Consider the following 461373-nt stretch of genomic DNA (forward strand, 5'->3'; position numbering starts at 1 on the left):
GTCCGGCTGCTGTTCAGCCACTCCCGCAGCCTGACGCCGACGACGACGGAATTCGTCTTCCGCCCCCAGCGCCCGCTCCGCCACGCGCCCGGCCAGTACCTGGAGCTGGATCTTCCGCACGCCAAGCCGGACGGTCGGGGCAGGCGCCGCGTCTTCAGCCTGACCAGCCCGCCCGAGGCAAAACATGTGAAGATCGGCGTCGGTACGGCTGACCCCGTTTCCGCCGCCAAACGCAAGCTGCTGTCCCTCAAGCCCGGCGAGGAGCTCACAGCCACCACCGTGGCGGGCGACTTCGTCCTGCCGAGAGGTTCGGATCCTGTGCTGCTTATTGCCGCGGGCATCGGCATCACGCCATATCTGGCGCACCTGTCCGGCGGCGTGGCCCGCGAGCGCGACACCGTGCTCCTCTACCTCGCCCGGAGTGCTGCGGAACTCGCTTATGCGGCGGAACTGCAGGATTCCGGTGCCCGCATCGTCGCCCGGCTCGCCGACGGCTCGGTGCCGCCGGACTTCATCGAGGACGCCGGCGCGCTGCTTGCCCCGGGGGCACGGCTGGACGGCCACGCGCTGAAACGGCTGGTGCCGGATATCGGCCAGCGCAGGGTTTTCATCTCGGGTTCACCGGCCAGCGTCGGTTCGCTGCGGCGCGCCGCGCGGCATGCCGGCGCACGCCGTATGCACGTGGATTCGTTCGCGGGATACTGATATGGGGCAGGAAAACGGGTTTCGTTTTCCGTTCCGGCCCACCTTCCTGCTAAGCTCTAGGACGTCCGGCCGGGAACGGCAGGATCCCTGGATGCCCTCGTAGCTCAGGGGATAGAGCGTCTGCCTCCGGAGCAGAAGGCCGTAGGTTCGAATCCTATCGAGGGCACAGAAGAAACCCCCGCCGCTTACTCAAAGCGGACGGGGGTTTCCTGTATCTCCCGTGTGCCTGAGCCGGAATGTCAGAGGCCGTTCGTAGTGTGAGTGGCATGGTCTGTTCAATCGTTCCGCCGTACATCCTCCGCCGCCTGGCCACCCAGGGATCGCCCCGGTTCTCGGCAGTTGCACGCGCCGCCAGGGAAGCCCTGCTCCACGTTGGCGCCATGCACGCCGCACGGATGTCGGCGCCGTCGGCTCCTGCCGGCATCAGGCTGCTGGAGCCCGCTCCGGTCAACAGGTCCGTCTTCGACGCGAAATTCGGCGAGTCGCTGCCCGGGCAGGTTGTCCGGAAAGAGGGAGACGCCGCCACCGGCGATCCCGCCGTCGACGAGGCGTATGACGGTCTGGGCCATACACACAGCCTTTACGCGGATGCCTTCGGACGGAACTCGATCGACGGGCTGGGAATGCCGCTGAAGGCCACCGTCCACTTCGGCAGGATGTATGACAATGCGTTTTGGGATGGACAGCAGATGGTGTTTGGCGACGGGGACGGAGAGGTCTTCGAGCGGTTCACGAGGTCGCTCAGCGTGATCGGCCACGAGCTGGCCCACGGGGTGACACAGTTTTCGGCCGGACTCGCCTACCGCAACCAGGCGGGTGCCATCAACGAGTCCGTCTCCGACGTTTTCGGCGCACTCGTGGAGCAGTATTTCCGGAAGCAGACCACGGCCGAAGCGTCCTGGCTGATCGGCGAGGGCCTGTTCACGCCGCAGGTTGAAGGGTCCGCCCTGCGCTCCATGAAAGCGCCGGGAACGGCCTACGACGACGACGTCCTCGGCAAGGACCCGCAGCCGGACTCCATGGACTCCTACGTCCGCACACGATCGGACAACGGCGGAGTCCATATCAATTCCGGCATTCCGAACCGGGCGTTCTGCCTCGTCGCCCAGACGCTGGGCGGCAACGCCTGGGATGCGCCGGGGCAGATCTGGTACGAGACACTCACGGGCGGCTCGCTGAGCCCCGCCACCACCTTCGCCGCCTTCGCCAAAGCCACCGCCGCAACGGCGAAGGAACTATTCGGCGAGGAGTCCGCAGAGCATGACGCCGTGCGCGGGGCGTGGGAGACTGTGAAGGTAAAGCTCTAACCGACGCCGGGACTGTGGCCTTCCGCTTCCCGGCAGTCGCGGAACCCCGGGAACGGCGCCATGAAAATCACAGTCGAGCGCAGCGGCGGGATAGCCGCACTCACCCGCGTCTGGACGGTACAGGCCGTCACGACCAGTGAAAAGAGCCGCTGGCAGCCCCTCGTCGAAGCGTGCCCATGGGACGCCGTCGACGACCCCCGGCAGGCGCCGGACGGGCAGCCGGACCGCTTCATGTACTCCATCCGCGCCGGCCAACGCCGCGCCACTCTCCCGGAAACGGCAGTCACCGGTCCTTGGCGCGTGCTCGTGGAGTCGACCCGGACTGCCGCTGAGGAATCGCGGCCCGGCAGCGGCAAATCCGGTTTTCGACGCTAGCTAGCCTGCCGGGACCATCTGGCCGCGGAAGGTCCGGCGGTAGGACTGCGGACTCGTGTCCAGCACCTTGGCGAAGTGGTGCCGGAGCAGCACGGGGTGGCCGAATCCTGACTGCCGCGCCACCTCGTCGATATTCAGCTCCGTGGATTCCAGAAGCTCCTGGGCGCGCAGGACGCGCTGGGAATTGAGCCACGCAGCCGGGGTGGCTCCTGTTTCAGCACGGAACCGCCGGGCAAAGGTGCGCGGGGACATGTGCACGCGCGCGGCCAGTTCGTGGACGGGATGTTCCTCGTCCAGGTTCTCCACCATCCACCGGAGGAGTTCCTCCATGGGCTGGGAGCCGCACTCGGGCATCGGCCGGTCGATGAACTGGGCCTGGCCGCCGTCGCGGTGCGGCGGGACCACCATATCCCTGGCGATGGCGGCCGCCACGGCCGCCCCGAATTCGATCCGCACCAGATGCAGGCAGGCGTCAATGCCCGCCGCCGTCCCGGCGCTGGTGATGATCCTGCTGTCCTCGACATAAAGGACGTTCTCGTCCACCAGGACCTTGGGGTACTGGGCGGCGAGCTCTCCCGAGTAGTGCCAGTGCGTTGTGCACCGGCGTCCATCCAGGAGCCCTGCCCGCGCCAGTGCAAACGCGCCGGAGCAGATCGACATCACCCAGGCGCCGCGGTTGTGCGCCGCCCGGAGGGCATCGAGGACGGATTCCGGGACGTCTTCGTCCCTGCCATAGGGCGTCATGATCACCAGGTCGGCATCGGCGGCGGCTTCCAGGCCGAGGCCGACATTCATGGTGAGGCCGGACTTCAGCGGAACGTCTCCCGGCACCGGAGTGCACACCCGGAAGTCGAACTGCGGCACGCCTGTTCCCCGGTCCGAACGGTCGATGCCAAACACCTCAAAAGCGGTACCGAACTCAAAGATCGAGAAGTTGGGAACCACAATGACTGCCACTGTTTTGAGCATGTTTCCAGTATGGCAGAAATTTGTACTTTTTAGGCATTTCTGCCACTTCTTTCGGGGCTTCCCCAGGAGAACCATGGAGACATGGAAATCTTCGGAATCGCCCTCCTTGTTCTGGTCCTCGTTGCAGCTGCCGCTACGGTCGGCGCCATTCTGCGGGATGGCCGCGGCCACACCCCTCCCGAGCACTCGGCGCGTGACTGGTCCGCGCTGGACCTGCCCAGCAGCAACTACACCATGCGCATCTTCTAGCAAACCGTCCATCCAACCAAGGACCCGGCGCACGCCGGGTCCTTTTACGCGGCAGTAGACTTGTGGGAGCCATGACTTTTCACATCTCCTACCCCGCCGAGCTGCCGGTCTCCGAGCGCCGCGAGGACCTGATGGCCGCGATTGCCGCCAACCAGGTGACGATCATTGCCGGCGAGACCGGCTCCGGAAAGACCACCCAGATCCCGAAGATGTGCCTGGAGCTGGGCCTGGGTGAGAACGGACTGATCGGCCACACCCAGCCGCGGCGCCTCGCAGCCCGCACGGTGGCCGAGCGCATTGCCTCCGAGCTCGGCGTCGACATCGGGCAGGAAGTGGGCTTCCAGGTCCGCTTCACCGGCGAGGTGAGCAAGTCCACCAAGGTCAAACTGATGACCGACGGCATCCTGCTGGCCGAAATCCAGCGCGACAAGCTGCTCCGCAAATACAACGCGATCATCATCGATGAGGCCCACGAACGCAGCCTGAACATCGACTTCATCCTCGGCTACCTCAAGCGGATCCTGCCGCAGCGGCCGGACCTGAAGGTGATCATCACCTCCGCCACCATCGACCCCGAACGCTTTGCAAAGCACTTCGGCTCGGACGAGGAACCGTCACCCATCGTTGAGGTGTCCGGACGGACCTTCCCGGTGGAGATCCGCTACCGGCCCCTCTCCCAGCCGGCCGGCGGCCCGTCCACCGGTGATGACGAGGACAACTCCTCCGACGATGAACTCGAGGAGGACCGCGACCCGCTGGACGCGGTCTGCGATGCCGTCGACGAGCTCGCCCTTGAAGCGCCGGGCGACATCCTCATCTTCTTCTCCGGCGAGCGGGAAATCCGCGACGCCGGGGACGCCCTGCAGGCCAGGATCCAGTCCAACCGGCGGCTGGCCGGCACCGAGGTCCTGCCGCTGTTCGCGCGGCTGAGCCTTCAGGAACAGCACCGGGTGTTCAATCCGGGCGGCAAGCGGCGGATCGTGCTGGCCACCAACGTGGCCGAGACCTCCCTTACCGTGCCGGGCATCAAGTACGTCATCGACACCGGCACCGCCCGTATCTCGCGCTATTCGCACCGCACCAAGGTGCAGCGGCTGCCCATCGAGCGGGTATCCCAGGCGTCTGCCAACCAGCGTTCCGGACGCTGTGGCCGCGTGTCGGACGGCATCGCCATCCGGCTGTATTCCGAGGAGGACTTCGAGTCCCGGCCGCTCTACACGGACCCGGAAATCCTGCGCACCAACCTGGCTGCGGTCATCCTGCAGATGACCGCCATGGGCGTCGCACGGGGGCCCAAGGACATCGAAAACTTCCCGTTCGTGGAGCCGCCGGACTCCCGGGCCATCAACGACGGCGTGACCCTCCTTCGGGAGCTCGGCGCCCTGCCGGCGCCGCAGGCCGCCACTGGCTCGTCCCAGGCGGCCAATGCCGAAAGCGGCAGGAATGCGGGCCGCAACGGCGGCGGCGGCCTGACCGCCGTCGGACAGAAACTTGCCCAGCTTCCCGTGGACCCGCGGCTCGGCCGCATGATTGTGGAGGCCGGCAAGCGCGGCTGCGTCCGTGAAGTCATGATCCTGGCGGCTGCCCTCACCATTCAGGACCCCCGCGAGCGTCCAACGGACAAGCAGCAGCTGGCGGCGGAGAAGCACGCCCGCTTCCGCGACGAGAATTCCGACTTCACCGGCTACCTGAACCTCTGGAACTACATCCACGAGAAGCAGCAGGAGCTGTCCTCCACCCAGTTCCGCCGCCTGTGCCGCAACGAGTTCATCAACTACCTGCGCGTCCGCGAGTGGCAGGACCTCTTCACGCAGCTACGGCAGCTGGCCCGGCCGCTGGGCATCAGCCTGGACAACAAGCGCCAGGCAGACGCCGTCGGCAACCACGAGGGCATCCACATCAGCCTGCTCTCCGGCCTGCTGAGCCACATCGGCATCCTCGATGAACGCAAGCGGGAATACGCGGGCGCCAGGGGAACACGATTTGCCATCTTCCCGGGCTCGGCACTGTTCAAGAAGTCGCCCACGTTTGTCATGGCAGCAGAACTCGTGGAGACCAGCCGGCTGTGGGCACGGGTGGCCTCCAAGTTCGAGCCGTCGTGGGCCGAGCAGGTGGCGCCGCACCTGATCAAGCGCAGCTACAGCGAACCCCACTGGTCCACCAAGATGGGCGCGGTGATGGCTTATGAAAAGGTCACACTGTACGGCGTACCCATCATCGCGCAGCGCCGGATCAACTTCGGCAGGGTCGATCCCGTCCTGGCCCGCGAGCTGTTCATCCGGCATGCGCTGGTCCAGGGCGAATGGAAGACGCACCACAACTTCTTCCACCGCAACCGGGCCCTGCTGCAGGAAGTGGAAGAACTCGAGGCACGGATGCGCCGCCGGGACCTGCTGGTGGACGACGAGACGCTCTTCGAGTTTTATGACGCGCGCGTCGGCAAGGACGTCGTCTCCGAACGGCACTTCGACAAGTGGTGGAAGGACGCCCGGCAGCAGGATCCGGCGCTGCTGGACTTCGATGAGGCCCTGCTTCTGAGCGAGGACGCCGACGCGCTGGACGAGTCCGCCTACCCGAAGACGTGGCTGCACAAGGGCTTCGAACTGCCCCTGAGCTATGAATTCCATCCGGTGGCACCCGGCTCGACACCCAACCCGTCCGACGGCGTCACCGCGGAAGTTCCGGTGCTCTTCCTGAACCAGCTCGAAGACGCACCCTTCCGCTGGCTGATCCCAGGCCAGCGCGTGGAACTCGTCACGGCGCTGATCAAGTCGCTGCCGAAGCAGGTCCGCAAGAGCTTCGTGCCGGCCCCGGACGTCGCCCGGCAGGCCGTGGCGGCGCTGGAAGCGGACTTCGACCCGGCCGAGGACGAGCTGGAGAGCTCGCTGGAGCTTGTCCTGCGCCGGCTCAAGGGCCAGATCGTCCCGCCCGGATCCTGGAACTGGGAAGCGGTTCCGCCGCACCTGCGGGTGAGCTTCAAGGTGGTGGACAGCCGGGGCAAGGTCCTGGACGAGGGCAAGGACCTGGAAGCCCTGCAGGAGCGGCTCGCGCCGGCCACCCGCCGGGCCATCGCGGAGTCGCTGGGCGCCACCCCCGCCACTGCCGGTCCGCGGTCGTCGAAGAAGAGCCAGCAGCAGGCTGCCCCTCAGGACGGCCGGCCACAGGCACAGGCCGGGTTCACGGAACAGTCCGGCCTGACCGAGTGGCGGTTCGGCACCATTCAGCGCCAAGCCAGCGTCACCGTCAAGGGTCACACCGTCACCGGTTTTCCCGCGCTGGTGGACGAAGGAAAATCTGTTGGCTTGCGCATCTTCCAGACGGCGTCGGAGCAGCAGGAATCCATGCGGGGCGGTGTCATCCGGCTCCTCGCCCTTCGCGTGCCCGCACCGGACCGCTATGTCCTCGAACACCTGAACAACACCGAGAAGCTGACGTTCAGCCAGAACCCTCACGGGTCCGTGTCTGCCCTGATCGCCGACTGCGTCCTGGCGGCGGTGGACAAGCTCACTCCGGCTGAGCTCCCGTGGGACCAGGCAGCGTTCGATGCCCTGTACGAACATGTCCGGGCGGAGCTGATCGACACCGTCTTCAGCGTCACGGCCATCGTGGAGCGCATCCTCGCCAGCACCCGCCGGATCGAAAAGCAGCTCAGGGGCACCACGAGCCTGGCGCTCATCAGCGCGCTCAACGATGTCCGCAGCCAGCTTGAACAGCTGGTCTTCCCCGGCTTTGTGGCCCGGACGGGCTATGCCCAGCTGAGCCAGCTCCCCCGCTACCTCGCTGCCATTGAAAAACGCCTGGAGAAGCTGCCCGGCAACGTGCAGCGCGATGCGCTCAACATGGCGGCGGTCCAGGAGCTGGAGGATGATTACGACGACGCCGTGTCGGCTTTGCTGCCCGGCCGCCGGGCAGGTGCCGAGCTGACGCAGGTCCGCTGGATGATCGAAGAGCTCAGGGTGAGCCTGTTCGCCGTCGAACTCGGAACGGCCTATTCGGTGTCCGAGAAGCGGATCCGGACGGCGCTGAACAAGGTGCTCGCGGCGTAGCCTCCCCCAACTAAGTAGCATTTCAGGGCGTTCTCAGGGCTGGGAAGGCCCTGACCTGCTACCCAGTTTTCGTTCTGTGGCGGAGCTCAAAAACTTTCTGGATCCCGCCCTCATCCGGTGCCCGATCCGCCCTAAATTGTCAGTCCCCCTTGGCAGACTGTACCCATGGAAGGCATCAGGAATTCGGCACTGCCAGCAGCGGCGCCGCACGGCGGCGTTCTGCAGGCTGCCGCAGTTCCTGACCGGTTTCCCTACGACGACGACCCCAACTTCGTGGACCCCGACGACGTTCTTCCGGAGGACCCCTTCCCCGAGACCCTGATTGCTGACGCTGAGTTCCCGGAGGACCCATTTCCCGAGGCCCTCTATGCGGACGTTCTGTTCGCCGACGGCGCAGCCACCAACGCAGCCACCGGCACTGACGGGCGCGGGCCCCGTACGCCGCGGCCGGCTTTGCCGGACCGGGTCGCGGCGGCAACCGCCCTTCTGCGGGCCGATCTCAGCGCCGACAGTGCCGGGCTGATCGACCAGACGCACGCCTACGAGAACATCAAAAACATGCTTGCCGGGCAACAGGCGAGGCTTGCCGTGACCTTCGAGGCCCGGCACAGCCAGGAGCACGCCCACCGGGTGACACTGACCGCCGAGGATCTGGGCAAAGACCGCAGCAATGACCGGGGCCCGGGCGCGGCCGAGCAGATCGCCCTCGCCCGCGGCGAGTCCCCAAACCGCGGCGCCCGGCTGTTCAGCACAGCCAAGGCCCTGGTGCAGATGCCCCGCACCCTGGCCGCCCTGGACACCGGACAGCTCAACGAAGAACGCGCCATGCACATCGTGAAAGAGACCGCCTGCCTGAGTCCCGCCGACCGGTCCGCCGTCGACGAGGAACTCGCCGCCGACACCGGAACCTTCACCGGCGCCGGGACCCGCACCGTCATCGCCGCGGCCCGGGCCGCCGCCACCCGCAGGGGCCCCAGCTCCGTCGCCCAGCGCGCCAGCCACGCCGCGTCCGAGCGGACCGTGAGCCTGCGCCCGGCCCCGGACACCATGACGTACCTGACCGCGCTGCTGCCCGTCCAGCAGGGCGTCGCGGTCTGGGCAGCACTGTCCCGGCAGGCCGATGCCCTCCACGGCGCCGGGGACCCGCGCTCCCGCGACCAGATCAAAGCCGACACCCTCGTCGAATGCACCACCGGCACCCACGCCGGCATCACCGGCATCGAGATCAACCTCGTCATGACCGACCGCACCCTCCTCCAGGGCGACACCGAACCCGCCCGGATCCCCGGCTACGGCACCGTCCCCGGCGCTTGGGCACGCAACCTCCTCACCCACGGACCGGGAGAAGGAGGCGAGGAGCTCAAGACCTGGATCCGGCGGCTCTACACCGCCCCAGGAACCGGCGACCTCGTAGAAATGGAATCACGGCGGCGGCTTTTCCCGGCACCGCTGCGCCGCTTCATCCAGATCCGCGACGACACCTGCCGCACCCCCTACTGCGACGCCCGCATCCGCCACCACGACCACATCATCCCCTGGCACGACGGCGGAACCACCACCTTGGCCAACGGCGCCGGCCTGTGCGAACCATGCAACCACACCAAAGAACTCCCCGGCTGGAAAGCCCAACCCAGACCGGGACCGAGGCACACCATCGAAATCACCACACCCACCGGCCACAGCTACCGATCCACGGCACCACCGCTACCAGGGAGCGGTTAGCGGGCACCGATAGTCGTGGAATCAGTCAGTCTGGAACGGGCGCGAATTGCCGATGTGGATTCCTCCTAAGCCTCCGGCACGAACTCCCCGTAGCCGGCGTCGCGCAGGCCTGCCCGCAGCTTTTCGGCGTTGGCGTCCAGCCGCGCTGGGTCCGGGTTGTGTTCGGCGGTGGCGAAATTGAATTCCGCCATGCTGTTGGAAGGCCACACATGCACGTGCATGTGGTTGATCTCGTAACCAGCCACGATGAGTCCTGCCCGGGCAGCCCCGAACGTGTCCACCTGCACCGCGCCGATGCGACGCGCCACTTCCATGACCCTGGCCAGGGTCTCAGGTGAGGCATCCGTCCAGCGGTCCACTTCCTCAGTCGGAACCACCAGCGTGTGCCCGTCAGCCAGCGGGCCCATGGTCAGGAACGCGGAGACGTCCGGCTCGCGCCAGACAAACCGGCCAGGGATCTCCCCGTTGAGAATCTTGGTGAACAGCGTGCTCATGCGTCAGCCCTTTCCGACGGTTCCTGCAGCGTGGATGTATCCAGGACAAAACGGTACTTCACATCACCGGCGACCATCCGGTCATAGGCGTCGTTAAGTTGCTCGGCACCAACCAGTTCGATGTCCGAGACGACCCCGTGCTCGGCGCAGAAGTCGAGCATCTCCTGCGTCTCGGCGATACCTCCGATCAGGGAACCCGCATAGGAAATCCGCCTTCTGATCAGTGCCCCGGGGTTGACCGGCGGCATGGCTTCGGAGGGCAGCCCCAGCTGGAACAGGGCCCCGTCACGGCGCAGGGTCCGGAAAAACGGGTTGAGGTCGTGCGGTGCTGCCACCGTATCGATGATGACGTCGATGCTCCGGTTCTCAGCGGCCATGGCTTCCTCGTCCCGGGAAAGGACTACTTCGTCAGCGCCCAGTTCCAGCGCCGCCGATACTTTGGATTCAGAAGTAGTGAAGACCTTCACCTGGGCGCCCATCGCTTTGGCCAGTTTGACGGCCATGTGGCCCAGGCCGCCCAGGCCCACGACGCCGACCACGTGGCCTTCCCGGACACCGAAGTGTCGCAGCGGCGAGAAGGTGGTGATGCCCGCGCAGAGCAGCGGGGCAGCCGCCGCGGGATCCAGGTTTTCGGGCACCCGCAGGACGTACCGCCGGTCCACCACCACGGATGCTGCGTAACCGCCCTGGGTGACGGCATCCCCGTTCCGGGCGTCCTTGGCACCGTACGTCCCGGTCAGGCCACGTTCACAGTACTGCTCCAGCCCTTCGAGGCAACTCTCGCATTCACGGCAGGAGTCCACCATGCAGCCCACGCCCACGCGGTCTCCCGGCTGAAAGTCCTTCACATCCGAACCGACGCGGTTAACCCTGCCCACAATCTCGTGGCCCGGTACGAGCGGGTAGTTCTGGGTGCCCCACTCACCCCGGGTGGCGTGAACGTCCGAGTGGCAAAGACCGCAGAAGTCGATCGCAATTTCGACGTCGTCGGCTTTGGGCGCGCGGCGGGCAACGGTCAGGCCAACCAGGCCGCTCGTGGCGGACGACGCGCCGCGGGCGGCGGCAAGGCGCCCTTCGAGGGGTCCGACGGCGGTTTCTTCCAGCGGGATCCGCAGGTTCAGCGGCGGGGGTACGGGGCGTCCAGGAGTCATATGGCGACGCTACCGCGGCTCCCCGGCGACTTCCAATTGCCGGTGCACTGCGTATGGCGTCCCACCGCTGATTGGGCTTGTCGAAATCAAGCCGGGTTTCGACAAGCTCAACCACCCCGGGGATCATTCTCCTGGATGGGCACCCGTGGCCACCGGGCGGGAGGCGTCGTTGGACCATTGGGAGAAGGAGCCGGGGAATAGAGCGGCGCTGAATCCGGCGATCTCCAGGGCCGCTATCTCGTGGGAGGCTGTCACGCCGCTGCCGCAGTAGACGGCGGTGGGCGTCGCTGCGTCGACCCCAAGGCTTGCAAAGCGTTCCCGCAGCTTCTCTGCCGGCAGGAAGCGGCCGTCGTCGTCAAGGTTTCCGGCGGTGGGGGCGCTAACGGCGCCGGGAATGTGGCCGGGCCGGGGGTCCACCGGTTCGACTTCCCCGCGGTACCGTTCTGCGGCGCGTGCATCCAGCAGCACGCCTCCGTCGGCCCAGTCTGCGGCGCCGTCGGCGTCGGTCACCGGCATGCCGCCGCCCGCAAGCGTCACGTCTCCGGCGTCCGGCTGCACTTCGCCGCCCTCCACGGGCAGCCCTGCCCTGCGCCAGGCGGCAAGGCCGCCGTCGAGCAGGTAAACAGTGCGCACGCCGGCATTCCGGAGCATCCACCACAGCCGGGCGGCGGAGGTGTTGCCGGCATCGTCATAGGCGACCACGACGTCGCCGTCGCAGATTCCCCAGGACCGGGCCGCTTCCTGGAATCGGGCCGGCGAAGGCAACGGGTGGCGCCCGCGGCCCGGATCTGCGGGCTCCGCCAGCTGGGTGGGCAGGTCGACGTACACTGCGCCCGGTATGTGCTCTTCCCGGTAGTGGCTGTGGCCCTTCGGATCCCCTAGCGCCCAGCGGACGTCCAGCACCACGGTCCGCTGACCGGCCGCCATCCGGGCGTTCAGCCCCGCCACGTCAATGAGAGTGTCCATCTGTCCAACTCTAGCCCCGGCTGCCCCCGCCGGTAGGCTGATCCAGTGAGCAGGCGATTCAGTGAACGGGAAGCTTAAGTGAACAGGGCAGGGACGCGGGGCCGGGCATGGGCGGATGAGGCTGTCCGCAAGATCAATGCGGAAAACAACCGCTCGGCAGACACCCACCTGTATTCGGTGCCGCTGCCTGAACACTGGGGCGTCCAGCTGTACCTCAAGGATGAATCCACGCACCGCTCCGGAAGCCTGAAACACCGGCTGGCCCGTTCCCTCTTCCTGTTCGGGCTGGTGAACGGATGGATCCAGGAGGGCACCACCATCGTGGAGGCCTCCAGCGGCAGCACCGCCGTTTCCGAGGCCTACTTCGCGCAACTCCTGGGCCTGCCGTTCATCGCCGTGATGACCCGCACCACCAGCCAGGAAAAGATCGCCCTGATCGAACAGTTCGGCGGCGCCTGCCTCCTGGTGGATCATGCCTCAGAGGTGTACGCGGCAGCCGCCGAGGTTGCCGCCACGAGCGGCGGCCACTACATGGACCAGTTCACCTACGCCGAACGCGCCACGGACTGGCGCGGCAACAACAACATTGCCGAGTCCATCTTTGAGCAACTGGCGCTGGAGGAGCACCCGGTCCCCCATTGGATTGTGGTGGGAGCCGGCACAGGCGGAACCAGCGCCACGATCGGCCGCTACCTCCGCTACCACCGCCACGCCACCTCCCTGGCGGTGGTCGATCCGGAGAATTCCGCCTTCTATCCCGGGTGGCGGAGCGGTGCTGCGGACTTTAGCACCGGCATGCCGTCCCGGATTGAAGGGATCGGCCGGCCCCGCATGGAGCCAAGCTTCGTCCCCTCGGTCATCGACCACATGATCCAGGTTCCCGACGCCGCCTCGGTCGCAGCCATGCGGCACCTGCACACGCTGGCGGGGCTGCACGCCGGGCCCTCAACGGGCACCAACCTCTGGGGCGTCTGGCAGCTCGTGGCACGGATGGTGGCACACGGGGAACGCGGCAGCGTGGTGTCCCTGATGTGCGACGGCGGTGACCGGTACGCCGGCAGCCACTACAGTCCTGCGTGGCTGGCGGCCCAGGGACTGGATCCGCAGCCACACGAGGACACACTGAAGGCATTCTTCGACACGGGTGTCTGGCGGCCCTAGACCTCCACGGATTCGCGGGCGGACAGATGGGTGTATTCGGTGCCGTACCTGGCCCCGATCCGCTTGACATGGCCCTCCACCAGGCCGAGGCCGGTGTCGTTCAACAGCCCGTCGTGAATGGCGAATGCCCGCTCTGCGCGGACGCCGATCACGAAGTCCACCACCTCGCTGACCTTGTTCCACGGGGCATGGATAGGGACCAGAAGCGTTCGCACGCTGACGCCGTCCGGGATGATGAATGAGTCGCCCGGGTGGTACACGTTCTCATCCACGAGGTAGCCGATGTTGGCGACCACCGGAATCTGGGGGTGAATCAGCGCGTGCTGGCCGCCGAAGCTGCGGATCGCGAAGCCTGCGGCGTCAAAGGCCGTCCCCGACTCCACGGCCTGCACCCGGTCAGCGGCGTCCGGCGCTTCCTTGCGCACGTTCTGCGCCACGCCCTCCGGCGCGAAGAGCTCTAGCCCTCCGTTATCACCAAGGGCAGCGGCCACGGCCGGGACATCGATGTGGTCGGCGTGCTCATGCGTGATGAGGACGGCGTGTACACCCTCCAGGCGCCTCGGCGGTTTCGGAGAAGGTCCCCGGATCCAGGACCAGCACCCGGCCGTCCTTTTCGAGCCGGACACAGGCATGCGTGTATTTTGTCAGCTTCATGAAGCCAGCCTAGGGACGGGCCCGGGCAGTGTCCACGCGGCTCGACTGGTAACGTTAAAGCTTGCCATCACCCGAAAGAAAAGCGAGTTTATCCATGCCACAACGCGCCAGCGCTGACGGCAGACCACAGGCACCTTCGACGGCGGCCGGCGGGAAAGAGCAGCGCGTCACCAAGCAGCGGATCGCTGTCAGCGCCGCCCTGGACGAACTCAATGACTTCGTGAGCACCCAGGAGCTGTACCGGATACTCCAGAACAAGGGTGTATCGGTTTCCCTGGCCACCGCCTACCGGATCCTGCAGTCACTGGCCGATGAGGAACTCGTGGACGTGCTGCGCAACGGTGACGGCGAGGCCGTCTACCGGCGCTGCGCGGTGACGGTGCACCACCACCATCTCCTGTGCCGCAACTGCGGCAAGGCCGTTGAAGTGGAGGCCCCCGCCGTCGAGACCTGGGCCGCGCGGACCGCGCAGGAGCACGGCTTCACGGAAGTGGCCCACACGGTGGAGATCTACGGCCTCTGCCCCGACTGCTCCGCACGCAAGGCCGCAGCGCAGTAGGCGCCACTCCCAGCCTGTTTAGGCGGTCCGCATAACCCGCCCGTTGAGGCCGCGCTTGGCGCGGATGCTGCCGATGACCCTGCAAACGACATAGATCAGGAACGACAACGTGGTGACGTAGGGGCTGATGGGGATGCGGCCCCCGAGAGCAAGCAGTATTCCCCCCACCGTCGCCGAAACAGCGAACACCACGCTCAGCAGCACCACGAGGCGCGGCGAGGAGGTCACCCGCAGGGCCGCAGCCGCGGGCGTGATCAGCAGGGCAAGAACCAGCAGAGCGCCCACGATCTGGATTGACAGCGCAACGCTGACGCCGAGGAGCACCATGAAAACCAGGGCGAGCGACCGCACGGGAACACCGCGCGCCTCGGCCAGTTCGGGATCGACGCTGGCGAAGCTCAGCGGGCGCCAAATGACGCACAGCGCCGCCATGACGGCCACCGCGGTCCCCGCCAGGACCTGAAGCTGGACGGTGTCCACCGACACAATCTGCCCCGTGAGAAGTCCGAACTTGTTGGCGGCCCTGCCCTCGTAGAGCGACAGGAAGAGAATCCCGAGCCCCAGGCCAAAGGGCATGATCACGCCGATGATGGAGTTCTTGTCCCGCGCCCGCACACCCATGAGCCCGAGCAGCAGCGCAGCCGCCACGGACCCCACCAGGGAGCCGAACACCACATCGGTGCCGATCAGGAGCGCGAAGGCGGCGCCGGCGAACGACAGCTCGGAAATTCCGTGGACGGCAAACGCCAGGTCACGCTTCATCACGAAGGTCCCCACGAGGCCGCCGAGGAGTCCAAGCACCGCCCCGGCCCACAGCGAGTTCTGCACCAGCAGCAGCAATTCGCCATAGTTCTCAAAGTTGAACACCGATTGCAGGATCGATTCCAGATCCATCAGGAACCCTCCCCGGCAGTGGCGTGCGCGTCGTCATGGTGGTGCGTGGTTGCGTCGGGAAGGCCGACGACGACGATCCGGCCGTTGGCATGGATCACTTCCACGTTGCTGTCGTAAAGGTCGGAAAGGACCTCTGTGGTCATGACCTCGTGCGGCGTTCCCACGCTGAACCTGCCGCCGGCCAGGTACAGGATCCGGTCCACGTAGTCGATGATCGGATTGATTTCGTGGGTCACGAACACCACGGCGCTCTTCCGGTCATGGCACTGCTTGTTGATGAGGGCGCTGACAGCCTGCTGGTGGTGCAGGTCCAGCGACAGGAGCGGCTCGTCGCACAGCAGCACTTTCGGGTCGGTGGCAAGTGCCTGAGCCACCCGCAGGCGCTGCTGCTCACCGCCGGACAGCTGTCCGACGGGCACCTTTGCGTAGTCGCTGGCCCCGACGAGCTCCAGCAGTTCGTCAATCCTGCGGTTGGCCTTGGCGCTGCCGAGCCGGATGCCCCAGCGATGCCCGTCGACGCCGAGCCCCACCAGGTCGCGGGCGCGCATGGGCGTGTCGGGGAGGAAGGGCTTCTGCTGCGGAATGTAGCCGATCATATGGCTGCCCCGCTCCACGGGGTAACCGCCGAGATTAGCATGGCCGGAATGCAGCTCCTGCAGCCCCAGCAGGACTTTGAGGAAGCTGGTCTTGCCGCTGCCGTTGGGCCCCAGCACCGCGAAGAACTCCCCCGGGTTGATGTCCAGGTTCAGGTCTTCCCACAGGGCACGCCGGCCGAACTTCAGCGACGCCTGCTTCAGGCTGATGACTGGGTTCAACGCTGGCTCTTCAGCGCGCTGCTGACGTTGTCCACGTTGTCCGCCATCCATTCCAGGTAGGTTTTGCCGTCGGGAAGCGTTTCGGTGAAGTTCACCACCGGCGTGCCCGCGGCACTGGCCGCGTTTTTCACGGCCAGTGTCTGCGGGCCTTCCGTCTGCTCGTTGTAGGCGAGGAAACTCGTGTCCTTTGAGGCGACCGTCGCGGTGGCCGCCTTCAGGACTGCAGGCGGAACGTCGGCGCCTTCCTCGACGGCGGCCGTGTACTCGGCGGGGGTGCGGTTCTCCAGTCCGGCTGCTTCGAGCAGGTAGAGCGGAACCGGTTCGGTCACGGCGACGCCGGCGCCGCCATGTGAGGTCTTCATTGCGGAAATCTTACTCTCCAGCTTCGTGAGCCCGGCCTTGAACGCATCGGCGTTGGCGGTGAACTGGCTGGCGGACGCGGAGTCGAGGGCGCTGAGCCTGGCTGCCACGGCATCGGCAAGGTGCGACATGGCATCAAAGTTGTACCAGACGTGTTCGTTGAAGTCGCCGTGGTCATGGGAATGCCCGTCCTCCGCGTGGGCGGAGGCGGTGCCCGCCGCCTCCGGGGCCAGTCCGGACACTTCCACGGCGCTGATGATGTTCTCGTGGGGCACGTTGCCGTCGTCCGCCAGGGTGTGGATGAAGTCGTCGTAGCCGCCCCCGTTTTCCAGCACCAACTTGGCCTTGGACACCGTCAGCCGGTCCTGGGCGTTGGCTTCGTAGGAGTGCGGATCCTGGCTTGGACGGGAGATGATGGCCGCGACGTTGACCTTGTCCCCGCCGATCGCCTCAACAATGTCCCCGTAGACGTTTGTCGACGTGACCACGGCGATGCGGTCCTTGGCGTCTCTGCCTGGAGTCTCAGCCGCCGGCGAACCACAGCCGGTGAGGAGCAGGCCGAAGCCGGCCAGGGCGGCGGTAAAGGAAATGCGGGCGTTGACAGGCACGGAGAAACCTCGGTTCTGGACGGGTCAGGTTGCGGGGAGGAGCAACCCCAAGTCGAGTGTAGCGCTAAATGGGAATGATTCCTATTTAGAACTAATGACGGCAGGCAGTGCCGACGGCACCTGCCCGGCTATCCGCCGTCGGGCCTGCCCAGCCGCCGGATGCCCTTAGCTTGGGTAGCATCCCTGATTTCCCCCACGAGCTGCTCGATCACGTCCTCCAGGAACAGCACGCCCTCTGTCTGGCCGCCCGGCCCGATGACGCGCGCCAGATGCGAGCCGGAGCGCTGCATCACGGACATCGCCTTTTCAATCTCGTCGTCCCGCGAGAGATTGGCCAGGGACCGGATGCGGCTTTCCGCGATCGGTTTCTCATAACCGGATTCCGGAATTGCGAGCACGTCCTTGATGTGGAGGTAGCCGGCCAGCATATTGTCGTCGTCCAGCATCGGGAACCGGGAAAATCCGGTGCGGCTGACAGCCTTTTCAAACTCCAGCGGGGACGTTGAAGACCGCAGCATGACAAGCCGTTCCAGCGGAACCATGACGTCGCCGGCGGTGTACTCCGAAAATTCCAGGGCACCGGTGATCAGGCCGGCGTCGTCATCCACCAGGCCATGCCGCGTCGACTCCTGCACGATGGACTGCACCTCCTCCAGCGTGAACGTGGAACTGACCTCGTCCTTGGGCTCGATGCGCATCAGCCTCAGGATGTGGTTCGCGGACCAGTTCAGCGCGGCGATGACCGGATTCACAATCCTTGCAATGAACATCAGCGGCGGAGCCAGGAGCAGCGCTGCCTTGTCGGCGACGGACACGGAGATGTTCTTTGGCACCATCTCGCCGAACGTCACATGCAGGAACGTCACCAGCATCAGGGCCACAGCGAACGCCGAGACGTCGGCAATTTCCGTCGGCACGCCCAACCCGGCAAGGGGCACCGCCAGCAAATGGTGGATGGCCGGCTCCGCCACCAGCAGGATCAGCAGCGAGCACACGGTGATTCCGAGTTGCGCGCACGCCAGCATCAGCGAGACGTTCTCCATGGCCCGAAGGGTGGTCTGCGCGCGCAGGACGCCCTCGTCCGCCAGCGGCTCAATCTGGCTCCGGCGCGCGGACATGACGGCGAACTCCGCGGCCACAAAGAAAGCGTTGCCCAGGAGCAGCAGCACCAACCACAGCAGTCCTGCCCAGTCGCTCATGACCGGCCGCCGTTCCGGGAGTTGCCGTTCCAGGAGTTGCCGTTTCCGGACTTTCCGTTATTAGCCGGGCCGCGCCTCGGCTGGCCGTGTGCGGACGGGCTTTTTCTGGCTGCTCCGTTGGCGGACGCATGCTCAGCAGCGGTATTTCCGGACGGTTGGTCGACGGCGGGACCGGCGTCCGGTTCACGATGGGGCCGGAAACAGATCCGGTCGATGCGCCGGCCGTCCATCCTGGTAACGCTGAGCGTTCCGCCGCCCGCTTCCACCACATCCCCCACCTCGGGTATCCGGCCAAGCTCGCTCATGACGTACCCGCCCACCGTCTCGTACGCGGCCTCGTCGGGAACGGTCAGGCCCGGAATCTGTTCTGAAAGCTCGTCGGGCCGCATCAGGCCCGGAAAGTACCAGTCACCGGAAGCGCTTTGCAGCAGCCCCGGCCGGACCTTGTCGTGCTCGTCGGCCACTTCGCCCACGATTTCCTCGACCAGGTCCTCCAGCGTGGCGATCCCGGCAGTTCCGCCGTACTCGTCCAGCACCACGGCAAGCTGCAGGTTGCCCTCCCGCAGTTCGGCAAGCAGGGCGTCGAGGTGAATGGTCTCCGGCACCCTGAGGACGTCCGTCATGATGGCGCCCGCCTCAAGCTTTCGCCGCCGGTTCGGAGGAACCGCGATGGCCTTCTTCACGTGCACCAGACCGCGGATGTCGTCCGCCGACTCACCGATGACGGGGAAGCGCGAATATCCGCTGCGGCGGGCGGCATCGATGATGTCCGAAACCGGCTGGTCGGCGTCGATGGTTTCGACGCGGATGCGCGGAGTCATCACGTCTGCCGCGCTGCGGCCGGAGAAGTTCAGCGTGCGGGCAATGAAGTTCGCTGTCCCAGGGTCGAGCGTGCCCATGGCCGCGGACCGGCGCACCAGGGAGGCGAGCTCCGCCGGGGTGCGGGCACCGGAAATCTCCTCCTTGGCCTCCAGCCCGAAGACGTTCAGGACCTTGTTGGAAAAGCCGTTCAGGACCACGATGGCAGGTTTGAAAATGGTGGTGAAGATCAGCTGCGGCCGCGCAAGGGTGCGGCCGATGCGGAACGCTAGGGCAATGGCCATGTTTTTGGGAACGAGCTCACCCAGGAGCATGGACAGCCCGGTCGCGATCACCATCGCGACCACCAGGGAGACCGAACCGGCGACCGGCTCCGGAACACCGACGGCGGCAAGGGGCACCTCGAGCAGCGCCCCCACGGACGGCTCCATGACGTACCCCGTCAACAGCGTGGTCATGGTGATGCCGAGCTGGCAGCTGGACAGCTGCGTGGACAGGGATTTCAGGCACTTGAGCAGCGGTACTGCCGCGGTGTCGCCGTCGTCAACGGCACGCTGCACCGTGGGCTGGTCCAGTGCAATAAGGGAAAATTCGACGGCGACGAAGAAGCCGGTTCCGAGGATGAGCAACAGGCCGGCGGCGACAAGGAGCCACTCCATCATGGGCGAAAGCCCCCAGGCCGGCACCTGGATTTACCGTCCATGGCACCTATATTTACTGTCCATAAGGATTGCAGTCTACAGGAGCGATGTGCCACCACAGAGGACGGAAGCCGCTCATCCCGCCCGTCCGGAACCGGCGCCGCGCAGGGTGGAAAGGACACTGTTCGGGCCTCGTTTGGACGGCTGTTTCGCCATAAATCGGACGGTACATGATTTGGGTCACCCTTATTGGCAGTTAACCCGGAACGGTCACTAGACTGGCAAAGGTCTGGGTTCATAGGACACAGAAACTGGTTCGATTGTTGTGCCGTGGCACCTAAGGCGACCAGAGGGAAATCAAACTCATGGAAGAGGCGTATTTCAAGTGCCAGAGCAGCCTAGCCACCGTCTGCCAGAGGAATTTGGTGGAAACGAGTGGCTCGTTGACGAACTGTACGAGCGTTACCAACAGGACAAGAATACGGTCGATGCCAAATGGTGGCCCCTGTTCGAATCATTCGACAGCGGCAACGGTCCATCTTCCAACGGCGTGCCGGCCGCGACGGCCCCGGCGGCCAACCCGGCTACCCGCGAACTGCCCGTAGTCACTCCCCCGGCGCCCGCAAAGGCACCGGCATCCGCTACTCCCGCGGCCCAGGCGCCAGCGGCAGCTCCGGCACCGGCGCCGGCAGCACCCCCCGCCCAGCCCGCACCCGCCAAGAAGGCCCCGGCAACGGTGGCCCGCGACGGCGCGAAGAAGACCGAGGCGGGCACCGGCGCCCAGCCCATCCCGGCCCAGCTGCCGAAGAACGTCAAGGCTCCCACCGCGCCCGAGGAAGACGTCGTGTCCGTCCTCCGCGGCCCGGCCAAGGCCATTGCGTCGAACATGGTCACGAGCCTTGAGGTGCCCACCGCCACCAGCGTCAGGGCAGTTCCGGCCAAGCTCCTGATCGACAACCGGGTTGTCATCAACTCCAACCTGGCCCGCGCACGCGGCGGCAAGGTCTCCTTCACCCACCTCATCGGCTACGCCGTCGTCCGGGCGCTGTCCCAGTTCCCGTCCATGAACGTGTACTACGACGAGGTCGACGGCAAGCCCGTGGCGGTCCAGCCGGCCCACGTGAACTTCGGCATCGCCATTGACATGCCCAAGCCCGACGGCACCCGCCTTCTGATGGTTCCCAACATCAAGAAGGCCGAAACCATGAACTTCGCTGAGTTCTGGCACACCTATGAAGACCTCATCAAGCGAGCCCGAAACGGCAAGCTGACGGCTGACGACCACGCCGGCACCACCGTGTCGCTGACCAACCCGGGCGGCATCGGCACCGTGCACTCCGTGCCCCGGCTGTCCAAGGGCCAGGCCGCCATCATCGGCGTCGGCGCCCTCGACTACCCGGCCGAATGGCAGGGCGCGAGCGAGAAGATCATCGCCCAGAACGCCATCAGCAAGATCCTCACCCTGACCTCCACCTATGACCACCGCGTCATCCAGGGTGCCGGCAGCGGCGAATTCCTCAAGCTCGTCCACTCGCTGCTCCTCGGCGCGCAGGACTTCTACGACGAGATCTTCGAAGCCCTGCGCATTCCGTACGAGCCTGTGCGCTGGAGCCCGGACCTGCAGGTGGACCCGTCCGACCAGATCAACAAGGTCGCCCGGATCCAGCAGCTGATCCACTCCTACCGCGTTCGTGGCCACCTCATGGCGGACACCGATCCCCTCGAGTACGTCCAGCGCAAGCACCCCGACCTCGACGTGCTCACCTACGGCCTGACGCTGTGGGACCTCGACCGCGAGTGGCCCACGGGCGGCTTCGGCGGCAAGCCGATGCTCAAGTTCCGCGACATCCTTGGCGTGCTCCGGGACGCCTACTGCCGCACCACGGGCATCGAATACATGCACATCCAGGACCCGGCCGAGCGCAAGTGGTTCCAGGACCAGCTGGAGCACCCGTACTCCAAGCCGAGCCGTGACGAGCAGCTGCGCATCGTCTCCAAGCTGAACGCCGCAGAGGCCTTCGAGACCTTCCTGCAGACCAAGTTCGTGGGCCAGAAGCGCTTCTCGCTTGAGGGCGGCGAATCGCTGATTCCGCTGCTTGACGCCATCATCTCCGACGCTGCCGATGACGCACTGGACGAGGTTGCCATCGGCATGGCCCACCGCGGCCGCCTGAACGTGCTGACCAACATCGCCGGCAAGACCTACGCCCAGGTGTTCCGCGAGTTCGAAGGCACCCAGGACCCGCGCTCCGTGCAGGGCTCCGGCGACGTCAAGTACCACCTCGGCACCGAAGGCACGTTCACGTCGGACAACGGCAAGGAGACCAAGGTCTACCTCGCCGCCAACCCGTCCCACCTCGAGGCCGTCGATTCGGTCCTGGAGGGCATCGTCCGCGCCAAGCAGGACCGCCTGGACCAGGGACAGTCGTTCCCCGTGCTGCCCATCATGGTTCACGGTGACGCAGCCTTCGCCGGCCAGGGTGTTGTGGCGGAAACGCTCAACCTGTCCCAGCTGCGCGGCTACCGCACCGGCGGAACCATCCACATCGTGGTCAACAACCAGGTCGGCTTCACCACTGCGCCGTCCTCCTCGCGTTCGTCCACGTACTCCACGGACGTCGCCAAGATGATCCAGGCTCCGGTGTTCCACGTGAACGGCGACGACCCCGAGGCAGTTGTCCGCATCGGCCAGCTCGCCTACGAGTTCCGCCAGCGGTTCCACAAGGACGTCGTCATCGACATGGTCTGCTACCGCCGCCGCGGCCACAACGAGGGCGACGACCCCTCGATGACGCAGCCGCTGATGTACAACCTCATCGAGGCCAAGCGGTCCGTGCGCAAGCTCTACACCGAGTCTCTGATCGGCCGTGGTGACATCACCGAGGAAGAAGCCGAGCAGCTGCTCCGCGACTACCAGGAACGCCTCGAGCGCGTCTTCGCCGAAACCCACGCGGCCCAGACGTCTCCCATTCCGATCATCACCGCCGACTCGGCAGCGGTATCGGACATCGAGCGTCCCCAGGCACAGCAGTCGGACATCGGAACGAACGCCCCGGCTTCGACGGCGATCTCGGCCGACACCCTGGCCCGCATCGGCAAGGCACACGTGGAGATCCCCGAAGGATTCACCGTCCACGCCAAGCTCAAGCAGCTGCTGGAGAAGCGTGAACAGATGTCCCGTGAAGGCGGCATCGACTGGGGCTTCGGCGAAATCGCTGCCTTCGGCTCCCTGATCATGGAGGGCGTACCCGTACGCCTTGCCGGCCAGGATTCCCGCCGCGGCACGTTCGTCCAGCGCCACGCTGTCTTCCACGACCGCGCCAACGGCAACGAATGGCTGCCGCTCGGCAATCTGTCGGACAACCAGGCCAAGCTCTGGATCTACGACTCCCTGCTGTCCGAATACGCCGCCATGGGCTTCGAATACGGCTACTCTGTGGAGCGCCCCGACGCCCTGGTCCTGTGGGAAGCGCAGTTCGGCGACTTCGTCAACGGCGCGCAGACCATCATCGATGAGTTCATCTCGTCCGCCGAGCAGAAGTGGGGCCAGCGCTCGTCGCTCGTGCTGATGCTTCCGCACGGCTACGAGGGACAGGGCCCGGACCACTCCTCGGCCCGCATCGAACGCTTCCTGCAGCTGTGTGCCGAGGAAAACATGATAGTCGCCAACCCGACGACGGCGGCCTCGCACTTCCACCTGCTGCGCCGCCAGGCCTACAGCCGGCCGCGCAAGCCGCTCATCATCTTCACGCCGAAGCAGCTGCTGCGCCTCAAGGCCGCTGCCTCGTCCGTGGAGGACTTCACCACCGGCGGTTTCCGCCCGGTGATCGGTGAACACGAGCAGCTGCCGGCGGACGCCGTCGACCGCGTACTCCTGGTCTCCGGACGCCTGTACTACGACCTGCTGTCCACGCGGCAGAAGACGGGCGACAAGTCGACGGCCATCATCCGCGTCGAGCAGCTGTACCCGCTGCCGCAGGCGGAGATCGAAGCCGAACTGGCCAAGTACCCGAACGCGGAAGTTGTGTGGGCGCAGGACGAGCCCGCCAACCAGGGCCCGTGGCCGTTCATGGGTCTGCACCTGCCGACCGCCCTGGACCGGAAGGTGCGCCTGGTTTCACGCCCGGCCTCAGCTTCCACCGCGGCCGGCTCCATGAAGCGCCACGCTGTGGAGCAGGATGCGCTTCTGAAGCAGGCTTTCGCCCGTAAGTAGCAGAACAGCTGCCCGGCCGGACGGTGACATACCGTTCCAGCCGGGCAGTTCTGTTTAATCGGCGTGAGTTAATGGACCTTGAGTGTTGGCATGCAAACGGTCCGTATCCGGGACACGCCCTCCCAACAAGTGAAGAGGTAGTAGTGGAAGACAGGAAGCTGCGGATTGCAGCTGTTGGAGATGAACTGCTCGCCGGGCTCGGCGATCCCCGGGCGCTCGGGTGGCTGGGCCGGGTGCTCGCCCGTACTCCGCAGGACGGCGTCACCGTGGAGAGCTTTTCCCTTCCGTGCCCGCAGGAAGGCACCGAGGGCCTGTCGGCACGCTGGCTCGAGGAGGCTGGCCGCAGGTTCAGCGACGCTCACGAGAACCGCCTGGTCATCGGGCTTTCCGGCCGGGACATTGAGTTCGGGCTGTCCACCGCCCGGAGCCGGCTCAATCTAGCAAACATCCTCGATTCCGCCACCCAGAAGCGGCTGGAGGTCTTCGTCGTGGGTCCGCCGCCCACACTGGACCCGGTACAGAACCACCGGCTCGCCGAGCTGAACACAGCCTTTGCCGATGTGACCACCCGGCGCAAGCACCTCTATGTCGACACGTTTTCGCCGCTGCTGAACCATGAGCAGTGGCGCCAGGACCTCGCTGCCAACGGCGGCTCGCCCGGGCAGGCGGGGTACGGGCTGATGGCATGGCTGGTCTTGCACCGGGGCTGGTTCCAGTGGCTCGGGATGGACACCCCGGACTAGAAAAAACCACTCACGATATATCTTGATCTTCCGGCACCAACGGACTAGCGTGGCTTCCACGGACACGATATATCGCAAGTGGAGGGCATCATGGAAGAGAATTCCTGGACCGTCACCGGCCCGCAGACCATGGACGTGGACGGCGTCTCGCACCTTAAGGTGGGCATTGTCCGCGGCAGGCTGGACATCGTCACGCACGACGAGACCGCGGTCCGCATCGAGGTGTCGGAGGTGCTCGGTGATCCGCTGGCGATCTCCGTGACCGGCGGCCGCCTCGAAATCCGCCATCAGCTGCACGGACCGCAGGGCTGGTTCAAAAACCTGATGGATTCGGTCAGCAACAGCAGCAACAACTCCGTGGTCATCAGCATCGCCGTCCCTGCCGGCGTCGAGGTCGAGGCGGGCACTGTCAGCGGGGACGGACTGGTTTCTGGTGTCCGCGGACGGACCCGGCTGAGCACCGTGACGGGATCCCTGCTGGCCGACGGAACCTCCGGTGAGTTGCACGTCAACACCGTCAGCGGCGAAGTGATCGCCCGCAACCACAACGGCGTCCTGACAGCCAAGAGCGTCTCGGGCGAAGTCACGGCGTCCGGCGACTTCACCAACATCCGGGCCAACACTGTCAGCGGCGACATGAGCTTCGACCTGCGGGGCTTCACCCACGACTTCGGCGCGAACTCGGTGTCCGGTGACCTGACCGTCCGCGTACCGCACGACGTCGGCGTGGACATCGTGGCCCAGTCCGCCAGTGGGCCGGTGGTCATCGACGACCGGAAGTACGGCCACCCCGGCGGCAAGGTGCAGACCATCTCGGGCCCGGACACCAAACTCATGCTGGTCCGGACCAACTCGGTATCCGGCAAGACGTCTATCTTCCACGGCCAGGCGCCGGCCACCGCGGAACAGGCGCTCTGATGCCTCCCGTCTTTGCCCATGGCGCCCTCCGGCTCTATCTGCTGGCACTCCTTGAGGCTGGGCCGAAGCACGGGTATGAACTCATCAAGGCGCTCAGCGACCGGTTCGGCGGCACCTACTCCCCCAGTGCCGGCACCATCTATCCGCGCCTGGGCAAGCTGGAAGAGGAGGGCCTGGTGGCCACGGAATCCCAGGGGCGCCGCACCAACTACCGCATCACCGCCGCGGGCCTGGCTGAACTGGACAGCCGGCGCGAGGAACTGGAGCACGTGGAGAACGACATCGCGGCATCCGTCCGCCGACTGGCCGATGACCTCCGCGCCGATATCCGCAGCAACATGCGCGGACTGCGCGCAGACCTGGCGGCCACAGCGGAGGCGGCACGCACCGCTGCCAGATCGGCGGCCCCGGCCGGCCAGGGCCGCTACACCGCCGAGGGGCAGCGCATGCTCATGGAGGCCGAGATGCTGCTGCAGGCGTTCCGCGATGACATGCGGACCGAGCTGCGCCTGCAGACCAGCGCCCGGCCCATGACGCCGGTGGCTCTGGAAACGGTGCGGACTGTCCTCGACCAAGCCCGGGTCTCGATCCGCAACTCGCTGTAGGCCGGACACCACTGTGAGGCGGCCGGACCGGGCACCGCCGCGTCTCCCGGCACCCCCAACACCGGCCCCGGTTCGCGGCCTGTCCCCTGATATGGGAGACTGGAGGGCAACTCTTTTGGGTAACGAAATTAAGGAGGCCAGCTATGAGCAAGCGTGCACGTAAGCGTCGTGACCGTAAGCGTGGCGGCGCGAACCACGGGAAGCGCCCCAACACCTAAGCCACGGCTTGAACCGAAGCTTAAACGCGATGCCCCCGCTACCAGCAAGGTAGCGGGGGCATCGCGTTTACGTCAGGAATCCCGTCAGGCTTCCACCGGCCGGATGGCGTGGATCCGGTCCAGAATCGCGTTCTTAAGGTTTTCCGGCGCCGCCTCGGTACAGGAGCGCTTCACCACTTTCCGGATGACGCACTCAAGATCGTACTGCTGAGCGCATTCAGGGCACTCGTCGAGGTGGTGCTTGATCTCCGCAAGGTCGCTGCGGGTCAAAGCTCCGTCCAGATACTCGTAGATGCGCTGCATCCTTGTGTCGTCGCAATCGCCCAATCCCTGGCAGTCGCTCATTTCCCGTTCTCCTGTTTGTTGCTTTCCGTTGCCGCCGTGGCGTCTGCAGCAGCCTTGAATCCCCGCTCGGCGGCGTAGTCCGCCAGCATGTCCCGCAGCATCTTCCGGCCCCGGTGGAGCCGGGACATCACAGTGCCGATGGGGGTGTTCATGATGTCCGAAATTTCCTTGTACGCGAAGCCCTCGACGTCGGCGAAGTACACGGCCAGCCTGAACTCTTCCGGGATGGCCTGCAGCGCCCGCTTGACGTCCGAATCCGGCAGGTGGTCCAAAGCTTCGGCCTCCGCGGACCGCAGGCCGCTGGAGGTGTGGGACTCGGCACGGGCAAGCTGCCAGTCCTCGATGGTGTCCGAATTGGACTGCAGGGGTTCCCGCTGCCGCTTCCGGTACAGGTTGATGTAGGTGTTCGTCAGGATCCGGTACAGCCAGGCCTTCAGGTTGGTACCTGGCTTGTACTGATGGAACGCCGAGAACGCCTTGGTATAGGCCTCCTGCACGAGGTCCTCGGCATCGGCCGGGTTCCGCGCCATGCGCATGGCCGCTGAATACAGCTGGTCCACGTATTGCATGGCGTCACGCTCGAACCGGGCCCGGCGCGCTTCCGCGTCCTCCGAGCCGACGTCGATATCCTCTGCCGCTTCAGCGGCGGGTGACGTGCCATTATCCTGGATGCCGTCGGCGGCATCCTCCTGTGTGGCCTGTAAGGCCGGGTCCACGGTGCTCATTGCCTTCAAGTCTACTTTGACCGGCGCCGGCCGCCCCGGACGGCGTGCCGTACCGTAGTCCGGGGCGGGGAAGCCGTTGCCTGGGAATGCCTCTAGCGCATCGGTTTCCGGGACCACGAACGGCCGCATCTTGGCGGGACTTCGTACCCCCACAGCTTCCTTCACCAAAGTCAATGCTCCATCTCCACTCCGCCCAGTAAGGCCCGCCTGTTAAGACCCGCGTTCGAGCTACGGTCCGCGCTCTTGCCGGTTCCGGCCATGCCCCAGCCGCCGCTGAACACCGGAAACCCCACAGGACACCATCCACAGGCTGCTTCCGGTCTGAAGAGCACAACGGCGTGCGGTGGGCAAATATTCCGCAAAAGTGCAAGACTAGAACCGACTCCGCCGCGGCCACCGCGGCTCGGCCATCCAGGAGGAAATTCATGTCCTTTGCCCGCTTTTTTGCCCGGCCGATGCTGGCCTCAAGTTTCATCCTCGCCGGAACGGACAAGCTCAGGAATGCGGACGACACCGCGCAGCAACTGTCGCCCCTCCTGCGCCGTGCCTCTGAGGCCCTGCCGTTCCAGACGAACGAGAAGGTTCTGGCACGCATCATCGGCGGAACGCAGGTGGGCGCCGGCGTCCTCTTCGCGCTCGGCAAGTCTGCGCGGCTGGCGGCCTCGGTGCTGGCAGTCATCTCGGCACTGAACGCCTTCGTTGAATGGCGCAGCGCCGACATCAGCAGCAAGGAGGGCCGGGAAGCCCGCCGCAACCAGCTGCTCAAGAACATCACCCTCACCGGCGGTGTGCTGCTCGCCTCCGTCGACACAGCCGGCAAGCCCAGCCTGGTCTGGCGCGCAGAGCACCTCGCTGCCGACGCGCGCAAGACCGCGAGCCACCTCGCCGCGGACGCACGCAAGACCACCGGCAAGAAGCTGCACACCGCCGACAAGGCTGTCCGCAGGGCCGTTGACCACGCGGTGGGGGCATAAGCAGGAATGACAGCATCACCCATGGGCGCGTCCGTTGAAGCCTCCGGCGCTGCTCCGCACTGGCCTGCACCGTTTGCGGAGCAGCCGGTTGACGCCACGGTCCGCGTGCCGGGCTCAAAGTCGCTGACCAACAGGTACCTCGTGCTCGCCGCGCTGGCCGACGGGCCGTCCCGGCTCCGGGCGCCGCTGCATTCCCGAGACTCAGCCCTGATGATCGCAGCCCTGCGCCAGCTGGGAGCGGACATCCGGGAAGTGCCGGGCGACGGCGCGTTCGGCCCGGACCTGGAGGTGACGCCTGTTCCGGCCAACTCCGGCGGTGACGACGTCGACATTGACTGCGGTCTTGCCGGAACCGTCATGAGGTTTGTTCCGCCGATGGCGGCACTGCGCAGCGGCGCCACCATTTTCGACGGCGATCCGCACGCCCGGGAGCGTCCAATGGGGACCATCATCGAGGCGCTTACTGGCCTCGGCGTAACCGTCAGCGGAGAGGACGGCGGAACGCCCGCTTCGCTGCCGTTCCGCGTTGAAGGAACGGGGGAGGTCCGCGGCGGGCACCTTGTCATTGACGCCAGCGCGTCCTCGCAGTTCGTCTCCGCCCTGTTGCTGGTGGGGGCACGGTTCATGGACGGCCTGCATCTGGAACACTCCGGCAGCACCGTACCGAGCCTGGACCATATCAACATGACCGTCGCCGTGCTGCGCGGGGCAGGCGTGGCGGTGGATGACTCCACGCCCAACCACTGGATTGTCAGCCCCGGCCCGATCCGTGCGTTCGACCAGCGCATCGAACAGGACCTGTCCAACGCGGGCCCGTTCCTGGCCGCTGCCCTCGCAACAGGCGGCACGGTGCGGATTCCGGACTGGCCCGAACACACCACGCAGGTCGGTGACATGTGGCGCAGCATCCTCAGCGACATGGGTGCTGCCGTGACCCTGCAGGATGGCACCCTGACGGTGACCGGCGGCAGTGAAATCAAAGGCGCGGATTTCGCCGAAACCAGTGAGCTGGCACCCACCGTCGCGGCACTGTGCGCGCTGGCCTCCGGCCCTTCGCGGCTGAGCGGCATCGCCCATCTCCGGGGACACGAGACGGACCGGCTCGCCGCGCTTGTCAAGGAGATCAACCGCCTCGGCGGCGATGCCGAGGAAACCGCCGACGGCCTCATCATCCGGCCATCGGAACTGCACGCCGGCGTCGTGCACAGCTACGCCGACCACCGGATGGCCACCGCCGGAGCCATTCTCGGCCTGGCGGTCAGGGGCGTGGAAGTGCAGGACATCGCCACGACGTCCAAGACCATGCCGGACTTCCCCCAGCTGTGGGCGGACATGCTCGGGCAGCGGACCGGCGCCGTGACCAACACCGCGGGGACCACCGGTGGCACGCAGCACTGATTCCTGGGATGAATCCGACGTCCGGATCCGGCCGAACAAAAAAGGTTCCCGCCCCCGGACGAAGGACCGCCCCAGCCATGAGGATGCCGTCACCGGGCGGATTATCACCGTCGACCGGGGCCGTTACACAGCAGTCGTAGGCGAGGATTCCGGGCACGAGCGGACGGTCATCGCCGCCCGCGCCCGGGAACTGCGCCGCTCCCCCGTGGTGGCCGGCGACTTCGTGTCCCTCGTGGGCGATGTCTCCGGCGCGCCGGACACCCTGGCCCGGCTCGTGAAAATCCAGGACCGCAAGACCCTGCTGCGCCGCAGCGCCGATGACACCGATCCGGTGGAACGCGCTGTTGTTGCCAACGCGGACCAGCTGGTGGTGGTGGTTGCTGCCGCGAACCCGGAACCCCGCACCGGCTTCATCGACCGGGCGCTGGTGGCAGCCTACGACGCCGGGATCGAACCACTGCTGCTGGTCACCAAGGCGGACGTCAAAGACCCCACCGAGCTGCTGGACAACTACCGCCACCTCGACTTTCCGGTCATCATCAGCCGCACGGCTGACTCGGAAGCATCCGGCATCGACGCCCGGTCCGACGACGGCCTCTCCGCCCGGCTCGATGTTGCCGCAGTGTCCGAACTCCGCGCCCATCTGGACGGCAAGGTGACTGTGATGCTGGGCCATTCCGGGGTCGGAAAATCCACCATGGTCAATGCGCTGACGGGGGCCGAACGTGCCACCGGCGGCGTCAACGCCGTGACAGGCCGCGGCCGGCACACGTCGTCGTCGGCCCTCGCGCTCAAGCTCGCTGACGCCCCGGCCGGGAGCTGGATCATCGACACGCCGGGCATCCGCTCGTTCGGGCTGGCCCACGTCGACCCGGACCGCATCCTGCGCTCCTTCCCCGACCTTGAGCCGGGCACCGAAGCCTGCGAACGCGGCTGCAAGCACGACGCCACCGCCGTCAACTGCGGCGTGGATGCCTGGGTCGCGGCAGGTCATGCCGGCCCCACCGGAGCAGCCAGGCTGGCGTCCCTGCGCCGCCTGCTGGGCACCGACCCGCGCATGGAGGCCCAGGAAACCAAGGAACTCGGCAGCGTCGGCTAGCCTTCCCCGGCGCAGCCCGGCCGCCGCCTCCCCGCCCCGCCGGGCCTTTGAGGGTAGTTTGGAACCATGACCCAACCCGCTTCAACGTACAACGATGACCTGCGTCTGGCCCATGTGCTGGCCGATTCCGTGGACGACCAGACCATGAGCCGGTTCAAGGCGCTGGACCTCCAGATCGAGACGAAGCCGGATCTGACGCCGGTCACCGATGCGGACAAGGCCGCCGAGGAGTCCATCCGCGGCCAGCTGTCCCGCTCCCGTCCCCGCGACGCCGTGCTCGGTGAGGAGTTCGGAAGTTCCGGCCACGGTTCCCGCCGCTGGATCATCGACCCCATCGACGGCACCAAGAACTTTGTCCGCGGGGTGCCGGTTTGGGCCACCCTGATCGCCCTCGTCGACGAGGGCGAACCCGTGGTGGGCGTGGTCAGCGCCCCTGCGCTGGGCAAGCGCTGGTGGGCCGCCAAGGGCGCCGGCGCCTACTCGGGCCGTTCCCTCGCCGCCGCCACGAGGCTCAAGGTATCCAACGTGTCCAGCCTCGCCGACGCCTCGCTGTCCTACTCCAGCCTCGGGGGCTGGAAGGACCGCGGCAATCTCGATGAGTTCCTCCAGCTCACCGAGGATGTGTGGCGCACCCGCGCTTTCGGTGATTTCTGGTCCTACTGCATGGTGGCAGAAGGCGCGGTGGACATCGCCTGCGAACCGGAGCTGAACCTCTATGACATGGCGGCACTGGTGCCGATCGTGACGGAGGCAGGCGGCCGTTTCACCTCCCTCGAAGGCACCGACGGCCCGTTCGGCGGCAACGCGCTGGCGACAAATTCGATTCTGCACTCCGAAGTCCTCAAGCGCCTGAACCCGCAGCTGGACGATTTGTTCTAGTTCCTTTCTCCTCCCCCGGCGCCTCGGCGCTGAATATTACGACGGCGGGCGCCCCCTTTTGGTGGCGCCCGGCGTCGTTTATTCGGCCGTAACCCCGATATCCGGGATGCGTAATAATCCGCTTAACATTCCTGTCCGGCTTTTTCATCGCCCGTCCCGATGTCCTAGTCTCGTAACAGGTCACGAGTGCCAGCGCTAAACCCCGGTTAGCTGGCCGGCAACCCTCCATTCGCGGTGGGGTGCCCCGGGTGACGACCAGGCCGATCCGGAACGGACCCGGCAAGCGCGGATCCCCGTCACACGGGGTCCTTTCTCAGTGAGGTCCCATGACGACTGCAATCATCTCTTCCACCACCGACGCTGGCGTGCTGGACGGCCGATTTGCCGCCGCCGGCCGTCCCCTGGCTGCCGTTACCGGCGCAGAAATCCAGGCCCCGCTGATCCAGGGCGGCCACGTCCGCTACGCCAACCTCGATTACGGCGCCTCCGCGCCCGCACTGTCGGTGGTTTCTGCGTACCTCAACGAAATCCTGCCGTACTACGCCAGCGTGCACCGCGGCGCCGGCTATGCCTCGCAGATCAGCACGTCCGTGTACGAGAACTCGCGGAGCATCGTGCGGGAATTCGTGGGCGGCCGCGCCGATGACGCCGTCATCTTCACCCGGAACACCACCGACTCCCTCAACCTCCTGGCCGGTTGCCTGCCCGTGGAGGACCACCACCACACCGGTGAAGTCCTGTACCTGGACATCGAACACCACGCCAACCTGCTGCCGTGGCAGGGCGTGCCGCACCGCAGCGTCGTGGCCTCGGACACCCTGGAAGCCACCATCAGCAGCCTGCGCACCGAACTTGAGCACGGCGATGTCAGCCTCCTTGCCGTGACCGGTGCCTCCAACGTCACCGGCGAAATCCTTCCCATCCGGCGCCTCGCTGCGCTGGCCCATGAATACGGCGCCCGGATCGTGGTGGACGCCGCCCAGCTGGCGCCGCACCGCCGAATCAACATCGCCGCGGACGACGTCGATTACCTCGCCTTCTCCGGCCACAAGCTCTACGCCCCCTTCGGGGCCGGCGTCCTGATCGGCCGCCCCGACTGGCTCGACGCCGGCACCCCCCACCTCGCCGGCGGCGGCGCCGTGAGCGAGGCCAGGCTCGACGGCGTCAGCTGGGCCACCGGCCCCGCGCGCCACGAGGGCGGCTCACCCAACGTGCTCGGCGCTGCCACCCTGGCCCGGGCAACCCAGGTCATCGCAGCCCTTGATCCGCAGCACTGGCACGCCCACGAGGCCGCCATCCGGTCCTTCCTCGTCGAGGGGCTGCGCAAGATCGACGGGGTCACTGTCCACCAGATCTTCGAGGACAGCGACCCGGACGATGCCATTGGGGTGGTCAACTTCTCCGTGGAGGGTTACGACGCCGGCCTGGTGGCCGCCTACCTGTCGGCCGAACACGGCGTGGGCCTGCGCGACGGCCGCTTCTGCGCGCACCCGCTGCTGAAGCGCCTCGGCCTGCCGTCCGGTTCCCTGCGCGCCAGCTTCGGCGTGGGATCACGGCTCGAGGACGTCCAGCGGCTGCTCGCCGGCATCGAGGAGCTCCGCCGCTCCGGCCTCGGCTGGGACTACGTGGTGGACGCCGGGCGCTGGGTTCCGGCGAACGACACCCGCACCTACCCCGAGTGGGCGCCCAACACTCCCGGCACCGCCGGCGCCGCACCCTGCACACAGGACTGATCTCCACCCCGCCTGCTGCGGCCGGGGTCCCCGTACGGTAAATTCGAAAGGTAATTTTCGACGTCGGGCTAAGGAGACTGTGCGTGGCACGGGGCGGTCCCAAACTTCATCACGGACGGCGGCTGGAGCTTGGGCAGAGCTTCCAGGACGGTGGCGAGCACTACCACCGCGTCCGTCCCGGCTACCCTGGCGATTCCGCGGACTGGCTCATTCCAGCCGGGGCCCGCACTGCTGCCGACATCGGCGCCGGAACCGGTAAATTCACGGCATTGCTGGTGGAACGCGGGCTGAACGTCAGTGCCGTGGACCCTTCCGTGGACATGCTGGAGCAGCTCAGCCGTACCTTTCCCGGGGTTCAAGCCCTGGAAGGAACCGCGGAGGAGACCGGACTGCCTGAGGCGTCGTTCGACGTCGTCAGTGTTGCCCAGGCGTGGCACTGGTGCGACCCGCTGCGGGCCAGCACCGAGATCTCCCGGATCCTCAGGCCCCACGGGGTGCTGGGCCTGATCTGGAACCAGCTGGACACGTCAGTGCCATGGGTGCACCGGCTGTCCCGCATCATGCACGCCGGTGACGTCCACAAACCCGATTTCCGCCCCAAAATCGGCCCGGAATTCACGTCCCTGGAGAGCCATTTAACGCGCTGGGAAGATACCGTTACCCCGGCCGACATCCTCGAACTGGCCAAGTCCCGCAGCTACTACCTCGCGGCCAACGACGCCACCCGCGCCAAGGTGGCCGGCAACCTGGCCTGGTACCTGCACGAGCACCTGGGGCATGCCGAGGGCGAACTGCTGCAACTCCCCTACCTCACCCAGACCTGGCGGGCTGTCAGGGCGGAGAGCCGTGGTGGCAGCAGGTAGGCTTGAAGCTGTGAAGACCAGTACGCCCTCCTCCTCGATCGAGGATTACGTTAAGGTCATCTATTCCTTCACGGAATGGCAGGACAAGCCCATCACCTCCACCCAGCTTGCACAGCGCCTCGGGGTGGCCAATTCCTCGGTCTCCGAGATGGTGCGCAAGCTCAAGGACCAGGGCCTGGTCCTCCACAAGCCCTACAGCGCCATCACGCTCACGCCCCAGGGCGTCCGGCTTGCCCTCTCCATGGTCCGGCGGCATCGGCTCATTGAGACCTACCTGGTCAAGGACCTGGGATACAGCTGGGACGAAGTCCACGACGAGGCCGAACAGCTGGAACACGCGGTCTCGGGCACGTTCATTGAGAGGCTGGCAGCCCGGCTGGGCAACCCGTCACGGGACCCGCACGGCGATCCCATCCCCGCGGCTGACGGAACCGTCCGGATGCCGTCGGCCCACCGGATGATCGAGCTCGACGACGGCCACACCGGCAGGATCACCCGGATCAGCGATGAGAACCCGGAGCTGCTGCGCTACCTCGCCGCCGAAAAGATCAGCCTCGACGCCGACGTCGAGGTGCGCGGCCGCAAGCCCTTCGGCGGTGCGCTCGTGGTCCGCATCGGCTCCCCCGGGACCAGCCGCGACGTTGACCTCGCCGACGAAGTGGCCTCCGCGCTGTGGATCCACAGCGACTCCGCGCATCCCGGCTGCCGCATGGCCGGCCTGTAGGCGCAGGTGCGCGCTCCCCAGGCCGGTCGCACCGGCGCCGCCCACAAGACGGGCTCCGGCTACGGTTGGCGGGTCTGGACTGCGGTGGCCGCCGGCGGGCTGCTGGGCACGGAGCTCCGGTACGTGCTCGGACTGCTGTTCCCGGACCAGCCGGGAGAATTGCCGTGGGCCACGCTCGGCATCAACATCGTTGGCAGCTTCGTGCTGGCTGCCCTCACCACCATCTGGATCGCGCGGCCGCAGACCGCGTTCTGGCTCCGTGCGGCGATCGGGCCGGGCGTGCTGGGCTCTTTCACCACCTTTTCCGCCGTCGTATTTTCCGCGGACCAGCTGACCCGATTCGGGCTCCCCGCCGTGGGATTTCTCTATCTGGGGCTGTCCGTCCTGCTGGGGCTGGCGGCGGCCGCCGCCGGGTGGCGGACCGGCAGGGTGCTGGGTGCTCCCGGTAGCTTCGACGGCACTGGTGCGGTGAGCCCGTGACGGCGCTCCTCGTGGGCCTCTTCGGCATCGCCGGGGCCCTCACCAGGTTCGCCGTGGATGGCTGGCTGGCCGGGCTCCCGTCGCCGCGGCGGCACTGGCCCTGGGCTACCCTGCTGGTCAACGTGGCCGGCTCGTTCGTGATCGGGCTATCCGTGGGCGTCACTGCGGTTTTCGGCCCTGAATGGCACTCTGCCCTGGCCACCGGGTTCGCCGGCGGCCTGACCACTTTCAGCTCCTGGACCACTGCCACGGTGCGGCTGGCCAGTGAACGGCGCTACCTCGCCGCCGCCGCCAACATCCTCGCCAACCTGCTGCTGGGGCTGGCTGCGGCCGCGGCGGGGCTTGCCATTAGCGGCGGCTAGCCGGATTAGCGGGGGCTAGCCGGATTAGCGGGGGCTAGCCGGATTAGCGGGGCTAACCGGCACCGGGTTGCGGATTCCGACGGCGGAGCAGACCCCACCCAGCAACAGCAGCGCCGCCGTAGCCAGCAGCGCACGGTGCAGGCCCGGCGTCGTCAGCTCGGGACCGACAATGAAGCCCGCAAACGCGATGCAGACCAGGCCGGCGATTCGTGAGACCGCATTGTTCACCGCGGAGCCCACGCCCGCCTGCTTCTCAGGCACGGATCCCAGGATGGCCGCCGTCAGGGGTGCCACCGTCATGGACAGGCCGAGGCCGAAAACCACCTGCCCGGGCAGGATCTGGGTCCAGTAGTTCAGGGAGCCGCCAACGGACAGAGTGAGCAGGAAACCGGCCGCACACAGCACCGGCCCGGCAGTCATGAACCACCGCGGCCCGTACTTGCCGGCGAGGCCCCCGAAGAACGATGCCAGCAGCATCAGGATCACCGTGGAGGGCAGCAGAGCCAGGCCGGCGGTGGTCGCCTTCATGCCGCCCACCTGCTGGATGTAGATGCCCAGTGCAAAAAACCCGAGGGAAAACCCGCCGTAGATCGCGGCGGTGGCGATGTTGCCCCAGCCGAAGTTGCGCACCGTGAACATGCGCAGGGGCAGGAGCGGCGCGGCCGACCGCGATTCATGGACGAGGAAAAGCACCGTGGCGACGAGACCTGCGGCCAGCGGCAGCCAGACCTGCGGGCTGCCCCACCCCGCGCTCCCCTGCTCGATCAGACCATAGACCGGTCCGCCAAGCGCAACGACCGCCAGGAGTGCCCCGGCAATGTCGATGCCGGCAGAGCTGGTGGCAGCATCCGCCTTCCGCAGCTTGGCCAGGACAGGCCAGATGGCGGCCGCCGGCAGGACGTTGACGAAGAAGATGACCCGCCACGAGAGCAGGTCCACCGATACGCCCCCAATCAAAGGGGCCACGACGGCGGCGGCGCTTGTCCACGCCGACCATTTACCGATGGCCGACCCCTGCGCGGCACTGTCGAAGTGGCTGACGATCAGCGCCAGCGAGCTGGGCACCAGGAGTGCTCCCGCCACTCTCTGCAGCCCCCGGCTGACGACCAGAATTTCCCCGGTCCACGCTGCCCCGCAGAGGATCGAGGTGAGGGCAAAGCCGCCCAGCCCCCACTGCAGCACACGCACCCGCCCGAAGTGGTCCGACAGCGAGCCTGCCGCCAGGATGAGAGCGCCCAGCGTCAGGAGGTAGGCATCCACCACCCACTGCTGGATGCGCAGCCCGCCACCGAGTTCCCTGCCGATGGCGGGCAGCGCCAGACTGACGACGAAGCTGTCGAGGATCGCCATGAAGGACGCCACTATCGCGACCGTCAGTACCTGTCGCTGGAGGCGTGTGGGCGCGGTGGTCTGGCTGGCATCGCTCATGACTTACCGTATCGTGGACTGGATGATCAGCAGACGTGATGCGGCAATTGCCCTGGATGTACCACTGGAAATGGCGCAGCGCCACGGCATTCCCAAGCTTCTGACGGAAGCCGAGCTGGGCGAGCTGCTGGACAATCCCCCCGCCTGGCTCGTCCAGTCCCGCGCCAACCGGACAGGGAAAAGGCCGGTGTGGGTGCATCTCGTCTGCGCGGTCTGTGGTTACGAGGAGGCGGCCCGGCCAAAGAAGTGGTGGCCCGAGTTCACGTATGTCGTTTGCGACCATCACCGGCCCTCCGAAGTTCCCCGGCCGGCGCCCGGGTTCATACGGAGCGAGTTCGACGGCGTGGGCACCAGGTTCGTGGGAATCGCCGACGTCGCTGGCTGACGCGGGAGTCGCTGGCTGACGGGTGGCCTGTGCAGGGGGCGAAGCCGGGCAGTTACATTTGGGCTGGAACAGGCGTAATTTACGTAGGGAGGGGCACCCTCCTGCCCCTCAGACGAGGGAGCACGCCATGCCGGACAAGTCGCCGCACCAGCAGCAGCAGCACAAAAAAGCAGCCAAGACCATCAAGCAGAAACGCGCGGACAAGAAGGCCAAGGCCCCCATCGAAGGAGCCCCGGACCCTGTGGCGCATCTGAAGAAACGCTGATTGCCGGAAAACACAGACAACGGGGTGGCCAGGGAACTCCTGGCCACCCCGTTGTTTGTGTCCGGTTCCTGTACCTATCCCCAGTCCGCCATTTCCCCCGGAACCGCTGACACGTCGGTCAGGTGCCCGTCGCGAAGGACGGATATGTTCATCGGGACGCCGATGGCCTCGGCAAAAAGCAGTTTCTGCAGGCTCTCGGCATTGCTGACAGCACGGGAGCCTACCCGCAGCAGCACATCGCCGGTCCGCAGACCTGCCTGCTCCGCAGGGGAAGCGGGCAGGACCTCCACCACGCGCAGCCCCTCCCTCTGGCCGGTGCGGACCACCTCGCTCGCACCCAGACGGATCGGCGTGCTGACCACGCCGAGATAGGCGCGCCGGACCCGGCCGTCCGACAGGAGCGCGGAGATGATCCGGCGCGACGTGCTGTTGATGGGAACGGCCAGCCCCAGCCCGGCACCGGCCACCGCGGTGTTGATTCCCACGATCCGGCTTCGTGAGTCAGCCAGTGCCCCGCCGGAACTGCCGGCATTCAAGGCGGCGTCGGTCTGGATGACATCCTCAATGACCCTGCGGTTGCGTCCGGCCCAGACCGGGATGGCGCGCCCCAGACCGCTGACCACACCTGCCGTCACCGAGCCCGACAGTCCCAGCGGGTTCCCGACCGCTATCACCAGCTGCCCCACCTGCAGAGACTCCGCATCACCGAACTCCGCCGGCGCGACATGCGGGGCGCGGCCCCGGACCACAGCGAGATCGGACAACGGATCCGCGCCCACCACCTCAAGATCAGTACCGGAGCCGTCACCGAAGACGGCACGTCCTTTCTGAGTCCCGGCCACCACGTGGGCGTTGGTCAGCAGGTAGCCATCCTCGGTGAAAAGGACCGCGGATCCCGCGCCGACCCGGAACCGTCCGTTGCGCCGGTTCCCCGTCATCTCAATGGCGGCCACATGGGGTGTGACCGTCCTGGCCACCCTGATAACGGTCTCCGAATAGGAGTCGAGAGCCGCGCCGTCGTCGACGGGACCCGGTTCGTTTGCAGCCGCCGTGGACATGGCTTGCCTCCCTACCGCTGGGTTTGGAATCGCTGGATTCGTGATACCTGTCACAACCCCGCCGGCAGGGCGGGTAGTCCCGTGCGGGCTACGCCGTGGGTGAACAGCGACGGTTGCAGCCGGCCGGGTCAGCAGCTTAAACAAAGAACGCCCGGACCGAGGTCCGGGCGTTCCCCGTCAGGTAACGGGATTTGGTGGAGATGGGGGGAATTGAACCCCCGTCCGATGTCGTGTTGTCAGGGCTTCTCCGGGCGCAGTTTGCGTCGGATTTTCTCGGCCCCAGCCGTCCTGCAAACAGGCGGCTGATCCGGGCCCAGTCATCTAAGAGTCCCGTTTACTCCGATGACGGGAGCAAACAGCAGTGGCTATCTAAATGACGCCAGGATCCGGGGCGATAGCATCCCCGGGCTGACGGACTGAACTACTGCTTAGGCAGCGAGTTCGAAGTCAGTGCGCTTAGATTCGGCACTTATTGGTTTGCAGACAGCGTTTACGAGATAATTCTGCATCCTCGGCCCGCTTCACCTGTCGCGACTAACATCGTCGAAACCGATCATCCCCGTATTTTGTTACCAAACCGGCCAGGCGCAGGTTCAGAACCTCATCCTTGCCGGACTACCAATCATAACGCATCGGGACGCCAATTCATTCCAGCCGGTGCACCGCGCGTCGGCCGTGCAGCCCTAGCGCCGGTTGCGTTCCCGCATGACGCGGAGGGCCTCGCGCTTGTCCTGCTGTTCGCGAAGGGTCTGGCGCTTGTCGTAGTCCTTCTTACCGCGCGCGATGCCGATTTCCACCTTGGCCCGGCCGTCCACGAAATACAGCTGCAGCGGCACAATGGTGAAGCCCGACTCGCGGATCTTGTGCGAAATCTTGATGAGCTCCTCGCGGTGCAGCAGGAGTTTCCGCCGCCGGCGAGCTGCATGGTTGGTCCAGCTGCCCTGGTTGTACTCAGGGATGTGGATGCCTTCCATCCAGAGCTCGTCGTTGTAGAACGTGCAGAACCCGTCGACCATGGACGCGTGGCCTTCGCGGAGGGACTTCACCTCCGTCCCCATGAGCGCGATGCCCGCCTCGTAGGTGTCCATGACGTGGTAGTCGTGCCGGGCCTTCCGGTTGGTGGCCACGACTTTACGGCCACTTTCTTTGGGCACGGTTCAACTCCTCAGTTCTCGGTACTGGCTGTTCCGGCGGCACCGGAACAAAGTCTTACTATTCTACGGCAGGTGCGCCGGCTGGCCCGCGTCGCCAGGCAGCCGGCGCCCCACGTCAGAGCAGGCGCATCGGGTCAACCGCTTCGCCGTTCAGCCAGGTCTCAAAGTGCGAGTGGCAGCCCGTGGAGTTTCCGGTGGTACCTGAGTAGGCGATGAGCTGCCCCTGGCTGACCTGCTGGCCGACGGAGACCACCACGCTGGTGTTGTGGTAGTAGATCGTGGTCAGCGAGTTGCCCTGGACCACGCCGTGCGAGATTTTGACGTTGTTTCCGCCGCCGTCGTCCGCCCAGCCGGCTGAGAAAACGGTCCCGGCTGCGGCCGCGTACACCGGCGTGCCGCAGGCGGCGCCGAAGTCTATGCCCGTGTGCATGTAGCCGCCCGTGCCGTAGAAGTCGATGGTGCCGGGCGGCGTCGCACGCCATCCAAACCCGGAGGTGATGGGCACGCTGTCCGGGAACGGGTGGCGGAGGCCAAAGGCCGACGGCGGCCCTGCCACGGGCGGCACGTAAGGCTTTGGTTCTTCACCTTTGGCCTTCGCTGCCGCGGCGGCAGCGGCGGCGATCCGGCGCTGCTCGGCGAGCCACGCCTCGCGCAGCTTGCGGTCACGCTCAACGATTTCGGCAGCGACGGCGTCCTGGCGTGCCTTGACGGCTGCCAGCTTCTTCTTGATTCCGGGCTTGGCGGCCTCGAGTTGGTTGTTCAGGCGGGTGGTGTCGGCGATGAGCTTGTCCACCTTGGCTTTCTTGGCGGCGGCCTCGTCGCGGGCGGCTTTCTCCTTGGCAAGCGCCGCGTCAGCCTTCGCCTTGAGGTCCTTGATCTCGGCTTCGACTGCCTGCAGCCGGGCCTGCGAGTTCACGTTGGTGGCGTTCTGCTGGGTGAGCTTGTCCATCGCGGAGTTCTGGCTGCGCAGCGCCTGGTCGGCCAGGTCCATCGTCTCTGTGAGGCTGCCGGTGTTGTTGGAACCGAAGAAGAGGGTGAGGTCCGAGGGCACGCCGCCGGACTTGTAGGCCTGGGTGGCGATCTGGCCGATCAGTTTCTTCGTGCTGGCGATCTTCTGCTTGTCCGCATCCAACTGCTGGGTGATCTTGGCCTTGTTCTGCTGCGCGAGATCCACCCTGGCCGCGAGGGCTTCCACTTCCTTGACGGCACTCGCCACGCGGCCCTGGGCCTCGAGCAGCGCCTGCTGCGCGGCCGGAAGCTGTCCGCGGTAGATCACGAGGTCCCCGGCCGCCTTGGAAATTTTTGCATCGACGAATTCGAGCGACTGCTGGACCCGGACGGCTTCGGCCTTCAGGGCGGCCTGCTGGTCCTCAAGGTCGTCCGCGAAGGCGGCTGGCGCTGACGCACCCAGGCTCGCGGCTAGCATGAGTGCCACTGCGGCACTGAGAATCCTGCGCTGGCGCCCCGCCGGGCTCTTTCGAATGGGCCTGCCGGAACTCGTCATGGGCATTCCTTCGGTGAGCATGGCCTACACCCTCAAGTATCGGCGGAGCGTGAGCAGAGATGAAGTGCCCGCCAGAACAACACCCAGCCCCACCAGGGCCGGGGCGAGGAGCAGGGTCTGTGCCGGCGAGATGAACGCTGTGTCCGGATATTGCTTGGACAGGTACTCGCCCAGGAAGAAGTGGGCCACGGCCCACAGCGTTCCGGACGCGAGGGCCGCGCCGATGACCGCGGCGATTACGCCTTCGAGGATGAAGGGCAGCTGGATCACTGTCTTTGACGCTCCCACGAGCCGCATGATCCCGGTTTCCCGGCGCCGGCTGAACGCCGAGAGCCGGATCGTGGTGGCGATGAGCAGGATAGCGCACACCGTCATCACTCCGGCGATGATCACCGCGACGAGGGACGCCGCGTTCATCACGGAGAAGAGCCGCTCCAGGACCTGCCTCTGGTCGATGACGGTTTCCACGCCCGGCTGCGAGGCGAAAGTCTCGCTGATGATCTGGTACTTCTCGGGGTCCTTCATGTTGATCCGGAATGAGGCGGGAAGCTGGTCCGGCGTGACCGAATCGACGATGGGAGAGTTCGAGAACTGCTCCTTGAAGTGCTTGTAGGCGTCGTCCTTGGACTCGAACTGGAAGTCGTTGATGTACTGGGCGACTGCGGGCGATTCCAGCAGGGTCCGCACGTTGTCCTGCTGTTCGGCCGTCACCGGACCCGAGGCGCAGCCGGCCGCCGTCGACCCTTCCCCGCAAAGGAAGATGGCCACCTGGACCTTGTCGTACCAGTAGCCCTTCATCTGGTTGATCTGGAGTTGGAGCATCCCCGCCGCACCCACGAAGGTCAGGGACACGAAGGTGACCAGGATGACGGAGACGACCATCGACAGGTTGCGTCGCAGGCCGCCGCCGATCTCGCCGAGGATGAACTGGAGCCTCACCGCCGGCCCTCCCCTGCCTGGTCGCGGACTGCCTGGTCGTCGCGTCCGCTGGCGTCCTTAAGCCTGCGGGACTGGCCGACGACGGGGATCATCGACGTGTAGAGGGCCTTGGCTTCGTCGCGGATGACCTTGCCGTTCTTGAGCTCCACCACTCGCTTGCGCATCTCGTTCACGATGTCGTCGTCGTGAGTGGCCATGACCACGGTGGTGCCGTTCTGGTTGATCTTGTCCAGCACTCCCATGATGCCCATGGACGTGGTGGGGTCCAGGTTGCCGGTGGGCTCGTCGGCCAGCAGGATGCCGGGGCGGTTGACCACGGCGCGGGCAATGGCAACGCGCTGCTGCTCACCGCCGGAGAGCTCGTGGGGCATGCGCTTCTCCTTGCCCTCCAGGCCTACGGTCTTGAGCACCTCAGGGACAGTGTCGCGGATGACGCTGCGGCTCTTGCCGATGACCTGCATGGCAAAGGCGACGTTGGCAAAGACGTTTTTCTGGGGCAGCAGGCGGAAGTCCTGGAACACCACGCCGATTCCGCGGCGCAGGCGGGGCACGCGCCAGCTGGAGATGTTGGCTACGTTCTGGCCGGCGACGTAGACCGTGCCGGAGGTGGCGCGGTCTTCCTTGAGGACCAGGCGCAGGAACGTGGACTTGCCGGATCCTGACGCGCCGACGAGGAAGGCGAATTCACCACGGTCAATTTCAAGGCTGACAGAATCCAGGGCGGGCCTGGCCTTCTGGTCATAGACCTTGGTGACATTTTCGAAACGGATCATGACCCTAAAACCCTGCAGGACACGGCTTTAAGGGCATGGTCTGCAACCGGTGCGGGGGCTTTCGCTAGGGGGAAGTAGAGCTCCGGCCTCTCGACTATACGCACGGGCTGCCATGCTCAGGCGGGAGTCAGGGGGCGTGTCGCGGGATTGGTCCCTTGCCCCTGGCGCGTCTAGCGTTCGGCGTTGCGGTTGTCGGTGCGCCAGCGGATCCCGGCTTCGATGAAGTCGTCAATGGCGCCGTCCAACACGGCGGAGGTGTTTCCCACCTCGTGCTCGGTGCGGAGGTCCTTGACCATCTGGTAAGGGTTCAGGACGTAGGAGCGCATCTGGTCGCCCCAGGACGCCTTGACGTCGCCGGCGAAGGCCTTCTTCTCGGCGTCTTCCTGCTCCTTCTTGAGCAGCAGGAGCCTCGACTGGAGGACCCTCATCGCGGCGGCGCGGTTCTGCAGCTGCGATTTCTCGTTCTGCATGGACACCACTGTGCCGGTGGGTATGTGCGTCAGGCGGACGGCGGAGTCGGTGGTGTTGACTGACTGGCCGCCGGGGCCGGACGAGCGGAAGACGTCCACGCGGATTTCGTTGTCCGGGATGTCAATGGAGTCTGTCTGTTCGATCAGTGGAATGACTTCCACTGCAGCGAAGGACGTCTGCCGGCGCCCCTGGTTGTCGAACGGGCTGATCCTGACCAGCCGGTGTGTTCCCGCCTCGACGCTGAGCGTGCCGAACGCGTACGGTGCATTGACCTCGAAGGTGGCGGACTTGAGGCCCGCTTCTTCCGCGTAGGAGGTGTCCATAACGGTGGTCGGGTAGCCATGGCGTTCCGCCCACCGGAGGTACATGCGCAGCAGCATCTCGGCAAAGTCCGCGGCATCGACGCCGCCGGCACCGGAGCGGATGGTGACCACGGCCTCACGCTCGTCGTACTCGCCGGAGAGCAGGGTGACGACTTCAAGGTCCTTCAGAGACTTGCGGATGGACTCCAGCTCCGCCTCCGCCTCTCCCATGGAGTCGGCGTCGCCCTCGTCCTGGCCGAGCTCCACCAGCACCTCAAGGTCATCGATGCGGGATGCCAGGGTGTTGAGCCGCTCCAGTTCGGACTGCCGGTGCGACAGCCGTGAGGTGATGACCTGCGCAGCCGCAGGGTCATCCCAGAGGTCCGGCTCGCCGGCACGCTCGCTCAGTTCTGCGATCTCTTCCTTGAGCGCCTCGACATCGGTGACATTTTCGATGGAGGTATAGGTGCCGCGCAGCGCGCGGATTTCTGCAGCAAAATCAATTTGAGCCATGGTTGTTTAAGCGTACGCTATCCGCCCTCACCAGCTGCGCCGATGGCAGGTGCGGCGACCGGCCGGACGGGGGCAGCGGCGACTCGGGGCGCCGGCGGACTCGGCTAGCGGGTCAGCCGCGAGCGTGCGGTGGATGAAGCTGCAATGGTGATGCCGTCCGGGATGAGGAAATTGACCACCGGAGGGTGCACGGTGGCGCTGAGAACCACGACGGCGGTGGACCCGTCGGGCGTACCCGTTCCGGCTGCGACGGCCAGCCCGGCGACCCGCCCGAAGGCGCCGTTGCGGCTGAGATAGTCGGACGCGACGTTCCGGACCCTGTCACCGTTCAGCAGGGCCGAGTGAGTGCCGCCGGCCGTTTCGACCTGGCCGAGCGTGTAGGAGTCGGCTGCGGCCACCGAGGCGCCGTCCGCGAGCGACAGGAGTTTCTTGTGCTCGATGTAGAGGCTGGAGGCCGCCATCACCACGGTGCTGACCAGCAGGGCCAGCATGACGAATCCGATGATGAGGACTGTCATTTGCCCGGCCTCATCACGAGCCGCTCGCGCTGATCGGATGGGGGTGCGGCCAGCTGCAGGAAGCATCAACGGAACCTGCCCACGACCTGGGTGGCCGAAGCGCTCAGCTGGCCGGCGTTGAGCCGAAGTGCTTCCCCAAATGGCACGAAAGGCAGCGGCACGGTGAGCCGTACGGTGACGGTGACCGCGGAGCCCGCCGCCATGCAGTCACCGCCGGATTCACAGCGGATCTCAACGCTGGCGTTCCCGGCGGGATGGCCGTAATCGGCAAGGGTCACCATGGTGGCCTGCTCTGCGGCCGCCCGGCCAGACGATGCATCGGGCTGGGTTACGAAGACCTTGGCCGCCTGGTCAGCTGCACCCACCACGGCGAAGGAGCCGCCCTGGATCTGGCCAACCGTGATGATGAAGTAGACCACGGGCACCATGAGAAGCAGTCCAAGGAACGTGAATTCGACGACCGCACTCCCCCGCTGCCCGCCGTCGCCCCCAGTGTTTTCGGGGTCGCGGGCGCGGTCCGGGTCGCACCCTGCGCTTTCCGGGTCGCGGGCGCGGTGGGCGCCGAGAGTGCCGGGGCGCCCACGGCCGTCAAGGCACAGAGCCTCCCGGAGCCTGCCCGCAACGCTGCTGGTGAGGTGCCGCCGCTCGCGGTCAGCCGGTGATCGCGGCATGTCCGGTGACCTCCAGCCCTTCGCGGGGACCAATCAGACCGATGACCGGCAACGGGGCCCTGACAGTCACTTCCAGCGTCCGCAGCCCTTGAAATGTGACTTCGCGCGTTTCGATGTCGCGGGCAAAGTCCGCGTTGAGCGCCGTACCGATGAGCTCGCCGGTGCGGCGCCTGGCGTCGTCCGCGCTGCGGTCGGCGAGGGTCCCGTACCGGGCGCCGGACGCCGCAGCGTCGATGAGTGTGTTCCGGACGTGCAGGATGAGCGCGAGTTGGATGATGGACACGAAAAACATGGTCAGCAGGGCACCCACGAGCACAAAGTCGACCGCAGCAGCGCCGCTCTCGCGCCCGGAGGTGTCCGCGCCGGTCCCGTCCACGGGCTACTTTCCGACCGTGTCCATTGCCTGGTTGAACATGGCTTCCAGGGCAGGACCGGCCAGGGCCAGCAGCGCGGCGACAAGGACCGCCGACATCAGGGTGATCATGACCCAGCCGGGCACATCCCCGCGCTCAGGATGGTCCGCCAACGTCCCGATCTTCCGAGGGCGCGGGACTGCAGCCAAGGAGTGGCCGATCAGGGCCGTCACCGCGGCGACAAGTGCAAGTCCGTGCCTGGCCATGAATGTCATGTGCTTTCCTTTTCTGCGAGTTTGTTTGTTGTAGGGCATGGCCACTGCCGGCGGTTGCCGGAGCAGCGGGGTCAAAAATTCAGGCTGAGTGCCGCTATTCCAGGGAACACGGCAAACACCACTGTCAGGGGCAGCACGCCAAAAACAAGCGGCACCATCATTGCGATTTCCTTCTTGCCGGCGGACTCCATCAGCTCACGCTTGGCCGTATCCCGGACGTCCTGGGCCTGGGCTCTCAGGACTTCGGCCAATGGCGTTCCGCGCTCCACCGCCACGATGATGCCGTCAACAAAGCGGATCAGCGGCCCGAGATCCGTGCGTGCGGAAAACTCCTGAAGCGCCTCCACCAGGGGCTTCCCCGCCCGAGTTTCGGCCAGGACCCGGCTGAATTCCTTGGAGAGCTCGCCCCTGGCTGTCCTGCAGACGCGGTCGAGGGCACCGGTGGCGCTTTCCCCGGCGCCCACCGCGAGCGCAATCATCTCCGCCAAGCTGGGGAACTCTGCCAGCATCCGTTCCTCCCGCCGCCGAATCTGCACGCCCAGCCAGTAATCACGGAAGAGGAAACCGCCGATCCCGCTGCCGACTGAGACCGCCAGGGCCAGGACAGGACTGAACCTCCCGGCCAGGGCTGCCACCACGACGACGCTGACCGCAGCAATGAACGCGGAGAGTGCCCAAAAGAGCTGCTGGGCCCTGAAGTCCAGGGGCGACTTGTCGGTGCGCGCCTGGGCGAGCCTGCGGCTGAGGGCTGCGGAGCCAAGATTGAACCGGGCCAGTTTGGCGGTGGCTTCCCTGATCAGCGGATGGAGTATGCGTTCGAGGGGACCAAACGGAGTGAGGACGTGCTCCTCCGCCCGCAGGAGCCTTGATTCGAGGTTTTGGGACCTGAACTGCGGTTCGATGCGTTCCACGAAACTGACGGACCGCATGAACGGGAGCCGGACAAGGAGCAGCCACAGACCGGCACCGAGGAGTGCGCCGCAGAGTATCGCTGCCGCTGGGACGGTGGTCATGGCAGCAACGGTGGTCATCGCAATACCCGCTCTTCCTCCGGGAGGGCTCCGATTTTCAGCATGACCGCGTAGCACACCAGCGACACCACCAGGCCTCCCAACAGCACGGCCGCTCCAATGGGGGTGTTGTACGCAGCCACGGCCTCCGGGCGGCTGACCAGTAGCAGCATGACAATCCATGGGGCCGCGACTGCCAACCGGGCAGCGTTGACTGTCCACGACTGCCGCGCTTCAAGCTCGCTGCGGGTCCGGGCGCTTTCGCGCAGGAACTCTGCGAGCGTCCCGAGCAGCTTGCCGAGATCGGAGCCGCCCACCTCCCTGGTAAGCCGGAGGGCCTCGATGATGCGGTCGGCTACCGGGTCCGCCAGCCGGTCTTTGAGCCTGTTCAGGGACGCGTCGAATTGACCGCCTGAGCGGTAATCCGAGCCGAAGTCACGGAACACGTGCCGCAGCTCCTCGGGTCCCTTGTCGCCCAGCTGTATCAGTGCCTCCGGCAAAGACAGCCCGGCCCGGATGGCCGACCGCAGGTGATCGACGACGTCGGGCCAGACCCGCCGCAGGACGGCGGTGCGTCGCTTGGCCCGCCATTTGACCACCGCCACCGGAAGCCAGCCACCGAACAGGCCAAAGCAAACGGAAATGGGCCAGGACCTGCTCACGGCGAAAAAGGCCAGGGTCGCAAAGGCGCCAAGGCCCAGGCAGCTGCCGATGAGACCGGCACCGGTGACCTTCTCAATGCCGGCAGACAGCAAGAGGTCATGGAGACGGCTTGTCCGCGGTCCACGTTTGGGGCGCGCGGGCTGGTCCCAGGCCGACCACCAGATGAGGAACAGCCCGGCACCCGTCAGAAGTCCCAGCAGCGCAGCCATCAGCGCGGGTCCAAAAGCGCCGCGACTTCATAACCGGCCCTCGCAAATTTTTCCTCCGCCGGCATGGTGTTGGCCGTCGGCTCCAGCAGGCCGCCGATCATGGAAAAAATCATCGAGGACTCGATAATTCCGTTCTCGACCCGTCTGCCCAGGGAGAGGATTTCGGTCACCTGCCTACGGCCGTTCGCCAAGCGGCTGCAGTGAACCACCAGATCGATGCACGAGGCCACGGTCGGAACCACAAACGCGCTGGAAATGTTGTCGCCGGCGAGCAGCGGGAGCGTGCACATCTTGGTCACGGCGTCGTGCGCTGAATTTGCGTGGACGGTGCACATCCCCGGAAGCCCGCTGTTAAGGGCGATCAGCATGTCGAGGCTCTCTGCTTCCCGGACCTCGCCCACCACCAGGCGGTCAGGCCGCATCCGGAGGGCTTCCTTGACCAGCCGGCGGAGCGGGATTTCTCCTTCGCCTTCCAGATTGGGCTGCCGGCACTGCAGCCCGACAACATCGCGCAGCGGAAACTGCAGTTCGAAGATCTCCTCGACTGTAACGACGCGCTCCCGGCTGCCTATGCTGGCCGCGAGGCAGTTCAGCAGCGTGGTCTTTCCCGCCTGTGTGGCACCTGAGACCAGGATGTTGAGTCCGCTCGCGACGGCGGCGCCCAAGAAGCGCCCGGACTGCGGGGTCAGGGTGCCCAGCTCCACGAGGTGATCCAGCCGCGTTGCCTTCACAACAAATTTGCGGATGTTGACGGCCCAGTGGCGTCTGGTGACATCCGGAATCACCACGTGCAGGCGGGATCCGTCAGGCAGGGCCGCATCCACGAAGGGCGATGAGATGTCCAACCGCCGGCCCGAGCTCTTCAGCATGCGCTCAACCAGGTCCCGGACCTGCTGATCGGTAAGACTCAGTGATGTGAGTTCGGATTCGCCGTTCCGTGCGACATAGATTTCCGTCGGTGCGTTGATCCAGATTTCCTCAATCCCCGGATCATCGAGCAACGGTTGGAGGGCCCCGAACCCGGCCACGGCGTCGAAGACAAACCGCCGTGCTGACTCCAGTGGTCCGAGCGGCGGAAGCGGACCCATAAGGGCGCGCTCGTCATAGTCGGTCACGGCCGCTTCCACGAGCCGCCTGACCTCGGCAGCCTGGTGCAACGGATCGAGACCGCGCCTCCGGATCAGCTCCCGGACTTCATCCTCGACAATGCGTACTGCATCCATGAATTCCCCCGAATGACTGCCGGCCCCAGCGGAGGCAGAACATCTGGGTTAAAGCTAAGGGATTGCTTCCGGCGAATACAGAGAAAAAGGGCAATTGTGGATAACTGAATGTCCGCCGGTCATCTGCCGCGATCTCCCTTATTCGCAGCGGCAGGCGGTTTCGCGATAAAATTGGTCGTTGTGCCTGCCATCCGAACCCTCGAGACGTCCAGGAAGCACCCATCAGCGGTCCGCGAGGCCCCGGCAACAAGCCAGTTCCAGCCAGAGATCCAAGGCCTCCGAGCTGTTGCCGTCCTCCTGGTGGTGCTTTATCACCTCTGGCCAGAGCGCCTCACAGGTGGCTATGTCGGTGTCGACGTTTTCTTCGTCATCTCAGGCTTCCTTATCACTTCCCACATGTACCGCGAAGTCCAGGACGGGTCAGCCCTGGGGCTGACCCGGTTCTGGGCGAGGCGAATCCGAAGGCTGCTTCCGGCATCGCTCCTGGTCCTGCTGGTGTCCCTGGTCGCGGCCTTCCTCTGGATCCCCTCCACGCTATGGGAAGTTGCGGCCCGCCAGGTCGGCGCCAGCGCCCTGTACGTTCAGAACTGGGTCCTGGCCACTGACTCCGTCGACTATTCAGCCCAGCACAATGATGCCTCCGCGGTTCAGCACTACTGGTCACTCTCGGTTGAGGAGCAGTTCTATTTCGTGTGGCCCCTGCTGGTGGCCCTGCTCCTGTACATCGCCCGAAGGCCGGCCGTGGCATCCAAACTGGGTCCGCTGTCTTCCCCTCGGGGCATGATGATCGCCGGTATAGCGCTCGTCGGCGCAACCTCGCTGATCTACTCGGTCGTTCTGACGGCGCAGAGCCCGTCTGTCGCCTACTTTGTTACCCCGACCCGTGTCTGGGAGTTCGCCGCGGGCGGTCTCGCCGCGCTCATTTTCAATGGACGGCAATACTCCGGACGGCTGGCGACAGCTCTCGCCTGGGCCGGAGCCGCCCTGATCGCATATGCTGCCCTGACGTTCGACAGCGCCACCCCGTTCCCTGGCTGGACGGCCATGATTCCGGTGCTTGGCACCGCCTTGGTCTTCATTTGCAGCGGAAATCCCGCCCGGATGACACCCCGCTGGTGGCTCTCGCGCCGCCCGGCGATCTTTTTGGGCGACGTCTCCTACGGCGTATATCTGTGGCACTGGCCGCTGATCGTCGTCCTTCCGTTCGTCCTTCGCCATGACCTGGGGACCCTGGAGAAGCTGCTCATATTGCTGGCCTCCACGTTGCTGGCGTGGATCACAAAACTGACGGTTGAGGATCCGCTGCGGCGCGGCAGGCTGCTGAAAAAATCCCTGCGGGCATACCTGTTCGGCGCCGTAGGCATGGCGCTCACGGTGGCCATGTGCTTCGGGCTGACTTCGGCCGCATATTCAGAGTCAAGCCCGGACCGTTCCGCAGAGCTCGGAGCCTGCTACGGGCCCGGCGCGCTGGAACCGGCCAACGGCTGCGGTCCTGTCATCGGCAGGGAAACGCCCAGTCCTGCGCCCGCCCTGGTCGCCAAGCAGAATACGCAGCCACTGCATCCCGGGTGCCAGGCCGACGCCGTCGGTACCGACATCGTGAGCTGCGACCTTGGTGTCGACGCTTCCCAGGCGAAGGAAACCGTGGCCATCGTCGGCGACTCCCATGCCACTGCCTGGTACCCGGCCCTGGAGACTCTGGCAAAAGATCGCAGCTGGCATATCAAGACCTACACGAAGAGTTCCTGCCCTGTTACGGCGGCCGTCCGGATCCAGGCCTCCGAGAAGACTGACTCAAATCAGCGGGATTGCCTGGCATGGGGTCAAAAGGTCGCCCGGGAGCTGGCCGGCAACAAGTCCGTGAGTACGATCTTCGCGGCATCCTATTCGACCGCGTTTTCCTTCGAATCCCCGGACAATGAGTCGTTCAGGGATCCGGCCGTTGACGGATTCGCAAAGGTGTGGCGCCAGTGGCTCGCCGCGGGAAAAAAGGTCGTGGTGTTCGACGACGTTCCGCGGACAACCGGTGAATACGTTCCGACGTGCCTCGCACGCCAGCAGGACGCTCTCGCCTGCGCAGTTCCAGTGAACAAGGCAATTCCCCCGAACACCGCCATCACGAACGCGGCGAAAGCCATGTCCGCAGAAGGCGTGAAGCGGGTCGTCCTGCGGAACCAGTTCTGTGACAACAAGCTGTGCTACCCCGTGGTGGGATCCATGATCGTGTACCGGGACTTTTCACACATCAGCGCAGAATATGCTCGCGCGCTGGCACCCTACATCGCCAAACAGCTTCCATAAGAGCTGCGTTCCATAAGGGCCGCGCTATAGGCGCGGGCGGATCCCCAGAACTGCGAAGACCCCGCGCCGCCTCCCAACGAGGCGGCGCGGGGTCAATGCTTTACGCCCGGCGCCGGGCAGCTTTGCAGGAAGGTGCTTAGTCGTTGCCCCCGTAGCCGTAGGGGTTGGCGCTCTGCCAGCGCCAGTGGTCAGCGCACATCTGCGCCAGGTCACGGTGCGCGGACCAGCCCAGGTCCGCCAAGGCTGCCGAGGCGTCGGCGTAGCTCACGGCCGCATCCCCCGGCCGGCGGGGTGCGAACTCATAGGGAACCGGATGCCCTGCGGCAGCGCCGAAGGCCTCGATGACCTCCAGGACGGACGAACCACGGCCGGTCCCAAGGTTCCAACGGAACGAGCCGGTCTTCGACTGCAGGTAGTTCAGCGCCGCCAGGTGGCCGGCTGCGAGGTCCATAACATGGATGTAGTCTCGGACCCCCGTGCCGTCGGGAGTGGGGTAATCGTTGCCGAACACCATGACCTTCTCGCGCCGTCCCACCGCGACCTGCGCAACGAAGGGCAAAAGGTTGTTGGGGATCCCGTGCGGGTCCTCGCCGATGCGACCTGATTCATGCGCACCCACGGGATTGAAGTAGCGGAGCAGCGCGATGCTCCACCGGGGGTCGGCGTCGCTCAGGTCGGACAGGATGTCCTCGATCTGCTCTTTGGTCCTGCCGTAGGGGTTCGTTGCGTCCAGCGGCGACTTCTCGATCAGGGGAACGTGCTCGGAGGCGCCGTAGACGGTGGCCGATGAGCTGAAGACCAGCCGCCGAACACCGGCCTTCTCCATGCTCTCGAGGAGGTTGAGCGTGCCCACCACGTTGTTTTTGTAGTACCAGAGCGGCTTCGCCACGGACTCGCCGACGGCCTTCAGGCCCGCGAAGTGAATGACGGCGTCGAACCCGCCCTCCGCGAAGACCCGGTCGACAGCCTCAGCGTCGAGCAGGTCGGCCTCGCGGAACTCCACCTTCTTGCCGGCGAGCTCTTCAACACGGCGGACTGCCTCGATGTTCGAGTTCATGAGGTTGTCCAGCACGACGACGTCGTGCCCGTCCTCGAGCAGGCAAAGAGCCGTGTGTGAACCGATATAGCCGGCGCCGCCGGTAACCAAAACCTTCATGGCCCCCATTTTATGCGGGGCTTCGGCGCCGCAGTTAACTAAGACGCGCGTCACAGCACGGGTTAGACGTAAGTCGGGACTGCGGACGCCTTTGGTTACAGGGATCACATAAGCACCATTAGTAACATCAGTACCTTCAGTGTTAGGATGGGCCGCCTACATCGCCGCCGGCGTGATGGGACTCAAGACGGCGAAGACGTCAGCCACGAGCCGGCTCTCTGCCCGGAATTCGAAGGCTACGGAGTATTACATGAATTGTTCCCCGAATAGCAAAATCTCCGCGGCTCTCGCCTTGAAGGCAAGGCGCGTTGCCCTCCTGAGCGGCACGGCCCTCCTATCCACGATGCTTTGCCTGGGCGGTGGTCTTCCGGCCCAAGCAGATCCCGCTTCCCCGGCAGCTCCGCCCGCTCCCGAAGCGCCGGCATCAACCGCTCCGGCGTCACCCACAGCTTCCGCAACGGAGCCCGAGCCGGGCCAGATCGACATGACTGCCCTGCGCGCCGAAATCGGAAAAGACGGTGCCTACCTCGGGCAGGGCGTCAAACGCCGGGCCGCGACGTTCGCAAAGCAGTCCACTGCATCGTCCCTGAATGCGATCTCCACCGAAGCGGCCAACACCTGGATGGCACCCGGCGTGCAGGGCCTGGACGTCAGCAGCCACCAGGCAACTGTCAACTGGCCGGCCCAATACAGCATGGGGGCACGGTTTGCCTATGTGAAAGCCACCGAGGGGACCACGTACAAGAACCCCTACTTCGGGACCCAGTACGGCGGAGCGCTGGCCTCGGGCATGATCCGCGGAGCCTACCACTTTGCCCTCCCCGGGGTTTCAACCGCCGCGGCCCAGGCCGACTATTTCGTCAACAACGGCGGCGGCTGGACCGGCGACGGGAAAACCATGCCGCCGCTTCTGGATATCGAGTACAACCCCTACGCCTCGCTGGGAAACACCTGCTACAACATGAGCCAAACGGCGATGGTCAACTGGATCGCGGCTTTCTCCAACAGGGTGCTGGCCAGGACCGGGCGCCTGCCGATGATCTACACGACCACCGACTGGTGGACCCAGTGCACCGGCAACTCCGGCGCCTTCAGCCGCCAGCCACTGCACTTGGCCTCCTACTCACGCTACGTGGGCTCCATGCCCAACGGCTGGGGTACGTACAGCGTCTGGCAGTACAGCGCCACCGGTCCGTTCGCCGGCGACTCCAATGCGTGGAACGGAACGCTCGCCGGCCTGCAGAAGTTTGCCGCGACGGCCGACGGCGCAGTGCCCACGCCCTCCATCACGTCATTGGGCGATGTGGTGGCCGCAGACTCCTCCGGAATCCTCTGGGATTATCCGGCGACCGGCACCGGGACGTTCCGCACGCGGAAGCAGATCGGCGCCGGCTGGAGCGGACTGCGGTCCATCAACGCCATCGACTGGAACGCCGACGGCGTTCTTGACCTCATTGCCCAGTGGAACACGGGGCGGGTCAATGTCTATCTGGGGATCGCCGCCGGCGGGTTTGCCACCGGCCCTGTGCTCGCGGCGTCGGGCTGGGAAGGCTACCAGCTGACGGTGGGCTACTGGTACAACAGCAGCTACTACCCGCAAATCATCAGCCGTGACGACTCAGGCGTGCTGCGCCTGTGGCGGAACACCTCGGGTGCCGGTGTCAGCGGCGGAACAGCCATCGCCCAGGGATGGGGCGGCCTCAACCTCACCATGATCGACTTCGACGGTGACGGCAACCAGGACATCCTGGCCCAGAACCCGGCCGGCCAAATGTTGCTGTACCGCACTAACGGCAGCGGGACCTTCATGGCCGAGGCCCGCAGGACCATCGGCAGCGGCTGGCACAACATGACAAGCGTCACCGTCACCACGAACTTCAAGGGTGCCGCGACGAACGGCCTCATGGCCCGCAACACCAGCGGTCAGCTCTACTACTATCCGGTTCCCGGCAACTCCGCCTGGGGACCTGTCACCGCCATCGGAACGGGCTGGAACAACTACCTCATCGCCGGTGGCGAAACCATCAACCTCGCCACGACCCCGCCCCCACCGCCGGCCGTGACACCTTCGATCACCTCGGCCTCCGACGTCGTCACCGTTGATCCGTCCGGCAATGTCTACCGCCGCAGCTCGGGAACCGGAACATTGGGGACCGCCGCCAAGATCGGCACCGGCTTCACCGGCCTGGCGTCCGTCCACGTCACCGACTGGAACGCCGACGGCATCCAGGACCTTGCCACGCTGAGCACCACCGGGGTACTGGGAATCCAAACCGGGCTGCCCGCCGGAGGTTTTGCCGCACGGACTGTTCTCGCCTCGGGTCTCTCCGGAGCCGATGTCACCTTCGGCCCGTGGCTCAAGGCCGCCAAATATCCAGGCGTTGTGGTCCGCCGGGCGGACGGCTCGGTCCAGTTCCATGCGAACCCCTCCGGCGGCGCGCCCGCCCCTGCGACCACACTCGCCTCAGGGTTTGCCCGGACGGACGTCTCCATGGCAGATGCCGACGGCGACGGGAACCAGGACCTTGTGGCGGTCGATTACCTGGGCCGGATGACGCTCTACCGCTCCGGCGGAACAGGAACGCTGGTTTCCGAAGCCCGCAAGCTCCTGGCCAGCGGCTGGAACACCATGAACAGCATCAGCCCGGCCAGGGGCTTCGCAGCCGCCGGATCGAACGGGCTTCTGGCCCGCGACCGCTCGGGACAGTTGAGCTACTATCCGCTGACGGCGGGCACCCTCGGTGCCAAGTCAGTGCTGCCGTCCGGCTGGAACGGTCTCCTCATCGGGGGCAGCGGCCTCCTCGTGCCGGGACGGGCCATCACCAGCACCGCGGACATCCTGACCGTTGACGCCGCCGGCGGGCTCTGGAACCGCCCGGCGGGGAACTCCTCCGTCGGCAGCCCCTACCAGATCGGGGTGGGCTGGTCCGGAATGAAGTCACTGAATGTTGTGGACTGGAACAGCGATGGCGTCGCCGACGTACTGGCCCAAAGGTCCAACGGCATGTTGTCCCTGTACCCGGGTTCGGCGTCCGGCGGATTTTCGGCACCCTTCACGGTTGCTTCATCGGGTTTCGCCCAGACCACCCTGGTCACCGGCAAATGGGTCTCCGGATCCCGGTATCCGGGCCTGGTGGGTTATGGCTCCGACGGCGCCCTCTACTACTGGGCGAATGCCACCGGACGGACCGTCAGCGTCCCGGTACGCATCGGAGCCGGCTGGTCAGGCCTCAAGCTCGCCATGATCGACTACGACTCCGACGGCAGGCAGGATCTGCTGGCCGTCAACAGCACTGGAGCCATGCGGCTCTACCGCTCCACCGGTGCCAACAGGTTCATCTCGGAAACCAGGAAAACCGTCGGCAGCGGCTGGCAGTCATTCCGCCAGTTCTCCGCCAACAAGGGCTTTGCCGGAACCACCAGCAAGGGCGTGATGGCCGTCCAGAGCGACGGACAGCTGCGCTACTACCCGGTGGTGGCCGGAAGCCGGTGGGGCACCTCCTTCATCGCCGGCTCGGTGGGAACGGCTTCCACCGTGTCGTCCACCTCCGGCGCCAGCTAAATCCTCCGAACACAAGGCGGCTTCCCCGAACACCCCGGGGAAGCCGCCTTTTCTGTTTGGTTGTCCGTGCCGGCGCTAGGCCTCAGGCCCGCGCTGTCTGGGAAGTCACAATCTCTTCCACAGCCTTCTGCCAGGCGAGCACCTGCGACTCGGCCGAAAGCGGACGGGCTGCTGCGTCTGCCGCCCGCTTCCACTCCGAAATCTTCTCTGCCGTCAGTCCGTGCAGGGTGGTTCGCAGCGAGTCCGCCGAGAAATCAGCCGTCACTGCACCCAATCCGTACTGCTCCACGAGCGCGACCATCGCCGGCGACGGGCCCACAATGAGTCCGATGCGTGCCTGGACGGCTTCGAAGAACTTGTTCGGCAGGGCGTTCTTGAGGTTGAAGTTCGTAGGGGGAAGGAACACCAGGGAGACGTCGTACTCACTGAGCGTAGCTACCAGCTGGCTGTAGGACACCGGGTCACGGAACCGGATGGCAGGCACCGAAGCGGCCTTCTCCTTCAGCTCGGCCACGTAATCCGGCTCGTTGGGCATCACGATCATGTCCAGCGTCAGCCACTCGGGCGCATCCCGCATGGCTTCAATGAAGTTTTCGAGCTTGCGGTAACGCTGGCCGGCAGCGCTGTGGATGAGGCGGACCGGCGTGCCCACGGGCCGGACGTCACGTTCGGAGTAGGGCGCGGCATTGGTCACCACACCGGCGGCCACACCATAGTCCTTCGTGTATTCGTCCGCTATTCCCTGGGATACCGTGGTGACGGATTCGGCCAAGGGCAGGTACCGCCGGCAGAGCCAGCGCATGAAGGGCGCCACGAACAGCCGCCACTTGAGGTCATCCTCTTTTTCACGGGGGGCGAATTCGTGCAGGTCGGCGTGGACGCCCAGCCGGGGCTGAAGTTCAAGTGCCAGGGGAAGCGTGTTCAGGTCGTTGGCCAGAATAACGTCGAACTCCCCGCGCGGAATGATGCGGCGCGCAGCCGAAACGGCGGTCAGCCCGTTATAGACGCGGGGATAGCGGCGCGTGACGAGGCCCAGCTTGTCCGAAGGCCAGCCACGGGAATCGGCGGGCAGCGCGAAATGGTTGTCCACGCCCTCCGGGGCGTCACCGTAGCCGCACGTTGAAACGCGGTACTTGCCTTTGAACAGCTCAACCTGCTTGAGGACCCTGGGATCCGAGCGAATGGGTGAAAAGGTCAGGATCAACAGCGAGGGCAGCTCAGTCATATGATTCATTATCCCAGACAGCAGTGGACGAAAGTGGCCGTACGGCCATCCGTGCGGCACGGGAGGCGCCGGAAAGGCGGGACGGTTGGGGCCCTAGAAGATGCTCCGCAACACGGGAACGCGGCGGGCAACGGCTGAGACCGCGAAGCTTCCCACCAGTGTGGCGGCGTAGGCGAGCACCATGGCCTTAATCGACATCCCGGCCGCCACCGCCGGAAACTGCAGCCGGATGGCTTCGAAGATGACCAGGTGCACAAGGAAGACCCCGAAGGTTGCGTTCGACAGTATCGTCAGGGGCTTCCCCGCCCGCCTGACCCTCAGGTTCGAAGCCAGCGACAGGGTCACGACAAATACGCCCAGCGCCGCCAGGGCCACTCCGACTCCAAGGTAGGAGACAGAAACAACGGCATCCAGAAGTCGAATTTCTCCCTTGTTGCCGTAGTGCCAAACCGTTGCGGCGATGATGGCGGCCGTTGCCAGGGCGGTCACGGTCAGTTTTGTCCCGGTGAGGCGGACATTCCGCAACGCGTACCCCGCCAGGAAGTAGCCCACGTACGGCATCCAGTGCGTCAGGAAGTTGAGGCGGACTGGACTCGTGACACCGACAAGGCCAAGAATCCCGGGAAGCATGTAAAAGAGCAGCGACGCGGCAAGGAAAGCGGCAGCGGCCTTCGTGGCCCGAGGCCCGCCGCCTCCGCGCAGGAATCCTGCCAGCACCGGGGCAACCGCGTACAGCCCCGCGATGAGCCAGAGAAAGTACAGTTGCGTGAACACCGAGCCATCGACCAGCAATTGGAGCGTCCGCTGCGGGGTCAGGTCCTCGCCTCGCATCCAGATGCGCACTCCGACGAGGTAAATGAGGTTCCAGGCGACGAGCGCGGGAATGAGCCGCAATGCCCTGCGGCGGTAGAAGAGGCCCGGCTGTTCCGCCACCAGCCTGGAACCGAGGATGAGCGCCCCGGAAATCATCACAAAGACGGGAACGACCCAGATCCAGCTCACGTCCAGCACCACAGCGGTCCACCACGGCCGGCTCTCGCGCGGTGCCCGGCCCAGTACGTGGCCGAAGACGTGGATCGCGACCACTCCGCAGATGCTCACGACCCGGAGAATGTCCAGGCCGTATTCGCGCGTGGGCGCCGTTTCCGGAACAGGGCCCGCGGTATGGGCTGTGCCGGACAGAACCGGCACTACTGCCCTCCGTGCGCCGGAGGGGTCAGGCGCCGGTCCGGCTCCGCTTCCTTGCGCTCCGGGGGCCCGTCAACGCCGGGTGGCGGCGTCTCGTCCAAGGCAATCCGTCGGGAGAGCTTGGTAAGCGTGGATTCCATGTGCCGGAACCGCTGGTAGGTCGTTGCCATGAAGACCAGGAAACTCACGATGAGGCCATACAGCACCAGGTCCGTTCCGCGGCCGATGCCGAGCAACCGGGCCACGCGGGTCAGCAGTTCAGGGAAGAAGATCGAGAGCGCTGCCAGGAAGGCAAAGAGAACCAGCATGATGCGGCGGATGGCAAGGTGCCTGGCATTGGAGCCGCCGCGCATCAATGCCAGCGAGACGATGATGACAGCAAGGACGAGTGCTACTTGGACAATGATCTGCACAATTTCACCTAAAGAAGAGGTCAGCGACGATATTGACCGAGTTCAGCAACGACTGGCCTTTGGATTTCGAGTAGTCCGTGTAGATGATCTCGACCGGGTGCTCCACCCAGCGCGGATTCATTTCGGCAAGCTGATGGACCAGTTCGGAGGCGTGGGCCATCCGGTTCTGCCGCAGGTTAATGCCGCGGGCAACGGTCGGACTGAAGGCGCGCAGGCCGTTGTGGGCATCCGTCAGGGCCATGCCGGTGGACATCCGGGACTGCACCGCGGCCGTCCGCAGAACCAGCCGCTTCAGGGGCGAGAGCTTGGTGCGGTCATCAAGGAACCGGGATCCGAGGACGACGTCGGCCTCGCCCGAACGGATCCGGTCGGCCATGGCCAGTGCGTCGACGACGCGGTGCTGGCCGTCGGCGTCGAAGGTAACGATGCAGTCTAACTGCGGGTCCTGCAGCGAATACTCGATTCCTGTCTGCAGCGCCGCACCCTGGCCCAGGTTTACCGGGTGTTGGACAACGACGGCGCCGGCCTGACGGGCGATGTCCTGCGAGCCGTCGGTGCTGCCATCATCAACACAAACAACGTGCGGAAATTCCTTCCGCAGCCCCTCGATGACGGTGCCGACGACGGACGCTTCGTTGTACATGGGTATGACTATCCAGGTTCGACTCACCCGTCAAGTATTCCACAGGCGACATGCCATGGACTCATCGGCGGAGCCTGACGGACGATCACTTCCGCAGTGGCTCCCGGAGTGCATGCAGCATGGCGATGGGGCCGTGCACCAGCCCAGCACCGGTGCTGTTGCGCAAATGCCAGACGGAGCGGTCCGCGGTGAGGTCAGCGGCCACAACGACATCCGAACTCCGGAACTTTTCCTGAAGGTCCGCACGGCCGGCCAGGGTCCGCGCCAGGCCCCTGGACTCAAGGTTGTCCCTGAGGAGCCGTCCGGCAACACCCACCGGCCCCGGCTTCCCTGCGGCGGCTGACACCAGCGAGGCGAACCGCCCGCCGCGGGGCTTGGCCAACGGCACCACCGTCAGGCGCTGGTCCCCGGTCGTGACGGTCGGGTCGCGGTCATACGCGTAGACGGCCGTCCCGGTCATCTGGCCAGCCTGCTGGCCCACCGCGCCCAGGGCACGGTTCCACAAATCATCAATGACGGCCTGCGGGTGGCTGCTGCGGCCGACGACGATACTTACGTGCAGCGGTTTGGCGGAAGTCACGCCTGGCTCCTTTCTTCGGTGGCCGGCTGCGGATTCGCCGCGCCGTACCCTGCAATACCCCGCAGCTCGGCAATGACCGGCTCGAGGATGGTGCTGCGCAGGAACTGCTGGCCGTAGGTCCAGGCAGCGGCCCAGCGCTTTTCGTCCGGTTCCTGCAACGCCTCGGCGCAGTCACGCAGCGCATTCGCAATGCCCTCAGGGGTGAGCTCCTTTGCAGGGAACCACAGCGGATAATCCCGAAGGAGGTCCGTGGCTGCGTTTTCCATGTCGTGCACGGAGACGATCGGCAGACCGGTGGCCAGGTACTCCGTGGTCTTGCCGCCGGTCACGTATTTGCCGCTGGACAGCAGGAGAATCAAGGCATCCATGCTGCCGTAGAACCCGGCGACGTCGCGTTTGGAGATCGGCCCGTCGTAGCGGAGGCCATTCTGGCGCCCGCTTCCAAAAATCTCGAGGATCTCGGCGCCTGCCGCCCCGGAAGCGCTCAGCTTCCCGCGGAACACCGCCTCCGCCTGCGGGCTGTCCCGACCGAAGGCGGCGCTCCACCCGTCCAGGAATTCCTGCAGCGGCATGTTCACGTACTGCAGCGTGCCGAGGTAACCGAAGCTTGGGCGTTCCGCAGGCTGCACAGCCGGCCTGGCGTGGCCTGGCTGGGGGTCGAAGCCGTTGGCCACCACCCGCATCAGGTGGGCCGACTCGGGATAGCGGCGGGCGTATTCGTCCCTGATCTGGCTGTTGACGAACCAGACCTGCGCGGCCTCGTGCAGATATTGGGCTTCGCGCTTCCCCACGGCACTGTCCGGAGTAAAGTCTTCGGCCCCGGAAATGGTGTTGAAGGCCCACGCGTCGCGGTAGTCCATGACGTACGGAACACCCTCAATCGCCCGGGCGACGCCGAATGCCACGTAGGGACTAGCGGAGGCCATGACCAGGTCGACGGGCTTCTCCGCATGGATGCTTCGGGCAGCCTCGCTGGCGGGCTTCAGCCACGCCCCATGGAAGTCCTCGGGGAAGTTCCGCCGGCTGCGGCGGCGCAGGGCATCCTTCCACAGGTAGGGAGCCTCAATCCTGAACCGTGAGTACCGGCGCAGGTCTCCCTTGGCCGGTTCTTCCGCGCCGCCGTCGTCCACTGCGACAACCCGGATGTCCGGGTGAACCGATTCCGCCAGCTTCTCATCCACTCCCGAAATCTGAGACCAGACCTGCGGGTCGACAGTGAGGACCGTGACGTCCCATCCGTCCTCGGCGAACGCATTGGCCACCGCGGTGCAGCGGTATACGGATGATGCGGTGCTGGGGGGAAAGGCGAAAGCGATATAGAGCAGGTGGGGCTTGGTCACTCAGTGGCTCCTAAAACCTTGGCGTAGCCTGCTTCCAGTTTGGCAGCAGGACCGATGCAGTGTGGTTGTTCCGGACGCAGGCTGGCCCATTCAACTGCGGTGACAGCGTCAAAGGCTCAAGCAGGGACCCGGCCACTGCCGGTCGCACCCATCCGGGCGAGTCCTCCGCGCCAGTTACCCAGTTTATGCCAACGCCCTCGCCCTACTGGCGGCGCGTAGTATGGGGATGGATTCCGTCCCTTCCGTTCTGGAGTAATTCTTGAGACACCTGCGCCGTACCATGCGCGAACTGCTGCCCCTTCTGCCGTCGAATGCGCGGAGATTTCTCCTGCTCTTCGGCGTGCTGTCAGCTCTTCTGGCGCTGCTCGATGCAGGTGCCCTCGGCGTGTTCGCTCTGGTTCTTAACCAAATCCTTAAGGGCGGAACCATGGTGCTGCCCGTCTTCGGCTCCGTAAGCCAGGAGTTCGGATTGGCGTTGCTCGTCGGGGCAGCGATGGTCATGATCCTCAAGTCCGTACTCAGCATCTGGCTCCAGTGGGTTTCGACCCGACGGTTTGCCGAGTACGAGATGGAGATCGGAACCGTCCTGTTCGAAAGCTACATCCGCGCGCCGTGGACGGAACGCATGAAGCGGTCCACCACCGAACTGGTGCGCATGATCGATGTCGGAATCGCCAATACCGTGTCTGGGGTCCTCTTCCCTGCGGTGGTCTTGCCTGCCCAGGCGCTGACATTCGCTTCCGTCCTGGTGGTCCTCGTCGGCGCATCCTGGCAGACGGCATTGGCCACCCTTGTATACCTTGGCGCCATCGCCGCGTTCCTCTACCTCTGGCTTTCCAAGAAGTCCTACGAAGCCGGCAAGGTGAACCGCGACGCCGCCATGCGCATGTCCACGCTGGTTTCGGAAATGCTGGCTGCCTTGAAGGAAATCACGCTGCGGGACAAGGCCGACGAGGTTGGCGGCATTGTGATGCAAAGCCGCGAGCGGGCCGCACGTTCCCGCTCCAATATTCGCTTCATGGGCTCGGTCCCGAAGTTCGTGATCGACATGGCGCTGATTGGCGGCTTCCTTCTCATCGGCACCGTCGGCTACCTCATCGGCGGTATCGAGGCTGCGATGTCTTCTGTGGCCATCTTCGGCCTTGCCGGCTTCAAGATGGTCCCGGCCCTGACCCAGATGCAGTCCCAGCTGACGCTGGTCCAGTCAACGCTTCCCTACACTGAGACGGTAATGGGCGACATCAAGGACGCCGCAGAATTCCGGAAGCATGCGGAAACACTGGGCAGGACGCCCATCCGGGACGAGCCGAAGATGCTGGAGCTCAAGAACGTCGAGTTCACCTATCCTGGCGCCGGACAGCCCGCCGTCCGCAACATCAACCTGCAGTTGCCCATGGGCTCTTCCATCGGTGTGGTGGGACAGTCGGGTGCCGGCAAGTCCACCCTGATCGATATCTTCCTGGGCCTGCTGACGCCTTCCGCCGGAACTATGACCCTCGACGGCGTTCCGCTCGAGGATGTTCTGGCCGACTGGCGCAAGCGCGTGGGCTACGTGCCCCAGGAAGTCGCCATCTTCGACGGCACCGTCGCCCAGAATGTCGCCCTCACCTGGGGCAGTGACATCGACGAGGACCGCGTCCGTACAGCATTGCAGCGCGCCCAGCTCCTGGAAACCATTGAGTCCCGCAAGGACGGCATCAACGGCCGGGTTGGCGAGCGGGGGCTGGCTCTGTCCGGCGGCCAGCGCCAGCGACTCGGAATAGCCCGCGCCCTGTACATGAATCCGCTCGTCCTGGTGCTCGACGAGGCGACGAGCGCCCTGGACACGGCCACGGAGGCGGCGGTAGCCCAGGCCATCAGTGAACTGCACGGCGAGATTACGGTCATCTCTGTGGCGCACCGCCTGTCGACCATCCGCAACAACGACCAGGTGTGCTTCATGAAGGAAGGCACCATCCTCGCCCAGGGCACCTTCGACGAGGTTGTCCGCGCCAACCCGGACTTTGCCCAGCAGGCAGCCTTGGCCGGACTGCACTCCCCCGCCGGAGCTACCGCAGCAGGCAGCTAGGCCCGGTCGGTCGCGATATCCGAATACAGCGCCCTCAGGCGCGGTATGAAGGCTGCCGCGTCGTAGCGGGGCAGCGCCCACTCGCGTCCGCCCAGCCGGTTGGTGGCCGCAACGGGGTCATCCAGAGCCGCCACGACCTGCTCCACCACGTCCTCATCGGTTCCCTCGATCACCGGCGGCGTGGTCCCGTCGTCGGGCCGCGGGAGCCGGGATCCCAGGGCAGCCAGCGGGGCACCCATGCAGAGGGCCTCGAACTCGCTGGTGGCGAAGTTGTTGGTGGCCTGGCCAATGGTCATGTGTGCCTGCGCCATGATCCGGTGGAAGTCGTCCTGCGGCATCCGTTCCAGCAGGGTCACCCCGTTCTGGCGCGCAGCTTCCGCGCCGGGCCCCCAGTTCAGGCCGAGGATTTCTGCCCGGTTCCCGACGGCGGCGCTGAGCTTTCGAGCCAGCTCCAGCTGCCGCTCCACGCCCTTGTCGTCATCCCAGCGTGAGACGAAGAGAATGGAGGGCCGGCCGCCAGGGTGCCACTCGGGCAGTGCCGCGGCATCCACCAGTGCGGGGAGGAACTCGGCGTCGGGCCGGGCCCGGCGGGCGTTCTCTGCGGTGTCGTTATTTGCGAAGAAAACATGGGCCGCCCCGTCGATCGCCTGCTGGATCTCGCCGTGGAACTGCGCATCCGCCCACTGCTTCCGGATATCGCTCCCGTGCAGGGTGAGGGCGTACGGCCGGCGCGGCATGCCGCGCTCCCGGAGCAGCCGTGCGCTCGTTCCGTAGTGGACATGCACGACGTCGGCCGCACGGAGCCGAAGCGCCCGGCGCGCGACGAAGGGAACGAACCGCGCCCGGGCAAGGAGCGGGTTCCCCGGAGCAGCGGTCATGGGCCGGACCTGCTCCGGCGGCATGTACGACCACTCGATGCCGGCCCTCGCCGCGGCCCGCACCATGTTGCGGGCCACGAAGGCACAGTCGTTGAACTGAAGAACCCTGGGTTCGGACCTCAAGAATTTCCCTTCGCCTGGCTCGTTGTGGCTGGTCGGCTGTCAGGCACGTGCCAACGCCGCCGTATAGGCACGGTCGAACAGCTCGCCCACGGCCTCCGGTGAGAACCTCTCCCGGATGGGGCGGGCAATGTCCTCGGCGGGCACGCCCTTGAACGCCTCCCTGGCGTCCAGCACTGCACGTCCCAGTGATTCCGGCGTCACGTCCTCCACCAGCCTGCTGTTGGCAGCGTCGGCGTAGTCGCTGAAGCCTCCCACCCGGGTGGCAACCACGGCGCGGCCGGCAGCAAGGGCCTCCGCCGCGGACGTAAAGAAATTTTCCTGGGCCGTGGGAAGGAAGAAGAGATCGGCGGCCGACAGGTGCCGGGCCACCTCGGCGGGCCGGACCGAGCCAGCCAGCGTCACATGGTCTCCCAGTCCGAGCTCCGCAACACGGGACTCCACCGCGGCCCGCAGCGGCCCATCCCCCACCCAGGTCAGATGGACTTCCGTACCGTGCTCCCTGAGCCAGGCTATCGTTTCCACCGCCTCCAGCGGCCGCTTCCTGGCAACCAGCCCTCCGACGGCGGCCAGCCGGAGCGGATTCCCGAATGATGCAGGTACGACGGCGCCCCGCCCCTTGACCACGCACGGCACCACCACCGCGGCGCCCGGCCGCGCAAACCGCTGCATCTCCCTGGCCAGCTGTCCGGTAACGCCGGTGACCACATGGGGCAGCCGCAGAACCGCCCGGACTCCGGCCAGCTTTTCCCACAGCGGTGAAACGCTCGCCGGGTTGACCACGCCGTTCCAGTGTTCCGTATGCACCCACGCCCGCCCACGGCCGGCAAGGGTCCGGGCAGCCCATGGCAGCATCGTGACGAGGATGGAGGAGAACGCCATGGTGTGGACGGCGTCCGCCCAGGCCATTTCCCGGGCAAGCATCCGTGCCGCCTGCACGAGGGTGAAGGGGCGTTTTGGATCGGCAGCAATGCGCCGCACCGGCGTTCCCTCCCACAGGCCGGACGCCTTCCCTGGCATGCCGAGCGCGCTTCCGAGCCTCACATGGACCACCCGCACGTCGTGTCCCCGGCCACGGATGGCTTCCACATGTTCGGCGTTGAAGGGCGCCTCGGTGGGGTTTTCGTCATGGGGGTACCACGTGGCAACTACCAGGATCTTCATGTGTTCCTTCGACGTGTCTGGGAATTATGCGGGTGGGGCCTACACGAGGGCCGAGGCGCTCATGAACCGGAAGGGCGCTTCCGGGTGCAGCACCCTGGTGACGTCGCGGGGCACCCACGTCTGCGGGCTGACAAAGCGGCGACGGGCCAGTGCCAGCGACTTCATCACTTCCACGTCCGACTCCTCGCGCGCGACGGCGTCGAGCAGTTTTCTGTCCGCCAGCGAGAGCGGACGGGCAGCGTTCGGCGCCCCGAACAGCAGCTTCCGCAGCTCCTGGGCCATCTCCCGGGCGTCTTCCTGGTCCCAGGTTCCGGCTTCGGCGCGCAGCAGGACATGCCCGAAGACATGCACGCGGAGGATCTTCGTGACGATCGCTTCCCTGGCGCGCGGCGGAAGCCCCGCAAACCACTCGGACAGCACGAGGTCGGTGGCGAAGGCCAGGTCTTCCGTGACCGGCCGCGGCGTATGGGTCACGCGGACGGCGGCGTCGGCATGCACCAGGTAGCGGGGCAGGCCCCGGCCGTAGCTGATCTTCGCTCCGGAAAACCACAGCTTCGCGGAAAAGGACTGGTCCTCCCCCGTGGCGTACCGCGGCGGAAACGTGAGGCCGAGTTGCCGGACAAGTGAGAGTTTCAGGAGTCCCAGCGGCGCGGTGCGGTAGGTGAGGCGGTCCGCCACCGGGTCCAGGTGGCCGCGCCGGGTACGGCGGAGCACGGGGGTGCGGATCGTGCCGCCCCCGGCATGCGCCATGGGGGCGATCAGAACGTCGGAACCGTCCCGTTCCGCAGCCTCCACCCACTGTGCCAGGGCCCCGGGTTCGACGGAGTCATCGCTGCCCATGATGGCCACCCAGGTGCCCGTGGCTTCGGCGATACCGTGGTTGAAAGGACCTGCCGGGCTTTTGATGCCGTCCACGTAGTGCAGGAAGCGGACCAGCCCGCGGTGCTCGGGGGCCACACGCTCCCGGATCGGCTCCACGTCCGTGTTGTGGCAGACCACGTTGATCCGCAGGCGCCGCGGCGTGCCGTCCGCGAAGGCCAGGCCGCCCTCCAGCAGGGATGCCACGGCCCGCCCTACCGGCCGGTCCGGGGTGTGCACGGCAATCACCACGTCGAGCAGCACGGAGTCCTGTGTTTCGTTGTCCACCCAGTAAGGTTATCGCGGGTCCAATGAAACCTTGCCGAGGAGCACGCACACCCCCATGAGCCAGAGCATCGAAGTGGTCATTCCCGTCCATGATGTACAACGACCCTTCAAACGCGCTGTCGGCTCCGCCCTGGAACAGCGCGCCGAGCTGTCCCGGCTGGGTGTTGAACTCCGGGTGACAGTGGTACTGCACAACCTGGGTGCCGCCGCCGGGGAGGTCAGCAAGGGTGCCGAAGCCGGTTCTGAGTCTGCGGCCAGCGCTGCGTTCGACGGCGTCACCTGGCTGACGTGCGACGACGGTGTCCCGTCCCCCGCCGGACCCCGGAACCGGGCGCTGGACGAAAGCACGGCAACGTTTCTGAGCTTCCTTGACTCGGATGACCATCTGGAACCCGGGTCGCTGGCTGCGTGGTGGAAGGCCGCCCAGCCGGACAGTGCTTCGGCAGTCATCGCCCCGCTGCGCACTCCGGAGGGAACCATCCTGCCGGCCCCCCGCATCCGGCCCTCGAAGCCGGCCGTCCTGGATCCCCTCAAGGACGGGCTGGCCTACCGGAGCGTGCCGTATGGCCTGCTCCGCCGATCAGTGCTCACAGACATCGGTTTCCGGTACGCGGAGGGGCTGCGGACCGGTGAGGACATCGAGGCCACCCTAAAGCTCTGGTTCCGCTCCGGCCCCGTCTGCTATCCCTACGGTGCCCCCGCCTATCACCAGACCGACGATTCCGGTGCCGGCCGCGTCACCAGTTCCCTCAGCAACCTGGCGGACGAATTCAGGTGGCTGGAACGGCTGCTCGGGTCTGAGTGGCTGCAGCAGGCCCAGGTCGCCGAGCGGCGCGCCGTGGCACTGAAGGTCCTGCGCGTCCACGGGATCGGCGCGCTGCTCCGGCGTGCCGGCGCGTCCGGCGTCCCGGACAATGCCCTCTGGAACGAGGCGGAACGCGCCTACTGGTCCGATATCTCCTCGCGGCTGTATGCCTTTGCCGGCGGCTCCTTGCCGGAACTGAGCCGCCGGGACGCGGAACTGACGCAGGCGGCCGCCGCGGCGGCCGATGTTCAGTCGCTGCGCACCGCCGTCGAACGCCACCGGGCGGCGGGCCGCCTGGGCGACCTTGTCCCGGCGAGCCCCGCGGCGATCCTGTCCCGGGACTCGGTGCTGCGGCATTACCTGACGGAACGGCTGCGCACCCGGGCCGGCGTCTTTTCCCGGTCCTGATGGTGCGCAGGCGGCCCCGGGCGGAAATCTGCGCGGCCTGCAACTAAACTGGAACCCATGCGAATTCTCAGCGTCGTTGGCGCACGTCCCCAGTTTGTGAAACTTGCGCCGATTGCGGCGGCCATGGAAGGCCAGGCAGAACACCTGATCGCCCACACGGGCCAGCACTATGACGAGCTCATGAGCGATGTGTTCTTCCGCGATCTCGGCATTCCCGCCCCCGATTTTAACCTTGGCGTGGGTTCAGGCAAGCACGGAGCCCAGACCGGTGCCATGCTGCACGGGCTGGAAGAAATCCTGGAACAGTCTGCCCCTGATTGCGTCCTCGTGTACGGTGACACCAACTCCACCCTCGCCGCGGCCATCGCCGCCATCAAGATGCACATCCCCGTTGCGCACCTCGAGGCCGGACTGCGGTCCTTCAACCGCCGCATGCCCGAAGAGCACAACCGCGTCCTCACCGACCACAGCGCCGACCTCCTGCTGGCTCCCACCGAGGTGGCCGTCAAGCACCTCGCCACCGAGGGCCTCGCCGAGAGGACCGTCCTGGTGGGCGATGTCATGACGGACGTCCTCTTCAAGGTCCGCGACATGCTCGACGGCGGCGACCAGCCTCTGCCGGTCGATGCGGCTCCGGGCGAATATTACGTCTGCACCATCCACCGTCCGGACAACACCGACTCCCCGGAACGCCTCGCCGCCATCGTCGGGTCCCTGGCCAGCCTGGAGAAGCCGGTATTCCTGCTGGCCCACCCCCGGCTCGTCAACCTTGCTGCCAAGCACGGCATCGAGCTGGAGCAGGGAGCGGTGCGCGTTGCGTCGCCGCTCGCCTATCCGCAGCTGGTCCACGCCGTCCGCAACAGCGCCGGCGTCATCACCGACTCCGGCGGACTGCAGAAGGAAGCTTTCCTGCTCAGGACCCCCTGCACGACGATCCGTCCCGAAACCGAATGGGTGGAAACCGTGGAGCTCGGCTGGAACGTGCTGGTGAGCAAGGACCTGAGCATCCTGGCCGACACCGTACAGCGGCCGGCACCTGCGGCGACGGATGCCACTCCCTATGGCGACGGCCATGCCGCCGAACGCACCGTGGAAGCGCTGATTCAGGCCTTCGGAAGCTGACGCACAGACCGTTTAACAACAGAGACCTCCGGAACAGGCGCCCACAGGACGCCCGTTCCGGAGGTTTTTGCTTGTGGCGTTGCCGCTAGCCGCAGGCCACCACTTTGAAGAGTTTGGCGTTGCCTTGCTGGTCCACGAGCTGCACGGCTCCCGACGACGCGAGATTCTGCAGGCCCGGATAGGTCCTGCTCTCCGGGTGGTTCAGGAGATACTGCGTGCCGAAGTCGAGCGCATAGGACACTTTGGTTTCCCGTACGGCGTCACAAACTGCGGGTGAGGTGTCTGCCTTGGCGAGCGATTCCGCCACGACGCGCATACTCTTGGTCTCCCGCTGGCCCATGTGGAATTCCAGTACTTTTCGGTCCGCGAATGCATAGGCAAGCGCCCCGCCGTTCCACGGGTTCACCGCGATGACCGCATCCTCCGGAACTTCCGAACCGAGGCGGGCCAAAAGGGCGTACTCGTCGGAGGAGACAATCGAGTCCTTCGTGTCCCGTTCGAAGAAGTACTGGCTGGACGCAACGTATCCGCGGACCGGGCCTGTCTGGGTGGCCCAGCCAAGAGCGAGGCAGACCACCAGAATGCCGGCGAAGCCCGCAACGCCGCTCAGCCGCATCCCGGCCCGCGGCACCTTGAGCGCCAGGACGCCGGCGGCTGACTTGACGGTGTCGGCCGTTGCAAGCACACCCAGGGCTGCAAGCACCACAGCGAAGATGGGAAGGTAGGCCGCGAGGCGGTACGTGTCCTGGTACCAGGTGCCCGTGAAGAACGCCCTGGCCCAACCGGCCGCAAATCCGGCGTCCACAACGTAAAGGAACCCTGCGACCAGGTAGCATCCCAGCAGCCAGAGCTGAGTGCGCCGGCGGATAATCCGGGCCACGCCGATGAGGGCCAGCACCGAGATGAGGAGTGTGGCGTCCGTTTTCATGGGGCCGTTCGCGATCACTTCGCCGATAGCGCCGGGCACGGTCTGGTGCGGGGTCCAGCCGTTGTATGGCGCCGGACGAAGTTTCTGCCACGCGACCACAACGGCAACCGCACCTGCAACCGAGGCCAGGGCCACCAGCGCAAATCTCCGCGCTGGCGCCTTGGTGCGGATCATCTCCCTGACATAGAGGAAGAGCCGGGCCAGGACCAACGGAATGCTGAAGGCGAGAAGCGCGTTGACAGCGCTCATGTGGGACAAGGCCAGCCCGGGAACTGCCACCAGCAGGACAAGCCACGCCCGCAGCGGAGGTTCACGCAGCGTCGGGGACAGCCGGCAGACGAAAATCACCGCCGCGACGCCGGCGGGCAATGCACTGACAGAGAGCAGGTTGGGGTACAGCGGGCCCCACACCAGCAGCAGGTAGGGGAAGGCAAGGAAGCCCGCCGACATGACCCCTGCCGCCATCAGGCCGACCGGACGCGGGCCGATGACAACGCGGGTCAGGAACACCACGGAAATCGGCCAGACTACCGCCGAGGCAACGAGGTTGATGACGTTGACTGACACGGGAACCGAAGCGCCGGTCAGCTGTGAGACGAGGGCGGCCAGGGAATGCCACACGGCAGGGTACACGGAGGACAGGCCTCCGGTACCGCCGGCCATGCTGCCGAGGTTCAGGGTGGAGGCGTTGCCGGTGTCCAGGACGAAGCGGACGGCGTTCAGGTGAAAGACGTTGTCGTAGCGCTGGGAGATGTTGTCCGGCTCGCCCACCAGCTGGATGACCCGTCGGGCGATGAGCAGCGCACCGACGGCAACGCCGATGGCACCGGCGGCAAGGGTCGGCCAGCCGTCGCCCTGCTGCACTGCGCGCTGCACTTCCGTGGCCTCCTGGCGCTGCCACGGGCGCCGCGTCAGGGCCCATGCTGCCGCGGACGCCAGGACGGCCGTCACGAGCACGACGCCGATCCCCCACTCCAGGCGGACGAACGGTGCCAGCACGGCGCCTACACCTGCGATGGAGAGGGACAGCATGGGCGCGAGTCCCAGCAGGCTGGTCCGCCGGAACCCGAGAGACCAGGCAAGCGCAGCACCGGGAAGGAGCACCACGGCCACTGCCGCTAGCAGGGCCGGCAGCGAAGTCAGCCAGGACAAATTTCCTCCAAGAGTGATTACGGTGGGGCCGGGTTCGGCTGGACCGTGGCAGCGGTGAAGCCTACGGCAGCAGTTGAAGCTTACGGCAGTGCAGGTAAAGCTTTCGGGTCAGGACGCTAGTTGCCGCGGAGCCGGCTGATCACGTCGCCCACCGGGCCATCCATGATGACCCGGCCGTGTTCGAGAAGTACTCCGCGTTCGCAGACATGGGCAACCAGGTCCAGGTCATGACTGACCACCACCAGCGTCTTGCCAGCCGCCGCGAGTTCCTTGATCTTGGCGAGGCACTTCTTCTGGAACGGCTCGTCGCCCACGGCGAGAATTTCATCGACCAGGAAAACGTCGGGGTCCGTGTGGACTGCCACCGAGAACGCCAGCCGGAGGTACATTCCCGACGAATAGAACTTGACCTCGGTGTCGATGAACTCGCCGATCTCGGCAAATTCGACGATGGAGTCGAACTTTTCCTTGATCTGGGCCTCGGTCATCCCGAGGATTGCGCCATTGAGGAAGACGTTGTCACGCCCCGAAAGGTCAGGGTGGAACCCGGCGCCGACTTCGATCAGGCCGGCAACGCGTCCGCCGGTGCGGACAGTGCCGGAATCGGGGAGCATGACGCCGGAGATGTGCTTCAGCAGCGTTGACTTTCCGGAGCCGTTCAGTCCCAGGAGTGCCACCGTCTCGCCGTGTTCGACGTCGATGGACAGGTCCCGGAGGGCATGGAACTTCTTCGACAGATCACCTTTGCGGCCCCGCAGGAGCCACACGAGGGCTTCCTTGAGTGACCGGGTGTGCCGCAGGACAAACTGCTTGTTGATGTTGCGGATTTCAATTGCGGTGGTCAAGACTCACAGCTCCTGTGCGAAGCGGCCCTCGAGCCGGCGGAAAGTCCACTGGCCGAGGAAAAGGATGGCTAGCGAGACGAGCAGCCCCACGGGTACCCATACCGTGACCAGATTGGGCGGGCTTCCCTCAGCCCCTGCCGTTGTGGGCAGCCAGAAGGCATGGTGGAAACACTCCACCGCAATCGTGATCGGGTTGAGCTGATAAACGGCGAACCAGGCTTCGCCTGCCTTGTCCAGCACCATCCGCCAGGAGTACAGCACCGGAGCAACCCAGGTGGCGATCAGGAGGATCAGGTCAACCAGGTTCTCCGAATCGCGGAAGTACACGTTAACTGACCCAAAAAAGAGGCCCAGACCCGTGGCAAGCAGCGCAATCATGACGAAACCGGCGACGGCGGTGACCGCCTCCAGCGGGCCGGGGCGCCAGCCGCTGAACAGGCTGGCCACCACGAGGACAAACAGCTGCGGGAAGAAATGGACCGCCGAGACCCACACCGAGGAAACCGGAAACAATTCCCTCGGCAGGTAGATCTTGTTGATCAGCCCGCTATTGTTGACGATCGACCGGGTCGCCGTGCTCAGGGACTCCGTGAAGAAGTTCACCAGGATGATCCCGGAAAACAGGTAGACCGCGTAGTTGGGCAGTCCTCCCCTGTTGGTCGGGCTCTGCTCCAGTCCCAGGAAAACGCCGAGGGCAATGTAGAAGGCGATGAACTGGACCCCGGGCTTGACGTAGGTCCACAGCAGTCCAAGAACCGAACCCCGGTACCTGATCCTGAGCTCCTTGCGGACAAGCAGCTTCAGGAGGAACCGGGAACGGAACACGTCAACGAGCCCGTTCCCGGTTCCCGGCGCCACCAGCGCCCGGCCGGAGTCCTGCTGGGTCGGAGAGGTTCGTCCGTTTGTCACTGACCGGGCTTCTGCTGTTCAGCGCCGGAGCCGGAGTTGGCCGCGAAGGTCTTGCGCCCAGGCATCCGGGGACGTGAAGTTGGGCAGTTCCTTCTTGTAGGACGCGGAGAGCTCGTCCCAACGGGCCAGCACGCGTGTGTGCAGGGCAAGGCTGCGCAGCAACTCCTTGCGGAAGCGGACGTTGTCCCGGCGGTACCAGGAGGCGCCGGTACCGTCGGAAGCCGACACCAGTGCTGAGTCCAGGTGCGACAGGCGCCACCAGCGCGCATCCGCCGCCGGTACCACTGCCTCGGGGTGCTGTGTTGCGGCCGGGTCCACGGGGCGGAGCTGGCGGATCGCCCCGGACAGCGCGCTGGACAGGGTCTGCGCAAAGTTCTTGGGCCGGGTGGGAACCATGCCGAACTTCGGCAGGTGCAGCCGCTTGACGGCGGGGAACTCGGTGAGGTCCTTGCTGACCTGGGCATCCGGGAATTCCGAGCGGACCTTGCGGATCTCGGGGAGCTTGCCGCCGATGGTCCGGTGCAGGTGCGAGGGCCCGTCGAGCAGGTCCTTGAGCGCACGGTTCCTCAGCTCCACCGCCGAGTACTGGAGTGAAAGCAGGTGCCGGACATCCTGGAGGAAGCTCTCGATGGGAAGACGGCCGCCCTTTTCGTACTGCGAGTACAGCATTGCCGCCACCCACCGGTTGCGCTGGTGGAAGTAGGCCTGCCAGTCGATGGTGTCGTCTTTCTCGGTCCAGGGCATGTGCCAGACCGCCGCACCGGGCAGGCTCACGGTCGTGTAGCCGTTTGCCTTGGCACGGATGCCGTATTCGACGTCATCCCACTTGATGAAGACGGGCAGTGCCAGGCCGATTTCCCTGATGATCGACGTCGGGATCAGGCACATCCACCAGCCGTTGTAGTCGACGTCGATCCGCCGGTGCATCCACGGGGTGGTGCGCAGGTTGCTGGCGGCAAAGTCATGGGCACTCTGCCCCTCGCCGATCGGCTGGTACTGGAACCGGTACTCGTTGATGCCCTCGCCGAAGTTGTGGATGACGGAGCGTTCAAAGAGGTTGAACATGTGGCCGCCCACGATGGTGGCGCTGCGGGTGAAGTCGGCGAAATTGACGGCCCGGAGGACGCCTTCGGTCTCCACGACGACGTCGTCGTCAAGGAGCATGACGTACTTGCTCTCGCCGCCTTCGACGGCCTCGTGCATGCCGCGGGCAAAGCCGCCGGATCCGCCGAGGTTGCCCTGCTCAACCAGCTTGAACTTGTCGCCGAGCACCGCTGCGGCTTCGTCGAAGCCCGGCTCGTCCCGGACCTTCTGGTTGCCCTGGTCGGTGACGATGAGCCGGTCCATGACCGCCAGCAGATCCTCGGACTCGGCAAACGTCCGCAGATGCTTGACGCAGTAGTCCGGCCTGTTGAACGTTGTCACTGCAATGGACAGTGACCCGGGGGTGAACCCCTCGGGCTGGGGAACAGACCAGTCGGCCTGCTTCAGCTTCACATCCTGGCCGTGGGCGACGAGGTCGAACCAGTACCAGCCGCCGTCGGCGAAAGTGGCCAGCGACAGGTCGCAGGTGGCGGTGGTGCCGCCCGTGACGTGCAGGCTCTGGACCCGGTTTGAGCTGCCGCGGGGGCTGGACTTGTAGACGATGACCGTCGCCTCGGCGTCCACCTCGATGCTCAGGCGGACCTGCTGCACGTCGGTGTGGGCCCGCCAGTAGCTGGCCGGGAACGCGTTGAAGTACGTGCCGAAGGAAACTCGGCGGTGTGCAGGCAGCGACAGTTCGCGGCGGCCAAGGATAAAGTCCGAACGCATCTCACTGCGCTGGGATACCATCGGCGAGGCTGCGCCGCTCTTGCTGCCGGCCTCCTGTGACTCCACCACACGGCGTGCGGCGTCGAAGTCGACGTACAGCGGGAGGGTGTCGGTATCGCCGTCGACCGGGAAAACAACGCGGTGGACTGTCTTCCACACGGTCCCGTCAGTGCCCGGTTCGGTTCCCTGCCGGAACTCCGTCGCTACGCTCATGCGTCTACTCCTCCGCTTTCCAGCTTCGCACCGCCGCTGAAGTGCGGCTTGATCTTGTTGTCGAACATGCTCAGTGCCGATCCGATGGCCATGTGCATGTCGAGGTATTTGTAGGTTCCCAGCCGGCCGCCGAACAGCACGGACTCCTCGCCGCGGGCCAGGTCGCGGTAGGCCAGGAGCTTTTCGCGGTCTACCGCGGTGTTCACCGGGTAGTAGGGCTCGTCGCCCTTCTCGGCAAAGCGGGAGAACTCCCGCATGATGACCGTGGCGTCCTTCGTGTAGTCCCGCTCGGGGTGGAAGTGACGGAACTCGTGGATCCGGGTGTACGGGACGTCCTCGTCCGGGTAGTTCATCACCGAGCAGCCCTGGAAGTCCTCGATCGGGAGCACTTCTTCCTCGAGGTCGATGGTGCGCCAGGACAGGTCGCCTTCGGCGTAGTCGAAGTAACGGTCCACGGGGCCCGTGTAGATGACCGGCACCTGGCCGCGCACGGCCTCCCGGCCGAATTCGCCGCCGTCGAAGAAGTCCGTGTTGAGGTGGACCTCGATGTTCGGGTGGTCTGCCATCCGCTCGATCCACGCCGTGTAGCCGTCAACCGGCAGTCCCTCATACGTGTCGTTGAAGTAGCGGTTGTCGTAGTTGTAGCGGACCGGGAGCCGGGAAATGATCTCCGCGGGCAGGTCCTTGGGGTCGGTCTGCCACTGCTTGCCCGTGTAGTACTTGATGAACGCCTCGTAGAGGGGCCGGCCGATCAGCTGGATGCCCTTGTCGTTCAGGTTCTGCGGATCGGTGCCTGCGAGTTCGCCGGCCTGCTCCTGGATGAGGGCACGTGCCTCGCCAGGCCCCATGGAGGACCGGAAAAACTGGTTGATGGTGCCCAGGTTGATGGGCATGGAGTACACCTCGCCCTTGTGGCTGGTGTAGACCTTGTGCTGGTAACTGGTGAACGCGGTGAAGCGGTTCACGTACTCCCAGACGCGCTCGTTGGAGGTGTGGAAGAGGTGGGCGCCATACCGGTGGACCTCGATGCCGGTCTTGGCCTCATTTTCGCTGTACGCGTTGCCGCCGATGTGGTGGCGGCGGTCCAGGACGGCAACCTTTAGCCCCAGCTCCGTGGCGGCGCGTTCCGCGATTGTCAGGCCAAAAAAACCCGAACCGACTACGACGAGATCAGCGTTCACAACTCTCCTGTGTGTTTTGGTGGCAGGGTTCAGCAGCCCTATCTGCCGGGTCTAGACTACCCGAAGTTAAAAAGCGTCCCGTATTCCGGGGCGGCCGCCGCATGCCGGCCCGACGGCGCCGAATGCGGTTCACCGGCGGCGAGGGCGGCCATCCCGGCGCTGGTCTGACGCCGCAGACTATGCCCCGGACGGAACGGTGGCCAGCACTTCAGCGGCGGCATGCTGTCCTGACGTTGCCAGCGACGCATGTTGCAGCACCCAGCCGGCCCTGGCATTCCGGCCGTCCGCGTTGCCGCCGGATTTTGCACCGGCCGCGGCACGGCACATGGCGGCGGCGACGCTGTCCACGTCGTAGCCGGCCGCTTCGCCAAGTCCGTTGCCGGAGACGAGCGCCGCGCCCTCCCCCGTTCCCGCGAAGACAACGGGCGTCCCGCAGCCAGCGGCGGCATAGATCTTGGTGGGCTTGGCAAAGTCGTAGCCCTGGCCCGGTTTGATGCTGACCAGGGCTGCGGCTGCCCCCCGGATCCAGCGGGCCGCATCGGCGGGGGGAATGACCCCGCCGAACGTCACACGGCCGGGCGCTGTTTTCTCTGCAAGCTCCCTGAGGTGGGGTTCGTCGGCACCCTGGCCGAAGAAACGGATGCTGGCGCCGGGGTGCTGGGCGAGCACGGCGGGCAGCGCACGGATGAAGATGTCGGCACCCTGCCACTCGGACATGGTTCCGGTGTACACGAAATAGGGTCCGTCGGACCCGGCGGTCTCCCCCTTGGGCCCGAACACCGAGGTATCGATCCCGTTGCCGACGACGGTGACGCGGTTCCGCGGGACGCCGAACTGCTCGACCTTCTGAGCCACGGCATCCGAGATGGCGATCACCCTGGCCGCCCTGCGCAGCGCAAAGCCTTCGGCGGCGCGCATCACGCGGATGACGACGCCGGGCACGTCTGTGGCGGACAAAGCTTCAGTCCAGATGTCGGCCGCGTAGTAGACAAAGGGCCTGCGCCGCAGGGCCGATGCCAGTGCCACTACGACGCCGGTGGTGGGCGGCGGTTCCGAGACCACCACGTCGGCCCGCGAAAACAGCAGCCGGAAAAAGGCGGGCACGTCAAAGCTCATGTACTGCACATAGCCGCGCACATTGCCCCCGGCGTCCCGCAGCACGGGCCACCGGGAGACCTGGTAACGGGGCTTGAACTCCGGCGATCCCTTGGGCGGCCTGGTGGTGACGACGCTGACGTCGGCGCCCTTGGCCGCCAGGCCGTCCACGAGGGCTTTCAGCCTGAACGAGGCCGCACCCACTTCCGGGGTGAAGAGCCGGGTTGCCACGGTGACCCTGACAGGTCGGTTTTCACTCACGAAGCAGCAATCTTCACGATCTGCCGGTTGGTGGCGGATTCCAGCACGGCTTCGGCCACGCGGAGCGTGTCCAGGCCTTCGCGCATGGTGACGACATCGCTGCGCAGTCCGAGGACGGCGTCGCGGAATGCTTCGTGTTCGGTCCGCAGCGGTTCCGGCTTGGCGATGGCGAGCCGGGTGACGTTGCCTTCGGAAACGCCACGGAACGCGGCCATGGACTCCCACTCGGTGGCGACGGTGCCGTTCTCGAAGAACGTCAGGTCTGCCGTGATGGTGTCAGCGACGAATGCGCCCTTCTCACCGGTGACGATGGTGAGGCGTTCCTTCATCGGGGACAGCCAGTTGACCAGGTGGTTGGTGATGACGCCGTTGCCCAGCTGACCTGTCGCGGCCACCATATCCTCGTGCGGGCGGCCGCTGCGGGTGGTGGTGCGGGCGAAGATCGACTCAAAGCGGCTCTGCGCCAGCCATGCGGTCAGGTCGATGTCGTGAGTGCCGAGGTCTTTGACCACGCCGACGTCGGCGATCCGGGCCGGGAAAGGGCCCTGGCGCCGGGTGGCGATCTGGTAGACCTCGCCCAGCTCGCCGGCTTCGATCCGCTTGCGCAGCGACTGCAGTGCCGGGTTGAACCGTTCGATGTGGCCCACGGCGCCGACCAGCCCCTTGGCTTCGAAGGCGTCGACGAGGCGCTGTCCGGCCTCCGCGCTGGAGGCGATCGGCTTCTCCACGAGGGTGTGGACGCCGGCGTCGGCCAGTGCGAGTCCGACTTCTTCGTGCAGGCCGGTGGGGACGGCCACCACTGCCATGTCGATGCCGGCGGCGATGAGCTCTTCCACGGACGACAGGACATCCAGCTGGCCGGCAACGCCGTGCGGGTCGCCGAAGGAGTCGGCGACAGCGACCAGGTCGACGCCGTCGAGCTCCCGCACCACGCGCGCGTGGTGGCGGCCCATCATGCCCAGGCCAATAAGGCCGACGCGCAGGTTAGCCATCAGGCACCTGCCTGGACGAGCTTGTTGACGGCGGTGACGATGCGGTCCAGGTCGTTCTGGCTCAGGGACGGGTGCACCGGCAGGGAAAGGACTTCCTTGGCAGCAATTTCCGTGTTCGGCAGATCCTCGGTGCGGTTGAACGAGGGCAGCCGGTGGTTCGGAACCGGGTAGTACACGCCGGTGCCGATGTTGTATTCCTCGCGGAGCGCCTTGGCCAGTCCGTCGCGGTCCTCCGGCACACGGATCGTGTACTGGTGGTAGACGTGGGAAGCGCCCTCGGCGACCTTGGGTGTGCCGACGCCCTGAAGGTTGGCGGTCAGGAAGGCCGCGTTCTGCTGGCGCTGTTCGGTCCAGCCGAGGACCTTCTTGAGCTGGACCCGGCCGATGGAGGCGTGCAGGTCGGTCATCCGGGCGTTGAAGCCCACGAGCTCGTTTTCGTACTGCTTTTCCATGCCCTGGTTACGCAGCAGGCGCAGGTTCCGCTCCACAGTGCTGTCCGGCGTGGAGACCATGCCGCCCTCGCCGGACGTCATGTTCTTCGTGGGGTAGAGGCTGAACATGGCGAACTTGCCGAACGTTCCGACCTTCTGGCCGTTGAAGCTGGCGCCGTGGGCCTGGGCGGCGTCCTCGTAGAGGTCGATCCCGCGCTCTGCGGCGAGCTTGCCGAGTCCCTCGACGTTGAACGGGTGGCCGTACAGGTGCACGGGCATGATGCCCTTGGTCTTGTCCGTGATCAGCGAGGCGACGTGGTCCACATCCAGTGTGTAGTGGTCCAGTTCGATGTCGGCGAACACGGGGGTGGCGCCGGTCAGCGCCACGGAGTTGCCGGTGGCGGCGAAGGTGAACGAGGGAACGATGACTTCATCGCCCGCCCCGACGCCGGCGGCCAGGAGCCCGAGGTGCAGTCCCGAGGTGCCGGAGTTCACGGCCACGGATGGGCGGCCGTCGAGGAGTACCTCGGAGAATTCTTTCTCGAATTCGGCGACCTGCTGGCCCTGGGCCAGCATTCCGGTGGCCAGAACGGCGTCGACGGCGGCCCGCTCGTCGTCGCCGATGATCGGCTTCGCCGCGGGGATAAAGTCGTAGCTCATGCGTTCTCCTCAGACTCTTTCAGGGAATTTCCGTCTTCAATGTATTTGGCGCCGGTGGCGGGGCAGACCCAGAAGTCGCCCTCCTGGCGCAGCGGCTCGCCGGCCTTGCCCACCCAGCCAAGGCGGCGGGCCGGGACACCGGCCATCAGGGCAAAGGCCGGGACATCCTTGGTGACGACGGCCCCGGCCGCAACCGTGGCCCAACGCCCGATCGTCAGCGGGGCAACGCACACGGCCCGGGCTCCGATGGAGGCGCCGTCCTCGATGGTCACACCCACCGGCGTCCAGTCGTGGGCGCTCTTGAGGGAGCCGTCGGGGCTGACCGACCGCGGGTAGGTGTCGTTGGTCAGGACTACGGCCGGACCGATGAAGACACCCTTGCCGAGCTTGGCCGGCTCGTACACCAGGGCGTAGTTCTGGATCTTGGTGTTCTCGCCGATCTGCACGCCGGTGCCGACGTAGGCGCCGCGTCCCACGATGCAGTTCGCACCAAGGTTCGCCTGTTCGCGCACCTGGGCCAGGTGCCAGATCTTCGTTCCGTCGCCGAGGATCGCCTGGTCCGAAACGTCGGCGCTCGGAGCAATGGTCGTCGTCATACTTTGGTTCCTCTCAGAAGTGCCGCTGCGGCCGGGCCGCAGCGGCAAAGGCTGCCGCGAAGCGCTCTCAGGCCTTGCCGATAACGCGGTAAACGACGCCGTCCCACTGGTCGGCGGAGCTCACCCGGCGGCCGTCAATAAATGCCTTGATGCCAGGGAGGTCAGCTGGGGACAGCGTGCGGTATTCGGCGTGGTCGGCCTGCACGATGGCCGCGTCGACGGGTTCGCCAACGTGGTACGCGGTGAAGCCGAGCTTCTCGAGTTCGGCGTCCGTGTAAAGCGGATCGTGGACCGTCACGACGGCGCCGCGCTTCTCGAGGCTGGCAACGGCGTCGAAAACGCCGGAGAAGGCAGTCTCCTTCACACCGCCGCGGTAGGCGGCGCCCAGCACCACCACACGGGCATCGGTGAGGTCGCCGTATGCCCCTTCAAGGAGGCCAACAGTGTAGTCCGGCATGTCTGCGTTGGCGGCACGGGCGGCCCGGACCACCGTCGCCTCGGGGTCGTTCCAGAGGTACAGGCGCGGATAGACCGGGATGCAATGGCCGCCGACGGCGATGCCCGGCTGGTGGATGTGGCTGTACGGCTGCGAGTTGGAGGCCTCGATGACCTGGTAGATGTCAATGCCCGCGGTTCCGGCGAACCGGGCGAACTGGTTGGCCAGCCCGATATTCACGTCGCGGTACGTGGTCTCGGCAAGCTTGGCCAGCTCGGACGCTTCCGCGGATCCCAGATCCCACACACCATTCGGCCGGCGAAGATCAGCACGCTCATCGAAGTCCAGCACGGCTTCGTAGAACTCAACGGCCTTGGCTGCGCCCGCCTCGGACAGACCGCCTACCAGCTTGGGGTACTTGCGCAGGTCCTCGAACACCCGTCCGGTCAGCACGCGTTCCGGGGAGAAGACGAGGTGGAAATCCTGGCCTTCAACCAGCCCGGAGCCAGCCTCCAGTGCGGGCTTCCAGCGCGTACGCGTGGTTCCCACGGGCAGGGTTGTCTCATAGGACACCAGGGTGCCCGGGGTCAGGTGCTTGGCCAGCTCAGCGGTTGCGCCGTCCATCCAGCCGAAATCAGGCTTGGCGTCGGCGTCCACGAACAGCGGGACAACCAGCACGACGGCGTCGGCGCCGGGGACAGCCTCGGCATAGTCCGTGGTGGCGCGCAGTTTGCCCGCCGGCACCAGTTCGGAAAGTTTCTCCTGCAGGTGGGCCTCGCCCGGAAACGGCTCGGTCCCCGCGTTGATCAGCTCCACGACCTGCTGGTTGACGTCGACGCCGACGACGTCATGGCCCTTGGAAGCAAACTGGACGGCCAGCGGCAGCCCGATCTTTCCCAACGCAATTACAGCAATCTTCACGAGTCAGAAGCCTTTTCTCTCAGGACTGGCAGGCGGCAGCCACGCTGCCACACCCGGTTTTGCTTAACACTATCCGCTGACCGGACCTTACGCCGATTCCGCGACCTCGTCGGCGTAGCCGGACTCTGCAGCCCGCAGAAGCGCGCGGGGTTTTCCACATGGACAAATTCACGCGTCCATTCCGGCCGCGCCGACACTAGCGTGGTGCCCAGGTTTTCCCGAGGAACGGAGGTCGCCGGTGCATCTGCAATGCACTCTCGTCCGCGCCCCCGGGGCCGTTTCCACCGGGTCCGGCTCCCCGGCCGGGCCGGTCGAGCTGACGGTTGCGGCCCCGGACGGCTGCCCGGGCACGGACATGGAGGCGGAGCTGTCGCGCCGCTTCCAGACGCGCGGACTGACTGTGGCCAGCCTGCCGCTCAAAGGGCTGACCCTCGGCACGGCGCCCCTGGTCAACGGGGCTGTCCTGGTGGACGGCCGCGCCGACGGCCCTGGTTCCGAGCCGGGAACTGCCGGCGAACTGCCCGCTGCCGTGCTCCTCGCGGTGGACAGTGGCCCCGCAGCAGGTTCTGTTCTTCCCCTGCGCCGGGGAAGCTACAGGATCGGCCGGACCAACGCTGAGCTGACCGTTCCGGATGCCGATCTTTCCCGCGAGCACGCCAGAATTGAGGTTTCGGATACAGCCCTGACCCTCGTGGACCTTGGCAGCATCAACGGAACCGAAGTCGACGGCAAACGGGTATCAAAAACGGCCGTCGCGATCGGTTCCCGCATCCGCTGCGGCAATTCCTCCATGTCTGTTGTGCTGGCTGCGCCGTCGGACGCACGGGACGCTGACCTAGGGTTTGCCGGCAGCCCCGTGGCGGAGCCGCTGACCGTGTCGCGCCCGGTCGCGCCGGCGGGCCGGTCAGTGCTGGTTCTCGGGGCCGTTCTCCCCGTGATCATGGGCGTGGGGCTGGCGCTGGTGACGGGGTCGTGGATGTTTCTGGCCTTCACGGCGGTATCGGCAGTGACTCTCCTTGTCCCCCTGGTCTCGGGCGCACGGCAGCGCCGTGAACTCAGATCGGCAGTCGCAGCGGCAGCTGCGCAGGATCTGCAACGACGACGGCGGTCCGCACCGTCGGCTGCCGCCCTTGCGCTGGGCGCTGGGGTTCCCGGACCGAGCCCCGCCGCTCCCGTCCGGGAGACCGGATGGGAGCCATCGAAGTACACCCAAGATCCGGCGCCGATGCCTCCGCCCGGCGTCTGGCTCAGACTCGGCCTGGCCGATCAACCGGCCAACATACGCCTGGAGCCGGACCAGCCCGGCTTCAAACCCCCTCGGCTCGGGGCGGTGCCGCTCCTCCTCGACCCGGGCCTTGCGGTCGTTTCGGTCCGGGGGCCGGAATCAGAGGTTCACGGCCTGGCCCACTCGATCCTGATGCAGCTCACCGGGTATCCGCTGGCCAGGGGTACCCGGATCGCGATTCACGGACCGGCTTCCGTCCTTCCGCTCGCAGCACGGTTTCTGCCAGGGGTCTCCCTCCATTCAAGGATGGCGGACACCATGGCGGCCCTGACGGACACGTCCGGCGGGAACGGCGTGCCCCGCATCCTGCTGCTGTTTGGCGGCACGGCAGACGGCACCCCCGAAGCCGGCATCATCCCGACCGCCCGGGGGCTGGGCTGGCGGGTGGTGCACCTCCCGGGCCGGGGACAGCAGCCAGCGGAAACCGATATTGAGCTCGGCGGGCGCGGGGCAGTATTTCGGGCGCGCGGTTCATGTCACCGCTTCGTCGCAGACCTCGTGCCGTCCGGCGTTTTCGACCGCTACTGCCGGATGCACGGGCAGTCGCTCCCTGACGTATCGGCCGGCGGGCAATCCGTGCCGACACGCTCCCGACTGGGCGATCTCCTTGACCTGTCGGCAGCTGCGACGGCTAAGCGCTGGGCGGCGGGCAGGCTGAAGCCAGGCCTCACCATCCCCCCTGGGCCGCACAGCCCGGGGGGTGCGCGTCCTGGACCTTGAAGCAGATGGCCCGCACGTCCTCGTTGCGGGCACCACAGGTTCCGGGAAGTCGGAGCTGCTTCGCACCATTACCGCCGGGCTCGCTCTGTGCTATCCGCCGGACCGCGTTAATGTCCTCTTCTTCGATTTCAAGGGCGGGACGGGGCTCAGCCCGCTGACTGGCATCCCGCACTGCGTCGGCATGCTGACGGACCTTGCCAGCAGTCAGCTGGAGCGCACGATCGTGTCACTGCGGGCAGAAGTCCGCAGGCGTGAGCAGCTGCTGGCCGCCGCCGATGCCCCGGACCTGGCCGCCTATCGCCTGTCCCCGGCCGGCGGACCGCCGCTCCCCCAGCTGATCCTCATCATTGATGAGTTCCGGATGCTCGTCGAGGACGCTCCTGAGACCCTGGCCGAGCTGATGAGGGTTGCCGCCATTGGCCGGTCGCTGGGCATCCACCTGATCATGGCGACACAGCGCCCGCAGGGAGCTCTCACGGCGGACATCCGCGCGAACGTCACAACGAGCATCGCCCTGCGTGTGCAGTCCGCGCACGAATCAGCCGATGTGATCGGCACGAATGCGGCCTCGGCGATACCCGTCAACCGGCCCGGCCGCGCCTACCTGGCCAGGGGTGCCGAGGCTGCCGAGGAGTTCCAGTCGGCGTCGGTTGCCGGCACCGAGGACGATTCTGCGTCCTGCCGCGTCCGGGTGCTGGAGACCGCCGTTGCGCTCGCAATGCCGCCTTCCGTCAACGGCGTCAGCCCTCCGCCGGCAACCCCGTTGGACGGAGCCCGGCCGGTCGTGGAGCTGGCCGCCTCTCTGTGGGCCGGGATGGATGGTTCCGCGGCGCGCCGTCCGGTGGCTCCGCCGTTGCCGGACGTGCTGGCGAGTCCGGATGACGTGGCCGCGCTCACCGCGGAAGGCCCCGGAACGGCTGGCGACTGGGCTGTAGGGCTGGGCTTGCTGGACCTGCCCGAGGAGCAGCGGCTTGCCGCTCTCACCTGGCGGCCCGGAGCCGATGGTCATCTGGCCCTGATCGGCGCGGGATCCCGGGATGCCGCCCACGCCATGTCAACAGCAATGGGACAGCTCCTATCCCATCCCACGGAATGCCACTTCTACGTCCTCGATGCGGACGGGTCCTTGACTGGCCTGGCGGGCGCGCAACGCACCGGATCCTTTGTGAACCTCCACGACCTCCGCCGCGGCGTGCGTGTCCTGGAACGCCTGGCGGCCGAAATGTCCCAGCGGCTCAGCCGGCTCCCGGCGGCCTCCGGCGCGCCACTGGTGCTGGCCATTTCAGGCTGGGGTTCCTGGCTGTCGGCCCTCCGCTCCGGCCCCCTGACCCGCGCCGAAGACCATGTCCAGGACATCGTCCGGGACGGCCGCCCCGCCGGAATCACGGTCGTGATCTCCGGCGACCGCGAACTCGTGACGTCGCGGTTCTTTCCATCCATACCCAACCGCATCTACTGCCCGCGGGGCGCCAGCGCCGAGAGCAGGCTGGCATGGCCCAAAATGCCAGACCTTCCGCCGATTCCGGGGCGCGCCGTCGCGTCCGGTGCCTTGTCCGCCGGGCGGCAGGCGGTCTGCCAGCTCTATGGCCCTGGAGCCGGGCGCGGTCCGGGACGGGCAATGGCCTCCGTCGAAGCGCTGGAGGGGCCGGTGCAGGTCAGGCCCTTCCGCGTGGATCCCCTTCCGGTGCAGCTCTCTGTTGCAGACGTACTGTCCCGCGTGCCCGGAACCGAACCGGAATCAGGCAGCCGGGCCTCAGACGCCCCTACCTCAGGCACCCCTGGTTTACACGCACCTGTGAACGGAGCAGATCCCGAAGCGCCCCACCCGATGCGTACAGCCGCCCGGAAGCTGATCGTCGGCCTGGGCGGGGACGAACCGGCCCCTGCCGCCGTGCGCCTGCCACGAGGAACCGTCCTTGCCGTGCTGGGCAGCGCGGGTTCGGGCAAGTCATCGTTCCTGGCTTCCCTGCCTGCGCTCAACCCGTCGGTCTCCGGGTGGCTGCACCCCGGCCCGGAGCCCAGTCCGGCCGACTTTTGGACAGAGGTCCACCGCGATGCCGCGGCGGGACGCCTGCCGGGGGACGCCTTGCTCCTTGTCGACGATGCCGACATGCTGCCCGCCACCTGCCACCAGCAGCTCGTGGAGCTGAATTCCCGCGGCTGGGCGGTAATTTTTTCAGCCGCGTTCAGCCAGTCGTTATTGCAGCGTGTCCCGCTCGCGCTGGCCGCCCGCAGTGGCGGCAGGGGCATCCTTATTGCGCCCCGCAGTCCGCTTGACGGCGACATCTTTGGACTGCGGATTGAGCTGGATTCCCATCCCCCGCCAGGACGCGCCCTGCTCGTGGCAGACGGCACGGCAATCCCCGTCCAGCTGGCGGTGTCCGAAGATGTCAGGAGGCTCTAGAGTGCCGGCGGATCGGAAGCGGCGCGGGAGGCGAAGCGAATCACGCGCTTGTCGAACAGCAGGATGATCGCTGTGGCGGCCGGGATCAGCATCGCGGCGCCGGCCACGGGGAGTCCGCCAGTGAGCGTGGGGAAGCCAATAGTCAGCACGAACAGCTGGGCCACCAGCGCACCGGCCCGCGGCCAGCGGAAGCCCCGGAACAGGAACACGGCAACGGCAAACAGCCACGATGCAAAGGCCAGCAGCAGGCCTAGCGTGAAAACGGCACCCCAAAAGGACATCACCGGCGCCCCACTGGCCAGCTGGAATCCGTACCAGGCTGCCGCGGCCAGCAGGGCCGTGGCCTCGGCGGCCACAATCCCGGAGATCACGGCGACGGCGCGGGGACGGACGCGGCTCGAAGGCCTTGGTTTGGCTGGGCCCCGGTCCTCCGGCATTCCACTGTCTCCGGCGTCAGCGGCCGGGCCGGACGGGTCCTTTGGGGGTCTTGACACACTGGCACACTACCCGAGATAGTCGACACACGGCGGGGCAGCCCGCCGATGTGATGCATCGCTCACGTTTCCTGGGGATTTCGTGGTCCACTACCCCTTGTTTACACAGCGTTAACATGAAACGCTTGATCCAGATGACCAAGGGGGCCCTGCAGGGCCCCTTTCCTATGTAAGCCCTAGTGAATATTTTCACAAAGGGTATTGACTTCCCAGGAATGGAGTGACTGATCAGCATGGATTGGCGTAACCGCGCGGCCTGCCTCGACAAGGACCCGGAGCTGTTTTTCCCCGTGGGCAACACCGGCCCCGCGCTTTTGCAGATTGAAGAAGCCAAGAGTGTCTGCCGCCGGTGCCCGGTCGTTGACACCTGCCTGCAGTGGGCGCTGGAGTCCGGACAGGATGCCGGCGTGTGGGGCGGCATGAGCGAGGACGAGCGCCGTGCACTGAAGCGCCGGGCCGCCAGGGCCCGCCGCGCTTCCTGACGCGGCCCCCCAGCAGTAAACGCATCAAAACAAAAGGCGACGGCCCCGGACCCAAGGTCCGCGGCCGTCGCCTTTGTTATTAGTCGCCTTGTTATTAACGGTTTGCCAGGCTCAGCACAATCTGCACCGCAGTGCCGCCGCCCTCGCGGGGCTGCCACTGTATGGTGCCGCCGAGTTCGCTCGTGACCAGCGTCCGGACAATCTGAAGCCCGAGGCCCTCCACATGCGGTGTCTCCGGCAGGCCGACGCCGTCGTCCGCGACGGTGACGGTGAGCAGTTCCTCGTCGTCCTCGCCGGCCGACCGGTCGGCGAGCAGCCACACTGTGCCCGTGCGTCCCTCCAGCCCGTGCTCAACAGCGTTGGTGACGAGCTCGTTGATCACCAGTGCCAGCGGCGTCGCGAAGTCGCTGGGAAGCTCACCGAACAACCCCGACCGCTGCGTCCGCACCTGCTGGGACGGTGACGCCACTTCTGCGGAAAGACGGAACTGGCGTCCGATGAGTTCATCAAAGTCAACGCTCTGGGTCAGCCCCTGCGAGAGCGTCTCGTGCACGAGGGCAATCGTTGCCACCCGGCGCATGGCCTGCTCCAGCCCCTGCTTTGCCTCGTCGCTGACCATTCGGCGGGACTGCATGCGCAGCAGCGCGGCAACAGTCTGCAGATTGTTCTTGACCCGGTGGTGGATTTCACGGATGGTGGCATCCTTCGTGACCAGCTCCATCTCGCGGCGTCGCAGTTCGGACACGTCGCGGCAGAGGACCAGCGCACCGAAGCGCTGCTGCTCGTCGCGGAGCGGGATGGCGCGCAGCGACAGGCTTACGCCGCGGGATTCAATCTCGCTGCGCCACGGCATCCGCCCGGTGACAACCAGCGGCAGCGTCTCGTCCACCATGCGGCGGTCCTTCAGCAGGCCCGCCGTGACCTCGGCCAGCGAGCGCCCCTCCAGTGATTCGCCGTCGCCGAGGCGCCGGAATGCCGAGACCCCGTTCGGGCTGGCGTACTGCACGATCCCCTCGGCGTCGAGGCGGATCAGGCCGTCGCCAACGCGGGGGGCGCCGCGGCGGGATCCCGTCGGCGAGGCGAAGTCCGGCCAGAGCCCCAGTGTGCCCATGCGCAACAGGTCATAGGCACACTGGCGGTAGGTCAGCTCCAGCCTGGACGGCATCCGCGAGCTGGACAGGTCCATGTGGGATGTGACCACCGCCAGGGTCCGGCCGTTCCTGACCATCGGTACGGCTTCAACCCGCAGTGCCATGTCGCTGCTCCAGTTCGTCTCACTGGAACGCTCGATGGTGCGGCTCTCCCACGCCTTGTCCACCAGCGGCCGCAGGTCCGACCGGATGCCCTCCCCGACGAAGTCGGCGTGGAACACCGTATGTGTCGTGGAGGGCCTGACGTGTGCCAAGGCGACGTAGCCGTACTCCGGATGGGGAAACCACAGGGCCAGGTCGGCAAACGCGAGGTCGGCCACCATCTGCCAGTCGCCCACCAGAAGGTGCAGCCACTCGGCATCCCCCGGCCCGAAATCAGCGTGCTCCCTGATGGGGTCCGTAAAGATTGCCACTGCACCTCCAGTTTTTCGACGGCGGAACCGGTGTCCTACCGTCGGACGATTGACCTCAAGAGCCTCAATGCTACCGAGAGCGAGGCCATGTCGTCCGCTTCGAGGGCGTTGACCTCATCGAACATGCTCTTCGCGCGGCCCAAATGTTCCGCATTCAGCTGTTCCCAGGCCTTGAGCCTGTCCTCCGCCGGCGACCCCTCCTCGGTCGAGTCCAGGACCGCCGTCGTCATGTCTGAGACGGTGGAGTAGAGGTCATCGCGCAGCGCGGCACGGGCCAGGGCCTGCCAGCGGTCCCTCCGCGGCAGGGAACTGATCCGCTCCAGGAGGGAGTCCACGTGGAACCGGTTGAACACCGTGTAGTAGACGTGGGCGATGTCCTCCACCGGTTCCTTGCGGCTGTGCGCGATTTTCGCGATGTCCAGCAGCACAAAGCTCTCGAACAGCTCGGCCCACCGGTGGCCCAGGTCCTCGGGCAGGCCCCACGACCGCGCCTTCTCAAGCCAGGAGGCAACCCGCTCGCGGTCGTCACCGCGCAGGTAGTCCAGCAGCCGGGCCCGCATGGGTTCCATCGGGGGCTGGAACTCGGCGACGATGTCGGCGATGGGCCGCGACGCGCTGCCCTGGGCCAGGACCCAGCGCACCGAGCGGTCCAGCAGCCGCCGGATATCCAGGTGGACTGTGCTCCAGTGCTCAGTGGGGAATGACGCAGGCAGGTCGTTGAGCTCGGACACCATGACGTCGAGTTCGTAGATCTCCCGCAGCGCCACGAACGCCTTGGCCACGGCCACCTCGCTCGCAGAGGTCTCCTCCATGGTCCGGAAGGCAAAGGTGATGCCGCCCAGGTTGATCATGTCGTTAGCGACGACCGTCGCGATGATTTCCCGGCGCAGCGGATGGGTGTCCAGTTCGGCGTCGAATTTCTCCCGGAGCTGCACCGGGAAATACTGCCTGAGCGTCCTGCGGAACCAGGGGTCGTCGGCCAGGTCGCTGTCGCGCAGGGCCGTCGCCAGTTCAATCTTGGCGTAGGCCGCCAGCACGGACAGTTCGGGTGACGTGAGGCCCTGCCCCTGTTCCAGCCGTTCGCGCAGGACAGCGGTGGAGGGCAGTGCCTCCAGGTCCCGGTTCAGGTCCGCCGTCTTCTCCAGCCAGTCCATCAGCCGCTCGTAGCTCGGGCTCCATTCGGCGACCTTCTGGCGGTCGTTCAGGAGCAGGATGTTCTGGTCGATGTTGTCTTCCAGGACCAGCCGCCCCACTTCGTCGGTCATTGCCGCAAGGAAGTCCGAGCGCTCGGCGGCGTCGAACTTGCCGGCGGCCACCATCCGGTCCACGAAGATTTTGATGTTGACCTCGTGGTCGGAGCAGTCGACGCCGGCGGAGTTGTCGATGGCATCCGTGTTCAGGATGACCCCCTGCAGCGCCGCCTCGATACGGCCCCGTTGTGTCATGCCGAGGTTTCCGCCCTCCCCCACTACCTTAACGCGAAGGTCGCGGCCGTCCACGCGGATGGCATCGTTGGACTTGTCGCCTACCATGGCGTGCGTCTCGGAACTGGCCTTCACGTAGGTTCCGATGCCGCCGTTGTAAAGCAGGTCGGCGGGTGCGAGCAGGATGGCGCGCAGCAGTTCGGGCGGGCTGAGCTGCGTCGTGTCCTCGGGCAGGCCCAACGCGGACCGGACCTGGACCGAGACGGGGATGGACTTGGCCTGCCTCGGGTAGATCCCGCCGCCTTCACTGATCAGGCTCTTGTCGTAGTCATCCCAGGACGACCGTGGCAGCTCAAACAGCCGCTGCCGCTCCGTGTAGGAGGTTGCCTCGTCCGGATTCGGATCGAGGAAAATGTGCCGGTGGTCGAACGCCGCGAGCAGCCGGATGTGCTTGGACAGGAGCATTCCGTTGCCGAAGACGTCCCCGGACATGTCGCCGACGCCGACCACGGTGAAGGGCTCGGACTGGGTGTCCAGGTCCAGCTCGCTGAAGTGCCGCTTGACCGACTCCCAGGCACCCCGGGCGGTGATGCCCATGGCCTTGTGGTCGTATCCCACGGAACCGCCGGAGGCGAAGGCGTCGCCCAGCCAAAATCCGTAGTCCGCGGCCAATCCGTTCGCTATGTCAGAGAAGGATGCCGTGCCCTTGTCCGCCGCGACCACCAGGTAGGAGTCGTCGCCGTCGTGCCGTACAACGTCCGACGGCGGGACGAGCCGTTCGCCGTCGGCTCCCGTAACGAGGTTGTCCGTGATGTCCAGCAGTCCGCGGATAAACGTCTTGTAGCTTTCGACGCCCTCCGCCATCCAGGCCGACCTGTCCTTGGCGGGATCGGGCAGCCGCTTGGCGAAGAACCCGCCCTTGGCGCCCGTTGGAACGATCACGGCGTTCTTAACCGTCTGCGCCTTGACCAGACCCAGGATCTCCGTGCGGAAGTCTTCCCGCCGGTCCGACCAGCGGAGCCCGCCGCGGGCCACCTTGCCGAAGCGCAGGTGAACGCCCTCGACCCGGGGAGAGTAGACCCAGATCTCGAACATGGGCCGCGGGAAGGGCAGTCCTTCGATGGCTGAGGGGTCGAGCTTGAAGCTCAGGTGCGGCTTGTCCTGGTAGTAGTTGGTGCGCAGCGTTGACTCGATCAGGTTCGTGAACGTCCGCACCACGCGGTCGGCGTCCAGGGTGGCGACGTTTTCGATCGATGCCGCCAGCCGGGCGCGGACGGCCGCCTGCGTCTGCGCCCGATCGGCCTCGGTCAGGCTGGGGTCGAAGCGTGCCTCGAACAGCTCAATGAGTCCATGGGTGACCTCCGGATTGGCCAGCAGCGTATCGGCCATGAACTCAAACGAGTTGGTGTTTCCCATTTGCCGCATGTACTTCGCGTAGGCCCGCAGCACAATGACCTGTCGCCACGTCATGCCCTCGCGAAGCACCAGCCGGTCAAAACTGTCGGATTCGACGGCACCGGAAACGGCCGCACCGAAGGAATCCGCCAGCAGCCGGCCCGTGGACACCGGGTCCACCCCGGCGGGGTACTTCAGTCCGAGGTCGTAAAGGAAGAAGTCCCGGCGGTCGGCGGTCTCGATCTCGAACGGCCGCTCGTCCAGCACCTCCAGCCCCAGATTATGGAAGTAGGGAAGGATCTGACTTAGGCTCTTCGGCTCCAGCATGTACAGCTTGACCCTGGCGTCCTCCTCAAGGGTGGCGCCGGCGCCTTCGGGAAGATAGACATGGACTCCCGGCCGTTCCTGCCGGGCGCCAAGCACGCGTTCGGCTTCGGCCCCGTACTGTTCAAACCGGGCGATGTCCTCGAGGGCATCCTCGATTTCATAGTCGACGCGGTAGCTCGCCGGGAAGGCCTCGGCCCAAATGGCCGCCAGTTCATTGGCCCCGTCGTCGGCGCTCCGCTCTCGGAGTACCTCGGCGATCCCTTCACTCCAGGACCGGGCGGCACGGACGAGCCGCTTTTCCAACGCATCGGTGTTGACGTGGCTGACATCCGCGCCCTTGGGCAGGCGGATCCGGAAGAACAGGCGGGCGAGCGCCGATTCCGTCATCCTCGCCTCATAGTCAATGGACTCGGCGTGGAACGTCTCGCGGAGTTCCTGCTCGATCCTCAGCCTGACGTTGGTGGTGTACCGGTCGCGAGGGAGGTAGACGACGGCGGACATGAACCGTCCGTAAATATCCGGCCGGAGGAAGAGCCGGGTCCGGCGCCGTTCCTGCAGCCGCTGGATTCCCGTTGCCGTTGCGGCGAGGTCGGGAATTTCGATCTGGAACAGCTCGTCACGGGGGTACGTTTCCAGGATGCCCAGCAGGTCCTTCCCGGAGTGGGAATCCGGCGGAAAACCGGCGCCGCGCAGCACGGCCTCTACCTTTTCCCGGACAATCGGAATATTGCGCACGGAATCGGTGTAGGCGCTGGTGGCAAACAGTCCAATGAAACGCTGTTCACCGTTGACGTTGCCGGCAGCATCAAAGCTTTTCACGCCGATGTAGTCCAGGTATGCCGGCCGGTGCACCGTTGAGCGGGAATTTGCCTTGGTGATGACCAGAGCACGCTTTTCACGGGCTTTCCGCCTGCCCGCGTCAGTGAGATGCTGCACCTGATGGGTATCGTGGTGCGCCCGCAGCAGACCCAGGCCACTGTCCTCGCGCAACTCCAGGACATCCTCACCCTCTTCGTTGACCAGGTCATATTCCCGGTAGCCGAGGAACGTGAAGTTGCCTTCGTCCAGCCAGCGAAGCAAATCCTGGGCCTGGCGCAGCTCTGCGATCTGGGTCGGATGCGCTACGTTATCCAGGTCCTGGGCGATCTGCAGTGCCTTGTTGCGCATTTTCGGCCAGTCTTCGACTGCGGCCCTGACATCTCCAAGGACCCGCTCCAGCCCTTGCTGCAGCTGCTCAGCGGCTTCATCAGTGGCCCGGCCAATCTCGACGGCAATCCAGGACTCCATGTGGGACGCGTTGTCGCCCTGGGCAATGAGGTGGGACAGGACGGGCAGCGCCGCGGTGTCGCCGCTGGAAATGCCGATGCTGGACGGGACCCTGTCCACCTTGACGAGTTCGTTGGTTTCGCGGTTGCGTGTGACCACGAACATGGGGTGCTGCACGAGGTGGATGGCCGAATTCTGCCGGACCAGTTCGGCATTGACTGAATCCACCAAGAAAGGCATATCGTCGGTGACGATATAGACAACGCTGCGGTCGCCCTCAGGAACGATGGAGATGTTGGCGCTGCCCGGCCGGCGCTCGAAACCCACTGCGCGGTGGGTCTCGGCCCGGGCCTTCAGCAGCTCGTGCGGGTAAGCGCGTGCGTCCTCCTCCGCCAGATGCTCGTAGTAGTCCGCAAAGAAGCCTTCCTCGGCTCCGATTGAACGGGACTGATCCTCCACGCTGGACCCAGACGACATCGACACACGCCTCCATCACACAGTTTGCGGCTGCTTCCTTGCAGCCCTCACCGTGAGCCTAGTCCGTCAGCCTGCGCCTTGCTGTGGATGAGAACACAGAGGATCTACGTTTTTGCTGGGCAGGTGCACAAACCAACTCGGCGATCGCCGACCGGAGCCGGGATTCCGGGGCCGATTCCAGCAATAACGACCCGGTCAGCAGCGCCGCGTCTGTTGCGCCCGGGTCCCACGGGAGGAAGGCCTTGATGCCCGCCGGCGGGCCGAACCGGTCCCACGCCTCGCGGAGTTGGCGTTCCGGCGAACGGCCCACAGCCGAGGCCCGCACCTTGTTGAGCACCACCTCGGGGCTGACCCCCGGCAGTGAGCCTTCGAGTTCCGCCAGCCCCCTGACAAGGCGGGGAACACCAATGGGATCCGCCGAGCCAACGGCGATCACGGTATCGGCCAGCTCAAGGCTCCTGAGAGTTGCGGCGTTGCGCCGCGGCGCCATGGTGTCGAAGCTCAGCTCCTCGTCGGCCTCAAGGCAAAAGCCGGCGTCGACCACGATGACGTCCGCCATTTCCCGCGCCCGGTCCAAAACAAGCGCCAGCGCGGCCGCGCGCAGCTCGGTCCAGCGGTCGGCCCGGGTGATGCCGGTCAGAACCCGGAAGGTTCCTGCCGTGGCAGTAACCGGTACGGCGACCCGGAGCAGTGCCTCCCGGTCCAGGAGTCCCTGGTCGGCCAGCCGGCAAGCCTGTGCCAGACCCGCCGCTTCGTCGAGGAGCCCCAGGACTCCGGCAACGCTGGCCCCATAGCTGTCGGCGTCGACCAGCAGGACAGACTTGCCCTGCGCAGCCAGCTCCCCTGCGATGTTGACGGCAACCAGGGTTCTGCCGGGCGCGCCGGACGGCCCCCACACCGCAAGGAGCGTGCCGGTTCCGACAACTGCCGGTTCCGGTGCGGCGTCGACAGCCTCCGGGCGCAGGGCCGCGCCGGCATCCGCGAAACCCGTGCTGTAACCGGGTCCGGCGCCGGGGTTCAGTCCTGCCGGACCCGAGCCCGCATGCCTGCTGACGGCATCGGCAATACTCTCCGCCAGTGCTGTGGACTCAACGGTCGAGGGCGCCGCACTGACTCCGATGCCGCGAAGCCTCAACCGCTCCTCGGGGCTGTCGGTCAGTGCAATGATGACTACGCCCACGGCGGCGAGCCTGTCCACCAGCGAGGCAGTCAGGTCCGCAGTTCCCTCCGCAACAACGGCCGCCCGGGCCAGCCCGCTCTGGCAGGCGGCCAGCAGTTCTGCGAGCTCCGCGCAGCGCCGGACTACGGTGACGGGACCGTGCAACCGCTCCAGTCCGCCAACCAGGTCTTCCTGCGACTCGCCGACAGTGACAACCGGGATGCTCACTTGGCGGCCCCGCCGGGATTCCACACCACGGAGATTTTGGCCTCGTTAGCCTGCGCACCAAGGAGCGAGGCCATCTGCCCGTCCCCCACCAGGACCATCAGAACCGTGGATTTCGAAGCGCCCAGGGCGGTGGATCCTTGTGAGACCTCCGCGATTTCCGCGCCCGGGAGCAGCAGCTTGGGCTCGGCAAATCCGTTGCGGGCGTCGGGCATGGAAACCCAGACGTCGACCCGTGTGCCTGCCACCGCCTGCTCAGGCAAGGCCTCCTGAACCGTGACGGCCACGGGCTTTCGGTCCAGGGCGTCGACACTGCCCAGGCTTTCACGGGGAACCAACTGGTCCTTGGCGATCCGCTGGACGGCCACCTGGCCTTCGGGGATACCTGACTCCGCCGTCACATAGTGCGCTTCGACGTCGCCCAGGCGCACCTTGACCCGGCTGATGTTTTCAGGACTCAGTTTCTGGCCGACGGCAATTGGCTCACGGGCGGCAAATACCTCTGTGGTGCGGTCCGCGCTGCCGACAAGGGCAACGACTCCCACCACGGAGGCGAAGACCAGGAGCACACCCACCAGAAGCCTCGGGTCCTTCCAGGAAGGCTTCTTCAGCCGGGCTCCGGTGGCCGCCGTGCTTGCACTCATGCGTACTGCTCCCCCTTGGCGCCTGGGCGCTTCCATCGCGCGCCGGTCATGATCATTGTTACGGCATGCCTGCTCAATCGGAAGGGTGTTCAGGCAAACAACATCAAACTGTGGATAACGGCATCACTCGCGCCCAACGGTGGCACAATTGGGCTATGCCCCGATTCCTTACGCTTGCAGATGTAGCCGAGCAGCTTCAGATCAATGCGCCGGCGGCGTACGCCCTGGTCCGCAGCGGCGAACTGAAGGCAATCCAGGTGGGTGGCCGCGGCCAGTGGCGTGTCGAGGAGAAGATGCTTGAGCAGTACATCGAAGAGCGTTACGCCGAGGCAAGCCGCATGATTCAAGAGGCCAAGTCCAAGTCCGTTTGAGCACGGGCGGCTTCCGGGCCGGACCGTGGATTCCTGACGCCTCCCGTCAGAGTTCCCCGCTGCGCCTTGAGCGGAGCGCAGCCAGCGCCTGAAACGGGACCGTCGCCACCTCGGCAACCCGGCCGGCCCTGCGCGCTTCGCCGGGCAGTGTCATGGCGAGGTCGAAGAAGTCCCGCCCCACCCTGTCCATCACGCCCGAGAGCTGAACGTCCGCTGACCGGCCTGCCAGCAGGACGGTGAGTTCGGCCCTGTCCCGCGCCAGGCCCCGCAGCGCGCTGGCAAGGCCGAGTTTCTGGCGCACCGGGGATGCCTCGCCCACCGCGAACCGGCCGAGTCCGGTGTAGTGGCCGACGGCGGCATACGGAATCAGCACCTGGTGTGCCGCGTCGTCAAGGACCAGACTTTCGGACCCCGCATGACTGAGCGTGCCGGCAAAGACAGGCCCCGAACTCAGATGGATGCCAACGTGGCAGCCCAAGGATCCGCGCAGCCTGTCGTCGAGCGCGATGGCGGCCGTGTCTGCCCGGGAGCGCTCGGCAATCTCGGACTCCAGGCCCAGGACCGCGGCCTCGGCAAGCTGCAGCTCAAGATCCTGAAAGAGAGCATTCCATCGCATGGCGACAGCGTAGGCGCGCACACGAGGGCGGTCAATTAATCCACAAACTTTCCTATCTCCGTAGACAGCATCAACACACTTGCTGCAAACTGTCTCCATCGGCACTAAACACATCAAAGTGGATCAAACTGCATCAAATGGACTGGTTGGGGGAAAGTCATGGCGGATGAGGTTCAGCGCCCGGTGAGGGCAGAAGCCGCCCTGGCGGTTGTCATTCTCGGGCTCGGAGTTTTTCTGGCATTCACCGGGGCCGGGGTCGTCGATCATTGGAGGCGGTCCGCTGCGCGCCAGCAGGCTTTGCTCTTCGACGACCTGCTTGGCCTGCTGGCCCTCGCTGCCGGACTGACCGTCATCGCCTGGTGGCTGCTGTCCCTGGCTCTGGCCTTTGCGTCAGCACTCCTGGAACGGACCGGGCACAATTCCGCCGCCCGCGCCACGGGGCGGTTCACCCCTGTTTTCATGCGCAGGCTGGCGATGGCCGCGGTGGGCGTGCAGCTTCTCGGCGCACCGCTCGCCCATGCGGATGCCTTGCCCGCTGCTGCCCTTTCCTCAAGCGACGGATCGTCCCTGTCCGCGGCTTGGGCGCCCCTGGCTGACAAGCGGCCGGACCTGCCCGCCGGCCATTCCGAGGACTCCGGCGTCAGCGAAGGATCCGCCGCGATGGGCAGCGAACTGCAACCTCAGTGGAAGCCGCGCGTCCCGGTTGTGGAACCCGGCCTCGTCACCTCGTTGCCAGCCAGGGCAACGGCTGAGCCGGCCGGCGCCCGCCGCGAGCTGCCCGTCCGGGCCGGTGACTCGCTGTGGACCATCGCCGCACGCGAACTGGGGCCCAGTGCTTCCGAGGTGGAAATAGCAGCCCGCTGGCCGCTTTGGTATCAGGCCAACCGGGCTGTTATCGGAGCCGATCCCAACGTCCTTCGCCCGGGCCAGCTCCTCAGCCCACCGCCGCCATAAGCGGCGGCGACGTGCTTTCCTCCCGCGCCACCGAACCCCGCGGCCGCCCGTCTCGCGGCCTTCCCAAGCCAGCCAATACCGAAGGACCGATCATGACTGCAGTAACTCCACTACGGCGTGCAGGAAGCGCTGTTCCTGAGCCACTCCCGGCGGCGCCGGCCCGCACTGCGACGGCACCCGGAGACGAGGCGCGCGAAATATGCGCCATCACCAGGGCCACAGTCCAGGCAGCCGTTGAAGTCCTGGCTGGAACGAGGCCCATCCACCAGCTGGCGCGGCGGCTGGACCAGCGCTGCCTCACCGTGCTCCAGCACAGGGCAGCCCTCACCCGGCGGGTGGCTGCCCGGGCTCCACGGAAGATGGGGCTGCTCCACCGCAACGCGTCAGTCCGCTCGGTCCGCGCCTGCGCGGTGACACCTGACGTTTACGAGGCCAGCGCGGTGGTGATTGATGAACTGCGGGTCCGGGCAGTAGCCGTCCGGCTGGAACGCAGCAAGAATGTCTGGCGCGTGACCGCCCTGGAGATTGGCTGACGCGAATGCAGGAAAGGACCGGAGCACGGGCTCCGGTCCTTTCCTGTCATATCCGCTGGCTAGCGCTTTTTCTTCTTCCCGTCACGCCGCTCCTGCGAAGCGGCCTTGGCGGGGTTGCCCGAACGGCCTGCAGCGCGGCCTTCGATCCGGGTCTCGGCTCCGCCGTCTTCCCGTGGTGCGGTGTACTGGAGCTGGGCGGGCTTCTCCGGGGCTTCAAGACCGGCGGCACGGATCTGCGGCTCGTGGTGTTCGGTATGGCCTCCGGCGGCATCGGCAACCACGACGTCCTCGGCCGGGGTGACTTCCACTTCGAGGTTGAAGAGGAAGCCGACGCTCTCCTCCCGGATGGCTTCCATCATGGACTGGAACATCGTGAAACCTTCACGTTGGTACTCCACCAGCGGATCACGCTGGGCCATCGCACGCAGGCCGATGCCCTCCTTGAGATAGTCCATCTCGTACAGGTGCTCCTGCCACTTCCGCCCGATGACGGAGAGCACAACACGCCGCTCGAGTTCACGCATGCTCTCGGAGCCGATCGCCTCCTCGCGTGCCTGATACACCAGCTTGGCATCCGACAGGATTTCTTCCCTCAGGAACTCCACGGTGATGCGCGACTTGCCGCCGGCCTCGTCAATGACATCGTGCGGCGTCACGGTGACGGGGTAGAGCGTCTTGAGGTTGGTCCAGAGCTGCTCGAAGTCCCAGTCGTCGCCGTTGCCTTCGGCGGTCGCTTCGTCGATCAGTGCGTTGATGGTGTCTTCCAGGAAGAACTGCACCTTTTCGTGAAGGTCGTCGCCTTCGAGGATCCGGCGGCGGTCGCCGTAGATGGCTTCGCGCTGGCGGTTGAGGACGTCGTCGTATTTCAGAACGTTCTTGCGCTGCTCGGCGTTCCGGCCCTCGACCTGCCCCTGGGCCGAGGCAATGGCGCGCGAGACCAGCTTGGATTCCAGCGCCACGTCGTCGGGTACGGAGCTGTTCATCAGCCGCTCCGCAGCACCCGAATTGAACAGGCGCATGAGGTCGTCGGTCAGCGAAAGGTAGAAGCGGGATTCGCCGGGGTCGCCCTGGCGGCCTGAGCGGCCGCGGAGCTGGTTGTCGATGCGGCGGGATTCGTGGCGCTCAGTTCCCAGCACATACAGTCCGCCCAAGCCCAGCACTTCCTCGTGCTCGTCCTTGACGGCTTTCTTCGCAGCCTCCAGCGCCCCGGCCCAGGCTGCCTCGTACTCCTCCGAGTTTTCCTCCGGGTCAAGTCCCCGCTGTGCGAGTTCGGCGATGGCGGTGAACTCGGCGTTACCGCCCAGCATGATGTCCGTGCCGCGGCCAGCCATGTTCGTGGCGACAGTCACCGCCCCCTTGCGTCCGGCCTGGGCCACGATGGCAGCTTCACGGGCGTGGTTTTTGGCGTTGAGAACCTCGTGCCGGATGCCCTCCTTCGCCAGCAGGCGCGAGAGGTACTCGCTCTTTTCGACGCTCGTGGTGCCCACCAGGACCGGCTGGCCGTCCGCGTGGCGTTCGGCGATGTCCCGGACCACGGCCTCGAACTTCACAACCTCGTTCTTGTACACCAGGTCGGACTGGTCGATCCGCTGCATGTCGCGGTTCGTGGGGATGGCCACTACCCCGAGCTTGTACGTGCTCATGAATTCGGCGGCTTCGGTCTCGGCCGTGCCTGTCATGCCGGAGAGCTTGTCGTACATGCGGAAGTAGTTCTGCAGCGTCACCGTGGCAAGGGTCTGGTTTTCAGCCTTGATCTCGACGCCCTCTTTGGCTTCGATCGCCTGGTGCATGCCTTCGTTGTAGCGGCGGCCAGCCAGAATACGGCCGGTGTGCTCGTCAACGATGAGGACTTCGCCGTCGAGGATGACGTAGTCCTTGTCCCGCTTGAACAGCTCCTTGGCCTTGATGGCGTTGTTGAGGAAGCCGATCAGGGGCGTGTTGGCGGATTCGTAGAGGTTCTGGATGCCGAGGTAGTCCTCGACCTTCTCGATTCCGCTTTCGAGGACGCCGACGGTGCGCTTCTTCTCGTCGACTTCGTAGTCCTTCTCCGGCTGCAGGCGCAGGACAACCTTGGCGAACTCGCTATACCAGCGGTTCGTGTCACCCTGGGCCGGACCGGAAATGATCAGCGGCGTTCGGGCCTCGTCGATGAGGATCGAGTCGACTTCATCGACGATCGCAAAGTTGTGGCCGCGCTGGACCAGTTCTGACTTGTCCCACGCCATGTTGTCGCGGAGGTAGTCGAAGCCGAATTCGTTGTTGGTGCCGTAGGTGATGTCGGCAGAATACTGCTCGCGGCGGACAGCCGGGTCCTGGTTGGCGAGGATGCAGCCGCTGGTGAGCCCCAGGAAGCGGTAGACGCGGCCCATAAGCTCAGACTGGTACTCGGCCAGGTAGTCGTTCACGGTGACAACGTGCACGCCTTTTCCGGTGAGGGCATTGAGGTAGGCCGGAGCAGTGGCCACCAGAGTCTTGCCTTCACCAGTCTTCATTTCGGCGATGTTGCCCATGTGCAGGGCGGCACCACCCATGAGCTGAACATCGAAGTGCCGCATGCCGAGCGTGCGCGAGGACGCCTCGCGCACGGCGGCAAAGGCTTCCGGCAGAAGGTCGTCGAGCTTCTCGCCATCCTGGTGGCGCGCACGGAGCCGGTCTGTTTCTTCGCGCAGTTCCGCATCCGTAAAGGTTTGGAACGAGTCTTCAAGAGCGTTAATGGAATCAGCATAGTTCCGCAGTTGCCTCAGGAGTTTTTTGTCACCTGTGCGGAGAATTTTTTCGATTAGTGATGCCACGTGAAGTTGCTCCCAGTCTCATGCTGCCGAATTCTGGCGTGATTTAGTCTACGGGAGAGACGCTTGGCACGTTGCCCTGTTCCCTCACAGCGGATAGCCGTGGACGGCGGCCGCGACCGCGGGAGCAAGATCTCCCACCGGCGAGACGGCTACGCCGTCCAGTCCCAGCCAACGTGCCATCAGCTGCAGCTCAGCGGCGAGTTCGACGGCGGTGTCCGCCGGAGCGTCCGGCTCGCCGAAACACGCCTTGGCAAGCAACAGGCCCGCGGCGCGGTCTGACTTAAGGTCTACCCGGGCCACAATGCGGTCGCGGAGCAGGAACGGAAGCACGTAATAGCCAAAGCGCCGCTTGGCCACCGGGGTGTAAATCTCGATGCGGTAATGAAATCCGAAGAGCTCTTCAAGCCTGCGCCGTTCAAACACCAGCGAATCGAATGGACTGAGCAGCGCCCTGCCAGCAGCCTGACGCGGCAGCCGCGCCTGGGCGTGGCGGTACACCAACCGGTCCCAACCTGCCACTGTCACCGGTTCCAGGCGTCCGGCATCAACCAGGCGCTGAACCGAGTCCGCGGCTGCCTTTACCGGAGTCCTGAAGTAGTCGGCGAAACACCGCACGGTCCCGATCCCGTGGGCCTGCGCCGCAGCATCGATGAGCCGGTCCATGGCGGCCGAGGGATCCGGTACCGCGTCGAGGTCATGCCCGGGCAAAACCTGGCGGGTCAGGGCATACTGCCGTTCGAACTGGTCCGTCCTTGACGCCGACGAAACGACTCCCTCTTCAAACAGGTGCTCCAGAACCCGTTTGACGGCATTCCAGTTCCAGCCCCAGTTCACGTGCTGGCGGTCTTCAACGTGCCCGAGCCTGGCGGTGAGTTCGGCGGCAGTCATGGGCCTGCCGTCGGCGAGCGCATCAAGGACCCTGCCGGTTACGCCGGAGCGCAGCCCGGGGTCCATGCCTGCCGCCCCGACCCACTTGCGGTTCTGCCACACCACCAGGTCCAGGAAGTGTTCCGGGCGGATGTAGCTGGCTTCGTGGGCCCAGTACTCCAGCATTCGCCGCGGGTGCCTGCCTGCCATCTGCTGGAGGATGGAGCGGTCGTAGTCGCCGAGCCTGGAAAAGAACGGGAGGAAGTGACTCCGGGCCAAAACGTTGACGGAGTCGATCTGGACGAGTTGGATCCGGGCAAAGGTCCGGCCCACCGCCCGTGAGGTCACGGGGCCGGCGGGCCGTCCTTTGTCCAGTCCCTGGGCTGCCAGTGCGATCCGCCGGGCCTGCGAGAGGCTCAGCGATGCACCCATGTCAGCCCTTTCGTTGCCTGGGCTCCATCTTATGCAGTTGCGGCCGCATCGTCCGAGCGGTACGCCAGGATTTTCTCCTCATGCGTGTTCTCGCCTGGTTCGCAGTAGTGGTCCAGGGTGATAACCCCGTAGGTCCAGCCGCGGCGACGGTACACGACCGATGGTGCGTTCGTGGCCTTGTCCACGAAAAGGTAAAAGTCGTGACCGATAAGTTCCATGTTGTCCACGGCGTCGTCAAGGGTGAGGGACGCGGCCGGGAACACTTTACGCCGAATCAGCACCGGCGAGTCGCCGGCAGGGATGTCGTTCTCGACGTCGTACGGCGATTTCTCAGCCGGTTCCGGAGCGGCCTGACTGTTGTTGCTCGCTTCGACGTAGATCGGCTGGTTGGAGCTCGCGGGCTCCAGTGTTGCAGTTGCCTCGCGTACGGCCTTCGGCGTATGGCGCCCGTGATGGACCTTCTTGCGGTCCTTGGCCCTGCGCAGCCGCTCAAGCAGCTTGTTGTAGGCGAGGTCGAACGCGGCGAACTTATCTGCGGCGCTTGCTTCGGCACGGATCACGGGGCCGCGGCCCAGGACTGTCACTTCAACCGTGAGCTGGTCACCGGTCTGTCGCGCATTTGTTTCCTTTGAAACCTTCGCGTCGACCCTCTGGACCTTGTCCCCAAGCGATTCGATCTTCGAGATCTTCTCGCCGGCATATTCGCGGAATCGGTCCGAGACCGTCAGATTTCGTCCGCTGATCATGAACTCCATGGTGCCCTCCAAATGACTTCGGTGACACGACGGCGGCACTTCCCGGGGACGATCTGATTGACAGTCGAGCCCCTTTCCGAGCCGCTATCGAAAGGTACAACTGATCTTGGTACCCATATCCGACGTTAGTTCATAGCAACAAGTTATTCATCCTTTCGCAGTTTATTTTTTTCTATGTCTCAGGTACGCCCCAGGCAGTCCCCAGGATGCCTCGACTGTGCCCGGGGCGGCCGCCGCATCGGGGGCTCGGGTGGCGGCAAGGACCACGGCGCCGCGCACAATTCCGCCGGCTTCGTGGACGACCCGGGCGGCTTCCGCCAGGGTGGCGCCGGTGGTCAGGACGTCGTCGACGATGATGCACTGCCTTCCCCGCAGCGAGTGACCCCGGGCGCCATGTCCGGTGCGCATGGAGCCGCGGACCCTTCGGGACCTGTCTCCCCTGCCAAGTCCCTTCTGCCCTCCGGGCAAGCCACCCCCGGCTCCGGGGTTCCAGACTTTGCGCAGCGCATCGGTGCATTCCACGTGGCTGTCGTTGAAGCTCCGCCGGACGCCGGCCAGCAGCAGGTGAACGGGACTGAAACCGCGTTTCCGGTACGCGCTGCCGCTGGTTGGGACCGGAACGAGGACCACGCCATCCGTTCCCGCATATGCTGCCGCAAGCGTCCCGGCGAGTATCTTCGACAGCACGCGTCGCAGCTGCGCCTGGCCGTGGCGCTTGAAGGCCAGAATGGATTGTGAGAGCTCCTCGCGGTAGATGCCCGCTGCGACCACAGGCCAGGATCACGGAGCCGTCGGTATCCATGAGCGCAGGTGCCCCGGTTTCCGCCCGGAAGGGATGGCGGGTGAGCATCCGCAGCCTGCGCTCGCAACCGGCACACAGCGCCAGATCCTCCCTGCCGCAGCAGACGCATTCCACGGGCAGCGCCAGGGCCACGATGTCGGCACCGGCCCCCGCCAGCAGGTCCCAGGCCTGCAGGAGTCGCTGCCGGTGCTCCCCTCGGTGGCGGGCGTGCCACAGCGGCTGGGCCAGGACATCGGGATCCGCCGAAGTCCTCTGTCCGTCGCCTGTCCTGTGACTCCCCATGGTTCAAGGGTGCGTCGTGGAGCCGGCCGGCAAAAGGCCCGGCGGCCTCCATGTGGATAATGCCGCACGCAGAAGGAGCCGCACGCAGGGAGGACGCCGAATGGTCAGCCCGGGAAGGACGGGTCCGTGGGTCCCCGCAACTGCGCCGACCATCCGTTGCCCAGCCGCTGGAAGATGCCGTCCCTGGACTGGGCATAGATCTCCTCCGGACCGTTGCCGGCGCTGAGAGCAACCAGCCCCGGCCACGGTGCAAGCTTCTGCGGCTGGGACGAGGTCAGGGACAGCAGTTCGGGGGTAACGTTCGCCGTGTCGTCACCCTTCATCACCACAGCTGTGGTGTCATTCACCCACACTCCCTGGTCCGGGTTGCCGCTCGCCTGCAGCGTGATGGGCGCGGTCAGTTCCTTGGGTGTGCCGTCAGCACCCCGGATGATCCCCGTTACCTGCACCCGCGTCGTGCCGTTCTGTTCGGAGATGACCAGCGCCCGGACACCTTCCCGGGAAACCCGGAAGTCCTTAACGATGCGGCCGGCCAGCCAGGACGGCGTCAGCGTTACGGTGGGCACCGCCGCTCCCTGGGCTATTCCGGTAGGCCGGAAGGCGGTCAGCTCCGTGACGCCCTGGGCCCCCGGCCCCGCGGTCCACACCCAGTCATGCAGGCTGAACGAGGGGTGCGTCAATGTACTGCGGGTGGTCAGGGCACGCGCGGGCTGGCCGGGCACCATCGAATAGAGGGTGCTGCGGCTGCCGTTGAGGAACGCTACTGTCTGCGAGACGGGCGACTCGGCCGGCGAGCGCGGTTTCAGCGCCGCCACCGGCTGCATGTCGGGCAACGGTGAGACCCTGTTGTTCTCGTAGCGCACCAGCTCGTTGTTGCTGACGGCGATCTGGCGCGCGGGCACATTTCTGTTCTGGACCGGCGGCAGCACGGAGCCGTTGTCCTCTACCCGGACGAGGTCCTGGTTAGCCCGCAGCTCCACGTTGATGACGTCCGGCTGGCTGCGGAACGTGAGGGCCAGCTGCGTCTGCATCCTGAGCCGGTCCTCGGTGGACGCGTCGGTCAGCTCCTTGGCCGACAGGTCCACCTGGGCTGCGCCCGAAACGACGGGCACCGACTCCCGGGCGAGTTTCATGCCGGACGGGAACGCACTGACGACGGCGCCCTTCAGATACGGGGCGGGTCCGCCGAGCAGGGCGCTCGTCATGGATTTCACTGTCTTCTTTTTAATGAACCAGCGGATATCCGGAACGGCATACGTGAAGCTGGGGTCGTAGAAATAGATCGGGTACGCACCGTAGATGACCTTGAAGGTCTCCTCGGGAATGGCGGTGCCGTCGGGGATCTTGGAGATGCGCCATTCGCCGTCAACCTGCACCACCGTCACGGGGATGTTTTCCTTGGTTCCCGCCGGCATCTGGGTGGCCACGCCGTCGGAATCCACCGAGTACGCGACGTCCAGTTCGTAGTTGTAGACGCCCTCGACGCCCGTCTTCACCACCCGCTCGGAGCGGAACACCAGCGTCCGCTGGTCCGGTTTCCAGGCAACCGAGGACGCCTGCGTCAGGTACTGCCGCGCCACGGCATAGTCGTCCTCGTACCCGCTGCCTGCCAGGTAGAAGTCCTCAATGACCGCTTCCGGACTGGACCCGGTGCGCGGGGCGACGGGAAAGAACACCGGAGCGTTGGGATTTCCGGCGCTTTCGTCCGTGCTCCTTCCAACGGGGCCGGACCGCGGGATCTGGGCGCAGGATGCCAGGAACAGCAGAAGGACGGCCAGCAGGCCCGCGGCCAGTCCGCGGGCCGCCGGGCGCACCCGGCTCACGATCGCTTCCCCGTGCGCGCTGCCTCCGGTGTGCCCGCCCGGGCACCCGCAGCAGGCCCGGCCTCGCTTTCCGGCGCAGCGCCGGACTCGGGGCCACCTGCCGGTGCTGAGTCAACCGGTACTGAGTCAACGGCAGCTGAGTCCACGGCAACTGGCTCCCCTGCCGTGGAGTTCGGCACAGCGGCGGCGCCAGGTCCCAAGACAAGGACACTGTGGTCGCCGGGGCTGCCCAGTGCCACGTCTGCAGGCCCAAGGGGCAGCGGCGACTTCGTGATGGTCCCGCCCTGTTTCAGCGGAAGCGTGAGCCGGAAGCTGGAGCCGACGCCGGTGTTTCCCCAGGCCTGCAGCCAGCCGTTGTGCAGTTTGGTGTCCTCGGTCGCAATGGACAGGCCCAGCCCGCTGCCGCCCGTGGTGCGGGCCCGTGCAGGGTCGGCGCGCCAGAACCGGTCGAACACCCGTGCCGCCTCGGCAGGACTCATACCGATTCCGTGGTCCCTGACAGTGACGGCGACGGCGTCCGCGTTGGCGGCGACGGAGATGTTGACGGGCCGGCCCTCGCCGTGTTCAAGGGCGTTCAAAATCAGGTTCCGCAGAATCCGGTCGATGCGGCGTGAGTCCATTTCCACCACGACGCTGCCTTCGGGCGCATTCAGCAGCATCGTCGAACCGTACTCTTCGGCGACGGGTGCCGCGCCCTCCATCACATGGGAGATGAGCTGGACGATGTCCGTCGCCTCGGCATCGAGCATGGCGACGCCGGCGTCGAACCTGGAAATCTCCAGCAGGTCCGCCAGCAGCGACTGGAACCTCTCCACCTGGTTGTAGAGCAGCTCAGCCGATCTCTTGTTAATGGGGTCGAAGTCGTCGCGGGCGTCGTACAGCACCTCTGCGGCCATCCGGACAGTGGTCAGCGGGGTGCGGAGCTCGTGGGACACGTCGGAGACGAACCGCTGCTGCATCTGTGACAGCGTGGCCAGCTGCGTGATCTGCTCCTGCAGGCTCGCTGCCATGTGGTTGAACGACGCCCCGAGGCGTGCCACCTCGTCCTCGCCTTTGACCACCATGCGTTCCTGCAGCTGGCCTGCTGCCAGCTTTTCCGACACCACGGCGGCATGGCTGACGGGGCTCACCACGTTGCGCGTGACGTACCAGGCGATGGCGCCGATCATGAGGATCAGCGCAGCGCCGCCGGCCCAGAGGACATTCTGGATTTCGTTCAGGGTCTGCTGCGCGGTGTTGAGGTCGTAGATCAGGTAGAGCTCGTAAACGGTGCCGTTGAAGGTCACCTTGTTCCCGACGGCGATGCCTGGCCGGTCTTCGGTCCCCACCGGGAACTCTGTCGAAGCCCAGAACTGTTCCTTGCCGGAATCCTGGACTGCCTTCCGGAGGTCCGGCGGGATGACGCTAATGGTCAATTGGTCGGATGCGCGCGACTCCACCCACCGGTTGCGGGGTTTGGTCTGCTCCGGCATCGCCTCAAACACGTAGCGGCGCTGGATCACGGAGCCCCTGCCCTCGACGGCGTTCAGGGTGTCGTAGACGAGGGTGATCACGCTGGACTGGTCGGTGACCTGGGCGCCGTCGAACGTGTCCTGCACCTGCTTGACGTTGTAACGGGTCTCGGACTCCGCCTGCGTCAGCCGCTCCTGGAACAGGTTGTTGGCAATCTGGTTGGACAGGTAGGCGCCAACGATCGCAAACGAACTGATGCACAGCAGCAGGGTGGTCAGGACGGTGCGGAACTGCAACGAGCGGCGCCACCGCCGCTGCAGGGAATGCAGCAGATACCGGATGCCGGGAAAGATGCGGTCGACGCCGGTGCGCACCAGGCGGGCGACCCGCAGCACGACTATGAGGGCGCGGCGCCGCCAGATCCGTGCTTGCGAAGGCAGCCGCGCGAGCCCGGCGCCAAAGGCGTCGGTGTGCTCCGGGACCGGACGGGAACCGGGTTTGCGTGAACCGTCCCGGGCATGCTCCGCCGCGGGAGCGCCTCCGGGGGTTTCGGAACCGGATCCCACGGGCGCCTCAGGGGGATTCTGGCCCTGGGATTCAGGATCCTGCTTTGTAGCCGACACCACGAACCGTCATTACAACTTCCGGGGCTTCCGGATCACGTTCAATCTTGGACCTCAGCCGCTGGACATGGACATTGACCAGCCGGGTGTCAGCCGCGTGGCGGTAACCCCAGACCTGCTCCAGGAGCAGCTCGCGGGTGAAAACCTGCCAGGGCTTGCGCGCCAGGGCAACCAGGAGATCGAACTCAAGGGGGGTCAGCGAAATCCGCTCATCCCCGCGGCTCACGAGGTGGCCGGCGACGTCGATCGTGATGTCCGCGATGCGCAGCGTCTCGGGCGCCTTCTGGTCGCCGGGGCGCAGGCGCGCCCGCACCCGGGCAACGAGCTCTGCGGGTTTGAAGGGCTTGGGCACGTAATCGTCGGCACCTGATTCCAGTCCCCTGACCACATCGGAGGTGTCCGACTTGGCCGTCAGCATGACGATCGGAACGTCCGACTCGGAGCGGATCTGCCGGCATACCTCGATGCCGTCCGTTCCCGGCAGCATCAGGTCAAGGAGCACGAGATCCGGCTTTGACGAGCGAAAGACGTCCAGAGCCTGTCCGCCGTCCGCGCAGAAGACGGGCTCAAAGCCGTCGTTGCGCAGGACAATGCCGATCATTTCTGCGAGCGCCTCGTCATCATCAACCACCAGAATGCGTGCCTTCATAGTTATATATTCCCTTATTGCTGTTGCTTTGTCTTATTGATGGAGTTTTCGGCGGGGCGCGTGCCGGGGCACCGGACACGGCTATCGGCGGTCCGGCCCGGTCCCATCCGGCCCGGAAGCTAGGTTGCCCGACGGCGGAACTATAGTCTGGAGGTGCCCGGCCGTTGGCCGATGCGCACCTTGGGGAGGAACAGGTTGTCAGAGCAGGATCCGCAGCATTCGCCGTCCGGCCATGAACCACCCGGACACAGGCCGCCTGAACACCGCCCGCCGGAACCCTCCCCATACGGCCAGCTGCCTCCGGACCGCCTGCCACCGCAGCCCGCCGAAAACACCGCCCAGAACGCTGGCCAGAACACCAACCAGCCCCCTACGCCGTGGGCTCCGCCGCAGCAGCAGCCTTGGGGCGCACCCCCGCAGTGGGGCAGCCAGCAGCCCGGCTCCTTCCCACCCAGCGCCCACCAGCACTACGGGCCGCCGCACCAGTGGGGCGCAGGCACGAATCCCGCCGGTCCTCCAAGGCCGAACCCCGCCGTTCCTTATCCCATGTACGCGGCCCCGCCGAAGCCCGGTGTGGTGCCGCTGCGGCCGCTGATGTTCGGCGAAATCATGGACGGCGCCTTCCAGACGATCCGGCGGAATCCCAAAGCCATGCTCGGGGCAGGCCTGCTGGCGCAGGCACTGGGCGCCGTGATCGCCGGCGTTCTCCCGCTGGTCACGCCGACCTCCGACGCGTCCGCGGAGGCCTGGCTGGCGAACCTCAGCACTTCCGAGATGGCCGGCCTCGTCACGGGCGTGGTGGGCGGCTTGGTACTTTTCAGCCTGGTCTCCGTGTTTATCTCCGTGGTGATGCAGGGGGCCATGGTGGTCCCTGTGGCCAGGTCCATCCTCAACCGGCACACCGGATTCCGGGAGATGTGGCTGCTGGCACGCGGCCGGGCCTGGGCGCTGGTGCGCCTGGCCGGGATCGGGGTGGCAGCCGTGCTGCTGGCGGCGGCCCTCATCGCGCTGGCCACCGTGCTGCTGGCCAATTCGATGGGCACAGGGTCGCTGGTCATCGTACTTCCGCTGTTTCTGGCCTTTATTGCAGCCATGATCTGGGTGTCCGTCAAGCTGACGGTCTCACCTGCGGTCATCGTCGTCGAGGACGTGGGAGCGCTGGACGGCATCCGGCGTTCCTGGGCCGTCACCCGCGGAAGCTGGTGGAGGGTCCTCGGCATCGTCCTCGTGGTGTCGCTGCTCGTGGGCATCATTGCCCAGATCGTCCTCATCCCGGTCACGCTGCTCTCCGGGCTGCTCACCACCGTCGCCGGTTCCCAGGATCCGGCCAGCCAGACGGCCACCCTGCAGGTGGTGGCCGGTGTGGCCACGGCGGTTGTGTCTGCCGCCGTCGGCGCGGTGGCGTTCGCCTTCCAGACATCGGTCATGGCCTTGCTTTACATGGATTTGCGGATGCGCAACGACGGACTGGATATCGCTCTGCTCCGGCTGCTGGAAACCGGGAACGACGACGGCGGCATCCCGGGCCGCGGCGTGCCCGTCTACAGCTCGGACCGAAACCGCGGGCCTTCCCAGCCCGGGGCCTACCAACAGGGCCCTTACCACCGCGGCCCCTACCAACCTGGGCCCCACCAACAGGGTCCCCACCAGCCGGGGCACCACCAGACCGGCCCATACGGAAATTCAGCAGGCTGGCCGCCGCCCCCGGGGCCGCCGCCGACGATGCCGGGATGATCGCCGTCGGCCTCCTCCCGGGCCTGCAAGGCGCCACGGGGCTGCTGCAGCGAATCCTGGAACCGCCGGTACAGCCTGACCGGGACGAAGCGCGCCGCTGGGCGGCGGAGGAGCTCTCCAAACGCGAGTACCGGGAGGCGGCACCCAACTGGCTGGAAACCCTCTGGCAGCAGTTCCTCGACTGGCTGCAGTCCGTGACCGATGGCCAGTCCCCCGCCGATGGACCTCCGGTCGCGCCCTTCATCGGCCTGGGCATCGCCATCCTGATAGGCGTGGCCATCATCCTGGCACGGCCCCGGCTGAATGCCCGCCGCCGCGCACCCAAGGAGATCTTCGACGCCGGGACAGCCGCGACGGCCGCCGACTACCGGGGGCGCGCCGAGGCCGCAGCCGCCCGCGGCGACTGGGCGGCCGCCGTCGTCGAACAGTTCCGCGCGCTGGTGAGTTCCGCCGAGGACCGGGCCGTCCTGGACCCCCGGCCTGGCCGGACAGCCGACGAGGCTGCCGGACAGCTGACGCGCGCGTTTCCCGCGGCGAGCGACAAACTCGACGCCGCTTCCCGCATCTTCGACGCTGTCCGCTACGGCAGCGGGAGCGCCCTCCCAGCCGACTACGCCGCGATGGTTGAACTGGACTCGGCGCTGGAACGGCTCACGCCTTCCTACGCCGAGGCCGCACCCGGCGGACTGGCGGTGCCCAGATGACGCAACTCCCCCGCACCGACCCCGGTGTCCCTGTCGCGCCCCTGCGCAGGCGAACCGGCTGGATCCGCAGGCACCGGGCGGGGGTGCTGTTCGGCGTTGCCATGGCCGCTGCCCTGGCGGTGATCCTCGTGCTCCAGTCGGCGCAACGGGCTGACAACCAGGAACTGTCCGTCAGCAACCCCGGCCCGCAGGGGGCCAGGGCAGCACGCCCAGATCCTTGGTGCGCAAGGCGTCACTGTTGCACAGACGGCGTCGTTCGAAGAAACCATGGCAGCGGCGCGTGCGGCCGGCAGCAGCGGGTCCGGCTCGACGGTCCTGGTCTACGACCAACGCGGGTTCCTTGCGCCCGAACGGCTCCGCCGGCTGCTCGCAGAGACTGACCGGCTGGTGGTGGTCTCGCCGCGCCTGGCCACACTGACCGGCCTGGGCAGCACCATCCGGCAGGCCGGGGTGGTTCCCGGCTCGGAGCAGACCCTCCAGCCCGGATGCGCCGTTGCCGATGCCCAGGCCGCCGGTGACATCAGCCCGGACGGAGGCTTCCTCTACACCGGCGGCACCGTGTGCTACGGCCCCGCCGGGAGCAGCGGGCGGGGCCTTTACGCCACGGCAGAGAAGGGCAAGCTCGTGGTCATCGGGAGCACGGCCGTGATCAGCAACCAGTTCCTGGCCGCCAATGGCAACGCCGCGCTCACCCTGCGGACCCTGGGCAGCCAGGGACACCTCGTCTGGTACCTGCCGGGTCCCGGGGACCTCGGGGGCAATCCCGCACCGAAGACCCTGGCCGAACTTGCACCGGCGTGGTCGGCGTTCGTTGCTCCGTGGCTCATTGTGGTGGCCCTGTTTGCCGTGCTGTGGCGCGGACGCCGCCTCGGCCCGCTGGTCTTCGAACCCCTGCCGGTGGTCGTGAAGTCCGCGGAAACGGCCGAGGGCAGGGCCCGTCTTTACCACGAGGCCCACGACGTTGCCCGTGCGGCGGACACACTCCGTGCCGGCACCATCGTCCGGCTTGCCTCGGCCCTGCGGGTGGGCACCGCCGCCGGGTTTTCTGACGTGGCCGGCCCCGAAGTGGCAGCCGCCGCAGCCCGGCACCTTGACCGCAACGCCGCAGAAATACAGCAGATCCTGCAACATCGTCCCGCAACCGAGGCCCAGCTTGTCCGCTGGGCCCAGGACCTTGTCCGACTAGAGAAAGAGGTAAAGGCCAGATGAGCCAGCAGCCAAACGGCCACCAGCACGGCACCTACGGCGAGGCGCCGGTGGGCACCATGGCCGCTCCACACGCGCCGGACCCTGTCCGGCAGGCGCTGCTGGACGTCCGGCATGAGGTGGCCAAGGCAGTTGTGGGCCAGGATTCCACGGTCACCGGCATGCTGATCGCCTTGCTCTCGCGCGGACATGTGCTGCTGGAAGGCGTGCCGGGCGTGGCCAAGACGCTGCTGGTCCGTGCCCTCTCCGCGGCCCTGAGCCTGGACACCAAACGCGTGCAGTTCACCCCTGACCTCATGCCCGGCGACGTCACCGGGTCCCTCGTGTACGACGCCGCCAATTCCGAATTCAGCTTCCGCGAAGGCCCCGTCTTCACCAACATGCTCCTGGCGGACGAAATCAACAGGACGCCGCCCAAGACCCAGGCCTCACTGCTGGAAGCCATGGAGGAACGCCAGGTGTCCGTGGACGGCGTGTCGCGCCCGCTGCCGGTGCCGTTCATCGTGGCGGCCACGCAAAACCCCGTGGAGTACGAGGGCACCTACCCGCTGCCCGAGGCCCAGCTGGACCGCTTCCTCCTCAAGCTGACCATGCCACTTCCTGACCGGGCCGCTGAAATCGAGGTGGTCCGCAGGCACGCCGCCGGCTTCGATCCCCGCGACCTCGCCGCGGCCGGCATCCGCCCGGTGGCCGGCGCCGACGAACTTGAACGGGCGCGGCGGGCAGTGGCCGCCGTCGAAGTGTCGCCAGAGGTGCTGGGCTACATCGTGGACGTGGTCCGGGCCACGCGCGCCGCCCCGTCCTTCCAGCTCGGCGTCTCGCCACGCGGTGCAACCGCGCTGCTGAACACCTCGCGGGCCTGGGCCTGGCTGTCCGGCCGGAACTTCGTCACCCCGGATGATGTCAAGGCGCTGGCCCAGCCGTGCCTGCGGCACCGTGTGGCGCTCCGGCCCGAAGCCCTGATGGACGGCGTAGAGGTGGACGACGTGCTGGGCAGCATCCTGGCCTCCGTACCGGTCCCGCGCTGATCCCGTGGCGATTTCCGGACGGCTGGTACTCCTGGCGGCGGCCGGGCTGGCGCCGGTGCTGCTCTTTCCCGGCTGGCTGACCGTGCTCGCCGTGCTTCTGGTCCTTGGCGCCCTGATCCTGCTGGACGTGCTGCTGGCCGCGGCACTGCAGCAGGTCTCGGTGGAAAGGTCAGCGCCCACCAACGTTACGCTTGGAGGCACGGCGGATTCCGTGCTGACGGTGCATAACAGCGGCACGCGCCGGCTCAGAGCCGTGGTACGTGACGCCTGGCAGCCTTCCGCCGGGGCGGAAAACCCGGTCCAGGAGGCGGAGGTTCCGGCCGGTGAAAGGCGCCGTTTGAGTGTCAGGCTCAGGCCCGTCCGGCGGGGTGACCTGAGGGCGCCCCACATCACCGTCCGCTCTTTCGGGCCGCTCCGGCTGGCCGCCCGCCAGAAAACGGTGCACGCTCCCGGATCGCTGCGGGTGCTGCCGCCTTTCAATTCCCGGCGGCACCTGCCGTCAAAACTGCGCCAGTTGCGGGAGCTCGACGGCAAGGCCGCAGTGCAGATCCGCGGCGCCGGAACGGAGTTCGACTCCCTCCGCGACTATGTCCGCGGCGATGATGTCCGTTCCATTGACTGGCGCGCGACGGCGAGACGGTCCGCCGTCGTCGTGCGCACCTGGCGGCCGGAGCGCGACCGCCGCGTGGTGATCATGCTGGACACATCCCGGACCGCCGCTGCGCGCGTGAACGACGAACCCCGGCTGGACACCGGCATCGAGGCCGCACTGTTGCTGGGCGTCTTGGCCGAACGCGGCGGTGACCGCGTCGATTTCTTTGCCTTCGACCGCAGGATGCGCGCCCGGGCAGGCACGACGGCGGGCGGCAACCTGCTGGGTCAGCTGGTGCAGGCTGTGGCGCCGCTGCAGGCAGAACTCATCGAACTGGACTGGGCACAGGTGCCTGCCCAGGTCCGTGCGGTTTCGGCGCACCGTTCCCTCGTGGTCCTGCTGACCTCGCTGGATAGCGGCGCCCCGGAGGAAGGGCTCATTCCAATGGCGGCGCGCCTGGCCCAGCAGCACGTGGTGGTGGTGGCATCGGTCCGCGACCCCCTGCTTGGCGAAATGCTCCAGGACAGGACGACGGCGGCCCAGGTGTTCCGTGCTGCGGCCGCGGAACGCGCCCTCCTCGAGCGGGAAGCCGTGAGTGTCGAGCTCCGCCAGCTCGGCGTCGAAGTGGTGGACGCGGAACCGCACGAGCTGCCGCCCGCGTTGGCCGACGCCTATATACGGCTCAAGGCGGCGGGACGGCTGTGAGTTTCCGCCGGAAGACCGAATCACCAGACCAGATGTCAGGAGCCGCCATGAATGCCCCGATCTACCGCCAGGCCCTGGGTGCCGGCTTCTTCCGGCTGCAGCCGGAACTGCAGGAGTACTTTTCGCTTGCCCCGGGATCCGGCACTTTCGGCGTGGGCGAGGGCGTCTTCGATGTGGTGGGCTGCAGGCAGCGGTGGCTGCGGCCGATGCTGCGGCTGACCGCACGCGAGCAGGCGTTCTTTCCGGAATACGGCGAGGGCATCCCGTTCCGGATTGAAAACCACGCGCATCTCGATCCGTTCGGCCGCTCCAGCCTGACTGCCCGGCGGGAGATATACTTCCCCGGCAGGACCAGGATCTTTCAGGACACCACCAGTGCGGAAGAGGGCGGCGCCGGCTCCCAGGCCCGCCTCGTGGACTACGTGGGCCGGTACCGGCGGCTGGTCACGGACCTCAACCTCGGTGTGACGGCCGAGGGCCGGCTGCGGGGAGTGTCCGAAGTATCCCGGCTGTTCCTGGGCCCGCTCCGGTTGCCGCTGCCGGCGGCCCTTGATGCCAAAGCCTACGCCGAGCAGTGGTGGGACCCGGCCGCGGGGGAAACCGGACGTCACAGGATCCAGGTGAAGGTGATCCAGCCGCAGCTCGGCCTCGTCCTGGTTTATGCGGGCCACTTCGACTACCGGCTGGAACCCTATCCGTCCGGAAGTTCTCCGGCGGGCTTCCTTCCGGCGCATGCCAGGCCCGACCGCTGGGAGCGACGAAGCTGAGGAAGTAGCGGCGCGCCTAGCCGAATGCGAGCTGGTTCAGGCCGTCGGCGACCTGGGTGAGGCGGGTGAGGACCTCCGTTGCGGCGGCAGGCGACTGCCCTTCAAGGCCGCCCGACGGCGTGACCCGCACCGTGCCGAGCGCCGCCAGCGGCAGGCCGAGCTGCTGCCACGGGCGCCGGACAGAGTCCACAACCTCGGATGCCTTCGGCACGCCGTCCGGTCCGTCAGCCTGCAGGGCTCCGGCCCAGAGCCGCTTGCCGGCTTCGACCGCCTCCGCGAGCTGTTCCCACTGCCGGGTGGTCAGGGCCCGCAGCGGAACGGCGATGGCGTCCGCGCCGGCGGACAGGATCCGTTCGAACGGGGCCTCGATTTCCGGCACCGCAACGGCGACCTCGACGGCGCCGGCCTCGCGGAGGGCGTCAATCACCACGCGCCAGAGCTCCGTGACTTCCTGCCCGGCGACGGAGCGCAGGGTCCGGTAGCCGCTGGAGGTGGGAATGCTGCCGGCGAGGACGGACGCTATGTCCGGTTCGTCGAGCTGCACCACGAGCCTGGCCCCGGGAACGGCGGCGGACACCTTGGCCAGGTGCGCGCCAACCCCGGCCGCAAGGGAAGCAGCGATGTCGCGGCGGGCGCCATAGTCGATCAGCGCCCGCTCGCCGTTGTGCAGGTGCAGTCCGGCAGCCAGGCTCAGGGGGCCCCGCAGCTGGACCTTGAATTCGTCAGCGGCGCTGTCCTCTGCGCCCGCGATATCGGCCAGCACATTGATGTCCGTGGACAGTGCGGATCTTGCCCGCACCAGGTCGCGCCCGGGCCGGTCAACGATCCGCCAGCCGTGCGGCTGGACATCCACGGCCAGGTCCACCAGGAGTGAGGCGGTGCGGCCTATGGCGTCGGCACCGACGCCACGGTCGGGCAGCTCGGCCAGAAAGGGCAGGTGCGGGCTGCCGAGCTCACCGCGGATGATGCGGGTAGCCTCCACGGGATCCTGGCCCGGCCACGGTCCCAGTGCGGTGGCCGTGACCTGGGCCGGCAGCTGGATGTCTGAGTCCGGCACGGCTTAGGCGGTCAGCGGAGCTGTTGGGCTGGCCGTCCCGTTGGAAGTTCCACCGGCGGCATTGTGGTCCTCGGCTATCGCCTCATGGTGCCGGATCACCTCGCCGATGATGAAGTTCAGGAACTTCTCCGCAAACGCCGGGTCCAGCTGCGCGTCCTCGGCAAGGCGGCGGAGCCGGGCAATCTGGGCGGTTTCGCGTCCGGGATCCCCGGCCGGAAGACGGTGGGCAGCCTTCAGGAAGCCCACCTTCTGCGTCGCTTTGAACCGCTCGGCCAGAAGGTACACGAGGGTTGCGTCGATGTTGTCGATGCTCGACCGGATTGACAGCAGTTCCGCCATCACCGCGGGATCCACATGCCCGGCCAGTGAACTGGCGGCGGGATTGTAGGAGTCGGTGTCAGGCAGATCATGGTTTAGCTCGGTCATGGTTCCAGTCTATGGGCACCGCAGGACTCTCTGCCCGTGTTAAGGATGCTGGCAGAGAATGTAGGAGTTCGCACATACCGATGAGGAAGGATTCACATGAGGATCGCAGTTCTTGGTACCGGAGTGGTGGGCAGGAGCCTCGCGGGAAAACTCCTGGAGTCCGGGCACGACGTCGTTCTCGGGTCGCGGAGCGCCACCAATGAGGCTGCCGTCGGGTGGGCAGCGGAAGCGGGGCCGAGGGCCAAGGCCGCGACCTTCTTCGACGCCGCGGCGGAAGCCGAGGTGGTCATCAATGCGACGCCCGGCGCTGTCTCGCTCGAAGTGCTGGCCGCGGCCAGCACGAAGAACCTCGCCGGCAAGGTGCTGATCGATGTGGCCAATCCGCTGGACCATTCCGCCGGCTTCCCGCCGTCGCTCTCCATCTCGAACACCGACAGCCTGGCCGAAACCATCCAGCGGGCGTTTCCCACGGCCCGCGTGGTGAAGGCCCTGAACACCATGCGCGCCGATGTCATGGTGGCGCCGGACCGTCTGGCGGGCGGGGATCACGACGTGTTCATGGCCGGGGACGACGCGGAGGCCAAGGAAGTGGTGGCCGGACTCCTGCGGGAATTCGGCTGGCGGACCGAACACATCAGGGACTTGGGCGCGCTCGAGGCGGCACGGGGCCTGGAGATGTGGCTGCCGCTGTGGCTGCGGATTTTCCTGAAGCAGGGGAACAGCGTGTTCAACATCAAGGTGGTCTCTGAATAGAGCAGCAGGCCCGTATCCCGGACCTTGGCGAAAGGTGGGACACGGGCCTGCCGTGCGATTTTCCGGACCCTAGATGCTCAGCATTCTAGATACCCAGCAGTGCGCGGTGGTCCTCCCGGCGCTTGGCCTGCTCGGCGGGATCCGGGACAGGCAGCGACGCGATCAGGCGCCTCGTGTAGTCATGCTGCGGAGCACCCATGACATGGTGGCCAATCCCCTGCTCAACGAGTTTGCCTTTGTACAGCACCCCGACCCAGTGCGACAGCATGTCCACCACCGCGAGGTCGTGGCTGATGAACAGCGCCGCAAACCCGAACTCCTGCTGGATTTCCCGGAAGAGTTCCAATACTTTCGCCTGCACCGAAACGTCCAGCGCCGACGTCGGCTCATCGGCGATGAGCAGTTTCGGGTTCAGGATCAGCGCCCGCGCCAGGGATGCGCGCTGGCGCTGCCCGCCGCTGAGCTCATGCGGGAAACGGTCAGCGTACGACGCCGGCAGCTGGACTGACTCCAGCAGCTCACCGACGCGTTTGCGCGCCTGTGCCGGTGACGGGTTGGTGTGGATGACCAGCGGTTCGGCGACGCAGTCGCCGATGGTCAGCTGCGGGTTGAAGGACGCCGCCGGGTCCTGGAAGACGAACCCGATCTCCTTACGGAGCGGCTTGAAGCTCCGTTCCTTGAAGTTCAGCATCTCGTAGCCCAGCACGTTCAGGCTTCCGCCGGTGGTCCGGTTGAGGCCGGCGATGGCCCGGCCGATGGTCGTCTTGCCCGACCCCGATTCGCCGACGAGTCCGAACACCTCGCCCTCGGATACCGTGAAGCTGACGCCGTCTACGGCCTTGAAGGCGGGACTGCCCAGCCGTCCGGGATATTCGATGGTGAGGCCCTTCGCCTCCACCAGGACCTTGCCGTCCTGATGCGCCCGTTCCGTCATCCCTTCCGACGCCGAATGCCGGCCAAGGTGCGGCACGGCGGCCAGCAGCTTCCGGGTGTAGTCCTGCCGCGGCTCGGCGAAGAGGGACTTCGCCGATGCCTCCTCGACGACGTCGCCCCGGTACATCACCACGACGCGGTCAGCGAGGTCGGCCACCACCCCCATGTTGTGCGTGATCAGCACAATGGACGTTCCGTACTTGTCCCTCAAGTCCCGCAGGAGCTCAAGGATCTCCGCCTGCACGGTGACGTCCAGGGCGGTAGTGGGTTCGTCAGCCACGATCAGCCCCGGGTTCAGGGCGAGCGCAGCGGCGATGACCACGCGCTGTTTCTGGCCGCCGGAGAACTGATGGGGGTAGTAGTTGACGCGCGTTTCGGGGTCCGGGATGCCCACTTTGCGCAGGGCTTCGACGGCCCTGGCCTTTGCCTCCTTCGCCGTGACCCGTTTGCCGCCGTCCCGGCCTGAGTGGGCGAGGATCCCTTCGGCGATCTGCCAGCCGACGGTGAACACGGGGTTCAGTGCCGTGGACGGCTCCTGGAAGACCATGGCCACGTCCCGTCCCCGGATCTGGCGGAGCTTCCCGGAGCTGACGCTGATGACGTTGTTGCCGTTGATCAGCACCGCTCCCGAGCTGATGGCAGTTTCCGGCAGCAGGCCCAGGATGGTCTTGGCGGTCACGGTCTTGCCGGAGCCGGACTCGCCGACAATGGCGAGCACCTCCCCCGCCTTCACTTCAAGGCTCACGTCCTTGACGGCGTGCACGTCCCCGGAGTCGGTGGCGAACGTGACCTTGAGGTGGTCGATGTCCAGTACGGGTCCGGTGCCGGCCGGGTGCCGGTCTGAAACCGATCCGATGTTGATGGTCATGAGCTTCTCACATCTGCTGAAATGGCCGCCTGGGCCGCCACGGTGTTATCCGGTCCGCCCTTGTTCCCGGCGCGCTTGCGGCCGCGGAGGCGGGGATCGTTAAGGTCGTTGATGCTCTCCCCCACCAGCGTGAGGCCAAGGACTGTCCAGACGATGGCAAGGCCCGGGAACACGCCGGTCCACCAGATGCCGGACGTCGTGTCCGCGAGTGCCTTGTTAAGGTCGAAGCCCCACTCGGCGGCGGACGAGGGTTCGATGCCGAATCCCAGGAAGCCCAGGCCCGCCAGGGTCAGGATTGCCTCGGAGGCATTCAGGGTGAAAATCAGCGGAAGGGTGCGGGTGGCATTGCGGTAGATATGCCTGCCCATGATGCGGATGCTTGACGCGCCCACCACCATCGCCGATTCGACGAAGGGTTCCGCCTTGAGCCTGATGGTCTCCGCCCTGATGACCCGGAAGTACTGCGGAATGAAAACCACGGTGATGGAGATCGCCGCGGCGAGCACGCCACCGAAGAGGCTGGACTCGCCGCCGCTGATGACGATGGCCATGACGATGGCCACCAGCAGGGACGGGAACGCGTAGATGGCGTCTGCCACCACCACGAGGATGCGGTCGAGCCAGCCGCCGAGGTATCCGCTCACCAGGCCGAGGATGACACCGGCGAAGATGGACAGGACGACGGCCACCACGATCACGAGGATGGCGGTCTGGGAGCCCCAGATGACCCGGGACAGGACATCGTAGCCGCCCACGGTGGTGCCCAGCGGATGCTTTCCGCCGGGAGCCTGCTGTGTGGGGAAGCTGCCGTCGGCGTCGGAGAGCTGCGCGAATCCGTAGGGGGCAAGGAGCGGTGCGAAAATGGCTGTCAGGAGGAAGACCACGGTCAGGACAAGGCCGACGACGAGCATCCCCCGCTGGAGTCCGACGCTCTTGTTCAAGTGGGAGATAACGGGCAGCCGCCTGAGCAGGGGCGCCCTGCGGTCTGCCGTGGCTTCCAGTGGAGTGGTGGTGCTCATGTCAGTACCTCACGCGGGGATCGATCAGCGCGGCCACGATGTCCACGATGAAGTTGGTGACGGCGACGATGACGGCGAGGAGCACCACGATGCCCTGGACCGCCACAAAGTCACGGGCCGTCAGGTAGTTGGCCAGCTGGAAGCCCAGCCCCTTCCACTCGAAGGTGGTCTCGGTGAGCACGGCGCCGCCGAGCATCACCGCGATCTGCAGGCCCATCACGGTGATGATGGGAATCAGGGCCGGCTTGTAGGCGTGCTTGGTGACCAGCCGGAATTCGCTGACGCCCCGCGAGCGTCCGGCCTCGATGTAGTCCCGGCCCAGGGTGCCGATGACGTTGGTGCGTACCAGCCGCAGGAAGATTCCGGCGGTCAGCAGGCCCAGGGCGAGGGCGGGCAGGACGGCATGCGCCATCACGTCGCCTAAAGCGGCCATGTTGCCGCTTCTGAGCGCATCGAGCCAATAAATCCCTGTTGGCGCCTGCAGTCCGGTAAGGGCAAGTTCGCTGGAGGTCCTGGCCCGACCTGCCACGGGCAGCCAGCCGAGCCATACGGCGAAGGTCAGCTTTAGCAGCATGCCGGCGAAAAACACGGGAGTGGCGTAGCAGAGGATGGCGAAGACGCGCAGCACCGCGTCGGGAAGGTGGTCGCGGCGGTGCGCGGCGATCATCCCGAACGGGATGCCGACCAGCAGCGCCACGATCAGCGCATTAATGGTCAGTTCAAGGGTGGCTGAACCGTACGTGGCCAGCATTTCGATGACTTTGCGGTTGTCGGACAGCGTGGTGCCGAAATTGCCCGTGACAAGCTGGCCCAGGTACTCGAAGTACTGCACGGGAAGCGGACGGTCATAGCCTGCCGCATGAATCCGTTCCTGCAGCTGGTCCGGGGGCAGCCGGCCGCCCAGTGCGGCCGTGATGGGATCGCCGGTGATCCTCATGAGGAAGAACACCATGGTGACCAGGATGAAGATGGTGGGAAAGATCAGGAGGAACCTGATCAAGAGGTATTGGCCCAGTCCCCCGCCGGACTTCTTTTTCTTTGTCGGCAAGAGGCCGTCGGCGTCGCTTGGCGGCGCTTCAATGAGAGTTGTCATTACTGCCTGATTCTGTGTTTCCGGGTCCGTGGCGGACCCGGAATCGGCTGTTCACTGGCCAGCAGGAAGGCGGAACGCCCGGAAGGCGTCCCGCCTCCGTGGCTGGTCAGGACCTGATGGGGTGGAGCCTTACTTCGAGATCACGCCGAGGCGGGTCTTGAACGAAGCGTCGAGGGTCTGCTCCACGCCCTTGACGTCTGCCCCCGCAACCATGAGCTGCGCGCCCTGCAGCAGCGGCAGGGTAGAGAGGTCCTTGGCGACGGCGGTCTGGGCCTCGCCCAGCACCTTCTCGCGTTCGCCCTTGTCCACAGTGGTGAGCTGCTTGGTTACCAGCTCGGTGACAGCGGAGTTCTCGTAGTGGTTCTTCAGGAAGTTGCCGGGGACGAAGAACGGCGTGAGGTAGTTGTCGGCGTCGGAATAGTCCGGGAACCAGCCGAGCTGGTAGACGGGGTAGGCATCGGCTGTCCGGGCCTTGGAATAGGTGACCCATTCGGTGGACTGGAGGTCCACCTTGAACAGGCCTGACTTTTCCAGCTGTTCCTTGATCATGGCGTACTCGTCGCCGGAGGATTTGCCGTAGTGGTCCGGGTTGTACTGCAGCTTGATGTTCACGGTGCCGGTGATGCCGGCGTCAGCGAAGGCCTTCTTTGCCTTGTCCAGGCTGGGCTTGCCGTTGCCGTCGCCGTACATTTCCTTGAGCGGCTGGATGGCGCCGTTGAAACCGTCCGGAACAACCGAGTAGGCGGGCAGGTAGGTGCCCTTGTAGACCTGGGTGGCGATCGCGTCGCGGTCCACGATGTCCGCCATCGCCTGGCGCACGGCGAGCGCCTTCTTGGGATCGGCGTCGGCCGTCTTGGCACCGAACGGCATGGTGTCAAAGTTGAAGACGATGTAACGAAGTTCGCCACCGGGGCCCTTGTGCACCTTGACCTTCGAGTCCTTTTCAAGGTCAGCGGCGTCGGTGGCCGTCAGGCTGCGGCCGGCGACGTCGATGTTGCCCTGCTGGACATCCAGCTTCAGGTTGTTGGAGTCGGCGTAGTACTTGATGTTGGCGCCGTCGTTGGCGGGTTTGCCCAGAAGTCCCTGGTAGTCAGGGTTGGCCTTGAGGCTGACGAGCTCGTTCTTCTTGTAGCTCTCGATGGTGTACGGTCCTGCAAACGGTTTGCCCTTGACGATCTCGTCGTCGCCGAGGACCTTGTCCGCCGGGAAGACCTCTTCGTCGACGATCGGTCCGGAGTTGGCGGCCAGAACGCCGGGGAAGACCTGGTCGTTGCCTGCCTTGAGGGTGAAGACCACGGTGGAGTCGTCCTTGGCCGCCACGGACTTCAGGTTCGACAACAGAGCGGCCGGGCCGTTGGGGTCGGCGATCTTGACCACGCGGTCGATCGAGAACTTGACGTCGGAGGAGGTCAGCGCGTGGCCGTTGGCGAACTTGAGTCCCGGCTTGAGCTTGACGGTGTACTCGGTGGGGGTGGTGAACGACGCCGATTCGGCGATGTCCGGGACGGCGTCGGAGCTGCCCGGCTTGGAGTTCATCAGGAAGGGGTAGACCTGGTTCATCACCATGAATGAGCCGGCGTCGTAGGAACCGGCGGGGTCCAGGGTGACGACTTTGTCCGTGGTCCCGTAAGTGATGGTGCCTCCGCCGGCACCGCCAGTGGATGTGCCGCCGCCTCCGGACGGGCCGGTGCAGGCTGTGAGTGCGAAAGCGGAAACGCCTGCCAGCGCGATAGCGCTCCGCAAGGCCCTCTGGTTCTTTGCCATCTATGAACTTTCTGTTCGGTGAGTACGCGCGGGGTGCCCGATCTGACTCGTGTGCGGGCATCCCGCTGATGCCCCTGATTCAACCAGAAGGTTGCCCGGTGAAACATTGCATCGTGTGAGTTGAGACACAAAATTTACCAGAAGGGGATGCGCTCAGCTGACCGAACGGTCGGAAACCGGCGAATGGCAACAAAAAACGGCCGGCGGAACAATCCGCCGGCCGCTCTCACTCCGGAAACCGGAGCACGGTCAAAGTTGCGCCCGCTGCAGGGACCGCGCTGCGTCGATGGTCGCCTGTCCGAGGACCCTGCTGCCCTGGTAGAGCACCACGGTCTGGCCCGGTGAAACACCGCGCAGGGGATCCGTCAGCGTCACCACGAGGCTGTCCCGCTCAATCCCGGCGTCATCGGCGATGCGCTCCATCCGCGCAATGCCGGGTACCGGGTCACCGTGCGCGCGGACCTGCGCATGGCAATCAAAGTCGGAGCCGGAGCCAACCTCGTCGATGGGCAGGCCGGCCCAGGAAACCTTGATGCCGCGGATCTCGTCGATGGCCAGCAGCGCCTCGGGCCCCACCACCACTTTGTTTTCCTTCGGCCGGATCTCCAGCACGAACCGCGGCTTGCCGTCCGCCGCCGGCCGGCCAAGCTTCAGCCCCCGCCGCTGCCCGACGGTGAACGCGTTCGCCCCGCCGTGTTCGCCCACCTTGGCACCGGTTTCATCCACGATGTCACCCGTGGTCATATCGATCTTTTCCGCGAGCCATCCGGCGGTGTCGCCGTCCGGGATGAAGCAGATGTCGTGGCTGTCCGGCTTGTTGGCCACGGACAGACCGCGCCGTTCGGCCTCCGCGCGCACCTCTGCCTTGGACGGGGTGTCCGCGAGCGGGAACATGGAGTGCTTCAGCTGTTCGTGGGTGAGCACGCCCAGGACGTAGCTCTGGTCCTTGGCCCAGTCGGCGGCGCGGTGCAGCTCCCGGTTTCCGTCGGCGTCCTCGATGACCTTGGCGTAGTGGCCGGTGCACACGGCATCGAACCCGAGGGCGATCGCCTTTTCGAGCAGGGCGGCAAACTTGATGCGCTCGTTGCAGCGCATGCAGGGGTTGGGGGTGCGGCCGGCGGCGTACTCGTCGATGAAGTCCTGGACCACATCCTCCTTGAACCGCTCGGAGAAATCCCACACGTAGTAGGGGATCCCCAGGACGTCGCAGGCCCGCCAGGCATCGCGCGAATCTTCAATGGTGCAGCAGCCCCTGCTGCCGGTGCGCAGGGTGCCCGGCATCCTCGACAGCGCGAGGTGAACGCCGACGACGTCGTGCCCCGCCTCGACGGCGCGGGCGGCTGCAACGGCGGAGTCAACTCCGCCGCTCATGGCTGCTAGAACTCGCATTATGCCTTTCTTTTGACACGGGTGGCCGAACCATTCTACTGCCCGGCGGAATCAGGGCCTAAATGTCCTTGACGGCTCCCGCCCGCCCTTCTAAAGTCACGAGTACCGTTTTTAGAAATGCGGGCCGCTGGCCTGCCCGGGCGAATCGAGTAGCGCCATGACCCCTGAAAGCATTGTCATCGCCGGCGCCGGGCTGGCCGGAGCGACGGCGGCCCGCACCCTGCGCTCCGAAGGGTACGCCGGGAACATCACCATCGCGGGCACCGAACCGCACCCTCCGTATCTCCGGCCGCCGCTGTCCAAGGAATATCTGCTCGGCAAAGCCGGGGAGGACGCCGTCGAGGTCGTGCCGGAGAGCTGGTACGCCGACAATAACGTCAGCCTCATGCTGGATAATCCGGTGGCATCCGTTGATCCCGGGGCACACAATGTCCGCTTCGCAGATGGCACAGTCCAGGGTTATGGGGCACTGTTGCTGGCGCCTGGCGCAACGCCAAGGACGCTGCCGTTGAGCGGCGCGGAACTGGAGGGCGTCAGCACCTTCCGCACGCTCGATGACAGCCGCCGCCTGCGCGAACAGCTGGCGCCCGGCGGCCGGAACGTTGTGCTCATCGGCTCGGGGTGGATCGGAATGGAACTGGCCGCGGCCGCAAGCACCTACGGCAACAACGTCACACTGCTCGGGCTTGAGGACATCCCGCTCGCGGCGGCGATCGGCGCGGAGCTTGGCAGCTTCTTCCGCGCGCTGCACGAGGAGAACGGAGTCCGCTTCCGGCTTCCCGCCTCCGCCGCGGAGATCACCGGACAAAGCGGAAAGGTGACCGGTGTGATGACCGACTCCGGTGAGCTCCTGCCCGCAGACATCGTGATCATCGCCGTGGGTGTGGTTCCGGAAACGGCACTCGCCACCGCGGCCGGGCTGGAGGTCCGCAACGGCATCCTCACCGACGCTTCCCTGCGCACCAGCGCACCGGATATTTTTGCCGCCGGCGACGCCGCCAATGCGCTGCATCCGTTCACGGGCGAGCACCACCGCAGCGAACACTGGTCCAATGCTCTCAACGGCGGCAAGGTGGCGGCCAAGGCCATGCTCGGCCAGGACGTTGCCCTGGACGTGGTTCCCTATTTCTACACCGACCAGTTCGACGTCAGCATGGAGTACTCGGGCTTCCCGTCCCTCGCAGCAAAGGCGGCTCCGGTCATCCGCGGCTCGCTCGACAGCAAAGAGTTCGTGGCGTTCTGGCAGCAGGACGGGCGCGTTGTGGCCGGCATGAGCGTCAACTGGCCGCGGTCCGTCAAACCCAGTGCCCAGAAGACTATCAAAGCGCTCATCTCCGCCCGGGCCGAGGTGCCTGCCGAGCGCCTGGCCGACGAGGCGGTTCCACTCGATCAGCTGATGCCGGCGGCCAGCTGACAGGGGGTTCAGCTGATACGGGGAACAGTTGATACGGGTTCAGCTGATGCCGGAGCCCTGACGGGCAACAGTTGCAGCCGTCTGAATGGAGGATTCGTGTCCGGCCATTCCGGCCTGCCGCGCCCGGGCATAAGCGCCGGGCAGTGCCGCCAAGAGTGCATCCACGTCCGCGTCCGTTGACGGATGCCCCAGGGTGAAGCGCTGCGCACCACGCGCGGTCTCCTCGTCCAGGCCCATGGCAAGAAGGACATGCGACGGACGCGGGACCCCCGACGTACAGGCGGAGCCTGTGGACGATTCGACCCCGGCGAGGTCCAGGAGGAACAGCAGGGAGTCACCCTCACAGCCGGGGAACGTGAAATGGGCGTTGCCGGGTAGCCGCCCTTCCCCCTCCGGACCGCGCAACACCGCGGCCGGAACTGCGTCCCGGACCCCGGCGATGAGACGGTCGCGCAGCCCGGAAATCCGCGCTGCCTCGGCCTCAAGGTTCTTGGTGGCGGAGTCAGCAGCGGCGGCGAAGGCCGCTATGGATGCCGTGTCGAGCGTCCCCGAGCGGACGTCGCGCTCCTGGCCGCCGCCGTGCTGCACCGGCGTGAGCTTTACGGACCGCCCAAGAATGAGCGCTCCGACGCCGACCGGCCCGCCGATCTTGTGTCCTGAGATGGACATGGCATCCAGCCCGGAGGCCCGGAAATCCACGGGGACGGAGCCAAACGCCTGCACGGCGTCGGAATGCACCGGAACGCCGGCGGCGTGCGCGAGCTCCACTACCCGGTGGACGGGCTGGATACTCCCCACCTCGTTGTTGGCCCACATGACCGTCACCAGGGCAATGGACTCGGGCTCACGCTGCAGTTCCGTCTGCAGCGATTCGAGGTCCAGGACGCCGTCCTGGTTGACGGGCAGCCACGCAATTTCCGCCCCTTCGTGGCGCTCCAGCCACTCCACGGTGTCCAGCACGGCATGGTGTTCGACGGCGGAGCACAGGATCCGCCGCCGGCGCGGGTTTTCAGCCAACCGGGACCAATACAGGCCCTTGACGGCCAGGTTGTCCGCTTCGGTGCCGCCCGAGGTGAAGATGACCTCCGAGGGATGGGCGCCTGCCGCGGCAGCAAGGGTTTCCCGCGCGTCCTCCACCGAGCGCCTCGCCCGGCGGCCGGAGCCATGGAGTGACGAGGGGTTCCCGGTCCGGGACAGCTCGCGCGTCAGGGCAGCCAGCGCTTCGGCGGCGATGGGTGTGGTGGCGGCATGGTCCAGGTAAACAGGCACGCTTAAATTCTAGACGCCGCTAAATTCTGAACGCCGCAGAATATCGGGAGCCGGCAGGATGCCGAACACCGCGGTGTCTTCAGCCGCAGTCAGGGCCTGATCCTGGCGCAGCAGCGCCCGGCCGCCCGGTCCTCCTCCACCTTCTCCTCCGGCACTCCACACGCGGCGGCGGCACCACTCAGGAACGCCCCGTTCATGGCACACACCACGTCCGGATGCCCATCGGCGAGCCGGTGGAAAGGACAGTTCATCAGGATGATTCCGCCTTCAGCGTCCCGTTCCGGCATATAGCCGACGCCGCCGAGCAGATCGTCGAGGGACGCACCGTTCCCGCCCAGAGAACGGCCCCGGGAGTAGGACGCGTCAGTCAGCGCCTCGCGCACCCCTCCCCCGCCGGTCATTGCGGATTCAATCGCTGTGGCCATCAGCTCTCCGGCCAGGTCGTAGCTCCGGTCCGGAACCGACGCACCCACTTCTTCCAGCGCCGGGCGGTAGAGCTTCGCCGGACGGCCCGACCCCGGGCCGGCCTTTCCGCCGAGCTTGCGGAACTCGACGGCGAGCAGCCCGTCGCGGACCAGCCTGTCCAGGTGGAAGGACGCTGTGGACCGGGGCATATCCAGCGCAGCCGCAGCGTCGTCCCTTCCCACGGCCGACGGCTGCCCGGCGACGTATTCAAAAAGGCGCCGCCTGCCGGCGTCACCAAGCGAGGCCAGGGCGGCCAGGCGGCTGGTCCACGACAGAGCGGGCTTTGATTCACGGTTCTCGGCTGGTCGGCTCATGTGTCCAGCTTAACTCTAAAATCAAGATCTGTTGCTAAAGAAGGAGCGCCGGCTCTAAAATCAAATTATCTACTTTTAGAAAGGAGTTCCTCATGAAAAGCACAGCACTGAAGGAGCCCGCACGCCTGCATACGCTCGCGGCTGATCCCGCCCGGCAGGCGTTCCTGCTTCTGCGCACCGTCTTTACCGTGGCGCCCATCCTGTTCGGCCTGGACAAGTTCACCAACCTTCTGACCGAATGGACCGGCTACCTCGCACCCATGGTTCCGGCGACATTGCATCTGCCCGCGCAGACGGTGATGTATGTCGTGGGCGTGGTCGAGATAATCGCCGGCGTCCTGGTGGCCCTCCGGCCCCGGATTGGTTCGCTGGTCGTGGCTGCATGGCTCCTGGGGATCATCGTGAACCTGATCATCCTCGGGGCCTTCTACGACGTCGCACTGCGCGACTTCGGGCTGTTCGTGGGTGCGCTGGCCCTCAACCGGCTGGCCACCGCCGCAGCACCTCATCAGCCCGGCGGAACCACCGTCAACCACTGAGCAATGTCTGCCCGGGCGGCGGCGAGCGCCGCCGCCGTCGGGCACGACGCCGACACGTACACGGATGAGCCGGCCGTACCGAAAACCCGGGCCAGCACCGCAGTGGCCCTGCCGGCTTTCCGGCCTGTTGGTTTGGCGGCACGTTCCAGGACCAGTACATCCACGGCAGGCCCGGGTTTGCCCCGTTCCCCGCCCCAGCGCAGCGACGCCGGTTTCAGATAGGCGGGCAGGATGGCGGGGTCCAGATACGCAAACAACGCGGCCGTCGATTCCCTGTCATCAGCCGCCACCAGCGGCCACTGGTTCTGGCGCACCTGCGCCGCAACCTGGCAGCCGTCGGACTTTTCGTAGCGGCTTGCGCCGCCCGCGTTGCCGACCAGCTGTTTCCACTGCGGTGCTTCGGCCAGGGCCTCGGACAGCCCGACGGGAACACCGGGCGCCAGCGTGGCCCCCGCCGAGAAGGGCATGTCGCGGGCAGCCACCGCATCCGCATCGTGTCCAGGCGTGATGGTCGGCGTGCCAGGTCCACTGGTGACCGGCGGGATGCTCGGGGCGGCGGGATCGGGAACACCGACGCTGCAGCCGCCCACAAGGGCAGCAGCTGCACCGGCTGCCACCACCACGCATGCAAGGCGGGCACCACCGCGACCTGTCCGGACTCCCATTCCGAAAAGTCTAGACGCCCTGCGTTATCACCGGCGGGAACCGGCACCCCTGCTGCGGTCGTTGTTCCAGAAGACCGTCCAGACCGGCTTATATGCTTGGCACACTGGGCCGCGCATGCACGCCGGCAACAACGACTTAAGGACCGTGCTTGACCAAGGGCAGCAGTTCCCACTACGAGGTGCTCCGCGTGGCGGTGACCGCGACGGAGAGGGAGATCAAGGTGGCCTACCGCAAGGCTGCCCGCGCTTCGCATCCCGACCATGGAGGCGACGCCGCGGCGTTCCGTCAGGTGACCCTTGCGTATGAAACGCTCATCGATCCCCAGCGGCGGGCCGCCTATGACCGCTCCTACGCGGCCGGCCCGCGCTGGGGCCGCGCAGACGGCGATGAGGCGCACTTCGACGCCCCTGCTGCCGGCAGCCACGCCTCCGCGACGATCCACAAGCCGGGAACGCCGCGGAACACGTCAGCCGACGCCCCCGTCTACGTGCCGCCCTTCGACACGCCCGGCGCCGTACCGCTCCTTCCGCCGGAGCTGGCCGGCCAGCAGGTCCACGGCATGCCCAGGAAGCGGGGCATCTTCGGCGCCGAAGCCAGGATCCAGCGCGAACTGCGCACGGTCCAGCTGATCAGCAGGCAGGTCCTGCCGGCCATCCCTGCGGCGCGCCTGATCAACGGGCTGCAGTCCCCGGCGGACAACAGCCACATTGACCATGCGCTGCTCTCGGGCTACCGGCTTGCCCTGATCGGCTCCATGCTGCTGCCCAAGGGGGCCTATGCGTGGGACGGGAACACGCTGAACCACGGCGGCCGGTCGATCGCCCCGCCGCAGCTGGCCCAGGTGGTCCGGCGGATGCAGGACATCTTTCCCGAACTCAACGTGACCGGGTGGACAGTGGTCCACAGCCCGGACGGAAACCTCCACGAACCCGTCATCGACCGCCATCGCCGCTCCAGGGGCGGCTCCGAAATTATCCAAGTGGTCAATGCCGCCGGCCTGGCCCGCGGGCTCAAGGATTTCCTGTCCTCCGGTCCGGCGCCGAACACCGTCAACGTTCCGGTGCTCGCGAGACTGCTGAGGGGCATGCACTGAGGTCACGCCCGAAGGGCGCGGTTATGCCGACGCTAGGATGGAACCGTGTTCCGCATCCTCTTCCACACGCCCGAAATTCCCGGCAATACGGGCAACGCCATCCGTCTCGCCGCCATCACCGGCGCCGAACTCCACCTTGTAGAGCCTTTGGGCTTCGACTTCTCCGATGCCAAGCTCCGCCGCGCCGGCCTGGACTACCACGACCTGGCGGTGGTCACCGTCCACCCCAACATCGAGGCGGCCTGGGAGGCACTGCAGCCCGAGCGAGTCTTCGCCTTCACCTCTGACGGCGAGGTGTCCTATACCGACATCGCCTACCGGCCCGGTGATGTCCTGATGTTCGGCCCGGAGTCCGTGGGCCTGCCGGACGACCTGAAGCGCGATCCCCACGTCACGTCCCGGGTCCGCCTGCCCATGCTGCCCTCACTACGGTCTCTGAACCTGGCGAACGCGGCATCCATCGCCGTCTACGAGGCCTGGCGGCAGCAGGGTTTCACCGGCGCACAGCTTTGAATGCCCAGCTGCACAGGCACCCATCCGAAGCCCGTCCCGCACCGAATCACTCCTGAGCACAACATCCACAGGGCGTGCACATCCACAGGGCGTAAGGAGCGGCAGGTGACAACACAAAGGCCGGGCAACACGGCATTCCGTTTTGCCCGGCACGATGCTGCCGTGGCCGGAAACGGTGTGCAGCGCCTGCCGGCCGGCGACCTATGCTTGAGAGTGATGGATACTCCCAACGCGCCGAACTTTGACGCCACCGCGCCGCCCGGCACCGCCGTCGACCTTAACCAGCAGCTGGCACAGCTGCTGGAGCGGATTGCCGGCGGCGACCAGGCGTCCTTCGCCGAGTTCTACCGGCTGACGTCGCGGCGGGTGTTCGGCATGGCGCGCCGGGTGCTGATCGATCCGGAGCTCAGCGAGGACACCGTGCAGGAGGTCTTCCTGCAGGTCTGGCAGAACGCCGCGAGGTTCGATCCGGGGAGCGGCAGTCCCCTGGCCTGGCTCATGACCATCTCGCATCGCCGGGCCGTGGACAGAGTCCGGTCATCGCAGTCCGCCACCGAGCGTGAGGCCAGGTACGGCGCCAGCAGCCAGGACATCGACCACGACTCGGTGTCGGACCAGGTGGACAGCCGGCTCGAGGCCGAAGCCGTGGTGCGCTGCCTGGAGACCCTGACCCAGACGCAGCAGGAATCCGTTCGGCTCGCCTACTACGGCGGCCTCACCTACCGTGAAGTGGCTGAAAAGCTGAACGCGGCCATTCCGACCATCAAGTCCCGCATCCGCGACGGACTGATCCGACTCAAATCCTGCCTGGGGGTGAGCTGACAGTGACCGATACGAATGATTCCCGCGGACGCCAGCTGCCCCGGGCATTTGCTGCCGACATACCCACCGACCTTGCGGCCGGCCGGGCGGTTGAACTCGCCGAGATTTACGCTCTGGACGCCATCAGCGACGCCGAGCGGGAAGCCATCGACGCCTATGTCAGCGGTGCTCCCGAGGCTGAACGCGAGTCCTTCAACGAACGCGTCCGCCAGGCCAGGGAGACGCTGGCAATGTCCTTTACGGCCGAGGAGGAGCCGCCTGCGGACCTGTTCGCCCGGATCGTTGCCCAGCTTCCCCAACAGCCGGCCAGGGCACAAGCCCCCAGGCCGGAAACCACCGCGGAGGCGCCCGCAGCGCCGGCAGCCGTGCCGACGGCGGAGCCGGCTCCCGCTGCCGACGAATTTTCCGCTGCGCGCCAGCGCCGTGAAGTACGACGCCGGCCGGCCGGCCTCCGGAACTGGCTGATCGGGGTTGCGGCTGCTGCCGTGATCGCGCTCGGCGGTGTGGGCATCGGGGCCTATGTGGCCAACCAGAACGATCCGTTCAACCAGGTCATCGAGGCGCAGGACGCGCGACAGGCGACTGTCGACGTCAACGGCGGAGGCACGGCCACGGTTTCGATCTCGCCGTCGCATGATGCGCTGGTGGTGCGGATGAAGGATGTGCCGCCACCGCCCGCGGGCAAGGTGTACCAGATGTGGCTGATTCCCAAGGATGGCTCCACTCCCGTCTCGCAGGGACTGATGGATGCGGAGGCGTTGTCGAAGCCGGCCCTGGTCAAGGGCATCGGCTCGGCCGCCGCGCTCGGCATCACGGTTGAGCCTGCCGGCGGATCGGCTACCCCGACCCTCCCCACCGTGGCCGCCGCTCCGCTGAACACCTGAGACGCAGCGCCTCACCGGGCTACCTGTGATGAGCTTGACGTTGACGCTGCGTCAACTTCTACGCTGGAGGCATGAAGCAGGAAGAACTCCGGAGCTGGTCCATTGCCGAAGTGGCGAAGCTGAGCAGGGTCTCCTCCAGGACCCTCAGGCACTACGACCAGGTGGGACTGCTGCCGCCTGCCTACACCGGGCACAACGGCTACCGCTACTACACGCAGCCTGAATTGCTGCGTCTTCAGCGGATCCTGCTTCTCCGTGAACTTGGCCTGGGCCTTGAAACCATTGGCCAGGTCCTGGACGGCCAGGCAGACCAACTGGATGCGCTGAGCGTGCACCGGAAGTGGCTCCTGGCCGAGCGCGACCGCCTGGACCGGATGGCCCGGACCGTCGGGGCAACCATATCGGCACTGCAGCAAGGAGACGCGATGTCAGGCGAGGAAATTTTCAAGGATTTTGACACCAACCCGTACGAGGAGGAGGCCCGCCAGAGGTGGGGCGACCAGGCCGTTGCCGACAGTAAAGCGCGGCATGCAGCGCTCAGCGCTGCCGACAAGCAGGCCTTCATGGCCGAAGCCGGGGCGATCAACGAAGAGCTGGCCCGGTGCCTGGCCGCCGGCCTGCCGGCGGACGACGCCCGGGTGCAGGCCGCCGTCGAACGCCATTACCGGTGGATCTGCGTCAGCTGGACGCCGGACGCGGACAGCTATGTCGGTCTGGGCCGGATGTACGTCGAGGACCCGCGGTTCACCGCGTTCTACGACAATAGCCGTGCAGGCCTCGCCGCCTACCTGCTGGAGGGGATCAAGGTCTACGCGGCGTCGCGGCTCAGCTCGGCCGGAGGCCAAAGCACAGCCTAGAAGCCGGCGATGGTCCCTGGACCGTTGACCATGACCACGTGGAAGGCCTCTGCGCTCCGGCCGGCGGGCAGGCCCGCACGTTCGGCGTTTGCCTGCATGCCGCGCCGCACGGTGGCCTCCATGGCCTCCGCATCGGGGTGCTGGCTGACGTGCACGTGGATCGCCTCGAGCTTGCTCTCCACATGCTTCGTGACATCAACAAAGTGGTTTTCCCGCTCCTCCGGACCGGCGTAGAGCCACAGCCACGGAAGCTTGAAGGCCTCCAGGCCGGCCTCGGCGAGGTCCGGGTACGCGAACGGGTTTTCCACTGCGGGGTAGATGGCACGGGTCACGGCCTCCCCCACCGCCAGGTGGTCCGGATGGCTTTTCTGGATTCGCTTCCAGTTGCGCTCCGGATGCATGGAAAGCACGACGTCGGGCCGGACTTCGCGGATCAGCTTCACCACACCGCGCATCACCTCGTGGTTCGGCTCAAGGTACCCGTCCCGCTGGTGCAGGTAGTGGATGTCCGTGACGCCGACGAGGGCCGCGGCACGTTCCTGTTCGGCCGCCCTGAGGGCGATGATTTCGGCACGCTGCTGGGGATCGAAGCCGCCGGCATCGCCGTCGGTCATGATGCAGTAACTGACCTCGACGCCGGCCGCCGTCCACGCGGCGATGGTGCCGGCCGCGCCGAAATCGACGTCGTCGGGATGGGCTGAAAAACAGAGCACCCGCTCAATCCGGTGCTTTTCCGGATTGAACGGGCTCTGCGCTGGTGCAGCGTTTGGGGTCAAGGATTCAGCCCTTGCGCTTCTTGATTTCTTCAGTGGCCTGCGGCAGCACCTGGAAGAGGTCGCCGACGATGCCGAAGTCCGCGATTTCGAACACCGGCGATTCGGCATCCTTGTTCACGGCGACGATCACCTTGGCGGTCTGCATGCCGGCCTTCTGCTGGATGGCGCCGGAGATGCCGGCGGAAATGTAGAGCTGCGGCGAGACGGTCTTGCCGGTCTGGCCGACCTGGGCGTCGTGGCTGATCCAGCCGGCGTCCGTTGCCGCGCGGGAGGCGCCCACGGCCGCACCCAGGGCATCCGCCAGCTCTTCGACGGGGCCGAAGTCGCCGTCGAGGCCGCGTCCGCCGGCCACCACGATGCGGGCGTCGGTGAGGTCGGGGCGGCCACTGGCGACCTTCTGTTCCCGGGATGTGATGCGGGCTGCCGCGGCGGTGGCGTCGGCAGGGGCGTCAACGGTCACGGTTTCGGGGGTGCCGGGGGCGGTCGCAGGCTCGGGGTCGACGGTGTTGGCCTTCACGGACAGCACGGTGACCGCGGTGGTGGCCTTCGCCGTCGTGGTGTAGGAACCGGCGAGCACCGACTTGTGGGCGGTGCCGTCAGCGTCGACCGCGACGACGTCGGTGATGACGCCGGCGCTCAGCCGGATGCCGAGCCGTGCCGCGATTTCCTTGCCCTCGGGCGAGTTCTCGAGCAGGACGGTGGTGGCACCGGACTTGTCCGCCACGGCAGCCAGGAAGGCGGCCTTCGGCGCAACGAGGTAGTCGTCGAGGTCTGCTGCGGACGGCCGGAAGACGGTGGCCGCACCATAGGCACCCAGGGTGCCGGCGACGTCGTCGGACAGTTCGCCATTGACCGCCACGGCGGTTTCCCCGAGGGAGCGGGCGATGGTGAGGAGTTCCAGGCTGCTCTTCTTGAGAGCCTGCCCGGGGTTGTCAATGAATACCAGTACGTTTGCCATGTTGTGGAGTCCTCTTAGAGCAGCTTCTGGGCGGCCAGGAAGTCAACCAGCTTGATGCCGGCGTCGCCTTCGTCCGTGATGATGGTGCCGGCAGTGCGCGGCGGGCGTTCCTCGGCGGCCGTCACGCGCGTCCAGGATCCGGAGTGGCCCACCTGGGAGGAATCGACTCCGATGTCAGCCAGGGAAAGAGTGGTGATGCTCTTGCGCTTGGCCGCGATGATGCCCTTGAAGTTGGGATAGCGCGGTTCGTTGATCTGGTCGGTCACGGAAACCACCGCGGGCAGGGACGCCTCAACCGTCTCCGAGTGGGTGTCCGCGTCGCGGCGCGCCGAGACACGTCCGCCATCCACGTCCAGGGAGGAGGCGAAAGTAACCTGCGGAAGACCCAGACGCTCGGCGAGCTGCGCGGGCACCAGGGACGTCTCGCCGTCGGTGGAGGCCATGCCGGTCAGCACGAGGTCCACGGGGCTGTCGGCGCCGAGGTGGCGAACTGCCGCTGCGAGCGCCAGAGAGGTTGCCGCTGCGTCCGAGCCTGCGAGTGCGGTATCGGTGAGGTGCACGCCCTCGGTGGCGCCGATCTGCAGGGACTTCTTGATGGCGTTCACGGCACCGGCAGGTCCCATGCTCAAGGCGATCACCTTGTTGCCGGCCTTGGCACCCCCGCGCGCTTCGGCAAGCTGCAGCGCGGCTTCCAGGGCGTACTCATCCAGTTCAGACAGGATGCTTTCGTCGCGGTCCGTGGTGTGGCCCTCGCCGCTGAGGTGCCGGTCGAACTGGGCGTCCGGCACATGCTTGACCAGGACGACGATCTTCAATGTCTCTTCCACTGTATTTACAGCAGCCTTCCGTGCTTGTGGATAGCCAGCCGGGTGAGGTCATGGCCGTGGAACGCCCGGGATACGGGTAGCTCCTAGCTAACCATATTGGGCCCGTCATATGACGCCCCGTTAACGCCTGTGTCAAAGCCCTGAGTCAGCGGCAGGACCAACGACGGCGGGCCGCCCCTCCCTGGAACTCAAGAGGTGCGGCCCGCCGTCGTACTGTGCGCAGTTCCTGCTCTGCGGCTGCCTGTTGCTCTGCGGCTGCCTACTGCTCTGCGGCTGCGCCGAGCGTGACGTCCAACTGCTGCTCACGGCCGTTGCGCAGGACCGTGATCTTCACCGAGGAGCCGGAGGGCTGCTCGCGGACGGCTGCCGTCAGCTGGTTCGGGTCACTGATGGCCAGGTCGTTGAAGCGCGTCACCACGTCGCCCACCTTGATCCCGGCCTTCGCCGCCGCCGAGCCCTGCTCCACCGAGGCCACATCGGCTCCCGTCGAGAACCCGGCATCCGATGCCGACTTCGCCTGGACGCTCACGCCAAGCTGGCCGTGGCTGGCCTTGCCGTTGTCGATGATTTCCTGGGCCACGCGCTTTGCATTGTTGATCGGGATGCTGAAGCCCACGCCGATGTTGCCTGTTCCGCTTGCAGCGGAGCTGCCGCCGGCCGAGGCGATCGCGACGTTGACGCCGATGACTTCACCCTTGCTGTTCACCAGTGCGCCACCGGAGTTGCCCGGGTTGATGGCCGCATCGGTCTGGATGACGTTGATGGCGATCGATCCTTTGCTGGCCGAGCTCTGGCTCTGCCCCTGGCCCGGAGGAGCGAACTCGAAGCCCTGGTCGCCACCCTGGGAGTTGTCCGAGCCTTCTTTCGGGGCTGCCGAGGACGCGACGCTGATGGTCCTGTTCAGCGTGGAGACGATACCGTCCGTCACCGTGCCGGTGAGGCCGAGCGGGGACCCGATGGCCACAGCCGTGTCCCCGACGTTCAGCTTGCTGGAATCACCCAGCGCTGCCGGAGTGAGGCCCGACGGGTTGTCCACCTTGATGACCGCGAGGTCGGAGAGCGGGTCGGTGCCAATCACCTTGGCGGTGAGGACGCGGCCGTCGTTCGTGCGGATTTGGATGTCCGCGCTCGCGGTGGTGCCGTCCAGTGTCACCACGTGGGTGTTGGTGAGGATGTGGCCCTGGTCGTCGAGGATGATCCCGGAGCCGGTGCCGCCCTCGCTGCCACTTGTGGCCTTGATGGTCACCACGCTTGGTGATGCCTTGACGGCTGCGGCCGTGATCTCGTTGACCGAGTCCTGGTTGTTGACGATCACCGTTCCGGGCTGGCTGCCGGAACTGACGGCCGGCGCGGTGCCGCCGGCGTCGAACAGGTTGCCGGAGCCTACCGTCGCAACCCCGCCGCCCACGAGCCCTGCGGCCAGGATGCTGGCAACCAGGGTGCCCACGCCGAACGTCGCCTTGCGCTTGGGCTGGCTGGCCCGGTTGTCCTGGAAAGCGGAATGGGTGTTGTGCTGGGAGTACTGGGCACCGGTGGGCTGGGGAGCCGGTGCGGACTGCTGCCCATAGAAGGGTGCGTGCCGGGGGTAAACGGGATGCGGACCGCCGGAACGCTGCTGCTCTGCGTCCTGCGCCGGCCGGTACAACGGCCGGGTGGGGTTGCTGTCGGAGTCAAGGCGTACCGTGGGGTTCTCGGAACCGCCTGCGGTGCGGAATTCGCCGTCCTGACGTGCAGGAGGCTGGAGACCCTCGTCGGGCTCAGGCCGAGGGGTCGGATCAACAGGGCGCCCTGAAGGATCTCGGTTCTCAGGTGCTGCGCCCGGTACTGGGTGCTCGGTCATTGGACTTCCTTTCATCCGCGTCTGTATTAACTATGGACGATCGGACTGAAACTAAAACGGACGTTTGCTGGGAGGTTCCTGAATGCCCTCCGTGACGCTGCCGCTGCCGTTGTTCTAAACGGCCACTAAGCTCTCCAGCGCTTTTCGCTGGTGGCATATTCCCCGCCGTGGACGGTCCTGCTGGTGCACCATAGAATCAAGAAGAATTGCCACAGCGACCTGCGGCTTTACACCCGGCGTGGGGGCGCTGCTGCATTCTGTGACGGCTGTTCGTCCCGAACCAGCCGCGGCGTGCTGAAGGGTTGCCATGCGGTCAATGTTGAAACGTGTACTCGCCGTGATCGGCCTGACCGGAATGCTGGTGGCTCCGGCCGCCGCAGCCTGGGCCGAGGCTCCGGTAAACATCCCCTCTGGCGAAAACATCGTCGACGACGCGAATGTCCTCGGCAGCCGCAAGGGCGACGTTGAGGAGTCCATCCAGAAGCTCCTCAAGGACCACAAGTACAACTTGTACGTGGTCACCGTTAAGTCCTTTGAAAATCCGGCTGACCCTGCCGCGTGGGGCAATACCGTCGCAAAGCAAAAGGGCATGGGCCCCGCTGACGTGATCCTCGCCATCGCTACCGACCAGGGCAAATACTACTTCGCGCCCAATACCTCCAGCGCAATCTACCCCAAACGGACCACCATCACGCAGAACGCCATCGCGGCCAACCTCGGTGCGGGCAAGAAGGACTTTGCCCAGGCGGCCATTGACACCGCGGCCGCCATCGGTGACGCTGCGGGCGGCGGAAGCGGAACCGTCCCCTCCGGTGCCGGTGCGGGCACGGCTGTCCTCGTTGGTGCCGGTATCGTAGCCGCCGGCGGCGCCGGCACGTATCTTTACCTGCGCAACAGACGAAAGAAGGCCGGCCAGGCATCCAGCGCAAGCTACGGCCCGCAGGGCGCCGAACTCGATCCCCTGGCCGGAATGAGCATCGAGGACCTGCGCAGGAAGAGCGGCTCCCTGCTGATTGAGGCAGATGACGCTATCAAGTCGAGCGAGCAGGAGCTGGGCTTCGCCGAGGCGCAATACGGGGAAGCGGCGGTGGGCAACTTCACCAAGGCGCTCCAGGAGGCGAAGGCGCACATGTCCGAGTCGTTCAAGCTCCAGCAGCAGCTGGACGACCACATCCCGGACACCGAAGAACAGCAGCGCAGCTGGCTTGGCGAAATCATCCGCAGGTCGGAGGCTGCCCTGGCCTCCCTGCAGGAGCAGAAGGCGGACTTCGACTCGCTGCGTGAACTCGAGAAGAATGCGCCGCAGGCCCTCGCGGCAGTGGACGCCGGCGCAGCTGAGGCCGATACAAAGATCGCCCGCGCCGACCAGACCCTGGCGGAACTGCGCGGCAAGTACGCAGATACCGCCCTGGCACAGATCTCGGACAACATCACCCAGGCCAAAGAGCGGCTGGCGTTCGTACAAAATGCCAGCGCCACGGCCCGCGAAAAGCTCGCTTCCGGAGAGGGAAGCCTCGCCGCGGTAGCGGTCCGGGCAGCAGAGGAGAGCCTGCACCAGACAAACGTCCTGCTGGACGCTATCTCCAAGGTCGCCGGAAACCTGGACTCGGCCCGTCAGGGACTGGAGTCCGCTGTTGTGGACACGTCCCAGGACCTTGCCCAAGCGCGGGCCATGATCCAGTCCGGCGCCCACCCCGAGCTTGAGGGGCCCGTGGCCGGAGTCGAAGCGGCCCTCGCCCGTGTGAAGGGCGAAATTCAGAGCGGCAAGATTGATCCCATCGCCACTCTCGAACGGGTCGAGTCGGCGCACCAGACCCTCGATCAGGCCTTGGGCGGGATCCGGGACCAGCAGGAGCAGGCACGCAGGGCGCAGGCTTCACTGCAGCAGACCATCATGTCGGCGCAGGCCCAGATCAGCGCCACCTCGGACTACATCACGGCCCGCCGCGGCGGCGTGGGCACGGAAGCGCGGACCCGACTCGCGGAAGCCCAGCGCAACCTCGATTACGCGCTGTCCATCTCACGCAACGACCCCGTGACCGCCCTGACCTACGCGCAGCAGGCGCATGCGCTGGCTGCCCAGGCGGCCCAGCTGGCCCAGTCCGACGTCGACAGCTTCGGCTACGCCAACCAGGGGTACGGCCAGGGATACGGGCGGGGCGGGATGTTCGGCGGCGGCGGAGGCGGCGGCCTCGGCGGTGCCATCCTCGGTGGCATCCTCATCAACTCCATCCTGAACGGCGGCAGTGGCGGCGGCTGGGGCGGCGGCCACAGCGACGGCGGTGGCTGGGGCGGCGACTCAGGCGGTGACTTCGGCGGAGGAGACTTCGGCGGAGGAGACTTCGGCGGAGGAGACTTCGGCGGCGGGGACTCGGGCAGTTTCTAGCCAGCAAAACTAAGCGCCGGCCCGTTCGATCGGGCCGGCGGGAAGAAGCGGTACATCAACTGTTCACTGAATTCAGTGGGAAACACTGAGCAGGACGAAAGGTAACACCATGAAGCAGTCCATTTTCGGCCGCATGGCGCAGCTGGCAAAGGCAAACATCAATTCGCTGCTGGACCAGGCCGAGGACCCGCAGAAGATGCTGGACCAGATGGTCCGGGACTACACCAACAACATCGCCGAAGCCGAGTCCGCGGTGGCCCAGACCATCGGAAACCTGCGCATGCTCCAGGACGACTACAACGAGGACATCAAGAACGCGCAGGACTGGGGCAATAAGGCCCTGGCCGCGTCCCGTAAGGCTGACGAGTTCCGCAGCACCGGCAACGCGGCCGACGCCCAGAAGTTCGACAACCTGGCCAAGGTGGCCCTGCAGCGCCAGATGTCGTCGGAGAACGAAGCAAAGGCCGCCGAGCCGAACATCGCATCCCAGACCGAGGTGGTGGACCGGCTCAAGACCGGGCTGGACCAGATGAAGGGGAAGCTGAACCAGCTCACCAGCAAGCGCAACGAACTCGTGGCCCGGTCCAAGACGGCTGCCGCCCAGTCACAGGTTCACGATGCGCTCAAGAGCATCGATTTCATGGACCCCACCAGCGAGGTGGGCCGCTTCGAAGAAAAGATCCGCCGCGAAGAGGCCAAGGTCCGCGGCCAGCAGGAACTGGCCGCGTCCAGCCTCGACGCCCAGTTCAACCAGCTCGAGGACCTCGGCGAGCAGACCGAGATCGAGGCCCGGCTTGCGGCGCTGAAGTCAGGCAACGCCAAGCCCGCCATCGGGGCCGGCGGCACCGCGGCATCGGCGTCGCATTCCACGGTGGACGAGGCAGACTTCGACAAGCTGTAAGTATGTACTGAACCTGAGTCGCTGATAGCGTCACCGGCAGAGGCCGGGATCCACAGGGGTCCCGGCCTCTGCCGTGTCCCGGCCGTGTAGCGTGAAAGCATGGCCTCCACCATTGTCTGGCTCCGGGATGACCTGCGCCTCGACGACAACCCCGCCCTCGCCGCCGCGGCCGCGCTGCCGGATCCGGTGACGGTTGTCTATATTCTCGACGAGGACTCCCCCGGCATCCGCCCGCTGGGTGCTGCGGCAAAGTGGTGGCTTCACCACTCCCTGTCCGCCCTCGGCGCCGGCCTCGAGGCGCGCGGGTCGCGGCTGCTGCTCCGCCGGGGCGCCGCCGCTCCGGTCATCGAGGAGCTGGCAGCCGAGACCGGCGCCGGAAGGCTGTTCTGGAACCGGCGGTACGGCCAGCCGGAGCGGAGCATCGACGCCGGTATCAAGGAACGGGCTGCCGGGCAGGGCATTGAAGCCACCAGCTTCCAGGCAAACCTGCTGTTCGAGCCGTGGACAGTGCGCACCGGCTCGGGCGGGCCGTACAAGGTCTTCACGCCGTTCTGGCGCTCCTGCCTGGCCGGTGCCGAACCCCGCCTTCCCGCCGATCCCCCGGACGGTGTGCCGCAGCCGGCCGCCGGAACGTCCGGCCGGCCGCCGGCCGGTGACCGGCTGGACAGCTGGCGGCTCCTCCCCCGGCGGCCGGACTGGAGCGGCGGCCTCGCCGCGACCTGGACCCCGGGCGAGGATGGCGCCCACGAACGGCTGGAAGATTTCCTGGACGGTCCCGTGGAGGACTACGGCAAGGGACGGGACTTGCCCGGTGTCGAGGGCACCAGCCGTCTCTCACCGCACCTTCGCTTCGGCGAGATCAGTCCCTTCCGTGTCTGGCATTCCCTCCGGGAATGCTTCCCGCGCCACGCACCAGCCGACGTCGGGATCTTCCGGAGCGAGCTGGGCTGGCGTGAATTCTGCTGGCAGCTGTTGTACGAAAATCCCGACCTGGCCACGCAAAACTACCGCCGGGAGTTCGACCACTTTGCCTGGCAAACGCCGTCGGACGCTGAACTGGAGGCCTGGCAACAGGGGCGCACCGGCTATCCCCTGGTGGACGCCGGGATGCGGCAGCTGTGGCAGACCGGCTGGATGCACAACAGGGTCCGGATGGCTGCGGCGTCATTCCTGGTGAAAAACATGCTTGCCGACTGGCGGGTGGGGGAAGCCTGGTTCTGGGACACCCTCGTCGACGCCGACGCGGCTAACAACCCGGCCAACTGGCAGTGGGTGGCGGGCTCAGGCGCGGACGCCTCCCCTTACTTCCGGATCTTCAATCCGGTGACGCAGAGCAAGAAGTTCGACGCCGGAGGAAGTTACCTTCGCGGCTATATACCGGAACTGGAGGACCTGGATGACCGCACCGTGCACGAGCCGTGGAAGAACCCGTCAGCGGCGCCCGGCTACCCGGAGCCTCTGGTGGGCCTCCAGGAATCCCGGGAACGGGCGCTGGACACCTACCAGCGGCTCAAGGAGGGGTGAGACCCTAGCGGCTGGTGACCTTGCCCATCAGCGACGCGATGGGGCGCAGGAACAGCGGCCGGGCCAGGAACCACGCCGCAACCATGACCGCGACTGATGCAACGAAGAACCAGAAACCGACCCAGCTCACGTCGTCGCTCCCGCCGTACATGTGGTTGAGGTTCCGGAGCGCGCCCGTGGCCAGAACCAAAAACACGTGCACCACAATGAAGGCCACGAAGTAGATCATCACCGGGAAGTGCACTGCGCGGGCGGCCTCGATGGGAAAGGCCTTGTTCAGCCCGGTGGCCTTTTTGGGCCACGCGGCGGACATCCGCAGGCCCGTGATGAAGGCCAGCGGAGCAGCGATGAACACGGTGGCGAAGTAGGTCAGCAGCTGCAGGGCGTTGTAATTGACCCAGCCGTTCTCCGTGGGCCAGTTCAGCGAGGCGTACTGCAGGGCGGCCGAGACGGCGTTCGGGAAAACATCCCAGGACGTGGGGACGATCCGGGTCCACTGGCCGGTCGCAAACAGCAGGATCACAAAGACGAGCCCGTTCAGGATCCACAGCGCATCCAGCGTCAGGTGGAACCAGAGTTCCAGGCTGATCTTGGTGGGAGCCGTCTTAGTCCTGATGAGGCCCTTGTTGTTTCGGGTCCAGTAGCCGCCGGGGCGGGTGGTGGTGCGGACCTGCCAGCCCGAACGGATGATGAGCAGCAGGAAGAAGGCGTTCAGGAAATGCTGCCAGGCCAGCCACGCAGGGAATCCGACGGGGGCGCCGGCGGGGAGCTCCGAATGCCCCGGGTACGAAGCCAGGAAAGACTGTACACCGGCAAGGCCCGTGGCCCACTTTGCGAGCAGAACCACCAGCACTGCAGCCACGAGGACCGCCGGCACCGTCCAGTAAAGCCTGGACCGCTTGCCTTTCGCAGTGCCGGTTTTGTTCTTCGTTGTGGACATCGAAACTACATTCCTCTCGAGGATGGCTGGTCGGGCATCTGCCGCGCGGAAACGCTCAGGCCCTGCGAAAGAGAATACTAGGAACAGCCAATACGTGAACAAAAGCTACCGTAAAAGCAAGAGGCCCCGACCGGTTTATCACCGGTCGGGGCCTCTTCATGGTTGCGGGGACAGGATTTGAACCTGTGACCTCTGGGTTATGAGCCCAGCGAGCTACCGAACTGCTCCACCCCGCGTCGCTTGATCAACTGTACCCTACTTTCGCGGCGGCTTTGACCACGCCGCTTCGCCCGGACCGGGGCCGGCACCCCGGGGAGTGCAACCGCCAGCCGGACAGCAAAAAACCCGGACCACCAAACGGTGATCCGGGTTTTTTCTTCAGTTGCGGGGACAGGATTTGAACCTGTGACCTCTGGGTTATGAGCCCAGCGAGCTACCGAACTGCTCCACCCCGCGTCGCAAGAACTACTCTACCGGCCGGTGAACAGGAGGCCAAATCCAAACGACGTGATCTGCGTCTCCGCCAAAGCGAAAGGCCGGCCCATCCCCTTTTTGAACTGCTCCCCGAGCAAGCTTGGGGCGGGTCGGAAAGCTGTCCTCCGGTTGCACGACAGTGGAATAGTTGTGCTTTTCCCCCTCGGGTGCGGGACGGGCCTTCGCCTGGCAGCCGCCGCAGATCCGGTCAGACCAGCCAGCGCCACCAGCGTGACCGCTCCGGTTCCGGCGTCGGTTCCGGCTCCGGCTCCGGCTTCTCGCCCAAGGCCAGCGCGGCCTCGACAATGTCGTCCGCGGTGAGCGTCATGACGGCCTCACGATCGAGCGCGTCGAGACTTTGTTCCTCGTCGAGCGAGAGCCGCAGCGCCTGGCGGTTGAGCGCCTGCTCGAACAGCGTGCGGGCGAACCGTGCGTTGCCGGAGTCCTCGCCCGCGTGGAGCCCGGTGAGGATGCGGCGCAGCATCTGGTCCGCACCCGGCTCCAGCGTGTACTCGTGCTGGGCCAGCATCTGGTGGAAGATCGTCTGGAGTGCGTCGACGGAGTAGTCGGGGAACGTGATCTCGCGGGCGAACCGGGAGCGCAGTCCGGGGTTCGAGAGCAAGAAGGACTCCATCAGCCGCGGGTACCCGGCCACGATCACGACCAGGCGGTGGCGGTGGTCCTCCATCCGTTTGAGCAGGACCTCGATCGCCTCGGGGCCGAAGTCCGTCCGGCCGTCCTCCGGGGCCAGCGCGTAGGCCTCGTCGATGAACAGGACGCCGTCCAGCGCACGCCGGATCACCCGGTCCGTCTTGATGGCGGTCGCGCCGACATACTGCCCCACCAGGCCCGAACGGTCGACCTCGACCAGATGGCCTTTCTGCAGCAGACCGACCGCGCGGTACATCTCGGCCAGGAGCCGCGCCACGGTGGTCTTGCCCGTGCCCGGGTTTCCGAGGAACACCAGATGCTGTGATGTGGCCACCTCCGGCAGGCCGTGCGCCTTACGGCGGGCCTGGACCTGGAGCAGTGCGACGAGCGCCCGTACTTGTTCCTTCACGGTCTCCAGTCCGACCAGCGCGTCGAGCTCGGCCTGCACCTCGGACAGCGGCCGGGCCGGCCCGGGCCTCGCACCGATGAGATCGCCGACCAGGTCGTCGACGCGCTCCGAACCGTGCAGCCTGAGCTGATCGGTCAGATGGCCGATGGTTTCGCGCAGGTCGTCGAGCGGATTGCGGCTGGCAGCCATGCATCCACTGTAGTACTCGATTCCCGACCAGGGTGGGGTTGGCCTCACCAGTATCAACTCCCTTTTGGTCGTAGTATTCACGCGGTACAGGCAGTCGTCGTTGAATAATGCGGGCACTGGCCGTGCTTTCGGTGCTGACTACGGCACCAAGGATGAGGCAGAAGCTGCCGGTCGGGACGCTGTCCAGGCCGGCAGCGTGGAGCACGTGATCAAGAACCAGGACGGAAAGATCGGCTCCAAGAACAGCTACGGCAATGATCCCCGGAATGTCCCGGCCCGGATCCGGCAGTTCACGTAATCGCGCAGCGGTGTCGGTGAAACAAGAAGGGCCGGCTATTTGAGCCGTCCCTTCTGCGTTCTCCTCGATAAAGGAAATCTACGGATTCAGCTAGCTGGATTTGTCCGTGTCTAGGATTTGGCGTTAGTTGATGGAGTCGACGTGGACGAAGGGACTAAGCCGCGAGGCTCTGCGCACGATACTGGGTCAGACTGAGGAGAGCGGAAGCTCCTTAGCCAAAGCGACCTGGCTCTCTCCGGCTTGGAACCGGCGAACCGCATCGAGTTTGAACTCAAACGTGAACTTCCGCTTGGTTGATTTGGTCACTAGCGAATCTCGAACAACGCTATCGCGGCCTCGCGCTGTTCCTCCGATAACGAACTGCTCTCCTGCATAAAACTGCTCCCCGAAAGTATGGACTGATTTCGCAGTCCAACTTTCGGGGAGCAGTTCATTTGCGGGGAGGGCCGGCCTCTTCTCAGTCGGCTGTCGGTCAGCTGCTGGGTGACGGCGTCGGCGTCGCGGACGGCGACGTCGGGCTGCTGGCAGTTCCGGTGCTGCCAAGCCTCCCCTCGGCGTCGAGCGCCTTCTTCAGCGCGTCTGACAGCTTCTTCTGCTGCTCGCCGTACGCCGCGAAGTCGCCCTTGGCCAGTGCTTCCTGGCCGGCCTTGATGGCCGCGTTGGCTTCATCCAGGGCTGCCTTCAGGGCCGCCTTGGCATCCGCTGAGCCCGTTGAAGGCGGCGTTTTGCCTGGAGACGTGGGTGTCTTGCCGTTGGTCGCGTCTCCGGCCTGGGCGCCTGACCGGCCACCAAACAGCTGGTTGAGGGCCTCGTCCAGGGTGGGCGCGAAGCCGATCTTGTCACCGAAGGCCACGAGCACCCTCTGCAGGGTCGGGTAGGAGGTTTCACCCGTGGACTTGAGGTAGACAGGCTGGATGTAGAGCATGCCCCGGGCGGCGGGAAGTGTCAGCAGGTTGCCGTTGAGCACATCCGACGCACCCTGCCGCAACAGGTTCAGCGCCTGGGAGACTGCAGGGTCCGAGTTGAACTTGTTCTGCGCCTGGCCGGGGCCGGGCACCTGGGCTTCCGGCGGGACCTGCAGCAGCCGGAGCTGTCCGTAGTTCTCCGACTTCACGCCCTTCTTCGAGCCCGCGTCGGAATCGGCCGCGAGGAACCCATAGAGGACGTTGCGGGCGTTGTTGTTGACCACCTGCGGAATGTAGGAGGAGGTGAGCTGGAAGGCGGGGGCCTTCTGGTCGGGCATCTGCAGCGACATGTAGAACGGAGGCTGCTTGACTTCCTGGGACACGGTGGGATCGTTCGGAACGCTCCACGCGTCGTCGTTCTTGTAGAAGCTCACGGGATCGGTCACGTGGTAGCGGCCAAGGAGCTCACGCTGCACCTTAAACAGGTCCTCCGGGTAACGGACGTGGCTCATGACCGCGGCCGACATCTCCGAGTAGGGCTTCAGGGTGGAAGGGAACACCTTCTGCCAGGCCTTCAGGAGCGGATCCTGGTCATCCCAGGCATAGAGCGTGACGGAACCGTCGTAGGCGTCCACAGTGGCCTTGACCGAGTTGCGGATGTAGTTGACGGAGCTGTTGGGCAGTGCCACGTTGCGCCCTGCGGTGGTCTGTGAATCCGTGGTGGCGTCGGAGAGCTGCTCCTGCTGCGAGTACGGGTAGTACTGGCTGGTGGTGTAGCCGTCCACGATCCACTTGACCCGGCCGTCAACGACGGCGGGGTAGGCGTTGCCGTCGACCGTCAGGTACGGCGCCACCTTCTGCACGCGTTCCCGAGGGTTGCGTTCGTACAGGATCTGGGAGGCGTCGTTCACGCCGTCGGACAGCAGTAGGTCGGAGGACTGGAACTTGATCGAGTACAGGACCTTGTTGAAGAAGCTGCCGACGTTCGGGCCGCCGTTTCCGGTGAAGGTGTACTGCGTCTCGCCGCCTTCCTTGGACGCCGGACGGTCCTGCTCACGGTGCGGTGCGCCTTCCGGGGCACCCACGATCGAGTACTCCGGGGAGTCCTCGCCGAAGTAGATGCGGGGCTCGTAGGTCGCGTCGGTGCCGAGGACGCCGGTGGACGGGATGCCGGACTGCAGGAACTCCGGCTTTCCGTCGACCGTGAACTTGTTGCCCTTCGCGGCAACAACACCGTAGCCGTGGGTGTAGACGACGTGGCGGTTCAGCCAGGATTGCTGGTCGGCGGCGAGGCCGTCCGGGTTCAGCTCGCGCACCGCGATGACGGTGTCTTGCATCTTGCCATCCACCATGTACCGGTCCACGTTGAGTGCCTTGGGGAACTGGTAGTACGGGCGGAACTGCTCAAGCTGCGAGAAGGCGTCCGAGATCAGGTTCGGATCCAGGAGCCGGATGTTGGCAGTGGTCTGAGCGTCCGGGGCCAGGGCGCCGGCCGTGGTGGTGGTCGTGGCGTTGTACCGCTCCACCTTTACCTGGTCCAGGCCGTAGGCTGCCCGCGTCATGCCGATGTTGCGCTCGATGTACTTCCGTTCCAGGGTCTGCTCGGAAGGGCGGACCTGGAACTGCTGGATGACCCACGGGTAGACACCGCCGGCCAGGATGGAGGTGATGACCAGCATCGCCGTACCGATGACCGGAAGCCGCCACTTGCCGATGACGGCTGCGATGATGAAGAGGATGGCGACGAGGGCCGCCGCCACGGCCAGGATCGCCTTCGTGGGGATCACTGCGTTGACGTCGGTGTACAGGGCGCCTGCCCAGCGGCCGCCGCTGTTCTGCAGGGCGGAGTAGCGGTCCAGCCAGAAGTTGATGCCCAGCAGGATCAGGAATGAGGCGCCGGTGACGGCGAGGTGGATCTGCGCGGCACGGCTGGTGAAGATGCCACGTTCCATGATCCTGATGCTGCCGTAGAGGTAGTGCGTGAGAATGCCCGCAATGCCGGCCACGATTGCCACGCTGATCAGGAACCCGGTGACGAAGCCCAGGAACGGCAGCGTCATCAGGTAGAAGCCGATGTCGAGCCCGAACTCAGGATCCTTCTGGCCGAAGGACTCCTGGTTGAAGAACAGCATTACCTTCTGCCACTGGCTGGAGGCGGCGCTGCCGGCGAAGAGCCCGAACAGCACGGGCAGCCCGATCATGACCACCCGCCGGACGGGTTCCAGCTGCGCCTGGTAGCGGTTGAGGTTATCCCGGATTTCGGAGTCCGGCGCGTACACCGGGCGGACGTGGTAGGCGATGCGGATCGCATAAAACACGGCCGCGAACATGAGGAGGAAGCCGGCGGCAAAAATGGCGATCCTCGCCAGGTTCTCCGTCAGGAACACCTGGAAGTAGCCCAGCTGCTGGTACCACAGGACGTCCGTCCACACATTGGCGAAGAAGATGAACCCGACAACAACCAGCGCAACGACGATGAGCGTGGGCGTTAAAGCACCGCGCCTTGTCTGGAGTTTTCCGGGCGGGGTGGGGCTGGCAGGACGGGACAAACTCGTACCTCATAGCTTTTCAGTTGCTGATCTTTAATTTTAAGTTTTCAGTGGAGGGCCTGCATAGCGCCGGCACCGGCTGTCAATTAGTGCCACGAGCGGACCGGAGCCTTAGTTCCTCGATTTAGTCTAGTTGTTGGTGCAGCCCGGAAGTCCCGACGTGTCGGCACCCTTGGCGGCCAGCTCGACGGCGGACTTTGCTTCGTCCAGGTTTTCCACCTTGACCACCTGCAGGCCATCCGGAACATGCCCCGCAACCTCGGCGCAGTTCGCCGCCGGGGCCAGGAACATAGAGGCGCCGTCAGCCCGGGCACCGTGCATTTTCACCGCGATACCGCCGATCGGGCCCACCACGCCGTCGGGGCTGATGGTGCCGGTTCCCGCGATGTGCTTTCCGCCGGTGAGATCCCCGGGCGTCAGGGTGTCCATGATTCCCAGGGCGAACATCATCCCGGCGCTCGGGCCGCCCACCTTGTCCAGGGAGATCTTCACGTCGAACGGGAAAGTGAAGCGGTACTGCAGCAGTACGCCCAGGATGTACCGTCCGGACGGGTTCTTCGCCGGCGTCACGGTTTCCGTGACCTGTTTGCCGTCCCGGCTTACGACGACGACGGCGGGCTTCCCCTTTCCGGCGGCCAGTTCTTCCTGGATCACCTCCAGCGACGTGACAGGTTTGGCGTTGATGGACGTGAAGACGTCACCCTTCTGCAACTTGCCCTGCGCGGCCGAGCCCTCGGACAGGTCCGCCACTTCGAGCTTCTGCCCGTAAGGAATATCGAGCCCCTTCAGGGCCGCCGCCACAGCGTTCTCCTGCGACGTGGCCATGGCCACGGCACTTTCCTGCTGTGATTCCTCCTTGGTTACGCCCGTCGGGAAGATCAGTTCCTCGGGGTACACCGCCTTGGAGTCGTCAAGCCACGCCGAGAACGCCTCAAAGACGCTGACGGGACCGTTGGGACCGCCGTCGACATAGACAGTGGTGAGATCGAGGTTTCCCTTGGCCGGGAACGTCTCACGGCCGGAAACGCTGATCACGGGCTTCGTATTTTCCGTGCCCAGTGTGTTGAACGTGGGCCCGGGCGATTCCACCACATACGGGACCGGCAGGACCGCCGCCGTCACGCCCAGCCCGAGCGCAAGAAGCCCGGACAGTGCCATCGCGGAGATGCGGGGATCCCTGCCCCGGGCACGCCGGGACCGGCGGGAATCCTCAGTTCCCTCGGGATTCCCGCCACCGGCGGCGGGCGCCGGGGACTCCTCTGCGGGCTGGCCGCCCTTGGTAATCGTCACTGAAGGACCTCTCCGCACCGCGTCGTTCAGCGCTGCACCGCGGCCGCAGCCCGGCGGACGGCCGGGGCGCAACCTACATACGTTCCGGCTTCTAACACTACGCGTCCCGGCCTGGCGTTAGCTCTTTGCCTACAGCGAACGTCCCTGCTTTCGGCAGACAGCCGCTCCCGCACAGGGGTAGCGTGAAGTTTGATCAATAGTCACACCGACGATCGGCGAGATCATGACCTCCAATCCACTCAATCCGTCCAACGGCGACGAAAATCCAAAGGATCCGCTGGCGGAGATGCTGCAGAACCTCATGGGCGGCAAGGGCCTGGGTGACATCGACCCCGCCGAACTGGCCAAAGCCGCCGGGCTGCCCAACGATCCCAACCTGCTGGCCCAGATGTTCTCCCAGGTGCAGGCCATGATGAGCGCGCCCTCGGAAGGCCCCGTCAACTGGAAGCTCGCCCACGACAACGCCCGCCGCGTGGCTGCCGGCAGCTCCGACCCCTCCGTCACGTCCGCACAGTCCCGCGAAGTGGATGAGGCGCTGCGGCTTGCAGAGCTCTGGCTGGACCAGGTCACGGACCTGCCCGCTACCGGCCTCATCGGCAAGGCGTGGTCCCGCGCCGAATGGGTGGAGGAAACACTCGGCACCTGGAAGCGGCTGACGGAGCCCGTGGCCAACAGCGTGGCCAACGCCCTCTCCACCGCCATGACGGAGCAGATGCCGGAGGAGATGAAGTCCATGATGGGCGGCGCCTCGTCCATGCTGCAGAACGTGGGTGGCGCCATCTTCGGCATGCAGCTGGGCCAGGCCATCGGAGCACTCTCCACCGACGTGGTCAGCTCCACGGACATCGGCGTTCCGCTGGCCGACCTGGAGATGGCGCTGCTTCCCGGCAACGTGACCAAGTTCGGCGAGGGGCTCAGCCTTCCCGAAAACGACATCCGGCTCTTCCTTGCCGTCCGCGAGGCGGCCCACGCCCGTCTGTTCGTCCAGGTTCCGTGGCTTCGCGGCCATCTGCTGGGTGCCATTGAGGCCTACGCCCGCGGCATCCACATCGACACGTCGCGGATCGAGGAGCTCGCCCGGGACCTTGACCCGAGCAACCCGGAGGGTATCCAGGAGGCCCTGTCGCAGGGCGTTTTCATGCCGCAGCGCACACCGGAACAGGACCAGGCACTGCAGAAGCTGGAGACTGCGCTGGCCCTCGTCGAGGGCTGGGTGGACGAGCTCACCGCTGCGGCCACGGAAAAGGTGCTTCCCTCCGCGGCGGCGCTCCGCGAAACGGTCCGCCGCCGCCGCGCCACTGGCGGCCCCGCGGAACATGCGTTCGCGTCCCTCGTCGGGCTGGAACTGCGGCCCCGCCGCCTCCGCGAAGCCGCCACGCTGTGGGCATCGCTCAAGGCCGAGCGCGGCATCGACGGCCGCGACGCCATCTGGAAGCATCCCGACCTGCTCCCCACTGCCGATGATCTTGACGATCCCAAGGGATTCAGCGAACGCCGGAAGCTCGCCGAGGCCAGTGACAGCGAAGTGGACGACGCCCTCCAGAAGCTGCTGAACGGGGGCTTTGACAGCCCCGCCCACACCGACGGCGAAAAGACTGACGGCGACGAGGGCGACGGCGACGGCGAAAAGGCCGGCGGCGACGAGGGCGACGCTCCGAAGAGCTAGGCCTACCCCCCGCTGGTTGAGCTTGTCGAAACCATTCCGGAGCTCACCCAGCGGTCTTTAAAGAGCCGGTTCCTCTGCTTCACCGGCCGCGAGGCCGCGCGACGTGGCAAACGACACACCCTCCAGGAAAGCCTTGGCACGTTCCGTTTCGGGATAAGCCTCCAGCAGTTTCCAGAACGCCGCGTTATGTCCAGCCACCAGCAGGTGCGCCAGTTCATGCAGCAGCACATAGTCGATGACCCACTGCGGCATGGGCCGGAGCTTGTCTGACAGCCGGATGGACCCGTCCGAGGGGGTGGCTGAGCCCCAGCGGGAGTTTTGGTTGCTGACCCACCGGACCGACGTCGGGGCCGACCTGCCGCCGAGGTACCTGGCCGAGAGCTCCGCAGCGTGGGCGGCCAGCGCCGCGTCCGAGGAAGGCCGCCGCCCCGCACCGCTGGAACGCTTCTCCCCCTGGGTCCGGAGCTTCTCCAGCATCCGGTGAACCCAGTCCGCTTCCTGCGCCCTGCTGAAATGGGCGGGGATTGCGACGACGGCGGTGCCGTTCTCCCAGAAGGCTGCGACTGTGCGGCGGCGGCGGGCGGAGCGGCGGACCTCTACCGGAGCCCCTTCGTGGGTGGTCAGGGGCGTGAGGGTCTGTTGTTTTCCGGGCATCAGAACGTGCTGCTTTCCGTCAGCACCGCGAGGACTGCTTCGCCGTACCGCTCCAGTTTGGACGGGCCAACGCCGGCAAGCCTGGCCAGTTCCTCAAGGGAGGACGGCCGGGCCTCGGCGATGGCGGTGAGGGTTGCGTCGGTGAAAACCACGAAGGCCGGGACATCGGCGGACTGCGCCACATCCTTGCGCCACTCACGGAGGGCGTTGAACGTCTGCTCTTCATAGCTGGGCGGGCATTGGCTGCAGCGCCCCACCTTCCGCTCGGCTCCGCTGGCCAGCATGCTGCCGCAGACGCGGCAGGATGCCGGGGCGGCCGCCTTGCGGCGCGGCGCTGCTCCCCTCCCCCGGGCGGCAGAGCTTGCCACCGAGTCCGGGCGCAGCCCGTCGAGGAAGCGGGACGGCTTCCGGTTGGCGCGGCCCCCGGGGGTCCGGGCGGTGGACCAGGAGAGGGACAGGTGCTCGCGGGCGCGGGTGATGCCCACATAGAGCAGCCGGCGTTCCTCGTCCACCGCGGCGGGAGTGTCTGCAAAGGAGATGGGCATGAGGCCTTCGCTCATCCCCACGAGGAATACCGCGTCCCATTCAAGGCCCTTCGCCGCGTGCAGGGACGCCAGCGTGACCCCTTGGACGGTGGGGGCGTGCTGGGCAACGGAGCGCTCCTGTAGCTCGTTGACAAAGTCAGCCAGGCCGAACTGCGGCCCCCGGTTCTGCGCCAGCTCGTCCGCCAGGGCCACGAGCGCGGCAAGGGATTCCCAGCGTTCCCGCAGGGCGCCGCCACTGTGCGGAGCTGTGTCCGTGTAGCCAAGTGACGCGACGATGTCGCGCACCAGCTGCCCCAGCGGCTGGGGCTCGGACTCGGAGACGGCACGGGTGGCCGCCCGCAGCTGGAGGATCGCGTCACGGACCTCCTTCCGCGCAAAGAACCGCTCGCCGCCGCGCAGTTGGTAGCCGATCCCGGCGGATGCCAGAGCCTGTTCGTAGGCTTCTGACTGGCCGTTGGTGCGGAACAGGACAGCGATCTCACTCGCCGGCACGCCGTCGTCGAGGAGGGTGCGGATCTTGCCCGCGACCGTTGCAGCCTCGGCTTCGTCGTCCGTGCATTCAGTGAATTGCGGCTGGGGTCCCGGGTTCCGCTGGGCCACCAGCTTCAGCGGCGCGGCCCACGCGGCGTCGGCCGCCGGGCCACCACTCCGCCGTGAGGCCAGCAGATCGTTGGCCAGCTTGACCACCTGCGGAGTGGACCGGTAGTCCCGGACCAGCTTGACCACGTTCGCGTCCGGGTACTGGGCCTTGAATCCGAGGAGGTGCTTCGGGGACGCTCCCGTGAACGAGTAGATGGTCTGGCTGGCGTCACCCACGACGCACAGTTCGTTGCGGCCGCCAAGCCACAGTTCCAGGAGCCGCTGCTGCAGCGGGGAAACGTCCTGATATTCGTCCACCACGAAGTGCCGGTACTGCTCCCGGACCGTCGCCGCCACCTTTGGGTCTTCCTGCAGGATGCCCACGGTAATCAGGAGGACGTCCTCGAAGTCGATAACGTTGCGGTCGGTTTTGACGTCCTCGTAAGCCTGGAACACGCGGGCCACGGCGGTGAGGTCAAAGCCTCCCGGCGCGCCCCTGTCCTGTGCGTTTTCCAGGTAGTTGGCGGGGGTGAGCATGGATACCTTGGCCCACTCGATTTCGGACGCCAGGTCCCGGATAGAGGCACGGTCGGTGCTCAGCCGAAGCCGGCGGGCGGCCTCGGCGATCATCTGCGCCTTGTGGTCCAGCAGGTTGGGCAGCGCCCCGCCCACCGCCTGCGGCCAGAAGAACTGCAGCTGCCGCAACGCGGCCGCGTGGAACGTCCTGGCCTGCACGTTTCCGACCCCGAGGTCGCGGAGGCGGCTGCGCATTTCCGCTGCCGCACGCGCCGTGAACGTGACCGCCAGCAGCCGCTGCGGGCTGTACACCCCCGAGTGCACGCCGTAGGCGATCCTGTGGGTGATGGCGCGGGTCTTGCCGGTGCCGGCTCCGGCGAGCACGCAGAGCGGACCGGTCAGGGTGGTGGCCACTTCCCGCTGCTCCGCGTCGAGGCCGCCAAGGATCCGGTCCTCCAGGGAGGCGTTGCCATCAGGATTTTCTGTCGTCACTTCTTGCTGCTTGCTTTATGGGGATGGATGGGCCGCTCCGCCTTGGAGGCGTCGACGGGAGGTGTGGTGCCAGCCGGCGTAACTGGTCAGCCGTCCACCGGACGGTCCTGGATCACGCCGCCGTACCAGTGCTCAATGAGGGACCGGGCGATGGAGAGCCTGGTGGAGATGACGATTTCACCGCTGAGCACGGCCTCCTGGACTTCCTCCCGGCTGAACCAGCGCGCCCTGGTAACCTCGACGCCGTCGGGCTTTGCTTCTGTGTCGTCGGTGACGGCTGTAAAGCCGAGCATGAGGGACGCCGGGAACGGCCACGACTGGGAGCCGAGGTACTGGCACGCCTTGACCCGCACGCCCACCTCTTCCTGGATTTCCCGGACCACGGCCTGTTCGAGGGATTCCCCGGGCTCGACGAATCCGGCCAGTGTGGAGTAGTTCTTTGCGTCCAGTGGACCGCCGCCGCCCAGCAGGACACGGCCATCCGGGCCAACCACAGTGACGATGATGGCCGGGTCCGTGCGCGGGTAGTGTTCGGAGGCGTCAGCCGGGCACCGCCGGACCCATCCGCTGGCCTCCACATTTGTGACGGTGCCGCACCGCGGACAGTGGGTGTGGGTGGCGTGCCAGTTGGCAATGGCACTGGCCTCAACGAACAGTGCGGTGTGCGTCGCATCCAGTTGCGCGGCGACGTCGCGGAAGCCTTCCCAGGTGGCTCCGGCGGGCAAGCCGGCCAGACCGGGATCCACCGGTTCCGGCAGGATGAAAAGCAGGACGCCGGTTCCTGCGGGAAGGTCCTCGGAGCCGAGGGCCGCGCCGAGATAGATGATGTGCGCCGGACTGGACGCCGACCTCTTGAGACGGTCCAGCAACGGTCCGGCCTCTGCCAGGACGAGCGCGTCCCCGTGGACCAGCGCATGCCGGCCGGACAGGAGCATCGCCTTGGCGGTTCCCGCCGCCAGCAGCTCCGGAACGAGGCCGGGCCTCATCCGTTCAACCGACCCCCTGTTGACCATTGCGGGCCGAACCGGCAGCACGGTGTCGAAGAGATGGTTGGCGGGCAGTTCGCCTGCCGGCAGCTGATGTTCCGGCATGGTGCCCGCCGCTTGACCGACCGGCGCAGCGGCCTCCGCATGACTCATGTATCCACCGTACTGACTCGCAGTGACAATTTACATTTCGGGAGGGCACCGGCAGGCCCGGACAGCGCGTCACCGCTTGGCCCGGGGCATCCATATTTAGGCGGATCTGGAGACTCGCCGCGACACATCATTGTCTTGGACGCCGCTCAATCTACCGTGGAACCGTGAGAAGAGAACCAATCGAACTGGCAGCTGTGGCCACCGCGGCAGTCCCCGGACTGAGCCCGACCGCTGTGAGCTCTGCCCCGGATGACCCGGCAGACTTTGATTCGGCCCTCCTTCTTGATGCCGAAGGCAAGCGCTGGCGCGTCCGCTCACCCCGGCACGCGGAAGCAAGCACCAGGCTGGAGACCGAGTTCCTGGTACTGCGCGCGTTCGCACCCGCCATCCGGGCCGAACTGCCGTTTCTCATGCCGACCGTGGCAGGCACCGTCCGGCAGCAGAACCTGACCACCTTCGTGTACTCGCACCTGCACGGCGCCACGCGCACCGTCGAAGAGCTGACGGCCGGTCCGCAGGAGCTGGCGAAGGAGATCGGCACGACGCTGGCGGCCATTCACGACCTGCCCCGGACGCTGGTGAGCAACGCCGACCTGCCCAGTTACACGCCGAACGAGTTTCGCCAGCGCAGGCTCAACGAACTCGACCAGGCCGCGACCACAGGCAAGATTCCGGCGCTCCTGCTCCGCCGCTGGGAGCACGCCATGGAAGACGTCTCACTGTGGCGGTTCAACCCCTGCGTGGTGCACGGTGACCTGCACGAGGATAACCTGCTGGTCGAGGACCACCGCGTCACTGCCGTCACCGGCTGGACCGACCTGCGGATCGGCGACCCCGCCGACGACCTCGCCTGGCTCGTGGCATCCAACGAGCACGAATTCGTCGACGCCGTGGTCAAGCACTACACGGCGAAGCGCCGGGACGCGCCGGACAACCACCTGCTGCGCCGCGCCGCGCTCTCGGCTGAATTTGCGCTAGCCCAGTACCTCGTCAAGGGCATCGCAGCAGCCGACGCCGATATGATCGCCGAGGCCGAAGGCATGCTGTCCACGCTGGCCGACGACATCGCCGAATACGGCGGCCAGCCCATCAGCGTCGAACCGCTGCCGCCGGCCCAGCCCGACTCCCCGCCAACCGGCCAGGCACCGGCCTCACCCGGCCTCGTTGACGCCCCGGCGGCCACCGACGTTTCCGAGGCCATGCCCGCCGTGCATGTCACGCCAATCCCGGTTGACGTGAAGCCCCTTCCGGTCGTGGTTACGCCCATCCCGGCCGAGGAGGACTCCGCGGAGAACGCAGACCAGCCGTCAGGGCAGGACGCGTCGCAGGACGCCGCTGATGTTGGCACGGCAGACGACGCTGGCGTATCTGACGATGCCGACGCGGACGGGACGCAGGACCCGGCACAGGAGGATGCCCCGGCCGCGAAGCCCTCAGGCGCCGACACGTCCACCGTCGCCCTCACGGTGGTCGACGCCAAGACGACCTAACCGGAATCTTCCTAACTGGCGAGCTTCCTAACTGGCGAGGGCGGCGGCCACGATCCCTTCCAGTTCGGCGCCTGACGCCAGGTCGTGAGGGCGCACCACATGGTTGTCCGCTACGTAGAAAAAGGCAGCCCGGACCTCCTCCAGCGGCACGCCCTTGAGCCTGGCCCAGGCCAGCCGGTAGACAGCCAGCTGGACGCTCTTGGTCTTCAGCTGCCCTGCGGACGGCCGCCGGCCCGTCTTCCAGTCCACGAGGTCCCAGCCGCCGTCGGCGTCCCGGAACACCGCGTCGATGCGGCCGCGCACGACGACGTCGCCGATCCGGGTCTCCACGGGGACCTCCACGTAAGCAGGCGATCTGTGCGCCCACCGGGAGTCCTTGAAGGTAGCCACCATGTCGTCGAGGCCGTAGGCCTCATCAATGTGGTTATCAGAGCCGGGCGCTTCGCCCAGATCCAGCATTCCTGCCGTTCCAAAGTACTCTTCCACCCAGGCATGGAAGGCGGTGCCCTTGCGCGCGGACATGCCCGGTTCGCGCGGAACAGGCCTCCTGAGCCGCTGGACCACAGCCTCGGCGTCCTCCCCCAGGTCCACCAGGGTGGACGCCGAGATATGCCCGGGCAGATGCACGTCGCGGCTACGGGCCCGCCTGGCACGGCGTTCCAGAAGGAGGGCAGCTTCGCGTTCCCAGCCCGCGGCCTGCGCACGGAGTCCCGTGCCCTCAGGGAGCCCCGGCGCACCGGCTTCGATAGCGGCGATCTCGGTGAGCAGCCGTTCCGCTGCACGGTCCATGGCCGCCCGCCGTCCCGGTACGAGCCGGAGCCGGTTGCCGCTGCGGGGGTCCACAGGACCCTCCAGCGGATCATATGGCCAGGAAGCCACCTCCAGCTCCCGGGTCAGGGGACTTTCCTGGGGCAGGGATTCCTCGTTGACAGAGCCAGGGTGGATTTCCGCAGTTCCCTGTTCTGCCAGCGGCGCCAGCTCAGCAAGGAACGGCGACATCTCGGCCATCCCGCCGCGCCCGCCGACCCACGCTCCGCTGGAAACCCAGAGCACGTGCTTGGCGCGGGTGTAGGCAACGTAAGCCAGCCTCCGTTCCTCAGCTTCGCCGTGGGCCTGCACGTCTCCCTTAAACACCTTCTCGGCGTCCAGCCACCCCTTTTGGTCCGGCTGGTCCAGATCCCACTGCGGAAGATCGGCACGGTCGCCCCGGAGGGGCCAGGGCAGGGCCGCGGAACCGCTGCTCCACCTCGAGTCACGGCTGCTGGGGAACGCTCCCGAGTTCAGGCCCGGCACGAACACGACGTCCCATTCGAGACCCTTGGAGGCGTGCACCGTCAGCAACTGCACGGCCTCGTGGTTGACGTCGGCGGGCGGCACATCCAGGCCGCCCTCCTCCGATGCTGCCGCCTCAAGCCATGAAAGGAAGGCCAGGACGTCCACCCGGTGCGATGTCTGCAGGAACCCGGCGGCCGCGTCCTGGAACGCATCCAGGTTCCGCCGCGCCTGGTGAATGCTGAATCCGGGCCTCGCGGCAACTTCGATGTCCAGCAGCATGGCTCGTTCCACCTCGCCCAGCAGGGTGGTCAGGTCCTCCCCCATCAGGGCCCGAAGCTGCCGCAGCTCTGTGCCCAGGCGCTGCAGCCGTTCCCGGGCGGGAGGGGTCAGGCTGCGGCCGTGCGCGGACGTCCAGCCCTCCTTGGGGAGCCAGTCCAAGGCTTCGACGAGGCTGGCGGCGTCGGTGATATCGCCCTCGATGACGACGTCCGCGGCTTCCTGATCGTCGTCACCCGACGGATCGTTCACGCCCAGCCCGCGGCCGTCATCGACCATGCCGCGGCGCCGGGCCAGAAACGCGGACCAGTCCCGGAACGCCATGAGGTCGGCGGGGCCGATCCTCCACCGGGCACCGGCCAGGAGCCGCATCAACGAATCCGACCGGCCCGGATCGGCCAGGACCCGCAGGGTGGAGACCAGGTCCACGATTTCGGGAGTGTCCAGCAGTCCGCCCAGGCCCACAATCTCGTACGGGATCCCTGTGGCCTCGAACTCCTTGCGCAGGCATTCCATCTGCGCGCGCCTGCGGCACAGGACGGCCATGGCAGGCTGGACGCGCGGTTCCGGGGAAGAACCGTCGAAATCCGTGGCCCGGAACCTCAGGAGATCCTTGGCGATCGCCGCTGCTTCATCTTCATCCGTGGCAAAACGACCAATCACCACCCGGCCCTGCACCGCTGCCGGGCTCGGCCGCAGCGCGGGCACCTCCACGGCCGCGCTGGAAGACCGCTGACCTGCGGGTCCGGCCTGCGCCGCGGCGGCGCTGAGCGGAGCCGAGATAAGGTTGGCGGCGGCAAGGATGTTGCGGCCGTTCCGCCAGGCGGTGGTCAGGTATGAAACGGGGGCGGGACGCCGGGACGCCGTTCGCGGCTCGCCATCCTGCATGCAGACCGGAAACTCGTTGACAAAGTGGAACAGCTGTCCGGCGGAAGCCCCGCGGAAGCCGTAGATGGACTGGTTCGGATCACCGACGGCGGTGACGGCGTGGCCGTCCCCGAAGAGCCTGGAGAACAGCACCAGCTGGGCGTGTGAGGTGTCCTGGAATTCGTCCAGCAGCACCACCTTGTAGCGCTGCCGTTCCATCTCGGCGGCCAGGGGCACCTCGCGGGCCACGCGTGCCGCGAGCGCCACGAGGTCGCCGAAGTCCAGCGCCCCGCGCGCCCTTTTGGCTTCCGCGTACCGCCCCACGAGCTCTGCCACACTGGCCCGTGTCCGCAGCATGGCTCCGAGCTCACCGGCGGCCTGGCTGGGGTTCTTCTTGACCCCGGCCACATACGGCAGCGCCTCGAACTCGGCGAGCCGCTGCATCAGCCAGCCCTGCACACCGTCCGGGTCCTGGAGGTGCTCGGCGCACTCCCCCGCGAGCTGGATGACGGCTTTGACGAGGGTGGACTTAGCCACCCTGAAATGCGAGTACTCGCCGTCGAACGCCTCAACCACCTCACTGGCCAGCTGCCAGGCCTGTGCGCCACCCAGCAGCACGACGTCCCGCTCGATCCCGAGCCGCAGGCCGTAGTCGGAGACGATGCCGCTGGCAAACGAGTGGTAAGTGGAAACCTTCGGCTCCAGGGCGTCGGCGCTGAGCAGCGCCCCTGCCACGGCGCCGCCGGCGGCACCGGTGGCCGTCCGCTGCAGCGCACTGAGTTTGGCGCGGATGCGGCTGGCCAGTTCGCCGGCGGCCTTTCTGGTGAACGTGACACCGAGGACTTCCTCCGGCTTGACCCAGCCGTTCGCGACCAGCCAGACGACGCGGTCGGCCATGGTGGCGGTCTTGCCCGAGCCCGCGCCGGCGATGACCAGCCGGGGCGCCAGCGGCGACGAGATGATGGCCGACTGTTCCGGCGTCGGCAGGTTCTTCTCACCCAGCAGGACGGCCAGCTCTTCGGGACTGAATCTGGGCTCGGGCAGCTCTGCCGTCCGGCTCATTCGGTAACCTGCTTTCCCCGCGCACACAGCGGACATACCTCCGGCAGCCGGCAGCCGAGGCCGCCGAAACCGGCCTTGGCGGGATCGTGCCTTGCCTCGAATTCGTGGCCGGACATCACCGCGGCGGCGTCGTTCACCATTTCCATCGCCCAGTTGTCGCCCGGGTCCAGCGGGTCCTGGTGCTGGATACCCGGGCTCTTGGTGGTTGTGCCCAGCTGGGCCAGCACGGCACCACCGGGCCGGGGCTCGGCGCCGGCGGCCTCGGAGGCGCCAAAGCCCCCGGCCAGCACGGCCGCCTGATAGGCGCCCAACTGCGGGTGCCTGCCCAGTTCGGCCTTGCCCGGCTGCCGTTTGCCCGTCTTGAGGTCCACGATCACCAGCCGCCCCTCGGCGTCGATCTCCAGCCGGTCCACCTGCCCGCGCAGGACGGCCGACCGGGGACCCTCATCCGTGGGAACATCCTCGCGGGGAACAGCACCGGGTTCGGGCAGGGTTACCTCGAAGTCCTGCTCGACCCCGGCCAGGCGCCGGCCCTCGCTGCGCATGACGAGGATGTACTGCGCCAGTTTCCGGACCATGGCTTCTGCCCTGCGGAAGTCCAGCTTGCCTTCCCAGTTGTCCTTCATGCCCAGGGCCGGCCAACGCCGGACAAGTTCGGCGAGGTATTCAGTTCCGCTGGCATCGGGGAGGTCCTGGGCGATGGCGTGCACCAGGGTGCCCAGGCTGCGGGCGAAGTCCGTGGCCGCTTCGCCGCCCGCGGCCTGGATGAACCAATCCAGCGGGGATTTCTGCACCGACTCCACCTTGGACGGCGAAACGTAGACCGTGCCGCCCGGCGGCACAACCCTGTCCACGGACGTCAGCGGGGCCAACCCCCACCAGGTGTCCGGATGGGCTCCGGGAACAGGCGGCTCGGCCGTGGCAAGGCGGGCCAGGACACGCACGGCTTCGTCGGCCTCGGCGGCCAACCTGGCGTCCAGCTGGGCGTATTGGCGGAGTTCCGCCACGAGTGCACGCAGCGTCAGGGGCCGTTCCACGGGGGTGTAGCCGCGCCCCTCCTGGCCCGGCAGCAGCGGCGCAACGTAGTCCAGGAAGGAAGACGGCTGTTCGTCCTCCGACGACACGGCGGTGCACAGCAGCACGTCCTTGGCCCGGGACACCGCCGTGGAAAAGCTGCGGAGTTCGTCGTAGCGGATCTCCCGCAGCCGGCTCAGCGGGCCAAGCTGGAGCGCATACTCCACGCCGTGTTCGACGGCGTCCGCGAAGAGTGTGCTGCCCAGGAGCTCGCCGCGGAGGCGGGTGTTGGGCCAGACGCCTTCCTGCAGGCCGGCGACGATGACGAACGGCCATTCCCGGCCGGCGGCGCTGGCGGGCGTCATGAGTTCCACGGCGTCGTCAACCTGGGCCCGCGCCGCCAGGGTGTCCATGGGCAGTTCCTGGTTCAGCAGGTATTCGAGGAACTGTTCCGGGCCGGATCCGGGCATCTGGTCCACGTAGCGCTCGGCGGTGTGGAACAGTGCCATCATGGCGTCCAGGTCCCGGTCCGCCCGCGCTCCGACGAGTCCGCCGGCCAGGGCGGCGGCCGTCCATGCTGCCGCGAGCCCGGTGGAGTGCCAGAGTGCCCACAGCACTGTCTCGGCGTTGGCGCCGGGTTCGGCGACGGCCGTCCGCCCGGCCTGGATCATCCGCGCGACCCTTCGCGCCGACCGGCCCTCGATCCCCAGTGAGCCGAGCGCGCCGGGCTCAAGCAGCGCCTCCACGAGCAGGGAATCGCTGGAGCGTCCGCCGCCACCCAGCAGCTCCTCCCGCCGGAGCGACTGGCGGAGCCGGCGCAGTTCCAGGGACGTCGCACCGCCGACCCGGGATGTCAGCAACGACACCGCCGATTCCGGTGTGAGGACCGCGGGATCCAGGGCCACCGCGTAGGCGTCGAGCAGCGGACGTACGGCCACTTCATCGCGCACGGCGGCTTCGGCCACCGGAATCCGCACTGGGATTCCCTGGCCGGAGAGGTAGCGCTGCAGCTGGCTCAGCTGGCCGCCGTTCCGGACAATGACGGCGATGTCTTCGAGCGGCCGCCCGTCCCTCAGGTGCGCTTCGAGGATCCTTTGGGCGACGTACCGCAACTCATGCACGGCCGAGGGCAGAAGGTGCGCTTCCACGGTGCCGCCTGCCGGCTGGGCAGTGTCACCCGAAGCAGTGTGACCGGGGTCCCCGGCATTTTCAGCAGGAATGGAGCCAACCGGGTCCAGACGGCGGGCGAGCTGGCCGCCGGACCTGACGGAGATCCGGTCAGCGACCCCCAGCCAGGCCTGGGCCACCGCCGGCTGATGGCGGTGGGCGTGGGACAGCGGCTTCTCAACGACTGTCCGTTCCTGGCCGCCCAGCAGGCCAGGGAGCTCGGCCACGAGATCCGGCCGCGCCCCGCGGAACCCCTGCACCACTGTGTCCGGCGAGGACGTCACGTAGACATCCTTGCCAGCAGCCACGTCGGCCAGGAGTTCGAAGACGGCGGGGTTGGCCTCCTGGATATCGTCCACAAGAATCAGCTGGAGACGGTCGCGTTCCGCCGCCAGGAAGCCGGGGAAATCCTGAAAGAGCTGGCGGGCGGCGGTGATGATGCCCGCGGGATCGAATGCCTCAGGCATGCGCAGGTCGAGGACGTCGCGGTACTCGGCGTAGAGTGCCGCAGCGGCAATCCAGTCCGGCCGTCCGCAGGCGTCGCCCAGACCCGCGAGGTCCTCAGCGGTGCGGCCCGTCTCTGTAATGCGGTCGAAGAGCTGGCGGACCTCGTGCCGGAACCCGCGCGTGGGCAGGGCTGCCGTCAAGTCATCGGGCCAGGGCAGCCCGAGGCCCGGCAGGGCATGGCCCTCCAGTAGTTCCTTGATGATGAGATCCTGCTCGGGGCCGGACAGGAGCCTCGGGGCCTTCGACAGCGGCAGGAGCCCTTCCGCCTTGGCGCGGCGGATGAGGTCGAAGGCATACGCTGCCCAGGTGCGGGCCGGCGTGGTGCTCAGGCTCCGGTTCAGCCTGGCGGTAAAGCGGTCCCGGAGGGTGTCCGCGGCAAGCCGTCCCGGGGCGAGGATGAGGATCCGTTCGGGGTCCACCCCTTCCGCCTCCACCCGGCGGATTGCCGCCTCGATGAGCACGGTGGATTTTCCGGTTCCGGGCGCTCCGGGGACCAGTACGGGGCCGGTTCCCCGGGGCACTTCGACGGCGGCCAGCTGGTCCGCTGTGAGGACCGGAACGCGGGAGTGCACCTGCCGAGGGGGCAGCAAACGAAGACCGGTGGAGGGGAAGGGGGCGGCGGAGACTGAGCCTTCGTGGTCCCGTTCCGAAGTGAGTGCGGATGCGGGATCGGCGGAGGTCTGGTCGACTGTTGCGGTCACACGGACATTCCATCATCCGGCACTGACAATTTGCGCAGCGACGCTTCCAGCCGCTCGGCGATCCTGTCCAAGGCGTCAAAATCGGTGTCGGACGGCGCCCACCGCGCGGCGGTCAGATCCACCCGCCACCGTCCCTCGCCTGTCCTCGCAAACCCGCGATAGTCCCCGCGCAGGGGCGTGCCCTCCTGCAGGTAGTACTTGAGGGCCTCGGCCTCATGGCCATCGGGGGCCAGTCCGCTGGCCCGCAGCACCCGCCACCATGGGACGCCGCTGCCGTAATGGCTCAGCACGGACCCCACCTGCCGCGGTCCTCCGGTGCCAAGGAGCTCGGCGACGTCGCCATAAGCCACTGCCGAGCCGGCCGGGATGAAGTCAACCACCGCCAAAACCGCCTCCACATACTCCGCCCGCATGCCCTCAGACTATCGGCCGGCACGCACCATCAGCGGTCAGGACGGGCGCCGTGTGCGTCTTCCCACACCATGTCTTCCCACACCATGCCGGACACGCGCGGGGCAAGCACCATTACTGTCGGTGGCTCCGGGTAATTTGGAGCCATGAGCACTTGGAACACTCTCCCCCGGGCCGCCTTCGACCTCGAAACCACGGGCCGCAACTCCCGTGCCGCCCGGATCGTGACGGCTTCTGTCACCGTGGTGGACAGCTCCGGCAACGTGATCCGCGAACACGAGTGGCTGGCCGATCCGGGGGTTGAGATTCCTGCGGAGGCGAGCGATGTCCACGGGATCACCACTGAACACGCCCGCAGCCACGGCCGGCCTGCGGCGGAGGTCACCAAGGAAGTCGCCGCCGTGCTCCAGGGGCTCTTCGACGACGGCGTTCCTGTGATCGCATTCAACGCCAGCTACGACTTCACCGTCCTGGCCGCCGAGTCGGCCCGCTACGGCGTGCCGCAGCTGAGCCGGTTCCCCGTCCTGGACCCCTACATCATGAACAAGCAGGTGGACAGGTACCGCAAGGGCAAGAGGACGCTGACCGCCCTGTGCGAGGAGTACGGCGTGGAGCTCGAAAACGCCCACACATCGGCCGCGGACGCATTGGCAACGTTGCGCATGCTCGACGCCATGGCCGGAAAATTCCCCAAACTGAGCATGCCGGCCAGCCAGCTGCACCAGCTTCAGGTGGACTGGGCCGTCAGCCAGGCCGCCGACTTCCAGCAGTACCTCCGCAAGACCAAGCCCGCCGCCGTCATCGAGGGTGACTGGCCCGTGCTGCCTCCTGAGGACGCCAGCCGCGGCGGCTTCTGACCGGTGCGACGCAATTCACAAAAACGGGTTCCACTGCCAGCGCCCTAACTATGCCTTCCTGATTCTGTGACAGCAATCCATTTCATTGCTATTGGATAGCCTGCCAGCGAAAACCTGCATTATATTCGGCAAAACGGGCTGAAACTCATTCATTACGTCACCTAACGGCCGTGTTAACGGCAGGTGAGACAATTAAGTTTTGCGGGCGCGCCCTCTGCGGGACCGGATCTCGGCTACAGACGGCTTGACTGCCCGCCCTCGATTATCCCAATGAAAGTGATGCGCGATGAAAATCAAAGCCTTGAAGTGGCTGTCCACGGTTCCCGTGGCCGTAGTCATGGCCGTATCCCTGGCTGCCTGCGGTGGAGGCACCGCTGCTCCCAGTGGCACGTCGACCGACGCCCTCGCCGGCAGCGACCAGCAGGCGCTGGACAAGTACACCACCAAGGACGTCACCGCTCTGGACAAGATCGACAAGTCCAAGCTTGGCCTGATCACTCCCGGCACCCTCAAGGTCGGCACCCTTTCCGATGCGCCGCCCAACATCTTCATCGATAAGGACGGAAACTTCACGGGGTACGACAACGAACTCCTGAAGGCCATGGCGGCCAAGCTCGGCCTCAAGGTGGAGTTCGCGTCGACCAAGTTCCAGGGCCTCCTGGCACAGGTGAAGAACAAGCAGTTCGACGTCGGCTCCTCCTCCATCTCCACCACGGACGCCCGCCGCGAGACCGTGGCCTTCACCAACGGCTACGACTTCGGCTACATGGCCATCGTCACCAAGGATGACGCGAAGGTGAAGTCCTTCGACGATCTGAAGCAGGGCGTACGCATCGGCGTCGTCCAGGGCACCGTCCAGGACGACTTCGTCACGAACACGCTGAAGCTCGAGCCGGTCCGCTTCCCGGACTACAACACGGTCTACGCGAACGTGAAGAGCGGCCAGATCGACGCCTGGGTTGCCCCTTCGCAGCAGGCCGAGGGCCAGGTCAAGTCGGGCGACGGCACGAAGATCGCCGAGAAGAAGGTCAACACCCAGAACTTCACGGCGTACGCAGTGGCCAAGGACAACAAGCCCCTTGCTGACGCGCTCAACTCGGCGCTCGACGCCGTGATCGCCGACGGCACGTGGACCAAGCTCACCAGCAAGTGGTACACGGACCGCCCCACCATCAAGGAGCAGACTCCTGAGGGCTGGAAGCCGGGCAGCAAGGCCGTCCAGGTCCCCACGAAGTAACCAACTGACAGGCGCCACATGGATTATCTGAACAGGCTCGCCGAGACCTTCCTCGACTGGAAGGCCATCGCCGAGGTACTCCCGGCCATGTTCTCGGTCGGTCTGCCCAACACCCTCGTCCTCGCAATCGTCTCGGGCATCATCGGCTGCGTGGTCGGCATGGTGCTGGCCCTCATGGGCATCTCGCGCAATCCTGTGGCGCGGTGGGCCGCCCGGGTGTACACGGACGTGTTCCGTGGACTCCCGGCGGTTCTCACCATCCTCGTCATCGGTCTCGGCTTCGGACCCATCTTCCGCGAGCTGACGGGTATCGCCAGCCCTTACCCCATGGGCATCGCCGCGCTCTCACTCATGTCCAGCGCCTACATCGGGGAGATCTTCCGCTCCGGCATCCAAAGCGTCGACAAGGGCCAGCTCGAGGCCGCCCGCGCCCTGGGCTTCGGCTACGGTCCCTCGCTGCGCATGGTCGTCGTACCGCAGGGCATCCGGCGTGTGCTCCCGGCGCTGGTGAACCAGTTCATCGCGCTGATCAAGGAATCCTCGCTGGTCTTCACCCTGGGGCTCCTGGCCTCCGAACGGGAGCTGTTCCAGATCGGCCAGGACGCCGCCGCCCGCAGCGGCAACCTGTCCGGCTACGTCGCGGCCGCCGTGTTCTATCTCGCGATGACCGTTCCGCTGACCCACTTCGTCAACTGGATCGACGCACGCCTGCGCACCGGCAAACCGGAGAAGAAAGAACCTGACGAGGCTGCCGCCGTCGTCGGGAAGGGAGCCCACGCATGAGCCAGTTCACCTCAGGCTCTCTCGAAGCGAAAAACGTCCATCTCGCCTTCGGGCACAACAAGGTCCTCCGCGGCATCGACCTGAGCGTCCCGGCCGGCACCACTGCCTCGGTGATCGGTCCGTCCGGCTCCGGAAAGTCGACCCTGCTGCGCGTGATGAACCGCCTGATCGAACCGGATGCCGGGGACATCCTCCTGGACGGCAAGTCAGTCCTGAAGGACAACCCGGATGAGCTGCGGCGCCGGATCGGCATGGTTTTCCAGCAGTTCAACCTGTTCCCGCACAAGAGTGTCGGCGAGAACGTCGCGTTCGCCCTGCGCAAGCTGCGGAAACTGCCCAAGGAGCAGGCACGCGAGGAGGCCCTCGACCAGCTCGACCTTGTCGGGCTCAGGCACAAGGCCGATGTCCGTCCTGCCACCCTCTCGGGCGGTCAGCAGCAGCGGGTAGCCATCGCGCGCGCCCTTGCCATGAAGCCGGAGGTCATGTTCTTCGACGAGGCCACCTCGGCCCTCGACCCCGAGCTGGTCAAGGGGGTCCTGGCTCTCATGGCGGACCTCGCGAAGGGCGGCATGACCATGGTGGTGGTGACCCACGAAATGGGCTTCTCACGCAACGTCTCGGACACCGTGACCTTCATGGACGGCGGTGTGGTGGTGGAGTCGGGCCCGCCCGGACAGGTGTTTGAAAACCCGCAGACGGAGCGGCTGCAGGGCTTCCTTTCGGACGTCCTCTAGGCAGACGTCTGGGCAAGCCGGGACACTGAACAGCAAAAACTCTGGCACCCGCCGCGGCGGGTGCCAGAGTTTTTTATTGGAAGGAAAGCCCGACGGCGGGCGGCATCGACGGCGGTTTAGGCCTTGGCTGCGGCGGCCGCCTTCGCGGCGGCCGGCAGAGCCTCGAAGATCCGGTTCATGGCGGCGTCGTCGTGCGCCGCGGACAGGAACCAGGCCTCGAAGACGGACGGCGGCAGGTAGACGCCCGAATCCAGCATGGAGTGGAAGAAAGGCGCGTAGCGGAACGACTCCTGCTTCAGTGCGTCGCTGTAGTTGTGGACCCCCTGTCCGGACGTGCCGAAGGCCACCGAGAACAGGTTGCCGGCGCGCTGGATGGAGTGGTCCACGCCTGCCGCGTCCAGCTCCGAGGACAGGGCAGCGGAAAGCTCCAGCGAGCGTGCATCGATAAACGAGTACACCTCGGGAGTGGCGTGCGTCAGGGTGGCGACGCCGGCGGCCATGGCCACCGGGTTCCCGGACAGCGTGCCGGCCTGGTAGACGGGACCGAGCGGCGCGAGGTAATCCATGACGTCGGCACGTCCGCCGAGGGCCGCCGTCGGCATGCCCCCGCCGATCACCTTGCCGAACGTTAGAAGGTCAGGGGTCCACTTCTCCGTGGCGTCGGCGGCGCCGCCGGTGAGGCCCCAGTAGCCCGAGTAGCCGGTGCGGAAGCCGGTCAGGACCTCGTCGACGATCAGCAGGGCGCCGTGGGCTGCGGTGATCCGTGAGAGGCCGGCATTGAAACCCTCGCCGGGCGTGACCACGCCCATGTTGGCGGGTGCCGCCTCGGTGATGACGGCGGCGATGTTGGGCCCGTGCTCGGCGAAGGCTGCCTCAACGGCGCCGAGGTCGTTGTAGGGAAGCACGAGGGTCTCGGCGGCGGTAGCGGCCGTGACGCCGGCGGAGCCGGGGAGGGCCAGGGTGGCCACGCCGGAGCCGGCGGACGCGAGCAGCCCGTCGAGGTGCCCGTGGTAGCAGCCGGCAAACTTGATGACCAGGTTGCGGCCGGTGAAGCCCCTGGCGAGCCGGATCGCCGTCATGGTTGCTTCCGTGCCGGTGGACACCATGCGCAGCCGTTCGACGGCGGAAACGCGTTCCTTGACGATGGCCGCGAGGTTGGCCTCATCGGGGGTCGAGGCACCGAAGGAGAGGCCGCGGTCCACGGCGGCGTGCACGGCGTCGAGGACGGCCGGGTGGGCGTGCCCCAGCAGGGCCGGGCCCCAGGAGCAGACCAGGTCCACGTAGTCCTTGCCGTCGGCGTCGGTCAGGTACGGGCCCTTGGCCGCGACCATGAAGCGTGGCGTGCCGCCGACGGAACCGAAGGCGCGGACCGGGGAGTTCACGCCGCCGGGCATCAGCTGGCGGGCGCGGTCGAAAAGTTCCTCGTTGCGAGGGGTACTGGAAGTCATGGTTCCCATTCTTTCAGTCTGCGGGAGTGTCACCGGACAGGAGCTCGGCCACCCGGGGTGCCACCACGGTGCCGAAGAGTTCGATGCTGCGCATCATGGATTCGTGCGGCAGCGTGCCGTTGCCGTATTTCAGGTCGAAGCGGTCGACGCCAAGGTTCCGCTTGAGCAGTGCAATCTTCTGCGCCACCGTCTCGGGCGAGCCGACGTACAGGGCGCCCTCGGGACCGCACATGGCGTCGAATTCCCGACGGTTTCCCGGGCCCCAGCCCCGCTCGGCCCCGATCCTGTTCCGCTGGGCCAGCCAGTGCGGAAACAGCTCCTCGCGGGCAGACTCGTCGGTTTCAGCTATGTGGCCGGGCGAGTGGGTGGCGATTTGCTGCATCGGATGGCCGTACCTGGCCATCGCTTCGCGGTAAAGGTCAACCAGCGGGGCGAACGCTCGGGGCTGGCCGCCGATGATGGCAAAGATGATCGGGTAGCCGTATTCCGCGCACCGCAGGACGGACTCCGGGGTGCCGCCCACGCCGATCCAGGCAGGCAGCAGGTGGTGCTCCAGCGGCGGGTAGACGCTCAGCCCGGCCAGCGCTGGCCGGGTGCGCCCCTCCCAGTGGACCGGCTTTTGCGCCCGCACCCTGTCGAAGAGTTCGAGCTTCTCCTCGAACAGCACCTCGTAGTCCGCAAGGTCCAGGCCGAACAGCGGAAAGGACTCGATGAACGAGCCGCGGCCCAGCATCACCTCGGCGCGGCCGCCGGAGAGGGCGTCCACCGTGGAGAAGCGCTGGAACACGCGGATGGGGTCATCGGAACTGAGGACGGTCACGGCCGAACCGAGCCGGATCCTGGTGGTCCTGGCCGCGGCGGCTGCCAGGAACACCTCGGGGGCGGAGACCGCAAAGTCGCGGCGGTGGTGCTCCCCCACACCGAAGGCGTGGAGGCCGACGGCGTCAGCCAGGACCGCCTGGTCCAGCAGCTCCCGCAGTACCACGGCATGCGGCTTCGGCTCGCCCTCGCCGTCCAGCCCGACGTCGCCGAAGGTGTTCAGGCCCAGCAGGATCTGCCCGGGACCCACCGGGGCGGTCGGTGCTGTGGTCTGGCCCGGGGCCGGCCCCGGCATCAGGATTCCTTGAGCCAGCCGGCGATTTCGCTGGCCCAGTACGTGAGGACCATGTTGGCCCCGGCGCGGCGGATGCCTAGCACCGATTCGGTGATGGCCGCCCGCCGGTCGATCCAGCCGTTGGCAGCGGCGGCTTCGATCATGGCGTACTCGCCCGAGATCTGGTAGGCGGCGACCGGTACGGGGCTCATTTCGGCGACGTCGGCCAGGATGTCGAGGTAGCTCATGGCCGGCTTGACCATCACCATGTCTGCACCCTCGGCGAGATCGAGTTCCACCTCCTGGATGGCCTCGCGGCGGTTGGCGGCGTCCATCTGGTAGGTCCTGCGGTCGCCCTTCAGCTGTGAGTCCACCGCTTCCCGGAAGGGGCCGTAAAACGCCGACGCGTACTTTGCGGCGTAGGCCACCACGGCGGTGTTCACGTGGCCGGCATCCTCGAGGGCCTGCCGGATCACGCCGATCTGTCCGTCCATCATTCCGGACGGGCCCAGCGCATGGGCGCCGGCGTCGGCCTGCGCCACCGCCATCTTCGCGTAGATCTCCAGTGTGGCGTCGTTGTCCACGTAGCCGTCGCTGTCGAGGACACCGCAGTGGCCGTGGTCGGTGAATTCGTCCAGGCAGACGTCGCTCATCACCACGAGGCTGTCCCCCACCTCTGCGCGCACGTCGCGGATGGCCTTGTTGAGCACGCCGTCCGGGTCCAGGGACGCCGTTCCCTCGGCGTCCCTGGTCTCGGGAATGCCGAACAGCATGATGCCGCCGACGCCCAGTTCCACGGCTTCGGCCGCCGCCCGTTTGAGGGTGTCGGTGGTGTGCTGCACGACGCCCGGCATGGAGGCGATCGGGTTGGGCTCTGAGAGCCCCTCGCGGATGAACGCGGGAAGGATCAGGTCTGCCGGGGCAAGCCGGTGCTCAGCCGTGAGCCTGCGCATGGCGGGGGTGGTGCGGAGCCGCCGGGGGCGGTGGTGCGGAAAGCTCATGTCCTGTCCTTCACTGTGGGCCTGCTGTCGATGAGTGGATGTTTAAGGGGCAAGCGCCCGGATGACGGCCGCCACGAGTCCTTCGGGGGTGGCCTCCCGGGCCCTGGCCGCTACGGTGAGCCCCTGCGCTTCCGCCTCGGCCGCTGTCGCCGGGCCTATGGCTACGAGGCGGCAGGAGCCAAGGGGCGCCAGGGTGGCGCCGATGCGCCGCGCGGCGCTGGGTGAGGCGGCGACGACGGCGGCCAGGGCGCCGTCGTCGACCTCGGCTTTCGCTTCGGCGGGCGTCAGGAGCGGCAGCGCGGCGGCCGTGACTTCGCCATCGGGTCCTTCGCCGCCGCTCCGGCCGAGGCGCCGCGCCGGCTCGGCCGGGAAGTCCACCGTGGAATAGGCCACTACAGTCCGGACCCGCGCACCCTTCGCCTCAAGCCCCCGGGCCAGTGCAGGGGCGGCAATATCGGCCTGCGGCAGCAGCACGTCGGCGGGACCGCCGGGCCATCCGTTGACGATCCCGGCGGCCGAGTGTTCTTGCTCCGGCTCGAAGTGCACGGCAATCCCCGCGGCCTCTAGCGCCCTCCGGCTGGCAGGGCCAACGGCGGCAACCCGGGTTCCGGCCGGAAGCCAGTCACCCAGTTTCACGGCGCGCTCTGCTGCCTTTTCCTGCAGCGCGAGGACGGTGGTGGCACTGCTGACCACGAGCCATTCAAAGCGGCCCGCGCCCAGCGCCGCAAAGGCGTCGTCGAACGCTGCCTGGTCCGGCGCGCGTTCGGTAGCCGTCAGCGGCAGCAGGAGGGGAACGGCGCCGGCCAGCCGCAGTGCCTCGGCCAGGGGCCCGGACCGCTCGGGGCTGCGCGTCACGAGGACGCGGCACCCCTCCAGCGGGCGCCCGCCGGTCCGGTTCTCGCCGTTCGTCGTTCCCATACGGTGGCCGGCTGCGGTCAGGACGCCGTCAGGTCCGCGATGTCCGCAGCCCCCGCGGCCAGCAGAACCTCGGCCAGTTCGATTCCGAGCAGGGTGGCACCGACTTCGGTGAGCCCGTCCGTGGCACGCTTGTCCCGCACCGAGGCAGTGCCGTCCACGGCGCAGACCACAGCTTCCAGGTGGAGCATGCTGCCCTTGCGGTACGCGTAGGCGCCCACGGGGGCGGCGCAGCCTGCCTCGAGCCGGGCGAGCAGTGCACGTTCTGCCGTGACCGCTAGCCTGGTGTCGGCGTCGTCGAGGGCTGCCAGCGCCTGCGCGAGCACGCCCTGCGACCCCTCGGCGGACCCGGCCCGGCGGGGCGCCTCAGCGGTGCGGCATTCGATGGCCAATGATCCCTGGCCGGCTGCCGGGAGCATGACGTCCGTCTCGAGATATTCCGTGACGGTATCCAGGCGGCCGATCCGTTCCAGTCCGGCGGCGGCGAGGACGACGGCGTCAAGGTCGCACGACTTCCCGTCAACCACCGCGTCGGTGGCGTTGCCCGGCAGGCCGGGCACGCGGCCCAACCGCGTGTCGACGTTGCCGCGGATGTCCACGATGTCCAGGTCGGGGCGGACGGCGCGCAGCTGCGCGGCCCGGCGGGGAGAGCCGGTGCCGACGCGGGCGCCCTTGGGCAGGTCGGCCAGCTTGAGGCCGTCGCGGGCGCAGAGGACGTCACGGACGTCCACCCGGGGCGGTGTTGCGGCCAGCGTCAGGCCCGGGGCGGAACCGGTGGGCAGGTCCTTCAGGGAGTGGACGGCCACGTCGCACTCGTTCCGCAGCAGCGCGTCGCGCAGCGCGGCAACGAAGACGCCGGTGCCGCCCATCTGGGACAGCGAGCCGGTGAGGACGTCGCCGTCGGTCCTGACATGGACGAGTTCGACGTCGAAACCTCCGACGGCGGCCAGCCGGTCGGCGGTCTGCTGCGTCTGGGTCAGGGCGAGCTTGCTCGCCCTGGTGCCGATCCGTACTGTCACTTCGCGTCCTGCCCGGCTGCCGGGTAGGGGTCGTGCCCCTGGCCCACGGTGGTGTCTGCTCCGGCAATGGCGGGCTTGTCGCCGCGGAAGTTTTCACAGCAGCCGGGACGGCATACGTCGTACCAGGGGCCGAGGCCGGTCACGGCCTGGCGGTCCGCGATGTTGTTGGCTACCGTCCGCTCGCAGATCAGTTCCACGAGCCCTTCCACAAAGCGGCGGTGCGTCCCCGGCGTGGGCACGCGCGTGGCGGCGAGGCCCAGGTCCTGGCAGGTCTGCAGCGCTTCGGTGTCGAGGTCCCAGACCACCTCCATGTGGTCGCTGACGAAGCCCAGGGGCACGATCACGACACCCGCGACGCCCTGCTTGGCGAGGTCCTCGATCGCATCGTTGATGTCCGGCTCGAGCCACGGGACATGCGGAGCGCCGGATCGCGACTGGTAGACGAGGGACCAGGGCGCGGTCAGGCCGGAGTCGGCTTCGACGCGGCGCATGATCTCGGCACCGTTGGCGAGGTGCTGGGCCACGTAGGCGGAATCCTCAGCAAACTCACGGGGCTCGTCCTCGGAGCGGCCGGCGGCCACGGCATCCCGGGTGGGGATGGAGTGGGTGGCGAACAGAACGTGGATGGGGGCGTCGGGCTTTCCGGCGGCGGCCAGCTGCGCGCGCACGTCGGCGACCCCCTGGGCGGTGCCCGCAATGAAGGGTTCCACGAAGCCGGGGTGGTCGAAGTACTGGCGGACCTTGTCCACTTCCAGCCGGCCGTCGAGCCCGGTTTCGGTCAGTGCCATGCCGATGTCCTCGCGGTACTGGCGGCAGCTGGAGTAGCAGGAGTATGCGCTCGTGGTGAGCATGAGCAGGCGGCGGTGGCCGGCGTCGTACGCGTCCTGGAGGGTCTGCGGGATGTAGGGGTCCCAGTTGCGGTTGCCCCACAGCACGGGCAGGTCGATGCCCCGCGCCGCCAGCTCGGCTTCGAGGGCGGCCTTCAGCTCGCGGTTCTGCTGGTTGATGGGGCTGATGCCGCCGTTGGCGCGGTAGTGGTGTGACACCTCTTCGAGGCGCTCATCGGGGATCCCCCGGCCGCGGGTGACGTTGCGGAGGAACGGGATCACGTCGTCCTGGCCTTCGGGGCCGCCGAAGGAGGCGAGGAGGATGCCGTCGTATTCCTTGGGGGCCAACCTGCCGGTTTCGGTGACGGGATTCACGGCACCGTCCTGGGGATCCAGCGGGCTCACGCGAGGACCTCGGCAATCTCACGGGAGGAGATGCGCCGGCCGGTGTAGAACGGGATCTCCTCGCGGACGTGGTTGCGCGCTTCGGTGGAACGCAGGTGGCGCATCAGGTCAACGAGGTCCACGAGCTCGGGCGCCTCCAGGCCGAGGATCCATTCCCAGTCACCGAGGGCAAACGAGGAAACCGTGTTGGAAATGACCTGCGGGAAGTCGCGGCCCAGCAGGCCGTGGTCGCGGAGCATCTTGCCGCGCTCGTCGTCCGGGAGCAGGTACCACTCGTAGGAGCGGACGAACGGGTACACGCACAGCCATTCGGCCGGTTCCACACCGCGGGAAAACGCCGGCGTGTGGTTCTTGGCGAACTCCGCTTCGCGGTGCACGCCCATGGCGGACCACACGAGCTCGGTCCCGGCGAACAGCTTGCTGCGGCGGATGTCGCGGATGGCCTGCTGCAGCGCCTCAGGCCGGGGACCGTGGAGCCAGACCATGACGTCGGCGTCGGCGCGCATGGCGGAAACGTCGTAGCTTCCGCGGTGGGTCACGCCAGCCTCGGCCAGGCGCGCCACCAGGGCGTCGAAATCCTCCGCGGCATCGGCGCTGCGGAGGAGCTCGGCGGAGCGCTTGAAAACGGTCCAGAGGGTGAAGAACTGCTCGGCTGATTCTTCGGTTTTGGTGACAGATTCGGCAGGAGTGTGGCTCATGGTTACTATCCTGCCCCTTCGATGCGGCCTAAGTCGAAAAACTCAACTTCTACGTCGTGTAGAAGTGGTTAATTTCACAGCGACCGCCGGATCCGGACTGCCGCCACACCCGCCGCTCCGGCAAGCGCCAGCAGCCCTGCTCCCCACCACACCTGCGGCTCAATGGTTCCGCTCCGCGAAATGCCCATGACAGCACTCTCGGCCGGTCCGCGCGTGTAGGGCGAACTCATCGTGGCCATGTTGTTCGGTCCTGCGAGCTGCGCCGAACCCCAGACTCCGCCGGCGACGCCCGCGGCCGAGCGTCCCCGCAGGCCCGATCCGCCGGACAGACCGGTGATGTCCTGGAACGGGCTGGCGTCTGCAGACGGCTTCTCGGTGGTCGCTGGAGAGCCGCTGGCCGCGGCACCCTGGGAACCGTCGGCGGGCGCGGCGGATCCCGCGGTTCCGGGCGCTGAGCCGGGAGTCTGGCCGGCAGGCGTGCCGCCGGTGCCGGTGGAGGGTCCCGACCAGCCTCCGGTTCCTGCTGCCGTTCCTGAGGGCGATGCCGTTCCCGCCGAGGATGGGGATGTCGACGAGGGCGGCGCGGCCGGTTCCGACCGGGTCGGGGCAGGCGCCGAACTTCCAGACGAGCTTGGCGATGGAGCGGGAGATGACGGCGCCGGAGCAGTCGGTACGGGAACAGTCGGGACAGGCGAAGTCGGAACCGGAATGGACGGGACCGTGACAGAAGGCGAGGGTACCGGCACGGCCGGCGTCGGGCTGGCGGAGATGGTCATGGACGGGTCCGGCGTCGGAATCACGGGCGCAAGCGACGGCGGCAGCGACTCCGATGGCGAGGGATCGGCGGGTTCGGCCGCGCCGCGGTCGTCCCACTTCCCTTCGCGCGACTTGCTGTCACCCGATTTGCCGCTGTTGGACCTGCCGCTGTTGGACTTGCCGTTGTTCGGGGTGCCTTCGCTCTTGCCGTGGTTGGACAGCGCGGCCGCAGCCCAGGCCTCAAGGCCCGCCGCGTCGACGGTGGCGCCGAGCCCCGTGCCGGCCTGTTCCGAATCGCCCAGCAGGTCGGATGTGGGCAGCTCGGACGCAGCAGCGTTGGATGCAGGAACACCTGCGGACAAGACCAGTACCGCTCCGAACGCAGCTGCTGCGGTGCCGCGCCGAAGACCCCCATGGAAACCAGTCAGCGAACGAAAACCATCGGACTTCTGATTGACCATAGTCATCGACCCTAAACACATTTTCGCGCAGGGGAAAACTTGCGGAAGGCCATCTCGGAAGGTATCGCGGGCGGCAGGAAACCTGCCTCCTGCGGGTTCCGGGCGAGCGGAGCTGCCCTACGCCAGGAAGGCCGCGACCTGTGTTTTCGTGTCGGCCACCACAGCCGCCAGCCCGTTGCCGGCCAGCCAGCCACCAACCATCAGCAGCCCGTCGATGCCGGCGCAGACCTGCCGCACTTCGGCGACCCGCTGGCGGTGCCCCACAGCGGCAAACGGCAGGGCTCCCGCCCAGCTGACGACGTCCCAGTCCACCAGCGTGTCCCGTGTGACGGGCACGGTCAGCAGCGCTGACGCATCCTGCAAAGCCATGTCAAGCAGTTCCTCATCCGACGCCGACTCCGGCCCCCGCGCGGCGTCCGGCGAAACGGCTGACGCACCCTCGCTGCGTCCGTAGGAGAGCCGCAGCACGTGCCTGCCGCGTCCGGCCGCTTCCGCCACCCAATCCCATTTGCCGGTGGCGTGGGTGAGGGCCTTCGCCTGGATTCCGTCGGTTTGCGGTGCCACCAGAATGCCGGTGCCGCGCGGACGCCGATCCAGCGCGGGGACATCAACAACCAGTGTCACAAGCTTGACCACAGGCCCGGGTCCAGGCTGATGCCCGGTCAACGCCGGGACCGCATCCCCGAGGAGCCGAACTGCGGACGGCCCGTCCAGGGCGACCACCAGAACGTCGGCCGTGTGGCTGTCCTCCCCCGCCGCCACCACCCAGCCATGCGGGGTCCGTGCAACGGCGGTCGCCGCGGTCCCCGGCAGCAACTGCACGCCGCGAGCCCGGAGGTCCGCCACGAGCTCCGTGATGAGGGTATGCATGCCGCCCCTCAGGCCGGCGACGGCGGAACCTGCCTTGGCCGGCCTACCTTGCGCTGACGGGCCCTGCGTTGCCGTGGCCCGGGTTCCGGTCCCCTTGCGCTGGGCGGCCACAGCCGCCGCCAGCGAGCCGTGCCGGGTAATGCCCGCGCGCAACCCCGGGGCCACCATGTCGACGTCGAGCAGGCCCGGGTCAGCCGAATGCACGCCGCCCACCACCGGTTCCACGAGCCGTTCCAGGACGCGGCGCCCCATCCGGGCCCGCACCAGCGCGGAGACGCTGGAAACTTCGGCGGTGGTTCCCACGGAGGCAGGCAGCAGCTTGTCCAGCGAGGCGCGCAGGGACCCGCCCAGGCCCAGCGAGCGGCGGACCTCCGGGTCCCACGGATTGGCCGGGATGCCCAGCACGCCTGTCTTGGGAAGTTCGCGGGGTCCGCCCGGCAGCTGCACCCAGGCGCCGCCGGGCCGCGGCGCAACGATGTGTCCGCCCAGCCCGAGTTCAGCAGCCAGGTCTGCCACCGCGGTGGAACGGGTGGCGAAGGACTCGGCCCCGCTGTCCAGGGTCAGCCCGGCCACGTCATGGCGGCCCACACAGCCGCCCCACGCGTCCGCAGCCTCCAGCACCGTGGTGCTGAGGCCTGCCCGTGCCAGTTCGCGGGCGGCCAGGAGCCCGGAGATGCCACCGCCGACCACCAGCGCCGTGCGTCCGGCAGCCGGAGGCCTGCCCGCAGCCACGGCCCTTTACTCCGGAGAGACGGAGTGGATGAGCTCGACCACGCGCGTCAGGACGTCCGGGTCCGTTTCCGGCGGCACGCCGTGGCCAAGGTTCAGCACATGGCCGGGGGCCGCAGCCCCCAATGCGATGACCTCGCGGACGTGCGCCTCCAGGACCTCCCACGGAGCGGACAGCAGTGCCGGGTCGATGTTGCCCTGCAGCGGGACGGTGCCGCCCAGCCTGCGGTTGGCCTCGTCCAGGGGCAGCCGGTAGTCCACGCCGACGACGTCAACACCGACGTCGCGCATGGCCACCAGAAGCTCGGAGGTGCCGGTGCCGAAGTGGACCAGCGGCGCGCCAAGATCGCGGACGTGGTCCAGGGCACGGGACGAGGCGGCGGCGACGAAGCGGGTGTAGTCGGCCAGGCCCAGGGAACCCGCCCACGAGTCAAACAGCTGGCCGGCGGAGGCGCCCGCCTCCAGCTGGGCGCGCAGGAACAGGCCGGAGGCATCCGCGGCCCAGTTGGCCAGCGCTGTCCATGTCTCGGGGTCGGCGTGCATCATGGTGCGCGGTCCAAGGTGGTCGCGGGAGGGCCGGCCCTCCACCATGTACGCGGCCAGTGTGAAGGGTGCGCCGGCGAAGCCGATGAGCGGGGTCTTGCCGAGCTGCTCCACCGTCAGCCGGACGGCTTCCTGGATGGGTTCCAGCGACTCCTCGGTGAGGCGCGGCAGGGCCGCGACGTCGGCGGCTGTCCGCACGGGCTTGTCCAGCACCGGACCCACACCGGGCACAATGTCCACGCCGACGCCGGCAAGCTTAAGCGGAATAACAATGTCGGAGAAGAAGATGCCCGCATCCACGTCATGCCGGCGCACCGGCTGCAGGGTGATTTCCGAGGCAAGTTCGGGCCGGAGGCAGGAGTCCAGCATGGCGACGCCCTCGCGGACCTTCAGGTACTCAGGCAGGGAACGCCCCGCCTGGCGCATGAACCACACCGGGCGGCGGCTTGGCTTGCCGCCGCGGTACGCCGTGATGAGCGGAGAGTCTGCAGTGCGTCCGTCGCGAAGCGGATGGCCTGCGTCGAGTCCGGTACCGGCGGGTGTTACAGCGCTAGAAGTCATGCCTTTGATTGTGCCCAAAATCGGACCCAAAAGATAACGACAGCTTGTCATCCCGCGGCAGCCCAATCCGCGGGTGGCCGGAATCACAGGCCTGGAATCTCCGGTTCCGGGCGAAGGGTTGTTCTACGCCGCCGCGAAAAAGCTATGATTGTCCTGCTGTGGTTCTTTTCTCATTGGTGGCTACACACGCCGACATCGACCTCGAAACCGTTGCTCAGCTAAGCAACGGTTCTTCTGGCATTGCCACGTCCGCCCTCGCCGGATCGCCGGCGGTCAAGGGCGCGGTTGTCCTTGCCACCTGCAACCGCTACGAAATCTACGGCGAGGCGCCGCACGCCGACGACGTGGAGGCCGCACGCGCCGCCCTGGTGGGCCAGATCAGCGAAACCAGCGGACTCAGCGAGCAACTCGTGTCCCGGTCGTTCAGCACGCACACCGGCCCCGGTGTCAGCCAGCACCTCTTCGCCGTGAGCTCCGGACTCGATTCCGCAGTGGTTGGCGAGCGCGAAATCGCTGGGCAGGTGCGCCGGGCCCTGATCACCGCCCAGCAGGAGGGCACGGCCAGCGCCGGACTGGTCCGCCTGTTCCAGGCCGCTTCCAAGACCGCCAAGGACGTCGGCGCGCAGACAGCACTCGGTTCCCGCGGCCTGTCCATCGTCTCGGTGGCACTCGACCTTGCCATCGACCTGTCTGAAGAGACCGACTGGTCGAAGAAGAAGGTCGTGGTGTTCGGCACCGGCGCCTACGCCGGCGCCACCATGGCCCTCCTCCGCGAACGCGGCTGCCGCGACATCTCGGTGTTCTCGTCGTCAGGACGCGCCGCCACCTTCGTGGCCACCCGCGGCGGGACCGCCCTCGACGGCGACACCCTGCACGCCGCCGTCGCCGCCGCCGACGTCATGATCGGCTGCAGCGGTTCGGACACGAGGGTGGAAGCCGCCGAGCTCGCCCAGGTCCGCGCCGGGTCCGCCCAGCCGCTGATCGCCATCGACCTGGCGCTCACCCACGATTTTGATCCCGCCGTGGGAGAGCTCGACGGCGTGGAGCTGCTGACGCTGGAGTCCGTACGGCTAGCGGCACCCCAGGAGCAGGCGGAATCGCTCGCCCAGGCCAGCGCCATGGTTACCGGCGCTGCCCAGGCGTTTGAGCAGGAGCGCGAAGCGCGGTCCGTGGACTCGGCCATCGTTGCCCTCCGCCGCCACACCATGAACGTGCTCGACGCGGAAATGGAAAAGGTGCGGGCCCGCCACGGCTGTACCGCCGCTGCCGAAGAGGTGGAATTTGCGCTTCGCCGGATGGTGAAGCAACTGCTCCATGTCCCCACCGTGCGCGCCCGCGAGCTGGCGTCCAACGGCCAGCAGGACGACTACGTCGCAGCCCTGGAAACCCTGTACGGCATCACCGTGGAGCAGCCGGCCGCGGCCTCCAAGCCCGAGTGCCCCGTGGACCACAGTACTCTCGCGGCCAGCCCCCTCCAGGGCGCCGTCAACCTGCAGGAAAATGAGGCACGCAGGAACTCCGCCTAGCCCGCGTATGTTCTGACAAATACGGCCCCACAAGCTTTCCATAGGCTCCCCGCGCAGCATTGATGTTGCCCGTGAAAACAATATTGGGGAGCCACCATGAATTTTTCTTCACCGGCGCCTGCCGTCCCGCCTCTGAGCCGCCGGCAGTTCGGGCTCATCCTGGGAGGCGGGGCCCTGCTGCTCGTTGGCGGCGGGACGTACGGGATGGTGTCCCGCAGCAGACCTGGCGGCGGGGCAGGGCTCTCCACGGCCTTCGGGACCCTCTCGCTCGTCGACGCCGGGCGCCTGGCCAGGCTTGATGCACAAGGGCAGCCTGCTGCCAGGCCGCTCGCCTCGGCCATATCGCAGGTCACGGACGGAACGCGCAGGGCCGATGCGGCGGGCCAGCCTGGTATCCAGATCCAGCGCGTTTCCAGCGGCCGGGGCACAGCGGTGGACGACCACCACGGCGACCCCCTTCTGGACTCCGACTGGCCGCAGCCCGGAAACTTCACGTGGGGCGACGTAGTGGTGCTCGAAGTGGCGCTTACTAATGTCCGTCCCGAGCCGGTCCTGTTCAGCCCCGGCCAGTTGCGCCTCAAGCTGCTGCCGTCCGGCATCACCGTGGCGCCGCAGGACGCTGACCGCGGGCCGGGCACGATTGCCACCGGCGCCACTGAGCGGGTCTGGATCAGCTACCTGGCCCCGCACGATTCCGTTGCCATGGAGATCGAGTACACGGGTCTGGAAGACGACGCCGCCCAGGTTCTCGCCCTGCCGCTGCTCACGGTTGCCCAGTCGCGGTCATGAGCCCCCGCGATGAGACCGGCGTTCCCAGCACCGGGCCGAGCCACTGCCGGATCAGTAAACGGGTTTCTGGGGCTCCACGTCCCTGACCCAGGCGAGGATGCCGCCGTCGAGATGGCTGACGCGCTGGTAACCGGCCTTCCGGGCGGCAGCCAGCACCGCTGCCGACCGCGTCCCGGCCTTGCAGTGGAACACGATGTCCTTGTCCTGCGGCAGCTCGCCCCAGGCCTCGCCGGAAAGGATGCGCCCCTGCGGGATCAGCACGGAACCGTCGATCCGGACAATGTCGTACTCCCCCGCCTCGCGCACGTCCACGAGGTCGAAGTCCTTCAGCCCGGCCTGCCGCGAAGCCAGCATCGTGGCCAGCTGCGTTGCCGTCACACTGTGCTCGGTGTCGGTCGTTTCCGCCGGGGCGATGCCGCAGAAAGCCTCGTAGTCGGTGAGCTCCGTGATCCGCGGGGCGTCCGGGTCCTTGGACACCCTGATCTCGCGCCAGCTGCCGCCCAGCGCGTCGTACAGCGCCACCCGGCCCAGCAGGGAACGCCCGACGCCGGTGATCAGCTTGACGGCCTCCGTCACCATGAGCGATCCGACCGCCGCGCACAGCATGCCGAACACGCCGCCTTCCCCGCACGACGGCACGGAACCGGCCGGCGGGGCCTCCGGGTAGAGGTCACGGTACGTGGGGCCATGCTGCTCCCAGAACACGCTGACCTGCCCGTCGAAGCGGAAGATCGATCCCCACACATACGGCTTGCCGAGGATGGCGGCGGCGTCATTGACCAGATAGCGCGTGGCGAAGTTGTCCGCGCCGTCCAGGATGAGGTCGTAGCCCGAGAACAGCTCCAGGGCGTTGGAGGCATCGAGCCTGACGTTGTGCAGGCGCACGTCCACCAGCGGGTTCAGTTCCGCGATGGCGTCCCGGGCAGACTCAATCTTGGGACGGCCAACGTCGCTGACTCCGTGAATGATCTGCCGCTGCAGGTTGCTCAGGTCCACGGCGTCGTCGTCGACGATCCCGAGGGTGCCCACTCCGGCCGCGGCGAGGTAGAGCAGCGCCGGCGCACCCAGTCCACCCGCGCCGATGACCAGCACGCGCGCGTTCTTCAGCCGCCTTTGGCCGAGGGCGCCAATTTCGGGAATGATGAGATGCCGGGAATACCGCTCCACCTCTTCGGTGGAAAGCCCGGGCGCGGGATCGACGAGGGGGCCCGGGAGCGTGCGGACTGTATTTGCGGTGGACGGAGAAGCCATACTTCAATGTATGCCTGAAGATACCGCGCGGTCATATTACCCCCGGGTAAAGTGAAGTTAACTGCAAAGGAAAGAAGGCCAACAGTGGTTCATCATGCACCGGTTGATCGAACTCAGGCCGCGCAATCCCATGCCGGTCCGGCCCGCACCGCCGGACAGCGCTCCGCCAGGCTGCCGCGCGACGAACGGCGGGCCCAGCTGCTGGCCGCAGCCCAGGAGGTTTTTGTCGCCAACGGCTACCACGGCGCCGCGATGGACGAGATCGCCGAAACGGCGCACGTCAGCAAGCCCGTGCTCTACCAGCACTTCCCTTCGAAGCGGGAACTGTACCTCGCCCTGCTGGACAGCCACCTCGAGGCGCTGACCGAGCTCATGCTGGGCGCCCTGAACTCCACCACGGACAACAAAGAGCGCGTGCAGGCCGTCATGCGCGCCTACTACCGCTTCATTGACAGCGACGACCAGGCGCACCGGCTGGTGTTTGAGTCCGACCTGATCAACGACGCCGACGTCAGCTCGCGCCTGGAGACGTTCAACAAGACGTTCGCCAATGCCATTGCACAGGTCATTGCGGAGGACACCAAGCTGCCCCTGCTGGAGGCCCAGCTGCTGGGCCGCGGGCTCGCGGGCATGGCCCAGGTCAGCGCACGGTACTGGCTCGAAACGGACGGGGACCTCGACCTCGATGTGGCCAGCGACCTGATTTACCGTTTAGCTTGGCGCGGAATCTCTCGCTTCCCCAAAGAGACCTAGACTACAACTGAAACTACCTTTGAAATTTCAACCTTGACTGGCTGGGAGGCCTTGCTGTGGAAGTAAAGATCGGCATTCAGAACGTCGGCCGTGAAATTGTGCTGGAATCGGCGCAGGATGCTGACGCTGTGGCCAAAGTCGTGGCCGAGGCCATCGCCAAGGGCAGCGAGCTGCGCCTGAACGACGAGAAGGGCCGCCAGATCATTATCCCGGCCAACGTCCTCGGCTACGTCGAAATCGGCGCAGAGGAAGTGCGCCGGGTCGGCTTCGGCGCACTGTAGGCCGTACCGTGCTGTCCCTCGTGATCGTGCTCCTGGTGACCGTTGCTGCCGGCTTCATCATCTGGGCCAACGACCGGCGCCACACCAAGTACGGCATCCTCCTGCCGGCCGGCACCGCTGCGGTGGTGGGCGTGCTGGCGTGGATCATCTGCATCTGGGCGGGGCTGGGCTACCGGCCGGGCCTGACCTGGCTGCCGTGGGTCCTTCCCATGGTGGCCGGGACGGCTGCCGCCCTGGCAGTGGCGGTCTACTTCGGCCGTGCCCGCGCCAAACAGGACACCCGGCGGCTGACGGCAGCGCTGAAGATCTAGCCGCCCTCAGATCCGGCGATGTCCGGCCCCTGGCCTTCCTCGGTGCACAGGCAGAGCCGGTTCCCCTGGGCATCAGTGACCACCACCCAATTGGGTGCGTGGTCACTGTTCATTAACGCCCCGGTGGCCGCCGTCTTCTCCAGGGCGGGTGCCGACTCGGCCTTCGAGCGGTGGACGTCCAGGTGCAGGCGGTTGTCGTTCGGCGTCGGGGTCTCCTGGAACCACACGCCCGGACCGCGGCCGTACGGGTCCACGAGGTCCCCCGACCGGCCCTTCCGGTAACCGAGGGCGACGCGCCAGACCTCCGAGATCGCCGCCGCGTCAGCCGTGTCGATGCCGATGTCCACCGACCGGTACAGGCCGGGCTGGGCCTCGGCGCCTGCCGCCGACGCGGCGTCGCTGACCGAGGCCGCGGCCCGGGTGTCCCGCGTGGTCACCTCGCCCCCGACGTCGTGGGAACTGAACCGGATGAACACCCGGTTATAGCGCCAGTCCAGGTCCGGATGGTGGTCCATGTCTTCTGCCACACGCCCGACGGCGGCAATCAGCTCAAGCGCGGACGCCGCCGTCGGCGTTTTATAGGCAGTGACCAGGCCGCCCAGCCTGTAGCGCCAGTCGGGAAGCGCTGTGAGCGCGTCGTCGATCTGGGGTCGGGTGAGAATGTCATCTCTGGCGGCCACGTTGCACTCCTCAGAAGGACCTGTTGAGCCTGCCGCGCGCCGGGCCGGCAGAGGCGGCCGGACCTAGAGGAATTCCGCCCGGCCCTCCATGGCCGACGACGCCAGGGCATGCTCACGGCGCGGGATCCGCCCGGCCGCACGCGCCAGCCTACCGGCGATGACGGCGTGTTTGAAGGCCTCGGCCATGAGCGCGGGCTTCTGGGCGCGGGTGACCGCGGTGGCCAGCAGCACGGCGTCGCAGCCCAGCTCCATGGCCAGTGCCGCGTCAGAGGCCGTGCCGATCCCTGCGTCCAGGACCACGGGAACGGAAGCCCTCGACACGATCAGCTCGATGTTGTGCGGATTGAGGATACCCAGGCCCGTGCCGATCGGTGCTCCCAGCGGCATGACGGCCGAGGCTCCCAAGTTTTCGAGCCGGAGCGCCAGAACGGGGTCGTCGTTGGTGTAGGCGAAGACCTTGAAGCCGCGGTTGACCAACTGCTCGGTGGCGTCCACCAGCTCCACGGCGTCAGGCAGCAGCGTGTGCTCGTCCGCGATGACCTCGAGCTTGACCCAGTCGGTCTCCAGCGCCTCACGGGCCAGCTCGGCCGTCATGACGGCTTCCCGGGCCGTGAAGCAGCCGGCGGTGTTGGGGAGCACGCGGATGTTGTGGTCCACCAGCAGCTGGAAGAGTGAGCCTGTTTCGGCCGGCGAATAGCGCCGCATCGCAACTGTGGTCAGCTGGGTGCCGGACGCGACCAGCGCTGAGCCGAGACCGTCCAGGCTCGGAGCGCCTCCGGTGCCCATGATGAGCCGCGAGGTCAGCTCCACCCCGTCAATGACAAGGCTGTCTGCTGTTTCAGTCAGTGTTTCTGCCATCGTGCTCATCCTCCCTGGACTGCCGTGACTAGTTCGATCTCATCGCCCTCGGCGAGGGCGGTGCTGTGCCACTGGCTGCGCGGCACGACGGCTGCATTGCGCGCCACCGCCACACCCAGTCGCTGGCCGTCGGCGGCCTGCCCGTTGGCGGACAGGCGGCGTCCCGTGACCTGGCTGACGAGCGAGGTGACCGAGGCGCCCTCGCCTACTTCCTGTTCAATACCGTTCAGAGTGATGTTCATGCTGGTTCCTTGTTCGGGTCAAATGTGACGCGGGTCAATGCGAGAGTGCGGCGGCCGCTCCCACCGGGTCCGCGAGCCCGGGGGAAAACCGGCCCGGCCGGAACGCGGCCCAGCGCGGATCCGCGACGCCATCCATGAGCTGGCGGCAGATCGCTGCGGCCGCCGGGGTCAGCAGGACGCCGTGGCGGAAGAAGCCGGTGGCGATGATGAGGCCGGCCACGTCCGTCCCGGGCCCCTGCCCGCGGGCCGGCACCCGGCCAAGCAGCGGCGCGTTGTCCGGTGTGCCCGGCCGCGCCCGCGCGGTGGCTTCAAGCAGCTCGAGCTCGGCGACTGCCGGCAGCAGGACCTGCGCATCGCGCAGCAGCTGGTAGACACCGCCGGCGCTGGTGCCCGGCACCCCGTCCTCGCGCTGGGTGGCACCGATTACCACCGTGCCGTCCTGGCGGGGCACGATGTAGACCGGAACGCCCCGCACCATGCCGCGGACTGTTGCGGTGAGCAGGGGCTGCAGGTGTGCGGGGACGCTGAGCCTGAGGATGTCTCCGTAGACCGGGCGCAGCGGCAGCTGCAGGCCTTCCGGCAGGTTCTGCAGCTGCGCCGCGGCCAGGCCGTTGGCCACCACCGTCTCGGCCGCCCTGACGGACCCGCCTCCGGCCAGCCGGACCCCGCAGACCCGCCCGCCGTCCCAGAGCAGGCCGGTGGCGTGCTCCCGTACCGCGTATCCCCCCGCTGCCGCAATCTCCTGGCCATCGCCGGCCAGCTCGGCAGCGATCGCCCGGACCAGTCTTCGCGGATCCACCTGGTGGTCCGCCGGGATGTCAAGGGCGCAGGAGATCGCGGGGCTGATCAGCGGTTCCCGGGAACGTGCCTCGCGGATGGTCAGCGGTTCAACATCCAGGCCGTGGGTCCGCTGCACGTCCCGCAGGTCCATCAGGGCGCGGCGGTCGGCGGGATCGGCACCCACGGCAAGGGTCGGCGTCGTCAGGTACCCGGCGTCCTCGCCGGCAGTGAGGGTGGCGGCAAACCCCGGCCATTTGGCGGAGGATTCCAGCATCAGTTCCAGGAGCCCTTCCTCCTGGTAATGCAATTCGCTGACCGGAGCGAGCATCCCGGCCGCGGCCCAGCTTGCGCCGCTGCCGGGGGCTTCATCGATGAGCATCACCGAGCGGCCGGAGCGCCGTGCCTCCCAGGCGATGCCGTGGCCCACCACGCCGCCGCCGATGACGGCCACATCTGCCTCAAGCCTTGTGGCGGCACATTCTTCGCCGTTGGTTCCAGGGTTCATGCATAATCCTTCCCTACGCCGGTACTAACCGGATCAGGTCAAGCGGTCGGCTCTGACGCCCTCTCAGCCCTGCGCCTTTTATGACAGCAGTAACGGCTCCCGCGGTACCTGCCCAGTTTAGAGGAACTAAGGTGGTTGCCATGACCCAGCACTCTGCCCACACCGCCGCCCGCCTGTACCTCTGCACCGACGCCCGCAAGGACCGCGGGGACTTCGCGGACTTCGTGGACGCGGCGTTTGCCGGCGGCGTGGACATCATCCAGCTGCGGGACAAGAGCATCGAGGCGGCCGAGGAACTCGAGCTGCTGGAAATCGTCCATGCCGCCGCCCGCAGGCACGGCCGGCTGTGGGCCGTGAACGACCGCGCCGACATAGCGTCCATCGCCGGTGCGCCGGTGTTCCACATCGGCCAGAAGGACCTGCCGCTCCGCGCCGCCCGGAAGCTGCTGCACGATGCCACCGTGATCGGACTGTCCACCCACAGCACGGATCAGGTGGATGCCGCCATCGGCGCCGCCCACGGTCGCAGCGGCCTGGACTATTTCTGTGTGGGCCCGCTCTGGGCCACGCCCACCAAGCCTGGGCGCGCCGCCGTCGGGCTCGACCTGGTGCGCTACGCGGCGGAGGCTGTCCGCACCGCGAATGAGGAACGGGTGGGCGGCCTGCTGCTGCCCTGGTTCGCGATCGGCGGGATCGACCGCACGAATGTGGAGCAGGTCCTGGCGGCCGGAGCCAGCCGGATCGTCGTCGTCCGCGCCATCACCGATGCGGCAGACCCGGCAGCCGCCGCGGCGGAACTGCTCGACGCCCTCGACGCAACGGCGCCGGCAGCCATCTCCTAATCCGAAAAACGGGTCTGACCGCTACCCGCTCAGTCCCAGCTGGACCATCCGCCGGGAATGGTTTTCCGCGACTTCGGCGGTGATGCCCCGCATCAGCTCGCGTGCGGTGTCGTCCGTGGCGCCTGGCTCTGCCTCGACGAACAGCTCGCCAAGAAAGGCGTGCTCGTGGCCCACGCGCTGGGCCTGCGTTATCGCTTCACCCAGGAGGCGGCGGCCCCACAGCGCGAGCCGGGACGCGAGCCGGGGGTCGTCCGCCAGCGCTCCCCTGAGCCGGTCCCGGAGGACGCCCGTGGCTTCTTCCGACGACTGGACCTGCTGGATGAGGTCGCGCGTTCCGGGATCAACGAACCGGGCCACCGCCCGGTAGAAATCGGCGGAAACGGTGTCCACCACATAGGCCTTCATCAGGGATTCGTACCAGTCTGCCGGACGGGTCCGTTCGTGGAAGTGGTCCACGGCCGACTGGAACGGCAGCATCGCATTTTCGACGTCGACGCCCATCTCCGCCAGCTTGGCGCTCACCAGTTCGTAGTGCTGGAATTCAATGACCGCGATCCTGCCGATCACGGCCCGGTCATGCAGCGTGGGTGAGTAGCGGGCGTCGGAGGAGAGCCGTTCGAACGCGGACAATTCGCCATATGCCATCACACCGAACAGGTCTGCGACGAAACGGTCGTAGCGAGCGGTGTCAGCCGAGGATGTGCCCATAATCCAAGACTAACGGCGCAATTCGGGCTAACCTGATTTTCGTGTCACATCATCGTCTGTCGCCCAGCGTCCACGAGCAGACCAACGCGCTCGCGGACGCCCTGAGCGCACTGCGGACGGAGCTGGAGCTTCCGGGGGACTTCCCCGAGGATGTGCTCAAGGAAGCCGAAGCCGCCGTGGCGGACCGGCAGTTTCCGGACCTGGACCTGACCGGGGTGGACTTCCTGACCATCGATCCGCCGTCGTCCACCGACCTGGACCAGGCACTGTTCATCGAACGCCGCGGCGAGGGCTACCGGATCCTCTACGCCATTGCCGACGTTCCGTCCTTCGTGCAGCCGGGCGGCGCGCTCGACGCCGAGACCCGCCGCCGCGGGCAGACTTTCTACGCGCCGGACGGCCGAATACCGCTGCATCCTGAGGTGATCAGCGAGAACGCCGGCAGCCTGCTGGCCGGACAGCTGTGCTCCGCCTTTGTCTGGGATTTCGAGCTCGACGCCGCCGCCGAGGTGGTGTCCGTGGTGGTGCGCCGGGCCACCGTGCGCAGCCGGGCCAAGCTCAACTACAAGGGCGTCCAGGCGGACCTGGATGCCGGAACCGCCCCTCCCATGCTGCAGCTGTTGCGCGAGGTGGGGCGCAAGCGCGTGGACCTGGAGCGGGCCCGCGGCGGGGCCAGCCTCAACATGCCGGAGCAGGAGATTGTCCAGCTTCCCGACGGCGGCTACCGGATCGTGGCGGTCCCCCAGCTTCCGGTGGAGGACTGGAACGCCCAGATTTCGCTCATGACCGGGATGGCCGCCGCTTCGCTGATGCTCAATGGCAGGGTGGGGATCCTGCGCACCATGCCGGCGCCGGATGAACGCTCGCTCAGCCACTTCAAGCGCCAGACGGCCGCGCTGGGCAAACCATGGGACGGGCAGGAAAGCTACGGCGAGTACCTGCGCACCCTCGATCCCACCGACCACCGGCAACTGGCCATCCTCCATTCGGCCGGCATGCTCTTCCGCGGCGCCGCGTACACGCATTTCGACGGAACCGTCCCGGAGGTCGCCGTCCAGTCAGCCATCGGCACGGCGTACGCCCACACCACCGCGCCGCTGCGCCGGCTCGTGGACCGGTTTGTTCTGGTCATCTGCGAGGCACTGAGCAACAACCAGCCGGTGCCGGCCTGGGCCCGGGAGGCGCTCCCCTCGCTGCCCGAAATCATGGCGTACTCGGACCAGCTGGCGGCAAGGATGGAACGCCTTGCCCTGGATACCGTCGAAGCCGCGCTGCTGATCAACCACATCGGACAGGAGTTCGATGCCGTGGTGATCTCCGGGTCAAAGCCGGCCAAAAACGGCAACGGAAACGGCGCCGGCAACGGGAATGGCAACAACGGTAAAGGCCTGAACGGCAAGGGAGCCAACGGGTCCGGGCCCTCCGGCGTGGTCCAGATCGCCGAACCGGCCGTGACGGCCAGGTGTGCGGGCGAAATGGAGCCCGGCACCAGGGTCCGCGTCCGGCTCATCTCCTCGGACATCGCCACCAGGGAGGTCCACCTCGAGCTCGTCGGCTGATCCGCTCCTGCGCCCGCCACGGGCCCCCGCGGCGGCGTGAGTCAAGGAAAACACGGGTTTGCCAGTAGACTGGGTGGGTAGTAATGGATGCCCGGTCGTTGATTTCCTCGATTTGAATTCAACAAGCCCGCCCCTACGCGATCTTGAGTACCACCCGCCGGTCCCCAGTGCCGGCAATTAGATAGCCCGCGATCGGCTTCCACTGGAATTGCTTGCGCGTCTGAGCGTGCTCCGGAACGGCCCCCGTGCCCTCCCCGTTGAGCAGGCGGCGCCAATGCCTAAATGAATAAGGAAACTCCCCTGTGAGTGAATTGCATACCCACCAGCTTCTCTCCGACGACACCGGCACCGAGACCATCGAGCCGGAAGAGACCATCATCTCGGACGAGAAACCGCACGAAATAGCCGAAAAGTCGTTTGCCGACTTCGACGTCCGCGCCGACATCGTTGAGTCGCTGGCAGACGCCGGCATCACGCACCCCTTCCCCATCCAGGCCATGACGCTGCCCGTCGCGCTGTCCGGCCACGACATCATCGGCCAGGCCAAGACCGGCACCGGCAAGACCCTTGGCTTCGGCATTCCCGTCCTCCAGCGTGTGGTGGGCCGGGACGACGCCGGGTTCGACAAGCTGCCCTCCCCCGGCGCGCCGCAGGCCATGGTGATCGTTCCCACCCGCGAGCTTGCCGTCCAGGTGGCCAACGACCTGCAGACTGCATCCCGCAAGCGCAACGTCCGCATCGCCACGATTTACGGCGGCCGCGCGTACGAACCGCAGATCGACGCGCTGCAGAAGGGCGTGGAAGTGGTTGTCGGCACACCCGGCCGCCTCATCGACCTCTACAAGCAGAAGCACCTCGTGCTCAAGAACGTGAAGATCGTGGTCCTCGATGAGGCCGACGAGATGCTGGACCTCGGCTTCCTGCCCGACGTCGAGACCCTGATCGCCGGAACCCCGGCGGTCCGCCAGACCCTCCTGTTCTCCGCCACCATGCCTGGCCCCGTCATCGCGATGGCCCGCCGGTACATGACGCAGCCCACCCACATCCGCGCCGCCGATCCGGACGACGAGGGCCTGACCAAGCGCGATATCCGCCAGCTCATCTACCGCGCACACAGCATGGACAAGATCGAAGTGGTCTCCCGCATCCTGCAGGCCCGCGGCCGCGGCCGGACCATCATCTTCACCAAGACCAAGCGCACCGCAGCCAAGGTTGCCGAGGAACTGGTGGACCGCGGATTCGCCGCGGCTGCCATCCACGGTGACCTCGGACAGGGCGCCCGCGAGCAGGCCCTCCGTGCCTTCCGCAACAACAAGGTGGACGTCCTCGTGGCCACCGACGTCGCGGCCCGCGGCATCGACGTCGACGACGTCACGCACGTCATCAACTACCAGTGCGTCGAGGACGAGAAGATCTACCTGCACCGTGTGGGCCGCACCGGCCGCGCCGGCAACAAGGGCACCGCCGTGACGTTCGTGGACTGGGACGACATGCCGCGCTGGGGTCTCATTAATAAGGCACTGGGCCTGAGCGTTCCCGAGCCTGTGGAAACCTACTCCTCCTCGCCGCACCTCTTCGAGGAACTCGACATACCCGAGGGGACCAAGGGCCGTCTGCCCCGCAACAAGCGCACGCTGGCCGGCGTCGACGCCGAAGTCCTGGAGGACCTGGGCGAGACCGGCAAGAAGAACACCCGCTCCGGCGGCCGCGACGCCGGCCGCTCCGACAGCAGGGAAGGCAGCCGCCGCGGCGGTGATGCGGGCAAGCGTTCGGGCGAGCGCCGCCGTCGTTCTTCAGACTCAGGCGCGGATGCAGGAACCGGCCCCGCCTCCACTGCGACTGTTGAAGCGGAGCAGCCGGCGCGCCCGCGCCGCAACCGCACCCGCACGCGCCGCCGCAATGGCGAAGTGGTTTCCGGCAGCGAATCCGCATCAACCGGCTCACAGCCGGGCGGCACCGAGGCCCCATAGTCTCAATGACTGAAACTGTCTGGGCGCCGGACGGCAGCAACCTGGTGGTGCACGCGGATAACGCGGACTTCCTCCCCACGCTGCCGGACGGCGCCTTCACACTCATTTACGTGGACCCGCCCTTCAACACCGGCCGGGCCCAGCAGCGCCAGGAAACAAGGATGGTGCTGAACGCCGAGGGCGACGGCGACCGGGTGGGCTTCAAGGGCCGCTCCTACGACACGATCAAGGGCGCCCTGCACCGGTACGACGACGCCTTCAGCGACTACTGGTCCTTCCTCGAGCCGCGCCTCGTGGAGGCCTGGCGACTCCTGGCCGATGACGGCACCCTGTACCTGCACCTTGACTACCGCGAGGTGCACTACGCCAAGGTCATGCTGGACGCCATCTTTGGCCGTGAGTGCTTCCTCAACGAGATCATCTGGGCCTACGACTACGGCGCCCGCGCCAAAAACCGCTGGCCCACCAAACACGACAACATCCTCGTCTACGTCAAAAACCCGGCCAAGTACCACTTCAACAGCGCCGAGGTGGACCGGGAGCCCTACATGGCGCCAGGGCTGGTGACTCCGGCCAAGCGTGAGCTGGGCAAGCTGCCCACCGACGTCTGGTGGCACACCATCGTCTCCCCCACCGGCAAGGAAAAAACCGGTTACCCCACGCAGAAACCCGAGGGCCTGGTGCGCCGCGTGGTGGCTGCCTCCAGCCGTCCGGGTGACTGGTGCCTCGATTTCTTCGCCGGTTCCGGCACGCTCGGCGCCGTGGCAGCCAAGATGGGGCGCAGGTTCGTCTGCGTGGACCAGAACCAGCCGGCCATCGACGTCATGGCCAAGCGGCTCGGGGCGCACGCCGAGATCGCGTCCTGCCCGCCCGCGTAGGCATCCGCCCAAGTAAGTAGCACGTCAGGGCGTTCCCAGCGCTGGGAACGCCCTGAAGTGCTACCCAGATGGGATTTAGCGCACCAAGGTGGGATTCAGCGCACGACGGCGGTGCCCGTGCCCAGCTCCTCAATCCGCTCGAACACGTCCGGCGCAGTCAGGTTCTCGCCCAGCCGGTTCGGCTTGCCCACGCCGTGATAGTCCGAGGACCCGGTCACCAGGAGCCCGTGCTGGGCGGCCAGCTTCCGCAGGAATTCCCGGCCCTCCTCCGGGTTGTCCCGGTGGTTGACCTCCAGCCCGGCCAGGCCGGCGTCGATCATGTTGTGGTACGTGCTTTCACCCACGATGCGCCCCCGCGCGGAGGCGACGGGATGGGCAAAGACCGGAACGCCGCCCGCGGCACGGACCAGTTCGACGGCGAGGGCCGGCTCCGGCGCGTAGTGCTGCACGAAGTAGCGCGAGTGGGAGGTGAGGATGGAAGTGAAGGCCTCGGAACGGTCCGCCACCACGCCCGCCGCCACCAGGGCGTCGGCGATGTGCGGCCGTCCCAGCGTGGCCCCCGGCGCCACATGGTGGATCACGTCGTCCCAGCTAAGGGGGTAATCCTCCGCCAGGAGCGTAACCATGCGTTCGGCGCGGGTCAGGCGCGCTTCCCTGGCCTTCGTGATTTCTTCGAGCAGGCCCGGGTGCGTGGGGTCGTGCAGGTAACTCAGGAGGTGAACGCTGATCCCGTGCTCTGTCCGGCAGGAAATCTCCATCCCGGGCACCAGTGCCACGCCGTCCTCAATCGCCGCCCGGGACGCTTCCTCCCACCCGTCCGTGGAGTCATGGTCTGTCAGCGCGATGACGTTCAGCCCTGCAGCCGCCGCGGCCGCCATGACCTCAGCCGGAGTTTCCGTGCCATCGGAAATATTCGAGTGGGCGTGTAGATCTATCCTCACCAGCCCAGCCTAGTAGATGGCGCGCCCCTGTGGCCGGGATGGCCATGATTCTCCCTCCCGCGCCGGTGTTGGCCTAAGCCGCTCGGCTGGTGAGACGATGGGACGGTGAACTCTGCAGACAACACCCACAACGGTGAAAACACAGCTTCCCAGCCCCTGGAAGAGCGCGTCAACAACCGCTCCCAGCGGCCCAGTTCCGCGGCTTTCAAGGCCTTCATGGCCAGCAACTGGGCGCCCGCGCCACAGGTGACCGCTGAACGGGACGCCGTCGCCAGCCACGCCGCGAAGAGGCGGCGGGCCATCTCCGACCAGTTCAAGGGTGAACGCCTCGTGCTTCCGGCCGGGCCCCTGAAGGTCCGGTCCAACGACTGCGACTACCGCTTCCGGCCGCACTCCGGCTTCGCCCACCTCACCGGCCTCGGCCTGGACCATGAGCCCGACGCCGTGCTCATCTTCGAACCTGTCGAGGAGGGCAAGGGCGACGACGGCGGCAGCCACCGCGCCACGCTCTACTTCCGGCCGCTGGCCGGACGGGACACCGAACAGTTCTACGCCGACGCACGGTCGGGAGAGTTCTGGATCGGGGCCCGGCCCACGCTGGCCGAGTTTGAGGCCCGGCTCGGAATCCCCACGGCCCACATCGATGAACTCGAGGTGGCCATCACCAAGAACGTCGGCGCCCCCGAAATCGGCGGCGTCTCCATCCGCCTGGTGCGCAAGGCGGACGAAAACATCGACGCGCTCGTGGACACCGCCCGCTACAACACCGCCAAGGACCCGGACAACCTGGACCTTGGCGTGCTGGACGCCCTCGACGAGAAGCTCTCCGAAGCACTCTCCGAGCTGCGCCTGACCAAGGACGAGTGGGAAATCGAGCAGATGCAGATCGCAGTGGCCGCAACGGTGGAGGGGTTCACCGAAGTGGTCAAGGCGCTGCCCCGCGCCCTGACCCACTTCCGCGGTGAGCGCGTGGTGGAGGGCGCCTTCTTCGCCCGCGCCCGGGAGGAAGGCAACGAACTCGGCTACGACACCATCGCCGCCGCCGGCAACAACGCCACTGTGCTCCACTGGACCCGCAACACCGGCAAGGTCAACGCCGGGGAACTCCTGCTGCTGGACGCCGGCGTTGAGGCCGATTCGCTCTACACCGCGGACATCACCCGCACGCTCCCGGCCAACGGCAAGTTCTCGGACGTGCAGCGCAAGATCTACGAAGCCGTCCTCGACGCAGCCGACGCCGGCTTCGCGGCCGCCCAGATCGGCGTGAAGTTCCGCGACATCCACACGGCCGCAACCACTGTCCTCGCGGAGCGCCTTGCCGAGTGGGGCCTGCTCCCGGTCCCCGTCGAGGAAGCCCTCAGCGAGGACGGCCAGCAGCACCGGCGCTGGATGCCGCACGGCACCAGCCACCACCTCGGCCTCGACGTGCACGACTGCGCCCAGGCCAAGCGGGAACTCTACCTGGACGGCGTGCTGCGCGAGGGAATGGTCTTCACCATCGAACCCGGCCTGTACTTCAAGCAGGAAGACCTCGCCATTCCCGAGGAGTACAGGGGCATTGGCGTGCGCATCGAGGACGACATCCTGATGACCGCCGAGGGCCCCGTGAACCTCAGCGCGGCGCTGCCCCGCACCGCGGACGATGTCGAGGCCTGGATGGCCGGCATCTACCAGGAGATCGACGCCAAGGGTTAGGAATTGCAGAAAGGGACGGCCGCCGGGTGATCCGGTGGCCGTCCCTTTATTGCTGTATCTCGCTACTGCTGCTGCTGTCCGTCCCGGCCCTGCTCGGCCTGGTTCGGATCCACCCGCACGCCATACTGCGGCCGGCCGTCCGGCAGGTCCGGGTAACGGACGGACGCCGGGCGCTGGCCCGCTGCCGGCGCGCCTTCCGTGCTTTGATCCTGCGGGTTGGCGCCGGCCTGCTGATCCTGCTGGTTGGCACCGTACTGCTGGTCCTGCGGCTGCCCGCCCTGGCCCTGCTGCCCTGCGCCGTACTGCTGGTTTGCACCGGACTGCCCGTTGGCGTCCTGGCTGCGCTGACCGTAGGGGTCGTTCCAGCCCGCCGGCCGCTGCGGCCCCTGGCCCTGGGACGGGCCCTGCGGCGGTCCCTGGTGCTGGCCTGGCTGCTGGTAAGGCTGGTTCTGGTAGTCGTGCTGGCCCTGGTAGTCGTGCGGGGCGTGCGGCGCCGGACGTGCACCCGGGGTGGCGTCGGACGGCGTCATCGGCAGCTGCTGGAGCAGCCGCCGCGCCTCGTGGGCCGCCTCGAACGCCACGATGACGTCGTAACTGGTGGCAACCACCTGGCTGGTGGACGTGAAGTCGCGTTTGCCGCGCTGCATGGCGTAGGTGACGATCCCGAACAGCATGAAGAACGCCGCGCCCATCAGCACCGAGCTGATGATGGAGAACGTCCCGCCGGCGGGCGTGAAAAAGGACAGCATGACGCCGACGAACAGGCCGAACCACATGCCGCTCAGGGCACCGGAGAGCGCCACCCGCGGGTAGCTGAGGCGGCCCGTCACGCGCTCCACCATCTTGAGGTCGTTCCCCACGATGGACACCAGGTGCACCGGGAACTGCTGGTCAGCGAGGTAGTCAACGGCCTTCTGGGCGTCCAGGTAAGAGGTATACGAGCCGACGGTGTCCCCGGTGGGGACAGTCTTCGACTCGTCCGAGCCGTTGGGCGCAGCCTTCGGAGCACCAAAAATGTTAGCCATACCCCCATTCTTGCCCATAAGGATGGGTGAAAGCTGAAAATTCAGCTAAAAGAGAGCAGACTCGGTAGCCTGTAGAGGTGAGCACGAATCCTACCCGCGTCTTTGTTGCGCGCCTCCTGGGACTGGACGTCTTCGACCCTCTGGGCGACCGTCTGGGACGGTTGCGTGACGTTGTCGTGCTCTCCCGCGGAACCCGGGGCGCCCCGCACGTGGTGGGCATCGTCGTCGAGGTTCCCGGCAAGAAGCGCGTGTTCGTCCCGATGACCCGCATCACCTCCATCGACCAGACACAGATCATCTGCACCGGGTTGGTCAACCTGCGGCGCTTCGAACAGCGCGGCGCCGAGACCCTGGTGGTGGCCGAGATGTTCGACCGCCGGGTCACCCTCACTGACGGCAGCGGCGACGCCACCATCGAGGACATCGCCATGGACCAGCACCGCTCGGGCGACTGGTTCGTGAGCAAGCTGTTCGTCCGGCGCGGACATTCCCTGGCGCCCCTGAGCAGGCTGCGCCGCAACGAAACGATGATCATCGACTGGGCCGACGCGCACCAGGGAGCAAAGACAGAACCGCAGGCAGCCACCCAGTTCGTGGCGAACCACGAGGACCTCAAGCCCGCGGACTTCGCCGAGGCGCTGCAGGAAATGAGCGACAAGCGGCGTTTCGAAGTGGCCAGCGAGCTGCAGGATGAGCGGCTCGCGGACGTCCTGCAGGAGCTGCCCGAGGACGACCAGGTGGAAATCCTCTCCGCCCTCGACGTCCAGCGGGCCGCTGACGTCCTGGAGGAGATGGACCCAGACGATGCCGCCGACCTCCTCGGCGAGCTCCCGTCCGCCCAGGCGGAGGAACTTCTTCAGCTGATGGAGCCCGAGGGCGCCGAGGACGTCCGGCGCCTCCTCGAATACGACGAGGACACCGCCGGCGGCCTCATGACCCCCGTGCCCGTGATCCTGCCGCCTGAAGCCACAGTCGCGGAGGCCCTCGCCCACGTCCGGCGCGAGGAGCTCTCCCCTGCCCTCGCCTCGTCCATCTTCATCGCCCGTCCTCCGCTGGAAACGCCCACCGGCCGGTTCCTTGGCGTGGTGCACATCCAGCAACTGCTGCGCTTCCCGCCGTTCGAGTCGCTGGGCAACCTCGTGGACAAGAACCTGGAGCCGCTCTCGGACCTGGCCCACATCAGCGAAGTGGCCCGCACACTCGCCACGTACAACCTGAACTCGCTGCCGGTGGTCAACCAGGCCGGCCGTCTGGTGGGCGCAGTGACAGTGGACGACGTCCTGGACCATCTGCTGCCCGATGACTGGCGGGCTAACGACGGCGAGGCCCCGGTCAGGAAGCTTGGTGGCCGCATTGGCTGAGAACACGGCAAAGGGAACCCGCCCGGGCGGAAAGCCGGCAACCCAGGGAAGCCTGGACACGCCGCTGAGCGGCCGCCAGAGAATCCTCCCCAAGTTTTCGCCGAACCCCGACGCGTTCGGCCACGCGACGGAGGGCTTCGCCCGTTTCATGGGCACGCCGCAGTTCCTGCTCTACATGACCGTGTTCTGTGTATTCTGGCTGGCCTGGAATACCTTCGCCCCGACGGCCTGGCAGTTCGACAGGGTCGAACTCGGGTTTACGCTCCTGACGCTGATGCTGTCGCTGCAGGCGTCCTACGCCGCGCCGCTGCTGCTGCTCGCCCAGAACCGCCAGGACGACCGGGACCGCGTGTCCCTGCAGCAGGACCGCCAGCGGGCAGAGCGCAACCTCTCAGACACCGAATACCTCACCCGGGAACTGGCCTCGTTGCGGATCGCGCTGCGTGAAGTCGCCACCCGTGACTACGTCCGGGCGGAACTGCGCAGCCTCCTGGAGGACCTGCTGGAGGCCCAGGAGGAGCTCCGCACGCACGAGCCGTCGGGGCCAGGAAGCCATGAATCGCCGCGCGAACTGGTCCGGGAAAAGCTGAAGGAGAAGCGGGACAAGCAACGCAATCCCCGCACGCAGCAGATCCCCAAGGTCAAGTCTGAAAAAACGCGCGGCCGGGCAGCCCACCGACCCACTTCTCCCGAAAGCTGAGCACCACGGCATGAGCACCACCCTCATTCAGGCAGTCAACGCTGCCCTGGCAACCGTCATCGACCCCGAACTCCGGCGCCCCATCACCGAACTGGGCATGGTGGACTCCGTGGAAATCTCCGACGACGGGACCGTCCGCCTGGCGGTGCTGCTCACCATTGCCGGCTGCCCGCTCCGCGACACGATCACGAGGGACTCCGAGGCGGCGCTGCTGGACGTACCCGGCGTGACCGCCGTCGAGGTGGTCCTGAACGTCATGACGCAGGCGCAGCGCGACGCGCTGAAGGAACAGCTGCGCGGCCCCGGCGGCGAGCGGGGCATCCCGTTTAACCAGCCAGGATCCCTCACCAAGGTCTTTGCGGTGGCCAGCGGCAAGGGCGGCGTGGGAAAGTCCTCGGTGACCGTCAACCTCGCCTGTTCCCTCGCGGCACAGGGGCTGCGCGTGGGCATCGTGGATGCGGACGTGTATGGCTTCTCGGTGCCGGCCCTGATGGGGATCACCCAGGCGCCCACCCGCGTGGACGACATGATTCTCCCGCCGGTGGCCTACGGCGTGAAGGTCATTTCCATCGGCATGTTCGTCACCGGCAACCAGCCCGTGGCCTGGCGCGGCCCCATGCTGCACCGGGCCCTCGAGCAGTTCCTCACCGACGTCTACTTCGGCGACCTGGACGCGCTGTTCCTTGACCTCCCGCCGGGCACCGGCGACATTGCCATCTCGGTGGCACAGCTGCTGCCCAAGGCCGAGATCCTGGTGGTCACCACTCCGCAGGCCGCCGCGGCCGACGTCGCAGAGCGCGCCGGCGCCATCGCCACCCAGACCGGGCAGACAGTGGCCGGGGTCATCGAGAACATGTCGTTCCTGGAAATGCCCGACGGCGGCCGGATGGACCTGTTCGGCACCGGCGGCGGGGAGGTTCTCGCCGAAAGGCTCAGCGCATCGACCGGCACGGAGGTGCCGCTGCTGGGCCAGATTCCGCTGGACATTCTCCTGCGCGAAGGCGGCGACTCAGGCAATCCCATCGTGCTGGGCGGCCCGGACACGCCCGCGGCGGCTGCGCTGTCCGGCATCGCCGGGAAGCTCGCGGCCAGGCCGCGGGGACTGGCAGGGATGAAGCTGGACGTCCATCCCCGCTGATTGAGCCCGTGCGCGTCCGGCCCCGCTGAGTGAGCCTGGGGCCACGACCGCCGGGTTCCCTGGCCGGGGCCCACGCCGGCGAGGGACCCGGCCTGAGTTTGCGAAGGCTGGGAGCCGGTGGGGACTTGCGAGGTTAGGGGGCGGTTGGGGAGCGAAATCGAGGCTAGGTCGCCTCGGAGTCGAAAGGGGCCCGCTCCCCCACGCCCAGGCTTTCGATGTTGCGTGCCGGCCGTTCCTCGGTGTGGGAAGCTGCGGCCGATGCCGCGGCGGCTACTGCCGCCGGACCGCCGGCGCTGACCGGTTTGGTGTCGTCTTCGAGGAGCGCTTCCTTGATGATGCGCCGCGGATCGTACTGGCGGGGATCGTACTTCTTCCAGTCGACGTCATCGATGTCGATGCCGACTTCTTCCTTGATCTGTTCCCGCGCGCCGGAGGCCATCCGGCGCACTTCACGGACCAGGTTTGCCAGTTTCTGGGTGTATTCGGGCAGCCGCTGGGGGCCGATCACCAGAATGCCGATGAGCAGCAGAAGAATAAACTCCGGGCCGTTGATTCCAAACACTTTAGGAAGATTACCCTCTCCGGGGAGGCAGTGACGATTTCGGTCCGGCCAGCGCCCTCTGCGGGCATGCTGCAGGGACGCCGAAGCGTCTCAAAGCCCCAACTGGCGGGCTATCTTGCGGAGGCCGCGTTCAACCCGGTCGACGACCGTCTCCTGCGCAGCGGCACTGCCGCCGGCCGCGTCCGTCCCGGCGGCAAGGCCTGGGGCGGCAGCACTCCCAGCCCCCGCGAACATCGCCACAGCGTCGTCGGCCGAGGTGGCGGGCAGATCCGACACGTAGGTGAAGGTGCTCCGCGGCGTCTGGTAGATCGCGCTCCACGGCTGCCCCGCCTTGACCCAGACCTGGCCGTCCGCCGTCGTTCCCGGCAGGTCAGCGGCGACGTATCCGTCGCTTCCCGCCGGGTGGCCGGTCAGTGGGTTGATCGGCCAGGGCGCCGCCGGCGATCCTTGGTGCTGTTCCAGAATCCGTGCCGTGTGCTGCCCGTCCGTAAGGCGCAGTTCAACCGTGGGCCGGCCTGCCAGCATCGTGGTGCTGGCAGAAACAAGGTGGAAGCCCATGGCACGCAGTTCAGGGCAGGTCCAGCCGGAGGACCGCAGCGCGGCGAGGCGGCTGTCCGTTCCGGGGGAGTGCCCGGACTGGCCAAAGAGCGAGGCCGTGCCTGCGGCGTACTGTCTGGGTTCGCCCGCAACCGTGTAGGCTCCGGCGGCAACGGCGCCTGCCGCCACCACGGCCACCCCGCCGGCCAGCCCCGCCAGCTTCATCCGGCTGGGCCGGGAAACGGGGGCAGGCGCCATGGCCAGTTGCTGGGTGCGGAGCAGGAGCCGCGCTGTCAGTTCGTCACTGGCGGCCGGGACTGCGGCAGTACGGAGTCGCTCAATGTACTGGCGCTGCCGGTGCAGCGCGCTGGCGCATTCGGCGCACGCGCGGATATGGTCCGTTGTCTGCGGGTGCCGTCCGCCCGCAAGCGGCGGAAACCCTGTCCTCGTCCTGAGCCCCTCCAGCAAGCGATGTAGCTGACCCATGTCGCCGATCAGAGAACGCCGGCAATGCGGGGCATCTTCAGCCGCGGCTTGCGTGCCTGCTGCGGGCGCGGATCCCGGTGGGCAAGCTTTTCGCGCAGCATGGTCCGGCCGCGGTGAATGCGTGAACGCACCGTGCCCAGCTTCACGCCCAGGGCCTCGGCGACTTCGTCGTACGACAGCCCCTCCAGGTCGCACAGGACGACGGCGGCACGGAAGTCCGGCGGGAGTTCCTCGAGGGCGGCCTGGACGTCGAGGTCCAGGTTGTTGAGTTCGAAGCTTTGCTCGGGGCCGGGTTCCCGGCCGGGCAGCCGCGATTCAGCGTCCTCGGCGAGCGCGTCAAAGCGGATGCGGCTCTTGCGCCGTGCCTGGTCCAGGAACAGGTTGGTGGTGATCCGGTGCAGCCAGCCGTCCAGGGTTCCCGGCTTGAAGTTCTCCAGGGAACGAAAGACGCGGACGAACACCTCCTGGGTGAGGTCCTCGGCGTCGTATTTGTTACCGGTAAGCCGGTAGGCGAGACGGTACACCTTGGCGGAGTGGTTGGTGACCACTTCTTCCCACGTGGGCATGGCCCACTCGGCAGCTTGCTCTTCAGTTGCAGGGACAGGTGCCGCAACGGATGCTGACATCGTCCACTCCCCTCGTGGATGTAATAACGCCTGACGTGCTTTACATCATTGGTTCGGCGCCGATCACCACTTGGATGAGCGGATTATTATCATGTCAAAGTTGGCTGGGAATTTCCTGACTACCGGGCCCCCCTTTGCTAAAAGCGCAACTCCCGGCCGGAATTTCGTGCCGGGTTCCGGGGATTTTCTTCGCAATTCGCCGCACAGCGTGAGAGTATGCGCCATCACAGGCGTCCCGGCTGTCACTTGCCCCTCGGTCGCCGTCCAACCAAGTACGCTGTAAGAACATGCCCCCTGCCGCCCAGAAAGCGAAATCCATGAGCGCCGATAAGTCCACGAGCTGGTCCTATGCAGAAGATCTGCCTGCCGAGGATGAGGTCCTGCTGCGCGCCCGGGAACGTTCGTTCGAGCTTGGCGTGACACCCATCGGCCGTGGCGTTGGCGCCGTGCTGACTGTGCTGGCCGCCGCTTCCAAGGCGCAGACCGCCGTCGAGATCGGCACCGGCGCCGGGGTCTCGGGCGTCTGCCTGCTCCGCGGCCTCGGCCCGCAGGCCGTACTCACCACCATCGACGTGGACGTGGAGCACCTGAAGGCCGCGCGGGAGGCGTTCCAGGAGGCCGGCAGTCCGGCCAACCGCACCCGCACCATCTCTGGCCGCGCCGGCGATGTCCTGCCGAGGCTCACCGACGCCGCCTATGACCTCGTCTTCATCGATGGGGACAAGCCCAACTTTCCCCGCTACGTGGAGCAGGCCGTACGCCTGCTCAAGACCGGCGGCCTGCTGATCGTCAATGACGCCCTGGACAAGGACAGGGTGTCCAACCCGGCGGCCCGCGACGCAACCACCGTTGTGCTGCGCCAGGTGGGCAGGGCCGTGCGCGACGACGACCGGCTGGCTTCCGCCATGCTCCCCACCGGTGACGGGCTGCTGGTGGCGGTCAAGAAATAGGCTGGTCCGTAAAAGGCCGGCCAACACAGGCCCGCCAGGGATACGAAAAAGGCAGGGCCCGCAGCCTTCCGGCTGCGGGCCCTGCCTTTGTTCTTATTCGGTGACGCCGACGAGGCAGTCCTTGAGGTTGGCCGCCTCCGTGGCATTAAGTTCAACCACGAGCCGGCCCCCGCCTTCGAGCGGCACACGCATGATTAGGCTGCGGCCCTCCTTGGTTACTTCCATAGGGCCGTCGCCGGTGCGTGGTTTCATAGCCGCCATGAGGAATATCCCCTCCAGTAGTCCCAGGACCGAGCAGCCCGGCCGGGCTGAGTCCGCGTGGTCAAAACAAAGCCGCTCTGGCGGTCCTTTCGGCAGCCGCCCTCGGCTGAACAATCCGAATGCTTTTTGTCCTTGCTTATTACCTATTATCCTGTAATTACCCGTCTGTAGCTAATCGATGGACAATTCGTTCACGTGCGGATTCCTGCGCCCCTCGGCAGGCTGATCTGGGGAAACCCCGGCCCGTCACGGCGGATAGTCCCCTCCGCCCGGCAGCTGCGCCCACGCCCACAGCCACACGACCCAGACGATCTGCAGCAGGATGAACATGGTGATCACGGCGCCACGGTAGGCCCTGGATCGGGAAACGAGCGCGGCAGCCAGGGCAAGCGGAAACAGCGGCAGCAGCATGCGGAACGTGCTGGTCTGCGGATGCAGGAACACCACGAGGTATCCCATGTAGCAAAGGCACCACAGCCGGAGTTCCGTTCCCAGTCGGCGCACTGGCGGCGAGGCCATAAAGAGCCCGAACAGCGCCACGAAGACGAACGGTGCCACGAGCCCCAGCACGGGACCGAACAACAGGACGCCGGTGTCGAACCAGGGTTTGAAGGGCACAAGGTCGTGCCCGCGCCATACGGTTTCGGTCTTGGTGTAGGCGGCGATGTCGCCGGTGGCGGCCCATGCGATGACGGGCCAGGCGAGGGCGCCCGCGCCGCTGACGGCGGTCAGCCCGGCGAGGGACCACAGTTCGTTCCGGCTGTGGAGCTGGCTCGCCGTGGCGTCCAGCCTGTGGTTCCGTGCGGCGAGCCATGCCTCACCGGCGCGGTACAGGAACAGGAACCCGATGGTCGCTGCAAACGGAACACCCGTGGGCCGGGAAAGGCACATGGCCAGGACCACGGGAATGGCCCACAGGTAGTGCCGCCGGACCACCAGCAGCAGCGCCGCGGCCAGCAGCAGGAGGTTCAGGGATTCCGCGTACGGCACCTGGAGCACCGGCGAGACGGGGAAGGTGGAGAAGAACGCGGCGCCCCACAGGGCCGGCCAGTGGCCTGCCCGGGTGCGGAACAGCAGGTAGACCACCAGCGAGGCCGCCAGTCCGGCGAGCATCGCGATCAGGATGAGGGCGGCAGCGGGGCTGAGGCCGGCGGCAGCGGAGAGCATCCGCCCCAGCGTTGGAAACAGCGGATAGAAGGCCCAGGTGTTCTCCTGCACGTTGCCGGCTGCATCCACCGGCAGTTCGGTCGGGTACCCGCCGGTCATGACGGACTCGTACCAGCGCGCATCCCAGATGTTGATGAAGTTCCAGTAGTCGGGCTTGGCCGGGAACCAGGGGTTGAATCCCTGGTGCAGGGCGGCCGACATGAAGATGCAGGCACTGACCAGCCGCGCGGCCACGTACACCGCCGCCACCTGGGCCCACCACGGCCAGCGGACCAGGCGGCCGCCGAGCCGTGCCGCCGCGGTCCGGAACGCCGTGTCCAGCCGCGTGCCGTGATCCGACGGCGGGGGCTCGGCTGTTGCTGGCGGCACGGGGCCCGGAGGCACTGGCGAGCTCACGTCCGGTCCTCGGCGGCCGGCTGTTCGGCGGCCGTCAATTGCCCGGCACCGGCGCGCAGCTGCTCGCGGAGGCGCTCTATTTCGGCGTTCCTGGCGGCCAGCTGGTCCCGCAGGTCGTCCAGTACCTGGTCCACCTGGTCCATCCGGTACCCCCGAAGTCCCAACGCAAACCGGACATGGTCGATGTCGGCTGGTGTGGCGTCGTCGGGAAGCAGCACCGGAGGCAGCGACGGCACGGGTTCATCGAACCCGTCGTTGAAGCCGTCTCTGGCGAGAGGCGCACGGGCGCGTTTCCTCCGCAGCATGCCCGCCCCGAGGTCGGTCCCGATGAGGGCGGTGGCTCCAATCAGGACGATGGCGAGGAAAACGAGGAAGAAACTCACACCACCAATCGTGCCAGACGCAGCCCCGGCTGCCGCTTATCCGCGCAGCTGCCGCCCTGGCCGCCTGCCAGGGCTGGTGCTATTCGGGCCGCTGGTCGCCGTTGGTGGAGGGCGCCCGGACGTGGCCGTGGAGGACAAGGTTCACGGCCTCCTCCGGGGAGTCCACCACCTGGATGAGGTCCAGGTCCTTCGCCGAGACCATTCCCTCAGCCACCAGGGTTCCCTTGATCCATTCGATCATCGGCCCCCAGAAACCCGCGCCCAGCAGGACGATCGGGAACGAGGTCACCTTCTGCGTCTGCACCAGGACCATGGCCTCGAAGAGCTCGTCAAGGGTACCGAGGCCGCCGGGAAGAACGATGAAGCCCTGGGCGTACTTCACGAACATGGTCTTCCGCGCGAAGAAGTAGCGGAAGTTGATGCCGAGGTCCACCCACTGGTTCAGGCCCTGCTCGAAGGGCAGCTCGATGCCGAGGCCCACCGATACTCCGTTGCCTTCCACGGCTCCCCTGTTGGCGGCTTCCATCGAGCCGGGGCCGCCGCCGGTGATGACGGCCACGCCTGCTTCGGCGAGCTTGCGGCCCACCTCCACGCCCATGTCGTAGTACGCGCTGCCGGGCTTGGTGCGCGCTGAGCCGAATACGCTGACCGCCTGGCCCAGGTCGGAGAGCGCACCGAAGCCTTCGACGAACTCGCTCTGGATCCGCATGACGCGCCAGGGATCGGTATGGATGAAGTGGCCCGGGCCCTTGGTATCGAGCAGCCGCTGGTCCGACATTTCCACCGCGGCCTGCTTGCGGCGCAGCTCGAGGGGCCCTTTCCGGCGGGGCTGTACTGATTTTGACGGATCTGCGTTGATGCTCATCCCCCAAGGCTAACCTGCTGACCAGCAGGTATCTCTTGAATTACGATCAACCGGAAGTTGGAGTGATTGCGGTCATAACCGAGCAATGTTCGCTAGATTCTTTCTTATGACTACTCAACTGCCAGGCGACGCACTCGTCTCCCTGAATGCCGTTAACAAGCATTACGGTCAGCTCCACGTTCTGAAGGACATCAATCTCCAGGTCCGCAAGGGCGAGGTGGTTGTGGTCATCGGCCCCTCAGGCTCGGGCAAGTCCACCCTGTGCCGGGCCATCAACCGGCTTGAAACCATCGACGACGGCGATATCGCCATCGATGGCAAGCAGCTGCCCGCGGAAGGCAAGGAGCTCGCCCGGCTCCGGGCCGACGTCGGCATGGTGTTCCAGTCCTTCAACCTGTTCGCGCACAAGACAATCCTGGAAAACGTGACTCTGGGCCCCATCAAGGTCAAGGGCATGTCCAAGGCGGAGGCGGACAAGGAGGCCATGGCCCTGCTGGAGCGGGTGGGTGTGGGCCACCAGGCACCCAAGCTGCCGGCGCAGCTCTCCGGCGGCCAGCAACAGCGTGTGGCCATCGCAAGGGCCCTCGCCATGAAGCCCAAGGTCATGCTGTTCGACGAGCCCACTTCGGCGCTCGATCCGGAAATGATCAACGAGGTCCTGGACGTCATGATCCAGCTGGCCAAGGAGGGCATGACCATGATCGTGGTCACCCACGAGATGGGCTTCGCCCGCAAAGCCGCCGACCGTGTCGTGTTCATGGCGGACGGACAGATCGTGGAGGACGCCACTCCCGAGGAGTTCTTTACCAATCCCCAGAGCAGCCGCGCCAAGGACTTCCTGTCCAAGCTCCTCACGCACTGACAACCAATCCAGCAGTCCCCACCAACTTCAAGACCACCCGATTTCGCACCCAGGCCGTCACCGGCGGCCGCCCAATGAAAGGAATGTCATGAAGGCATTTTTGACCCGAAGGAAATCCCTTCTGGCAGCAGCATCCGCAGCCCTCGCTCTGACCCTGAGCGCTTGCGGCGGCGGCGGCACCGGGACCGGTTCCAACCCCACTCCGGTCGAGAAGCCGAGTTTTGCTGCAGGTTCGACCATGGAAAAGCTCGCCTCCGCCGGCAAGGTGACCATCGGAACCAAGTTCGACCAGCCGCTGTTCGGCCAGAAGGGCCTGGACGGCAAGCCTGTCGGTTTCGACGTCGAAATCGGCAAGCTGCTCGCCGCCAAGCTGGGCATCGCCGCGGACAAGATCGAGTGGGTCGAGACTGTTTCGGCCAACCGCGAGCAGTTCATCAAGCAGGGCAAGGTGGACCTGATCGTGGCCACCTACACCATCAATGACAAGCGCAAGACCGAGGTCGCCTTCGCCGGCCCATACTACGAAGCCGGCCAGGCGCTCATGGTGAACAAGGACAATACGTCCATCACCAAGCCCGAGGACGTCAAGGGCAAGAACGTCTGCTCTGTGACGGGATCCACCCCGGCCTCCACCATCGTGGAAAAGTACGGCGCAGTCCTGGTGCCGGCCGCCACCTACTCGGCCTGCCTCGAACCGCTCCGCAACAAGCAGGTTGAAGCGGTGACCACCGACAACGTCATCCTGGCAGGCTTCGTCAACAAGGAGCCGGACGCGTTCAAGCTGGCATCCGACGAAACCTTCACCAAGGAGCCCTACGGCATCGGCGTGAAGAAGGACGACACCGAGTTCCGCAACTGGATCAACGACCAGCTTGAGGCCTTCGCCAAGGACGGCTCCTACAAGAAGGCCTGGGAGGACACCGCAGGCGCGGTCATCAAGACGGCACCGGAACTTCCGGCCATCGACCGCTACTAGAACGATCGTGGCGGTTACCGGCGGCTGTGCATGCCATAGCCTGCCGGTAACCGTCGCTTCCGTTTTCCGCACATTCCCCTGAACGCAGCTAAAGGATCCTATGGACGTCATCATTGAAAGCCTCCCCCAATACTGGGACGGCTTTCTCAGAACCCTGTTCCTGGCCGCCGTTTCCGGCATCATCGCACTGGTTGTGGGCACCCTGCTGGCCGCCGCCCGGGTCTCCCCCGTTGCCGCCCTCCGGGGCTTCAGCATGGCCTATGTGGAGGTGGTGCGTAACACCCCGCTGACCATCGCGTTCTTTTTCGCGGCGGTGGTCCTGCCCCGCCTCGGTGTGACCTTCCAGCAGTTCGAAATCGCGGCGATCATTGCCCTCAGCGCCTACACGTCCGCATTTATCGCTGAGGCGGTCCGCTCCGGCGTCAACAGTGTTCCCGTCGGCCAGGCCGAGGCAGCCCGCAGCATCGGCATGAAGTTTGGCCAGGTTCTGTCGCTGATCATCCTGCCGCAGGCCCTCCGCACCGTGGTTCCGCCCCTGATCAACATCCTCATCGCGCTCGTCAAGAACTCCTCCGTGGCCGGTGCCTTCTTCGTGCTGGAGCTGTTCGGCTACGGCAAGCAGCTGGCCAACGATCATGGCGATGCCGTCATGTGGGTCCTGGTGGGCGTGGCCTTCTTCTATCTCCTGATCACCGTGCCGTTGGGCTACCTTGCCCACCAGGTCGAACGAAAGGTGGCGATCGCCCGATGACTTCGGTTCTCTATGACGTTCCGGGGCCCAAGGCCCGCCGTGTCTCGCTGATCGGCTCCGTGATCGGCGTCGTGCTGATCGCCGCCCTGCTGGCCTGGGCCATCATGACCCTGGGCCAGCAGGGGATCTTCCAGGCGCAGCGCTGGGCGATCTTCGGCCAGGCTGATGTCTGGACACTCCTCGCCAACGGCATCAGTGCGACGCTGAGCGCGGCGGCAATAGCAGCTGTCATTGCCTTTCCGCTGGGACTTCTGCTGTGCCTGATGCGCATCTCCGATGTGGCCTGGATCCGGGTCCCGACCAGGATCGTGCTCGAGTTCCTGCGCGGCATGCCCGTGGTCCTGATGATGCTGTTCGTGCTGCTGGTCTTTGCCACCAGCTCGTTCATCGCCGTGGTGGCCGGCTTGGTCCTCTACAACGCCGCGATCTTCGCGGAGATCATCCGGGCAGGCATCCAGTCCCTCCCCCGCGGGCAGCGCGAAGCAGGTTTGGCGATCGGCCTGACCAGCTTCCAGTCCCGGCTGACCATCGAACTGCCGCAGGCGGTCCGCCGCATGCTGCCCTCCCTCGTGGCGCAGCTGGTGGTCCTGCTGAAGGACACGTCGCTGGGCTACATCGTGGCTTACGGCGAGCTGCTGCGTGCGGTACAGGTGATGGCCGACTTCCTGGGCCCGCAGTTCCTGTTCCCGGTCTTCTTCGTGGCAGCGGCCATCTACATCGCCATCAACCTGGCAGTGTCCCGGCTGGCCATCTGGATTGAGCGGCGCGGGTCCAAGAAGGCCGCCGGCGGAGTGGCGAAGGCCCCCACCGCCGGAGTCTCCACCGTGGTGAAATAAACAGCTGGCATTTACAAGCGAAGGGGTCCGCAGCCATCCGGCTGCGGACCCCTTCGTGTTTATCTGCCAGTACCCAGGACAGCAGGCTCAGGACAGCCACGTCTGCAGTGCCCGCAGGCAGGTGCGGATGGCTTCGGCCTCCACGTGCTCGTTGTCCTTGTGCGCCAGGAGCGCGTCGCCGGGCCCGAAGTTCACCGCCGGGATGCCCAGTTCGCTGAAGCGGGCGACGTCGGTCCAGCCGTATTTGGGTTTGGGCTCGCCGCCCACGGCGGCAACGAAGGACGCGGCGGCAGGGTGGTTCAGTCCTGGCCGCGCGCCGGCGGCGCTGTCCGTGCGGACCACGTCGAACCCGTCCAGCAGCGCGCGCACGTGCTCTTCGGCCTGATCGGGGGTCTTGTCCGGGGCGAATCGGTAGTTGATCTCCACGACGCAGCGATCCGGGATGACGTTGCCCGCGGTGCCGCCGTGGATCTTCACCGCATTCAGGCTCTCGCGGTAGTCCAGGCCGTCCACGGTCACGGTCTGCGGGCTGTACGCCGCGAGCCGTTCCAGGATGGGCGCGGCGGCGTGGATCGCGTTGCGGCCCATCCAGGCCCGGGCCGAGTGTGCAGCCTCGCCGGCGGTGGTGGCGTGGAACCGCATGGTGCCGTTGCAGCCGCCCTCCACGGTGCCGTCGGTCGGTTCGAGGAGGATGGCGAAGTCGCCGCCGAGGAGCCCGCCGTGGTTCCGCACCAGCCGGCCCAGCCCGCTTTTGACGGCTTCCACCTCCTCATGGTCGTAAAACACAAAGGTGACGTCCTTGTTCGGTTCCGCCCCGCCGTCGAACATGGAAGCCGCCAGTGCAAGCTGGACGGCAACGCCGCCCTTCATGTCCGTGGCCCCGCGGCCGTACAGGACTCCGACGCCGGGAACGCCGGACGGCCAGGTGGACGGCACCGTTCCCAGCGAGCCTTCCGTGACCGGCAGCGGCACCGTGTCCAGGTGGCCTGCCAGAATGACCCGCTCGCTCCGGCCGAGATTGGTCCGGGCGATGATGGAGTCGCCGTCACGTACCAGTTCGAGGCCGGGCAGCTGGCGGAGTGCGGACTCGACGGCATCGGCCAGCTCGCGCTCATTCCCGGAGACGCTGTTGATGTCGATCAGCGCGGAAGTCAGCAGTGCCACATCCTGGCGCAGGTCAAGGGTTACGGGGGCTGTTTCGGCAATCACCATCCCACTGTATCCCGCGCCTGCCCGTCCCAACTGGGTGGCAGCTGAGGGCGTTCCCAGCGCCGGGAACGCCCTCAAATGCGACTCAGATACGCGCGGACCGGTTTCAGTGCGCGCACCTCGTCTCGATAGACTTGGCGCATGACTGAAACCGCTTCTTCCGCCGTGCCCGCTGCCCAGACACTGTCCGACGAATCCCGTTCGGCCTATGGATTCGGCGTAGCCACCATCGCCACGCGGAACGGCGAAGCCACCGTGCTGGACGCCTGGTTCCCCGCCCCCGCCCTCGGTGTGGCCGCCGAAAGCCTCCGCGCCGTGGAAAACGCCGACGAAACCCTGACGGACATCGCGGCCGCCGGCACTGACGCCGACCGCGGCACCGAGCAGAAGGTGGTGTTCGTCCAGATCAACCTGGACGAGGCCCCGTCCGACACCGCCGACGCCTACCTGCGCCTGCACCTCCTCTCGCACCGCCTGGTCCAGCCCAACAGCATCAACCTTGACGGCATCTTCGGCAAGCTCCCCAACGTCGTCTGGACCAACTTCGGCCCGTGCGCCGTGGACGGGTTCGAACTGACCCGCGCCAAGCTGCGCAAGCGCGGCGCCGTCACCGTCTACGGGGTGGACAAGTTCCCCCGCATGGTGGACTACGTCGTCCCGGCGGGCGTCCGCATTGCCGACGCCGACCGCGTGCGCCTGGGCGCCCACCTCGCCGAGGGCACCACCGTCATGCACGAGGGCTTCGTGAACTTCAATGCCGGCACGCTGGGGACCTCCATGGTTGAGGGCCGCATTTCCGCCGGCGTGGTGGCCGGCGACGGTACCGACGTCGGCGGCGGCGCCTCGATCATGGGCACCCTTTCCGGCGGCGGCAAGGAGAAGGTATCCCTGGGCCAGCGCGTCCTGCTGGGCGCCAACTCCGGCGTCGGCATCAGCATCGGGGACGACTCCGTGGTTGAGGCAGGGCTGTACGTCACGGCCGGCACCCGCGTCCGCGTTGCCGGACCCAAGGATGCCGACGGCGAGGACACCAGCAAGATCGTCAAGGCCGTGGAGCTGTCCGGCGTGCCCAACCTGCTCTTCCGCCGCAACTCCACCACCGGTGAAGTTGAAGTCCTGCCCCGCCAGGGCCAGACCGTGGAACTGAACGACGCGCTGCACGCCAACTGACCGCACGCCAACTGACCGTGAGGACATAGCCGGCACGCCACCCAAAGGCGTGCCGGCAGATTGCTGGAGTACCAACGTGACACGCAGACGCAGGCTGCGCGGGGCTGCCATCACCGGCCTCTCCCTCGTCCTGGTCGCGGGCGGCATCTACACCGTGGCCACCTTGCTGCAGCGCTCCGAACAGCTCATCACGGAGGAGTGCACGGCCGCCGTCGGCGCACAGCGGGCCGACCTCGCCACCGACCAGGCTGCGAACGCGGCGCTGATCACGGCTGTCTCGGTGCGCCGCGGACTCCCGCCGCGGGCAGCCAGCATCGCCCTGGCCACCGCCATGCAGGAATCCAAGCTCCGGAACATCGGCCACGGCGACCTGGCCGGACCGGACTCCAGGGGGCTCTTCCAGCAGCGCCCGTCCCAGGGCTGGGGCACCCAGGACCAGGTGATGGACCCGATCTATGCCACCAACGCCTTTTACGATGCCCTCGTGAAGGTGCCCGGCTATGCCACGCTGGAGATCACCGACGCCGCCCAGCGGGTCCAGCGCTCCGCCTACCCGGCGGCCTACGCCGAGCACGAGGCGATGGGACGGTCTTTCGCCTCGGCGCTGACGGGCGAGTCCCCGGCTGCCCTGGACTGCACGCTCCGCTCACCGGACACTGCCGGCGACCCCGCCGCCCTGCTCGTTGAGCTGGAAGCCTCCTACGGAAACATCCCGACGACGGTGACCGGCCAGACGCTGGAGGTCGATGTCACCGACAGCTTTGCCTGGTCCGTGGCCCACTGGGCAGTGGCGAACGCCAAAGAGTTCTCGGTGGAACGCGTCGACGTGGACGGAAAGCGTTGGGACAGGAAGTCGCGTAACGGATGGCAGGATGCACCGGACGCCGGCGCCCGGGTGGCCATCACGCTTGCAGCCGGCGGGTCCTGAATCTGACGGCCTGGCGCTCGAGCTCTAGACGAGGATCTCCACAACGGGCTGCACGTAGCTGCGGAACACCTCGGGCTGGGACAGCAGCTCGTGGCTCATGATGATCTTGTCCGGCTCCAGGTACCACGCCCGCTGCTCATCCAGCGGCAGCTCGATGATGGTCAGCGCAAAGTCCCGTGAGTCCCGGCCCACCTCCAGGAGCCGGTCCTCCACGATGTCCTCGAGCAGATGCGCGGAGCCCCCGGCCACCCGTTCGGCCTCCAGTTCGGCGTACTCCGCACGCCGCTCCCTGGCCCAGGTCAGGGCTGCCCCGAAGTGCGCCTGCAGGACCTTGCGCAGCGCCGGCGAGTTGGCGAAGGACCGGAACCCCGGGGGCGACAGTTCAGGGGACATCTGCGGGTGTGCCTTGAGGAGCTGCTGCCACCAGGCTTCCCACTCCGTTTTCAGGGCGCTGATGCCGCCCACTTCGGCGGTGAGGTGGTGATGGTCAACATGGCGGACCTTCGGTGCGGCATGCGAAAGCGCCGGAAAGCCCGCGCCATCGAGCCCGGCAACATCACGTATATAAAGGGCAATGAGCATGGGCCCCGACGTGTCCATAGTGATTCGCCAGCCTGGACCGCCTGTGTGCTGCATGCGTATGCCTCCTTGGCATCTTGTTTTCCACCCCGTTGCGCCGGCAACCCGTTCTCCGGCTTTCAGTCTATTCCCCCAGCCCGGGGAGGTTAATGGCTGGCACCGACCCTCCTGCGAAGCCCCTCGATGTGGGATTCGAGCACGTCGCGGCACATTTCCGGGGACATCCATCCCGGCTGCAGCAGGGCGTGCATAGCCAGCCCGTCCAGGGTCGCCAGCAGGTGTTCGGCGGCCGTCACCAGCTGCGGCCCGGCATCGGCCCCGGCGGGATCGTCCTCGTGCAGGAGCCGGGTGATCACCTGGCCGACGACGGCGGCCACGGCCCGGTGGCTCCTGTCCGCCTCGGCCGCCAGGAATGGCCGGATCCTCGCCGCGTTCCTGAACGCCAGCCAGGCGCACGCGTCCAGGGCACGTTCTTCGTCCAGGGGCAGGAATTCGCCCAGGAGTGTTAAAACCGCCCGGCTCGTGTCCGGGTCATCGGCTCCGGGCCCGAGCCCGGCAATTGCTTTGTTGAGGCGGGTCAGGAGCCTGTCTGAAACCGCCGTAAACGAGTAGGCCAGCAGGTCATCGCTGCTGTCGAAGTAGTGCCGCACGGAGCCCACCGCAAGGCCGGCTTCGTCCGCGACTTCCCGCAGCGACGCGCGTTCCAGGCCGTCCGTGGCGATGATCCTGCACACGGCGCCAACGATCTCCTGCCGGCGCTGCGCGGCGTCCACGATTTTCGGCACTCTTGTTTTTAGCACGGGTGTGCTCCGAAACCGCGGCGGCGCGCTGCCGCCCCATGCGCTGCCCTTAACGCCGACGGCAGCCGCCCACCGGGAAGGTGGACAGCCGCCGTCGTGGTTTGGGAGCCGGTGGGGATTAGCGGGCGGGGTACTGCCGCTCGGGCTCTCCTGTGTAGAGCTGCCGCGGACGGCCGATCTTGGTATTGGGATCGTTGATCATTTCGCGCCACTGGGCAATCCAGCCCGGCAGGCGGCCGATGGCGAACAGCACGGTGAACATCTTCTCCGGGAAGCCCATGGCCTTGTAGATCAGGCCGGTGTAGAAGTCCACGTTCGGGTACAGCTTGCGCTGGATGAAGTAGTCGTCGCCGAGGGCCTTCTCCTCCAGCCGCATGGCGATGTCCAGGAGCTCGTCGTGGCCGCCGAGCTTGCTGAGGACCTCGTGCGCGGTGGCCTTGATGATCTTGGCGCGGGGGTCGTAGTTCTTGTAGACCCGGTGGCCGAAGCCCATGAGCCGGACGCCGTCCTCCTTGTTCTTGACCTTCTCCATGTAGTCCTCGGGCTTGACGCCGTCGGCCTGGATCTGGCGGAGCATCTTCAGCACAGCCTCGTTGGCGCCGCCGTGGGCGGGGCCGAAGAGGGCGTTGATGCCTGCAGACACGGACGCGAAGAGGTTGGCGTTGGAGGAGCCCACCAGGCGCACCGTGGAGGTGGAGCAGTTCTGCTCGTGGTCCGCGTGCAGGATGAGGAGCAGGTCGAGGGCCTTGACCACTACCGGGTCCAGCTCGTACTGCTCGGCCGGCAGTCCGAAGCTCAGGCGCAGGAAGTTCTCCACGAGGTTCATGGAGTTGTCCGGATACAGCATCGGCTGCCCGATCGACTTCTTGTGCGCGTAGGCCGCAATGACCGGCAGCTTCGCCATGAGGCGGATGGTGGAAACCTCCACCTGCTCGTCATTGAACGGGTCCAGCGAGTCCTGGTAGAACGTGGACAGCGCGGACACAGCCGAGGACAGCACGGGCATCGGGTGCGCGTCGCGGGGGAAGCCGCCGAAGAAGCCCTTGAGCTCCTCGTGCAGCAGGGTGTGGCGGCGGATCTTCTGGTCGAAGTCCTCCAGCTCGGTCGGCGTCGGGAGGTTGCCGTAGATCAGCAGGTACGAGACTTCGAGGAAGCTGGAGTGCTGGGCCAGCTGCTCGATCGGGTAGCCGCGGTACCGCAGGATGCCTGCGTCGCCGTCGATGTAGGTGATGGCCGACGTCGTGGCGGCCGTGTTCATGAAGCCGGGGTCAAAGGCAACGGCGCCGGTCTGCTTCAGTAGCTTGGAAACGTCGTAGCCTTCGTTTCCCTCAACAACCTTGATGCGCGGGAGCTCGAGCTCGCCGCCTGCGTGGCGCAGGGTTGCGCTGGTGGTCTCAGTCATGGAGTCCCCTTCATGAGGCGTCTGGCCTCTCTAGAAAGCTTGATCCAACATCAGGTGGGCCGCGTGGGGTCCCGCCCCAGACGGGAATTCCAACGGCCTTGCCGCCTTCTTGTAGAAAGCCACCATTGATAGTCAGTTAAAAAACTACCGCCACTTGCAGGTTGCCACTAATCCGGGAGCGCCAAATTATCCCCAAAACAGACAAGTTGTGGCGCGAGTCACACCATTGTTACGGCGCCCGGAGGGTTAAAAGTCGCCCCGGCGGGGGCGGCCATGACGACGCCGGCGCAACGCCCGGGGACCGGGCCTAGGCCAGGCGGTCCACCGCGGCGTCGATCCGTTCGTCGGTTCCGGTGAGGGCCACGCGCACATAGCCGTGCCCCGCGTCGCCGTAAAACACGCCCGGACCCACCACGATTCCCCGTTCGGCGAGGCGGGCCACGGTGTCCCAGGTGGCTTCGCCCGCGGTGCACCACAGATACAGGCCGGCAGCCGACTGGTGCAGTGTCAGACCGAAGGACTCGAGCGCCGGCAGGAGCCGCTCCCGCCGTGCGCGGTACAGGTCCTTCTGCGCCAGGACGTGCGTGTTGTCGCCCAGGGCCACCCGCATGGCTTCCTGCACCGGGTACGGCACGATCATGCCGGCGTGCTTACGGCTGTTGACGAGGTTGGCCATCAGGGCCGCATCCCCGGCGACGAAGGCCGCCCGGTAGCCGGCCAGGTTGGACTGCTTGCTCAGCGAGTACACGGCGAGGAGCCCGTCGTGGGAAGCACCGGCGACGCGCGGATCGAGGATGCTCGGAACCGCTTGCCCGCCGCGCTGCAGGTCCCACTCCCCCCAGCCAAGCTCGGCATAGCACTCGTCGGACGCCACCAGCGCGCCGATTTCGCGGGCCTGGTCCACAATCTTCTTCAGGGATGCGGCGTCCCGGACGCTGCCGGTGGGGTTGCCCGGGGAGTTGACCCAGACCAGGCGGACCTTGGCCCGGGTGGCCGCGTCCAGTTCGTCGAGGTCATCGGCCGCCACCGCCGTAGCCCCGGCGAATGTGGCCCCGATGTCGTAAGTCGGGTAGGCGACGGTAGGCCTGACGACGACGTCGCCCGGCTTGAGGCCCAGCAGGAACGGCAGCCACGCCACGAGTTCCTTGGAACCCACGGTCGGCATGACGGCGCGGGGATCGAGCCCTTCCACTCCGCGGCGGCGGGCGAACCACCCGGCGATGGCCTCCCGTAGCGCGGGGGTGCCATGGACGGTGGGGTAACCGGGCGCATCCGCGGCGGCCTTAAGGGCGTCCTGAATGACCGGCGGCGTCGGGTCCACGGGCGTGCCGATGGACAGGTTCACCGCACCACCGGGGTGTTCAGCCGCTTTGGCGAGGTACGGCGCCATCGCTTCCCACGGGTAGTCGGGCAGGCTAAGGCCGAAACTGCGCACAGCTGTAGTCACGAAAGGGTCCGCCTCAGTGGTCCTGGTTCTGCGGCGGGAGCGCTGCAATCATCGGGTGGTCCTTGCCGGTGTTGCCCACCTTGGCAGCGCCGCCCGGGGAGCCGAGGTCGTCAAAGAACTCGACGTTCGCCTTGTAGTAGTCGGCCCATTCCTCAGGGGTGTCATCCTCGTAGTAGATGGCTTCCACCGGGCAGACGGGCTCGCAGGCGCCGCAGTCGACGCACTCATCGGGATGGATATAGAGGGAGCGTTCGCCTTCGTAGATGCAATCGACGGGGCACTCCTCAATGCATGCCTTGTCCTTAACATCTACACACGGCTGCGCGATTACGTACGTCACGTCCCTTGCCTCTCCACGTTGATTCCCGGCGGCTGGCCGGTTGCTGCATCCGGCCTGCATGCCGGGCTGTCCACTTCAGAGCCTATTATCTCCCAGGCCCGTCCCGCGAACGAAGCGGGCGCGTCACACTCCCGACGCGTCTTACGATGGACAGGTGAGTCCGACACCATCAACACCCCGGCAGTTCCTGGCCACGGCCCCGGCCGGAACACGCGTGGTGGTGCGCTACAGGATCGACGGCGGCTTCACGGACGCACTGGGAGACCTCCTGGAGTGCGGCGAAAGTGAGTGCACCGTGCGGACCCGGAGTTCCGACGTCGGCATCCCCCTTGACAGGGTGGTGGCCGCCAAACAGGTGCCGCCGGCACCTCCGCGCCGTGGTTCACGGCGGACGCCGCCGGCCGCGAACTGACGCCGGCCCTGCTAGGCCCTGTCCTTTTCCTCCGGCGCACTGTCATCAAACGCCCCATCATCCGCGGCACCGTACTCCAGCACCTCGTCCGGAAGAGTGCGCATCCTTCGCAACGGCGAGAACAGGACCGGGGCGGTAGCCAGGAAGCTGCCGGCCGCCCCGATCAGCATGGTGGGCACCAGGCCAAGGTGTTCGCCCAGGTAGCCCGATGCCAAGGCCGCCAGCGGCATCACGCCCCACACCGCAAACCGGATGGAGGCGTTCATGCGGCCCAGCAGCCGTGGCGGGCAAACCCGCTGGCGCATGGTGAGCTGCATGATGTTGTACACCAGGATGCTGAAGCCAAACCCGAACTCCGAGATGAGCAGCAGGGCCAGTGCGACACCCGGCTCGGAAACGACGCCCGCGAACGGCACCAGCACCAGAAAGACCGAACTGACCAGGGCACACACGGGAATCACGGTGCCTTCGCCAATCCGGGCGGCAAGCCGCGGCGCGGCCACTGCGCCCAGCAGCCCGCCTGCGGCGCCCACGGTCATGATCAGGCCCATGCCCTGCGGCCCCAGCCCGAGGTTGCGCAGCACCAGCAGCGGCATCAGCGTGTACATCAGCATGCCGGAAAAGTTCATGCCGCCGGTGCAGGCCGCAATGCGGCTGATGAGCGGATGCCGGACAACAAACGAGAGGCCTTCCCGTATCTCGACCGGAAGGGGGCGCCGTGCGGCCGCCGGCGCACGCGCTTCTGAGTCGCGGGTACGGGCAAGGAACACCGCGGAGAGCAGGTAACCCGCGGCCTCACCCACGAAAAGCACGGGAGCCGACACGACCGCCAGCAGCGCACCGCCCGCAGCGGGTCCGCCGATTCGTGCTACCTGGGCCGTCGCCTCAAGCTTTGAGTTGGCCTCCCTCACCTGCGGGGACGCCACCAGGACCGGCACGTAACTCTGGTAGGCGACGTCGAAGAACACCGTTGCCGTTCCCACGATCCCCGCGACCAGAGAAAGATGCCAGATTTCCAGGCCGCCGCTCCACCACAGGACCGGCACCGCGGCCATGGCGGCCATCCGCAGCAGATCGGCAGCGATCATGGTCCTGCGCTTCAGCCACCGGTCCACCCATGCCCCGGCCGGCAGCCCGACCGCCAGGAACGCCGCAAGGCCTGCGGCGTTCAGCAAGCCCACCTCGAATTCCGAGGCGTGGAGCATGATGACGGCCAGCACCGGCAACGCGAGCTGGCCCAGCTGCGCGCCGAACTGTCCCAAGGCCTGCCCGGCCCAGAAGGTGGAGAAGTTACGGTCCCGCCACAGGGATCCTGCCGTTGGCTCCGGGGCAGTGGGTTCGGCAGTCACGGCTTCAGTCTCGGCGGGCGATTGGCATATGTCAATCAGTTATTGCTCGTTACACTTGCGTCTATGAACCACCCGCCGGAAGGCGATGACGCGGACCTGGTGGCCAAGGGCCGCGCGCTGAGTTCGCCGCTGCGGCTGAGAATTCTTCGGCTGTGCCTGCACCAGTCGCGGACCAACAAGGAAATCTCGGAGCTGCTCGGCCTCAATCCAGCCTCCAGCCTGCACCACGTCCGCACCCTGGTGCGGACCGGATTCCTGCTGGCGGAGGAACGCCGGAAGGGCCGGCGCGGTGCCACGGAGGTGCCCTACATCGCCAGCCGCAAGTCGTGGAGCACGCCGGTGGACAACGTCGCGCCGATCCTCATCGAGACGTTCTTGCAGGAGACCAGGGATCTGCCGCCTGAGGACATCGAGGTGTGGCGGCTGGGCGTGAAGTTCAACGCCGCACGGCGGGAGGAAATGCTGGGCAAGCTCCGGGCCGTCGTCGAGGAGTACATGGCACTTCCCGCCGACGACGACGGCGAGGCCACCTCACTCATGATTGCCCACCACCGGGACCCGACGGCTGACTAGCGGCGCCATGCCGCCGGACCGCCGGTGGCGGTGCCGCCGGAGGACGGGTGGCTGTACCGCCGGAGGACGGGCGGCTGTACCGCCGGCACCAGGCCAGCATTCCGACGGTGACCACCACGGTCCCGTAGACCCAGATGCTTCCGGCCCAGTCCCCGGCGATCAGCCGCTTGCCGGACTCCATCCCTGACCACCAGCCGGCCAGGGCGTAACAGAGACCGCCGCACACCGCCGTCGGAATCAGTGTCCGGAACGCCGCCCCGAGGAACAACTGAAGTGACGCCAGGAGCAGCAGCGCCGCGACGGCCCCCAGCGGAAGCTCAGCGCCGGCGGCGAATTCCTGGCGGTGCAGCGCGGTTCCGGCGAAGGCAGCAAAAAGAGCTGCCGGCACGGCGGCGGCCAGGCCGCCTGCCATGCCGGCAGCTCTTCTGTTCACGCTGGCAGTTCCCTGCGGGAGGTGCCGTTATGCCTTGGCGCGGGCGCGGTTGGCCTTGGCACGCTCGTTGGAGTCGAGGATGACCTTGCGGATACGGATGTCCTCCGGCGTGACCTCGACGCACTCGTCTTCGCGGGCGAATTCGAGGGACTCTTCGAGGGTGAGCTCGCGCGGGGGTGTGAGGTTCTCGAAGCTGTCGGAGGAAGCCGCACGCATGTTGGTGAGCTTCTTTTCCTTCGTGATGTTGACGTCCATGTCGTCTGCGCGGGAGTTCTCGCCCACGATCATGCCTTCGTAGACCTCGGAGGTCGGCTTGACGAAGAAGGAACCGCGTTCCTGCAGGTTGATCATGGCGAACGGGGTCACCACGCCCGCACGGTCGGCCACCATGGAACCGTTGGTGCGGTATTCGATGGGACCGGCCCAGGGCTCATAGCCCTCGGCGATGGACGCGGCGATGCCGGCGCCGCGGGTGTCCGTGAGGAACTTGGTGCGGAAGCCGATCAGGCCACGGGCGGGAACGATGAACTCCATGCGGCACCAGCCGGTACCGTGGTTGGCCATGTTGGTCATGCGGCCCTTGCGCGCGGCCATGAGCTGGGTGACGGCGCCGAGGTATTCTTCGGGCACGTCGATGGTCATGTGTTCCATCGGCTCGTGGACCTTGCCGTCGATGGTCTTGGTGACCACCTGGGGCTTGCCGACGGTGAGCTCGAAGCCTTCACGCCGCATCTGCTCCACGAGGATGGCCAGCGCGAGCTCGCCACGGCCCTGGACTTCCCAGGCATCCGGACGCTCGGTGGGGAGAACCTTGATGGAGACGTTACCGATCAGTTCCTTGTCCAGGCGGTCCTTCACCTGGCGGGCCGTGACCTTGGCGCCCTTGACCTTGCCGGCCAGCGGGGAGGTGTTGATACCGATGGTCATCGAGATCGCGGGATCGTCAACGGTGATCAGGGGCAGCGGCTGGGGGTTCTCGACGTCGGTCAGGGTCTCACCGATGGTGATCTCCTCGATGCCGGCGACGGCGACGATTTCGCCCGGTCCGGCGGACTCGGCCGGAACGCGCTCAAGGGCCTTGGTGGCGAGGAGTTCGGTGATCTTGACGGTCTTGAGCTCGCCGTTGGCTCGCGCCCAGGCAACCTGCTGGCCCTTGCGGAGGGTGCCGTTGTAGATGCGCAGCAGTGCGAGACGGCCCAGGAACGGGGAGGCGTCCAGGTTGGTGACGTGTGCCTGCAGGACACCTTCGGGGTTGTAGGTCGGAGCGGGGATGTGCTCGATGATCGCGCTGAAGAGCGGCTCGAGGTCCTCGTTCTCCGGGGCAGTGCCGTCGGCGGGCTGCTCGAGGGAAGCGCGGCCTACCTTTGCGGCGGCGTAAACCACCGGGACGTTGAGAATCTTGTCCAGGTCAAGGTCCGGAACCTCATCGGCCAGGTCGGAGGCCAGGCCCAGGAGCAGGTCCATGGACTCGTGGACGACCTCTTCGATGCGGGCGTCGGGGCGGTCGGTCTTGTTGACCAGGAGGATCACCGGCAGGTGCGCGGCGAGGGCCTTGCGGAGGACGAAGCGGGTCTGGGGCAGCGGGCCCTCAGACGCATCCACGAGGAGAACGACGCCGTCCACCATGGACAGCCCGCGCTCCACTTCGCCGCCGAAGTCGGCGTGGCCGGGGGTGTCGATGACGTTGATGGTGATGGTTTGGCCGTTGGAGGACGGTCCGTTGTAGGCCACCGTGGTGTTCTTGGCCAGGATGGTGATGCCCTTTTCGCGCTCCAGGTCACCGGAGTCCATAACGCGGTCTTCGAGGTGATTGTGCTCGGCAAAGGAGTTGGTCTGCTTGAGCATGGCGTCCACAAGGGTGGTCTTGCCGTGGTCAACGTGGGCCACAATCGCGACGTTGCGCAGGTCACTGCGAACTGCAGTTGCTACCGCGGTGTTGGTGGTGGTTTCAGACATGCGTTATTGCTCGATTCAGTGGTGAAGTCAGCTGTTGTATCGCGACATTTCCAACCGGAACGCACGACGGATCAGACCCTTAACACAGGGCACCTACTGCCAGTCTAAACGCTGAGCCATTTATTGGCCTAAAACGTGCACTTTCGCCCTTTCCCAGACCCGTTACCAAATCGTGAATCCGGCGGCACGTCATGTGAGCAAAATCACTGGCTTTTCCGAAAGTGATCCACCACTATTGCTAGACCACTTACGAACAGGCCAGGAGTCCACGGATGTTACAAGCCTCGACGCGGGCCCTCCTGATTGGCCCGGTCATCGCCGCCAGCGTATTTTTGACGGGCTGCGGCGCAGCAACAGAACCGGGGTCCGGTGCCGCAGCGGCGCCTCGTGCCGCCGCCCCCGTGGCCGCCCCCGGTGAGGCCGTGGCCGCCGGTTCGGCGGTCGTGAGCGACCTGGGGGCCGCCGTCGACCCCGCCAGCCTTCCGGCCGGAGCGCTGTACCGCAATCCGGCCAACGGACGGGACGAGGTCATCGTGGGCAACATTGCCCACACCGCCCTGCTGATCGGCGACTCGCAGTCCGAGCTGCAGGCCAGCTGGCCGCGCCGGGCCCTCACGGGACTGGGCTACGACGTTTTCTTCTGCGGCAAGGGCGGCACCGGCTTCGTCGCCTCCAACGGCACCACAGGCAACTACGTGGATGCCCTGCAGCGCGGCGACTGGCACCTGCCCTACGGCTTTCCCCCGCTGGTGCTCATCGAGGGCGGCGGAAACGACGCGAAACAAGGGGCGAGCAACGAGCAGATCTCGGCCAACGCAGACCGGCTTATCACCACGATCAAGCAGCGGTACCCGGGCGCGAAGCTGGCCATGGTGGGAACGCTGGGCAAGGGAGCGGACCACGGCGGCGTCCGGCGGGCCGAGGTTGACGCCCTGCTGGGGACTGTCGCCGCGGACCACGGCATTCCGTTTGTCAGTGTCGGGGACTGGCTCACCCGCTACGGGCTGGAGTCGCAGCTCAAGGACAGCGTCCACATGAACGGCGAGGGGCACCGCGCCCTGGGTGAGCTGCTGGGTCACAGGCTCGCGAAGCTGGGGCTGGCCCTGTCCTAGGAGTTTTTCAGCAAACAAGGGAGCCGGTGGCCGCCATCAGGCGGCCACCGGCTCCCTTGCTATTGTTCCCTGGGTTACTCCGTTCCGGTGGCCAGCAGCTGGGCGCGCAATTCCCGGCGCTCGCGCTGCTTTTCCGGATCCGGCAGCGGCACGGCGGCAAGCAGCCGCTGCGTGTAGGCCTCCTGCGGGTTGCGCAGGATCTGGTCGCGGGTGCCCTGCTCCACGATCCGGCCGCGCTGCATGACGCAGATGTGGTCTGCCAGCACGTCCACGACGGCGAGGTCATGGGTGACGAAAAGGCAGGCGAACCCGAGCTCGCGCTGGAGGTTCTGGAACAGCTCCAGGACCTTGGCCTGCACCGACACGTCGAGCGCAGACGTCGGCTCGTCAGCCACCATCAGCTTCGGCTTGAGCGAGAGTGCCCGGGCAATGCCGACACGCTGTTTCTGCCCGCCGGACAGCTCGTGCGGGTACCTGTTCCGGTAGTTCCGCGGCAGCTCCACCTGGTCCAGCAGCGCCTCGATGCGCTTCTGCAGGTCGGCGCCCTTGGCCACGCCGGCGAGGTACATGGGCTCACCGATGCTTTCGCCGATGGGCAGGCGCGGGTTCAGGGAGGAGGACGGGTCCTGGAAGACCATGCCTATGTGGCGCCGCACCTGGTGCAACTGCTTCCCGTTCTTCTTCGCGGCGGAGATGTCCTCCCCCACCACGCGCATCGTTCCGGCCGCCACCGGCAGCAGTCCGACGGCGGCGCGCCCGATGGTGGTCTTGCCCGACCCGGACTCCCCCACGAGGCCCACCACCTGCCCGGGATGGATGGTCAGGTTGGCTCCCTCTACTGCGCGGAAGGCCGGCACGCGGCCCTGCTTCGGGTACTCGATGGCGACGTCGGTCAGCTCCAGGACCGGTTCGCCCACGGGACCCCTGGATTCGGCGGCTGCCAGGGCCGCCGCGTTCTCCCGCTCGCGGCGGACCAGTTCGTCGTGGTCCACGGAGTCGAGCTCCGCGTGGGTGACAGCGGCCAGCGCTGCAGTCACGTCCACGTCCGGTGCGGCGTCCGTTCCGCCCTGTCCGAGGTGCGGCACGGCCGCAAGCAGCGCCTGCGTGTAAGGGTGCTGGGGATTGTGGAAGATCTGCTCGGCGGTGCCGGTCTCCACGATCAGGCCCTTGCGCATGACGGCGATCCGGTCGGCCAGGTCCGCCACGACGCCCATGTCGTGGGTGATCAGGACGATGGCGCTGTCCAGCTTGTTGCGCAGGTTCCGCATCAGGTCCAGGATCTCCGCCTGCACCGTGACGTCCAGAGCCGTGGTGGGCTCGTCAGCGATCAGCAGCTTGGGATCGCAGGACAGAGACTGGGCGATCATGGCACGCTGCCGCTGGCCGCCGGAGAGCTGGTGCGGATAGGACTTGAACGCCTTCACCGGGTCCGGCAGCTCCACGAGCTCCAGCATCCGCAGCGCGCGCTCCTTGGCCTGGTCGGGTGACACTTCGTTGTGCAGGCGCACCGTCTCGACGATCTGCGCGCCCACTGTGTACACCGGGTTCAGCGCCGTCATGGGCTCCTGGAAGATGACGGCCACATCCTTGCCCCGGACGCTGCGAATGTTGGCGGCATCCGTGCCCAGCAGCTCCTTACCGGAGAGCCTGACACTGCCGGACACCCGGCTGTTGCTGGGCAGCAGGCCGAGGAGCGCCATGGAACTCGCGCTCTTGCCGGAGCCGGACTCCCCCACAATGGCCAGGACCTCGCCGGCGCGGACCTCATAGTTGAGGCCGACGGCGGCCGGCACCCACTTCCTTTCCACGCCGAAGTCGACACTGAGGTCGCGCACCTCCAGGACGACAGAACCCTTCCCGTCTGCCCTCCGCCGCCTGGAGCCGGGCTCAATGGAGTCCGGCTCCAGCGGGTCCGACGTCGGACGGTCAGGGCTGATGTAGTCAGACATGTAGGGGTTTTCCTTCCACCCGGGCCAGCGGAGCAGCTGAGATTAGTGCTGCGGCCGGGAATACTGAATTATTGGGGGCATGAGCACTGTGCCGCATGCCGGGAACGCCGCAATCTTCAAAGCGCGCACCAACAAATGGTTTGCCGGATTCTCGTGGTTCGTGGCCGCCGCCGGGTTGGCCGGCTTGGTTGTGGCGGGCGGAGCCCCCGCCCTGGCCGGTGCCGGGCCGCTGCTGCTCATCGCCTATCTGGGCTGGCTGCTGTTCTGGCGTCCGGCGGTAGTGGTCCACGACGCCGGGGTCACCATCGAGAACCCGTTCCGCGCCATCACGGTTCCGTGGGAGGCGCTGGTGCAGGTGGACACCCGGTACGCGCTGACCCTCGTCACGCCCGCCCGAAGCTACGGGGCCTGGGCAGCCCCGGCCCCCGGCATCTGGGGCGGACGCAACGCCCGCCCCGAGGACCTCCGGGGACTGCCGGACAGCACGTACGGGCCGGGGAACTCCGTCCGCCCCGGCGACCTCAAGACCACCGACTCGGGGCAAGCCGCGCAGCTGGTCCGCGGGCGCTGGCAGCAGCTGGTCGAGTCGGGACTCCTGGATGCCGGAGCAGCCGAGACCACTCCGGTCAGCGTGAAGTTCCGCTGGCGCGAGGCCGCGGCCGCCCTGATCCTTCTCGGGCTCAGCTACTGGAGCGTGGCCGTCCTGTAGGCAGGAACCACGCTGCGCCCGCCCGCGGCGTCGCAGCAGCACCTCAGGCTCCCCTGTCCCCGCCGGCGGTCCGGCCGTCATCTGTCCTGCTGTCCAGGGCCGCCACCGGCGTCGCCTCCGGAACTGTTTCCCCGGCGTCCCTGGCCTTCTTGGCGTTGAACTTCTTTTGCCGCGGGTCAAAGGCGTCCCGCAGGCCGTCGCCGATGAAGTTGATGCTGAGGCAGATGAGGACGATGAACAGACCGGGGAACCAGAACAGCCAGGGCCGGGTAGCAAAGGCTTCCTGGTTCTGGGAGATGAGCAGGCCCAGGGAGGTGTCCGGGGACTTGACGCCGACGCCGAGGTAGCTGAGGGCCGTTTCGGTAAGGATCGCCGCCGACATGGTCAGGGTGACATTGACGATCAGGACGCCCACCGCATTGGGCAGGATGTGCTTGAAGATGATCCGGGCGTTGCTGGCCCCGGAAATCCGGGCCGCGTCGACGAACTCGCGCTCCCTCAGGGTGAGGAACTCGCCGCGCATGAGCCGCGCCAGGCCCACCCAGCTGATGAGCCCCAGGAAGATGCCAAGGGCGAGGACACCATTGCTGCTGGCGAAGGACGCAAACCAGCTGCCTTCATCCCGGCGTCCTGCCAGCTGGGCCATGACGGCGGCGAGGAGCAGCGCCGGGACGATGATGATGACGTCGGTGAGCCTCATCAGGACGGCTTCCATCCAGCCCCGGAAATAGCCCGACAGTGCCCCGACGACCACACCGATCAGGCCGGCGATAAGGCCGATGACCACCATGATCGTGATGGACTGCTGGGCCCCGCGCATGGTCATGGCGAAGAGGTCGCGCCCGATCCGGTCCTGGCCGAAGGGGTGCTCACCCCAGGCCAGCGGCCACAGCGAAGCGGTGGGAGCGCCGTCGTTGACCAGCGGCGAGACGGCCTCATGGGTGTACTTCCACCAGCCGGGGATCCCGGCGTAGCCCACTGACGTGAAGGCCATGACGAAGATGATGGCGAAGACGGCAAGGCCGACAATGGCGCCGGAGTGGCCAAGAAACCGCTTGCGGACAATCTGGCCTTGGCTCAGGCCCCGGGCTTCGGAGACGGGCTCGATGCCGGCAGCTTCCTGCCGCAGGCCGGCCTGCTCCGCCATGATTTCATCCTGCTGACTGGGCTGGCTCATGCTTTCACCCTTACTCGTGGATCCAGTGCGGAGTAGGCGAGGTCCGCGATGAGGTTGAACGCCATGGCCGTAATGGCTACGCAGAGGAAGACGCCCATGACCGGATTAGGGTCAACGTGCAGAATGCCATCCAGGAACAGGAAGCCCATGCCCCTGACGGAAAAGACCGTTTCGGTGATGACGGCACCGCCGATAAGACCGCCGATGTCGAAGGCCACGATGGTGGCCACCGGAATGAGCGCGTTCCGGAACGCGTGCCGCATCACCACTGCCCGTTCCGAAAGGCCCTTGGCCCGTGCCGTCCGGATGTAGTCCATGTTCATGATTTCCAGCATGGAGGCCCGGGTAAACCGCGTGTATCCGGCAAGGGAGATGAGGACGAGCGCCGTAGTGGGGAGTATGAGGTGGGTAAAGGAATCCAGTCCATGGATCCAGAAATCGCCTTCGATGTTCGGCGTGCCGGCGCCGATGGTGGCGATTGGCCGTCCCCGCACCCTGCTGTTGTTGAAGTAGGCGGGCCAGGCCTGCAGGAAGCGGTCCAGCAGCATGAGGAAGCCCACGAGGAACGACGTGATGGCCGCCGCCCGCATGGACTGTCCCCGATCGTAACCGCCCATGAAGTAGCCAATGACCAGGCCCACCAGTACTGCCGCGATGGCCAGCAGCACGATCATCAGGAATGTGGCCTGGTTCAGCAGCGGCTGGATGACGAAGTAGAGCAGCACTCCCACACCCGCGGCAATCAGGGCGGACTGCAGCGCTTTGCGGTTCCGCAGGCCGGCGGTCAGCAGGGTCACGGCAAAGGCGATGCCGGCGCCGGCGATGGCGATGACCACCGGCCCCAGTCCGGGAGTCTTGAACCACTGGGTCACGGAGAAGTAGATGAGGACCGCGGCGACAGCGGTGAAGACGATGCCGCCGGTGAGTGCCCTGCGCCTGGCGTCGCCGCCGGCCACGATCACGGCCACGGCGCCGAAGACGGCACCGACGCCGAGTGAGACCGGCAGGGGTATCTCCGGGTTGCGGAGGAAGTTGTTAAAGCCGATGGCGCCGAATTCCTTGAGCAGGACAGCGACCCAGAAGATCGGCAGGGAGAAGAACAGGAAGGCCATGAAGGTCACGCCGTAATCCAGTGTGCTGTACTGGCGCAGGGCGGTGATGATGCCCAGCGTGATGCCCACGAGGATGGCCAGAACGGTGGCCCCGGTGACGAGTGTCAGTGTCTGAATGAGTGCATGGCCGAGGGCGTCCGTGATGGGCTGGCCGGCGATGTTCTTGCCGAGATTGCAGGAGCCGGTGAAGGGCACCAGGCACTGGGCGGCGCCGCCCAGCCATTTGAAATACCGCACGGGCGCCGGCGTATCGAGGTCCAGCAGTGCGGATCTCGAGTCCATGAGCTGCTGCTTGTTCGGTGCGCTGCTGGCGCGGAACTCCGCGAGCGGGTCGCCTGATGCTGCGGTCAGCAGATACACCAGAAAGGATGCGCCCAAAAGGATGAGTGCGGCGGTGACGAGCCGCCGGACTATGTAGGTCACCATTGTGATAGAACCTCAGGATTCGGGCCCGGGGATTGCCCGGACCGGTCGCAGGTTTGGCGGCGCCTTACTGCTTGTGCTGCCAACACAGGCACTGCCGGGAGATGGCGCTGCAAGGCGCCGGGACCGCGGTGCATGGTCCCGGCGCCTCACCTAGCTAGTTGCACTTCGTGGCACGGGCTTATTTCTCGGCCCACTCCCAGAAGTTCCACCAGACGCCCGTCTGGTTCGGCATGAACTTCACGCCGGTGATGCGGTCGCTGTAGGCGTCAACACCAACGGACTGGAACAGCGGGAGGCCGTATGCCGAGTCCCAGATCTTCTTGTCGATCTGCTTGATGAGGTCGTCCTGCTTGCTGCGGTCAGTCGTCACAATGAGTTCGTCCATCAGCTTGTCGGCTTCAGGATCGCTGAACTTGTTGAAGTTGGAACCGTTGCCGGAGCGGAAGATCTGCGGCACGCCGGAGACTCCGACGCCCGGGTTGATCCAGCCGAAGATCGTGGCGTCGTAGCCGCCCTTGCCCAGGGCCTTGCCCCAGTCAGAGGCGGCAAGTCCGCCGTCGACGATCTTGAAGCCGGCCTTGGTTGCGGACTCGCGGATGAGCGAGAACGCGTCCACACGGTTCGGGTTGTCCTTGTTGTACATGATGCGGACCTCGGGGGTCGCACCGTTCAGGAGCTTCTTGGCGCCATCAACATCGGCGTCCTGGTAGGCCGAGGAGCCGTTGCCCTGCGCGGAGGCTTCGTAGGCCGGCTGCGCGGGAACGAACAGCTGCGAGTCCAGGGGCTTTGCCTCCGGATCGAGCTTCTTGATGATCTTGTCCACGATGTCCTTGCGCGGAACCGTCTTTATGAATGCCTCGCGGACATTCTTGTCGGCGAAGGGTCCCGAGTAGTTCAGGTCGATGTGGTCGTAGGAGAGCTGGTTGCCCTGTTCCACCGTGACGCCCTGGCTCTCAAGTGCCTTGAGCTGTTCGAGCGTGTCAGCCGACGCCTGCGGAGCGATAATGTCAGCCTCGCCGTTCTTCAGCGCCTGGACCTGTGCCGGGGAGGAACCGATGTAGCGGACAGTGATCTCGTCCAGCTTGGCCTCGGGGCCCCAGTTGTAGTCCTTGTTGCGGACCATGGTCAGGGACTGGTCCTGGTTGATGCTCTGGACAACGAACGGGCCGTTGGACAGGAACAGGCTCGGATCGCTCGGCAGGGTCTTGGAGTCGAAGCCGGTGTTCCACAGATCGGACATGGCCTTGAGCTTGGCATCGGCGGCCTTGGGCGCCTTGGAGTCGCCGCGGGGCAGGCTCTTGAGGTGGTCGATGAACGCCTGCGTGTCGGCCAGGCCGGCCTTCTTGGCCAGGACGTGGGCCGGGATATCAATGCCCGGTCCGCCCAGCGCGATCTCCCAGTCGGCGAACGGCTTGGAGTACTTGATGGTCATGGAGCGGTTGTTGTCGCCGATTTCGGGGAAATCGGTGAGCGCGAGACCAGTGGGGTCGCCGGCGTAGGAGAAGTAGGATGTTCCCGCCTTGCCCTCGGCGTCGGCGTCGTTGTAGTACCCGGAGAAGGCTGCCCACTGCAGGAGCAGGTCCGCTGCGGTGACGGGCGTGCCGTCCGACCACTTCACACCTTCGTTGATGGTGTATTTGACGGTCAGCGGATCGTCAGACGTCTTTTCCATCTTGCCGAACTTGTCGTTGTGGACGATGTTCAGCTGGTTGTCGATGTAATAGAACCCGGAGTGTGTGGCGTAGCTGACCTTCGAGTTGATGTCAGTGTTGCCGTCGGCCGTGTTCGGGTTGAAGGTGTTGAACGCATTGACCTCAACTACAGTGGCTGTTCCCCCCTGTTTGCCGGCCGCATTACTGGACGGGGTTGTCCCGCCATTGGTGCTCGCGCAGGCGCTGAGCGCCAGTGCAGCCGCGGCTGCAACGCCTACTGCTTTGGAAATACGACTGAATCGCATTCCGCCTCCTATGTTTCTGTGAGTGTGGAAAAGACCTTCGCTGTGGGCGCTGGCCAGACCCGCTACATCCCCCCAGTGAGATGTGGCGAGTCTCACATGACAAGTAGCCTAGACCCGAACCCGGCACCTGCGGTCCGAAAGTTGTCCCTCAGTAAAGGTTGTTATCGAGATGCAACCAACCTGTTGCCGGACGAAAAGCCAGCACTCCTTTTCCTTGACGCCGTGTTGCACGGAGGGTACGGGGCCAATCATAGAAAAAGCCCCGGTCCAAAGGACCGGGGCTTTTTCGCCGTTAATACTCAATCACTGAGTACCTCAGCGGAAACTCACACATTGAAGCGGAACTCCACCACATCGCCGTCGGACATGACGTATTCCTTGCCTTCGATGCGGACCTTGCCGCGCGACTTGGCCTCCGCCATGGAACCGGCATCGATGAGGTCCTCGAAGGAGACAACCTCAGCCTTGATAAAGCCGCGCTGGAAGTCCGAGTGGATGACGCCGGCCGCCTGCGGGGCGGTGTCGCCCTGGTGGATGGTCCACGCGCGCGCTTCCTTGGGCCCGGCCGTGAGGTAGGTCTGCAGCCCCAGCGTGTGGAATCCGACGCGGGCCAGCTGGTCCAGCCCGGATTCGTCCTGCCCGTTCATTTCGAGCATTTCGCGCGCCTCGGCCTCGTCCAGCTCCACCAGGTCGGACTCGAGCTTGGCGTCAAGGAAGATGCAGTCGGCCGGCGCAACCATGGCGCGCAGCTCGGCCTGCTTCTCCTCGCTGCCGAGAATTCCCTCGTCCGCGTTGAAGACGTAGATGAAGGGCTTGGCCGTCAGGAGGCTGAGCTCCTTGAGGTGTTCCATCTCCAGCTTGTCGCTCGTGACGGACGAGTAGATGGTGTCGCCGCGCTCCAGCACGGCCTGCGCGGCCTTGATGGCAGCGAGCTCCGCGGCCTCCCGCTTCTTGATCTTGACCTCTTTTTCGATCCGGGGAATGGCCTTCTCGATGGTCTGCAGATCGGCGAGGATCAGCTCGGTGTTGATGGTTTCCATGTCCGAGCGGGGGTCGACCTTGCCGTCGACGTGGATGACGTCAGGGTCGTCGAAGACGCGCACCACCTCGGCGATGGCTTCCGCTTCACGGATGTTGGCGAGGAACTGGTTTCCCAGGCCTTCCCCTTCGGAGGCACCCTTGACGATGCCTGCGATGTCAACGAAGGAGACAGCAGCGGGCAGTACGCGCTGCGAGCCGAAGATCCCGGCGAGCTGCTGGAGCCTGGGGTCGGGCAGGTTCACGACGCCGACATTGGGTTCGATGGTGGCGAACGGATAGTTCGCGGCCAGCACCTGGTTGCGGGTCAGTGCGTTGAAAAGTGTTGATTTGCCGACGTTGGGCAGTCCGACGATGCCAATAGTAAGAGCCACGGACATTGATTCTACCCGTTCGACCCCCGCATCCCGTGCCGCCTGGTGCTGCCTTCACAATAAATGTCACAGCCCCGTGCCACAGTGAAGGCATGGAACCTTTTGCAGTCATTCTGGCCCTTTTAATGCTGTTGCTGGGCGCCGTGGCCGGCGGGGGCGCGGTGTACGTGGTGCTGCGCCGCCGGAGCACCGCCCTGGAGGCGGATTTCGACGGCGTTTCGGCACGCCTTTCGGAGGTGAGCGCCCAGTTCGCCGCCGCGGATGCGGAACGGAAGCTCCTGTCCGCCCAGAACCGGGAGTTGGGCACGTCGCGTGAGCAGGACGCCAGCGTCCTGCGGGCCCTGGCGCCGGTGGCTGAGAAGCTGACGGCGGTGCAGCAGCAGGTATCCCTGCTGGAACGGGACCGGCTGGAACAGTACGGTCAGCTGGCCCAGCAGCTGCAGGAGGCCCGCCTCACCGACGAGCAGCTGATGCGGTCCACGCATGCCCTTGAGTCGGCGCTCCGGTCGAACAGCGCCCGCGGACAGTGGGGCGAAGTGCAGCTGCGCCGGGTCGTGGAGGCGGCCGGCATGATGAGGCACGTCGACTTCCATGAGCAGCACCACGGCACATCGGGCGCCGAGGCCACCGTCCGCCCGGACCTTGTGGTCCAGCTGCCGGGCGACAAGCAGCTCGTTGTCGACGCCAAGGTCCCCCTGTCCGCCTACCTTGAGGCGCAGGAGCTGGGGCAGTCAGCCAGTGACAAGCCCGGGCTTAGTCAGGCAGCGCGGCAAAACCTCCTGGCGGCGCACGCCAAGGCGCTGAAGGCGCATGTGGACGCCCTCAGCACCAAGAAGTACTGGGATATTTCAGGGAACTCGCCGGAACTGGTGATCTGCTTTGTCCCGGCCGAGTCCATCCTCGCCGCCGCGCTCTCCGCCGACCCTGCGCTCCTGGATCACGCGCTGTCCCGGAATGTGGTGCTGGCATCCCCCGGCACGCTGCTCGCGGTGCTCAAGTCCGTGGCGTTCACGTGGCGCCAGGACGTACTCACGGACAGTGCACGGGAGCTCTTCGAACTTGCCCGGCAGCTGTACGAGCGGATGGGCACGCTCGGGGACAACGTGGGCAAGCTGGGGTCATCGCTGAAAACCTCGGTGGACCGTTACAACGCGATGGTCGGCACGCTGGAGGCACGGGTGCTTCCCACCGCGCGGAAACTGAATGCCCTGGACGCCACCGGACTGGTGACGCCTCCGGCTGTGCAGGTCACGCCGCGCTCCCCCGCGGCCCCGGAACTGCAGGGCGAATCACGGCAGCACGCTGAACTGCACGCCGCGGGGCCGGCAGCGGCCGAACCGGACGCCGGCGAACTGATAGCCGGCGAACCGCGGCCGGCCGTGGAGGAAGAGGACGCCGCCTAGAGGAGCCGCCGGATGGACGCCGGCCCGCGCTCTGCTGCTAGCGCGAACGGCGTCCGCCGAGGGCGCGGGACACGTCCCCCGCTTCCTTGAGCGTGGCGCGGAGCTCCTTGGGCAGGGAGAAGAGGAGGTCCTCCTCTGCCGTCACAATCTCCTCGACGGCGCCGTATCCGTAGTCAGCCAGGAGGCGGAGCACGTCCTTGACCAAGACCTCCGGGACGGACGCGCCTGAGGTGACGCCCACGGTGGCGACACCCTCGAACCAGGACTCGTCCACCTCGTTGGCGAAGTCAACACGGTACGACGCCTTGGCGCCGTATTCGAGTGCCACTTCGACGAGGCGCACGGAGTTAGAGGAGTTCGCCGAACCGACCACGATCACCAGATCAGCCTGGGGGGCGATCTTCTTGATGGCCACCTGGCGGTTGGTCGTGGCGTAGCAGATGTCGTCGCTGGGCGGATCCTGGAGCGTGGGGAAGCGATCCTTGAGCAGCCTGACGGTCTCCATGGTCTCGTCCACGCTGAGCGTGGTCTGGGAAAGCCAGATGACCTTTTCAGGGTCCCGTACCGTCACCTTATCCACCTCATGGGGGCCGTTGATGATCTGGATGTGCTCGGGGGCCTCGCCGGACGTTCCTTCAACCTCTTCGTGGCCGTCGTGGCCGATCAGGAGGATGTCGAAGTCGTCCTTGGCGAAGCGGACAGCCTCCTTGTGAACCTTGGTCACGAGGGGGCAGGTCGCATCGATCGTCCGCAACCCGCGGTCCTCCGCGGACTGGACCACCGCCGGGGAAACGCCGTGGGCCGAGAAGATGACCAGGGCGCCCTCGGGCACTTCGTCCGTTTCGTCCACGAAGATGGCGCCCTGCTCCTCCAGGGAGCTGACCACGTGCACGTTGTGGACGATCTGTTTCCGGACATAGACGGGCGGTCCGTAGTGCTGCAGTGCCTTTTCGACGGCGATGACCGCGCGGTCCACGCCGGCGCAGTATCCGCGCGGGGCTGCCAGCAGAACCTTTTTGGGGCCGGGGACCGGTGCCGCCGCGAGCACTTCCTCCGGCGAACGCCGCCGGCGCGGGACGGTTGGCATCGAAAGGGAAACTGCAGAGGAAGTCATTGCTCCATGCTACCGGCTGGGCGGCAGGCCCCTGGGCGGCTCATCGCCTGCGGGCAGGACCGCCGGCCACCCTGACCAGCACGCCTGCCGCCACCAGGGCCGCACCGACGATCGCCGCCGCCAGCGTCCAGGACGCAAACCCGGCAGCGGAAGCCGCTACGAACTCCCGCTTGAACAGGTCTGCCATTTCGTTTCCGCTCGCGGTTCCCATGACGGCGTCGGCGGCCCAGCGGGATGCCAGCGTCCACAGTCCGGAAAGCGCCAGTGCGCCCACTCCGATGCCGGCCAGGACTTTCCACCGCCGGCGGGCGGTCACGAGCGCCAGGAGAAACGCCACGCCGGCACCGAGGGCCAGGCTGTATCCCAGCGGAGAGTATGCGGAAACCCCTTCAATGAGCTGGCGCTGGTTCGTCTGGCCGATGTTCACCAGGGTCTGGCCCGGGGCCTCCAGCGGAACATCCACCTGGCTGGAAATCTGTTTGGCCGCCAGGGCGACGAGCGGGGCCACATCCAGGGTCAGCGAGGTGCTGGAAACCGCCTCAGGCGGAAGGGACGCCGGGTCGGCGAAGTTGAGGCGGTGGCTCTTCCGCAGTGTTTCTTCCCAGGCAGCCGGGTACTCGGGCAGGCCAGTGAGGGAGGTTGCCGCCCTTTCCAGCACCGGCCGGACCAGTGCGGCCACCTGCGGCGGCAGGGTGCCGCCGGTATCAATACTGCTGACGGCGGCGGTTGCCAGGCGCTTCTGGAAATCCGGGTCCTTGCCCAGTGGTGCAGCCAGGGCAACGAAGCCATCCTCCTGCACGATGTTGCGGTCCACCCAGATGGCCGGAACCGCGGCGGCGGAGAGGAGAAGACCAAGGATGACGGCCAAGGCCGCAAGAAATGAGCGCAAGGGATTCCTAGCTGGTCGGGTTTCTCGGCTGGTCGGATGCCCGGCTGGTCAGCAGGACACTGCCATCCTAGGTGCGCCGGTCCCGCGATGGAAAAAGTAGGGCAATCCAAAATGTCGGCCCTCGGCAATGCCCGCTTATCAGCAATGCCGCGCTCTCAACAATGTCCGAGCCGGGTGATACAGCTATGGATAGAGTGGATTAACCCACCGCGCACGCACCATCCACAGGCAAAGGACCGTGACCATGCAACTGGCATTCGCCGCCACCGGGGCTGCACATGGCTGAAAACGCCACCGTCCCTGTACCCGGCACGGCCCCCGCAGCCGGCCCCAGCACGGTGCCGGCCACCGCCGCGGACACGAGCCCGGACAACCCCTGGCCGCTGCAGTTGCTCTCCCAGAAGCTCAAGACCCACATTGAGCGGGCACCGGCAGCCTGGGTTGAAGGTCAGGTCATCGAACTGAACCGGCGCGGCGGCAGTGCGTTCCTGACCCTCCGGGATGTTGACGCCGAGATCTCCCTGCCCGCTTCCATCTGGTCCAAGTTACTCGACCGCCAGGAGACGCCACTTGAACGCGGAAGCCGGGTGGTTGCCCTGCTGAAGGCTGAGTTCTGGCTGAAGACCGGGCGTCTGAACATGTCCGTGAAGGACATCCGCCCGGTCGGATTGGGCGATCTCCTCGCACGGATAGAACGGCTGCGCCATGCCCTGGCCGCGGAAGGGCTGTTTGCCGAGTCGCGGAAAAAAGCGCCTTCCGCTGCTCCCCCACCGCATCGGGCTCATCACCGGCCGCGACTCCGATGCCAAGAAGGATGTTCTGCGCAACGCTGCCCTGCGCTGGCCGGCAGTCGAGTTCGAGATCCGCGAAGTCGCGGTGCAGGGCAACACCGCCGTATCCCAGATGGTTAAGGCGCTGCGCGAGCTCGATGCCCGTCCCGAGGTTGACGTCATCGTGATCGCCCGCGGCGGCGGAGCGCTGGAGGACCTGCTGCCGTTCAGCAGCGAGGAACTCATTCGCGCGGTCGCCGCCGCGGTGACTCCGGTGGTCAGCGCGATCGGACACGAGGCGGACCGGCCCATCCTGGACGACGTCGCCGATCTCCGGGCCTCAACGCCCACGGACGCAGCCAAGCGGATCGTGCCGGAAGTCTCGGAGGAACTCGCCCGCGTCCGGCAGGCTGAGGCCCAGCTGCGCCGTTCCGTCACGCTGCTGGTGGCCCGGGAAACCGACCGTCTGGCGGCAGTCCGGTCCCGCCCCGTCCTGGCGGCTCCGGAGAGCATGATCACGGCGCGCGCGGACGATGTGGAACGGCTGGCCCAACGATCGACGGCGGCCATCAGCGCCGCCTTCACGAGGGCTTCCGACCAGCTGGTCCACCTTCAGGCCCAGGTCCGGGCCTTGTCACCGCAGCAGACCCTGGACCGCGGTTACGCCGTGGTGCAGCTTTCCGGGTCCGGCGGTGCAGTTGTCCGCCAGCCCGCCCAGGCCCCGGCCGGAGCCGCGCTCTCGGTCCGGGTGGCCGGCGGGCGGTTCGGCGCGGAATCCACAGGCGCACCATGAACCGAGACGCACCTTTAAGCCGGCCATGACGCCAGCACCTAATGACATCACCACCGACATGACAGGCCAGAAAACATGACAGACCCGACCATCAACACAGAGCCGGCGAACAACACGGAGCAGCCCGGTCCCGCGCTTCCTCCGGACATTGATGCCCTCAGCTACGAGGAAGCACGGGAGCAGCTGGTGGCCGTGGTCTCCAAGCTTGAGGCCGGCGGGACCAGCCTCGAGGACTCCCTGGCCCTGTGGGAACGGGGCGAGGCATTGGCGCGGCGCTGTGAGGAATGGCTGGAGGGCGCCAGGAAGAGGCTCGCGGCTGCCCGCAAGGACAACTAACGCCGGCGGAGAGTTAGCCGGAGGTTAGGCCCGGTTCAGGACCTCTCGACGAGGCGCCGCTCGGCTTCGACGTCGAACTCGGCCTTGGGCCACTCCAATTCGAGCTCGCCGAGCCCCTCCAGCAGCAGCTGCTGAACCGCTATGCGCGCATACCATTTCTTGCTGGCCGGCACGACGTACCAGGGCGCATGGTCCGTGTTGGTGGCATCGAAGGCTGCCTGATAGGCGGCCATGTAGTCGTCCCAGAAGGCGCGCTGTTTCAGGTCCTCGGTGTTGTACTTCCAGTGCTTGGCCGGATTGTCCAGCCGGGCCAGGAGCCGCTCTTTCTGCTCGTCATTGCTGATGTGCAGCATGACCTTGATGACCTTCGTGCCTACTGCAACCTGCCGGGCTTCGAACTCGTTGATCGCCCTGTAGCGGCGTTCAATTTCCTTCGGGTCCACCCAGCGGTGGACGCGGTGGATCAGGACATCCTCGTAGTGGGACCGGTCAAAGACCCCCAGCATGCCGGCGCCCGGAACTTCCCTTTCGATGCGCCAGAGAAAGTCGTAGGCGCGTTCCTCTGGCGTGGGGGCCTTAAAGGATTTGAACTGTACGCCCTGCGGATCCATGGCGCCCAGGACGTGCTTCACGATTCCGCCCTTGCCGGCGGTGTCCATTCCCTGCAGGATCAGCAGGACGCGCTTGGTGCCGCCAAACTTGGACTCGGCAAACAGCTTTTCCTGGAGCGACGCGAGCTTGTCATCCAGCCCCTCAAGGAGCGTCTCGCCGTCGGCCTTGTTCCCGGGATAACCCGGGGTGGTGTCCGGATCAACATCCGCCAGCTTGAACCTCTTGCCGACTTTCAAGGATTCGGAGGGGAACTTCGTGAATTCCGCAACGCCGGCCATGGGGACCTCTTTCCACTGTTGTCTGTGGGTAAAGGCTAATTCCCCTGATACCTGCTGAGGAAGTCTCCCATGCGGCCAATTGCTTCCTCGATGTCCTTGACGTTCGGCAGGGTCACCATCCGGAAGTGGTCGGGCCGGACCCAGTTGAACGCCCGGCCGTGCGAGACCAGGATCTTCTGTTCCTTGAGGAGATCCAAGACAAACTTTTCGTCGTCCCGGATGTTGTAGACCTCCGGGTCCAGCTTGGGGAACAGGTAGAGGGCTCCGCGCGCCTGCTGGGTGCTGACGCCGGGGATGGCGTTGAGCATCTCGTACGCCTTGTTGCGCTGTTCCAGCAACCGGCCGCCGGGCAGGATGAGGTCGCTGATGCTCTGGTATCCGCCCAGGGCAGTCTGGATGGCGTGCTGGGCGGGGACGTTGGCGCAGAGCCGCATGTTGGCCAGCAGATTTATGCCTTCGAGGTAATCCGCGGCCTCCTTCTTGGGTCCGGAGATGGCCATCCATCCCGCGCGGTAGCCGCAGACGCGGTAGGCCTTGGACAGCCCGCTGAAGGTCAGGCACAGCACGTCGTCGCCGGTGAGCCCGGCCAGGTTCACGTGCACGGCGTCCTCGTAGAGGATCTTCTCGTAGATTTCGTCGGCGAAGATCACCAGCCCGTGCTTTTCGGCCAGGGCAACGATCTTGCGCAGCGTGCTTTCCGGGTATACGGCGCCGGTGGGGTTGTTCGGGTTGATGACCACGATCCCCTTGGTGCTGGGCGTGATCTTGGCCTTGAGGTCTTCCAAGTCGGGCTGCCAGCCGGACTCCTCATCGCAGAGGTAGTGCACGGGACGGCCGCCGGCCAGCGCCACGGAGGCGGTCCACAGCGGATAGTCCGGGGTGGGGATCAGGATTTCGTCGCCGTCGTCGAGCAGTGCCATCAGCGACATGGTGATCAGCTCGCTGACACCGTTGCCCAGGTAGATGTCGTCCACGTGGATGCTTTGGATGCCGCGGGTCTGGTAGTACTGCGAGACGGCGGTGCGGGCCGAGAAGATGCCGCGGGAATCGCTGTATCCCTGGGCGTGGGGCAGGTGGCGGATCATGTCCACCAAAATCGCGTCCGGCGCTTCAAAACCGAAGGGTGCGGGGTTGCCGATGTTCAGTTTGAGGATGCGGTGACCCTCTGCCTCCATCTGCTGGGCGGCCTGAAGAATCGGTCCACGGATGTCGTAAAGGACATTATGAAGCTTGGTGGACTGCTTGAATTCTGCCATTCATCAAATATGCCACAAGCGGGATGTACTTCCGGGGAGACGTGCCTCACATAGTAACCGCGGACGTAACGGGCCAGCGGACGGCGGCTGCCGGTCCGCGCGGAACCGGCAGCCGCCGTCGTACTCATTTAGTAAGCCGCAGCGCCTACTTGACGATGCCCTTGTCCTTGAGCCACGCGGCAGCCGCATCCTTGGCGTTCTGCTTCTGGCTTCCGCTCACCGCACGGTTGAGGTTAATCAGGTCGTCCGTGGTGAGGGTCTTGGAGACGTTGTTCAGCGCCTCCTTGGCCTTGTCCGTCACCTTCGCGTCGTTGTAGAGCGGGAGCACCTGCTGGGCCTTGAAGTTGTTCTTCGGGTCCTCCAGCACAACGAGGTCGTTGTCCGCGATGGACGGCGTGGTGGTGAAGATGTCGGCCACCTGCACCTCGTCGCTCAGAAGCGCCTGCAGCGTGAGGTTGCCGCCGCCGTCGCTGAACGGCTTGAGCGCCTTGAGCTCGCAGTTGTAGTTCTTCTTGAGCCCGGGGAACCCGTAGGACCGGGTTTCGAATGTGGCAGGCGCGGCCATGGTCAGGTCCTTGCAGACCTTGGCCAGGTCCTCGATGGACTTCAGCTGGTACTTTTCCGCGGTGGCCTTGGTGACCACCATGGCGTCCTTGTCCTCGGCCTTGGACGGCTCAAGCACGGCGAGTCCCTGCGGCAGTTTGCCCGGAAGTGCCTTATAGACGTCCTCCGGCGTGACCTCGCCAGCCTGCGCGTCGACGTGGGACAGAAGGTTGCCGGAATAATCGGGCACCACATCCACGGATCCGTCCTGGACGGCCTTGAAGTAGATCTCGCGGGAGCCGATGTTCGGCTTGGTGGTGGCCGTGACTCCGGCCGCGTTCAAAGCTCCCGCGTAGATTTCGGCGATGATCTGGCTTTCCGGGAAGTCCGCGGAGCCGACGACGAGGGAACCGCCGGAGGTGGCGCCGCCGGTTGCACTCGTGGAGGGGGAAGACAGCGGATTGCCGCTGCTGCAGGCGGACAGGGCAAGGGCGACGCCGACACCGGCGGCAAGGCCGCCCAGGCCACGGCGGGTAAGAGTCGTGCGGACGGGGTACTTCATGCGGTGCCTCCTTGAACAGCGGCAGCCGCGGGCGCGGCAGCCGAGAGATCTGCGGCGGCCTTGCGGCCGCCCTTGGAACGTGCGGAAAGTCCCGGTGAAACGACCAGCCGCTGCACGGCCGCCAGGACGAGGTCGACGACGATCGCCAGCGCCGCGATAAGGAGCGAACCTGCCAGCATCCGAGGGAAGTCCTGGAGCACCAGCCCGTCGAACAGGTAGCGTCCCAGGCCGCCGAGCGGAAGGTAGGCCACCACCGACACCGTGGCGATCACCTGCAGCACGGCGGTGCGGATGCCGCCGAACATCACGAGGAGCCCGTTGGGAACTTCCACGCCGAACAGGACCTGCAGCTCTTTCATGCCCATGGCGCGGGCGGCGTCCACCACGCTGGCATCCACACTGGAAATGCCAGCGTACGTGCCGGCCAGCAGCGGCGGGACTGTGAGGATGACCAGCGCCCACACCGGCGGCATGAGGCCGCTTCCGGCAACGAGTGCGAACAGCACCAGCAGTCCGAGTGTGGGCAGCGCCCGGAGGGCTCCGGCTACGGCCACCGCCACCACGCGGCCCCTGCCCGTGTGGCCGATGTAGAGCCCCACCGGCACGGCAATGGCCGCGGCGATGAGCAGGACCAGGCCGCTGTACTGCAGGTGTTCGAGGAGGCGCACGGGTATCCCGCCCGGGCCGGACCAGTGCGCAGGGTCGGCGAGCCACGCGAAAGTTTGCGTGAAGATGTTCATGAGCCGGCCCCCGCATGCACCTTGGCGTCGGCGAGGAATTCGGCGCCGGACCTGGCGTTCGCGCCGGTCCTTACGGAGCCTGCCCTGGTCCATGGTGTGAGGATCCGTTCCAGGATCACCAGCAGGGCGTCCATCACCAGGGCCAGCAGCAGGATGGCGACAATCCCCACCACCACCTCGGTGACGAAGTTCCGCTGCAGCCCGTCCGTGAACAGCATCCCGAGGTTCCCGACCCCCAGCAGGGCGGCGACGCTCACCAGGGAAATGTTGCTCACCGACACGACGCGCAGGCCGGCGAACATCACGGGCAGGGAAAGCGGCAGGTCGATCTGCAGGAACCGGGCGGCGGGCTTGTAGCCCATGGCCACGGCCGCTTGCCGGAGGTCATCATCCACGGAATCGAAGGCGTCCATGGCGGCCCGCACCAGCAGCGCAACCGCGTAAATGGTCAGGGCGACAATGACGTTCAGCGGGTCAAGGATCCGGGTTCCCAGCAGCGGCGGCAGGATGATGAACAGGGCCAGCGAGGGGATGGTGTAGAGCAGGGAACTCACGGTGGCCACGAGCTGCCGGAGTGCGCTGTGCCGCCGAGAGAACTGCGCCAGCGGGATGGAGATCAGCAGGCCCAGGACCATCGGAACCAGGGCCAGGACCAGGTGCTGGCCGGCCCGTTCAAAGACCATGGAGCTGTTCGCCAGGAACCACTCCATCAGGGTGCGCCCTGCCGGGTCTGACGCGCGGACTCGATGACGGAGAGCACCTCCGCGCCCTTGACGACGCCGGCAACCTTGCCGTCTCCGTCGACCGCCACGCCGAGCCCCGACGGCGAAGACAGCGCGGCGTCCAGGGCACGCCGCAGGGTATCGCCCGGTCGGAACAGTGAGCCGCCGGGAATGAGCTGGGAGTCAAGGCCGGGGCCTTCCCAGCCCAGCGGGCGCTGCTGTTCATCCACCACCAGGCGCCAGCTTTCCGGATGCGCACCGGCGTCCCCGCCCCGGGTGACCGTTTCAACGGGATGGACCGCAACGCCGTCGGCCGTGGTGAACGCGAGGTGCCGGAACCCGCGGTCCCGGCCGACGAACGAAGCGACGAACTCGTTCGCCGGTGCCCGGAGGATCTCCTCCGGAGTGGCGTACTGCGCCAGCTTGCCGCCGACGGCGAAGACCGCCACCTTGTCCCCCAGCACGGTGGCCTCGTCGATGTCGTGGGTAACAAAGACGATTGTCTTGGCCAGGTCGCGCTGCAGGCGGAGGAGCTCCTGCTGCAGTTCGTCGCGGACCACGGGATCCACGGCACTGAAGGGCTCGTCCATCAGCAGGACCGGCGGATCGGCGGCGAGCGCCCGGGCCACGCCGACGCGCTGTTGCTGGCCGCCCGAGAGCTGCGAGGGGTACCGCTTGCCCAGCGACGGCGCCAGCCCCACGACGTCGAGCAGTTCTTCCGCGCGCTTGCGGGCGTCGGCTTTCGAGACGCCGTTCAGCCGGGGCACGGTGGCGATGTTGTCCACCACGGAGCGGTGCGGCATCAGCCCGGACGACTGCATCACGTAGCCCATGGAGCGCCTGAGCTCGGCCGCCGGTACGGAGGTGACGTCCCGCCCGCCCACGGTGATGGTCCCGGACGTGGGCTCCACCATCCGGTTGATCATGCGGAGGGAGGTGGTCTTGCCGCAGCCTGATGGTCCTACGAACACCGTGATGGAGCCCCGGTCAATGGACATGGTCAGCTGGTCTACCGCTGGTTGCCCGCCCTGATACTGCTTGGTGACGCTCTGGAACTCAATCATGGCTTCGGCCATACCCGGCTTACCTAACTGTTGGGCGGCAACATCGGACGGTAAAGCGAACTGATCATAAGCACGCTGTTTTTTGGCTGTAAAGCACGTCTTGACACAGCGTAACCAGTGCCCGAAGCAAAACCGCCGCAGGCGCGGATACCGTAATCATTCGGAGACCAACACTGGTGATTCGGCGCCCTCCCCCGCCCGGATGGGTGGAGGAGTTTTTGTCCAGATATTGGGCCCAAATGCCCCCGGACGGGCCATTATCTGGACAAAAACTCCAGCCTCAGGAATGGCGGTAGCGTTCGGCGGCCCGCTGGCTCCGGCCGGCCACCACCACCTTCTGATGCCAATCCCGCTGGTACGCCCTTCTCGCCGCAGCGTCGTGGCGCCGCTCAAGGGCAGCGAGCTCGCGCTGGAGCTTGAGGTAGCTGGCCCACCGCCTCTCCTCGAGGGACCCGCCGTCGAGCGCGGCCCGGACGGCGCACCCGGGTTCCGTGTCATGGGCGCAGTCGGAGAAGCGGCACTGCTCAAAGAGCGCCTGCAGGTCGCCGAACATCTCCTCCATGCCGTCCTCGGCGTCGAACAGCCCGAAGCCGCGGACGCCGGGAGTGTCCATCAGCACCGCGCCGTTGGGCAGCGGCACCAGCTCCCGCGACGTCGTGGTGTGCCGGCCCCTGCCATCGGTGGCCCGCACGTCGCCGGTTGGCTGGATATGGTGCCCCACGAGCGCATTGATGAGTGTGGATTTTCCGGCGCCGGAGGGGCCCAGCAGGGCGAGCGTCCACGCCGGCTGCACGCGGGAGAGCAGTTCGTCGATGCCGTCCCCCTGCTCCGCCGAGGTGGTCACCACGTCCACGCCGGCTGCCTGCAGGATCACCTTCCCGACGACGTCATCGGCGATGTCCGACAGGTCAGCCTTCGTGATGATCACCAGGGGTGTGGCGCCGGAATCCCAGACGGCAACCAGTGTCCGTTCAAGCCTGTTGTGGCTCAGCGGACGGTCCACGGGAACAACCACGCCCACCATGTCGATGTTCGCGGCGAGGACCTGCGCCTCCGTGGACTGGTCAAAGGCACGCTTGCGGCTCAACTCGGACGTGCGCGGAAGAACCCCGACGACGGCCGGTTCCGCTGCCCCGTTGCGGCCAAGCCAGATCCAGTCACCGGTGGCCGGTACGGTATGGGCCGGGTACGGCAGGTGCACGAGACCGTCGGCCGTAGCCGCGACAATCCGGTTACGGTCCACCCGGACGACGCGGGCGGCCGCCTCGCCGGTGACAGCCGGATGGGCCGCAAAGTGCTGCGCCACCGCCTCCGTGAAACCGTACGGAACCGGGCCAGGCATGGGGTCAGGTTTTATTGAACGGGTCTGGTTTTGTAGCTGGTTGGCACGAATGCCGGAAGAATTTTTCACTGTGAACCTCGGGTTGGCCCCGAAGCGCCGCCGGTGGTCCATGTGGTGAGCTGAGCGCAGTGCGCTGTGCACAGAGAGCGCTGGACTGGTTACGAGCGGGCAGCAGCGGGGGCAGGAGTAATGAGAGTGCTTTCGACAAGGCGCGGAGCGCGCACGAATTCTGCAGTCATCAGGTCCACCTCCCCGGTGCGAAGTTCATGCCAGACTGGCCGCCGCCGGACAGAACATCCGGGGACTCCCCCAGAATAGCCAGCGGGGCGCCCGCTGGCTAGGGAAACCATGCTGTGGCCGAAATTCAGTCCAGCTTCCCGTTGACCGGCCGCTCCCGGAACAGCCGCAGCGCGGCGTCCACCAGGGACACCCGGTTGAGCGAGGCGACGTCGGGCAGCGGTATCCACGCGGCGTGCGTGGTGGTGCCGTTCTCTTCGTGGGTGAGCTTCCCGCCCGTCACCCTCGCCTCATACACCAGGCGGAGCGCCTGGAAGTCGCGGTCCGCCCCGTCCAGCCGAGAATCCGCCGGCCAGTGCCCGACGTCGATCCCGAGCATCGCACCGATTTCGGCGTGGTAGCCCGTCTCCTCGAAGACCTCACGGATACAGCCGTCCACCGGGTGCTCGGCCAGATCCAGCCCGCCGCCGGGCAGCGTCCAGCCTTCCTTGCCGTCCTGCTTCCAGTACGCCAGGAGGATGGCGCTGTCGCGGATGATCACCGCGTAAGCGGCAGGGCGGGTGTCGAAGAGAACGGTCATGGCTCCAGCGTAGCCCGCGCCATCCTCGTGCATGGCCGGCACGTGAGGTGCCGCCGGGCGGGAGGGCCGCAAGTGCCCGTTCGCGCTGAGTAGCCTGTCCCGGAATGGTGTCAGGCCTGGTCGCGGACCAGCAGCGGGACACCGAAAACGGGGTCCTGCTCCAGGATCCGCACGTCATGGACTCCTGCCACGGCCAGGTGCTGCCGGAACGATTCCTGGAGCCGGACAACGTTCATGCCCAGGCCGCTGCCCAGAATGACCGGTCCGTCCAGCCCCAGCTGCCGGAGGACCTGGGCGGCCATGTCCGCCAGGTCCTTGCCCGCCTGGTTGATCAGGTCCCGGCTGACCCCGTGGCCGGCCTCGGCCGCCTCCACCACGAGCCGGGCCTGCTGCGCCCAGAATCGGCGTCCGGTGTCCGGGGAGTGGAAGAGCGCGATCAGCTTGTTCGGGTCGTCGGTGTTGCAGGACTCCAGCAGCGCCCTGGTCAGCTCGTCCGGTTCCTGGCCCTGGTTCATGCGCCGCAGACTGTGCCGGACAGCTTCCCTGCCCAGCCAGTAGCCGCTGCCTTCGTCGCCCAGGAGGTAGCCCCAGCCGCCGGCCCGCGCCTCATCGCCGTCCCCGTTCGCGCCCCAAGCCGCGGAGCCCGTGCCCGCAATGACTGCCACGCCGGTGCTGGCGCCCCCTGCCGCGAGCAGGAGCCGGGAGTCATGGACCACCGTAATCCGGGCCCCCGGGGCATGCGGCTCGATGAGTGCGGCCAGGGCGGCGGCATCCTCATCGGTGTCGATCCCGCCGGCGCCTGCGTAGACCTGCGCCACCATGCCCCGGCCGATTTTGGCGAAAAGCTCCGCGAGATGCGCGGCGGCTTCCTCACGGCTGACGTTCTGGACGTTGGCGCTCCCCACGCTCTCATCGGCTACGGGTTCCCCGTGCTCGAAGCGGACGCCCCGTGTCTTGGTGCCGCCGATGTCGAGGCCGATCACGACGTCGCTGGACGGGGCTGTGCTGGACGGGACGGGGGCCGCACCGGATAGGTTGTCAGAGTTAGTCACCTGAACAGACTACTGATTAGCCCCAAGGAGCCGGCCATGCCCCACGCCCAGATTGATACCCGCATTATCGCAGCGCCCATGGCGGGCGGGACGTCCACGCCGGGCTTCGTCTCGGCGGTCCACCGCGCCGGAGGACTGGGCTTTCTCGCCGCGGGGTACAAGAGCGCGAACGCGGTCAGCGCTGAGATCCGCGCCTGCCGGGAGGCTGGCGTCCGGTTCGGCGTCAACGTTTTTGTGCCGGACCGTGCTCAGCTGAACCCTTCCCCCGACGCCGTGGCAAGGCTGGAGGAGTACCGGAGCAGCCTTGGCCGGGACGCCGGGCGCTACGGCGTGGCCGTGCCGCCCCTGGTGCTTGACGACGACGACGCCTGGCAGGCGAAGATCGACCTCCTGCTGCAGCACCCCGTTGAACTGGTCAGCTTCGCGTTCGGGCTGCCCGATTCCGCAGTTGTCGAGGCGCTCCGGAAGGCAGGGTCGGCCGTCCTCGCCACGGTCACCAGCCGCGCCGAGGCTGAGCTGGCAGCGGACCGCGGAGCCGATGCCCTCGTCGTCCAGCACAGCAGCGCCGGCGCCCACTCCGGTGCTTTCCTGCCCGGGACGAAACCCGGCGGCATGCCGCCGTCGACGGCTGACCTGATCCGGGAGGTGCGGGCCGCCGTCGACCTTCCGCTGATCGCGGCCGGCGCACTGTCGGACGCCGCCGCCGTCAGATCGGTCATAGCCGCCGGGGCCGTTGCCGCGCAGGTGGGAACGGCGCTGCTGCGAACGGACGAAAGCGGCGCGCGGCAGCTGCACAAAGACGCACTTGGCGATGACAGCTTCACCGAAACAACACCCACCCGGGCGTTCACCGGCCGCTACGCACGGGCACTCGTCAATGACTTTGTCCGCGACCACGCCGACGCCCCTGAGGGCTACCCCGCCATCCACCACCTGACGGCACCCATCCGCGCGGCAGCAGCGGCCGCGGGTGACCGGGAGCGGCTGAACCTCTGGGCAGGAAAGGGCTGGCGCTCGGCCAGGACCGGCCCCGTGGCCGAGGCCCTGGGCGCGCTGCTGGACAGTTAGGCGCCCGGTTAGGAGCAAGAGCCCCGGCCGGTCAGCCGCCCGCCCGGGCCCGGACCAGCCCCGCCAGCAGCGCCGGCCCCTCGTCCAGCACCAGCTCCCGGAAGAGGCGCAGTGCGTCCGGTTCGCCCTCCCGCGCGCCGCGGCGCTCGCGCCAGGCCAGACCGATCTCGCGGTATGCCAGATCCGATTCCAGCGCAATTTCGACCCAGCCCAGGTCGCCGGTGGCTGCCGTGACGCCGCGGCCCGGGCCGCTGCCGCCCTCCGGGGGTAGGATGCTGACCCCCAGCCCTGCGGACACCAGGCCACGTGCGGTGTGTGAATCCTGGCTTTCAAAGGCAATCCGCGGCCTGAAGCCGGCCTCCCTGAACAGGGCATCCGTCAGCGAGCGCAGCCCGTAGCCGGATCCGAGCGCAACGAACGGGTCTTTCCGGATCTCCGCCACAGCCACCGACTTCCGGTCCGCCAGCGGGTGCCGGTGGTGCACCACAAGCCGAAGCGGTTCACGGTACAGGGCGGCAGAGCCGATGGTCCTTCCGGCGGGTGCCACGGGTGCGGTCAGGGCGAGATCGGCGGCGCCGGAGGAGAGTTCCGCCAGGCAGCTGTCGCGGGAGCCCTGGCTGAGGTCGAACTCCGTCTGCGGGTAGCGGCCCCGGAACGCACTGATGAGCAGCGGCAGCGTCGCCTCGCCGAATGTGTGCTGGAAGGTCACGGCGATCCGGCCGCGCACCACCTCCGACTCGTGCCGGACGAGGTCAAGGCCGGCGCGGAACTCGGCGAGCGCCGATTCCACATAGGGCAGCAGCGTCGCGGCAGCAGGCGTCAGCCTGACTCCCCTGCCGTCCCTCACCAGCAGGTCGGTTCCCACCACGGCGCTGGCGCGCGCCAGCGCCCGGCTGACCGTCGACTGCGGAACGCCAAGCAGCTCGGCGGTTTCGGTGATGTGCTGTGTCCGCCCAAGCTCCGCCAGCAGCGGCAGAACCGGCAGCAGCTGCACGAGCTGCCTGTGCTCGATGTCCACGGTCTCCTCCGTCAATCAATCCGTTGCAGCATGAATTATCGATGAATCATGCATTGGATGCTAGGTCAGCATAGATCTACGCTGAAGGCATGCCAACGCCCCACACCCACGCCTCCGAAACCCAGCCGAACCAGTCCCGGCCCGCGCCGGCAGCGGGGGCGCAACCGGTGGCAGGGGCAGAACCGGTGGCAGGGGCAGAACCGGTGGCAGGGACAGTCGTCAAGTGGAACGGGCATCCGAAGGGTTCACAGGCCTACGGCAGGATCCTCGCTGGCTTGGCGTTTGCCGGGGTGGCCACCTTCGCCCAGCTCTATTCCACCCAGGCAGTGCTCCCCGTCATGGCCGCCGAGCTTCGGGTAAGCGCCGCAGAAGCCGCGCTGACCATTTCACTGGCCACCGTGGGCCTCGCCGTCACCGTCATCCCCTGGTCGTTCCTTGCAGACCGGATCGGGAGGGTGAAAGCCATGACCTGGGGGATCTGCCTGGCCACGGCACTGGGACTGCTGGTGCCTCTGGCCACCTCCTTCCCCGTCCTGCTGGGCCTCCGGATGCTGGAGGGCATGGCCCTGGGCGGCATCCCTGCCATCGCCATCGCCTACCTCAACGAGGAAATCGACCGGGCACACGCCGCAGTGGCGGCCGGCAGCTACGTCGCGGGCACCACCCTGGGTGGCCTGGCCGGCAGGCTTGTGGCCGGGCCGGCGGGGGAACTGTGGGGGTGGCGCGCTGCCGCGCTCGCCGTCTCCGTCCTGGCCACCGTGGCCGCGGTGCTCTTCCTGGTCCTGATTCCCAAGGCCCGCGGCTTCAGCCCGGCCCGGGGCATAGGTCTCCGCGGCGCGGCCAGGACCCTGTCCGGGCACCTGGCCAACCCCCGGCTGCTGGCACTCTACGTGCAGGCTTTCCTGCTGATGGGCGGCTTCGTGGCCGTCTACAACTATCTCGGGTTCCGGCTCTCCGGCGAACCGTTCAGCCTTCCGGCCACGCTCATCAGCCTCATTTTCCTGGCCTATCTGTCAGGCACCGTGACCTCACGCTGGGCCGGAGCCCTGACGCAGCGCTTCGGCCAGCGCACGGTGCTGCTGGCCGGCATTGCGGTGATGGCGGCAGGCCTGGCCCTTACCCTCACCCAGATGCTGGTGCTGATACTCGCCGGCCTCATCATCTTCACCGGCGGTTTCTTCGCGGCCCACAGCATAGGGGCGGGCTGGACCGGAGCCATCGCCCAGTCAGGCCGGGCACAGGCAGCATCGCTGTACAACCTGGCCTACTACCTCGGTTCCAGCATCCTGGGCTGGGCCGGTGGACTGGTGTTCCAGTCCCTCGGCTGGCCGGCGCTGGCGGCCGCCGTCATCGTCCTGGGCTGCGCGACGGCGGTGATCACCGCCGTCGCACATCCCTCTTCCGGGCGCCAGCGGCGGCAGCGCCAGCCGGACAAGGCAAGCCTGCAGCATCCCTGAATAATTCGCCGCCGAACCGGGCAGAAAACCTGCAGATGTTCGGAAGTGCCCCCTGCCTCTGAATGTCTTTGGCAACATTGGCGCCGCTAAGATGAACGGAGAACACTTCAGGAGGATCCGTGAGCAGCAACCCGAAGAATATTCGGCCGCCGGCGGGGCACGAGCCGCTGGACGCCATCGATGAGCGGCTGCTGGCGGCTTTGGTGGACGATGCCCGGATATCCAACAAGCAGCTGGCCGAGCTCGTAGGCATCGCCCCCTCCACCGCACTCATGCGCACCCGAGCTCTGTCGGACCGGGGCATCATCCAGGGATTTGAAGCGAAACTTAGCCTTTCCGCGATTGGCCGGTCCGTACAGGCCCTGATCGCCGTCCGGCTCCGCGCCCACGACCGGGAGCAGATCGACCGGTTCACCTCCCGCGTCCCCAAGCTGCCCGCCGTGCTGTCAACCTTCCACACGTCGGGCTCGGTCGACTATCTGCTGCACATCGCCGTCGCCACCACGGAGGACCTGCGGGACTGGGTCCTGGACAACCTGGCCACCGACCCCGTGGTGGGGCACACCGAAACCACATTGGTGTTCGACCACATGCAGGGCAACCACGGGCCGCTGCCGGAACAGGACTGACCGGGCACCGGGGCGACCGGCCACCGGGACAACCAGCCCTGCGCCGGGACCGGCCCGGCGCTGCCTAGCGGCGGGGAAGCAGCAGGCCCGAGTGGGCTGCCCCGAGGACATCTCCACGCAACAGGCTCAATTCGTCGCGGCGCCGCGCGGCGTCCCGCTGCTGCCGGACGGCTTCCTCCGGAACAACCCGGCGCCGTTCCGCCCATTCCACCAGGCCGGCGCCGATGCGGACGGCAACGGCTTCCAAGATGGAGGCACGGCGGTAGCCGGGGATGGGCTGGTTGACCGATAGAGCGCTCATCGCTCTTTCCTTTCGGAGCTCATTGACTGTTCTGTGTTGTGTGACTCCGCCTCGGCGGGGTACTGGGTCTTGCGCTGGCCGCGGGTGCCTGCGGATGCCGGGACACCGAGGATGGGGAAGGCATTGAAGTGGATCTGGACCGGCCGGGCGCCCTCCTGGTCCCCCTCGCCGCGGATCTCCTCCAGCAGCCGGTAGGAGAAGGCCTCCATGGCCCGCGTGTAGGCGCCCAGCTGCTCCTCGTTCATCCGCACATTGGCGGTGCTTACGGTGGCGGCCTCCAGCCAGTCGCGGTCCAGGGTGTCCGCGCCGTGCGCCATAAAGTGGGAGAGCACGGCCTGGCGGCGGAGTTCGAATTCCCGGTTTACCAGCCGCGACGCTTCCTGGGTGGCGGGGGAACTGGCGAGCTCAGGCGACGAAACCTCAATGGCGCCGCGCGGCCGCTCCCACCACCGCTCCCGTGCAGTGCCTTTGCCCTCCACCTCCCGAACGAAGTCGTGCTTGGCCAGCTGGCGCAGGTGATAGCTCGTGGAACCGCTGGATTCCCCGAGCAGCTCGCCGAGGCTGCACGCCGTCTGCGCACCGTACCGGGAAAGCATCTCCAGGATCTGGACTCGCAGCGGGTGCGCGAGGGCTTTGAGGGAGGCCGGATCCATCTTCCGGACGGGGAACGGCAGATCCTGCACGTCGGGGGCTTCAGAGTTCGGCTTAGTGGCCATACCGCAAGGCTACTCTTGCAAAGATTTCTTTGCAATGATTGTTTTGCAACCAGTTCTTTGCAACCGTTTCTTTGCCCGGCGAGGCCCGTACCTCCGCGGCGTGTACCGCCCGCTGCTTCGAGGGCGCTGCTATCGGCGGAGGCTGCGGCGCCAGGTGATCGCTGCGAGCAGCCCCGCCGCGCACGCGCAGGCTGTCACGAATCCGGCGACGGCCGCGTCGAGCCCGTAGGCCGCCGTCGCGAGACCCAGCCCCACCACCGGGACGGCACTTCCGAGGTAGGTGATCACATAAACGGTGCTGATGATCTGGGCGTGCCGGGACGCCTCCACCTTGCCCGCCACGTCGTTGAAAACGGTCCGGAAGGCGACGCCCTGGCCGGCGCCTGCGGCCACGCTCGCGGCAACCAGCAGCCACGGGTTTCCGGCGGCAGCCGCGGCCGCGAGGAGCGCCACCGCGCCGCCCAGCACCGCCAGCCCCGCCGGCACAGCGAACCTGCTCCGCACCGCGATCAGCTGGCTCAGGGCGGACGATCCCAGCGTCAGCCCGGCCAGCAGGCCGATCAGCGGCCGCGAATCAGTGCCAAGGATCGTCGCGAAATAACCCGGGGCGAGGGACAGGCAGAAGCCGAAGACGGCAAAGCTCAGGAAGCCGACGGCCGCCGCCAGCCAGAATGCACCCCGGGCCTCGCGGGACACCGTGGGCCGGCGCGGTGCCAGCGCCTTCAGCGGGCGGGGGCCGGCGGCAGGCTTGATGGCGGGACGGGCCCGCAGCAGGTACAGCGGAACCAGCAGGACGGCCAGGACAAGTGAATGGATGAGGTACGGCGTGGTGGTGGAGCCCGGCAGGAGGGAGAGGATCCCTCCGATCGCGGGCCCCGCCGCCACTCCCCCGGCCGAGGCCAGCAGCGTGAAACGGGAGGCCCACCCTGGGCGCTCCGGCAGCAGTTCACGCAGTGCCGCCGAGCTGGCCCCGGTGGCCAGGGCGACGGCGACACCCTGGAGCGCCCGCCCACCGCACAGCCCGGCAAGACTGTCCGCGTTCGCAAAGACCAGGCCACCGGCAAGCCCCGTCAGCACGGCAAGGACGAGGGCCGCACGGCGCCCGATGTGGTCGGACCAGTGCCCCGCGAGGATGAGCGTGGCCACGAGCGCCAGGACGTAGGCGGCGAACGCGACAGTAATGCCCAGGGAACCGATGCCCAGCCGCACCTGCAGCAGCGGATACAGCGGGGTCGCCAGGTTCGCACCCACCAGGAGCGTGAAAATGACGACGCCGGCCATGGCCAGCCGTGCGGTGGTGGACGCATCCCAGCCCAAGCGGGTGGCCGCAGCCGGACGCATTCGAAGTTCGCTAAAGACGGTCATGCCCGTGCCCTTGCCTGTGTGTCCGCGGAACCTGCCCCTTGTGGGGGCTGCTCGCGCGGATGGAATCTTGGTACCTAAAGAATGCGGCAGGAGTGAGTACCCACGCGTCATTCTGTGGGAATATTGAGCAAAACCATCAATCTTTGGCCGGATTCATGAACCGGAGTGACGATTTGAACACCTTGGACCCCACGGATCTGAAGATCCTGCTCGAGCTGATCCGCGACCCCCGCGTCCAGATCGGCGAGCTGAGCGAAAAACTCGGCATTGCGCGGAACACTGCCCAGTCACGCGTGCGCCGGATGCTGCGCTCCGGCATCCTGCACGACGGCGGCCGTGAGATCGACCTCGAAGCGGTGGGATACGACGTCGTCGCCTTTGTGACGATTGAAGTGACGCACCGGGAGCTCGACGGCGTGATCGCCGCTTTGCGGCTGATTCCGCAGGTCCTCGAAGTGCACGAGATCTCCGGCCGGGGCGACGTCTGGTGCCGGGTGGTGGCCACGGACACGCAGAATCTTCAGGGCGCGCTGCGTTCGATCCTGCGCATCAAGGGCGTGATCCGCACCGAAACGGTGCTGGCCCTCCATACGCACATCCCGTACCGGACCGAGCCGCTGATCAGCCGCCTCGTTCAATCGTCTCCGGGGCCTGCGCCCCTCCGGCCGGAATAGGATTCGAGCATGGACTGGCTCTCTTATTTCTTTCAGGTCAACTGGCTTGCCGTGCTTCTTGCCTTCGCCGCGAGCATGGCCATCGGCTTCGTCTGGTACCTGCCCGCTGTGCTCGGCAGGCGGTGGATGGAGGCCGTGGGCACGACGGAGGAGGACCTCAGGAACACCGATGGCGGCGCCGGAATCTGGGTTCCCATGATGGCAGCTGCAGCCCTGACAGCCATCCTGCTCGCAGTTCTGATCAGCAAGCTCGGACTCGACGACGCGCTGGCCGGCGGATCGTTCGCTTGTGTGCTGGCAGTGGTGTTCCGCGTAGGCGGCCACGTAATCCACAACGGGTTCGCCGGACGCCCTGCCGCGGTGACGCTCATCGACTCCGGCCACGATGTCCTCGCTGTGACAGCCGCCGGAGTCATCATCGGCGCGATGTCCTGACCCGACGCGATGTCCTGACCCAAATAGACGGAGACCTGCAGACTGTGACCATTATCGATAACGCCGTCTACGTCGACGGGGTCCGCACCGCGGAGCCCGGAAACCTGGAACAGACGTTTGAAACCCTGGGCAGCCACGGCGGAATGGCCTGGATCGGACTGTACCGTCCCTCACAAGCCGAGATGGCCGCCGTCGCCGCGGAGTTTGGCCTCCACGAGCTGGCCGTCGAGGACGCTGTATCGGCCCACCAACGGCCAAAGCTGGAGCGCTACGGGGCCAGCCTTTTCACTGTTCTAAGGCCCGCCCGGTACCGCGATGACACCGAAACCGTGGAATTCGGCGAGCTCCATATATTCGTTGGCACGAACTTCGTGGTGACCGTCCGGCATGCCGAGATGTCCGGCGTCGGCCAGGTACGCCGCCGCTTGGAGTCCAGGCCGGATCTCCTCCGCCACGGACCGCCGGCGGTACTGTACGCATTGCTGGACCAGGTGGTGGACGACTACGCCCCGGTGGTTGCCGGGCTGGAAAACGACATCGACGAAATCGAAGACCAGCTGTTTTCCGGGGATTCCGCGGTGTCCCGCCGCATCTATGAACTCGCCCGCGAGGTCATCCAGTTCCAGCGGGCCATCCATCCGCTGCCCGCCATGATGCAGCAGCTCAACGAGGGATTTGACGACTTTGCTGCCGACGCCGAGCTCCAGCACAATCTCCGGGACGTCGAGGACCACGTGGAGCGGGTGATTTCGCGGGCTGATTCATTCCGTGACCTCCTGCAGAACGCGCTGACCCTGGACGGCACTCTCACCGCCAACCGGCAGAACGAGGCGAGCGCGCAGCAGAACGAACAGGTAAAAAAGATCTCGTCCTGGGCGGCCATCTTCTTCGCCCCGTCGTTCGTGGCCGGCGTTTACGGCATGAACTTTGACCATATGCCGGAGCTGCACTGGGCCTACGGCTATCCCATGGCGATGCTGCTGATGGCCGCCACAGCAGCGCTGATGTACCTCATCTTCAAGCGGAAGGGCTGGCTTTGATGGCCGGGTTTCACCGCGGCCTGGTCATCACGCCCGGCACGGAACGGCAATTGGGCGCCTGCGGGCTCTTCAGGCCTTCCCCTTCCCAGCGGGACGTGCTGTCCCTGCCCGCCGGTCCGCTGCCGGTCAAAGGTGCCGACCCGGACATGCTGTGGGCCAGCTTTGCCGAGCTGTGCGCCGGGGATCTGTCGACGGCGGACTATCTTCTGCTGGCGGAGACGTTCCCGGCCTGGGTGGTGGACGGCATACCTTCACCTTCTGCAGAGTCCGCTGCCAGCCCGGCTGACTGGCAGCGGTTCCTGGCGTTGCTGGACGTCCTCCACGACCGGGACATCACTCCGTTCCTCATTACGCCGGTCCTGTTTAGCAGCCTCTCTGGTGCGCTCGGCGGCGGCGCTCCTGGGGAACTGGCCGCCGTGCTGTCACGCATAGGAGAGCGGCTCTCGGTGCTTCGCAGGATCGAGTCGGACGAAGAGTTGGCGGATGAGCAGTCCGGCGGCTGCTAACAACAGCCGTAACCCTGCCGTCCCGAGCCGGTTGTGTCTGCTTACAATCGATTGACATCAACTACTGAGGGAATCATGAAGAAACTCACTACCGCCCTGCTTGCCGCCGGGTTCGTCCTCTCCGCTTCCGCCTGCGCTGCACCGCAGCTCACCACCGCACAAACCTGCGACCGGATCAGGACGGTTGTCTCGAACCCCACGAACTCCGTCGGCAAGACCGGCATGACCCGCCTGGCCAACCAGATCCGCCCCATCGAGGCGGTGTCCTCGGACGAGCTGCGCCCGGCGCTGCAGGCCATCCTGGAATACACGGACGAGTCCGCTAAGGAAACGCCGGATGAGGCGAAGCTCACCGAACTGAAGACCGGCTACGAGCAAGCCGGCAGTACCTACAGCAGGTTCTGCGGCGGCCAGTAGCCCGCTTCTCCTACACGTCTGGCGGCCACGGGCGGGGCACTCCTCCTGCCCTTGGCCGCCTTTTGCGTTGGCAAAACAAGGCTGCCCTTGCAAGATGCGGGCAGAATCCGGCTCTGCCCCGCTTTTCCTGATACCGCAGCTGCAGCCCCAAGCTTGGGAAAACCTTGGGCGTGCAGCGTCCAACCCCGCACCCAAGGGGTAAAAGCGAAGTCTGACTCTCAGGTTGCTCCGGCGTTTCATAACGTGCAGGCCGCAGACTGTTCCTGTCCCTGAAGCAGAAGGTAGCCGCGAACCGTCGCTTCAGAACAGCCGGGTCCGGAACGCATTCCCCCCATGTACTCCGGACCCGGCGGACAATTACCTCACGAACTCTTGATCCGAACCTGCGATGACAGTGTCAGGTTCTTGAGCTGTGTCCCGGACCATTTCATTGAGACTCGCAGGACGGCGTGGACAAATGGATGAGGTGGCTGCATGGCGGAGGAGGACCCGGACTCGGGCCAGGACCTTCCGGTACTGGATGACGGCACGCTGCAGGACCTCACGGAGGAAGCCGGGGAGGAGGTAGCGCAGAAGTTCATGGAGGAGTATCTGGTGATGCTCCCCGTGCGGGCCGCCAGGATCTTCAAGGGCCTCACCCGCGGCGATACAGACACGACCCTCGAGGCCATCATCAGCCTGAGGGCCAGCTCAGGGATGGCCGGCGCACAGCGGCTCGAAGCCTACTGCCGCAGCCTTGAGAGCGCGCTGAAGCACGGGCACAACCCGGACATGACGGCAGTGAAGGCAGTACTGTTCGCCAACATCCGGCAGGTAGTCCGGGAAGCATCCAGGCGTGGCCATCTGCCGCCTAAATCCCACGGAACTTCGGGTCCTTGAGCTGCAGCCGCGCATCCCCCACCCTGCGCCGCAGCAGATGCAGCGAAAACTGCTGGACAATTTTCTTGATCCAGTATTGATCAGTTGCCGATATGCCCTTGAGACACGTGGAGGAGAGTCAGCAGGAGCGGTACCCAGACAGGAATCCGGAACGAATTCCGGCGGGAGCAAAGGAGTCCAGCAATGACAGTCCGGCCAGCGACGAACAGCACCAACGAGGTCTCCGAAGACGAGCCCGCGACTGCGTTCACGCCTGATGCCCAACTCCGTCGACTGCCATATCGGAGGCAGCTCCCGCGTCCAAGCAGCGGAAGCTGAACCTCCCTGAGGTCTTCCCCGTATACCCATTCGTCTGAGCATTAGTCCTGACGCGGTGTGGGGGCCGGCGGCGGCTGGGGGGAGTTGCCTACTCTCGGAGGCACTCGCCGCCACCGGCCGAATACAGTCTCTCTCGGAAAGCCGGCTCGCACCCGAGTAGCCCGTACCTGAATCCGGCCCCTTTCCACCACTCGGCTCCGCAGGCGGGGCTGTCGGCATTTCCATGGGATGTCGCCGGGATGCAAAAAACACCCCGGTCCGAAGACCGGGGTGTAACTGTGGAGCTAAGGGGATTCGAACCCCTGACCTCTTCGATGCGAACGAAGCGCTCTACCAACTGAGCTATAACCCCGTGGCGCCGTTTCCCGGAGGAACTTCAACGCCGGTTTCCCTAGGCTACAAATTTTCTTGCCGGTTTGCCAACCAGGCCTCAAATGTCGTCTGTCCGTAACGCTGTTCGGGCGCCAGGTTCTTTCCATCACGCAGAAATCTTCCCATCTGTCCGGGCAGCGGCAGTTCGGTCACGAGGCCCCTGGCGCCGGTTATCCGTTTCCAGACGCCGGCCAGCGATCCCATGCTCAGCACCTCCGGCCCACCGATTGTCTGCACCGCGTGGGAGTCACTGGTCGGCGGTTCCAGTGCGGCTTCCAGCAGCGCCGCCGCAACGTCGGACGGGGCGATCGGCTGGAACCAGGCACCTTTGATCACCGGTACGAGGCCAACGCGGGAACCCGCACCGAAAATCCCCGCCACCAGGCTGTGGAACTGCGTTGCCCGCACTGTGCGCGTTTCGAGCGGCGACCTCGCGTATACGCGCTCTTTGTCCGCCTTTGACCGGTAATACGTGAGGGCGCTTTGGTCGCAGTTAACGATGGATAGCTGTACGGCCCTGGCCACGCCAGCCGCCGCGGCTTCGCCCAGCAGCAGCGCGCCGCCGGCCGCATAGTGCCTGAGTGCTTTGCCGGTCCGCGCTTCAAGGCAATCGATGACGACGTCGGCACCCGCCAGCGCTTCCGGCACCCCTCCTCCGGTGGTGACATCCGCGCGGAAGTACGTGGCGCCGTCGTAATACTCCCGGGCACCCGGGCACGGCGGGTTCCGAGTCAAAACGGCGACGGCGTGCCCCAGTCCAAGCGCCTGGCGCACCACTTCACGGCCGGCCTCACCAGTGCCGCCGGCCACGCAGATTCGAGTCATCCCTGCGCCGCCTAGGCCGGCACGGATGCCCGGCTACGCGCGGCGGCGCTGCAGGACGTCATCAAGGTTGCTCAGCGCGCTCTGGGCCTTGGTCAGCGGCTTAGCGGGCGAGGCATTGGGGGAGGCTACAGGAGGTGCGGCGGCCGTACCCTGCTTGAGTGAAGGCTTGCCCACGGACTTCGGCGCCTCGGGCAACGCCAAGGGCTCGGGCGCGGGACGCTCGGCTTTGGCCGCTTCAACGTATGTCGGCTTGGGAACCTCCACCGGATCCCAGCTGGATTCAGGCGAGGCTGCCGGCCCCTGCACAGGGGCCGCGGCGCTTTCGTCGCCGGCCGCGAGGGCAACTGCCAGTGCCGCCTCGCGCAGTTCGACTGCCGTGAGGGGCTTGGGCTTCGGCGTCTCCGCCTCGGCGTCGAAGAGGGCGCTTTCACGGGGCTTCACAGGCTCCGGGGCGGGTGCCACCTTCTCGGGGTGCTCGACGGACGATTCCCGGCTGACGGCCGAGCCCATGGCCGCCCGGAAGGCGGCGCTGACTTTCCTGCGCCGGTCACGGACGGCAAGCCGCCGCAAAACCACGACGGCGGCAACACCGGCCAGGAACGCCACGGCCGGAACCCAGGGGTTGCCGAGCCCAAACAGCCGCAGGACTCCGGCCACAATCGCCGTCAGGAAGGACAGCAAGCCGACGAAAGCGATGGCCGTCCGCCCGTAGCGGATCCGAAAAACACCGGCCCCCTGGGCGGCAGGCCTATTGCCGGACGGACCCGGGGTGAGGCCTGTTGCTGGTTCGCTGCTCTTCCTGGTGTCCATGCGTTTCTCCTGCTGGGCGGCCATATACACGATCGTCCCGGCTTGCGGGTTTGCAGTTTCGGCGTCGGCGTTTTCCAACGTCAGGTCACCGGCAGCCTGGAACTGATGCCGGCCGTTGCGGAGCACGTAAGGGGCAACCCAAACGATCCAGAGCGCAACAGCAGCCACAAGGATGACTGAGCTGCTAAGGGGGAAGTCCACACACAAAACCGTATGAGGAATGTTGGGGCTGTTGTGGCATTCGTCTCGGTGTGTCGCGGCCGAGCTTCAAATCATTGGACTTATGCACAGAACCCGGCCCTGACCAGCGGCTCCGCCGGTCAGCGGTCAGGCGGGCCTGACCCGCAGCCAGCGGCTGAGGAGGCCTTCCGGAACTTCCTCTGAAGTCAGGGCGAAGGAGCGGTGGTCTGCCCATTCCCCATTGATGTGCAGGTACCGCGGACGGTAGCCCTCGTCCCGGAAGCCCAGCTTTTCCACGACCCGCAGGCTGGGTCCGTTTTCGGGACGGATGTTGATCTCCATCCGGTGCAAGGCCAAGAGTCCGGAAGCAGTGATCGGTCGCCATCGCCACCGCCGTGGGAGCGATCCCGTGCCCGGCCCGCGCCTGATCCACCCAGTAGCCAAGCGTCGCCATCAGGGCTGACCCCCACACAATGGAGGAGACCGTCAGCTGTCCCACGATGACGGGGTCACGGTGCCCGGGTGTCCACTCCGCGATCACAAAGGGCAGCGCCGTGGCCTGGGCCGCCTGCGTGTTAAGTGACCTGACCATCTGGCGGTAATCCGGCAGGGAGCCGCCCGGGATCGGATTGGAGGCTTCCCAGGGCGCCAGCCAGTCGCTGTTGCGGGAACGGACCTCAGTCCACTCCTTCCGGTCCCGGTACCTGATCGGCCGCAGGACAAGGTCCCCGCACTCCAGCGTGACCGGCCAGATGTGGCTGACCCTCATGAAGGGTTACTTGGACAGACGGGCGGCAACTTCCGGAAGCCAGGCACGCAGACCGGGTCCGAGGTCGTCGCTGTCGATGGCGAGCTCCACGCAGGCCTTGAGGTAGCTGAGCTTGTCTCCGGTGTCGTAACGGCGGCCGCGGAAAACCACACCGTACACACCGCCGCCTTCACCGTCCCGGCTGGCCAGCTCCTGCAGGGCGTCCGTCAGCTGGATCTCGCCGCCGCGGCCGGGTTCGGTCTTTTCCAGCACATCGAAGACATCGGGGTGGAGCACATAGCGGCCAATGACAGCCAGGTTGGAGGGCGCCTCGTCGACGTCCGGCTTCTCCACCAGCTTGTTGATCCGGACGAAGCTTTCGCCATCAATTGCGGAGATGTCCGCGCAGCCATAGGCACTGATCTGGGACGGCTCCACCTCGATGAGGGCCACCACTGAACCGCCGGTCTTGGCCTGCACATCGATCATGATGCTGAGGAGATCGTCGCGGGCATCGATGAGGTCGTCACCGAGGAGAACGGCGAACGGCTCGTAGCCCACGTGCTGGCGCGCACGCAGCACCGCGTGGCCCAGGCCCTTGGGGTCACCCTGGCGGACATAGTGGATGTCGCCCAAGTTGCTCGCTGCCTGGATCGACTCCAGCTTGGCGGTGTCGCCCTTGGCCTCCAGCGTCGCTTCCAGGGCCGGGACGCGGTCGAAGTGGTCCTCGAGCGCGCGCTTGTTGCGTCCGGTGATCATCAGGACGTCACTCAGGCCTACCTTCACAGCCTCCTCGACGACGTACTGGATGGCCGGCTTGTCAACCACCGGCAGCATCTCCTTGGGCATGGCCTTGGTGGCAGGCAGGAACCTGGTGCCGAGCCCAGCAGCGGGGATTACGGCCTTGCGGACTGAACAATTAATGGAAGTCACTGGTCTAATCTATCCGAGGGAACATTCATACGGTAAATGCATCCGGCAGCGGCCCGGCCGCCTGCCGCTGCGACAAAGGATGACATCCATGCCAACAGGGACAATGCCGTCGAAGGACGGGATCCGTTCGCGGCACCGGCAGATCCGGGCCACGATGACAGCAACAGACCTCTCAATCGCCGGCGACGGCATCGCCACCCATGGGCTGCCGTGGGCCGAAGCCATCGCTGCGGGCAAGCCCGCCACGTTCACCGCCTACCTCGGCGTCGCTTTCGAACCGCCAACCCTTCCCCTGCTGCACGCACTGCATGAGGCCGGCCACAGCATCCTGCTCCCTGTCTGCGAACCGGACCGGGAACTCAGCTGGGTCTTCTGGACGCCCGACAGCGAGTTTATCCGCAGCAGATATGCGCCCATCCAGGAACCTGCCGGTGAGCGCCACGGCCTGGATGTGGTGCGGACTGCGGCCGGAATGTTCATGCCGGCTACGGCTGTGGACCGCAGCGGCAACCGGATCGGACAGGGTGGCGGCTATTACGACAAGTTCCTGGCTGCGGCCAACGCCGGCGGCCTGCACCTTCCCAAGGCTGCCATCATCTATGACTCCGAACTCCTGCCCGCCCAGACCATCCCGGCTGAAGACTTTGACCGCCCCGTCGAGGCAGTCCTCATGCCCTCCGGGCTGGTAGCCTTCGCGTGACCTCGCCCGGGCGGGGTGATAGAATTGGCACTCAGGCCCTGCGACTGCTAATGGAGGCGTTTCCGCCGCGGTGATCCGTCAAGGAGAATCCGGGGAAATGAAGCCAGGCAGCACGGGACCTGTCGTTTGTCCAAGAGGAGGATCTACAGTGCCCACGTATGCCTATGCCTGCAAAGATTGCAGCCATGCTTTCGACATCGTGCAGTCTTTCACCGACAGCACTCTGACGTCCTGCCCCGAATGCCAGGGCACGCTCCGCAAGAAGTTCAACAGCGTCGGTGTGGTCTTCAAGGGCTCCGGCTTCTACCGGACTGATTCGCGCGACTCCAAGGGAAGCACCGTCTCGCCCTCCCCCGCTGCGTCAGCGCCGGCCGCCCCGGCCGCCTCCTCGTCGTCTGCATCATCCGCTGCCCCGGCAGCTGCAGCCGCGAGCTAGGCGAGTTCCTGCGGCACCTGCCGCCTTCAAGCTAATAGCGTCCGGCCGGGATTACCCGGCCGGACTCTTTTCCTTCGGCAGGGTTTCCCCCGGCTACTAGTATCGGTTCGGGCAGTCTTCCGATGCGCCTCGGGGGCCTTTTCCACATACGCCCGCCTGCACCTGTCGTGAGGCGAGGGATGGCCCGTAGCGTGACGGCATGCCAGCTACCGGAATTTTCCCTGCAAGGGCATCCCGCCCAGCCGTTCGTCCCGGCCGGGGCAAGGCATTGCCCGGCTCCGCCGCCCGCCCGCGCCCGCGCGGACGGCGCTTCGCGGGATGGCTGAACCGTAACCGCCGTCTTGCCGTGGCACTCCTCCTCTGCGCGGCCGCGGGGATCGCCGTCCACCAGCTCACTCCTGCCCCTGCCCAGACCGTGAGCGTCCTCGCCGCTGCCCGTGACCTACCAGCCGGAGCGAACCTGGCTGGGAGTGATGTCGGGACCATCAGCGTTCCGCCGGCTATGGTGCCCGACGGGACTTTCGCTGACAGCGCCGGAGTGGACGGCAAGCAGCTGGCAGTGCCGCTTCGCAAGGGCCAGCTCCTCACCGATGCGCAGCTCGTCGGGCCAGGGCTGCTGACGGGGGCGCCGCCCGGGTCCGCTGCGGTACCGCTGCGGATGGCGGACCCGTCATCCATCCAGCTGGTGTCCCCCGGCCAACTCGTGAACGTTGTCCTGACAAGCGGCAACGGCTATGAGCAGGCATCAGCCTCGAAGGTACTCGCCAAGGCAGTGCCCGTCCTGTGGACCTCCGGCCAGGAAGGCCAAGGCAGCCAGTGGCTTGCTGCCGGGGATTCGGACGGGCTGCTGGTGGTGGCCGCCACCCCTGCCCAGGCCAGTGCCTTGGCGGGCGCGTCAACCCAGGGAAAGCTGTTTTTCGTACTGGTAGCATCCGGTGCCCGGTGAGCCAGGCCGTGCGAATCCTCTGGCTTGTTGAAATCCCCTCGCTTGTGGGAATCCCCTCGCTTGCGAGATTCCGCGACGTGTTTGCCCGGTTGCTCAGCCCCAGTGCGGGGGCTTCTGCTCCTTCAGCCAAGCGTCGTGGTCGTTGCCGGATTCTGCGTCGCCCCAGGTCCGGGGATCGTCCTCGGCTGCCCGCTTGGGGACCACGCCGGTCCGCTGCGGCCCGCCCGCTTTGGCGCGGCGAGCCTTTGCGGGCTTCTCCCGGCCTGCGGACTGAGCATCCCTGCGCTCGGTGCCGTTGTTGCGCTCGGCCCCGCCGTCGGATGTCACAGCGGGCCCTCCTTCCGTCCCGTGGCCGGCCGTTCCAAGCCGGGCTCAGAACCGAAGCCGACTCCGGCGCGGGCAGCGTCGGAACCGGAATCCTCCCTGTCGGCGTCCGCCTGATGGGTGCCAGCCTGATCCACGCCCCTCTGATCCACGTCCCTCTGGTTAGCGTGTGTCTGACCGGCGCCCGTCAGTTCAGCGTCGCTCAGACCAGCGTCTGTCGGATCAGCGTCGGTCTGATTCGCATCCGACGAGTGCGCGTCCGCCAGGACCGCCTCGGTGGTGCCCTGATCGCGTGCTTCCCGGCCGCTCTGGTCAGCATCGTAACCGATCGGGTCGTCGCTGAATCTGCCATCCATGTCTTGGTACGGGTCTTCCTCCTGTTCGGGCTCCAGGTCGCCCACTGCAAAAGTGCTGACGTCGTCATCCAGGAAGAATTCCGGCGCGCCCACGGAACGCAGCGAAGGGGCGGGCTTCTCAAGCCCGAGGTACCCGCCGATCCTGTCGGCGCAGGCCGAGGGATCTGTGAAGACCTCGATGGTCCACAGCGGCATATACCTCCAGCCGAGCCGCTCCAGCAGCTGGGGGCGCAGCCTGCTGCGTTCCCGGACCGTCATCTGCCGGTACTGCTCGGTGCCGTCCGATTCGATGGCTACCGGCCGTGGAATGTCGGCCTCGTCCTGGCCCATGGTGCTGAGCGGATCGGCCGCGGCCACCACGTCGATGACGCCGTCGTACTGGTGCCATACTCGGGCACCGCGGGCACGCAGCCGGTCGCCGAGATCAGCAACCAGTGGATCAGCGCCCAACGCCTGTTCACTTGCCGCTGCCCTGGACGCAGGCGTCCCCAGGTCGGTGTTGCCGGAGATCTCCCGGTCCAGAAGTTCGAAGAGATCGACGGCGCCGTGGGCCAGCCGTGTCCGGTCAAGATCCTCCGGTTTGAAGCACGTCAGGACGTGGAGCGACTGCCGTGCCCGGGTCATGGCCAGGGCGAACTTGGCCCGGCCGCCCTCGGCGGACAGCGGACCGAAGCTGTGCAGGGCGCGGCCGTGCGGCGTCCGCCCGTAGCCCGGCGAGAAGATCACGCGGTCGCGGACCAGCCCCTGGGCACGCTCCAGGTCCACAACCCGGAAGGATTCATCACCTGCCGTGAAGAATCCGGACAGCGACGGATGGTTGGGCAGCTGCAGCCGGATAGACTCGCCGATGCGTGCCGCGTGCCGGAGGCTGGCGGTCACCACCGCCAGCGATGTCCGGGGACGGAGCCGCGCGTGCTCGAACACGAGCTCCACTACCCGGTTCACCTCGGCCACCACCGACTCGACACCCTCGTGGTCGGCGCTGGGCAGTCCCGTGCCGTCGGGCAGGTACTCCACCGTCAGCGCACGGTCCAGCCCCGTGGCCGACTGCCCTTCGGGGAGCCGGTGGAGGCCTCCGTCATAAAAGTTTTTGCTGAGCTGCAACACCAGGTCCTCGTCCACCGCGCGGTAGACAGAGCGCAGCGGCGCCGTCGGCAGCACTGCCGAAAGTGCGGTGAACGCGCTTTCGACACTCTGATGCGACTGTTCGCCGGCGGCGAGCCGCTCCACGGCAACGGTGAAGGTGCGGGGACTGGCGATCCTGTCGTCGCCGAAGGCGATAACCTGCTTGGCGCGGGCGACGGCCGGGAGGACAGCCTGCAGCGAGGTTGCCTCGGCATCGAGGATCACCACAGCGTCAAACTTCTGCTCGGCAGGCAGGAGGCCGGTCATGAGGTAGGGGCTGACCGACCAGACAGGCACCAGCATGGGAACCAGGCCCGGTGCCTGCGCCGTCAGCGCGGCCAGCGTGACCCGCCCGTCCTTAAGCAGGCTCCGGAGCAGGTCCGCCTGGCGGGCATGCTCCTCGATGCCCGCGCGCCAGCGCTCAGCCAGCTTCCACCGCAGCCGCCCGGCACCGCTGGCGATGTGGGCGTTGTCCGCGAGCCGGTACTCCGCCTCCAGCTGGCGCAGCGCGTCGCCATCGGACATGGCCAGGTAGTCGTCACCGCTGATCATCGCCTCAAGCGCCGACTGCCACCAGGCCAGGTCAAGTTCGGCAGCGACGGACCCGGCCCCGACCTCGCGCTCCGAGAGGTCTGCCAGCAGCTCCCCCAGCCCGTGCTCGCGCATGTTTTCGATGAGCAGCGTGCGCTCGGGCAGGGTCTGCAGCGTCTGGGTGTCCGCGACCAGCCGTTCCAGACGCTCCATGAGCTCCGGGTACGGAACATTTTCGAGCGAACCGCCCGCAGCCGTGTGCCGCAGGGCATCACCCAGCATCTTCATCTCGCGGGTCAGTCCACGGTGCATGATGCTGATTTCCGCCAGGCCGGACGGTACCGCCGGATGCCGCTGTGTGGTGGCGTACCCGGCCCACTGGGCACGCTGTTCCTGGACCAGCACCAGCGAACTGTGAAGATCGGCAATATGCACGCCCGGGCGGACGTACTCCTTGGCCACCCGGCGCAGGCGGGACCGCTGCATCGAGGCCATGTCGATGCCGCGCTCCCTGCGCCAGGACGAGGACGCCGTCGCGGAAATCAGGTCGGTCACGGGCCGGTCAAAAATGTCCGGGGTGAATTTGTCCAGGCTTTCACGGACGGCCACCAGGAGCTTGAGCTGGGAGCCCCATTCGGCGAAGGTGGTGCCCAGGCGGATTTCGGCGTGGCTGGCCACGTCCTTCATCCGTTTCTGCAGCAGCGGCAGCTTCTTCGCCACCGCACGCACAAGCTCCTGCGCTTCCTCGGTTTCCTTGCGCGTCACCAGCCGTGCACCGTGCCAGGGGCTGGTGGTCGATGCCCTGCTGAACGCACCGAGTTCGGCGGCGCGCTTCAGCCGCCCAGCCAGCTCCTCGCGGTCCCGGATGTTGTCCAGGACGCTGCGCTTGAGACGGACGGTGGTGGCCGGTGCAGGCTGGATGGACGTCAGCTCCGCGAGCGACTGCATGGCCTGGTACGGCGAGCAGCCCCACCGCTGCCGCACGTTGTGCAGCGACGCGACGTGGTCCACAAGCGCATGGCGGTGCTCGGTGAGCGTCTTGTGCAGGCTCCCGAGCTGCGGCTCCTGGGCCTTCTCGTTGCGCACGATGGCACGCACCAGCTGGCCCTTGAGCTGCTGCGGTGTTGCGTTTCCGGACAGCTGGAAAAGGATGGAGTCCAAGCCCAGGTTTTCGAGGCGTCCGGCCACCTCGTTGAGACTGGCACGCCGGTCCCCCACCACCAGAACGGTCTTGCCTTCGTCCACGAGCGCACCGATGGTGTTGATGGCCGTCTGCGTCTGGCCGGTGCCGGGCGGGCTGCTCACCACCAGCGAGTCCCCTGCCCTGACGGCGTCGATCACATACTGCTGGTCGGCGTCGGCGTCCAGGAGGAGCAGCTCCTCGGCCGGGTCGCGCTCGTCCACGCTGGGAAAGCGTCCGGGCTGGAGCGCGGGCACGTCGACGATTTCACCCGACGCGGCCTTGGCCAGCGAGGCCACCAGGGCGTTCTGCCCGTTGATCCACGGATCGTCAAGGTTGCCGGAAAGGTCCGCGAAGGTCGAGACGAGCAGGTTGTGCTCCACGTCGGCGCCGTGGATCGGCTTGACCAGTGTGCTGATCCGGTCCAGCACGGGCAGGGGGTCGAACCGCGCTGTGCTGTACGCCATCCGTGTCACGGCGTTCACGTCGAACACGATCCCGTGGATGTTTTTCAGGTGCCGGATCAGGGCCGGATTAATGCGGGCCTGCTCCGTGAGCTGAAGTTCGTAGTCGTCTTCGCCGGGGCGGATGGTGAGCGACATGGCCGTCAGCATCACCGGCGCCGAGACCCGCTGCGGTTTCCCACCCACGGCGGAGGTCCACACCACGGTGCCAGCCGAGAGGTACCCGGCCTCGATGCCGCGGTCGTTGGCCAGTTCGAAAATCTTCGAGCGCAGGTTCCGGCAGGCCCGGGCGGCCACGACGTACTGTTGCTGGTCGCGGATCAGCGTGGAGAGCCGCGTCCGGCGCCCGGCCATCAGCTGCGCCAGGCCCGAAGGGTGCGCGTGGGTGAGGTCGATGGAACCCTCGGGCGTTTTGGTGAAGCGCAGCATGGTGTCTGCCCCCGTTACGGGCTTGAGCCCGGACAGCCACTTCCTGAGCTCCTCCGAACCCTCGGAGTCGACCTGACCTACTGACACTACTGCCTTCTTTTCTGAGCTTGCGCGTGACGCCTTGGACCATACGGGCATAGTTTCGAGCGTAGCCGGAAACCGCCGCGGTTGAGAGACCGCAACACTGGGTCGGCCCAAGTTGCGGCGCATTTCGCACCGTTGCCCGCCATGCCTGATCCGATACCCGGGAATGCAAAATGGCCGGCCCCCTGCGGAGGCCGGCCATTTTCACAACGCTATTCCCACTCGATGGTTCCCGGCGGCTTGCTGGTGACGTCGAGCACCACGCGGTTGACGCCGTCGACCTCATTGGTGATCCGGTTGGAGATCCGTGCCAGCAGGTCGTAGGGAAGCCGCGACCAGTCGGCCGTCATGGCGTCCTCGGAGGAGACGGGGCGCAGCACGATCGGGTGGCCGTAGGTACGGCCGTCACCCTGGACCCCCACGCTCCGGACGTCCGCGAGGAGAACCACGGGCATCTGCCAGACGTCGTTGTCGAGTCCGGCAGCGGTCAGTTCTGCGCGGGCGATGGCGTCTGCCTTGCGGAGCAGGTCCAGGCGTTCCTTGGTGACCTCGCCGACGATGCGGATTCCCAGGCCGGGGCCGGGGAACGGCTGGCGGCCAACGATCTCCTGGGGCAGGCCGAGCTGGGCGCCCACGGCGCGCACCTCGTCCTTGAACAGGGCGCGCAGCGGCTCAACGAGCTCGAACTGCAGGTCCTCGGGCAGTCCGCCCACATTGTGGTGGCTCTTGATGTTCGCGGCGCCCTCGCCGCCGCCGGATTCGACGACGTCCGGGTACAGGGTGCCCTGCACGAGGAACTTGATCTTTTCACCGTGTGCCGCTGCCTCGGCGATGATCGCCAGTTCGGCCTCTTCGAACGCACGGATAAACTCGCGGCCGATGATCTTGCGCTTGGTCTCGGGGTCGCTGACGCCGGCCAGTGCGGCCTGGAAGCGCTCCTGCTCGTTGGCCACGTAGAGCTTTACACCGGTGGCGGCAACGAAGTCGCGCTCCACCTGCTCGGCCTCGCCTTCGCGAAGCAGCCCGTGGTCGACGAAGACACAGGTCAGCTGGTCGCCCACGGCGCGCTGGACGAGGGCTGCGGCAACAGCGGAATCCACACCGCCGGAGAGGCCGCAGATGACCCGGGCATCGCCGATCTGCTTGCGGATGCGCTCCACCTGCTCCTCGAGGATGTTGCCCGTGGTCCAGTTCGGTTCCAGCTTGGCGCCCTTGAACAGGAAGTTCTCCAGGACCTGCTGGCCGTAGGCCGAGTGCTTCACCTCGGGGTGCCACTGCACGCCGTACAGGCACTTCTCCTCATTGGCGAAGGCGGCAACTTCAGCGCCCGCTGTGGTGGCCAGCACCTCAAAGCCCTCGGGAGCCTCATGGACGGAGTCACCGTGGCTCATCCAGGTGTTCTGGTGCTGGGGCATTCCTTCGAGGACGGAACGGCCTTCACCGAGGATGGTGGTCTGGGTGGAGCCGTACTCCCGCAGGCCGGTCTTGTCCACCTTGCCGCCGAGGGCGTTGGCCATGGCCTGGAAGCCGTAGCAGATGCCGAAGACCGGAACACCGGCCTCGAAAAGGTCGGCGCCGACGCTCGGGGCACCGTCGGCGTAGACGCTGGCGGGTCCGCCGGAGAGGATGATGGCGGCGGGGTTCTTGGCCAGGAGCTGCTCAGTGCTGTAGGTATGCGGAACCACTTCCGAATACACATTCGCTTCCCGGACGCGGCGGGCAATCAGCTGCGCGTACTGGGCACCGTAGTCAACAACCAGCACCGGCTTCTGGGAAGTTTGGGATGCAGTGGGAGTAGTCACCGTACTAGCCTACTTGGCGCGATTGCCCCGACGCATCTTGAGCGGGCCTGCTGTGACGCACGGAACGCTGATCAGCAGCGGCTGGGATCAGTAGCGGCTGGCGGCCTGCGGGTTGGCGGCGAGTTCGGCCTCCACCTCGGCGTGGAACTTCTTCTCCACGATGAAGGACAGGAACGGGACCACGCCGCCGAGTGCCAGCAGGATCATTTTGGCGAACGGCCAGCGCATCAGCGTCCAAAGCCGGAAATTGGACATCAGGTACACGACGTACATCCAGCCGTGGACGATGAGAACGGTCACGGACACGTTGAACCCGCCGAGGACGCCCTTCGGTTCCGCCTGCGCGAAGCCGAAGCCGAACGGCTGGCCGGTCAGGGCGTCCGTTCCGCCGGCGAAGAGGTACTGGCCGAAGCCGTAGCGGGCCACCAGCTCGGCGCACAGCAGCAGCAGCATGGCACCCGTGAGGTAGGCCATGACCTTGTAGAACTTCAGGGCGGAGCGGATCTGTGCCTCCGTGCCGCCGAAGCGTCGCTTCTTCGCCGCCCCGGTGGGGTTCGAGGGCTGGATGGCCGGCTTGGGTTCGATCATGGCTGTACCTTTTGTTGGATCTCGTTGGGTTGGGTAGGTTCTGGTCCGTCGTGGCTGTGGCCACCGGCGTCGTGGTCATCGGCGTCCTCGAGGCTTCTGCGGTAGTCGTCCTTGACCAGCCGCCACCAGATGAACAGGGCAAATCCGGCAAAAACGATCCACTCCACGGAGTAGAACAGGTTCAGCCAGTTGACCTTCGCGGCCGGCGGCTGGGCGGCGATGCTGAGCGGTTCCAGGCCGCTGCCGGCGGCAGCACCGACGTCGGCCGTTCCTGACTTTTCCGCCGTGGCGGAAACGAACGCGGGGTAACTGCTGACGTTCCAGGCATTGATGAGTTCAGCCACCGAGACTGCCGTCGCCCGGCCGGGTTCAGGGGCGGCGTTGGGCACCGGCGCCTCGGACGGCAGGAGCCGTCCGGTCAGCCGGATAACGCCCGACGGCGGGGCGCTGGCGTCAGCGGGATCGGCGATCCAGCCGCGGGCCACCGGTATATAGGTCTTCGGTGAGGCTGCCGCCCCTTTGAGCACGGGGGCGTCCGCCACCGCGAACGCTGTGACCACCCAGTATCCGGTCTTGCCGTCCTTCAGCCGGCCCGCAACCAGGACCTGCTTCGCCGGGTCGTAGGTGCCGGACGCCTCGACCATCTGGTCCGCCACCGAACCACGGAAGAAGTCACCCGGTTGCAGGGTTTTCGTTAAGGCCTGGACCTGCTCCGTGGCGGGGTTGACCGGCACCTCGGGCTGCGTGGAACGGCCGAACTGCCACTGGCTCAGGAGCACAAAGACACCCGAAACGGCGATCGCAAAGACCAGGCCTGCGATCCACCGGGGCTGGAGGGCTGTTTTCCACACCCCTTAACGTTACTTCGTCCTTGTGTAGAACAACGAAACGAGAGTGGGGCAGCAGGGTCCCTACGTGGCGACGAAGTCGACACGAAAGGGCCTGCCCCAATCTCTAATGGTCGAAGAAGACCAGGCTTGAGTTGATGAGCTCAGCGATGACCTCGGCGTCGTAGGCCCGGCGCAGCGATTCGCGGAACGATTCCTTGGACAGCGACCTGGCCAGGGTGGCGAGCACCTCAAGGTGGTCGGAGAACGAGCTCGCCGGCGTGGCGATGAGCAGGACCACGGTGGCCGGACCGTCGGAGGCGCCGAAGTCCAGGGCCTTGCCGTACTTGGTGATCCCGACGGCGATCGAGGTCTCGGAGACGAACTCGCTGCGGGCGTGCGGCAGGCCAACTCCCCCGGGCAGGCCGGTGGCCAGCTGGTGCTCGCGGGCGTTGACGTGCGCCAGGAAGCCCTCGAGGTCTGAGACGCGGCCGGCATCGTAGAGTTTCCTGGCCAGCTGGCTGGCCGCGTCCACCTTGTCCTCGGCGTCCATTTCGAGGATCACCATGTCCGGTGTGGTGAGTTCCGCGTCGTAACGGTCCAGTGGTTCCGCCAAGTGGTGTCCCTTCAGTGAGGCCGGGGCCTGTCCGGCGGCGGTTTGCGAGCTCAGCGCAGCGGGACGATGTCCTCCGCGCCCAGCCGGGCGGCATCGGCCGATTCGTCATCGGGCTGCTGCTGACTGAGCCGTTCGGCTTCCACCCGCGCAAGGTAATGCTTGATTTCGCTTTCCCGCTGCGCATCGCTCCAGCCAAGAATTTCTCCCATAAGCTTAGCGACTACCGGGACGGCAGACACACCGCGGTCCCACGCCTCAATGGAAATCCGGGTGCGCCGGGTCAGGACGTCGTGCACGTGCCGGGCGCCCTCGTGGGTTGCCGCGTACACAGCCTCGGCCTGCAGGTAGTCGTCCGCGCCGGGCAGCGGTTCCGCCAGTTCATGCCGGTCCTGGATGAGCGCAAGCACCTCCGATGCCATGGATCCGTAGCGGTTCAGCAGGTGCTCAACGCGTGCCACGTGCACCCCGGATTCCTCGGCAGTCCGGTTGCGGCGGTTCCAGGCAGCCTTGAACCCGCTGGCCCCCAGCAGCGGGATGGTTTCGGTGCAGCTCGGGGGCACGCGCTCGTCCATGCTGCGGGCGGCTTCGTCCACGGCATCCTTGGCCATGACGCGGTACGTGGTCCACTTGCCGCCGGCCACCACCACCAGACCGGGCACGGGATGGGCCACAATGTGCTCACGGGAGAGTTTGGCCGTGGAGTCGCTTTCCCCGGCCAGCAGCGGACGCAGCCCGGCGTAGACACCCTCCACGTCTTCCCGCGGTGAGGGGCCGTTTGAGGACCTTGTTGACGTGCTCCAGCAGGTAGTCGATGTCCTTGCTGGACGCGGCCGGATGGGCCTTATCCAGGCGCCAGTCGGTGTCGGTGGTGCCGATGATCCAGTGCCGCCCCCAGGGGATGACGAACAGCACGGACTTCTCGGTCCGCAGGATCAGCCCGACCGTTGACTGGAAACGGTCCCGCGGCACCACCAGGTGGATGCCCTTGGAGGCGCGCACCTTCAGCTGCCCGCGCTCGGTGACCATGGCCTGGGTTTCGTCGGTCCAGACCCCGGTGGCGTTGATGACCTGCTTGGCGCGGATGTTGAAGTGGGATCCGTCTTCGCGGTTGACCACCTTGGCGCCCACCACACGCTCACCCTCGCGCAGGAAGTCGACGACGGCGGTCTGGTTGACCGCGTGCGCCCCGTAGTAGGCGGCGGTCCGCACCAGGTTTGCCACGTACTTGGCGTCGTCCACCTGGCCGTCGTAGTAGCGGATCGATCCGATGAAGGCGTCGTCCTTCAGGCTCGGGGCGGCGCGCAGCGTGCCCCGGCGCGAAAGGTGCTTGTGGAACGGAACGCCGCGCTTGTGCCCGCCGGAAATGGACATGATGTCGTACAGCGCTATGCCGGCGCCAATGTACGGCCGCTCGACGACGTGTTTGGTCAGCGGGTACAGGAACGGCACCGGCCGGGCAAGGTGCGGCGCAAGTTCGGAAAGCAGCAGCCCCCGTTCCTGGAGCGCCTCCTTCACGAGAGCGAAGTCGAGCATTTCCAGGTAACGGAGGCCGCCGTGGATGAGCTTGGAGGACCGGGACGATGTCCCGGCGGCCCAGTCGCTGGCTTCCACGATGCCCACGTTCAGGCCGCGGGTCACGGCGTCCAGGGCCACCCCGGTGCCGACGATGCCGCCGCCGACGATAAGGATGTCCAGTTCCTTGCCCGGCTCCGCCGAAGCCTTCAGCGCCGCAAGGGCGGCCTCCCGCGCCTCGGGGCCTAATGCTCCCCTGGTCGCCCCCGGACGTTCACCGAAACCGGTCATGACGGGCCTCCATCCTCATCGAACGCTGTAGTTCACCAGAGTACTTCGTACGTCTGCCGATGGGCAGGGTGCGGGTGGAGGGCTGTGGATCAGTTTCCGGCGTAGGGCGAAACCACGACGTCGACCCGCTGGAACTCCTTGAGGTCCGAATAGCCGGTGGTGGCCATGGAGCGGCGGAGCGCGCCAATCAGGTTGGAGGTTCCGTTGGTGTGGTGGCCCGGCCCGAAGAGCACCTCTTCGAGCGGACCGACGGTTCCGATGTTGACCCTGTCGCCGCGGGGCAGTTCCAGGTGGTGGGCTTCCTGACCCCAGTGCCAGCCCTTTCCGGGGGCCTCCTCCGCCCGGGCGAGGGCGGTGCCGAGCATGACGGCGTCGGCGCCCATGGCGATGGCCTTGACGATGTCGCCGGAGGTGCCCATGCCGCCGTCGGCAATCACGTGGACGTAGCGTCCGCCGGACTCATCCATGTAGTCGCGGCGGGCGGCGGCGACGTCGGAGATCGCGGAGGCCATCGGCGAGTGGATGCCGAGGGCGCGGCGCGTGGTGGTGGTGGCGCCGCCGCCGAAGCCGACCAGGACGCCGGCCGCGCCGGTGCGCATGAGGTGCAGGGCGGGCGTGTAGCCGGCGGCACCGCCCACGATGACGGGGACGTCGAGTTCGTAGATGAACTGCTTGAGGTTCAGCGGCTCGTGGTCCTTCGAGACGTGCTCGGCGGAAACCGTGGTCCCGCGGATCACAAAGATGTCGACGCCGGCGGCCACCACGGTCTTGTAGTGTTCCTGGGTGCGCTGCGGGGTCAGCGACCCGGCCACGGTGATACCCGCGGCGCGGATTTCGGCAAGGCGCGTGGTGATCAGTTCGGGCTGGATGGGTGCCTGGTAGAGCTCCTGCATCCGGCGGGTGACGGCGGGGCTGTTGGTTTCGTCGGCAAGCGCCCCGATCTCGTCCAGCACGGACTGCGGGTCCTCGTACCGGGTCCAGAGGCCCTCAAGGTCCAGGACGCCCAGGCCGCCGAGCTTGCCGAGCGTGATGGCCGTCGCCGGGGACATGGCGGAGTCCATGGGTGCCGCGATGACGGGCATGTCGAACTTGTAGGCATCGATCTGCCACGAGACGGAGACATCCTTGGGGTCACGGGTGCGACGGTTGGGGACGATCGCAATGTCGTCCAGGGAGTAGGCACGACGCCCACGCTTGCCACGGCCAATCTCAATCTCGTAAGTCACTGCTCTAGGTTATCCCAGCCGAACGCCTGTCTGAGGACCGGGACACCGGGTGGCACGCCCTGGCGACGCGGGCGTTGGCTACAGTGGCCGGATGGGCAGACGCTGGATCTTCGGCGGCCACATCGCCGGCATCGGAACCGCCTCCGGCCTGCGCGCGGTGGTCGGGATCTGGCGGGAGTCGCCCTTTGGGCCGTTCGCGGATGCGATGGTCCAGCTGCCGTCGGGCCGGCGGATACTGCTGGCTCCGACCGGGGACGTGGCTGAGTTCATTGCCGCCACCTACAGCTTCGAGGAGGTCCGCATCGTCGACGTCCCAGCCGTGCTGACCGGGCAGACGCTAAGGGTCGACGCCGGTCCCTGGTGATCCGGGCCGGGATCGGGAGCCGGGCCCTCCTGGGTGCACTTCTGCGGACGGTACCCGGGCCCCTTGCCGTGCACAGCTCCGGTGACGTTCGGGTTCAGCAGCGTTCCGCCGCGGCCCAGCTTGGCCCGGGTCCGGACCACCGTGGTGGAGGTCAGATCCCGCCGGCTTCCTCGACGCTGAGCTGGGACTCGAACATCCGGAAATAGCGGCCGCGGAGTGCCACCAGTTCCCGGTGCGTGCCCTGCTCCACGATCCGGCCGTCCTCCAGCATGTACACAATGTCCGCCTTCTCGATCGTGGCGAGCCGGTGGCTGATGGCGATGATGGTGCTGCTGCGCTCGGCGAACAGCCGGGTGAAGATCCGGTGCTCCGCCAGCGCGTCGATGGCGGAGGTGGGCTCGTCCATGACCATGAAGGAGGCGTTCCGGTAGAAGTTCCGCGCCATGGCGAGCCGCTGCCACTGCCCGCCGCTCAGCCCGCTCCCCTTGCGGCCGCGCGGATCCTCCATCCAGTTGCTGACGTGGTTGTCCAGGCCGTTGGGCAGCTTGTTGATGAAATCCAGGGCCTCGGCATCGGCGGCCGCGCGGCTGATCCGCTCGTCGTTCCGGGGCGAGTCGACATCGCCGAACAGGATGTTTTCGGCAGCGGTGGCGAACTCGTACTTAAGGAACTCCTGGCTGAGCACCGCCAGGTGGCGGTGCCAGGAGGTGACGTCGACCGCGGCGAGGTCCACGCCGTCGAGCATCACCTGGCCGGAGTCCGGGCGGTAAAGCCCGGCCAGGATGCGGATCAGCGTGGACTTGCCGGCGCCGTTCTCCCCCACGATGGCGATGTGCTGGCCTTCGCGGATGGTCATGCTGATGCCGCGGATCACTTCGATGTCGCTGCCGGTGTAGGTGAAGCGGATGTCCCGCAGCTCAACCGTCTTGGGAGCTTCCAGCAGCGGCGGCGCGTGGCTGGAATGCACGGGCAGCGCCATGAACAGCTCATAGTCCTTGAGGTTGGCGAGGTCCTCGTCGATGGAGCTGAGCGAGGACACCAGGTTGTTCGCGGTGGACAGGGCCCGGCTGACGATCTGCTGGACGTAGAGAAACTGCCCCACCGGCTGGGCCCGGGCGATGATCTGGCCCACCACCCAGATGAGCGAGACAACCTCCGCGGCGTACTGCAGGGCGTCGGCCGCCAGCTGCTTGGGGATGTACCGCTTCTGGAAATCCAGCCGGCGCTTCTCGTCCGCGTCCCTGAGCCGGGAGCGCAGGCCCATCAGGTATCCGACGATCCCGTACAGGCGCATCTCGGCGATGTGCTGCGGGCGGAGCAGGTTGGTCTCGATCATCCGCCGCTGCCGCCGCGAATCCACCTGCGTGTTCCAGTGCGCGATCTGCTCGCGGGACAGCTTGAACTGCAGGTAGACGCTGGGCACGATCGCCACCAGCACGATCACCGCGATCCACCAGCTCACCAGCAGCAGCGCGCCGATGGCCAGGATCACCGACACCAGCTGTGTGAAGATGGCTGCGATCCGGTCCAGGACCCTGGCATAGGAATCGGAGAACCGCTTGGCGCGGTCGTAGAGGTCCACCGTTTCCTTGTCGTCGTACCGCCAGAAGTCCAGCGCCAGGAACCGCTCGTACATCAGGTCGCCCACGATGGCCCCCACCCTGAAGCTCATGAGCTGCTGGATGTAGCGGTCCACGCTGCTGAAGGCTCCCCAGAACAGGCCCAGCGCGGCGGTGATGATGACGTAGACGATGGCCTGCTGCCCGGCGCCGGCGTCCCCGTTGTAGGCGGCGGCCAGCGCAGTGGTGGTCAGGCCGGCGAAGTACGTGGTGACCAGGGGCAGGACCGCCGAGATCAGCGATCCGGCCACCTTCATGAGCACGGCACCTGGCGACGCGCGGAAACTGACGCGGAGGACCTGGGCGACGGCACGCGCATAGGGCTTGAGTGCCAGCCGCCGCTGGGGTTCCCTTTTCGGGTTCAGTTCGGCGGGATGGCGTGGTTGGGACATGGCTCCAGCCTAGCCCCGGCGGGGATGACCGCTGATTGAGCTTGTCTGGGACCGCTCAACCAGCGGACTGGGGCCACGCCCGCCGGGTTCCCTGACCGAGCTTGCGAGGTGAGGGAGCGGGTGGGGATTAGCGTGAACCGTAGTTCGGCGCCTCGACGGTCATCTGGATGTCGTGCGGGTGCGATTCCTTCAGGCCGGCCGGGGTGATGCGGACAAACTTGCCGCGGGCCTTGAGCTCGGGAATGGTCGGGGAACCCACGTAGAACATGGTCTGGCGGAGGCCGCCCACCAGCTGGTAAGCCACCGACGCCAGCGGGCCGCGGTAGGCCACACGGCCTTCGATGCCCTCGGGAATGAGCTTGTCATCGCCGGAGACGTCCGCCTGGAAGTAGCGGTCCTTCGAGTAGGACGTGTTCTTGCCGCGCGACTGCATGGCCCCGAGGGAGCCCATGCCACGGTAGCTCTTGAACTGCTTGCCGTTGACGAAGATGAGCTCACCCGGCGACTCGTCACAGCCGGCCAGCAGGGAGCCGAGCATCACGGTGTCAGCACCGGCGACCAGCGCCTTGCCGATGTCGCCGGAGTACTGGAGTCCGCCGTCGGCGATCAGCGGAACGCCGGCCGGAATGGCAGCCTTCGCCGATTCGTAGATGGCGGTGATCTGCGGAACGCCCACGCCAGCCACGACGCGGGTGGTGCAGATGGAGCCCGGGCCGACGCCCACCTTGATGCCGTCGGCACCGGCGTCGATCAGCGCCTGGGCGCCTTCGCGGGTGGCAGCCTGGCCGCCAATGATGTCCACGTGCGCAGCAACCGGATCTGACTTGAGGCGGCGGATCATGTCCAGCACACCCTGTGAATGGCCGTTCGCGGTGTCCACAAAGAGAGCGTCAACGCCGGCGTCCACCAGCTTCATGGCCCGCTCCCAGCCGTCACCGAAGAAGCCGATGGCGGCACCGACACGCAGCCGGCCCTCGTCGTCCTTGGTGGCCAGCGGGTACTGCTCGGCCTTGGTGAAGTCCTTGGTGGTGATGAGGCCCTTCAGGCGCCCCTGCTCGTCCACCAGCGGGAGCTTCTCGATCTTGTTCGTGGCCAGCTTGTGCGAGGCCTCTTCGCGGCTGATGCCCACGTGGCCGGTGACGAGCGGCATCTTGGTCATGACGTCGCTGACCAGGCGGATCGGGAAGTCGGATTCCGGCACAAAGCGGGTGTCGCGGTTGGTGACGATGCCGAGGAGCCGGTTGCCGTCGTCAACCACGGGAAGACCGGAGACGCGGTAGCGGGCGCACAGTTCGTCAAGTTCCTGCAGCGTGGCCTCGGGGCCGATGGTGAGTGGGTTCGTGATCATGCCCGACTCGCTGCGCTTGACGCGGTCCACCTGGTCGGCCTGGTCGTCGATCGCGAGGTTGCGGTGGACGACGCCGAGGCCGCCCTGGCGGGCCATGGCGATGGCCATCCGGGACTCGGTGACGGTGTCCATGGCCGCGGAAAGCAGCGGCGTCTGGACGGTGATGCGCTTGGAGATCCGGGACGACGTGTCGGCGTCGGAGGGGATCACGTCGGTGTGGCCGGGAAGCAGCAGGACGTCGTCGTACGTCAGGCCGATGAAGCCGAAGGGGTCGTGCTCGGGCTGGGTCATGAGTGCGCCTCTTACCTTGGTTTACAGGTTCACGGGTAGGGGTTGCAGCCGATGACCAGCCCGTCATTACGGGACTGGCCTGTGCAGGGTTGGCTTGGGGCCAGGAGGTGGTTCTGGAGGAATTGAATTAATACTAGAACCTTGGCGGCGATCCCCATATTCCGCGCGGGCATTGTGAGCAAGGGCACTACCGCGCCCGCTCCCTCCTCGCAAGCTCGGCCAGGGAACCCTCGCGCGCGTGGGCCCAACACATGCGGGCTATTTCCACCCCGTGGCGGCCAGAAGCCGCTTTTCGAACATCGGAATCATGGACTGGACGTACGTCTTGGTGAGGTGGTTGTCGTCCTTGTAGACGTAGACGTTGCCCACCACGGCCGGGCAGATGCCGTCGGCACAGATGAAGTCGCTCATGTCCATCAGGTGCAGCCCGTCCACCTTGCCCCGGTACGCGTCCAGGGGCGACTTGGCGGCCAGTGATTCACCCAGGGGCGGGTTACACTCCGGCGCGTCGGTGCCGTACTTCTGGACGCATTCGGGCATGTTGAGGGCGAAGCGGGGGTTGTCCCGGACGCCCACCACGTCCATCCCGGCGTCGGTGAACGGCTTGATGCCCTCCAGGTAGCCGGGCACATCGGTTTCGAACGGGGCTTCCTTGTGCGTGAGGGATGCCACGGTGAACACCGCGTCCGGCTGGTGCTCCATGACGTACGCGGCGCTGGCCTTGTTGAAGGCATTGCACTCGGCGTCACGCTCCGGGGATTCGGCGCCGAACCGGCAGTTCCCCTTCAGGAGGGTGACCACCTCCCAGCCGTGGTCCCTGGCGATGGGGCCGAGCGCGGCCATGTACTGCTGCGCATGGGAGTCGCCGAGCACCACGATCCGCTTGGTGACCTTGTCCGGCTTGCTGTTCTGCAGGCAGCCGTTGAGCAGCGGGTCGCTGGGGACGTTTTCGTCGGTGCACAGCCCGTCGATGTCCGCCCACTCGTTTTTCATGGCGGCCGGTGCCGGAATCACGGTGGCCTCCGGCGTAGGCTTGCCGGCGTTCTCCGGTGCCAGTGCGGCGGCGCCCGGAGTCAGCTCCCGCGGCTGCGCCGCTGCTGCCGCCTCCTCGGCACTCAGCTTGGTTTGCCACAGCGCGACCGGCCCGGCCAGCAGGGCGCCGCAGGCAACAATAACGACGGCGGTGCGCCAGGCCCGCAGTTGCGGCCAGTGCCATTCGCGCAGCGGCTTTTCCACGAAGCGGGTGGTCAGCACGGCCAAGACCACAGAACCAGCCACAATGGCGAGGCCCTGGACCAGGTTGGGCGCCGCGATGCCGGTGCTCGCCAATGCCAGCACCAGGACCGGCCAGTGCCACAGGTACAGGGCGTAGGAGTTGTCCCCCAGGGCCACCAGCGGCCTGGAGCACAGGATCCGGTCCACGCCGAACCGGCTCCCGCTTTGTCCGGCGGCGATGATGGCAGCCGCGGCCAGCGTGGGCCACAGCGCAATGAAGCCCGGGAAGGACCGGTCCACGGTGAGGAGCAGGCCGCAGGAGATCATGGCGGCGAGCCCGGCCCAGCCCAGAACCACGCGCAGCGCCTTCCCCGGTTTCAGGTAGGGCAGCGCCAGGGCCAGCAGTGATCCCAGCGCGAACTCCCACAGCCGGGTCCGGGTGTCGAAGTAGGCGTAGGCCTGGTTGCTGGCCGTCTGGTCGATGGAGAACACCAGCGAGGCGATGAAGATGCCGCTGAAGGCTACCATCAGGACGGTCCGGTAGCTGACTTCCCGGCGTCGCTGCAGCAGCCGCCACACCAGGGCGGAGCCGGCGAAGATGAGGGGCCAGAGAATGAACACCTGGCCCTGGATGGACAGCGACCAGAAGTGCTGGAGCGGGCTGGCTCCGGAGTGGTTCTGCGCATAGTAGTCCACCGCGCTGTTGGCCAGCAGCCAGTTCTGTCCGTAGAGGAGGGACGCCCACGCCTCATTGAGGACGTCGGGCCAGCGGCTCTGCGGCAGGACCAGCCAGGTTCCGGCCAGCACGCCCAGGATCACGACGACGGCGGCCGGGATCAGCCGCTTGAAGAGGTGCAGCCAGTGGCTCACGAGCCGCAGCGGCGTGCCCTTCTCCACCTTGCGGACGAAGGACAGGGTCAGCAGGAATGCGGAGATGAGGAGGAAGATGTCAACGCCGCCGGAAACCCGGCCAAGCCACACGTGGTAGGTGACGACCATGAGCACCGCGAGGGCTCGAAGGCCCTGGACCTCGGGCCGGTAGCCCGGCTTGGCCTTCAGGCGGGCAGCCCGCGGTTCATGGTTTTGTCCCCCTGCCGGCTCCTCGCGCGGCATGCTTCTCATCGGGTCAGTCGATCTCGCTTCTGGCACAGATAACCCCTCAAACGGCAGCACAAAGTACCCATGTTACCGATTTGTGACATTCGAGACGAATCAAACGCGCGGCGTGTGACCCGCGTCTCAGCAGGGCGGATACCTGTTTCATGGGCACTATAGAGTCGCCCCTAGGGGAAATTTAGCGGCGTGGGATTGGAGAGCCCGGTGATTGTGCAGATGCGCATTTGCGTTCCGGCCGAACTGACAACTCTCGTGGCTGACCTGTGCCAGCAGCAGGCCGGCACGGCCGAGGTTGCCCTGCATACCGGCGCCTCGATCCTTCCCAAAGGCGACGTGATTGTGGTGCACGTTGCCCGGGAATCGGTGGAGGAGCTGATAGAGAAGCTCCGGGCCCTTAAGATTGAGAGTCTCGGTTCGATTGCCCTTACAGCTCCGGACCTGGTTCTCTCCGACAGGGCCGACAAGGCTGAGGAAACGGCGCCCGGGGAAGGCGCCGACACGGTGATCTGGGACAAGGTATCCCGGCAGACCGGTGAAGAGTCCCGGCTCAGCTGGACTTTCCTGTCGTTCCTTGTGCTTGCCACCCTGCTCGCGGCCATCGGCATTGTCACCGACTCCACCATCGCCATCGTCGGTGCCATGGCCGTGGGGCCGGAGTTCGGGCCGCTAGCGGCGCTGGCTGTGGCTGTGGTGCGGGGAAACTGGAGCCTCGGCGGGCGCGCGGCGCTTGCCCTCGGTGTGGGCTTCCCTATCGCGATGCTCAGCACCGCGCTGATCACCTGGCTTGCGCTGCCCGCGGACCTCTTTCCGCGTAACGTGCTGGACCGCGCCCCGGGCGGCGGAGTTCATCTACCACCCGGGGCCGTTTTCGCTGATCGTGGCTGTCCTCGCCGGCGCTGCCGGGATGCTTTCCGTGATCAGCGGGCGCTCGGCCGCCCTGATCGGCGTCTTTATTTCAGTGACCACCGTGCCCGCGGCCGGCTTTGTTGCTGTGGCGCTGGTCCTAGGCGAGTTCAGCAAGGCGGCCGGCTCTGCCCTGCAGCTGCTGGTGAACCTCGGCGGCATCGCGGCCGCCGCCGTCGCGGTCCTGTACTTTTACCGGCTGGTCACCAAACGGCTTCCCGACGGCGTCGCGCTGCGGCTGCGCGGGCAGGCGCTTCGCGCCCGGAGGTAGAGGGCGCTAAACGCCGGACGCAGGAAGCGCAAAGGAGGCCCGGCCAGCAACAGCTGGACCGGGCCTCCTTGGAAAACCGCGAGAGCGGGCAGCAGCCTAGTGGCTGTGGCCTGCGTGCTCGTTTTCCTCGGCGGGCTTCTCGGTCACGAGGGTCTCGGTGGTGAGCACCAGCGCAGCGATGGAGGCTGCGTTGCGCAGGGCGGCGCGGGTGACCTTGACGGGGTCGATGACGCCGGCCGCGATCAGGTCCTCGTACTCGCCGGACTTGGCGTTGAAGCCGTGGTTGTTGTCCTGCTCGGCAACCCGGGCCGCAACAACGTAGCCGTCGTGGCCGGCGTTCTGGGCGATCCAGCGCAGCGGCTGGACCAGTGCACGGCGGACGATGCCAACGGCAGCAGCCGCGTCACCCTCGAGTGCCGTGACAGCCGGGTCCTCGTCGAGTGCCTTCAGTGCGTGGATCAGGGCGGAACCGCCACCGGCCACGATGCCTTCTTCGAGGGCGGCGCGGGTGGAGGACACTGCATCTTCGATGCGGTGCTTCTTTTCCTTCAGCTCAACCTCGGTGGCTGCGCCGACCTTGATCACGCCGATGCCGCCGGCCAGCTTGGCCAGGCGTTCCTGCAGCTTTTCCCGGTCCCAGTCGGAGTCGGTGCGGGTCAGCTCGGCGCGCAGCTGCGCAACGCGTGCTGCGACGTCCTCGGCGGAACCAGCGCCGTCAACGATGGTGGTGTTGTCCTTGGTCACAGTGATGCGGCGGGCGGTACCCAGCACCTCGAGGCCCACGGAGTCCAGGCTCAGGCCCAGTTCAGGGGACACTACCTGGGCGCCGGTCAGCGTGGCGATGTCCTGCAGCATGGCCTTGCGGCGGTCGCCGAAGCCCGGAGCCTTGACAGCAACCACGTTCAGGGTGCCGCGGATGCGGTTGACGATCAGCGTGGACAGGGCCTCGCCGTCGACGTCCTCGGCGATGATGAACAGCGGCTTGGAGCTCTGCAGCGCCTTCTCCAGCAGCGGCAGGAATTCCTGCACCGAGGAGATCTTGCCCTGGTTGATCAGGATGAGGGCGTCCTCGAGGACGGCTTCCTGGCGCTCCGTGTCGGTGATGAAGTACGGGGACAGGTAGCCCTTGTCGAACTGCATGCCTTCGGTGAGAACCAGTTCGGTCTGCGTGGTGGAGGATTCCTCGATGGTGATCACACCATCCTTGCCCACCTTGCCGAATGCCTCGGCGAGCAGCTCGCCCACCTCGTCGCTCTGGGCGGAGATGGCGGCAACGTTGGCCACCTGGGTGCCCTCGACGGGACGGGCGTTCTCCAGCAGTCGTGCTGCGACGGCCTCCACGGAGACCTCGATGCCGCGCTTGATCTGGCCCGGAGCGGCGCCGGCAGCAACGTTGCGCAGGCCTTCCTTGACCAGTGCCTGGGCGAGCACGGTAGCTGTGGTGGTGCCGTCACCGGCGACGTCGTTCGTCTTGGTGGCGACTTCCTTGGCCAGCTGGGCGCCAAGGTTCTCGTACGGGTCGTCCAGCTCGATTTCCCGGGCGATGGTTACGCCGTCGTTCGTGATGGTGGGGGCGCCCCACTTCTTGTCCAGCACGACGTTGCGGCCGCGGGGACCAAGCGTCACCTTAACCGTGTTGGCGAGCTTGTCGATGCCGGCTTCAAGCGACCGGCGGGCAGCGTCGTTAAACGCAAGCTGCTTTGCCATGGTTTGTCCTTTCAAGACAGAACCCCGTGCAGCCGCCCGGTCAGACAGAAATCAGACGCGGACGGCGGCACGGGGATCCAAAGAGTTACTTAACGACGATCGCCAGAACGTCGCGGGCGGAGAGCACGAGGTACTCGGTGCCGCCGGTCTTGACTTCGGTTCCGCCGTACTTGGAGTAGATGACAACGTCGCCAACGGCTACGTCGACCGGTACGCGGTTGCCGTCCTCGAAGCGGCCGGGGCCTACTGCAACAACTTCGCCTTCCTGCGGCTTCTCCTGGGCGGAGTCCGGGATGACCAGGCCGGAAGCCGTGGTCTGCTCGGCTTCGAGCGGGCGGACAACAATACGATCCTCAAGAGGCTTAATAGAGACCGACACTCGGACCTCTCCTTTTCGTCAAAATTCATGGACATTAAAACTGTTGCGCCATGGCGGCAGACCGTCGTCGCGGTGCCGGCAGCAGCCAGGCTGGCAGCTCTTCGTGTGTTAGCACCCTCCTAGGGAGAGTGCTAATGATGACTCTATGTAAGGGGTTAGCACTCGGTCAAGGCGAGTGCCAGAAATTCATCCGCCGTAACCCGCGGGACCCCCTTCGGTCAGCGCCCGGCGAGGTCGTCGAACCCCACGTCCTCGCCGCCGTCAGCGTCGTCGTCCCCCGTTTTCCGCTGTGCGCGGACAAGCACGGCGGCGGCCGCTGCAGCGGTCACGACCGACACGATGAGCACCACGATGCCGCCGACACGCGCGCCCAGGTACAGGTCCCGGATCTGCCGGGCTTCCTCGGTGGCGTCGCTGATGTTCTTGCCGCCCACGGAGTAGACGGTGGCATTGAAGGAGTCCAACAGGAAGATGATCACCAGCAGGACAAGACAAACGACGGCGACCACGGCTCCGGCGATCAGCGCAGGGCGTGCATACCGGGCCAGGCGGCTGTGCTGCGCCGGACCGGGGTTGGTGCTTTCGGGCTGATCGGGGGTGGGCGTTTCGCTGGATTCCATTCAGACCACCCTAGCGGGAAGAGCTTGGGGCGGCCGCTCCACTAGGCTTGATCCCATGTCTGAAGCACCGCAGGACCAGATCGCCCCGCTCCTCACGGAAGAAGGATGGGAGCTGCTGGCCTCGCTCGGACCCTACCGGGAGGACCGCTCCTTCGCCCTCAACTCGAGCCTCCGCAAGGCCGGCCACTCCCCCGAACTCGTGTCCGCGGTCCTGACGCAGTCACGGCTCCGGACCAGGGCGGAGGCCAAGTTCGGCGAGTTCGCCCGGCAGATGCTGTTCACCCAGGCCGGCCTGGAGCAGGCCACCCGGCTCAACGTCGCAGCCCGGCACGCCCAGCGCTTTGCCCAGGCGGGCATCCGCCACGTAGCCGATCTGGGCTGCGGCCTCGGTGCGGACGCCATGGCCCTGGCGTCCCTGGACATCGCTGTGACCGCTGTGGAGGTCGATGAGACCACCGCCGCCTGCGCCACGATCAACCTCATTCCCTTTCCGCACGCCACTGTGGTCCATTCGGACGCGACATCAGTGGCGCTGGAGGACGGGGCGGGCGTCTGGCTGGACCCTGCCCGGCGCACCACCACCACGTCCGGCACCAAGCGGATCTGGGACCCCGAGGCTTTCTCTCCGCCACTGTCCTTCGTGGAGTCGCTGGCGGCCGCGGGGCGCGCCGTCGGCGTCAAAATGGGACCCGGCATGCCGCACGAGTCGGTGCCCGGCGGCTGCGAAGCGCAGTGGGTCTCGGTGGGCGGCGACGTCACGGAAGTCACGCTGTGGTTCAACGCCGTGGCCCGCCCCGGAATCCGGCGGGCCGCCCTGGTCATCGGCGCCGAGGGTGCCGCGGAGCTCACCAGCAGGGAGGATTTCGACGCCGGACCAGTGGCCCCCGTGGGGCCGGTGGAGGGTTTCCTGTACGAGCCGGACGGTGCCGTCATCCGTGCCGGGCTCGTGGCCGACCTGGCCCTCGACCTGGGCGGCCACCTCGTGGACGAGCACATCGCCTACATCTGCGCCCCGGAACTGGTGGACACTCCGTATGCCCGGGCCTACCGGGTCCTGGAGGTCATGCCGTACAACGTCAGGGCGCTCAAGGCCTGGGTCCGGGAGAACGGCGTCGGCGTGCTGGACATCAAGAAGCGCGGCACGTCCGTGACGCCGGAGGAGTTGCGCAAGCAGCTGCTCCCTGCGGGTAAGGCCAGCGGCAAAACCGGCGGTAAGGCCAGCGGCAAAACCGGCGGCAAGGCCGCAGGTAAAAAGACAGCCACCCTGGTCCTCACCCGGATCGGGGAAGAGAGAGTGGCTGTCTCCGTGGAGCCCGTTTAATCACTGGGCGCGTCAGTTACTGGGCGCGGACGAACGCCTCGGCATCCCGGACCTGCTCCTCGGTGGGGCGGATTCCCGTGTACAGCACAAACTGCTCCAGCGCCTGGATGGTAGCCACCTCGGCGCCGGTGATGACCTGCTTGCCGGCCTCCCTCGCCGCCTTGATGAGCGGCGTTTCCGCCGGCAGGGCCACGACATCGAAGACCACCTTGGCTGCCTCTATCGTTTCGGCGGGGAAGGACAGCGCGTCGGCCTCCGGTCCCCCGGCCATTCCCACAGGCGTGACGTTGATGACCATGTCCGCGGTGGCATCCGGGCCGGCGCCCAGGTCCGCCCGCCAGGCAAAGCCGTAGAGGTCGGCGAGCGCACGGCCGGCTGCCTCATTGCGGGCGATGATGGTCACGTCCTTGAACCCCGCGTCGCGCAAGGCTGCGGCCGTGGCCTTGGCCATGCCGCCTGCGCCCTTGAGCAGCACCGATGACTCCGCCGGCACGGCGTTCCGCTGCAGCAGCTGCTCGATCGCCGTGTAGTCCGTGTTGTACGCCGTCAGCCGCCCGCCGTCATTGACGATGGTGTTGACGGAATCGATGGCCTTGGCGGACGGGTCCATGGCGTCCACCAGGGCGATCACGTCCTCCTTGTAGGGCATGGAGACGGCGCAGCCCCGGATCCCCAGGCCGCGGACGCCCGCGATCGCCTGGGCCAGGTCGGTGGGCGCGAAGGCCTTGTAGATCCAGTTCAGGCCCAGCTGGTCGTACAGGTAGTTGTGGAAGCGGGTCCCGTTGTTGCTCGGCCGGGCCGAGAGGGAGATGCACAGGGTCATGTCTTTGTTCAGTATCGGCACTCCTCCATTAAACGGTGGCACTGCCTTTGTTCCCTGCAGCCCGTTACCTGCAGCCCGGTGCTATCTGCAGCCCGTTGCTATTTGCAGCCGGTGCCGGGGCGGTGGGGTCCGACGGCGGCCGGCAGCTTTCCGGGGGCGGTGGCCTTGCCTGCCAGGACGGCCAGCAGCGCCTTGTACGCTCCGGGTGTCCGGCCGTAGAGGGCGATCTTCGTGGGCGCGGCGGACTGCGCCAAGGGCCACGGCGCGTCCAGGGCCACCGCAACATCGCCCTTCGCAGGGCCGCCGCCGTAGCCGATCAGGGTGACCAGCGGACCCGTCCCCAAGGCGATCCCCGCGTCCTTGGCCGCAGCGGCAAACCGGGCCCGGTCCACTGGCGTGCCCCCGGCCACCCGCACGTGGCCGCGCACGGAAGCGCCCTTGCACCGGCCGGCCACCACAGTGATGGCCCGTGCCGAAATTTTCGCGGAAAGCGCCTCGCCGCTCCCCGGCGCCGCCGGAGGCTGCCGCTGTGCCGTCCGTCCCCGCCAGATCATCATGGTGACCACCCGGCGGGCCGCTTCCTCGAGGCGCGAGAGCGGGAGCTTCCCCTCGGTGACAGCCCGGACGACGGCGGCATGCGCGGCGGGGGCATCAGCCGGCATCAGCAGCAGGTCCGCCCCGGCCGCCAGCGCGGCCGGCGCTGCTGAACCGCGGGGATAGCGGCCGGCCACCGCGCCCATGTTGAGCCCGTCCGTGACCGCCACGCCCTTGAAGCCCAGGCCGCGGAGCGCCTTGTAGGTTGCCTTCGAAATGGACGCGGGCACGCCCGGGTCCAGGGCCCGTGCTGCGATGTGTCCGGTCATGATCATGGGGGTTCCTGCCTTGATGGCGGCCTGGAACGGCTGCCAGTCCCGCGCCTTCAGCTGCGCGAGGGTGGCGTTCTGGACGGGGAGGCCCTTATGCGAATCGGTGGTCACCGAGCCGTGTCCGGGAAAGTGCTTGACAGTGGGCAGCACGCCGCCGGCCAGCATGCCTTTGGCGAAGCCGGCACTCAATGCTGCCGCGGCACGGGCGTCGGCGGACATGGAGCGCGCGCCGATCGTGGGATCGGCGGGGCCCATCGTGACGTCGGCCGCGGGCGCGAAGTCCACGGTGAAGCCCAGCGGCGCGAGTTCCGCCGCGAGCCCGGTGCCGGCTTCCGCGGCCAGGGGCACGCTGCCGGCGGCGCCGTAGCTCATGGGGGTGGGCCAGCGGGTCAGCGGCGTCCCGACACGGCTCACCGCTCCGCCTTCCTGGTCAACGCCGATCAGGCCGGGCCAGGTGCGGCCGCCGGCGCGGGAGGCCTTGTCCAGCCGGCGCGTCACTCCGGCCAGCGCCGGGACGTCCACTAGGCCAGTGGCTGTTCCGGGCACGTTGTCGGCCATGATCATGGATCCGGCGAGGTGGAGGCGTTCCACCATGGCAGCTTGGGCTTCATGGTTGAGGCCGGTGTAGAAGGGCAGGAGCACCTGCCCTGCCTTCTCCTCCAGGGTCATTTTCGCCACCGCCCCGGCGGCAGCCTCGGCATCCCGGTGCTGCGGGCCCCAGCCCAGCGCCGCAGTTTCCTTCGTTGCAGGCTTCGCCGCGGACGGGTCCGCGCTGTGCGTCCCGGTTTGCGGTGAAGCGGTCTGGGGCGTGTCAGGTGAGCCGGAAGCGGAAGTCGCGGGCGCCGTCGTCGTACGTTGTTCCGGTTCAGGTGCTGGCGGCGCCGTGCACGACGCGACGGCGAACAGCGCCGCGAGCGCTGCCGCTGTCCCGGCGGATGCAACGCCGGAACGTTGTTGGGGGGATTTGGGGCGGCTGGTTGTGTGAACACTCTCACGCGCCCTGTGTAGCCAAGCCATCTCTTCGATGCTACCCCTGCACTAGACTTGGATGACCGTTCCCCTGCCAGCCGTTCGCCAGGAACGGACGGCACCCGGACCAGGCGTCATTAGGCCAGCACACAGCGAGGAACACATGAAGATTGATTTCGCTTCATCCAGGCAATCAACTCTTGGTGTGGAATGGGAACTCGCGCTGGTGGATGCGCAGACCGGTGAACTGTCGTCCGTGGCCAACGAGGTCCTGCGCGGGGTGGTGGCACGGCATCCCGAGCTGAACGAGGATGACGAGCACCCGCACATCAAGCAGGAGCTACTCCTTAACACGGTGGAGCTGGTCACCGGCATCTGCGAGACCGCCGCGGAAGCGAAGGAAGACCTCGCCCGCTCCCTCGCCGCCGTTCGTGAAGTCACGGACCCGATGGGCGTGGAAGTGTTCTGCGCCGGAAGCCACCCGTTCAGCCCGCCGCAGCTGCAGCCGGTCACGGACAAGGAACGCTACGCCAAGCTGATCGACCGCACACAGTGGTGGGGCCGACAGATGGTTATCTACGGGGTCCACGTCCACGTCGGCCTGGACCGGCGCAGCAAGGTCCTCCCCGTGCTCGACGGCCTGGTCAACTATTTCCCGCATTTCCAGGCACTGTCCGCGTCCAGCCCGTTCTGGGGCGGCGAGGACACCGGCTACGCCTCGCAGCGGGCCCTCATGTTCCAGCAGCTGCCGACGGCGGGACTGCCCTTCCAGTTCCCCAGCTGGGAGGAGTACGAGTCCTACGTCCAGGACATGTTTACCACCGGCGTGATCGACACCATCTCAGAGATCCGCTGGGACATCCGCCCGGTGCCGGCCCTGGGCACCATTGAAATGCGCATCTGCGACGGCCTGGCCACGCTGGAGGAAGTGGGCGCCGTGGCCGCCCTGACGCAGTGCCTGGTCCACGAATTCTCCACCACCCTCGACGCCGGCGGCAGCATTCCCACCATGCCGCCGTGGCACGTCCAGGAAAACAAGTGGCGGGCCGCCCGCTACGGCCTGGACGCGATCATCATCCTCGACGCCGAGGGCCACGAGCAGCTCGTCACCGACCACCTGCTGGAGACGCTGAACCGGCTCGAACCGATCGCGGCCAAGCTCGGCTGCCTGGACGAGCTGGCCGACGTCGAAAAAATCATCAGCCGCGGTGCCGGGTACCAGCGCCAGCGGCGCGTGGCTGCCGAAAGCGGCGGAAACCTTCAGGCCGTGGTCCTGGACCTCGTAAAGCAGATGCGGAACGGCCCCACCGCGTAAGGCGCCTTTTTGTGGCCCCGGGCCCAACTAGGTAGCAGTTGAGGGCCTTCCCAGCGCCGAGAACGCCCTGTCCTGCGACCTACTTGGCGCCGAAACCGTGGTGACCGGCATGGACGAGTCCGGCGCAAAGTGTATGCCGCTGGGCTCGATGCCGGCCATGACCAGCTGCGCGCCGAGTGCGGCCACCATCGCACCGTTGTCCGTGCACAGGTCCAGCGGCGGAACGTGCAGCGTGATGCCTGCGGCGGAGCAGCGCTGTTCGGTCAGCTGCCGCAGCCGCGAATTGGCGGCCACTCCCCCGCCCAGCAGCACGTCCGTAATGCCTCGCTCGCGGCAGGCCAGGACCGCCTTGGACGTGATGACATCAACCACGGCTTCCTGGAAGGCTGCGGCGATGTCCGCCACCGGCACGGGCTCGCCGGCGGCTTCGAACTGCTCCACGCACCGGGCCACCGCGGTCTTCAGTCCGCTGAAGGACCAGTCGTACCGGTGGCGGCCGGGCTCCTCCGCGGTGCCCATGTATTTGGGCTGGGTCAGTCCGCGCGGGAACCGGATGGCCTTGGCGTTGCCGTCGCGCGCCAGCCGGTCAATGGCCGGGCCGCCGGGGTAGCCCAGGCCCAGGATCCGGGCGACCTTGTCGTAGGCCTCGCCCGCCGCGTCGTCGATGGTGGAACCGAGCAGCTCGACGTCGTCCGTGATGCTGCGGATCCGCAGGATCTCCGTGTGGCCGCCGGAGACCAGGAGGGCGCCGAGGTTGTCGGGCAGTATTGGCTTGTCCGCGCCCTCGCCGCCGGAGCCGCCGCGCGGGTTCAGCAGGCCGACCCCCACGTGGGCCACCAGATGGTTGATGGCATAGAGCGGCTTGCCCGTCGCGACGGCGAGCGCCTTTGCGGCGCAGACGCCGACCATCAGTGCTCCGGCCAGTCCGGGTCCGGACGTCACTGCGATGGCGTCGACCTCGTCGAGCGTCACGTCGGCCTCGGCGAGGGCGGCCTGCAGGGCAGGAACGAAGGCGTCCAGGTGGGCGCGCGAAGCAATTTCCGGGATGACTCCGCCAAACCGGACGTGCTCCTCCATGGACGAGGACACGGTATTGGTCAGGAGATCCGTGCCGCGGACGATGCCTACGCCCGTTTCGTCGCACGATGACTCAATGCCCAGTACTAGCGGCTGCGAGCGGTTCATTTCTGGTCTGCCTCCGTCGGAGCGGTCTCGCCGGCGCGGCCGGCTTCGTCAATCTGCACGGGCCGGGGTCCGGCGCCGGGCACGATGTCCTGGTGCAGGATCCCACTGTGGAGGGCGAGCACGTCCTCCAGCTGAAGCCGCATAATCAGGGCGTCCACGCCGTCGCGGTAGTACCTTTTCCGCACGTGGATCTGCTCGAAGCCGAAGCGGATGTACAGCTGCTGGGCGCGCGGGTTGTCGGCGCGGACCTCGAGCAGGATGTCGGCTGCGCCGCGGCGCTGCCCCTCGGCGATCAGGTCGGTGAGGAGTGCGGTGCCGATGCCCCTGCCCTCATATTCGGGGACGACGGCGATCGTCTGGACGTCGGCGATCGGTTCGACGCACATGAGTCCCGCATAGCCAACGATGCCCTCCGGCGCTTCCGCCACGAGATACCTGCGGGTCTCCGGCTGCATCAGTTCGTCCGTGAACATCTGCAGCGGCCACGCGTCCACCGGGAACAGCCGGACCTCCAGCTCGTGGACGGCAGGGATGTCGGCGGGAAGCATGTCGCGGATGGTCACGCCCGAGGCCAGCCGGCGGGGCAGGACGGGCGCGTTGCCGGGTGCCGGATTGCCGGGTGCCGGGTTGCCGGATGGTTCGGGCAGCAGGTTCACAGGGCACGCTTCCGGGGGCCGGGGACCTGGGCGTCGGATTCCCGCAGATAGAGGGGCGTGGAGTCCAGCAGCTGCTCGCCCGCTGCCAGCCTTGCCAGCGCAAACTGGCCCAGGAAAAGCGCGTCCGGCTGTTCTGTGCTGAAGTCCGGATCCGCGTGCACGTCGTCGGGGTAGAGCCCGGCGCCCGCGCCGTAGGCCGGCAGGTCGGGAAGGTCGGCGGCGAACCCCACGTGCGGACCGTCCGTGAGCTTTGGCAGCTGGCCGGCGGCCAGGGTGTAGCGGGCCCAGTAGACCTCTTTGCGCCGGGCGTCGGTGGCCACGAGGAACTCGGGCGGCGCCTCGGTGGATTCGGCCACTTCGAGGGCGACGGCGTCGAGGCTCATCATGCCGTGCAGCGGCGTGTTCCAGACGAAGGCCAGAGTGCGCGCCGTCGCGATGCCGGACCGGAGCCCGGTGAAGGGGCCGGGACCAACGCCCACAACGATCGCGTCAATGTCGGCTCCGGTTACTCCGGCGTCTGCCAGCAGCCGCTCGATTCCGGGCGCGAGGACCTCGGCGTGGCTCCTCGTGTCCTCGGTGGAGAAGTTGCCCACCACGCCTTCCAGGGCGTCGTCCGACACCAGCGCGGCGCTGGCCACGGCCGAGGTGTCAATGGCAAGAATGAGCATCAGGAGATTCCTTCCGCGGCCAGAACGGGCTGTTCTGCCCAGCGCGGCCCGAAGCCGCGGATGATGATGGTGCGGGGTTCGTCGTCGTCCTCCGACTCGAAGTCGAGGACGGGCGCGTCAGGGCCGGGTCCTGTTGAATCCCCACCGGTGTGAAGGTGCGCGGGAGCGGCGCCGCCCAGCTGGCGGTGCAGTTCCACCTCGAGCCGGCTCTCGGTCAGGTGCTCCACGCGGTCCCGGCCCCACTCCACCACGGTCACGGCAGAGTCCAGCGTGTTCTCCAGGTCAATGTCGTCGATTTCCGACGCCGATCCCAGCCGGTAGGCGTCCACGTGCACCAGGTCCGGCCCGCCGGGGCGCGGCCCGTCGGGGAGGTTGGGGTGGATGCGTACCAGTACGAAGGTCGGGGAAATGATGCCCTCGCGGACGCCCAGGCCCTCGCCGAGGCCCTGCGTGAAGGTGGTCTTGCCGGCGCCCAGTTCGCCCGTGAGCACCAGGAGGTCCCCCGCCCGGAGCACCTCCGCCAGAGCCGCGCCGAGCGCGTGGGTCTGGTCCGCCGTCGTGACCGTCAGGGTCTGGACCCACAGCGGAGCGTTGCCGGTTTCGGGGATGTTCACGGCCTCGGCGTTCCAGTCGCGGTCGATCCGGTGGCCGGCATTTCGCCGGGCGCATTGCTGATGGGTGATTCGTTGATGTAGGTGCGGGGCACACGGGGGCTGATGCGGGTAACGATCTCGTAGTTGTTGGTGCCGGCGGCGCGCGCCCAGTCATCGGCCGTGGGGCCGCCGTCGGCGCCGTTTCCGAAGAGGACGGCCTCTGCTCCGAGGACGCTGTGGCCGCCCCGGGAAACGTCCAGAGGGCCGAGGTCGATCACCATCTGGTCCATCGCTATCCGTCCCACCACGGGGTAGGTGACTCCCTCCACGCGGACAGGCCCGCCGGTGGCGACGCGGGGAACGCCGTCGGCATAGCCGAGCGGGATCAGCCCCAGCGTGCTCTCGCCGGACGTGTGGTAGTTGAAGCCGTAGGAGACGCCCTGGCCGGAGTGCACGTCCTTGCAGTGGGACACGACGGTGCGCAGGGTCATCGCGGGGCGGAGGCCCAGTTCCGCGGAGGTCTGCCCCTCGAAGGGCGAGAGTCCATAGATCCCCAGGCCCGCGCGGACCATGTCGAAGTGCGTGTCGGGCCGGGACAGGGTGGCCGGGGTGTTGGCCAGGTGGCGGACTTCGGGGTCCACGCCGGCGTCTTCGGCGATGGCCAGGACCTCGCGGAACGCTGCGAGCTGGTCATCGGTTTCCGGGCGCTCGGGTTCGTCGGCCACGGCAAGGTGGGAGAAGATGCCCACGACGCGCAGCAGCCCCTGGTCCTGGTACTCCACGGCTTCGCCCACCAGCCGGTCCCACACCTCGACCGTGGCGCCATTGCGGCCAAGTCCGGTGTCGACTTTGAGGTGGACGCGTGCGGGCCGTTCCTGTTCCCGGGCCGCAGCCACGATCTGTTCCAGCTCCCAGCCGGAGCACCCGATGTCGACGCCGGCGGCCACCGCCGCGCCGAAGTTGCTTTCCGGGGTGTGCAGCCAGGCGAGCAGCGGCGCTTCGATGCCCGCGGCGCGCAGCGCCAGAGCTTCGGAGATGTGCGCGACGCCCAGCCAGCTTGCGCCTGCCTCGAGGGCCGCGCGTGCCACCGGCACGGCGCCGTGACCGTACGCATCGGCCTTGACGACCGCCATGACCTTGGCCGGTTCGGCAGCCGCGGCGAGCCGGCGGACATTGTGCCGGATGGCCTCGAGGTCGATCACGGCGGAACGCTCGTGGGCCGTCCGGTCGTATCCTCGGGACGTGCCGACCGGTCCCGCCACTGCCGGGCGGTCTCCTGTTGCTGCTGGATAAATCACTCTACTGATTCTAGTGCTGGCGCTTCGGGCCGAATAATTGCCGGGGAAACGGCGTGCCGGGTGCCTGCTCAGGCGTCCGAGAGATGTGCGATGGTGGCGGCCGCCCGCCGCTGGGCCTCCTGCGGAACGTCCCGGACGATGTCGGCGAGGAAGGCGTAGCGGCGCAGCCACTGGCTGCCACGGCGTTCCGGCCGGGCGTTGGCGCGCTTCCACCAGTCGGCGATGTCTCCCCAGCCGGGCGCCGCGAGGGAACCGCCCACTTCCTGGACCGCCAGTGCGGCGCACAGATTGGCGAACCGAAGCCGGTCGCTGAGGGGCCACCCCGCCAGGCTCCCGACGATGAACGCGGCCCCGAAGCAGTCCCCGGCACCGGTCGGGTCGAAGGCGGCCACCGGCAGGGAGGGCACCCATTCCTCCTCGCCGGTTTCCGAGTCCACCGCCACGGCCCCCTGCGCCCCCAGGGTCACCACCGCCACCGGCACCCGGTCCGCCAGGGAGTACAGCGCCGCCCAGGGATCGCTCTTGCCGGTGAAGGCCATGGCCTCGCGCTGGTTGGGCATGAAGGCATGGAAGTACTGCAGGTTGGCAAGCCGCGCGTGGGCCCATTCGCCGGTGGGGTCCCAGCCGACGTCGCCGAACAGTTTCACGCCTTCCTTGTACGCCGCGAGCGCCCACGGCTCCAGTTCATGGCCGAGGTCTGCCACAGCAGCCAGCGCGCGGGGCGGCTTCCCGATCAGCTCGGAGGAGGTCACCGGTGCCGGGTGCCCGTGCGTGACCATCGAGCGGTCGTGGTCCACGCTGAGTGATACAGTCACCGGCGAGTGCCAGCCCGGCATCCGGCGGGACAGGGACAGGTCCACGTGCTCCTGCCGGTCCAGGACTTTCCAGTTGTAGTCGCCGTAGCCGTCGTCGCCGAAGGCCGCGGCCAGCCCGGTGCGCAAGCCGAGGCGCGCGGCCGCGATGGCCTGGTTGGCCACGCCACCCGGGCAGCTGCCCATCCCCTCGCTCCAGATTTCGGTTCCAGGCTCGGGCGCGTGCGGCAGCCCCGTGAAGATGATGTCCTGAAAAACGGTCCCGGCCAGCAGCAGGTCGAACTCTCCGGCCGCCTGGGTACGGACGGCCGAGAGCGGGTCGAAACGGCGTACGGGATTCGCCTCCATGTTCGGCACATTACGCTGTGTACCCTGGCGTTGAAACCCCGCGATGTGGGGGTCGGCACGTGTGCGGCTGGCCTCCGGCGCTGCAGGCCCGGGTGCGTTGCTGGCTGCTGCGCATAGACTCCTGCCATGCGGCTCATGATCGCCGGCGGCGGCGGATTCCGGGTTCCCCTCGTTTACCGTGCCCTGTGTTCCGGGCGCTATGCCGGCCTGGTCAGCGAGGTGGTGCTGTTCGACGTCGACGGCGGCCGCCTGGCCGCCATTGAGGCTGTACTGCGGTCCATGTCTTGGGAGTTCAGCCGGTCTTCGGAGGTGGGCGGCGCTCCGGACGGAAGTCCCGACGTCGGAGGTTCCTCCTGCCGCCCGCCCACGGTGACGTCCACGACGTCCCTCCCCCATGCCCTCAACGGGACGGACATCGTGTTCGCTGCCATCCGCCCGGGCGGAACGGCCGGCCGGGTTGCCGACGAACGGGTGGCCCAGGACCTCGGGCTGCTGGGCCAGGAAACCACCGGTGCGGGCGGCATCTCCTACGCGCTGCGGTCCATCCCGGCGATGCTGGAGCTGGCCGCAAACATGCGGACGCACTGCCCGGACGCCTGGCTGATCAACTTCACCAATCCGGCGGGGATGGTCACCCAGGCGCTGGCTCCCGTGCTGGGCCGGAAGGTGATCGGGATCTGTGATTCCGCGAGTGCCCTGGTGCACCGCGCTGCCCGGGCGGCCGGGGTGCTGCTGCCGGCGGGAAAGCTCGACGGCGTGGGCTACTACGGGCTGAACCATCTCGGCTGGCTGTACCGGCTGGAGAGCGGCGGCCGGGACTTCCTTCCGGGCCTGCTGGCCGACCGGGAAGCCCTGGCCAGCTTCGAGGAGGGCCGGCTGTTTCCGCAGTCTTTCCTGCGCGGTCTGGGGCTGCTGCCGAACGAGTACCTGTTCTATTACTACGAAGCGGCGCGGGCGACGGCGGGCATGCGCGCCATGGCCAGGACCCGGGGTGAGTCGATCCACGGCCAGCAGGCGGAGCTGTATCCGCGGCTGGCCACCGCCGGGGACGAAGCGTACGGCTTGTGGGAAGCGGCGCGGCAGTCCCGCGAGGAGGGGTATTTGGCCGAGGCCAGGACCGGCGGCGAGGCCCGGAACCCCGAGGATCTTGCGGGCGGCGGTTATGAGCAGGTGGCCCTGGCCGTGATGCGGGCGCTGGCCGGAGATGCCGCCGTCGATGGCATGGGGGACGTTGGGGGCGGCGCCCGTGGCGCTGCCACCGAGCTGATCCTCAATACGCCGAACTCCCCTGGACAGTCCTTCACTGGACGGTCCCCCGCCCCTGGACAGTCCTTTCCCGGGGCGGGCGGCCCCCGGGCCGCTATTCCCGGGCTGCCGCCGGACGCCGTCGTCGAAGTTCCCTGCACAGTCACGCCGGACGGGGCGGTGCCGATACAGCAGGACAGGCCCGCCGAACCGCAACTCAGCCTTCTGCGGCAGGTCAAGAAGGTGGAACTGCTCACCGTCCGTGCGGCCTCTGGCGGGGACCGGGATGCGGCGCTGGAAGCCTTCGCCGAACACCCGCTGGTCGGCTCGGCTCAGCTCGCCAACGCGTTGCTCACCGGCTACGAAGGCGCGTTTCCGGATTTGGCCGGGTTGTGGCGCCGGTGACGGGGCGCTCCGGGGCACATTGAGGCCACGGAGCCGGATTTAGCAGGGCCGTGCTACATCCGCGGCCCGCGGCAGTTGGCGTGTGAAACGCCACGTTGGCAGCACTTGCAACGCCACCGTTGCGCTGACGGTTCAGGAGTAGTGTTTTATCCGATGCAGTTCCAGCAGTCCGGAGAGGAGGGAGGCTCATGTCTGTGATCAAGCGAGTGGCTTTCCTGTCGCTGCACACCTCCCCCATGGAACAGCCCGGTTCCGGAGACGCCGGCGGCATGAACGTCTACATCCGTGGCCTTGCCTCCGCCCTGGCCGAAACCGGCATCGAAGTGGAGATCTTCACCCGTTCCACCGCCACCGGGCAGCCCGCCGTCGAACACCCCGACCCCGGCGTCTGCGTCCACAACGTCCTGGCCGGGCCGCCGCGCAAACTCCCCAAAGAGGAACTCCCCGAACTGCTGCACAGCATGGTCGCCGAAATCGAACGGATCCGCGGCCAGCAGCCCCACGGCCGCTACGACCTGATCCACTCCCACTACTGGGTCTCCGGCGTCGCCGGCCTCGAACTCTCCCAGCTGTGGAACGTCCCCCTGGTGCACACCATGCACACCATGGCCAAAGTCAAAAACCTCCTCCTGCACTCCGGCGAACAACCCGAACCCCGGCGCCGCGAGGACGGCGAACACCGCATCGTCGACGGCGCCACCCGCCTGATCGCCAACACCACCGCCGAAGCCGCCGAACTCGTTTCCCACTACGGCGCCGACTTCGACCACATCGACGTCGCACCCCCCGGCGTGAACCTCTCCGTGTTCACCCCCGCGTTCCGTGCCCAGTCCCGAACCGCCCACGGCATCGCCGCCGGCACTTTCCACCTGCTCTTCGCCGGCCGGATCCAACGCCTCAAGGGCCCGCAGATCCTGCTCAAGGCCGCCGCCTTGCTGCGCCGCCGCCGCCCCGACATCGACCTCAAACTCACCATCCTCGGCGCGCTCAGCGGCGCCAAGGACTTTAACCTCAAAACCCTCGTCAGCGCCGCCGAACTGGACGACGTCGTCACCCACCACCCTCCCGTCAGCGCACCCGAACTTGCCGGCTGGTTCCGGGCCGCCGACGTCGTCGTCATGCCCTCCTACAGCGAATCCTTCGGCCTGGTCGCCCTTGAGGCCCAGGCCTGCGGCACCCCTGTCGTCGCCACCCGCGTCGGCGGACTCACCCGCGCAGTCAGCCACGGCCGCACCGGCCTGCTCGTGGACGGCCACCACGCCGCCGACTGGGCCGATGCCCTCGAAGCCCTCCACGACGACCCCGCCACCCGCCACAACATGGGCACCGCCGCCGCCATCCATGCAGCAAACTCCGGCTGGCAACGCACCGCCGCCATCACCCTCGACAGCTACCACGCCGCCGTCGACGAATACGCTTCCAGCCACCCCATGGCCGCCGTCTACGGGTCACGGCTCACCGGCTAACCCTTCCGGAAAGGACAACGATGTCTGACAGCACTCCCCTGAGCGGTACCGGCCTGAGCAGCACTCCCCTGAGCGACCTGGACATTGCCCGCAGGGCAGTGCTGCGGCCGATCGAGGAAATCGCCGCATCTGCGGGCATCGATGCCGGGGCAGTGGAGCACTATGGCCGCTACAAGGCAAAGATCGACCCCGCGAAGCTGTCAGCCCCCGCGCCAGCCGGAAAGGTGGTTCTGGTTTCCGCGATGTCGCCCACGCCGGCCGGCGAAGGAAAATCAACCACGACTGTGGGGCTGGCAGATTCGCTTGCACGGGCGGGCCACAAGGTGATGGTCGCGCTGCGGGAGCCCTCGCTGGGCCCCATCCTCGGCATGAAGGGCGGGGCCACGGGCGGCGGGCTGTCCCAGGTTCTGCCGATGGACGAGATCAACCTGCATTTCACCGGCGACTTCCATGCCGTCACGTCCGCCAACAATGCACTCATGGCCCTCGTGGACAACCACATCTACCAGGGCAACGAACTGAACATCGACCCGCGCCGCATGACGTTCAAGCGGGTCCTGGACATGAACGACCGCTCACTTCGCGAGGTGGTGATTGGACTCGGCGGGCCTGCGCAGGGCGTACCGCGCCAGGACGGCTTCGACATCACCGTCGCGTCCGAGATCATGGCGGTCTTTTGCCTCGCCACCGACCTGGCCGACCTGCGGGACAGGCTGGGCCGCATCACCTTCGGCTACACGTACGACCGGGCGCCGGTTACGGTGGCGGACCTCGGTGTGCAGGGGGCCCTGACGCTGCTGCTCAAGGAAGCCATCAAGCCGAACCTCGTCCAGACCATCGCCGGTACCCCGGCCCTGGTTCATGGCGGGCCGTTCGCGAACATCGCCCACGGGTGCAACTCGCTGATCGCCACGCAGACCGCCCGGCGGCTGGCCGACATCGTGGTGACGGAGGCGGGATTCGGGGCCGACCTCGGCGCGGAAAAGTTCATGGACATCAAGGCGCGGATCGCAGATGTGGCGCCATCCGCCGTCGTAGTGGTGGCGACCGTCCGCGCACTCAAAATGCAAGGCGGCGTTCCCAAGGACCGGCTGAACGAGCCGAACGTGGAGGCCGTGGCGGCGGGTGCGGCCAACCTGCGCCGCCATGTCCAGAATGTGGAGCGGTTCGGCGTGACGCCCGTGGTGGCGATCAACAAGTTCCCCGCGGACACCCAGGAGGAGCTCGACTGGCTGCTCGGCTGGTGCGCGGGCGAGGGCATCCAGGCATCGGTGGCGGACATCTGGGGACGGGGCGGGGGCGGCGACGGCGGCGATGAGCTGGCTGCCAAGGTCGCCGCCGCGGTGAACGGGCCGTCGTCGTTCCGGCATCTCTACCCGCTGGACATGTCCGTGGAGGACAAGATCCGCACCATCGTCCAGGAAATCTATGGCGCCGACGGCGTGGACTTTTCAGTCCCTGCACTGCGCCGGCTGGCGGACATTGAGAAGAACGGCTGGTCCGGGCTGCCTGTCTGCATGGCGAAAACCCAGTACTCGTTCACGGACGACGCCTCGCGGCTGGGGGCACCCAAGGGCTTCACCATCCATGTGCGCGACCTCATCCCCAAGACCGGCGCAGGCTTCATCGTGGCCCTGACCGGAGCGGTGATGACCATGCCCGGGCTTCCGGCCGTTCCCGCGGCAATGCGGATGGACGTCGACGACGACGGCAACCCGGTCGGCCTCTTCTAAACGCTTCCTCACCTCCCGTCGCTTCACCCCAACCCTTCATCACCTCCCGCCGCTTCAACCAAAACCCTTCCTCACCTCCCGCCGCTTCAACCCCAACCCTTCCTCACCTCCCGTCGCTTCAACCCCAACCCTTCCTCACCTCCCGCCGCTTCAACCCCAACCCTTCCTCACTTCCCGCCGCTTCAACCAAAACCCTTCCTCACCTCCCGCCGCTTCAACCAAAACCCTTCCTCAGACCGCATCGGCAAATCCGGACGCCTGAGGATGGTCCAGCCGGCTCGTTCGTAACGCACGCTTGATCAGGCGGATGGCCTGCTCGAAGCCGTCAGCCAAATCCTTCTTGCCGAACACAACAACGGTCCACCCGGCGGCCTCGAATGCTTTGTCACGCCGCCTGTCGCTGAAGATTTGGGGCTCGAGAAGGTGATGGCCGCCGTCGTACTGTATGGCCAGCCGCCGATGCCTGTAACCGAGATCGGCAGTCGGCCCGATCGTCTTGTCTTCTCGCAGCGGCACCTGCAGCTGAGGCTCCGGAAGGCCCGCGTCCTCCATCGCGAGGCGGAGTAGCGACTCAGGCGCAGAATCCGCTCCGACACGCATCCGCTCGAGCGCGGCGCGCGCCCGAACCACACCCTGAAGATTCGGATGGCGGGCGACGAGGGAACGGAGTCCCTCAACCGTGTCGAACGGCTCGGTGCGGTCTTCGAACTCCGCTCTGGGAACGCGAATCAGTTCATCGCCCATGCAGACCAGCTCGCTCTCCGACAGCCGTCCTGCCATATCGAGCCAGGTGCGGGACCTGCTGCTTATTCGAATGCCGTCGACGAATTCGATCTCGTCCTGCGATGCCAACAACGAGTGCCCGATCACGCCTTTTCGCCGCACCTCCGGCAGGGAATGGGGCTTGCTCAAATGCAACTCGGTCGAATCTGCCAGCCATGCCGGCAGGATTTGGCTTCGAATCCGTGCGGCTGTGACATGCGAGATCCAGGCACCCGGCGATGCTGCAGACAGTGCCCGTGCCGCGGCCTCAAGCTCGAAGCTCCAGCCAGTCGGGCGGTACAGTTCACGACTGACATGCGCGACGTCGGCCCGTCGGAGTCTGTTGGGTGGAACTCCGGACGCTTTCGCAGATCCCAGCGTGAAGGGGGCAGACACCAGGCTGTCAGGAAGATCGGTACGTTTTTGCATACGGCATTGTTACTCGAAACCGACCCGACCCGCAGAAGTTATCCACAGGCAGGGCTTGCGCCAACAACACCTGAGGAAGCGTTTGGGTCCAAGCGACCAAAGGTGAGGAAGCGTTTGGGTCCAAGCGACCAAAGGTGAGGAAGCGTTTGGGTCCAAGTGACGAAAGGTGAGGGAGCGGTTGGCGGTGCGGGTTTACTTTGGGCCCGCCACGGCCCCTGCTGACGATGCAGCTGCCACGGGCCGGTCCACGCGGCGCCCCGCGTGCTGGATCCGCCGACCCTCACCGCGCCGCAGAGAAATGAAGACGACGGCGACGCTGAGCGCCACAAGAGCGGCAACGAACAGGGCGGTCGGCAGGTCCTCGGCCAAGAGGCTGGGAATGGCACGGCCCGGCACGGAGATGGCGAAGCCGAACGCCACAGCGATGCCGATGTAGCTGCCGATCATGTTCCCCCGGTGCGCGGGGAAGTTCCGGCGCACGGCGCTGATGAGGCCGAGCGTGACGGTCACAATCGTGAACGCCGAGAGCCCGTGAAGCCAGCTGAAATGCCCGTCACTGACGATCCAGAAGCTGCTGAAACAGACGTAGTACATGGCCGCGACCCACAGGTGTCCCATGGTGCGGTGGATGCGGTCGCGGCGGCGCCGAAGGATCTGGACCGGTCCGATGGCAAGGACAAAAAGGGCCGCTATGACGTGGCTGGCAAGCAGTACATTCCAAGGCTCCATGCACCTAGGATAGGAGCACTATCCTAGGATGTACACCAAGATAGCCAGCGCGGCAGCAGCTATCCAAAGGGCTGTCATCCGCCGAGGAATGGAGCGGCCATGCAGCTAAAGGAGCTCAGCGAGCGGACGGGAGTCTCCCCCGCCAGCATCAAGTTCTACCTCCGCGAAGGCCTGCTGCCCGCGGGCCGTACTATTCACGCCACCCGGGCAGAGTATTCAGAGCATCACGTGAGCCGGCTGGAACTCATCCAGGCGCTGCGGCGTGTGGTCGGACTGAATATCGCCCAGATCGGCTCCCTGCTCAGAATGGCCGACGGCGGCGCACCCCGCCTGGAGCTTTTGGCCGCGATCCAGCGCACGGTGCTGGGCTTCGACGAGGTGGGCACGGAGCACGGCGACCTGCGCACACCTGCGGCTGACGCCGTCGTGCGTTTCCGGAACTGGCCGGACGTCCCGAGCGACGCCAGGAACGCCCTCAATGCCCAACTGGCCCGGATGGAAAGCCTGGGCGTACCTGTCACAGCCGAGCTGCTCGACGCCTACAGCCAGGCGGTGGATGCCATCGCGGCAGTGAATATTTCGGCCACAACCGCGCCGGAAGACGTCAACCAGCTGATCATGATGGCGGCCGTCGGGATGCATCTGCATGGACAACTTGTCCTGAAGCTGCTCGCCCTCGCGCATGCGAGCCACGCCATCCGGCGCTACGAAAAGGGTCCTTAAACAGCAATGCTCCCCCACCCGAAGGTGAGGAAGCATCGCGTGAAAACCTGCAGGACGTGAGGAAGGGTCCCGTTAAAACCTGCAGGACGTAAGGAAGGATCCCGTCAGAACCTGCAGGACGTGAGGAAGCATCCGGGGTTAGCGGTCGAGGTCGCCGCGGATGAAGGCCTCAACCTTGTCGCGGGCGAGGTCGTCGTTGAACTGCTCCGGCGGGGACTTCATGAAGTAGCTCGATGCCGAGAGCAGCGGACCGCCGATGCCGCGGTCCAGGCCGATCTTGGCCGCTCGGATCGCGTCGATGATCACACCGGCCGAGTTGGGCGAGTCCCACACCTCGAGCTTGTACTCCAGGGACACCGGGGCGTCGCCGAAGTTGCGGCCTTCCAGGCGCACGAACGCCCACTTGCGGTCATCCAGCCACTGCACGTAGTCGGACGGGCCGATGTGGACGTCCTTCGCGGCCAGCTCGGCCTCGACGTTGGAAGTCACGGCCTGGGTCTTGGAGATCTTCTTCGACTCAAGGCGGTCGCGCTCCAGCATGTTCTTGAAGTCCATGTTGCCGCCCACGTTCAGCTGGTACGTGCGGTCCAGTGTCACGCCGCGGTCCTCGAACAGCTTCGCCATGACGCGGTGGGTGATGGTGGCGCCGATCTGGCTCTTGATGTCATCACCGACGATCGGCACGCCGGCGGCGGTGAACTTGTCCGCCCATTCCTTCGTGCCCGCGATGAACACCGGCAGCGCGTTCACGAACGCCACACCGGCGTCGATCGCGGCCTGGGCGTAGAACTCCGCAGCTTGCTGGGATCCGACCGGCAGGTAGCAGACCATGACATCGACCTGGGCGTCCTTCAGGGCCTGTACGACGTCGACCGGATCCTCGGTGGACTGCTCGATGGTCTCCAGGTAGTACCGGCCCAGGCCGTCCAGCGTGTGGCCGCGCTGGACGGTCACGCCGGTCGGCGGGACCTCGGCAAGCTTGATCGTGTTGTTTTCACTGGCCAGGATCGCATCGGCCAGGTCGATGCCAACCTTCTTGCCGTCCACGTCGAACGCGGCCACGAACTGGACGTCGTTGACGTGGTACTTGCCGAACTCAACATGCATCAGACCCGGAATCGTGGCCTGGGGGTCGGCGTCGCGGTAGTAATGAACACCCTGAACCAGCGAAGCGGCACAGTTGCCCACGCCGACGATGGCTACACGAATCGGATTTGAAGACACGGAACTCCTTTGAGAACAAAACTTCATGTGCCCTGCGCGTCTGTAACTTGCTGTACGACGGCGTCTGACGGGCACCGCGCCACGCGGCGCGCTTATCAGTCTAACCAAACGCCGCCGGGGCCGGCTTTGTTCCCGCCGTCCCCGGCCGCTTGATTACGTGTCGGCGTTAAAGTCGTGGTTCAGACCCGCTGCGCCCACAGGTTGATGTCGGATTCAACGGCGAACTCGTCGATCGCCGTCAGTTCCTCGCCGCTGAACTCAAGGTTGTTGATGGCGGCAAGGGAGTCCTCGAGTTGCCTGACGCTGGACGCCCCGATAAGCGCCGAGGTCACCGGGGAGCCCTTGGGCTGGTCGCGCAGGATCCAGGCGATGGCCATCTGCGCCAGCGACTGTCCGCGGCCGGCGGCAATGGCGTTCAGCCCCCGGACCCTGTCCAGTTTGTCCTCGGTCAGGGCCGATTCGGAGAGGAACCTCGCCTTGGCGGCACGGGAGTCGGCGGGGACGCCGTTGAGGTAGCGATCAGTCAGCATGCCCTGGGCCAGCGGCGAGAACGCAATGGAGCCGGCGCCCACCTGGTCCAGTGCCTCGTAAAGGTTGGGGGTCCCGTTCTCGGTCCAGCGGTTCAGCATGGAATAGCTGGGCTGGTGGATGAGCAGCGGCGTGCCGAGTTCCTTCAGGATGCGGGCTGCCTCGAGCGTCTGCTCCGGGGTGTAGGACGAGATGCCCGCGTAGAGGGCCTTGCCCGAGCGGACCGCGTAGTCCAGCGCGCTCATGGTCTCCTCCAGCGGCGTCTCCGGGTCCGGGCGGTGGCTGTAGAAGATGTCCACGTAGTCCAGGCCCATCCGCTGCAGCGACTGGTCCAGGCTGGAAATCAGATACTTCCGGGAGCCCCACTCGCCGTACGGACCGGGCCACATGTAGTAGCCGGCCTTGGTGGAGATGACCAGCTCATCGCGGTAAGGCTTGAAGTCGTCCTGAAGGTGCCGGCCGAAGTTGGTCTCGGCGGAGCCGTCCGGCGGCCCGTAGTTGTTGGCGAGGTCGAAGTGGTTGACGCCGAGGTCGAAGGCGCGGCGCAGGATGGCGCGCTGTTCATCGAAGCGCTTGTCGTCGCCGAAGTTGTGCCACAGGCCCAGCGAGATGGCCGGCAGTTTCAGGCCGCTGCGTCCGACGCGGCGGTACGGCATGGTGTCATAGCGGGTGTCCGAGGCCACATAAGTCATACGTTCCATCCTGCCAGCCGCGTCACGGCTGCGGGGCCGGCGTCCACCATCCGGTCACCGGCGGTGGACGCCGCCCCTGGCAGTTCACTCAGTCACTGACGACGGCGGCGCTCAGCGGCCCGAGCTCCGCACGCTCACCTTCCAGCCGGATGGCGTCGTCGGTGGCCAGCAGCAGGGCCGTCCCCGCGCCCCCGAGGCTCACCGGCTGCTCGGAGAAGTTGAGCAGCACCTGCACGCCACCGCGCCGGAACCGCAGCCAACGGGCGTCCTCGTCGAACTCCACCTGCGTTTCCTCAAAGCCCAGCTTGGTGAGGTCCGGCGTGGAGCGGCGCAGGGCGGTGAGCGAACGGTACAGCTCCAGCAGCCGGGCGTGATCGCCGTCGGCGGCTTCCGTCCAGTCCAGCTTGGACCGTCGGAAGGTCTCGGGATCCTGGGGATCAGGCACGACGGCGGGGTCCCACCCCATGCGCTCGAACTCCTTGATCCTGCCTTCCGCGGTGGCCTTGCCGAGTTCCGGCTCAGGATGGGAGGTGAAAAACTGCCACGGCGTGGTGGCGCCGTATTCCTCGCCCATGAACAGCATCGGCGTGAAGGGTCCGGTCAGGGTCAGCACTGCGGCTAGGGCCAGGCTCCCGTAAGGCAGCGTCTGCGAAAGCCGGTCCCCCGTGGCGCGGTTGCCGATCTGGTCATGGTTCTGCGAGCAGACCACCAGGGCGGACGGGTGCACGGCGCTGAAATTGATCGGCCTGCCGTGATGGCGTTCCCGGAAGCTGGAGTAGCTGCCGTCGTGGAAGAAGCCGTCCCGGAGCACCTTGGCCAGGGCCGCGAGCGAGTCGAAGTCACCGTAGTAGCCCGTGGTTTCGCCGGTGACGTTGACGTGGACCGCGTGGTGGAAGTCGTCGCTCCACTGCCCTTCCAGCCCGTACCCGTTGACGTCCCGCGGATAGAGCAACCGCGGGTTGTTGAGGTCGGATTCTGCAATGAGCGTCAGAGGCCGTCCCACTTCGGCGGAGATCTGGCTGGCCAACGCCCCGAAGTCCTCCAGAATGTGGACGGCCCGCTCGTCCTTCAGGGCGTGGACGGCGTCCAGCCGGAGGCCGTCCACGCGGTAGTCGCGCAGCCACATGGCCAGGTTATCCAGGATGAACCGGCGCACATGGTCGGAGCCAGGCCCGTCCAGGTTCACGGAGTCGCCCCACGTGTTACCCTCGCCCTGCTTGAGGTAGGGCCCGAACCGCGGCAGGTAGTTCCCGCTGGGGCCGAGGTGGTTGTAGACCACGTCCTGGATCACGCCGAGACCTGCCGCGTGGGCGGCGTCCACGAACCGCTGGTACGCCTCCGGTCCGCCGTATGCCTCGTGGACGGCGAACCACTGCACGCCGTCGTAGCCCCAGTTGTGCGTGCCGTTGAACGCGTTCACGGGCAGCAGTTCGATGAAGTCCACGCCCAGGCCGGCCAGGTAGTCCAGCTTGCCGGCGGCCGCCTCCAGCGTCCCTTCGGGCGTGAACGTGCCCACGTGGAGCTCATAGATGACCGCGCCCTGCAGTTCCCTGCCCTGCCAGCCGTCCTCCTGCCAGGTGTGCGCGCCGGGGTCGAACGTGCGGGACAGCGAGTGGACGCCGTCGGGCTGGCGCCGGGTCCGCGGATCCGGAAGCGGAGTTTCGTCGCCGTCCAGGAGGTACCCGTAGTCAACCTCGCCGGCTGCGGGTGCGTCGGCGGCGTTCCACCAGCCGTCATCTTCCGGTCCGGTGCCGGGCCGGCGCTGCATGGCGTAGCGCTCCCCGCCGGCCAGCAGCGTAACGGATTTTGCCAAGGGTGCCCAGACGTCGAAGCGCTCCGGGCCCTGTACGGGTTTCGCTGCTTCACGGGGGTATGTTGTCTGGCCTGCGTGCGTCATGATTTCCCTCCTGTCTGCGTCACTCCTGTCTGCGGCACCAGCAGCGCGACGGGGAAAGCCCGGAAGATGTCAGCGATCTTCACGGCCCCCGGTCCGAAGCCGGCACCGGTCAGTTCATCCTTCATGGCGGTTTTAAGTTCGACGGCGGTGTCCCGCCACCCGCCCGACTGTTCCAGTCCGTAGGGCAGCCGGGTGGCAAGGGTCAGCGCCCCCGGCGCTGCCGGGATGCCCCGGTCGAAGGCGAGCAGGTGCCCGGCCGCGGGGCCAGCGGCATTGACCGGCCGGTAACCCGTGAACAGCTGGGGCCGGTCACGGCGCAGCCGCAGCGCGCGCGAGGTCACAAGCAGCTTTGTCCGCTCATCCGTAAATAGCGGGGGCACGTCGCCGGCATCGAGCTGTTCTAGCGCGGCGCGCCGGTCATCGAAGCTGAATGGGCGACGGTTGTCCGGGTCCGTCAGCGACCGGTCCCAGAACTCCGTGCCCTGGTACACGTCCGGGACGCCGGGCATGGTCAGCTGCACGAGCTTGGCCGCCAAGGAGTTGGAGGCACCATGCGGCTCCAGGAGTTCCACGAGCGACTCGACTTCAGCCCGCACCGCGGGGTTGTCGAACGCGGCGTCGACGGCGGCGGCCAGCTTCTCCTCGAACGCCGGATCGGGATCGGTCCAGTTGGTCGAGTTCCCGGCTTCGCGCGCGGCCTTCAGCGCGTAGTACTGCAGGCGCTCCCGGCTGGCGGGCCAGGCGCCGGCGATGGCCTGCCACAGCAGAGCGGACAGCGGGCCGTCCGGCAGCGGGGCCAGTTCGCGCAGCCGGTTCAGGGCCCGCTCCCATTCGCCGGCGACCTCGGAGATGACCGAGATCCGCGCCCGGGTGTCCTCGCTGCGTTTGGTGTCGTGCGTGCTCAGCGTCGTCATGGACAGCGGAAGCTCTGCCTGCCGGCGGGCCATCCGGGCATGGAACTCGTCCGGCTCCACGGAGAACTCGGTGGGGTCGGCGCCCACTTCGGTGAGGGTGCCCAGCCGGTTGTAACGGAAGAACGCGGTGTCCTCCACGCCCTTGGCCATGACCATTCCCGAGGTTTGCTGGAAGCGCCGGGCAACCTCCAGGTCCGTGTCCAGCAACAGCGGTTGCAAGGCCTGGATGGCCTGGTCGAGTTCCGGCCGCCTGCGCGCGGCAAGCTCGCACGCCTCCTTCAGGACCTCCGCGCCCTCCGGCAGGTACGTGCGGTAGACCGGGAAGGCGGCGATGATCTCCGCGATGGCGTCCGCCGTGGCATCGGCGGGGAGTCCGGCGTCGTCCGGAACCAGCCGGGCCAACCGCAGGATCTCCGAGTGCAGGATGCCGTCAGTGATCCGGCGCTTGGTTCCCCGGATCATGTCCTCGTAGTCGGCAGGCTCCCCGCCGCGCAGCGAGGCGTCCAGCCGGTCCAGCGGTTCCTGGCCGCGTGGATCCACGAAAACCCGGTCCACGTCCGCGAGAGCGTCGTAACCCGTGGTGCCCTCGCACTCGAAGCTGGCCGGCAGCTCCTCTCCCGGCTCGAGGATCTTTTCGATCAGCAGGTAGGCGCCGCCGGTGGCCTCCCGGAGCCGCTTCAGGTACCCCTCGGGGTCGGCCAGGCCGTCCGGGTGGTCGATCCGCAGTCCGTCCGCGAGCCCCTCACGGAACCAGCGCACCACTTCCTCATGGGCTTCATCGAAGACGGCGGGAATCTCCACGCGGACGCCGGCGAGCGTGTTCACCGCGAAGAAGCGGCGGTAGTTCAGCTCGTTGTCCGCGCGCCGCCAGCCCATGAGTTCGTAGTGCTGCCGGGCGTGGACGTCACGCGGAGAATCGCCCTCGGTGTAGCTGCCGTCGGCCAGCGGGAAGCGGTGGTCGTAGTACCGCAGCTCCCCGTCCTTGATTTCGAGCTGGTCCAGGTCGTCGTCGCTGCCGAGGACCGGGAGCCGGATGCGTCCCCCGGCGAGGTCCCAGTCGACATCGAACGCTTCCGCGTAGCGGGACTGGCGCCCTTCCTTAAGCAGCGACCACCACCAGGGGTTCTGCGCCGGCGTGGCTACGCCGACGTGGTTGGGCACGATGTCGATCAGCACGCCCATGCCGGCGGCCCGGGCCGCCTTGGAGACGGCGGCCAGGCCCTCCGGGCCGCCGCGTTCGGGGTCGACGGCGGAGGGGTCGGTGACGTCGTACCCGTGATCGGAGCCCTGCTCCGCGGTCAGGACCGGTGACAGGTAGACCCAGTCGACGCCGAGCGAGCGCAGGTACGGCACGGTTTCAGCGGCGTCGAACAGCGTGAACCCCTGCCGGATCTGCAGCCGGTACGTGGAGACGGGGGTTTTCATGCGTCCTCCCCTGCGGGCTTAACCGCCTTCAAGTGGCCGCCGCGCTTACCAGCAGGCTTGGTGCCCGGCTTTTTTGCCGGCTGCTCCGCTGCGGCCTTCGCAGGCGCCGCAGCCGGCCCTGCATCAGGTTCTGCAACCGGGTCAGCAGTAGGCTCTGCAACCGGGTCCGCGGCAGGTTCAGCCGCAGCAGTATCTGCCGGGTCTGCAGCCGGGTCAGCCGGCTTTTTCGTCCTGGCCGGCTCGGGAACAGCGGGTGCGGTGAGGGCCGCGGTCTCAGCGGTAGCGGTCTGGGTCAGCGCTGCGAGCGAGGCGGCCACGGAATGGTCCGGCTCCTCCTCGGGTGCGCTGTGGGCGCGCAGCACCACCAGGGATTTGGCGGCGACGGACAGGATGGTGCCGGCGTCCGCGGGCTTGGAGTCTGCGCCTTCGCCTGCGGTGTCGATGATGACGTCCCAGGCCGGTGCGTACTCGTCCGGCGGCAGCGTGAACTCAACGTCGCCGTCATGCGCGTTGAAGTACAGCAGGAAGTTCACGTCCGTGATCCGGCGGCCACGGCTGTCGTGGCCCTGGATGCCGTCGCCGTTGAGGAACATGCCCACGGAACGGCCGAAGCCGCTGTCCCAGTCCTCCGGCTGCATGAGGTTGCCGTCGGGGTCGAGCCAGACGATGTCCGGCAGTCGTTCGCCTTCGCCTCGCCGCACGGGCCGGCCGTCGAAGAAGCGGCTGCGCCGGAAGGTGGGGTGCTTGGCGCGCAGCGAGTTGACGGCTGCGGTGAATTCGATGAGCGGCTGGTCCACGCTGTCCCAGTTGACCCAGGTCAGTTCGGAGTCCTGACAGTACCCGTTGTTGTTGCCCTGCTGCGTGCGGCCGAGCTCGTCGCCGTGCAGGATCATGGGCACGCCCTGGGAGAGCAGCATCGTGGCGATGAAGTTGCGCTGCTGCCGTGCCCGGAGCCCCAGGACCTTGGGATCGTCCGAGGGGCCCTCCGCCCCGCAGTTCCAGGACCGATTGTGCGATTCGCCGTCCTTGTTGTCCTCGCCGTTGGCGTCGTTGTGCTTCTCGTTGTAGGACACCAGATCGCGCAGCGTGAAACCGTCGTGTGCGGTGACGAAGTTAATGGACGCCACCGGGCGGCGGCCGGAGTGCTCGTAGAGGTCCGCCGAGCCGGTGATGCGGGAGGCGAACTCGCCCAGCGTGGCGGGTTCGCCGCGCCAGAAATCGCGTACGGTGTCGCGGTACTTGCCGTTCCATTCGGTCCACTGCGGCGGGAAGTTGCCCACCTGGTACCCGCCGGGCCCGACGTCCCACGGCTCGGCGATGAGCTTGACCTGGGACACCACCGGGTCCTGCTGGATGAGTTCGAAGAACGTGGAGAGCCTGTCGACGTCGTAAAATTCACGGGCCAGTGCCGCGGCGAGGTCGAAGCGGAATCCGTCCACGTGCATCTCGGTGACCCAGTAGCGGAGGGAATCCATGAGCAACTGCAGGGAGTGCGGCTGGCGGACGTTCAGGGTGTTGCCCGTGCCCGTATAGTCCATGTAGTACTGCTTGTCGTCCTCCACCAGGCGGTAGTAGGCCTCGTTGTCGATGCCCTTGAAACTCAGGGTGGGGCCGAGGTGGTTGCCTTCGGCGGTGTGGTTGTAGACGACGTCGAGGATGACCTCAATGCCTGCCCGGTGCAGTGAGCGGACCATCGCCTTGAAGTCCTGGACCTGCTGGCCGGTGTCGCCGGTGGAGCTGTAGGTGTTCTGCGGCGCGAAGAAGCCGATGGTGTTGTAGCCCCAGTAGTTGCTCAGGCCCTTCTCCTGCAGGGTGCCGTCGTTGACGAACTGGTGCACGGGCATGAGCTCGATCGCGGTGACGCCCAGCTTCTGCAGGTGCGAGATCACGGCAGGGTGTGCCACGCCGGCGTACGTGCCGCGCTGCTCCTCGGGAATCTCCGGGTGCAGCTCGGTGAGCCCCTTGACGTGCGCCTCGTAGATGACCGACTTGTGGTACGGGATGCGCAGGTTCTGGTCGTTGTCCCAGTCGAAGAACGGGTTGATGACCACGCCCATCATCATGTGCGGCGCGGAGTCGGCGTCGTTCTTGGAGGAGGGGTCGCCCATGTTGTACGAGAACAGGGCCGGATCCCAGTCGATCTGGCCGGAGACTGCCTTGGCGTAGGGGTCAAGGAGCAGCTTGTTGGCGTTGAAGCGCTGGCCCTTGGCGGGGTCATAGGGTCCGTGGACCCGGTACCCGTATTTCTGCCCTGGCTGGATCTGGGGCAGGTAGCAGTGCCACACATAACCGTCGACTTCGCGGAGTGTGACCCGGGTTTCGGTCCCCTCGTCGTCGAAGAGGCACAGTTCCACCTTGTCTGCGTGCTCGCTGAACAATGCGAAGTTGGTTCCAGTGCCGTCAAATGTGGCTCCCAGCGGGTAAGCCGATCCGGGCCAGATTTCCATTCGTGCTCCTATACATCGTCCAACACTGCGTACCGCAGGTCATCACGCACTACCTGCAGGTAACTTGTCTTACCGTAGCGGGTGGGTGTGACTATTACGCGACCCATCGCTAATTACTAAGCGTGCTGACTTTACCCCATATTTCGGGTAGGGCGTCGGATATCCGCCCCGCCGTCAGCGGACCGCCGGCCGCCGCTGCGGCTCCGGCATGGCCGTGCAGGCTTGCCCCCATGGCGGCAATGGCCGCCCAGCGTTCGTCCGGATCGATGCCCCTTTCTCGGAAGCGTCCGACGTCGGGCCCCACCTGGGCGAGCAGCGCACCGATGATTCCGGCCAGCACATCACCGCTTCCGGCGGTGGCCAGCCAGGGCGTGCCCTCGGACTGGCTGTAGAAATCCTGGTATGGGGACGCCACCAGCGTGCTGGCGCCCTTCAGCAGCACTGTGGCCTCGGTCAGGCCGGCGGCGCGGCGCACGGCAGCGAGGGTGGAGGCTTCGACGGCCCCGCGGTCCAGGTCGGCGCCGAGTCGCTGCAGCAGGGTGGCCAGCTCCCCGGCGTGCGGCGTCAGCACCACCTGCGGAGCCAGCACGTCGGGCATCACAGGCAGGGCACCGGCGTCGGCCACGGTGGGCAGGCCGGAGTCGACGGCGTCGCGGACCCGCTGCATCTCGTCCTCGTCCTTGCCGTCCATCCCGGAACCGACCAGCCAGGCCTGGACGTGGGTCTCTGCCACCGTGCCGGTGCTGCAGACCACCTCGGGGCAGCTGTGGCGGATAAGGTCGGCGACCTCGGGCGGCCCGACGTAGCGGACCATCCCGACGCCCGCGGAGAGCGCCCCGCGGCAGGCGAGCACGGCGGCGCCGGGGTAGGCCGGGGATCCGGCCACCACTCCGAGGACGCCCCGCGAATACTTGTGGGCGCGCCGTGCGGGACGCGGGAGCAGGGCGGCCAGGTCGGCGGCCTCCAGGCGGCGCAGGGCGGGCCACGGGAGTGCGTCCTCAATGCCGATCGGGACCACCACCACCCGGCCGGCGAAATCCGCTCCCGGGTCCACCAGCAGACCGGCCTTGGCCCCACCGAACGTGACGGTGACGTCGGCGGGCAGCACGGGGCCGCCGGCCTCGCCGGTGTCCGCATCAACGCCACTGGGCACGTCACACGCCACCACGAGGCCGTGGGACCTTTCCGCCAGCCGGGACACGAGGTCCGCCGAGGCTCCCCGGAGTCCGCCCTGGGCGCCGGTTCCGAGCAGCGCGTCAATAACGACGTCGGCCCTGCCGGCCAGCGCTGCCAGCTCACCGGCGTTCGCGTCAGTCAGCGTCAGCACCCGGCCGCCGGCGCGCCGAAAGGCGGCCAGACCGTCCGGGTGGGCCGAGTCAGAGGCGAGGACCGCCGTCGTCCGCATTCCCCGTCCGGCGAGGTGCGCGGCAGCGAAGAGGCCGTCGCCGCCGTTGTTGCCCTTGCCGGCCAGGACGGCGACGCTGGAGCCGTAGAGGCGGCGTCCGCGGCTGCGCAGCTCCGCGATGGCAGCGCCGGCCATGCCGCGGGCAGCCCGCTGCATGAGAACAGCGCCCATACCTGAATCCAGCAGGGGCTTTTCAGCCTCCCTGATCTGGGTTCCGGTATAGGCGCTGATCATATGGTCAGTCCGTCCGGGGTCAGCCCTCGGCCAGCACGGTGGCCGTGGCAATGCCGCCGTCGTGGCTCATGGAGAGATGCCACCGTTTGACGCCCTTGGCTTCGGCCACGGCGAGCACCGTTCCCTTGACCTGGATGGTCGGGCCGTTCTGGTCCAGCCCGATCCAGCAGTCCTGCCAGTTCATGCCTGCAGGCGCACCCAGGACCTTGGCAACAGCCTCCTTGGCGGCAAACCGCGCCGCCAGGGAGCGGGTGTTCAGGTCCCGTTCGGCCGGCACAAACAGCCGGTCCCGCAGCCCGGGGGTGCGCTCCAGCTGCCGTCCGAAGCGCTCGATGTCCACTACGTCTACGCCGATGCCAACAATCATGGGCTTACTCTACTGTGACGCTCTTGGCCAGGTTGCGCGGCTGGTCCACGTCGTAGCCCTTGGCGGCGGCAAGTTCGCACGCGAAGATCTGCAGCGGGACCGTGGTGAGCAGCGGCATGAGCAGCGTCGGGGTTTCCGGGACGTAGAAGACGTGCTCGGCGTAGTCCCGGACCGCTTCGTCGCCTTCCTCGGCGATCACCAGGGTGCGGGCACCGCGGGCCCGGATCTCCTGGATGTTGGACACCACCTTGGAGTGCAGCGAGTCGCGGCCGCGCGGGGACGGGACCACCACGAACACCGGCTGGCCCTCGTCGATCAGCGCGATCGGGCCGTGCTTGAGCTCACCGGCGGCGAAGCCCTCGGCGTGGATGTACGCGATTTCCTTCAGCTTCAAAGCGCCCTCGAGGGCAACCGGAAAGCCAACGTGACGGCCCAGGAACAGCACGGACTTCTCGTCCTTCATGCTGCGTGCAAGCTCACGCAAGGGGCCCGCGTTGTCCAGGATCTTCTGAATCTTGGCCGGGATCTTGCCCAGGTCCGCGAGGACGTCCTTGATCTGGCCGGAGAAGATGTTCCCGCGCAGCTGCGCCAGGTACAGGCCCAGCAGGTACGCCGCGGTGATCTGGGCCAGGAACGCCTTGGTAGAGGCCACCGCGATCTCCGGGCCGGCGTGCGTGTACAGCACCGCGTCGGACTCCCGCGGAATCGTGGAGCCGTTGGTGTTGCAGATCGACACCGTCTTGGCGCCCTGCTCGCGGGCGTACCGCACTGCCATCAGCGTATCCATCGTCTCGCCGGACTGGCTGATCGAGACCACCAGGGTGTTCGCATCCACGATCGGGTCCCGGTAACGGAACTCGTGCGCGAGCTCCACCTCGGTGGGGATCCGGCACCAGTTCTCAATCGCGTACTTGGCCACCAGGCCCGCGTACGCTGCAGTGCCGCAGGCCAGCACGATGATCTTGTTGACCTTCTTCAGCAGCTCCGGATCAATCCGCAGCTCATCCAGGGTCAGCCTCCCGTTCAGGTCCGAACGCCCCAGCAGGGTCTGCGCCACGGCGTCGGGCTGGTCATGGATTTCCTTCTCCATGAAGGAGCTGAAGCCACCCTTTTCCGCCGAGGCGGGGTCCCAGTCCACGTGGTATTCCTTGCCCTGCGCCGGGGCACCGAAGAAGTCCGTGATCTCCACCGTGTCAGCGGTGATCGTCACGATCTGGTCCTGGCCCAGCTCCACCGCACGGCGGGTGTAGTCAATGAACCCGGACACGTCCGAGCCCAGGAAGTTCTCACCCTCACCCAGACCCACCACCAGCGGGGAGTTCCGGCGGGCCGCGACCACCACGTCAGGCTGGTCAGCGTGCACCGCGAGCAGCGTGAACGCGCCCTCCAGCCGCTGGCAGGCCAGCTCCATCGCCCGGGTCAGGCCGCCGTCCGAGACGTCCCCGCCCAGCTTGTTCCGGAAAATGTCACCCAGCAGCGCCGCGGCCACCTCGGTGTCCGTCTCCGACGCGAAGACAACACCCTTGGCCAGCAGCTCCTGCTTCAGCTCAGCAAAGTTTTCAATGATGCCGTTGTGGATCACCGCGAGCTTCCCGCCATCAGACAGATGCGGGTGCGCGTTCTGATCCGTCGGGCCACCATGCGTGGCCCACCGCGTGTGCCCGATACCGGTCAGCGACTCCGGCAACGGCCGCTCCTCCAGCTCGGCCAGCAGGTTGCTCAGCTTTCCGGACTTCTTCCGCGAGGAAATCTCCCCGTCAGCCACCACGGCAACACCGGCCGAGTCATAGCCCCGGTACTCCAGGCGGCGCAATCCCTCAAGAACAACATCCAACGCGCCGTGCCCGGCATCAGCCCGGCCCGACGAACGGCCAACATAACCCACGATTCCACACATGGGTATAAGCCTAACTGGCTTTGCGGAGAACCGACGTCGGATGACTTTCTCCTGCGTCTCAGTCCGACGTCCTTCGTCAGCGCGCCCGTGGCGTCATCGCCGCGTACGGACGCCCAGGACGGCGAGCAGCACGCACTGGCCGATGGGGCCGCGGTAACGCAAAAGGTCAAGATGCACCCAAGAAGGGGCGCATTTCGCTCTCGGCGCCGGGAGGGGCAGAATCTCTAGGGTGACTTTGCAACGCAACGAAGCGAACGGAGAGGGTGTTTCCCCGTTCGTGGAGCTGGACCGGCAGACCTGGTCCCGGCTTTCGGCCCAGATGGAGCAGCCCCTTAATGAAGAGGACGTGCTGCGCCTTCGCGGCCTTGGTGACCCCTTGGACATCAGCGAGGTGCGCGAGGTCTACCTCCCTCTGTCACGGCTGTTGCATCTGTACGTGGAAGCCGCCGGTCAGCTGCATGCAGCCACCACAACATTCCTTGGCGAGAAGACCCAGCGCACGCCGTTCGTAATCGGCGTTGCCGGTTCCGTGGCCGTGGGCAAGTCCACCATCGCGCGTGTCCTCCGCGAGATGCTGCGGCGCTGGCCGGGCACGCCGAACGTCGAGCTCATCACCACCGACGGTTTCCTGTATCCCCTGGCCGAGCTCAAGCGCCGGCAGCTGCTGGACCGCAAGGGTTTCCCGGAGTCGTACGACCGCCGCGCGCTGTTGCGTTTCGTGAGCGAGATCAAGGGCGGCGCCGAGGAGGTGCGGGCACCCTGGTACTCGCACGTGACCTATGACATCGTCCCCGGCAAGGAAGTGGTGGTCCGGCGTCCGGACGTCCTCATTGTCGAGGGCCTGAACGTGCTCGCTCCCGCGCGGCCGCGGCACGACGGCCGCCAGGGGCTGGCGCTGAGCGACTTCTTCGACTTTTCCATCTATGTTGACGCCAAGACGTCATATATCGAGGAATGGTACGTGGACCGGTTCCGCAAACTCCGTTCCACCGCCTTCGCGCAGCCGGAGTCGTACTTCCACCGCTATGCCACGTTGTCCGATTCCGAAGCCGAAGCGACGGCCCGCGACATCTGGAAGCGCATCAATGAGCCCAACCTGGAAGAGAACGTGCTGCCCACCCGGGGACGGGCGCAGCTTGTACTCACGAAGGAAGCGGACCACTCCGTCCGCAGGATGCTACTGAGGAAGGTCTAGCACGCATGTGCTGTAACTGCTCTCCGGGGCCCTCCGCCGACGCCCAGCCCGGACCACAACACCCCACCCGCCGCGCGGTCGCGCGGCTCCTGATGACCGGCACCGGCCTGTCGGCCCTCGCGGCCTGCACCCCCGGCCCTGCACCGGACGCTCCGACAACGGGTTCGACCGCCTCGGGCACGGCGTCGTCGAGTACTTCCGGCAAAGCCTCACCGGCCGCGTCCACCCCGGGGTCCGGCTCCGCGACCGCCGGCAGCTCTGCCAAGGCATCCGTAACGGCTTCCCCGGCGGCCTCCGCTGCGTCGTCGGCCACCCCGTCCGCAAAGTCGCCGACGGCGACGACGACGGCGGCGGCAGCCCCGCCGTCGGCCGCGTCACGTCTGGCCAAGCAGCACTCCCTGACCGCGCCCGCCAGCCCCTGGGTGATCGTCAATAAGCACCGCCCGCTCAAGCCGGCCAACTACGTTCCCGCCGATCTGGTCCAACCGCGCGTGGCCCTCGCCGTCACCGGCGAGGCGGCCCAGTTGAACAGCACGACGGCGGCTGCCGCAGAACGGATGTTCGCCGCCGCAGCGGCGGACGGCGTCACCATGACGCTGGCGAGCGGCTACCGGTCCTACGCGACGCAGACCGTCACGTACAACGGCTGGGTGAGCTCCCAGGGGCGGGCCGCGGCGGACACCGCCTCGGCCCGGCCGGGCTATTCCGAACACCAGACAGGATGGTCGTTCGACATCGGCGACGGCGGCGGCGCCTGCAGCTTCCAGCCCTGCTTCGCCGAGCAGCCTGCCGCCGTCTGGGCCAAGGCAAACGCGCACCGTTTCGGCTTCGTGGTCCGGTATCCGTGGATGCAGCACACCATCACCGGATACTTTTACGAATCGTGGCACCTGCGGTACATCGGTGCGGAGGCGGCCACGGACATGCGGAGGCACGGCATCGCCACCCTGGAGCAGTATTTCGGCCTGCCGGCCGCTCCCGGCTACCGCTGACGCTGGTGCGCTGTTGCCTGCCCACCGTGGGACGGTCAACGTCCCGTAAACCGTCCCGTAAACAGGGTGCGGTAGTTTGGTTGGCATGCTTAGTGGATTCAAAAAGTTCATTCTCAAGGGAAACGTCATTGACCTGGCCGTGGCGGTGGTCATCGGATCAGCGTTCAGCGCCGTGGTGGATGCGCTGGTCAAGAGTGTCCTGATGCCGCTGATCTCGTTGCTGGTCGGAGAGCCGAACTTTGATGATTTCCTGGCGTTCGGCGACGTCCGGTTCGGCGTGCTGCTTACCGCCATGGTCAACTTCCTGCTGGTTGCCTCCGCACTCTACTTCGTCATCGTCGCCCCGATGAACCGGCTGATCGAGCACCGCAACCGCAAGCTGGGCATCGGGCAGGACACCAAGAAGGAAGCGGCCGAGGATCCGCAGATAGCCCTGCTGAAGGAAATCCGCGACGCCCTGCAGCGCCAGAACCAGACCCAGAACCAGGCGGCCAAATAGCGCCAGCCGCACCAGCCTGGCCCCACAGGCCAGCGAACGGCCACCAAGGCAACTACGCGCGCCCCAAGGCAACGAAAAAAGCAGCCCGCCTCCGTCAGGGAGGCGGGCTGCTTTGCAGTCAGTGCGAAACTCAGTCGACGAGTTGCAGTGCCAGCTGGGTCTTCACAACCTGGGCGAGGCGTTCGGCAATGACCTGGGCGGTCTGCTGGTCGCCGGCCTCCACCATGACGCGCACAACGGGCTCAGTGCCGGAGGGGCGCAGGAGCACTCGGCCGGTGTCGCCCAGTTCGGCTTCGGCGGCCCTGACGGCTGCAGCCAGCGTCCCGTCACCGCTGACGCGGCTCCGGTCCACGTCCTTCACGTTGATGAGGACCTGGGGGAGCTTGGTCATGATCGTGGCGAGCTCTTTGAGCGGACGGCCCGTCAGGGCCACCTGTGCCGCCAGCTGCAGGCCAGTCAGCACGCCGTCGCCGGTGGTGGCGTAGTCGGCGAGGATCACGTGGCCGGATTGTTCGCCACCCAGGTTGTAGCCGCCGTCGCGCATTTGCTCCAGCACGTAGCGGTCCCCCACGCCCGTCTCGCGGATGGCGATGCCCGCGTCGCGGAGCGCGATCTTGAGGCCGAGGTTGCTCATCACGGTGGCCACAAGGACGTTGTCCGTAAGCTTGCCGGCCTTCTTCAGGGCGACGGCGAGGATGGCCATGATCTGGTCGCCGTCCACCTCGTTGCCTTCGTGGTCCACGGCCAGGCAGCGGTCGGCGTCGCCGTCGTGGGCGATGCCGAGGTCGGCGCCGTGCTCCACCACGGCCGCCTTGAGCGGGCCGAGGTGCGTGGAGCCCACACCTTCGTTGATGTTCAGGCCGTCCGGTTCGGCGCCAATGACGACGACGTCAGCGCCGGCGTCCTTGAAGACCTGGGGGGAACAGCCGCTGGCGGCACCGTGCGCGCAGTCGAGGACCACCTTTAGGCCGTTGAGGTTGTGCGGGAGGGTTCCCAGGAGGTGGACGATGTAGCGGTCCTCGGCGTCGGAGAATCGCTGGATGCGGCCCACCTCGCCGCCCACCGGGCGGAAGGCTTCCTTGCCCATTTGGGCCTCGATGGCGTCTTCCACCTCGTCGGGGAGCTTCTGGCCGCCGCGGGCGAAGAACTTGATCCCGTTGTCGGGAGCCGGGTTGTGCGAGGCGGAGATCATGACGCCGAAGTCGGCGTTCAGGTCTGCCACGAGGTAGGCGGCTGCGGGAGTGGGCAGGACGCCGGCGTCGTAGACGTCGATGCCGGAGCTGGAGAGCCCGGCTTCCACGGCCGCCGCGATGAACTCACCGCTTGCGCGGGGATCCCTCGCCACGACGGCACGCGGGCGTGCACCTTCGCTGGTGCGTTCATGGCCAAGCACGACGGCGGCGGCCTGGGCCAGCTGCAATGCGAGCTCGGCAGTCAGCAGGCCATTCGCCAGGCCCCGGACACCGTCTGTTCCAAATAATGTAGACATCGGGGTCAAGTTTAGACGATTCAGCTGCCCGTCCCGGCCCCTGGTAGCTGCCGCGGCACCGCGCGTCGGCGTTTGTCCTGTTCAGAGCCTCATGGCAGCGCGTCACACGCGGCAGGCTACCCAATCGCTGCTCGACGGCGGACGGGAATTAACGGCAGAAGCCCGCCCCGCCAATGGCGGAACGGGCTTCTGAAAGCGCCTGACGGCGCTTCGCAAGCGGATTTAGCGCTTGGAGTACTGCTGAGCCTTGCGTGCCTTCTTGAGACCGGCCTTCTTACGCTCGATGACGCGGGCGTCACGGGTGAGGTAGCCGGCCTTCTTCAGGGTGGCGCGGTTGTTCTCGACGTCGATCTCGTTCAGCGAACGTGCGATGCCGAGGCGCAGTGCACCGGCCTGGCCGGAGGGGCCACCGCCGTGGATGCGGGCGATGACGTCGTAGGCGCCTTCGAGATCCAGGATCTTGAAGGGCTCGTTGACGTCCTGCTGGTGCAGCTTGTTCGGGAAGTAGTTATCCAGCTCGCGGCCATTGATGGTCCACTTGCCGGAGCCCGGCACAACGCGAACGCGTGCAACGGCTTCCTTGCGGCGGCCAACAGCTGCGCCGGCAACGGTCAGTGCCGGGCGCTCCTTCTTCGGGGCAGCTTCAGCAGCGCCGCTTTCCGAGGTGTAGCTGGTCAGGTTTTCCTCAGCCTCAACGGCTTCGGTGGTCAGTTCATCGTTCTGAGCCACGGTTCTCCTTGTAGATAAAAGTGTTGGTGGCCAGGACTACTGGGCGACCTGGGTGATTTCGAAAGTCTTGGGCTGCTGGGCTGCGTGGGGGTGCTCGGCGCCACGGTAGACCTTCAGCTTGCTCAGCTGCTGGGCAGCGAGGGAGTTCTTCGGGAGCATGCCCTTGATGGCCTTCTCAACGGCGCGGACCGGGTTGGACTCAAGCAGTTCCGCGTAGTTGACGGAGGTCAGGCCGCCCGGGTAACCGGAGTGGCGGTATGCGCGCTTCTGCTCCAGCTTGGCGCCGGTGAGGGCAACCTTTTCAGCGTTGATGATGATGACGAAGTCGCCCATGTCCATGTGGGACGCAAAGGTCGGCTTGTGCTTTCCGCGCAGCAGTGTTGCGGTCTGGCTGGCAAGACGACCCAGGACAACGTCGGTGGCGTCAATGACGTGCCACTGGCGGTTGATATCGCCGGGCTTCGGGGTGTACGTACGCACGGTGTTTGCCTCGTTCTTGTTCTGGCGTTCTTGTTTTAGGCGTCACGCGGGGTGCGCCTACTATCTATGCGCGACCGGAACAGAGGTGAGGGCTCTATGGACCAGTTATCCCCTAGTCCCGAAAATGCCCGTTGGGTAGCGATCCTGCAACTGGATCCCCAAGCGGGCACGCATCATCGAGAAAGGACACGCACAACGACTACCAAGAATAGCGCCAACCGGAGGCCCGGGTCAAAATGGGGTATCCGGTGGCGGGGGCTTGGGGTCCTGCGCCAGTGCCGGGCCCTTCCAGCCAGGAGTCCATGTGTCGTCAGCAGGTATCGCCGCCAGTGCCGGGCCGCTCTTTGCCGTGGCCATTGGACTCCTTGGCATTCTACTGAGCCCGCTTGCTGAATTCCTCATCGCCCGCACCCTCCCTCGCCTGGGTGGATTGCCGGGTGCACGGACAAGAATTACGACGGCGGCACTCACCGGATTGCTGTGCGGCGCCCTTGCGCTGAGGTTGGGGATGGAGTGGTCACTGCCGGCTTTTCTACTGCTGGCTGTCCTCGGCGTGCAGCTGGCCCGCATTGACCTGGCTCACCATTTGCTGCCGAATCCCCTCGTGCTAACGCTGCTGGTGGCCGGTCTCGCGCTCCTCTTTCTGGGCAGCTCCGCCGCGGCAGAGTGGGACGAACTGCTTCGCGCGGCGGCAGGGGCCGCCGCTTTGTTCGTCACTTTCCTGATTTTGGCCCTGATTTCGCCAAACGGTATCGGCATGGGGGACGTCAAGCTTGCCGCCCCGGTGGGCCTTTACTTGGGCTACTTGGGGTGGAGCCAGCTGTTCTACGGCGGAGCACTCGGCTTCGTCCTGGGCGGGATTTTATCCGTCGTTTTGATTAGGCTAAAACGCGCCAATTTGAGCTCGGAAGTCGCATTTGGACCGTCGATGCTGGCTGCTGCCTTAGGCACTGTTTTATTGGCATCGTAAAGATCGGCATTGCAGGTGAAACGTTGAATTTCCTACAAGAACCTTGATGAATTCTTGGGTGTCCAAGTAGACCAGTGCTTGTATTTTTCCTAATCCGAGTACCTGCTTGGGGGGAATACTTATTTCCTTGGGGGGAAAGTCGGGTAGAACTACGCATTGTTGCCGGCGTCGGTCAGGTGGATTCTTTAGCTATCGAAGTGCCAGCCCTTTCGCGGTATGGGGGAGGCTGGAATTCGGTGCATTTATTCCATCGAACTTAAGGAAATAACAATGACTACTCTTATGGTCTCCGTTCTTGCCTTCGTGTCCGGAATCAAGGACCGGCTGAATTCCGAGAAAGGCGCCACCGCCACCGAGTATTCACTGCTCGTGGCCTTCATCGCGTTCATCATCGTTGCCGGCGTCACGACGTTCGGCAACGGCCTCAGCGCTTGGTTCGCGGAGCTCGGCGGACACGTCGCAGCCTGGGCCAACTAGCGAGATAACCAAGCAGTTTCTCAACTCCCCCCGCGTGCCGCGTCCACTAAAGCGGACGCGGCACGCTCCCCAATCCAGCTGTCCCTATTCGCGGAGGGTCCAGTGAAACGCAGAAGTTCACGCTCCACCAGGGGAGTCCGTGCCCAGAAAGATCGCGGCGCGGTTGCCGTCGAGTTTGCTTTGGTTGCGCCCATCCTTCTGGCGCTGGTGGCAGGCATCGTCGAGTTCTCACACGCCTACAACCTGCAGATATCGGTCACCCAGGCCGCCCGGGAAGCAGCCAGGGAAATGGCCATCGAGGACGACCAGGGCGCAGCAGCCCTCGCCGCGGCCGCCGGCGCACCCGGACTCAGCACCGGTGACTTCCAGTACTCATTCAGCCCCGCCGCCTGCGCCGATGGCAACAACATGACCGTCACCATCACATACCCCGCAGCTACCCTGACGGGGCTCTTCGGAAGTTCCGTCACCGTGACCGGAGTAGGAGCCATGCGATGCGGCGGCTAAAAAATACCCCAAAAGACAGTGAGCGTGGCGCCGCCGGCGTCCTAGTGGCCGTCATGATGTTGGTCCTCATCGGGGCCGGCGCCCTTGCAGTGGACGTAGGCCAGATATATGCCGAGCGGGCGCAACTCCAGAACGGCGCCGATGCAGGCGCGATTGCTGTGGCCCAGGCCTGTCATGCCACCGGGTGTAGCCAGGCGGACGCCGAAGCGGTTGCAGAAGCACTCGCGAACGGAAATTCCAACGACGGACAGTCCAACGTTTCCGAGGTTGATTTGTCTGTAGCAGACCAGGTCACCGTCAGGACCACCACTCAGAACGGCAGCAACAGCTTTCTGAGCAAGCTGTTCGCGCGCGTCCTGAACGCACCGCCGGTCTCTGTGGGGGCCTTCGCAATAGCCTCCGCGGAACCGCCCTCGGGCGGCAAAGGCTTCCCGCTGGCGATTTCAGACAATTGCTACAACCTTTCGGAGGCGAGTCCGACCGCGCAGGTCCAGAAGATTTCCTATAAGCCGGGCGGAACCTGCACCGGACCGTCGGGCACACAGATTCCTGGCGGATGGGGCTGGCTGGACCAGAGTTCGCCGTGCGAGGCAGCCACGCAAACCGGCGCTAATCAGATCGGTTCGGACCCGGGCAACAATCCCCCGTCCGGATGCGCCGCCGTCCTCGATGGCTGGAAGAGCACCATCCTGGCCGGCGGAGAGGTCAAGGTGGCCTTCCCCATCTTCGATGACGCCACAAACCAGGGACAAAACGGCCAGTTTCACATCATCGGCTATGCGACGTTCAAGATCTGGGGCTGGAAGTTCGGCAACAACCACGACTACGAATTTCGAAACACGGCAACTGATCCTGGCATGAATGCCGCCCTAGCCTGTGCGGCAGGCAACAACCGCTGCATTATCGGCCAGTTCGTCAAATTCGAGTCAATTGACGCCTTCGGCGGGTCGGGTGGAGGAGCGGATTTGGGAACCGTGAACATCAAGCTCATCGATTAGGGCGCGCAAAAGACAATCGAAATAGACATTTCTTAAGGGGAAACCAGTGAAAGCTCGTTTAGTGGGAGGTATTGCCGCGCTCTTGGTGGCAATTATCGGGACAGTTCTTTTGGTCAATTACGTACAGAATGCGGATAAGCGTGCCTTGGCGGACACTGAAACCGAATCCGTCTATGTGGTGGAGAAGACCATCTCGGCCGGCACCGGAATCGGTAAGGCTGCCGGCGCCGTCGTTCGTAAAGAAGTACCGAAACTGGCTGTGGCCGCAGGCGCCGTGACCGACCTTAACCAGGTTGGCCAGAAGGTCGCCGCCGTGGACCTGATGCCGGGCGAGCAGCTCCTCACAACCCGCATGGTGGACGCCGATTCCATCCTCGGGCCGGCCCGAGTACCGGTTCCCGCGGGCATGCAGGAGATCACACTGAAGCTTCCCATCGAGCGAGTGGTTGGCGGCACGCTGGCAGCAGGCGACACCGTTGGTGTCTTCCTGTCCGTGGAGGACACCGCTGCAAAGTCCGGCGGAACCCAACTGACCTTTCACAAGGTCCTGGTCACGGCGGCCCAGTTCAGCAACGGCAGCACTGCCAAGTCCCAGGAAGCCGCCGCCGAGGAGGATTCAGCGAAGGGTTCCCTCAACTCGAAGAAGTCCGCTTCGTCAGATGACACCTACCTCATCACTCTCGCCCGAAGCTCGGCCGACGCTGAGCGGATCGTTTTCGCCACCGAGTTCGGCAGCGTTTACCTTTCCAAGGAGCCGGCGACCGCTGTGGAGGGTACATCCGGCGTAGTGAACACCGGAAGGCTGTTCCGATGAGCCGCTTCGTCCTCATCACGCCGGACGCCGAGTTCGAACGCCGCATGCAGCTGGCTGTGTCCGGCATGCACGGGTCGCTGCGGGTGTTCCAGGCGGACTATCTGCCCGAGAGCCCGCAGGACTTCCTCCGGCAGCTCGTCGGTGAGCCGCCGGAGGTGCTGATCCTCGGACCCGGCCTGCCCGTTGACGGCTCCCTGAAACTGGCCTCTGTCATGGATCTGCAGTACCCCGAAATCAGCGTTGTCCTGGTGGTGCCCGAAACGAAGGAAGTCGTCCTCCAGGCAATGCGTTCGGGGGTCCGCGACCTGCTGGACCCGGCCGCCGACCCCGATGCCATCCGCGTCCTGCTGGAGCGGGCCAGCCTCGCCGCCGCGGGCCGCCGTCGTGTTTTGGCTCCGGGGGCGTCCGAGCACGCCGACCACGGAGAGGGCGGACGTGTCATTGCCGTCATGTCCCCCAAAGGCGGGGTCGGCAAGACCACTGTGGCAACCAATCTCGCCGTCGGCCTTGGCAAATCCGCGCCCATGAGCGTGGTGATCGTGGACTTGGACCTGCAGTTCGGCGATATTGCCAGCGGACTCATGCTGGATCCGGAACACACCATCACCGACGCCGTGGTTGGCGCGGCCAGCCAGGACTCCATGGTCCTGAAGGCGTACCTCACCGTCCACCCCGCCGGGATCTACGCCCTCTGCGCGCCGCGGAACCCCATTGAGATGGACAGGATTTCCGGTGAACAGGTCAGCCGGCTCCTGAACCAGCTGCGCGAGGAGTTCCACTACATCGTGGTGGACACGGCACCGGGCCTGGGGGAGCACGTGCTGGCGACGCTGGAACAGGCCACGGACGCCGTGTGGATCTGCGGCATGGACATTCCCAGCATCCGGGGACTCAGGACTGGCTTCCAGATCCTGGCCGAGCTCGGACTGCTGCCGGAGAAACGGCATGTGGTGCTGAATATGACGGACCGTCGGGCAGGCCTCACACTGCAGGACATCGAGGCCACGATCGGCGCCCCCGTGGACGTTGCACTCCCCCGCTCCAAGACGCTTCCCTTCTCCACCAACAAGGGAGTGCCCATCCTCCAGGACGGCAGCCGGGACTCAGCCGCACAAGGGCTCCGCCAACTGGTGGAGCGCTTCAAACCGAACTGGGAAGAAAGACCCCACAAGAAGCTGCACAGAAGGGCGGTAGTCCAGTGAACCTCACAGACCGGTTCCAGAACCTCCGGGGCGAACCCAAGCCCAACCCCGAGAAGCCACAGCCCGCTGACGTCTTCAAGCCAAAGCCGGCAGCCGCCACCCTTGGCAAGAAACATGACGAGCAGGCCGCAGGCTCGGCGGCGAGCGCCACTGCAGCCCTGGAGATGCCAGCCGTCGCTTCCGTTGCCAGCGAGGCCCTGAATGCCCTTAAGGAGCGGGCAACGCAGACGCTCTTTGAACGGCTGGGTTCACGGCTCACCGACTCCACGCTCGAGGACGAGGAACTCCATCAGTTTGTCCGGGATGAACTGAAAATCGTCGTAGACGAGGAGCAGGTTCCACTGTCCGGCCCCGAGAGGCAGCGGCTCATCCGGGACATCATCGACGACGTCCTGGGCCATGGTCCCATCCAGCGGTTCCTCGATGACCCCTCCATTACGGAGGTCATGGTCAACCGCTACGACCAGGTCTACGTGGAACGCCAGGGCCGCATCTTGCCCACGGACACGAAATTCACCTCGGACGACGCGCTGCGCCGGGTGATCGACCGCATCGTGTCGAAGGTGGGCCGCCGCATCGACGAATCCTCCCCACTGGTGGACGCGCGGCTCGCGGACGGCTCCCGCGTCAACGCCATCATTCCGCCGCTGGCCGTTAACGGGCCGGCACTGACCATCCGGAAGTTCGGCCGGGAGGCTCTGACAGTCCATGACCTAGTGTCCCTTGGCAGCCTATCGCCCGAGATGGCGGAGCTCCTGAACGCCTGTGTCGTGGCCCGGATGAACATCATCGTTTCCGGTGGCACCGGAACCGGAAAGACAACGCTCCTCAATGTGCTGTCGGGATTCATCCCGCCCGAGGACAGGATCGTCACCATCGAGGATGCCGTGGAACTCCAGCTCCAGCAGGAGCACGTCATCCGGCTCGAAAGCCGCCCGCAGAACATCGAGGGCAAAGGTGAGGTATCCATCCGGGACCTCGTCCGGAACTCGCTCCGCATGCGGCCGGACAGGATTGTGGTGGGTGAGGTCCGCGGCGGCGAATGCCTCGACATGCTGCAGGCGATGAACACCGGCCACGACGGTTCCATCTCCACCGTGCACGCCAATTCGCCGCGGGATGCCATTGCCAGGCTCGAGACGCTGGTGCTGATGGCAGGAATGGACATTCCGCTTCGTGCCGTGCGGGAACAGCTCGCCTCCGCCGTCAACCTGGTGGTGCACATCACCAGGATGCGCGACGGCTCTCGCCGGGTCACCCACATCACCGAGGTGCAGGGCATGGAAGGCGACATCGTCACACTCCAGGATGCCTTCGTGTTTGACTACTCGGCAGGCATGGACGCCAACGGCCGCTTTCTCGGGAAGCCGGTGCCGACGGGCGTCCGGCCACGGTTTACGGAGCGATTCGCCGAGCTCGGCATCGAGATTTCGCCGGCCGTGTTCGGAGCGTCCCTCATCGGTGTGGCGCCGTCAAGGGGGCGGTGACAGTGCAAGGCGACTCCGGCGTTTTCGTGGTGGCACTAGTCCTCCTGTACCTCGCCATCTTCCTGGTCTTCGGGGTAGCCCTCAGGCCAAATTCTGGCCTTCCAATGTCCCGCCGCAGGCCTGATGTCCCAGTCCAGGCCTCTTCGCTGACCCGGCTGACTGACCAAGCCGTGGGCGCGTTGAACAAGGGCCTCAAAAAGCGCGGAACGGGCCTGCTTACCCAGGAACGGCTGGATGAATGCGGGCTGAAGAAGGAACCTGGCGATTATCTGATCATGTCGGGGGTGATCACCCTGACGGCCGGGGTCGTCGGCTTTATCCTTGGCGGCGTTTTCGCCGCTGTCCTCCTGACTCTGCTGACCCCGCTGGGACTGCACCTGCTGCTGAACGCCCTGGCAGCGCGCCGTCGTCGGCAGTTTGACCAGCAGGTGCCGGACACGCTGCAGATGTTCTCCGGCGGTCTGCGGGCTGGCCACAGCCTGCTGCGGGCGGTGGATGCGGCCGGGCAGGAAAGCCAGCCGCCGATGTCCGAGGAGCTGGGCCGGATTGTCAACGAAACCAGGATCGGCCGGGACCTCGGCGAGTCCCTGGCGGACGTGGCCAGGCGCACCCGGAGCGAGGATTTCCTCTCCATTTCGCAGGCCATCGAGATCCACCGGGAGGTGGGCGGTGACATCGCGGAGGTGCTGGACCACCTGGGTGACACTGTCCGCGACCGCAACCAGGTGCGGGGCCAGATCCGGGCGCTGAGCGCTGAAGGCCGGATGTCGGCGATCGTGCTCATGGCTCTCCCGATCGTGATGTTCGTTGGCCTCACAACGTTCAACGACCTCTACTCCCGGGTCTTCACCGCCACCCTGCCTGGCTACCTCATGATCGCCGCGGCAGTCGTCCTGCTCACCGCGGGCGGCTTCTGGCTCAGCCGGATCATCAAACCAAAGTTCTAGAAAGAAGGTGGTCAGCATGCAGCCTGTGGCTTATGCGGCGATCCTGGCAGTGATCGTACCTGTGACAGTCATGACGTGGTTCGTCTTCACCGGCGACCGGGCGGGGCTCCGGAACATCCAGGCAAACCTCGGACGTGTCTCCAGGGCCAAGGGGCCGGCGCTCAGCGTCAGCGAGAAGCTGACCCTGGCCAGCCAGCGCATCATGCCGAAGGGCTACGTGGCGTGGCTGGACAGGCAGCTTGCGGGCGCTGGTCGGCCCAAGGACTGGCCGTTGGCCCGGGTCATCATGGTCAAGCCGCTGCTTGCCCTCGCGGGCGCAGTCGCCGGGTACCTGTTCTTTGTTGGAAGCCCATCGGCCCAGCGGTTCCTCATCATGGTCGGGCTGATGGCCCTCTGCTATTTCACCCCTGACCTGCTGGTACGTAACCGTGCACAGAAGCGGCGGGAAGCCATCCGCCTGGAGCTGCCGGTCGCCCTGGACCACATGCTGATCTCGGTCCAGGCAGGCCTCGGGTTCGAAGCGGCGATGGGACGCGCCGGCACGAATGGCAAAGGACCGATGGCAGAGGAGCTGATCCGCACCCTCCAGGACATCCAGGTGGGCCGGTCTCGGAAAGACGCCTACCTCGCCATGGCAGAGCGGGTTGATGTGGCCGACGTCCGCAGCTTCATCCGCGCAGTGGTCCAGGCGGACGCGTACGGCGTTGCCATTGCCGGCGTGCTGAAGGCGCAGGCCGGCGACATGCGGGTCAAGCGGAAGCAGCGCGCCGAGGAGCACGCCATGAAGATGCCGGTGAAGATGCTGTTCCCGCTGATCTTCTTCATCCTGCCCACGCTGTTCATCATGGTCCTGGGGCCGACGGTGATGAGCATCATTTCGCTGTTCACTCGGTAGGTTCTCTTTTCCCGGGTTTCTTGCCCGGCTTTATTGAATCCGTCCATTGAATGGACGACGGCGGCTCCCGGCTAAGTGCCGGAACCGCCTTTTGAGACTGGACCCCTCGGGCTTCCCCCTGCCCGAGGGGTCCTTCTACGTGTCCGCACCCGGCAAATACCCCCTCTGTTCGCGCACCAAATGCGCAGAATTAGCGCAGTATTCAGGGGATTCGCACAGCTTGGCAAGGCTTGGCGCAAGATGCTGCAAGATCGGTGTTTATCAGCCAATTGCGTTGCTAACTTTTTTACAGAGCTGGTGATGGACCAGCTTCCCAACACTCGCTCAGGAGTAAAAAATGCTTGCTTTCTTCTCTAACGCTGCTGCCAAGGTCCGTCGCGACGAAAAGGGTGCCACCGCCGTTGAATACGGCATCATGGTTGCCCTTATCGCAGTCGTCATCATTGTTGCTGTCACCCTGCTCGGCGGCAATCTCCGCGGCACGTTCGACAAAACTGCCTGCAACATCAAGGGCGGCACTTACACGGCGCCGACCGGTACGGCTACAGCTGGCACCTGCTCCGTCGCGTAGCTTCGACAGTTGCGGGACGAAGTGGGATGCCACTACGACTGCCCGCATCAACAAGTAGGACTGGGCAGTCTCCATTCACCGTACAGGAGTAAAAATGCTTGCTTTCTTCTCGAATGCCGCCAGTGTCCGTCGTGACGAAAAGGGCGCGACCGCCGTCGAATACGGCATCATGGTCGCCCTCATCGCCGTCGTCATCATCGTCGCCGTGACTCTCCTTGGCGGCAACCTGAATTCGATGTTCAACGATGTTGCGTGCAAGGTACAGGGCAAGACGTACGCTGCAGCAGTTGCGGACAATCCGGCAACGACCGGTGTTGATGAGTCGGCAGCCGCCGGCTGCAGGTAATTCGCAGCAAGTCGTCGGGCGGTAGCGCACTCGCGTTACCGCCCGAATGGTTTCATACAGGACCGGCCCGCTACTCCACGCGCACAGAAGGGTGATCAATATTGTCAAGGAATGCCGAACGCGGGGCCGTGGCCGTCGAGTTCGCGCTCCTAGTCCCAATTTTGATCATGTTGGTGCTAGGAATAATGGAGTTCGGGCGCGCTTACAACGCCCAAGTCATGCTAACGAATGCGGCCCGCGAAAGCGCACGATCAATGGCCATCAACAATAGCCAGACCACTGCGAGGTCGGCCGCAAAAAACGCGGCATCTCAGCTGGGCGCAGCCCTGGCCGACGGCAACATCACATTCAGCGCCACCGATTGCACGGTCGGTACTCAGATGACGGTCACCGTGAGCTACAACCTCAACACATTGACTGGGATCGCCGGCCCATTTGCTATGAGAGGGAAAGGAACCATGCTGTGCGGAGGCTAAGGGCTTCTTCTGACGGAGAGCGCGGCGGAATTGCGGTTATCGTCGCTTTTCTCATGGTGATGATGCTCGGTTTTGCCGCGCTTGCCATCGACGCTGCCAAGCTGTATTCAGAACGAGCGCAATTGCAGAACGGTTCCGACGCCGCCGCTCTCATGATGGCGCAGAAGTGTGCCAAGAATGACACCGATACCAACTGCTCAACAACGTCACCGCTCGCTGCTGACCTGGCAAACAAGAACGCCATCGACGGATTGAGCAACGTAAAATCCATCGCACTGGACAAGACAAACCGCACCGTGACAGTAACTGCGGGGGCCAAGGAAACTGGTGCTTCCGCGAATTCCGTATCGCTGTTTTTCGCTGGGATCCTGGGTATTCCGAGCGCCGAGGTGAACGCCAGTTCCAGTGTGAGGTGGGGCAGCCCGGTGGAGGGAACTACCATCTTTCCGCTGGCATTCTCCATCTGCCAGGTCTCAGGGATGGTTGACGGTGCCGCGCAACTGCTGCAGAATCATTCCGCTGACGCCAACGCGGACTGTCCACTAGGGCCGGCGGGGAAGACTGTGCCGGGCGGATTCGCCTGGACGGTTCAGAATTCCGGACAGTGCGGCGGCCTGGTAAATCTGGCCATCAATCAAAGTGGCAGCGACACAGGTAACGATGGCCCATCGAATTGCGACGCCGTCCTGAATAAGTGGGCCAGTGAACTCGGAGCCGGACGACCGGTCATCGTCCTGTTACCCGTCTACGACGACGCCACGGGAACGGGCTCGGGCGCCTCCTACCACCTCACCAGCTTTGTCGCCTTTAGCGTCCAGGGCTGGGCCTTCAGCGGCTCGGACAAACTGCCCATGGTCTACAACGCTTCTGCAACCTCCGGGCTGGAGTGCAAAGGCAACTGCCGGGGCATTATCGGGAAGTTTGTCAAATACGTCTCCCTCGCGGACGGCTACAAGCTGGGCCCGGTCAGTCCCAATGGCGCCACCGTCGTCGAAATGACCAGCTAGTCCTCTGCAGTAACGCAGTTCAGTGAACCAAAACCCTCAGGAGCAGTTCGTGAAGTCTCGGTTGTTGGCAGGCGCGGCAGCGGTAGTCCTCGCCCTCGTGGGCGCTATGCTGGTTATCTCCTACGCTCAGGGGGCAGACCAGCGTGCCGTCAAAAACCTCGAGCCTGTTGACGTGCTCGTCGTCAAGTCTGCGATTCCTGCCGGCACTCCCGTTGAATCCATGGCTGCTTCCCTGGTCACGGAACAGGTGCCTGCATCTGCAGTGACGGGGTCTTCGCTGAAGTCGCTGGATGCTTCCAAAGGCAAAGTCGCGGCCGTGGACCTGGTTCCCGGCGAGCAGCTCGTTACCGAGCGTCTGGTGGCTCCCGAAGACGTCAAAGTCTCAGGATCCGTACAAATTCCGGCTGGACTGCAGGAAGTTTCCTTCCAGCTCGAACCGGATCGCGTCGTCGGTGGACGGCTGGCTCCGGGTGACCACGTGGGAGTCTTCGTCAACCTGGAAAAGGGCGGACTGGATGACAAACTGGACGCCGAAACAACCAAGCTGACCGTCCGCAAAGCATTGGTCACGGCTGTTCAGCGGGCACCGGAGCCTGCAGCCACGGCGCAGCCGGCGCCGACGGCGAGCGCCGATCCAAACGCTGCCGATCCCCAGGACACTACCCTCCCGACCGGTTCTCTCATGCTAACTGTCGCTGTGAGCGACGTTGACGCTGCCAAGATCGTCTTCGCTGCCGAATACGCCAAGATGTGGCTCAGTAAGGAGCCCACCAGTGCCAAGGACAGCGGTCCGCGCATTATTCAGAGGAGTGAGGTGTACAAGTGAGCCGCTTCGTCTTGATCACTCCGAACGCGGACTTTGACGCTCGTTTACGGCAGGCTGTTGCGGGCGGTCTTCAGGGTGGCGTCCAGACCTTCCTCACCAACGTGCTGCCCGCCGGCCCCTACGACCTCTTCGCCCAGCTCAACCAGGAGCAGCCGGAGGTGCTTATCCTCGGCCCGGATGTACCGCTCGACGAAGCTCTCCGCCTGGCCACGGTGCTCGATGTCCAGGTGCCGGACCTTACCGTTCTCCTGGTCAGCGAACCCGACCCCGAACTCATCCTGCAGGCCATGCGTGCCGGAGTCCGGGACATCCTCAGCCCTTCGGCAGACCCTGCCCAGCTACGGGTACTCCTGGAACGGGCCTGCCAGTCCTTCGCCAGCCGCCACCGGATGGGACAGCCGCAACAGGCCCAGAACAATCAGGGACGCGTAATTGGCGTCTTCTCGCCCAAGGGTGGAGTCGGCAAAACCACAATCGCTACCAACCTCGCAGTAGGACTGGGGAGGGTCGCACCGATGAGCGTGGTGGTGGTGGACCTCGACCTGCAGTTCGGCGACGTGGCATCCGGACTCTACCTCGATCCGGAGCACACGGTGACCGACGCCGTCTCTCCTGCCGCCAGCCAGGACACCTTGGTACTCAAGGCGTTCCTCACAGTGCACCCATCGAGCATCTACGCCCTGTGCGCACCGGATAACCCGGTCGAAGCCGACCATATCGCACCTGAACAGGTCACTCGCCTGTTGGAGCAGCTGGCTGAGGAATTCCAATACGTTGTTGTGGACACCGCCCCCGGATTGCCCGAGATAGGACTTGCTGCCATGGAAGCCTGCACCGACGTGGTCTGGGTCAGCGCCATGGACATCCCCAGCGTGCGTGGCCTGCGCTCTGGTTTGGACATTCTCCGCCAGCTCGACATCCTGCCCGATGGAAGGCACGTGGTCTTAAACATGGCAGACGCCAAATGCGGTCTCTCCGTTCAGGATATTGAATCGACCATCGGCGCGCCCGTGGACGTCAGTGTTCCACGCTCCCGTGCGGTTGCTTTTTCCACCAACCGTGGCGTTCCGGTCCTGCAGGAAGGTAAAAAGGATCCCGCAGTCAAAGGACTCAATCAGCTTGTAGAGCGATTCAGCCCGCATGGTCAGGCGAGGAGCCAGCGGAAAAGCCACCGACGGGTTGTGGTTTAGGTGAAGCTGTCCGAACGTATCCAGGCGGCCCAGGCAAAGTCAGAGCCTGCTGCCATCCAAGCACGGGCGGCGGCCCCGGTTGCCACTTCCTCCCCGCGCACTGGCGTGACAGACTTGCAGCCAAGGATCGAGACGAAGGTGACTGCGGCAAACGCCCAGCCGCTGGCAGCTGCACCGTCAGTCCGTTCTGAGTCCGTCCAGCCAATGCCGGCGCGGCAGGCGCCGGCAGCACAGCCTCTCCCCCCGGCGGCTGCGCAAAGGGAAGTCCATAAGCCCAGGCCCCAGCAGCCGGTGGACGTATTTGCTGCCCTGAAACAGCGTGCCGCGACCGCATTGTTCGAGCGGATGGGAGCCCGGTTTAACGACTCCGCCATTACCGAGAACGAGCTGCGCAGCACGGCGCGTGAAGAGCTCATCCGCATCATCGACGCCGAGCAGGTGCCGCTGACCCCAGACGAGCGGACGCGCCTGGTGGCAGACGTTGCTGATGACGTGCTCGGCTACGGCCCGCTGCAGCGCCTACTTGACGATCCCGCCGTCACCGAAATCATGGTGAACCGGATGGACCAGATCTATGTAGAACGCAAGGGGCAGCTGACTCTGACGGAGTCGCGTTTCAGCTCGGAAGAGCACCTGCGCAAGGTCATCGAACGCATCGTGTCCAAGGTGGGCCGGCGCATCGATGAGTCCTCACCGCTGGTCGATGCGCGTCTGGAAGACGGTTCCCGTGTTAACGCTGTGATCCCGCCGCTTGCTGTCGGCGGTTCCTCGCTGACAATCCGTAAGTTCAGCAAGGTGCCCCTTACCGTGCAGAACCTCATCGATTTTGGAACCCTCACCCCGGAGATGGCCGAGCTGCTCAACGCGTGCGTCAAAGCCAAGCTCAACATCATCGTGTCCGGCGGTACGGGTACTGGCAAGACAACCCTCCTCAATGTCCTTTCCTCATTCCTTCCGTCCGACGAGCGCATCGTGACCATCGAGGACGCTGTGGAGCTCCAGATCCAGCAGGAACACGTGGTCCGGCTGGAAAGCCGCCCGCCCAACACGGAGGGCAAAGGTGAAGTCACCATCCGCGAATTGCTCCGCAACTCCCTGCGTATGCGTCCGGACCGGATTGTGGTGGGCGAGGTCCGTGGCGGGGAATCCCTGGACATGCTGCAGGCCATGAACACCGGCCACGACGGCTCGCTGTCCACAGTCCACTCCAATTCGCCCCGTGATGCCATCGCCCGTCTGGAGACCCTGGTCCTCATGGCGGGCATGGACCTGCCGTTGCGGGCCATCCGCGAGCAGATCGCCTCTGCCGTGAACCTCATCGTCCAGATCTCGCGTCTCCGGGATGGCACCCGGCGCATCACTCATGTGACGGAGGTACAGGGCATGGAGGGCGACATCGTCACCCTCCAGGATGCCTTCGTCTTCGACTACTCCGCAGGAGTCGACCAGCACGGAAGGTTCCTCGGCAAGCCTGTCCCGACCGGCATCCGCCCGCGATTTATCGACCGGTTCGAGGACCTTGGAATACACGTTTCAGCCGGCGTCTTCGGGGCGCCCGTGGTCCCTTCGGAAAGGCACTGACTCATGATTGTGACACTCGGCGTTGTCCTCGTGGTTACCTCGGTGGCACTGGGCGGAGTTGCCGTACTGATCCCGCGCACGCCCACGGTGCCACTGGACCGGCGTCGTCCTTTCCGTACGGAAGCCGACTCCCAACTCACCCGCTTCGCCGGCAATGCAGTCGGCTCCATCGACCGCGTGCTTGCCAAGAGGAATGTCCGTTACTTCAACCGCGAGAACCTGGAGAACGCCGGTCTCCGGCTCAGCCAGGCGGAGTTCATCCTCCTTATCCTGGTGGGTGCCTTCGTCGGTGCCCTCATCGGGCTCGTCGTCGCTGGGCCGCTGCTGGCGTTCCTGCTGGTCGTGGCGGCCCCTTTCGTGGGACACCTGGTGCTGGGCTTCCTGGCCGGCAAGAGGCGGGCCAGGTTCGATGAGCAGCTGGGCGATACCCTGCAATTGCTGTCCGGCAGCCTCCGGGCGGGTCACAGCATCCTGCGCGCCATCGACGCCGCCGCCAACGAATCCCAAGCCCCGACGTCGGAAGAAATGCGCCGCATCGTCTCGGAGACCAGCCTGGGACGAGACCTGCTCGTGTCGCTCAACGACACCGCCGACCGCATGAAGAACGAGGACTTCATCTGGATCTCCCAGGCCATCCAAATCAACCGCGAGGTAGGCGGAAACTTGGCGGAGGTGCTCGACCAAGTGAACGAGACCATCCGCGAGCGCAGCGAGATCAAGGGCCACATCAAGTCATTGGCGGCCGAAGGCAAGTTCTCCGCCTATATCCTCATGGCATTGCCCGTCGGAATCGTCGTCATGCTGATGCTGGTCAATCCCGGCTACATGGACAAGATGGTCACCAACCCGCTGGGCTGGATCATGATCGTGGCCTCCATCATCATGATGACGATCGGTGGTCTGTGGATGCGCAAAATCGTCAACCTGAAGTTCTGAGGTGGCCATGAATCCCCTGATCATACTCGCGCTGCTCCTGATCTGCCTCCCGCTCGCCTACCTGGCCTGGTCCTTCCTCTCCGTTGACCGGAAAGGGGCGGCGAACGCCCGTGTGCTCCTCTCCCGGGGCATCCACCGGGCTGAGGCGGAGAAGAAACCCAACAACGGTGTGGTCGAGAAAATCGGCTATCGGCTGACCCCTGCCGCCTACGTCGCAAAGCTCGACAGGCTGCTTTCCCTGGCCGGCCGCCCGGCGTCCATGCCGCTTGGCAGGCTACTGGCAGCGAAACCGGCGCTGGGTCTGATCGGTGGTCTCCTTGGGCTATACATCAGCTCCATCGGGACGACGCCGATCATGAAGCTAGTGGGCATCTTTGTCCTCTTCCTGGGCTACTTCGTCCCGGACCTGATGCTCTACAGCAAGGGTCAGGAGCGGCAGAAGGCCATGCAGCTTGAGCTTGCCAACACCCTGGACCAGATGCTGATCTCCGTCGAGGCGGGTCTCGGTTTCGAGGGCGCCATGTCCCGTGCCGGCGAGAACGGCAAAGGACCGCTCGCGGAAGAACTGGTCCGCACACTGCAGGACATGCAGGTGGGCCGGAGCCGCCGCGAGTCCTACCTCGCGCTGGCTGAGCGGACCAACATCCCGGAACTGCGTAGCTTTGTGCAGGCCGTGGTGCAGGCGGACACGTACGGCATTGCCATCAGCCGCGTCCTGCGCGTGCAGGCCAAGGTGATGCGCGTGAAGCGCCGCCAGCGTGCCGAGGAAAAAGCGATGAAGCTGCCGGTAATGATCCTGTTTCCGCTGCTGTTCTTCATCTTTCCGGTCCTCTTCATTGCCATCCTGGGCCCTGCAGTCATCAACACCATCGAGACCTTCGCCAACCAGTAAGGTGGGGACTTCCGCAGGTTTCTCCCCACCACAAGGTACCCGCAGGGTTTCCACAGGATCCAAGTTCGATCAGGGTTTTCCCAACCTCAGAAAGTAGCCTTAAGTCATGTCCATTTCAGGTTCCGGAGCAGCCGACAGCAGCGCCAACGGCGTCTGCGTCCCGGTGTCCGGCCGCCTCAGTGGCATGGCTCACAACGAATCGGAGAGTGCCACTTTGCCCGTTTTGGACCTGGATGTCCTTCACGACCTCGAAGAAGACATGGGCAGCACCGGCGTGGCGCACAACTTCGCCCGGGACTACATCAAGATCTGGGACAAGCGCCGGACCTATCTTGAAGCCTCCGTTGAAGAAGACGACGCAGAAGCAGCCATGGACGCCGTCCTCAGCCTGAAAAACTCAGCATTGATGGTGGGCGCCGCACGGCTGGCCAAGCTGGCCGTGGACCTGGAGCGGCTGGTCAAGCGCGGTGACCTGTCAGCTGCACGGGAGCTGCTCCCATGCGTGGCGCTCACGGGCGAAGAGACCGTCAGCGGCCTGAAGCTGGGTTACCTCCCGCCGGAGGTCTAAGCAGCTGCCGAACGTCTGAACAGCCCGGCGAAGGCGTAACCTACTCCGCCCGCTTCGGCGCCAGCCGATAGCCGACCCCGCGGACCGTGACCAGCCACCGGGGATCCTGCGGGTCCTCGCGGAGCTTGCGGCGCAGGTTGCCGATGTGCACCTCGACCGCGCGTTCGTCGGCTTCGCTGATGTAGGTGTCCTCGCCGTAGTACTCGCCCCGCACTACGCGCACCAGGTCGGCCCGGGTGCGGACCGCGCCGGTTCCCTTCAGAAGCTCGTGCAGCAGGTCGAATTCGCTCCGGGTCAGGCCCAGGGGCGTGCCACGGAGCGCGACGGTCCTGGTCTCGGTATCCAGTGCCAGGCCGTTGTGCTGCAACACTTTTCCACGGCGCGACCCGGCGGAACCGGAAGGACCGCCGGACCCGGAGTCCGCGACAGAGGAGGCGGTGGCCTCACCGGACGAAACCCTGGGCCGGCGCATCATGGCCGAGATCCGTGCCCGTAGCTCGCGCGGCCGGAAGGGCTTGACGATGTAGTCGTCCGCGCCGCCCTGCAACGCAGTGATCGTGTCCAGCTCTTCGCCCCGGCCGGTCAGCATTACCACGTAGGCATCGCTGAACTGCCGGATGCGGCGCAGGACCTCGAAGCCGTCGATGTCCGGCAGACCGACGTCGAGAGTTATTACGTTTGCCTGGCGCTGCCTCGCCACATCAACCCCGTCACGGCCGGTCCCTGCTGAATGCACTTCAAAACCAGCCTGCTGCAGAACCGCGTCGAGAAGATTCCGAACGTCAACATCATCCTCGATGACCACGGCAACACCAAGATCGCCCACCACAACCCCATATCCAGGTAAAACCACCGCACAGCCCAGCGCAATGCGGTAAGCGTTACCAGATTACCTACGCTACAACGTAGAGAGGCCGAAAGACCGAAAATTGCAGATATCTTTTAGACCCATACCGCGCAGTACTGCCGTCCCCTCCAATTGCCGAAGAATAGCTGTGCATAATGGGCTTCATGTCTTCGTTTAACTACGAGCGGTCCCGGAATTCGGCAGTGCAGGGCGATTACTGGACGCAGTCGCATTGGGTGAGCAGGTGCTGGTCCACAGCACGGACCGATTCTTCAGGCGGTTGCAGCCGCGCGTCCAGGTGGCACTCTGCCAGCTCCCGGTAACAGTCTTGCTCGCTGTGCTGGCGATCGCCGCCCCAGCAGTATGGCCCACGCTCATCGAGAGTGGTGTTTTTATCGCCTCCATCATCCTGATGGTAGCGCTGTTTCTCGCTTGCTTTCTTGTTCCCTGGGAACGGCTGCCTGCCAACGCCTATCTGGTAATTCCGATACTCGACCTGGTGCTGATCGGGCTCGCCCGTAACGGTGCCGTTCCTGCCGTTGCCGGGCTGGGAGTTCTGGCGATATTCCCGGTGATCTGGCTTTCCAGCTCCGAAGCCTACCCGCGAACCACCGTATTCCTGAGCTTTTTCGGCACGCTCCTGATCAGCCTTCCATCGCTGGTGCAAAAGTTCCCCAGGATTTCACCTTCGGACATTGCCACTACGATCCTGTTGCCGCTAATGATGCTGGCGATCTCACTGGCGATCAGGTTCGCCAGCGCCAACGTGCGGCTCCAGCGCCGGAGGTTGGAGGAGAAGGACGCCGAACTCCGCGAACTTCTCGTGGAAAGCAGGAACCGTGAACGGCTGCTCAAGACCATTTTGGACACCACGGACGTAGGCATTGTGGCCGTGGATGTCGAGGGCCAGAAAGTGCTGGTTAACGACCAGCAGAAAACGTTCAGGCAGGCGGCAGCCCCCGCCGGCACGGAGCAGCCGCTGGAGGCCCAGCAGCTCATGTTCGGCCAGGACCGGGTAACCCCGCTTCCGCTGGACAAGCGCCCCATCCGCCGCGCCGTTGCCGGTGAGACTTTCGCCGACTACCTGGTGTGGCTGGGCGAGGGATCCACGCAAAGGGCGGTCTCTACCGCCGCGCGGATCATCAAGAACGACGACGGCGGGTTCAGCGGAGCGGTCATCGTCTACAGTGACGTCACGGGTCTCGTAGAAGCTCTGTCTGCCAAGGAAGAGCTGATCTCCAACGTCTCCCACGAATTCCGCAGTCCGCTGATGTCGGTGCTCGGCAATGTCGATCTGGTGCTGGATGAAGCGGACGGCCTGTCCGCTGACTCCGTGCACCGGCTGGAAGTGGTGCAGCGTAACGCCGAGCGGCTGCTGTCCCTCGTCTCCGAGCTTCTTGTGTCGGCGTCCGCCGTCCTGGCTGTGCATCCCCGCCGGACGGACCTCGCAGGCTTGATCGAGAACAGCATCGGCTCCGTCCAGGCCCAGGCCGACGCCAGCAACGTCTCCCTCACCACCGACGTACCGGCGCCCCTCTGGGCGCACGCCGACCCGCTCCGCATCGGCCAGGCCCTGGACAACCTGGTGTCCAACGCCATCAAATACTCTCCCGACGGCGGCAAGGTCACCGTGAGTGCCCGGCGCAGTGACTCCTGGGTGCAGCTGAAGGTCCAGGACACGGGCATGGGCATTAGCGAAGAGGAAACATCACGCGTCTTCACCCGGTTCTTCCGCAGCCAGGCCGCACGCCAGGCGGCCATTCCCGGTGTCGGGCTGGGCCTGTCCATCACCAAGACCATCGTGGAGCGGCACGGCGGTTCCATCTCCTGTGACAGCAAGCCCGGTGCAGGCACCACCTTCACGCTCACACTGCCGGCCGAGGGAACCCCCGGATCCTGACGCGAGTTTAAGTCAGATCCGTTTTCCCCAACGACCCGGTTTTCCACAACGACCGGTTTTCCACAACGACCCGAGGCAGCGTCGTTTTTGTCACAGGCCGGTGTCATTCTGTGGGTATGGATAGCGCGGCAGTTGTGAAGACGTTGGAGGCCATCGGTGCCTCCTCTCTTTCACTCGCTGCTGAGTTTCGCCGGGCGGCTGATCCGGGCACGGCGGACGCGGACCCGCAGCCGGATGGCGCAGATCCACTGCGGGATCAGGCGGATGCGTGCCTGGACGGGCTGGCCGAGGTGGCTGGGATGGAGGCCCGGCTGGCGGCCGTGAAGGTGCACCTCGCTGCCGGTTTCGCTGAGGCGGAGGAGGCCATGACCCCGCCTGACGCGTCCGTGCAGGACCGTGCCGCCCGGCGGATGTCCGTGACCGCGGAGGTTGCTGGCGCCCTGACTGTGAGCGAGGGGTCGGCGGCTCGGCTTCTGTCCGAATCCGCGAAGGTGAGCACGGACCTGCCGTTGACGCTGGCCGCCCTTCAGGCGGGGACTGTGTCGTGGCAGCACGCGCGGGTGATGTGCGACGAAACCGACGGGCTGGATCCGGCGGCCGCCGCGGCGTTGGAGGCGCATTTCCTGGACCCGCACGCTCCCAACCCGGCGCGGGGGTTCCCGGCCGGGGATCTGACACCGGGCAGGTTCCGGGCCAAGGCACGGTATTGGCGGGAACGGCACCACCCGGTCAGCATCGAGGCCCGCCACACCAAGAGTGCGAAGGACCGGCGGCTGGAGTACGTCCCGGACCGGGACGGCATGGCCTGGCTCTCGGCGTATCTGCCCGCGGACCAGGCGGCCGGGATCTGGGACCGTACCACCGCCGCCGCCCGGACCCTGCAGGGCCCGGCCGAGTCACGGACCCTGACCCAGTTGCGGGCCGATGTCGCCGCCGCCTGGCTGCTGGGCGGGATGGCCGAAGGAATCCCGTCCCCGGCGGCGCAGGTCCTGGTCACCGTCCCGGTATTTTCGCTGCTCGGTGCCGGCACCGAACCTGCCACGCTGGACGGATACGGGCCGATCCCGCCGTCCATGGCCCGCCGGCTCGTTGCCGACGGGGCGACGTCATTTCTGCGGGTCCTGACCGACCCGCGGGACGGCGCGCCGCTGGAGATCGGACGCACCAGCTACCGGCTGACGAAGCCGATGCGCCAATGGCTGCACCTCAGGGACGCGCGCTGCACGTTCCCCAACTGCAACAATCACTCCCTGGACAACGACGCCGACCACATCCTGGCCTGGGCCGACGGCGGGACCACCGGCATCACCAACCTCGGCCAGCCATGCCCCAGACACCACCGCCTGAAACACAACACGGCGTGGAGACCGGTGGGAGCCACTCGGGACGCACCACCGGGCTGGATCTCACCCACCGGACGCTGCTACGCGAGCGAACAACAGGACTGGGAACCAACATACTGGCCAGAAGGGCGGTCCTTGGCGGATCGGCAAGGACCGCCTGACTTGCCCGGACCACCGGAATGGCCGGACTTCCCCGATGCCTTCCTCGAGCCCGAGACCCATGAGCCTCCGGCCTGGCCTGAGCCGTCCGACACCCCAGGACCACCAGACTGCTCTGAACCGCCAGATTGGACAGACAGCCCGGACGGTTCTAAAGACGACAGCGGCCCCGACGCCCTCAACGACCCGGAACCACCACTGCCTATGGATCCTTGGCCCTACTGGGCATCATCATCCACGGCAGCGTAAAAGGCGCGCCAACCTGGTGACGCGCTAATCCAGCGGCAAGTTCACCGTGACGCAGGTTCCCCGCGGAGGGAGCCGACTCGATTGTCATCCGGCCGCCGGCAGAACTGACGGCCAGTCGCATGAGACGCAGCCCCATGCCCGAGCGCCTGCCGTGGGTGGCGGCTTCAACGTCGAAGCCGTTGCCGTCATCGGTCACTCGGAGCTGGACAGCATGGTTGTCGCCGGAGCGGCAGACGCAGCAGAGCCGGACTGTCACGGAGGACGCGTCGGCATATTTATGGATGTTGCTCAGGAGCTCTTGCGCCGCCCGGTAAAGCAGCGTGGCGGACTTCCTATCTACTTCCATTCCATGGTGGGGCGCCTCCAGGTGCACAGTGATCCCGCGCTCGCGCAGCGGGAGGGCCAAACGGTCAATCGCCCCCGCGACGCCTAGCGCATAGAAATCAACCGGATGCGTATCGGTGAGAACGCCACGGACTGCGACGACGTCGTCGCTTGTTAGTGATTTCATGTTCCAACTGTGCGCCTGGCGCCTTGTTATTTTCTTGTAACTTTCCGGTGTGTCCCCCGTTTGAAGGGGCGCACCGAAGGCGTGCGCAGCTTCCCCTACGCGAGTGTGTAGCCGGACCCGCGAACCGTCTTGAGCCAGCGCGGTTTCCTTGCGTCGTCCCCCAGCTTCCGGCGCAGGTTGCCGATGTGGGTCTCGATGATTCGGCCGGGGTCCCGCGTCCCGATTACGGCGACTTCCGGGTTACCTGTTTCCCGCTTCACGAGGCCCAGAAGTCCGACGAGTTCCGCCTTGGTGACCACGCCCCTGCCGCGCTGCAACAGGATGTGCAGCAGGTCGAACTCGGTCCGCGTCAGCTGCAGCGCGCGCCCTCCGAGGGTAGCCGCCCGCGTTGCGCAGTCGAGCTCCAGCCCCTTGTGCTCGTAGCTGCGCTCGTAGCCCCGGGCGGGTGCACGGCCATTTGCTGCAACACGCTGGACGGCCGCAAGCCCCTGGGCAGGGTCAGGTGCCTGCACAGGCTTCGCCGTGGCCGCGGTCCGCAGCCGAGGCGACACCAGCGGGGGTTCCCGCGGCGTCACGATCGGCGGGACCGTCAGCTGCCGTGGCCTTCGCAGCATGCCGTCAACGCGGGCCCGGAGCTCCCGCGGCCGGATGGGCTTGACCATGTAGTCGTCTGCCCCGGCGTCGAACCCCTTCAGGGTTGTCCGGAGGTCATTCCGCGCGGTGATGATCAGGATGTACGTGTGGCTGAACTCGCGGATGCGCCGTAGCACGTCGTAGCCGTCGGTGTCCGGAAGCACCAGGTCCAGCGTGACAGTGTCCGGCCGCTTGGCACGCACCAGCGCCACCCCGGATTCGCCAGTGGCAGCGCAGTGCACCTCGAATCCGGCTTCCCCGAGCGTTGCCCGCAACAAGGACCGGACTTCCTCATCCCTGTCGATGACGACAACGATGCGACGATCATTCATCCCTTACCCCCTGTAAGGACCGCATGACTAAAGACTGCGTCTCAGCCTACTAGCCGTGCACCCGGAAACGAGGCACGACCCCGCCGGCTACCGAAGCCCCATTGTGCGCGCGAACGCATGCAACACTGGCAATGCCCACCCGAGAATCGCCCTCTTCACGTCCGAGAGGGTGATCATCCGCTCCACAACACCGGCTGCGCCGGAAGCATGAAGAAGCCCGTGGACGGATATACCAGAACCCAAGTAGCCCGCAGCGTGCATCCAAACCACCGCGCCCAAGGCCACGGGAGTGCCTGTAGCCCGCATGCTTGAATGCACTTCGTGCAGGCCATGCACGGCCGCTGTACAGTCCGAACAGGTCCGACGATGCAGGTTCACCCTAAGAATCTCTCGGCGTGAGGCCGTGTCCATCACCATACGGGCGAGGATCGGCAGATACTTCCGGCATTGTTCGCTGGCTGCGCTCCCGATATATTCAACAAGGTAGGCTTCGCGCAGCCCCCGGCGCGCCCTCCGCAATAGCGCAGAAACCGCGTTAGCCTCGATTTCCAGGATCGGCGCCAGCTGCCGCGGCCGGAGCCCAACCACATCCACGTGCCAGAGGACCTGCTGCCATCGCGGCGGAAGCGTGGAGAAGGCCCGCGCCGCCATTTCACGCTCAGCCGTCCCGTCGACATGGGCATATCCGCCGTCTTCGGCAGAAGTTTCGGGGAGGTGCTCCACGGCGTATTCGTAGCTGCGCCTGCGCCAGTGATCCGCCGCGCTGGTGCGGATGGCACGGTAAAAGTAAGGACGAAAGGGACCTGTGGGCCCCTTTCCGCACCGTATAGCGGACAGGACTTTGAGGAAGGCATGCGCCGCCAGATCTTCAGCGTCGTTATGGTTCCTGGTAAGGCTGTAGGCAAAGGCAACGCCGGCATCCCAATGTTTCAGGTGGAGCACCGTCATTGCATGTGGGTCCGCCGCAGCGCTAGCTCGGACAATTCCGGCCTCCCCGTCGGGGTCTTGCCCGGGAGTGAAGGACGTGACATCCGCATCGGAGTGGGGCTGGTGAGCGCTCACATCAAAGCCGTCGCTGCACTGAGGCGGATCTTTTCCACATGCCCTCCACGCTGAGACTGTGCCGTATCCCCCTCCTAGTGATCGTACTCACACCTAGGAAATCCATCGAATTTTCTTCATACGATTTCACGGAAGCGCCGCCGCCCTAAGGTACCGGGCCCGCCGCGGTTTTCGGAGGATCTCCAATGCCCCCAGCCAGCTACTGGCACACGGACACGCCTGAGCTGGCCGACGGCGCCTGGCGAGCGTTCTGGTCATACACCACTCAGATCTACAGCCGCACGAGGGCGGTGCTAACGCCGTCGCGGGGACATCCACCCTCGGCAGATGCTCGTGGTCCTAATAGGCGGTCCGCTAAGAGCCGGTTGTCTTTAAAAATCGGCGCTGGGGCCGGTGAGATCCACAATTCTCCCGGCGACCGCAACTTCTCGCACGGCCCAGATACCGGCAATCGCGGCATCCTCATGGGCGAAAGCCTCCGAGGTGAGCATCAGGGAACCATCCAATGCGACCAGTCGGAACCTGTGGCAACCATCCCCGTCCAAATACAGTTCAAAACTAGCGGCCATGGCGTTCTCCTAACATGATGCGGAGCCTGCATGCCCCGACTCCAACGAAACCGTCACAGATAACTACCGGCCTCAGCGCATTTCGTGACGGCGCACGGGTCCAGGGACCCCCATCCACCTGGCAATGCCAATTGCGTCACGAATCCGCCGCTGTCCGGTCTATAGAGTGACGCTCCTGCTTCGGCTGACTCCCCGGGTCTGCGGTGCAGGACAGAGAGGACAACATGCACAAGGCACTAATCAAGAATCCGACGCCGGCCAACGGAGGCCGCGGGACAGCTCTGCACGCGCTGAACGCGATAAAACGGGCACCCAGAATGGCCATCCTGAGAAGTATCAGAGCCGGGGAATGGCATACGGGCAGAGACATCGAAGATTTACTCGGATTGTCGGCACAGGAAGCCTTGCCGCACCTAGCAGTGCTACAGGAGCTCGGACTCCTCCTCCACGACGACGGTCACTTTAGTGTGAACGCCGATGCCTTGGATGCCCTGCTTCTCCAGTCTCGGGCCATCTCCACGTAGACCACACACGCTGTGCCTGTGGATCCCCAAACACATAGGCGGTCTGTCGCTGACCAACGGGGCAGGGTTACTCCCGCAGCGCCCGCGTGAGCTCTGCCCGGGCGAGCAGTTCCGCATCGGAGGGGTAGGCCACTTCTTCAAACACCAGGGGATGCGGCGCGGCCAGCACAGAACGCGCGTCCCGCTTACGCGCCAGCAGGCGCTCGTGCAGCCACTCCGGACGCTCCTGCCCCTCCCCCACGTACAGAGCCGAGCCCACCAGGGCGCGGACCATGTTGTGGCAGAAGGCATCGGCCTGGACGGTGGCAACAATGACGCCGTCCGGCCCGCGGGAAAACTCAAACCGCTGCAGCTCGCGGACGGTGGTGGAACCTTCCCGTGGCTTGCAGAAGGACAGGAAGTTGTGCAGGCCAAGCAGCTTCGTGGAGCCTTCGTTCAGCAGGTCCACGTCCAGGGGCGTCTTGTGCCAGAGAGTGTCGTACCGGCTGAGCGGATCCCACTTATCGGGGCCGTCCCCGATCCGGTAGCTGTAGCGGCGCCACAGGGCCGAGAACCGGGCGTCGAATCCCTCAGGGGCGACGGCTGCATGGTGCACCACAATGGAGCCGGTCTGGTCCCCCAGCCCGCGGCTGAGCGTACCCCGCAGGCGGCGCAGAAGGGCGACGGCGGGATCGACGGCCGCACCACGGCTCAGTCCCAGCCACTCGGCTTCCGTCAGGTCGAGGTGGACCACCTGGCCGCGGGCATGCACGCCGGCGTCGGTGCGCCCGGCAACCGTGACGCGCACCGGCCGGCGGATCAGCAGCTCCAGCGCGCCTTCCAATACACCCTGAACGGTACGCAGACCTGGCTGCACTGCCCACCCGCTGAACGGACCGCCGTCGTACGCCAAATCGAGCCGGATACGCAAAAACCCGCCGCCCCCCAAAACGGGGGCCGCGGGTTTTTGGTGGTTCATAGACTCAAGTCTATGCGAAGGATTTAGCGAATTACTTCGCGTCCTTGGCCTCGTCGGCAGCAGCCTCGTCAGCGGCAGCTTCCTCGGCCGGAGCCTCTTCAGCAGCAGCTTCCTCAGCCGGAGCTTCCTCAGCGGCGGCTTCCTCAGCGGCCGGGGCCTCTTCGGTTGCAGCAGCTTCGGTCTCAACGACCTCTGCCTCGGGAGCTTCCTCTGCGGCCGGAGCAGCAGCGGCAGCGGCCTGGGTAGCCTCGGCTACAACAGCCTGCTTGGCGGAAACCGGCTCAAGAACCAGCTCGATGACAGCCATGGGAGCGTTGTCGCCCTTGCGGTTGCCGATCTTGGTGATGCGGGTGTAGCCGCCGTTGCGGTTCTCCACAGCCTGGGCGATGTCGGTGAACAGCTCGTGGACGACGCCCTTGTTGCTGATCAGGCCGAGAACGCGGCGGCGGGAAGCGAGGTCGCCGCGCTTGGCGAAGGTGACCAGGCGCTCTGCGTACGGCTTCAGGCGCTTGGCCTTGGTGACCGTGGTGGTGATCCGCTTGTGCTCGAACAGTGCGGAAGCCAGGTTCGCGAGCATCAGACGCTCGTGAGCCGGGCCGCCTCCGAGGCGCGGACCCTTAGTGGGGGTAGGCATAATTGTTTCTCCTCATATGGAAGCCGGGAGGCTGCGCACAACGCGGTGCTGGCCAGCCCCTCGGCCAAGATCTGCTTGTTAGAGCTCGTCGTCGCTGAACGCGGCGTCGTCCTCTTCGATGGCTGCGGCGCGGGCGGCGAGGTCGAAACCGGGAGGCGAGTCCTTCAGGGACAGACCCAGTTCAACCAGCTTTGCCTTGACCTCATCGATGGACTTCGCGCCGAAGTTGCGGATGTCCATCAGGTCAGCCTCGGAGCGGGCAACGAGTTCACCCACGGTGTGGATGCCCTCACGCTTGAGGCAGTTGTAGGAACGGACGGTGAGGTCCAGATCCTCGATCGGCAGAGCCATGTCTGCTGCCAGGGCAGCATCCGTCGGCGACGGGCCAATCTCGATACCCTCAGCTGCGGTGTTCAGCTCGCGGGCCAGACCGAACAGTTCCACCAGGGTTGTGCCAGCGGACGCAACGGCATCGCGCGGGGCGATGGCCTGCTTGGTCTCGACGTCGACAATGAGCTTGTCGAAGTCGGTGCGCTGCTCAACACGGGTAGCTTCCACGCGGAAAGTAACCTTCAGCACCGGCGAGTAGATGGAGTCAACCGGAATGCGGCCGATCTCTGCGTCGCCGGACTTGTTCTGAGCTGCCGAAACGTAGCCGCGGCCGCGCTCGATGGTCAGTTCGAGTTCGAACTTGCCCTTCGAGTTCAGCGTGGCAATGTGCAGATCCGGGTTGTGGAACTCGACGCCGGCCGGCGGAGCGATGTCCGCGGCGGTGACGACTCCGGGGCCCTGCTTGCGCAGGTAGGCAACAACCGGCTCGTCGTGCTCGGAGGACACGGACAGGTTCTTGATGTTGAGGATGATCTCGGTGACATCTTCCTTGACACCCGGAACCGTCGTGAACTCGTGCAGCACGCCATCGATCCGGATGCTGGTTACAGCGGCACCGGGGATGGAGGAGAGCAGGGTACGGCGGAGGGAGTTTCCGAGGGTGTAACCGAAGCCCGGCTCCAGCGGTTCAATGATGAACCGGGAGCGGTTTTCGGAGACGACCTCTTCGGAGAGGGTGGGGCGCTGTGCAATGAGCACTTAGGTTTCCTTTCGGCGAGCATCCGCTATATGACGCAACACAGGTGGTGGAAAATCGGTCTGAGGACTTAACGCGGCGGGCTTGCCCGGACCCGAAACGGGTCCGGGCAAGCTCCGGCTGCGGAAAGTACTTAGACGCGGCGGCGCTTCGGCGGACGGCAGCCGTTGTGCGCGGCGGGGGTCACGTCCTGGATGGAGCCAACCTCGAGGCCGGCAGCCTGCAGCGAACGGATGGCGGTTTCGCGTCCGGAACCCGGTCCCTTGACGAACACGTCAACCTTCTTCAGGCCGTGCTCCTGTGCACGCTTGGCGGCGGCTTCGGCAGCCATCTGCGCAGCGAACGGGGTGGACTTACGCGAGCCCTTGAATCCAACCTCACCGGCGGAAGCCCAGGAGATTACAGCACCGCTCGGGTCCGTGATGGACACGATGGTGTTGTTGAACGTGCTCTTGATGTGCGCCTGGCCAAGCGCGATATTCTTCTTGTCCTTCTTACGCGGCTTGCGAACCGCGCCACGAGTCTTCGGGGGCATTTCTTCTCCTACAGAAAGTTATTTTGGGGGAAGGCCGTGCTGATCCCACATTTGCCGTCAGGCAAATGCGGTTTAGCGGGCCTTCTTCTTGCCGGCGACGGTACGCTTCGGGCCCTTGCGGGTACGGGCGTTGGTCTTCGTGCGCTGTCCGCGTACGGGCAGGCCCTTACGGTGGCGAATACCTTCGTAGCTGCCGATCTCAACCTTGCGGCGGATGTCAGCGGCTACTTCGCGGCGAAGGTCACCCTCAACCTTGTAGTTGCCTTCAATGTAGTCACGCAGCTCTACCAGCTGTGCGTCCGTCAGGTCCTTGACCCGAACGTCAGCGCTGATGCCGGTGGCAGCCAGGGTTTCGTGTGCACGGGTCTTGCCCACGCCGTAGATGTAAGTAAGCGCAATTTCCAACCGCTTTTCGCGGGGAATGTCTACGCCAGCGAGACGAGCCATAGTGGCAGTGCTCCTTGAATAAACCGGAGGTCGTAGGCAGTACACCCGCACTTTCAGTGCGGCCCCAGCCTCCGACCGGGGGTTAGCTGTCCGGGCCCATACGTCCCAGTTCAGCTTGTGCTGCCTTTATTTACTTGCGTGGGTTAGCAACCCAGGGATTCCCTGACGGGAATTAGCCCTGGCGCTGCTTGTGGCGCGGGTTCTCGCAGATCACCATGACCCGGCCGTTACGGCGGATCACTTTGCACTTTTCGCAGATCTGCTTGACGCTCGGCTTGACCTTCATGGCGTTCCTTTGCGTGATAGCAGTTGGGCCGATGGAGCGGCCTTAGGCAATTGCCTTGGCCGCCCAACGTTTACTTGTAGCGGTAGACGATACGACCACGTGTCAGGTCGTAAGGGCTCAGCTCCACCACTACGCGGTCCTCAGGGAGAATCCTGATGTAGTGCTGGCGCATCTTTCCAGAGATGTGTGCCAGGACGACGTGCTTGTTGGTGAGCTCAACACGAAACATCGCGTTGGGCAGCGCCTCAGTCACTACGCCCTCGATCTCTATGACCCCGTCCTTCTTGGCCATATCCTCCGCTAACTGTTGTTTGCCACAGACCTCCGGCTGGCGCCGGGCATGACTGCGGACGTTTTTGATTTGATTGATCGTCACCCTCCGGCCGCAAATGGGCGTGGCAGGGCAGACAACCAACATGCAACTCTACGGCATTAGGGCCGGAAAGTTAAATCCAGCTATGTTAGCGCACATTGCCCGGGTATGCACCAAATTCGCCCGCAGGAGTTGTCACCGCTTGGGCGCTGCTGACCCCGTCCAGGATCGCCAAACGTACGACGTCGGCCGCCGCACTCTGCAGCGTCATGAGACTTTTCTGCCGGGCAGTTTCCGTACTCCTGTCCAGCTCCTGGCTACCGGTGGCGAGGCAGAACACGGTGTCACCGTCGGCCAGGGTGTGGCTCGGATTCAGCGCCCGCGCCAGCCCCGCGTGGGCAGCCGAGGCGGTCCGTTTGCACTCGGCCACATCCAGCACCGCATTCGTGGCGACGACCACGAGCGTGGTGTTGAGAGCCGGGCCGGGTCCCGTCCCAACGGCCGAAGCCCGCCGCTCCGGTGTGCCAGGCTCACCAGGCAATTCTGGAACCAGCGGAAGGCCAAGCGCATTCACTACCGCTACCGCACCTACAACGATCGGTCCGCCATCAGAAATGTCTACCAGGGTGAGCGACGCTGTGCCCACTCCCCCTTTGTATTGTCCGCGTCCGATGACTGCTCCGGTGCCGGCTCCCACGTTGCCGCGTTCGACGTCGTGCCCTTCCGCCTGTGCCCCCGCAGCTGCGGTGGCCGCGTAGCCCATGGCCTCATCCGGGCGGGCACTGAAGTCACCGCCGCGGCCGAGGTCGAAGATGGCTGCCGCCGGAACGATGGGTACCACCCCTCCCGTCACGGCGAATCCGCGGCCCTGCTCCTCGCACCATCGCTGGGCGCCGTGTGCAGTAACCAGGCCGTAGGCGCTGCCGCCGGTTAGTACCACGGCGTCCACGGTGGGAACCAGGGTGGTGGGGTCCAGCGCATCGGTTTCATGGGTGCCGGGGCCTCCCCCGCGGACGTCCACCGAACCGACTGTCCCCGCAGGGGGCAGGACCACCGTCACCCCGCTCAACCACCCGCCGTCGGACTTCTGCTCCTGCCCGACACGCACGCCGGGCACATCGGTGATCTTTCCCTGTGCTCCGGCTCCATCACTCGGTCCCATGGCTCCCATTCTGCCCCGGGAGCTGGCATGGCGAGGCAGATAATCGCCCGTGACGCGCAAAATCCCTGGCGACACCGGAATTCCGGTGTCGCCAGGGATTTTGCGCATCGCCCAGCTAAGTTCGCCCAGCTAGATGCGTGTCCTCAGGGAATCGGGACCGGCACCACGCCAAGGGGCGCGAGCCTGGCCGCACCGCCGTCGGGCGCCGACAGCACCCAAATGCCCTTCTCGTGGACCGCCACGGAGTGCTCCCACTGGCAGGAACGCTGACCGTCCGTGGTGACCACGGTCCAGTCGTCCTCCAGCACTGCCGTCTCGATGCCGCCGCGCACCAGCATCGGTTCGATGGCCAGGCACAGCCCGGGGCGGATCTTCGGACCGCGGTGGCTGGTGCGGTAGTTCAGCACGTCGGGGGCCATGTGCATCTCGGAGCCGATGCCGTGGCCCACGTAGTCCTCAAGGATGCCCAGGGGCTTGCCCGGCACCGAGGAAACATAGTCATCAATGGCCGCGCCGATGTCGCCCACGAACTTGCCCTTGGCCAGGGCGGCGATGCCGTGCCACAGGGCCGTCTCCGTGACGTCGGAGAGTCGCTGGTCCTCCGGGTCCGGCGTTCCCACGATGACAGTCCGCGCGGAGTCGGAGTGCCAGCCGTTGACGATGGCCCCGCCGTCGATCGAGATGATGTCCCCGTCCTGCAGGACCTTATCGCCCGGGATGCCGTGCACCACTTCCTCGTTGACCGACGTGCAGATGGTGGCGGGGAACCCGTGGTAGCCCAGGAAGTTGGACTTGGCGCCAGCCTCCAGCAGCACCGCGGCGAAGACCTCGTCCAGCTGCTTCGTGGTGACACCCGGAGCTGCTGCGGCCACGGCTGCGTCGAGGGCGCGGCTCAGGACGAGCCCGGCCTCGTGCATGGTGCGCATCTGGGCGTTGGTCTTGTATTCAATCCGTGGCTGGCCGAATGCCATCAGCGGTGTTTCCTCTCAATGTGCCTCGCCGTTCCGGTTGCCGGATGGAACAGAAGGCGCGGGCTAAAAGCCGGAGGCCCCTCCCCATGGTCCGGGAGGAGCCTCGCAGCGTTGGAACTGATATCAGGCGGCCTGCGCCTCTTTGATTGCCTGCATGACGCGGTCGGTAACCTCGTCGATCTGGCCGATGCCGTCCACCTGGGTCAGGATGCCGCGTTCGGCATACTTGGCCACAACGGCCTCGGTCTGCTCGTGGTAGAGGTCCAGGCGGTGGCGGATGACGGCTTCGTTGTCGTCGCTGCGTCCGGTTTCCTTCGCGCGGCCCAGCAGGCGGGACACGAGCTCCTCGTCGTCAGCCGTGAGCTGCAGGACCACGTCCAGCTTCTGGTCGCCGTCGGCCAGGATCTGGTCCAGGTAGTCAACCTGTGCGGTGGTGCGGGGGTAGCCGTCCAGCAGGAAGCCGTCCTCGACGTCGCCTTCGCTAAGACGGTCGCGGACCATCTTGTTCGTCACGCTGTCCGGGACGAAGTCCCCGTTGGTCCATGTACTTCTTGGCCTCAACGCCGAGCGGCGTCTCGCCCTTCACGTTGGCGCGGAAGATGTCGCCGGTGGAGATCGCAACGACGCCGAGGCGTTCTGAAATGCGCTCCGCCTGCGTGCCCTTGCCCGAACCCGGTGGTCCGATAATCAACATTCTGGTCATCGCAATAGCCCTTCGTAGTGACGCTGCTGTAGCTGCGCGTCAATTTGCTTGACGGTTTCCAGGCCAACGCCCACCATGATCAGGATCGAGGTGCCACCGAACGGGAAGTTCTGGTTTGCGTTGATCAGCACGAGCGCCACCAGCGGTATCAGTGCCACGAAGCCAAGGTAGAAGGCTCCGGGCAGCGTGATGCGCGACAGGACGTACTGCAGGTAATCCGCGGTCGGCTTGCCGGCACGGATACCCGGAATGAAGCCGCCGTATTTCTTCATGTTGTCGCTGACCTCTTCAGGGTTGAAGGTGATCGCGACATAGAAGTAGGTAAAGAAAACAATCATGGCGAAGTACAGCGCCATGTAGATGGGGTGGTCTCCGCGGGTCAGGTTGTTGTTGATCCACTCAACCCACGGCTGGATCGACTCCCCTGCCTTCGGCTGGTTGAACTGCGAGATCAACGCCGGAAGGTAGAGCATCGAGGAAGCGAAGATGACGGGAATGACGCCGGCCATATTCACCTTGATGGGAATGTAGGTGCTGGTGCCGCCCACCGTGCGGCGGCCGATCATCCGCTTGGCGTACTGCACCGGGATGCGGCGCTGGGACTGCTCCACGAAGACCACCAGGGCAACCGTCAGCAGGCCGATGGCCAGCACAATGAAGAACGTGCCCGGACCCTGTGCGGACCAGATGGCGCCCAGCGAGGTGGGGAAGCCGGCAGCGATGGCCGTGAAGATCAGCAGCGACATACCGTTGCCGACGCCCTTCTCGGTCACGAGCTCACCCATCCACATGATGAGGCCGGTGCCGGCCGTCAGCGTGATGATGATGAGGATCGTGGTGATGACGCCCTGATCCGGGATGATGGGCAGGTTGCAGCCGGGCAGCAACTGGCCTGACCGCGCCAGCGACACCAGCGTCGTGGCGTTCAGCAGGCCGAGGGCGATCGTCAGGTACCGCGTGTACTGCGTCAGCTTGGACTGCCCGGAGGCGCCCTCTTCATACAGCTGCTGGAACCGCGGGATGACCACGCGCAGCAGCTGCACAATGATGCTCGCCGTGATGTACGGCATGATGCCCAGGGCGAAGATGGAGACCTGCAGCAATGCACCGCCGCTGAAAAGATTGACGAGCTGGTAGATCCCGCCCTGGGTCTGCCCGTTCGACAAGCATTGCTGGACATTCTGGTAGCTCACACCGGGCGAGGGGATAAACGCTCCCAAGCGGAAGATTGTGATGATTCCCAGCGTGAACAACAACTTGCGTCGCAGATCAGGCGTTCGAAACGCCCGGCCGAATGCGCTTAGCAAGCGTCCTCCTCAGTAGTTAATAAGTCTCGAGATGCAGGTCTATAAACCCAAGAACCGAGTCTAACCGGTGTTTGCGGCATGCGAACAATCCGGAAGACCCAATGGGTATGAAAAAACTCCCGGCACAGGGGCCTCGGCCCCCGTGCCGGGAGTTTGTGCAGCGGGCTAGCGCCCACCGGCTCCGGGACGGAATCCCTTAGAGCGCGGTGGTGCTGCCGCCGGCTGCAGCGATCTTTTCAGTGGCACTGGCTGAGAAGGCGTGGGCGGTGACGTCAACCTTGACGGTGATGTCGCCGGTGCCAAGCACCTTCACGGGCTGGTTCTTGCGAACAGCACCCTTTGCAACCAGGTCCTCCACGGTGACAGTGCCACCTTCCGGGAACAGCTCGTTGAGCTTCTCCAGGTTCACAACCTGGAACTCAACCCGGAACGGGTTCTTGAAGCCGCGAAGCTTCGGCAGGCGCATGTGCAGCGGCAGCTGGCCGCCGGCAAAGCCAGCCTTCACCTGGTAGCGGGCCTTCGTACCCTTTGTACCGCGACCGGCGGTCTTACCCTTGGAGCCTTCACCACGACCAACACGGGTCTTGGCGGTCTTGGCACCCGGGGCGGGACGCAGGTGGTGAACCTTCAGAGCGCTCTGCTTCTCAGCAGCTGCGGTCTCGGCCGTGTTCTTCTCTGCCATTACTTCGCCTCCTCAACATTCACGAGGTGCGGAACCGTGTTGAGCATTCCAACGGTCACGGCGTCGGCGGTGCGGACAACGGTGTGTCCGATCCGCTTCAGGCCGAGGGACCGCAGGGTGTCGCGCTGGTTCTGCTTGGCGCCAATGACGCCCTTGATCTGGGTGATCTCCAACTTGGCGTCGGAGGGAGTCAGGTTCTTCGCCATGACTTAGACACCTGCCTTCTGGCTCATCAGAGCCTTCACCAGTGCCGCCGGGGCGACCTCGTCCAGCGGCAGGCCACGGCGTGCTGCCACGGCTGCCGGCTCTTCGAGGCGCTTCAGGGCATCAACGGTCGCGTGAACGATGTTGATGGCGTTGGAGGAACCGAGCGACTTGGAGAGGATGTCGTGGATGCCCACGCACTCCAGTACTGCGCGGACCGGACCGCCGGCGATAACACCGGTACCGGCGGAAGCCGGACGCAGCATTACGACGCCTGCAGCGGCTTCACCCTGAACGCGGTGAGGGATGGAGTTGCCAACGCGGGGAACGCGGAAGAAGGACTTCTTGGCCTCTTCAACGCCCTTGGCGATAGCAGCGGGAACTTCCTTGGCCTTGCCGTAACCGACGCCGACCAGACCGTTGCCGTCACCAACGACGACGAGTGCGGTGAAGCTGAAGCGACGACCACCCTTGACGACCTTGGAAACGCGGTTGATGGTGACTACGCGCTCGATGTACTGGTTCTTCTCGGCTTCACGTCCGCCATCGCGGCCGCCACGGCCACCGCGGTCGCCGCGGCCCTGGCCACGGTCTCCACGCTCGCCGCGACGGGCGCCACCACGGCGGTCCTCGGTGGCGGGGGCAGTGGTCTCAGCAGCTGCGGCTTCGGTCGCCTTCTCTTCTGCAGACACAGTGTCCTTTTCCTTGTTTGCTTCGGTCACAGTGACAGCCCACCTTCGCGTGCACCGTCAGCGACGGCAGCGATCCGGCCGTGGTACTTGTTACCACCACGGTCGAACACGACAGCTTCGACGCCGGCAGCCTTGGCACGCTCGGCAACGAGCTCGCCAACGCGCTTGGCCTTGGCGGTCTTGTCACCGTCGAATGCACGAAGGTCAGCTTCCAGAGTGGACGCGCTCGCTACGGTCTGGCCAATGGTGTCATCGACAACCTGGACAAATACGTGGCGTGCGGAGCGGTTGACGACCAGGCGAGGACGTACAGCCGTTCCGGAGATGCGCTTGCGGATACGAAGCTGGCGGCGGCTGCGCGAAGCAGACTTGCTCTTGTTCGTACGCTTCTTGTTAATGGCGATGGCCATGGTTACTTACCAGCCTTTCCGACCTTGCGGCGGATGACTTCGCCAGCGTAGCGGATGCCCTTGCCCTTGTACGGGTCAGGCTTACGCAGCTTGCGAATGTTGGCAGCAACCTCGCCGACCTGCTGCTTGTTGATGCCTGAGACAGAGAGCTTGGTCGGCCCCTCTACTGCAAAGGTGATGCCGGCCGGAGCGGAAACGCTGACCGGGTGGCTGTAGCCGAGAGCGAACTCAAGGTCAGATCCCTTGGCCTGAACGCGGTAACCGGTACCGACGATTTCAAGCTTCTTCTCGTAGCCTGCGGTGACGCCCTGGATCATGTTGGCGATCAGGGTGCGGGTCAGGCCGTGGAGCGAACGGGAGGCGCGCTCGTCGTTCGGGCGGGTGACGGTCAGGGTGCTGTCTTCCAGCGCAACCTCGATCGGGCTGGCCACAGTGTGGCTCAGCTCGCCCTTGGAACCCTTGACGCTGACGACAGAGCCGTCAACCTTGACCTCAACGCCGGCAGGAACGGTGATGGGGAGACGTCCAATACGTGACATTATTCTCTTCCTTTCCCGTTACCAGACGTAAGCGAGGACTTCGCCGCCCACGCCCTTCTTGCCGGCCTGCTTGTCAGTCAGGAGGCCGGAAGAGGTGGACAGAATTGCGATACCCAGGCCACCCAGCACGTGCGGCAGGTTGGTGGACTTCGCGTAAACGCGGAGACCCGGCTTGGAGATGCGACGGACACCAGCGATTGAACGCTCGCGGTTCGGACCGAACTTGAGGTCGATGGTCAGCTTCTTGCCGACCTCAGCGTCCTCTTCCTTCCAGCCGGCGATGAAACCTTCGGCCTTCAGGATGTCCGCAACGCGGGCCTTGAGCTTGCTGTAAGGCATAGACACGGAGTCGTGGTATGCCGAGTTTGCGTTACGCAGGCGCGTAAGCATATCTGCGACAGGATCTGTCATTGTCATTTGGGCACTTGCCCTTCCTCGTAACGGTTTCCGCCGTTCTGTCCCTGGGGGACCCGAGCGGCCGGACCTTTTACGTAGTTAATTAAGCTTCGGTTTTGAACGGGAAACCAAGCGCCTTGAGCAGCGCGCGGCCTTCGTCGTCGGTCTTGGCGGTGGTCACAACCGTGATGTCCATACCGCGGGTGCGGTCGATGGAGTCCTGGTCGATCTCGTGGAACATAACCTGCTCGGTCAGACCGAAGGTGTAGTTGCCGTTGCCATCAAACTGCTTGCCGCTCAGGCCGCGGAAGTCGCGGATACGGGGCAGAGCCAGCGTGACCAGACGGTCCACGAATTCCCACATGCGGTCGCCACGCAGGGTTGCGTGTGCACCAATGGGCATGCCTTCGCGCAGCTTGAACTGGGCGATCGACTTGCGGGCCTTGGTGACCTGCGGCTTCTGGCCGGTGATCAGGGTGAGGTCGCGGACAGCGCCGTCGATCAGCTTGGAGTCCTTAGCGGCATCTCCAACACCCATGTTCACTACAACCTTGACCAGACGGGGAACCTGGTTCACGTTCTCGTACTTGAATTCCTCAAGAAGCGCGCTCTTGATGGAATCGGCGTACTTGGTCTTCAGACGAGGAACGATCTTCGTTGCCGGAGTCTCGAGAGTCTCAGTCATTAGATGTCCTTCCCGGAGCTCTTGGCCACGCGGATGCGGACGGTCTTCTTGACGCCGTCCTTCTCTACGGTGTCGAGGCGGAAACCAACGCGGGTCGGCTTCTTGGTGGACGGGTCAACGAGAGCCACGTTGGAAACGTGGATCGGAGCCTCGACAACCTCGATGCCGCCGGTCTTGGTGCCGCGCTGCGACTGGCCGACCTTGGTGTGCTTGGTTACGCGGTTGATACCCTCAACCAGCACGCGGTTGGTGTCCGGGAACACGCGCAGAACCTTGCCCTGCTTGCCACGGTCGCCGCCGCGCTCAGCCTTGGCGCCAGTGATGACCTGAACCAGGTCACCCTTCTTGATCTTAGCCATGGACTAGAGCACCTCCGGAGCCAGAGAAACGATCTTCATGAACTTCTTGTCACGGAGTTCACGACCAACCGGTCCGAAGATACGGGTACCGCGGGGGTCACCGTCGTTCTTCAGGATGACGGCTGCGTTCTCGTCAAACTTGATGTAGGAACCATCCGCACGGCGGCGTTCCTTCTTGGTACGGACGATGACAGCCTTGACGACGTCGCCCTTCTTTACGTTGCCGCCCGGAATTGCATCCTTGACGGTTGCGACGATTACGTCGCCAATGCCTGCGTAGCGACGGCCAGATCCACCGAGAACGCGAATGGTAAGGATTTCCTTAGCACCCGTGTTGTCGGCGACCTTGAGTCGCGACTCCTGCTGAATCACTATTTACTCCTTGCGTCGCGCCGGTTCTCAGACCGAAAATCTTCCTACGGAATGAGCCTTGCGGAACGGTTGATCGGGGTGTCTCTTGACCTGACTGGATTTTGCCAGACCAGGCCTAAACGCCCGTGCCACAAACAGTTGCTTCCCAAGCCCGCGGAGGCACAAGGGGGCACTATGCCGTGGCACGATTGTTTACGAGGTTTGCTGTCGGCGCACAACAGGCGCCATACAAACTCAATATCCTAGCACAGTTGGGGCTCAGCTCCATATCACCTGCCGGGGCTCCCCCGCAACGTACGACGGCGTCACGCACGGCAGCCTTTCGGCGCACCGCCGGTGCCGCTCCCCCCGCAATCCCCGGCCCGCCGCCGTCGTGCGGTCCCCAAAAGCATGCCCCGCGTGACCTACCCGGGCACCAACTTCCTGCAGGAACGCGGACACCCCCGCTCCCAAAGGGAACGGGGGTGTCCGGTGCAGCCGCCAAGGGCGGTGCTGCGGGTGTTACTTGGCCTTTTCGAGGATTTCCACGAGCCGCCAGTTCTTGGTGGCGGACAGGGGCCGGGTCTCGGCGATGACAACCAGGTCGCCGATGCCGGCGGTGTTCTGCTCGTCGTGTGCCTTGACCTTGGAGGTGCGGCGGATGACCTTGCCGTACAGGGCGTGCTTCACGCGGTCTTCAACCTGAACAACGATGGTCTTGTCCATCTTGTCAGAGACCACGTAGCCGCGACGCGTCTTACGGTAACCGCGCTGCTCAGCCGTAGCTGCCGTAGCAGTTTCCGTCACGTTCTCGTCCTTTTCACTCACTTGGCGTCCTCCTCGGTCTCAGCCTCGGCCGGCTTTTCAGCCTTCTTAGCTGCAGACTTCTTGGACTTCTTTTCTTCCTTGGCTTCCACAACCGGTGCGGCAACCTCGGCACGAATGCCCAGCTCGCGCTCACGGAGAACGGTGTAGATGCGTGCGATGTCCTTCTTTACCGCGCGCAGACGACCGTGGTTCTCCAGCTGTCCGGTGGCGGACTGGAAACGCAGGTTGAACAGCTCTTCCTTGGACTTGCGGAGTTCTTCAACGAGACGCTCGTTGTCGAAACCGTCCAGCTGTGCGGGTGCGAGATCCTTCGACCCTACTGCCATTTCTACTCACCACCTTCGCGACGCACAATGCGTGCCTTCAACGGCAGCTTGTGGATTGCCAGGCGCAGGGCCTCGCGAGCTACCTCTTCATTGACACCGGAGAGTTCGAAGAGAACCCGGCCCGGCTTGACGTTGGCGACCCACCACTCCGGCGAACCCTTACCGGAACCCATGCGGGTTTCGGCAGGCTTCTTGGTCAGCGGACGGTCCGGGTAGATGTTGATCCAGACCTTACCGCCACGCTTGATGTGGCGGGTCATCGCGATACGGGCAGATTCGATCTGACGGTTCGTGACGTATGCCGGGCTCAGGGCCTGGATGCCGTACTCACCGAAGGAGACCTTGGTACCGCCCGTAGCAGCGCCGGAACGACCCGGGTGGTGCTGCTTACGGTGCTTGACTCGACGTGGGATAAGCATTTAAGCCTGTCCTCCTTCTGCTGCCTGTGCCGGTGCTGCTGCCTCGGCTGCCGGAGCTGCAGCAGCAGGTGCTGCGTCAGCTGCCGGACGGTCGTTACGACGGCGGCGGTCACCACGGTCAGCGCCACCCGGGCGGCCCGGACGGTCGCCGGAGCGGCCACGGGACGGAGCAGCAGCTGCCTGCTGAGCCAGTTCCTTGGAGGTGACGTCACCCTTGTAGATCCAGACCTTCACGCCGATGCGGCCGAAGGTGGTCTTGGCTTCGTAGAAGCCGTAGTCGATGTTCGCGCGGAGGGTGTGCAGGGGCACACGGCCTTCGCGGTAGAACTCCGAGCGGGACATTTCTGCGCCACCCAGACGGCCCGAGCAAGCGATACGGATACCCTTGGCACCGGCACGCTGTGCGGACTGCATGGCCTTCTTCATCGCACGGCGGAATGCCACGCGGGAAGTCAGCTGCTCTGCAACACCCTGGGCAACAAGCTGGGCTTCCATCTCGGGGTTCTTGACCTCGAGGATGTTCAGCTGGACCTGCTTGCCGGTGAGCTTTTCGAGCTCGCCACGGATGCGGTCTGCCTCGGCGCCGCGGCGGCCGATGACGATGCCCGGACGTGCCGTGTGGATGTCCACGCGGACACGGTCACGGGTGCGCTCGATCTCTACCTTGGCGATGCCGGCGCGCTCCATGCCCGTGGACATGAGCTGGCGGATACGGATGTCTTCGCGAACGAAGTCCTTGTACCGCTGGCCGGACTTGGTGCTGTCAGCGAACCAGTGCGATACGTGATCGGTGGTGATGCCGAGTCGGAACCCGTGCGGGTTTACTTTCTGTCCCACTTAGCGAGCCTCCTCTTTCTCCGGGGTAGCGACTACCACGGTGATGTGGCTGGTGCGCTTCTTGATCTGAAATGCACGACCCTGAGCACGCGGCTGGAACCGCTTCATGGTCGGGCCTTCATCAACAAACGCTTCGCTGATGATGAGGTCACCTTCGTCGAACGCAACACCGTCGCGGTCCGCGAGGACCCGTGCGTTGGAGATTGCCGACTGAACTACCTTGAATACCGGCTCTGAAGCTGCCTGGGGGGCAAACTTCAGAATTGCCAGAGCCTCGTTCGCTTGCTTTCCACGAACAAGGTTGACGACGCGCCGGGCCTTCATAGGCGTTACGCGGATGTGGCGCGCAATTGCCTTGGCTTCCATTGCTTTCCTTCTCTCGTCTTTGACGTAAGTGCAGGCGCCTAGCGGCGCTTGCCCTTACGGTCGTCCTTGACATGGCCGCGGAATGTCCGCGTCGGAGCGAATTCGCCGAGCTTGTGCCCGACCATCGACTCGGTGACAAACACCGGGATGTGCTTGCGTCCGTCGTGCACGGCGATCGTGTGCCCGAGCATATCGGGGATGATCATCGAGCGGCGGGACCAGGTCTTGATGACGTTCTTGGTGCCCTTTTCGTTTTCCCTGTCCACCTTCACAAAGAGGTGCTGGTCAACGAAAGGACCTTTTTTCAGGCTGCGTGGCATGTGTCCAGGCTCCTATCGCTTGTTCTTGCCAGTACGACGGCGACGAACAATAAGCTTGTCGCTCTCTTTGTTGGGACGGCGGGTACGGCCTTCAGCCTTACCATTCGGGTTGACCGGGTGACGTCCACCGGAGGTCTTACCTTCACCACCACCATGCGGGTGATCGACCGGGTTCATGGCGACACCACGGACGGTCGGGCGAACGCCCTTCCACCGCATACGGCCGGCCTTACCCCAGTTGATGTTCGACTGCTCAGCGTTGCCGACCTCGCCGATGGTTGCGCGGCAGCGCACATCAACGTTGCGGATTTCGCCGGAAGGCAGACGCAGCTGGGCGAAACGGCCTTCCTTGGCGACGAGCTGAACAGAAGCTCCAGCGGAACGTGCCATCTTGGCGCCGCCACCCGGGCGCAGTTCAACTGCGTGGATAACGGTACCTACGGGGATGTTGCGCAGGGGCAGGTTGTTGCCAGGCTTGATGTCAGCGTTGGCGCCGGCCTCCACGAAGTCACCCTGGGAGAGCTTGTTCGGGGCGATGATGTAACGCTTGGTGCCATCAACGTAGTGCAGGAGGGCGATGCGAGCCGTGCGGTTCGGATCGTACTCGATTTCGGCAACGCGGGCGTTGACGCCGTCCTTGTCGTGGCGACGGAAGTCGATCAGACGGTACTGACGCTTGTGTCCACCACCCTTGTGACGGGTCGTGATCTTACCGGTGTTGTTACGGCCACCCTTTTTGGGCAGCGGACGTACCAACGACTTTTCCGGCGTCGACCGCGTGATTTCGGTGAAGTCCGCTACGCTCGAGCCGCGACGGCCCGGGGTAGTCGGCTTGTATTTACGGATTCCCATAATTCATTTCCTCGTTAAAGTGGTCTCCGCTACGCGAGCGGACCGCCGAAGATGTCGATAGTGCCTTCTTTGAGGGTCACAATTGCACGTTTGGTGTTCTTGCGGGTACCCCATCCGAATTTGGTCCGCTTGCGCTTACCTGCACGGTTAATGGTGTTGATCGATTCGACCTTGACGGAGAAAATCTTCTCCACGGCCAGCTTGATCTCGGTCTTGTTCGAGCGGGGGTCCACCAGGAAGGTGTACTTGCCCTCGTCGATCAGGCCGTAGCTTTTTTCCGACACGACGGGTGCAAGCACAACATCGCGCGGGTCTTTGATGGTGGCTGCGCTCACTTGGCATCCTCCTCGTTCTTTGCAGCCTTGTCAGCAACGAATGCTTCATAGGCAGCCTTGGTGAAGACTACGTCGTCAGAAACGAGAACGTCGTAGGTGTTCAGCTGGTCTGCGTACAGAACGTGAACTTCCTCGAGGTTGCGCACGGACAGTGCAGCAACATCGTTGGCGCGCTCAATGACAACGAGCAGGTTCTTGCGCTCGGAGACGCCGCGCAGCGTTGCCAGTGCTTCCTTGGAGGACGGCTTGTCGCCGGCAACCAGGTCAGCAACGACGTGGATGCGTCCGTTACGGGCGCGGTCAGACAGTGCGCCGCGGAGTGCAGCAGCAATCATCTTCTTGGGGGTGCGCTGGCTGTAGTCACGCGGGGTGGGACCGTGGACAACGCCACCACCGGTCATGTGCGGAGCACGGATCGAACCCTGACGGGCGCGGCCGGTACCCTTCTGCTTGAACGGCTTGCGGCCTGCACCGGAAACTTCGGCGCGGGTCTTGGTCTTGTGGGTACCCTGGCGAGCAGCAGCGAGCTGGGCAACGACGACCTGGTGCAGCAGCGGCACGTTGGTCTGAACGTCGAAGATCTCTGCTGGCAGGTCAACCTTGACAGTGTTAGCCATTGAACTAGGCTCCCTTCACGGCGGTGCGTACGAGTACGACCTGGCCGCGGGCACCGGGAACGGCGCCCTTGATCAGGAGCAGCGACTTCTCGACGTCAACCGCGTGGACCGTGAGGTTCAGCGTGGTGTGACGAACGGCGCCCATGCGGCCGGCCATTTTCATGCCCTTGAAGACGCGGCTCGGGGTGGATGCTCCACCGATAGAACCGGGCTTACGGTGGTTCTTGTGGGCACCGTGGGAAGCTCCAACGCCGTGGAAGCCGTGGCGCTTCATAACACCGGCGAAGCCCTTACCCTTGGTGGTGCCAACGACGTCGATCTTCTGGCCGGCTTCGAAGAGCTCAACAGAAAGCTCCTGGCCCAGCTCGTAAGAGTCAGCATCTGCGGTGCGCAGTTCTACGACGTGGCGGCGAGGCGTGACGCCTGCCTTTTCAAAGTGACCAGCCAGCGGCTTGGTGACCTTGCGGGGATCGATCTGGCCGTAGCCGATCTGAACGGCGACGTAGCCATCAGTCTCTGCGTTGCGCAGCTGGGTGATGACGTTCGAGTCAGCCTGGACAACAGTGACGGGGATGAGCTTGTTGTTCTCGTCCCAGACCTGGGTCATGCCGAGCTTCGTGCCCAGCAGGCCCTTTACGTTACGGGTTGCGGTCATAGTCTCTCAGCACCTCCCTACAGCTTGATTTCGATGTTCACGTCGGCCGGCAGGTCGAGACGCATGAGCGAGTCAACAGCCTTGGGCGTGGGGTCGATGATGTCGATCAGACGCTTGTGCGTGCGCATTTCAAAGTGCTCGCGGCTGTCCTTGTACTTGTGCGGAGAGCGGATAACGCAGTACACGTTCTTCTCCGTGGGCAACGGCACGGGGCCGACTACCGTTGCGCCTGCGCGCGTGACCGTCTCAACGATCTTCCGTGCTGAAACGTCAATGACCTCGTGGTCGTATGACTTCAGCCGGATGCGGATTTTTTGTCCCGCCATGTCGCCTGACTCTCTTTCAGTAAGTGCTGCTCTGTTTACTTGCGTGTTGTATGGCTGCCGAAGCATTTGAAGTCGTAACTACCATCCGCCGCACAAGCTGAATCCGGATGAATCCGGGTTCCTCAACCTGCCGGCGCACCCGACCCCCGCGGTCGGGCGTGTCGCGCTTTGCAAAGCGCGCGAGCCCGCAGTTCCTTGGGGAATTGGGTTATGTTTGGGCTTCAGCCTGGACCCTGACACCCGGCATTATCCGGATCGGGACGCGAAGAAGCGCTTGAACAACTCAACTAGTATGCCGGAATTTGTCCGAGGATGCGAATCGGGGTCTCTGCAGTCCCGTTTCCGCCGCCTCAGGCGTCATTGCCGCCGGCAATCATCGGTTGGATGATGGGTAAATGGCTGTGCAGAACACCGACGCCGGCCTTGCCGCGTCAGTGCAAAACCTCGCCGGACGCCTGCGCCCGGATTTCACGCTCGGCGTTGCTGCCGCCGCCTTCCAGATCGAAGGCGCCCTGGCGGCGGACGGCCGCGGGCCGTCGGGCTGGGACGCCTTTGCGGCCACACCGGGCAACATCCTCAACGGTCATTCGCCGGCCGTGGCCTGTGACCACTATAACCGCGTGCCGGAAGACGTTGCCCTCATGCGCGAACTCGGCGTCGACTCCTACCGCTTCTCGATCTCATGGCCCCGGATCCATCCGGAGGGCCACGGCGCAGCCAACCCGCGGGGCCTGGACTTCTACGACCGGCTGGTTGACCTGCTGCTGGCGGCCGGCATCTCCCCCATGGCCACGCTCTACCACTGGGACACTCCCCTCCCCCTTGAGCGCGACGGCGGGTGGATGAACCGCACCACAGCCGAGCGCTTCGCAGAGTACGCGGCGGCTGCCGGCAAGCGGCTCGGCGACCGGGTGTCGCAGTGGGTCACGCTCAACGAGCCCGTATCCGTCACGCTGAACGGCTACGCACTCGGCGTCCATGCACCGGGCCGCGACCTGCTGTTCAAGGCGCTGCCGTCGGTCCATCACCAGCTACTCGGCCACGGGCTCGCGGTCCAGGCCCTGCGCGCGGCCGGCGTGGCCGGAACCATCGGCGTCACCAACCTGCACTCCCCTGTGCGCCCTGCCACCCGGCGGCTGGCGGACCGGCTGCTGGCCAAGGTCTGCGACCTTGTCCTCAACCGTGTCTACGCCGATCCCATCCTCCTGGGGCGCTACCCCGCCCCGCCGCTTGCCGCCCGCCCCTGGTTCAGGTTTTTGTCCCGGACGTCCGACGACGACCTCCGCCTGATCAGCCAGCCGCTCGACTTCTACGGGGTGAACTACTACTATCCCGTTCGCGTCGCCGCAGGCGAGGGACCGACGGACACACCGGCAGGCAATGCGCAGGCCATGGCGCGGGTGCCGTTCCATCTCGCGGCCTTCCCCGAATACGCCACCACCGGATTCGGCTGGCCGGTGGCGCCGGAGCATCTGGGCATCCTGCTGCGGGAGCTCAAGGACAGGTACGGGACGGCCTTGCCGCCGGTCTACATCACCGAGAGCGGCGCAAGCTTTCCGGAGCCCGAGCATGTCACCGGCCCCATCGCGGACTCGGGGCGGATCGACTACCTGGCGCATCATCTGGACCAGGCGATGAACGCCACGGCTCCCGGCGGCATCGCGGACGACGTGGAACTCCTCGGCTACTTCGTGTGGACGTTCATGGACAACTTCGAATGGGCGGCCGGGTATTCGCAGCGGTTCGGCCTGGTGCATGTGGACTTCGAAACCCTCAAACGGACGCCCAAGAAATCCTTCTATTGGCTGCAGGCACTCAGCCGGGCGCGGGCTCGCACGGCCTGAGGCCGGGCTGCTGCGCGGGCGCCGGAGCAACTGGTTCTTGGGAGCTACTGGTTCTTGTTCGCCCGGTTGATCCGCTTGGCGCGTTCAATCTCGTGGCGGAAGTGCTTCTTCGCCCAAACCACGCCCACCACCACGGCGGCAACCACCAGCAGGAAAATTAGCCAACCCATGATGCTCCCTCTTTGTCATCTGTCGCGAGCACCAACCATATCAGGGGCAGGGTACCCTCCACAGGCAGTTACTGCAGACACAAAAACAGCCCCGCTGCCAAGAGCAGCGGGGCTGTTTTCGAAGATCAGGCCGATAAACGGTCCGCAATCAGCAAGAGTTACTTGATGATCTTGGTGACACGTCCCGAACCAACGGTGCGGCCGCCTTCACGGATAGCGAAGCCGAGGCCCTCTTCCATAGCGATCGGCTGGATGAGCGCAACGGTCATCTCAGTGTTGTCGCCGGGCATAACCATTTCCGTGCCTTCCGGCAGGTGTGATAACGCCGGTTACGTCCGTGGTACGGAAGTAGAACTGCGGGCGGTAGTTCGAGTAGAACGGGTTGTGACGTCCGCCTTCGTCCTTGGAGAGGATGTAGACGTTGGCCTCGAAGTCGGTGTGCGGGGTGATGGAACCCGGCTTGACGACAACCTGGCCACGCTCGACGTCGTCGCGCTTCAGACCGCGGAGCAGGAGGCCACAGTTCTCGCCGGCCCATGCTTCGTCGAGCTGCTTGTGGAACATCTCGATACCGGTAACGGTGGTCTTCTGGACCGGGCGGATACCGACGATCTCGACCTCAGAGTTGATGGCGAGGGTACCGCGCTCGGCGCGACCCGTCACAACGGTGCCACGACCGGTGATCGTGAAGACGTCTTCGATCGGCATCAGGAACGGCTTGTCACGGTCACGTACGGGGTCCGGAACGGACTCGTCGACAGCAGCCATCAGGTCCTCAACGGACTTGACCCACTCCGGGTCGCCTTCCAGAGCCTTCAGGCCGGAAACGCGGACAACCGGTGCTTCGTCGCCGTCGAAGCCCTGCGAGCTCAGGAGCTCACGAACTTCCATTTCAACGAGGTCGAGGAGTTCCTCGTCGTCAACCATGTCTGCCTTGTTCAGCGCGACCAGCAGGTAGGGAACACCAACCTGGCGGGCGAGCAGAACGTGCTCGCGGGTCTGAGCCATCGGACCGTCAGTAGCGGCAACCACGAGGATCGCGCCGTCCATCTGAGCAGCACCGGTGATCATGTTCTTGATGTAGTCAGCGTGACCCGGAGCGTCTACGTGTGCGTAGTGGCGCTTCTCGGTCTGGTACTCAACGTGGGAGATGTTGATGGTAATGCCGCGCTGACGCTCTTCGGGAGCAGAGTCAATCGACGCGAAGTCACGCTTCTCGTTGAGAGTCGGGTACTTGTCGTACAGCACCTTGGAAATGGCGGCCGTCAACGTCGTCTTACCGTGGTCAACGTGACCGATGGTACCGATGTTAACGTGCGGCTTAGTCCGCTCGAACTTTGCCTTTGCCACAGGTTCCTCCTAGAACGTTTTTCAAATGGCTTACCTTCGACCGCGCTTATCGCGGCAGAAACTCCAGTAAGTCTACTTGGGGGCTTTGGATTGATGAAATTGCAGATTCAGGAACTAATACTAGTGCCTAGAGCCTGTTCGTGCTGATGGCCGGAACCGGGCCGGAACCAGTGTTCCGGCCATCCGCACTAAGTGTGTTCCGCAGGGGAAACGCACCTGGTTTTTCGCAGCTTGTCGCGTGGACAGTCCTGGGACTATTCGCCGCGGGACTTCTGGATGATCTCGTCGGCAACTGCCTTCGGGACCTCGGCGTAGCTGTTGAACGTCATGGAGTACACAGCGCGGCCCTGGGTCTTCGAACGCAGGTCACCGATGTAGCCGAACATGCCGGACAGCGGTACGTGTGCGCGGACAACCTTGACGCCCTGGGCATCCTCCATGGACTGCATCTGGCCACGGCGGGAGTTGAGGTCACCGATAACTTCACCCATGTATTCCTCAGGGGTGCGGACCTCAACATCCATCAGCGGTTCGAGCAGAACAGGGTTCGCCTTGCGTGCGGCTTCCTTGAAAGCCATACGGCCGGCGATCTTGAACGCCATTTCCGAGGAGTCAACATCGTGGTAGGCGCCGTCAACCAGCGTTGCCTTGATGCCAACAACCGGGTAACCGGCCAGGACACCGTCATTCAGTGCGTCCTGGATACCGGCGTCGACCGACGGGATGTACTCGCGCGGAACACGGCCACCAGTGACCTTGTTCTCGAACTCGTACAGCTCGCCTTCCGCAGTGTCCAGCGGCTCGATCGCGATCTGGATCTTTGCGAACTGGCCGGAACCACCGGTCTGCTTCTTGTGCGTGTAGTCGTGACGCTCAACGGCACGCTTGATGGTTTCGCGGTAAGCGACCTGCGGCTTGCCAACGTTGGCCTCGACCTTGAACTCGCGACGCATGCGGTCCACCAGGATGTCCAGGTGGAGCTCGCCCATGCCGGCGATGATGGTCTGGCCGGTGTCTTCGTTGAGGGAGACCTGGAAGGTCGGGTCCTCAGCGGAGAGCTTCTGGATGGCCGTGGAGAGCTTCTCCTGGTCACCCTTGGTGTTGGGTTCGATGGCAACCGAGATCACGGGCTCCGGGAAGCTCATGGACTCGAGGACGATCTGGTTGCTGGAGTCGCACAGGGTATCGCCCGTGGTGGTGTCCTTCAGACCGATCGCTGCGTAGATGTGGCCGGCGGTAGCGCCCTCAACAGGCATTTCCTTGTTGGCGTGCATCTGGAACAGCTTGCCGATGCGCTCCTTCTTGCCCTTGGTGGAGTTGACCACCTGTGCGCCTGCTTCCACGTGACCGGAGTACACGCGGATGAAGGTGAGCTGGCCGAAGAACGGGTGCGCAGCAATCTTGAACGCCAGAGCGGAGAACGGCTCTTCGGCGGACGGCTTGCGGGTCAGTTCCTTCTCTTCGTCACGGGGATCGTGACCGATCATCGGCGGGACGTCGAGCGGGTTCGGCAGGTAGTCGACGACTGCATCGAGCATCGGCTGAACGCCACGGTTCTTGAACGCGGAACCACAGAACACCGGGTAGAGCTCGGAGTTGATCGTCATCTTGCGGATGCCGGCCTTGAGTTCGTCGATGGTGAGTTCTTCACCTTCGAGGTACTTCTCCATGAGTTCTTCGGAGGCCTCTGCAACGGTCTCCACGAGGGTTGAACGGTATTCCTCGGCCTTGGCCTTGAGGTCTTCCGGGATCTCGCGGATTTCGTACTTGGCGCCCATGGTGACGTCACCCTTGGCATCGCCGGGCCACACCAGTGCGCGCATGTAGAGCAGGTCCACGACGCCGATGAAGTCGTTCTCGGCGCCGATGGGCAGCTGCATGACCAGCGGCTTGGCACCGAGGCGGCTGACGATGGTGTCTACGGTGAAGTAGAAGTCAGCGCCGAGCTTGTCCATCTTGTTGACGAAGCAGATACGCGGAACGTTGTACTTGTCAGCCTGGCGCCAAACGGTCTCAGACTGCGGCTCGACGCCTTCCTTGCCATCGAAGACGGCGACGGCACCGTCGAGGACGCGCAGGGAGCGCTCAACCTCAACCGTGAAGTCCACGTGGCCCGGGGTGTCGATGATGTTGATCTGGTTGTTTTCCCAGAAGCAGGTCACGGCGGCAGACGTGATGGTGATGCCGCGTTCCTTTTCCTGTTCCATCCAGTCAGTGGTCGAAGCGCCGTCGTGCGTTTCGCCAATCTTGTGGTTCACACCTGTGTAGAACAGAATGCGCTCGGTGGTGGTGGTCTTGCCGGCATCGATGTGGGCCATGATGCCGATGTTGCGGACCTTACTAAGGTCTGTAAGCACGTCCTGTGCCACGGTGTCTCCCTTTCGGATGGACTACGCGTTCGCCGCCGGCTCGTTTGAGCCGGCGGCGTACGGGAAGTTTTACCAGCGGTAGTGGGCGAAGGCCTTGTTGGACTCGGCCATCTTGTGGGTGTCTTCGCGACGCTTCACAGCGGCACCGAGACCGTTCGAGGCATCCAGGATTTCGTTCTGGAGACGCTCGGTCATCGTCTTTTCGCGGCGGGCCTTGGAGTAGCCGACCAGCCAACGCAGGGCGAGGGCGGTGGAGCGGCCCGGCTTGACCTCAACCGGAACCTGGTAGGTGGCGCCACCGACACGGCGGGAGCGGACCTCGAGGGAAGGCTTGACGTTGTCCATGGCCTTCTTGAGGGCTGCGACGGGGTCGCCGCCGGACTTCGCGCGTGCACCTTCGAGGGCACCGTAAACAATGCGCTCTGCGGTGGACTTCTTGCCGTCAACGAGCACCTTGTTGATCAGCTGGGTGACCAGCGGGGAGCCGTAGACGGGATCTGATACGAGCGGCCGCTTGGGGGCCGGACCCTTGCGAGGCATATTACTTCTTCTCCATCTTTGCGCCGTAGCGGCTGCGTGCCTGCTTACGGTTCTTGACACCCTGGGTATCGAGGGCACCGCGGACGATCTTGTAGCGGACGCCGGGGAGGTCCTTCACACGACCACCACGGACAAGCACAATGGAGTGCTCCTGGAGGTTGTGGCCAACACCGGGGATGTAGGCGGTAACTTCGATGCCACCGTTGAGGCGCACACGTGCAACCTTACGCAGAGCCGAGTTCGGCTTCTTCGGGGTGGTGGTGTAGACGCGGGTGCAAACACCGCGGCGCATCGGGCTGCCCTTAAGCGCGGGAGCCTTGGTCTTTGAGACCTTCGGCGTGCGGCCCTTGCGGACCAGCTGGTTAATCGTAGGCACTTTCGTGTTCTCCGTTTTATCCGGAGCGGCCTCTGACAGCCGCTCTCCTGTTTCTTTGCCTCGCCGCCCGAGCTTTGAAGAAGTCTCCAGAGCAGCTGAGGCGAAGCCTTGATGTCGGATTCGCATACGGAGGACGCTGCGGCTCGCGGCCGCAATTGTCCCTAGGCATGCGAAAATGTGGCATACGTTGCACAAGAACCCTGCAAACCGGAAACGTCGCTCTCGGTTCTGCCTTTCAGCTGATACAGCCTTCTAGCTAACACCGGGCGCACTCATCCACTGCCACAATAACAATTGGTCTCAAGTTTAGCACGGACTGCCCTGAGGCCTTAATCGGCCGCTCGTCCCTCATCGATTGCTCCGGCAACGCCGTTTAGGGTTCCCAAAAGGGCGTTGCCGGAGCACTCGTTAAACGGGGATGGTCCCCCACCTTGCGGTGCGGGACCATCCGTCGTCAGGCTGTCATTCAAGGGCGGAGCAGCAGGGTCCCTACGTGGCGCGGAACGCGACACGAAAGGGCCTGGCCCTCCCCTTACCGGAAGTCGTTGCCCAGGTCGTAGTCATCCAGCGGGATGGCGTGGAACTCAGGAGCTCCGTCGCCGCCCAGCGTGTCGTAGGAGAAATCGCTGAATGCGCTCGGGCCGGTGAACAGGTTGGCCTTTGCTTCTTCAGTCGGTTCCACCGTGATCTCGGTGTAGCGCGGGAGACCCGTGCCGGCCGGGATCAGCTTACCGATGATGACGTTCTCCTTGAGGCCGAGCAGAGGATCGCTCTTGCCTTCCATGGCCGCCTGCGTCAGGACGCGGGTGGTCTCCTGGAAGGATGCCGCGGACAGCCAGGACTCGGTGGCCAGCGACGCCTTGGTGATACCCATGAGCTCGGGACGTCCGGAAGCCGGAGTCTTGCCCTCGGATACAACGCGGCGGTTGGCATCCTCGAACCGGCTGCGCTCGGCAAGCTCACCCGGGAGCAGGTCGGAGTCGCCGGATTCGATGACCGTGACGCGGCGCAGCATCTGTCGGACGATGACTTCCACGTGCTTGTCGTGGATGCCAATGCCCTGGCTGCGGTACACGCCCTGCACTTCGTCCACGAGGAACTTCTGTGCGGCACGGGGGCCCATGATGCGCAGGACCTGCTTCGGGTCGACCGGACCGTTGATGAGCTTCTGGCCCACCGACACGTGCTGGCCGTCCTCGATCAGGAGACGCGACCGGCGCAGGACCGGGTAGGCGATCTCTTCGGAACCGTCGTCCGGAGTGATCACCAGGCGCATCTGACGCTCGGATTCCTCGATGGTGATGCGGCCGGCTGCTTCCGCAATCGGCGCCACACCCTTCGGGGTACGGGCTTCGAAGAGCTCCTGGATACGGGGCAGACCCTGGGTGATGTCGTCGCCACCGCTGGCCGAAACAGCACCACCAGTGTGGAACGTACGCATGGTCAGCTGGGTACCGGGTTCACCGATGGACTGTGCGGCGATGATGCCCACAGCTTCACCGATGTCCACGGTCTTGCCGGTGGCCAGCGAACGGCCGTAGCACAGGGCACAGGTTCCGACGCTGGACTCACAGGTGAGCACGGAGCGGACCTTGACCTCGGTGATGCCGGCTGCGAACAGCTCAGCGATCACGACGTCACCGCAGTCGGTGCCGGCCGGAGCCAAGACGTTGCCCTTGGAGTCGACGACGTCCACGGCCAGCGTACGGGCGTAGGCGCTGTTCTCGACGTTCTCGTCCAGAGTCAGCTCACCGTTGGCGTCAGCCACGGCGATCGGCGTGACGAGGCCGCGTTCGGTGCCGCAGTCCTCTTCACGGACGATGACGTCCTGCGAAACGTCCACCAGACGACGGGTCAGGTAACCCGAGTTGGCGGTACGCAGCGCGGTGTCGGCAAGACCCTTACGTGCACCGTGCGTGGCGATGAAGTATTCCAGCACCGACAGGCCCTCACGGTAGGAGGACTTGATCGGACGCGGGATGATTTCACCCTTCGGGTTGGCCACCAGGCCACGGATACCCGCGATCTGGCGGACCTGCATCCAGTTACCACGTGCACCGGAGGACACCATGCGGTTGATGGTGTTCATGGGCGACAGGCTGTCGCGCATGGCCTGGGCGATCTCGTTGGTTGCCTTGTTCCAGATCTCGATGAGTTCCTGGCGACGCTCGTCGTCGTCGATCAGGCCCTTGTCGTACTGTCCCTGGATCTTGGCGGCGCGCTCCTCGTATCCGGCCAGGATGGCCGGCTTGGCCTCCGGAACCTCGATGTCGGAGATGGCGACGGTGACACCTGAGCGGGTGGCCCAGTAGAAACCGGCGTCCTTCAGGTTGTCCAGCGTTGCGGCCGTGACAACCTTCGGGTAGCGCTCCGCAAGGTCGTTGACGATGCGGGACAGCTCGCCCTTGTCGGCAACAGCCTCAACCCACGGGTAGTCCTCGGGCAGGGTCTCGTTGAAGAGAACCTGGCCCAGGGAGGTGTCCACCAGTGCGGGCTGACCCTGCTCCCAGCCTTCCGGAGCTTCCCAGCCGGCGTAAGGAACAAAGCCCTCAAGACGGATCTTGACCTGGGAGTTCAGGTGCAGCTCGTGTGCGTCGAACGCCATGATGGCCTCGGACACGGAGCCGAAGATCCGGCCTTCACCGGCTGAACCCACACGCTTGGTGGTCAGGTGGTAGAGGCCGATGATCATATCCTGCGAAGGCAGGGTCACCGGACGGCCGTCGGACGGCTTCAGGATGTTGTTGGACGACAGCATCAGGATGCGGGCCTCAGCCTGGGCTTCGGGGCTCAGCGGCAGGTGGACTGCCATCTGGTCGCCGTCGAAGTCGGCGTTGAACGCGCCACAAACCAGCGGGTGGAGCTGGATGGCCTTGCCTTCAACAAGCTGCGGTTCGAATGCCTGGATGCCGAGGCGGTGCAGGGTAGGTGCACGGTTGAGCAGCACCGGGTGTTCGGTGATGATCTCTTCCAGCACGTCCCAGACCTGCGGACGGTAACGCTCCACCATGCGCTTGGCCGACTTGATGTTCTGGGCGTGGTTGAGGTCAACCAGGCGCTTCATCACGAACGGCTTGAAGAGCTCCAGCGCCATCTGCTTGGGCAGACCACACTGGTGCAGCTTCAGCTGCGGGCCGACGACGATGACCGAACGGCCGGAGTAGTCGACGCGCTTGCCGAGCAGGTTCTGGCGGAAACGGCCCTGCTTGCCCTTGAGCATGTCGCTCAGGGACTTCAGCGGACGGTTGCCCGGTCCGGTGACCGGACGGCCGCGGCGGCCGTTGTCGAAGAGGCTGTCAACAGCTTCCTGAAGCATGCGCTTCTCGTTGTTGACGATGATCTCCGGAGCACCCAGGTCAAGCAGTCGCTTGAGTCGGTTGTTGCGGTTGATCACGCGGCGGTAGAGGTCGTTGAGGTCGGAGGTCGCGAAGCGGCCACCGTCCAGCTGGACCATCGGGCGCAGTTCCGGCGGGATCACCGGGACGGCGTCCAGCACCATGCCGAGCGGGCTGTTGTTGGTGGTCAGGAACGCGTTGACCACCTTCAGGCGCTTCAGGGCGCGGGTCTTGCGCTGGCCCTTGCCGTTGGCGATGATGTCGCGCAGGTTGTCGGACTCGGCCTGCATGTCGAAGTTCTCAAGACGCTTCTTGATGGCCTCGGCACCCATGGAGCCTTCGAAGTACATGCCGTAGCGGTCGCGCAGTTCGCGGTACAGGCCCTCGTCACCTTCGAGGTCGGCGACCTTCAGGTTCTTGAAGCGGTCCCAGACCTGCTCGAGGCGCTCGATCTCCGCGTCGGCGCGCTTGCGCACGTTCGCCATCTGGCGGTCAGCGGAGTCGCGTGCCTTCTTCTTGTCGGCAGCCTTGGCACCCTCGCCCTCGAGACGGGCAAGCTCGTTCTCAAGGTCGCGGGCGATTGTGGCGATGTCGGAGTCGCGGTTGTCGATCAGCTGCTTCTTCTCGACGTCATGCTCAACCTGCAGGTTGGGCAGTTCCGCGTGGCGGTTTTCTTCGTCGACGCTGGTGATCATGTAGGCAGCGAAGTAGATGACCTTTTCGAGGTCTTTCGGAGCCAGGTCAAGGAGGTAGCCCAGACGGGACGGAACACCCTTGAAGTACCAGATGTGGGTGACGGGAGCAGCCAGTTCGATGTGGCCCATGCGCTCACGGCGCACCTTGGCGCGGGTGACCTCGACGCCACACCGCTCACAGATGATGCCCTTGAAGCGCACGCGCTTGTACTTGCCGCAGTAGCATTCCCAGTCACGGGACGGGCCGAAGATCTTCTCGCAGAAGAGGCCGTCCTTCTCGGGCTTGAGCGTGCGGTAGTTGATGGTTTCCGGCTTCTTAACCTCGCCGTACGACCAGCCGCGGATGTCTTCCGCGGTGGCGAGGCCGATCTGCATGAGGCCGAAGGAGGATTCGCTGGACATATGGTCCCTGTTCTCTCTTGTTCTCTAAATTCTGAAGTCTTGTTTACGGGGAGAGGGAGAGGCCGACGACGGGTGGTCACCACCCGCCGTCGGGACCCCTGCTAGACCTCTTCTACGGAGCTGGGCTCTGCACGAGACAGATCGATGCCCAGTTCTTCCGCAGCCGTGAAGACTGCGTCATCAGAGTCACGCATTTCAATTGTGGTTCCGTCCGTGGAAAGCACTTCCACGTTCAGGCACAGCGACTGCATTTCCTTGATCAACACCTTGAAGGATTCGGGAACACCCGGCTCAGGGATGTTCTCGCCCTTGACGATCGCCTCGTAGACCTTCACACGGCCGTGGATGTCATCGGACTTGATCGTGAGCAGTTCCTGGAGCGTGTAGGCGGCACCGTAAGCTTCGAGCGCCCACACTTCCATTTCACCGAAGCGCTGGCCACCGAACTGTGCCTTACCACCCAGCGGCTGCTGCGTGATCATGGAGTACGGGCCGGTGGAGCGGGCGTGGATCTTGTCGTCCACCAGGTGGTGGAGCTTCAGGATGTACATGTAGCCGACCGAGATCGGATCCGGGAACGGCTCGCCGGAGCGGCCGTCGAACAGGCGCGTCTTGCCCGAGGAGTTGATCAGGCGTTCGCCGTCACGAGTCGGGTTGGTGGAGTCCAGCAGCCCGGTGATTTCCTCTTCGCGGGCGCCGTCGAAGACTGGCGTTGCAACAGTGGTCTGGCCACTCTCGCGCGGCAGGTTCGGCAGCTGCTTGGCCCACTCCGGCTCGCCTTCGATCTTCCAGCCCGTCTTGGCAACCCAGCCGAGGTGCGTTTCCAGCACCTGGCCGACGTTCATACGGCCCGGAACACCCAGCGGGTTCAGCACGATGTCAACGGGGGTACCGTCGGCAAGGAAGGGCATGTCCTCGATCGGGAGGATCTTGGAGATAACACCCTTGTTGCCGTGGCGGCCGGCGAGCTTGTCGCCGTCGGTGATCTTGCGCTTGGCAGCCACGTAGACGCGGACCAGCTGGTTGACGCCCGGGGGCAGTTCGTCGTCGTTGTCGCGGTCGAAGACGCGCACGCCGATGACGGTGCCGGACTCGCCGTGCGGAACCTTCAGGGAGGTGTCGCGGACTTCGCGGGACTTCTCGCCGAAGATGGCGCGGAGCAGGCGCTCTTCCGGGGTCAGTTCGGTTTCACCCTTCGGGGTGACCTTTCCGACCAGGATGTCGCCGGCTTCAACCTCGGCACCGATGTGGATGATGCCGCGCTCGTCCAGGCCTGCCAAGACTTCCTCGGACACGTTGGGGATGTCACGGGTGATTTCCTCGGCACCAAGCTTGGTGTCGCGGGCATCGATCTCGTGCTCCTCGATGTGGATGGAGGACAGGACGTCCTCCGCCACGATGCGCTGGGACAGGATGATGGCATCCTCGAAGTTGTGGCCTTCCCATGACATGAATGCCACGAGCAGGTTCTTACCGAGGGCGAGCTCGCCCTGGTCCGTTGCCGGGCCGTCGGCGATGATGCCGCCAACTTCCAGGCGCTGGCCTTCGTTCACGAGGACACGGTTGTTGTAGCAGTTGCCCTGGTTGGAGCGGGCGAACTTGTTGATGCGGTAGTTGGTTTCCGTGCCGTCGTCGTTGAGCATGACAACGAGCTCGGCGGAGACCTCGGTGACCACACCGGCCTTCTTCGCGATGGTGACGTCACCGGCGTCGACGGCGGCAGCACGCTCCATGCCGGTACCCACGAACGGGGCCTCGGAACGGACCAGCGGCACAGCCTGGCGCTGCATGTTGGCACCCATGAGTGCACGGTTGGCGTCGTCGTGCTCGAGGAACGGGATCAGGGCGGTTGCCACGGACACCATCTGGCGCGGGGAAACATCCATGAACTGAACGTCAGCGGCGGGAACGAGCACGGGCTCGCCTCCACCACCGCGGGCACGGACCAGGACGGTCTCTTCAGCGAAGCGCTTGTTCTCGTCGAGCGGAGCGTTGGCCTGTGCGATCAGGACCTCTGCCTCGTCGTCGGCCGTCAGGTACTGGACGTCGTCGGAAACGACGCCATCCTTGACCAGGCGGTACGGCGTCTCGATGAAACCGAACGGGTTGATGCGGCCGTAGGATGCCAGCGAGCCGATCAGACCAATGTTCGGGCCTTCAGGGGTTTCGATGGGGCACATACGTCCGTAGTGGGACGGGTGGACGTCTCGGACTTCCATGCCTGCACGGTCACGGGACAGACCGCCCGGGCCAAGCGCGGAAAGGCGGCGCTTGTGGGTCAGACCCGAGAGCGGGTTGTTCTGGTCCATGAACTGGGACAGCTGGGAGGTTCCGAAGAACTCCTTGATGGCTGCCACAACGGGACGGATGTTGATCAGGGTCTGCGGCGTGATGGCCTCGACGTCCTGCGTGGTCATGCGTTCGCGGACGACGCGCTCCATGCGGGACAGGCCGGTGCGGACCTGGTTCTCGATGAGCTCACCGACGGCGCGGATGCGGCGGTTGCCGAAGTGGTCGATGTCATCGATCTCGACGCGCAGCTCGTGGTCTTCACCGTCGCGCTTGCCCATGAGGGTCTTCTCGCCGGCGTGCAGCGCGACGAGGAACTTGATCATGGCCACGATGTCTTCAACGTGCAGGACCGAGGCTTCCTTGTCGCCAAGGGAGCGGTCGATGCCAAGCTTGCGGTTGATCTTGTAGCGGCCAACCTTGGCCAGATCGTAGCGCTTGGAGTTGAAGTACAGGTTGTCCAGCAGGGACTGGGCAGCCTCGACTGTGGGCGGCTCGCCCGGACGCAGCTTGCGGTAGATGTCCAGCAGGGCGTCTTCGCGGGTTTCGGTGGCGTCCTTCTCCAGCGTTGCACGCATAGAGTCGTACTGGCCGAACTCCTCGAGGATCTGGCCTTCGGTCCAGCCGAGGGCCTTCAGCAGCACCGTGACCGACTGCTTGCGCTTGCGGTCGAGGCGCACGCCGACCTGGTCGCGCTTGTCGATCTCGAGCTCGAACCAGGCGCCGCGGGACGGAATGATCTTTGCGGTAAAGATGTCCTTGTCGCTGGTCTTGTCAGCGGCGCGCTCAAAGTAGGCGCCCGGGGAACGGACCAGCTGGGAAACGACGACACGCTCGGTGCCGTTGACGACGAAGGTGCCCTTCTCGGTCATCAGCGGGAAGTCACCCATGAACACGGTCTGCTGCTTGATTTCGCCCGTGTTGTTGTTCATGAATTCGGCCTTGACGTACAGCGGTGCCGAGTACGTAGCGTCCCGGTCCTTGCATTCAGCCATGGTGTACTTCGGATCAGCGAACTCCGGATCGGAGAAGCTCAGGGACATGGTGCCCTGGAAGTCCTCAATCGGGGAGATCTCTTCGAAGATGTCGGAAAGACCGGAGGTGGTGGCGACGCTCAGGTCGCCTTCTTCGACGGCCTTCGCAACGCGGGCCTGCCAGCGTTCATTTCCGACCAGCCAGTCGAAGCTGTCCGTCTGCAGGGCAAGCAGATTCGGAACGTCAAGAGGTTCGTGAATCTTTGCGAATGAGAGCCGGCGAGTCGCACCATCGGTGCTTGCCGTATTAGCGGTTTCGTTATTAGAGGTGCTCGAGGCGACCAAGAGGGATCCTTCCACAGACCTTCAGGCGTTTTCAGATCTCCCCCGCTTTTCACCCTGCGAAGTGACTCCGCAGTGCTACCATCCGGTTCCGCTATATGACCCGGAACCTGGTTCTGCCCATGCTGGTGACGTTGTTCACGGCACATTGATGGAACAGCTAACAGGCTAAGCCCACCGCTATATGAAGGCTGAAGGTAAACAGGGAAGACGCAAATATCTACGATACGGCAAAACTCCACGCGTGTCTACCCCACTTGCCAGCAGAATGCAAGCACCGTTGCCACGGGCACCTAACCGGAATGCACCCCGCCTTCCCAGCGTTGAATGGATAGGTGACCGGGCTCACGATACCCTTAGGCCAACCATCGACCAAAAGATCGGAAGAGAACATCCATGAGCAATTCCGTGGACAACAGCGACGTTGTCATCCTGTCCGGCGCGCGCACCCCGCAGGGCCGGCTGAACGGGCAACTGGCGAGCTTCACCGCCGTCGAACTCGGGGCGCACGCGATCAAGGGGGCCCTTGCGGCGAGCGGGGTGGACGCCGGCCAGGTGGACGCCGTCATCATGGGCCAGGTCCTGCAGGCCGGGGCCGGGCAGAACCCGGCCCGCCAGAGCGCCATCGGCGCGGGCATCGGCTGGAACGTCCCCACCGTGACCATTAATAAGGTCTGTCTCTCCGGGCTTACCGCGGTGATCGACGCGGCGCGGATGATCCGTGCCGGCGACGCCACCGTCGTCGTCGCCGGCGGACAGGAGTCGATGACGCGGGCGCCCCACGTCCTCCCCGGCTCCCGCCAGGGCTGGAACTACGGCACCGTCCAGGCGCTGGATGTTGCCGCCCACGACGGCCTGACCGACGCGTTCGACGGCCATTCGATGGGCCTGTCCACCGAATCCAAGAACCTGACGCTGGGCATTGACCGGACCGCGCAGGACACCGTGGCCGCCAACTCACACCAGCGCGCCGCGATCGCCTCGAAGAACGGCGTCTTCGACGACGAGATCTCCCCGATCAGCGTCAAGCAGCGCAAGGGTGATCCGGTGGTGGTTTCCACCGACGAGGGCGTCCGGCCGGACACCACCGTCGAGTCCCTGGCCGGCCTGCGGGCAGCCTTCGTCACCGACGGCACCATCACGGCCGGCAACTCCTCTCCCCTGTCCGACGGCGCCTCCGCCCTGGTCCTGACTTCGCGCAAGTTCGCGGAGGAAAACGGCCTGGAGTACCTGGCCGTTGTGGGCAAGCCCGGGCAGGTGGCCGGGCCGGACAACTCCCTCCACTCCCAGCCCTCCAACGCCATCCGGAACGCGCTGGACCGGGCCGGCTGGAGTACCGCGGACCTGGACTTCATCGAGATCAACGAAGCGTTCGGTTCGGTGGCCGTGCAGTCACTCAAGGATCTGGACTACCCGCTGGAGCAATGCAACATCCATGGCGGTGCCATCGCGCTGGGCCACCCGATCGGCGCGTCGGGTGCTCGTCTGGCACTCCACGCGGCGCATGAACTGAAGCGGCGCGGCCAGGGCAAGGCGGCGGTCTCGCTCTGCGGAGGCGGCGGCCAGGGTGAGGCCCTCCTGCTGTTCCGCGACTGATGAACGGCGTTCCGCCGTCGGGCCCTAACGGGACCGACGGCGGCCGGAACGGCAGGGAGCGATTCCTTGCCGACGCCGCGGCGCGCGGCCTGGACGTCCAGCTCGTCGAACGGCTGGCGGCCCACAGCCTCGAGGAGGCGGCCGCGATCCTTGGCATCAGCCCGGCGGACATCGTGAAGTCCCTCGTGGTGAAGCACAAGGACGGCAGCTTCCTCTTCGTCCTCATCCCGGGCGACCGCCAGATCTCCTGGCCCAAGCTGCGCAGCCTGGTGGGCGTCAACAAGCTCTCGCTCCCGGCCGCGGACGTGGCGCTGGAGGCCACCGGCTATGAGCGCGGCACCATCACGCCGCTCGGCAGCACCACGGCATGGCCTGTCTACGCGGACCGGACCATCGCCGGCAGGAGGATATCCATGGGCGCGGGCCAGCACGGCTACAGCGCATTCGTGGACGCCGACGCCCTGGTCTCGGCCCTCGGCGCGGTGCTCGCGGACATCAGCGAACCCAACTAAGTAGCACATGAGGGCCTTCTCAGCGCTGGGAACGCCCTCAACTGCTACCTGTTGGGAGGCTAGGGTGCGGGTGGGGTTAAAACGCAGGAATCCCCGCCCACCGGAGTGGACGGGGATTCCTGGACAAGCAGTGTTACTTGAGGGTAACGGTGGCGCCAGCTTCTTCGAGCTGAGCCTTTGCCTTCTCGGCAGCTTCCTTGGTGGCGCCTTCGAGAACAGCCTTGGGAGCGCTGTCAACCAGGTCCTTGGCTTCCTTGAGGCCGAGGGAGGTGATGGCGCGAACTTCCTTGATCACTGCGATCTTCTTGTCGCCAGCAGCTTCGAGGATGACGTCGAAGTCGGTCTTCTCTTCGACTTCCTCAGCGGCAGCGCCACCGGCGGGGCCGGCAACCGCAACAGCAGCAGCGGTAACTTCGAAGGTCTCTTCGAAGAGCTTGACGAACTCGGAGAGCTCGATGATGGTCAGTTCCTTGAAAGCTTCAATGAGCTCTTCGTTGCTGAGCTTCGCCATGGTGTGGCGTCCTTCCTATAAAGGTGGCCGGGGGCTGAATGCCTTCCGTTCCACCGGAGTCTTTTTGGGAGAGAGTTAGTTCTCTTCGGCAGCGGCTTCGGCCGGAGCCTCAGCTGCTGCTTCTGCGGCCGGAGCTTCTTCAGCGGCGGGAGCTTCGGCTTCAGCCGGAGCACCGTTCTCTTCTTCAAGCTTGAGGCGCAGTGCGTCGATGATGCGTGCAGCAGCGGCAGCAGGGGCCTTGAGGATGCCTGCAACCTTGGCGAGCTGCAGCTCGCGGGACTCGAGTGCTGCCAGGGCAGCAACTTCGCTGGCGTTCAGTGCCTTGCCCTCGAAGTAACCGGTCTTGATGACCAGCTGCTTGTTGGCCTTGGCAAAATCCGTCAGGCTCTTGGCAGCTGCAACTGCGTCACCCTTGATGAACGCGATTGCAGTGGGGCCGGCGAGCTGGCCGTCGAATGCTTCGACACCAGCTTCCTTGGCTGCAATGGCGGTCAGGGTGTTCTTGACGACCGCGAACTTGGTGTCCTGGCCGAGAGAAACACGCAGCTGCTTGAGCTGTGCAACGGTGAGCCCACGGTATTCGGTCAGGACAGCGGCGTTCGATTCCTTGAAATCGTTAGTGATCTCAGCTACTGCTGAAACCTTGGTAGGCGTTGCCATAACCCTCCTTCCGGGGATAGTGCCGGTATTCCGGGTCCCCGCTCAGGTGAGCTAAAACTAAAAACGCCCCGCGCAGATGCACGGGGCTTGGCTCAACGCTGTTCAGCGGAGCTTTGCTTCGTTCACCTGCGCCGGCCGCCCTATGTTCAGGGTCCTTCGTCCGGAAACCCACTAGCCCTTTCGCACACAACTGCAGAGTTGAGCTGAGCTCGAAAGAGTGGGATTCCAACAACCGACGGTCTTTGGTAGTTCAAGCTTACGGGAGGGTTCTGCGGATAACCAAATCGGGCTAGCTTCTGCTGGGTCCCAGGTCCGGCAGTTCCTTCTGCCAGATCCCGGTGACTCCCGCCGTCGTGAACCCGAGCTGGCGGTTGACGGTGAGCAGGTACCGGTTTTCCGGTGCATTCCACGTGTAGATCACCCGCGCATCGGGGAACTGTTCGGTAAGGCGCTCCATGTTGGCCACCTTGATGAGCAGGCCGAGCTTGTTGCCGCGGTGCGCCTGCAGCACCACCGTGTCGTCCTGGAAGACGACGTCCTGCCGCTGCGCCAGGACGCTGATAGTGGTCAGCCCCACGAGCGTCTCCGTGGCGATATGTTCGACGGCGGTCACCACCGTGCGCCGTCCCTGGGAGATGGTGACTTCCTCGGCTTCACGCAGGATCCTGGCGTCGACAACCATGCTGTCGTCGTCCGCCGGCCCGGCGTCACCGCCGGCCTGGTTTTCGAGCGCAGCGACCGCTTCCAGCCAGCGCTCCGGGCAGCGGTCGGTCCAGTGGTGCAGGCGGTAGCGGCCGTTGTTGGCCTCCTGCGCCTCCGCCTCTAGCTCGGCCACAAGCTTGCTGTCCAGCGGCAGCGCGCACGAGCTGAACTGTTCAATGTGCTGCAGCGTATACCCTGTGCGCTGGGCGAAATCCACCTCGCGGCTGCCCAGCGGCACATACCCCTGGCCCGATCCGGGCACCAGCTGCTCGGGCGCGAATTCGTGCAGGGAGGCGCCGGGGTGGTTGGTGTCCACCAGGATCATGGTGCGGCCCTCCTCCCGGGCGAAGTGCTCGGCGGCCTCCAGCAGCTGCCTGCCCACGCCCTGGCGCTGGTATTCGGGCAGGATGTCCAGCGTAAATTCGGCAAGGTCCAGGTTGTCAGTGAGGGGAAGGGCGATGTCTACGGTGCCCACGATCTCGTCGCCGATCTTCGCCACGAGAATCACCTGGCGCTCGTACGGGTCGTCCAGTTCGAGAAGCTTTTCCAACGGCGTGTAGGCGAGGTCGTCACTGCCCCAGGTATCCATGCGGACCTTGCGCCCCACCTCCACTGCGGCGAGGAAGTCCGCTGCGTCGGCAGCGTCCACGGAGTCAGGAATCCACAGCCGCTCGATCCGCACCTCTATTGCCATCATCCCCAGCCGTTTCCGCCGCTTGCCCTGAAGGCAGCGGGCTTGAGTCCATGCGGTGTATCCGTCGCCAGCATATGCCGGTTAACGCCGGCGCTGCCACTCGCCGTCATACCCTGCCGCGCGGAAGCCCAGGGCTACATTGATGGCCAGCATATGGTCATTCTCCGCGGCATTGAATGTCAGGACCCGTTCCACCTCGGGATGGTCCTTCTGCAGGCGCCGGAGGTTGAGCACCTTGACCAGCATCCCCAGCCGGTGCCCGCGGTGTGCCTGGGCCACGAGCGTGTCGTCCTGCTCTGCCAACCACGGTTTTTCGTCCGAGTGCTGCAGCACCGAGTAGGCGGCCAGCTCGCCGCTCGACTTGTGCCGGGCCACTGCCACCAGCGACTCCAGGCCCGTCCGCTTCCACTCATCCTCGACGTGCCGGACGCGCGGGGCGTCCCACACTTCGGCGTCGTAGTGCAGCGCCCCTGCCGGGGTGTCCGTGCTCATTTTGGACATGAGCACTGCATCTCTTCGACGTACTCATCCGGACAGCGGTCGGTCCAGCCGAGAATCTCGTACTGGTCCCCCGCGATGCGCGCTGCCTCGCCTTCCAGCGCGTCAAGGACACCGTCCGACGGCGGCATGTCCAGTGCGCTGAAACGCGTCACCTGCTCGAGCGTGTAACCGGCCGCCGCGGCGAACCGTACGCCGCGGGCCGCGGCCGGGACCCCGCCCGTCCCCGTTCCGGGCCGGAGGATTCCCGGCCCGTCAGGATCGAACCCGGGCGCGTGCTCGGTGAAGGATTGCAGGGTGCTGCGGCCGTTCTCCCCTGCCACCGCCTCTGCGTGCCGCAGCAGAGCCTGGCCGATGCCGCGACCGCTGTACCCGTCGAGGACGTCCACCCTGAGGAACGCATCCTGGAGGTTCTCCCTTTGGGTAAGCCGCACCCAGGACCTTGCCACCATGCGGCCGTCCAGCCGTACGAAGAAGAGCCGCAGCTTCTCGTAGTCGTCGTCGCGCCACGCCTCCAGCCTGGCCCTGCGGGGCGTTGCCCGGTCCAGGTTGCCCCAGGTCTCCAGCACCAGGGCGTCGCTGAGGTCGCTGAATTCGAGGAAGTCTGTGGCGTCGGGCGCGTCAAGCGACGCAGGCAGGACCAGCGGCTCGATCCGGTAGGAGGGCGTCGTCACCGGATCAGCCTAGCCGCAACGCCCCGAGTCCAACAGAGCGAGCCGACGCGCCTGACGGGAGTCCCGCCGTCGTACTTCAGGGGTAACGAAAAGGGCCGCAGCAATGCAAAAGGACCGCCCGGCACATGCCGGACGGTCCTTTTGCTGCTGGCCGGATATCCGGCCGCAGGTTCGCGAGGGTTACGCCTCGATGAGAACCTTGGTGACGTTGGGGTCAACGGAGATGCCGGGACCGAACGTGGTGGCAACCGTTGCCTTCTGGATGTAGCGGCCCTTGGAAGCGGACGGCTTCAGGCGGAGCACCTCTTCGAGGGCAGCGGCGTAGTTCTCGGCCAGCTTGGTGGCGTCAAACGAAACCTTGCCGATGATGAAGTGCAGGTTGGAGTGCTTGTCGACGCGGAAGTCGATCTTGCCGCCCTTGATGTCGTTGACAGCCTTGGTGACATCGGGGGTGACGGTGCCGGTCTTCGGGTTCGGCATCAGGTTACGCGGACCCAGGACCTTACCGAGGCGGCCAACCTTGCCCATGAGGTCAGGGGTGGCAACGGCTGCGTCGAAGTCAGTCCAACCGCCGGCGATCTTTTCGATCAGGTCGTCCGAACCAACGAAGTCGGCGCCGGCAGCGATTGCTGCTTCAGCCTTCTCGCCCGTGGCGAACACGAGGACGCGGGCGGTCTTACCGGTGCCGTGCGGCAGGTTGACGGTGCCGCGGACCATCTGGTCCGCCTTGCGGGGGTCAACGCCCAGGCGGAAGGCGACCTCAACGGTGGCGTCGAACTTGGACGGGTTGGTGTCCTTGGCGAGCGTCACTGCCTCGAACGGCGCGTAGAACTTCTCCGCGTCGATCTTGGCTGCGGCTGCCTCGTATGCTTTGCTGCGCTTTGCCATGCTGCTTATTTCTCCTTGTGCAGTTGTGGTCTGCGGACCGCGCTGGGCCCTGCCACAGCCGCGAGTCCGACTGTTCTTATCCGTGCGGACTTGCGGCATTTCAATGTTTCAGTGGTGCCGGTTTCCCGGCGGTGCTGCCCGGCGTCGTTCCCGGTTTCCCGGATCCGGCGCCGCATCAGCGGGGAATTAACCCTCGACGGTGATGCCCATGGAGCGGGCGGTGCCGGCGATGATCTTCGCTGCGCCTTCGAGGCTGGTGGCGTTGAGGTCTTCCATCTTGGTGGAAGCGATCTCGTTGACCTGGGCCTGGGTCAGCTTGGCAACCTTGACGGTGTGCGGGGTAGCCGAACCCTTGGCGACGCCTGCAGCCTTCTTGATGAGCTCTGCAGCCGGCGGGGTCTTGGTGATGAACGTGAACGAACGGTCTTCGTAGACGGTGATTTCAACCGGAATAACGTTGCCGCGCTGGGCTTCCGTCGCGGCGTTGTACGCCTTGCAGAATTCCATGATGTTGACACCGTGCTGGCCAAGCGCAGGACCGATCGGCGGGGCCGGGTTAGCGGCACCTGCCTGGATCTGCAGCTTGATGAGGCCGGTGACCTTCTTCTTGGGAGCCAATGTAGGGTCCTTCTCTCAAATGCGTCCTGGGACACAGGAGCGTGCCTCAGGTGGTTGACCGCCATGGCGAGGCGGTCGGCCGTTCCGGAACTGCTAAAGCGGGCCGCTCCGGAGCGAAATCTGGGGTGATCAGCTAGATCTTGGTGACCTGGTTGAAGGCCAGCGTGACCGGGGTCTCGCGTTCGAAGATGGACACCAGAACCACGAGGGTCTGGGAATCCACCTTGATCTCGGAGATCGTGGCGGGCAGGGTCTCGAACGGGCCCTCCTTGACGATGACCGATTCGCCGACCTCGAAGTCGACATTCACCGGAGCGGCAGCCTGCTTGGTGGGCTTGCCCTTCTCGGCCTGTTCCTCTTCGAAGACCGGGGCCAGCATGGAGAAGACCTCGTCGAGGCGCAGCGGCACGGGGTTGTGGGCGTTGCCCACGAAGCCGGTGACACCCGGGGTGTGGCGGACGGCGCCCCACGAGGCGTCGGTCAGGTCCATGCGGACCAGCACGTAGCCGGGGATGCGGACGCGGTTGATGACCTTACGCTGAGCGTTCTTGATCTCAACGACTTCCTCCATCGGAACCTGGATTTCGAAGATGTAATCTTCCATGTCCAGGGTCTGGATGCGGGTCTCAAGGTTGGCCTTGACGCGGTTTTCGTAGCCGGCGTAGGAGTGGATGACGTACCAGTCACCCTCCTGGCGGCGCAGCTTGGACTTGAACTCTTCGGCCGGGTCGGTGGCCTGGGCGGCGGCAGCGGCCAGGACGTCGGTCCCTTCGGCGCCTTCCTCGGCGTCCTCTCTCCGGTCACGTCGTCGGCGTCGTCAGCGTCGGTCTCGTCGTCGGCGTCGGTCTCAGCGTCGTCTTCAAAATCGGCGTCGCCTTCGGAATCGGGCGCAGCAGACTCAACCTCGGAGCCCTCAGCGGACTCAGCCGCGGGGTTCTGGGTTTCATCCAGCTCAGTCTCAGTTACCTCGAGCTCCTGCTCAGACACTTGGTCTCCTGCTTCCTCATTGCCTAATTGCCTATTTAAATGGCTCAATTCCGCACACCCCGCAGCTCCTTGCCGAAATCCGGCCGGGGAGCCCACGCAGTCTGCGGACCGATCGCCTTAGCTGTCCGTGGCGCCTGTACCGCTGAAGACCCAGCTCACCGCGCTGCCGAACGCCAGGTCCAGCAGAGTGACGATCACCATCATGATGACTACGAATACGAGCACCACGAGCGTGTAGTTGATCAGTTCCTTGCGGGTGGGGGCAACGACCTTCTTCAGTTCGCCAATGACCTGGCGGATGAAGAGTGCGATGCGAGCGAAGAAGCCAGCCTTGGCGGCCTTCTTTGCGGGGCGGCCCTTGGAGCTGCTTGCAGCTGTTTCGGTCACCTGTTCCTCACTCATCCTCGCAAGTCGGATTACCCGGCTCTGAACTGAACCTTTGATTGCTGCGCTTGCTCCGGCTTTTCGCCGGAACAGCCTGCGCAGGGCAGACAGGACTCGAACCTGCAACCTGCGGTTTTGGAGACCGCTGCGCTACCAATTGCGCCACTACCCTATGGATCAAAAACCGATGAGGCCGCACTTTCCCCAAGGCCATCTGGGGCGCACGTCATCATCCGTGTTTCAACACCGGAGAACTAGTCTACGCAACAACTGCGCTTACGTCGAACCAGCCTCATTTCGGACCGTTTTCAGCTTCTGGATCCGCGCTGCACCGCAGTCACAAATCCGTGTTCCACCTCGAACGATCCGGTGAACAGCATAGAGTAGATTTCGTCGAAATCCACCATTCAGCTCACCAGCTGCAAGCGAAGAACGGACCTGCCATGTCTTCCGCCCGCGTTTCCCAACGCATTTCCGCCATTGCCGAATCCGCCACCCTGGCTGTCGACGCCAAGGCCAAGGCGCTGAAGGCGGCCGGCCGGCCGGTGATTGGCTTCGGTGCAGGCGAGCCCGACTTCCCCACCCCGGACTACATCGTCCAGGCCGCCATCGACGCCGCCAGCCAGCCGAAGTATCACCGCTACTCCCCCGCTGCCGGCCTGCCCGAGCTGAAGAAGGCTATTGCCGAGAAGACGTTCCGGGACTCCGGCTACAAGGCCGACCCGTCCCAAGTGCTGGTCACGAACGGCGGCAAGCAGGCCGTCTACAACACGTTCGCCACGCTCGTGGATCCGGGCGACGAAGTGATCGTGCCCACGCCGTTCTGGACCACCTACCCCGAGGCCATCCGTCTCGCCGGCGGCGTCCCGGTGGAGGTCTTTGCCGGCCCGGAGCAGGACTACCTGGTGACCGTGGAGCAGCTCGAAGCGGCCGTCACGGACCGCACGAAGATCCTGCTGTTCGTGTCGCCGTCGAACCCCACCGGCTCCGTCTACTCGCCCGAGCAGGTCGCCGAAATCGGCAAGTGGGCTGCCGCCAAGGGTCTGTGGGTTGTCACCGACGAGATCTACGAGCACCTGACGTACGACGGTGTGCCCTTCACCTCTATCGCCACCGCCGCCCCCGAACTGGGTGACAAGGTAGTGATCCTGAACGGTGTTGCCAAGACCTATGCGATGACCGGCTGGCGTGTGGGCTGGATGATCGGACCCGCCGACGTCATCAAGGCCGCCACCAACCTGCAGTCGCACGCCACGTCCAACGTGTCCAACATCCCGCAGATCGCCGCCCTGGCAGCAGTCTCCGGTCCGCTCACCGCGGTGGACGAGATGAAGGTCGCCTTCGACCGCCGCCGGAAGGCCATCGTGGATGGGCTCAACGCAATCGAGGGCGTTGAATGCCCGACGCCGAAGGGTGCCTTTTACGTGTACGCGGACGTCCGCGCGCTGCTGGGTAAGGAATTCCCGACGGCGAACGGTACGGTCCGCCCGGAGACCTCGGCCGCGCTTGCCGCGCTGATCCTGGACGAGGTGGAGGTCGCCGTGGTTCCCGGTGAGGCCTTCGGCCCGTCCGGCTTCCTGCGCCTGTCCTACGCCCTGGGCGATGAAGACCTCGCCACCGGCGTCGGCCGCCTCCAGGACTTCCTCGGCAAGGCGCAGTAACCCCAGACGCTTCCTCACGTCCTGCAGGAAAACCACGGACCCTCCCTCAGATCCTGCAGAAAAAACCCAAACGCTTCCGCACCGAAAAAAGTGCGGAAGCGTTTGGCCTTTAATCGAGGACGTGACGGGCGTGATCGGAAGGTTGCCAGGTTTCTTCTGGGGGAACCCCACCTGGCCACTCTGGCCGGGAGCAACAGCCACACCGACTCCCGAATCCGTGCGAGGACGGTGAAGACTAAGGCCGCCTACGTGGCTGCCGGTGGCAATCCAGAGGGAACCAGCGACCTGTTGTTCGGCCAAGTGATCGGCGAGACCATGCCTGACGGCCCCTGGAAGTGGCCCACTCCCAGCGGCAGCAGTGAGTAACCGGCCGGACGTGAGGAAGCGTTTGGGAGACGGCGACGGGAACTGAGGAAGCGTTCGGGAGAAGGCGACAGGAACTGAGGAAGCGTTTGGGAGACGGCGACGGGAACTGAGGAAGCGTTGGGGCCTAGAGGAGGCGGCGCTCTGCGGCCCACTTGGTCAGTTCGTGGCGGCTGGACAACTGCAGCTTCCGGAGCACGGCCGAGACATGGGTTTCCACGGTCTTGATCGAGATGAACAGCTCCTTGGCCACCTCCTTGTAGCTGTAACCCCGGGCGATCAGCCGCATCACCTCGAGTTCCCTGGCTGAGAGTTTGTCCAGTTCATCGTCGGCGATGTCTGCCGGGGCGGTGCCGAAGGCGTCCAGGACAAAGCCTGCCAGGCGTGGGGAGAATACGGCGTCGCCACCGGCAACCCGGAACACGGCGTCGGTGATCTCCGCGCCGGAAATCGTCTTCGTAACATAGCCGCGGGCACCGGCCCGGATGACGGCCACGACGTCTTCGGCCGCATCGGAGACACTAAGGGCAAGGAAACGCGTGGTTCCCAGGAGCGCCGCGGACCCTGTGATGACTTCCCGCCCGCCCCCGCCGCGGCCGCCGGGCAGGTGCACATCCAACAGCACGACGTCGGGCCGTGCTGCGGCAATAACCTCGATGGCCTGTTCCACGGTGCCGGCCTCGCCGACCACCACCACGCTCGGGTCGAGGTCAGCCTTGAGGCCGGACCGGAAAATCCCGTGGTCATCCACGATCACAACCCGCACGGTTCTTCCCGCCGCGGCTGCCCCTGCTGGTGTACTCATGATTTTTCTTCCCCGTTGTCCGCGACGTCCGCAGGCAGCCTGAGGCGCACCTCTGTGCCGTCGGGTCCGCTGTTGATTGCGGCGTTGCCGCCGTGCCGTTTCATCCGGCCAATGATTGATTCCCGCACGCCCAGCCTGTCGTGCGGGACTGCGCTCAGTTCGAAGCCCGGGCCGCGGTCCTTGACGAAGACTTCCGCGCCGCCGCGGGACACCTCCAGATAGACAGAGACGGGACCGCCGCCGTGGCGGGCAGCGTTCAGCATGGCCTCGCGGCTGGCCTGGACCAGCGCCTCATGGCGCTCGGTCATCTCCGTGTCGCCCACGGTCACGACGTCGACGGCGTTTCCGAGCCCGTCCTCCACCTCCGCAGCGGCGGCCTTGATCCGGTCCGAGAGCTGGCCGGCATCTCGGGCTGGGTCTTTGAAGAGCCAGCCCCGCAGCTCGCGCTCCTGCGCCCTCGCCAGGCGGACGACGTCGTGCTCGTTGCCGGCACGGCGCTGGATCAGGGCAAGGGTCTGGAGCACGGAGTCGTGCAGGTGGGCGGCGATCTCGGCCCGCTCCGTCTCCCGCACGCGGCCGGCCCGTTCTGTCTCCAGGTCGCGCCAGAACTTCAGGCCCCAGGGCAGCAGCACCAGCGCCACGCCGCCCAGCACAGCCACGGACGCGAGCAGCGCGAGCCAGGTCTGCTGCCATGACCCCGACCCGGAGACCATGACCAGAACCCCGGCTACCACCAGCGCGAGGCCCGCTGCCAGCCGCGCCCATCCACCGGCCTGGTCCGCCTTGGTTTTATCGACGAGCCCGGCCCGGCGGGTTTCATCCAGTTGCATCCAAGCAATGGCCGCGCCGCCGAGTATGGCCGCCGCCGGGATCAGTGTGCCCAGGGGCACTTCCACGCCCAGCAGCCTGGCGATCAGGATCGCGGCGACGAGCAGGAGCCCGGCGCCCAGCAGGATCTCCTTGCCGTAGCGCATGCCCCGGATCCGGAACCATGTGCCGCCGGGAGCGGCGGCAGTCGCGGGGGGCCGGGAATCGGTGCCGGCGTCGTACTCCCCCGCGGGCGGGGGGACGGCGGAGAACGAAGGAACAGGGCCCGGGAAAGGACCAGAGCCCGGGAAAGGGGCGGGGGCCGGGCCGGACTGGAGGCTCACCGGGGGAAGGCTCACGGCGGGGGCAATGGGCGACGCCGGACGGCGGGCATTGCGCTTGGCGTTCTCGTCCGCGGTGGGAACCATGATCCACAGCCATGCGTAGAACGCGAGCCCTGCGCCCCCGGCGAAAGCAGCCACCACCATGCCGATCCGGACCATGCGCACCGGCCAGCCAAGATGAACCGCCAGGCCGGAGCAGACGCCGGCGATCAGGCGGTCGCTGCTGCGGACCAGAGGCGGGCGGACAGGAGCTGCGGTCATGCATCAATCCAAACACGGATCAGGGTTCCCGGGTCCCGTTGTGAGGGTGAACCCGGGGTAAGTCAGGGACAGCTCAGGGTGTTCCCCAATAGAGGACTGACCAGCACAAACGGCAGTATCGAAGTATGAACTCGCAGAACCCCAACCCCAATGAAGGCCAGCAGCCGGGCACCCCGTCCGAGGGCAGCACCGGCCAGGATCCGGAGCACCCCGTCGGACCGGACAACACAGAACCGGCCACCCACACGGAACCGGAAAACACCGGGCCGGCAAAACCCACGGAACCGGCAAACACAGCGCCAACGAACCACACAGAGCCGGAAAACCCCACTGAACCGCTGTTCCCGCCACCCGCACACCGCGCTCCCGCGTATTCAGCTCCCGGTTACGGCCGGCCCGCCCAGCCGCTGAACTTCTTCGGCTGGATCCGTAGCCACGGCGTACACCGGGGACGCGACCGCTGGATCGGCGGCGTCTCGGGCGGCATCGCGGAACGGATGGGCATCGATCCACTGATCGTGCGCGGCATTTTCATCGTGCTGACGCTGTTCGCAGGAATCGGCGTCCTCCTATACGGCCTCGGCTGGGCCCTGCTGCCCGAGCCCGACGGCCGGATTCACACTCAGGAGGCGGGCACCGGCCGCTGGAGCACCGGTATGACGGGCGCGCTCATCACCTCGATCGTCGGCCTCACCGGCATGGGCGGCGGGTTCTGGGGGTGGGGCCACGACGGCTTCGGCTTCTTCTGGGCCCTGTTCTGGATCGGCGGCGTCATCTACCTCATCTACTTCCTGACGCAGCGCAACAAGAACCGCACCGGTGCAACGGTGAACGGCACCACCGGGGGCGGGACGCCCTACGGCTACGCAACCCCCGGCAACGCACCAGCGAATGCCGCCGCGGGATCCGCCACATCACCGTTCACGGCGTCATCCTTCGCTGCCGGCAGCCATGGGCCAACCCAGCCCTACACGGTACCGCCGACTCCGGACGCCATCCCGTCCTACGGCGTCAATGAACCGTACGGCTCCGCAACCCCCACAGGCCCCTACAGCGGCGGCCTTCCGCCGCGCCGGCCCGCTCCGGTCCCTTCCCCGGTCCCGGCGCCCAAGCCGAGGCCGAGCGGCCCGGGCGCGCCGGCCGTAGCCATCACCGCCGGACTGGCGCTGCTGGCGGGCGGCACGCTCAAAGCGCTCGACGCCGGCAACCTGATTGATCTCGGCGAGTCGGCCAACGCCGTGGTCTGGGCAGCCGGTGCAGCGGTCCTTGGGCTAGGCATCCTGCTGGCCGGGATGCGCGGCAGGACCTCGGGCGTCCTCGGGTTCTTTGCCGTGGTGGCGCTCATCGTGGGTGGCATCTTCAGCGCCGTGCCCAACGGTGACCGGTTCCGCTTCCAGAATGCGGACTGGAATCCCGTCACCATCGAGCAGGCCCGCCAGGGCTTCCAGATCACCGGAGGCCGCGGAACTGTCGACCTGACCGGCCTGAACCTGAACCCGCCGCTGGGCACCGACGTCGTGATCCCCCTGGACGCCACAGCCAGCAACGTGACGGTCATCATTCCGCGCAGCGTGCCGGTGGATGTCCGCGCCGACATGACCCTGGGCAACCTGAACGAGGGCACAGACAGTCGGAGCGGCATCACGTCCCGGCAAAGCAGCTACAACTCGGACAAGCCCGGCGCCAAGCTGATTCTCCAGATCGACGGCACCGTGAGCAACATCGCCATCCAGGAAGGAAACTGACATGAGCAGTTTTGATCCGGCACCGGACACCAACCCTGTGCCCAAACCGTCCACCGGGGCCCCGGACGAAACCGCCGAAGCGCCGGCCCGCGTAGGCACCATCGTCTGGGGGCTGGTGGTCGTCGCCCTGGCCGTGCTGATCGTCATCTCCCAGCTGGGGATCGTGGTCCTGAACGGGACATATGTGCTGATCGGCCTGATGATCGGGGCCGGGGCCGCCCTGGTGGTCGGCGGGCTGCTCTCAGCACGGAAACGTGACAACAGCGCAACAAACGGGAAGTCTTAAGCCATGGAAAAGTTCTACAGCATTGTCAGGGGCCTTGGCCTGAAGCGCGGACCGCAGCGCTGGTTGGGCGGTGTGTGCGGCGGTATAGCCGAGAAACTGAACGTGGATGTGGCATTCGTCCGGATCGGCTTCCTCCTCTTCTGCCTGCTGCCCGGACCGGCCATCGTGTTCTACCTCGCGGCGTGGCTGATCCTGCCGGACCAGAACAACACGATTCCCCTTGAATCCTTCCTCGAAAAGCGCGGCACGGGCCGATAGTGACCGCCCCGGGCCGGCAGCCGCCGTCGTCCGTCATGCAGTGCCCCCGTTCCCGCCGGAACGGGGCACTCTGCTGTCCCGCACCATGCCGGCCCTGGCGTCCGGGGTTCCCGGCCATGTAACCGTTTGTGTCCTACCCCACACTCCCCACTAGAATCTCTAATTGAGCTCAGCGTGGCGCTCTGCCCGTAAAACCTTCGAACCAGGATTTGAGCCAAGAAAATGAAAATCGGAATCCTCACCAGCGGCGGCGACTGCCCCGGACTGAACGCGGTTATCCGCGGCGCCGTCCTCAAAGGCATTGCCATCCATGGCCACGAATTCGTGGGGTTCCTCGACGGTTGGCGCGGGGTGGTGGAGGGTGACGTCATCCCCATTCCGCGTACGCTTGTCCGCGGTATTGCCAAGCAGGGCGGCACCATCCTGGGAACGTCGCGGACCAACCCGTTCGAGAACGGCGGCGGACCCGACGTCATTAAGGCCCACTTGGAGCGGCTGGGGATCGACGCCATCATCGCAATCGGCGGCGAAGGAACCCTCGCGGCCGCCAAGCGCCTCACTGACGCCGGCCTGAAGATCGTCGGCGTTCCCAAGACGGTTGACAACGACCTCGACGCCACGGACTACACCTTCGGCTTCGATACGGCCGTGCAGATCGCCACCGAGGCAATCGACCGGCTGCGGACCACCGGCGAGTCCCACCACCGCTGCATGATCGCCGAGGTCATGGGCCGCCACGTCGGCTGGATCGCCCTGCACGCTGGCATGGCCTCCGGCGCCCATGCCATTCTGATTCCGGAGCAGAAGACCAGCATCGAGCAGATCACTAAATGGGTGACCGAGGCCCATGACCGTGGCCGTGCCCCGCTCGTCGTTGTGGCCGAAGGGTTCGTGCCGGAGCACATGGAATCGCCCCACTCCGAACGCGGCCTGGACACCTTCGGCCGTCCCCGGCTGGGCGGCATCGCCGACCAGCTGGCACCGGAGATCGAAGCCCGGACCGGCATCGAGACCCGCGCCACCATCCTGGGCCATATCCAACGCGGCGGCGTTCCCTCCGCTTTCGACCGCGTGCTGGCCACCCGCCTGGGCATGGCCGCCGTCGATTCCGTGGTCGAGGGCCGCTGGGGCACCATGGTCTCGCTCAACGGCACCGACATTGACCACGTTGGCTTCGAAGCCGCGCTGGGCAAGCTGAAGGTCGTTCCGCAGCACCGCTACGACGAGGCCGCGGTCCTCTTCGGCTAAGCCCGCTCCCCCGGCTGGCTTCTCTCGGCGCCAACGAACAGCGCGAACGTACAGTTGTGGCCCCTGATTCTCCGGAGTCAGGGGCCACAACTGTCCGTTCGCGCCTGAGGGGCGGCAGGGATCGGTAGGCTGGGATCATGAGTCTTGACCCCGGATCCGTCGCCATCATCCAGCTTGCCTGGGCGCGCCGCCTGGGGCTCGACGACGGCGCTTTCGCCCGCGCCCTGGAAACCGGCGAGCGGATCACCAGGGTTGACGACTCCGCGCACTCGGTCGAGTTCGTGCGCCTGTTCGGCAGCTCGGCCCTGGTGGGTCCTGAGTGGGCCCTGGATGCCGCGGCAGGCATTTCGGATGAGGAGATGGCCCAGCATGTCACCCTGCTGACCATCACCCGGACGCACGGGGGCCACGGCCAGGGCTCGGCGGCGCTCTTCTTCGCCGACGACCTGCCGCTGCTGCAGTCCGCGGAGGAGCTGACCGTGTCGCACGGCAACCCGGAGGCCATCGAACTTGAGGGTCTGTGCCCGCCCGATGACGTGAACGAGGTGGGCCTGTCCGACCTCGAGAACCGCTACACCATCATTCACGACGACGAGGGGCAGCGGGTGCCCGTGGCCTGCGGCGCCTACTCGGAATGGGAAGGCATCCTGGCCCACATGGGGGTTCTCGTGGCCCCCGAGTGGCGGCGCCGCGGACTGGGATCGCTCGCGGCCTCGGTGGCCGCCCACGAAGCCCTGGCCTCCGGGCTCACGCTGCAGTGGCGCACCGACGTCAGCAACAAGGGCTCACTGGCGACGGCACGCAGCCTGGGCTTTTCCACCGGCGGCATCCAAACCAGCGTGCTGCTCGGCCAAAAGCGTTAGCGCGTCGCCGCCTCCGCGTCCTGGCCGGCAGCGGGCCGCTGCCCACCCCAGCCCTGGACCGCCTTAGGCCGGGCGAAGAACAGGGCCACCGCGGCGCCGAGCACAATCACTGCCGCAGGCAGCATGATCGACTGGCCCATCGCCGTCGCGAAGCCGTCATGCAGGGCGGGAGGCAACTGGCCGCCGAAGCCACCGGCCTCACCCGTACCGCCGGGCGTCCCGCCGGGTGCCGCCGGAAGTTCCGCCGCAAGCCTGGCCTGCATGAGGACGGCTATGGCGGCACTGCCGAGGACGGCACCGATCTGCCGCGTGGTGTTGTAGACCCCCGCACCCGCCCCTGCCTGCCGCATCGGCAGGTTGCGCGTGGCGGTGGAGCTCAAGGGTGCCCAGATGCCTGCGTTCGCGAAGCCGAGCACAGCGCTGGGCAGCAGGAACAGCCACACAGGAGTGTCCGGATGCATGAGTGCTGAGTTCCAGAACAGCGCCACCGCCATGAGGAGCAGGCCGGTGGACGTGATGTATTTGGGGTTCACCCGGTCAATGATCTTGCCCACCAAGGGCGCCAGCCCGCCGGAAATCAGCGCCATGGGCGCCATCATCAGGGCAGACTGGGTAGGCGTCATGTCCCGCACGATCTGGTAGTAGAAGATGAGCGGCAGGCCAAAAGCCGTGACACTGAATCCCACGGTGGTGATCCCGATGTTCGCCAGCGAGAAGTTGCGGTCCCGGAAGAGCGCCAGCGGAAGCAGCGGCTCACCCTTGTTGGCCGCCTGCCAGCCGACAAAAAGCGCCAGCACCACGATGCCGCTGATGATCAGCCCCCACACTGTCACCGGCCCCGTGATGGTTCCCCAGTCGTACGTCTCGCCTTCCTGGATGCCAAAGACCAAGAGGAAAAGCCCGACGGCGCTGAGCACCACGCCCGGGATGTCGAACCGGTGCGGGTGGGTGGTGAGGGACGGAACGAAGCGCCAGGCAAGGATGAAGCCCACGATCCCGATGGGCACGTTGATGAAGAAGATCCACTCCCAGCCAAGGCCGTCCACGAGCACACCGCCCAGGATGGGGCCGACGAGTGTCGCCACACCGGCGGTGGCACCCCACAGGCCCATGGCGGCGCCGCGCCCGTCCGGCGGGAAGATCCTGGTGATCACGGCCATGGTCTGCGGGGCCATCAGCGCTGCGCCGAGGCCCTGCAGGACGCGGGCGGCGATGAGCACGCCCACGGTGCCGGACAGCCCGCACCACAGCGACGCGAGGGTGAACACCACGAGGCCTGCGAGGTACAGCCGCTTGGGTCCGAACCTGTCGCCGAGCCTGCCGGTGATCAGCAGCGGCACAGCATACGCCAGCAGATAGGCGCTGGTGACCCAGATGACGGCGTTGATGTCCGTACCCAGCCCCTCCATGATCCGCGGGTTGGCCACCGAAACGATCGTCGTGTCGATCAGGATCATGAAGAACCCGATGACGAGGGACCAGAGTGCAGGCCAGGGCCTGCTGACATTCTCCAAAATGCCTAGCCCAGCAATTCCAGGATGTCGTCGCGGGCGAACATCCGGGCGGCGTCACGTGCTGAGGGGGAACCGGCGTCGGGATCTGCTCCCGCGTCAACCAGCGCCCGGACGACGTCCGGGTAGCCCTTGAACACTGCGCCGGCCAGCGGGGTCTGTCCCCGGTCGTTGGCGGCATTGGCGTCGGCGCCGTGGTGCAGGATGAGCTGCACTGTCTCGGCGTGGCCGTGGTAGGCGGCAAGCATGACCAGCGAGTCGCCGGCGTGGTTGGTCAGCGTGGCCGGGGCGCCTGCGTTGAGGTAGCTGCGCAGCAACTCGGTGTCGCCCTTGCGGGCAGCGTCCAGGAGGGTACGCGCCAATTCGAGGGTTTCCTCGTCGGGCTGCTGCGAAGCGGGCTGCTCCGAAGCCCCGGCATCGGGTGCGGTGGAGTCTGTCATTTGTGGGTCCCCCTCAGAAATCCTGTCTGCCTTCCGACGACCTGTCCGGCGTCGGGCGCCACGATCACTTCCTGCGCGGCTGTGTACGGTTCATCCCCGTCCATTACCGTCAGTATTTCATCCGGGGCGACCGAACGCTTGATGACTGCCAGCGCGATCGGGCCCATCTCGTAGTGCTGCGCCACGGACGTCACGTTGCCCACCTTGCGCTCCCCGACCCGGACCTCGCTGCCGGCGGCCGGCAGGGTGTGCTGGGAACCGTCGAGCTGCAGGAACACGAGGCGCCGCGGCGGGTGGCCAAGGTTGTGTACGCGGGCGATCGTCTCCTGGCCCTTGTAGCAGCCCTTGGCCAGGTGCACGGCGGTGCGGAGCAGGTCCAGTTCATGCGGAATGGTCTTGTCGTCCGTTTCAGCGCCGAGCCTCGGACGCCAGGCGGCGACGCGCAGGGCTTCGGCGGAGAGGACGCCTGCGAGCTTGCGGTCCCCCACCGTCTCTTCGAGCTCCGCCGCCGGCACGAGGTATTCGAACCACGGGCGTTCGGCGCCGGGGTGGGTATCCTCCGGGACCACGGCGTATGAGTAGCCGCCGGCGCCGACGTGGGGCCAGGGGTCCTCCCACACCAGCAGGCCGGACCATTCGGGCACAGCCTTGGTGGATCCCACCACTGCCCACTCGGCCGACACGTCCGCTACCTCGACGCGGAGCATGAACTTCATCCTGGTCAGCCACTCGGCCAGGGGACCCGCTTCGGCCGCCTCGACGATCAGCCAGGTGGTCCCGCCGTCGTCCACCACGCGCGCATCAAACTCAATGCGGCCCTGGACACTCAGGAGCAGCAGCTCGCTGGACTCACCGGGCTGGAGATTGGTGAGCTGTTGGGAGGACAGCGTGTTGAGCCAGCTCAGCCGGTCCGGTCCGGTGACCGTCACCACGCCGCGGTGGGAAAGATCGACGACGGCGGTTCCGGCCGCCAGGGCGCGCTGCTCCCGTAGGGGTTCGCCGTAGTGGGATGCGACGCCGGCGTCGGCGCCTGCCGCTTCAACGGCGCCAGGGCGCGACAACAGAGGGCTCTTGGTAGTCATATGAAGGGGAACGTCCTTGGCTGGGAGGGTATTCCGGCCACCTAGCGGTACTCCGGGTTTTCGAAACCAAATTTGGTTCCGGCCTTCCATTCTTCCGGAAGGTTGCCGTAGGCGGGAATTCCGCCGGCGTCCTTGAGCGTCCGGGCCAGGTGCAGGAGGTTCCAGGTCATGAATGTGGTATTCCGGTTCGTAAAGTCACTCTCCGGGCCGCCCGATCCCTCATCGAGGTAGCTGGGTCCCGGCCCGACGGGGGCCGATCCAGCCGGCATCGGCCTGCGGCGGGATGGTGAAGCCGATGTGCTGCAGGCTGTAAAGGACGTTCATGGAACAGTGCTTGATGCCGTCCTCGTTGCCGGTGATCAGGCAGCCGCCCACCTTCGGGTAAAAGGCCCACTGGCCCTTCTCGTTGAGCTCGCCCGAATGGGCGTAGAGCCGCTCGATGAGCTTCTTGGTCTGCGAGGAGTTGTCCCCCAGCCAGATGGGTCCGGCCACCACCACGATGTCCGCTTCCTTGACGGCCGGGTACAGCTCGGGCCACTCATCAGTTCCCCAGCCGTGAACCCGCATGTCCGGGTACACGCCGCTGGCGATGTCGTGATCAACGGTACGGATGACCTGCGTGGCCACGCCCTGCTTTTCCATGATCAGCCGGCTCACCGTGATCAGGCCCTCGGTGTTGCTCTTCTCCGGCGAACGCTTGAGCGTGCCGTTGAAGTACACGGCTTTGAGGTCGCTGTAGTCAGCCGGGGGCTGGGACTCATCCATCGGACACTCCATCGGGTTGCTGCGGACTCAGGGTTGAAGACCTGAGGCCAAAGTAGCCGAAGGGAGGGCCAGCGAACAGTGCCGCGGAAGCAGCGGCGCGGAACAGCGGGTGGCTGCGGTCAGCTGACCTTTTTAAGGAACGCCGAGGCGTGCGCCTCGAGACCGTTGCCAGCCTGAGCAGCCGGTTCAGCAGCCGCGCCGGTTGCCGACGGGCGGCCGGTGGCCACGTCCCACCGCCAGAGCAGGTTGCCATCCACCAGCCCGAAGATCCGGGTTGCCGCACTGTAGTCCTTGGAGTGGCTGCCGCGCATCACCATGTCGGTGCTGAGCTGGATCTGCGGACCCCTGATCTGCCCGTAGTACAGCTCCGAAATGCCGCCCGGGTGGCTGATGGAGACCGAGATGTCGAAGCCGCCATCCTTGTTGCGGAGGGCCTCGACCTCGTCGGCGCTTTTCAGCACGGGCACGATGTCCCCGGGAACCAGGCCGGGGCCGCTGTCGGCCTCCAGCTGTTTGCGCTCCAGGGCCCAAAATCCGGTCTCTACAGTGAGCGGCCGGAGCTTGGTGCCGTCCTCGTCGGTCAGCCAGCTTTCCGCACGGTACTGCAGGTACGGCAGACCGTTGTGGGTGAAGGACACATGCTGCAGGAAGTGCTCTGAACCTTCATCTCCGGCCCCGAGCCGGCCACGGCCCTCCCACTCACCGATGAGCCAGGAGAGGGGAACCAGTTCGGGGGTCAGGTCTGTAGGAATTTCAATAGGCACAGCCGCTACCTCTCGAAACCGCTAAGCAGGGGTTACCGCTGTCCTTTGAACAGTCGGTAGACAACAAAACCGGCAAACCAGGCCATGGACAGGCTGGCGACGCCGAGCAGGACAAGGAAGAAGATTTCAAATGCAAGTACGGACATGATGCCATCCTAACCCGTCAGGAGATGAGTAGTTTGTCTATGAAGTAGGCGAGCGAACCGACCGCCGCAATCGGTGCCAGACCCATGCCCAGGGCAGCGGGAAAGTTCAGCGGAGCGCCCCGGAGTGTCACCAGCCTGCGGAAACTGACCAGCACCGCACCCACCACAACACCGAACACAGCGGCGGGCAAAACGGCGATGTCGGAGAACACCAGCCCGGCCAGCGGCCCGGCCAGTCCGGCCAGGGTGATGCCCAGTGGCGCAATGATCCGGTCGGGCCAGCGGATGAGGCCGGCGAGCAGTGCGACGGCGGCGCTGATGCCCGCCACCAGCACCATCTCCTTGACGCCGTTGAACCTGGCGCTGGCGATCCACCCGGAGCCCAGGCAGGACAGGACGACCCCCACGCTGCAGCCGAGCGTCGACTCGAGGCGCTGCGCCTGGCCGGTGCCGCGCACCAGCTGGACGAGGAAGACTGCACCGACACCCAGAGCAATGAAACCGGGCGTCCAGTTGAGGTAGCCGGGGGCGGCGGCGAAAGAGGCTGCAACGGCCGAGCCGGCCCCTGACAGCCCGATCACTGCAGCCAGGGTTTTCTTGGCGGGGATTTCCAGGTAGTGCGGCCAGCCGACACCGATACCCAGGGCAAATAGCACAGCAACCGCCAGGAGGACATCCGGAGTCCGGAAGACACTGGCCACCAGCGTCGCCAGGCCCACCAGGCCAACCACTCCGATGCTCCACGACTGGAGCGGCCGGCCTGCAGCGGCCGGAGCGCCCAGCTCGGGAGCAGGCCGCGGCGTACTCATCTCGGACTCTGCACTCAAATCTGCTGCGACCTCATCCTGGCTGTGCCGTTGACGGGCAGGGCTCGGCCCCCTGACGGTTTCAATCCTGCCCTATATGACCGCCATATGTCGTAAACAAGGCGCGCGGGTGCGGCCGGTCAGTATCGGTCCGGGGGCCATTGGGTATACTCAAACATCAGCTCAGTCGCCCGACGATGCGCGGACAGCCCCTTGGAGGAACAATGTCGCACATCCTGTTACTGACCAACAGCACCGGGTCATCGGTGGACATTTTGCCTGCCTTGGAGCTCCTGAACCACCGGGTGCACATCCTCCCGGCCGAGCCCACCGCACTGCTGGAGACAGACCCCTGCGACATCGTCCTCCTGGACGCGCGCAAAGACCTCGTGGGCGCCCGCTCACTGACCCAGCTCCTGAAGGCCACCGGCCTCAGCGCACCTCTGGTGCTGATCCTCACCGAGGGCGGCATGGCGGCCGTTTCCTCCGCCTGGGCCGTCGATGACATCGTGCTTGACTCCGCCGGCCCCGCCGAGGTGGAGGCACGGATCCGCCTCTCTGTCGCCCGGGCTGTACCGGAGCAGGAGGAGGCTCCCTCCGAAATCCGGGCTGCCGGCGTCGTTATTGACGAGGCGAGCTACACGGCCCGCGTCAACGGCGCGGCACTGAACCTGACCTTCAAGGAATTCGAACTCCTGAAGTACCTGGCGCAGCACCCTGGCCGCGTATTCACCCGGCAGCAGCTCCTCACCGAGGTGTGGGGCTACGACTACTACGGCGGCACCAGGACCGTGGACGTCCACGTCCGGCGGCTGCGCGCCAAGCTGGGCGCCGACCACGAAAACCTCATCAGCACGGTGCGCAACGTGGGCTACCGGCTCACGCTGATCCGCCAGCAGGAGGACGAACTCACCGAGGCGTAGGCCTCGGGGGCCCGCCCAAGGGTGCCGGCTTCCCGGCACCGCCCGCAGCAGAATGCAGAACGGCCCGGCTCACCAGAGCCGGGCCGTTCTGCATTTGGAACTACAAGTGGAGGACATACGGGTCGAACGTATCAGGCCACCCCAGTGGTGGATCCCCCTCACAACCTGCCATGAATGCCGGCTGAGGTAACGACTATACGGGGCACCACGGCCGGTTCCAAATCGGGCGTGCGCGGGTGGCGTCCGTATAGCCTTACAGCATGAGTTCTGCGCACCCGGAGAAATGGCCCGTCCTTGTCATCAAGGGCGGCGTGGATCAAGACCTGCTGCGGGACGTCCGCGTCCTGCTGGCCGCCGCCGAGGAATCGGACGGCAATCCCCCCGTTTCCGAACAGACCCTCGTAACCATGCGCGCAGCGGATACCGGGCCGCACTCGCTGTTGACCCTTGCCCTCTACGCCCCCGACGAGCAGTCGGACCCCGCCACGGCACAGGACCTGGCAGGCTTCGCCGTGGTCGTGGAGGAGCCGGACGGGACGGGCGTGGTGGAGATCGCGGTCCACCCCAGCTACCGGAACCAGGGCGTGGCGGACCGGCTCGTTGGCACGCTCAAGTCCTCCCGCGGCCTGGACGGGCTCAAGGCCTGGTCGCACGGCAACCATGAGGCAGCAGCGGACCTGGCTGCCCGGTATGGCTACGGACCGGTTCGGGAGCTGTGGAAGATGCGGCTCACCACGGCCACCGCCGAGCTGCCCGACGCCGGCCTGCCGGACGGGGTCTCGATTCGCGCCTTTGTGCCGGGCAAGGACGAAGACGCCTGGCTCGCCGCCAACCGTGAGGCCTTCGCGCACCACCCGGAGCAGGGCTCGCTGACCAGGGCCGACCTGCAGGCCCGGATGGACGAACCCTGGTTCGACCCCGCTGGCTTCCTGCTGGCTGAGGACCGGGACGGACGGCTGCTCGGCTACCACTGGACCAAAGTGCACCCGCAGCACGGGACCCATGCGGCCATCGGCGAGGTGTACGTCGTGGGCGTCACGCCCGCCGCCCAGGGCATGGGCCTGGGCAAGGCGCTGACCATCGCCGGGATCCGGTACCTCCAGCAGCAGGGCCTGCACGCCGTCATGCTGTACACGGATGCGGACAACGCCCCGGCTGTCTCGCTGTACCGGCGGCTGGGCTTCACGCGCTGGGATATGGATGTCATGTACGGGCCGCTTGAGGGGCGTTGATCACCCCCTCCTGCACGCGCGCCGCCGGCCTCGAAATCTTCGGGTCCTGGACGGGTGAATGCTTGTAAGGTTGAAACTAAACCCGCCAGTACTCAAGGAGAGCGCATGCAACCGGAATCCGCCGGAACAGCCACCACCGAAATCAAGGCGGCCCCTGTGCGCGCCCGGTTCGGCTCCTCCGAAGTTCCGGCGTCCCGCGCCACGCAGGACCGGATCGACATCCCCGAGTTCGCCGCCATCCTGGAACCGGATGGCGAGATCAGCCCCGACCGGTTCCTGGACCGCGAACTGAGCTGGCTCGCGTTCAACGCCCGGGTCCTCGAACTCGCCGAAGATCCTGACCTGTACCTGCTGGAACGCGTCAACTTCCTGTCGATCTTCGCCTCCAACCTCGACGAATTCTTCATGGTCCGCGTGGCCGGCCTGAAGCGCCGCATCGCCACCGGACTCGCTGTCCCCTCCCCCGCCGGGCTAAGCCCCGTCCAGGTCCTGGAACAAATCGGCGAGGCAGCCCACCGCCTGCAGCAGCGGCACGCCCAGGTCTACGCCGAGCAGATCCGGCCGGCCCTGGCCTATGAGCACATCCACCTCATGCATTGGGACGAACTCGACGACGAAGCCCGGCACCGGCTCAGCGCCATGTTCGCGGAGAAGGTCTTCCCGATCCTCACGCCGCTGGCCGTGGACCCCGCCCATCCCTTCCCTTACATCTCGGGCCTTTCCCTGAACCTGGCTGTGGTGGTCCGGAACCCGGTCAGCGACAAGGAGCTCTTCGCCCGCGTCAAGGTGCCGGACCAGCTGCCCCGACTGATCTCCATCGACGGGCCCCGGGCCGGCTCGGTGCCCGGCCGCGTGGCACGGTTCATCGCCCTCGAGGAAGTCATCGCCGTCCACCTGCACCAGCTCTTCGCCGGTATGGAAGTACTGGAGCACCACACCTTCCGGGTGACCCGCAACGAGGACGTTGAGGTGGAAGAGGACGACGCCGAGAACCTTCTGCAGGCGCTCGAGAAGGAACTGCTGCGACGCCGGTTCGGCCCGCCCGTCCGGCTTGAGGTCACCAACGACATCAACCCGAACATCCGCGCACTCCTGATCCGCGAGCTCGGCGTGGACGAGTCGGAGGTCTACTCCGTTCCGGCACCCCTGGACCTGCGCGGCCTCTCCGTGATCGGCAGCATTGACCGCGCGGACCTGCACTACCCCAAGCACGTGCCCCACACCTCGCGGTACCTGAATGAGTCCGAGACGTCCAAGGCCGCCAACGTCTTCGCCGCCATGCGCCGCCGGGACATCCTCCTGCACCACCCGTACGATTCGTTCTCCACGTCCGTCCAGGCGTTCCTGGAACAGGCGGCGGCGGACCCCAAGGTGCAGGCAATCAAGCAGACCCTGTACCGCACCTCGGGCGACTCCCCCATCGTCGATGCCCTCATCGACGCCGCCGAGTCCGGCAAGCAGGTGCTGGCCCTCGTGGAGATCAAGGCCCGTTTCGATGAGCAGGCCAACATTTCCTGGGCCCGCAAGCTGGAGCAGGCCGGCGTCCACGTGGTCTACGGCATCGTGGGCCTTAAGACCCACTGCAAGCTCTCCCTCGTGGTCCGCCAGGAGGTGGACGGGCTGCGCCGCTACTGCCACATCGGAACCGGCAACTACCACCCGCGGACCGCGCGCTACTACGAGGACCTCGGACTCCTGACCGCCAACGAACAGGTGGGCGAGGACCTCTCCAAGCTGTTCAACCAGCTGTCCGGGTACGCTCCGAAGTCAACGTTCAAGCGTCTCCTGGTGGCCCCCCGGTCCGTGCGTTCGGGACTGATCGACAGGATCGAAACCGAGATCAGCAACGCCCGCGCAGGCATTCCCGCGCGGGTGCAGATCAAGGTCAACTCCATGGTGGATGAGTCCATCATCGATTCCCTCTACCGCGCCTCCCAGGCCGGAGTGAAGGTGGACGTCATTGTCCGCGGCATCTGCTCGCTGCGCCCCGGCATCCCCGGCCTGAGCGAAAACATAACGGTCCGCTCCATCCTGGGCCGCTTCCTTGAGCACTCACGCGTTTTCGCCTTCGGCAACGGCGGCGACCCTGTGGCGTACATCGGCTCCGCGGACATGATGCACCGCAACCTGGACCGCCGGGTGGAAGCGCTGGTACAGCTGTCCGGCGGCGAAGACACCGCCTACGTCCTGGACCTGATGCGCCGGTACATGGACCCCGAGACCTCCAGCTGGCACCTGGACAACGACGGCGAGTGGACCCGCCACCACATCGGCGAGGACGGCAGGAAGCTGGACGATGTCCAGTCATGGCTCCTGGCATCACGCTCCCGGCAGCGCGCCGTCGCCCGGCGGTAGGAACCCGGCCTTTGAAGAGCAGCGACTCACCCATAGCGGATCAGACCGATCACCCGGGCGAGCCGGTAGCCGTCACGGCCGCCGGCGCCCTTCCTTGGCGCGTCAAGAAGGACCAGCTGGAAGTCCTCCTGATCCACCGGCCACGGTACGACGACTGGTCCTGGCCCAAGGGCAAGCTCGACCCAGGCGAAACGGTGCCCGAGTGCGCCGTCCGTGAGGTGGAGGAGGAGATCGGGCTCGTGGCGCCGCTGGGCATCCCGCTCCCGCCCATCCACTACCACGTCTCCGCGGGGCTGAAGGTTGTGCATTACTGGGCCGTTCAGGTCACGGGCAATTCCCTGCGACCGGATGGTAAGGAAGTGGACAGCGTCATGTGGTGCGCCCCGGAACGGGCCGCCGGACTGCTGTCCAACCCCTCGGACCGGGCGCCGCTGGAGTACCTCGCAGCGGCGCATGCCCGCAAGGAACTGCAGACCTGGCCGCTCGTTATCGTGCGCCACGCCAAGGCCAAACCGCGCTCCTCGTGGACCAAGGCCGAGGGCGAAAGGCCCCTGGCCGCCACCGGCATCCGCCAGGCGCAGGCGGTGCACCGGCTGCTGAAGGCGTGGAAGCCGCTGCGCGTGGTCACCAGCCCCTGGCTGCGCTGTGTGGCAACCATTGCCCCCTACGCAAAGTCCTCGGATGCCAAGATAAAACTGGTGGATGCGCTCACGGAGCACCGGCATGCCCGCAACCCCAAGAAGACGGCGGCCGTCGTTGACGCATTATTCGACAAGCAGCGTGCAGTGGTGCTGTGCACCCACCGGCCTGCCCTCCCCACCGTCCTGGGCCAGCTTGCCGGCTACATGACCCCCCGGCTAAAGGGCCTGCTGCCGGTCGCGGACCCGTACCTCGCTCCGGGGGAAATGATCATCTGCCACGTGGCGCATGGCAGCAAGAGCAGGATCGTGTCCGTGGAGCAGTTCAAGCCCTTCGACGACTGAGTCCCTCCGGGCCGCGCCTTGACCGCCCGATTTTTGTATCAAATGCTTGGTACAAAAGATGGCGCTGCGGCACAGGCGCTTTGGGGATCATTTGGGGGATTTGATGCCAATACAGTTTGAGTTGCCGCCCATGGCGCTGCTGGGACCGCTGCTGGCTGCATTGGGCATTTACGGATTGCTGCGCTGGGTTGTCTGGGCGCCGGGCGGCGGCACCTCGCCCCAGTCAGTTTCAGACCACGCGCTCTGGGTCGGCGTCATCGGCTGGCTGGCCAGCACGCTGCAGGGAGCCGCGAACGCCGGCATCATCCCCTCCCACCCGCAGACGCCGTCGCTGCAGCAGCCCGCCGACATCCTGCAGGCGCTGACCTGGCCGGTGCTCGGCTGCCTCGGTGTCCATGCGCTGGGCCAGCTCAGCTATCCGGGTCCCCGCAGTTCGCGGCGGCAGGCAACGCTGTCCGTCCGGCGCGTCCGGGACTTTCTTCCGCGGCCGCTCGCGTGGACCACGCTCGGCATTTTCGCCGCCTCCGCCGGAACCATCTTGTGGGCGGCCGTTCAGCCGGCTTACCGTCCGGTGCCGCCCGTCACTCCCTCGGACGGTGCAACTGGCCCAAGCTTTTTCCAGGACGGACGTATTGCCGGCACCGACCTGGCGTCCTGCCTTGGCGCCGCCCTCCTGCTGCTGGCGGCCGGAACCGTTGTGGTGTTATGGCTGATTTCCCGCCGCCGCCAGCTGGAAGCTCTCGACGCTGCGGACAACGCGATTCTCCGCAGTGTTGCAATGAACCGGCTGCTGCGGACTGTCTCCACCGTTGCCGCCGGGCTCGCGGCCATCGCCGGCAACTTCGCATCCCGTCCGGAACCCGCAACTGCCACGTCATGGACCAACCCCGTCGGACTGCTGGCAGCCGCGGTGCTGTTCGCGATGTGGATCTGGAAGCCCCCGCAGCTGGCCAGCCTCCAGGCCAGCAAAGTCCGTGTCCGCCGGGCGTGGTCCTCCGGCAGGAAAAATGTCCGGAACCTCCGCACCGAAAAGCACCCGGCCGCGGTGCTCACGGTGTCCCTCGGAGCCCTCCTCGGGCTGGCCGCGGTGGCGCCGGGGATGGCCGTCCTGTTTCTGCTGGGCTCCACCAACCCGGTCCGGGCCGCCATCGTCCCAGCTGTGATGGCCGTGTGCGTCCTTCTGGCCATCCTGGCCGGCGAACTGCTCCTCGAACGGAATTACGGCTCTTCCTCCGCCGTCCGCCGCTGGCCCGTCCAGCCGGTGGCGCCTGCCCTCCTCACCGCCGCGATCATGGGCCTGCTGCTGCTCGCAGTCGTGATGGTGCCGACCTCCGTTGGAGAAGCAGCGCTTGCGTCTGACGGAACGCCGGTGGCCCCGGTCTGGATTGCGACGGCGGTGGCAACGGCCGCCGTCGCCGTCACGGCTGTGCCCGTAACCCTTGCCGTGCGCCGGCGCCGCGGCATCGTCGCCCCGGATGACGGGTTGGACGCGGCGCTCCGCGCCGTCACGCTGAACAGGATCGTGCGGATTCTGGCCGCCTTTCTGCTGGCACAGGCGGGCGGCCTGCTGATATCGGCAAACCGGGCATGGGGTGTGCTGCTGGGAACGCAGGCGGTTCCGGCCGAAATCTGGGAAGGGGCTGCGGCCGCCGTCGGCAACGTGCTGGTTGCAGCCGCCGTGGTGCTTTACATGATGCCCGTGAACGCCTTCGGCCCCAGGGGCGTGCCGGCCGCCCGCCGCGCACCGGTGGAACCCGCGCGATGACAGCGGGCATCTCCGTGGATGTCGGCTCGCCCACTCCCCCGTACGAGCAGATCCGGCTGCAGATCAGTGCGCTGATCGCCGCGGGCGGGCTCACGGCCGGAACGCGGCTGCCGGCGGTCCGCAGCCTGGCGGCAGACCTCGGGCTTGCGGCCGGGACCGTCGCCCGCGCGTACAAGGAACTTGAACAGTCCGGCCTGATCGAAACCCGGCGCCGGAACGGCACCGTCGTCGTCGGACTGCCGGCGTACGGTGAAGCGGACTCGGGGGCGTCCGGCTCCGGAACGGCCGGGTCCGCTGCCGCCGGCTCGGCTGCCGCCGCAGCGGAGGTAGGCGCCGCCGTCGAGCGTCTCATCCAGGCTGGAACCAAGGTGGGCCTGCCCGACGAGGAGCTTCTGGCGCTGCTCCGTGTTAGTCTCAGTCTCCAGCGCCGCCGCGGCCTGCCTTCGGCCCCTTCCGCGGCCTCCGACTAGACTGGACGCGTGAGCATCCCAACGCCCTATGAAGACCTTCTGCGCGACGTCATGGCCAACGGCACGCACAAATCAGACCGCACCGGCACCGGAACCAGCAGTGTTTTCGGCCGACAGATCCGCTTTGATCTGGGCGAAAGCTTCCCGCTGATCACCACCAAGCGGGTGCACTTCAAGTCCGTGGCCGTCGAGCTCCTGTGGTTCCTGCGGGGCGACACCAACGTGAAGTGGATGCAGGACCAGGGCGTCACCATCTGGAACGAATGGGCTGACGCCGACGGTGAACTCGGACCGGTCTACGGCGTCCAGTGGCGGAGCTGGCCCACGCCCGACGGCGGGCACATCGACCAGATCGCCGAGCTGGTGGAGAGCCTGAAGTCGAACCCGGACTCGCGCCGGCACATCGTCTCGGCCTGGAACGTGAGCGAACTCAAGGACATGGCCCTGCCGCCCTGCCACGCGTTCTTCCAGTTTTACGTCGCGGACGGCAAGCTCTCCTGCCAGCTGTACCAGCGCTCCGCGGACATGTTCCTGGGCGTTCCGTTCAACATCGCCTCCTACTCGCTGCTGACCTGCATGCTGGCGCAGCAGACCGGACTCGAGCCGGGCGAATTCGTCTGGACCGGCGGCGACGTGCACATCTACGACAACCACATGGACCAGGTCCTGAAGCAGCTGGAGCGGGAACCGTACGAGTACCCGCAGCTGAAGATCACCCGCAAGCCGGAGTCGATCTTCGACTACACCCTGGACGACTTCGAAGTGGTGGGCTACCGGCACCACCCCACGATCAAGGCGCCGATCGCCGTATGAGCATGGAGGACACGATGGACGGGCAGGCTTTCAGCGAGGACATCGCCGCGGGGATGTCCGGAATCGGACTGGTGTGGGCCCAGACGCCTGCCGGCGTCATCGGCAAGGACGGCGATATGCCGTGGAACCTACCCGAGGACCTGAAGCACTTCACCAGGGTCACCACAGGCCATCCCGTCATCATGGGCCGCAAGACCTGGCTGTCCTTCCCGGCGAAGTACCGTCCGCTGCCCAACCGGACCAACATCGTCATCACCCGGCAGGAGAACTGGGGCAACTCGCCCGAGGCGGAGGGCGCCGTCGTCGTTAAATCCCTCGATGATGCCCTGCTGGAATCCCAGTTCGCCCCAGGCTGCGAAGCAGTCTGGATTCTCGGCGGCGGCGAAATTTTCAAGGAGTCCACGGGCCTGGCCAACGTCGCAGTGGTCACCACCATCGATGTGGATGCCGACGGCGACACGTATGCCCCGGAGCTCGGCGACGGCTGGGTGGCGGACACGTCCGTGCCCGCCGACGGCTGGCTGACGGCGGCCAACGGCACACGCTACCGGTTCACCAAGTGGAACCGTTCGGAAGGTTAGAACATGCTGCGCAAACCCGAAACCCTCTTTGTGCTCGGCTACATGCTGCTGCCGCTGCTGGCACTGCTGTCCGCGATTGTGGGCCTGACCATGATCCTGGGCGGCAACAAGATCGCCGGCATCATCGTGCTGGTGGTGGTGACGCAGGTATTTGCCTTCGGCTCCTTCTTTGCCCTGCGGGCCCGCAAGAACGCGCTGCTGGAGGAGCCCGACCGCCCGTAGCGTCCGTAGCGTCCGGGTGGGGAGTGCTGCCCATCGCGGCGGCCTGGGTCCCGAACTAGAGTGATGGCTGGACTTAGCAGCAACCGTGCCAACGCGGAACGGTCAGGATTTGGGGGATGATGCCGCAGTGACAGGTAATTTGTGGGGCGCCGATGTCACGCAGCTTCGCACCCTCGCACAGCAGTTCGGAAAGGTCTCGGACACCCTGCTGCAGACGTCATCGCAGCTGACCAACCAAATCAACAACAACCCTTCGTGGAAGGGCAACGACGCCACCCAGTTCCGCTCGGACTGGAACGGCAACCACCGGGCGCTCATCCAGCGGACGGCACGGGCCCTCAAGGACGAGTCCAGGAAGCTGCTGGATAACGCCAACCAGCAGGAGAAGGCCAGCGACGCCGCCCCGGGCTCCGGCGGCGGTCCCGTGACCCTTGGCGATCCGGGCGGCTCATGGGCAGGAACACTGGGCGGCGTATTGCTTGGGGGCATCGGAGCGCTCAGGGCGGGCATGACCCTGCACAAGTTCATCAAGGCCCCGTTCACCCTTGCCAAGCACCTCGGGCAGTACGGCTGGGTCCTGAAGAACCAGCGCGCCGATTTCGTCAAGTCTTTCCTGCAGGGCAGCCACCGCATCGGCGGCCCCGGCTTTGCTGCACATCGGCTCCTCGGCAACCCGGCCCTGGACGACCTGCTGAAGGGATCGGCGTCCGCCCATCGCGGGTTGGGACTGATCGACAAGGCGACTGACATTGCGTCGCTGAAGAACCTGAACAAACACATTGGCGTCCTTTCCAAGTTCGGTCCCCTCCTGGAGGAGAAACCGTGGATCGGGGCCGGCACCAAGCTCGAATGGCTGGGCAAGTCGGGCCTCGCGCGGGGACTCGGCTGGGCAGGCGTCGGCTTCAGCGCTTATGACTCCGTGAAGAGCTTTTCCGACGGCGACATCAAGGGCGGGCTCATGGGCGCCGGCAAGACGGCCCTTGGCGTTGGCTGCTTCCTGCCGCCTCCCGCCGGGACTGTCTGCCAGGTAGCCAGCGTCGGCATTGCTGTGTACGAGAACTGGGACACCATCAGCAGCGTCGGGAAGAACATCGGCGAGGGAGTAGTCAACGCCGTGAAGGACCCCGGAAAGTTCGTCAGCGACACGAAGGATACGTTGGTTGATGCAGGCAAGTCCGTGGGCAACTTCTTCGGATTCGGCGATTAGGAGACAAGCATGACTGTTCAGGACCCAACCCAGCAGGAACCGCGCCTCGGCATCGACGTCATCGGCTTCGGCGTGGGCGAGTTCGCCTACCTGCTGAACGTTTTCGAGGGCCCTGCCCGCGACCGTTCAGTCAGCGTCTTCCGTGCCGAAGAGATGATCGACGACGTCACCCTGTCCACCGCGGGAGCGTCGTCGCTGCTGGCACGTGACCTGGCTGCGGTTGATGACGACGGTGACCTGGGCGTGAAGGGCGTAGCTGCTGCCGTCGCCACTGCCCTGGGTCAGGCGACCCGGTGGACGGAGATCTCCCTCTTGACCGGCGAAGCAATGGACAACGTGGCAATGCTGGAAGCACCGGGCGTTTCCTTGATGCTCCAGCCCAGGCTTCTGGGCACTTGGTTCGTTTTCGCCCAGGATCCGGCCATCTCCTCGGCTGAAGCGACGCTCCGGGTGGTCCGCCAGCATGCCGAGCAGAACCAGGGCGGGTCCGCGTACCTCGTTTTCAAGACCCTGGGTTCCGAACAGCACTTGCTGATCCGGCGTGAGGAGTCCTCCTGGACCACCGGCGTTCCGGATTTCGATAAGGACGAGGTCGATGAAACAGCCGGCCTGGATGATGCCGGCCTGCTCGCCGCGATCGAGGATGCCCGTGGCGAGGCGTAGCGAGGGTGTCCCGCAGGAGCCCGGGTACATTCCGTCCCAGACCCCGGACGACAAGCTGATCTACCGCCGGGCCGGCAACGGCGAGATGGTGGGCTACACGCCGGCCGAATACGGCGTGCGCAAGGACGACGGCCGCGGCCTGGTCAAGCCCGTCAACAGCTCCGGCGGGTTGCTGTTCCTCGCCATCCTGATAACCATCTGCTTCGGCGGGATGCTGTATGGGATCGTGCAAATGGCACTAACGGATCAGTGGCACATTCTGGGCGAAGTCTGGTGGATGTACCTGTTGGTGCTGATCCCGTTGTTTGCTGGCTGGTCCGGTTACTTTAAGGAACGCCGCGCAGAGAAACTGCGCAAAGCCCGCAACCTTCCGCGGCCCGTCGACTGAGGTCTTTGCACCCCAGCGCACCCGCGGCGGTGACGTAACCGACTGCGGCCCGCCAAATCCAAAGATAAACTAGCTAAATGACTACAGCAGCTACTCCGTCCGTTGGACTGGTCGGTTGGCGCGGCATGGTCGGCTCCGTCCTGATGCAGCGTATGCAGGACGAGGGCGACTTCGCCAGCATCAACCCGGTATTTTTCTCCACCTCAAACGCTGGAGGTGCCGCCCCGTCTTTTGCTGACGGGGCCGGCAAGCTCGAGGACGCGTTCGACGTCGAGACCCTCGCCAAGCTGCCGATTATTGTCACCGCCCAGGGCGGGGACTACACCAAGCAGGTCCACGGTGAGCTGCGCAACCAGGGCTGGGACGGCCTCTGGATCGACGCCGCCTCCACCCTGCGCATGGACGATGACTCCATCATCGTCCTTGACCCCATCAACCGCGACGTCATCGACAAAGGACTCGCCAACGGCGTCAAGGACTTCATCGGCGGCAACTGTACGGTTTCCTGCATGCTCATGGGTCTCGGCGGCCTCTTCAAGAACGGCCTCGTCGAGTGGGGCACGTCCATGACCTACCAGGCGGCTTCCGGCGGCGGCGCGCGCCACATGCGCGAGCTGCTCAGCCAGTTCGGCACCCTCAACGCCGAGGTCAGCACGGAACTGAACGACCCGGCGTCGGCCATTCTGGACATCGACCGCAAGGTGCTGGCCCACCAGCGCACCGGCATCGAAGCAACCCAGTTCGGTGTGCCGCTGGCCGGCTCCCTGATCCCGTGGATCGACGCCGACCTCGGTAACGGCCAGTCCAAGGAAGAGTGGAAGGCCGGCGTCGAGACCAACAAGATCCTGGGCACCTCGGATGAGAACCACGTGATCATGGATGGCCTCTGCGTGCGGATCGGGGCCATGCGCTCCCACTCCCAGGCGCTCACCCTGAAGCTGCGCGAGGACCTCTCCGTTGCCGAGATCGAGAAGCTGCTCGACGAGGACAACGAATGGGCCAAGGTGGTGCCCAACTCCAAGGAAGCCTCGATGGCCGACCTGACGCCGGTGGCAGCTTCCGGCACGCTGACCATCCCGGTGGGACGTATCCGCAAGCTCGAGATGGGACCGCAGTACATCAGCGCCTTCACCGTCGGCGACCAGCTCCTCTGGGGCGCCGCCGAGCCGCTGCGCCGCATGCTCAACATCGCCACCGGCACGCTGTAACCACGCTTCGCCTTTAACCGGCCCTCCCCCGCAGGACCAGCCCCGCCCCCCGGGGCCGTTCATGCGGAGCGGGGCCGGTTTTGCGTCTGCCGGACGCTTCCTCACCTCCTGCCGCTTCCAACCCCACGCTTCCTCACGTCCTGCCGCTTCCAACCGAACGCTTCCTTACAAGTTGCCGGAAGCGTTTCCCCTTTGGCGACAGGAGATGAGGAAGCGTGCCAAAAAAGGCGACCAGACCTGAGGAAGCGTGCCAAAAAAGGCGACCAGACCTGAGGAAGCGTGCCAAAAAAGGCGACCAGACCTGAGGAAGCGTGCCAAAAAAGGCGACCAGACCTGAGGAAGCGTCGCCAAAAAGGCGACCAGACCTGAGGAAGCGTCGCAATAGCCGCGGGCTGGAGCCCGTCAGGACGCAAGGAACCGCTCGTACCTTTCAACTGCGCGCCGGAACCCCGCCAGGGCGCGGCTGGGCCTAGGGGCTTCGTGTCGTCGAAGGGAACGGGTACGACGGCGGCCGTCCGCCCGCTCCCCTGCCTCGCCCAGGTGCCGGTCACCTCGCCGCCGGCCACGATGGCCTTCCTGAACACCCCGTTGCCGCCGGGGACGATCTTTTGCGCATGCTCCGGCGCCAGCACGATGCTCCGGTCGGTGTAGCCAAGCACGAACTCGTCGAACCCCGGCAGGGCAAGGACCGTACGCTGGCCAGGAACACCGTCGTCCAGCAGTGCGGCGACCTCGGGCGACAGCCAGTATTGGGTTCCATCGTGGTCAAGCTCCACCAGCTCGCCGCTCACCGCTGGCAGGGCACGCCGCACCTCGGTCAAAGGAATGCTGGACCACCAGGCGAAGTCGCGCAGCGTGGCGGGTCCATGGCTGCGCAGGTACCTCAACAGCAGCTCCGCGATCCCTTCCTCACGGCCCACGTCCCGTGACGAGGGGATCCAACGGTCGAACGCAACGAACTTCTGCTGGTTGCCGTTCAGCGGCCCGTGCACCAGCGAGGCGCTCTGGCACAGCATCCACAGCAGGTGGACCCCGCGCTGGGCCTTGGTGGCCTGTCCGGCGGCCTCGAACGCCGTGAACAGCTCCTCCCGGGTCGCGGCCCGTCCGCCGTCAACCAGGCCCAGGGCTGTCTCCCGGCAGGCCTCGACGTCACTGCCGGTGATTTCCAGTTGCCGGTGCCGGCGGGCCGTGCCCTGGATCATCCGGGCCGTGGTGATGTTCAGGATCCAGTGCAGATCCTCGGGCGCCAGCAGGTGCAGCGTGCCCCTCATGGGCCACGACCGGACCACCGAACCGTCTTCCAGGGCCCGGCGGACGTCGCTCAGGCCTGCGCCGGGAACACGGACACCCACGGCCCACAGCGCTGACTGGAGATCCTGGGCCTGCATCGCGGTCATCGCCCGGACGGCCTCCGGCACGCCGTCGAACCCGGGTCCCAGCAGCCCCTGCGACGCCAGCCTCAGCCGGCCCATCACCTTGGTCGAAACCCGGATCTTCACCGCAGCTGCCATGACCCCATCCTAGGGCCGCAGCGCTAGAGCGAGAGGCCGATCAGGAGCGGCTCGGGGTGCAGTTCAATGCCAAAGCGCCCGACGACGCCGGCACGCACCTCGCGTGCGATCGCCACCATGTCCGCGGCTCGGGCCGAGCCGCGGTTGGTGATGGCCAGCGTGTGCTTGGTGGACAGCGAGGCGCGGCCGCCGGAGACGCTCCCGGCTTCCAACCCGAAGCCCTTGCCGAAGCCGGCATGGTCGATCAGCCATGCCGCGGACAGCTTGACCTGCCCGTCGGCGCCACCCGGGTATCTGGGCGCGGATTCCGGGAGGCCGTCGGCAACGGAAGCAGGGACGATCGGGTTGGTGAAGAACGAGCCTGTGGAGTAGGTGTCCCGGTCCGCCGGATCCAGCACCATGCCCTTGGAGGCGCGCAGGCGCAGGACCTCGCGGCGCACGTCGTTCGAGTAGGCTCGCTTGCCCTGCTCGACGCCCAGGACCCGCGCCAGCTCGGCATAGCGGATGGGTGCGCTCATGCGGCCCAGCGGCAGTTGGAACTCGACGGTCAGCACAACGTAGCGCGGAGAGCCGTTGACCGTGGTCTGCTTGAGGATGGAGTCCCGGTACCCGAACTTCAGCTCCGAGTTGGTGAACGTCTTCACAGCGTTCCGTTCCCGGTCCCAGGTGCGGACCGCGGCGATGGTCTGCGAGACGTCCGAGCCGTAGGCACCAACGTTCTGGACGGGCGTGGCTCCGGTTGCGCCGGGGATCCCGGACAACGCCTCAATGCCGGACCAGGCGTGGAGCACGGCGTGCTCCACCAGCGCGTCCCAGTTGTGGCCTGCCTGGACCACCACGGATACGCCGCCGCACGAGTCCTCGGCGTTGACGGTGAACCCCTCGGAGGCGATCTTCAGGACGGTTCCGGGGAACCCGTCGTCGGAAATCAGGAGGTTGGAACCGCCGCCAATGATCAGCAGCTGCTCACCGGCGGCGTCCGCCGCGCGCACCGCCTCGATGATCTCGGCCTCGGTGCGGGCCTGGACATAATTGCCGGCGGGGCCGCCGACGGCGGCCGTGGTCAGATCGGAAAGCATTGGGGAGGTCACCAGTCCAGCCTATAGGGAACAGAAGCAGGGAAAATTAGGGAAGCTTGCGGGCCACCGGGGACAGCAGGAAGCTCGCCACCAGCACGGCCATGACAGCCAGCAGCGAGTGCAGGATGCCCACGTGCTCGGCGAGCAGCCCCAGCAGCGGCGGGCCGCACAGGAAGGCCCCGTACCCGATGGTGGACACCACGGACACCCGGGCGGCGGCCTTGGCGGGGTCGTCGGCCGCGGCGGACATGCCCACCGGGAAACCCAGCGAGGCGCCGAGCCCCCAGACAGCCAGGGCAGCGTAGGCCAGCCACGGCGCCGGAGCGAACACGAACAGCGCGAGCCCGACGACGGCCGTGGCGGAGCACCAGCGCATCACGGGGACCCGGCCGAACCGGTCGAGCACCACTGTTCCGGCGAACCGGCCAATGGTCATGAAGGTGACGAACAGCCCGTACCCGGCTGCGCCCGCTGCGTCCGACTGGTGGTGTCCGTCGGCCAGCGCCAGGGCCACCCAGTCCCCCGCCGCGCCTTCGGCCAGCGCCAGGCCCAGCACCATGACGCCCAGGAGCAGCGTCCGCCGGTCCCGCCAGGCCTGGGCGATTTTGCGCTTGTTGTCCAGCGGGCTCTCGCCGCCGTCGTTTCCCGCGCGGATGACGGGGATTGGCCCGGTGGACGGGTCCTCGAAGTTGTCCGGCCGGTACGGTGCCGTGCGTTCCACAGGGGTGACATCGGCACGGAACCAGCGTGCCGCCGTCGTCACCGAACCGGCGACGACGAGCCCGGCGGCGGCGAGGTGCCAGAGGACCGGCACGCCCACGCCGGCGGCCCAAGCGCCCAGCCCGGCGCCGGCGACCGTGCCCAGGCTGAACGAGCCGTGCAGCCGGGGCATGATGTGCCGGCCCATGGCCCGTTCGACGGCGGCTCCCTCCACGTTGGACGCCGTGTTCCAGCTGGCGGTGCCGAGTCCGACGACGGCGAGGCCGGCGGCAACCGCGGCCGGGCTGGACAGGACGGACGTGCCGAAGCCGGCCAGGACCAGGCCGCAGCCCACCATGAGACTTCCGGTCTGGATGGTCCGCCGGGACCCGAGCCGGAGCACGATCAGCCCCGACACGGATACCGAGAGGAAGGATCCGGCCGTCATGCACAGCAGAAGCAGTCCCACCGTGCCGGGCGTGAGATTCAGGCCGTCACGGATCGCGGGAAGGCGGGAAACCCACGACGCGAACGCGAGCCCGCTGGCGGCGTAGGCCACCACGACGGCGTTGCGCCAGAGGGTGACTTCCCGCGCCTGGACGGCGGTGGAACTCAAGACAGCATCACGTCAGGCCAACCGGACCAGGGCCTGGGCCTTCACGAGGACTTTCTGCCCGTCGAACACCACGGTCAGGTCCACGCGAGCGGTGCGCGCGTCGGCATCCAGCGCGCCGACGGCACCGCTGACGTCGATCACGGCACCGGCGTCGCCGGTTCCTGTGGTGTCGGTAACCAGGACCGGCTTGGTGAACCGGGTCTGGTAGTCGACGACGGCGGCCGGGTCACCGGCCCAGTCGCTGACCAGCTGCACGGCCGCCCCCATGGTGAACATGCCGTGGGCGATGACGCCGGGAAGCTCCACGCCCGTGGCGAAGGCTTCGTTCCAGTGGATGGGGTTGAAGTCGCCCGATGCGCCGGCGTACTTGACCAGGTCCTGCCGGGTCACCTCGATGCTGCGGCTGCCGATGTCCTGGCCGACGCTGAGTTTTTCGAATGTGGGGCTCATGGCTACTGTCCCTCTCCGCGGACCAGGATGGATGACTTGGTGGTGGATACCCGCTCGCGCCCGTCCCCGTCCTTGAGCGCGAAAATTTCGCTGCGCGTGGTGATCATGGCGCCGCCGCCCATCCCGCGCACGCCGTCGACGTGCAGTTCGGCGACGAGCCGGTCGCCGGCGAAGATGGGGCGGTGGTGGGTGAACCGCTGGTCCGCGTGGACCACGCGGGAGAAGTCGATGCCGGCTTCCGGGTCCTCGACCAGCTGGGCGTCGGCGCGCTGGGCGATGATGATCGCAAACGTGGGCGGTGCCACGAGGTCGGGGTGGCCCAGGCCCTGTGCGGCGTCAACGTCGAAGTGGGCGGGATGGGTGGCCTTGACGGCGCGGGCGAACTCGCGGATTTTCTCGCGGCCGACGTCATACACCTCTGCGGCAGGGTAGCTTCGGCCCTGCAGGTCCGGATTGATAGTCATGGGTTCAAGCCTATCGGGGCTGGCGTGCGGGTTTCCTACTTGGGGATGTTCTTCCGCACACGCTGGCCGCGGACCACCAGACCGACCATGTGCAGCACCAGGCCCAGGCCGATCACCGGCAGGGACGCGATCATGAGCCCCTGGTTGGCGGCGACGTTGCCTGCGATGTTGAGGATGAGTCCGACGGCGATGAGGCCCATCGCGGTGAAGACCAGGATTTTGTAGGACTTGGGCGCGGTGGCCCAGAATTCGTGCAGCACCGTGCCAGTTTACCCAGTCAGGCTGTGTGCCCTCAGAAAAGGGCTTCCTGCACCGCCGGCACTTCCGAGCTGTACTCCCCCGGTTCCACCATGCGGCCCTTCAGCAACCCGAGGGCAAACCCCCGACGGCGGTGCCCGCCAGGAGCGTCCGCACGTCCTCCGCCCGGCTCCGGTTGAGCAGCTCAAGCTCATCGCCCGGGAGCGGGTCCATCAGGGCGGCAGTATCGTCTGCCAGCTGGCAAGCCCCGCACTGGCTGCCGCGGAACGCATCGGCACTGGCCGGGCACGTCACGTGCCGGCGCTCGGTTGCGGAGAAAACCCTGGTGTGGCCGAGGCAGTGCTTGGCCCCGTCCGCTACCCGGAAGCCGAGGCGGGTGCCGGCGTCGAGCGTCATCTCAGTGAACGCGCCGGAACGGTGCTGGAGGCGCAGAACCGGCCTGCCGCCGTCGGACGCTGCGGAAACGGCCGGCGGCCCATCCCAAAAGACCCCGTGCACCAGATAACGGGTATCGGTCACGGGGTCTCCTGGGTAATGCCGATGCAGGTTAGAGCGCGGGCTGTACGCCAAACGCTACCGCGAGCTTCATGATCTTCTCTGCGCGGCCGAGGCGGGGCAGGTCGGAGCCGTCGCGGATGACACGGCCGTTGGCCTCGAAGTCGGCCATGAAGTCGGTGGCCCAGGCGACGTCCGACGGCGTGGGGCTGATGACCTCGTTGATGACGCTGGTCTGGTCGATGGCCAGGCAGAGCTTTCCGGTCATGCCCATCATCACCGTGACGCCGGTCTGCTCGCGCAGGATGGGGTGGTTGGTGCCCACCGTGGGTCCGTCGATGGGGCCCGGCAGGTTGCCGACGCGGCTGGCGACGACGAGCTTGGCGCGCGGGTAGGCCATGGCCTCCTGGGTGTTCGCCATGCCGGTGTCGCGGCGGAAGTCGCCGGAGCCGAAGGCCAGGCGGAACGCACCCTGGGCCTTGGCGATGTTGTTGGCCTCTTCGATGCCAAGCGCCGATTCCACGAGCGGGATGACTGGCGTCTTGCCGTCCATGCGGTGGAAAGACTCGGTGACCTGGTCGGCCGACTCCGTCTTTGCCAGCATGACGCCGAGCAGCCCCGGCGTGCCGCGCAGGCCCGCGAGGTCGTCGGCCCAGAACTTGCTGGTGGCGTCGTTGATCCGCACCCAGGCCCGGCCGCCGCCGGAGAGCCAGTTCACCACGTTCTCGCGTGCGACGTCCTTCTGCGAGGGGTCAACGGCGTCTTCGATGTCCAGGATGACCGAGTCCGCGCGGGACACGGCGGACTGGTCGAAAAGCTCGGTTTTCATTGCGTTGACCAGCAGCCACGACCGGGCGATCTCGGCGGGGATATTGCGTTCGTGCCGGATGATCTCGGCTGTGGAAGTAGACGTCATGGTTCTACCGTATCGGGCGCGCGCCCGTATGCGCGACGCAGATCGGCCCCGCAGGGCAGACCAATACGAACAAAAGCAAGAGTGTACCGCCGTCGGAACGACACCCCGGCACCGCCCGTCACGGGGATTCACCGGCTGCAACGGGGCGCCTCATGACCCGCTGTTGCGCCGTGTTTCCGCGGATTTCCAACGGTTGCCCGCCGTGACCGTGGCACTTTTCTGCGTCCGCCGAGTGCGCTTACATCGATCCATCGGCCGTTGCAGCGGCCGCCAAGTACCTGGCTCACCAGCCAACCAACCCCCTGAAGGAACCCCCCAATGAAACGACACCTGACCATCCTGAGTGCTGCGGCCGCCGTCGTCATCGCCCTGACGGTGTCCGGCTGCGGCGGGAGCGCCGCCGGCGATGACACAAGCGGCACCGGTGCTCCCGGCGCCAATGAAGTCAAGGAGCTCCGCTACCAGGGCTGGGGCCAACAACGTCACCCTTCCCGAGCTGGCGCAGGACCTCGGCTACCTGGGCGACGTCAAGCTGAACTGGGTGGGCAACACCATCAGCGGGCCGCAGGACATCCAGTCAGCAGCAACCGGCCAGACCGACTTCGGCGGCGCGTTCGCCGGCGCCGTGGTGAAGCTCGTGGAGGCCGGCGCACCGGTGAAGGCCGTCATCAACTACTACGGCGAGGACAGCAAGACCTTCAACGGCTACTACGTGAAGGAAGACAGCCCGATCAAGACGGCCCGGGACTTCATCGGCAAGAAGATCGCCGTGAACACCCTCGGGGCCCATTCCGAGGCGGTCATCAACACCTACCTCCGCAAGAACGGCCTGAGCGCGGACGAGATCAAGCAGGTCCAACTCGTGGTGGTTCCGCCGAACGACACGGAGGAAGCCATCCGCCGCGGCCAGGTGGATGCCGGCTCGCTGGGCAGCATCCTGCAGGACAAGGCCGTCGCCAACGGCGGGCTGAGGTCCGTCTTCAGCGACTTTGACCTGTTCGGCACGTTTGCCGGCGGACCCTACGTCTTCCGGGAGGACTTCCTCGCCCAGAACCCCAACACGGTCCGGACCTTCACCACCGGTGTGGCGAAGGCCATCGAGTGGGAGCGGGCCACGCCCCGCAAGGAAGTCATTGCCCGGCTCACCAAGATCCTGAAGGAACGCGGCCGCAATGAGAACCCCGCAGCCCTGCAGTACTGGAAGAGCGTCGGCGTCCCGGCCAAGGGCGAAATCAAGGATGAGGACTTTACCCGCTGGGAGGAGTACCTGAAGTCCGCAGGCATCATCAAGTCCGGCCTGGACGCCAAGAAGCTGTACACCAACGAGTTCAACGGTCTCCTGACCGATTCAAAGTAACGCCCGATTCAAGTAACCGCTGATTCAAATAACCGCTGATTCAAATAACCGCTGATTCAAATAACCGCAGCACAAAGTGAGGAAAGAACGATGACTGTCATTACCGAAACAAAGCTCGAATTCTCCAAGCTGGGCTCCCGCATCGGCGCCGAGATCCGCGGCCTGGACCTCAGCGGCGACCTGCCGGCAGAGACCGTTGCAGAGATCCGTGCGGCCCTCAACGAGCACAAAGCCCTGGTGTTCCGTGAAGCCAACATCCTCTCCGACGAGGCGCAGGTGAAGTTCGCCAGCCACTTCGGCCCGCTCACCAAGGCGCACCCCACCGTGGCGTCCGTGGAGGGCGAAGAGAACGTCCTGCCGGTGGACAGCGAGAACGGTTCGGCCAACAACTGGCACACGGATGTCACGTTCGTGGTCAACCCGCCGCAGGCGTCGACCCTGCGCAGCATCGACCTGCCGGCGTACGGCGGCGAGACACTGATCGCGTCTTCCGCCGGCGCGTACAGCGACCTGCCGGACGAGCTGCGGAACTTCGCCGACACCCTCTGGGCCATCCACACCAACGACTACGACTACTCCGTGCCCAAGAACCTGGAACACGCCAACGCCGAGGAGCGCCGCAAGGAGTTCACCCGGCTCAAGTTCGAGACGGCCCACCCCGTGGTGCGGGTCCACCCGCTGACCGGCGAGCGCGGATTGTTCATTGGGGGCTTCGCGCAGCGCCTGCGGATCGTTGGTCTGTCCAACACCGAGTCCAGGGACATCATCCGCCTGCTCCAGGCCTACGTAACCCGTCCCGAAAACGTGGTCCGCGTGAACTGGGAGCCCAACCAGCTGGTGCTCTTCGACAACCGGATCACCCAGCACTACGCACCGGACAACTACGACGGCCAGCCGCGCAAGCTCAACCGCGTCACCATCGCCGGGGACATCCCGGTGGGCGTGGACGGCAAGCAGAGCCAGGCCCTGAAGGGTGATGCATCCACGTACTCGGAGATCGCCCCGCTCTAGGGCTGTCCGCCCAACTAGGTCGCAGCAGAGGGCGTTCTGAGCACTCAGAACGCCCTCAGCTGCGACCTGGTTGGGTTTAAGGGATGTTGCTTCCCCGGGCCGTGACCCACAGCTGGTACCACTCGGCGCGGGTCATGGTCTCGGCCGCGCGGGCGGCCCCGGCGCACGCACGGATCCGGTCCGGGTTGGCGGTCCCGATAACCGGCGCGATCCCGGCCGGGTGCTTCATGAGCCAGCCCAGCAGCACTGCCTCCACGGTGGTGCCGTTCTCCCGCGCCATCTCCGCCAGCAGCGCGGCTGTGGCGCTCTCGGCCGGAGTGGGCCGCTCGGGCGGGTTGCCGGTGTAGTGGCCGCGGGCCAGGGCGCCGTAGGCCTGCAGCGTGATCCCCTGCCGGGCACAGTACTCGAGCGTCCCGTGCGGAAAGCTGTAGCCGTGGGCATCGGGATGGTTCACTAGCACGGTGCTTTCCAGCCAGTCGCGCTTGAGCAGGCTGAGCTCCAGCTGGTTGGCCACCACCGGGGTCTCGAGGCTGTCCTGCAGGAACTCGATCTGGGCGGCGGACATGTTGGACACACCGAGCGCCCGCACCTTACCTTCCGCCATCAGCTTCCCGACGGCGGCCGACACCTCCGCGGGGTCCATCAGGGGATCCGGGCGGTGCAGCAGGAGGATGTCCACGTAGTCGGTGCGTAGGCGCTCGAGACTGCCGTTCACGCGCTCGATGATGGCGTCCGCGCTCAGGTCGTAGTGGGTTTCCAATCCCCGCTCGTTCAGCCGGATCCCGCATTTGGTCTGCAGCTGGAGGCGCTCGCGCAGCCCGCTGGTGCCGGCCAGGACCTCGCCGAAGACGGCCTCGGCTTTTCCGTGCCGGTAGATGTCGGCGTGGTCAAAGAGCGTGACGCCGATGTCCAGCGCCGCATCGATGGCCTCGGCCGCGGCCTCGACGTCGGTGATTTCGTGGGGTTCAGTCGACCAGTCCCCGCCCAGGCCCATGCAGCCGTAGAGCAGCCGGCCGTAGGGCACTGCAGTCTGTTCAGTCATGGCATCACTCTTTCATTTGTTCCGGGCCCCGCACAGAGGCCGGGCCCGGCACCCGGAGGGCGGTTAAACGGACCCGCTGGCGCACCCCGGTCAGAACCGGGGTGCGCCAGCGGCGTGTCAGCCGGTTGCGGGTCAGCGCAGCCAGGCGGTGGTGTTGGCCGGCAGCTTGCCGCCTTCCAGCGGTGCGCTGCTCACCAGCACCGTGCCCGCGGGAAGGTCGACGGCGGTGTCCCCGAAGTTGGTCACTGCCTGCCAGCCACCCGGCCGGCTGAAGTGCAGGACCTCCGGATTTCCGGTTTCGATCCATTCCAGCTCTTCGGCGGTCTGCAGTTCGCGGCGGAGCTTCAGGGCCGTGCGGTAGAGCTCGAGCGTGGAGCCCTGGGTGCCGTCCTGCGCCTCAACGGCGTAGCTGCTGAACCAGTCGGGCTGCGGCAGGTGAGCGCCGCCGTCGCCGAACCCGAAGGATGTGCCCTCCACGGACCACGGCAGCGGCACGCGGCAGCCGTCGCGGCCCACTTCCACTCCCCTGTTGCGGAAGAACGACGGGTCCTGCCGTTCGGATTCCGGGATGTCCGCCACTTCCTGCAGGCCCAGTTCCTCGCCCTGGTACAGGTAGGCGGAGCCGGGCAGCGCGAGCATGAGGAGCGTGGCGGCGCGGGCGCGGCGCTTGCCGAGCTCGACGTCGAGATCCTTTTCCGGCCCGCCGGCCAGCAGCCAGTCCTTGCCGTCCTGGCCCTTGGCGTGCTTGCCCTTGGAGCCCTTGGGCAGGCCGTAGCGGGTGGCGTGCCGGACGACGTCGTGGTTGGAGAACACCCAGGTGGAGGACGCGCCGGTGGCTGCAGCCTCTGCCAGGTTGCGGGTGATGATCTCGTGGAACTCCTCGGCGTCGAAGTCCGCCTGCAGGAGGTCGAAGTTGAACGCCTGGCCCAGTCCCTCGGGGCTCGCGTACCGGGCCCGGCGGGTGGCATGCACCCAGGCCTCGGCGACGGCGGTGCGCGGCGGGTTGTACTCGTTGAACACCTCGCGCCATTCGGCGTAGACCTCGTGCACCTCGTCGCGGTCCCAGAACGGGTGCGAGCCGTCAGGGAATCCGTCAGTGCCGGTGTTGGCCTCGGTCAGCTCAACCTTGGAGAGCAGCGGTTCGGTGAGGTCCTTGGTGAGCGCGTGCGCCACGTCCACGCGGAATCCGTCCACGCCGCGGTCCGACCAGAAGCGCAAGGTTTTGAGGAAGTCGTCGCGGATTTCCCGGTTGGCCCAGTTCAGGTCCGGCTGCTCCTTGGCGAAGATGTGCATGTACCACTGGCCGGGGGTGCCGTCCGGTTCGGTGATGCGTTCCCAGGCGGGGCCGCCGAAGACGGAGTCCCAGTCCGAGGGCGGGAACTCTCCGTTGGGGCCTTTGCCGTCCCGGAAGATGTAGCGGTCCCGGGCCGGGGAGCCCTTCGGGGAGGCCACGGCTTCCTTGAACCATTCGTGCCGGTCCGAGGAGTGGTTCGGGACGATGTCTGCGATCAGCTTGATGCCGGCGGCGTGGAGGGCGTTGGCCATCTCATCGAAGTCCTCCAGGGTGCCGAGCTTCGGGTCCACGTTGCGATAGTCATCCACGTCGTACCCGCCGTCGGCGAGCGCCGAAGGGTAGAACGGGCTGAGCCAGACGGCGTCGATTCCGAGCGCCTTCAGGTACGGGACCTTGGCCGTGATGCCCTTGATATCGCCCAGGCCGTCGCCGTTCGAATCGGAAAAGCTGCGGGGGTAGATCTGGTAGACGGACGCCTGGCGCCACCAGTTCGGATCGGCCAGGCGGTCGGAATCGGAAAGGGTTGCCAGCGTGGCGGTGGTGGACAAGGGATGATCCTTTTCTTGTGGTTGGGGTTGTTGCTGGACTGGTTTGATGGGTCTACTTGACGGCCCCGCGCATGACTCCGGACAGTACCCAACGCTGGGCCAGGATGTAAACCACCAAAGTGGGTGCCATGGCCATCAGGTAGGACGCGAATGCGAGGCTGTAGTTGGTGTTGAACTCTCCCTGGAAGAGCATCTGCACCACGGGGAGGGTCTGCAGGGCTGGATCGGCGATCATCATCTGCGGGAGCAGGAAGTCGTTCCATGAGCCGAGGAAGGCGAAGATGCCCACGGTGGCGTTCATGGGGGCCAGCAGCGGGAAGATGATCCTGCGGAACACCTGCCACGTGGTGGCGCCGTCGAGCCTGGCTGATTCCTCGAGCTCCACCGGGATGGAGCGGACGAAGGCGATGTACAGCAGCGTGTTGAACGAGATGCCGCCCAGCACGTGCAGGAACACCACTCCGCCCGGGTTGTCCAGGCCGAGGAGGGCCGTCTGCTTGATCAGGGGCAGGATGATCACCGGGAACGGGATGAACATGGCCGAGAGCAGGTACACGAAGGAGCCCCGGAAGAACCTCCGGTTCCAGTTCCTGGCGATGGCATACGCCACCAGCGAGCTGCACGCCAGGGAACCAAGGACGCTGAACACGGTGACGAACGCCGTCGACATGAAAGCCCGCGGGAAATCCGTTGCCACATAGGCGGCGCCGAAGTTCTCCCAGTTCACCGGGCTCGGCCAGGCAAGGCCCGTGCCCGTTCCGATCTGGTCCGGGGACTTCAGGGCCATGGCCACGGTGAAGTACAGCGGCAGCAGCACGGTCAGGGAGGCCACCAGCATCAGCCCGGTCAGCCACCAGTTGACCTTGTAGCCCTCCCGGCCGGAGCGGATCTTCCGGCGGAGTGCGGGGCGGTCTGGAGCGTGCGAGGCGCGGCGAGCGGTAAGCGGAAAAGCTGTCATTAGAGTGAAACCCCCCGGCGCTGGATGAGGCGCAGCTGGATGACGGAGATCAGCAGGGTGATCAGGAAGTAGATGACCGCGTTCGCCATCTGGTAGGAGTAGTCCCCGCCGGTGAAGCCGGAGAAGATGCGCATGGCCACGGACTGGGTGGCCATGCCCGGCCCGCCCCCGGTGAGGCCCACGATGATTTCGTAGGTTCCCAGGAAGCCCTTGAAGCCGAGGATCACGTTGATGACCAGGTAGCCGAGGATGAGCGGCAGGGTCAGGCTCCGGAACTGCCGGAAGCTGCCGGCCCCGTCGAGATCCGCGGCTTCGTACACCTCGGAAGGGACGCTCTGCAGCCCGGCCAGGTAGATGATGGTGGCGCCGGGAGCCGCCTGCCACACCGTGACCAGCACGATGGCCAGCCAGGCGTAGTTCTCGTTGGCCAGGATGCTCGTGGCCAGGGGCGTCACGCCGAAGCGGTCCGCCAGCACGGGCAGGGTGTTGGAGAACAGGTAGTTGAACACGAAGGACACCACCAGGGCCGAGAGCACCATGGGGATGAAGAAGACGGTGCGGATGCCGGTGCGCCACTTGATTTTGGCGTTCAAGCCAAGGGCGATCGCCAGCGCCACGATGTTGACCACCACCGTGGTGGTCAGGGCGAAGACGAACGTGAAGATGTAGGACTGCAGGATGGCCGGATCTTTGAAGATGTTGACGTAGTTGGACAGTCCGATGAACTTCCAGTCGCCGTAGCCGGCATAGTTCGTCAGGCTGAAAAACACGCCCACGAGGGCCGGCAGGGTGATGAAGAAGGCGAACAGCGCCAGGACCGGCACCACCATCCAGTAGTACGCAGGGTCGATGCGGCCCTTGGCACGGACGGACCGCAGCGGGGCCTTCGGGGGAACGGTCGACGCGGCGGGCTGGGCTGCCCGCGCCGTCTCGGAGGTTGTAGTCATGGGGGGCTCCTGGATTCGGGCGGGTCAGACCGCGGTGCGCTCGGCGACCCGGCGCCATTCGTCGTCGAGGGCGGAAAGGAACTGCTCACCGTTCTTGCCGTACACGAAGGACTGGATGTAGTTGTACAGCGGTACTGACGGCGGGAAGTAGGTGGTGGCTCCCTGGTAGTACCGCCCAGCCTGCACAGAGGCGGCGAGGCCGGTGATCTGGGGATTTTCGACGGCGGGTGCTTCCTTGAGCGGCGAGAACGCCGCGTTCTTCTCGTTGTAGGCGTTCACGACGGAGGGGTCCAGCAGGTAGCTGACGAAGCGCCGTGCCGCGGCCATGTTCGGCGTGTTGCGTGTGATGGACAGTGCCATGTCCACGTTGACCCGGGCCTTGGTGTCCGCGGGCTTGTTGGTGACGGGCAGCGGGAAGCTGCCGAGCCTGACGCCCTTGTTGGCGGCCACCAGCTGGGACAGCGCCCACGGACCCTGCAGGTACATGGCCGCCTGGCCCTTGGCGAACGCGGCGTTGCCGTCCGCGTAGTTCTTGCTCGTGGCGCCCTTCTGTGAGAAGGCTGCCAGCTCGAGCATCTTGGGCAGGACCGGGCCGAAGTTGCTGGTGAACGACTCTTTGGCGTCTTCACTGATGGCGGCACCCTTGGCGGTGAGCTCCGCGAAAAAGCCGGCGACGTCCAGGGAACCGCCCGAGAGGTAGTCGAACATGCCCTGGCCGAGGGTCCAGCTGTCCTTGAAGGTGCCGTAAATAGGGGTGATGCCGGCGGCCTTGAATTTCTCGCAGGCCGCCACGAATTCGTCCCACGTGGTGGGGACGGCCACACCCTGGGCCTCGAAGATGTCCCGGTTGTAGATGACTCCGGCGGCTGCCAGGGAGAACGGGAGGGCGCTGGTTTCGTGCCCGCTGTACTGTCCCCAGGAACTGACCAGGTCCTGGACCTTGGGGTCGATCGTGGCTGCGGCCGGATGGTCAGAAAGGTCTGCGAACACGCCCTTGCGGACGAAGTCGGCGGTGGCCTGGGCGAAGCCTCGGGTCACGACGTCGGGCGGGTCGTTACGGACCAGGCCCGGAACGAAGTTGCCCTCATTGAAGTCCTGAATGACGCGGATGTCCGGGTTGAGCGCCTCGAAGTCCTTGATCACCTGGTTGAAGTAGGCCACCACCTCGGGCTTGTTCTGCATGAAGCGCAGCGTGGTGACGCCGTTCTGGCTGCTGGGCACGGAGCCGCAGCCCGCCAGCGGAAGGACAGCTGCAGCGCCGGCGAGGCCGGCCGCCTTGAACAGCGCGCGGCGGCTGAGCGGGGTCTCGCGGCTGAGCGGGATTGCGCTCACAGTGCGGAGGCCGGGGCAGCGTACTGGCAGGTGGCGCGGCGTTGCGGACTCCGGAAATGGCGGTGCTTCGAAGGGCAGTTCACAGTTGCTCCTTTGCAAAAGGCTGAGGAAAAAGCTGGAAGGGGAATCCCGTGGCCGGCGGCCGTCCGGCCCACGTGGCTTATTTATATGGAATCTAAATTTAGTTCCTCAAGTATTATGTGGGGCAGAGCACAAGGAGGTCAACACCATGTCCGAAATGACGGCGGCCACGCCGCAGCTGCTTCGCCGCGTGAGCGCCGGAGCAGTCCTGGATTACATGCGCGCCTCGGGCGCGGTGACGGTTACCGACGTCATCCAGGCCACCGGCCTGACCCGGGCCACCGCCATCTCCGTCTGCGAGGACCTCATGCAGCGCGGGTGGATTACCGAGCTGGAGAACCAGCGCGCCTTTGGCGGCTACCAGAAGGGACGGCCCGCCCGCAGATTCGAACTCAACGAGCGGGCAGGCTATGTCCTGGGAATGGACGTGGGCTTCTCGAAGGCGACGGTGGTGGTGTCCGATCTTCGCGGCAAGGCGCTGGGACGCGCCAGCCAGCCGTTTGAGATTGAGGACATCTCCGCCGAGGAACGCGTGGCTGTCATTGACCGGGCTGCCTTAATGGCGCTGCACAGCGTGGGGGCCTCCCCCGACGCTGTGCTGGCCGTGTGCGCCGGCATCGCCGCCCCGGTGGACCGGAAGGGCAACATCCTGGCGGTCCAGCATTTCTGGGGGCTGTTCGACGTCGGACTGAAGTCCGCGCTGGACAAGCTGCACGGATGGACGGTGCTGCTGGAGAACGACGCCAACCTCGCCGCCCTCGGTGACCGGTGGCGTGGCGCGGCTGCGGGCGTGGACGACGTCGTCGTGATCCTGGCCAGTGAACGCTTCGGTTCGGGCGTCATCGAAGACGGCCGCCTGCTGCACGGCAGCGGCGGCGCCGCGGGTGAACTCGCGTATCTGGACCTGGTGGAGGGAGTGGGCGACACCTTCGGTATCGCGACGCTGGCGCGGGTCTGGGCTGCGGAGGCGCTTGAGGGCACCGCCGCGACGTCCCTCCGCGAACACGCCGCGTCGGGGGCCGAGGCGGAGCACGTCTTTGCCGCGGCGGCTGCCGGCGACGCGGAGGCACTGAAGATCCTTGACCGGCTGGCCGACAGGATGGCCCGGGTCATCGGCTCTGTAGCCACCATGGTCAACCCCGAGCTCGTGGTGATCGGCGGGGCCGTGGCCAACTCTGCGGGGGCCCTGCTCGAGCGGATTGCGGCCCGGCTGCCGGAGTTCACCGTCACCCCACCGCGGGTGGCGGTCTCACCGCTGGGTGATTCGATCGTCACCGTGGGCGCGGTCCGGCGGGCCCTGGACTACGTGGAGACGAATAGCCTGGACCTGGAGCTGAACGTCCCGGCCTGAGCCGAGACCGGCGCGAACCACGACAAGCGCGAACGTACACTTGGGGCCGCAAAATCACACGCATTTGGTGCCCAACTGTACGCTCGCGCTGTTCCGCTCCGGCGTGATCCCTACTCCGGCATAATCATGGTCCGCAGGTCGAGCTGGCGCAGCACCCTGTCCGCCACCTCGGGGTCCATGTCCGGCTCGCTCCGGGCCGCGACGACCTCCTGCCGCGCGGCGTCCAGGGCGATGGTCTGGACCGTGATGGCCAGCTCCCTGCCCCGCTCACGCTTCTCGGCGAGGCTCTCGTTGCGGAGGCTCCCGTCCAGCAGTTCGGCGTGCAGCCTGGTCATCTTTTCCTTCACCAGGGCCACCTTCTCCGGCGGCAGCTCCTTCACGAGCTCGTGGTCCTTCAGCGCGGCCACGGCGGCCGCCTGGGCACGGCGGGCCAGGAGCCGCGCCGCGTCGCGCTCCTCCGTGCCATCCTGGGACGCGTTCAGCACCTTCATCAGCCACGGCAGGGTCAGCCCCGGCAGCACCAACGTGGCCAGCAGCACCGCACACGCCGTGACCAGCACCTGGTCACGCGCCGGGAAGGGCGTGCCGTCGGCAAGCGCAACCGGCAGGGCCAGCGCCAGGGCCAGGGTGGCCAGCCCGCGCATGCCGCACCAAGTCAGGATCAGGACCTCTTTGGCGGAGGTCGGCTGCAGCAGGTTCTTACGTTTCCGGGCGGACACGGCCAACAGTCCCAGCCAGCCGAACCGCACAGCGAACACCAGGACGCAGACCACGACGGCGGTCCCCGCCATCCCGAAGATCGCGGAACCCTCTGTGCGGACAACATCCTGGATCTCGAGCCCCACGAGCCCAAAGGCAAGGCCCGTCACCAGCAGCTCCACCACGTCCCAGAAGGCGGTCCGGGTCACCCGCTCGGCGGCGTCTTGCGGGCGGGCGTGCCGCTGCATCTCCAGGGCGGTGACCACGACGGCAATCACACCGGAGGCGTGGAATTCCTCCGCGAGGATGTACGCGGCAAAGGGCACCACCAGGGTCACGGCGCTGCGGGCCACCATGGACGCCACCAGCCGGGTGACCAGCCACGTCAGCCAGCCCATGGCGACGCCGACCACGACGGCAAGTGCCGCTCCCACGACGAACTTGAGGACGACGTCGGGCCCTATCCTGGTGCCGCCGACCGCGGCGGCAACAGCTGCCTGGAAGATGACAATGGCGGCGGCGTCGTTGAAGAGCCCTTCGCTCTGCAGCACCGTGATCAGGCGCCGGGGCATGTGCACGCGGCCGGCCACGGACTCCACCGCAACGGGGTCCGGCGGTGCCACCATGGCTCCCAGCGCGATGGCGGCGGGGATGCCGATCCCCGGAATCATGAGCCAGGCGGCGCCGGCGACCACGGCAGTGGAGAGGACCACGAGGGCCACGGCGAGCATGATCAGCGTCCGCCACCGGACCCGGAAGACGGCCCAGGAGCTCCGCTGCGCCGTGGCGAACAGCAGCGGTGGCAGGAAGATCGGCAGGATCAGCTCTGGCGGAATCTCGATGTCCGGGAAGCCCGGGATGAACGTCAGCGCCACGGCCAGGAGCAGCATCAGCACCGGATAGGGCAGCCGCAGCCGGTCCCCGAGGCCCACGGCCACCACGGTGGCGAGCAGGAGCCCGATAATGAGTGCCAGCTGGTCCATGTGCCCACTTTCCCCGGAGTGCGCCACGCCTCGGACGGAGGGCGGCCGTGCCTTTCAACCCTACCGGGAACGCTGTGGCCCTTCGCCTGCCCGGCGCTACTGCTGCAGGGCGTCCAGCGCGGCAGCGACCGGCTGGGTGCCGTCGCGGAATTGGATGGTCCGGCCGGCGGTTCCCGGCAAGCCCAGCACCGCGGCGGCAACGATGGCCACGTTGGCGCGCGACGTCTGCGTGCCGGAACTGGCGTCGTCGGGGTTAGCCTCGATCAGCCCGTTCCCCGGCCCCTCGGTCAGGGAGCCCGGCCCCAGGATGGTCCAGGCAAGCTTGGTGCCGCGGAGGTACTCATCGGCGGCGGCCTTGGCCTCGGCGTACGCGTGGAAGCTGTGTTCCTCGGGAACCCCGTGGTCCGGGCCCGCGCCGAAGTAGGACACCATCACATAGCGCCCGACGCCGGCCTCTGCGGCCGCGTCCATGGAGCGGATGGCGGCGTCGCGGTCCACCGCATACGTGCGGGCCGGGTTCCCTCCCCCGGCACCGGCTGACCAGACCACGGCGTCGTGGTTCCGGAGCGCGGCGGCGATGTCCGCCGTCGTCGACTTTTCAACGTCAAGGACCGACGGCGACGCACCGGTGGCGGCGACATCTGCCGCATGGTCCGGGTTGCGGATGAAGGACGTGACGCTGTGCCCCTGTTCCGTGAGGAGGGCGGACAGATGCAGGGCCACCTTGCCGTGGCCGCCGATGATTGCGATACGGGTCATGCCCCCATTGTGTCGCAGGATCGTGTCGCAGGCGCTCCGCGCCGCCAGCTGGTGCCGCCCTTCCCTTCATCTGGACCGGTCATCCGGACCGGTCGTCCGTCCGGTTGGCGTAGCGGAGGAAGACCGTGCCGTTCCCGAACCGCCGCTCCTCGAGCAGCTCAAGCCGGAGGCGGACGTCCTCCGGGAGGAAGCGCTTGCCGCCGCCCACTGCCACGGGCGAGAGGAACATCTGGAACTCGTCCACCAGCCCGGCCCGGATGGCTGACGCGGCAAGGTCGGCGCCGCCCACCGCCAGGTCCCGGCCGACGTCGGCCTTGAGCCGTCCGACGGCGTCGGCGCTGAACTCCCGCTCGATCCGGGTCCGGGCAGTGGCTATGTCCTTCAGGGTGCGGGAAAAGACCACCTTGTCCGCTGCTTTCCAGAGGTCGGCAAAGTCCCGGATGTAGTCGGGAATCTCGCCGAAGTCTTCCGGATGCTCCCAGACGGCCATGACTTCGTACATCCGGCGCCCGAGCAGGTAGGTGCCAGCCGGCCGCTGCAGTTCGTTGACGAAGGAATGCACCTCAGCGTCCGGCTCGGCCCAGCCGAAGTTGCCGTCCCGGTCCGCGATGTACCCGTCGAGGGACATGAGTCCCGAGTAGATCAGTCTGGCCATGCCGGCTCCTGTTGTCCTCGGCGGTGTGCAGTCCCGACCTTAGGCTCATGTCGCCCGGATGACAACGGTTCCGCTGGTTCCGGAGCCATTCTCAGCGTTGCCACAGGATTGCATCAAGACCTGATCAAGGACCCGGTTCTCCCCTGTTCCGGCTGACATGCTGGTTGACGGATCAAGCAACTCGTACCGTTTCCAGGAATCATCATGGGGGGATCATGCCGCTAGGCACGTTCAATCACGCAGGCCCGACCAGGCACACAGGCTCGAACAGGCAAACAGGCTCGAACAAGCACACAGGCCCGTCCAAACGCGCTCTACGCCGGGTGGTGGCCTTCACGGCATCCGTCAGGTCCGGCCTTTGGGTCCGGTCGCTGTCCGCCACGGCCGTGGCCACCGGCCTACTGCTCACCGGGCTGGCAGTCCCCGCCGAGGCTGCCACGTACTATTCCGCGCCGCTGCGCACCGCTGCCCGTGCCCTCACGGTGACCGCGGAGAACAACGCCGGCTACGACCGGACCCGCTACTTCGGCAGCTGGCTGGACACCAACCGCGACTGCCAGAACACCCGGGCCGAGGTTCTGCTGCAGGAGGCGAAGGCCACCGCGACGTACACCACCGCGCGCCGGTGCACCGTGCGCACGGGCCGTTGGGTCACCAGGTGGGACAACCGCACGCACACCCTGGCGTCGGCCGTGGAGATCGACCATACGGTTCCCGTCCATGAGGCGTGGGGCTCCGGCGCCCGCTACTGGTCGCAGGCGCGCCGGGTAGCGTTCTACAACGACCTCGGCGACGGCCGGTCCCTGAACGCGCAGACGGCGGCACTGAACTCCGCCAAACAGGCCAAGGGTCCGGAGGCGTGGATGCCGCCGGCGAATCGCTGCGAGTACATCGGCAACTGGATTGCGGTGAAGATCCGGTGGGGCCTGCGGGTTGACAGCGCCGAGAAGGCAGCCCTGATCCGCTATGCAGACTCCTGCCCGAACGTGCGCATCAGCGTCACCCGGGCCTAGGCCTGCACGGAAACCGGCAGCCAAACAACCCCGAACCCAAACAGCCCCGCACCGCCGGAAAGGCAGCGCGGGGCTGTTTCGTCAGACCTCGAACATCCCGTAGACCCAGATGTTCGCGGACCCCAGGGCGAGCTCGGACATGGGCACCCTCCGGGCACCCGTGCGGGTCAGCCAGAACCTGTTGTCCTTGGTGGGGGTCTTGACCGGAATGCCGGCGTTGTCCACCAGGTAAAGGCTCGTGGAGGTGGCGGAGCCGCCGTAGGGCGAGGACATGGCTGCGTGCGTGCAGGTAATGAGGCCTGTGCTCTTGTTCATGGTTGTGGACGTGACCAGCCCGTTGAGGGACACCCAGGCAGAACCGTTCCACGAGACGTAGTCCCCCAACCCTGCGGGCTGCGAGGCCTGGATGGTGATGCTGTTCAGGCCGACGGACGCGCCCAGCTGGTAGCCGGCGGCAGACAGCGTCTCGTCGGCAACGACCACCACCGAGCTCACCTTCAGGCCGTCGAACCCCATTCTGATGGTGACCGACATGTCGTCCAGGGCGCTTTCCGTCGACACCACCCCCACGGGTGTGTGCCGGTCGTCGTCAATCAAGGAGAACCCCAGGCCGCTGTTGCGGACCGCACAGGCCACAATCCGGTAGCGCCGGCCGTCCGTGCCGCGGACGATGCCCATTTCGTCTGCCTTGAGATCCAGGGCGGCCTGCTGCGCGGCGGAAACGGGCTTGTCGGCGTCGGCCGTATTGTCCACCTCCGAGAGTCCCACGTCCGCCTTGGTCAGGGCAGGGACGGTCTCAGGGGCAGGCTGCTCTGGGCTGACCGGCTGATCAGTGGCTGGCCCGGACGGGGTTGGGGCCACCTCCGGCGGCGGCACCGTTGGAACGGTTGTTGCCGATGCCGGCCCCGCGGTGACGGTGGCCAAGGCAAGGAGACCTCCGCCGGCCGCCGCGATCCGCCCCAGATTCAGAACCGCACGGCGCTCCACGCCGCCTTCACCAAACCACTCCACTGTGTTCCCCCCACGGGCACCATTCTGCGGCCGGGGTGTACACCTCGGCCGGTCATGGTGCCGAGCCTAAGAACGAAAACTTGGAATTACGCTGTGGCCGCCAGCCCTGATTGGGGGGGGTGGCACACATGCTTTCGGGTGACGGAGCCAGCCCAAGACGGGGCACTTCGGCGCGGGACACGCCAGCCGACGTCGTTAATTACGACGCCGGCTCCCCCAAAGTGCCCCGCGACGGTTTGGGCCGGGTGCCCAATGGGCCAAAAACAAAAGCAGGCCAGGGGCTGAATGCCTCTGGCCTGCAGATTCGGTAGCGGTGGGGAGGCTCGATCTCCCGACCTCACGATTATGAGTCGTGCGCTCTAACCAACTGAGCTACACCGCCACGAATGAGAAAAACCTGTGTCAAGCCGGTCAAGACCGCCTTGACACAGGGCCCTCATTCCGAGCCCCCCACCGGAATCGATCCGGTGACCTCGTTCTTACCAAGAACGCGCTCTACCACTGAGCTAGGGGGGCAACGAGTAAATACTCTACCGGAAGATTTGGCACTCAACAAATCGGCGGCGGAACGGGGCTCCTAGGGTCAGAAAACCCCGGAAACACAGGCCTGGAGCAGGCTGCGGGCCCCTTTGGATGCCCCTTCAGAGCCTTTCCGGACGCAGATGTGACGAAGCGTACACACGGGCGGCGGGGAACGCCCTTAAACAGAAACAGGCCGGCTGATCAGCCGGCCTGTTTCTATTCGGATGCTTGGTTCATCACCAGACGGTGATTACCACTTGCCCTTGCGGTTGAAGTCGCGGTGGCCGCCTTCGTTACCGTGGCGCGGCTTGCGTGCGCCGTTGCCGTGACCGCCGAAGCGGGAGTCGCTCGACTGGCCACGGTCGTCCGTGCCGATGCCGCGCTCGGAACGCTCGCTGTACGAACGGCCGCCGCGGTCGGCGGAGGAACGCTCGCCGTCGCTCTTGCGGAACTCCTTCTTGAAGCCGCCGCTGCCCTTGAAGTTGCCGCCGCGGTCGCCGCCACGGTTGCCTTGGTAGCCGCCGCGGTCACCTGAGGGCTTGCGGCCGGAGTCCAGCTCGAGGTGGATCAGCTCACCGCCGATCCGCGTGCGGGAAAGGGCGCGCAGCTGCTCCTGGCTAAGGTCAGCGGGCAGCTCGACCAGCGAGTGATCCGAGCGGATGTCGATGCCGCCGATCTGCGACGAGGAAATGCCGCCCTCGTTGGCAATGGCGCCCACGATGGAACCCGGCATGACACGCTGGCGGCGTCCCACGGCGATCCGGTAGGTGGCGTTGCCCTCGGTCAGGGCACGGGTCGGACCGCGTGAACCGAAGCCATCCTTGGACCGTTCGCGCTTCTGGAACTCGGGAGCTGCGGGGAGTTCCTTGACCAGCAGCGGCTGGCCGCCTTGGGCCATCACGGCCAGTGCCGCAGCGATTTCTGCTGCCGGCACGTTGTGCTCTTCCTCGTAGGACGCGATCAGGTCACGGAATGCCGCCACGTCTTCGGACTCGAGCGTCTCGGTGATGCGCTCGGCGAACTTGCCCAGACGCAGCGTGTTGACGGTCTCAGCGGTGGGCAGGTGCATCTGCTCCACAGGCTGGCGTGTGGCCTTCTCAATGGAACGCAGCAGGTACTTCTCGCGCGGAGTCATGAACAGGATCGCGTCGCCGGATCGGCCGGCACGGCCGGTGCGGCCGATGCGGTGCACGTAAGACTCGGTGTCGTGCGGGATGTCGTAGTTGACCACGTGGCTGATGCGCTCGACGTCCAGGCCGCGGGCGGCGACGTCGGTGGCAACCAGGATGTCGATGCGGCCTTCCTTGAGCGCGTCAACGGTACGTTCGCGCTGCTGCTGCGGGATGTCGCCGTTGATGGCGGCAGCCTGGAAGCCGCGGGCGCGCAGCTTGTCGGCGAGGTCCTCGGTGGCCATCTTGGTGCGGACGAACGCGATGACGCCGTCGAACTCTTCGACCTCGAGGATGCGGGTCATGGCATCGAGCTTGTGCGGGCCCATAACCTGCAGGTAGCGCTGACGGGTGTTCGCGCCGGTGGTGGTCTTGGACTTCACCGAGATCTCGGCCGGGTTGTTCAGGTACTGCTTGGACATCCGGCGGATCTGGCTCGGCATGGTGGCGGAGAACAGTGCCACCTGGCGGTCCGACGGGGTCTGCTGGAAGATCTGCTCCACGTCTTCGGCGAAGCCCATGCGGAGCATTTCGTCGGCCTCGTCCAGCACCAGGTACTGGAGCTCGGACAGGTCCAGGGAGCCCTTGGCAATGTGGTCGATCACTCGGCCGGGAGTACCGACGACAACCTGTGCACCGCGGCGCAGGCCGGCGAGCTGGGGGCCGTAGGCGGAGCCGCCGTAAACGGGGAGGACGGTGAAGTCATCGATGTGCTTGGCGTACGAGGTGAAGGCCTCGGCAACCTGGAGCGCCAGCTCGCGGGTCGGGGCCAGGACCAGTGCCTGGGTCTTGCGGGACGGGCCGTTGAGGTCGTGGAGCTCGGCCAGGCGGGACAGTGCCGGTACTGCGAATGCTGCAGTCTTACCGGTGCCGGTCTGGGCGAGGCCCACGACGTCGCGGCCTTCAAGCAGCAGCGGGATGGTTGCTGCCTGGATCGGGGAAGGCTTTTCGTAGCCGACATCCTGCAGGGCTGCGAGGACGCGGCCGTCGATGCCAAGGTCGGTGAAGCGGACGCCTTCTTCTTCCGGCTCTTCAGCCTTGGCGGGAGCGTCGGCCTTGGCGGGAGCGTCGGCCTCGGCGGGAGCGTCGACAGCAGGCTCGGCTGCGGGGACAGCAGCCTCGGTGAATTCAACGTTGGCGGTTTCGGCGGTCGCCGTCTGGTTGGCGTTGTCGTGATTTTCGGGCATAGGGAGATATTCCTCATCCATAGGGGGCCAGGCGGCACAACCCGAGGTGAGCGGAGCCGCAGTACATGTGCCGTGGTCGCCGGGCAAACATTGACCGGCCGGTCACTAGAAGTCCGGCGCTTTCGCAATCCCGTGGCAGGACTTCACACTGCATCTCTTGGCTGCTATCCCAGCAGTCTGTACAGCGTTTTCTTCAGCCGGCTCTCCCTATGAAACTGCCCGCATCACATTTGCGGGCCCCAACACTTGCCAGTCCTGCCTCAAAAATTGGGCAGGAATAAGGGATTTCCGGAGTGGGGGATGTTTCCAGTGTAAAGCATGACTACCCGCACTAGCGAACCGAGGGGCCAGCAAGGGCGGTGAGCTTGCGCACACGCGGCATTTTTGCAGCAACCCGGCAGCGCCGCCGGGCCGTCTCGGCCGTGCTAGCTTCCCACCCGGCGGAGCATCTTCTCGAACCGTTCGTGGTACTCGGGCTGCAGCCGGATTTCGCCGTCGGCCTCGGCGTCGCGCAGTGCCTCGATGGCGTCGACGTCGGGCTCGCTGAACCAGCGGCCGATGGTCACCCCGTGCTTGGGCACGAAGAGTCGGTGGATGTGGTCGCCTGCCTGCACGGAACCGGTCTTGATGACGCGCAGGTAGGCGCCCACCCGGCCTGCCGCCGTGAAGCGCCTAACCCATTGGGCCTCGTCCATGCGCCGCTGGAAGGTCGCGCACGGAACACGGGGCGAGGTGACCTCAACCTCAACATCCAACCCGATCCGCCAGCGCTCACCGATGACGGCACCCGTGGTTTCGATCCCTGCCACGCGCAGGTTTTCACCGAAGATCCCCGGCGGCAGTTCGCGCTGCAGCTCACCGATCCAGTAATCGGCGTCGGCCTGGGAATAGGCGTAGAGCGCCTGGTCCTCTCCCCCGTGGTGGATGCGGCTGGCCTGGATGTCGCCGTGCAAACCGAGCTTGTGCACCTTCACCGGCCCGTCCACGGGCCGCTTGTCGATGGCAGTGACGCCCACGCTTCCCTCGTCCGGAAGGAGCTGGTGGACCCGGCAAACGGCAAGAAGTGTGGCTGTGTGCATGGCACCAGTGTAGGTTCTCGGCCTGACCGGCGCCTTTGGTGATTCCGGCGGGACGGCCGGGAGTCGAAAGTTATTCACCGCGGCACCCTCCAGCCACTAGGCTTGCTGCAGTATTTACCGGCGGGACGGACAGCCGGTTCCGCCGGCCGCGGCCCAGCGTTCCGGCCACCAACAGCATGGAGCAGCAGGGGGAACCATGGACCCGGAGAAGGACCCGAGCAAGGACGCTGACGGGGGCCAAAACGACGACAGGTCCGGCCGGAACGACGACAGGTCCGGCGGGGGCGCCCTGCCCGGCGGCCCGGCCAAGCCGCCGCCCTGGCAGGTGCCCAAGCCTGAGCTCCACCCCGAACTGCTGACCCCCGGCACACCGGGAGACGAAACCCGGGGAAAGCCCGGCAACGGAAAGCCCCGTACGGAAACCCCGGGCAAAGCAACCCCGGGAGAAGGAAACAGGAACCAAACCGGATTCCCCCAGCCCGGCCCCGTCTTTGATCCGTTCGCGCGTGACCGCGAGCGCGATGCGGCAGCTCGAAAGAAACGGTCGCAGCGCCGCACGGTGGTGGTGGGCCTCGGCGTCACCGCGCTCCTGGCCGGCACCATCACGGCGATCGTGGCGAGCAACGAGCAGGACCCTGACTACGCCCAGGTCTGCTTCAACGAGGAGACGGGCGAGCGCGTTGAGGACACCCAGTGCAACAGCTCGGCCGGACGCGGGGGCGCCCTCTATGCCTGGTACTTCTATGCGCGCGGGGCCAGCGTTCCGGGCATCGGCCAGAACAGGACGGCCTACCCGAACTTCACCAGGACTGTGCCGCAGGGGGCCAAGACGGCCACGGGCTACAGCAGCAAGGGCGGCACGGTCAGCAGGGGCGGCTTCGGCAGCAGCTCCAAGGGCGGAAGCACGGGAGGCTAGGCGTGAAGCGGTTACTCTCGGAGCCCCGCCCGGACTGGAAGCAGAAAATCGAGGAACAGGGCCTGGTCTTTTCCACCACCACCCTTCCCGGTGGCAAGAAGATCGAGTACTGGAATGAGGCCGCCTACTACGAATTCACCATGGACGAGGTGGAAACCCTCGAAAAGACGGCCGAGGACATGCACAGGATGTGCCTGGAAGCCGCGAAGTTCCTGGCCACGGGCGCCATGGGCCCCATCGGCATCGGCCCCCAGGCGCTGGAACTGGCCGCCGAGTCGCTGCAGGCCGGGGACCAGGACATCTACGGGCGATTCGATTTCATCTATGACGGCCAGGGCGGCGCCGCCAAGATGCTTGAGTACAACGCGGACACGCCCACCGGCCTCATCGAGGCGGCAGTGGCCCAGTGGTTCTGGCTGCAGGACGTCTTCCCGGAGAAGGACCAGTGGAACGGCATCCACGAGGCACTGATCCGGCAGTGGAAGAAGCTGCAGTACCGCACGGGGATGAGCACCCTGCATGTGGCACACTCCGAGGCTGAGGAGTCAGGTGAGGACTGGATGACAGCCGCCTACATGCGGGACGTGGCCAGCCAGGCGGGGTGGACCACCATCGGTATCAACATGTCGGACATCGGCTGGGACCCGAACCTGAAGCGGTTCGTGGACATGGACAACTTCATGATCAGCACCATCTTCAAGCTCTACCCCTGGGAGCTGATGATGAAGGAGCCGTTCGGCCACCGTCTGCTGCAGCGCTCGCAGAATCCCCGCTGGGTGGAGCCTGCCTGGAAAATGCTGCTCTCCAACAAGGCGCTCCTGGCCGCCCTGTGGCACCTTTACCCGGACCATCCGAACCTGCTGCCCGCCTTCCTCAATGATCCGGGCCCGCTGCGGGAGTGGGTTGCCAAGCCGCTGCACGGCCGCGAAGGCGATAACATCCGGATCCACGCCGAGGGCATCAGCCTGGCGAAGCCCGGCGGGTACGGCCGCGAGGGCTGGTGCTACCAGCAGTATCACTCCCTCCCGGACTTCGACGGCAGCCATCCGGTCCTGGGCCTGTGGGTGGTGGACGGCGAATCGGTGGGCTGCGGCATCCGCGAGTCCGATGGGCCGGTCACCGACTATTTCTGCCGCTTCGTCCCGAACACCATTGACGCGCCGGCGCCGCTGAGCGTCCAGGCGGCACAGGCCAACGCGAACAAGGCAGGTATAGCTCTATGAGAACAGGTGCTCTATGAGAACCCGAACGACGACGACGACGGCCGGCGGCGCCGGCGGCCAGCCCGGCGATGCCGTTCCCGGCAAGGGACTCCGCGCCGGGATCCTGGACCTGGGCGACTCCGTGATGCTGGGGCTCGCCTCCACCGCCCCGGTGTACTCGCTGGCCGCGACGCTGGGACTGATTGTGGCCGTCAACGGGAACTACACGCCGCTGATCCTGCTCCTCGGTTTCATCCCGGTGCTGTTCATCGCCTACGCCTTCCGCGAGCTCAACAGCGCCATGCCGGACTGCGGCACCACGTTCATCTGGGCCCGCCGCGCTTTCGGCCCGTGGGCGGGATGGCTGGGCGGCTGGGGCGTGGCCTTGGCCGGCGTCGTGGTCCTGGCCAATCTGGCGCAGGTGGCGGGCCAGTACCTTTGGCTCCTCATCGGCGACGGATCGCTGGCGGGGAACAAGGCGGTGGTGACGGCCACCGGCGTCGTTTTCATCGCGTTCATGACCCTCGTGAACTACCGCGGGATCAGGCTGGGTGAGCACGTCCAGCGCACACTGACGTACGTGCAGTACATCTCGCTGGGCATTTTCGCCGTGGCGATCATCCTGCGCATCGCCGGCCTGACCGGCGGGGCGCCGGCGGGCCAGCCGTTCGACGTCGAATGGTTCAACCCGGCCGGAGCGTTCGCCGATCCCGGCGCGGTGGTCCACGGCATCGTGCTGGCCCTGTTCATCTACTGGGGCTGGGACACCTGCCTGGCGGTTAACGAGGAAACCGAAAACCCGGCCACCACCCCGGGCCGCGGGGCGGTCATCTCGGCATTTGTGCTGGTGGCCATCTATGTCTCTGTCGCGCTGCTGGTGATGATGTACGCCTCGGTGGGGACAGAGGGCATCGGGCTGGCCAACGCCGACAACCAGGACGACGTGTTCCTGGCGATGAAGGACGTGGTGCTGGGTCCCTGGGGCTGGGTGATCGTGGTGGCGGTGCTGGCATCCGTGCTTTCCTCCACCCAGACCACCATCCTGCCCACAGCCCGCGGCACCCTGTCCATGGGTGTCCACCGGGCCCTGCCGCCGAAGTTCGGCGAGGTCCACGAACGCAACCAGACCCCCGGCTTCTCCACCCAGGTCATGGGCGCCGCGGCCATCGTGTACTACGTGGCCATGAGCTTCCTCAGCGAGAACCTGCTGTCCGATTCCATCAGCTCCATCAGCCTGTTCATCGCCTTCTACTACTCCCTCACCGGCTTTGCCTGCGCCTGGTACTTCCGGGACACCCTGCGCGGGTCTGCCCGCAACCTGTGGTTCCGCGGGATTCTTCCGCTGCTCGGGGCGCTGCTGCTGACCGCGGCCTTCTTTATCTCTGCGGCGCAGATGTGGGACCCGGCCTACGGGAATACGCAGATCTTCGGCGTCGGCGGGGCCTTTGTCAGCGGCGTGGTGCTGCTCGCCCTGGGCGTGGTGCTGGCCGCGGTCTGCCGGTTCCTGCCGTCAACCCGCGAGTACTTCCTGGACGGGACGCGGGTTCCCTCGGGTCGGTAAACTGCGGATCGGTGGCCGCGGCCCGCCTTAGCCGGCAACCCGCGGCACGGAATGACCGGGCACGTAAAATGCTGCAATGAGCAATGACGCCCTTGATCCTGCGGAAGCTTCGGCCGAGTACGGTCTCCCGGACCCTTCGGATGTCCTGGCCTTGGATTCCCTGTTGGCCCCGGATGAGCTGGCCCTGCGGCAACGGATCCGGGACTTCACCGACCAGCAGATCCGTCCCGACATCGCGGACTGGTACGAGCAGGGCGTCTTCCCCATGCACCTGCCCGCGCAGCTGGGCGAGCTGGGCGTCCTGGGCATGCATCTGGAAGGCTACGGCTGCCCCGGCCGGTCCGCCGTCGAGTACGGCCTGGCCGCCATGGAGCTGGAGGCCGGCGATTCCGGAATCCGCACGTTCGTCTCGGTCCAGGGTTCATTGGCGATGAGCGCCATCCACAAATGGGGCTCGGAGGACCAGAAACAGGAGTGGCTCCCTCGGATGGCCGCCGGGGAGGTGATCGGCTGTTTCGCGCTGACCGAGCCGACGGCGGGCTCTGACCCGTCGTCAATGACCACCGCCGCGCGGCGGGACGGGACAGGCGAGAACGCCGGCTGGGTCCTGGACGGCGCCAAGCGCTGGATCGGTCTCGCCTCCGTGGCCGACGTCCTGGTGGTTTGGGCCAGGACCGACGACGGCGTCCGCGGCTTCCTCGTGCCCGCCGGCACCGCGGGCGTCACCGCCACGCCGATCGGGCGAAAGCTGTCCATGCGCGCGTCGATCCAGTGCGACGTGACGTTCGACGGCGTCCGGCTGGGTCCGGAGGCGCTGCTGCCGGGTGCCCGGGGACTGAGCGGCCCGTTCAGCTGCCTCAACGAGGCCCGGTACGGCATTGCCTGGGGTGCCATGGGCGCGGCACGCGACTCCTATGAGGCGGCGCTGCGGTATTCGATGGAGCGCCTGCAGTTCGGCAAGCCGCTGGCCGGGTACCAGCTGACGCAGGAGAAGCTCGTCAACATGCTGGTCGAGGTCCAGAAGGGCACCATGCTCGCCCTGCACCTGGGCCGGCTCAAGGACGCCGGGCGCCTCCGCCCCGAACAGATCTCGCTGGCCAAGCTGAACAACGTCCGCGAGGCCATCAAAGTGGCGCGGGAAGCCCGGACCATCCTGGGCGGCAACGGCATCACGCTTGACTATTCTCCCCTGCGGCACGCTGCCAACCTCGAGTCGGTGCGCACCTACGAAGGCACCGACGAGGTGCACACACTCATTCTGGGCCAGCACATCACAGGCCTCCCGGCGTTCCGCTGACCGCTGGTTGAGCCTGCCGAAACCAAGCGCACGCTGGTTGAGCCTGTCGAAACCAAGCACCGCTGGTTGAGCCTGGGCCCACGCCGGCAGGGTCCCCTGGCCGAGCTTGCGAGGTTAGGGTGCCGGTGGGGAGCGAAACCAAGCGCACGCCGGTGATCTCGACAAGCTCGATCAGCGGGCACCCCGAACAGGTTTAACTCTCGCCCCGGCCGCATGGCCGGGAGCATACTGGGCACATGGCTGACGCTGACGATTTCCCGGCCTTGGGAAGGACCGAGGAACATCGGGTGGACAGTAATGCTGGTGCCTGGTTCTTGAGTGGTGCTGAGCGCGGGAATGCAGCCACCGTCGTGCACGCTGGCGGCGCTGGATCACCGCCCTGGTCGGAGGGCAACCTCGTGCGGCCCCTGATTCATGGCGCGACCTACTTCGCGCGGCTGCATGAGGAGCTGTCGGCTCTGCAAGCGGGAGACCGTGTGTGGTTCACTGACTGGCGTGGCGATTCCGACGAGCGGCTGACGGCGGAGGGACCGACGATCGGTGAGTTGCTGGCGCGGTTAGCCAAAGCGGGAGTGGAAGTGCGCGGCCTGATTTGGAGATCCCACGGAGAGCGCGTGTCTGCCCCGATGAGTTGGCGGTCCAACGAGCTCCTCAGCCGTCAGGTCAACGATGCCGGCGGCGAGGTTCTGTTGGATCAGCGTGTACGCCTCTTCGGCTGCCATCACCAGAAATTGGTGGTCATCCGCCGGCGTGACGACCCTTCGCGGGACGTCGCCTTCGTGGGCGGAATCGACCTTTCGCACAGCCGCCGGGACGATGCCGATCACGGGGGCGACCCGCAGGCGGTGACCATGGATTCCCGGTACGGGAAACGACCACCGTGGCACGATGCCGCACTCGAGCTGCGTGGCCCGGTTGTGGCAGATGTGCTGGAATTGTTCGCTGAACGGTGGAATGACCCCCATCCCTTGGACCATCGCACACCTTACCGGATGCTGCTGCAGCGTCTGGCCGATATGCCCCGGCACCCGGAACCGCTCCCGGCCACTGCGCCGCCACCGCCACCTGCGGGACCTCATGCCGTGCAGCTGCTGCGCACCTACGGCATGAAGCACCCGCCGTTCCCCTTCGCGCCAAGCGGTGAGCGGAGCATCGCCCGGGCCTACACGAAAGCCTTCTCCCAGGCCCAATCGCTGATCTACATCGAGGACCAGTACCTGTGGTCGGAAGAGGTCGCAGCTGGAATCGCAGCGGCCCTCGAACGTAACCCCGAGTTGAATGTGATCGCCGTCGTGCCCCGCTACCCGGACTCTGACGGTGTTCTCGGAGGGCCGCCCAAGCGGGTCGGGCAGATGCGTGCCATCAGCAGGATGTGCCAAGTTGCGCCCGACAGGGTGGGGGTCTTTGATCTGGAGAACAGCGCCGGAACTCCGATCTATGTCCATGCCAAGATCTGCATCATCGATGACATCTGGTTCACCTGCGGATCGGACAACTTCAACCGTCGGTCCTGGACCACCGACAGCGAGCTCACCTGCGCCGTGTTCGACACTTCTGCCAGTCATGGGGAACCGCCCGCCGCAGACACGGGCGCCGTCGGTTCCCGGCCGCTGGCCTACAGGCTGCGGCTCCAACTCTGGGCCGAACACCTTGGCCTGGACCAGAATGACCCTCAGCTCCACTCCCCGGCTGCCGGGCTCAAACTCTGGAACGCCGCCGCCGACGCTCTGGACCAGTGGCATAAAACCGGCCGCCACTCGCTCCGTCCCAAGGGACATGTGCGGCACCACACTACAGAACCCGTACCGCCCCTTCAGCGTCTCTGGGCGGACGCAGCAAACCGACTTGTAGTGGACCCGGACGGGCGCCCCCGCCGGATGCGCGGCACCAGCCCGTTCTAGGCGAGCAAGTAGGCCGCCGCGAGGGCCTCGCCGGCACAGGGCGCCGAACCGCCTGGATCTCGACAAGCTCGACCAGCGGGGTGCGGCCCCCTTGCCCCCCACCCGGCACCGCTGGTTGAGCGGTGGGCCCACGCCGGCAGGGTCCCCTGGCCGAGCTTGCGAGGTCAGGGTGCCGATGGGGAAAATGGCCAGCATGGCACACCCGGCAGATACGAGTCGTGAGAGGAAACGGGCAGCCGTTGGCACGGCGGTGTTCGCCCTGGCCCCTGCGACGGTGGCGGGCCTGGTTCCCTGGCTGCTGACGCGCTGGGAAGTGCCGCGCCCGGTGCCGGGCGGCGTGGTGGCCCAAGTGACTGGCGCACTCCTCATGGGGGCGGGTGCCTCGGTAATTGCCAACTCCTTTGTGCGGTTTGCGGTTGAAGGCGTGGGAACGCCGACGCCCTTCGCTCCGCCAAAGCACCTGGTGGTCAGCGGGCTGTACCGCTACGTCCGGAATCCCATGTACGTTTCCATCGCCGCTAAACACGCCGCGGTGAACCGGCCCCGTGAATGGGTGCGCCGGCACGTCAGGCGGAGAACCCGCCGTCGGCCTTGATGAGCTGACCCGACACCCAGCGGCCGCCCGGGGACAGCAGGAAAGCCACCGTTCCCGCCACGTCCGCGGGGGTGCCCAGCCTGCCGCCGGGCTGGTGCCGGGACAGCCCTTCGCGGGTTTCGTCATCCATCCAGCCGGTGTCTACGGGACCGGGATTCAGCACATTGGCGCTGATGCCCTGCGGCCCGAGTTCCCGAGCTGCGGCGATCACGATCCGGTCCAGTGCCCCTTTGGACGCGCCGTACGGCAGGTTGAACGCTGTGTGGTCACTGGTCAGCGCAACGATCGCGCCGCCGTCGTCCGTTGCCTGCTGCGCGAAGGCACGGATCAGCTGCCAGCTGGCCCGGGTGTTCACGGCGAAATGCCGCTCGAAGCTTTCAAGGGTGGTGTCCAGGATGCCCGAGTCCACGGCTTCGGCGTGGCTGAGCACCATCCCGTGCAGCGTCCCTGCCTGCGAGGCTACCTCTGCCATGAGCCGGTCCACTGCGCCGGGGTCCTGAAAGTCGGCGGGCAGCGCCACCACCTTGGAGCCGATGGCCTTCAGTTCCGCGGTGAGCCGGCCGACGTCGTCCGGCTGGATTCCCCAGGGCATGCGGGCGTCGTAGTCCTGCCAGTAGGTCAGGACCAGGTCCCAGCCGTCCGCGGCCAGCTGGCGGGCGATCCCCGCGCCGATTCCGGCGAGGCGCCCGACGCCGGTGACCAGTGCGGTGCTCATAGTGCGGTGCTCATTCCGCCAGCTCCGCCACGTCGTCGCGCCGAAGGACCACGAGCCAGCACACCATGATGGCGAGCGCGCAGAACACCCCCGCGCTGGACGCCATGATCCACGGCACCGGTGTCTGAAGGTCAAGGTTGCCGGCGCCCAGGGCCGTGCCGATGGTCTTCGGCGAGAACAGGAAAACCACCGTGGACACGCCCAGGACGGCTCCCATCACCCAGCGCGACAGCCGGTGCCGCTGCGGCATTTCGCGCAGCGTCCACGCGAAGGCCGGAAGCACTGCCGCCATCCAGACCCAGTGGTGCGACCACGAGACGGGGCTGACCAGGAGCATGGTGAGTGCTGTGGCGGAAATGGCCACCACCCTGGCGCCCTGGCTGCTGGCGGTCCGGATGACGGCCGCGCCCAGACCCGCAACAAGCAGGCCCAGGAGCAGCCAGGGCACGGTCACGGCGTCCGCCGGAACCCCGAAGTGGAGCAGGGCGCCCTTGATGGAGAGGTTGTCCACGTAGCCGGCGCCGCCGATCCGGGACGTGTCGGGAAGAATTTCCAGCCAGAAGCTGAGGGACTCGGCCGGGCGGAGCACCCAGCCGAGCAGCACGGTGAAGGCAAAGCCGGCGCCCATGTTCAGCAGTCCGCGCCAGTCCTTGCGCACCAGGAAATACAGGCCGAAGACCAGGGGCGTGAGCTTGATGCCGGCTGCCATGCCCACCAGGAAGCCGCTGCCGGGGACGCCATTCCGCCAATGCGGGCTGCGGGACAGCAGGTCCGCCGTCATCAGTCCCAGCAGCAGGATGTTGATCTGGCCGAAGACCAGGGTTTCGCGCCACGGGCCCAGGTTCAGGACAGCCAGGAAAAGCACGACGGCGCCGAGCCGGTTCAGCGCGGACCGGAAGGTCGGGGCGGCAAAGGTGCTGCGCCAGCTGGGTTTGCTGTTCCAGTAGCGGACGCCGAGCGCCGCCACCCAGGCGGCCACTGCCACGCCGGCGGCGTTGAACAGCAGCAGCGCGGTGGCCTGCGGCAGGTTGGCGAGCAGGCTGAAAAGGAGTGCCGCGAACGGCGGGTAGGTGAAGGGCAGTTCCGGCCCGCCTGCCCAGTTCACCGTGGGCTGGTAGAGGCCCGACGGCGACAGGCCGGCGTCGTTGAGGATCTTGCCGCCGTACCAATAGACGCTAAAGTCCAGGCCTTTGTCGCCCCAGGCGTCCAGCCGGGATGCGACAAAGATCCCGGCGCCGAGCACGGCCAGCAGGAACACCAGCTCGACGGCGGCCACCGCGGGCCATGGCCGGCGGAGCCGGAGACCCGAAAGCAGCCGGAGACCCGAAGGCAGCCGTGGTGCCGCCGCCTGATCCGCTGTCTGATCGGGTCCTTCGGCACTCCCGGCAGGTCTGTCGTTCTTTGTTCGGGCAGTAAGCAGTGCCATGCAATGTCCCCCAGCTGTAGTCCGGCAGTGTGCGCCTCCGGGACGCGTAGCGCGTTCTGCCGCAAGAGCCGCGCCCGAGGGCGTCCCGCTCAGTCTACTGAAGCGACTGCCACTGCTGCGGGCTTTCGTCGTCCGGCGTCCTTGCGGATGGTGGCGCTGATGACCGCGGCGATGGTGCACATCGCGGCGGCGCCCAGCCACGCATACGTGTAGTGGCCGGTGGCGTCGCGGATGGCCCCGGCGGCCAGGGCGGCTGCGGCGGCGCCCAGCTGGTGCGCCGCGAACACCCAGCCGAACACCACGCTGCCGTCGGCGCCGAACACCTGGCGGCAGATCGCGGCGGTGGGCGGAACCGTGGCCACCCAGTCCAGTCCGTAGATCACGACGAACACGATCATGCTGGGCTGGACCGAGGAGCCCAGCAGCAGCGGCAGCACCAGGAGCCCGATCCCGCGGAACTGGTAGTACACGGCCAGCAGGATCCGAGGGTTGAACCGGTCGGTCAGCCAGCCGGAGGCGATGGTGCCCAGGATGTCGAAGATTCCGACGACGGCGAGCAGGCCGGCCGCGGTGGTTTCCGGCATGCCGTGGTCGTGGGCGGACGGGATGAAGTGGGTGCCGATGAGTCCGTTCGTCGTGGCGCCGCAGATGGCGAACCCGGCGGCGAGCGCCCAGAATGTGCGCACCCTGCTGGCGCGCTTGAGGACCTGCAGCGCCCGCACGGCGGCGTTGCGGCGCGGTTCTAAGGCCTCCCCGGAACCGGCGCTCCTGTTCGCGGCCCCGGCAGGGGCGGCCTCCGTCTTCGCGTCGGCGGCGGGTTCGTCTGCCCCGTAAGGCAACGCCCCGACGTCGGCCGGTGAGTTTTTCAGGAACTTCAGCACCAGCGGAACCACGGCCAAGGCTCCGGCGGCGATGAGCAGCGACGCCTGCCGCCATCCCGGGTCCTGGGCGAGCATCGCGATGAACGGCAGGAAGACCAGCTGGCCGGCGGCGCTGCCTGCGGTCAGGATGCCGATCACCAGGCCCCGGCTCTTGGTGAACCAGGTGTTGGCGATGGTCGCCGCGAACACCAGCGCCATGGAGCCCGTGCCCAGTCCGATCAGCAGGCCCCAGGTGAGAAGGATCTGCCAGGACTGGTTGACCAGCACGGTCAGGGCGCTGCCGGCGCCGATCAGTCCGAGGGCGACGGCAGTGACGGCCCGGATGCCGAACCGTTCCATGAGGGCCGCGGCGAACGGAGCCGTGAGGCCGAACAGCACCAGGTTGATGCTTACCGCGGACGACAGCACCGTGGTGGACCAACCGAACTCCTGCTGCAGCGGCACCATCAGCACGCCGGGCGCGGCACGGAACCCGGCGGCACCCACGAGCGCCAGGAACGCCACCGCCGCCACGGCCCACGCCGGATGAAGGCGCCGCAGTTTCTTCGGCCGCTCCTCGGGATTCTTGGGCCCCGCTTCTGGAGTTTTTGTACAGATATCGGCCTCTAAGGCCCCTTCAGGGCGCGATATCTGTACAAAAACTCCGGGGTCCTCGGGGGTGGTCATGCGGCTGTTCCTTCTTCTCCGCCGCCTCGAACGCGGGTGGCCGGTTTGTCGGTTGGCTTTTGGGCAGTTGCCAGCGGGAGCGGTGCGCTGCTGCGGGTCAGGCTGTGCCAGCTGGTGTTCTCCGCGGTGAGGCGTTCCCCGCATTCGGTGCAGGTGTCCGCCGAGCCCGTGCGCTGCCCGCACGTGGCGTGGATGACGTACATGTGGGCCTGCTCCGACGGCGCCTGCAGATGCTTTTCGGACCAGATCACGACGGCGTTGAGCACCGGCAGGGCGTCCTCGCCCTTGGCGGTGAGGACGTATTCCTGCCGGGTACGTCCGCCGTCGTCGTAGGGCTGCTTGGCCAGCAGGCCGGACTCCACCAGGGAGGCAAGCCGTCGGGTGAGGACGGAGTCAGCCACCTGGAGTCGTGTTTTCATCGCGTCGAAGCGGCCGTTGCCGAAGAAGACCTCGCGGAGGACCAGCATGCCCCAGGGATCGCCGAAAATGTCCAGGCCGCGGGCCATGCTGCAGTTGCGCTGGGACCAGTCGGAGCGGAGAGCCATGCTGCGACCATAGCTGACTTTCTTGAAGAAAGCTAGCCCAGCGGTGCTCCCCGATCCCCGTCCGCGAGGGCCGGTACGCGGCGGCCCAATAGACCAGGAGCGCCACACCGCACACCACGCCCAGGCTGGAGACCATCAGCGGCCACTGCGTCTGTGGGTTCACGCCCCACACCTCGGCCCCGGCGGCCATGGCGAGGTCCTTGGGTGCGAGGTAGAAGGCCACGGCCGAGGCCGACACCACCATCCAGCCGCCCAGCCGCATCATGCCGGTCCGGGAGGGAACGCGGTGCATGGCGAAGGCCATGGACGGCAGTGCCACCGCGATCCACACCCAGTGATGGGACCACGAGACGGGGCTGACCAGGAGCATGAGCACTGCGGTCGCGGACACGGCCACGAAGTTTTCCTCCACGGCCACCGCCCACCTGATCACAAGCGCAGTGAGTCCGGCCAGGGCCAACGCGAGCACGAGCCAGAGCAGGCTGGTGGATCCCGAGTCCGGCAGTCCGACGTGGAGCAGCAGCCCCTTCAGCGACAGGTTGTCCACGTACCCCGGATCGCCGATGCGTCCGGTGTTGGGCAGGATTTTGGTCCAGAACGTCACGGACGCCTGCGGCAGGGCGGCCCATGCCACGGCGACGGAGCCGAGGAACCCGGCCGCCATCCAGCCCAGGGCCTTGAAGTCGCGGCGCACCAGGAAGTACAGACCGAATGCGAGCGGTGTCAGCTTGATCCCGGCAGCGACGCCGATCAGCAGGCCGGCCGGCCAGCGGATCTCACCTGCCCGGGCTTTTCCGTGCAGGGCGAAGTCGGCCAGTATCAGGCCCATCAGGATGATGTTGATCTGCCCGAAGACGAAGGTGTCACGCCACGGTCCCAGCAGCACGATGGCCCCGGTCCCGGCCAGCGCGACTGTCCGGAACCGCCAGTCCGCGAAGGCGTCCCGCCAGCGGGTCATTGCGAAGTAGTGCCGGGCGAGCCACGCCGAAACCACCGCGGCCCCGCCGAGCGCGGCCCAGATGAAGAGCTGCCCGCTTTGGCCCAGGCTCATGGTGGCCAGGCCGGCGAACAGCAGCGCGGCAAACGGCGGATAGGTGAACGGCAGGCCGTCCCGGGGCGCGTACAGTTCGCTGATGCCGGCCTCGCCGGTCTGCAGCACCCTGGTGCCGCCGTAGTAGTAGACCTCGAAGTCGTTCATGACCGGGGCGTACCCGGCATACAGCCACGCCAGGGCGAGGACGACGGCGGCAGCACCGCCCGCCGTCGCGAGCCAGCCAAGGACTTGCCGGCGCGCTTTGCCCGGACTGCCGGTCTCCTGCCGGGTGCCGGCCCCTTCCTGCGTCTGCGGGGAGGCCGTCACTGGATGTGCGTGAAGGCTTGCTCGAGGTCGGCGATGAGGTCCTCGACGTCCTCGATGCCGCAGGAGAGCCGGATCAGGTTCACGGGGACGGCCAGTTCGGTGCCCTTGACCGAGGCGTGGGTCATCTCCGAGGGGTAGTTCATCAGCGATTCGATGCCGCCCAGCGATTCAGCCAGGGTGAAGACCGACGTCGATTCGGCCACCTTGCGTGCAGCGGCCTCGCCGCCCTTGAACTGCACCGAGATCATGCCGCCGAACTTCTTCATCTGCTTCCTGGCCAGCTCGTGGCCGGGGTGCGAGGGCAGGCCCGGGTACAGGACCGCTTCCACCTCCGGCCGCTCGAGGAGCCATTCGGCCACGGCCTGGGCGTTGTCGCTGTGCCGGTCCATGCGCACGCCCAGGGTTTTGAGCCCGCGCGTGGTGAGGAACGCGTCCATCGGGCCGGAGACGGCACCCACGGCGAACTGCACGAAGCCGATCTTCTCGGCCAGGCCGGCGTCCTTGACCACGATCGCACCGCCCACCACGTCGGAATGGCCGCCGATGTACTTGGTGGTGGAGTGGACCACGACATCGGCACCCAGGTCGAGCGGGGTCTGCAGGTAGGGCGACGCGAAGGTGTTGTCGACGATCAGGAGGGCCCCGGCGTCGTGCGCCACCTTGGCGAGTGCCTCGATGTCGGTGATCTTCATCATCGGGTTGGACGGTGTTTCCACCCAGACGAAGCGGGTCTTGTTGGCAGCAACCGCAGTCTGAACGGCATCGAGATCGGACATGTCGACGGGGGTGTTGCCGATACCCCACTCGCCCAGCACGCGGCTGATCAGCCGGTAGGTTCCGCCGTAGGCGTCGTTGCCGAGCACGATGTGGTCGCCGGGCCGCATCAGGGCGCGGATGAGCGAGTCCTCGGCCGCGAGTCCCGAGCTGAAGGAGTAGGCGTGGGTGCCGCCCTCGAGCGCTGCGAGCTGTTCCTGCAGGGCATCACGGGTGGGGTTCCCGCCGCGGCCGTATTCGTAGCCGTCGCGCAGCCCGCCGATGCCGTCCTGGGCGTAGGTGGAGCTGAAGTGCAGTGGCGGAACCACGGCGCCGGTGCGCGGCTCGAAGGCTTGGCCGGCGTGCACGGCGCGGGTGTTGAATCCTTGGTTCTCAGAGACAGGCATGGGGATTTCCTTTCGGCTTGAAACCGCTGATTGAGCGTGAAACTGCTGATCGAGCTTGAAAACCGCTGATCGAGCCTGTCGAGATCCAGGTTTCGACAGGCTCAACCACCGGGTCAGTTGCTGAGGTAGGCGAGGAGGTCGTGGCGGGTCAGGATGCCGATGGGGGCGCCGACGAAGGTCACCATCACGGTGTCGACGTCGGAGAGCAGCTCGCGGGCGGCGGAGATGGTTTCGAGCGAGCCGATCACCGGCAGCTTCTCCCCCATGTGCTCGGCGATCTTGTCCGTCAGTTTGGCCTCGCCACGGAAGAGCCTGGCGGTCAGGGTCCGTTCGTCCACCGCGCCGAGCACTTCGCCCATCACCACGGGCGGCTCCTGGGAGAGCACGGGGATGTGGCTGACGCCGAACTCGTTCATGATGTTGATGACGTCGCGGACGGTTTCATTGGGGTGGATGTGCACCAGGTCAGGCAGCTCGCCCGTCTTGAACTTGAGGACCTCGCCCACGGATGCTTCCTCACCGCCGGAGAGGAAGCCGTAGGAACGCATCCACTGGTCGTTGAAGATCTTGCCGAGGTAGCCGCGGCCCGAGTCAGGCAGGATCACCACAACCACCGCGTCCTCGGGGAGGTCCCGGGCGGTGCGCAGGGCAGCCACCACGGCCATGCCGGAGGAGCCGCCCACCAGCAGGCCCTCCTCGCGGGCAAGCCGCCGGGTCATCTCAAAGGAGTCGGCGTCGCTGACGGCGAGGACCTGGTCCGGGACCGATTTGTCGTAGTTGGCGGGCCACATGTCCTCGCCCACGCCTTCAACGAAGTACGGGCGCCCGGTGCCGCCTGAGTAGACAGAGCCTTCGGGATCGGCCCCGATGATCCTGACCCGGCCGCCGTCGGACTCCGGACGGTCCGCCGACACCTCCTTGAGGTAGCGGCCGGTGCCGGTGATCGTGCCGCCGGTGCCGGCGCCGATGACGCAGTGCGTCACCTTGCCGTCGGTGTCCCGCCAGATCTCGGGGCCGGTGGTCTCGTAGTGGCTCCGCGGTGCCGCGGGGTTGGAGAACTGGTCCGGCTTGTACGCGCCTGGGATCTCGGTGACCAGGCGGTCGGACACGCCGTAGTAGCTCTGCGGGCTATCAGGTTCGACGGCGGTGGGCGTCACCACCACTTCGGCGCCGTAGGCCTCCAGGACTGCGCGTTTGTCCTCGCCCACCTTGTCCGGGACCACGAAGATGCACTTGTAGCCCTTTTGCTGCGCCACCAGGGCAAGGCCCACGCCGGTGTTCCCGGAGGTGGGCTCGATGATGGTGCCGCCGGGCTTGAGCTTGCCGTCGCGCTCGGCTTCCTCGACCATCTTCGCGGCGATCCGGTCCTTGATGGATCCGCCCGGGTTCACGTATTCCAGCTTCACCAGGACGGTGGCCTTGATGCCCTCGGTGACGTGGTTGAGCTTGATGAGCGGGGTGTTGCCGATGAGGTCCAGGACAGACTGGGCGTACTTCATGGGTACCAACTTACAGTCTTGGACCGCGGGACCTGCGCGGATCCGCGCCCGGTCAGCCGGTAGCACCGCCGGCATCAGCGGGAAGGTTCTCCCACAGCCCCAGGATGTTGCCCTCGGTGTCCTTGAAGTACGCGTAGTGGCCCATGCCCGGGATGGTCTCCTTCGGCTTCACCACGGAACCGCCCAACTGCTCGACCGTGCGCAGCGTCGCGTCGATGTCCTCAACGTCCACGGTAATGACGGGCGATGTCAGCTCCCCGTCCCTGGCCATCATGCCGCCGTTGATGGCGCCCGGCTCTGTGGGCCTGCCGCTCTTTTCGTCCATCGGCGTGGTAATCACCACGTTGTAGTCCATCTCCGGCATGGGGTCGATCCGCCAGCCGAGGGCCTGATTGTAGAAGTTCCTGGCCCGGTCCTGGTCGTCCGCCGGGATTTCGAAATGCACTACTCCACCCATTGCGCTCACCTGCAACTCTAAGAAAGTAGCGCGGCCGACCCGCGCCACACAGGGGATTGTAGTCCTGCCGCAGGCGCGGGATAAGGGTCCCGGAAAAAGGCTGCCGGCGGCCCGGCGGCAGGTTTGTCAGCGCGGCGTGGGACGATGTTTGCATGACCATTGCTGACGCCCCTGCCCGGCTGGCAGCCGCGGCGGACGCGTCCCTCAGGTGGCATCCGGGCGGCCCGTATGACCTGCACCGGACCCTGGGCATCCTGATGCGCGGCAACGGCGACCCCTCCTTCTCCTCGCGGCCGGACGGGCTGTGGATGGCGTTCACGACGCCGGAGGGCCCGGTGACGCTGCGGCTCACCGTGACGGATGACCGCGCCGGTGGCAGGCCCGGGGACCTGGCCGCCGTTGTCCCCTGCGTCGATGCCCAGGCCTGGGGCCCCGGGTCAGGTGCCGCCCTCGCAGTCGTGCCGCGGCTCCTCGGCGAGGCTGATGACTGGTCGGCGTTTGACGAGCCTTCGTTCGCAGCGACGCTCCCCCACATGGTCCGTGAAGCCCGGCGCCGGAACCCCGACGTCCGTCTTCCTTCCACCGGACGGATGGTTGACTCGCTCGTGCCCACCATTCTGGAGCAGAAGGTCACCGTCATTGAGGCGCGGCGGGGTTTCCGCTACCTGATGTACCGGCACGGAACGCCCGCCCCCGGCACCGGCACCATCGCGCCTCCCGGGCTGCTGGTCCGGCCCACCGCCGAGGGGTGGCTCCGCATTCCGTCTTGGGAGTGGCACAAGGCGGGGGTCGGCCCGCAGCGCTCGGCGACAGTCATGCGCGCCCTGCGCTCCGCCGTCGCGCTTGAACGGCTGGCTTCCCTCCCCGCGGCGGAAGCAGCCGCCAAGATGCAGACCATCCCGGGAATCGGGATGTGGACGGCCGCCGAGGTGGTGCAGCGGACGCACGGCTGCCCCGACTCCATCGCGGTGGGCGATTACCATCTGGCCGCATACGTCGGCGCGGCGCTGACCGGACGGCGGACGGACGATGCCGGCATGCTGGCGCTGCTGGAACCGTGGACAGGGCACCGGCAGCGGGTGGTCCGCATGCTCGGCCTGAGCGGCTTCCGGAAGCCCACCTTCGGTCCGCGGATGACCATCCAGGACCACCGCGGCCACTGAATCCGCTCCACAAACTGAGCGCGAACGGACATTTAAGCCCCGGCTGCGGGGCACAAGTGTGCGTTCGCGCTCAGCTGCCGGGCCGCAAGTGTGCGTTCGCGCTCAGCTGCCGGGCCGCAAGTGTGCGTTCGCGCTCAGAGGCCCAGCCGGGCGACGGCTTCCTCGCGCATCTCCACCTTGCGGACCTTCCCGGACACCGTCATGGGGAAGCTGTCGCGGACGTCGACGTAGCGGGGCACCTTGTAGTGAGCCAGCTTGCCGCGGCAGAACTCGGCCACCGCCGCCGCGTCCAGCGGTTCGGCCCCGGGCTTGAGGATGATGCAGGCCATGAGCTCCTCGCCGTATCTGGCATCGGGCACCCCGATCACCTGCACATCCTGGATGGACGGATGCGTGTAGAGGAACTCCTCGATCTCGCGCGGGTAGATGTTCTCGCCGCCGCGGATCACCATGTCCTTCATTCGGCCCTCGATCACCACGTACCCGTCGTCGTCCATGCGTGCCAGGTCGCCGGTGTGCATCCAGCCGTCCGCGTCGATGGCCTCGGCAGTCTTGTCCGGCTGGTTCCAGTACCCCTGCATGACTGCGTAGCCGCGGGTGCACAGTTCACCGATTTCGCCGCGCTCCACCACTTCCCCGGCCAGGTCCACGATCTTGCTTTCCAGCCGCGGCATGGTGCGCCCCACGGTTTCCGTCCGCTGCTGCAGCGTGTCCCCGGCGCGGGTCATGGTGGACACGGGCGACGTCTCGGTCATGCCGTAGCAGATGGCCACGTCCTTCATGTTCATCTCGGAAATCACCCGGTTCATCACCTCGATGGGGCACAGCGAGCCGGCCATCACGCCGGTGCGGAGGGTGGAGAGGTCGTACGAGGCGAAGTCGGGCAGCGCGAGCTCGGCGATGAACATGGTGGGAACCCCGTACAGGGAGGTGCCGCCGAAATCCTGCACCGCCTCCAGTGCGGCGGCCGGCGTGAACCCGCGTCCCGGGATGATCGTCGCGGCACCGTGGCTCAGCGCGTTCAGGTTGCCGATCACCATCCCGAAGCAGTGGTAGAACGGCACCGGAATCACCACCCGGTCGCGCTCGGTGTAGTTGAGCAGCTCGCCAATGGAGTACCCGTTGTTGAGAATGTTGTGGTGCGTGAGCGTGGCGCCCTTGGGGAAGCCCGTGGTTCCGGACGTGTACTGCAGGTTGATGGGATCGTGCGGGTCGAGGCCCGCCATGCGGGCCTTCAGTTCGGAATGCCCGACGGCGTCCGCCCGCTTGAGCAGCTCAGCGTACGTCAGCTCCTGCTCACCCAACGGGACTCCGGCGTCGAGCCCTTCCATATCGAAGTCCGGCAGGAACACAAGCTCACGGAGGTCGGGGCAACCGGCGAGCGTCTGGCGTGCCATTCCCACGTAGTCGCTGTTCCGGTCCGACGGCGCCGTGACCAGCGTCCGCATGCCGTTCTGCTTCACCACGAACTCCAGCTCGTGGCTGCGGTAGGACGGATTCACGTTGACCAGGACCGCCCCGATCTTCGCCGTGGCGTACTGCAGGATGGTCCATTCCGCGCAGTTCGGGCTCCAGATGCCGACCCGCTCCCCCTTCGCGACGCCCAGGGCGAGGAGTGCGCGGGCCAGGCGGTCGACGTCGTCGTTCAGTTTGGTGTAGCTCCACCGGCGGGCGTCCGCCCCCGGCACGGCGGCGGCCTCGATCAGCGCGTCATGCAGGGGGAACTGCGCCACCACGCGCTCAAAGTTCTCGCCGATGGTTTCCTCGAGCAGGGGGACGTCCGCGTCCCCGGCGGTGTAAGCGCGCATGATGGCACGCTATCAAGCAGCCCGGTGCTAGAGAAGCAATACGGCCGACCGGTTCGGTGTAACAGGTCCGGGCACGCCGTTGGGGGCCGGTATTGTGAAATCCATGAGTGCACCCATCGACCTGCAGGCCACGTTCATCCCCAACGACGGCGAGTTCTACCGTGTGAAGCTCGCCCTGGAAATCGCCATTGACGAGGTAGTCAACGAGCCCGGCTGCATCCGCTACGAGCTCACCGAGGCGACGGAGGAGAAGCTGGTCCTGACCGAGCGGTGGGAGTCGGAAGAGGCCCTCGACGCGCACTCCAAGGGCATCGCCCTGCAGGACCTGAATGAATCCCTCAGCGCCCTCCTGGCCGAACCGGTCCAGGTGGAACGCCTCTAGTCCCCCACACCAAAACGACGTGGACCCACACCCGCAGGTTTCCCTGGCGGCGTGGGCCCACGTTGCTGTTTAAGGAGCGCTTGGATTAACGAGCGCTTGGAAGT

420 protein-coding genes, 7 tRNA genes, 1 other RNA gene, 10 pseudogenes and 2 riboswitches (1 of these 440 cut by a window edge) are annotated in these 461373 nt (G+C 66.2%); of the genes and pseudogenes, 166 read left to right on the forward strand and 272 right to left on the reverse strand.

The annotated features are described in order from the left end of the window. From QF036_RS17220 to QF036_RS17235, 4 genes are all read left to right on the forward strand, one after another. Positions 1-705, forward strand: the end of a protein-coding gene (locus QF036_RS17220) for a ferredoxin--NADP reductase (protein WP_307103803.1). Its footprint begins 852 nt before the window's first position; only the last 705 of its 1557 coding nucleotides appear in the window; its start codon lies beyond the left edge, outside the window; the stop codon is at positions 703-705. Between the two features lie 93 nt (positions 706-798). Next, positions 799-871 (forward strand) — tRNA-Arg (locus tag QF036_RS17225). Between the two features lie 100 nt (positions 872-971). Continuing rightward, complete coding sequence (locus QF036_RS17230; protein ID WP_307103805.1) at positions 972-2012, forward strand: M4 family metallopeptidase; 1041 nt, start codon at positions 972-974, stop codon at positions 2010-2012. Positions 2013-2072: 60 nt separating this feature from the next. Beyond that, on the forward strand, positions 2073-2387 hold the full coding sequence (locus QF036_RS17235) for a protealysin inhibitor emfourin (RefSeq protein WP_307103807.1): 315 nt from the start codon (positions 2073-2075) through the stop codon (positions 2385-2387). On the opposite strand, the gene QF036_RS17240 is transcribed toward QF036_RS17235, so the two are convergent. Further along, entirely contained in the window at positions 2388-3356 is a 969-nt protein-coding gene (locus QF036_RS17240; protein WP_307103809.1) for a GlxA family transcriptional regulator, read from the reverse strand. It lies immediately after the preceding gene. 81 nt (positions 3357-3437) lie between these two features. Here QF036_RS17240 and QF036_RS17245 point away from each other — a divergent pair, with 81 nt between their 5' ends. The 3 genes from QF036_RS17245 to QF036_RS17255 all read left to right on the forward strand — a co-directional run bounded on the left by QF036_RS17245 (position 3438) and on the right by QF036_RS17255 (position 9373). Further along, positions 3438-3605 carry a hypothetical protein gene (locus tag QF036_RS17245; RefSeq protein WP_307103811.1) on the forward strand — a complete coding sequence of 56 codons (168 nt, stop codon included), beginning with the start codon at positions 3438-3440 and terminating at the stop codon, positions 3603-3605. A 71-nt stretch (positions 3606-3676) separates the two neighbouring features. Then, a complete protein-coding gene (hrpA, locus tag QF036_RS17250; protein ID WP_307103812.1) occupies positions 3677-7651 on the forward strand; it encodes an ATP-dependent RNA helicase HrpA in 3975 nt (1324 codons plus the stop codon). A 165-nt stretch (positions 7652-7816) separates the two neighbouring features. Continuing rightward, on the forward strand, positions 7817-9373 hold the full coding sequence (locus tag QF036_RS17255; RefSeq protein WP_307103814.1) for an HNH endonuclease: 1557 nt from the start codon (positions 7817-7819) through the stop codon (positions 9371-9373). Between the two features lie 65 nt (positions 9374-9438). Here QF036_RS17255 and QF036_RS17260 read toward each other — a convergent pair whose 3' ends face one another. The 3 genes from QF036_RS17260 to QF036_RS17270 form a co-directional block, all read right to left on the reverse strand. Further along, positions 9439-9867, reverse strand: a complete 429-nt coding sequence (locus tag QF036_RS17260; protein WP_003804824.1) for an HIT family protein — start codon at positions 9865-9867, stop codon at positions 9439-9441. Further along, positions 9864-11018, reverse strand: coding sequence for an NAD(P)-dependent alcohol dehydrogenase (locus QF036_RS17265; protein ID WP_307103816.1), 1155 nt, complete (start codon positions 11016-11018; stop codon positions 9864-9866). Before QF036_RS17265 ends, QF036_RS17260 begins: the two co-directional genes overlap by 4 nt. A gap of 123 nt (positions 11019-11141) precedes the next feature. Next, on the reverse strand, positions 11142-11984 hold the full coding sequence (locus QF036_RS17270) for a sulfurtransferase (protein WP_307103818.1): 843 nt from the start codon (positions 11982-11984) through the stop codon (positions 11142-11144). 78 nt (positions 11985-12062) lie between these two features. On the opposite strand from QF036_RS17270, the gene QF036_RS17275 reads away from it, so the two are divergent. Beyond that, entirely contained in the window at positions 12063-13145 is a 1083-nt protein-coding gene (locus tag QF036_RS17275; RefSeq protein ID WP_307103819.1) for a PLP-dependent cysteine synthase family protein, read from the forward strand. Here QF036_RS17275 and QF036_RS17280 read toward each other — a convergent pair. Further along, positions 13142-13799, reverse strand: a pseudogene (locus tag QF036_RS17280) (MBL fold metallo-hydrolase). The gene QF036_RS17275 and the pseudogene QF036_RS17280 sit on opposite strands and share 4 nt — an antisense overlap. A 94-nt stretch (positions 13800-13893) precedes the next feature. Between QF036_RS17280 and QF036_RS17285 the strand changes: the two are divergent. After that, positions 13894-14358 carry a Fur family transcriptional regulator gene (locus tag QF036_RS17285; RefSeq protein ID WP_307103821.1) on the forward strand — a complete coding sequence of 155 codons (465 nt, stop codon included), beginning with the start codon at positions 13894-13896 and terminating at the stop codon, positions 14356-14358. 18 nt (positions 14359-14376) lie between these two features. Here the strand turns inward: QF036_RS17285 and QF036_RS17290 are convergent, their stop codons facing one another. From QF036_RS17290 to QF036_RS17310, 5 genes are all read right to left on the reverse strand, one after another. Further along, positions 14377-15252 carry a metal ABC transporter permease gene (locus tag QF036_RS17290; protein WP_003804834.1) on the reverse strand — a complete coding sequence of 292 codons (876 nt, stop codon included), beginning with the start codon at positions 15250-15252 and terminating at the stop codon, positions 14377-14379. Then, a complete protein-coding gene (locus QF036_RS17295; protein ID WP_307103824.1) occupies positions 15252-16067 on the reverse strand; it encodes a metal ABC transporter ATP-binding protein in 816 nt (271 codons plus the stop codon). Before QF036_RS17295 ends, QF036_RS17290 begins: the two co-directional genes overlap by 1 nt. Next, entirely contained in the window at positions 16064-17035 is a 972-nt protein-coding gene (locus QF036_RS17300) for a metal ABC transporter solute-binding protein, Zn/Mn family (protein ID WP_307103826.1), read from the reverse strand. The genes QF036_RS17295 and QF036_RS17300 overlap by 4 nt, the downstream gene beginning before the upstream one ends. Positions 17036-17163: 128 nt before the next feature. Further along, on the reverse strand, positions 17164-18234 hold the full coding sequence (locus QF036_RS17305) for a hemolysin family protein (protein WP_307103828.1): 1071 nt from the start codon (positions 18232-18234) through the stop codon (positions 17164-17166). Further along, the gene (locus QF036_RS17310; protein WP_307105969.1) at positions 18231-19712 is read right to left on the reverse strand and encodes a hemolysin family protein; all 1482 of its coding nucleotides are present in this window, start codon (positions 19710-19712) and stop codon (positions 18231-18233) included. The genes QF036_RS17305 and QF036_RS17310 overlap by 4 nt, the downstream gene beginning before the upstream one ends. A 367-nt stretch (positions 19713-20079) precedes the next feature. Here QF036_RS17310 and QF036_RS17315 point away from each other — a divergent pair, with 367 nt between their 5' ends. The 5 genes from QF036_RS17315 to QF036_RS25395 all read left to right on the forward strand — a co-directional run bounded on the left by QF036_RS17315 (position 20080) and on the right by QF036_RS25395 (position 26391). After that, the gene (locus QF036_RS17315) at positions 20080-23907 is read left to right on the forward strand and encodes a multifunctional oxoglutarate decarboxylase/oxoglutarate dehydrogenase thiamine pyrophosphate-binding subunit/dihydrolipoyllysine-residue succinyltransferase subunit (protein ID WP_307103830.1); all 3828 of its coding nucleotides are present in this window, start codon (positions 20080-20082) and stop codon (positions 23905-23907) included. 143 nt (positions 23908-24050) lie between these two features. Continuing rightward, entirely contained in the window at positions 24051-24650 is a 600-nt protein-coding gene (locus QF036_RS17320; RefSeq protein WP_307103833.1) for a GDSL-type esterase/lipase family protein, read from the forward strand. Between the two features lie 90 nt (positions 24651-24740). Then, a complete protein-coding gene (locus QF036_RS17325) occupies positions 24741-25568 on the forward strand; it encodes a DUF4097 family beta strand repeat-containing protein (protein ID WP_307103835.1) in 828 nt (275 codons plus the stop codon). After that, positions 25568-26173, forward strand: a complete 606-nt coding sequence (locus QF036_RS17330) for a PadR family transcriptional regulator (protein WP_307103837.1) — start codon at positions 25568-25570, stop codon at positions 26171-26173. Before QF036_RS17325 ends, QF036_RS17330 begins: the two co-directional genes overlap by 1 nt. Positions 26174-26316: 143 nt before the next feature. Then, complete coding sequence (locus QF036_RS25395) at positions 26317-26391, forward strand: 50S ribosomal protein bL37 (RefSeq protein WP_369299106.1); 75 nt, start codon at positions 26317-26319, stop codon at positions 26389-26391. 84 nt (positions 26392-26475) lie between these two features. On the opposite strand, the gene rsrA is transcribed toward QF036_RS25395, so the two are convergent. Both rsrA and QF036_RS17340 read right to left on the reverse strand, forming a co-directional pair. Beyond that, positions 26476-26736 carry a mycothiol system anti-sigma-R factor gene (gene rsrA / locus QF036_RS17335; RefSeq protein ID WP_003804853.1) on the reverse strand — a complete coding sequence of 87 codons (261 nt, stop codon included), beginning with the start codon at positions 26734-26736 and terminating at the stop codon, positions 26476-26478. After that, positions 26733-27461, reverse strand: coding sequence for a sigma-70 family RNA polymerase sigma factor (locus QF036_RS17340; RefSeq protein WP_307103839.1), 729 nt, complete (start codon positions 27459-27461; stop codon positions 26733-26735). The genes rsrA and QF036_RS17340 overlap by 4 nt, the downstream gene beginning before the upstream one ends. Before the next feature lie 425 nt (positions 27462-27886). Between QF036_RS17340 and QF036_RS17345 the strand changes: the two genes are divergently transcribed. From QF036_RS17345 to QF036_RS17385, 9 genes are all read left to right on the forward strand, one after another. Further along, a complete protein-coding gene (locus tag QF036_RS17345; protein ID WP_307103841.1) occupies positions 27887-28435 on the forward strand; it encodes a DoxX family protein in 549 nt (182 codons plus the stop codon). Between the two features lie 6 nt (positions 28436-28441). Then, the gene (gene aroA, locus QF036_RS17350) at positions 28442-29833 is read left to right on the forward strand and encodes a 3-phosphoshikimate 1-carboxyvinyltransferase (RefSeq protein ID WP_307103843.1); all 1392 of its coding nucleotides are present in this window, start codon (positions 28442-28444) and stop codon (positions 29831-29833) included. Then, positions 29817-30932: a ribosome small subunit-dependent GTPase A gene (gene rsgA / locus QF036_RS17355; RefSeq protein WP_307103845.1), complete on the forward strand. Its 1116-nt coding sequence runs from the start codon at positions 29817-29819 to the stop codon at positions 30930-30932. The genes aroA and rsgA (QF036_RS17355) overlap by 17 nt, the downstream gene beginning before the upstream one ends. Positions 30933-30998: 66 nt before the next feature. Then, a complete protein-coding gene (gene hisN, locus QF036_RS17360; protein WP_307103847.1) occupies positions 30999-31811 on the forward strand; it encodes a histidinol-phosphatase in 813 nt (270 codons plus the stop codon). 178 nt (positions 31812-31989) lie between these two features. Beyond that, a riboswitch (SAM riboswitch) is annotated at positions 31990-32103 on the forward strand. Between the two features lie 34 nt (positions 32104-32137). Continuing rightward, positions 32138-33544 (forward strand): aminotransferase class V-fold PLP-dependent enzyme, encoded by a 1407-nt coding sequence (locus QF036_RS17365; protein ID WP_307103849.1) that lies wholly within the window; start codon positions 32138-32140, stop codon positions 33542-33544. Between the two features lie 83 nt (positions 33545-33627). Further along, positions 33628-34407 (forward strand): class I SAM-dependent methyltransferase, encoded by a 780-nt coding sequence (locus QF036_RS17370; protein WP_307103851.1) that lies wholly within the window; start codon positions 33628-33630, stop codon positions 34405-34407. Between the two features lie 10 nt (positions 34408-34417). Continuing rightward, on the forward strand, positions 34418-35131 hold the full coding sequence (locus QF036_RS17375) for a metal-dependent transcriptional regulator (protein ID WP_307103852.1): 714 nt from the start codon (positions 34418-34420) through the stop codon (positions 35129-35131). Between the two features lie 6 nt (positions 35132-35137). Further along, the gene (locus QF036_RS17380) at positions 35138-35611 is read left to right on the forward strand and encodes a fluoride efflux transporter FluC (RefSeq protein ID WP_307103854.1); all 474 of its coding nucleotides are present in this window, start codon (positions 35138-35140) and stop codon (positions 35609-35611) included. Next, positions 35608-35973 (forward strand): fluoride efflux transporter FluC, encoded by a 366-nt coding sequence (locus QF036_RS17385; protein WP_307103856.1) that lies wholly within the window; start codon positions 35608-35610, stop codon positions 35971-35973. Before QF036_RS17380 ends, QF036_RS17385 begins: the two co-directional genes overlap by 4 nt. A gap of 24 nt (positions 35974-35997) precedes the next feature. Here the strand turns inward: QF036_RS17385 and QF036_RS17390 are convergent, their stop codons facing one another. Continuing rightward, positions 35998-37401: an MFS transporter gene (locus tag QF036_RS17390; protein WP_307103858.1), complete on the reverse strand. Its 1404-nt coding sequence runs from the start codon at positions 37399-37401 to the stop codon at positions 35998-36000. A gap of 22 nt (positions 37402-37423) precedes the next feature. Here QF036_RS17390 and QF036_RS17395 point away from each other — a divergent pair, with 22 nt between their 5' ends. Both QF036_RS17395 and QF036_RS17400 read left to right on the forward strand, forming a co-directional pair. Continuing rightward, positions 37424-37786 (forward strand): hypothetical protein, encoded by a 363-nt coding sequence (locus QF036_RS17395; RefSeq protein ID WP_003804875.1) that lies wholly within the window; start codon positions 37424-37426, stop codon positions 37784-37786. 127 nt (positions 37787-37913) lie between these two features. Continuing rightward, complete coding sequence (locus QF036_RS17400) at positions 37914-38051, forward strand: hypothetical protein (protein WP_307103860.1); 138 nt, start codon at positions 37914-37916, stop codon at positions 38049-38051. A gap of 74 nt (positions 38052-38125) precedes the next feature. Here QF036_RS17400 and QF036_RS17405 read toward each other — a convergent pair whose 3' ends face one another. The 14 genes from QF036_RS17405 to QF036_RS17470 all read right to left on the reverse strand — a co-directional run bounded on the left by QF036_RS17405 (position 38126) and on the right by QF036_RS17470 (position 49687). Next, on the reverse strand, positions 38126-39109 hold the full coding sequence (locus QF036_RS17405) for a S1C family serine protease (RefSeq protein WP_307103862.1): 984 nt from the start codon (positions 39107-39109) through the stop codon (positions 38126-38128). A 192-nt stretch (positions 39110-39301) separates the two neighbouring features. Continuing rightward, positions 39302-39670, reverse strand: a transfer-messenger RNA (tmRNA) gene (gene ssrA / locus QF036_RS17410). 122 nt (positions 39671-39792) lie between these two features. Continuing rightward, positions 39793-40263, reverse strand: a complete 471-nt coding sequence (gene smpB, locus QF036_RS17415; protein WP_003804881.1) for an SsrA-binding protein SmpB — start codon at positions 40261-40263, stop codon at positions 39793-39795. Between the two features lie 115 nt (positions 40264-40378). Continuing rightward, a complete protein-coding gene (locus QF036_RS17420) occupies positions 40379-41767 on the reverse strand; it encodes a M23 family metallopeptidase (RefSeq protein ID WP_307103864.1) in 1389 nt (462 codons plus the stop codon). Positions 41768-41791: 24 nt separating this feature from the next. Beyond that, positions 41792-42706: a permease-like cell division protein FtsX gene (gene ftsX, locus QF036_RS17425; RefSeq protein ID WP_003804884.1), complete on the reverse strand. Its 915-nt coding sequence runs from the start codon at positions 42704-42706 to the stop codon at positions 41792-41794. Further along, complete coding sequence (ftsE, locus tag QF036_RS17430) at positions 42703-43479, reverse strand: cell division ATP-binding protein FtsE (protein ID WP_307103866.1); 777 nt, start codon at positions 43477-43479, stop codon at positions 42703-42705. The genes ftsX and ftsE overlap by 4 nt, the downstream gene beginning before the upstream one ends. A gap of 170 nt (positions 43480-43649) precedes the next feature. After that, on the reverse strand, positions 43650-44765 hold the full coding sequence (gene prfB / locus QF036_RS17435) for a peptide chain release factor 2 (protein WP_307103868.1): 1116 nt from the start codon (positions 44763-44765) through the stop codon (positions 43650-43652). Between the two features lie 104 nt (positions 44766-44869). Continuing rightward, positions 44870-45283 carry a pilus assembly protein TadG-related protein gene (locus QF036_RS17440; protein WP_307103870.1) on the reverse strand — a complete coding sequence of 138 codons (414 nt, stop codon included), beginning with the start codon at positions 45281-45283 and terminating at the stop codon, positions 44870-44872. A gap of 65 nt (positions 45284-45348) precedes the next feature. Then, positions 45349-45954 carry a hypothetical protein gene (locus tag QF036_RS17445; protein WP_307103872.1) on the reverse strand — a complete coding sequence of 202 codons (606 nt, stop codon included), beginning with the start codon at positions 45952-45954 and terminating at the stop codon, positions 45349-45351. Next, positions 45935-46330: a TadE family protein gene (locus tag QF036_RS17450; protein WP_307103874.1), complete on the reverse strand. Its 396-nt coding sequence runs from the start codon at positions 46328-46330 to the stop codon at positions 45935-45937. The genes QF036_RS17445 and QF036_RS17450 overlap by 20 nt, the downstream gene beginning before the upstream one ends. A gap of 3 nt (positions 46331-46333) precedes the next feature. Beyond that, a complete protein-coding gene (locus QF036_RS17455) occupies positions 46334-46573 on the reverse strand; it encodes a hypothetical protein (protein ID WP_373460304.1) in 240 nt (79 codons plus the stop codon). Between the two features lie 80 nt (positions 46574-46653). Beyond that, the gene (locus tag QF036_RS17460) at positions 46654-47595 is read right to left on the reverse strand and encodes a type II secretion system F family protein (RefSeq protein ID WP_307103878.1); all 942 of its coding nucleotides are present in this window, start codon (positions 47593-47595) and stop codon (positions 46654-46656) included. A 14-nt stretch (positions 47596-47609) separates the two neighbouring features. Continuing rightward, entirely contained in the window at positions 47610-48464 is an 855-nt protein-coding gene (locus QF036_RS17465; protein ID WP_307103880.1) for a type II secretion system F family protein, read from the reverse strand. Next, positions 48464-49687 carry a CpaF family protein gene (locus tag QF036_RS17470; protein ID WP_307103882.1) on the reverse strand — a complete coding sequence of 408 codons (1224 nt, stop codon included), beginning with the start codon at positions 49685-49687 and terminating at the stop codon, positions 48464-48466. The genes QF036_RS17465 and QF036_RS17470 overlap by 1 nt, the downstream gene beginning before the upstream one ends. 180 nt (positions 49688-49867) lie before the next feature. On the opposite strand from QF036_RS17470, the gene QF036_RS17475 reads away from it, so the two are divergent. After that, entirely contained in the window at positions 49868-51988 is a 2121-nt protein-coding gene (locus QF036_RS17475) for an acyltransferase family protein (protein WP_307103884.1), read from the forward strand. A 136-nt stretch (positions 51989-52124) separates the two neighbouring features. Here the strand turns inward: QF036_RS17475 and galE are convergent, their stop codons facing one another. Further along, complete coding sequence (galE, locus tag QF036_RS17480; RefSeq protein WP_307103886.1) at positions 52125-53144, reverse strand: UDP-glucose 4-epimerase GalE; 1020 nt, start codon at positions 53142-53144, stop codon at positions 52125-52127. 292 nt (positions 53145-53436) lie between these two features. On the opposite strand from galE, the gene QF036_RS17485 reads away from it, so the two are divergent. Continuing rightward, positions 53437-56706 carry a GH25 family lysozyme gene (locus QF036_RS17485; RefSeq protein WP_307103888.1) on the forward strand — a complete coding sequence of 1090 codons (3270 nt, stop codon included), beginning with the start codon at positions 53437-53439 and terminating at the stop codon, positions 56704-56706. A gap of 82 nt (positions 56707-56788) precedes the next feature. Here QF036_RS17485 and QF036_RS17490 read toward each other — a convergent pair whose 3' ends face one another. From QF036_RS17490 to QF036_RS17515, 6 genes are all read right to left on the reverse strand, one after another. Then, a complete protein-coding gene (locus QF036_RS17490; protein WP_307103890.1) occupies positions 56789-57931 on the reverse strand; it encodes a glycosyltransferase in 1143 nt (380 codons plus the stop codon). Between the two features lie 93 nt (positions 57932-58024). Beyond that, a complete protein-coding gene (locus QF036_RS17495; RefSeq protein WP_307103893.1) occupies positions 58025-59122 on the reverse strand; it encodes an acyltransferase in 1098 nt (365 codons plus the stop codon). Beyond that, on the reverse strand, positions 59122-59532 hold the full coding sequence (locus tag QF036_RS17500; protein WP_307103895.1) for a DUF2304 domain-containing protein: 411 nt from the start codon (positions 59530-59532) through the stop codon (positions 59122-59124). Before QF036_RS17500 ends, QF036_RS17495 begins: the two co-directional genes overlap by 1 nt. 4 nt (positions 59533-59536) lie before the next feature. Then, complete coding sequence (locus QF036_RS17505; protein ID WP_307103896.1) at positions 59537-60202, reverse strand: glycosyltransferase family 2 protein; 666 nt, start codon at positions 60200-60202, stop codon at positions 59537-59539. Between the two features lie 58 nt (positions 60203-60260). After that, a complete protein-coding gene (locus QF036_RS17510; RefSeq protein ID WP_307103898.1) occupies positions 60261-60755 on the reverse strand; it encodes a hypothetical protein in 495 nt (164 codons plus the stop codon). Beyond that, positions 60752-62095 (reverse strand): glycosyltransferase, encoded by a 1344-nt coding sequence (locus QF036_RS17515; RefSeq protein WP_307103899.1) that lies wholly within the window; start codon positions 62093-62095, stop codon positions 60752-60754. The genes QF036_RS17510 and QF036_RS17515 overlap by 4 nt, the downstream gene beginning before the upstream one ends. Before the next feature lie 259 nt (positions 62096-62354). On the opposite strand from QF036_RS17515, the gene QF036_RS17520 reads away from it, so the two are divergent. Beyond that, on the forward strand, positions 62355-64163 hold the full coding sequence (locus QF036_RS17520; protein ID WP_307103901.1) for an ABC transporter ATP-binding protein: 1809 nt from the start codon (positions 62355-62357) through the stop codon (positions 64161-64163). Here QF036_RS17520 and QF036_RS17525 read toward each other — a convergent pair. From QF036_RS17525 to QF036_RS17535, 3 genes are read right to left on the reverse strand one after another with little or no spacing between them, the layout of a single operon-like run. Beyond that, positions 64160-65164: a glycosyltransferase gene (locus QF036_RS17525; protein WP_307103903.1), complete on the reverse strand. Its 1005-nt coding sequence runs from the start codon at positions 65162-65164 to the stop codon at positions 64160-64162. The two genes, QF036_RS17520 and QF036_RS17525, sit on opposite strands and share 4 nt — an antisense overlap. A gap of 39 nt (positions 65165-65203) precedes the next feature. Beyond that, complete coding sequence (locus tag QF036_RS17530; protein ID WP_307103905.1) at positions 65204-66325, reverse strand: glycosyltransferase; 1122 nt, start codon at positions 66323-66325, stop codon at positions 65204-65206. Between the two features lie 39 nt (positions 66326-66364). Beyond that, entirely contained in the window at positions 66365-67471 is a 1107-nt protein-coding gene (locus tag QF036_RS17535) for a glycosyltransferase family 2 protein (protein WP_307103907.1), read from the reverse strand. A 55-nt stretch (positions 67472-67526) separates the two neighbouring features. On the opposite strand from QF036_RS17535, the gene QF036_RS17540 reads away from it, so the two are divergent. Together QF036_RS17540 and wecB are read left to right on the forward strand one after the other, a co-directional pair. Then, the gene (locus tag QF036_RS17540; RefSeq protein ID WP_307103909.1) at positions 67527-68684 is read left to right on the forward strand and encodes a glycosyltransferase family A protein; all 1158 of its coding nucleotides are present in this window, start codon (positions 67527-67529) and stop codon (positions 68682-68684) included. Positions 68685-68741: 57 nt separating this feature from the next. Continuing rightward, positions 68742-69806: a non-hydrolyzing UDP-N-acetylglucosamine 2-epimerase gene (gene wecB, locus QF036_RS17545; protein WP_307103910.1), complete on the forward strand. Its 1065-nt coding sequence runs from the start codon at positions 68742-68744 to the stop codon at positions 69804-69806. A gap of 85 nt (positions 69807-69891) precedes the next feature. Here the strand turns inward: wecB and QF036_RS17550 are convergent, their stop codons facing one another. The 10 genes from QF036_RS17550 to QF036_RS17595 all read right to left on the reverse strand — a co-directional run bounded on the left by QF036_RS17550 (position 69892) and on the right by QF036_RS17595 (position 82238). Beyond that, complete coding sequence (locus tag QF036_RS17550; protein ID WP_307103912.1) at positions 69892-71886, reverse strand: DUF6541 family protein; 1995 nt, start codon at positions 71884-71886, stop codon at positions 69892-69894. A gap of 116 nt (positions 71887-72002) precedes the next feature. Then, on the reverse strand, positions 72003-72731 hold the full coding sequence (locus tag QF036_RS17555; protein ID WP_307103913.1) for an ABC transporter ATP-binding protein: 729 nt from the start codon (positions 72729-72731) through the stop codon (positions 72003-72005). Between the two features lie 3 nt (positions 72732-72734). Continuing rightward, a complete protein-coding gene (locus QF036_RS17560; RefSeq protein WP_307103915.1) occupies positions 72735-73640 on the reverse strand; it encodes an ABC transporter permease in 906 nt (301 codons plus the stop codon). 18 nt (positions 73641-73658) lie between these two features. After that, positions 73659-75665: a glycosyltransferase gene (locus QF036_RS17565; protein WP_307103916.1), complete on the reverse strand. Its 2007-nt coding sequence runs from the start codon at positions 75663-75665 to the stop codon at positions 73659-73661. Next, the gene (gene glf / locus QF036_RS17570; protein WP_003804944.1) at positions 75662-76846 is read right to left on the reverse strand and encodes a UDP-galactopyranose mutase; all 1185 of its coding nucleotides are present in this window, start codon (positions 76844-76846) and stop codon (positions 75662-75664) included. The genes QF036_RS17565 and glf overlap by 4 nt, the downstream gene beginning before the upstream one ends. Before the next feature lie 177 nt (positions 76847-77023). Then, positions 77024-78202, reverse strand: coding sequence for a glycosyltransferase family 4 protein (locus QF036_RS17575; protein WP_307103920.1), 1179 nt, complete (start codon positions 78200-78202; stop codon positions 77024-77026). Then, the gene (locus tag QF036_RS17580; protein WP_307103922.1) at positions 78199-79194 is read right to left on the reverse strand and encodes a Gfo/Idh/MocA family protein; all 996 of its coding nucleotides are present in this window, start codon (positions 79192-79194) and stop codon (positions 78199-78201) included. The genes QF036_RS17575 and QF036_RS17580 overlap by 4 nt, the downstream gene beginning before the upstream one ends. Continuing rightward, positions 79194-80285 carry a DegT/DnrJ/EryC1/StrS family aminotransferase gene (locus QF036_RS17585; RefSeq protein ID WP_307103924.1) on the reverse strand — a complete coding sequence of 364 codons (1092 nt, stop codon included), beginning with the start codon at positions 80283-80285 and terminating at the stop codon, positions 79194-79196. Before QF036_RS17585 ends, QF036_RS17580 begins: the two co-directional genes overlap by 1 nt. Continuing rightward, positions 80282-80881 (reverse strand): acyltransferase, encoded by a 600-nt coding sequence (locus QF036_RS17590; protein ID WP_307103926.1) that lies wholly within the window; start codon positions 80879-80881, stop codon positions 80282-80284. The genes QF036_RS17585 and QF036_RS17590 overlap by 4 nt, the downstream gene beginning before the upstream one ends. Positions 80882-80948: 67 nt before the next feature. Next, positions 80949-82238, reverse strand: coding sequence for a nucleotide sugar dehydrogenase (locus QF036_RS17595; RefSeq protein ID WP_307103928.1), 1290 nt, complete (start codon positions 82236-82238; stop codon positions 80949-80951). A 238-nt stretch (positions 82239-82476) separates the two neighbouring features. Here QF036_RS17595 and QF036_RS17600 point away from each other — a divergent pair, with 238 nt between their 5' ends. Together QF036_RS17600 and QF036_RS17605 are read left to right on the forward strand one after the other, a co-directional pair. Then, entirely contained in the window at positions 82477-84243 is a 1767-nt protein-coding gene (locus QF036_RS17600) for an FHA domain-containing protein (RefSeq protein ID WP_307103930.1), read from the forward strand. Next, complete coding sequence (locus tag QF036_RS17605) at positions 84224-86647, forward strand: FtsK/SpoIIIE domain-containing protein (RefSeq protein WP_307103932.1); 2424 nt, start codon at positions 84224-84226, stop codon at positions 86645-86647. The genes QF036_RS17600 and QF036_RS17605 overlap by 20 nt, the downstream gene beginning before the upstream one ends. Here QF036_RS17605 and QF036_RS17610 read toward each other — a convergent pair. Further along, the gene (locus QF036_RS17610) at positions 86644-87141 is read right to left on the reverse strand and encodes a hypothetical protein (RefSeq protein WP_373460175.1); all 498 of its coding nucleotides are present in this window, start codon (positions 87139-87141) and stop codon (positions 86644-86646) included. The two genes, QF036_RS17605 and QF036_RS17610, sit on opposite strands and share 4 nt — an antisense overlap. A 233-nt stretch (positions 87142-87374) precedes the next feature. On the opposite strand from QF036_RS17610, the gene QF036_RS17615 reads away from it, so the two are divergent. Then, the gene (locus QF036_RS17615) at positions 87375-87623 is read left to right on the forward strand and encodes a WhiB family transcriptional regulator (protein ID WP_003804966.1); all 249 of its coding nucleotides are present in this window, start codon (positions 87375-87377) and stop codon (positions 87621-87623) included. A gap of 94 nt (positions 87624-87717) precedes the next feature. Here the strand turns inward: QF036_RS17615 and QF036_RS17620 are convergent, their stop codons facing one another. Genes QF036_RS17620 through QF036_RS17635 form a run of 4 tightly spaced genes read right to left on the reverse strand, consistent with a single transcriptional unit; the run spans position 87718 to position 96104 of the window. Then, positions 87718-89187, reverse strand: a complete 1470-nt coding sequence (locus QF036_RS17620; protein WP_307103933.1) for a sensor histidine kinase — start codon at positions 89185-89187, stop codon at positions 87718-87720. Positions 89188-89222: 35 nt separating this feature from the next. Further along, entirely contained in the window at positions 89223-94076 is a 4854-nt protein-coding gene (locus tag QF036_RS17625; RefSeq protein ID WP_307103935.1) for an NAD-glutamate dehydrogenase, read from the reverse strand. 58 nt (positions 94077-94134) lie between these two features. Further along, positions 94135-95463 (reverse strand): AAA family ATPase, encoded by a 1329-nt coding sequence (locus QF036_RS17630; protein ID WP_307103937.1) that lies wholly within the window; start codon positions 95461-95463, stop codon positions 94135-94137. Next, positions 95460-96104: an SAF domain-containing protein gene (locus QF036_RS17635; RefSeq protein ID WP_307103939.1), complete on the reverse strand. Its 645-nt coding sequence runs from the start codon at positions 96102-96104 to the stop codon at positions 95460-95462. The genes QF036_RS17630 and QF036_RS17635 overlap by 4 nt, the downstream gene beginning before the upstream one ends. A gap of 155 nt (positions 96105-96259) precedes the next feature. Here QF036_RS17635 and QF036_RS17640 point away from each other — a divergent pair, with 155 nt between their 5' ends. After that, positions 96260-96475 carry a helix-turn-helix domain-containing protein gene (locus QF036_RS17640; protein ID WP_043419585.1) on the forward strand — a complete coding sequence of 72 codons (216 nt, stop codon included), beginning with the start codon at positions 96260-96262 and terminating at the stop codon, positions 96473-96475. A gap of 46 nt (positions 96476-96521) precedes the next feature. Here the strand turns inward: QF036_RS17640 and QF036_RS17645 are convergent, their stop codons facing one another. Continuing rightward, positions 96522-97091 carry a hypothetical protein gene (locus QF036_RS17645; RefSeq protein ID WP_307103940.1) on the reverse strand — a complete coding sequence of 190 codons (570 nt, stop codon included), beginning with the start codon at positions 97089-97091 and terminating at the stop codon, positions 96522-96524. 159 nt (positions 97092-97250) lie between these two features. Here QF036_RS17645 and QF036_RS17650 point away from each other — a divergent pair, with 159 nt between their 5' ends. Together QF036_RS17650 and QF036_RS17655 are read left to right on the forward strand one after the other, a co-directional pair. After that, positions 97251-98045, forward strand: a complete 795-nt coding sequence (locus tag QF036_RS17650) for a LysM peptidoglycan-binding domain-containing protein (protein WP_307103942.1) — start codon at positions 97251-97253, stop codon at positions 98043-98045. 92 nt (positions 98046-98137) lie between these two features. After that, positions 98138-98578: an Rv3235 family protein gene (locus QF036_RS17655; protein WP_307103944.1), complete on the forward strand. Its 441-nt coding sequence runs from the start codon at positions 98138-98140 to the stop codon at positions 98576-98578. Positions 98579-98637: 59 nt separating this feature from the next. Here the strand turns inward: QF036_RS17655 and secA are convergent, their stop codons facing one another. The 7 genes from secA to mtrA all read right to left on the reverse strand — a co-directional run bounded on the left by secA (position 98638) and on the right by mtrA (position 109055). After that, entirely contained in the window at positions 98638-101370 is a 2733-nt protein-coding gene (gene secA, locus QF036_RS17660; RefSeq protein ID WP_307103946.1) for a preprotein translocase subunit SecA, read from the reverse strand. An 84-nt stretch (positions 101371-101454) separates the two neighbouring features. Next, positions 101455-102669: a winged helix-turn-helix domain-containing protein gene (locus QF036_RS17665; RefSeq protein ID WP_307103948.1), complete on the reverse strand. Its 1215-nt coding sequence runs from the start codon at positions 102667-102669 to the stop codon at positions 101455-101457. Between the two features lie 29 nt (positions 102670-102698). Continuing rightward, positions 102699-103424 carry a ribosome hibernation-promoting factor, HPF/YfiA family gene (gene hpf, locus QF036_RS17670; protein ID WP_307103950.1) on the reverse strand — a complete coding sequence of 242 codons (726 nt, stop codon included), beginning with the start codon at positions 103422-103424 and terminating at the stop codon, positions 102699-102701. A 162-nt stretch (positions 103425-103586) separates the two neighbouring features. After that, complete coding sequence (locus QF036_RS17675) at positions 103587-104195, reverse strand: ComF family protein (protein WP_307103952.1); 609 nt, start codon at positions 104193-104195, stop codon at positions 103587-103589. Between the two features lie 417 nt (positions 104196-104612). Then, on the reverse strand, positions 104613-106322 hold the full coding sequence (locus QF036_RS17680; RefSeq protein ID WP_307105973.1) for an LpqB family beta-propeller domain-containing protein: 1710 nt from the start codon (positions 106320-106322) through the stop codon (positions 104613-104615). Between the two features lie 5 nt (positions 106323-106327). Further along, entirely contained in the window at positions 106328-108223 is a 1896-nt protein-coding gene (mtrB, locus tag QF036_RS17685) for an MtrAB system histidine kinase MtrB (RefSeq protein ID WP_373460305.1), read from the reverse strand. A gap of 157 nt (positions 108224-108380) precedes the next feature. Next, entirely contained in the window at positions 108381-109055 is a 675-nt protein-coding gene (mtrA, locus tag QF036_RS17690; RefSeq protein WP_003804986.1) for an MtrAB system response regulator MtrA, read from the reverse strand. A 195-nt stretch (positions 109056-109250) separates the two neighbouring features. Here mtrA and QF036_RS17695 point away from each other — a divergent pair, with 195 nt between their 5' ends. The 6 genes from QF036_RS17695 to QF036_RS17720 all read left to right on the forward strand — a co-directional run bounded on the left by QF036_RS17695 (position 109251) and on the right by QF036_RS17720 (position 115791). Next, positions 109251-110789: a DUF7847 domain-containing protein gene (locus QF036_RS17695; protein ID WP_307103955.1), complete on the forward strand. Its 1539-nt coding sequence runs from the start codon at positions 109251-109253 to the stop codon at positions 110787-110789. Further along, positions 110786-111493, forward strand: coding sequence for a DUF4129 domain-containing protein (locus QF036_RS17700; RefSeq protein WP_307103957.1), 708 nt, complete (start codon positions 110786-110788; stop codon positions 111491-111493). Before QF036_RS17695 ends, QF036_RS17700 begins: the two co-directional genes overlap by 4 nt. Before the next feature lie 213 nt (positions 111494-111706). Further along, the gene (locus tag QF036_RS17705) at positions 111707-112702 is read left to right on the forward strand and encodes a DUF4350 domain-containing protein (RefSeq protein WP_373460306.1); all 996 of its coding nucleotides are present in this window, start codon (positions 111707-111709) and stop codon (positions 112700-112702) included. A 56-nt stretch (positions 112703-112758) separates the two neighbouring features. Further along, the gene (locus QF036_RS17710) at positions 112759-113727 is read left to right on the forward strand and encodes an AAA family ATPase (protein WP_307105975.1); all 969 of its coding nucleotides are present in this window, start codon (positions 112759-112761) and stop codon (positions 113725-113727) included. A 4-nt stretch (positions 113728-113731) separates the two neighbouring features. Continuing rightward, the gene (locus QF036_RS17715) at positions 113732-115024 is read left to right on the forward strand and encodes a DUF58 domain-containing protein (protein ID WP_307103961.1); all 1293 of its coding nucleotides are present in this window, start codon (positions 113732-113734) and stop codon (positions 115022-115024) included. Positions 115025-115071: 47 nt separating this feature from the next. After that, entirely contained in the window at positions 115072-115791 is a 720-nt protein-coding gene (locus QF036_RS17720) for a DUF4166 domain-containing protein (RefSeq protein ID WP_307103963.1), read from the forward strand. 16 nt (positions 115792-115807) lie between these two features. Here QF036_RS17720 and QF036_RS17725 read toward each other — a convergent pair whose 3' ends face one another. Both QF036_RS17725 and QF036_RS17730 read right to left on the reverse strand, forming a co-directional pair. Continuing rightward, positions 115808-116848: a hypothetical protein gene (locus tag QF036_RS17725; RefSeq protein ID WP_307103965.1), complete on the reverse strand. Its 1041-nt coding sequence runs from the start codon at positions 116846-116848 to the stop codon at positions 115808-115810. A 3-nt stretch (positions 116849-116851) separates the two neighbouring features. Then, positions 116852-117274, reverse strand: coding sequence for a chorismate mutase (locus QF036_RS17730; protein WP_003805002.1), 423 nt, complete (start codon positions 117272-117274; stop codon positions 116852-116854). Between the two features lie 96 nt (positions 117275-117370). Here QF036_RS17730 and QF036_RS17735 point away from each other — a divergent pair, with 96 nt between their 5' ends. Next, on the forward strand, positions 117371-118027 hold the full coding sequence (locus tag QF036_RS17735; RefSeq protein WP_307103968.1) for an NADPH-dependent F420 reductase: 657 nt from the start codon (positions 117371-117373) through the stop codon (positions 118025-118027). Positions 118028-118112: 85 nt separating this feature from the next. Here QF036_RS17735 and QF036_RS17740 read toward each other — a convergent pair whose 3' ends face one another. The 5 genes from QF036_RS17740 to mnmA all read right to left on the reverse strand — a co-directional run bounded on the left by QF036_RS17740 (position 118113) and on the right by mnmA (position 125093). Further along, positions 118113-119828 (reverse strand): ABC transporter ATP-binding protein, encoded by a 1716-nt coding sequence (locus QF036_RS17740; RefSeq protein WP_307103969.1) that lies wholly within the window; start codon positions 119826-119828, stop codon positions 118113-118115. Further along, the gene (locus QF036_RS17745; protein WP_307103971.1) at positions 119825-120847 is read right to left on the reverse strand and encodes an ABC transporter permease; all 1023 of its coding nucleotides are present in this window, start codon (positions 120845-120847) and stop codon (positions 119825-119827) included. Before QF036_RS17745 ends, QF036_RS17740 begins: the two co-directional genes overlap by 4 nt. Before the next feature lies 1 nt (position 120848). Continuing rightward, positions 120849-121940 carry an ABC transporter permease gene (locus tag QF036_RS17750; protein ID WP_307103973.1) on the reverse strand — a complete coding sequence of 364 codons (1092 nt, stop codon included), beginning with the start codon at positions 121938-121940 and terminating at the stop codon, positions 120849-120851. A 129-nt stretch (positions 121941-122069) separates the two neighbouring features. Beyond that, the gene (locus QF036_RS17755) at positions 122070-123704 is read right to left on the reverse strand and encodes an ABC transporter substrate-binding protein (RefSeq protein ID WP_307103975.1); all 1635 of its coding nucleotides are present in this window, start codon (positions 123702-123704) and stop codon (positions 122070-122072) included. A gap of 249 nt (positions 123705-123953) precedes the next feature. Next, the gene (mnmA, locus tag QF036_RS17760; protein WP_373460176.1) at positions 123954-125093 is read right to left on the reverse strand and encodes a tRNA 2-thiouridine(34) synthase MnmA; all 1140 of its coding nucleotides are present in this window, start codon (positions 125091-125093) and stop codon (positions 123954-123956) included. 157 nt (positions 125094-125250) lie between these two features. On the opposite strand from mnmA, the gene QF036_RS17765 reads away from it, so the two are divergent. Continuing rightward, complete coding sequence (locus QF036_RS17765) at positions 125251-126507, forward strand: NAD(P)/FAD-dependent oxidoreductase (protein WP_307103977.1); 1257 nt, start codon at positions 125251-125253, stop codon at positions 126505-126507. Positions 126508-126546: 39 nt separating this feature from the next. On the opposite strand, the gene QF036_RS17770 is transcribed toward QF036_RS17765, so the two are convergent. Together QF036_RS17770 and QF036_RS17775 are read right to left on the reverse strand one after the other, a co-directional pair. Continuing rightward, positions 126547-127776, reverse strand: coding sequence for a cysteine desulfurase family protein (locus tag QF036_RS17770; RefSeq protein WP_307103979.1), 1230 nt, complete (start codon positions 127774-127776; stop codon positions 126547-126549). A gap of 89 nt (positions 127777-127865) precedes the next feature. After that, positions 127866-128555 carry a helix-turn-helix transcriptional regulator gene (locus QF036_RS17775; RefSeq protein ID WP_307103981.1) on the reverse strand — a complete coding sequence of 230 codons (690 nt, stop codon included), beginning with the start codon at positions 128553-128555 and terminating at the stop codon, positions 127866-127868. 92 nt (positions 128556-128647) lie between these two features. On the opposite strand from QF036_RS17775, the gene QF036_RS17780 reads away from it, so the two are divergent. Further along, positions 128648-129094, forward strand: a complete 447-nt coding sequence (locus QF036_RS17780) for a hypothetical protein (RefSeq protein WP_307103984.1) — start codon at positions 128648-128650, stop codon at positions 129092-129094. Here QF036_RS17780 and QF036_RS17785 read toward each other — a convergent pair. Beyond that, positions 129064-129759, reverse strand: coding sequence for a hypothetical protein (locus QF036_RS17785; RefSeq protein WP_307103986.1), 696 nt, complete (start codon positions 129757-129759; stop codon positions 129064-129066). The two genes, QF036_RS17780 and QF036_RS17785, sit on opposite strands and share 31 nt — an antisense overlap. A gap of 149 nt (positions 129760-129908) precedes the next feature. Between QF036_RS17785 and QF036_RS17790 the strand changes: the two genes are divergently transcribed. From QF036_RS17790 to QF036_RS17810, 5 genes are all read left to right on the forward strand, one after another. Continuing rightward, positions 129909-130853, forward strand: a complete 945-nt coding sequence (locus QF036_RS17790) for a J domain-containing protein (RefSeq protein ID WP_307103988.1) — start codon at positions 129909-129911, stop codon at positions 130851-130853. A 45-nt stretch (positions 130854-130898) separates the two neighbouring features. Then, a complete protein-coding gene (locus QF036_RS17795) occupies positions 130899-131366 on the forward strand; it encodes a tRNA (cytidine(34)-2'-O)-methyltransferase (protein WP_003805026.1) in 468 nt (155 codons plus the stop codon). Between the two features lie 216 nt (positions 131367-131582). Continuing rightward, positions 131583-132188, forward strand: coding sequence for a sigma-70 family RNA polymerase sigma factor (locus QF036_RS17800; protein ID WP_307105980.1), 606 nt, complete (start codon positions 131583-131585; stop codon positions 132186-132188). A 2-nt stretch (positions 132189-132190) separates the two neighbouring features. Next, complete coding sequence (locus QF036_RS17805; protein WP_307103990.1) at positions 132191-133072, forward strand: anti-sigma factor; 882 nt, start codon at positions 132191-132193, stop codon at positions 133070-133072. Between the two features lie 71 nt (positions 133073-133143). Then, on the forward strand, positions 133144-133929 hold the full coding sequence (locus QF036_RS17810; RefSeq protein ID WP_307103992.1) for a MerR family transcriptional regulator: 786 nt from the start codon (positions 133144-133146) through the stop codon (positions 133927-133929). Here the strand turns inward: QF036_RS17810 and QF036_RS17815 are convergent. The 4 genes from QF036_RS17815 to QF036_RS17830 form a co-directional block, all read right to left on the reverse strand. Then, positions 133926-134705, reverse strand: coding sequence for a PIG-L deacetylase family protein (locus QF036_RS17815; RefSeq protein ID WP_307103994.1), 780 nt, complete (start codon positions 134703-134705; stop codon positions 133926-133928). The genes QF036_RS17810 and QF036_RS17815 overlap by 4 nt on opposite strands. A 4-nt stretch (positions 134706-134709) precedes the next feature. Further along, positions 134710-135663: an electron transfer flavoprotein subunit alpha/FixB family protein gene (locus QF036_RS17820; RefSeq protein WP_307103995.1), complete on the reverse strand. Its 954-nt coding sequence runs from the start codon at positions 135661-135663 to the stop codon at positions 134710-134712. Between the two features lie 14 nt (positions 135664-135677). Next, positions 135678-136478: an electron transfer flavoprotein subunit beta/FixA family protein gene (locus tag QF036_RS17825; protein ID WP_307105982.1), complete on the reverse strand. Its 801-nt coding sequence runs from the start codon at positions 136476-136478 to the stop codon at positions 135678-135680. A gap of 271 nt (positions 136479-136749) precedes the next feature. Continuing rightward, positions 136750-138330: a trypsin-like peptidase domain-containing protein gene (locus tag QF036_RS17830; RefSeq protein WP_307103997.1), complete on the reverse strand. Its 1581-nt coding sequence runs from the start codon at positions 138328-138330 to the stop codon at positions 136750-136752. Between the two features lie 307 nt (positions 138331-138637). Here QF036_RS17830 and QF036_RS17835 point away from each other — a divergent pair, with 307 nt between their 5' ends. From QF036_RS17835 to QF036_RS17845, 3 genes are all read left to right on the forward strand, one after another. Further along, positions 138638-140716, forward strand: a complete 2079-nt coding sequence (locus QF036_RS17835) for a TPM domain-containing protein (protein WP_307103998.1) — start codon at positions 138638-138640, stop codon at positions 140714-140716. Positions 140717-140825: 109 nt separating this feature from the next. Then, entirely contained in the window at positions 140826-141617 is a 792-nt protein-coding gene (locus QF036_RS17840; protein WP_307104001.1) for a PspA/IM30 family protein, read from the forward strand. Between the two features lie 99 nt (positions 141618-141716). Continuing rightward, on the forward strand, positions 141717-143141 hold the full coding sequence (locus QF036_RS17845; protein ID WP_307104003.1) for a cryptochrome/photolyase family protein: 1425 nt from the start codon (positions 141717-141719) through the stop codon (positions 143139-143141). Between the two features lie 4 nt (positions 143142-143145). On the opposite strand, the gene QF036_RS17850 is transcribed toward QF036_RS17845, so the two are convergent. From QF036_RS17850 to QF036_RS17865, 4 genes are all read right to left on the reverse strand, one after another. Then, positions 143146-144081, reverse strand: a complete 936-nt coding sequence (locus QF036_RS17850) for a cytochrome b/b6 domain-containing protein (protein ID WP_307104005.1) — start codon at positions 144079-144081, stop codon at positions 143146-143148. A gap of 159 nt (positions 144082-144240) precedes the next feature. After that, positions 144241-144317 (reverse strand) — tRNA-Met (locus QF036_RS17855). Between the two features lie 146 nt (positions 144318-144463). Further along, positions 144464-144537 (reverse strand) — tRNA-Met (locus QF036_RS17860). 226 nt (positions 144538-144763) lie between these two features. After that, positions 144764-145804, reverse strand: coding sequence for an AAA family ATPase (locus QF036_RS17865; RefSeq protein ID WP_307104007.1), 1041 nt, complete (start codon positions 145802-145804; stop codon positions 144764-144766). Between the two features lie 100 nt (positions 145805-145904). On the opposite strand from QF036_RS17865, the gene QF036_RS17870 reads away from it, so the two are divergent. After that, the gene (locus QF036_RS17870) at positions 145905-146102 is read left to right on the forward strand and encodes a DUF2188 domain-containing protein (RefSeq protein ID WP_307104008.1); all 198 of its coding nucleotides are present in this window, start codon (positions 145905-145907) and stop codon (positions 146100-146102) included. A 472-nt stretch (positions 146103-146574) separates the two neighbouring features. On the opposite strand, the gene QF036_RS17875 is transcribed toward QF036_RS17870, so the two are convergent. Both QF036_RS17875 and QF036_RS17880 read right to left on the reverse strand, forming a co-directional pair. Further along, entirely contained in the window at positions 146575-149556 is a 2982-nt protein-coding gene (locus QF036_RS17875) for a UPF0182 family membrane protein (RefSeq protein ID WP_307104011.1), read from the reverse strand. Positions 149557-149685: 129 nt separating this feature from the next. Then, positions 149686-150846, reverse strand: coding sequence for a YlbL family protein (locus tag QF036_RS17880; RefSeq protein ID WP_307104013.1), 1161 nt, complete (start codon positions 150844-150846; stop codon positions 149686-149688). Between the two features lie 223 nt (positions 150847-151069). Between QF036_RS17880 and QF036_RS17885 the strand changes: the two genes are divergently transcribed. Further along, a complete protein-coding gene (locus QF036_RS17885) occupies positions 151070-152512 on the forward strand; it encodes a zinc-dependent metalloprotease (RefSeq protein WP_307104015.1) in 1443 nt (480 codons plus the stop codon). A gap of 57 nt (positions 152513-152569) precedes the next feature. Here QF036_RS17885 and QF036_RS17890 read toward each other — a convergent pair whose 3' ends face one another. The 3 genes from QF036_RS17890 to nudC form a co-directional block, all read right to left on the reverse strand. After that, positions 152570-153166 (reverse strand): M48 metallopeptidase family protein, encoded by a 597-nt coding sequence (locus tag QF036_RS17890; protein ID WP_307104017.1) that lies wholly within the window; start codon positions 153164-153166, stop codon positions 152570-152572. Beyond that, complete coding sequence (locus tag QF036_RS17895; RefSeq protein WP_307104019.1) at positions 153166-155298, reverse strand: ATP-dependent helicase; 2133 nt, start codon at positions 155296-155298, stop codon at positions 153166-153168. Before QF036_RS17895 ends, QF036_RS17890 begins: the two co-directional genes overlap by 1 nt. Positions 155299-155384: 86 nt before the next feature. Further along, positions 155385-156437 (reverse strand): NAD(+) diphosphatase, encoded by a 1053-nt coding sequence (gene nudC / locus QF036_RS17900; protein ID WP_307104021.1) that lies wholly within the window; start codon positions 156435-156437, stop codon positions 155385-155387. Positions 156438-156601: 164 nt separating this feature from the next. Between nudC and QF036_RS17905 the strand changes: the two genes are divergently transcribed. Next, entirely contained in the window at positions 156602-157927 is a 1326-nt protein-coding gene (locus QF036_RS17905; RefSeq protein WP_307104023.1) for a macrolide 2'-phosphotransferase, read from the forward strand. Positions 157928-157954: 27 nt separating this feature from the next. On the opposite strand, the gene QF036_RS17910 is transcribed toward QF036_RS17905, so the two are convergent. The 3 genes from QF036_RS17910 to QF036_RS17920 all read right to left on the reverse strand — a co-directional run bounded on the left by QF036_RS17910 (position 157955) and on the right by QF036_RS17920 (position 165209). Next, positions 157955-161407, reverse strand: a complete 3453-nt coding sequence (locus tag QF036_RS17910) for an ATP-dependent helicase (RefSeq protein ID WP_307104025.1) — start codon at positions 161405-161407, stop codon at positions 157955-157957. Next, on the reverse strand, positions 161404-164667 hold the full coding sequence (locus QF036_RS17915; protein ID WP_307105984.1) for an ATP-dependent helicase: 3264 nt from the start codon (positions 164665-164667) through the stop codon (positions 161404-161406). The genes QF036_RS17910 and QF036_RS17915 overlap by 4 nt, the downstream gene beginning before the upstream one ends. Positions 164668-164792: 125 nt before the next feature. Next, positions 164793-165209 carry an MGMT family protein gene (locus tag QF036_RS17920; protein WP_307104027.1) on the reverse strand — a complete coding sequence of 139 codons (417 nt, stop codon included), beginning with the start codon at positions 165207-165209 and terminating at the stop codon, positions 164793-164795. Between the two features lie 144 nt (positions 165210-165353). Here QF036_RS17920 and QF036_RS17925 point away from each other — a divergent pair, with 144 nt between their 5' ends. The 4 genes from QF036_RS17925 to QF036_RS17940 all read left to right on the forward strand — a co-directional run bounded on the left by QF036_RS17925 (position 165354) and on the right by QF036_RS17940 (position 168818). Next, on the forward strand, positions 165354-166064 hold the full coding sequence (locus QF036_RS17925) for a 3'-5' exonuclease (RefSeq protein ID WP_307104029.1): 711 nt from the start codon (positions 165354-165356) through the stop codon (positions 166062-166064). A 286-nt stretch (positions 166065-166350) separates the two neighbouring features. Beyond that, positions 166351-167301: an ABC transporter substrate-binding protein gene (locus QF036_RS17930; RefSeq protein WP_307104031.1), complete on the forward strand. Its 951-nt coding sequence runs from the start codon at positions 166351-166353 to the stop codon at positions 167299-167301. An 18-nt stretch (positions 167302-167319) separates the two neighbouring features. Next, positions 167320-168084 carry an amino acid ABC transporter permease gene (locus QF036_RS17935; protein ID WP_003805061.1) on the forward strand — a complete coding sequence of 255 codons (765 nt, stop codon included), beginning with the start codon at positions 167320-167322 and terminating at the stop codon, positions 168082-168084. Beyond that, a complete protein-coding gene (locus QF036_RS17940) occupies positions 168081-168818 on the forward strand; it encodes an amino acid ABC transporter ATP-binding protein (RefSeq protein ID WP_307104033.1) in 738 nt (245 codons plus the stop codon). Before QF036_RS17935 ends, QF036_RS17940 begins: the two co-directional genes overlap by 4 nt. Before the next feature lie 116 nt (positions 168819-168934). On the opposite strand, the gene hemL is transcribed toward QF036_RS17940, so the two are convergent. The 10 genes from hemL to hemE form a co-directional block, all read right to left on the reverse strand. Continuing rightward, on the reverse strand, positions 168935-170266 hold the full coding sequence (gene hemL / locus QF036_RS17945; protein WP_307104035.1) for a glutamate-1-semialdehyde 2,1-aminomutase: 1332 nt from the start codon (positions 170264-170266) through the stop codon (positions 168935-168937). Positions 170267-170279: 13 nt separating this feature from the next. After that, positions 170280-171380: an LLM class flavin-dependent oxidoreductase gene (locus QF036_RS17950; RefSeq protein ID WP_307104037.1), complete on the reverse strand. Its 1101-nt coding sequence runs from the start codon at positions 171378-171380 to the stop codon at positions 170280-170282. Further along, a complete protein-coding gene (hemB, locus tag QF036_RS17955) occupies positions 171380-172360 on the reverse strand; it encodes a porphobilinogen synthase (RefSeq protein ID WP_307104039.1) in 981 nt (326 codons plus the stop codon). Before hemB ends, QF036_RS17950 begins: the two co-directional genes overlap by 1 nt. Positions 172361-172402: 42 nt before the next feature. Further along, positions 172403-173278, reverse strand: a complete 876-nt coding sequence (locus QF036_RS17960; protein WP_307104041.1) for a uroporphyrinogen-III synthase — start codon at positions 173276-173278, stop codon at positions 172403-172405. A 17-nt stretch (positions 173279-173295) separates the two neighbouring features. Further along, positions 173296-174294, reverse strand: coding sequence for a hydroxymethylbilane synthase (hemC, locus tag QF036_RS17965; RefSeq protein WP_307104043.1), 999 nt, complete (start codon positions 174292-174294; stop codon positions 173296-173298). After that, the gene (locus QF036_RS17970) at positions 174291-175526 is read right to left on the reverse strand and encodes a ferrochelatase (protein ID WP_307104044.1); all 1236 of its coding nucleotides are present in this window, start codon (positions 175524-175526) and stop codon (positions 174291-174293) included. Before QF036_RS17970 ends, hemC begins: the two co-directional genes overlap by 4 nt. Then, positions 175523-176224, reverse strand: a complete 702-nt coding sequence (hemQ, locus tag QF036_RS17975; RefSeq protein WP_307104046.1) for a hydrogen peroxide-dependent heme synthase — start codon at positions 176222-176224, stop codon at positions 175523-175525. Before hemQ ends, QF036_RS17970 begins: the two co-directional genes overlap by 4 nt. Before the next feature lie 74 nt (positions 176225-176298). Further along, on the reverse strand, positions 176299-177441 hold the full coding sequence (locus QF036_RS17980) for a hypothetical protein (protein WP_307104048.1): 1143 nt from the start codon (positions 177439-177441) through the stop codon (positions 176299-176301). Between the two features lie 117 nt (positions 177442-177558). Beyond that, on the reverse strand, positions 177559-179043 hold the full coding sequence (hemG, locus tag QF036_RS17985; RefSeq protein WP_307104050.1) for a protoporphyrinogen oxidase: 1485 nt from the start codon (positions 179041-179043) through the stop codon (positions 177559-177561). A 6-nt stretch (positions 179044-179049) separates the two neighbouring features. Next, the gene (gene hemE, locus QF036_RS17990) at positions 179050-180144 is read right to left on the reverse strand and encodes a uroporphyrinogen decarboxylase (protein ID WP_307104051.1); all 1095 of its coding nucleotides are present in this window, start codon (positions 180142-180144) and stop codon (positions 179050-179052) included. Between the two features lie 158 nt (positions 180145-180302). On the opposite strand from hemE, the gene QF036_RS17995 reads away from it, so the two are divergent. Further along, complete coding sequence (locus tag QF036_RS17995; RefSeq protein WP_307104053.1) at positions 180303-181670, forward strand: glutamyl-tRNA reductase; 1368 nt, start codon at positions 180303-180305, stop codon at positions 181668-181670. A 96-nt stretch (positions 181671-181766) separates the two neighbouring features. Continuing rightward, the gene (locus QF036_RS18000) at positions 181767-182459 is read left to right on the forward strand and encodes a hypothetical protein (RefSeq protein ID WP_307104055.1); all 693 of its coding nucleotides are present in this window, start codon (positions 181767-181769) and stop codon (positions 182457-182459) included. Positions 182460-182510: 51 nt separating this feature from the next. Here the strand turns inward: QF036_RS18000 and moeB are convergent, their stop codons facing one another. Further along, complete coding sequence (gene moeB, locus QF036_RS18005) at positions 182511-183710, reverse strand: molybdopterin-synthase adenylyltransferase MoeB (RefSeq protein WP_307104057.1); 1200 nt, start codon at positions 183708-183710, stop codon at positions 182511-182513. An 84-nt stretch (positions 183711-183794) separates the two neighbouring features. Here moeB and QF036_RS18010 point away from each other — a divergent pair, with 84 nt between their 5' ends. From QF036_RS18010 to QF036_RS18020, 3 genes are read left to right on the forward strand one after another with little or no spacing between them, the layout of a single operon-like run. Continuing rightward, on the forward strand, positions 183795-184463 hold the full coding sequence (locus tag QF036_RS18010) for a TetR/AcrR family transcriptional regulator (RefSeq protein ID WP_307104059.1): 669 nt from the start codon (positions 183795-183797) through the stop codon (positions 184461-184463). 56 nt (positions 184464-184519) lie between these two features. Continuing rightward, positions 184520-184744, forward strand: a complete 225-nt coding sequence (locus QF036_RS18015; RefSeq protein WP_003805104.1) for a DUF3107 domain-containing protein — start codon at positions 184520-184522, stop codon at positions 184742-184744. 8 nt (positions 184745-184752) lie between these two features. Continuing rightward, on the forward strand, positions 184753-185055 hold the full coding sequence (locus QF036_RS18020; protein ID WP_307104061.1) for a hypothetical protein: 303 nt from the start codon (positions 184753-184755) through the stop codon (positions 185053-185055). Here QF036_RS18020 and QF036_RS18025 read toward each other — a convergent pair. From QF036_RS18025 to thiO, 4 genes are all read right to left on the reverse strand, one after another. Further along, complete coding sequence (locus tag QF036_RS18025; RefSeq protein ID WP_307104063.1) at positions 185052-185735, reverse strand: 4a-hydroxytetrahydrobiopterin dehydratase; 684 nt, start codon at positions 185733-185735, stop codon at positions 185052-185054. The two genes, QF036_RS18020 and QF036_RS18025, sit on opposite strands and share 4 nt — an antisense overlap. A gap of 63 nt (positions 185736-185798) precedes the next feature. Next, entirely contained in the window at positions 185799-186593 is a 795-nt protein-coding gene (locus tag QF036_RS18030) for a thiazole synthase (RefSeq protein ID WP_307104065.1), read from the reverse strand. Between the two features lie 5 nt (positions 186594-186598). Further along, positions 186599-186835 (reverse strand): sulfur carrier protein ThiS, encoded by a 237-nt coding sequence (gene thiS / locus QF036_RS18035; RefSeq protein ID WP_003805112.1) that lies wholly within the window; start codon positions 186833-186835, stop codon positions 186599-186601. A gap of 34 nt (positions 186836-186869) precedes the next feature. Continuing rightward, entirely contained in the window at positions 186870-188120 is a 1251-nt protein-coding gene (thiO, locus tag QF036_RS18040) for a glycine oxidase ThiO (protein ID WP_307104068.1), read from the reverse strand. Beyond that, a riboswitch (TPP riboswitch) is annotated at positions 188114-188233 on the reverse strand. Its footprint overlaps the gene before it by 7 nt. A 27-nt stretch (positions 188234-188260) precedes the next feature. On the opposite strand from thiO, the gene thiE reads away from it, so the two are divergent. After that, positions 188261-188962, forward strand: coding sequence for a thiamine phosphate synthase (thiE, locus tag QF036_RS18045; protein WP_307104070.1), 702 nt, complete (start codon positions 188261-188263; stop codon positions 188960-188962). Between the two features lie 21 nt (positions 188963-188983). Here thiE and QF036_RS18050 read toward each other — a convergent pair whose 3' ends face one another. After that, on the reverse strand, positions 188984-189670 hold the full coding sequence (locus QF036_RS18050; protein WP_307104072.1) for a ferritin-like fold-containing protein: 687 nt from the start codon (positions 189668-189670) through the stop codon (positions 188984-188986). A 41-nt stretch (positions 189671-189711) separates the two neighbouring features. On the opposite strand from QF036_RS18050, the gene QF036_RS18055 reads away from it, so the two are divergent. From QF036_RS18055 to QF036_RS18065, 3 genes are all read left to right on the forward strand, one after another. After that, on the forward strand, positions 189712-191229 hold the full coding sequence (locus QF036_RS18055) for an RNB domain-containing ribonuclease (protein ID WP_307104074.1): 1518 nt from the start codon (positions 189712-189714) through the stop codon (positions 191227-191229). A gap of 302 nt (positions 191230-191531) precedes the next feature. Further along, positions 191532-193199, forward strand: coding sequence for a DEAD/DEAH box helicase (locus QF036_RS18060; RefSeq protein WP_307104076.1), 1668 nt, complete (start codon positions 191532-191534; stop codon positions 193197-193199). 5 nt (positions 193200-193204) lie between these two features. Beyond that, complete coding sequence (locus tag QF036_RS18065; RefSeq protein ID WP_307104078.1) at positions 193205-194077, forward strand: DNA-methyltransferase; 873 nt, start codon at positions 193205-193207, stop codon at positions 194075-194077. A gap of 95 nt (positions 194078-194172) precedes the next feature. Here QF036_RS18065 and QF036_RS18070 read toward each other — a convergent pair whose 3' ends face one another. After that, on the reverse strand, positions 194173-195018 hold the full coding sequence (locus QF036_RS18070) for a PHP domain-containing protein (RefSeq protein ID WP_307104080.1): 846 nt from the start codon (positions 195016-195018) through the stop codon (positions 194173-194175). A 105-nt stretch (positions 195019-195123) separates the two neighbouring features. On the opposite strand from QF036_RS18070, the gene QF036_RS18075 reads away from it, so the two are divergent. Beyond that, complete coding sequence (locus QF036_RS18075; RefSeq protein WP_307104082.1) at positions 195124-196713, forward strand: aminopeptidase P family protein; 1590 nt, start codon at positions 195124-195126, stop codon at positions 196711-196713. 62 nt (positions 196714-196775) lie between these two features. On the opposite strand, the gene QF036_RS18080 is transcribed toward QF036_RS18075, so the two are convergent. Next, entirely contained in the window at positions 196776-197738 is a 963-nt protein-coding gene (locus QF036_RS18080; RefSeq protein ID WP_307104084.1) for a general stress protein, read from the reverse strand. A 77-nt stretch (positions 197739-197815) separates the two neighbouring features. On the opposite strand from QF036_RS18080, the gene QF036_RS18085 reads away from it, so the two are divergent. Genes QF036_RS18085 through QF036_RS18095 form a run of 3 tightly spaced genes read left to right on the forward strand, consistent with a single transcriptional unit; the run spans position 197816 to position 200937 of the window. After that, positions 197816-199099, forward strand: a complete 1284-nt coding sequence (locus QF036_RS18085) for a magnesium transporter MgtE N-terminal domain-containing protein (protein ID WP_307104086.1) — start codon at positions 197816-197818, stop codon at positions 199097-199099. After that, the gene (locus QF036_RS18090; protein WP_373460180.1) at positions 199083-199799 is read left to right on the forward strand and encodes a DUF1003 domain-containing protein; all 717 of its coding nucleotides are present in this window, start codon (positions 199083-199085) and stop codon (positions 199797-199799) included. Before QF036_RS18085 ends, QF036_RS18090 begins: the two co-directional genes overlap by 17 nt. 10 nt (positions 199800-199809) lie before the next feature. Next, a complete protein-coding gene (locus tag QF036_RS18095; protein ID WP_307104090.1) occupies positions 199810-200937 on the forward strand; it encodes an Mrp/NBP35 family ATP-binding protein in 1128 nt (375 codons plus the stop codon). Between the two features lie 163 nt (positions 200938-201100). Here the strand turns inward: QF036_RS18095 and QF036_RS18100 are convergent, their stop codons facing one another. The 3 genes from QF036_RS18100 to sigE form a co-directional block, all read right to left on the reverse strand. Further along, positions 201101-201499, reverse strand: coding sequence for a twin-arginine translocase TatA/TatE family subunit (locus tag QF036_RS18100; RefSeq protein ID WP_307104092.1), 399 nt, complete (start codon positions 201497-201499; stop codon positions 201101-201103). A gap of 90 nt (positions 201500-201589) precedes the next feature. Next, positions 201590-202522, reverse strand: a complete 933-nt coding sequence (locus QF036_RS18105) for an anti-sigma factor (protein ID WP_307104094.1) — start codon at positions 202520-202522, stop codon at positions 201590-201592. An 8-nt stretch (positions 202523-202530) separates the two neighbouring features. Then, the gene (sigE, locus tag QF036_RS18110) at positions 202531-203148 is read right to left on the reverse strand and encodes an RNA polymerase sigma factor SigE (RefSeq protein WP_003805137.1); all 618 of its coding nucleotides are present in this window, start codon (positions 203146-203148) and stop codon (positions 202531-202533) included. Between the two features lie 317 nt (positions 203149-203465). Between sigE and QF036_RS18115 the strand changes: the two genes are divergently transcribed. After that, the gene (locus QF036_RS18115; protein ID WP_306924642.1) at positions 203466-204098 is read left to right on the forward strand and encodes an O-methyltransferase; all 633 of its coding nucleotides are present in this window, start codon (positions 203466-203468) and stop codon (positions 204096-204098) included. Between the two features lie 93 nt (positions 204099-204191). On the opposite strand, the gene QF036_RS18120 is transcribed toward QF036_RS18115, so the two are convergent. From QF036_RS18120 to QF036_RS18135, 4 genes are all read right to left on the reverse strand, one after another. Further along, complete coding sequence (locus QF036_RS18120) at positions 204192-204359, reverse strand: DUF3117 domain-containing protein (protein ID WP_003805139.1); 168 nt, start codon at positions 204357-204359, stop codon at positions 204192-204194. A gap of 246 nt (positions 204360-204605) precedes the next feature. Then, positions 204606-205802, reverse strand: coding sequence for a hypothetical protein (locus tag QF036_RS18125; RefSeq protein WP_307105986.1), 1197 nt, complete (start codon positions 205800-205802; stop codon positions 204606-204608). A gap of 116 nt (positions 205803-205918) precedes the next feature. Further along, positions 205919-206305 (reverse strand): DivIVA domain-containing protein, encoded by a 387-nt coding sequence (locus tag QF036_RS18130; RefSeq protein ID WP_373460181.1) that lies wholly within the window; start codon positions 206303-206305, stop codon positions 205919-205921. Positions 206306-206384: 79 nt separating this feature from the next. After that, positions 206385-207170: an LOG family protein gene (locus QF036_RS18135; protein WP_307104096.1), complete on the reverse strand. Its 786-nt coding sequence runs from the start codon at positions 207168-207170 to the stop codon at positions 206385-206387. Between the two features lie 106 nt (positions 207171-207276). Between QF036_RS18135 and QF036_RS18140 the strand changes: the two genes are divergently transcribed. The 4 genes from QF036_RS18140 (at position 207277) to QF036_RS18155 (ending at position 210595) form a co-directional block, all read left to right on the forward strand. Continuing rightward, complete coding sequence (locus QF036_RS18140; protein ID WP_307104097.1) at positions 207277-208032, forward strand: amino acid ABC transporter ATP-binding protein; 756 nt, start codon at positions 207277-207279, stop codon at positions 208030-208032. Between the two features lie 88 nt (positions 208033-208120). Then, positions 208121-209008, forward strand: coding sequence for a glutamate ABC transporter substrate-binding protein (locus tag QF036_RS18145; RefSeq protein WP_307104100.1), 888 nt, complete (start codon positions 208121-208123; stop codon positions 209006-209008). 100 nt (positions 209009-209108) lie between these two features. Next, positions 209109-209759 (forward strand): amino acid ABC transporter permease, encoded by a 651-nt coding sequence (locus QF036_RS18150; RefSeq protein ID WP_307104102.1) that lies wholly within the window; start codon positions 209109-209111, stop codon positions 209757-209759. Beyond that, on the forward strand, positions 209756-210595 hold the full coding sequence (locus QF036_RS18155) for an amino acid ABC transporter permease (RefSeq protein WP_307104104.1): 840 nt from the start codon (positions 209756-209758) through the stop codon (positions 210593-210595). Before QF036_RS18150 ends, QF036_RS18155 begins: the two co-directional genes overlap by 4 nt. 87 nt (positions 210596-210682) lie before the next feature. On the opposite strand, the gene dapE is transcribed toward QF036_RS18155, so the two are convergent. Beyond that, positions 210683-211807: a succinyl-diaminopimelate desuccinylase gene (gene dapE / locus QF036_RS18160; protein ID WP_307104106.1), complete on the reverse strand. Its 1125-nt coding sequence runs from the start codon at positions 211805-211807 to the stop codon at positions 210683-210685. Between the two features lie 138 nt (positions 211808-211945). Between dapE and dapD the strand changes: the two genes are divergently transcribed. Further along, a complete protein-coding gene (dapD, locus tag QF036_RS18165) occupies positions 211946-212974 on the forward strand; it encodes a 2,3,4,5-tetrahydropyridine-2,6-dicarboxylate N-succinyltransferase (protein WP_307104108.1) in 1029 nt (342 codons plus the stop codon). A gap of 76 nt (positions 212975-213050) precedes the next feature. Next, positions 213051-213902: a hypothetical protein gene (locus tag QF036_RS18170; RefSeq protein WP_307104110.1), complete on the forward strand. Its 852-nt coding sequence runs from the start codon at positions 213051-213053 to the stop codon at positions 213900-213902. A 24-nt stretch (positions 213903-213926) separates the two neighbouring features. Here the strand turns inward: QF036_RS18170 and QF036_RS18175 are convergent, their stop codons facing one another. From QF036_RS18175 to fdxA, 5 genes are all read right to left on the reverse strand, one after another. After that, positions 213927-214538 carry a hypothetical protein gene (locus QF036_RS18175; RefSeq protein ID WP_307104111.1) on the reverse strand — a complete coding sequence of 204 codons (612 nt, stop codon included), beginning with the start codon at positions 214536-214538 and terminating at the stop codon, positions 213927-213929. A gap of 89 nt (positions 214539-214627) precedes the next feature. Next, on the reverse strand, positions 214628-215266 hold the full coding sequence (locus QF036_RS18180; RefSeq protein ID WP_307104114.1) for a TetR/AcrR family transcriptional regulator: 639 nt from the start codon (positions 215264-215266) through the stop codon (positions 214628-214630). 133 nt (positions 215267-215399) lie between these two features. Beyond that, a complete protein-coding gene (locus QF036_RS18185) occupies positions 215400-216683 on the reverse strand; it encodes a citrate synthase (protein WP_003805162.1) in 1284 nt (427 codons plus the stop codon). Positions 216684-216990: 307 nt separating this feature from the next. Then, positions 216991-218130: a succinyldiaminopimelate transaminase gene (dapC, locus tag QF036_RS18190; RefSeq protein WP_307104116.1), complete on the reverse strand. Its 1140-nt coding sequence runs from the start codon at positions 218128-218130 to the stop codon at positions 216991-216993. Between the two features lie 13 nt (positions 218131-218143). Continuing rightward, a complete protein-coding gene (gene fdxA, locus QF036_RS18195; RefSeq protein WP_026265673.1) occupies positions 218144-218470 on the reverse strand; it encodes a ferredoxin in 327 nt (108 codons plus the stop codon). A gap of 154 nt (positions 218471-218624) precedes the next feature. Here fdxA and QF036_RS18200 point away from each other — a divergent pair, with 154 nt between their 5' ends. Continuing rightward, positions 218625-218882 carry a putative acetyltransferase gene (locus tag QF036_RS18200; protein WP_307104118.1) on the forward strand — a complete coding sequence of 86 codons (258 nt, stop codon included), beginning with the start codon at positions 218625-218627 and terminating at the stop codon, positions 218880-218882. Between the two features lie 11 nt (positions 218883-218893). Here QF036_RS18200 and QF036_RS18205 read toward each other — a convergent pair whose 3' ends face one another. After that, positions 218894-220231 (reverse strand): MFS transporter, encoded by a 1338-nt coding sequence (locus QF036_RS18205; RefSeq protein WP_307104120.1) that lies wholly within the window; start codon positions 220229-220231, stop codon positions 218894-218896. Between the two features lie 63 nt (positions 220232-220294). On the opposite strand from QF036_RS18205, the gene QF036_RS18210 reads away from it, so the two are divergent. Beyond that, positions 220295-220804, forward strand: a complete 510-nt coding sequence (locus tag QF036_RS18210) for a helix-turn-helix domain-containing protein (protein ID WP_307104122.1) — start codon at positions 220295-220297, stop codon at positions 220802-220804. Here the strand turns inward: QF036_RS18210 and QF036_RS18215 are convergent. Beyond that, the gene (locus QF036_RS18215) at positions 220767-221237 is read right to left on the reverse strand and encodes a hypothetical protein (RefSeq protein ID WP_307104123.1); all 471 of its coding nucleotides are present in this window, start codon (positions 221235-221237) and stop codon (positions 220767-220769) included. The two genes, QF036_RS18210 and QF036_RS18215, sit on opposite strands and share 38 nt — an antisense overlap. Before the next feature lie 27 nt (positions 221238-221264). Continuing rightward, entirely contained in the window at positions 221265-223193 is a 1929-nt protein-coding gene (gene typA / locus QF036_RS18220) for a translational GTPase TypA (RefSeq protein WP_307104125.1), read from the reverse strand. A 272-nt stretch (positions 223194-223465) separates the two neighbouring features. Between typA and QF036_RS18225 the strand changes: the two genes are divergently transcribed. Beyond that, the gene (locus QF036_RS18225) at positions 223466-224305 is read left to right on the forward strand and encodes an SGNH/GDSL hydrolase family protein (RefSeq protein ID WP_307104127.1); all 840 of its coding nucleotides are present in this window, start codon (positions 223466-223468) and stop codon (positions 224303-224305) included. A 74-nt stretch (positions 224306-224379) separates the two neighbouring features. Here QF036_RS18225 and QF036_RS18230 read toward each other — a convergent pair whose 3' ends face one another. Continuing rightward, on the reverse strand, positions 224380-226254 hold the full coding sequence (locus tag QF036_RS18230; protein WP_307104129.1) for an ABC transporter ATP-binding protein: 1875 nt from the start codon (positions 226252-226254) through the stop codon (positions 224380-224382). Positions 226255-226333: 79 nt separating this feature from the next. Between QF036_RS18230 and QF036_RS18235 the strand changes: the two genes are divergently transcribed. Further along, on the forward strand, positions 226334-226963 hold the full coding sequence (locus tag QF036_RS18235) for a PH domain-containing protein (RefSeq protein ID WP_307104130.1): 630 nt from the start codon (positions 226334-226336) through the stop codon (positions 226961-226963). Between the two features lie 43 nt (positions 226964-227006). Here QF036_RS18235 and QF036_RS18240 read toward each other — a convergent pair whose 3' ends face one another. The 4 genes from QF036_RS18240 to ychF form a co-directional block, all read right to left on the reverse strand. Further along, a complete protein-coding gene (locus QF036_RS18240; protein ID WP_373460184.1) occupies positions 227007-228140 on the reverse strand; it encodes an ABC transporter permease in 1134 nt (377 codons plus the stop codon). After that, positions 228137-229678 (reverse strand): ABC transporter permease, encoded by a 1542-nt coding sequence (locus QF036_RS18245; protein ID WP_307104132.1) that lies wholly within the window; start codon positions 229676-229678, stop codon positions 228137-228139. Before QF036_RS18245 ends, QF036_RS18240 begins: the two co-directional genes overlap by 4 nt. A gap of 178 nt (positions 229679-229856) precedes the next feature. Beyond that, positions 229857-231635 carry an ABC transporter family substrate-binding protein gene (locus tag QF036_RS18250; RefSeq protein WP_307104134.1) on the reverse strand — a complete coding sequence of 593 codons (1779 nt, stop codon included), beginning with the start codon at positions 231633-231635 and terminating at the stop codon, positions 229857-229859. A gap of 326 nt (positions 231636-231961) precedes the next feature. Continuing rightward, on the reverse strand, positions 231962-233047 hold the full coding sequence (gene ychF, locus QF036_RS18255) for a redox-regulated ATPase YchF (RefSeq protein ID WP_111905334.1): 1086 nt from the start codon (positions 233045-233047) through the stop codon (positions 231962-231964). Positions 233048-233139: 92 nt separating this feature from the next. Between ychF and QF036_RS18260 the strand changes: the two genes are divergently transcribed. Beyond that, complete coding sequence (locus tag QF036_RS18260; RefSeq protein ID WP_307104136.1) at positions 233140-234450, forward strand: DNA recombination protein RmuC; 1311 nt, start codon at positions 233140-233142, stop codon at positions 234448-234450. 37 nt (positions 234451-234487) lie between these two features. On the opposite strand, the gene QF036_RS18265 is transcribed toward QF036_RS18260, so the two are convergent. Then, the gene (locus QF036_RS18265) at positions 234488-235564 is read right to left on the reverse strand and encodes a 4-hydroxy-3-methylbut-2-enyl diphosphate reductase (protein ID WP_307104138.1); all 1077 of its coding nucleotides are present in this window, start codon (positions 235562-235564) and stop codon (positions 234488-234490) included. 40 nt (positions 235565-235604) lie between these two features. Further along, positions 235605-236453 (reverse strand): hypothetical protein, encoded by an 849-nt coding sequence (locus QF036_RS18270; protein WP_307104140.1) that lies wholly within the window; start codon positions 236451-236453, stop codon positions 235605-235607. A 278-nt stretch (positions 236454-236731) separates the two neighbouring features. On the opposite strand from QF036_RS18270, the pseudogene xseA reads away from it, so the two are divergent. Together xseA and QF036_RS18280 are read left to right on the forward strand one after the other, a co-directional pair. Further along, positions 236732-238016, forward strand: a pseudogene (xseA, locus tag QF036_RS18275) (exodeoxyribonuclease VII large subunit). A gap of 75 nt (positions 238017-238091) precedes the next feature. Then, on the forward strand, positions 238092-238352 hold the full coding sequence (locus tag QF036_RS18280; RefSeq protein WP_307104142.1) for an exodeoxyribonuclease VII small subunit: 261 nt from the start codon (positions 238092-238094) through the stop codon (positions 238350-238352). Between the two features lie 35 nt (positions 238353-238387). On the opposite strand, the gene QF036_RS18285 is transcribed toward QF036_RS18280, so the two are convergent. From QF036_RS18285 to QF036_RS18325, 9 genes are all read right to left on the reverse strand, one after another. After that, positions 238388-239242 (reverse strand): PPK2 family polyphosphate kinase, encoded by an 855-nt coding sequence (locus QF036_RS18285; RefSeq protein ID WP_307104143.1) that lies wholly within the window; start codon positions 239240-239242, stop codon positions 238388-238390. 35 nt (positions 239243-239277) lie between these two features. After that, positions 239278-240498, reverse strand: coding sequence for a pyridoxal phosphate-dependent aminotransferase (locus QF036_RS18290; RefSeq protein ID WP_307104145.1), 1221 nt, complete (start codon positions 240496-240498; stop codon positions 239278-239280). Between the two features lie 145 nt (positions 240499-240643). Continuing rightward, entirely contained in the window at positions 240644-241603 is a 960-nt protein-coding gene (locus QF036_RS18295) for an ABC transporter substrate-binding protein (protein WP_307104147.1), read from the reverse strand. Beyond that, positions 241600-242343: an ABC transporter permease gene (locus QF036_RS18300; RefSeq protein WP_307104149.1), complete on the reverse strand. Its 744-nt coding sequence runs from the start codon at positions 242341-242343 to the stop codon at positions 241600-241602. Before QF036_RS18300 ends, QF036_RS18295 begins: the two co-directional genes overlap by 4 nt. Further along, positions 242340-243053 carry an ABC transporter permease gene (locus QF036_RS18305; protein ID WP_307104151.1) on the reverse strand — a complete coding sequence of 238 codons (714 nt, stop codon included), beginning with the start codon at positions 243051-243053 and terminating at the stop codon, positions 242340-242342. Before QF036_RS18305 ends, QF036_RS18300 begins: the two co-directional genes overlap by 4 nt. Continuing rightward, positions 243053-244141, reverse strand: a complete 1089-nt coding sequence (locus tag QF036_RS18310; RefSeq protein WP_307104153.1) for an ABC transporter ATP-binding protein — start codon at positions 244139-244141, stop codon at positions 243053-243055. The genes QF036_RS18305 and QF036_RS18310 overlap by 1 nt, the downstream gene beginning before the upstream one ends. Positions 244142-244409: 268 nt before the next feature. After that, positions 244410-245471 (reverse strand): ribosome small subunit-dependent GTPase A, encoded by a 1062-nt coding sequence (rsgA, locus tag QF036_RS18315; protein ID WP_307104155.1) that lies wholly within the window; start codon positions 245469-245471, stop codon positions 244410-244412. 364 nt (positions 245472-245835) lie between these two features. Continuing rightward, on the reverse strand, positions 245836-246288 hold the full coding sequence (locus QF036_RS18320) for an NUDIX hydrolase (protein ID WP_307104156.1): 453 nt from the start codon (positions 246286-246288) through the stop codon (positions 245836-245838). A gap of 110 nt (positions 246289-246398) precedes the next feature. Further along, positions 246399-247340 carry an N-acetylglucosamine kinase gene (locus QF036_RS18325; RefSeq protein WP_373460186.1) on the reverse strand — a complete coding sequence of 314 codons (942 nt, stop codon included), beginning with the start codon at positions 247338-247340 and terminating at the stop codon, positions 246399-246401. A gap of 36 nt (positions 247341-247376) precedes the next feature. On the opposite strand from QF036_RS18325, the gene QF036_RS18330 reads away from it, so the two are divergent. After that, a complete protein-coding gene (locus tag QF036_RS18330; RefSeq protein ID WP_307104158.1) occupies positions 247377-248408 on the forward strand; it encodes a nitronate monooxygenase in 1032 nt (343 codons plus the stop codon). Between the two features lie 31 nt (positions 248409-248439). Here the strand turns inward: QF036_RS18330 and QF036_RS18335 are convergent, their stop codons facing one another. Further along, positions 248440-249426, reverse strand: a complete 987-nt coding sequence (locus tag QF036_RS18335; protein WP_307104159.1) for a LysR family transcriptional regulator — start codon at positions 249424-249426, stop codon at positions 248440-248442. An 89-nt stretch (positions 249427-249515) separates the two neighbouring features. Between QF036_RS18335 and QF036_RS18340 the strand changes: the two genes are divergently transcribed. Both QF036_RS18340 and QF036_RS18345 read left to right on the forward strand, forming a co-directional pair. Then, positions 249516-250883: an MFS transporter gene (locus tag QF036_RS18340; protein ID WP_373460187.1), complete on the forward strand. Its 1368-nt coding sequence runs from the start codon at positions 249516-249518 to the stop codon at positions 250881-250883. Between the two features lie 119 nt (positions 250884-251002). Continuing rightward, complete coding sequence (locus QF036_RS18345; RefSeq protein WP_003805226.1) at positions 251003-251512, forward strand: Lrp/AsnC family transcriptional regulator; 510 nt, start codon at positions 251003-251005, stop codon at positions 251510-251512. Between the two features lie 64 nt (positions 251513-251576). On the opposite strand, the gene QF036_RS18350 is transcribed toward QF036_RS18345, so the two are convergent. The 3 genes from QF036_RS18350 to QF036_RS18360 form a co-directional block, all read right to left on the reverse strand. Beyond that, positions 251577-251813: a 2-nitropropane dioxygenase gene (locus QF036_RS18350; RefSeq protein ID WP_307104161.1), complete on the reverse strand. Its 237-nt coding sequence runs from the start codon at positions 251811-251813 to the stop codon at positions 251577-251579. Continuing rightward, positions 251810-252529 (reverse strand): ArsR/SmtB family transcription factor, encoded by a 720-nt coding sequence (locus QF036_RS18355; protein ID WP_307104163.1) that lies wholly within the window; start codon positions 252527-252529, stop codon positions 251810-251812. The genes QF036_RS18350 and QF036_RS18355 overlap by 4 nt, the downstream gene beginning before the upstream one ends. A 129-nt stretch (positions 252530-252658) precedes the next feature. After that, positions 252659-253894 (reverse strand): MFS transporter, encoded by a 1236-nt coding sequence (locus QF036_RS18360; protein ID WP_307104165.1) that lies wholly within the window; start codon positions 253892-253894, stop codon positions 252659-252661. A 173-nt stretch (positions 253895-254067) separates the two neighbouring features. On the opposite strand from QF036_RS18360, the gene QF036_RS18365 reads away from it, so the two are divergent. The 6 genes from QF036_RS18365 to QF036_RS18390 all read left to right on the forward strand — a co-directional run bounded on the left by QF036_RS18365 (position 254068) and on the right by QF036_RS18390 (position 257845). Further along, entirely contained in the window at positions 254068-254568 is a 501-nt protein-coding gene (locus tag QF036_RS18365) for an Lrp/AsnC family transcriptional regulator (RefSeq protein ID WP_373460188.1), read from the forward strand. Between the two features lie 9 nt (positions 254569-254577). After that, positions 254578-255003 carry a DUF1761 domain-containing protein gene (locus QF036_RS18370; protein WP_307104169.1) on the forward strand — a complete coding sequence of 142 codons (426 nt, stop codon included), beginning with the start codon at positions 254578-254580 and terminating at the stop codon, positions 255001-255003. A gap of 44 nt (positions 255004-255047) precedes the next feature. Then, positions 255048-256043 (forward strand): magnesium/cobalt transporter CorA, encoded by a 996-nt coding sequence (gene corA, locus QF036_RS18375; RefSeq protein WP_307104170.1) that lies wholly within the window; start codon positions 255048-255050, stop codon positions 256041-256043. Then, complete coding sequence (gene zapE / locus QF036_RS18380; protein ID WP_307104172.1) at positions 256043-256549, forward strand: AFG1/ZapE family ATPase; 507 nt, start codon at positions 256043-256045, stop codon at positions 256547-256549. Before corA ends, zapE begins: the two co-directional genes overlap by 1 nt. Positions 256550-256624: 75 nt before the next feature. Next, positions 256625-256966: a hypothetical protein gene (locus tag QF036_RS18385; protein WP_003805240.1), complete on the forward strand. Its 342-nt coding sequence runs from the start codon at positions 256625-256627 to the stop codon at positions 256964-256966. Positions 256967-257440: 474 nt separating this feature from the next. Next, positions 257441-257845, forward strand: coding sequence for a hypothetical protein (locus tag QF036_RS18390; protein WP_307104174.1), 405 nt, complete (start codon positions 257441-257443; stop codon positions 257843-257845). A gap of 597 nt (positions 257846-258442) precedes the next feature. Here the strand turns inward: QF036_RS18390 and QF036_RS18395 are convergent. From QF036_RS18395 to galU, 5 genes and pseudogenes are all read right to left on the reverse strand, one after another. Then, a tRNA-Ala gene (locus QF036_RS18395) sits at positions 258443-258515 on the reverse strand. Between the two features lie 44 nt (positions 258516-258559). Then, entirely contained in the window at positions 258560-259360 is an 801-nt protein-coding gene (locus tag QF036_RS18400; RefSeq protein ID WP_307104176.1) for an SDR family oxidoreductase, read from the reverse strand. A gap of 33 nt (positions 259361-259393) precedes the next feature. Continuing rightward, on the reverse strand, positions 259394-260371 hold the full coding sequence (locus QF036_RS18405; RefSeq protein ID WP_307104178.1) for a hypothetical protein: 978 nt from the start codon (positions 260369-260371) through the stop codon (positions 259394-259396). 126 nt (positions 260372-260497) lie between these two features. Beyond that, positions 260498-261119: pseudogene (locus QF036_RS18410) on the reverse strand (GNAT family N-acetyltransferase). A 6-nt stretch (positions 261120-261125) separates the two neighbouring features. Next, entirely contained in the window at positions 261126-262031 is a 906-nt protein-coding gene (galU, locus tag QF036_RS18415; RefSeq protein ID WP_307104180.1) for a UTP--glucose-1-phosphate uridylyltransferase GalU, read from the reverse strand. 88 nt (positions 262032-262119) lie between these two features. On the opposite strand from galU, the gene QF036_RS18420 reads away from it, so the two are divergent. From QF036_RS18420 to cpaB (QF036_RS18430), 3 genes are all read left to right on the forward strand, one after another. After that, positions 262120-262731, forward strand: coding sequence for a 5-formyltetrahydrofolate cyclo-ligase (locus QF036_RS18420; RefSeq protein ID WP_307104182.1), 612 nt, complete (start codon positions 262120-262122; stop codon positions 262729-262731). A gap of 148 nt (positions 262732-262879) precedes the next feature. Next, positions 262880-263167, forward strand: a complete 288-nt coding sequence (locus QF036_RS18425; RefSeq protein WP_307104183.1) for an FmdB family zinc ribbon protein — start codon at positions 262880-262882, stop codon at positions 263165-263167. Positions 263168-263366: 199 nt separating this feature from the next. Next, positions 263367-264113 carry a Flp pilus assembly protein CpaB gene (gene cpaB, locus QF036_RS18430; RefSeq protein ID WP_307104184.1) on the forward strand — a complete coding sequence of 249 codons (747 nt, stop codon included), beginning with the start codon at positions 263367-263369 and terminating at the stop codon, positions 264111-264113. 93 nt (positions 264114-264206) lie between these two features. Here cpaB (QF036_RS18430) and QF036_RS18435 read toward each other — a convergent pair whose 3' ends face one another. From QF036_RS18435 to QF036_RS18470, 8 genes and pseudogenes are all read right to left on the reverse strand, one after another. Further along, a complete protein-coding gene (locus QF036_RS18435) occupies positions 264207-264440 on the reverse strand; it encodes a hypothetical protein (RefSeq protein WP_307104186.1) in 234 nt (77 codons plus the stop codon). Further along, on the reverse strand, positions 264437-268660 hold the full coding sequence (locus QF036_RS18440) for an AAA family ATPase (protein WP_307104188.1): 4224 nt from the start codon (positions 268658-268660) through the stop codon (positions 264437-264439). The genes QF036_RS18435 and QF036_RS18440 overlap by 4 nt, the downstream gene beginning before the upstream one ends. Before the next feature lie 158 nt (positions 268661-268818). After that, a complete protein-coding gene (guaA, locus tag QF036_RS18445; protein WP_307104190.1) occupies positions 268819-270408 on the reverse strand; it encodes a glutamine-hydrolyzing GMP synthase in 1590 nt (529 codons plus the stop codon). An 87-nt stretch (positions 270409-270495) separates the two neighbouring features. After that, complete coding sequence (locus tag QF036_RS18450; RefSeq protein ID WP_003805264.1) at positions 270496-270996, reverse strand: DUF3817 domain-containing protein; 501 nt, start codon at positions 270994-270996, stop codon at positions 270496-270498. Next, on the reverse strand, positions 270993-271847 hold the full coding sequence (locus QF036_RS18455; RefSeq protein WP_307104192.1) for an SURF1 family protein: 855 nt from the start codon (positions 271845-271847) through the stop codon (positions 270993-270995). Before QF036_RS18455 ends, QF036_RS18450 begins: the two co-directional genes overlap by 4 nt. Before the next feature lie 103 nt (positions 271848-271950). After that, positions 271951-272439 carry a PTS sugar transporter subunit IIA gene (locus QF036_RS18460; RefSeq protein WP_307104194.1) on the reverse strand — a complete coding sequence of 163 codons (489 nt, stop codon included), beginning with the start codon at positions 272437-272439 and terminating at the stop codon, positions 271951-271953. 50 nt (positions 272440-272489) lie between these two features. Beyond that, positions 272490-274242: pseudogene (locus QF036_RS18465) on the reverse strand (glycerol-3-phosphate dehydrogenase/oxidase). An 89-nt stretch (positions 274243-274331) separates the two neighbouring features. Continuing rightward, complete coding sequence (locus QF036_RS18470) at positions 274332-275468, reverse strand: GuaB3 family IMP dehydrogenase-related protein (protein WP_307104196.1); 1137 nt, start codon at positions 275466-275468, stop codon at positions 274332-274334. A 91-nt stretch (positions 275469-275559) separates the two neighbouring features. Here QF036_RS18470 and QF036_RS18475 point away from each other — a divergent pair, with 91 nt between their 5' ends. Then, positions 275560-275832: a hypothetical protein gene (locus QF036_RS18475; protein ID WP_307104198.1), complete on the forward strand. Its 273-nt coding sequence runs from the start codon at positions 275560-275562 to the stop codon at positions 275830-275832. A gap of 151 nt (positions 275833-275983) precedes the next feature. On the opposite strand, the gene QF036_RS18480 is transcribed toward QF036_RS18475, so the two are convergent. The 3 genes from QF036_RS18480 to QF036_RS18490 form a co-directional block, all read right to left on the reverse strand. Next, positions 275984-277843: an ABC transporter ATP-binding protein gene (locus QF036_RS18480; RefSeq protein WP_307104200.1), complete on the reverse strand. Its 1860-nt coding sequence runs from the start codon at positions 277841-277843 to the stop codon at positions 275984-275986. A 127-nt stretch (positions 277844-277970) separates the two neighbouring features. After that, complete coding sequence (guaB, locus tag QF036_RS18485) at positions 277971-279482, reverse strand: IMP dehydrogenase (protein WP_003805281.1); 1512 nt, start codon at positions 279480-279482, stop codon at positions 277971-277973. 258 nt (positions 279483-279740) lie between these two features. Then, the gene (locus QF036_RS18490; protein ID WP_307105995.1) at positions 279741-281810 is read right to left on the reverse strand and encodes an acyltransferase family protein; all 2070 of its coding nucleotides are present in this window, start codon (positions 281808-281810) and stop codon (positions 279741-279743) included. Positions 281811-282452: 642 nt separating this feature from the next. Here QF036_RS18490 and QF036_RS18495 point away from each other — a divergent pair. Together QF036_RS18495 and QF036_RS18500 are read left to right on the forward strand one after the other, a co-directional pair. Then, a pseudogene (locus QF036_RS18495) lies at positions 282453-282560 on the forward strand (DUF389 domain-containing protein); the annotation flags it as partial. 130 nt (positions 282561-282690) lie between these two features. Then, positions 282691-282987 (forward strand): DUF389 domain-containing protein, encoded by a 297-nt coding sequence (locus tag QF036_RS18500; protein WP_307104203.1) that lies wholly within the window; start codon positions 282691-282693, stop codon positions 282985-282987. 96 nt (positions 282988-283083) lie between these two features. Here QF036_RS18500 and groL read toward each other — a convergent pair whose 3' ends face one another. The 3 genes from groL to QF036_RS18515 all read right to left on the reverse strand — a co-directional run bounded on the left by groL (position 283084) and on the right by QF036_RS18515 (position 285693). Beyond that, positions 283084-284694: a chaperonin GroEL gene (gene groL, locus QF036_RS18505; protein WP_307104205.1), complete on the reverse strand. Its 1611-nt coding sequence runs from the start codon at positions 284692-284694 to the stop codon at positions 283084-283086. Positions 284695-284779: 85 nt separating this feature from the next. Further along, on the reverse strand, positions 284780-285073 hold the full coding sequence (gene groES / locus QF036_RS18510; protein WP_003805290.1) for a co-chaperone GroES: 294 nt from the start codon (positions 285071-285073) through the stop codon (positions 284780-284782). Between the two features lie 218 nt (positions 285074-285291). Next, on the reverse strand, positions 285292-285693 hold the full coding sequence (locus tag QF036_RS18515) for a hypothetical protein (protein ID WP_307104206.1): 402 nt from the start codon (positions 285691-285693) through the stop codon (positions 285292-285294). Positions 285694-285748: 55 nt separating this feature from the next. Between QF036_RS18515 and QF036_RS18520 the strand changes: the two genes are divergently transcribed. Then, on the forward strand, positions 285749-287014 hold the full coding sequence (locus tag QF036_RS18520; RefSeq protein WP_307104208.1) for a class I SAM-dependent methyltransferase: 1266 nt from the start codon (positions 285749-285751) through the stop codon (positions 287012-287014). Positions 287015-287030: 16 nt separating this feature from the next. On the opposite strand, the gene QF036_RS18525 is transcribed toward QF036_RS18520, so the two are convergent. Both QF036_RS18525 and QF036_RS18530 read right to left on the reverse strand, forming a co-directional pair. After that, on the reverse strand, positions 287031-287858 hold the full coding sequence (locus QF036_RS18525; protein ID WP_307104210.1) for a shikimate 5-dehydrogenase: 828 nt from the start codon (positions 287856-287858) through the stop codon (positions 287031-287033). A gap of 77 nt (positions 287859-287935) precedes the next feature. Beyond that, positions 287936-289720, reverse strand: a complete 1785-nt coding sequence (locus QF036_RS18530; protein ID WP_307104211.1) for a glycoside hydrolase family 3 N-terminal domain-containing protein — start codon at positions 289718-289720, stop codon at positions 287936-287938. A 115-nt stretch (positions 289721-289835) separates the two neighbouring features. Between QF036_RS18530 and QF036_RS18535 the strand changes: the two genes are divergently transcribed. Further along, positions 289836-290987 (forward strand): glutamate--cysteine ligase, encoded by a 1152-nt coding sequence (locus QF036_RS18535; protein ID WP_307104213.1) that lies wholly within the window; start codon positions 289836-289838, stop codon positions 290985-290987. A 27-nt stretch (positions 290988-291014) separates the two neighbouring features. Here QF036_RS18535 and tsaD read toward each other — a convergent pair whose 3' ends face one another. From tsaD to QF036_RS18565, 6 genes are all read right to left on the reverse strand, one after another. Then, on the reverse strand, positions 291015-292172 hold the full coding sequence (tsaD, locus tag QF036_RS18540) for a tRNA (adenosine(37)-N6)-threonylcarbamoyltransferase complex transferase subunit TsaD (protein ID WP_307104216.1): 1158 nt from the start codon (positions 292170-292172) through the stop codon (positions 291015-291017). Continuing rightward, entirely contained in the window at positions 292169-292720 is a 552-nt protein-coding gene (gene rimI, locus QF036_RS18545) for a ribosomal protein S18-alanine N-acetyltransferase (RefSeq protein ID WP_307105997.1), read from the reverse strand. Before rimI ends, tsaD begins: the two co-directional genes overlap by 4 nt. Before the next feature lie 104 nt (positions 292721-292824). Next, the gene (gene tsaB, locus QF036_RS18550) at positions 292825-293496 is read right to left on the reverse strand and encodes a tRNA (adenosine(37)-N6)-threonylcarbamoyltransferase complex dimerization subunit type 1 TsaB (protein WP_307104218.1); all 672 of its coding nucleotides are present in this window, start codon (positions 293494-293496) and stop codon (positions 292825-292827) included. Continuing rightward, positions 293496-294110, reverse strand: a complete 615-nt coding sequence (gene tsaE, locus QF036_RS18555; RefSeq protein WP_307104220.1) for a tRNA (adenosine(37)-N6)-threonylcarbamoyltransferase complex ATPase subunit type 1 TsaE — start codon at positions 294108-294110, stop codon at positions 293496-293498. The genes tsaB and tsaE overlap by 1 nt, the downstream gene beginning before the upstream one ends. Beyond that, positions 294107-295387, reverse strand: a complete 1281-nt coding sequence (gene alr / locus QF036_RS18560; RefSeq protein WP_373460191.1) for an alanine racemase — start codon at positions 295385-295387, stop codon at positions 294107-294109. The genes tsaE and alr overlap by 4 nt, the downstream gene beginning before the upstream one ends. Positions 295388-295455: 68 nt before the next feature. Continuing rightward, entirely contained in the window at positions 295456-296547 is a 1092-nt protein-coding gene (locus tag QF036_RS18565; protein WP_307104222.1) for a carbohydrate kinase family protein, read from the reverse strand. A gap of 126 nt (positions 296548-296673) precedes the next feature. Between QF036_RS18565 and QF036_RS18570 the strand changes: the two genes are divergently transcribed. From QF036_RS18570 to QF036_RS18580, 3 genes are all read left to right on the forward strand, one after another. Next, positions 296674-298197 carry a family 4 glycosyl hydrolase gene (locus QF036_RS18570; protein ID WP_307104224.1) on the forward strand — a complete coding sequence of 508 codons (1524 nt, stop codon included), beginning with the start codon at positions 296674-296676 and terminating at the stop codon, positions 298195-298197. 188 nt (positions 298198-298385) lie between these two features. Further along, on the forward strand, positions 298386-299663 hold the full coding sequence (gene mshA / locus QF036_RS18575) for a D-inositol-3-phosphate glycosyltransferase (RefSeq protein WP_307104225.1): 1278 nt from the start codon (positions 298386-298388) through the stop codon (positions 299661-299663). Between the two features lie 20 nt (positions 299664-299683). Continuing rightward, positions 299684-301396 carry a formate--tetrahydrofolate ligase gene (locus QF036_RS18580; protein ID WP_307104227.1) on the forward strand — a complete coding sequence of 571 codons (1713 nt, stop codon included), beginning with the start codon at positions 299684-299686 and terminating at the stop codon, positions 301394-301396. Between the two features lie 231 nt (positions 301397-301627). On the opposite strand, the gene QF036_RS18585 is transcribed toward QF036_RS18580, so the two are convergent. Next, positions 301628-302587 (reverse strand): endonuclease domain-containing protein, encoded by a 960-nt coding sequence (locus QF036_RS18585; protein WP_307104229.1) that lies wholly within the window; start codon positions 302585-302587, stop codon positions 301628-301630. A 192-nt stretch (positions 302588-302779) separates the two neighbouring features. After that, positions 302780-303316, reverse strand: a complete 537-nt coding sequence (locus QF036_RS18590) for a DUF2306 domain-containing protein (protein ID WP_307104231.1) — start codon at positions 303314-303316, stop codon at positions 302780-302782. A gap of 99 nt (positions 303317-303415) precedes the next feature. On the opposite strand from QF036_RS18590, the gene QF036_RS18595 reads away from it, so the two are divergent. After that, positions 303416-304039, forward strand: coding sequence for a MerR family transcriptional regulator (locus QF036_RS18595; protein ID WP_307104232.1), 624 nt, complete (start codon positions 303416-303418; stop codon positions 304037-304039). 138 nt (positions 304040-304177) lie between these two features. Here QF036_RS18595 and QF036_RS18600 read toward each other — a convergent pair whose 3' ends face one another. The 8 genes from QF036_RS18600 to glmS all read right to left on the reverse strand — a co-directional run bounded on the left by QF036_RS18600 (position 304178) and on the right by glmS (position 317069). Beyond that, positions 304178-305263: an inositol-3-phosphate synthase gene (locus QF036_RS18600; protein WP_307104234.1), complete on the reverse strand. Its 1086-nt coding sequence runs from the start codon at positions 305261-305263 to the stop codon at positions 304178-304180. Positions 305264-305442: 179 nt separating this feature from the next. Then, entirely contained in the window at positions 305443-306483 is a 1041-nt protein-coding gene (mgrA, locus tag QF036_RS18605) for an L-glyceraldehyde 3-phosphate reductase (RefSeq protein ID WP_307106000.1), read from the reverse strand. An 88-nt stretch (positions 306484-306571) separates the two neighbouring features. Further along, positions 306572-308380 carry a malto-oligosyltrehalose trehalohydrolase gene (gene treZ / locus QF036_RS18610; RefSeq protein ID WP_307104236.1) on the reverse strand — a complete coding sequence of 603 codons (1809 nt, stop codon included), beginning with the start codon at positions 308378-308380 and terminating at the stop codon, positions 306572-306574. After that, the gene (gene treY / locus QF036_RS18615; RefSeq protein WP_307104238.1) at positions 308377-310719 is read right to left on the reverse strand and encodes a malto-oligosyltrehalose synthase; all 2343 of its coding nucleotides are present in this window, start codon (positions 310717-310719) and stop codon (positions 308377-308379) included. Before treY ends, treZ begins: the two co-directional genes overlap by 4 nt. Next, the gene (gene glgX / locus QF036_RS18620) at positions 310716-313166 is read right to left on the reverse strand and encodes a glycogen debranching protein GlgX (RefSeq protein WP_307104240.1); all 2451 of its coding nucleotides are present in this window, start codon (positions 313164-313166) and stop codon (positions 310716-310718) included. Before glgX ends, treY begins: the two co-directional genes overlap by 4 nt. A 109-nt stretch (positions 313167-313275) precedes the next feature. Continuing rightward, positions 313276-314805, reverse strand: a complete 1530-nt coding sequence (locus QF036_RS18625; RefSeq protein ID WP_307104242.1) for an NAD(P)H-hydrate epimerase — start codon at positions 314803-314805, stop codon at positions 313276-313278. 19 nt (positions 314806-314824) lie between these two features. Next, entirely contained in the window at positions 314825-315172 is a 348-nt protein-coding gene (locus QF036_RS18630) for a holo-ACP synthase (protein WP_307104244.1), read from the reverse strand. Positions 315173-315176: 4 nt separating this feature from the next. Next, complete coding sequence (glmS, locus tag QF036_RS18635) at positions 315177-317069, reverse strand: glutamine--fructose-6-phosphate transaminase (isomerizing) (RefSeq protein WP_307104246.1); 1893 nt, start codon at positions 317067-317069, stop codon at positions 315177-315179. Positions 317070-317298: 229 nt separating this feature from the next. Here glmS and coaA point away from each other — a divergent pair, with 229 nt between their 5' ends. The 3 genes from coaA to mscL all read left to right on the forward strand — a co-directional run bounded on the left by coaA (position 317299) and on the right by mscL (position 319755). Next, complete coding sequence (gene coaA, locus QF036_RS18640) at positions 317299-318264, forward strand: type I pantothenate kinase (protein WP_307104248.1); 966 nt, start codon at positions 317299-317301, stop codon at positions 318262-318264. 5 nt (positions 318265-318269) lie between these two features. Then, positions 318270-319256, forward strand: coding sequence for a M15 family metallopeptidase (locus QF036_RS18645; protein WP_307104250.1), 987 nt, complete (start codon positions 318270-318272; stop codon positions 319254-319256). 85 nt (positions 319257-319341) lie between these two features. Next, positions 319342-319755: a large conductance mechanosensitive channel protein MscL gene (gene mscL, locus QF036_RS18650; RefSeq protein WP_307104252.1), complete on the forward strand. Its 414-nt coding sequence runs from the start codon at positions 319342-319344 to the stop codon at positions 319753-319755. Positions 319756-319885: 130 nt separating this feature from the next. On the opposite strand, the gene glmM is transcribed toward mscL, so the two are convergent. From glmM to rplM, 3 genes are all read right to left on the reverse strand, one after another. Then, complete coding sequence (gene glmM / locus QF036_RS18655; RefSeq protein WP_307104254.1) at positions 319886-321244, reverse strand: phosphoglucosamine mutase; 1359 nt, start codon at positions 321242-321244, stop codon at positions 319886-319888. A gap of 222 nt (positions 321245-321466) precedes the next feature. Further along, entirely contained in the window at positions 321467-321973 is a 507-nt protein-coding gene (gene rpsI, locus QF036_RS18660; RefSeq protein ID WP_003805350.1) for a 30S ribosomal protein S9, read from the reverse strand. 36 nt (positions 321974-322009) lie between these two features. Beyond that, positions 322010-322453 carry a 50S ribosomal protein L13 gene (gene rplM / locus QF036_RS18665; protein WP_003805351.1) on the reverse strand — a complete coding sequence of 148 codons (444 nt, stop codon included), beginning with the start codon at positions 322451-322453 and terminating at the stop codon, positions 322010-322012. 304 nt (positions 322454-322757) lie between these two features. Here rplM and QF036_RS18670 point away from each other — a divergent pair, with 304 nt between their 5' ends. The 19 genes from QF036_RS18670 to QF036_RS18760 all read left to right on the forward strand — a co-directional run bounded on the left by QF036_RS18670 (position 322758) and on the right by QF036_RS18760 (position 339143). Beyond that, positions 322758-323423 carry a prepilin peptidase gene (locus tag QF036_RS18670; RefSeq protein WP_307104258.1) on the forward strand — a complete coding sequence of 222 codons (666 nt, stop codon included), beginning with the start codon at positions 322758-322760 and terminating at the stop codon, positions 323421-323423. Between the two features lie 270 nt (positions 323424-323693). Further along, positions 323694-323900, forward strand: a complete 207-nt coding sequence (locus tag QF036_RS18675) for a Flp family type IVb pilin (RefSeq protein ID WP_307104260.1) — start codon at positions 323694-323696, stop codon at positions 323898-323900. A gap of 102 nt (positions 323901-324002) precedes the next feature. Then, positions 324003-324407, forward strand: coding sequence for a TadE/TadG family type IV pilus assembly protein (locus QF036_RS18680; RefSeq protein ID WP_307104261.1), 405 nt, complete (start codon positions 324003-324005; stop codon positions 324405-324407). Continuing rightward, a complete protein-coding gene (locus QF036_RS18685) occupies positions 324395-325405 on the forward strand; it encodes a TadE/TadG family type IV pilus assembly protein (RefSeq protein WP_307104263.1) in 1011 nt (336 codons plus the stop codon). The genes QF036_RS18680 and QF036_RS18685 overlap by 13 nt, the downstream gene beginning before the upstream one ends. A 46-nt stretch (positions 325406-325451) precedes the next feature. After that, the gene (gene cpaB / locus QF036_RS18690; RefSeq protein ID WP_307104265.1) at positions 325452-326219 is read left to right on the forward strand and encodes a Flp pilus assembly protein CpaB; all 768 of its coding nucleotides are present in this window, start codon (positions 325452-325454) and stop codon (positions 326217-326219) included. Beyond that, positions 326216-327421, forward strand: a complete 1206-nt coding sequence (locus tag QF036_RS18695; protein WP_307104267.1) for an AAA family ATPase — start codon at positions 326216-326218, stop codon at positions 327419-327421. The genes cpaB (QF036_RS18690) and QF036_RS18695 overlap by 4 nt, the downstream gene beginning before the upstream one ends. After that, entirely contained in the window at positions 327418-328908 is a 1491-nt protein-coding gene (locus QF036_RS18700; RefSeq protein WP_307104269.1) for a CpaF family protein, read from the forward strand. Before QF036_RS18695 ends, QF036_RS18700 begins: the two co-directional genes overlap by 4 nt. Further along, the gene (locus QF036_RS18705; RefSeq protein WP_307104271.1) at positions 328905-329855 is read left to right on the forward strand and encodes a type II secretion system F family protein; all 951 of its coding nucleotides are present in this window, start codon (positions 328905-328907) and stop codon (positions 329853-329855) included. The genes QF036_RS18700 and QF036_RS18705 overlap by 4 nt, the downstream gene beginning before the upstream one ends. Before the next feature lie 16 nt (positions 329856-329871). Continuing rightward, a complete protein-coding gene (locus QF036_RS18710; RefSeq protein WP_307104273.1) occupies positions 329872-330750 on the forward strand; it encodes a type II secretion system F family protein in 879 nt (292 codons plus the stop codon). A gap of 337 nt (positions 330751-331087) precedes the next feature. Then, positions 331088-331321, forward strand: a complete 234-nt coding sequence (locus QF036_RS18715) for a Flp family type IVb pilin (protein ID WP_307104276.1) — start codon at positions 331088-331090, stop codon at positions 331319-331321. Positions 331322-331415: 94 nt separating this feature from the next. Then, positions 331416-331667, forward strand: a complete 252-nt coding sequence (locus QF036_RS18720; RefSeq protein WP_307104277.1) for a Flp family type IVb pilin — start codon at positions 331416-331418, stop codon at positions 331665-331667. 128 nt (positions 331668-331795) lie between these two features. Then, complete coding sequence (locus tag QF036_RS18725; protein ID WP_307104279.1) at positions 331796-332143, forward strand: TadE/TadG family type IV pilus assembly protein; 348 nt, start codon at positions 331796-331798, stop codon at positions 332141-332143. Then, a complete protein-coding gene (locus QF036_RS18730; RefSeq protein WP_307104281.1) occupies positions 332131-333150 on the forward strand; it encodes a pilus assembly protein TadG-related protein in 1020 nt (339 codons plus the stop codon). The genes QF036_RS18725 and QF036_RS18730 overlap by 13 nt, the downstream gene beginning before the upstream one ends. A gap of 49 nt (positions 333151-333199) precedes the next feature. Beyond that, positions 333200-333976, forward strand: a complete 777-nt coding sequence (gene cpaB / locus QF036_RS18735) for a Flp pilus assembly protein CpaB (protein WP_307104283.1) — start codon at positions 333200-333202, stop codon at positions 333974-333976. Next, positions 333973-335166, forward strand: a complete 1194-nt coding sequence (locus tag QF036_RS18740; RefSeq protein ID WP_307104284.1) for an AAA family ATPase — start codon at positions 333973-333975, stop codon at positions 335164-335166. Before cpaB (QF036_RS18735) ends, QF036_RS18740 begins: the two co-directional genes overlap by 4 nt. Further along, the gene (locus QF036_RS18745) at positions 335167-336747 is read left to right on the forward strand and encodes a CpaF family protein (RefSeq protein WP_307104286.1); all 1581 of its coding nucleotides are present in this window, start codon (positions 335167-335169) and stop codon (positions 336745-336747) included. It begins immediately after the preceding gene. Positions 336748-336750: 3 nt separating this feature from the next. Then, a complete protein-coding gene (locus QF036_RS18750; protein ID WP_307104288.1) occupies positions 336751-337683 on the forward strand; it encodes a type II secretion system F family protein in 933 nt (310 codons plus the stop codon). A 7-nt stretch (positions 337684-337690) separates the two neighbouring features. Then, positions 337691-338575, forward strand: coding sequence for a type II secretion system F family protein (locus tag QF036_RS18755; protein WP_307104290.1), 885 nt, complete (start codon positions 337691-337693; stop codon positions 338573-338575). Between the two features lie 106 nt (positions 338576-338681). Beyond that, positions 338682-339143, forward strand: coding sequence for an Hpt domain-containing protein (locus tag QF036_RS18760; protein WP_307104292.1), 462 nt, complete (start codon positions 338682-338684; stop codon positions 339141-339143). A 40-nt stretch (positions 339144-339183) separates the two neighbouring features. Here the strand turns inward: QF036_RS18760 and QF036_RS18765 are convergent, their stop codons facing one another. Then, the gene (locus tag QF036_RS18765) at positions 339184-339900 is read right to left on the reverse strand and encodes a response regulator transcription factor (RefSeq protein WP_307106002.1); all 717 of its coding nucleotides are present in this window, start codon (positions 339898-339900) and stop codon (positions 339184-339186) included. Positions 339901-340222: 322 nt separating this feature from the next. Between QF036_RS18765 and QF036_RS18770 the strand changes: the two genes are divergently transcribed. Further along, on the forward strand, positions 340223-341890 hold the full coding sequence (locus tag QF036_RS18770; protein WP_307104294.1) for a sensor histidine kinase: 1668 nt from the start codon (positions 340223-340225) through the stop codon (positions 341888-341890). Between the two features lie 116 nt (positions 341891-342006). Next, complete coding sequence (locus QF036_RS18775; RefSeq protein WP_307104296.1) at positions 342007-343641, forward strand: DUF222 domain-containing protein; 1635 nt, start codon at positions 342007-342009, stop codon at positions 343639-343641. Here the strand turns inward: QF036_RS18775 and QF036_RS18780 are convergent. The 35 genes and pseudogenes from QF036_RS18780 to rpsJ form a co-directional block, all read right to left on the reverse strand. Next, the gene (locus QF036_RS18780) at positions 343595-344152 is read right to left on the reverse strand and encodes a sensor histidine kinase (RefSeq protein WP_307104298.1); all 558 of its coding nucleotides are present in this window, start codon (positions 344150-344152) and stop codon (positions 343595-343597) included. The genes QF036_RS18775 and QF036_RS18780 overlap by 47 nt on opposite strands. Positions 344153-344247: 95 nt before the next feature. After that, on the reverse strand, positions 344248-345117 hold the full coding sequence (locus QF036_RS18785; RefSeq protein ID WP_307104299.1) for a response regulator transcription factor: 870 nt from the start codon (positions 345115-345117) through the stop codon (positions 344248-344250). A gap of 87 nt (positions 345118-345204) precedes the next feature. After that, entirely contained in the window at positions 345205-346065 is an 861-nt protein-coding gene (locus QF036_RS18790; RefSeq protein ID WP_307104301.1) for a sigma-70 family RNA polymerase sigma factor, read from the reverse strand. A 485-nt stretch (positions 346066-346550) separates the two neighbouring features. Next, the gene (locus QF036_RS18795) at positions 346551-346748 is read right to left on the reverse strand and encodes a YegP family protein (protein WP_307104303.1); all 198 of its coding nucleotides are present in this window, start codon (positions 346746-346748) and stop codon (positions 346551-346553) included. Between the two features lie 591 nt (positions 346749-347339). Further along, positions 347340-348230: a tRNA pseudouridine(38-40) synthase TruA gene (gene truA / locus QF036_RS18800; RefSeq protein ID WP_307104304.1), complete on the reverse strand. Its 891-nt coding sequence runs from the start codon at positions 348228-348230 to the stop codon at positions 347340-347342. Positions 348231-348261: 31 nt separating this feature from the next. Next, positions 348262-348864, reverse strand: a complete 603-nt coding sequence (rplQ, locus tag QF036_RS18805) for a 50S ribosomal protein L17 (RefSeq protein ID WP_307104306.1) — start codon at positions 348862-348864, stop codon at positions 348262-348264. A gap of 78 nt (positions 348865-348942) precedes the next feature. Next, complete coding sequence (locus tag QF036_RS18810) at positions 348943-349953, reverse strand: DNA-directed RNA polymerase subunit alpha (RefSeq protein ID WP_003803733.1); 1011 nt, start codon at positions 349951-349953, stop codon at positions 348943-348945. A 131-nt stretch (positions 349954-350084) separates the two neighbouring features. After that, complete coding sequence (gene rpsK / locus QF036_RS18815; RefSeq protein ID WP_102973678.1) at positions 350085-350486, reverse strand: 30S ribosomal protein S11; 402 nt, start codon at positions 350484-350486, stop codon at positions 350085-350087. 72 nt (positions 350487-350558) lie between these two features. Beyond that, on the reverse strand, positions 350559-350933 hold the full coding sequence (gene rpsM, locus QF036_RS18820) for a 30S ribosomal protein S13 (protein WP_028275004.1): 375 nt from the start codon (positions 350931-350933) through the stop codon (positions 350559-350561). 172 nt (positions 350934-351105) lie between these two features. Then, complete coding sequence (rpmJ, locus tag QF036_RS18825; RefSeq protein ID WP_009358722.1) at positions 351106-351219, reverse strand: 50S ribosomal protein L36; 114 nt, start codon at positions 351217-351219, stop codon at positions 351106-351108. A 70-nt stretch (positions 351220-351289) separates the two neighbouring features. After that, entirely contained in the window at positions 351290-351511 is a 222-nt protein-coding gene (infA, locus tag QF036_RS18830; RefSeq protein ID WP_011775571.1) for a translation initiation factor IF-1, read from the reverse strand. A gap of 169 nt (positions 351512-351680) precedes the next feature. Next, on the reverse strand, positions 351681-352694 hold the full coding sequence (locus tag QF036_RS18835; protein ID WP_307104308.1) for a P1 family peptidase: 1014 nt from the start codon (positions 352692-352694) through the stop codon (positions 351681-351683). A gap of 143 nt (positions 352695-352837) precedes the next feature. Next, complete coding sequence (gene map / locus QF036_RS18840; RefSeq protein ID WP_307104310.1) at positions 352838-353665, reverse strand: type I methionyl aminopeptidase; 828 nt, start codon at positions 353663-353665, stop codon at positions 352838-352840. A gap of 123 nt (positions 353666-353788) precedes the next feature. Further along, positions 353789-354359, reverse strand: a pseudogene (locus tag QF036_RS18845) (adenylate kinase). Between the two features lie 5 nt (positions 354360-354364). Continuing rightward, entirely contained in the window at positions 354365-355675 is a 1311-nt protein-coding gene (gene secY, locus QF036_RS18850) for a preprotein translocase subunit SecY (protein ID WP_307104311.1), read from the reverse strand. A gap of 196 nt (positions 355676-355871) precedes the next feature. Next, complete coding sequence (rplO, locus tag QF036_RS18855; protein WP_307104313.1) at positions 355872-356357, reverse strand: 50S ribosomal protein L15; 486 nt, start codon at positions 356355-356357, stop codon at positions 355872-355874. Continuing rightward, the gene (gene rpmD, locus QF036_RS18860; protein ID WP_003803757.1) at positions 356357-356563 is read right to left on the reverse strand and encodes a 50S ribosomal protein L30; all 207 of its coding nucleotides are present in this window, start codon (positions 356561-356563) and stop codon (positions 356357-356359) included. The genes rplO and rpmD overlap by 1 nt, the downstream gene beginning before the upstream one ends. A 3-nt stretch (positions 356564-356566) precedes the next feature. Then, complete coding sequence (rpsE, locus tag QF036_RS18865; protein WP_003803760.1) at positions 356567-357283, reverse strand: 30S ribosomal protein S5; 717 nt, start codon at positions 357281-357283, stop codon at positions 356567-356569. Continuing rightward, the gene (rplR, locus tag QF036_RS18870) at positions 357280-357663 is read right to left on the reverse strand and encodes a 50S ribosomal protein L18 (RefSeq protein WP_003803763.1); all 384 of its coding nucleotides are present in this window, start codon (positions 357661-357663) and stop codon (positions 357280-357282) included. The genes rpsE and rplR overlap by 4 nt, the downstream gene beginning before the upstream one ends. A gap of 2 nt (positions 357664-357665) precedes the next feature. Then, positions 357666-358202: a 50S ribosomal protein L6 gene (gene rplF, locus QF036_RS18875; protein WP_003803764.1), complete on the reverse strand. Its 537-nt coding sequence runs from the start codon at positions 358200-358202 to the stop codon at positions 357666-357668. Positions 358203-358220: 18 nt separating this feature from the next. After that, positions 358221-358619, reverse strand: coding sequence for a 30S ribosomal protein S8 (gene rpsH / locus QF036_RS18880; protein ID WP_003803767.1), 399 nt, complete (start codon positions 358617-358619; stop codon positions 358221-358223). 82 nt (positions 358620-358701) lie between these two features. After that, positions 358702-359283 (reverse strand): 50S ribosomal protein L5, encoded by a 582-nt coding sequence (gene rplE / locus QF036_RS18885; RefSeq protein WP_003803769.1) that lies wholly within the window; start codon positions 359281-359283, stop codon positions 358702-358704. Then, positions 359283-359642, reverse strand: coding sequence for a 50S ribosomal protein L24 (gene rplX, locus QF036_RS18890; protein WP_003803770.1), 360 nt, complete (start codon positions 359640-359642; stop codon positions 359283-359285). The genes rplE and rplX overlap by 1 nt, the downstream gene beginning before the upstream one ends. Positions 359643-359645: 3 nt before the next feature. Next, complete coding sequence (gene rplN, locus QF036_RS18895; RefSeq protein WP_003803789.1) at positions 359646-360014, reverse strand: 50S ribosomal protein L14; 369 nt, start codon at positions 360012-360014, stop codon at positions 359646-359648. 501 nt (positions 360015-360515) lie between these two features. Then, entirely contained in the window at positions 360516-360821 is a 306-nt protein-coding gene (rpsQ, locus tag QF036_RS18900) for a 30S ribosomal protein S17 (RefSeq protein ID WP_076801234.1), read from the reverse strand. Continuing rightward, positions 360818-361147, reverse strand: coding sequence for a 50S ribosomal protein L29 (rpmC, locus tag QF036_RS18905; RefSeq protein ID WP_003803792.1), 330 nt, complete (start codon positions 361145-361147; stop codon positions 360818-360820). Before rpmC ends, rpsQ begins: the two co-directional genes overlap by 4 nt. A gap of 2 nt (positions 361148-361149) precedes the next feature. After that, positions 361150-361566, reverse strand: a complete 417-nt coding sequence (gene rplP, locus QF036_RS18910) for a 50S ribosomal protein L16 (RefSeq protein WP_003803795.1) — start codon at positions 361564-361566, stop codon at positions 361150-361152. Next, the gene (gene rpsC / locus QF036_RS18915) at positions 361567-362403 is read right to left on the reverse strand and encodes a 30S ribosomal protein S3 (protein WP_003803796.1); all 837 of its coding nucleotides are present in this window, start codon (positions 362401-362403) and stop codon (positions 361567-361569) included. Continuing rightward, the gene (gene rplV, locus QF036_RS18920) at positions 362404-362769 is read right to left on the reverse strand and encodes a 50S ribosomal protein L22 (RefSeq protein WP_003803798.1); all 366 of its coding nucleotides are present in this window, start codon (positions 362767-362769) and stop codon (positions 362404-362406) included. A gap of 38 nt (positions 362770-362807) precedes the next feature. After that, on the reverse strand, positions 362808-363089 hold the full coding sequence (gene rpsS / locus QF036_RS18925; RefSeq protein ID WP_011692805.1) for a 30S ribosomal protein S19: 282 nt from the start codon (positions 363087-363089) through the stop codon (positions 362808-362810). Between the two features lie 12 nt (positions 363090-363101). Continuing rightward, positions 363102-363941 carry a 50S ribosomal protein L2 gene (gene rplB / locus QF036_RS18930; RefSeq protein ID WP_205652793.1) on the reverse strand — a complete coding sequence of 280 codons (840 nt, stop codon included), beginning with the start codon at positions 363939-363941 and terminating at the stop codon, positions 363102-363104. Between the two features lie 29 nt (positions 363942-363970). Continuing rightward, a complete protein-coding gene (gene rplW, locus QF036_RS18935; protein ID WP_011692807.1) occupies positions 363971-364276 on the reverse strand; it encodes a 50S ribosomal protein L23 in 306 nt (101 codons plus the stop codon). Further along, on the reverse strand, positions 364273-364893 hold the full coding sequence (gene rplD, locus QF036_RS18940) for a 50S ribosomal protein L4 (protein WP_307104317.1): 621 nt from the start codon (positions 364891-364893) through the stop codon (positions 364273-364275). The genes rplW and rplD overlap by 4 nt, the downstream gene beginning before the upstream one ends. Before the next feature lie 4 nt (positions 364894-364897). Beyond that, positions 364898-365548: a 50S ribosomal protein L3 gene (gene rplC / locus QF036_RS18945; protein ID WP_003803812.1), complete on the reverse strand. Its 651-nt coding sequence runs from the start codon at positions 365546-365548 to the stop codon at positions 364898-364900. Positions 365549-365565: 17 nt separating this feature from the next. After that, positions 365566-365874 (reverse strand): 30S ribosomal protein S10, encoded by a 309-nt coding sequence (rpsJ, locus tag QF036_RS18950; protein WP_003803825.1) that lies wholly within the window; start codon positions 365872-365874, stop codon positions 365566-365568. A gap of 395 nt (positions 365875-366269) precedes the next feature. Here rpsJ and QF036_RS18955 point away from each other — a divergent pair, with 395 nt between their 5' ends. Further along, a complete protein-coding gene (locus QF036_RS18955) occupies positions 366270-367718 on the forward strand; it encodes a GH1 family beta-glucosidase (RefSeq protein ID WP_307104319.1) in 1449 nt (482 codons plus the stop codon). A 44-nt stretch (positions 367719-367762) separates the two neighbouring features. Here the strand turns inward: QF036_RS18955 and QF036_RS18960 are convergent, their stop codons facing one another. The 7 genes and pseudogenes from QF036_RS18960 to rpoB form a co-directional block, all read right to left on the reverse strand. Next, a complete protein-coding gene (locus QF036_RS18960) occupies positions 367763-367888 on the reverse strand; it encodes a hypothetical protein (RefSeq protein ID WP_262982871.1) in 126 nt (41 codons plus the stop codon). 158 nt (positions 367889-368046) lie between these two features. Continuing rightward, positions 368047-369238 (reverse strand): annotated as a pseudogene (tuf, locus tag QF036_RS18965) (elongation factor Tu). Positions 369239-369492: 254 nt separating this feature from the next. Continuing rightward, complete coding sequence (gene fusA, locus QF036_RS18970) at positions 369493-371607, reverse strand: elongation factor G (RefSeq protein WP_306924884.1); 2115 nt, start codon at positions 371605-371607, stop codon at positions 369493-369495. 69 nt (positions 371608-371676) lie between these two features. Then, the gene (gene rpsG / locus QF036_RS18975; RefSeq protein ID WP_003803829.1) at positions 371677-372147 is read right to left on the reverse strand and encodes a 30S ribosomal protein S7; all 471 of its coding nucleotides are present in this window, start codon (positions 372145-372147) and stop codon (positions 371677-371679) included. Position 372148: 1 nt separating this feature from the next. Continuing rightward, a complete protein-coding gene (rpsL, locus tag QF036_RS18980; RefSeq protein WP_003803830.1) occupies positions 372149-372523 on the reverse strand; it encodes a 30S ribosomal protein S12 in 375 nt (124 codons plus the stop codon). 532 nt (positions 372524-373055) lie between these two features. After that, positions 373056-376955, reverse strand: a complete 3900-nt coding sequence (locus QF036_RS18985) for a DNA-directed RNA polymerase subunit beta' (RefSeq protein ID WP_307104321.1) — start codon at positions 376953-376955, stop codon at positions 373056-373058. A 101-nt stretch (positions 376956-377056) separates the two neighbouring features. Beyond that, positions 377057-380563: a DNA-directed RNA polymerase subunit beta gene (gene rpoB, locus QF036_RS18990; protein ID WP_307104323.1), complete on the reverse strand. Its 3507-nt coding sequence runs from the start codon at positions 380561-380563 to the stop codon at positions 377057-377059. A gap of 393 nt (positions 380564-380956) precedes the next feature. On the opposite strand from rpoB, the gene QF036_RS18995 reads away from it, so the two are divergent. Together QF036_RS18995 and QF036_RS19000 are read left to right on the forward strand one after the other, a co-directional pair. After that, the gene (locus QF036_RS18995; RefSeq protein WP_307104325.1) at positions 380957-382156 is read left to right on the forward strand and encodes an acetyl-CoA C-acetyltransferase; all 1200 of its coding nucleotides are present in this window, start codon (positions 380957-380959) and stop codon (positions 382154-382156) included. Continuing rightward, positions 382156-382668, forward strand: a complete 513-nt coding sequence (locus QF036_RS19000; RefSeq protein ID WP_307104327.1) for an aminoacyl-tRNA deacylase — start codon at positions 382156-382158, stop codon at positions 382666-382668. Before QF036_RS18995 ends, QF036_RS19000 begins: the two co-directional genes overlap by 1 nt. 133 nt (positions 382669-382801) lie before the next feature. Here QF036_RS19000 and rplL read toward each other — a convergent pair whose 3' ends face one another. The 10 genes and pseudogenes from rplL to QF036_RS19050 all read right to left on the reverse strand — a co-directional run bounded on the left by rplL (position 382802) and on the right by QF036_RS19050 (position 389456). Next, positions 382802-383179 (reverse strand): 50S ribosomal protein L7/L12, encoded by a 378-nt coding sequence (rplL, locus tag QF036_RS19005; protein WP_307104329.1) that lies wholly within the window; start codon positions 383177-383179, stop codon positions 382802-382804. Positions 383180-383254: 75 nt separating this feature from the next. Next, complete coding sequence (rplJ, locus tag QF036_RS19010) at positions 383255-383839, reverse strand: 50S ribosomal protein L10 (RefSeq protein WP_307104331.1); 585 nt, start codon at positions 383837-383839, stop codon at positions 383255-383257. 289 nt (positions 383840-384128) lie between these two features. Next, positions 384129-385235, reverse strand: a complete 1107-nt coding sequence (locus QF036_RS19015) for a GNAT family N-acetyltransferase (RefSeq protein WP_307106004.1) — start codon at positions 385233-385235, stop codon at positions 384129-384131. 81 nt (positions 385236-385316) lie between these two features. Continuing rightward, on the reverse strand, positions 385317-385736 hold the full coding sequence (locus QF036_RS19020) for a hypothetical protein (protein WP_307104333.1): 420 nt from the start codon (positions 385734-385736) through the stop codon (positions 385317-385319). After that, entirely contained in the window at positions 385724-386407 is a 684-nt protein-coding gene (locus tag QF036_RS19025) for a GNAT family N-acetyltransferase (protein ID WP_307104335.1), read from the reverse strand. The genes QF036_RS19020 and QF036_RS19025 overlap by 13 nt, the downstream gene beginning before the upstream one ends. A 180-nt stretch (positions 386408-386587) precedes the next feature. Then, entirely contained in the window at positions 386588-387295 is a 708-nt protein-coding gene (gene rplA, locus QF036_RS19030; RefSeq protein WP_003803842.1) for a 50S ribosomal protein L1, read from the reverse strand. Positions 387296-387481: 186 nt separating this feature from the next. After that, complete coding sequence (rplK, locus tag QF036_RS19035) at positions 387482-387913, reverse strand: 50S ribosomal protein L11 (protein WP_003803853.1); 432 nt, start codon at positions 387911-387913, stop codon at positions 387482-387484. 133 nt (positions 387914-388046) lie between these two features. Further along, a pseudogene (gene nusG / locus QF036_RS19040) lies at positions 388047-388900 on the reverse strand (transcription termination/antitermination protein NusG). Positions 388901-389017: 117 nt separating this feature from the next. Then, positions 389018-389302: a preprotein translocase subunit SecE gene (gene secE / locus QF036_RS19045; protein WP_307104337.1), complete on the reverse strand. Its 285-nt coding sequence runs from the start codon at positions 389300-389302 to the stop codon at positions 389018-389020. A gap of 81 nt (positions 389303-389383) precedes the next feature. After that, positions 389384-389456: transfer RNA gene (locus QF036_RS19050), tRNA-Trp, on the reverse strand. A gap of 271 nt (positions 389457-389727) precedes the next feature. Here QF036_RS19050 and QF036_RS19055 point away from each other — a divergent pair. Continuing rightward, a complete protein-coding gene (locus tag QF036_RS19055) occupies positions 389728-390945 on the forward strand; it encodes a pyridoxal phosphate-dependent aminotransferase (protein ID WP_307104339.1) in 1218 nt (405 codons plus the stop codon). Positions 390946-391435: 490 nt separating this feature from the next. Here QF036_RS19055 and QF036_RS19060 read toward each other — a convergent pair whose 3' ends face one another. Continuing rightward, positions 391436-392113: a LuxR C-terminal-related transcriptional regulator gene (locus QF036_RS19060; protein ID WP_307104341.1), complete on the reverse strand. Its 678-nt coding sequence runs from the start codon at positions 392111-392113 to the stop codon at positions 391436-391438. Further along, positions 392110-393525 carry an ATP-binding protein gene (locus QF036_RS19065; protein ID WP_307104342.1) on the reverse strand — a complete coding sequence of 472 codons (1416 nt, stop codon included), beginning with the start codon at positions 393523-393525 and terminating at the stop codon, positions 392110-392112. The genes QF036_RS19060 and QF036_RS19065 overlap by 4 nt, the downstream gene beginning before the upstream one ends. A 125-nt stretch (positions 393526-393650) precedes the next feature. Between QF036_RS19065 and QF036_RS19070 the strand changes: the two genes are divergently transcribed. The 5 genes from QF036_RS19070 to QF036_RS19090 all read left to right on the forward strand — a co-directional run bounded on the left by QF036_RS19070 (position 393651) and on the right by QF036_RS19090 (position 397925). Next, positions 393651-395270, forward strand: coding sequence for a PspC domain-containing protein (locus tag QF036_RS19070; protein WP_307104344.1), 1620 nt, complete (start codon positions 393651-393653; stop codon positions 395268-395270). Between the two features lies 1 nt (position 395271). After that, positions 395272-395556 (forward strand): hypothetical protein, encoded by a 285-nt coding sequence (locus QF036_RS19075; RefSeq protein WP_307104346.1) that lies wholly within the window; start codon positions 395272-395274, stop codon positions 395554-395556. A gap of 3 nt (positions 395557-395559) precedes the next feature. Beyond that, positions 395560-395814: a PspC domain-containing protein gene (locus QF036_RS19080; protein ID WP_307104348.1), complete on the forward strand. Its 255-nt coding sequence runs from the start codon at positions 395560-395562 to the stop codon at positions 395812-395814. Positions 395815-396036: 222 nt separating this feature from the next. Next, positions 396037-397062, forward strand: coding sequence for a 6-phosphofructokinase (locus QF036_RS19085; protein WP_307104350.1), 1026 nt, complete (start codon positions 396037-396039; stop codon positions 397060-397062). A gap of 137 nt (positions 397063-397199) precedes the next feature. Next, positions 397200-397925, forward strand: coding sequence for a GNAT family N-acetyltransferase (locus QF036_RS19090; RefSeq protein WP_307104351.1), 726 nt, complete (start codon positions 397200-397202; stop codon positions 397923-397925). Here QF036_RS19090 and QF036_RS19095 read toward each other — a convergent pair. From QF036_RS19095 to QF036_RS19120, 6 genes and pseudogenes are all read right to left on the reverse strand, one after another. After that, positions 397922-399439: a DHA2 family efflux MFS transporter permease subunit gene (locus tag QF036_RS19095; protein WP_307104353.1), complete on the reverse strand. Its 1518-nt coding sequence runs from the start codon at positions 399437-399439 to the stop codon at positions 397922-397924. The genes QF036_RS19090 and QF036_RS19095 overlap by 4 nt on opposite strands. A 5-nt stretch (positions 399440-399444) precedes the next feature. After that, on the reverse strand, positions 399445-399876 hold the full coding sequence (locus QF036_RS19100; RefSeq protein WP_307104355.1) for an ankyrin repeat domain-containing protein: 432 nt from the start codon (positions 399874-399876) through the stop codon (positions 399445-399447). After that, positions 399873-400958, reverse strand: coding sequence for a CAF17-like 4Fe-4S cluster assembly/insertion protein YgfZ (ygfZ, locus tag QF036_RS19105; protein WP_307104357.1), 1086 nt, complete (start codon positions 400956-400958; stop codon positions 399873-399875). The genes QF036_RS19100 and ygfZ overlap by 4 nt, the downstream gene beginning before the upstream one ends. 41 nt (positions 400959-400999) lie before the next feature. Beyond that, positions 401000-401723, reverse strand: a pseudogene (locus QF036_RS19110) (flavodoxin family protein). Positions 401724-401842: 119 nt separating this feature from the next. Then, positions 401843-402487, reverse strand: a complete 645-nt coding sequence (locus tag QF036_RS19115; RefSeq protein WP_307104359.1) for an FABP family protein — start codon at positions 402485-402487, stop codon at positions 401843-401845. A 163-nt stretch (positions 402488-402650) separates the two neighbouring features. Next, the gene (locus QF036_RS19120) at positions 402651-403442 is read right to left on the reverse strand and encodes a permease (RefSeq protein ID WP_307104361.1); all 792 of its coding nucleotides are present in this window, start codon (positions 403440-403442) and stop codon (positions 402651-402653) included. Between the two features lie 221 nt (positions 403443-403663). Between QF036_RS19120 and QF036_RS19125 the strand changes: the two genes are divergently transcribed. The 13 genes from QF036_RS19125 (at position 403664) to asd (ending at position 416249) form a co-directional block, all read left to right on the forward strand. Next, the gene (locus tag QF036_RS19125; protein WP_307104363.1) at positions 403664-404362 is read left to right on the forward strand and encodes a winged helix-turn-helix transcriptional regulator; all 699 of its coding nucleotides are present in this window, start codon (positions 403664-403666) and stop codon (positions 404360-404362) included. Positions 404363-404622: 260 nt separating this feature from the next. Further along, positions 404623-405594, forward strand: a complete 972-nt coding sequence (mshD, locus tag QF036_RS19130) for a mycothiol synthase (RefSeq protein ID WP_307104365.1) — start codon at positions 404623-404625, stop codon at positions 405592-405594. A gap of 105 nt (positions 405595-405699) precedes the next feature. Further along, the gene (locus QF036_RS19135; protein ID WP_307104367.1) at positions 405700-407949 is read left to right on the forward strand and encodes an RNA degradosome polyphosphate kinase; all 2250 of its coding nucleotides are present in this window, start codon (positions 405700-405702) and stop codon (positions 407947-407949) included. An 11-nt stretch (positions 407950-407960) separates the two neighbouring features. Continuing rightward, on the forward strand, positions 407961-408932 hold the full coding sequence (locus QF036_RS19140) for an NUDIX hydrolase (RefSeq protein ID WP_307104370.1): 972 nt from the start codon (positions 407961-407963) through the stop codon (positions 408930-408932). Positions 408933-409035: 103 nt separating this feature from the next. After that, complete coding sequence (locus QF036_RS19145) at positions 409036-410697, forward strand: hypothetical protein (RefSeq protein WP_307104371.1); 1662 nt, start codon at positions 409036-409038, stop codon at positions 410695-410697. Further along, positions 410694-411167, forward strand: a complete 474-nt coding sequence (locus QF036_RS19150; protein WP_307104373.1) for a GntR family transcriptional regulator — start codon at positions 410694-410696, stop codon at positions 411165-411167. The genes QF036_RS19145 and QF036_RS19150 overlap by 4 nt, the downstream gene beginning before the upstream one ends. A 9-nt stretch (positions 411168-411176) precedes the next feature. Further along, entirely contained in the window at positions 411177-411980 is an 804-nt protein-coding gene (locus QF036_RS19155; protein WP_003803887.1) for a thymidylate synthase, read from the forward strand. Next, entirely contained in the window at positions 411977-412561 is a 585-nt protein-coding gene (locus tag QF036_RS19160; RefSeq protein WP_307104376.1) for a dihydrofolate reductase, read from the forward strand. The genes QF036_RS19155 and QF036_RS19160 overlap by 4 nt, the downstream gene beginning before the upstream one ends. 3 nt (positions 412562-412564) lie before the next feature. Continuing rightward, positions 412565-412783, forward strand: coding sequence for an NF038396 family protein (locus QF036_RS19165; protein WP_307104378.1), 219 nt, complete (start codon positions 412565-412567; stop codon positions 412781-412783). Between the two features lie 127 nt (positions 412784-412910). After that, positions 412911-413990, forward strand: coding sequence for a WXG100 family type VII secretion target (locus QF036_RS19170; RefSeq protein WP_307104380.1), 1080 nt, complete (start codon positions 412911-412913; stop codon positions 413988-413990). Positions 413991-413999: 9 nt separating this feature from the next. Then, positions 414000-414653 carry a hypothetical protein gene (locus tag QF036_RS19175; RefSeq protein WP_307104382.1) on the forward strand — a complete coding sequence of 218 codons (654 nt, stop codon included), beginning with the start codon at positions 414000-414002 and terminating at the stop codon, positions 414651-414653. Then, on the forward strand, positions 414640-415041 hold the full coding sequence (locus tag QF036_RS19180) for a hypothetical protein (protein ID WP_307104385.1): 402 nt from the start codon (positions 414640-414642) through the stop codon (positions 415039-415041). The genes QF036_RS19175 and QF036_RS19180 overlap by 14 nt, the downstream gene beginning before the upstream one ends. 77 nt (positions 415042-415118) lie before the next feature. Beyond that, the gene (gene asd / locus QF036_RS19185) at positions 415119-416249 is read left to right on the forward strand and encodes an aspartate-semialdehyde dehydrogenase (RefSeq protein WP_307104388.1); all 1131 of its coding nucleotides are present in this window, start codon (positions 415119-415121) and stop codon (positions 416247-416249) included. A 402-nt stretch (positions 416250-416651) separates the two neighbouring features. Here the strand turns inward: asd and QF036_RS19190 are convergent. From QF036_RS19190 to QF036_RS19225, 8 genes and pseudogenes are all read right to left on the reverse strand, one after another. Further along, positions 416652-417760, reverse strand: a pseudogene (locus QF036_RS19190) (winged helix DNA-binding domain-containing protein). Positions 417761-417783: 23 nt separating this feature from the next. Further along, positions 417784-418851, reverse strand: a complete 1068-nt coding sequence (locus QF036_RS19195) for a UDP-N-acetylmuramate dehydrogenase (RefSeq protein ID WP_307104392.1) — start codon at positions 418849-418851, stop codon at positions 417784-417786. A gap of 34 nt (positions 418852-418885) precedes the next feature. Continuing rightward, positions 418886-420154 carry an MFS transporter gene (locus QF036_RS19200; protein WP_307104394.1) on the reverse strand — a complete coding sequence of 423 codons (1269 nt, stop codon included), beginning with the start codon at positions 420152-420154 and terminating at the stop codon, positions 418886-418888. Positions 420155-420166: 12 nt separating this feature from the next. Further along, positions 420167-420604 carry a MaoC family dehydratase gene (locus QF036_RS19205; protein ID WP_307104397.1) on the reverse strand — a complete coding sequence of 146 codons (438 nt, stop codon included), beginning with the start codon at positions 420602-420604 and terminating at the stop codon, positions 420167-420169. A gap of 2 nt (positions 420605-420606) precedes the next feature. Further along, the gene (locus QF036_RS19210) at positions 420607-421068 is read right to left on the reverse strand and encodes an FAS1-like dehydratase domain-containing protein (RefSeq protein ID WP_307104398.1); all 462 of its coding nucleotides are present in this window, start codon (positions 421066-421068) and stop codon (positions 420607-420609) included. 35 nt (positions 421069-421103) lie between these two features. Further along, positions 421104-421328: a DUF3188 domain-containing protein gene (locus QF036_RS19215; RefSeq protein ID WP_307104400.1), complete on the reverse strand. Its 225-nt coding sequence runs from the start codon at positions 421326-421328 to the stop codon at positions 421104-421106. A 100-nt stretch (positions 421329-421428) separates the two neighbouring features. Next, positions 421429-421845 (reverse strand): hypothetical protein, encoded by a 417-nt coding sequence (locus QF036_RS19220; protein WP_307104401.1) that lies wholly within the window; start codon positions 421843-421845, stop codon positions 421429-421431. 28 nt (positions 421846-421873) lie between these two features. Next, complete coding sequence (locus QF036_RS19225; RefSeq protein ID WP_307104404.1) at positions 421874-422737, reverse strand: HpcH/HpaI aldolase/citrate lyase family protein; 864 nt, start codon at positions 422735-422737, stop codon at positions 421874-421876. 406 nt (positions 422738-423143) lie between these two features. On the opposite strand from QF036_RS19225, the gene QF036_RS19230 reads away from it, so the two are divergent. Continuing rightward, a complete protein-coding gene (locus tag QF036_RS19230; RefSeq protein WP_307104406.1) occupies positions 423144-424094 on the forward strand; it encodes an ABC transporter substrate-binding protein in 951 nt (316 codons plus the stop codon). Positions 424095-424184: 90 nt separating this feature from the next. Next, complete coding sequence (locus QF036_RS19235) at positions 424185-425105, forward strand: TauD/TfdA dioxygenase family protein (RefSeq protein ID WP_003803919.1); 921 nt, start codon at positions 424185-424187, stop codon at positions 425103-425105. A 76-nt stretch (positions 425106-425181) separates the two neighbouring features. Here the strand turns inward: QF036_RS19235 and QF036_RS19240 are convergent, their stop codons facing one another. The 5 genes from QF036_RS19240 to QF036_RS19260 all read right to left on the reverse strand — a co-directional run bounded on the left by QF036_RS19240 (position 425182) and on the right by QF036_RS19260 (position 431226). Further along, positions 425182-426147, reverse strand: a complete 966-nt coding sequence (locus QF036_RS19240) for an aldo/keto reductase (RefSeq protein WP_307104408.1) — start codon at positions 426145-426147, stop codon at positions 425182-425184. A 132-nt stretch (positions 426148-426279) separates the two neighbouring features. Beyond that, a complete protein-coding gene (locus tag QF036_RS19245; protein WP_307104410.1) occupies positions 426280-427989 on the reverse strand; it encodes a glycoside hydrolase family 13 protein in 1710 nt (569 codons plus the stop codon). A 52-nt stretch (positions 427990-428041) separates the two neighbouring features. Further along, entirely contained in the window at positions 428042-428947 is a 906-nt protein-coding gene (locus QF036_RS19250) for a carbohydrate ABC transporter permease (RefSeq protein ID WP_307104412.1), read from the reverse strand. Then, positions 428947-429894, reverse strand: coding sequence for a carbohydrate ABC transporter permease (locus QF036_RS19255; RefSeq protein WP_307104414.1), 948 nt, complete (start codon positions 429892-429894; stop codon positions 428947-428949). The genes QF036_RS19250 and QF036_RS19255 overlap by 1 nt, the downstream gene beginning before the upstream one ends. Positions 429895-429918: 24 nt before the next feature. Next, positions 429919-431226, reverse strand: a complete 1308-nt coding sequence (locus tag QF036_RS19260; protein WP_307104416.1) for an ABC transporter substrate-binding protein — start codon at positions 431224-431226, stop codon at positions 429919-429921. A 229-nt stretch (positions 431227-431455) separates the two neighbouring features. On the opposite strand from QF036_RS19260, the gene QF036_RS19265 reads away from it, so the two are divergent. Next, positions 431456-432658: an ROK family protein gene (locus tag QF036_RS19265; RefSeq protein ID WP_307104418.1), complete on the forward strand. Its 1203-nt coding sequence runs from the start codon at positions 431456-431458 to the stop codon at positions 432656-432658. A 110-nt stretch (positions 432659-432768) separates the two neighbouring features. Here the strand turns inward: QF036_RS19265 and QF036_RS19270 are convergent, their stop codons facing one another. The 3 genes from QF036_RS19270 to QF036_RS19280 all read right to left on the reverse strand — a co-directional run bounded on the left by QF036_RS19270 (position 432769) and on the right by QF036_RS19280 (position 435754). Continuing rightward, a complete protein-coding gene (locus QF036_RS19270; protein WP_307104420.1) occupies positions 432769-434340 on the reverse strand; it encodes a Na+/H+ antiporter in 1572 nt (523 codons plus the stop codon). 96 nt (positions 434341-434436) lie between these two features. Then, on the reverse strand, positions 434437-435099 hold the full coding sequence (locus QF036_RS19275; protein WP_307104422.1) for an NAD(P)H-binding protein: 663 nt from the start codon (positions 435097-435099) through the stop codon (positions 434437-434439). A gap of 79 nt (positions 435100-435178) precedes the next feature. After that, complete coding sequence (locus tag QF036_RS19280) at positions 435179-435754, reverse strand: dihydrofolate reductase family protein (protein WP_307104424.1); 576 nt, start codon at positions 435752-435754, stop codon at positions 435179-435181. 326 nt (positions 435755-436080) lie between these two features. Between QF036_RS19280 and QF036_RS19285 the strand changes: the two genes are divergently transcribed. Beyond that, on the forward strand, positions 436081-436767 hold the full coding sequence (locus tag QF036_RS19285; protein ID WP_307104427.1) for an HNH endonuclease family protein: 687 nt from the start codon (positions 436081-436083) through the stop codon (positions 436765-436767). Positions 436768-436848: 81 nt separating this feature from the next. Here the strand turns inward: QF036_RS19285 and QF036_RS19290 are convergent, their stop codons facing one another. From QF036_RS19290 to QF036_RS19310, 5 genes are all read right to left on the reverse strand, one after another. After that, positions 436849-437778 carry a hypothetical protein gene (locus QF036_RS19290; RefSeq protein WP_307104429.1) on the reverse strand — a complete coding sequence of 310 codons (930 nt, stop codon included), beginning with the start codon at positions 437776-437778 and terminating at the stop codon, positions 436849-436851. Between the two features lie 308 nt (positions 437779-438086). Continuing rightward, positions 438087-438160, reverse strand: a tRNA-Met gene (locus QF036_RS19295). A 62-nt stretch (positions 438161-438222) separates the two neighbouring features. After that, positions 438223-438294: transfer RNA gene (locus QF036_RS19300), tRNA-Thr, on the reverse strand. A 256-nt stretch (positions 438295-438550) separates the two neighbouring features. Then, entirely contained in the window at positions 438551-440656 is a 2106-nt protein-coding gene (locus QF036_RS19305) for a DEAD/DEAH box helicase (protein ID WP_307104430.1), read from the reverse strand. Between the two features lie 425 nt (positions 440657-441081). Continuing rightward, entirely contained in the window at positions 441082-441735 is a 654-nt protein-coding gene (locus QF036_RS19310; RefSeq protein WP_307104432.1) for an MOSC domain-containing protein, read from the reverse strand. Positions 441736-441931: 196 nt separating this feature from the next. Here QF036_RS19310 and QF036_RS19315 point away from each other — a divergent pair, with 196 nt between their 5' ends. The 4 genes from QF036_RS19315 to QF036_RS19330 all read left to right on the forward strand — a co-directional run bounded on the left by QF036_RS19315 (position 441932) and on the right by QF036_RS19330 (position 446711). After that, on the forward strand, positions 441932-442651 hold the full coding sequence (locus QF036_RS19315) for a Tat pathway signal protein (protein WP_307104434.1): 720 nt from the start codon (positions 441932-441934) through the stop codon (positions 442649-442651). A 2-nt stretch (positions 442652-442653) separates the two neighbouring features. Further along, complete coding sequence (locus tag QF036_RS19320; RefSeq protein ID WP_307104436.1) at positions 442654-443874, forward strand: glutathionylspermidine synthase family protein; 1221 nt, start codon at positions 442654-442656, stop codon at positions 443872-443874. Between the two features lie 13 nt (positions 443875-443887). Then, positions 443888-445414: an APC family permease gene (locus QF036_RS19325; RefSeq protein ID WP_307104437.1), complete on the forward strand. Its 1527-nt coding sequence runs from the start codon at positions 443888-443890 to the stop codon at positions 445412-445414. Between the two features lie 76 nt (positions 445415-445490). Next, a complete protein-coding gene (locus tag QF036_RS19330) occupies positions 445491-446711 on the forward strand; it encodes an acyl-CoA dehydrogenase family protein (RefSeq protein WP_307104439.1) in 1221 nt (406 codons plus the stop codon). A gap of 557 nt (positions 446712-447268) precedes the next feature. Here QF036_RS19330 and QF036_RS19335 read toward each other — a convergent pair. Beyond that, positions 447269-447676: a hypothetical protein gene (locus QF036_RS19335; RefSeq protein WP_307104440.1), complete on the reverse strand. Its 408-nt coding sequence runs from the start codon at positions 447674-447676 to the stop codon at positions 447269-447271. Positions 447677-447703: 27 nt separating this feature from the next. Here QF036_RS19335 and QF036_RS19340 point away from each other — a divergent pair, with 27 nt between their 5' ends. Both QF036_RS19340 and QF036_RS19345 read left to right on the forward strand, forming a co-directional pair. Then, positions 447704-448612 carry a phospholipase D-like domain-containing protein gene (locus QF036_RS19340; RefSeq protein ID WP_307104442.1) on the forward strand — a complete coding sequence of 303 codons (909 nt, stop codon included), beginning with the start codon at positions 447704-447706 and terminating at the stop codon, positions 448610-448612. Positions 448613-448805: 193 nt separating this feature from the next. Then, positions 448806-449207, forward strand: a complete 402-nt coding sequence (locus QF036_RS19345) for a methyltransferase family protein (protein WP_307104444.1) — start codon at positions 448806-448808, stop codon at positions 449205-449207. On the opposite strand, the gene QF036_RS19350 is transcribed toward QF036_RS19345, so the two are convergent. The 8 genes from QF036_RS19350 to QF036_RS19385 form a co-directional block, all read right to left on the reverse strand. Beyond that, positions 449179-449922: an SDR family oxidoreductase gene (locus QF036_RS19350; RefSeq protein WP_307104446.1), complete on the reverse strand. Its 744-nt coding sequence runs from the start codon at positions 449920-449922 to the stop codon at positions 449179-449181. The genes QF036_RS19345 and QF036_RS19350 overlap by 29 nt on opposite strands. 10 nt (positions 449923-449932) lie before the next feature. After that, on the reverse strand, positions 449933-451348 hold the full coding sequence (locus tag QF036_RS19355) for a glycosyltransferase 87 family protein (RefSeq protein WP_307104449.1): 1416 nt from the start codon (positions 451346-451348) through the stop codon (positions 449933-449935). Between the two features lie 89 nt (positions 451349-451437). Further along, the gene (locus QF036_RS19360; RefSeq protein WP_307104451.1) at positions 451438-452895 is read right to left on the reverse strand and encodes an MFS transporter; all 1458 of its coding nucleotides are present in this window, start codon (positions 452893-452895) and stop codon (positions 451438-451440) included. Continuing rightward, a complete protein-coding gene (locus tag QF036_RS19365; protein WP_307104453.1) occupies positions 452892-453401 on the reverse strand; it encodes a winged helix-turn-helix transcriptional regulator in 510 nt (169 codons plus the stop codon). Before QF036_RS19365 ends, QF036_RS19360 begins: the two co-directional genes overlap by 4 nt. Further along, positions 453289-454800, reverse strand: a complete 1512-nt coding sequence (locus tag QF036_RS19370) for a glycosyltransferase family 87 protein (protein WP_307104455.1) — start codon at positions 454798-454800, stop codon at positions 453289-453291. Before QF036_RS19370 ends, QF036_RS19365 begins: the two co-directional genes overlap by 113 nt. Continuing rightward, positions 454797-455960, reverse strand: coding sequence for a cystathionine gamma-synthase (locus QF036_RS19375; protein ID WP_307104457.1), 1164 nt, complete (start codon positions 455958-455960; stop codon positions 454797-454799). The genes QF036_RS19370 and QF036_RS19375 overlap by 4 nt, the downstream gene beginning before the upstream one ends. Before the next feature lie 113 nt (positions 455961-456073). Next, positions 456074-457459 carry a cystathionine beta-synthase gene (locus QF036_RS19380; protein WP_307104459.1) on the reverse strand — a complete coding sequence of 462 codons (1386 nt, stop codon included), beginning with the start codon at positions 457457-457459 and terminating at the stop codon, positions 456074-456076. Between the two features lie 52 nt (positions 457460-457511). Then, positions 457512-457916, reverse strand: a complete 405-nt coding sequence (locus tag QF036_RS19385; RefSeq protein WP_003804272.1) for a VOC family protein — start codon at positions 457914-457916, stop codon at positions 457512-457514. A 152-nt stretch (positions 457917-458068) separates the two neighbouring features. Here QF036_RS19385 and QF036_RS19390 point away from each other — a divergent pair, with 152 nt between their 5' ends. Next, positions 458069-459079 (forward strand): DNA-3-methyladenine glycosylase family protein, encoded by a 1011-nt coding sequence (locus QF036_RS19390; protein ID WP_307104461.1) that lies wholly within the window; start codon positions 458069-458071, stop codon positions 459077-459079. A gap of 134 nt (positions 459080-459213) precedes the next feature. Here the strand turns inward: QF036_RS19390 and QF036_RS19395 are convergent, their stop codons facing one another. After that, positions 459214-460887 carry an AMP-binding protein gene (locus QF036_RS19395; protein ID WP_307104464.1) on the reverse strand — a complete coding sequence of 558 codons (1674 nt, stop codon included), beginning with the start codon at positions 460885-460887 and terminating at the stop codon, positions 459214-459216. A 103-nt stretch (positions 460888-460990) separates the two neighbouring features. Between QF036_RS19395 and QF036_RS19400 the strand changes: the two genes are divergently transcribed. Next, on the forward strand, positions 460991-461269 hold the full coding sequence (locus QF036_RS19400) for a putative quinol monooxygenase (RefSeq protein WP_307104466.1): 279 nt from the start codon (positions 460991-460993) through the stop codon (positions 461267-461269). The last annotated feature ends 104 nt before the right edge of the window (positions 461270-461373 follow it).

It is taken from the genome of Arthrobacter globiformis, assembly GCF_030817195.1.
Taxonomy (GTDB): domain Bacteria; phylum Actinomycetota; class Actinomycetes; order Actinomycetales; family Micrococcaceae; genus Arthrobacter; species Arthrobacter globiformis_D.

Excerpts from the sequence above, each read along its gene's own strand:
- QF036_RS17230 (WP_307103805.1), top strand. The coding sequence starts at position 972 with ATGGTCTGTTCAATCGTTCCGCCGTACATCCTCCGCCGCCTGGCCACC.
- QF036_RS19090 (WP_307104351.1), top strand. The coding sequence starts at position 397,200 with ATGAGTCTTGACCCCGGATCCGTCGCCATCATCCAGCTTGCCTGGGCG.
- QF036_RS17490 (WP_307103890.1), bottom strand. The coding sequence starts at position 57,931 with ATGACTGAGCTGCCCTCGCTGTTGATCCTGACCTTTTCACCCATTCGC.
- QF036_RS17325 (WP_307103835.1), top strand. The coding sequence starts at position 24,741 with ATGGAAGAGAATTCCTGGACCGTCACCGGCCCGCAGACCATGGACGTG.
- QF036_RS18450 (WP_003805264.1), bottom strand. The coding sequence starts at position 270,996 with ATGATCGAACCCAAGCCGGCCATCCAGCCCTCGAACCCCACCGGGGCG.
- QF036_RS18590 (WP_307104231.1), bottom strand. The coding sequence starts at position 303,316 with ATGGAGCCTTGGAATGTACTGCTTGCCAGCCACGTCATAGCGGCCCTT.
- QF036_RS18835 (WP_307104308.1), bottom strand. The coding sequence starts at position 352,694 with ATGGGACCGAGTGATGGAGCCGGAGCACAGGGAAAGATCACCGATGTG.
- QF036_RS19230 (WP_307104406.1), top strand. The coding sequence starts at position 423,144 with ATGACACAAGCGGCACCGGTGCTCCCGGCGCCAATGAAGTCAAGGAGC.
- QF036_RS17865 (WP_307104007.1), bottom strand. The coding sequence starts at position 145,804 with ATGGCTGCCAGCCGCAATCCGCTCGACGACCTGCGCGAAACCATCGGC.
- QF036_RS17960 (WP_307104041.1), bottom strand. The coding sequence starts at position 173,278 with ATGGGAACGACGAACGGCGAGAACCGGACCGGCGGGCGCCCGCTGGAG.
- QF036_RS18350 (WP_307104161.1), bottom strand. The coding sequence starts at position 251,813 with ATGAGCGCTCTATCGGTCAACCAGCCCATCCCCGGCTACCGCCGTGCC.
- QF036_RS17800 (WP_307105980.1), top strand. The coding sequence starts at position 131,583 with ATGGATACTCCCAACGCGCCGAACTTTGACGCCACCGCGCCGCCCGGC.
- QF036_RS18050 (WP_307104072.1), bottom strand. The coding sequence starts at position 189,670 with ATGGGCACATCCTCGGCTGACACCGCTCGCTACGACCGTTTCGTCGCA.
- QF036_RS17365 (WP_307103849.1), top strand. The coding sequence starts at position 32,138 with ATGACGACTGCAATCATCTCTTCCACCACCGACGCTGGCGTGCTGGAC.
- QF036_RS17345 (WP_307103841.1), top strand. The coding sequence starts at position 27,887 with ATGTCCTTTGCCCGCTTTTTTGCCCGGCCGATGCTGGCCTCAAGTTTC.
- QF036_RS19380 (WP_307104459.1), bottom strand. The coding sequence starts at position 457,459 with ATGAAGTACGCCCAGTCTGTCCTGGACCTCATCGGCAACACCCCGCTC.
- rplE (WP_003803769.1), bottom strand. The coding sequence starts at position 359,283 with ATGACTGAGACTCTCGAGACTCCGGCAACGAAGATCGTTCCTCGTCTG.
- QF036_RS17750 (WP_307103973.1), bottom strand. The coding sequence starts at position 121,940 with ATGACAACTCTCATTGAAGCGCCGCCAAGCGACGCCGACGGCCTCTTG.
- QF036_RS19205 (WP_307104397.1), bottom strand. The coding sequence starts at position 420,604 with ATGAGCCCCACATTCGAAAAACTCAGCGTCGGCCAGGACATCGGCAGC.
- rplV (WP_003803798.1), bottom strand. The coding sequence starts at position 362,769 with ATGGAAGCCAAGGCAATTGCGCGCCACATCCGCGTAACGCCTATGAAG.
- QF036_RS19075 (WP_307104346.1), top strand. The coding sequence starts at position 395,272 with ATGAGCAGTTTTGATCCGGCACCGGACACCAACCCTGTGCCCAAACCG.
- QF036_RS17270 (WP_307103818.1), bottom strand. The coding sequence starts at position 11,984 with ATGGACACTCTCATTGACGTGGCGGGGCTGAACGCCCGGATGGCGGCC.
- QF036_RS19325 (WP_307104437.1), top strand. The coding sequence starts at position 443,888 with ATGAGAACCCGAACGACGACGACGACGGCCGGCGGCGCCGGCGGCCAG.
- rplJ (WP_307104331.1), bottom strand. The coding sequence starts at position 383,839 with ATGGCAACGCCTACCAAGGTTTCAGCAGTAGCTGAGATCACTAACGAT.
- QF036_RS18150 (WP_307104102.1), top strand. The coding sequence starts at position 209,109 with ATGGACGTCATCATTGAAAGCCTCCCCCAATACTGGGACGGCTTTCTC.
- QF036_RS19335 (WP_307104440.1), bottom strand. The coding sequence starts at position 447,676 with ATGGGGGTCATTCCACCGTTCAGCGAACAATTCCAGCACATCTGCCAC.
- QF036_RS18390 (WP_307104174.1), top strand. The coding sequence starts at position 257,441 with ATGGCGGAGGAGGACCCGGACTCGGGCCAGGACCTTCCGGTACTGGAT.
- hemE (WP_307104051.1), bottom strand. The coding sequence starts at position 180,144 with ATGACTTCTAGCGCTGTAACACCCGCCGGTACCGGACTCGACGCAGGC.
- rpmJ (WP_009358722.1), bottom strand. The coding sequence starts at position 351,219 with ATGAAGGTCAAGCCGAGCGTCAAGCAGATCTGCGAAAAGTGCAAAGTG.
- rplQ (WP_307104306.1), bottom strand. The coding sequence starts at position 348,864 with ATGCCTACCCCCACTAAGGGTCCGCGCCTCGGAGGCGGCCCGGCTCAC.
- QF036_RS18400 (WP_307104176.1), bottom strand. The coding sequence starts at position 259,360 with ATGACTCGAATCTGCGTGGCCGGCGGCACTGGTGAGGCCGGCCGTGAA.
- QF036_RS18030 (WP_307104065.1), bottom strand. The coding sequence starts at position 186,593 with ATGGCAGAAACACTGACTGAAACAGCAGACAGCCTTGTCATTGACGGG.
- QF036_RS19390 (WP_307104461.1), top strand. The coding sequence starts at position 458,069 with ATGACCATTGCTGACGCCCCTGCCCGGCTGGCAGCCGCGGCGGACGCG.
- QF036_RS18355 (WP_307104163.1), bottom strand. The coding sequence starts at position 252,529 with ATGGCCACTAAGCCGAACTCTGAAGCCCCCGACGTGCAGGATCTGCCG.
- thiE (WP_307104070.1), top strand. The coding sequence starts at position 188,261 with ATGACCCAGCACTCTGCCCACACCGCCGCCCGCCTGTACCTCTGCACC.
- QF036_RS17850 (WP_307104005.1), bottom strand. The coding sequence starts at position 144,081 with ATGTCCACAACGAAGAACAAAACCGGCACTGCGAAAGGCAAGCGGTCC.
- rpsJ (WP_003803825.1), bottom strand. The coding sequence starts at position 365,874 with ATGGCGGGACAAAAAATCCGCATCCGGCTGAAGTCATACGACCACGAG.
- wecB (WP_307103910.1), top strand. The coding sequence starts at position 68,742 with ATGCGAATTCTCAGCGTCGTTGGCGCACGTCCCCAGTTTGTGAAACTT.
- QF036_RS17920 (WP_307104027.1), bottom strand. The coding sequence starts at position 165,209 with ATGCGGGCGGAGTATGTGGAGGCGGTTTTGGCGGTGGTTGACTTCATC.
- rpsM (WP_028275004.1), bottom strand. The coding sequence starts at position 350,933 with ATGGCTCGTCTCGCTGGCGTAGACATTCCCCGCGAAAAGCGGTTGGAA.
- QF036_RS17255 (WP_307103814.1), top strand. The coding sequence starts at position 7,817 with ATGGAAGGCATCAGGAATTCGGCACTGCCAGCAGCGGCGCCGCACGGC.
- QF036_RS17540 (WP_307103909.1), top strand. The coding sequence starts at position 67,527 with ATGAGCCAGAGCATCGAAGTGGTCATTCCCGTCCATGATGTACAACGA.
- treZ (WP_307104236.1), bottom strand. The coding sequence starts at position 308,380 with ATGACGCACGCAGGCCAGACAACATACCCCCGTGAAGCAGCGAAACCC.
- QF036_RS17845 (WP_307104003.1), top strand. The coding sequence starts at position 141,717 with ATGGCCTCCACCATTGTCTGGCTCCGGGATGACCTGCGCCTCGACGAC.
- QF036_RS17265 (WP_307103816.1), bottom strand. The coding sequence starts at position 11,018 with ATGACTCCTGGACGCCCCGTACCCCCGCCGCTGAACCTGCGGATCCCG.
- QF036_RS18780 (WP_307104298.1), bottom strand. The coding sequence starts at position 344,152 with ATGAAATCACTAACAAGCGACGACGTCGTCGCAGTCCGTGGCGTTCTC.
- QF036_RS17765 (WP_307103977.1), top strand. The coding sequence starts at position 125,251 with ATGACCCCTGAAAGCATTGTCATCGCCGGCGCCGGGCTGGCCGGAGCG.
- QF036_RS19210 (WP_307104398.1), bottom strand. The coding sequence starts at position 421,068 with ATGACTATCAATCCGGACCTGCAGGGCCGAAGCTACCCTGCCGCAGAG.
- QF036_RS17710 (WP_307105975.1), top strand. The coding sequence starts at position 112,759 with ATGGCCGCTCCACACGCGCCGGACCCTGTCCGGCAGGCGCTGCTGGAC.
- QF036_RS17830 (WP_307103997.1), bottom strand. The coding sequence starts at position 138,330 with ATGACCGAGCACCCAGTACCGGGCGCAGCACCTGAGAACCGAGATCCT.
- QF036_RS17530 (WP_307103905.1), bottom strand. The coding sequence starts at position 66,325 with ATGAAGATCCTGGTAGTTGCCACGTGGTACCCCCATGACGAAAACCCC.
- ygfZ (WP_307104357.1), bottom strand. The coding sequence starts at position 400,958 with ATGACTACCAAGAGCCCTCTGTTGTCGCGCCCTGGCGCCGTTGAAGCG.
- QF036_RS17720 (WP_307103963.1), top strand. The coding sequence starts at position 115,072 with ATGAATGCCCCGATCTACCGCCAGGCCCTGGGTGCCGGCTTCTTCCGG.
- QF036_RS19355 (WP_307104449.1), bottom strand. The coding sequence starts at position 451,348 with ATGGCACTGCTTACTGCCCGAACAAAGAACGACAGACCTGCCGGGAGT.
- QF036_RS18955 (WP_307104319.1), top strand. The coding sequence starts at position 366,270 with ATGGCTGTGCAGAACACCGACGCCGGCCTTGCCGCGTCAGTGCAAAAC.
- rplP (WP_003803795.1), bottom strand. The coding sequence starts at position 361,566 with ATGCTTATCCCACGTCGAGTCAAGCACCGTAAGCAGCACCACCCGGGT.
- QF036_RS18175 (WP_307104111.1), bottom strand. The coding sequence starts at position 214,538 with ATGCAGCACACAGGCGGTCCAGGCTGGCGAATCACTATGGACACGTCG.
- QF036_RS17740 (WP_307103969.1), bottom strand. The coding sequence starts at position 119,828 with ATGACCATCAACATCGGATCGGTTTCAGACCGGCACCCGGCCGGCACC.
- QF036_RS18420 (WP_307104182.1), top strand. The coding sequence starts at position 262,120 with ATGCCAACAGGGACAATGCCGTCGAAGGACGGGATCCGTTCGCGGCAC.
- QF036_RS18585 (WP_307104229.1), bottom strand. The coding sequence starts at position 302,587 with ATGCAAAAACGTACCGATCTTCCTGACAGCCTGGTGTCTGCCCCCTTC.
- mscL (WP_307104252.1), top strand. The coding sequence starts at position 319,342 with ATGCTTAGTGGATTCAAAAAGTTCATTCTCAAGGGAAACGTCATTGAC.
- thiO (WP_307104068.1), bottom strand. The coding sequence starts at position 188,120 with ATGAACCCTGGAACCAACGGCGAAGAATGTGCCGCCACAAGGCTTGAG.
- QF036_RS17420 (WP_307103864.1), bottom strand. The coding sequence starts at position 41,767 with ATGACGAGTTCCGGCAGGCCCATTCGAAAGAGCCCGGCGGGGCGCCAG.
- QF036_RS17655 (WP_307103944.1), top strand. The coding sequence starts at position 98,138 with ATGACTGCAGTAACTCCACTACGGCGTGCAGGAAGCGCTGTTCCTGAG.
- QF036_RS18960 (WP_262982871.1), bottom strand. The coding sequence starts at position 367,888 with ATGGGTTGGCTAATTTTCCTGCTGGTGGTTGCCGCCGTGGTGGTGGGC.
- mshA (WP_307104225.1), top strand. The coding sequence starts at position 298,386 with ATGTCTGTGATCAAGCGAGTGGCTTTCCTGTCGCTGCACACCTCCCCC.
- QF036_RS18120 (WP_003805139.1), bottom strand. The coding sequence starts at position 204,359 with ATGGCGGCTATGAAACCACGCACCGGCGACGGCCCTATGGAAGTAACC.
- QF036_RS18330 (WP_307104158.1), top strand. The coding sequence starts at position 247,377 with ATGCCCCACGCCCAGATTGATACCCGCATTATCGCAGCGCCCATGGCG.
- QF036_RS18595 (WP_307104232.1), top strand. The coding sequence starts at position 303,416 with ATGCAGCTAAAGGAGCTCAGCGAGCGGACGGGAGTCTCCCCCGCCAGC.
- asd (WP_307104388.1), top strand. The coding sequence starts at position 415,119 with ATGACTACAGCAGCTACTCCGTCCGTTGGACTGGTCGGTTGGCGCGGC.
- rplC (WP_003803812.1), bottom strand. The coding sequence starts at position 365,548 with ATGACCGCAACCCGTAACGTAAAGGGCCTGCTGGGCACGAAGCTCGGC.
- QF036_RS19310 (WP_307104432.1), bottom strand. The coding sequence starts at position 441,735 with ATGCACACAGCCACACTTCTTGCCGTTTGCCGGGTCCACCAGCTCCTT.
- QF036_RS17665 (WP_307103948.1), bottom strand. The coding sequence starts at position 102,669 with ATGGGTGCATCGCTGAGCCTCTCGCAGGCCCGGCGGATCGCACTGGCA.
- QF036_RS19265 (WP_307104418.1), top strand. The coding sequence starts at position 431,456 with ATGTCCGAAATGACGGCGGCCACGCCGCAGCTGCTTCGCCGCGTGAGC.
- dapD (WP_307104108.1), top strand. The coding sequence starts at position 211,946 with ATGACTGAAACCGCTTCTTCCGCCGTGCCCGCTGCCCAGACACTGTCC.
- QF036_RS18310 (WP_307104153.1), bottom strand. The coding sequence starts at position 244,141 with ATGGCCGAAGCCATGATTGAGTTCCAGAGCGTCACCAAGCAGTATCAG.
- QF036_RS17820 (WP_307103995.1), bottom strand. The coding sequence starts at position 135,663 with ATGGCAAACGTACTGGTATTCATTGACAACCCCGGGCAGGCTCTCAAG.
- aroA (WP_307103843.1), top strand. The coding sequence starts at position 28,442 with ATGACAGCATCACCCATGGGCGCGTCCGTTGAAGCCTCCGGCGCTGCT.
- map (WP_307104310.1), bottom strand. The coding sequence starts at position 353,665 with ATGGCATTCGGCCAGCCACGGATTGAATACAAGACCAACGCCCAGATG.
- QF036_RS17775 (WP_307103981.1), bottom strand. The coding sequence starts at position 128,555 with ATGAGCCGACCAGCCGAGAACCGTGAATCAAAGCCCGCTCTGTCGTGG.
- QF036_RS17810 (WP_307103992.1), top strand. The coding sequence starts at position 133,144 with ATGAAGCAGGAAGAACTCCGGAGCTGGTCCATTGCCGAAGTGGCGAAG.
- QF036_RS18790 (WP_307104301.1), bottom strand. The coding sequence starts at position 346,065 with ATGACGGTGCTCCACCTGAAACATTGGGATGCCGGCGTTGCCTTTGCC.
- groL (WP_307104205.1), bottom strand. The coding sequence starts at position 284,694 with ATGGCAAAGCAGCTTGCGTTTAACGACGCTGCCCGCCGGTCGCTTGAA.
- rpsK (WP_102973678.1), bottom strand. The coding sequence starts at position 350,486 with ATGCCCCCGAAGACTCGTGGCGCGGTTCGCAAGCCGCGTAAGAAGGAC.
- treY (WP_307104238.1), bottom strand. The coding sequence starts at position 310,719 with ATGAAAACCCCCGTCTCCACGTACCGGCTGCAGATCCGGCAGGGGTTC.
- QF036_RS19055 (WP_307104339.1), top strand. The coding sequence starts at position 389,728 with ATGTCTTCCGCCCGCGTTTCCCAACGCATTTCCGCCATTGCCGAATCC.
- rplX (WP_003803770.1), bottom strand. The coding sequence starts at position 359,642 with ATGGCTAAGATCAAGAAGGGTGACCTGGTTCAGGTCATCACTGGCGCC.
- rpsG (WP_003803829.1), bottom strand. The coding sequence starts at position 372,147 with ATGCCTCGCAAGGGTCCGGCCCCCAAGCGGCCGCTCGTATCAGATCCC.
- QF036_RS17395 (WP_003804875.1), top strand. The coding sequence starts at position 37,424 with ATGATCAGCAGACGTGATGCGGCAATTGCCCTGGATGTACCACTGGAA.
- QF036_RS17400 (WP_307103860.1), top strand. The coding sequence starts at position 37,914 with ATGCCGGACAAGTCGCCGCACCAGCAGCAGCAGCACAAAAAAGCAGCC.
- QF036_RS18115 (WP_306924642.1), top strand. The coding sequence starts at position 203,466 with ATGAGCGCCGATAAGTCCACGAGCTGGTCCTATGCAGAAGATCTGCCT.
- QF036_RS17755 (WP_307103975.1), bottom strand. The coding sequence starts at position 123,704 with ATGGCAAAGAACCAGAGGGCCTTGCGGAGCGCTATCGCGCTGGCAGGC.
- QF036_RS17885 (WP_307104015.1), top strand. The coding sequence starts at position 151,070 with ATGACCTCCAATCCACTCAATCCGTCCAACGGCGACGAAAATCCAAAG.
- QF036_RS19250 (WP_307104412.1), bottom strand. The coding sequence starts at position 428,947 with ATGACAGCTTTTCCGCTTACCGCTCGCCGCGCCTCGCACGCTCCAGAC.
- QF036_RS19375 (WP_307104457.1), bottom strand. The coding sequence starts at position 455,960 with ATGCCTGTCTCTGAGAACCAAGGATTCAACACCCGCGCCGTGCACGCC.
- QF036_RS19080 (WP_307104348.1), top strand. The coding sequence starts at position 395,560 with ATGGAAAAGTTCTACAGCATTGTCAGGGGCCTTGGCCTGAAGCGCGGA.
- QF036_RS18675 (WP_307104260.1), top strand. The coding sequence starts at position 323,694 with ATGACTACTCTTATGGTCTCCGTTCTTGCCTTCGTGTCCGGAATCAAG.
- QF036_RS17615 (WP_003804966.1), top strand. The coding sequence starts at position 87,375 with ATGGATTGGCGTAACCGCGCGGCCTGCCTCGACAAGGACCCGGAGCTG.
- QF036_RS17700 (WP_307103957.1), top strand. The coding sequence starts at position 110,786 with ATGATCGCCGTCGGCCTCCTCCCGGGCCTGCAAGGCGCCACGGGGCTG.
- QF036_RS19015 (WP_307106004.1), bottom strand. The coding sequence starts at position 385,235 with ATGGCAATAGAGGTGCGGATCGAGCGGCTGTGGATTCCTGACTCCGTG.
- QF036_RS19225 (WP_307104404.1), bottom strand. The coding sequence starts at position 422,737 with ATGACGTCTACTTCCACAGCCGAGATCATCCGGCACGAACGCAATATC.
- QF036_RS19160 (WP_307104376.1), top strand. The coding sequence starts at position 411,977 with ATGAGCATGGAGGACACGATGGACGGGCAGGCTTTCAGCGAGGACATC.
- QF036_RS19060 (WP_307104341.1), bottom strand. The coding sequence starts at position 392,113 with ATGAGTACACCAGCAGGGGCAGCCGCGGCGGGAAGAACCGTGCGGGTT.
- QF036_RS19240 (WP_307104408.1), bottom strand. The coding sequence starts at position 426,147 with ATGACTGAACAGACTGCAGTGCCCTACGGCCGGCTGCTCTACGGCTGC.
- QF036_RS17240 (WP_307103809.1), bottom strand. The coding sequence starts at position 3,356 with ATGCTCAAAACAGTGGCAGTCATTGTGGTTCCCAACTTCTCGATCTTT.
- QF036_RS18300 (WP_307104149.1), bottom strand. The coding sequence starts at position 242,343 with ATGAACATCTTCACGCAAACTTTCGCGTGGCTCGCCGACCCTGCGCAC.
- QF036_RS17465 (WP_307103880.1), bottom strand. The coding sequence starts at position 48,464 with ATGGCTGCGCTGCTGGGACTTCTGACGGGTGCCGGGCTGTTCCTCATC.
- QF036_RS17290 (WP_003804834.1), bottom strand. The coding sequence starts at position 15,252 with ATGGATCTGGAATCGATCCTGCAATCGGTGTTCAACTTTGAGAACTAT.
- QF036_RS17455 (WP_373460304.1), bottom strand. The coding sequence starts at position 46,573 with ATGGCCAGGCACGGACTTGCACTTGTCGCCGCGGTGACGGCCCTGATC.
- QF036_RS19135 (WP_307104367.1), top strand. The coding sequence starts at position 405,700 with ATGCAACCGGAATCCGCCGGAACAGCCACCACCGAAATCAAGGCGGCC.
- QF036_RS17785 (WP_307103986.1), bottom strand. The coding sequence starts at position 129,759 with ATGGGAGTCCGGACAGGTCGCGGTGGTGCCCGCCTTGCATGCGTGGTG.
- QF036_RS17980 (WP_307104048.1), bottom strand. The coding sequence starts at position 177,441 with ATGGTCAATCAGAAGTCCGATGGTTTTCGTTCGCTGACTGGTTTCCAT.
- QF036_RS18625 (WP_307104242.1), bottom strand. The coding sequence starts at position 314,805 with ATGATCAGCGCCTATACCGGAACCCAGATCAGGGAGGCTGAAAAGCCC.
- QF036_RS18695 (WP_307104267.1), top strand. The coding sequence starts at position 326,216 with ATGAGCCGCTTCGTCCTCATCACGCCGGACGCCGAGTTCGAACGCCGC.
- QF036_RS18570 (WP_307104224.1), top strand. The coding sequence starts at position 296,674 with ATGCGGCTCATGATCGCCGGCGGCGGCGGATTCCGGGTTCCCCTCGTT.
- QF036_RS17835 (WP_307103998.1), top strand. The coding sequence starts at position 138,638 with ATGCGGTCAATGTTGAAACGTGTACTCGCCGTGATCGGCCTGACCGGA.
- QF036_RS17645 (WP_307103940.1), bottom strand. The coding sequence starts at position 97,091 with ATGCGATGGAATGCTCTCTTTCAGGATCTTGAGCTGCAGCTTGCCGAG.
- QF036_RS19345 (WP_307104444.1), top strand. The coding sequence starts at position 448,806 with ATGGCACACCCGGCAGATACGAGTCGTGAGAGGAAACGGGCAGCCGTT.
- QF036_RS18095 (WP_307104090.1), top strand. The coding sequence starts at position 199,810 with ATGAGCACCACCCTCATTCAGGCAGTCAACGCTGCCCTGGCAACCGTC.
- QF036_RS18290 (WP_307104145.1), bottom strand. The coding sequence starts at position 240,498 with ATGGCAGAATTCAAGCAGTCCACCAAGCTTCATAATGTCCTTTACGAC.
- QF036_RS18535 (WP_307104213.1), top strand. The coding sequence starts at position 289,836 with ATGAAGATTGATTTCGCTTCATCCAGGCAATCAACTCTTGGTGTGGAA.
- QF036_RS19280 (WP_307104424.1), bottom strand. The coding sequence starts at position 435,754 with ATGGCCAGACTGATCTACTCGGGACTCATGTCCCTCGACGGGTACATC.
- QF036_RS17245 (WP_307103811.1), top strand. The coding sequence starts at position 3,438 with ATGGAAATCTTCGGAATCGCCCTCCTTGTTCTGGTCCTCGTTGCAGCT.
- QF036_RS18280 (WP_307104142.1), top strand. The coding sequence starts at position 238,092 with ATGACAGACCCGACCATCAACACAGAGCCGGCGAACAACACGGAGCAG.
- QF036_RS19125 (WP_307104363.1), top strand. The coding sequence starts at position 403,664 with ATGTCGCACATCCTGTTACTGACCAACAGCACCGGGTCATCGGTGGAC.
- tsaB (WP_307104218.1), bottom strand. The coding sequence starts at position 293,496 with ATGCTCATTCTTGCCATTGACACCTCGGCCGTGGCCAGCGCCGCGCTG.
- QF036_RS19070 (WP_307104344.1), top strand. The coding sequence starts at position 393,651 with ATGAACTCGCAGAACCCCAACCCCAATGAAGGCCAGCAGCCGGGCACC.
- QF036_RS18105 (WP_307104094.1), bottom strand. The coding sequence starts at position 202,522 with ATGGGTCAGCTACATCGCTTGCTGGAGGGGCTCAGGACGAGGACAGGG.
- QF036_RS17565 (WP_307103916.1), bottom strand. The coding sequence starts at position 75,665 with ATGAGCGTAGCGACGGAGTTCCGGCAGGGAACCGAACCGGGCACTGAC.
- QF036_RS17625 (WP_307103935.1), bottom strand. The coding sequence starts at position 94,076 with ATGTCGTCTGGGTCCAGCGTGGAGGATCAGTCCCGTTCAATCGGAGCC.
- glgX (WP_307104240.1), bottom strand. The coding sequence starts at position 313,166 with ATGGAAATCTGGCCCGGATCGGCTTACCCGCTGGGAGCCACATTTGAC.
- QF036_RS17950 (WP_307104037.1), bottom strand. The coding sequence starts at position 171,380 with ATGCCGGGGCCGGCCCCGGGCCAGACCACAGCACCGACCGCCCCGGTG.
- QF036_RS19065 (WP_307104342.1), bottom strand. The coding sequence starts at position 393,525 with ATGACCGCAGCTCCTGTCCGCCCGCCTCTGGTCCGCAGCAGCGACCGC.
- QF036_RS17745 (WP_307103971.1), bottom strand. The coding sequence starts at position 120,847 with ATGAGCACCACCACTCCACTGGAAGCCACGGCAGACCGCAGGGCGCCC.
- glmM (WP_307104254.1), bottom strand. The coding sequence starts at position 321,244 with ATGTCTACATTATTTGGAACAGACGGTGTCCGGGGCCTGGCGAATGGC.
- QF036_RS19020 (WP_307104333.1), bottom strand. The coding sequence starts at position 385,736 with ATGTCCAAAATGAGCACGGACACCCCGGCAGGGGCGCTGCACTACGAC.
- QF036_RS18185 (WP_003805162.1), bottom strand. The coding sequence starts at position 216,683 with ATGACTGAGACCACCAGCGCAACCCTGCGCCACGCAGGCGGCGAGCTC.
- QF036_RS18340 (WP_373460187.1), top strand. The coding sequence starts at position 249,516 with ATGCCAACGCCCCACACCCACGCCTCCGAAACCCAGCCGAACCAGTCC.
- moeB (WP_307104057.1), bottom strand. The coding sequence starts at position 183,710 with ATGGCTTCTCCGTCCACCGCAAATACAGTCCGCACGCTCCCGGGCCCC.
- QF036_RS17940 (WP_307104033.1), top strand. The coding sequence starts at position 168,081 with ATGAGCCAGTTCACCTCAGGCTCTCTCGAAGCGAAAAACGTCCATCTC.
- QF036_RS19315 (WP_307104434.1), top strand. The coding sequence starts at position 441,932 with ATGGACCCGGAGAAGGACCCGAGCAAGGACGCTGACGGGGGCCAAAAC.
- QF036_RS18065 (WP_307104078.1), top strand. The coding sequence starts at position 193,205 with ATGACTGAAACTGTCTGGGCGCCGGACGGCAGCAACCTGGTGGTGCAC.
- QF036_RS19305 (WP_307104430.1), bottom strand. The coding sequence starts at position 440,656 with ATGCCCGAAAATCACGACAACGCCAACCAGACGGCGACCGCCGAAACC.
- guaB (WP_003805281.1), bottom strand. The coding sequence starts at position 279,482 with ATGACCCAGCCCGAGCACGACCCCTTCGGCTTCATCGGCCTGACGTAC.
- truA (WP_307104304.1), bottom strand. The coding sequence starts at position 348,230 with ATGAACCACCAAAAACCCGCGGCCCCCGTTTTGGGGGGCGGCGGGTTT.
- QF036_RS17440 (WP_307103870.1), bottom strand. The coding sequence starts at position 45,283 with ATGACAGTCCTCATCATCGGATTCGTCATGCTGGCCCTGCTGGTCAGC.
- QF036_RS17310 (WP_307105969.1), bottom strand. The coding sequence starts at position 19,712 with ATGGAGTGGCTCCTTGTCGCCGCCGGCCTGTTGCTCATCCTCGGAACC.
- QF036_RS17840 (WP_307104001.1), top strand. The coding sequence starts at position 140,826 with ATGAAGCAGTCCATTTTCGGCCGCATGGCGCAGCTGGCAAAGGCAAAC.
- QF036_RS17340 (WP_307103839.1), bottom strand. The coding sequence starts at position 27,461 with ATGAGCACCGTGGACCCGGCCTTACAGGCCACACAGGAGGATGCCGCC.
- QF036_RS18775 (WP_307104296.1), top strand. The coding sequence starts at position 342,007 with ATGGATAGCGCGGCAGTTGTGAAGACGTTGGAGGCCATCGGTGCCTCC.
- thiS (WP_003805112.1), bottom strand. The coding sequence starts at position 186,835 with ATGAACATCACTCTGAACGGTATTGAACAGGAAGTAGGCGAGGGCGCC.
- QF036_RS18145 (WP_307104100.1), top strand. The coding sequence starts at position 208,121 with ATGAAGGCATTTTTGACCCGAAGGAAATCCCTTCTGGCAGCAGCATCC.
- rplO (WP_307104313.1), bottom strand. The coding sequence starts at position 356,357 with ATGGCAGAGAAGAACACGGCCGAGACCGCAGCTGCTGAGAAGCAGAGC.
- ftsE (WP_307103866.1), bottom strand. The coding sequence starts at position 43,479 with ATGATCCGTTTCGAAAATGTCACCAAGGTCTATGACCAGAAGGCCAGG.
- QF036_RS18565 (WP_307104222.1), bottom strand. The coding sequence starts at position 296,547 with ATGGAGGCGAATCCCGTACGCCGTTTCGACCCGCTCTCGGCCGTCCGT.
- QF036_RS18580 (WP_307104227.1), top strand. The coding sequence starts at position 299,684 with ATGTCTGACAGCACTCCCCTGAGCGGTACCGGCCTGAGCAGCACTCCC.
- typA (WP_307104125.1), bottom strand. The coding sequence starts at position 223,193 with ATGTCTGAAACCACCACCAACACCGCGGTAGCAACTGCAGTTCGCAGT.
- QF036_RS17640 (WP_043419585.1), top strand. The coding sequence starts at position 96,260 with ATGCCCCGATTCCTTACGCTTGCAGATGTAGCCGAGCAGCTTCAGATC.
- QF036_RS17635 (WP_307103939.1), bottom strand. The coding sequence starts at position 96,104 with ATGAGTGCAAGCACGGCGGCCACCGGAGCCCGGCTGAAGAAGCCTTCC.
- QF036_RS19395 (WP_307104464.1), bottom strand. The coding sequence starts at position 460,887 with ATGCGCGCTTACACCGCCGGGGACGCGGACGTCCCCCTGCTCGAGGAA.
- QF036_RS19365 (WP_307104453.1), bottom strand. The coding sequence starts at position 453,401 with ATGGCCCGCGGCCTGGACATTTTCGGCGATCCCTGGGGCATGCTGGTC.
- QF036_RS18370 (WP_307104169.1), top strand. The coding sequence starts at position 254,578 with ATGGACTGGCTCTCTTATTTCTTTCAGGTCAACTGGCTTGCCGTGCTT.
- QF036_RS19400 (WP_307104466.1), top strand. The coding sequence starts at position 460,991 with ATGAGTGCACCCATCGACCTGCAGGCCACGTTCATCCCCAACGACGGC.
- QF036_RS19385 (WP_003804272.1), bottom strand. The coding sequence starts at position 457,916 with ATGGGTGGAGTAGTGCATTTCGAAATCCCGGCGGACGACCAGGACCGG.
- tsaD (WP_307104216.1), bottom strand. The coding sequence starts at position 292,172 with ATGAACCGCTCGCAGCCGCTAGTACTGGGCATTGAGTCATCGTGCGAC.
- QF036_RS18295 (WP_307104147.1), bottom strand. The coding sequence starts at position 241,603 with ATGAAGTACCCCGTCCGCACGACTCTTACCCGCCGTGGCCTGGGCGGC.
- rpmC (WP_003803792.1), bottom strand. The coding sequence starts at position 361,147 with ATGGCAGTAGGGTCGAAGGATCTCGCACCCGCACAGCTGGACGGTTTC.
- QF036_RS18760 (WP_307104292.1), top strand. The coding sequence starts at position 338,682 with ATGTCCATTTCAGGTTCCGGAGCAGCCGACAGCAGCGCCAACGGCGTC.
- hemQ (WP_307104046.1), bottom strand. The coding sequence starts at position 176,224 with ATGAGCCACACTCCTGCCGAATCTGTCACCAAAACCGAAGAATCAGCC.
- QF036_RS18520 (WP_307104208.1), top strand. The coding sequence starts at position 285,749 with ATGTCTGAAGCACCGCAGGACCAGATCGCCCCGCTCCTCACGGAAGAA.
- hemL (WP_307104035.1), bottom strand. The coding sequence starts at position 170,266 with ATGACTTCCAGTACCCCTCGCAACGAGGAACTTTTCGACCGCGCCCGC.
- QF036_RS17305 (WP_307103828.1), bottom strand. The coding sequence starts at position 18,234 with ATGAGCGACTGGGCAGGACTGCTGTGGTTGGTGCTGCTGCTCCTGGGC.
- QF036_RS18235 (WP_307104130.1), top strand. The coding sequence starts at position 226,334 with ATGAGCACTGTGCCGCATGCCGGGAACGCCGCAATCTTCAAAGCGCGC.
- QF036_RS19120 (WP_307104361.1), bottom strand. The coding sequence starts at position 403,442 with ATGAGTACGCCGCGGCCTGCTCCCGAGCTGGGCGCTCCGGCCGCTGCA.
- QF036_RS18685 (WP_307104263.1), top strand. The coding sequence starts at position 324,395 with ATGCGGCGGCTAAAAAATACCCCAAAAGACAGTGAGCGTGGCGCCGCC.
- hemB (WP_307104039.1), bottom strand. The coding sequence starts at position 172,360 with ATGAGCTTTCCGCACCACCGCCCCCGGCGGCTCCGCACCACCCCCGCC.
- QF036_RS18210 (WP_307104122.1), top strand. The coding sequence starts at position 220,295 with ATGAACCACCCGCCGGAAGGCGATGACGCGGACCTGGTGGCCAAGGGC.
- QF036_RS18995 (WP_307104325.1), top strand. The coding sequence starts at position 380,957 with ATGAGCAATTCCGTGGACAACAGCGACGTTGTCATCCTGTCCGGCGCG.
- QF036_RS19175 (WP_307104382.1), top strand. The coding sequence starts at position 414,000 with ATGACTGTTCAGGACCCAACCCAGCAGGAACCGCGCCTCGGCATCGAC.
- glmS (WP_307104246.1), bottom strand. The coding sequence starts at position 317,069 with ATGTGTGGAATCGTGGGTTATGTTGGCCGTTCGTCGGGCCGGGCTGAT.
- QF036_RS18260 (WP_307104136.1), top strand. The coding sequence starts at position 233,140 with ATGGAACCTTTTGCAGTCATTCTGGCCCTTTTAATGCTGTTGCTGGGC.
- QF036_RS18480 (WP_307104200.1), bottom strand. The coding sequence starts at position 277,843 with ATGTCCCAACCACGCCATCCCGCCGAACTGAACCCGAAAAGGGAACCC.
- mnmA (WP_373460176.1), bottom strand. The coding sequence starts at position 125,093 with ATGCGAGTTCTAGCAGCCATGAGCGGCGGAGTTGACTCCGCCGTTGCA.
- QF036_RS17470 (WP_307103882.1), bottom strand. The coding sequence starts at position 49,687 with ATGGATGCAGTACGCATTGTCGAGGATGAAGTCCGGGAGCTGATCCGG.
- rplR (WP_003803763.1), bottom strand. The coding sequence starts at position 357,663 with ATGGCCATCGCCATTAACAAGAAGCGTACGAACAAGAGCAAGTCTGCT.
- QF036_RS18475 (WP_307104198.1), top strand. The coding sequence starts at position 275,560 with ATGGGCAGACGCTGGATCTTCGGCGGCCACATCGCCGGCATCGGAACC.
- QF036_RS18000 (WP_307104055.1), top strand. The coding sequence starts at position 181,767 with ATGAATTTTTCTTCACCGGCGCCTGCCGTCCCGCCTCTGAGCCGCCGG.
- QF036_RS18715 (WP_307104276.1), top strand. The coding sequence starts at position 331,088 with ATGCTTGCTTTCTTCTCTAACGCTGCTGCCAAGGTCCGTCGCGACGAA.
- QF036_RS18265 (WP_307104138.1), bottom strand. The coding sequence starts at position 235,564 with ATGACTTCCTCTGCAGTTTCCCTTTCGATGCCAACCGTCCCGCGCCGG.
- QF036_RS18795 (WP_307104303.1), bottom strand. The coding sequence starts at position 346,748 with ATGGCCGCTAGTTTTGAACTGTATTTGGACGGGGATGGTTGCCACAGG.
- QF036_RS19150 (WP_307104373.1), top strand. The coding sequence starts at position 410,694 with ATGACAGCGGGCATCTCCGTGGATGTCGGCTCGCCCACTCCCCCGTAC.
- QF036_RS17330 (WP_307103837.1), top strand. The coding sequence starts at position 25,568 with ATGCCTCCCGTCTTTGCCCATGGCGCCCTCCGGCTCTATCTGCTGGCA.
- QF036_RS17735 (WP_307103968.1), top strand. The coding sequence starts at position 117,371 with ATGAGGATCGCAGTTCTTGGTACCGGAGTGGTGGGCAGGAGCCTCGCG.
- QF036_RS18140 (WP_307104097.1), top strand. The coding sequence starts at position 207,277 with ATGACTACTCAACTGCCAGGCGACGCACTCGTCTCCCTGAATGCCGTT.
- nudC (WP_307104021.1), bottom strand. The coding sequence starts at position 156,437 with ATGAGTCATGCGGAGGCCGCTGCGCCGGTCGGTCAAGCGGCGGGCACC.
- rplB (WP_205652793.1), bottom strand. The coding sequence starts at position 363,941 with ATGGGAATCCGTAAATACAAGCCGACTACCCCGGGCCGTCGCGGCTCG.
- mshD (WP_307104365.1), top strand. The coding sequence starts at position 404,623 with ATGAGTTCTGCGCACCCGGAGAAATGGCCCGTCCTTGTCATCAAGGGC.
- rimI (WP_307105997.1), bottom strand. The coding sequence starts at position 292,720 with ATGCTTCCCGCCGACATCCCTGCCGTCCACGAGCTGGAGGTCCGGCTG.
- QF036_RS18720 (WP_307104277.1), top strand. The coding sequence starts at position 331,416 with ATGCTTGCTTTCTTCTCGAATGCCGCCAGTGTCCGTCGTGACGAAAAG.
- QF036_RS18240 (WP_373460184.1), bottom strand. The coding sequence starts at position 228,140 with ATGAGCCAGCCCAGTCAGCAGGATGAAATCATGGCGGAGCAGGCCGGC.
- QF036_RS18630 (WP_307104244.1), bottom strand. The coding sequence starts at position 315,172 with ATGATTGTTGGCATCGGCGTAGACGTAGTGGACATCGAGCGCTTCGGA.
- QF036_RS18135 (WP_307104096.1), bottom strand. The coding sequence starts at position 207,170 with ATGAGCATCAACGCAGATCCGTCAAAATCAGTACAGCCCCGCCGGAAA.
- QF036_RS18305 (WP_307104151.1), bottom strand. The coding sequence starts at position 243,053 with ATGGAGTGGTTCCTGGCGAACAGCTCCATGGTCTTTGAACGGGCCGGC.
- QF036_RS18440 (WP_307104188.1), bottom strand. The coding sequence starts at position 268,660 with ATGCCCGTATGGTCCAAGGCGTCACGCGCAAGCTCAGAAAAGAAGGCA.
- sigE (WP_003805137.1), bottom strand. The coding sequence starts at position 203,148 with ATGTCAGCATCCGTTGCGGCACCTGTCCCTGCAACTGAAGAGCAAGCT.
- QF036_RS17730 (WP_003805002.1), bottom strand. The coding sequence starts at position 117,274 with ATGACCGAGCTAAACCATGATCTGCCTGACACCGACTCCTACAATCCC.
- QF036_RS19000 (WP_307104327.1), top strand. The coding sequence starts at position 382,156 with ATGAACGGCGTTCCGCCGTCGGGCCCTAACGGGACCGACGGCGGCCGG.
- QF036_RS17460 (WP_307103878.1), bottom strand. The coding sequence starts at position 47,595 with ATGACCACCGTCCCAGCGGCAGCGATACTCTGCGGCGCACTCCTCGGT.
- rsrA (WP_003804853.1), bottom strand. The coding sequence starts at position 26,736 with ATGAGCGACTGCCAGGGATTGGGCGATTGCGACGACACAAGGATGCAG.
- QF036_RS18080 (WP_307104084.1), bottom strand. The coding sequence starts at position 197,738 with ATGGCTAACATTTTTGGTGCTCCGAAGGCTGCGCCCAACGGCTCGGAC.
- QF036_RS18490 (WP_307105995.1), bottom strand. The coding sequence starts at position 281,810 with ATGCCGCGCGAGGAGCCGGCAGGGGGACAAAACCATGAACCGCGGGCT.
- hrpA (WP_307103812.1), top strand. The coding sequence starts at position 3,677 with ATGACTTTTCACATCTCCTACCCCGCCGAGCTGCCGGTCTCCGAGCGC.
- rpsH (WP_003803767.1), bottom strand. The coding sequence starts at position 358,619 with ATGACAATGACAGATCCTGTCGCAGATATGCTTACGCGCCTGCGTAAC.
- QF036_RS19255 (WP_307104414.1), bottom strand. The coding sequence starts at position 429,894 with ATGACTACAACCTCCGAGACGGCGCGGGCAGCCCAGCCCGCCGCGTCG.
- QF036_RS18755 (WP_307104290.1), top strand. The coding sequence starts at position 337,691 with ATGAATCCCCTGATCATACTCGCGCTGCTCCTGATCTGCCTCCCGCTC.
- rplA (WP_003803842.1), bottom strand. The coding sequence starts at position 387,295 with ATGGCAAAGCGCAGCAAAGCATACGAGGCAGCCGCAGCCAAGATCGAC.
- rplD (WP_307104317.1), bottom strand. The coding sequence starts at position 364,893 with ATGGCTAACACTGTCAAGGTTGACCTGCCAGCAGAGATCTTCGACGTT.
- mtrA (WP_003804986.1), bottom strand. The coding sequence starts at position 109,055 with ATGAAGGCACGCATTCTGGTGGTTGATGATGACGAGGCGCTCGCAGAA.
- QF036_RS19270 (WP_307104420.1), bottom strand. The coding sequence starts at position 434,340 with ATGGACCAGCTGGCACTCATTATCGGGCTCCTGCTCGCCACCGTGGTG.
- QF036_RS17260 (WP_003804824.1), bottom strand. The coding sequence starts at position 9,867 with ATGAGCACGCTGTTCACCAAGATTCTCAACGGGGAGATCCCTGGCCGG.
- QF036_RS17925 (WP_307104029.1), top strand. The coding sequence starts at position 165,354 with ATGAGCACTTGGAACACTCTCCCCCGGGCCGCCTTCGACCTCGAAACC.
- QF036_RS18285 (WP_307104143.1), bottom strand. The coding sequence starts at position 239,242 with ATGGCCGGCGTTGCGGAATTCACGAAGTTCCCCTCCGAATCCTTGAAA.
- QF036_RS19360 (WP_307104451.1), bottom strand. The coding sequence starts at position 452,895 with ATGACCACCCCCGAGGACCCCGGAGTTTTTGTACAGATATCGCGCCCT.
- QF036_RS17590 (WP_307103926.1), bottom strand. The coding sequence starts at position 80,881 with ATGACGACGACCATTGCTCCGAGCGCCGACGTTTCGGACCAGGCGATC.
- QF036_RS17650 (WP_307103942.1), top strand. The coding sequence starts at position 97,251 with ATGGCGGATGAGGTTCAGCGCCCGGTGAGGGCAGAAGCCGCCCTGGCG.
- QF036_RS18250 (WP_307104134.1), bottom strand. The coding sequence starts at position 231,635 with ATGCGATTCAGTCGTATTTCCAAAGCAGTAGGCGTTGCAGCCGCGGCT.
- QF036_RS17235 (WP_307103807.1), top strand. The coding sequence starts at position 2,073 with ATGAAAATCACAGTCGAGCGCAGCGGCGGGATAGCCGCACTCACCCGC.
- QF036_RS19085 (WP_307104350.1), top strand. The coding sequence starts at position 396,037 with ATGAAAATCGGAATCCTCACCAGCGGCGGCGACTGCCCCGGACTGAAC.
- QF036_RS17390 (WP_307103858.1), bottom strand. The coding sequence starts at position 37,401 with ATGAGCGATGCCAGCCAGACCACCGCGCCCACACGCCTCCAGCGACAG.
- QF036_RS17780 (WP_307103984.1), top strand. The coding sequence starts at position 128,648 with ATGAAAAGCACAGCACTGAAGGAGCCCGCACGCCTGCATACGCTCGCG.
- QF036_RS18785 (WP_307104299.1), bottom strand. The coding sequence starts at position 345,117 with ATGAATGATCGTCGCATCGTTGTCGTCATCGACAGGGATGAGGAAGTC.
- rpmD (WP_003803757.1), bottom strand. The coding sequence starts at position 356,563 with ATGGCGAAGAACCTGACTCCCTCCGACGCCAAGTTGGAGATCACCCAG.
- QF036_RS17910 (WP_307104025.1), bottom strand. The coding sequence starts at position 161,407 with ATGAGCCGGACGGCAGAGCTGCCCGAGCCCAGATTCAGTCCCGAAGAG.
- QF036_RS19275 (WP_307104422.1), bottom strand. The coding sequence starts at position 435,099 with ATGACCCGTATCGCAATCATCGGCGGCCACGGCAAGGTGGCCCTGCAT.
- infA (WP_011775571.1), bottom strand. The coding sequence starts at position 351,511 with ATGGCCAAGAAGGACGGGGTCATAGAGATCGAGGGCGTAGTGACTGAG.
- hpf (WP_307103950.1), bottom strand. The coding sequence starts at position 103,424 with ATGGAGTTCATGATCAGCGGACGAAATCTGACGGTCTCGGACCGATTC.
- QF036_RS18515 (WP_307104206.1), bottom strand. The coding sequence starts at position 285,693 with ATGGAATCCAGCGAAACGCCCACCCCCGATCAGCCCGAAAGCACCAAC.
- QF036_RS17935 (WP_003805061.1), top strand. The coding sequence starts at position 167,320 with ATGGATTATCTGAACAGGCTCGCCGAGACCTTCCTCGACTGGAAGGCC.
- QF036_RS18645 (WP_307104250.1), top strand. The coding sequence starts at position 318,270 with ATGTGCTGTAACTGCTCTCCGGGGCCCTCCGCCGACGCCCAGCCCGGA.
- QF036_RS18710 (WP_307104273.1), top strand. The coding sequence starts at position 329,872 with ATGCAGCCTGTGGCTTATGCGGCGATCCTGGCAGTGATCGTACCTGTG.
- QF036_RS17445 (WP_307103872.1), bottom strand. The coding sequence starts at position 45,954 with ATGCCGCGATCACCGGCTGACCGCGAGCGGCGGCACCTCACCAGCAGC.
- QF036_RS18530 (WP_307104211.1), bottom strand. The coding sequence starts at position 289,720 with ATGGCTTGGCTACACAGGGCGCGTGAGAGTGTTCACACAACCAGCCGC.
- rplF (WP_003803764.1), bottom strand. The coding sequence starts at position 358,202 with ATGTCACGTATTGGACGTCTCCCCATCACCGTTCCTGCCGGCGTTGAG.
- rpsS (WP_011692805.1), bottom strand. The coding sequence starts at position 363,089 with ATGCCACGCAGCCTGAAAAAAGGTCCTTTCGTTGACCAGCACCTCTTT.
- QF036_RS18230 (WP_307104129.1), bottom strand. The coding sequence starts at position 226,254 with ATGTCTGACTACATCAGCCCTGACCGTCCGACGTCGGACCCGCTGGAG.
- galE (WP_307103886.1), bottom strand. The coding sequence starts at position 53,144 with ATGAAGGTTTTGGTTACCGGCGGCGCCGGCTATATCGGTTCACACACG.
- QF036_RS19340 (WP_307104442.1), top strand. The coding sequence starts at position 447,704 with ATGCTGCTGCAGCGTCTGGCCGATATGCCCCGGCACCCGGAACCGCTC.
- QF036_RS19100 (WP_307104355.1), bottom strand. The coding sequence starts at position 399,876 with ATGACAGACTCCACCGCACCCGATGCCGGGGCTTCGGAGCAGCCCGCT.
- QF036_RS17580 (WP_307103922.1), bottom strand. The coding sequence starts at position 79,194 with ATGGCTAACCTGCGCGTCGGCCTTATTGGCCTGGGCATGATGGGCCGC.
- rsgA (WP_307104155.1), bottom strand. The coding sequence starts at position 245,471 with ATGCCTGGCCCGGTTCCGTACGGTTTCACGGAGGCGGTGGCGCAGCAC.
- QF036_RS18360 (WP_307104165.1), bottom strand. The coding sequence starts at position 253,894 with ATGACCGTCTTTAGCGAACTTCGAATGCGTCCGGCTGCGGCCACCCGC.
- dapE (WP_307104106.1), bottom strand. The coding sequence starts at position 211,807 with ATGGTGATTGCCGAAACAGCCCCCGTAACCCTTGACCTGCGCCAGGAT.
- cpaB (WP_307104184.1), top strand. The coding sequence starts at position 263,367 with ATGCCAGCTACCGGAATTTTCCCTGCAAGGGCATCCCGCCCAGCCGTT.
- QF036_RS17930 (WP_307104031.1), top strand. The coding sequence starts at position 166,351 with ATGAAAATCAAAGCCTTGAAGTGGCTGTCCACGGTTCCCGTGGCCGTA.
- hisN (WP_307103847.1), top strand. The coding sequence starts at position 30,999 with ATGACCCAACCCGCTTCAACGTACAACGATGACCTGCGTCTGGCCCAT.
- QF036_RS18225 (WP_307104127.1), top strand. The coding sequence starts at position 223,466 with ATGTTACAAGCCTCGACGCGGGCCCTCCTGATTGGCCCGGTCATCGCC.
- QF036_RS19235 (WP_003803919.1), top strand. The coding sequence starts at position 424,185 with ATGACTGTCATTACCGAAACAAAGCTCGAATTCTCCAAGCTGGGCTCC.
- QF036_RS18750 (WP_307104288.1), top strand. The coding sequence starts at position 336,751 with ATGATTGTGACACTCGGCGTTGTCCTCGTGGTTACCTCGGTGGCACTG.
- QF036_RS17585 (WP_307103924.1), bottom strand. The coding sequence starts at position 80,285 with ATGAGCTACGACTTTATCCCCGCGGCGAAGCCGATCATCGGCGACGAC.
- QF036_RS18985 (WP_307104321.1), bottom strand. The coding sequence starts at position 376,955 with ATGTCCAGCGAATCCTCCTTCGGCCTCATGCAGATCGGCCTCGCCACC.
- QF036_RS17890 (WP_307104017.1), bottom strand. The coding sequence starts at position 153,166 with ATGCCCGGAAAACAACAGACCCTCACGCCCCTGACCACCCACGAAGGG.
- QF036_RS18385 (WP_003805240.1), top strand. The coding sequence starts at position 256,625 with ATGAAGAAACTCACTACCGCCCTGCTTGCCGCCGGGTTCGTCCTCTCC.
- QF036_RS18155 (WP_307104104.1), top strand. The coding sequence starts at position 209,756 with ATGACTTCGGTTCTCTATGACGTTCCGGGGCCCAAGGCCCGCCGTGTC.
- mgrA (WP_307106000.1), bottom strand. The coding sequence starts at position 306,483 with ATGACTTATGTGGCCTCGGACACCCGCTATGACACCATGCCGTACCGC.
- QF036_RS19165 (WP_307104378.1), top strand. The coding sequence starts at position 412,565 with ATGCTGCGCAAACCCGAAACCCTCTTTGTGCTCGGCTACATGCTGCTG.
- QF036_RS18320 (WP_307104156.1), bottom strand. The coding sequence starts at position 246,288 with ATGACCGTTCTCTTCGACACCCGCCCTGCCGCTTACGCGGTGATCATC.
- QF036_RS19145 (WP_307104371.1), top strand. The coding sequence starts at position 409,036 with ATGCCAATACAGTTTGAGTTGCCGCCCATGGCGCTGCTGGGACCGCTG.
- prfB (WP_307103868.1), bottom strand. The coding sequence starts at position 44,765 with ATGGCTCAAATTGATTTTGCTGCAGAAATCCGCGCGCTGCGCGGCACC.
- secE (WP_307104337.1), bottom strand. The coding sequence starts at position 389,302 with ATGAGTGAGGAACAGGTGACCGAAACAGCTGCAAGCAGCTCCAAGGGC.
- QF036_RS19330 (WP_307104439.1), top strand. The coding sequence starts at position 445,491 with ATGAGCAATGACGCCCTTGATCCTGCGGAAGCTTCGGCCGAGTACGGT.
- zapE (WP_307104172.1), top strand. The coding sequence starts at position 256,043 with ATGGCCGGGTTTCACCGCGGCCTGGTCATCACGCCCGGCACGGAACGG.
- QF036_RS19350 (WP_307104446.1), bottom strand. The coding sequence starts at position 449,922 with ATGAGCACCGCACTGGTCACCGGCGTCGGGCGCCTCGCCGGAATCGGC.
- QF036_RS17285 (WP_307103821.1), top strand. The coding sequence starts at position 13,894 with ATGCCACAACGCGCCAGCGCTGACGGCAGACCACAGGCACCTTCGACG.
- rplL (WP_307104329.1), bottom strand. The coding sequence starts at position 383,179 with ATGGCGAAGCTCAGCAACGAAGAGCTCATTGAAGCTTTCAAGGAACTG.
- QF036_RS17405 (WP_307103862.1), bottom strand. The coding sequence starts at position 39,109 with ATGTCCACGGCGGCTGCAAACGAACCGGGTCCCGTCGACGACGGCGCG.
- QF036_RS18245 (WP_307104132.1), bottom strand. The coding sequence starts at position 229,678 with ATGGTGACCTACATAGTCCGGCGGCTCGTCACCGCCGCACTCATCCTT.